This window comes from Streptomyces sp. NPDC088354, assembly GCF_044753585.1.
Taxonomy (GTDB): domain Bacteria; phylum Actinomycetota; class Actinomycetes; order Streptomycetales; family Streptomycetaceae; genus Actinacidiphila.
This window is the reverse complement of record NZ_JBIVNJ010000002.1, coordinates 134,054-589,147: the sequence shown is the minus strand read 5'-3', so window position 1 is coordinate 589,147 and position 455,094 is coordinate 134,054. Positions and strand designations below refer to the sequence as shown.

400 protein-coding genes, 4 pseudogenes and 2 riboswitches (2 of these 406 only partly in view) are annotated in these 455,094 nt (G+C 72.7%); of the genes and pseudogenes, 197 read left to right on the top strand and 207 right to left on the bottom strand.

The features are described from left to right. Window positions 1–407, bottom strand: a pseudogene (locus ACIP98_RS05965) (MFS transporter); its annotated part reaches 723 nt to the left of the window's first position; the annotation flags it as partial. A gap of 490 nt (window positions 408–897) precedes the next feature. Here ACIP98_RS05965 and ACIP98_RS05960 point away from each other — a divergent pair. The 4 genes from ACIP98_RS05960 (at window position 898) to ACIP98_RS05945 (ending at window position 3,569) form a co-directional block, all read left to right on the top strand. Further along, window positions 898–1,026 carry a hypothetical protein gene (locus ACIP98_RS05960; RefSeq protein ID WP_319660598.1) on the top strand — a complete coding sequence of 43 codons (129 nt, stop codon included), beginning with the start codon at window positions 898–900 and terminating at the stop codon, window positions 1,024–1,026. 429 nt (window positions 1,027–1,455) lie between these two features. Further along, window positions 1,456–1,647: a hypothetical protein gene (locus ACIP98_RS05955; protein WP_319660597.1), complete on the top strand. Its 192-nt coding sequence runs from the start codon at window positions 1,456–1,458 to the stop codon at window positions 1,645–1,647. A gap of 459 nt (window positions 1,648–2,106) precedes the next feature. Next, entirely contained in the window at window positions 2,107–2,298 is a 192-nt protein-coding gene (locus tag ACIP98_RS05950; protein WP_319660596.1) for a DJ-1/PfpI family protein, read from the top strand. 77 nt (window positions 2,299–2,375) lie between these two features. After that, window positions 2,376–3,569, top strand: a complete 1,194-nt coding sequence (locus ACIP98_RS05945; RefSeq protein ID WP_319660595.1) for an alcohol dehydrogenase catalytic domain-containing protein — start codon at window positions 2,376–2,378, stop codon at window positions 3,567–3,569. A gap of 397 nt (window positions 3,570–3,966) precedes the next feature. Here the strand turns inward: ACIP98_RS05945 and aceE are convergent, their stop codons facing one another. From aceE to ACIP98_RS05930, 3 genes are all read right to left on the bottom strand, one after another. Next, window positions 3,967–6,672 (bottom strand): pyruvate dehydrogenase (acetyl-transferring), homodimeric type, encoded by a 2,706-nt coding sequence (gene aceE, locus ACIP98_RS05940; protein WP_319660594.1) that lies wholly within the window; start codon window positions 6,670–6,672, stop codon window positions 3,967–3,969. A 126-nt stretch (window positions 6,673–6,798) separates the two neighbouring features. After that, complete coding sequence (locus tag ACIP98_RS05935; protein WP_319660593.1) at window positions 6,799–7,422, bottom strand: GntR family transcriptional regulator; 624 nt, start codon at window positions 7,420–7,422, stop codon at window positions 6,799–6,801. 90 nt (window positions 7,423–7,512) lie between these two features. After that, window positions 7,513–8,313, bottom strand: coding sequence for an exodeoxyribonuclease III (locus ACIP98_RS05930; protein WP_319660592.1), 801 nt, complete (start codon window positions 8,311–8,313; stop codon window positions 7,513–7,515). Between the two features lie 69 nt (window positions 8,314–8,382). Here ACIP98_RS05930 and ACIP98_RS05925 point away from each other — a divergent pair, with 69 nt between their 5' ends. From ACIP98_RS05925 to ACIP98_RS05915, 3 genes are read left to right on the top strand one after another with little or no spacing between them, the layout of a single operon-like run. Next, window positions 8,383–8,895, top strand: a complete 513-nt coding sequence (locus ACIP98_RS05925; RefSeq protein ID WP_401973945.1) for a GNAT family N-acetyltransferase — start codon at window positions 8,383–8,385, stop codon at window positions 8,893–8,895. Window positions 8,896–8,904: 9 nt separating this feature from the next. Continuing rightward, complete coding sequence (locus ACIP98_RS05920; protein ID WP_319660590.1) at window positions 8,905–9,291, top strand: PPOX class F420-dependent oxidoreductase; 387 nt, start codon at window positions 8,905–8,907, stop codon at window positions 9,289–9,291. Beyond that, window positions 9,288–9,683 (top strand): (2Fe-2S) ferredoxin domain-containing protein, encoded by a 396-nt coding sequence (locus ACIP98_RS05915; protein ID WP_319660589.1) that lies wholly within the window; start codon window positions 9,288–9,290, stop codon window positions 9,681–9,683. The genes ACIP98_RS05920 and ACIP98_RS05915 overlap by 4 nt, the downstream gene beginning before the upstream one ends. A 76-nt stretch (window positions 9,684–9,759) precedes the next feature. Here ACIP98_RS05915 and ACIP98_RS05910 read toward each other — a convergent pair whose 3' ends face one another. Continuing rightward, window positions 9,760–9,930, bottom strand: coding sequence for a hypothetical protein (locus ACIP98_RS05910; protein ID WP_319660588.1), 171 nt, complete (start codon window positions 9,928–9,930; stop codon window positions 9,760–9,762). Window positions 9,931–10,200: 270 nt separating this feature from the next. Further along, on the bottom strand, window positions 10,201–10,635 hold the full coding sequence (locus ACIP98_RS05905; RefSeq protein WP_401973943.1) for an ATP-binding protein: 435 nt from the start codon (window positions 10,633–10,635) through the stop codon (window positions 10,201–10,203). Between the two features lie 124 nt (window positions 10,636–10,759). Here ACIP98_RS05905 and ACIP98_RS05900 point away from each other — a divergent pair, with 124 nt between their 5' ends. The 3 genes from ACIP98_RS05900 (at window position 10,760) to ACIP98_RS05890 (ending at window position 12,201) form a co-directional block, all read left to right on the top strand. Then, window positions 10,760–11,623, top strand: coding sequence for a helix-turn-helix transcriptional regulator (locus ACIP98_RS05900; protein WP_319660586.1), 864 nt, complete (start codon window positions 10,760–10,762; stop codon window positions 11,621–11,623). Window positions 11,624–11,628: 5 nt separating this feature from the next. Beyond that, window positions 11,629–11,868 (top strand): DUF397 domain-containing protein, encoded by a 240-nt coding sequence (locus ACIP98_RS05895; protein ID WP_319660584.1) that lies wholly within the window; start codon window positions 11,629–11,631, stop codon window positions 11,866–11,868. A gap of 114 nt (window positions 11,869–11,982) precedes the next feature. Next, complete coding sequence (locus ACIP98_RS05890; protein ID WP_319660583.1) at window positions 11,983–12,201, top strand: hypothetical protein; 219 nt, start codon at window positions 11,983–11,985, stop codon at window positions 12,199–12,201. Window positions 12,202–12,231: 30 nt separating this feature from the next. Here ACIP98_RS05890 and ACIP98_RS05885 read toward each other — a convergent pair whose 3' ends face one another. Then, window positions 12,232–13,395, bottom strand: a complete 1,164-nt coding sequence (locus ACIP98_RS05885; protein WP_319660582.1) for a serine hydrolase domain-containing protein — start codon at window positions 13,393–13,395, stop codon at window positions 12,232–12,234. A 236-nt stretch (window positions 13,396–13,631) separates the two neighbouring features. Continuing rightward, a complete protein-coding gene (locus ACIP98_RS05880) occupies window positions 13,632–14,690 on the bottom strand; it encodes an LLM class flavin-dependent oxidoreductase (protein ID WP_319660581.1) in 1,059 nt (352 codons plus the stop codon). A 121-nt stretch (window positions 14,691–14,811) separates the two neighbouring features. On the opposite strand from ACIP98_RS05880, the gene ACIP98_RS05875 reads away from it, so the two are divergent. Further along, window positions 14,812–16,359 (top strand): MFS transporter, encoded by a 1,548-nt coding sequence (locus ACIP98_RS05875; RefSeq protein WP_319660580.1) that lies wholly within the window; start codon window positions 14,812–14,814, stop codon window positions 16,357–16,359. Window positions 16,360–16,507: 148 nt separating this feature from the next. On the opposite strand, the gene ACIP98_RS05870 is transcribed toward ACIP98_RS05875, so the two are convergent. Beyond that, entirely contained in the window at window positions 16,508–16,969 is a 462-nt protein-coding gene (locus ACIP98_RS05870; RefSeq protein WP_319660579.1) for a DUF5709 domain-containing protein, read from the bottom strand. A 266-nt stretch (window positions 16,970–17,235) separates the two neighbouring features. On the opposite strand from ACIP98_RS05870, the gene ACIP98_RS05865 reads away from it, so the two are divergent. After that, entirely contained in the window at window positions 17,236–19,263 is a 2,028-nt protein-coding gene (locus ACIP98_RS05865; RefSeq protein WP_319660578.1) for a phosphocholine-specific phospholipase C, read from the top strand. Between the two features lie 16 nt (window positions 19,264–19,279). Here the strand turns inward: ACIP98_RS05865 and ACIP98_RS05860 are convergent, their stop codons facing one another. From ACIP98_RS05860 to ACIP98_RS05790, 15 genes are all read right to left on the bottom strand, one after another. Further along, the gene (locus tag ACIP98_RS05860; RefSeq protein WP_319660577.1) at window positions 19,280–19,651 is read right to left on the bottom strand and encodes a low affinity iron permease family protein; all 372 of its coding nucleotides are present in this window, start codon (window positions 19,649–19,651) and stop codon (window positions 19,280–19,282) included. A gap of 131 nt (window positions 19,652–19,782) precedes the next feature. Beyond that, window positions 19,783–20,772, bottom strand: coding sequence for a hydrogenase expression/formation protein HypE (gene hypE, locus ACIP98_RS05855; RefSeq protein WP_401973988.1), 990 nt, complete (start codon window positions 20,770–20,772; stop codon window positions 19,783–19,785). A gap of 79 nt (window positions 20,773–20,851) precedes the next feature. Further along, on the bottom strand, window positions 20,852–21,976 hold the full coding sequence (gene hypD, locus ACIP98_RS05850) for a hydrogenase formation protein HypD (RefSeq protein ID WP_401973940.1): 1,125 nt from the start codon (window positions 21,974–21,976) through the stop codon (window positions 20,852–20,854). Next, complete coding sequence (locus ACIP98_RS05845; protein ID WP_401973938.1) at window positions 21,973–22,293, bottom strand: HypC/HybG/HupF family hydrogenase formation chaperone; 321 nt, start codon at window positions 22,291–22,293, stop codon at window positions 21,973–21,975. The genes hypD and ACIP98_RS05845 overlap by 4 nt, the downstream gene beginning before the upstream one ends. Next, entirely contained in the window at window positions 22,293–24,680 is a 2,388-nt protein-coding gene (gene hypF, locus ACIP98_RS05840) for a carbamoyltransferase HypF (RefSeq protein WP_401973936.1), read from the bottom strand. The genes ACIP98_RS05845 and hypF overlap by 1 nt, the downstream gene beginning before the upstream one ends. Further along, complete coding sequence (gene hypB / locus ACIP98_RS05835; RefSeq protein ID WP_319660567.1) at window positions 24,680–25,387, bottom strand: hydrogenase nickel incorporation protein HypB; 708 nt, start codon at window positions 25,385–25,387, stop codon at window positions 24,680–24,682. The genes hypF and hypB overlap by 1 nt, the downstream gene beginning before the upstream one ends. A 5-nt stretch (window positions 25,388–25,392) precedes the next feature. Further along, on the bottom strand, window positions 25,393–25,809 hold the full coding sequence (locus ACIP98_RS05830; RefSeq protein WP_319660565.1) for a hydrogenase maturation nickel metallochaperone HypA: 417 nt from the start codon (window positions 25,807–25,809) through the stop codon (window positions 25,393–25,395). 146 nt (window positions 25,810–25,955) lie between these two features. Beyond that, the gene (locus tag ACIP98_RS05825; protein ID WP_384276552.1) at window positions 25,956–26,060 is read right to left on the bottom strand and encodes a DUF6893 family small protein; all 105 of its coding nucleotides are present in this window, start codon (window positions 26,058–26,060) and stop codon (window positions 25,956–25,958) included. 63 nt (window positions 26,061–26,123) lie between these two features. Beyond that, on the bottom strand, window positions 26,124–26,681 hold the full coding sequence (locus tag ACIP98_RS05820; RefSeq protein WP_401973934.1) for a hydrogenase maturation protease: 558 nt from the start codon (window positions 26,679–26,681) through the stop codon (window positions 26,124–26,126). Next, a complete protein-coding gene (locus tag ACIP98_RS05815) occupies window positions 26,678–28,075 on the bottom strand; it encodes a hypothetical protein (RefSeq protein ID WP_401973932.1) in 1,398 nt (465 codons plus the stop codon). Before ACIP98_RS05815 ends, ACIP98_RS05820 begins: the two co-directional genes overlap by 4 nt. Continuing rightward, window positions 28,072–28,701 carry a DUF6084 family protein gene (locus ACIP98_RS05810; protein ID WP_319660559.1) on the bottom strand — a complete coding sequence of 210 codons (630 nt, stop codon included), beginning with the start codon at window positions 28,699–28,701 and terminating at the stop codon, window positions 28,072–28,074. Before ACIP98_RS05810 ends, ACIP98_RS05815 begins: the two co-directional genes overlap by 4 nt. Further along, on the bottom strand, window positions 28,698–29,339 hold the full coding sequence (locus ACIP98_RS05805; protein WP_401973930.1) for a DUF5947 family protein: 642 nt from the start codon (window positions 29,337–29,339) through the stop codon (window positions 28,698–28,700). Before ACIP98_RS05805 ends, ACIP98_RS05810 begins: the two co-directional genes overlap by 4 nt. Beyond that, window positions 29,336–29,857: a hypothetical protein gene (locus tag ACIP98_RS05800; RefSeq protein ID WP_401973928.1), complete on the bottom strand. Its 522-nt coding sequence runs from the start codon at window positions 29,855–29,857 to the stop codon at window positions 29,336–29,338. Before ACIP98_RS05800 ends, ACIP98_RS05805 begins: the two co-directional genes overlap by 4 nt. Further along, complete coding sequence (locus tag ACIP98_RS05795; RefSeq protein WP_319660555.1) at window positions 29,854–31,638, bottom strand: nickel-dependent hydrogenase large subunit; 1,785 nt, start codon at window positions 31,636–31,638, stop codon at window positions 29,854–29,856. Before ACIP98_RS05795 ends, ACIP98_RS05800 begins: the two co-directional genes overlap by 4 nt. Before the next feature lie 89 nt (window positions 31,639–31,727). Continuing rightward, complete coding sequence (locus ACIP98_RS05790) at window positions 31,728–32,807, bottom strand: hydrogenase expression protein HypE (RefSeq protein WP_319660553.1); 1,080 nt, start codon at window positions 32,805–32,807, stop codon at window positions 31,728–31,730. A 302-nt stretch (window positions 32,808–33,109) separates the two neighbouring features. Between ACIP98_RS05790 and ACIP98_RS05785 the strand changes: the two genes are divergently transcribed. Then, the gene (locus tag ACIP98_RS05785; protein WP_319660551.1) at window positions 33,110–33,847 is read left to right on the top strand and encodes an ATP-binding cassette domain-containing protein; all 738 of its coding nucleotides are present in this window, start codon (window positions 33,110–33,112) and stop codon (window positions 33,845–33,847) included. Between the two features lie 140 nt (window positions 33,848–33,987). Here ACIP98_RS05785 and ACIP98_RS05780 read toward each other — a convergent pair whose 3' ends face one another. Next, window positions 33,988–34,209, bottom strand: a complete 222-nt coding sequence (locus tag ACIP98_RS05780; protein WP_401973926.1) for a hypothetical protein — start codon at window positions 34,207–34,209, stop codon at window positions 33,988–33,990. Beyond that, complete coding sequence (locus tag ACIP98_RS05775; RefSeq protein ID WP_401973924.1) at window positions 34,206–35,879, bottom strand: enoyl-CoA hydratase-related protein; 1,674 nt, start codon at window positions 35,877–35,879, stop codon at window positions 34,206–34,208. Before ACIP98_RS05775 ends, ACIP98_RS05780 begins: the two co-directional genes overlap by 4 nt. 215 nt (window positions 35,880–36,094) lie before the next feature. On the opposite strand from ACIP98_RS05775, the gene ACIP98_RS05770 reads away from it, so the two are divergent. From ACIP98_RS05770 to ACIP98_RS05745, 6 genes are all read left to right on the top strand, one after another. After that, window positions 36,095–37,666 (top strand): cellulose binding domain-containing protein, encoded by a 1,572-nt coding sequence (locus ACIP98_RS05770; RefSeq protein ID WP_401973922.1) that lies wholly within the window; start codon window positions 36,095–36,097, stop codon window positions 37,664–37,666. Between the two features lie 322 nt (window positions 37,667–37,988). After that, the gene (locus tag ACIP98_RS05765) at window positions 37,989–38,426 is read left to right on the top strand and encodes a subtilase-type protease inhibitor (protein WP_319660544.1); all 438 of its coding nucleotides are present in this window, start codon (window positions 37,989–37,991) and stop codon (window positions 38,424–38,426) included. Between the two features lie 282 nt (window positions 38,427–38,708). Beyond that, entirely contained in the window at window positions 38,709–39,905 is a 1,197-nt protein-coding gene (locus ACIP98_RS05760) for an alginate lyase family protein (RefSeq protein WP_319660542.1), read from the top strand. Between the two features lie 36 nt (window positions 39,906–39,941). After that, window positions 39,942–40,733 carry a crotonase/enoyl-CoA hydratase family protein gene (locus tag ACIP98_RS05755; protein ID WP_401973920.1) on the top strand — a complete coding sequence of 264 codons (792 nt, stop codon included), beginning with the start codon at window positions 39,942–39,944 and terminating at the stop codon, window positions 40,731–40,733. A gap of 390 nt (window positions 40,734–41,123) precedes the next feature. Next, window positions 41,124–42,734 carry a M4 family metallopeptidase gene (locus tag ACIP98_RS05750; protein WP_401973918.1) on the top strand — a complete coding sequence of 537 codons (1,611 nt, stop codon included), beginning with the start codon at window positions 41,124–41,126 and terminating at the stop codon, window positions 42,732–42,734. Between the two features lie 86 nt (window positions 42,735–42,820). After that, window positions 42,821–43,180, top strand: a complete 360-nt coding sequence (locus tag ACIP98_RS05745; RefSeq protein ID WP_319660538.1) for a nuclear transport factor 2 family protein — start codon at window positions 42,821–42,823, stop codon at window positions 43,178–43,180. A gap of 68 nt (window positions 43,181–43,248) precedes the next feature. Here the strand turns inward: ACIP98_RS05745 and ACIP98_RS05740 are convergent, their stop codons facing one another. The 11 genes from ACIP98_RS05740 to ACIP98_RS05690 all read right to left on the bottom strand — a co-directional run bounded on the left by ACIP98_RS05740 (window position 43,249) and on the right by ACIP98_RS05690 (window position 60,699). Beyond that, window positions 43,249–43,980: a PhzF family phenazine biosynthesis protein gene (locus ACIP98_RS05740; protein ID WP_319660537.1), complete on the bottom strand. Its 732-nt coding sequence runs from the start codon at window positions 43,978–43,980 to the stop codon at window positions 43,249–43,251. A gap of 3 nt (window positions 43,981–43,983) precedes the next feature. After that, the gene (locus tag ACIP98_RS05735) at window positions 43,984–44,598 is read right to left on the bottom strand and encodes a DUF4328 domain-containing protein (protein ID WP_401973917.1); all 615 of its coding nucleotides are present in this window, start codon (window positions 44,596–44,598) and stop codon (window positions 43,984–43,986) included. Between the two features lie 140 nt (window positions 44,599–44,738). Next, window positions 44,739–46,691: a glycoside hydrolase family 5 protein gene (locus ACIP98_RS05730; RefSeq protein WP_401973915.1), complete on the bottom strand. Its 1,953-nt coding sequence runs from the start codon at window positions 46,689–46,691 to the stop codon at window positions 44,739–44,741. Window positions 46,692–46,693: 2 nt separating this feature from the next. Beyond that, window positions 46,694–48,100 (bottom strand): PI-PLC domain-containing protein, encoded by a 1,407-nt coding sequence (locus ACIP98_RS05725; RefSeq protein ID WP_401973913.1) that lies wholly within the window; start codon window positions 48,098–48,100, stop codon window positions 46,694–46,696. Between the two features lie 554 nt (window positions 48,101–48,654). Beyond that, window positions 48,655–49,752, bottom strand: a complete 1,098-nt coding sequence (sbnA, locus tag ACIP98_RS05720; RefSeq protein WP_319660530.1) for a 2,3-diaminopropionate biosynthesis protein SbnA — start codon at window positions 49,750–49,752, stop codon at window positions 48,655–48,657. 74 nt (window positions 49,753–49,826) lie between these two features. Then, a complete protein-coding gene (gene sbnB / locus ACIP98_RS05715; RefSeq protein ID WP_401973911.1) occupies window positions 49,827–50,906 on the bottom strand; it encodes a 2,3-diaminopropionate biosynthesis protein SbnB in 1,080 nt (359 codons plus the stop codon). Beyond that, window positions 50,906–51,937 (bottom strand): TauD/TfdA family dioxygenase, encoded by a 1,032-nt coding sequence (locus ACIP98_RS05710; protein ID WP_401973910.1) that lies wholly within the window; start codon window positions 51,935–51,937, stop codon window positions 50,906–50,908. Before ACIP98_RS05710 ends, sbnB begins: the two co-directional genes overlap by 1 nt. Then, window positions 51,934–55,206, bottom strand: coding sequence for an amino acid adenylation domain-containing protein (locus ACIP98_RS05705; RefSeq protein ID WP_401973908.1), 3,273 nt, complete (start codon window positions 55,204–55,206; stop codon window positions 51,934–51,936). The genes ACIP98_RS05710 and ACIP98_RS05705 overlap by 4 nt, the downstream gene beginning before the upstream one ends. Window positions 55,207–55,239: 33 nt before the next feature. Then, complete coding sequence (locus ACIP98_RS05700; protein WP_401973986.1) at window positions 55,240–57,846, bottom strand: Pls/PosA family non-ribosomal peptide synthetase; 2,607 nt, start codon at window positions 57,844–57,846, stop codon at window positions 55,240–55,242. A 400-nt stretch (window positions 57,847–58,246) separates the two neighbouring features. Continuing rightward, on the bottom strand, window positions 58,247–59,053 hold the full coding sequence (locus ACIP98_RS05695; RefSeq protein WP_319660522.1) for a hypothetical protein: 807 nt from the start codon (window positions 59,051–59,053) through the stop codon (window positions 58,247–58,249). Continuing rightward, window positions 59,050–60,699 carry a protein kinase gene (locus tag ACIP98_RS05690; protein WP_401973906.1) on the bottom strand — a complete coding sequence of 550 codons (1,650 nt, stop codon included), beginning with the start codon at window positions 60,697–60,699 and terminating at the stop codon, window positions 59,050–59,052. Before ACIP98_RS05690 ends, ACIP98_RS05695 begins: the two co-directional genes overlap by 4 nt. Before the next feature lie 179 nt (window positions 60,700–60,878). Between ACIP98_RS05690 and ACIP98_RS05685 the strand changes: the two genes are divergently transcribed. The 7 genes from ACIP98_RS05685 to ACIP98_RS05655 all read left to right on the top strand — a co-directional run bounded on the left by ACIP98_RS05685 (window position 60,879) and on the right by ACIP98_RS05655 (window position 70,763). Continuing rightward, complete coding sequence (locus ACIP98_RS05685) at window positions 60,879–61,844, top strand: lytic polysaccharide monooxygenase (RefSeq protein ID WP_401973905.1); 966 nt, start codon at window positions 60,879–60,881, stop codon at window positions 61,842–61,844. A 1,025-nt stretch (window positions 61,845–62,869) separates the two neighbouring features. Further along, window positions 62,870–62,959 (top strand): K(+)-transporting ATPase subunit F, encoded by a 90-nt coding sequence (gene kdpF, locus ACIP98_RS05680; protein WP_319660518.1) that lies wholly within the window; start codon window positions 62,870–62,872, stop codon window positions 62,957–62,959. Beyond that, complete coding sequence (gene kdpA / locus ACIP98_RS05675; protein WP_319660517.1) at window positions 62,959–64,623, top strand: potassium-transporting ATPase subunit KdpA; 1,665 nt, start codon at window positions 62,959–62,961, stop codon at window positions 64,621–64,623. Before kdpF ends, kdpA (ACIP98_RS05675) begins: the two co-directional genes overlap by 1 nt. Window positions 64,624–64,706: 83 nt before the next feature. Then, window positions 64,707–66,740 (top strand): potassium-transporting ATPase subunit KdpB, encoded by a 2,034-nt coding sequence (kdpB, locus tag ACIP98_RS05670; RefSeq protein WP_319660744.1) that lies wholly within the window; start codon window positions 64,707–64,709, stop codon window positions 66,738–66,740. A gap of 18 nt (window positions 66,741–66,758) precedes the next feature. After that, on the top strand, window positions 66,759–67,382 hold the full coding sequence (kdpC, locus tag ACIP98_RS05665; RefSeq protein WP_319660516.1) for a potassium-transporting ATPase subunit KdpC: 624 nt from the start codon (window positions 66,759–66,761) through the stop codon (window positions 67,380–67,382). A 97-nt stretch (window positions 67,383–67,479) separates the two neighbouring features. Further along, window positions 67,480–70,083, top strand: a complete 2,604-nt coding sequence (locus tag ACIP98_RS05660) for an ATP-binding protein (protein ID WP_401973904.1) — start codon at window positions 67,480–67,482, stop codon at window positions 70,081–70,083. Then, entirely contained in the window at window positions 70,080–70,763 is a 684-nt protein-coding gene (locus ACIP98_RS05655) for a response regulator (protein ID WP_401973903.1), read from the top strand. Before ACIP98_RS05660 ends, ACIP98_RS05655 begins: the two co-directional genes overlap by 4 nt. 190 nt (window positions 70,764–70,953) lie before the next feature. Here ACIP98_RS05655 and ACIP98_RS05650 read toward each other — a convergent pair whose 3' ends face one another. Then, complete coding sequence (locus ACIP98_RS05650) at window positions 70,954–71,763, bottom strand: SDR family NAD(P)-dependent oxidoreductase (protein ID WP_319660513.1); 810 nt, start codon at window positions 71,761–71,763, stop codon at window positions 70,954–70,956. Window positions 71,764–72,178: 415 nt separating this feature from the next. On the opposite strand from ACIP98_RS05650, the gene kdpB (ACIP98_RS05645) reads away from it, so the two are divergent. Continuing rightward, entirely contained in the window at window positions 72,179–74,329 is a 2,151-nt protein-coding gene (kdpB, locus tag ACIP98_RS05645) for a potassium-transporting ATPase subunit KdpB (protein WP_401973902.1), read from the top strand. A gap of 11 nt (window positions 74,330–74,340) precedes the next feature. Here kdpB (ACIP98_RS05645) and ACIP98_RS05640 read toward each other — a convergent pair whose 3' ends face one another. Further along, the gene (locus tag ACIP98_RS05640) at window positions 74,341–74,850 is read right to left on the bottom strand and encodes a hypothetical protein (RefSeq protein WP_401973900.1); all 510 of its coding nucleotides are present in this window, start codon (window positions 74,848–74,850) and stop codon (window positions 74,341–74,343) included. Between the two features lie 121 nt (window positions 74,851–74,971). Continuing rightward, window positions 74,972–76,909 (bottom strand): amino acid transporter, encoded by a 1,938-nt coding sequence (locus tag ACIP98_RS05635; protein ID WP_401973898.1) that lies wholly within the window; start codon window positions 76,907–76,909, stop codon window positions 74,972–74,974. A 486-nt stretch (window positions 76,910–77,395) separates the two neighbouring features. Here ACIP98_RS05635 and ACIP98_RS05630 point away from each other — a divergent pair, with 486 nt between their 5' ends. Beyond that, window positions 77,396–78,967, top strand: a complete 1,572-nt coding sequence (locus ACIP98_RS05630; protein ID WP_319660509.1) for a Na+/H+ antiporter — start codon at window positions 77,396–77,398, stop codon at window positions 78,965–78,967. On the opposite strand, the gene ACIP98_RS05625 is transcribed toward ACIP98_RS05630, so the two are convergent. Continuing rightward, entirely contained in the window at window positions 78,957–79,499 is a 543-nt protein-coding gene (locus ACIP98_RS05625) for a universal stress protein (RefSeq protein WP_319660508.1), read from the bottom strand. The two genes, ACIP98_RS05630 and ACIP98_RS05625, sit on opposite strands and share 11 nt — an antisense overlap. Before the next feature lie 240 nt (window positions 79,500–79,739). On the opposite strand from ACIP98_RS05625, the gene ACIP98_RS05620 reads away from it, so the two are divergent. From ACIP98_RS05620 to ACIP98_RS05600, 5 genes are all read left to right on the top strand, one after another. After that, a complete protein-coding gene (locus tag ACIP98_RS05620; RefSeq protein ID WP_319660507.1) occupies window positions 79,740–80,147 on the top strand; it encodes an SAV_915 family protein in 408 nt (135 codons plus the stop codon). 131 nt (window positions 80,148–80,278) lie between these two features. Further along, window positions 80,279–82,438: a potassium-transporting ATPase subunit KdpB gene (kdpB, locus tag ACIP98_RS05615; protein WP_319660506.1), complete on the top strand. Its 2,160-nt coding sequence runs from the start codon at window positions 80,279–80,281 to the stop codon at window positions 82,436–82,438. Between the two features lie 2 nt (window positions 82,439–82,440). After that, window positions 82,441–83,280, top strand: a complete 840-nt coding sequence (locus ACIP98_RS05610) for a potassium-transporting ATPase subunit C (protein ID WP_319660505.1) — start codon at window positions 82,441–82,443, stop codon at window positions 83,278–83,280. Window positions 83,281–83,282: 2 nt separating this feature from the next. Next, the gene (gene kdpA, locus ACIP98_RS05605) at window positions 83,283–84,905 is read left to right on the top strand and encodes a potassium-transporting ATPase subunit KdpA (protein ID WP_401973895.1); all 1,623 of its coding nucleotides are present in this window, start codon (window positions 83,283–83,285) and stop codon (window positions 84,903–84,905) included. A gap of 622 nt (window positions 84,906–85,527) precedes the next feature. Then, window positions 85,528–86,073 carry a phosphohydrolase gene (locus ACIP98_RS05600; RefSeq protein ID WP_401973893.1) on the top strand — a complete coding sequence of 182 codons (546 nt, stop codon included), beginning with the start codon at window positions 85,528–85,530 and terminating at the stop codon, window positions 86,071–86,073. On the opposite strand, the gene ACIP98_RS05595 is transcribed toward ACIP98_RS05600, so the two are convergent. The 3 genes from ACIP98_RS05595 to ACIP98_RS05585 all read right to left on the bottom strand — a co-directional run bounded on the left by ACIP98_RS05595 (window position 86,036) and on the right by ACIP98_RS05585 (window position 90,238). After that, window positions 86,036–88,222 (bottom strand): FUSC family protein, encoded by a 2,187-nt coding sequence (locus tag ACIP98_RS05595; RefSeq protein ID WP_319660503.1) that lies wholly within the window; start codon window positions 88,220–88,222, stop codon window positions 86,036–86,038. The genes ACIP98_RS05600 and ACIP98_RS05595 overlap by 38 nt on opposite strands. A 295-nt stretch (window positions 88,223–88,517) precedes the next feature. After that, window positions 88,518–89,099 carry a peptidoglycan-binding protein gene (locus tag ACIP98_RS05590; RefSeq protein WP_401973891.1) on the bottom strand — a complete coding sequence of 194 codons (582 nt, stop codon included), beginning with the start codon at window positions 89,097–89,099 and terminating at the stop codon, window positions 88,518–88,520. Between the two features lie 167 nt (window positions 89,100–89,266). After that, window positions 89,267–90,238, bottom strand: a complete 972-nt coding sequence (locus ACIP98_RS05585) for an AbfB domain-containing protein (protein WP_401973890.1) — start codon at window positions 90,236–90,238, stop codon at window positions 89,267–89,269. 343 nt (window positions 90,239–90,581) lie between these two features. Here ACIP98_RS05585 and ACIP98_RS05580 point away from each other — a divergent pair, with 343 nt between their 5' ends. Beyond that, entirely contained in the window at window positions 90,582–92,072 is a 1,491-nt protein-coding gene (locus ACIP98_RS05580; protein ID WP_319660500.1) for an MFS transporter, read from the top strand. A 19-nt stretch (window positions 92,073–92,091) separates the two neighbouring features. On the opposite strand, the gene ACIP98_RS05575 is transcribed toward ACIP98_RS05580, so the two are convergent. After that, on the bottom strand, window positions 92,092–92,607 hold the full coding sequence (locus ACIP98_RS05575; RefSeq protein ID WP_401973888.1) for a DUF664 domain-containing protein: 516 nt from the start codon (window positions 92,605–92,607) through the stop codon (window positions 92,092–92,094). Between the two features lie 44 nt (window positions 92,608–92,651). Then, window positions 92,652–93,605 carry a LysR family transcriptional regulator gene (locus ACIP98_RS05570; RefSeq protein ID WP_401973886.1) on the bottom strand — a complete coding sequence of 318 codons (954 nt, stop codon included), beginning with the start codon at window positions 93,603–93,605 and terminating at the stop codon, window positions 92,652–92,654. A gap of 48 nt (window positions 93,606–93,653) precedes the next feature. Between ACIP98_RS05570 and ACIP98_RS05565 the strand changes: the two genes are divergently transcribed. Continuing rightward, window positions 93,654–94,571, top strand: a complete 918-nt coding sequence (locus ACIP98_RS05565; RefSeq protein ID WP_401973884.1) for a DMT family transporter — start codon at window positions 93,654–93,656, stop codon at window positions 94,569–94,571. Here the strand turns inward: ACIP98_RS05565 and ACIP98_RS05560 are convergent. Beyond that, window positions 94,538–95,281, bottom strand: a complete 744-nt coding sequence (locus ACIP98_RS05560) for a class I SAM-dependent methyltransferase (protein ID WP_401973882.1) — start codon at window positions 95,279–95,281, stop codon at window positions 94,538–94,540. The genes ACIP98_RS05565 and ACIP98_RS05560 overlap by 34 nt on opposite strands. A 55-nt stretch (window positions 95,282–95,336) precedes the next feature. Beyond that, the gene (locus ACIP98_RS05555; RefSeq protein WP_401973880.1) at window positions 95,337–96,863 is read right to left on the bottom strand and encodes a S1 family peptidase; all 1,527 of its coding nucleotides are present in this window, start codon (window positions 96,861–96,863) and stop codon (window positions 95,337–95,339) included. A gap of 256 nt (window positions 96,864–97,119) precedes the next feature. Between ACIP98_RS05555 and ACIP98_RS05550 the strand changes: the two genes are divergently transcribed. Further along, complete coding sequence (locus ACIP98_RS05550) at window positions 97,120–97,566, top strand: SRPBCC family protein (protein WP_319660494.1); 447 nt, start codon at window positions 97,120–97,122, stop codon at window positions 97,564–97,566. Window positions 97,567–97,638: 72 nt separating this feature from the next. Here the strand turns inward: ACIP98_RS05550 and ACIP98_RS05545 are convergent, their stop codons facing one another. The 5 genes and pseudogenes from ACIP98_RS05545 to ACIP98_RS05525 form a co-directional block, all read right to left on the bottom strand. Next, window positions 97,639–98,757, bottom strand: coding sequence for a chemotaxis protein (locus tag ACIP98_RS05545; protein WP_401973878.1), 1,119 nt, complete (start codon window positions 98,755–98,757; stop codon window positions 97,639–97,641). 113 nt (window positions 98,758–98,870) lie between these two features. After that, window positions 98,871–99,101 carry a hypothetical protein gene (locus tag ACIP98_RS05540; protein WP_401973983.1) on the bottom strand — a complete coding sequence of 77 codons (231 nt, stop codon included), beginning with the start codon at window positions 99,099–99,101 and terminating at the stop codon, window positions 98,871–98,873. Next, entirely contained in the window at window positions 99,088–99,354 is a 267-nt protein-coding gene (locus ACIP98_RS05535; protein ID WP_319660491.1) for a DUF6400 family protein, read from the bottom strand. The genes ACIP98_RS05540 and ACIP98_RS05535 overlap by 14 nt, the downstream gene beginning before the upstream one ends. Before the next feature lie 109 nt (window positions 99,355–99,463). Beyond that, window positions 99,464–100,111, bottom strand: a complete 648-nt coding sequence (locus tag ACIP98_RS05530) for a VanZ family protein (protein ID WP_401973877.1) — start codon at window positions 100,109–100,111, stop codon at window positions 99,464–99,466. Between the two features lie 350 nt (window positions 100,112–100,461). Further along, a pseudogene (locus ACIP98_RS05525) lies at window positions 100,462–100,698 on the bottom strand (MarR family winged helix-turn-helix transcriptional regulator); the annotation flags it as partial. Here ACIP98_RS05525 and ACIP98_RS05520 point away from each other — a divergent pair. Further along, window positions 100,627–101,073, top strand: a complete 447-nt coding sequence (locus ACIP98_RS05520) for a nuclear transport factor 2 family protein (RefSeq protein WP_319660488.1) — start codon at window positions 100,627–100,629, stop codon at window positions 101,071–101,073. The pseudogene ACIP98_RS05525 and the gene ACIP98_RS05520 sit on opposite strands and share 72 nt — an antisense overlap. 70 nt (window positions 101,074–101,143) lie before the next feature. Here the strand turns inward: ACIP98_RS05520 and ACIP98_RS05515 are convergent, their stop codons facing one another. Next, entirely contained in the window at window positions 101,144–102,211 is a 1,068-nt protein-coding gene (locus tag ACIP98_RS05515) for a ricin-type beta-trefoil lectin domain protein (protein ID WP_401973875.1), read from the bottom strand. A 232-nt stretch (window positions 102,212–102,443) separates the two neighbouring features. Here ACIP98_RS05515 and ACIP98_RS05510 point away from each other — a divergent pair, with 232 nt between their 5' ends. The 6 genes from ACIP98_RS05510 (at window position 102,444) to ACIP98_RS05485 (ending at window position 110,283) form a co-directional block, all read left to right on the top strand. Next, the gene (locus tag ACIP98_RS05510; RefSeq protein ID WP_401973873.1) at window positions 102,444–102,992 is read left to right on the top strand and encodes a sigma-70 family RNA polymerase sigma factor; all 549 of its coding nucleotides are present in this window, start codon (window positions 102,444–102,446) and stop codon (window positions 102,990–102,992) included. A gap of 181 nt (window positions 102,993–103,173) precedes the next feature. Further along, window positions 103,174–107,028: a S8 family peptidase gene (locus ACIP98_RS05505; RefSeq protein ID WP_401973871.1), complete on the top strand. Its 3,855-nt coding sequence runs from the start codon at window positions 103,174–103,176 to the stop codon at window positions 107,026–107,028. Window positions 107,029–107,177: 149 nt separating this feature from the next. Beyond that, entirely contained in the window at window positions 107,178–108,179 is a 1,002-nt protein-coding gene (locus ACIP98_RS05500; RefSeq protein WP_319660484.1) for a helix-turn-helix domain-containing protein, read from the top strand. 205 nt (window positions 108,180–108,384) lie between these two features. Further along, window positions 108,385–109,047, top strand: a complete 663-nt coding sequence (locus ACIP98_RS05495; protein ID WP_319660483.1) for a hypothetical protein — start codon at window positions 108,385–108,387, stop codon at window positions 109,045–109,047. Between the two features lie 273 nt (window positions 109,048–109,320). Continuing rightward, window positions 109,321–109,575 carry a phosphopantetheine-binding protein gene (locus ACIP98_RS05490; RefSeq protein ID WP_319660482.1) on the top strand — a complete coding sequence of 85 codons (255 nt, stop codon included), beginning with the start codon at window positions 109,321–109,323 and terminating at the stop codon, window positions 109,573–109,575. A gap of 405 nt (window positions 109,576–109,980) precedes the next feature. Further along, window positions 109,981–110,283, top strand: coding sequence for a hypothetical protein (locus ACIP98_RS05485; RefSeq protein WP_319660481.1), 303 nt, complete (start codon window positions 109,981–109,983; stop codon window positions 110,281–110,283). Between the two features lie 109 nt (window positions 110,284–110,392). Here the strand turns inward: ACIP98_RS05485 and ACIP98_RS05480 are convergent, their stop codons facing one another. From ACIP98_RS05480 to ACIP98_RS05470, 3 genes are all read right to left on the bottom strand, one after another. Then, window positions 110,393–111,751 (bottom strand): FAD-binding oxidoreductase, encoded by a 1,359-nt coding sequence (locus tag ACIP98_RS05480; RefSeq protein ID WP_401973868.1) that lies wholly within the window; start codon window positions 111,749–111,751, stop codon window positions 110,393–110,395. Window positions 111,752–111,908: 157 nt separating this feature from the next. Then, window positions 111,909–113,312, bottom strand: a complete 1,404-nt coding sequence (gene sthA, locus ACIP98_RS05475; protein WP_401973866.1) for a Si-specific NAD(P)(+) transhydrogenase — start codon at window positions 113,310–113,312, stop codon at window positions 111,909–111,911. A 55-nt stretch (window positions 113,313–113,367) separates the two neighbouring features. After that, entirely contained in the window at window positions 113,368–114,615 is a 1,248-nt protein-coding gene (locus tag ACIP98_RS05470) for a glycosyl hydrolase (RefSeq protein WP_401973865.1), read from the bottom strand. Between the two features lie 341 nt (window positions 114,616–114,956). Between ACIP98_RS05470 and ACIP98_RS05465 the strand changes: the two genes are divergently transcribed. Beyond that, window positions 114,957–116,051, top strand: a complete 1,095-nt coding sequence (locus ACIP98_RS05465) for a LacI family DNA-binding transcriptional regulator (protein ID WP_319660477.1) — start codon at window positions 114,957–114,959, stop codon at window positions 116,049–116,051. A gap of 702 nt (window positions 116,052–116,753) precedes the next feature. Here the strand turns inward: ACIP98_RS05465 and ACIP98_RS05460 are convergent. Next, on the bottom strand, window positions 116,754–117,224 hold the full coding sequence (locus tag ACIP98_RS05460) for a helix-turn-helix domain-containing protein (RefSeq protein WP_319660476.1): 471 nt from the start codon (window positions 117,222–117,224) through the stop codon (window positions 116,754–116,756). A 105-nt stretch (window positions 117,225–117,329) separates the two neighbouring features. On the opposite strand from ACIP98_RS05460, the gene ACIP98_RS05455 reads away from it, so the two are divergent. Then, window positions 117,330–118,907: an MFS transporter gene (locus tag ACIP98_RS05455; RefSeq protein ID WP_401973863.1), complete on the top strand. Its 1,578-nt coding sequence runs from the start codon at window positions 117,330–117,332 to the stop codon at window positions 118,905–118,907. A gap of 12 nt (window positions 118,908–118,919) precedes the next feature. Continuing rightward, entirely contained in the window at window positions 118,920–119,357 is a 438-nt protein-coding gene (locus tag ACIP98_RS05450; protein ID WP_319660474.1) for a PaaI family thioesterase, read from the top strand. Here the strand turns inward: ACIP98_RS05450 and ACIP98_RS05445 are convergent. The 7 genes from ACIP98_RS05445 to ACIP98_RS05415 all read right to left on the bottom strand — a co-directional run bounded on the left by ACIP98_RS05445 (window position 119,351) and on the right by ACIP98_RS05415 (window position 125,268). Next, complete coding sequence (locus ACIP98_RS05445; RefSeq protein ID WP_401973861.1) at window positions 119,351–120,022, bottom strand: alpha-ketoglutarate-dependent dioxygenase AlkB family protein; 672 nt, start codon at window positions 120,020–120,022, stop codon at window positions 119,351–119,353. The genes ACIP98_RS05450 and ACIP98_RS05445 overlap by 7 nt on opposite strands. Beyond that, entirely contained in the window at window positions 120,019–120,867 is an 849-nt protein-coding gene (locus ACIP98_RS05440) for an ABC transporter substrate-binding protein (RefSeq protein ID WP_401973860.1), read from the bottom strand. Before ACIP98_RS05440 ends, ACIP98_RS05445 begins: the two co-directional genes overlap by 4 nt. After that, the gene (locus ACIP98_RS05435) at window positions 120,864–121,598 is read right to left on the bottom strand and encodes a 2OG-Fe(II) oxygenase (RefSeq protein WP_401973858.1); all 735 of its coding nucleotides are present in this window, start codon (window positions 121,596–121,598) and stop codon (window positions 120,864–120,866) included. Before ACIP98_RS05435 ends, ACIP98_RS05440 begins: the two co-directional genes overlap by 4 nt. A 14-nt stretch (window positions 121,599–121,612) precedes the next feature. Beyond that, window positions 121,613–122,122: a methylated-DNA--[protein]-cysteine S-methyltransferase gene (locus tag ACIP98_RS05430; protein WP_319660470.1), complete on the bottom strand. Its 510-nt coding sequence runs from the start codon at window positions 122,120–122,122 to the stop codon at window positions 121,613–121,615. Window positions 122,123–122,243: 121 nt separating this feature from the next. Then, window positions 122,244–123,719, bottom strand: coding sequence for an AlkA N-terminal domain-containing protein (locus ACIP98_RS05425; RefSeq protein WP_401973856.1), 1,476 nt, complete (start codon window positions 123,717–123,719; stop codon window positions 122,244–122,246). 80 nt (window positions 123,720–123,799) lie between these two features. Then, window positions 123,800–124,216, bottom strand: coding sequence for a hypothetical protein (locus tag ACIP98_RS05420; RefSeq protein WP_401973854.1), 417 nt, complete (start codon window positions 124,214–124,216; stop codon window positions 123,800–123,802). A gap of 38 nt (window positions 124,217–124,254) precedes the next feature. Beyond that, on the bottom strand, window positions 124,255–125,268 hold the full coding sequence (locus ACIP98_RS05415) for an MASE1 domain-containing protein (protein WP_401973853.1): 1,014 nt from the start codon (window positions 125,266–125,268) through the stop codon (window positions 124,255–124,257). Window positions 125,269–125,462: 194 nt separating this feature from the next. Here ACIP98_RS05415 and ACIP98_RS05410 point away from each other — a divergent pair, with 194 nt between their 5' ends. From ACIP98_RS05410 to ACIP98_RS05355, 12 genes are all read left to right on the top strand, one after another. Then, window positions 125,463–126,293: a hypothetical protein gene (locus tag ACIP98_RS05410; protein WP_319660466.1), complete on the top strand. Its 831-nt coding sequence runs from the start codon at window positions 125,463–125,465 to the stop codon at window positions 126,291–126,293. 534 nt (window positions 126,294–126,827) lie between these two features. Continuing rightward, a complete protein-coding gene (locus tag ACIP98_RS05405) occupies window positions 126,828–128,120 on the top strand; it encodes an ABC transporter substrate-binding protein (protein ID WP_319660465.1) in 1,293 nt (430 codons plus the stop codon). Between the two features lie 2 nt (window positions 128,121–128,122). After that, window positions 128,123–129,019 (top strand): sugar ABC transporter permease, encoded by an 897-nt coding sequence (locus ACIP98_RS05400; RefSeq protein WP_319660742.1) that lies wholly within the window; start codon window positions 128,123–128,125, stop codon window positions 129,017–129,019. Next, entirely contained in the window at window positions 129,019–129,942 is a 924-nt protein-coding gene (locus ACIP98_RS05395; protein ID WP_319660464.1) for a carbohydrate ABC transporter permease, read from the top strand. The genes ACIP98_RS05400 and ACIP98_RS05395 overlap by 1 nt, the downstream gene beginning before the upstream one ends. After that, window positions 129,939–132,050 carry an alpha-galactosidase gene (locus ACIP98_RS05390; RefSeq protein WP_401973851.1) on the top strand — a complete coding sequence of 704 codons (2,112 nt, stop codon included), beginning with the start codon at window positions 129,939–129,941 and terminating at the stop codon, window positions 132,048–132,050. The genes ACIP98_RS05395 and ACIP98_RS05390 overlap by 4 nt, the downstream gene beginning before the upstream one ends. 52 nt (window positions 132,051–132,102) lie before the next feature. Next, a complete protein-coding gene (locus tag ACIP98_RS05385) occupies window positions 132,103–132,861 on the top strand; it encodes an SDR family oxidoreductase (RefSeq protein ID WP_319660462.1) in 759 nt (252 codons plus the stop codon). Window positions 132,862–132,929: 68 nt separating this feature from the next. After that, window positions 132,930–133,685 (top strand): FCD domain-containing protein, encoded by a 756-nt coding sequence (locus tag ACIP98_RS05380; RefSeq protein WP_319660461.1) that lies wholly within the window; start codon window positions 132,930–132,932, stop codon window positions 133,683–133,685. Continuing rightward, the gene (gene dgoD, locus ACIP98_RS05375; protein WP_319660460.1) at window positions 133,682–134,827 is read left to right on the top strand and encodes a galactonate dehydratase; all 1,146 of its coding nucleotides are present in this window, start codon (window positions 133,682–133,684) and stop codon (window positions 134,825–134,827) included. The genes ACIP98_RS05380 and dgoD overlap by 4 nt, the downstream gene beginning before the upstream one ends. Continuing rightward, window positions 134,821–135,621 (top strand): hypothetical protein, encoded by an 801-nt coding sequence (locus tag ACIP98_RS05370; RefSeq protein ID WP_319660459.1) that lies wholly within the window; start codon window positions 134,821–134,823, stop codon window positions 135,619–135,621. Before dgoD ends, ACIP98_RS05370 begins: the two co-directional genes overlap by 7 nt. Window positions 135,622–135,648: 27 nt before the next feature. Beyond that, on the top strand, window positions 135,649–136,284 hold the full coding sequence (locus tag ACIP98_RS05365; protein WP_401973849.1) for a bifunctional 4-hydroxy-2-oxoglutarate aldolase/2-dehydro-3-deoxy-phosphogluconate aldolase: 636 nt from the start codon (window positions 135,649–135,651) through the stop codon (window positions 136,282–136,284). Then, window positions 136,281–137,165 (top strand): SMP-30/gluconolactonase/LRE family protein, encoded by an 885-nt coding sequence (locus ACIP98_RS05360; RefSeq protein WP_401973847.1) that lies wholly within the window; start codon window positions 136,281–136,283, stop codon window positions 137,163–137,165. The genes ACIP98_RS05365 and ACIP98_RS05360 overlap by 4 nt, the downstream gene beginning before the upstream one ends. Beyond that, complete coding sequence (locus ACIP98_RS05355; protein ID WP_401973846.1) at window positions 137,162–138,181, top strand: sugar kinase; 1,020 nt, start codon at window positions 137,162–137,164, stop codon at window positions 138,179–138,181. Before ACIP98_RS05360 ends, ACIP98_RS05355 begins: the two co-directional genes overlap by 4 nt. 450 nt (window positions 138,182–138,631) lie before the next feature. Here ACIP98_RS05355 and ACIP98_RS05350 read toward each other — a convergent pair whose 3' ends face one another. From ACIP98_RS05350 to ACIP98_RS05335, 4 genes are all read right to left on the bottom strand, one after another. Further along, window positions 138,632–138,958, bottom strand: a complete 327-nt coding sequence (locus ACIP98_RS05350) for a plasmid stabilization protein (RefSeq protein ID WP_319660455.1) — start codon at window positions 138,956–138,958, stop codon at window positions 138,632–138,634. Between the two features lie 63 nt (window positions 138,959–139,021). Continuing rightward, entirely contained in the window at window positions 139,022–140,113 is a 1,092-nt protein-coding gene (locus ACIP98_RS05345) for an NAD-dependent epimerase/dehydratase family protein (RefSeq protein ID WP_319660454.1), read from the bottom strand. A gap of 72 nt (window positions 140,114–140,185) precedes the next feature. After that, window positions 140,186–141,394 carry a MalY/PatB family protein gene (locus ACIP98_RS05340; protein ID WP_401973844.1) on the bottom strand — a complete coding sequence of 403 codons (1,209 nt, stop codon included), beginning with the start codon at window positions 141,392–141,394 and terminating at the stop codon, window positions 140,186–140,188. Window positions 141,395–141,441: 47 nt separating this feature from the next. Continuing rightward, window positions 141,442–142,710 (bottom strand): ATP-binding protein, encoded by a 1,269-nt coding sequence (locus ACIP98_RS05335; protein WP_401973842.1) that lies wholly within the window; start codon window positions 142,708–142,710, stop codon window positions 141,442–141,444. A 207-nt stretch (window positions 142,711–142,917) separates the two neighbouring features. On the opposite strand from ACIP98_RS05335, the gene ACIP98_RS05330 reads away from it, so the two are divergent. Further along, the gene (locus tag ACIP98_RS05330) at window positions 142,918–143,559 is read left to right on the top strand and encodes a class I SAM-dependent methyltransferase (protein ID WP_401973840.1); all 642 of its coding nucleotides are present in this window, start codon (window positions 142,918–142,920) and stop codon (window positions 143,557–143,559) included. Window positions 143,560–143,613: 54 nt separating this feature from the next. On the opposite strand, the gene ACIP98_RS05325 is transcribed toward ACIP98_RS05330, so the two are convergent. The 5 genes from ACIP98_RS05325 to ACIP98_RS05305 form a co-directional block, all read right to left on the bottom strand. Further along, window positions 143,614–144,510, bottom strand: coding sequence for an oxidoreductase (locus ACIP98_RS05325; RefSeq protein ID WP_401973839.1), 897 nt, complete (start codon window positions 144,508–144,510; stop codon window positions 143,614–143,616). Between the two features lie 14 nt (window positions 144,511–144,524). Then, window positions 144,525–144,875, bottom strand: a complete 351-nt coding sequence (locus tag ACIP98_RS05320; RefSeq protein ID WP_401973837.1) for a nuclear transport factor 2 family protein — start codon at window positions 144,873–144,875, stop codon at window positions 144,525–144,527. A 103-nt stretch (window positions 144,876–144,978) separates the two neighbouring features. Next, window positions 144,979–146,133 (bottom strand): Gfo/Idh/MocA family protein, encoded by a 1,155-nt coding sequence (locus ACIP98_RS05315; protein WP_401973836.1) that lies wholly within the window; start codon window positions 146,131–146,133, stop codon window positions 144,979–144,981. Window positions 146,134–146,355: 222 nt separating this feature from the next. Beyond that, window positions 146,356–147,108: a DUF2071 domain-containing protein gene (locus ACIP98_RS05310; RefSeq protein WP_319660449.1), complete on the bottom strand. Its 753-nt coding sequence runs from the start codon at window positions 147,106–147,108 to the stop codon at window positions 146,356–146,358. 797 nt (window positions 147,109–147,905) lie between these two features. Continuing rightward, window positions 147,906–148,739, bottom strand: a complete 834-nt coding sequence (locus ACIP98_RS05305; protein ID WP_319660448.1) for a class II fructose-bisphosphate aldolase — start codon at window positions 148,737–148,739, stop codon at window positions 147,906–147,908. A 76-nt stretch (window positions 148,740–148,815) separates the two neighbouring features. On the opposite strand from ACIP98_RS05305, the gene ACIP98_RS05300 reads away from it, so the two are divergent. The 3 genes from ACIP98_RS05300 (at window position 148,816) to ACIP98_RS05290 (ending at window position 152,054) form a co-directional block, all read left to right on the top strand. Next, a complete protein-coding gene (locus ACIP98_RS05300; RefSeq protein ID WP_401973834.1) occupies window positions 148,816–149,604 on the top strand; it encodes a DeoR/GlpR family DNA-binding transcription regulator in 789 nt (262 codons plus the stop codon). A 176-nt stretch (window positions 149,605–149,780) separates the two neighbouring features. After that, the gene (locus tag ACIP98_RS05295; protein WP_319660446.1) at window positions 149,781–150,695 is read left to right on the top strand and encodes a sugar isomerase; all 915 of its coding nucleotides are present in this window, start codon (window positions 149,781–149,783) and stop codon (window positions 150,693–150,695) included. 609 nt (window positions 150,696–151,304) lie between these two features. Next, entirely contained in the window at window positions 151,305–152,054 is a 750-nt protein-coding gene (locus tag ACIP98_RS05290; RefSeq protein ID WP_319660445.1) for a GNAT family N-acetyltransferase, read from the top strand. 21 nt (window positions 152,055–152,075) lie between these two features. Here the strand turns inward: ACIP98_RS05290 and ACIP98_RS05285 are convergent, their stop codons facing one another. After that, complete coding sequence (locus ACIP98_RS05285; RefSeq protein ID WP_319660444.1) at window positions 152,076–153,416, bottom strand: GAF domain-containing protein; 1,341 nt, start codon at window positions 153,414–153,416, stop codon at window positions 152,076–152,078. Between the two features lie 171 nt (window positions 153,417–153,587). Between ACIP98_RS05285 and ACIP98_RS05280 the strand changes: the two genes are divergently transcribed. From ACIP98_RS05280 to ACIP98_RS05270, 3 genes are all read left to right on the top strand, one after another. Further along, window positions 153,588–155,111, top strand: coding sequence for an aldehyde dehydrogenase family protein (locus ACIP98_RS05280; RefSeq protein WP_319660443.1), 1,524 nt, complete (start codon window positions 153,588–153,590; stop codon window positions 155,109–155,111). A gap of 152 nt (window positions 155,112–155,263) precedes the next feature. Further along, window positions 155,264–156,802: a CehA/McbA family metallohydrolase gene (locus ACIP98_RS05275; protein WP_401973831.1), complete on the top strand. Its 1,539-nt coding sequence runs from the start codon at window positions 155,264–155,266 to the stop codon at window positions 156,800–156,802. Between the two features lie 84 nt (window positions 156,803–156,886). After that, entirely contained in the window at window positions 156,887–157,231 is a 345-nt protein-coding gene (locus ACIP98_RS05270) for a hypothetical protein (RefSeq protein WP_319660423.1), read from the top strand. Between the two features lie 12 nt (window positions 157,232–157,243). Here ACIP98_RS05270 and ACIP98_RS05265 read toward each other — a convergent pair whose 3' ends face one another. Further along, a complete protein-coding gene (locus ACIP98_RS05265; protein WP_401973830.1) occupies window positions 157,244–158,227 on the bottom strand; it encodes an AraC family transcriptional regulator in 984 nt (327 codons plus the stop codon). Between the two features lie 166 nt (window positions 158,228–158,393). Between ACIP98_RS05265 and ACIP98_RS05260 the strand changes: the two genes are divergently transcribed. The 11 genes from ACIP98_RS05260 to ACIP98_RS05210 all read left to right on the top strand — a co-directional run bounded on the left by ACIP98_RS05260 (window position 158,394) and on the right by ACIP98_RS05210 (window position 168,685). Further along, window positions 158,394–159,413 (top strand): aldo/keto reductase, encoded by a 1,020-nt coding sequence (locus tag ACIP98_RS05260; RefSeq protein WP_401973828.1) that lies wholly within the window; start codon window positions 158,394–158,396, stop codon window positions 159,411–159,413. 164 nt (window positions 159,414–159,577) lie between these two features. Beyond that, on the top strand, window positions 159,578–159,775 hold the full coding sequence (locus ACIP98_RS05255; protein ID WP_319660420.1) for a hypothetical protein: 198 nt from the start codon (window positions 159,578–159,580) through the stop codon (window positions 159,773–159,775). 539 nt (window positions 159,776–160,314) lie between these two features. Then, a complete protein-coding gene (locus ACIP98_RS05250) occupies window positions 160,315–161,184 on the top strand; it encodes an NAD-dependent epimerase/dehydratase family protein (RefSeq protein ID WP_401973826.1) in 870 nt (289 codons plus the stop codon). A gap of 77 nt (window positions 161,185–161,261) precedes the next feature. Beyond that, entirely contained in the window at window positions 161,262–162,155 is an 894-nt protein-coding gene (locus tag ACIP98_RS05245; protein WP_401973824.1) for a LysR family transcriptional regulator, read from the top strand. 544 nt (window positions 162,156–162,699) lie between these two features. Then, window positions 162,700–163,206, top strand: coding sequence for a SigE family RNA polymerase sigma factor (locus ACIP98_RS05240; RefSeq protein WP_401973823.1), 507 nt, complete (start codon window positions 162,700–162,702; stop codon window positions 163,204–163,206). Window positions 163,207–163,232: 26 nt separating this feature from the next. Further along, a complete protein-coding gene (locus ACIP98_RS05235; protein WP_401973821.1) occupies window positions 163,233–163,769 on the top strand; it encodes a cellulase in 537 nt (178 codons plus the stop codon). A 149-nt stretch (window positions 163,770–163,918) separates the two neighbouring features. Then, window positions 163,919–165,160, top strand: a complete 1,242-nt coding sequence (locus ACIP98_RS05230; RefSeq protein WP_401973820.1) for a glycosyltransferase — start codon at window positions 163,919–163,921, stop codon at window positions 165,158–165,160. Next, entirely contained in the window at window positions 165,157–166,413 is a 1,257-nt protein-coding gene (locus ACIP98_RS05225; RefSeq protein WP_319660414.1) for a hypothetical protein, read from the top strand. The genes ACIP98_RS05230 and ACIP98_RS05225 overlap by 4 nt, the downstream gene beginning before the upstream one ends. A gap of 73 nt (window positions 166,414–166,486) precedes the next feature. After that, window positions 166,487–167,890, top strand: a complete 1,404-nt coding sequence (locus tag ACIP98_RS05220) for an MFS transporter (protein ID WP_401973818.1) — start codon at window positions 166,487–166,489, stop codon at window positions 167,888–167,890. A gap of 131 nt (window positions 167,891–168,021) precedes the next feature. Continuing rightward, a complete protein-coding gene (locus ACIP98_RS05215; RefSeq protein ID WP_401973817.1) occupies window positions 168,022–168,333 on the top strand; it encodes a hypothetical protein in 312 nt (103 codons plus the stop codon). A 55-nt stretch (window positions 168,334–168,388) separates the two neighbouring features. After that, a complete protein-coding gene (locus ACIP98_RS05210; protein WP_319660411.1) occupies window positions 168,389–168,685 on the top strand; it encodes a hypothetical protein in 297 nt (98 codons plus the stop codon). 22 nt (window positions 168,686–168,707) lie between these two features. On the opposite strand, the gene ACIP98_RS05205 is transcribed toward ACIP98_RS05210, so the two are convergent. The 3 genes from ACIP98_RS05205 to ACIP98_RS05195 all read right to left on the bottom strand — a co-directional run bounded on the left by ACIP98_RS05205 (window position 168,708) and on the right by ACIP98_RS05195 (window position 170,437). After that, window positions 168,708–169,103 carry a hypothetical protein gene (locus ACIP98_RS05205; RefSeq protein WP_401973815.1) on the bottom strand — a complete coding sequence of 132 codons (396 nt, stop codon included), beginning with the start codon at window positions 169,101–169,103 and terminating at the stop codon, window positions 168,708–168,710. Further along, the gene (locus ACIP98_RS05200; protein ID WP_401973814.1) at window positions 169,100–169,750 is read right to left on the bottom strand and encodes an RNA polymerase sigma factor; all 651 of its coding nucleotides are present in this window, start codon (window positions 169,748–169,750) and stop codon (window positions 169,100–169,102) included. Before ACIP98_RS05200 ends, ACIP98_RS05205 begins: the two co-directional genes overlap by 4 nt. Before the next feature lie 267 nt (window positions 169,751–170,017). After that, window positions 170,018–170,437, bottom strand: a complete 420-nt coding sequence (locus tag ACIP98_RS05195; protein ID WP_401973812.1) for a hypothetical protein — start codon at window positions 170,435–170,437, stop codon at window positions 170,018–170,020. A 92-nt stretch (window positions 170,438–170,529) separates the two neighbouring features. Here ACIP98_RS05195 and ACIP98_RS05190 point away from each other — a divergent pair, with 92 nt between their 5' ends. Both ACIP98_RS05190 and ACIP98_RS05185 read left to right on the top strand, forming a co-directional pair. Then, window positions 170,530–170,892, top strand: a complete 363-nt coding sequence (locus ACIP98_RS05190; protein ID WP_401973810.1) for an SDR family NAD(P)-dependent oxidoreductase — start codon at window positions 170,530–170,532, stop codon at window positions 170,890–170,892. A gap of 128 nt (window positions 170,893–171,020) precedes the next feature. Next, window positions 171,021–171,809, top strand: a complete 789-nt coding sequence (locus ACIP98_RS05185; RefSeq protein WP_319664016.1) for a VOC family protein — start codon at window positions 171,021–171,023, stop codon at window positions 171,807–171,809. 69 nt (window positions 171,810–171,878) lie between these two features. Here the strand turns inward: ACIP98_RS05185 and ACIP98_RS05180 are convergent, their stop codons facing one another. After that, on the bottom strand, window positions 171,879–173,021 hold the full coding sequence (locus ACIP98_RS05180; RefSeq protein WP_401973808.1) for a glutathione-independent formaldehyde dehydrogenase: 1,143 nt from the start codon (window positions 173,019–173,021) through the stop codon (window positions 171,879–171,881). A 218-nt stretch (window positions 173,022–173,239) separates the two neighbouring features. Here ACIP98_RS05180 and ACIP98_RS05175 point away from each other — a divergent pair, with 218 nt between their 5' ends. Further along, window positions 173,240–173,428 carry a hypothetical protein gene (locus ACIP98_RS05175; RefSeq protein WP_319664014.1) on the top strand — a complete coding sequence of 63 codons (189 nt, stop codon included), beginning with the start codon at window positions 173,240–173,242 and terminating at the stop codon, window positions 173,426–173,428. A 39-nt stretch (window positions 173,429–173,467) separates the two neighbouring features. Here ACIP98_RS05175 and ACIP98_RS05170 read toward each other — a convergent pair whose 3' ends face one another. The 4 genes from ACIP98_RS05170 to ACIP98_RS05155 form a co-directional block, all read right to left on the bottom strand. Beyond that, a complete protein-coding gene (locus tag ACIP98_RS05170) occupies window positions 173,468–174,280 on the bottom strand; it encodes a thioesterase family protein (protein ID WP_401973806.1) in 813 nt (270 codons plus the stop codon). Between the two features lie 116 nt (window positions 174,281–174,396). Then, complete coding sequence (locus ACIP98_RS05165) at window positions 174,397–174,750, bottom strand: hypothetical protein (RefSeq protein ID WP_319664012.1); 354 nt, start codon at window positions 174,748–174,750, stop codon at window positions 174,397–174,399. Then, complete coding sequence (locus tag ACIP98_RS05160) at window positions 174,747–175,934, bottom strand: SpoIIE family protein phosphatase (protein WP_319664011.1); 1,188 nt, start codon at window positions 175,932–175,934, stop codon at window positions 174,747–174,749. The genes ACIP98_RS05165 and ACIP98_RS05160 overlap by 4 nt, the downstream gene beginning before the upstream one ends. Beyond that, entirely contained in the window at window positions 175,934–177,511 is a 1,578-nt protein-coding gene (locus ACIP98_RS05155) for an ATP-binding protein (RefSeq protein ID WP_401973804.1), read from the bottom strand. Before ACIP98_RS05155 ends, ACIP98_RS05160 begins: the two co-directional genes overlap by 1 nt. Before the next feature lie 320 nt (window positions 177,512–177,831). On the opposite strand from ACIP98_RS05155, the gene ACIP98_RS05150 reads away from it, so the two are divergent. Then, window positions 177,832–178,263 carry a response regulator gene (locus tag ACIP98_RS05150; protein ID WP_401973982.1) on the top strand — a complete coding sequence of 144 codons (432 nt, stop codon included), beginning with the start codon at window positions 177,832–177,834 and terminating at the stop codon, window positions 178,261–178,263. Window positions 178,264–178,286: 23 nt separating this feature from the next. On the opposite strand, the gene ACIP98_RS05145 is transcribed toward ACIP98_RS05150, so the two are convergent. From ACIP98_RS05145 to ACIP98_RS05135, 3 genes are all read right to left on the bottom strand, one after another. Then, window positions 178,287–179,387 carry a glutamate--cysteine ligase gene (locus ACIP98_RS05145; RefSeq protein WP_401973802.1) on the bottom strand — a complete coding sequence of 367 codons (1,101 nt, stop codon included), beginning with the start codon at window positions 179,385–179,387 and terminating at the stop codon, window positions 178,287–178,289. Continuing rightward, window positions 179,384–179,602, bottom strand: a complete 219-nt coding sequence (locus ACIP98_RS05140; protein WP_319664008.1) for a DUF5133 domain-containing protein — start codon at window positions 179,600–179,602, stop codon at window positions 179,384–179,386. The genes ACIP98_RS05145 and ACIP98_RS05140 overlap by 4 nt, the downstream gene beginning before the upstream one ends. 321 nt (window positions 179,603–179,923) lie before the next feature. After that, window positions 179,924–180,592 carry a DUF1707 domain-containing protein gene (locus ACIP98_RS05135; protein WP_319658762.1) on the bottom strand — a complete coding sequence of 223 codons (669 nt, stop codon included), beginning with the start codon at window positions 180,590–180,592 and terminating at the stop codon, window positions 179,924–179,926. Window positions 180,593–180,732: 140 nt separating this feature from the next. Between ACIP98_RS05135 and ACIP98_RS05130 the strand changes: the two genes are divergently transcribed. The 9 genes from ACIP98_RS05130 (at window position 180,733) to ACIP98_RS05090 (ending at window position 193,674) form a co-directional block, all read left to right on the top strand. Then, window positions 180,733–182,397, top strand: coding sequence for a fumarate hydratase (locus tag ACIP98_RS05130; RefSeq protein WP_401973800.1), 1,665 nt, complete (start codon window positions 180,733–180,735; stop codon window positions 182,395–182,397). A gap of 219 nt (window positions 182,398–182,616) precedes the next feature. Continuing rightward, window positions 182,617–184,017: a class II fumarate hydratase gene (locus ACIP98_RS05125; protein ID WP_401973798.1), complete on the top strand. Its 1,401-nt coding sequence runs from the start codon at window positions 182,617–182,619 to the stop codon at window positions 184,015–184,017. A 96-nt stretch (window positions 184,018–184,113) separates the two neighbouring features. Next, complete coding sequence (locus ACIP98_RS05120; protein WP_319658759.1) at window positions 184,114–184,797, top strand: DUF402 domain-containing protein; 684 nt, start codon at window positions 184,114–184,116, stop codon at window positions 184,795–184,797. A 126-nt stretch (window positions 184,798–184,923) separates the two neighbouring features. After that, on the top strand, window positions 184,924–185,610 hold the full coding sequence (locus tag ACIP98_RS05115) for a methyltransferase domain-containing protein (protein WP_319658758.1): 687 nt from the start codon (window positions 184,924–184,926) through the stop codon (window positions 185,608–185,610). Between the two features lie 59 nt (window positions 185,611–185,669). Continuing rightward, window positions 185,670–188,279, top strand: a complete 2,610-nt coding sequence (locus ACIP98_RS05110; RefSeq protein WP_401973796.1) for a SpoIIE family protein phosphatase — start codon at window positions 185,670–185,672, stop codon at window positions 188,277–188,279. Window positions 188,280–188,441: 162 nt separating this feature from the next. After that, window positions 188,442–189,890 carry a catalase gene (locus tag ACIP98_RS05105; RefSeq protein WP_401973794.1) on the top strand — a complete coding sequence of 483 codons (1,449 nt, stop codon included), beginning with the start codon at window positions 188,442–188,444 and terminating at the stop codon, window positions 189,888–189,890. Between the two features lie 177 nt (window positions 189,891–190,067). Beyond that, window positions 190,068–190,592, top strand: a complete 525-nt coding sequence (locus ACIP98_RS05100; protein WP_319658756.1) for a PadR family transcriptional regulator — start codon at window positions 190,068–190,070, stop codon at window positions 190,590–190,592. Beyond that, the gene (locus ACIP98_RS05095) at window positions 190,589–191,275 is read left to right on the top strand and encodes an ABC transporter ATP-binding protein (protein ID WP_319658755.1); all 687 of its coding nucleotides are present in this window, start codon (window positions 190,589–190,591) and stop codon (window positions 191,273–191,275) included. The genes ACIP98_RS05100 and ACIP98_RS05095 overlap by 4 nt, the downstream gene beginning before the upstream one ends. Further along, window positions 191,272–193,674: an ABC transporter permease gene (locus ACIP98_RS05090; protein WP_401973793.1), complete on the top strand. Its 2,403-nt coding sequence runs from the start codon at window positions 191,272–191,274 to the stop codon at window positions 193,672–193,674. The genes ACIP98_RS05095 and ACIP98_RS05090 overlap by 4 nt, the downstream gene beginning before the upstream one ends. An 18-nt stretch (window positions 193,675–193,692) precedes the next feature. On the opposite strand, the gene ACIP98_RS05085 is transcribed toward ACIP98_RS05090, so the two are convergent. Continuing rightward, window positions 193,693–194,640 carry a LysR substrate-binding domain-containing protein gene (locus ACIP98_RS05085; protein WP_319658828.1) on the bottom strand — a complete coding sequence of 316 codons (948 nt, stop codon included), beginning with the start codon at window positions 194,638–194,640 and terminating at the stop codon, window positions 193,693–193,695. Between the two features lie 594 nt (window positions 194,641–195,234). On the opposite strand from ACIP98_RS05085, the gene ACIP98_RS05080 reads away from it, so the two are divergent. Continuing rightward, on the top strand, window positions 195,235–195,789 hold the full coding sequence (locus ACIP98_RS05080; protein WP_319658753.1) for a peroxiredoxin: 555 nt from the start codon (window positions 195,235–195,237) through the stop codon (window positions 195,787–195,789). A gap of 2 nt (window positions 195,790–195,791) precedes the next feature. Further along, a complete protein-coding gene (locus ACIP98_RS05075; RefSeq protein WP_319658752.1) occupies window positions 195,792–196,340 on the top strand; it encodes a carboxymuconolactone decarboxylase family protein in 549 nt (182 codons plus the stop codon). A 75-nt stretch (window positions 196,341–196,415) separates the two neighbouring features. Here ACIP98_RS05075 and ACIP98_RS05070 read toward each other — a convergent pair whose 3' ends face one another. The 4 genes from ACIP98_RS05070 to ACIP98_RS05055 form a co-directional block, all read right to left on the bottom strand. After that, a complete protein-coding gene (locus ACIP98_RS05070; RefSeq protein ID WP_401973792.1) occupies window positions 196,416–197,756 on the bottom strand; it encodes an AI-2E family transporter in 1,341 nt (446 codons plus the stop codon). Window positions 197,757–197,892: 136 nt separating this feature from the next. Next, window positions 197,893–198,564, bottom strand: coding sequence for a transglycosylase SLT domain-containing protein (locus ACIP98_RS05065; protein WP_319658750.1), 672 nt, complete (start codon window positions 198,562–198,564; stop codon window positions 197,893–197,895). Window positions 198,565–198,975: 411 nt separating this feature from the next. Then, window positions 198,976–200,295: a PhoH family protein gene (locus ACIP98_RS05060; RefSeq protein ID WP_319658749.1), complete on the bottom strand. Its 1,320-nt coding sequence runs from the start codon at window positions 200,293–200,295 to the stop codon at window positions 198,976–198,978. Between the two features lie 650 nt (window positions 200,296–200,945). Further along, window positions 200,946–201,719, bottom strand: coding sequence for an isoprenyl transferase (locus ACIP98_RS05055; RefSeq protein WP_319658748.1), 774 nt, complete (start codon window positions 201,717–201,719; stop codon window positions 200,946–200,948). Between the two features lie 111 nt (window positions 201,720–201,830). Between ACIP98_RS05055 and mgrA the strand changes: the two genes are divergently transcribed. Beyond that, window positions 201,831–202,871, top strand: a complete 1,041-nt coding sequence (gene mgrA / locus ACIP98_RS05050; protein ID WP_319658746.1) for an L-glyceraldehyde 3-phosphate reductase — start codon at window positions 201,831–201,833, stop codon at window positions 202,869–202,871. Window positions 202,872–202,900: 29 nt separating this feature from the next. On the opposite strand, the gene ACIP98_RS05045 is transcribed toward mgrA, so the two are convergent. Then, window positions 202,901–203,611, bottom strand: coding sequence for a prepilin peptidase (locus ACIP98_RS05045; RefSeq protein ID WP_401973790.1), 711 nt, complete (start codon window positions 203,609–203,611; stop codon window positions 202,901–202,903). A 36-nt stretch (window positions 203,612–203,647) separates the two neighbouring features. Between ACIP98_RS05045 and ACIP98_RS05040 the strand changes: the two genes are divergently transcribed. Next, window positions 203,648–204,034, top strand: a complete 387-nt coding sequence (locus tag ACIP98_RS05040; protein ID WP_401973788.1) for a DUF192 domain-containing protein — start codon at window positions 203,648–203,650, stop codon at window positions 204,032–204,034. Between the two features lie 426 nt (window positions 204,035–204,460). Here ACIP98_RS05040 and ACIP98_RS05035 read toward each other — a convergent pair whose 3' ends face one another. The 11 genes from ACIP98_RS05035 to ACIP98_RS04985 form a co-directional block, all read right to left on the bottom strand. Next, entirely contained in the window at window positions 204,461–205,093 is a 633-nt protein-coding gene (locus ACIP98_RS05035) for an OmpA family protein (RefSeq protein ID WP_319658743.1), read from the bottom strand. Between the two features lie 3 nt (window positions 205,094–205,096). Next, complete coding sequence (locus tag ACIP98_RS05030; protein WP_401973786.1) at window positions 205,097–205,480, bottom strand: hypothetical protein; 384 nt, start codon at window positions 205,478–205,480, stop codon at window positions 205,097–205,099. 224 nt (window positions 205,481–205,704) lie between these two features. Beyond that, complete coding sequence (locus ACIP98_RS05025) at window positions 205,705–206,259, bottom strand: pilus assembly protein TadG-related protein (protein ID WP_401973784.1); 555 nt, start codon at window positions 206,257–206,259, stop codon at window positions 205,705–205,707. Window positions 206,260–206,294: 35 nt separating this feature from the next. After that, a complete protein-coding gene (locus ACIP98_RS05020; protein ID WP_401973782.1) occupies window positions 206,295–206,495 on the bottom strand; it encodes a hypothetical protein in 201 nt (66 codons plus the stop codon). 284 nt (window positions 206,496–206,779) lie between these two features. Next, complete coding sequence (locus ACIP98_RS05015) at window positions 206,780–207,667, bottom strand: DUF5936 domain-containing protein (protein WP_401973780.1); 888 nt, start codon at window positions 207,665–207,667, stop codon at window positions 206,780–206,782. A 16-nt stretch (window positions 207,668–207,683) separates the two neighbouring features. Further along, a complete protein-coding gene (locus tag ACIP98_RS05010; protein ID WP_401973779.1) occupies window positions 207,684–208,622 on the bottom strand; it encodes a type II secretion system F family protein in 939 nt (312 codons plus the stop codon). Next, window positions 208,619–209,956, bottom strand: coding sequence for a CpaF family protein (locus ACIP98_RS05005; protein WP_401973777.1), 1,338 nt, complete (start codon window positions 209,954–209,956; stop codon window positions 208,619–208,621). Before ACIP98_RS05005 ends, ACIP98_RS05010 begins: the two co-directional genes overlap by 4 nt. Continuing rightward, window positions 209,953–210,351, bottom strand: a complete 399-nt coding sequence (locus tag ACIP98_RS05000; RefSeq protein WP_319658739.1) for a TadE/TadG family type IV pilus assembly protein — start codon at window positions 210,349–210,351, stop codon at window positions 209,953–209,955. The genes ACIP98_RS05005 and ACIP98_RS05000 overlap by 4 nt, the downstream gene beginning before the upstream one ends. Next, window positions 210,348–211,913 carry a P-loop NTPase gene (locus ACIP98_RS04995; protein WP_319658738.1) on the bottom strand — a complete coding sequence of 522 codons (1,566 nt, stop codon included), beginning with the start codon at window positions 211,911–211,913 and terminating at the stop codon, window positions 210,348–210,350. Before ACIP98_RS04995 ends, ACIP98_RS05000 begins: the two co-directional genes overlap by 4 nt. Continuing rightward, entirely contained in the window at window positions 211,910–212,623 is a 714-nt protein-coding gene (cpaB, locus tag ACIP98_RS04990) for a Flp pilus assembly protein CpaB (protein ID WP_319658737.1), read from the bottom strand. The genes ACIP98_RS04995 and cpaB overlap by 4 nt, the downstream gene beginning before the upstream one ends. Before the next feature lie 12 nt (window positions 212,624–212,635). Further along, entirely contained in the window at window positions 212,636–213,544 is a 909-nt protein-coding gene (locus ACIP98_RS04985; protein ID WP_401973774.1) for a hypothetical protein, read from the bottom strand. Between the two features lie 284 nt (window positions 213,545–213,828). Here ACIP98_RS04985 and ACIP98_RS04980 point away from each other — a divergent pair, with 284 nt between their 5' ends. Continuing rightward, on the top strand, window positions 213,829–215,325 hold the full coding sequence (locus tag ACIP98_RS04980; RefSeq protein WP_319658735.1) for a glycosyl hydrolase family 18 protein: 1,497 nt from the start codon (window positions 213,829–213,831) through the stop codon (window positions 215,323–215,325). 107 nt (window positions 215,326–215,432) lie between these two features. On the opposite strand, the gene ACIP98_RS04975 is transcribed toward ACIP98_RS04980, so the two are convergent. Genes ACIP98_RS04975 through ACIP98_RS04965 form a run of 3 tightly spaced genes read right to left on the bottom strand, consistent with a single transcriptional unit; the run spans window position 215,433 to window position 217,500 of the window. Beyond that, the gene (locus ACIP98_RS04975; RefSeq protein WP_319658734.1) at window positions 215,433–215,837 is read right to left on the bottom strand and encodes a RidA family protein; all 405 of its coding nucleotides are present in this window, start codon (window positions 215,835–215,837) and stop codon (window positions 215,433–215,435) included. After that, window positions 215,834–216,592, bottom strand: coding sequence for an IclR family transcriptional regulator (locus ACIP98_RS04970; protein WP_401973771.1), 759 nt, complete (start codon window positions 216,590–216,592; stop codon window positions 215,834–215,836). Before ACIP98_RS04970 ends, ACIP98_RS04975 begins: the two co-directional genes overlap by 4 nt. Then, complete coding sequence (locus ACIP98_RS04965) at window positions 216,589–217,500, bottom strand: sugar kinase (RefSeq protein ID WP_401973769.1); 912 nt, start codon at window positions 217,498–217,500, stop codon at window positions 216,589–216,591. Before ACIP98_RS04965 ends, ACIP98_RS04970 begins: the two co-directional genes overlap by 4 nt. Before the next feature lie 110 nt (window positions 217,501–217,610). On the opposite strand from ACIP98_RS04965, the gene ACIP98_RS04960 reads away from it, so the two are divergent. Both ACIP98_RS04960 and ACIP98_RS04955 read left to right on the top strand, forming a co-directional pair. Continuing rightward, window positions 217,611–218,852, top strand: coding sequence for an amino acid deaminase (locus tag ACIP98_RS04960; protein ID WP_401973767.1), 1,242 nt, complete (start codon window positions 217,611–217,613; stop codon window positions 218,850–218,852). A 425-nt stretch (window positions 218,853–219,277) separates the two neighbouring features. Next, window positions 219,278–220,849: a D-aminoacylase gene (locus tag ACIP98_RS04955; protein ID WP_319658730.1), complete on the top strand. Its 1,572-nt coding sequence runs from the start codon at window positions 219,278–219,280 to the stop codon at window positions 220,847–220,849. Here ACIP98_RS04955 and ACIP98_RS04950 read toward each other — a convergent pair. Further along, window positions 220,770–222,566 (bottom strand): P-loop NTPase fold protein, encoded by a 1,797-nt coding sequence (locus tag ACIP98_RS04950; protein ID WP_319658728.1) that lies wholly within the window; start codon window positions 222,564–222,566, stop codon window positions 220,770–220,772. The genes ACIP98_RS04955 and ACIP98_RS04950 overlap by 80 nt on opposite strands. A gap of 89 nt (window positions 222,567–222,655) precedes the next feature. Here ACIP98_RS04950 and ACIP98_RS04945 point away from each other — a divergent pair, with 89 nt between their 5' ends. Together ACIP98_RS04945 and ACIP98_RS04940 are read left to right on the top strand one after the other, a co-directional pair. Beyond that, window positions 222,656–223,867 carry a pyridoxal phosphate-dependent aminotransferase gene (locus ACIP98_RS04945; RefSeq protein WP_319658727.1) on the top strand — a complete coding sequence of 404 codons (1,212 nt, stop codon included), beginning with the start codon at window positions 222,656–222,658 and terminating at the stop codon, window positions 223,865–223,867. A gap of 82 nt (window positions 223,868–223,949) precedes the next feature. Continuing rightward, window positions 223,950–224,342 carry a hypothetical protein gene (locus tag ACIP98_RS04940; protein WP_319658726.1) on the top strand — a complete coding sequence of 131 codons (393 nt, stop codon included), beginning with the start codon at window positions 223,950–223,952 and terminating at the stop codon, window positions 224,340–224,342. A gap of 201 nt (window positions 224,343–224,543) precedes the next feature. Here the strand turns inward: ACIP98_RS04940 and ACIP98_RS04935 are convergent, their stop codons facing one another. After that, window positions 224,544–226,364: a phosphoenolpyruvate carboxykinase (GTP) gene (locus ACIP98_RS04935; protein ID WP_319658725.1), complete on the bottom strand. Its 1,821-nt coding sequence runs from the start codon at window positions 226,362–226,364 to the stop codon at window positions 224,544–224,546. A 255-nt stretch (window positions 226,365–226,619) separates the two neighbouring features. Here ACIP98_RS04935 and ACIP98_RS04930 point away from each other — a divergent pair, with 255 nt between their 5' ends. The 3 genes from ACIP98_RS04930 to ACIP98_RS04920 all read left to right on the top strand — a co-directional run bounded on the left by ACIP98_RS04930 (window position 226,620) and on the right by ACIP98_RS04920 (window position 229,620). Further along, window positions 226,620–227,321 (top strand): hemolysin III family protein, encoded by a 702-nt coding sequence (locus ACIP98_RS04930; protein WP_319658724.1) that lies wholly within the window; start codon window positions 226,620–226,622, stop codon window positions 227,319–227,321. Between the two features lie 132 nt (window positions 227,322–227,453). After that, window positions 227,454–228,992: an MFS transporter gene (locus tag ACIP98_RS04925; RefSeq protein WP_401973765.1), complete on the top strand. Its 1,539-nt coding sequence runs from the start codon at window positions 227,454–227,456 to the stop codon at window positions 228,990–228,992. Further along, window positions 228,979–229,620: a TetR family transcriptional regulator gene (locus ACIP98_RS04920; RefSeq protein WP_401973763.1), complete on the top strand. Its 642-nt coding sequence runs from the start codon at window positions 228,979–228,981 to the stop codon at window positions 229,618–229,620. The genes ACIP98_RS04925 and ACIP98_RS04920 overlap by 14 nt, the downstream gene beginning before the upstream one ends. A 306-nt stretch (window positions 229,621–229,926) precedes the next feature. On the opposite strand, the gene ACIP98_RS04915 is transcribed toward ACIP98_RS04920, so the two are convergent. After that, on the bottom strand, window positions 229,927–231,957 hold the full coding sequence (locus ACIP98_RS04915) for a thioredoxin domain-containing protein (protein ID WP_319658721.1): 2,031 nt from the start codon (window positions 231,955–231,957) through the stop codon (window positions 229,927–229,929). Between the two features lie 408 nt (window positions 231,958–232,365). Between ACIP98_RS04915 and ACIP98_RS04910 the strand changes: the two genes are divergently transcribed. Together ACIP98_RS04910 and ACIP98_RS04905 are read left to right on the top strand one after the other, a co-directional pair. Further along, the gene (locus ACIP98_RS04910; protein ID WP_401973761.1) at window positions 232,366–233,667 is read left to right on the top strand and encodes a hypothetical protein; all 1,302 of its coding nucleotides are present in this window, start codon (window positions 232,366–232,368) and stop codon (window positions 233,665–233,667) included. Between the two features lie 314 nt (window positions 233,668–233,981). Continuing rightward, window positions 233,982–234,980: a helix-turn-helix domain-containing protein gene (locus tag ACIP98_RS04905; RefSeq protein ID WP_319658719.1), complete on the top strand. Its 999-nt coding sequence runs from the start codon at window positions 233,982–233,984 to the stop codon at window positions 234,978–234,980. Between the two features lie 55 nt (window positions 234,981–235,035). On the opposite strand, the gene ACIP98_RS04900 is transcribed toward ACIP98_RS04905, so the two are convergent. Then, on the bottom strand, window positions 235,036–238,416 hold the full coding sequence (locus ACIP98_RS04900; RefSeq protein ID WP_401973759.1) for a S8 family peptidase: 3,381 nt from the start codon (window positions 238,414–238,416) through the stop codon (window positions 235,036–235,038). A gap of 238 nt (window positions 238,417–238,654) precedes the next feature. After that, window positions 238,655–239,026, bottom strand: a pseudogene (locus tag ACIP98_RS04895) (septum formation initiator); the annotation flags it as partial. A gap of 250 nt (window positions 239,027–239,276) precedes the next feature. On the opposite strand from ACIP98_RS04895, the gene ACIP98_RS04890 reads away from it, so the two are divergent. Continuing rightward, a complete protein-coding gene (locus ACIP98_RS04890) occupies window positions 239,277–242,468 on the top strand; it encodes a tetratricopeptide repeat protein (RefSeq protein ID WP_401973980.1) in 3,192 nt (1,063 codons plus the stop codon). Between the two features lie 89 nt (window positions 242,469–242,557). Here the strand turns inward: ACIP98_RS04890 and ACIP98_RS04885 are convergent, their stop codons facing one another. Together ACIP98_RS04885 and mca are read right to left on the bottom strand one after the other, a co-directional pair. After that, window positions 242,558–242,800 carry a hypothetical protein gene (locus ACIP98_RS04885; protein ID WP_319658716.1) on the bottom strand — a complete coding sequence of 81 codons (243 nt, stop codon included), beginning with the start codon at window positions 242,798–242,800 and terminating at the stop codon, window positions 242,558–242,560. Between the two features lie 4 nt (window positions 242,801–242,804). Beyond that, the gene (mca, locus tag ACIP98_RS04880; RefSeq protein ID WP_319658715.1) at window positions 242,805–243,677 is read right to left on the bottom strand and encodes a mycothiol conjugate amidase Mca; all 873 of its coding nucleotides are present in this window, start codon (window positions 243,675–243,677) and stop codon (window positions 242,805–242,807) included. A 105-nt stretch (window positions 243,678–243,782) separates the two neighbouring features. Here mca and ACIP98_RS04875 point away from each other — a divergent pair, with 105 nt between their 5' ends. Further along, entirely contained in the window at window positions 243,783–244,193 is a 411-nt protein-coding gene (locus ACIP98_RS04875) for a DUF4307 domain-containing protein (protein WP_401973757.1), read from the top strand. A gap of 174 nt (window positions 244,194–244,367) precedes the next feature. After that, window positions 244,368–244,865 carry a transcription elongation factor GreA gene (gene greA, locus ACIP98_RS04870; protein ID WP_319658713.1) on the top strand — a complete coding sequence of 166 codons (498 nt, stop codon included), beginning with the start codon at window positions 244,368–244,370 and terminating at the stop codon, window positions 244,863–244,865. A 93-nt stretch (window positions 244,866–244,958) separates the two neighbouring features. Here the strand turns inward: greA and ACIP98_RS04865 are convergent, their stop codons facing one another. The 3 genes from ACIP98_RS04865 to ilvA form a co-directional block, all read right to left on the bottom strand. After that, window positions 244,959–245,816 carry an ABC transporter permease gene (locus ACIP98_RS04865; protein WP_319658712.1) on the bottom strand — a complete coding sequence of 286 codons (858 nt, stop codon included), beginning with the start codon at window positions 245,814–245,816 and terminating at the stop codon, window positions 244,959–244,961. Further along, complete coding sequence (locus ACIP98_RS04860; RefSeq protein WP_319658711.1) at window positions 245,813–246,775, bottom strand: ATP-binding cassette domain-containing protein; 963 nt, start codon at window positions 246,773–246,775, stop codon at window positions 245,813–245,815. Before ACIP98_RS04860 ends, ACIP98_RS04865 begins: the two co-directional genes overlap by 4 nt. Before the next feature lie 246 nt (window positions 246,776–247,021). Then, window positions 247,022–248,182 carry a threonine ammonia-lyase gene (ilvA, locus tag ACIP98_RS04855; protein WP_319658824.1) on the bottom strand — a complete coding sequence of 387 codons (1,161 nt, stop codon included), beginning with the start codon at window positions 248,180–248,182 and terminating at the stop codon, window positions 247,022–247,024. Window positions 248,183–248,414: 232 nt separating this feature from the next. On the opposite strand from ilvA, the gene ACIP98_RS04850 reads away from it, so the two are divergent. The 3 genes from ACIP98_RS04850 to ACIP98_RS04840 are packed head-to-tail and all read left to right on the top strand — an operon-like array spanning window position 248,415 to window position 249,645. Then, window positions 248,415–248,906: a MarR family transcriptional regulator gene (locus ACIP98_RS04850; RefSeq protein WP_319658710.1), complete on the top strand. Its 492-nt coding sequence runs from the start codon at window positions 248,415–248,417 to the stop codon at window positions 248,904–248,906. Between the two features lie 32 nt (window positions 248,907–248,938). After that, complete coding sequence (locus ACIP98_RS04845) at window positions 248,939–249,403, top strand: sigma factor-like helix-turn-helix DNA-binding protein (RefSeq protein WP_319658709.1); 465 nt, start codon at window positions 248,939–248,941, stop codon at window positions 249,401–249,403. Next, complete coding sequence (locus ACIP98_RS04840; RefSeq protein ID WP_319658708.1) at window positions 249,400–249,645, top strand: hypothetical protein; 246 nt, start codon at window positions 249,400–249,402, stop codon at window positions 249,643–249,645. The genes ACIP98_RS04845 and ACIP98_RS04840 overlap by 4 nt, the downstream gene beginning before the upstream one ends. Before the next feature lie 34 nt (window positions 249,646–249,679). Here the strand turns inward: ACIP98_RS04840 and ACIP98_RS04835 are convergent, their stop codons facing one another. Then, a complete protein-coding gene (locus tag ACIP98_RS04835) occupies window positions 249,680–250,831 on the bottom strand; it encodes a cystathionine gamma-synthase (protein WP_401973756.1) in 1,152 nt (383 codons plus the stop codon). Between the two features lie 67 nt (window positions 250,832–250,898). Between ACIP98_RS04835 and ACIP98_RS04830 the strand changes: the two genes are divergently transcribed. Beyond that, window positions 250,899–251,939 (top strand): hypothetical protein, encoded by a 1,041-nt coding sequence (locus tag ACIP98_RS04830; RefSeq protein ID WP_319658706.1) that lies wholly within the window; start codon window positions 250,899–250,901, stop codon window positions 251,937–251,939. Further along, entirely contained in the window at window positions 251,936–252,604 is a 669-nt protein-coding gene (gene msrA, locus ACIP98_RS04825; RefSeq protein ID WP_319658705.1) for a peptide-methionine (S)-S-oxide reductase MsrA, read from the top strand. Before ACIP98_RS04830 ends, msrA begins: the two co-directional genes overlap by 4 nt. A gap of 85 nt (window positions 252,605–252,689) precedes the next feature. On the opposite strand, the pseudogene ACIP98_RS04820 reads toward msrA, so the two are convergent. After that, a pseudogene (locus ACIP98_RS04820) lies at window positions 252,690–252,911 on the bottom strand (hypothetical protein); the annotation flags it as partial. 161 nt (window positions 252,912–253,072) lie between these two features. Between ACIP98_RS04820 and ACIP98_RS04815 the strand changes: the two are divergent. Both ACIP98_RS04815 and ACIP98_RS04810 read left to right on the top strand, forming a co-directional pair. After that, window positions 253,073–253,426 (top strand): DUF6247 family protein, encoded by a 354-nt coding sequence (locus ACIP98_RS04815; protein ID WP_319658823.1) that lies wholly within the window; start codon window positions 253,073–253,075, stop codon window positions 253,424–253,426. 95 nt (window positions 253,427–253,521) lie between these two features. Next, window positions 253,522–253,692, top strand: coding sequence for a hypothetical protein (locus tag ACIP98_RS04810; protein WP_401973754.1), 171 nt, complete (start codon window positions 253,522–253,524; stop codon window positions 253,690–253,692). A gap of 27 nt (window positions 253,693–253,719) precedes the next feature. On the opposite strand, the gene ACIP98_RS04805 is transcribed toward ACIP98_RS04810, so the two are convergent. Continuing rightward, complete coding sequence (locus ACIP98_RS04805; protein ID WP_401973752.1) at window positions 253,720–254,736, bottom strand: LacI family DNA-binding transcriptional regulator; 1,017 nt, start codon at window positions 254,734–254,736, stop codon at window positions 253,720–253,722. 318 nt (window positions 254,737–255,054) lie between these two features. On the opposite strand from ACIP98_RS04805, the gene ACIP98_RS04800 reads away from it, so the two are divergent. Together ACIP98_RS04800 and ACIP98_RS04795 are read left to right on the top strand one after the other, a co-directional pair. After that, window positions 255,055–258,414, top strand: coding sequence for a S8 family peptidase (locus ACIP98_RS04800; RefSeq protein ID WP_401973750.1), 3,360 nt, complete (start codon window positions 255,055–255,057; stop codon window positions 258,412–258,414). A gap of 189 nt (window positions 258,415–258,603) precedes the next feature. Then, window positions 258,604–259,548: a D-alanyl-D-alanine carboxypeptidase family protein gene (locus tag ACIP98_RS04795; RefSeq protein WP_401973748.1), complete on the top strand. Its 945-nt coding sequence runs from the start codon at window positions 258,604–258,606 to the stop codon at window positions 259,546–259,548. 105 nt (window positions 259,549–259,653) lie between these two features. On the opposite strand, the gene ACIP98_RS04790 is transcribed toward ACIP98_RS04795, so the two are convergent. Then, window positions 259,654–260,340 carry an ABC transporter ATP-binding protein gene (locus tag ACIP98_RS04790; protein ID WP_319658699.1) on the bottom strand — a complete coding sequence of 229 codons (687 nt, stop codon included), beginning with the start codon at window positions 260,338–260,340 and terminating at the stop codon, window positions 259,654–259,656. Window positions 260,341–260,439: 99 nt separating this feature from the next. Continuing rightward, on the bottom strand, window positions 260,440–261,909 hold the full coding sequence (locus tag ACIP98_RS04785) for an ABC transporter permease (RefSeq protein WP_319658698.1): 1,470 nt from the start codon (window positions 261,907–261,909) through the stop codon (window positions 260,440–260,442). A 934-nt stretch (window positions 261,910–262,843) separates the two neighbouring features. On the opposite strand from ACIP98_RS04785, the gene ACIP98_RS04780 reads away from it, so the two are divergent. Both ACIP98_RS04780 and ACIP98_RS04775 read left to right on the top strand, forming a co-directional pair. Next, window positions 262,844–264,166 carry a hypothetical protein gene (locus ACIP98_RS04780; protein WP_401973745.1) on the top strand — a complete coding sequence of 441 codons (1,323 nt, stop codon included), beginning with the start codon at window positions 262,844–262,846 and terminating at the stop codon, window positions 264,164–264,166. A 433-nt stretch (window positions 264,167–264,599) separates the two neighbouring features. Then, window positions 264,600–265,610, top strand: coding sequence for an aldo/keto reductase (locus ACIP98_RS04775; protein ID WP_401973743.1), 1,011 nt, complete (start codon window positions 264,600–264,602; stop codon window positions 265,608–265,610). A 6-nt stretch (window positions 265,611–265,616) separates the two neighbouring features. On the opposite strand, the gene ACIP98_RS04770 is transcribed toward ACIP98_RS04775, so the two are convergent. Then, window positions 265,617–266,111: a GNAT family N-acetyltransferase gene (locus ACIP98_RS04770; RefSeq protein WP_401973741.1), complete on the bottom strand. Its 495-nt coding sequence runs from the start codon at window positions 266,109–266,111 to the stop codon at window positions 265,617–265,619. A gap of 71 nt (window positions 266,112–266,182) precedes the next feature. Next, window positions 266,183–267,352, bottom strand: a complete 1,170-nt coding sequence (xylA, locus tag ACIP98_RS04765) for a xylose isomerase (protein WP_319658694.1) — start codon at window positions 267,350–267,352, stop codon at window positions 266,183–266,185. Window positions 267,353–267,425: 73 nt separating this feature from the next. On the opposite strand from xylA, the gene xylB reads away from it, so the two are divergent. The 4 genes from xylB (at window position 267,426) to ACIP98_RS04745 (ending at window position 271,812) form a co-directional block, all read left to right on the top strand. Then, window positions 267,426–268,850 (top strand): xylulokinase, encoded by a 1,425-nt coding sequence (xylB, locus tag ACIP98_RS04760; RefSeq protein WP_401973739.1) that lies wholly within the window; start codon window positions 267,426–267,428, stop codon window positions 268,848–268,850. 136 nt (window positions 268,851–268,986) lie between these two features. Then, window positions 268,987–269,577 carry a helix-turn-helix domain-containing protein gene (locus ACIP98_RS04755; RefSeq protein WP_401973738.1) on the top strand — a complete coding sequence of 197 codons (591 nt, stop codon included), beginning with the start codon at window positions 268,987–268,989 and terminating at the stop codon, window positions 269,575–269,577. Window positions 269,578–269,615: 38 nt separating this feature from the next. Then, on the top strand, window positions 269,616–270,851 hold the full coding sequence (locus ACIP98_RS04750) for an ROK family protein (RefSeq protein ID WP_319658691.1): 1,236 nt from the start codon (window positions 269,616–269,618) through the stop codon (window positions 270,849–270,851). Between the two features lie 82 nt (window positions 270,852–270,933). Continuing rightward, on the top strand, window positions 270,934–271,812 hold the full coding sequence (locus ACIP98_RS04745) for a prohibitin family protein (protein ID WP_319658690.1): 879 nt from the start codon (window positions 270,934–270,936) through the stop codon (window positions 271,810–271,812). A gap of 73 nt (window positions 271,813–271,885) precedes the next feature. Here ACIP98_RS04745 and ACIP98_RS04740 read toward each other — a convergent pair whose 3' ends face one another. Both ACIP98_RS04740 and ACIP98_RS04735 read right to left on the bottom strand, forming a co-directional pair. Next, window positions 271,886–273,172 carry an Ig-like domain-containing protein gene (locus ACIP98_RS04740; protein WP_319658689.1) on the bottom strand — a complete coding sequence of 429 codons (1,287 nt, stop codon included), beginning with the start codon at window positions 273,170–273,172 and terminating at the stop codon, window positions 271,886–271,888. Window positions 273,173–273,404: 232 nt separating this feature from the next. After that, window positions 273,405–273,803, bottom strand: a complete 399-nt coding sequence (locus tag ACIP98_RS04735; RefSeq protein WP_319658688.1) for a hypothetical protein — start codon at window positions 273,801–273,803, stop codon at window positions 273,405–273,407. Between the two features lie 185 nt (window positions 273,804–273,988). On the opposite strand from ACIP98_RS04735, the gene ACIP98_RS04730 reads away from it, so the two are divergent. Further along, window positions 273,989–274,273, top strand: a complete 285-nt coding sequence (locus tag ACIP98_RS04730; protein WP_319658687.1) for a hypothetical protein — start codon at window positions 273,989–273,991, stop codon at window positions 274,271–274,273. A 10-nt stretch (window positions 274,274–274,283) separates the two neighbouring features. Here the strand turns inward: ACIP98_RS04730 and hutH are convergent, their stop codons facing one another. From hutH to ACIP98_RS04705, 5 genes are all read right to left on the bottom strand, one after another. Then, window positions 274,284–275,849, bottom strand: a complete 1,566-nt coding sequence (gene hutH / locus ACIP98_RS04725) for a histidine ammonia-lyase (protein ID WP_319658822.1) — start codon at window positions 275,847–275,849, stop codon at window positions 274,284–274,286. 520 nt (window positions 275,850–276,369) lie between these two features. Further along, window positions 276,370–277,524: a GGDEF domain-containing protein gene (locus tag ACIP98_RS04720; RefSeq protein ID WP_319658686.1), complete on the bottom strand. Its 1,155-nt coding sequence runs from the start codon at window positions 277,522–277,524 to the stop codon at window positions 276,370–276,372. Between the two features lie 98 nt (window positions 277,525–277,622). Then, entirely contained in the window at window positions 277,623–278,426 is an 804-nt protein-coding gene (locus ACIP98_RS04715; RefSeq protein ID WP_319658685.1) for an enoyl-CoA hydratase-related protein, read from the bottom strand. Window positions 278,427–278,552: 126 nt separating this feature from the next. Further along, window positions 278,553–279,710 carry an adenylate/guanylate cyclase domain-containing protein gene (locus tag ACIP98_RS04710; RefSeq protein ID WP_319658684.1) on the bottom strand — a complete coding sequence of 386 codons (1,158 nt, stop codon included), beginning with the start codon at window positions 279,708–279,710 and terminating at the stop codon, window positions 278,553–278,555. Window positions 279,711–279,804: 94 nt separating this feature from the next. Beyond that, window positions 279,805–280,647, bottom strand: coding sequence for a biotin--[acetyl-CoA-carboxylase] ligase (locus ACIP98_RS04705; protein WP_319658683.1), 843 nt, complete (start codon window positions 280,645–280,647; stop codon window positions 279,805–279,807). Window positions 280,648–280,789: 142 nt separating this feature from the next. Between ACIP98_RS04705 and ACIP98_RS04700 the strand changes: the two genes are divergently transcribed. The 4 genes from ACIP98_RS04700 (at window position 280,790) to ACIP98_RS04685 (ending at window position 283,447) form a co-directional block, all read left to right on the top strand. After that, complete coding sequence (locus ACIP98_RS04700; protein ID WP_401973734.1) at window positions 280,790–282,379, top strand: acyl-CoA carboxylase subunit beta; 1,590 nt, start codon at window positions 280,790–280,792, stop codon at window positions 282,377–282,379. Between the two features lie 17 nt (window positions 282,380–282,396). Next, window positions 282,397–282,600 (top strand): acyl-CoA carboxylase epsilon subunit, encoded by a 204-nt coding sequence (locus tag ACIP98_RS04695; RefSeq protein ID WP_319658821.1) that lies wholly within the window; start codon window positions 282,397–282,399, stop codon window positions 282,598–282,600. Between the two features lie 84 nt (window positions 282,601–282,684). Next, a complete protein-coding gene (gene mmpB, locus ACIP98_RS04690; protein WP_319658681.1) occupies window positions 282,685–282,816 on the top strand; it encodes a morphogenic membrane protein MmpB in 132 nt (43 codons plus the stop codon). 13 nt (window positions 282,817–282,829) lie between these two features. Next, entirely contained in the window at window positions 282,830–283,447 is a 618-nt protein-coding gene (locus ACIP98_RS04685) for a nucleoside triphosphate pyrophosphatase (RefSeq protein WP_319658680.1), read from the top strand. A gap of 29 nt (window positions 283,448–283,476) precedes the next feature. Here the strand turns inward: ACIP98_RS04685 and ACIP98_RS04680 are convergent, their stop codons facing one another. Continuing rightward, window positions 283,477–283,944, bottom strand: a complete 468-nt coding sequence (locus ACIP98_RS04680) for a hypothetical protein (RefSeq protein ID WP_319658679.1) — start codon at window positions 283,942–283,944, stop codon at window positions 283,477–283,479. Window positions 283,945–284,319: 375 nt separating this feature from the next. On the opposite strand from ACIP98_RS04680, the gene ACIP98_RS04675 reads away from it, so the two are divergent. Next, the gene (locus tag ACIP98_RS04675; protein ID WP_319658677.1) at window positions 284,320–286,092 is read left to right on the top strand and encodes a biotin carboxylase N-terminal domain-containing protein; all 1,773 of its coding nucleotides are present in this window, start codon (window positions 284,320–284,322) and stop codon (window positions 286,090–286,092) included. 81 nt (window positions 286,093–286,173) lie between these two features. Here the strand turns inward: ACIP98_RS04675 and ACIP98_RS04670 are convergent, their stop codons facing one another. Both ACIP98_RS04670 and ACIP98_RS04665 read right to left on the bottom strand, forming a co-directional pair. Next, a complete protein-coding gene (locus ACIP98_RS04670; RefSeq protein ID WP_384294279.1) occupies window positions 286,174–287,172 on the bottom strand; it encodes a DeoR/GlpR family DNA-binding transcription regulator in 999 nt (332 codons plus the stop codon). Window positions 287,173–287,327: 155 nt separating this feature from the next. Next, entirely contained in the window at window positions 287,328–288,776 is a 1,449-nt protein-coding gene (locus ACIP98_RS04665; protein ID WP_319658675.1) for an NAD(P)H-quinone dehydrogenase, read from the bottom strand. A gap of 93 nt (window positions 288,777–288,869) precedes the next feature. On the opposite strand from ACIP98_RS04665, the gene ACIP98_RS04660 reads away from it, so the two are divergent. The 3 genes from ACIP98_RS04660 (at window position 288,870) to ACIP98_RS04650 (ending at window position 292,307) form a co-directional block, all read left to right on the top strand. After that, complete coding sequence (locus ACIP98_RS04660) at window positions 288,870–289,307, top strand: gamma-glutamylcyclotransferase (RefSeq protein WP_319658674.1); 438 nt, start codon at window positions 288,870–288,872, stop codon at window positions 289,305–289,307. 183 nt (window positions 289,308–289,490) lie between these two features. Continuing rightward, window positions 289,491–290,324, top strand: coding sequence for a purine-nucleoside phosphorylase (locus tag ACIP98_RS04655; protein ID WP_319658673.1), 834 nt, complete (start codon window positions 289,491–289,493; stop codon window positions 290,322–290,324). 276 nt (window positions 290,325–290,600) lie between these two features. Next, window positions 290,601–292,307 (top strand): phospho-sugar mutase, encoded by a 1,707-nt coding sequence (locus ACIP98_RS04650; protein ID WP_401973731.1) that lies wholly within the window; start codon window positions 290,601–290,603, stop codon window positions 292,305–292,307. A 92-nt stretch (window positions 292,308–292,399) separates the two neighbouring features. On the opposite strand, the gene ACIP98_RS04645 is transcribed toward ACIP98_RS04650, so the two are convergent. Beyond that, window positions 292,400–294,325 (bottom strand): metallophosphoesterase family protein, encoded by a 1,926-nt coding sequence (locus ACIP98_RS04645; protein WP_319657568.1) that lies wholly within the window; start codon window positions 294,323–294,325, stop codon window positions 292,400–292,402. 129 nt (window positions 294,326–294,454) lie between these two features. Continuing rightward, the gene (locus ACIP98_RS04640) at window positions 294,455–295,663 is read right to left on the bottom strand and encodes a HupE/UreJ family protein (RefSeq protein ID WP_401973729.1); all 1,209 of its coding nucleotides are present in this window, start codon (window positions 295,661–295,663) and stop codon (window positions 294,455–294,457) included. A gap of 173 nt (window positions 295,664–295,836) precedes the next feature. Here ACIP98_RS04640 and ACIP98_RS04635 point away from each other — a divergent pair, with 173 nt between their 5' ends. Next, complete coding sequence (locus ACIP98_RS04635; RefSeq protein ID WP_401973728.1) at window positions 295,837–296,508, top strand: hypothetical protein; 672 nt, start codon at window positions 295,837–295,839, stop codon at window positions 296,506–296,508. Between the two features lie 51 nt (window positions 296,509–296,559). Here ACIP98_RS04635 and ACIP98_RS04630 read toward each other — a convergent pair whose 3' ends face one another. Both ACIP98_RS04630 and ACIP98_RS04625 read right to left on the bottom strand, forming a co-directional pair. Further along, window positions 296,560–297,114 (bottom strand): GNAT family N-acetyltransferase, encoded by a 555-nt coding sequence (locus ACIP98_RS04630; protein ID WP_319657565.1) that lies wholly within the window; start codon window positions 297,112–297,114, stop codon window positions 296,560–296,562. A gap of 68 nt (window positions 297,115–297,182) precedes the next feature. Beyond that, the gene (locus tag ACIP98_RS04625; RefSeq protein WP_319657564.1) at window positions 297,183–297,470 is read right to left on the bottom strand and encodes a hypothetical protein; all 288 of its coding nucleotides are present in this window, start codon (window positions 297,468–297,470) and stop codon (window positions 297,183–297,185) included. A gap of 504 nt (window positions 297,471–297,974) precedes the next feature. On the opposite strand from ACIP98_RS04625, the gene ACIP98_RS04620 reads away from it, so the two are divergent. The 3 genes from ACIP98_RS04620 (at window position 297,975) to fabV (ending at window position 300,647) form a co-directional block, all read left to right on the top strand. Next, window positions 297,975–298,244, top strand: coding sequence for a hypothetical protein (locus ACIP98_RS04620; protein WP_401973725.1), 270 nt, complete (start codon window positions 297,975–297,977; stop codon window positions 298,242–298,244). 82 nt (window positions 298,245–298,326) lie between these two features. After that, entirely contained in the window at window positions 298,327–299,205 is an 879-nt protein-coding gene (locus ACIP98_RS04615) for an alpha/beta fold hydrolase (RefSeq protein WP_401973723.1), read from the top strand. 182 nt (window positions 299,206–299,387) lie between these two features. Then, on the top strand, window positions 299,388–300,647 hold the full coding sequence (gene fabV, locus ACIP98_RS04610) for an enoyl-[acyl-carrier-protein] reductase FabV (protein WP_401973721.1): 1,260 nt from the start codon (window positions 299,388–299,390) through the stop codon (window positions 300,645–300,647). 151 nt (window positions 300,648–300,798) lie between these two features. Here the strand turns inward: fabV and ACIP98_RS04605 are convergent, their stop codons facing one another. Beyond that, the gene (locus ACIP98_RS04605) at window positions 300,799–302,115 is read right to left on the bottom strand and encodes an acyltransferase (protein ID WP_401973720.1); all 1,317 of its coding nucleotides are present in this window, start codon (window positions 302,113–302,115) and stop codon (window positions 300,799–300,801) included. Between the two features lie 273 nt (window positions 302,116–302,388). Between ACIP98_RS04605 and ACIP98_RS04600 the strand changes: the two genes are divergently transcribed. The 15 genes from ACIP98_RS04600 (at window position 302,389) to ACIP98_RS04530 (ending at window position 322,253) form a co-directional block, all read left to right on the top strand. After that, the gene (locus tag ACIP98_RS04600) at window positions 302,389–303,570 is read left to right on the top strand and encodes an ROK family transcriptional regulator (protein WP_319657559.1); all 1,182 of its coding nucleotides are present in this window, start codon (window positions 302,389–302,391) and stop codon (window positions 303,568–303,570) included. A gap of 142 nt (window positions 303,571–303,712) precedes the next feature. Next, complete coding sequence (locus tag ACIP98_RS04595; protein WP_319657558.1) at window positions 303,713–305,254, top strand: sugar ABC transporter ATP-binding protein; 1,542 nt, start codon at window positions 303,713–303,715, stop codon at window positions 305,252–305,254. Further along, a complete protein-coding gene (locus tag ACIP98_RS04590; RefSeq protein WP_401973718.1) occupies window positions 305,254–306,288 on the top strand; it encodes an ABC transporter permease in 1,035 nt (344 codons plus the stop codon). Before ACIP98_RS04595 ends, ACIP98_RS04590 begins: the two co-directional genes overlap by 1 nt. Before the next feature lie 186 nt (window positions 306,289–306,474). Further along, window positions 306,475–307,521, top strand: a complete 1,047-nt coding sequence (locus tag ACIP98_RS04585) for a substrate-binding domain-containing protein (RefSeq protein ID WP_319657556.1) — start codon at window positions 306,475–306,477, stop codon at window positions 307,519–307,521. A 48-nt stretch (window positions 307,522–307,569) separates the two neighbouring features. Beyond that, on the top strand, window positions 307,570–308,787 hold the full coding sequence (locus ACIP98_RS04580) for a Gfo/Idh/MocA family oxidoreductase (RefSeq protein ID WP_319657555.1): 1,218 nt from the start codon (window positions 307,570–307,572) through the stop codon (window positions 308,785–308,787). 30 nt (window positions 308,788–308,817) lie between these two features. Further along, window positions 308,818–309,822, top strand: a complete 1,005-nt coding sequence (locus tag ACIP98_RS04575; protein WP_319657554.1) for a sugar phosphate isomerase/epimerase family protein — start codon at window positions 308,818–308,820, stop codon at window positions 309,820–309,822. A 302-nt stretch (window positions 309,823–310,124) separates the two neighbouring features. Then, the gene (locus ACIP98_RS04570; RefSeq protein WP_319657553.1) at window positions 310,125–313,847 is read left to right on the top strand and encodes a ThuA domain-containing protein; all 3,723 of its coding nucleotides are present in this window, start codon (window positions 310,125–310,127) and stop codon (window positions 313,845–313,847) included. 75 nt (window positions 313,848–313,922) lie between these two features. Beyond that, the gene (locus tag ACIP98_RS04565; protein WP_401973977.1) at window positions 313,923–315,092 is read left to right on the top strand and encodes an inositol-3-phosphate synthase; all 1,170 of its coding nucleotides are present in this window, start codon (window positions 313,923–313,925) and stop codon (window positions 315,090–315,092) included. Then, the gene (locus ACIP98_RS04560; protein WP_401973715.1) at window positions 315,089–316,222 is read left to right on the top strand and encodes an SCO3242 family prenyltransferase; all 1,134 of its coding nucleotides are present in this window, start codon (window positions 315,089–315,091) and stop codon (window positions 316,220–316,222) included. The genes ACIP98_RS04565 and ACIP98_RS04560 overlap by 4 nt, the downstream gene beginning before the upstream one ends. Then, a complete protein-coding gene (locus tag ACIP98_RS04555) occupies window positions 316,219–317,076 on the top strand; it encodes a sugar phosphate isomerase/epimerase family protein (RefSeq protein ID WP_401973713.1) in 858 nt (285 codons plus the stop codon). The genes ACIP98_RS04560 and ACIP98_RS04555 overlap by 4 nt, the downstream gene beginning before the upstream one ends. Beyond that, window positions 317,073–317,705 (top strand): EboA domain-containing protein, encoded by a 633-nt coding sequence (locus ACIP98_RS04550; protein ID WP_319657550.1) that lies wholly within the window; start codon window positions 317,073–317,075, stop codon window positions 317,703–317,705. The genes ACIP98_RS04555 and ACIP98_RS04550 overlap by 4 nt, the downstream gene beginning before the upstream one ends. Then, window positions 317,705–318,553: a TatD family hydrolase gene (locus ACIP98_RS04545; protein WP_319657549.1), complete on the top strand. Its 849-nt coding sequence runs from the start codon at window positions 317,705–317,707 to the stop codon at window positions 318,551–318,553. The genes ACIP98_RS04550 and ACIP98_RS04545 overlap by 1 nt, the downstream gene beginning before the upstream one ends. A gap of 13 nt (window positions 318,554–318,566) precedes the next feature. Continuing rightward, complete coding sequence (eboE, locus tag ACIP98_RS04540; protein WP_319657548.1) at window positions 318,567–319,736, top strand: metabolite traffic protein EboE; 1,170 nt, start codon at window positions 318,567–318,569, stop codon at window positions 319,734–319,736. Next, window positions 319,733–321,121, top strand: coding sequence for a nucleotide pyrophosphatase/phosphodiesterase family protein (locus ACIP98_RS04535; RefSeq protein ID WP_401973711.1), 1,389 nt, complete (start codon window positions 319,733–319,735; stop codon window positions 321,119–321,121). The genes eboE and ACIP98_RS04535 overlap by 4 nt, the downstream gene beginning before the upstream one ends. Window positions 321,122–321,173: 52 nt before the next feature. After that, window positions 321,174–322,253 carry a sugar phosphate isomerase/epimerase family protein gene (locus ACIP98_RS04530; protein WP_401973709.1) on the top strand — a complete coding sequence of 360 codons (1,080 nt, stop codon included), beginning with the start codon at window positions 321,174–321,176 and terminating at the stop codon, window positions 322,251–322,253. A gap of 182 nt (window positions 322,254–322,435) precedes the next feature. On the opposite strand, the gene ACIP98_RS04525 is transcribed toward ACIP98_RS04530, so the two are convergent. Further along, a complete protein-coding gene (locus ACIP98_RS04525) occupies window positions 322,436–322,918 on the bottom strand; it encodes a universal stress protein (protein WP_319657545.1) in 483 nt (160 codons plus the stop codon). A 349-nt stretch (window positions 322,919–323,267) separates the two neighbouring features. On the opposite strand from ACIP98_RS04525, the gene ACIP98_RS04520 reads away from it, so the two are divergent. The 3 genes from ACIP98_RS04520 (at window position 323,268) to ACIP98_RS04510 (ending at window position 324,958) form a co-directional block, all read left to right on the top strand. Further along, window positions 323,268–323,870 (top strand): MEKHLA domain-containing protein, encoded by a 603-nt coding sequence (locus ACIP98_RS04520; RefSeq protein ID WP_401973708.1) that lies wholly within the window; start codon window positions 323,268–323,270, stop codon window positions 323,868–323,870. A 34-nt stretch (window positions 323,871–323,904) separates the two neighbouring features. Next, complete coding sequence (locus ACIP98_RS04515) at window positions 323,905–324,255, top strand: helix-turn-helix domain-containing protein (protein WP_319657543.1); 351 nt, start codon at window positions 323,905–323,907, stop codon at window positions 324,253–324,255. Window positions 324,256–324,376: 121 nt separating this feature from the next. Continuing rightward, window positions 324,377–324,958: a TetR/AcrR family transcriptional regulator gene (locus ACIP98_RS04510; RefSeq protein WP_401973707.1), complete on the top strand. Its 582-nt coding sequence runs from the start codon at window positions 324,377–324,379 to the stop codon at window positions 324,956–324,958. An 18-nt stretch (window positions 324,959–324,976) separates the two neighbouring features. On the opposite strand, the gene ACIP98_RS04505 is transcribed toward ACIP98_RS04510, so the two are convergent. Continuing rightward, a complete protein-coding gene (locus ACIP98_RS04505) occupies window positions 324,977–325,696 on the bottom strand; it encodes a hypothetical protein (protein WP_319657541.1) in 720 nt (239 codons plus the stop codon). Window positions 325,697–325,924: 228 nt separating this feature from the next. Between ACIP98_RS04505 and ACIP98_RS04500 the strand changes: the two genes are divergently transcribed. Further along, window positions 325,925–326,821 carry an LLM class flavin-dependent oxidoreductase gene (locus ACIP98_RS04500; protein ID WP_319657540.1) on the top strand — a complete coding sequence of 299 codons (897 nt, stop codon included), beginning with the start codon at window positions 325,925–325,927 and terminating at the stop codon, window positions 326,819–326,821. Next, window positions 326,818–328,125 carry an FAD-binding oxidoreductase gene (locus ACIP98_RS04495; protein ID WP_319657539.1) on the top strand — a complete coding sequence of 436 codons (1,308 nt, stop codon included), beginning with the start codon at window positions 326,818–326,820 and terminating at the stop codon, window positions 328,123–328,125. The genes ACIP98_RS04500 and ACIP98_RS04495 overlap by 4 nt, the downstream gene beginning before the upstream one ends. A 44-nt stretch (window positions 328,126–328,169) precedes the next feature. Here ACIP98_RS04495 and ACIP98_RS04490 read toward each other — a convergent pair whose 3' ends face one another. Together ACIP98_RS04490 and ACIP98_RS04485 are read right to left on the bottom strand one after the other, a co-directional pair. Further along, window positions 328,170–328,433 (bottom strand): hypothetical protein, encoded by a 264-nt coding sequence (locus ACIP98_RS04490; RefSeq protein ID WP_319657538.1) that lies wholly within the window; start codon window positions 328,431–328,433, stop codon window positions 328,170–328,172. A gap of 78 nt (window positions 328,434–328,511) precedes the next feature. Next, complete coding sequence (locus ACIP98_RS04485) at window positions 328,512–329,165, bottom strand: NAD(P)H-dependent oxidoreductase (protein WP_319657537.1); 654 nt, start codon at window positions 329,163–329,165, stop codon at window positions 328,512–328,514. Window positions 329,166–329,276: 111 nt separating this feature from the next. Here ACIP98_RS04485 and ACIP98_RS04480 point away from each other — a divergent pair, with 111 nt between their 5' ends. Then, window positions 329,277–329,684: a winged helix-turn-helix transcriptional regulator gene (locus ACIP98_RS04480; protein WP_401973706.1), complete on the top strand. Its 408-nt coding sequence runs from the start codon at window positions 329,277–329,279 to the stop codon at window positions 329,682–329,684. Window positions 329,685–329,842: 158 nt separating this feature from the next. Here ACIP98_RS04480 and ACIP98_RS04475 read toward each other — a convergent pair whose 3' ends face one another. The 4 genes from ACIP98_RS04475 to ACIP98_RS04460 all read right to left on the bottom strand — a co-directional run bounded on the left by ACIP98_RS04475 (window position 329,843) and on the right by ACIP98_RS04460 (window position 334,423). After that, window positions 329,843–330,202, bottom strand: coding sequence for a nitrile hydratase accessory protein (locus ACIP98_RS04475; protein WP_401973704.1), 360 nt, complete (start codon window positions 330,200–330,202; stop codon window positions 329,843–329,845). Next, window positions 330,199–330,795 (bottom strand): nitrile hydratase subunit alpha, encoded by a 597-nt coding sequence (gene nthA, locus ACIP98_RS04470; RefSeq protein ID WP_401973702.1) that lies wholly within the window; start codon window positions 330,793–330,795, stop codon window positions 330,199–330,201. Before nthA ends, ACIP98_RS04475 begins: the two co-directional genes overlap by 4 nt. Continuing rightward, the gene (nthB, locus tag ACIP98_RS04465; protein WP_319657533.1) at window positions 330,792–331,463 is read right to left on the bottom strand and encodes a nitrile hydratase subunit beta; all 672 of its coding nucleotides are present in this window, start codon (window positions 331,461–331,463) and stop codon (window positions 330,792–330,794) included. Before nthB ends, nthA begins: the two co-directional genes overlap by 4 nt. Before the next feature lie 71 nt (window positions 331,464–331,534). Continuing rightward, window positions 331,535–334,423 (bottom strand): SpoIIE family protein phosphatase, encoded by a 2,889-nt coding sequence (locus tag ACIP98_RS04460; RefSeq protein ID WP_401973700.1) that lies wholly within the window; start codon window positions 334,421–334,423, stop codon window positions 331,535–331,537. 358 nt (window positions 334,424–334,781) lie between these two features. Between ACIP98_RS04460 and ACIP98_RS04455 the strand changes: the two genes are divergently transcribed. The 6 genes from ACIP98_RS04455 (at window position 334,782) to ACIP98_RS04430 (ending at window position 340,488) form a co-directional block, all read left to right on the top strand. Beyond that, window positions 334,782–336,194, top strand: coding sequence for an APC family permease (locus tag ACIP98_RS04455; protein WP_401973698.1), 1,413 nt, complete (start codon window positions 334,782–334,784; stop codon window positions 336,192–336,194). Continuing rightward, entirely contained in the window at window positions 336,191–337,210 is a 1,020-nt protein-coding gene (locus tag ACIP98_RS04450) for an acetamidase/formamidase family protein (protein WP_401973696.1), read from the top strand. Before ACIP98_RS04455 ends, ACIP98_RS04450 begins: the two co-directional genes overlap by 4 nt. Before the next feature lie 129 nt (window positions 337,211–337,339). After that, window positions 337,340–338,434, top strand: coding sequence for a PP2C family protein-serine/threonine phosphatase (locus tag ACIP98_RS04445; RefSeq protein ID WP_401973694.1), 1,095 nt, complete (start codon window positions 337,340–337,342; stop codon window positions 338,432–338,434). A gap of 170 nt (window positions 338,435–338,604) precedes the next feature. After that, window positions 338,605–339,429, top strand: coding sequence for an LLM class F420-dependent oxidoreductase (locus ACIP98_RS04440; protein ID WP_401973693.1), 825 nt, complete (start codon window positions 338,605–338,607; stop codon window positions 339,427–339,429). A gap of 31 nt (window positions 339,430–339,460) precedes the next feature. After that, window positions 339,461–339,889 (top strand): TIGR03668 family PPOX class F420-dependent oxidoreductase, encoded by a 429-nt coding sequence (locus tag ACIP98_RS04435; protein ID WP_401973692.1) that lies wholly within the window; start codon window positions 339,461–339,463, stop codon window positions 339,887–339,889. 143 nt (window positions 339,890–340,032) lie between these two features. Continuing rightward, window positions 340,033–340,488: a GNAT family N-acetyltransferase gene (locus ACIP98_RS04430; protein WP_401973690.1), complete on the top strand. Its 456-nt coding sequence runs from the start codon at window positions 340,033–340,035 to the stop codon at window positions 340,486–340,488. A 71-nt stretch (window positions 340,489–340,559) separates the two neighbouring features. Here the strand turns inward: ACIP98_RS04430 and ACIP98_RS04425 are convergent, their stop codons facing one another. Next, complete coding sequence (locus ACIP98_RS04425; RefSeq protein WP_319657526.1) at window positions 340,560–341,069, bottom strand: helix-turn-helix domain-containing protein; 510 nt, start codon at window positions 341,067–341,069, stop codon at window positions 340,560–340,562. A 128-nt stretch (window positions 341,070–341,197) separates the two neighbouring features. Between ACIP98_RS04425 and ACIP98_RS04420 the strand changes: the two genes are divergently transcribed. Then, window positions 341,198–342,040: an SDR family NAD(P)-dependent oxidoreductase gene (locus ACIP98_RS04420; protein ID WP_401973688.1), complete on the top strand. Its 843-nt coding sequence runs from the start codon at window positions 341,198–341,200 to the stop codon at window positions 342,038–342,040. A 40-nt stretch (window positions 342,041–342,080) separates the two neighbouring features. On the opposite strand, the gene ACIP98_RS04415 is transcribed toward ACIP98_RS04420, so the two are convergent. From ACIP98_RS04415 to ACIP98_RS04380, 8 genes are all read right to left on the bottom strand, one after another. Further along, window positions 342,081–343,097, bottom strand: a complete 1,017-nt coding sequence (locus ACIP98_RS04415; RefSeq protein ID WP_319657524.1) for a LacI family DNA-binding transcriptional regulator — start codon at window positions 343,095–343,097, stop codon at window positions 342,081–342,083. 63 nt (window positions 343,098–343,160) lie between these two features. Further along, window positions 343,161–344,189, bottom strand: a complete 1,029-nt coding sequence (locus ACIP98_RS04410; RefSeq protein ID WP_401973686.1) for an ABC transporter permease — start codon at window positions 344,187–344,189, stop codon at window positions 343,161–343,163. Then, the gene (locus tag ACIP98_RS04405) at window positions 344,186–345,154 is read right to left on the bottom strand and encodes an ABC transporter permease (RefSeq protein ID WP_401973684.1); all 969 of its coding nucleotides are present in this window, start codon (window positions 345,152–345,154) and stop codon (window positions 344,186–344,188) included. Before ACIP98_RS04405 ends, ACIP98_RS04410 begins: the two co-directional genes overlap by 4 nt. After that, complete coding sequence (locus ACIP98_RS04400; protein WP_401973682.1) at window positions 345,147–346,763, bottom strand: sugar ABC transporter ATP-binding protein; 1,617 nt, start codon at window positions 346,761–346,763, stop codon at window positions 345,147–345,149. The genes ACIP98_RS04405 and ACIP98_RS04400 overlap by 8 nt, the downstream gene beginning before the upstream one ends. A gap of 86 nt (window positions 346,764–346,849) precedes the next feature. Continuing rightward, the gene (locus ACIP98_RS04395; protein ID WP_319657520.1) at window positions 346,850–347,938 is read right to left on the bottom strand and encodes an ABC transporter substrate-binding protein; all 1,089 of its coding nucleotides are present in this window, start codon (window positions 347,936–347,938) and stop codon (window positions 346,850–346,852) included. A gap of 116 nt (window positions 347,939–348,054) precedes the next feature. After that, window positions 348,055–351,276: a LamG-like jellyroll fold domain-containing protein gene (locus ACIP98_RS04390; RefSeq protein WP_401973680.1), complete on the bottom strand. Its 3,222-nt coding sequence runs from the start codon at window positions 351,274–351,276 to the stop codon at window positions 348,055–348,057. A 484-nt stretch (window positions 351,277–351,760) separates the two neighbouring features. After that, window positions 351,761–354,220 (bottom strand): GH32 C-terminal domain-containing protein, encoded by a 2,460-nt coding sequence (locus ACIP98_RS04385; protein WP_401973678.1) that lies wholly within the window; start codon window positions 354,218–354,220, stop codon window positions 351,761–351,763. Window positions 354,221–354,321: 101 nt separating this feature from the next. Next, the gene (locus ACIP98_RS04380) at window positions 354,322–355,368 is read right to left on the bottom strand and encodes a carbohydrate kinase (RefSeq protein ID WP_401973676.1); all 1,047 of its coding nucleotides are present in this window, start codon (window positions 355,366–355,368) and stop codon (window positions 354,322–354,324) included. Between the two features lie 261 nt (window positions 355,369–355,629). Between ACIP98_RS04380 and ACIP98_RS04375 the strand changes: the two genes are divergently transcribed. The 4 genes from ACIP98_RS04375 to ACIP98_RS04360 are packed head-to-tail and all read left to right on the top strand — an operon-like array spanning window position 355,630 to window position 359,614. Beyond that, window positions 355,630–356,631, top strand: a complete 1,002-nt coding sequence (locus ACIP98_RS04375; RefSeq protein WP_319657516.1) for a sugar ABC transporter substrate-binding protein — start codon at window positions 355,630–355,632, stop codon at window positions 356,629–356,631. Between the two features lie 5 nt (window positions 356,632–356,636). Continuing rightward, on the top strand, window positions 356,637–357,632 hold the full coding sequence (locus ACIP98_RS04370) for an ABC transporter permease (RefSeq protein WP_319657515.1): 996 nt from the start codon (window positions 356,637–356,639) through the stop codon (window positions 357,630–357,632). After that, the gene (locus tag ACIP98_RS04365) at window positions 357,629–358,537 is read left to right on the top strand and encodes an ATP-binding cassette domain-containing protein (RefSeq protein ID WP_401973674.1); all 909 of its coding nucleotides are present in this window, start codon (window positions 357,629–357,631) and stop codon (window positions 358,535–358,537) included. The genes ACIP98_RS04370 and ACIP98_RS04365 overlap by 4 nt, the downstream gene beginning before the upstream one ends. 48 nt (window positions 358,538–358,585) lie before the next feature. Continuing rightward, the gene (locus tag ACIP98_RS04360) at window positions 358,586–359,614 is read left to right on the top strand and encodes a LacI family DNA-binding transcriptional regulator (RefSeq protein WP_319657513.1); all 1,029 of its coding nucleotides are present in this window, start codon (window positions 358,586–358,588) and stop codon (window positions 359,612–359,614) included. Window positions 359,615–359,719: 105 nt separating this feature from the next. On the opposite strand, the gene ACIP98_RS04355 is transcribed toward ACIP98_RS04360, so the two are convergent. After that, the gene (locus ACIP98_RS04355; protein WP_319657512.1) at window positions 359,720–360,193 is read right to left on the bottom strand and encodes a carboxymuconolactone decarboxylase family protein; all 474 of its coding nucleotides are present in this window, start codon (window positions 360,191–360,193) and stop codon (window positions 359,720–359,722) included. A gap of 234 nt (window positions 360,194–360,427) precedes the next feature. Here ACIP98_RS04355 and ACIP98_RS04350 point away from each other — a divergent pair, with 234 nt between their 5' ends. After that, the gene (locus tag ACIP98_RS04350) at window positions 360,428–361,483 is read left to right on the top strand and encodes an alpha/beta fold hydrolase (RefSeq protein WP_401973672.1); all 1,056 of its coding nucleotides are present in this window, start codon (window positions 360,428–360,430) and stop codon (window positions 361,481–361,483) included. A 33-nt stretch (window positions 361,484–361,516) separates the two neighbouring features. Here ACIP98_RS04350 and ACIP98_RS04345 read toward each other — a convergent pair whose 3' ends face one another. Together ACIP98_RS04345 and ACIP98_RS04340 are read right to left on the bottom strand one after the other, a co-directional pair. Then, window positions 361,517–362,491, bottom strand: coding sequence for an alpha/beta hydrolase (locus ACIP98_RS04345; protein WP_401973671.1), 975 nt, complete (start codon window positions 362,489–362,491; stop codon window positions 361,517–361,519). Between the two features lie 54 nt (window positions 362,492–362,545). Further along, window positions 362,546–362,863, bottom strand: coding sequence for a putative quinol monooxygenase (locus tag ACIP98_RS04340; RefSeq protein ID WP_401973670.1), 318 nt, complete (start codon window positions 362,861–362,863; stop codon window positions 362,546–362,548). A gap of 198 nt (window positions 362,864–363,061) precedes the next feature. Here ACIP98_RS04340 and ACIP98_RS04335 point away from each other — a divergent pair, with 198 nt between their 5' ends. Next, a complete protein-coding gene (locus ACIP98_RS04335) occupies window positions 363,062–363,967 on the top strand; it encodes an AraC family transcriptional regulator N-terminal domain-containing protein (protein ID WP_401973668.1) in 906 nt (301 codons plus the stop codon). An 82-nt stretch (window positions 363,968–364,049) separates the two neighbouring features. Here the strand turns inward: ACIP98_RS04335 and ACIP98_RS04330 are convergent, their stop codons facing one another. After that, window positions 364,050–367,454, bottom strand: coding sequence for a S8 family serine peptidase (locus tag ACIP98_RS04330; protein ID WP_401973666.1), 3,405 nt, complete (start codon window positions 367,452–367,454; stop codon window positions 364,050–364,052). 509 nt (window positions 367,455–367,963) lie between these two features. After that, entirely contained in the window at window positions 367,964–369,286 is a 1,323-nt protein-coding gene (locus ACIP98_RS04325; RefSeq protein WP_319657506.1) for an alpha/beta fold hydrolase, read from the bottom strand. 158 nt (window positions 369,287–369,444) lie between these two features. Between ACIP98_RS04325 and ACIP98_RS04320 the strand changes: the two genes are divergently transcribed. From ACIP98_RS04320 to ACIP98_RS04310, 3 genes are all read left to right on the top strand, one after another. Beyond that, on the top strand, window positions 369,445–370,707 hold the full coding sequence (locus ACIP98_RS04320) for an FAD-dependent monooxygenase (protein WP_401973664.1): 1,263 nt from the start codon (window positions 369,445–369,447) through the stop codon (window positions 370,705–370,707). A gap of 167 nt (window positions 370,708–370,874) precedes the next feature. Beyond that, window positions 370,875–371,726 carry a formate/nitrite transporter family protein gene (locus tag ACIP98_RS04315; RefSeq protein ID WP_401973662.1) on the top strand — a complete coding sequence of 284 codons (852 nt, stop codon included), beginning with the start codon at window positions 370,875–370,877 and terminating at the stop codon, window positions 371,724–371,726. Between the two features lie 189 nt (window positions 371,727–371,915). Next, window positions 371,916–375,353: a phosphocholine-specific phospholipase C gene (locus ACIP98_RS04310; RefSeq protein WP_401973660.1), complete on the top strand. Its 3,438-nt coding sequence runs from the start codon at window positions 371,916–371,918 to the stop codon at window positions 375,351–375,353. 52 nt (window positions 375,354–375,405) lie between these two features. Here the strand turns inward: ACIP98_RS04310 and ACIP98_RS04305 are convergent, their stop codons facing one another. The 7 genes from ACIP98_RS04305 to ACIP98_RS04275 form a co-directional block, all read right to left on the bottom strand. After that, complete coding sequence (locus ACIP98_RS04305) at window positions 375,406–375,774, bottom strand: VOC family protein (protein ID WP_319657503.1); 369 nt, start codon at window positions 375,772–375,774, stop codon at window positions 375,406–375,408. Between the two features lie 78 nt (window positions 375,775–375,852). Further along, window positions 375,853–376,332, bottom strand: coding sequence for a hypothetical protein (locus ACIP98_RS04300; RefSeq protein WP_401973975.1), 480 nt, complete (start codon window positions 376,330–376,332; stop codon window positions 375,853–375,855). A 2-nt stretch (window positions 376,333–376,334) separates the two neighbouring features. Continuing rightward, window positions 376,335–377,705 carry a molybdopterin-dependent oxidoreductase gene (locus tag ACIP98_RS04295; protein WP_319657502.1) on the bottom strand — a complete coding sequence of 457 codons (1,371 nt, stop codon included), beginning with the start codon at window positions 377,703–377,705 and terminating at the stop codon, window positions 376,335–376,337. A gap of 700 nt (window positions 377,706–378,405) precedes the next feature. After that, a complete protein-coding gene (gap, locus tag ACIP98_RS04290; RefSeq protein ID WP_319657501.1) occupies window positions 378,406–379,404 on the bottom strand; it encodes a type I glyceraldehyde-3-phosphate dehydrogenase in 999 nt (332 codons plus the stop codon). A gap of 147 nt (window positions 379,405–379,551) precedes the next feature. Further along, window positions 379,552–380,499, bottom strand: a complete 948-nt coding sequence (locus ACIP98_RS04285) for a GlxA family transcriptional regulator (RefSeq protein WP_401973658.1) — start codon at window positions 380,497–380,499, stop codon at window positions 379,552–379,554. 81 nt (window positions 380,500–380,580) lie between these two features. Next, the gene (locus tag ACIP98_RS04280) at window positions 380,581–381,552 is read right to left on the bottom strand and encodes an MBL fold metallo-hydrolase (protein WP_319657499.1); all 972 of its coding nucleotides are present in this window, start codon (window positions 381,550–381,552) and stop codon (window positions 380,581–380,583) included. Window positions 381,553–381,636: 84 nt separating this feature from the next. Further along, the gene (locus ACIP98_RS04275; RefSeq protein ID WP_401973656.1) at window positions 381,637–382,533 is read right to left on the bottom strand and encodes a serine hydrolase; all 897 of its coding nucleotides are present in this window, start codon (window positions 382,531–382,533) and stop codon (window positions 381,637–381,639) included. A 30-nt stretch (window positions 382,534–382,563) separates the two neighbouring features. Here ACIP98_RS04275 and ACIP98_RS04270 point away from each other — a divergent pair, with 30 nt between their 5' ends. Next, window positions 382,564–383,559: a LysR substrate-binding domain-containing protein gene (locus tag ACIP98_RS04270; protein ID WP_319657497.1), complete on the top strand. Its 996-nt coding sequence runs from the start codon at window positions 382,564–382,566 to the stop codon at window positions 383,557–383,559. A 65-nt stretch (window positions 383,560–383,624) separates the two neighbouring features. Here the strand turns inward: ACIP98_RS04270 and ACIP98_RS04265 are convergent, their stop codons facing one another. The 6 genes from ACIP98_RS04265 to ACIP98_RS04240 all read right to left on the bottom strand — a co-directional run bounded on the left by ACIP98_RS04265 (window position 383,625) and on the right by ACIP98_RS04240 (window position 389,197). After that, window positions 383,625–384,989: a lamin tail domain-containing protein gene (locus ACIP98_RS04265; RefSeq protein ID WP_401973973.1), complete on the bottom strand. Its 1,365-nt coding sequence runs from the start codon at window positions 384,987–384,989 to the stop codon at window positions 383,625–383,627. 547 nt (window positions 384,990–385,536) lie between these two features. After that, entirely contained in the window at window positions 385,537–386,355 is an 819-nt protein-coding gene (locus ACIP98_RS04260) for a siderophore-interacting protein (RefSeq protein WP_401973654.1), read from the bottom strand. A 317-nt stretch (window positions 386,356–386,672) separates the two neighbouring features. Continuing rightward, window positions 386,673–387,245 (bottom strand): dihydrofolate reductase family protein, encoded by a 573-nt coding sequence (locus ACIP98_RS04255; protein WP_319657495.1) that lies wholly within the window; start codon window positions 387,243–387,245, stop codon window positions 386,673–386,675. Between the two features lie 255 nt (window positions 387,246–387,500). Then, the gene (locus ACIP98_RS04250) at window positions 387,501–387,890 is read right to left on the bottom strand and encodes a hypothetical protein (RefSeq protein WP_401973653.1); all 390 of its coding nucleotides are present in this window, start codon (window positions 387,888–387,890) and stop codon (window positions 387,501–387,503) included. Window positions 387,891–388,098: 208 nt separating this feature from the next. After that, window positions 388,099–388,326 carry a hypothetical protein gene (locus ACIP98_RS04245; RefSeq protein ID WP_401973651.1) on the bottom strand — a complete coding sequence of 76 codons (228 nt, stop codon included), beginning with the start codon at window positions 388,324–388,326 and terminating at the stop codon, window positions 388,099–388,101. Window positions 388,327–388,501: 175 nt separating this feature from the next. Further along, complete coding sequence (locus tag ACIP98_RS04240) at window positions 388,502–389,197, bottom strand: ABC transporter ATP-binding protein (RefSeq protein WP_401973971.1); 696 nt, start codon at window positions 389,195–389,197, stop codon at window positions 388,502–388,504. Window positions 389,198–389,537: 340 nt separating this feature from the next. Here ACIP98_RS04240 and ACIP98_RS04235 point away from each other — a divergent pair, with 340 nt between their 5' ends. The 5 genes from ACIP98_RS04235 (at window position 389,538) to ACIP98_RS04215 (ending at window position 399,107) form a co-directional block, all read left to right on the top strand. After that, window positions 389,538–392,876: an FtsX-like permease family protein gene (locus ACIP98_RS04235; protein ID WP_401973650.1), complete on the top strand. Its 3,339-nt coding sequence runs from the start codon at window positions 389,538–389,540 to the stop codon at window positions 392,874–392,876. Between the two features lies 1 nt (window position 392,877). Next, complete coding sequence (locus tag ACIP98_RS04230) at window positions 392,878–395,658, top strand: FtsX-like permease family protein (RefSeq protein ID WP_401973648.1); 2,781 nt, start codon at window positions 392,878–392,880, stop codon at window positions 395,656–395,658. Further along, window positions 395,655–396,656, top strand: a complete 1,002-nt coding sequence (locus tag ACIP98_RS04225) for an ABC transporter ATP-binding protein (RefSeq protein WP_319657488.1) — start codon at window positions 395,655–395,657, stop codon at window positions 396,654–396,656. Before ACIP98_RS04230 ends, ACIP98_RS04225 begins: the two co-directional genes overlap by 4 nt. Window positions 396,657–396,728: 72 nt before the next feature. Next, entirely contained in the window at window positions 396,729–398,087 is a 1,359-nt protein-coding gene (locus tag ACIP98_RS04220) for an NAD(P)/FAD-dependent oxidoreductase (RefSeq protein WP_401973646.1), read from the top strand. A gap of 114 nt (window positions 398,088–398,201) precedes the next feature. Beyond that, window positions 398,202–399,107, top strand: coding sequence for a sigma-70 family RNA polymerase sigma factor (locus tag ACIP98_RS04215; protein ID WP_401973644.1), 906 nt, complete (start codon window positions 398,202–398,204; stop codon window positions 399,105–399,107). Window positions 399,108–399,154: 47 nt separating this feature from the next. On the opposite strand, the gene ACIP98_RS04210 is transcribed toward ACIP98_RS04215, so the two are convergent. Further along, complete coding sequence (locus tag ACIP98_RS04210) at window positions 399,155–399,931, bottom strand: sigma factor (RefSeq protein WP_319657485.1); 777 nt, start codon at window positions 399,929–399,931, stop codon at window positions 399,155–399,157. A 249-nt stretch (window positions 399,932–400,180) separates the two neighbouring features. Here ACIP98_RS04210 and ACIP98_RS04205 point away from each other — a divergent pair, with 249 nt between their 5' ends. Next, window positions 400,181–401,764 (top strand): cytochrome b N-terminal domain-containing protein, encoded by a 1,584-nt coding sequence (locus ACIP98_RS04205; RefSeq protein WP_319657484.1) that lies wholly within the window; start codon window positions 400,181–400,183, stop codon window positions 401,762–401,764. Here the strand turns inward: ACIP98_RS04205 and thiE are convergent. The 8 genes from thiE to ACIP98_RS04165 all read right to left on the bottom strand — a co-directional run bounded on the left by thiE (window position 401,761) and on the right by ACIP98_RS04165 (window position 410,135). After that, entirely contained in the window at window positions 401,761–402,423 is a 663-nt protein-coding gene (gene thiE, locus ACIP98_RS04200; RefSeq protein WP_319657483.1) for a thiamine phosphate synthase, read from the bottom strand. The genes ACIP98_RS04205 and thiE overlap by 4 nt on opposite strands. Beyond that, window positions 402,420–403,229, bottom strand: coding sequence for a hydroxyethylthiazole kinase (gene thiM, locus ACIP98_RS04195; RefSeq protein WP_401973641.1), 810 nt, complete (start codon window positions 403,227–403,229; stop codon window positions 402,420–402,422). The genes thiE and thiM overlap by 4 nt, the downstream gene beginning before the upstream one ends. 58 nt (window positions 403,230–403,287) lie before the next feature. Continuing rightward, complete coding sequence (locus ACIP98_RS04190) at window positions 403,288–404,688, bottom strand: cytosine permease (RefSeq protein ID WP_319657481.1); 1,401 nt, start codon at window positions 404,686–404,688, stop codon at window positions 403,288–403,290. After that, window positions 404,680–404,774: riboswitch (TPP riboswitch) on the bottom strand. It overlaps the preceding gene by 9 nt. Window positions 404,775–404,902: 128 nt before the next feature. Next, entirely contained in the window at window positions 404,903–405,448 is a 546-nt protein-coding gene (locus ACIP98_RS04185) for a YceI family protein (protein ID WP_401973969.1), read from the bottom strand. A 196-nt stretch (window positions 405,449–405,644) separates the two neighbouring features. Beyond that, window positions 405,645–406,391, bottom strand: a complete 747-nt coding sequence (locus tag ACIP98_RS04180) for an SDR family oxidoreductase (protein WP_401973639.1) — start codon at window positions 406,389–406,391, stop codon at window positions 405,645–405,647. Window positions 406,392–406,497: 106 nt separating this feature from the next. Then, window positions 406,498–408,198: an L-aspartate oxidase gene (locus ACIP98_RS04175; protein WP_401973967.1), complete on the bottom strand. Its 1,701-nt coding sequence runs from the start codon at window positions 408,196–408,198 to the stop codon at window positions 406,498–406,500. Between the two features lie 112 nt (window positions 408,199–408,310). Further along, the gene (locus tag ACIP98_RS04170; RefSeq protein WP_401973637.1) at window positions 408,311–409,555 is read right to left on the bottom strand and encodes an NAD(P)/FAD-dependent oxidoreductase; all 1,245 of its coding nucleotides are present in this window, start codon (window positions 409,553–409,555) and stop codon (window positions 408,311–408,313) included. 97 nt (window positions 409,556–409,652) lie between these two features. Further along, complete coding sequence (locus tag ACIP98_RS04165) at window positions 409,653–410,135, bottom strand: cupin domain-containing protein (RefSeq protein WP_319657477.1); 483 nt, start codon at window positions 410,133–410,135, stop codon at window positions 409,653–409,655. Between the two features lie 289 nt (window positions 410,136–410,424). Here ACIP98_RS04165 and ACIP98_RS04160 point away from each other — a divergent pair, with 289 nt between their 5' ends. From ACIP98_RS04160 to ACIP98_RS04145, 4 genes are all read left to right on the top strand, one after another. Next, window positions 410,425–410,799, top strand: coding sequence for a cupin domain-containing protein (locus ACIP98_RS04160; protein ID WP_319657837.1), 375 nt, complete (start codon window positions 410,425–410,427; stop codon window positions 410,797–410,799). A 155-nt stretch (window positions 410,800–410,954) separates the two neighbouring features. Next, window positions 410,955–411,692: an NAD(P)H-binding protein gene (locus tag ACIP98_RS04155; protein ID WP_319657476.1), complete on the top strand. Its 738-nt coding sequence runs from the start codon at window positions 410,955–410,957 to the stop codon at window positions 411,690–411,692. 98 nt (window positions 411,693–411,790) lie between these two features. After that, window positions 411,791–412,687, top strand: a complete 897-nt coding sequence (locus tag ACIP98_RS04150; RefSeq protein ID WP_401973634.1) for an RNA polymerase sigma-70 factor — start codon at window positions 411,791–411,793, stop codon at window positions 412,685–412,687. A gap of 131 nt (window positions 412,688–412,818) precedes the next feature. Further along, window positions 412,819–413,595 carry an SDR family NAD(P)-dependent oxidoreductase gene (locus ACIP98_RS04145; protein WP_401973632.1) on the top strand — a complete coding sequence of 259 codons (777 nt, stop codon included), beginning with the start codon at window positions 412,819–412,821 and terminating at the stop codon, window positions 413,593–413,595. A gap of 133 nt (window positions 413,596–413,728) precedes the next feature. On the opposite strand, the gene ACIP98_RS04140 is transcribed toward ACIP98_RS04145, so the two are convergent. The 6 genes from ACIP98_RS04140 to ACIP98_RS04115 all read right to left on the bottom strand — a co-directional run bounded on the left by ACIP98_RS04140 (window position 413,729) and on the right by ACIP98_RS04115 (window position 422,646). Next, window positions 413,729–417,847: a carboxypeptidase regulatory-like domain-containing protein gene (locus ACIP98_RS04140; protein ID WP_401973630.1), complete on the bottom strand. Its 4,119-nt coding sequence runs from the start codon at window positions 417,845–417,847 to the stop codon at window positions 413,729–413,731. A 583-nt stretch (window positions 417,848–418,430) separates the two neighbouring features. Then, window positions 418,431–419,594, bottom strand: a complete 1,164-nt coding sequence (locus ACIP98_RS04135) for an NUDIX domain-containing protein (protein ID WP_401973628.1) — start codon at window positions 419,592–419,594, stop codon at window positions 418,431–418,433. A gap of 51 nt (window positions 419,595–419,645) precedes the next feature. Then, a complete protein-coding gene (locus ACIP98_RS04130; protein ID WP_401973626.1) occupies window positions 419,646–419,885 on the bottom strand; it encodes a hypothetical protein in 240 nt (79 codons plus the stop codon). Window positions 419,886–419,932: 47 nt separating this feature from the next. After that, window positions 419,933–421,039, bottom strand: a complete 1,107-nt coding sequence (locus ACIP98_RS04125; RefSeq protein ID WP_401973624.1) for a PP2C family protein-serine/threonine phosphatase — start codon at window positions 421,037–421,039, stop codon at window positions 419,933–419,935. A gap of 114 nt (window positions 421,040–421,153) precedes the next feature. After that, a complete protein-coding gene (locus ACIP98_RS04120) occupies window positions 421,154–421,759 on the bottom strand; it encodes a TetR/AcrR family transcriptional regulator (protein ID WP_401973622.1) in 606 nt (201 codons plus the stop codon). Continuing rightward, window positions 421,759–422,646 carry a class I SAM-dependent methyltransferase gene (locus tag ACIP98_RS04115; protein WP_401973620.1) on the bottom strand — a complete coding sequence of 296 codons (888 nt, stop codon included), beginning with the start codon at window positions 422,644–422,646 and terminating at the stop codon, window positions 421,759–421,761. The genes ACIP98_RS04120 and ACIP98_RS04115 overlap by 1 nt, the downstream gene beginning before the upstream one ends. A gap of 213 nt (window positions 422,647–422,859) precedes the next feature. Between ACIP98_RS04115 and ACIP98_RS04110 the strand changes: the two genes are divergently transcribed. Further along, entirely contained in the window at window positions 422,860–424,977 is a 2,118-nt protein-coding gene (locus ACIP98_RS04110; protein WP_401973618.1) for a SpoIIE family protein phosphatase, read from the top strand. A 50-nt stretch (window positions 424,978–425,027) separates the two neighbouring features. On the opposite strand, the gene ACIP98_RS04105 is transcribed toward ACIP98_RS04110, so the two are convergent. After that, the gene (locus ACIP98_RS04105; RefSeq protein WP_319657467.1) at window positions 425,028–425,402 is read right to left on the bottom strand and encodes a fic family toxin-antitoxin system, toxin component; all 375 of its coding nucleotides are present in this window, start codon (window positions 425,400–425,402) and stop codon (window positions 425,028–425,030) included. After that, the gene (locus tag ACIP98_RS04100) at window positions 425,402–425,638 is read right to left on the bottom strand and encodes a hypothetical protein (RefSeq protein ID WP_319657466.1); all 237 of its coding nucleotides are present in this window, start codon (window positions 425,636–425,638) and stop codon (window positions 425,402–425,404) included. The genes ACIP98_RS04105 and ACIP98_RS04100 overlap by 1 nt, the downstream gene beginning before the upstream one ends. A gap of 110 nt (window positions 425,639–425,748) precedes the next feature. Here ACIP98_RS04100 and ACIP98_RS04095 point away from each other — a divergent pair, with 110 nt between their 5' ends. After that, on the top strand, window positions 425,749–426,264 hold the full coding sequence (locus ACIP98_RS04095; RefSeq protein ID WP_319657465.1) for a hypothetical protein: 516 nt from the start codon (window positions 425,749–425,751) through the stop codon (window positions 426,262–426,264). Window positions 426,265–426,334: 70 nt separating this feature from the next. Here ACIP98_RS04095 and ACIP98_RS04090 read toward each other — a convergent pair whose 3' ends face one another. The 3 genes from ACIP98_RS04090 to ACIP98_RS04080 all read right to left on the bottom strand — a co-directional run bounded on the left by ACIP98_RS04090 (window position 426,335) and on the right by ACIP98_RS04080 (window position 428,335). Then, window positions 426,335–426,817 carry a hypothetical protein gene (locus tag ACIP98_RS04090; protein ID WP_319657464.1) on the bottom strand — a complete coding sequence of 161 codons (483 nt, stop codon included), beginning with the start codon at window positions 426,815–426,817 and terminating at the stop codon, window positions 426,335–426,337. Window positions 426,818–426,867: 50 nt separating this feature from the next. Further along, a complete protein-coding gene (locus tag ACIP98_RS04085; RefSeq protein WP_319657463.1) occupies window positions 426,868–427,425 on the bottom strand; it encodes a hypothetical protein in 558 nt (185 codons plus the stop codon). Between the two features lie 91 nt (window positions 427,426–427,516). After that, on the bottom strand, window positions 427,517–428,335 hold the full coding sequence (locus ACIP98_RS04080; protein ID WP_401973615.1) for a siderophore-interacting protein: 819 nt from the start codon (window positions 428,333–428,335) through the stop codon (window positions 427,517–427,519). Between the two features lie 76 nt (window positions 428,336–428,411). Here ACIP98_RS04080 and ACIP98_RS04075 point away from each other — a divergent pair, with 76 nt between their 5' ends. The 3 genes from ACIP98_RS04075 to ACIP98_RS04065 are packed head-to-tail and all read left to right on the top strand — an operon-like array spanning window position 428,412 to window position 432,323. Next, the gene (locus tag ACIP98_RS04075; RefSeq protein ID WP_401973613.1) at window positions 428,412–429,284 is read left to right on the top strand and encodes an ABC transporter ATP-binding protein; all 873 of its coding nucleotides are present in this window, start codon (window positions 428,412–428,414) and stop codon (window positions 429,282–429,284) included. Beyond that, window positions 429,281–430,252: an iron-siderophore ABC transporter substrate-binding protein gene (locus tag ACIP98_RS04070; RefSeq protein ID WP_319657460.1), complete on the top strand. Its 972-nt coding sequence runs from the start codon at window positions 429,281–429,283 to the stop codon at window positions 430,250–430,252. Before ACIP98_RS04075 ends, ACIP98_RS04070 begins: the two co-directional genes overlap by 4 nt. Before the next feature lie 4 nt (window positions 430,253–430,256). Beyond that, window positions 430,257–432,323 (top strand): iron ABC transporter permease, encoded by a 2,067-nt coding sequence (locus ACIP98_RS04065; RefSeq protein WP_401973611.1) that lies wholly within the window; start codon window positions 430,257–430,259, stop codon window positions 432,321–432,323. Between the two features lie 52 nt (window positions 432,324–432,375). Here the strand turns inward: ACIP98_RS04065 and ssuE are convergent, their stop codons facing one another. From ssuE to ACIP98_RS04010, 11 genes are all read right to left on the bottom strand, one after another. Beyond that, window positions 432,376–432,933: an NADPH-dependent FMN reductase gene (ssuE, locus tag ACIP98_RS04060; protein WP_319657458.1), complete on the bottom strand. Its 558-nt coding sequence runs from the start codon at window positions 432,931–432,933 to the stop codon at window positions 432,376–432,378. Window positions 432,934–433,048: 115 nt separating this feature from the next. Further along, entirely contained in the window at window positions 433,049–433,816 is a 768-nt protein-coding gene (locus ACIP98_RS04055) for an alpha/beta hydrolase (RefSeq protein ID WP_401973609.1), read from the bottom strand. Between the two features lies 1 nt (window position 433,817). Then, window positions 433,818–434,858: an LLM class flavin-dependent oxidoreductase gene (locus ACIP98_RS04050; protein WP_401973607.1), complete on the bottom strand. Its 1,041-nt coding sequence runs from the start codon at window positions 434,856–434,858 to the stop codon at window positions 433,818–433,820. 10 nt (window positions 434,859–434,868) lie between these two features. After that, entirely contained in the window at window positions 434,869–436,233 is a 1,365-nt protein-coding gene (locus ACIP98_RS04045; RefSeq protein ID WP_401973605.1) for an NtaA/DmoA family FMN-dependent monooxygenase, read from the bottom strand. Between the two features lie 27 nt (window positions 436,234–436,260). Next, window positions 436,261–437,106, bottom strand: a complete 846-nt coding sequence (locus ACIP98_RS04040; RefSeq protein ID WP_319657454.1) for an ABC transporter ATP-binding protein — start codon at window positions 437,104–437,106, stop codon at window positions 436,261–436,263. Continuing rightward, window positions 437,103–438,002, bottom strand: a complete 900-nt coding sequence (locus ACIP98_RS04035) for an ABC transporter ATP-binding protein (protein ID WP_401973603.1) — start codon at window positions 438,000–438,002, stop codon at window positions 437,103–437,105. Before ACIP98_RS04035 ends, ACIP98_RS04040 begins: the two co-directional genes overlap by 4 nt. Beyond that, entirely contained in the window at window positions 437,999–438,874 is an 876-nt protein-coding gene (locus ACIP98_RS04030; RefSeq protein WP_319657452.1) for an ABC transporter permease, read from the bottom strand. Before ACIP98_RS04030 ends, ACIP98_RS04035 begins: the two co-directional genes overlap by 4 nt. Before the next feature lie 2 nt (window positions 438,875–438,876). Next, window positions 438,877–439,905, bottom strand: coding sequence for an ABC transporter permease (locus tag ACIP98_RS04025; RefSeq protein ID WP_401973601.1), 1,029 nt, complete (start codon window positions 439,903–439,905; stop codon window positions 438,877–438,879). A 31-nt stretch (window positions 439,906–439,936) separates the two neighbouring features. Further along, complete coding sequence (locus ACIP98_RS04020; RefSeq protein WP_401973599.1) at window positions 439,937–441,514, bottom strand: ABC transporter substrate-binding protein; 1,578 nt, start codon at window positions 441,512–441,514, stop codon at window positions 439,937–439,939. A gap of 491 nt (window positions 441,515–442,005) precedes the next feature. Then, window positions 442,006–442,923 carry a DsbA family protein gene (locus ACIP98_RS04015; protein WP_401973597.1) on the bottom strand — a complete coding sequence of 306 codons (918 nt, stop codon included), beginning with the start codon at window positions 442,921–442,923 and terminating at the stop codon, window positions 442,006–442,008. Continuing rightward, a complete protein-coding gene (locus tag ACIP98_RS04010) occupies window positions 442,920–443,354 on the bottom strand; it encodes an Rrf2 family transcriptional regulator (protein WP_319657448.1) in 435 nt (144 codons plus the stop codon). Before ACIP98_RS04010 ends, ACIP98_RS04015 begins: the two co-directional genes overlap by 4 nt. Before the next feature lie 136 nt (window positions 443,355–443,490). Here ACIP98_RS04010 and ACIP98_RS04005 point away from each other — a divergent pair, with 136 nt between their 5' ends. Further along, window positions 443,491–443,997 carry a cupin domain-containing protein gene (locus tag ACIP98_RS04005; RefSeq protein WP_319657447.1) on the top strand — a complete coding sequence of 169 codons (507 nt, stop codon included), beginning with the start codon at window positions 443,491–443,493 and terminating at the stop codon, window positions 443,995–443,997. 18 nt (window positions 443,998–444,015) lie between these two features. Here ACIP98_RS04005 and ACIP98_RS04000 read toward each other — a convergent pair whose 3' ends face one another. Further along, entirely contained in the window at window positions 444,016–444,825 is an 810-nt protein-coding gene (locus tag ACIP98_RS04000; protein WP_401973595.1) for a glutathione S-transferase C-terminal domain-containing protein, read from the bottom strand. Between the two features lie 242 nt (window positions 444,826–445,067). Further along, window positions 445,068–445,210, bottom strand: a riboswitch (SAM riboswitch). Between the two features lie 578 nt (window positions 445,211–445,788). On the opposite strand from ACIP98_RS04000, the gene ACIP98_RS03995 reads away from it, so the two are divergent. The 9 genes from ACIP98_RS03995 (at window position 445,789) to ACIP98_RS03955 (ending at window position 454,610) form a co-directional block, all read left to right on the top strand. After that, complete coding sequence (locus tag ACIP98_RS03995; RefSeq protein WP_401973593.1) at window positions 445,789–446,790, top strand: amino acid ABC transporter permease; 1,002 nt, start codon at window positions 445,789–445,791, stop codon at window positions 446,788–446,790. Beyond that, window positions 446,787–447,563 (top strand): amino acid ABC transporter ATP-binding protein, encoded by a 777-nt coding sequence (locus tag ACIP98_RS03990; protein WP_401973591.1) that lies wholly within the window; start codon window positions 446,787–446,789, stop codon window positions 447,561–447,563. The genes ACIP98_RS03995 and ACIP98_RS03990 overlap by 4 nt, the downstream gene beginning before the upstream one ends. Window positions 447,564–447,641: 78 nt before the next feature. Then, a complete protein-coding gene (locus ACIP98_RS03985; protein WP_401973589.1) occupies window positions 447,642–448,673 on the top strand; it encodes a transporter substrate-binding domain-containing protein in 1,032 nt (343 codons plus the stop codon). A 40-nt stretch (window positions 448,674–448,713) separates the two neighbouring features. Beyond that, window positions 448,714–449,451, top strand: coding sequence for a GNAT family N-acetyltransferase (locus ACIP98_RS03980; RefSeq protein WP_319657442.1), 738 nt, complete (start codon window positions 448,714–448,716; stop codon window positions 449,449–449,451). Between the two features lie 68 nt (window positions 449,452–449,519). Then, a complete protein-coding gene (locus tag ACIP98_RS03975) occupies window positions 449,520–449,654 on the top strand; it encodes a putative leader peptide (RefSeq protein ID WP_401973586.1) in 135 nt (44 codons plus the stop codon). 44 nt (window positions 449,655–449,698) lie between these two features. Beyond that, window positions 449,699–450,985, top strand: a complete 1,287-nt coding sequence (locus ACIP98_RS03970; protein ID WP_401973584.1) for an LLM class flavin-dependent oxidoreductase — start codon at window positions 449,699–449,701, stop codon at window positions 450,983–450,985. A gap of 18 nt (window positions 450,986–451,003) precedes the next feature. Beyond that, a complete protein-coding gene (locus ACIP98_RS03965; protein WP_401973583.1) occupies window positions 451,004–452,377 on the top strand; it encodes an NtaA/DmoA family FMN-dependent monooxygenase in 1,374 nt (457 codons plus the stop codon). Beyond that, the gene (locus tag ACIP98_RS03960) at window positions 452,374–453,468 is read left to right on the top strand and encodes an LLM class flavin-dependent oxidoreductase (protein WP_401973581.1); all 1,095 of its coding nucleotides are present in this window, start codon (window positions 452,374–452,376) and stop codon (window positions 453,466–453,468) included. The genes ACIP98_RS03965 and ACIP98_RS03960 overlap by 4 nt, the downstream gene beginning before the upstream one ends. A gap of 14 nt (window positions 453,469–453,482) precedes the next feature. Continuing rightward, window positions 453,483–454,610 carry an LLM class flavin-dependent oxidoreductase gene (locus ACIP98_RS03955; RefSeq protein WP_401973580.1) on the top strand — a complete coding sequence of 376 codons (1,128 nt, stop codon included), beginning with the start codon at window positions 453,483–453,485 and terminating at the stop codon, window positions 454,608–454,610. 15 nt (window positions 454,611–454,625) lie between these two features. On the opposite strand, the gene ACIP98_RS03950 is transcribed toward ACIP98_RS03955, so the two are convergent. Further along, window positions 454,626–455,094: the final stretch of a hypothetical protein gene (locus ACIP98_RS03950; RefSeq protein ID WP_319657436.1), read on the bottom strand. The gene runs 485 nt beyond the window's last position; only the last 469 of its 954 coding nucleotides appear in the window; its start codon lies off the right edge, out of view; the stop codon is at window positions 454,626–454,628.

The window sequence follows — 455,094 nt, the reverse complement described above, 5'->3', positions numbered from 1 at the left end:
ATCGCGCCGACGAAGCCGCCGCTCGCCGACGCGACGATCACCCCCAGGGAGGTGGCGATGAACAGCGCGTTGCCGACGTCCCAGCCGGCCCGGAAGCCGACGATGCCGCCGATGCTCCCCGACGCGCCGGCCAGCGCGGCGAACACCACGATCAGGGCGAGGCCGGCGATCAGCGTCCGCTCGGCCCCCACCCGGCTGGAGACCCAGCCGGTGATCAGCATGGCGACCGCGGTGACCACCAGGTAACCGATGAACAGCAGCGTCACCTGGCTGGGGGAGGCGTCCAGTTGGCTTGATATCGCGGGCAGGATCGGGTCGACCAGGCCGATCCCCATGAACGAGACCACACAGGCGAAGGCGACCGCGAAGACGGCCTTCGGCTGCGAAGCATCCTGAGCAGGCCGTATCCCTGCGCTGCCGTCACACGGGATACCTCAACCCCGGCCGTCTGTGCCGGGCATGTCTGCACGCTGTCCGGCTCGACGCCGACGCCGCGTGGGCCACCGACCCTGAAGGCGCCGGCCCACGAAGCCGCCAGCTGATGCTCCTCTCCTGCGGCCTCGCTCCCACTCACGCCCAACGCCTGAAGACGTACGGCGGGCGCACCGGCCGTACCGGCGCCGATCAGCGCGAGCGGCTGCAATGGGTGGAACACATGCGCGCGGCCGCGGCCCCAACGCGGGACGACCCCACGGTTCTCCCACCCACTGTCCCGGGGCAGCTTCCGCTAAGCCTGCGTCGCCCGGACGTGGCCCCACCTATGCCATGCCGCCCTGTCTCTGAGGGCTTGACCACCCCTGGGCAGGAGGGGCTGTTCGAGTCCCGGCGAGACTGGCGCCCGGTGGTCGAGTTGACGCGGAAGGATCTGCCGACGCTCACGGTCTCGGCCAAGCGGCTATGCGCACCCACCTGCGTGCGGTCTTCGAGGACGTCGAGCGCATCCGGGCCCATCCACCCGAGCTGTTCGCCTCCAATGCGGGCACGGCGCCGGTCAGGCGCAAGCGCAACGTCGTCGTCCGGGAGTGATCCCGCTGGCCCTCTCGCTCCGTGCGGGCCCTGCCGGTCGTCGGCGTGCGCACAGGGCTTTGGACGGGATGCAGTCGACGTTGAGGCAGACGCTGCCCGGTACTTGGCCTCTACGGCGGCGGTGTGCAGGCCCGGCCGGGAGGCACGCACGGCGGCCGCGTACCCGCCGGGCCCGCGCCAGTACGGCGACGTCGAAATGCGTACCCGTGGGCATCGTGCCTTCCGATGCGCGACGACGGGCCGACGGCCAAGTGACCGGTAGTGGTTTGGCGTGGGCCGGGCATGCCTCAGCGCCTACCGGTTTTCCGGCGCCTCACCGGCCATGCATGGTGATTCGACCCTTTTGACATGTCTTGTGGGGGTGGGACAGTGGGAGTGGTGAGGCCTTTCCGTGCGGCACTCCGTCCACGGTGATGTGCGCACCAGACCGTGGGGACGTGCCAGGCCGATGTCAAGGCGCACAACCGTCAGCTGTGCGGGCTGATCGAGCAGGGCAAGGCCAAGCCGTCGTGGAGCGTCTCCCAGGAGCTGTCGCTGGAGCAGGCGCCGCGGGCCTACCAGCACTTCGGCCACCGCGAGGACGGCTGGACCAAGGTCCTCCTCCACCTCGACGGCAGCTGAGCGGCGGCAGCGCGGACCCGAACCGGTCCCCCGCCGACCACCGGAAGGAACCACGCACCATGACCAACGAACTGCACGGCAGGAAGGTCGCAATCCTGGCCACGGACGGCGTTGAGCGCGTCGAGCTCGAAGAGCCTCTCGGCGCACTGCTGGGCGCTGGAGCGCAGGCCGAACTCCTCCCCTCCGGACCGGCGAGATCAACGCGCGCCAGATGGACATCGAGCCGGCCGGAACCTTTACCGTGGACAAGAAGGTCGCTGACGCCCGACCGTGGACAAGAAGGTCGCTGACGCCCGCGTGGGCGACTACGAGGCGCTCCTGCCGCCCGGCGGCACCATGAACCCCGACCAGATGCGCACCGATCCCGACGCCGTCACCTTCGTGACGTGAGGGAGTTCGTGGACCGGGAAGGCCGTTGCCACCATCTGCCACGGACCTCGGACACTGGCGGAGGCTGGCGTGCTGCGCGGTCGCCGCCTCACCTCTTGGCCCAGCATTCGTACTGACCTGCGCAACGCCGGCGCCGAGGTCGTCGACGAGGAGGTCGTGACCGACCGCCAGGTGATCTCCAGCCGTGGCCCGCAGGACCTCCCCGCCTTCTGCAAGGCGATCAGCGAACGCTTCGCCGCCGCACTGCAACCCGCCCGATAGGGAGAAGTCGCAAGCCACCGAAATGAGATCCGGCACTCCCACGGCCAAGACCCTGTGGATCAGCAGAGGAGATCGTCATGGCAAGCATCAACCGCGCCGTCACCTTCCAGAACCCGAAAGACATGCGCGTTGAGTCCCTGGACTTCCCGAAGCTTCAGATGCCGAACGGGAAGAAGGCCCCGCACGGAGTCATCCTCAGAATCGTCGCCACCAACATCTGCGGGAGCGACCTGCACATCTACCGCGGGTCCTTCCCGGTGCCCCAGGGCATGGTGATGGGGCACGAGATGACCGGGGAGGTCATCGAGGTCGGCCCCGACGTCGAGTTCCTCAGCGAGGGCGACCTCGTCTCCGTCCCGTTCAACGTCGCATGCGGACGATGCCGCAACTGCAGGGCGCGTCGGACCGACGTCTGCGAGACCACGAACCCCAAGGTGTCCTGCGGAGCGTACGGCTTCAACCTGGGCGACTGGACCGGCGGTCAGGCCGAGTACCTGTTCGTCCCGTACGCCGACTTCCAGCTCCTGCGCTTCCCGGACAGGGACCAGGCCATGGCGAAGATCCGTGACCTGGCGCTGCTCTCGGACATCCTGCCCACCGCGTTCCACGGTCTCATGGAGGCCGGGGCCAAGCCGGGCTCGACCGTGTACATCGCCGGCGCCGGCCCGGTCGGCCGCTGCGGTGCAGCAGCCGCGCGCCTCCTCGGGGCGTCCTGCATCATCGTCGGCGACTACAGCATGGACCGTTTGGAGCTGGTGGAGAAGAACGGCTGCGAGACGATCGACCTGAGGCAGGACGCAGCACTCACCGACCAGATCGAGGCCATCCTGGGCGAACCCATGGTCGACTGCGCAGTCGACTACGTCGGCACCGAGGCACACGGCATCGGCCGCGAGGGCGGGGACATGGACCCGGCCTACGCCATCAACCAGGTGGTCGACGCCACTCGGGCGGGCGGAGCCACCGGAGTCATCGGCGTCTACGGCCCCGACCCGCTCGCCAAGTCGAAGGCCGAGCAAGAGGGAACGTACCCGATCGACTTCGGCAAGGCATGGATCAAGTCGCCGCGGATCTCCGCCGGGCAGGCACCGATCATGCACTACAACCGCGAGCTGATGATGGCGATCCTGTGGGACCGCATGCCCTACTTGAGCGCCATGCTCAACACGAAGGTGATCAGCCTCGACGACGCCCCCGAAGCCTACGCGACCTTCGACACGGGAGTGCCCGAAAAGTTCATCATCAACCCCCACGGCCTCATTCCCGCCTGAGGCCCGCCCTCATCCGTCCCTGCGAACTCACCGACGGCGTAGTGGGCAGGCCGTCGCCCGAGACGAAGCGACGGACTGCCCACTCTCAAGCCTGCTCGGTGCGGCAACGTGAGAGGCGGCGAGTTACTGAGATTCCACGCGTGATGTCGCAGACGGTGTCCGCTTGAACGGCAACGATCACCGGCGACGACGCGACATCACACAAAGATCATCGGGCACGCGAGGAATCAGTGCCTGACGCCCCGTAATTACGACATCGGCTCGAACCCGGCGGGTGCTGGCCGGACGCAGTGCACGATCGTCGACAATGGGCGATCGACTCCGAAGCCGGATCTACCTACCGGTCCATGCGGAAGCCCCCGTGCGCGCCGGGCGCACGGGGGCTTCCGCAGGGGTGTTACAGCCCGTACCGCTCGCGGGCCTCCTCGACCGCCTCCCGCTTGACCTCGCCGCGCGCCGCCAGCGCCGCGAGCGCCGCCACGACGACCGACTGCGGGTCGACGCCGAAGTGGCGCCGGGCCGCCTCACGGGTGTCGGAGAGGCCGAAACCGTCGGTGCCGAGGGAGTACCAGTCCTGCGGAACCCACTGGCTGATCTGGTCCGGGACCGCGCGCATCCAGTCGCTCACCGCGAGCACCGGACCGGGGGCGCCCTCCAGGACCCGGGCGACGTGCGGCAGCGGCGGTTCCTCACCGCGCAGCCGGGCCGCGTCGTACGCCAGACCGCCGCGGCGCAGTTCGGTCCAGGAGGTGGCCGACCAGACGTCCGCCGCCACGCCCCACTCGGCGGCCAGCAGCCGCTGGGCCTCCAGCACCCAGTGGACCGCGGTGCCCGACGCGAGCAGTTGCAGGCGCGGCGCGTCGGCGGCCAGCCCCGCGGTGCCTGCCTCGCGGAAGCGGTACAGGCCGGCGACGATGCCCTCCTCGACACCGGCGGCGTCGGGCATCGGCGGCTGCGTCTTGGTCTCGTTGTAGACCGTGAGGTAGTAGAAGACGTCCTCGGCGTCCGGCCCGAACATGCGCCGCAGGCCGTCGCGGACGATCACGCCCACCTCGTACGCGAACGCCGGGTCGTAGGCGACCGCCGCCGGGTTGGTGGAGGCGATCAGGTGGGAGTGGCCGTCCGCGTGCTGCAGGCCCTCGCCGGTCATGGTGGTGCGCCCGGCGGTCGCGCCGACCAGGAAGCCGCGGCCGAGCTGGTCGCCCAGGGCCCACATCTGGTCGGCGGTGCGCTGCCAGCCGAACATCGAGTAGAAGATGTACAGCGGGATCATCGGCTCGCCGTGCGTGGCGTACGCGGTGGCCGCGGCCGTGAACTCGGCCATCGAACCGGCCTCGGTGATCCCCTCGTTGAGGACCTGGCCGTCCTTGGCCTCCTTGTAGTACATCAGCATGTCGCGGTCGACCGGGTCGTAGGTCTGGCCGAGCGGTGAGTAGATGCCCGCGCTCGGGAAGAGCGACTCCATGCCGAACGTGCGCGCCTCGTCGGGGACGATCGGCACCCAGCGGCGGCCGGTCTCCTTGTCCCGCATCAAATCCTTCACCAGCCGGACCAGGGCCATGGTGGTGGCGATCTCCTGGCCGCCGGAGCCCTTGTTCAGGGCCTCGAAGGCCTTGGCCGGCTGCTCGGGCAGTGCCACGGGGTGCACGGTACGGGCCGGGGCCGGGCCACCGAGGGCGGCGCGGCGCTCCTGGAGGTAGCGCACCTCGGGCGAGTTCGCGCCCGGGTGCACGTAGGGCACCAGGTCGGTGTCCAGGGCGCTGTCCGGGATCGGCAGCTCCAGCAGGTCCCGCATCGCGCGGAACTGCTCACCGGACAGCTTCTTCATCTGGTGGTTGGCGTTGCGCGACTCGAAGCCCGGACCGAGCGTCCAGCCCTTCACCGTCTGCGCCAGGATCACGGTGGGAGCGCCCTTGTGCTCGACCGCGGCACGGTAGGCCGCGTACACCTTGCGCGGTTCGTGGCCGCCGCGCGAGGTGTGGAAGCACTCGGCGATCTTGGCGTCGGTCAGCAGGCGGGCCATCTCGACCAGCGCCGGATCGGCGCCGAAGAAGTGCTCGCGGATGTACCCGGCGTCGCGGGTGGCGTACGTCTGGAACTGGCCGTCCGGGACCTGCCGCAGCCGCCGCACCAGGGCGCCGGTGGTGTCGAGCGCGAACAGCTCGTCCCAGGCCGAGCCCCACAGCGACTTGACGACGTTCCAGCCGGCCGCGCGGAACTGGGCCTCCAGCTCCTGCACGATCTTGAAGTTGGCGCGCACCGGGCCGTCGAGCCGCTGGAGGTTGCAGTTGATGACGAAGGTGAGGTTGTCCAGCCCCTCGCGGCCGGCCAGCGCCAGGGCCGCGGTCGACTCGGGCTCGTCCATCTCGCCGTCACCGAGGAAGGCCCACACGTGGGAGGCCGAGGTGTCCTTGATGCCGCGGTGGTGCAGGTAGCGGTTGAAGCGCGCCTGATGGATGGCGCTCAGCGGGCCGAGCCCCATGGAGACGGTGGGGAACTCCCACAGCCACGGCAGCCGGCGCGGGTGCGGGTACGAGGGCAGGCCGTTGCCGCCCGCCTCCTGACGGAAGCGGTCCAGGTCGGCCTCGGTGAGCCGGCCGTCGAGGAAGGCGCGCGCGTAGATCCCGGGCGAGGCGTGGCCCTGGATGTAGAGCTGGTCGCCGGAGGCCGGCCGCGAGTCGCCGGACAGCGCGGAGCCCGGTGCCTGCTTGCCGTGGAAGAAGTGGTTGAAGCCCGTCTCGTAGAGCCAGGCCGCCGAGGCGAAGGTCGCGATGTGGCCGCCGAGGCCGAGGCGGCTGCCGCGGGTCACCATCGCCGCCGCGTTCCACCGGTTCCAGCCGGCGATGCGTCGCTCCATCTCCTCGTCGCCCGGGAGCACCGGCTCGTCGGCGGTCGCGATGGTGTTGACGTACGCCGTCTCCAGGGGACTGGGCACGTCGAGCCCCTGGGCCCGGGCGTGGTCCAGTGTCCGCCGCATCAGGTAGGCGGCGCGGTGGGGACCGGCGGCATGGCTGACCGCGTCCAGGGAGGCGGCCCACTCGCCGGTCTCCTCGGGGTCAAGGTCGGGCAGGTGAGCGGGTGTGCTCGGCGTGGCGTCGGTCATCGGTGACCGCCTTCCAGGTGGTTCGGGGCGGGGCCGCTTTCAGCATAGTTCTGATCGATGATCGATCAAATACATGTGACGCGTGTCACGGAAGTATGTACCCGGAGAAACGCGCCCAGCGGTGACTCAGGTGCGTGGCGCGCACCCGAGCACGTGTTCCTTCACCAGCTCGCCCACCCGCGGATCGCCGCGCCGGAAGACCTCGACGACCGCCTGGTGCTCCTCGGCGTACGACTGCTGCCGGGTCCCCAGCCAGCGGATCGACAACGCCGTCCAGATCTCGATGCCCAGCGACTCCCAGGTGTGCAGCAGCACGCTGTTGCCGGACGCGCGCACCAGCTCCCGGTGGAAGGCGACGGTGTGCCGCACCTGGGCCTGCCCGTCCCCGTCCCGGTCCGCGGCGTGCAGCAGGGCGACCTCTGCCTCCAGGGCCGACAGGTCCGCCCTCAGCCGGGGGGCCGCCAGTTCGGCGGCGATCTGCTCCAGGCCGGCCCGCACCGGGTAGATCTCCTCCAGGTCGGCCGCCGTCAGATTGCGCACCCGGACACCCTTGTTCGGCGCCGACTCGATGAGCCGCATGACCTCCAGCTCGCGCAGCGCCTCGCGCACGGGCGTCTGGCTGACCTCCAGCTCGACCGCGATCCCGCGCTCGACGATCCGCTCGCCCGGCTTCCAGCGCCCGCTGACGATGCCCTCCACGATGTACTCGCGGATCTGCTCGCGCAGCGAGTGGACGACGGGGGGCGCCATGCGGACTCCTCGGGAACGACGGCGGATGGGGCAGCTGTCTAGACGATACGGCCGCCGCCCGGCCCGCCGCCGGTTCCGGGGCGCGGGCCGCTACGCGGGGGAGTAGGCGACCGTCACCGGCGCGTGGTCCGACCAGCGCTCGGGATGGGTGGCGGCGCGCTCGACGCGGGCCGCCGCGGCACGGGCGGCGAGGCCGCGGGTGGCCACGTGCAGGTCGATGCGCCAGCCGGTGTCGTTGTCGAAGGCCCGGCCGCGGTACGACCACCAGCTGTAGGGTCCCTCGCCCTCGGGGTGGAGCCGGCGGACGACGTCGGTCCAGCCGCCCTCGTCGTACAGCCGGGACAGCCAGGCGCGCTCCTCCGGCAGGAAACCGGCCTTCTTCTGGTTGGCGCGCCAGTTGCGCAGGTCGCGCTCGGTGTGCGCGATGTTCCAGTCGCCGCAGACCAGGGCCTCGCGGCCACCGGCGGCGCTCTTCTCGCGGAGCGTGGTCAGGTGGGCCAGGAACTCCTCCATGAACCGTTCCTTCTCCGTCTGCCGCTCCGTGCCGACCTCGCCGGAGGGCAGGTAGAGGCTGGCCACCGTGATCCCGGGCAGGTCGATCTCAGCGTAGCGGCCGGAGTCCTCGAACTCCTGCGAGCCGAAGCCGATCCGCACCGCCTCGGGCTCCAGCCGCGAGTACACCGAGACCCCGGCGCGCCCCTTGGCCGCGGCGGGGGCGTGCACCACGTGCCAGCCCCGCGGCGCGCGCACCTCCTCCGGCAGCTGGCCGGGCTCCGCGCGCACCTCCTGGAGGCACACCACGTCGGCGGAGGTGGCCGCCAGCCAGGGCAGGAACCCCTTCGTGGCCGCGGCGCGCAGCCCGTTCACATTCACGGTCGTCACGGTGAGCATGACGGGGACGATACCCGGCGGCGGAGCCTCTCCCGACGGGTGCGTTCCGTACGCACGTACGATATGCGGGTGCAGATCCGGAAGACGCGCTACGACCACCCCGACGCCGTCCTGCTGACCGCGCAGGTCCAGCAGGAGTACGTGGAGCGCTACGGCGACCCCGACGCGACGCCGGTGGACGTGGGGCATTTCGACGCCCCGTACGGCCGTTTCCTGCTCGGCTACCTCGACGGCGCCGCCGTGGCGACCGGCGGCTGGCGGGCCCAGGACGCCTCCCCGGACGGCTTCGAGGACGGCGACGCCGAACTCAAGCGCATGTACGTCGTCCCGCAGGCCCGCGGCAAGGGGCTGGCCCGCCGGATGCTCGCGGAACTGGAGCGCGACGCGGCCGCCGCCGGCCGCACCCGCATGGTGCTGGAGACCGGCCTGATGCAGCCCGAGGCGATCGCCCTGTACACCTCCAGCGGCTACACCCCGGTCGCCAAGTTCGGTCACTACAGGGACAGTCCGCTCAGTGTGTGCCTGGGCAAGTCCCTGCTCGCCGTCGGCCCGGCCTCGGCCACGCGGGCGCGGCCCGCGTAGCCTGGGGACATGACCGAGGACAGCGCGACCGCCCGTCTCGCGGCGGGGAAGTACCTCCTCGTCACCACCTACCGCAGGGACGGCCGCTCGGTGCCGACCCCGGTGTGGGTGGTGCGCGACGGCGACGCCCTGGGGGCGTGGACGGCCGCCGACTCCGGCAAGGTCAAGCGGATCCGCAACCGGGCCGACGTCCTGGTCGGTCCCTGCGACGTGCGCGGCCGGCCGACGGGGGATCAGATGCCCGCCCGCGCCGAGATCCTGGAGGCGCGGGACAGTGAGCGCTACCGCTCCCTGGTGGCGCGCAAGTACGGGTTGATGGGCCGGCTCACCCTCTTCGGCAGCCGGCTGCGCCGGGGCCGCGAGGGCACGGTGGGTCTGCGGATCACACTCGCGTGAGCACCGGCTCCGCCGGGTCCGGCCGGCCCGCCCGGTCCGGCGTCTGCACGGTGAGCGTCTGCCGCGACTGCTGCTGCGGCACCGAGAAGGTCCCCGGTGTCGATCACGCGGCGCAGTTGGCCGGTTTGGAAGAAGCGCTCGGCGGGGTGTGCCGGGTGCGGGTCACCGACTGCCTCGACGTGTGCGAGCAGGCCAATGTCGTGGTCGTCCAGCCGTCGCCCCGGGGACGCGCGGCGGGCGGCCGTCCCGTCTGGCTCGGTCTCGTCAACGACCCCGGCGCCGTGCGGGACATCACGGCCTGGGTGCGCGCCGGGGGCCCGGGTCTCGCGGAGCCGCCGGAGGTGCTGGAGCTGTACGCCATCCGTCCGCCGAACGGCCCGGGCGGCGGCTGACGCCGGCCTGGCGGCGCACGGAAGGGCCGCACGGGCGTCGTTGCCCGTACGGCCCGGAACCAGCCCTGGCGACGGGTCAGTCGATGCTGCGCAGGATGTGCAGCTCGTTCAGATCGTCCTCGTACCCGGCGAGCAGGATCGGCGCGGACCTGGCCCAGACGTCCAGATTGCGCACCTCCCGCTGCGGGTTGGGCTGATCGTCAGGCTCCTTGGGGAGCTGGTTCCGCTTTGACTTCTCGGGTGTCACCGCGCACTCCTTCGTGTCGGGTGAGCCGGACGCCGGGCCCGGCCGCTGCCGGACGCCTTCGCCCGGTCGGGCTGATGGGCTGAGCGGACGCGGTGGCGCCGGTTGCGGAACCGGGCGGGGGCCGCGGTGGGCGGCTCCTCCCGGGGCGGAGGCCGTGGGTGGTCGGTGCTCGCCCAGGGGCCGTTCCGTCGACCTCCAGCGTAAGCCCGCCCGGAGGGCGCCACCATCCAATTGGCCACGACGCGACCGCAGTGGGGTCGTTGCCGGGTGTCAGCCCGTGCGCCGGGAGGCTCCGCCGCGCGCGCAGACAAGGGTCGCCCACACGGCGCGGCCCGTACCGCGAGTGGGCGGTTTGACACCCCAGCCTTCGGCCAAATGGGCGACGAGGGCGAGTCCGCGGCCGTTCTCGTCGGCATCCGCCGCCCGGCGGCTCAGCGGACCGGCGTCGCCGCGCCCCTCGTCGACGATCTCCACGTGCAGCAGTCCCCCCGCGGTCCACAGCAGGCAGGCGACGTGCTCGCTCCCGCTGTGCAGTACCGCGTTGGTGAACAGCTCCGTGACGACGAGCCCGGCGTCGTCGCCCAGGGCCTCCAGGCCCCAGTGGCCCAGCGTCGACCGCACCTGGCGGCGGGCGATCCCGACCGACGAGGCGTGCGCCGGGAGGCGAAGCCGGAAGGTGTCCCGGGCGCTGGGGGCATGAAGCACACAGGTAACTATGGCCAGAGCCTGCACAGAAGGCAAGGGTCATTCTGCAAATTGCACAATCGCCAATACAGGGTGTCGGTTCCATTCCTGACATGGCACACTGCTTCCATGGGAGAGAGGGATCGTGGCTGAGGCCAGGGCCGGTGGAGCGCCGACCGTCCTGCGCGTCATCCTCGGCAAACGCCTCCACCACCTGCGTGAGAAGGCCGGGCTCTCGTACGAGCAGGCCGCGCGGGCCCTCGACGTCACCCACGCGACCGTCCGCCGCATGGAGAAGGCCGAGGTCGGCCTCCGCATCCCGTACGTGGAGAAGCTGCTCGGCCTCTACGGGGTGCCGCAGGCCGAGGCCGACGCCTTCGTCGACCTCGCTCGGGAGGGCAACCAGCCGGGCTGGTGGCACCGTTATCGGGACGTCCTGCCCTCCTGGTTCAGTGCGTTCGTCAGCCTGGAGGCCGAGGCGGGCACGATCCGCGCCTACGAGCCGCACTACGTGCCCGGACTGCTGCAGACCGAGGAGTACGCCCGTGCCGTGCTCCGGGCCGGCAGCCCGCACGCCTCGGCCGCCGAGACCGAGCGGGCCGTCGCCCTGCGGCTGGAGCGCCAGGCACTGCTGTGCCGGCCCGACGCGCCGCTGCTGTGGGTGGTCATGGACGAGACCGTGCTCCGGCGCCCCATCGGCGGCGCCGACGTCATGTGCGCGCAGCTCGAACGGCTCGTGGCGGCGTGCGAACTGCCTTACGTACGGCTGCAGATCATGCCCTTCAGTGCGGGCCCGCACCCCGCGATGTACGGGCCTTTCCACATCTTCCGGTTCCAGGTCCAGGAGCTGCCGGACGTCGTCTTCACCGAGAGCCTGGTCGGCGCCGCCTACCTGGACGACCGGGACGACGTGTCCGTCTTCCTCGAGGCCCTGGACCGGATGTGCGCGCAAGCCTCGCCCGCACACAGCACCGCAGCCATCCTCGATGGCATCCGCAAGGAGATCTGACACACATGGACGACCGCATATACAACGGCATGCGTGCCCTGGACCTCGGAACCGAGGGCTGGCACAAGCCGTGGAGCGGCGGCAACGGGGGAAGTTGCGTGGAAGCCATGAAACTGGCGGACGGCAGAGTCGCGCTGCGGCAGTCCACCGACCCCGAAGGGCCGGCGCTCATCTACACGGACCTGGAGATCAAGATGTTCATCCAGGGCGCGAAGGACGGAAAGGCGGACTTCCTGCTGTCCTGAGCCTCCCGGTTGACGACTTCGAGTGAAAACGGCCCGCGCGGGCAACCGCGGTGACCAACGGGCCGTCTCCGGCGGTGATCCGCCGCCGACGGACGGGACAAGGGGAGCATCACTATGGCCGAGGACCTCGGACCGCTGTACGAGCCGGGCGTCGCCCACGTGCGCATCGCCGCGGCCGACGCGGCGACCGCCCACCGGGTCGCCGATCTCATCGCCTCCCGCTACCCCGGGACCCGCCCGGCGAGCGTGACCACCAACGCCGACGGGCTGGTGGAGTTCGCCCTGTTCACCCACACACTGGAGTCGAGCCCCACCCACCCGTACGACCACTGATCCGCGGACGACGCCGGAGCCGCGGCGGCCTCACCGCCCCGCGGCGTACCGCCAGAAGTCGCGCATCAGCGCGGGCGGGGTGGGGCCGGCCAGCTCCCGCTGGGTCAGGAGCACGGTGACCGTGCCGGTCGACGGCACGATGTGGGCCGCCGTGCCGGTGCCGCCGACCCAGCCGTAGCGGCCCGGCACGTTCCACGGCTCGACGGACGCGACGTCCACCGATCCGCCGAAGCCCCAGCTCTGGCCCTCCAGGAACAGCGGGCTGGCCTCCCGCTGGCCGGGCGTCAGGCGATCGGTCGTCATCAGCCGTACCGACTCCGGCGACAGCACCCGCCGGGCGGCCTTGCCGCCGTCGATGCCGCCGCCGAGCAGCATGCGGCCGAAGGCGTGCAGGTCGTCGGCGGTCGACACCAGTCCTCCGGCGCCCGAGGGGAAGGCGGGCACGGTGCTCCACTGCCCGTCCGGCGCGTCGACGAGCTGCAGACCGCCCGGATGGTCGGCCCGGTAGTAGCCGGTGAACCGGCCGAGGTCGCCCGGCGGCACCGCGAAGCCGGTGTCCTTCATGCCGAGCGGCTCGAAGATCCGCTCCGCCAGGAACTCCGGCAGCGACCGCCCGGCCACCCGGGCGATCAGCACGCCCTGGATGTCCGACGTGGTGTTGTACAGCCAGGCCTCGCCGGGCTGCTCCAGCAGCGGGATGCGCGAGAGCGCCGCCATCCACGCGTCCGGCTCCGCGACGTGCCGGGGCATCGGCGGCCCCTGCTTCAGCTCGGAGAACAGCGGCACGACCGCCGGGAGCGAGAAGTCGGAGGGAAACCCGTAGCCGGCCCGGGCGTCCAGCAGATCGGCCACGGTGATCGGACGTTCGGCCGGGACGACGTCGTCCACCGGGCTGTGCGGGGTGCGGACGACCACCGGCGACGCCAGTTCCGGCAGCCACTTCGCCACCGGGTCGTCCAGCGTGAGCCGCCCGTCGTCCACCAGCGTCATGACAGCGGCGGCGGTGATCGGCTTGGAGACCGAGGCGATGCGGAAGATCGAGTCCGGGGCCATCGGGGCCGGGGCCGTGCCGGCGATGCCGGCCGAGCCGACGGCCGCCACCTCGGTCCGCTCGCCGCGGGCCACCAGGCCCACCGCCCCCGGCACCGTTCCGTCGTCGACGTACGCCTTGAGGATGTCGTGCAGATCGGTCATCGGTCCACCTTCGGGAAAGTACGGTCGGGAAGGCAGACCGCCCGGGGACGCCGAACTCATCGGCCGCGGGTCCGGCGGCGGTCCCGGGCGCCGCCGGCCACCGCTGTCCCCCCGGGCCCACCGACACCGCTGGGAGGTGCCCGGTGCACGCGTGCGCCGCGGGGCGGTGGAGTCCTCCCCGGATGGGTGGCCGGGGAGCGCCGCGGAGCAGGCGGGAAGGTGGCGGCAGGGCCCGGCTACGCGGACACCACGCCCGTGCCCGCGGGTCGCCGGTCCGTTCCGAGGCCGGCCGCCCGGGCCAGCCGGCGGTGGGAGTCCAGCAGTGCCGCGCGGTCGTACCCGGCCGTGCTGACCAGGACCTCGTCCGCCCCGGTGCGTGCGACCAGCCCCGCGAGCGCCGCCCCGGCCTCCGCCTCCGTGCCGTGGATGCCACCGGCCAGCGACTCCTCGAAACGACCGCGTTCGCGGGCGGTCATGGGGCCCGCCAGGATCTCCGCCGGCGGCCCCAGCGGCGGGAACTCCCCGTGGTCGCGGGAGTACGCGGCCGACCAGGCCTCGGAGACCAGCAGCCGGCGTGCCGCCTCGGTGGTGGCGGCGACGGCGACCGGCGTGGAGACCACCACGTACGGCCGTGCCGCCCACGCCGAGGGCCGGAACTCGGCGCGGTACCGGTCGATCGCCGCCCGCATCCGCCCCTCGTCACGGCCCGCGATCACCAGCGGCAGCCCGAAGGCCGCGGCCTGCGCCGCGCCCGAGCCCGTGGCCAGGACGAAGGTCGGCAGGCGCAGTCCCTCCGGCGGCCGGGCGTGCACGGCGGTGCCCCCGCCCGGGCTGCCGGTGAAGTAGCCCAGCAGTTCGGTCAGCAGCCCCGCGAAGTCGTCCGCCGCGCCCATGTCCTTGCCCAGTGCCCGCCGCACGCCGTCGGTGAAGCCCACCGAGCGGCCCAGCCCCATGTCGATCCGCCCCGGGAACAGCGACTCCAGCACCCCGAACTGCTCGGCCACCACCAGCGGCCGGTGGTTCGGCAGCATCACCCCGCCGGTGCCCACCCTGATCCGGGACGTCGCCCCCGCGATCGCCGCGGCCAGCACGGTGGGCGCCGACCCCGCCAGTCCCGGCACCCCGTGGTGCTCGGACACCCAGAAGCGGTGGTAGCCGAGCTCCTCGGCCCGCTGCGCCAGCCACACGGTGTCCCGCAACGCCTGCGCGGGGTCCTGCCCCTTGCGCACCGGGGACCGGTCGAGGAGCGAGAGCCGGAAGGACGGCGGAAAAACGGGAAGCGGCGGCGAGGTCACCCCTTCTTCAACGTCCCGCGCGGCCCCGGATTCCCGCGCTTCGAGATCTTCGTACGCCACGCGAGGGCCGTGCTCGCGGGGTAGCCTCGGGGAAGACCAGCGGGGACGGCCGGAGGCTGCGATGACGGAAGCCGCGCGCGCGACGGGGCGGACCGGTGGGCTGACGCTCGGTGAAGCGGCGGGACGGTGGGTGCTGGTCGCCGTCGTGCTCGGGTCGGGCATGACCTTCCTCGACAGCACGGTCGTCAACGTGGCGCTCCCCACCATCGGCCGTGATCTCGGCGCCTCCCTTGAGGGGCTCCAGTGGACGGTCAACGCCTACACCCTCACCCTGGCCGCGCTCATCCTGCTCGGCGGCTCCCTCGGCGACCGCTTCGGGCGGCGCAAGATCTTCATGATCGGCACGGTGTGGTTCGCGCTGGCCTCGCTGATGTGCGGCCTGGCGCCCGACATCCACGTGCTGATCATCGCCCGCGCCCTCCAGGGGATCGGCGGCGCCCTGCTGACACCGGGGTCGCTCGCGCTGATCCAGTCGTCCTTCGCCTCCGAGGACCGGGCCCGCGCGATCGGCGTCTGGTCCGGCCTCGGCGGCATCGCCGGGGCGCTGGGGCCGCTGCTGGGCGGCTGGCTGGTGGACGCCGTCAGCTGGCGCTGGGTCTTCTTCATCAACCTGCCGCTGGCGGTACTCGTGCTCGCCGTGTCGTCCCGGCACGTCCCGGAGAGCCGGGACGAGTCCGCCACCGGCGACTTCGACGTGGCCGGGGCCGTGCTCGGCGCCGTGGGCCTCGCGGGCATCACGTACGCGCTGATCGGTGCGGGCGGGCGGCAGGCCGACCTGGCCGCCGTCGGGGTCTCCGGCTTCCTGGGCCTGGCGGCCCTGGCCGGCTTCGTGTGGACCGAACGGCGCAGCAGCCATCCCATGCTGCCGCCCGGCCTCTTCGCCAACCGTCAGTTCACCGCCGCGAACCTGGTGACCTTCGCCGTGTACGCCGCGCTCGGCGGCGTCTTCTTCTTCCTGGTGCTGGAGCTGCAGACCGAGGCCCGGTTCTCCCCGCTGGCCGCCGGCTCCGCGCTGCTGCCGATCACGATCATCATGCTGGCGCTGTCCGAACGCTCCGGGCGGCTGGCCGAGCGGATCGGCCCGCGCATCCCCATGACGGTCGGCCCGGCGCTGTCCGCGGTGGGACTGCTGCTGATGCTGCGCATCGGCGCCGACGCCTCGTACGTGGCCGACGTCCTGCCGGCGGTGTGCGTCTTCGGGCTCGGCCTCGCCTGCACGGTGGCCCCGCTGACCGCGACCGTGCTGGGGGCGGCCGACGTACGGCACGCGGGCACCGCCTCCGGTGTGAACAACGCCGTCGCCCGGGCGGCGGGCCTGCTGTCGGTGGCGGCCCTGCCGCTGATGGTGGGACTGTCCGGTGACGACTACGAGAACCCGGCGGCCTTCGGGCACGGCTTCCGCCTCGCCGTCCTGATCTGCGCCGGGCTGCTCGTGGTGGGATCCGTGCTGGCGTGGACCTTCATCAGCTCCGACGTGCTGAAGGAGACCCCGGAGGAGCCGGAGAAGGAGCTGCCGCCGCTCCACCACCACTGTGCGATCGTGGCCCCGCCGCTCCAGTGCAACGCGGCGGGGGCGCCGTCGCCCCCGTCCTCCCGGCCGGAATCCTGATCGGGCCGGCGCGCGCACCGGCCCCTGGTCCTGCCGTCACGCTCGCTCCCCGCCCCGCGAAGCACCGCACGTGACGGCACGTCCCCCGGCGGTGGCCGGGGGAACCAGTGCGACGACAGGGGCCAGGGAGATCAGGGCCCGGGGGCGATCAGTACTCGTCGGCGCCCCGTACGAGGTGCATCGCGGCCTCCTCGGCGGAGGCGGCGGCCCCGTCGACACCGATGTCGTACGCGACCAGGCCCTCGGTCTCGTAGTGCGCGCCCTCGTCCGGGGCGACCAGCCGGCCCGCGCGCGGCCCGCCGACCTCGTCGTCGATCAGCTCACCGTCGGTGTCCCAGGCGTCACCGATACCGTCACCGGTCGGGACGGCCAGGTCCGGAAGCTCCTCGGCCAGACGTTCGTCCAGCGTCTCCCCCCGCAGGCGGCCTTCCGCGGTGGTGGCCGCCTTGTTCACCGCCCAGGGCCGCTCCGGCGGCGAGTAGCCCTCGTCGAGCACCTGGTCCACGCCGTGGTAGTCCAGCGTGTCCTCGGGCTCCAGCAACCCGGCGTCGTCCTGCACCTCGGACCCGTCCGGCTGGTAGACCTCATCACCCATGTCGTTGTCGCTCATGTCCGTCTCCTCGCTCACGCGCCGCCACCACCGACGTCGGCGCGCCGCCTCGCGGGCCGCGTGCCCCCTCTGCCTCCAAGACTCTTCCGTTCGGACGCCGAACGCCACCCGAAAGCGGGAAAAAGCCCGGTCGAGGCGGTGTTCCCCGGACATTCACCCGGCGGACCGGTGCCCGCCGCCGCGAACCCCTGGTCCCTTCCGCCGCCCGGCGGCACCCTTGCCTGCGATCACACGCACCTGACGTCGAGTCGACAAGGATCGGTGGGATGACGGGTATCAGTCGCCGGAAGTTCGTGGCCCTGTCCGCGGGGGCGGCCGCGGGGGCCGCCGTCACGCAGACGGGCGCCGCGGCGCCGCAGCAGCAGGCGGCAGCCGCCGCCGGCACCATCGCCGATGTACGGCACGTGGTCGTGCTGATGCAGGAGAACCGCAGCTTCGACCACTACTTCGGGACGCTGGGGGGTGTGCGCGGCTTCGGCGACCGGGCCGCCATCACCCTGTCCGGCGGCCAGTCGGTCTTCAACCAGCCGAACGGCACCGGACGGCAGTACCCCTGGCGGCTCAGCGCCACGCCCGCCGCCGGCGGCGCCGACCCCGAGACGCTCGCCCAGTGCAACGGCGACCTGCCGCACAGCTGGTCCTCCCAGCACGCCGCCTGGAACAAGGGCGCCCTGGACTCCTGGGTCTCCGGCGTCGGCAACGTGCGCTCCCTCGGCCACCTCACCCGGGCCGACATCCCCTTCCACTACGCCCTCGCGGACGCCTACACCATCTGCGACGCCTACTACTCCTCCACCCTGAGCGCGACCGGACCCAACCGGACGTACCTGTGGAGCGGGAAGGTCGACTCCTCCAGCCACGACGGCGGCGACGAGTCGGGCCTGGCCTGGCAGACGTACGCCGAGGCCCTGCAGAACGCCGGGGTGAGCTGGCGGGTCTACCAGAACGCCGACGACAACTACGGCGACAACGGCCTGGCGTACTTCAAGCAGTTCACCCAGGCCGCCGCGGGCACCCCGCTGCACGACCGCGGCATGGCCTCAGTCCCGCGCACGACCGGCTCGACGCCGGACGACATCGTGGCCGCCGTCAAGGCCGACGTGCTGGCCGGCACCCTGCCCCAGGTCTCGTGGATCGTCCCCAACCAGGCCTTCTCCGAGCACCCCTACGCCCCGCCCGGCGACGGCGCGCACTTCGTGCACCAGGTGCTCCAGGCCCTGAGCGCGAACCCGGCGGTCTTCGACTCGACCGTGCTCTTCCTCAACTACGACGAGAACGACGGCTACTTCGACCACGTCCCGCCGCCGTCCCCGCCCGCCGGCACGGCCGGCGAGTTCCTGAACGGCACGCCCTACGGGCTGGGCTTCCGCGTCCCGATGATCGTCGTCTCGCCCTGGACGCGCGGCGGCTGGGTGTCCTCCGAGGTCTACGACCACACCTCCGTCATCCGCTTCATGGAACGCTGGACCGCGGCCCTGGGCACGCCCGCCACCAGCCCCAACATCAGCGCCTGGCGCCGCAAGGTGACCGGCGACCTGACCCGCTGCTTCGACTTCACCGCGCCGGTCACCGGACTGCCCGCGCTGCCCGCGACATCCGTCATCGGCATCGACACCTGTGCCCCCCTGCCCAACCCCAGGCCCACCACCAACGCGCTGCCCGTGCAGGAGGCGGGCACCCGGCCCGCCCGCGCCCTGCCCTACCAGCCGAACGGCCACCTGGACCGGCTGGAGTTCGGCAGCGGCGGCTCGATCCTGGCCTGGATCGCCATGAGCAACCAGGGTGCCCAGGCCACCGGCGCCGCGCACTTCTCCGTCCACCCCAACGCCTACCGCAGCCGCGTGCCCTGGCAGTACACGATCGACGCGGGCGGGACCGGCAGCGACTACTTCAACATCGGCTCCGGCTACGGCGACGGCAAGTACGACCTGACCCTCGTCGGCCCCAACCGCTTCCTGCGCCGCTTCACCGGGGACGCCAAGGCGGCCGGCAAGGCCTGCGAGGTCGTCCCGACCTACGCGGCCGCGCCCGACACGGGCAAGCAGGCGGTCTGGTTCCGCATGACCAACACCTCCGCCGCCGCCGTCACCTTCACCATCAGGGCGAACCAGTACCGCACCGACGGCCCCTGGACCTACACCGTTCCCGCCGGCGGCAGCACCGACGACTTCTTCAACGCCGTCGCGTACTCCTCGGGCTGGTACGACTTCACGGTCACGATCGGCTCCGACGCGTCCTGGTCGCGCCGCTTCACCGGCCACCTGGAGACCGGCGCCGCGAGCGTCACCGGCTGATCCGTCCCGGGGCCCGTCAGGCCTCCTCGTGGATGCCGATCACCTTGCGCAACGCGTCGCGCGCCTCGTGCGAGCTGCCGCCCTGCTCCAGCAGGGCGGCGGCGATCGCGTCCAGCTTGGTCTGCAGGGCGTGCTCGGCGCGGCGCTCGGAGTTCTTCAGCAGCGCCAGCAGGAGCAGGGTGACCGCCGTCATCAGGTCCGCCGCGAACAACTGCCAGTTCAGCGGCAGCCCGAGGACGTGGACGACGACGAAGGCGGACACCATGACGACGCACACCCCGTAGAAGGCGGGGGAGGCCGTGAAGTTCGAGGCCCCCTCCGCCAGTTGCTCGAAGCGGCCGCCGCGGCCGCGTTCGTCGGTGCGTTCCACCGGGTGCTGGAAGGTCATCGCGTCCTCCTCGGGCGTCGGGTGCGGCGGGGCCGCGTCCTGCATCCCTGCTGCCCCGGACGGCCGGGCGCACCCCTGCCGGTGGGCACGGCCGGGTGCAGGCCCCCGCACCCGGCCGCGCCGGTGAGGAGTCAGCAGATCCGGGGGAGTTGTTCGCCCAGTGGAAGATCGACCACCCGGGTGCCGCCGAGTCCGGTGCGCGCGACCACCATGCCCGCGTGGTCCTCGACGCACTCGCCGATCACGGCCGCCCGGGTCCCCAGCGGGTGCGCGCGCAGAGCCGCCAGCACCGCGTCGGCATGGGCCCGGGGGACGAAGGCCACGAGTTTGCCCTCGTTCGCCGCGTACCACGGGTCCAGGCCGAGCACCGCACACGCGTTGGCGACCGGGGAGGGCACGGGCACCGCGCGCTCCTCGACGACGACGCCGACCCCGGAGGCGGCGGCGATCTCGTTGAGCGCGGCGGCGAGCCCGCCCCGGGTGGGGTCGCGCAGCACATGCAGATCGGTCGTCACCGCGAGCATCGCCTCGACGAGACCGTTCAGCGGAGCGCAGTCGCTCTCGATCTCGACGTCGAACTCCAGCCCCTCGCGGACGCTCATGACGGCGACGCCGTGCGCGCCGATCTCCCCGCTGACGATGACGACGTCGCCCGGCTCCGCGCGCTGCGGCCGGATGTCGACCCCCTCGGGGACCAGGCCGATGCCCGCGGTGTTGATGTAGATCCCGTCGCCGTGGCCGGACTCGACGACCTTGGTGTCCCCGGTGACGATCTCGACCCCGGCGGTCCGCGCGGCCGCGCCGATCGCCTCGGCGACCCGGGCGACCAGCGGCATCTCCACACCCTCCTCCAAAATGAACCCGCAGGACAGGAAGGCCGGACGGGCGCCGCTCATCGCGAGGTCGTTGACCGTGCCGTTGACGGCCAGGTCCCCGATGCTGCCGCCGGGGAAGAACAGCGGCCGCACCACGTACGAGTCGGTGGAGAACGCCAGCCGTGCCCCGCCGAGCGGCACCACCGCGGAGTCGGCGAGCTGGGCCAGCACGGGCCCGCCGAAGGCCGGGGCGAAGACGTGCCGGACGAGTTCGGCCGACAGCGTCCCACCGCCGCCGTGCCCCATCACCACACGGGGCTGGTCGCGCAGCGGCGCGGGGCAGGTCCAGCCGGAGAAGTCCGGTGCCGCAAGGGTGTCAGCGGTCTCAGCCAACGGGGCTCGCCTCCAGAGGTGCGCTGGTGCCGCCGAGCCGGCGGTAGAGGTAGTAGGCGGCACAGGCCCCCTCGCTGGAGACCATCGTGGCGCCCAGCGGATTGCGGGGGGTGCAGGCGGTGCCGAACGCCTCGCACTCGTGCGGCTTGATCAGGCCCTGCAGCACCTCGCCGCTGCGGCAGGCGGCCGGCTCCCGGGTGGTGATGCCGGTGACCTCGAAGCGGTGCTCCGCGTCGAACTCCCGGTAGCGCGGGGAGAGCCGCCAGCCGCTGTCCGGGATGACCCCGATGCCGCGCCACGCCCGGTCGGTGACCTCGAAGACGTCCGCGAGCATCGCCTTGGCCGCCGCGTTGCCCTCGGGGCGGACGGCGCGCGGGTAGGCGTTCTCGACGGTGTGCTCGCCGCGCTCCAGCTGGCGCACGGTGCGGCGCACCCCCTCCAGGATGTCCAGCGGCTCGAAGCCGGTGACGACGATGGGCACGCCGAAGCCGTCCGCCAGCTCCGGGTACTCCTCAGTCCCCATCACGCTGCACACGTGCCCGGCGGCCAGGAACGCCTGCACCCGCACGTCCGGCGACCGCATGATCGCCTCGATCGCGGGGGGCACCCGGACGTGCGAGACCAGCAGGCTGAAGTTGCGGATGCCGAGCCTGCGCGCCTGGTACACCGTCATGGCGTTGGGCGGGGCGGTGGTCTCGAAGCCGATGCCGAAGAACACCACCTGTCGGTCGGGGTTCTCCCGGGCGATCCGCAGCGCGTCGAGCGGGGAGTAGACCACCCGCACGTCGCCGCCCTCGCTGCGCACCCGGAACAGGTCGCGGCCGGTGCCGGGCACGCGCAGCATGTCGCCGAAGGAGCAGAAGATCACTTCGGGCCGGGAGGCGATCTCCAGGGCCTTGTCGATGACCTCCAGCGGCGTCACGCAGACCGGGCAGCCGGGCCCGTGGATGAGCTCGACCTCCTCGGGCAGCAACTGGTCGATGCCGTGCCGGATGATGGTGTGGGTCTGGCCGCCGCAGACCTCCATCAGCGCCCAGCGCCGGGTCACGGTGGCGCGGATGTCGTCCAGCAGCCGCTTGGCCAGTGCGGGGTCCTGGAACTCCTCGATGTACTTCACCGGTCCGCCTCCACCCCCGCTGTGGCCGTCCCGGACGGGGTGGTGCCCGCCTCGGCCGCCGCCTGCTGCCACGGGTCGCCGAACTCCTCCTCCAGCAGGCCCAGGTTGCCGAAGAGGGCGAGCGTCTGCCGCGCCGACTCCTCGTCCAGGCGCTGCAGCGCGAAGCCGACGTGGACGATGGCGTACTCGCCGACCTGGAGGTCGGGCAGGTACTCCAGGCACACGTCCTTGATCACGCCGCCGAAGTCGACGGTCGCCATCCTTGTCCCGTCACGTTCCTCGATCTCCAGCACCTTGCCGGGTACCGCCAGGCACATCAGCTGTCTCCTCGCTCTGGGTGGGGGGTCCGCGGGCCGTCGCCGCGGGCCGCGGCGACGAGTTGGCCGAGCGCCAGGCCGCCGTCGTTCGGCGGCACCAGGCGGTGGAGCAGGACCTCGAAGCCGTCCGCGCGCAGCGCGCCCGCGCAGGCGGCGGACAGCAGCGCGTTGGCGAAGACGCCGCCGCTCAGGGCGACCGTCGCGACGCCGTCGCGGTCGCGTACGGCGGCGCACACCCGGAGCACGAGGTCGGCCACGGCACGGTGGAAGCGGCCCGCCACGACGCCCGCCGGCACGCCGCGGCCCAGGTCCGCGACGACGCCCGCGAGCACCGGGCCCGCGTCGCAGGCGGTGGCGCCGTCCGCACCGCCGCCGGGACGCAGCGCGAACGCGTAACCCCGCAAGGGCAGTTCGCCGGCGGCGACCGCGGCGGCCTCCAGCTCGACGGCCGCCTGCGCCTCGTACCCGGCCTCCTGGCAGACCCCGGCCAGCGCGGAGACCGCGTCGAAGAGCCGGCCCATGCTGGAGGTGGGGACGCAGGCCAGGCCGCGTTCCAACTGCGTCGCCAAGAGGCGGAGTTCGTCCTGCGGGCAGGCTGCCACGCACGGCAGGCCGGCCGTCCAGGGCAGACCGGCCGCCCACAGGTGCGCCAGCGCCATGCGGTAGGGCCTGCGGACCGCGGCGTCCCCGCCCGGCAGCGGCACGTAGGCGAGATGGGCCGCGCGCCGGAAGCCGTCGTAGTCGGCGACCAGGAACTCCCCGCCCCAGACGGCGCCGTCGTCGCCGTGGCCGGTGCCGTCGAAGGCGATACCGAGCACCGGCGCGGTACCGTCGAGCCCCGCCTCGGCCATCGCCGCGGCGACGTGCGCGTGGTGGTGCTGCACCTGGCGCAGCGGACGCCCGCCCGCCGCGCGGCGAGCCCAGCCCAGCGACCGGTAGCCCGGGTGCCGGTCGGCGGCCAGCAGGACCGGCCGCACGCCGGTGATGTCCTCCAGCTGCCGTTCCGCGGCGCCGAAGGCGGTCAGCGTCTCCAGGTCGTCCATGTCACCGACGTGCGCCGACATCCAGGCGTGCCGCCCCTCGCCCACACAGAAGGTGTTCTTCAGGTCGCCGCCGACGGCGAGCGCCGGGAGCACGGACACCGGCAGCGGCACCGGGAAGGGCGCGTAACCGCGCGAGCGCCGTACCGGGAGTTCACCGCCGTCGCAGATCCGCACCACCGAGTCGTCGCAGGGCACATGGATCGGCCGGTCGTGCGTGAGCCACGCGTCGGCGAGCCCCGCGAGCCGGCGCAGGGCGTCCTCGTCGTCCGTGACGATGGGTTCGCCGCCCAGGTTGCCGCTGGTCATCACCAGCAGCCGGGGACCCGGCGGGTCGCCGGGCAGTCCCAGCAGCAGATGGTGCACCGGGGTGTACGGCAGCATGACGCCGAGGTCGGCGACCCGCGGCGCGACGGCCGGCGCCACACCGCCGGTACCGGGCCGCCGCCGCAGCAGCACGACGGGGCGCCGGGCCCCGGCCAGCAACGTCCGCTCCGCGGCGTCCACATGGGCCAGTCGCGTCACGTCCGCGAGGTCCCGGGCCATCAGGGCGAACGGCTTGTCGCCCCGGTTCTTGCGCGTCCGCAGCAGCCGTACGCTCGTGTCGTTCGCCGCGTCGCAGGCCAGGTGGTAGCCGCCGAGCCCCTTCACGGCGAGGATCGCGCCGTCCGCGAGCAGCCGTCGCGCGCCGCCGAGCGGATCGTGCGCCGCCGCCTCCACCGTGCCGCGCCCGCGCCGCACCAGCAGCCGCAGCCGCGGACCGCAGTCGTGGCAGGACACCGGCTGCGCGTGGAAGCGCCGGTCGCCCGGGTCCTCGTACTCCGCCCGGCAGGCCCCGCACATCGGGAACCGGGCCATCGTGGTGTTCGCCCGGTCGTAGGGCAGTGCGGTCACGATCGTGAAGCGCGGCCCGCAGTGCGTGCAGGTGATGAACGGGTGGCGGAAGCGGCGGTCGCCCCGGTCGCGGAGCTCCGCCAGGCAGGCCCCGCAGGTCGCGGTGTCGGGGGAGACCAGTGTCCGCGCGGCGCCCCCGCCCGCCCGTGAGGGCGCGATGGCGAAGTCCGAGCCACCGGCGAGCGGTACCGCGGCGTGCGAGACGGACTCGACCACCGCCAGCGGCGGGGCGTCGGTGCCGATGCGGACGCAGAAGGCGGCGACGGCCGCCGGGGCGCCCTCGACCTCGGCGACCACGCCCTCACCGGTGTTGCCGACGTGCCCCGAAAGACCGAGTTCCCGGGCCAGTCCGAAGACGAACGGGCGGAAGCCGACCCCTTGCACCACGCCCCTCACCAGCACCCTGCGGCGCTGCGCGGCGGCGTCGGCCGCCGGGGCCGGCCGGCCGGCCATCAGTGCCCGTGCCCCACGGCGGTGCGCGCCATCACGGGCCGGTGGACGGCGGCCCCGGCGTGCACCGCGAGCGCCCGCTCCAGCAGCACACCCACGCCCTCACCGTCGCGCACCGAGGTGCGGACCACCTCGACCCCCGGGTTCACCTGGGCGACGTTGGCGAGGAACGCCCCCTCGTCGAAGTCCACGGCCGCCGCGATGTCGTACTTGGTGATCAGGACCAGCTGCGCCAGTCCGAAGGCGCTGGGGTACTTCAGCGGCTTGTCCTCGCCCTCGGTGACCGAGGCGAGGACCACGCGCAGCGACTCGCCGAGATCGTAGGAGGCCGGGCACACCAGGTTGCCGACGTTCTCCACGAACAGCAGGTGGGTGTCCCCGGGCAGCCAGTCGTCGACGTGCGAGCGCACCATCCGGGACTCCAGATGGCACAGCCCGTCGGTCAGCACCTGCCGCACCGGCGCGCCCGAACGGCCCAGGCGCAGCGCGTCGTTCTCGGTGGCGAGGTCGGCGGTGAGCGCGGCGACCGGCACGCCGCGCCCGCGGGCCAGGCTCAGTTCCGCCTCCAGGAGGGCGGTCTTGCCGCTCCCGGGGCTGGACAGCAGGTTCACCATGACGGTCCCGCGCGCGGCGAGGTCCTCACGCAGGTGCGCGGCGCCGTGGTCGTTCCTGGCGAGCACGGACTGCTGCAGGTCGGTGACTTTGCACATGGCGTTCAGCGCTCCTCGGCGAGTGGTGCGGACAGCGGGACGGGCGGGCCGGGTGGGACCGGCTCGGCCCACCGCACTTCGGTGATGCGCAGTTCGCGACCGGACAGCAGCTCCGACGCGCCCGCGCCGCAGCGGGGGCAGCCCAGCTGCGGGGGCATCCCGGTCGGCCACTCGTGGTCGCAGGGGGCGCACCGGGCCCGGCCCGGCACGGTCCCGGCCGTCAGGGACGAGCCCTCCAGGACGGTGCCGGAGCAGGCGAGGTCGAAGCAGAAGGACAGGGAGTCGGGCAGCACGCCGGCGAGTTCGCCCACCTCCAGCCGGACCTCCCGCACGGCGGGCGGGACGGCGCCGTCGGCCGCCAGGCGGGCGGCGGCCTGCTCGACCTGCTCCACCACCGCCATCGCGATGGACATCTCGTGCATCGGTCTCATCTCCGGTGTGGGGCGCCGGCCGGGCCACCGGCTGCCGCCCGGCGGTACCCCCGGCTCGCGCGGCTCCATTAGAGGCCGGTCGTGGCGGGCCCCCCGCCCGCCACGCCGCCGGCCCGGCGGCGGGTACCCGTTCGGCCTCACATGGACCGAATGTGCATGTAGCGCTTCACGTCGGGCAGGACGCGGGACATGGCGAGGACGGCCGCGGCCGCCCCCACCGCGCCGAGGGCGATCTTCCACATGGCGGGTGCTCCTTTCTGTTGGTTCCGCTGTTTGCGTGGTGGGGTCTGCTCGGCCGGATCCGCTCACCGCGGACGAGCCGCGGGACCGCTCGCCGTACGCGGACTTCCGGCCCGCGCGCACTCCTCCCCGACGACCCGGAGCACGAGGCCCACGGCCTCGTCCACGGCGGCGGCGACGGGTGCGCTGAGGCCGATGCCCTCGTCCAGGCAGGCCGGTTCGCAGCCCACGACCAGCACGCGCGTGGGACGGCTGCCCGCGCCCGTGCCGGCGCTGAGGGTGTCCAGCAGGGCCAGGACGGCGTCCGGCGTCATGCGGTGGCCGTCGACGACCGGCGGCTGCGCGGGGTCGGCCGCCGGCTGCGGCGGCACCTCGATCAGCCGCAGGGTGCCGGGCGGCTCGCCCCCCGGCACGGCGTCGACCAGGACCACGCAGCGGTAGCCGTCCAGCAGCCGGTACGCCAGGTGCACCCCGCGGACGCCGGTGTCGGTGAGCTCGGCGCCCTCCGGCAGCGGGTGCCCGGCCAGCCGCCGTACGACCTCGACGCCGAAGCCGTCGTCGCCCAGGAAGATGTTGCCGATGCCGGCGACCAGCACGCCGCCGCTCACGCCCCCGCCGCTCACGCCTCCTCCGCCGGGGCCAGTTCGTCGGGCTGGAAGTACAGGAACCGCCCCTGCTGGCGCCGGAGTTCCGCGCCCGGGTCGCCGATCACGGTGACCGCGAGGTGCACCCCGCCGTCCACGTCGTGCAGCACCGCCTCCACCAGCGCCCCGCGCCCGTGCAGGAACAGGTCCTGGGCGTCGGTGCGCCGCTTGCCGGGGCGCAGCACGACCCGGCTGCCCGCGCCGACGGACGCGCCCTCGATCACCACGCGGTCGCGCGCCGGGTCCACCGAGGCGTCGGCGCCCGGGTCCCACCAGGGCGTGTCCGGCGCGGTCACGGACGGCACCGGGTCCGGCCCGGTGACCTCGCGCAGCGCCCGTACGGCCCCGTGCAGACGCTCCATCACCTCCGGCGGCATGGTCTCCGCCAGGTCGATGACGGCGGCGGCGCGGTCGTCGGTGCCCCTGGCGTGCCGCTTCTCCTCGTCGGTGAGGGCGGCGGTGCGCAGGGCCAGGATCTCGTCGATCTCGGTGGCGTCGTACATCGCGCCGGCGCTCTCCGGGGCGATGCGCGGATGGTCCTCCAGGATGATGGGGGAGGACAGCACCACGTCGGCGGCACCGTCGTCGCCCGCCAGCACCGGCCACGTCTGCTCGTTGCGGCACTCCGCGACGGCTCCGCGCGCCCACTGCGGCGGATCGGTCATGGAGACGAACGAGCCCGCGGTCAGCCCGAGCATCAGGTGTGCCGACACCAGCGAGTGCGCGAGGGCGTCCTCGCGCCGGTTCGCGGTGCCCGGGCCGGTGTTCTCCACGACGGCGGTCAGCCGCAGGACCCGGTAGGGGCCCGGCAGTTCCTCCGCGGAGATCCGGACCACGCCTTCCAGCGCCTCGCGGCGCCGGACGACCGCGCCGACAGGCGCGCCGCCCTCGCCCTCGACCGGCTCGGTGGTCTCGGCCGCGGGCAGGGTGAACGGGAGTGTAATGCCGCCCGCGGTCAACTCGGCCACGCCGGCCTTCAGTTCGACGCGCTCTTCGAACCCCTCGTCCCAGGGCACCAGGACCCGGTCGGGCAGTTCCAGCGCCTCCACCGGCTGGTACGACCCGTCGGGCAGCAGGCGCCGGACGGTGCGCCGCTGGGCGTGCAGGAAGCGCAGCTCGGCGTGGAGCACGGCGTCCGCGCGCGGCTCCATGAGGAGTTCCGTGCGCTGCGCGGCGGGTTCGCCCGACGCGGCCGCCCACGCCGGGGGCACGAGCACGCCGAACTGCCAGCGCATGCGGTTCTTCGCCGACGACGCCCGGTACGGGTAGAGGACGTAGCCCTCGAAGAGCACGGCGTCGGCCACCTTGCGGGCGGTGCCGAAGCGTTCGGCCGTCCCCGCGGTCCCCGCCGCCTCCGCGGCGCCGGCCGTCACCGTGCCGCTCCGGCGAGCAGGGCCTCCACGGTGGCCTCCCAGGACGGCAGCGCGTGCCGGCTGCGGAAGGACCGCAACGCGTCCATGGAGCCGCGCGGCAGCCGGATCCAGCCGCAGCCGGGGAAGTGCGCGTCGATCGTCTCCCGCCACACCGCCACCGGAAGGCGGCACGTGGCCTCCTTGTGCCAGGGCACGGGCAGCACCTGGAATCCGCCGGGTCCGAGGAAGGCGGTGCCGGAGAACAGCATCAGCAGCGGTGCCTCGCCCTCCTCCAGTGCGTCGAAGTACTTGGCGGAGGCGATGTCCATGTCGTAGGTGCACGGCACCGGCAGATCGACCTCGACCTCGCCGGTGAAGCCGGGCACCATCACCGGCACCTGGGCGAACTGGAGCGGTTGCAGCGTGGTGCCCCAGCGTTCGGGCCCGCCGAACAGGTCGTCCAGGCCCTCGGCCTCGGCCGGTGTGTACCCGCGCTGTGCCGGCTCGATGCGCAACTGGCAGCGCAGTGCGATCGCGTGCACCCGCTCCCCGCCGGAGGCGGTGATCCGCAGCCGGAAGACGAGCGTCGGTCCGGCGGCGTACGGATCGGCCCGTACGCCCGTGCACGTGAAGCCCAGGTCGGTCACGACCGGTTCCCTTCCCGCGGCACGGCGGCCGCCCGCTGTCGTAGGTCGTCGAAGAAGGCGGCGAGCTCGGCGCGCGCCCCGGGCCCGCCGTCGAAGCCCTGCCAGGTCAGCCGCAGCCGGCCGACCAGTTCGTACGCGCGGTCGACCGGCGTCAGGTAGCACTCGCCGCCGTCGCCCTCGCGGCGCACCAGCAGCGTCTCCACATCCGGTCGCAGCGCGCGCGCCAGTGGCGAGTCGCCGAACACGGCCTCCCAGGTGCCCGGGTCCACGTCGCTCTCGGTGGCGCCCGCCGGGCTGGGGTAGAGCACGACGGGCCGGTCGAGGGAGGCGTTGTGGAAGAAGAAGGCCACCGACACCGGGATGCGCAGCCGCTGCCAGGCCACGGCGTCCGGCACCGAGCCGGGGTCGGAGAGATAGCGGTCGGGCACGGAGGCGAAACGGCCGCCGCCGGCGCCCGGCCGGTCGAAGAGCAGCGAGCAGGGCGTGCAGGCGCACGCCAGCGCGCGCCGGCCGACGTCCACCAGGTGCCGGTGGGGACCGGTCAGCGTCTCCCCGCACAGCTCGCACCGTTCGGGTGCGGCCGGGCGCGGGGCGACGAAGCGGCGCAGCCCCGCCGCGGGTGGGGACTGCGGGTTCACGGCGCCCCCGGCGGGCGGGTGCCGATCTGGAGCAGGGCGGGTTCCCGCGCGGCGGGACCGGCATGCGGCAGCTCGACCGCGGTCACCTCGGGCGCCCAGCAGGACAGCGCGGCCTCGATGCGCTGCCGGGTGGCGTCCATGGTGCTCGGGCAGCCGCAGCCGCCGCCCTCGCGGGCGGCCAGCCGCAGCGTGCCGCTGTCGGGGTCGAAGTGCTCGATGTCCACCGAGGTGCCGGCCCGGGCGGCGTGGACCGCGCGCCCGGCCCGCGTGAGGGTGTCCTCGGGGTGCAGGTCGTGCAGGACGAGCAGGCCCGCCACCACCTCGTCCGCCAGCAGCGCGGCCATGGGGTCGGTGCCGCGCTTCTCCAGGAGTTCCACGGCGCGGGCCAGGCCCGCCCCGTAGAACTCCATGAGCGTGCGCACCAGTTCCTCGGCGGCGGCCGCGGCCTCGCCGTCGCCCGAGGCGGCGAGGCCGTCCAGGATCTCCTCGATCCGCCGCGCGGTCCGCTCCGCGCTCATCCGGCCATGCCGCTCAGGCCGGTGGGGACGTGCAGCTTCTCCACGGTGCGGCCGCCGCCGACGTACATGTGGACACCGCACGGCAGACAGGGGTCGAAGCTGCGCACGGCGCGCATGATGTCGATGCCCTTGAAGTTCTCCGGGGAGTTCTCCTCGAAGATCGGGGTGTTCTGCACCGCGTCCTCGTAGGGGCCGGGCGTGCCGTAGGTGTCGCGCACGCTCGCGTTCCAGGGCGTGGGCGGGTACGGGTGGTAGTTGGCGATCTTGCCGCCGCGGATCACCATGTGGTGCGAGAGCACGCCGCGCACCGCCTCGGTGAAGCCCACGCCGATGCTCTCCTCGGGGACCTCGAACTTCTCCCAGGTCTGGGTGCGGCCCGCGCGGACCTCCTCCAGCGCCTTCTCCGTGAAGTGCAGGGCGCAGGCGGCGGCGTAGGCCTGGAAGTAGGTCCGTGCCCGGTTGCGCTCCAGGGCGTTGCTCCACTGCGGGATCTTCCACTCGAAGGTGGTCTCCGGCTTGGTCAGCGTCTTGGGCAGGTTGATGACCACACTGTGCCCGGTGGCCTTCACATAGCCGATGTCGACCAGCCCGTTGAGCGCCGTCGACCACAGGCGGGCCAGCGGGCCGCCGCCGGTGTCGAGGGCCAGGTGCTCCTGGCCGTCGAACCAGCGCGGCGACATGACCCAGCTGTACTTGTCGTCGAAGTCCCGCTTCTGCGGCGCCGGGATGGTGTGCTGGTTCCACGGGTGGCGCGGGTCGACCGGGTTGCCGAGCGGGTCGTGCGTGACGAACTGCTCCTGGCCCTCCCAGTCCTGGTAGTACGAGCTGCCCAGGAGGATCCGGATGCCGAGGTTGATGTTCGTCAGGTCGTTGGTGACCAGCTTGCCGTCCACGACGATGCCGGGGGAGACGAACATCCGCCGGCCCCAGTCGGTCATGTTGGCGTAGGTGAAGTCGCAGTACTCCGGGTCGTTGAAGGCGCCCCAGCAGCCGAGCATGATGCGGCGGCGGCCGACCTCCTCGTAGCCGGGCAGGGCCTCGTAGAAGAAGTCGAAGAGGTCGTCGTGGAGCGGCACGACCCGCTTCATGAATTCGACGTACCGCATCAGCCGGGTGAGGTAGTCGGTGAACAGCTGGACCGACGCGATGGTGCCGACGCCGCCTGCGTACAGCGTGGAGGGGTGGACGTGCCGGCCCTCCATCAGGCAGAACATCTCCCGCGTGTAGCGGCTCACTTGGAGCGCCTCGCGGTAGAACTCGCCCTCCAGCGGGTTGAGCGAGCGCATGATGTCCGCGATGGTGCGGTAGCCGTGCTCCGCGGCGTGCGGCGCCTCGGTGCGCTCGGCCAGCTCCAGGACGCCCGGGTTGGTCTCGCGGACCATCTTCTCGCAGTAGTCGACCCCGACCAGGTTCTCCTGGAAGATGTTGTGGTCGAACATGAACTCCGCGGCCTCGCCGAGGTTGATGATCCACTCGCCGAGGTGCGGCGGCTTGACGCCGTACGCCATGTTCTGCGCGTACACCGAGCAGGTCGCGTGGTTGTCACCGCAGATGCCGCAGATGCGGCTGGTGATGAAGTGCGCGTCGCGCGGGTCCTTGCCCCGCATGAAGACGCTGTAGCCGCGGAAGACCGACGAGGTGCTGTAGCACTCGGCGACCCGCTTCTGCTTGAAGTCGATCTTCGTGTGGATGCCGAGGCTGCCCACGATCCGGGTGATCGGATCCCAGGACATCTCCATCAGGCCACTGCCGTCTCCGGCCGTCTTCGTCTTCGGAGCCATGGTTCTGCGTGCCCTTCGTCAAGCGGGGGAGGCCGGGGTCGGCGGCCGGGGTCAGTGCCGGGGTCGGTGGCCGGTGCGGTGCCCTGGGGTCACCAGGGCGCCTTGTAACCGGTGGTGAGCTTGCGGCCGGTGTGGCGCCACTTGGGCTCGTGGTCGACGGTCTTGGCCGTCATGGAGCGGAGCCTGCGGATCGCCGCGCCGTACACGCCGCTGGCGGTGCTGGACAGCCGTGCGCCGGGCGGTTCGTCCATGAACGGCATGAACATGTCCGGGAAGCCCGGCATGGTGCACGCGATGCAGATGCCGCCGACGTTGGGGCAGCCGCCGACGCCGTCCATCCAGCCGCGCTTGGGGACGTTGCACTTGACCACCGGGCCCCAGCAGCCGATCTTCACCAGGCACTGCGGGGAGTCGTAGCGGTCGGCGAACTGGCCCTGCTCGTAGTAGCCGGCCCGGTCGCAGCCCTCGTGGACGGTCGCGCCGAACAGCCAGGCCGGGCGCAGCTTGTCGTCCAGCGGGATCATCGGCGCGGAGCCGGCCGCCTGGTAGAGCAGGTACGTCAGCGTCTCCGCGAAGTTGTCCGGCTGGATCGGGCACCCGGGCACGCAGACGATCGGGATGCCCGCCTTGGACTTCCACTCCCAGCCCAGGTAGTCGGGCACGCCCATGGCGCCGGTCGGGTTGCCCTCCATGGCGTGGATGCCGCCGTACGTGGCGCAGGTGCCGATGGCGACCACGGCCAGGGCCTTGGGCGCCAGGCGGTCGATCCACTCGCTGGTGGTGATCGGCTGGCCCGTCTCCGGGTTGTCGCCGAAACCGCACCAGTAGCCCTCGGCCTTGATCGACTCATTGGGGATGGACCCCTCGACGACCAGCACGAAGGGGTCGATCTCGCCGCGCTCGGCCTTGAAGAACCACTCGATGAAGTTGTCGGCGCCCTGGACCGGACCGCACTCGAAGTCGATCAGCGGCCAGTGCACGGCGATCTTCGGCAGGCCGGGGAGCCCGCCGAGGGCGATCTCCTCGATGCTGGGCAGCGTCGCGGCGGTGAGCGACACGGAGTCGCCGTCGCAGCTGAGCCCGGCGTTGATCCAGAGAATGTGGATCGGCGCCTCGTCGTCGGCCGGGGTGGGGGCGGCGGCGTTCGTGGTCGCAGCAGTCGCATCCATGGGGATGCCTCCTCAGAGAGCGGCAAATGCCACATAACGGCATCTCCTCCCCTTGATAGCGACTGGCTCGCCGGAGCGGGATGTTGAAGGGGGCCAATCCGGTGATCTGTTTTTCGGTCCGGTTCGCTGGGCGGCCTCTGTGAACGCTTGCGTGGCCCGGCATGGAGGCACTCCGGTGCGTGGGGGAGTTCTCCCGGGTGACCCCGGGGGCGATCGTTCACCGCCGCGGTCGCCGCCGTGGCTGCCCTGCTCCTCGGCGCCGGACTCGACCACTGCACGACGACTCGGCAAGGACAGCGCCCATGAGCCTCACGTTCACCGACTGCACCTACCGCTACAAGCGCCGCAACCGGCCGGTGCTGGCGGACTTCTCGTACGAGCTTCAGGAAGGCCTCACCGTCCTCCTCGGGCCGAACGGCGCCGGAAAGTCCACGCTCCTGCGACTCGGGGCCTCCGTGATCCGGCCGCAGTCCGGCCGCATCTCCTGGGACGCGATCGCTTCGACGGCGCGCGAATACCGTCGGCGCGTCTCGTGGATGCCACAGCAGGTCACCCCCATGGCGGGGCTGACCGCCAGGGAGCAGGTCGCCTACACGGGCTGGTTGAAGGGCATGAACCGCGGGGACGCCTGGGACCGTGCGCTGGACGCGCTCTCCAGGGTGGGCCTCCAGGACCAAGCGGGGGACCGGGTGAAGAACCTCTCCGGAGGTCAACTGCGCCGCGTCGGAGTCGCCGCCGCCCTGGTGCACGACTCCCGGGTCCTGCTCCTGGACGAGCCGACGGCGGGCATGGACCCCACCCAGCGGCGCGTCTTCCGCGACATGCTGGGTGCCGCCTTGGGCGCCGGCGGTCTCAGCGTCCTGATGTCGACCCACGACGTGGCGGACCTGGCCGGAGAGGCCGACCGCGTCACCGTGCTCTCCGAGGGGCGCATCCGCTTCGACGGCACCCCGCACCACTTCCTCGCCCAGGCCCCCGCGGACACCCCGGACCCCCGCCATGCGGAAGCCGCCTACACCGCGTTGACGCTGCGGGGGTGAGAGGCGCCGGCAGGACGGCGGGGTCCACTGACATACACGCCGCGCGCCCAGGGCCTTCACCGCTCCGACCGACCACGCGTCCGGCGGTCGACATGAGCGGAGAGGGGAACGCCGGGGTCCGAGGCCGGCAGCTCGGGCGGTCAGCGGGAGGTGAGGGGTGTCTCGGACTCGATGCAGGTGAGCTCCTCGGGGTTGCGGACGTAGTAGAGCCCGGTGACCCGGCCGTTCTCGACGCGTACGGCCATGAAGCCGTCGATCACGCCGTCGAGGCGCAGGACGAGTCCAGGGTTGCCGTTGACCGTCGTGAGCGTGCTGGTGAAGGTACCGCCGACCTTCTCGAGGCTGAAGCGATAGCTCCTCACGCCGTGCCGCATCCGGGGGAGGGACGGCTGCGGACGAAGGCGGCGCGCAGGGCGTGGTAGGGGGCCTCGGGGTCGGAGAAGGTGGCGCGCATGCGGGCGAGCTCGGCGTCGCGGTAGGCGGACAGGGGCTGGACCGCCTCGCGGCGTTCGAGGTCGGCCTTCTTGGCGGCGATGCGGGCCTGGGCGGCGGCGGTGCCGGCCAGGCGGGCGGCCAGCCGGCGCACATCGGCGGCGAAGTCCCGTGGTCCGCACATCAGCAGCCGGTCCACCAGGCCGAGCCGCATCGCCTCCGTGGCGCCGACCGGCATGGCCCGTTCGGTGAGCCGTCGCGCCGTGCCGGTTCCGACACGGCGGGGCAGGGAGTAGGTCCAGTACTCCGATCCGTACAGGCCCATCAGGCGGTAGTGCGGGTTGAGCACCACGCCCTGGCGGCACCAGACCTCGTCCGCGGCGAGGGCGAGCATCACGCCGCCGGCGCCCGCGTTGCCGCCCAGCGCGGCGACGACGAGGCGGTCGGTGGTGGTGAGGACCGCCTCGACGAGGTCGTTCATGGCCGTGATGTTGGCCCAGGACTCCGCGGCGGGGTCCGCGGCGGCCTCGATCGTCTTGAGGTCGATGCCGTTGGAGAACACGTCCCGGCCACCGCCCAGCACCAGCACCGAGGTGGGCCGGGCGCAGGCGCGCCGGTATGCCGTCAGCAGGCGGCGGCAGACGTCGGTGGACATGGCGCCGCCCGGGATCGAGAACGAGAGCACACCCGCGGCCCCCTGCTCGCGGTAGCGGATGTCGGCCCAGTCGTCCTCGTCCGCGTCCCGGGCGGGGACCTCGGGGAGGTCCGGCAGCAGTGCGCCGAGCGCGGTGACCGCGGGCAGGGCGAAGGTGCCCGGGCCGCCGGGGGTGCGGCGGGCCCGCAGCCGCGGGATCCACACCGCGCCGTCCGACGTCGCCCGGCACACCGCGCCCGCCCGGGTGGCCAGCAGCCGCCCGGGCTCGCCGCGCAGCCGCTGCTCGGGGTGGCCGCCGTGCAGGAACCAGCGGGCGCCGAGCAGTTCGTCCAGCACGCCGGGCCGGGAGTCGGCGGCGCGGAGCTTGCGCAGGACGGTCCCGGTGGTGTCGTGGGCCCAGTCGACGCGCCGCTCGTCCTGGGTGACGGCCGGCCGGGCGCGGATGTGCGGGCGGACCGCCGCGTCGGTCTGCGGCCTCGGGAGGTAGGCGCCGGAGGCGACGCGGTCGACCGCCAGCAGAACGGCCTCCATGGCGGCGTCGGAGATCTCGCCGCGGTACAGGTCGCTCTTGCCGACGGGCGGAACGGCGCAGCCCACGGAGGCCCAGACCGCCCCGGCGTCCATCTCGGCCTCCGCCTGGAGGACCGTCACGCCCCACTCGGCGGCGCCCTCCTGGATCGCCCGGTCCAGCGAGGCGGGGCCCCGGTCGCCGGGCGGTCCGGGGTGGACGACCAGGCAGGTGCGGGCGGCGCAGACGTCCGGCGGGATCGCCGCCTTGAGCATCGGCGCGAGGACGAGTTCCGGCTCGTACCGGGCCACCGCCGCGCGCACCGCTGCGCCGTCCGGGGTCACCTCGACGGCGACGCTGTGACCCAGTTCGGTGAGTTCCACCAGGGCGCGCTGGGTCAGGCTGTTGAACGCCGAAGCCACCAACAGGATGTGCATCTGTACCTCCCGGCCACCCGGCACGGTCGGGGAGCGCCAGGACTCTTCGCAGCCGATGATGCCCGCCGGGCGGCCGCCGCCCGGTGCGGCCCGGCCGGGGCGTCACCCGATCGGCCAGAACCGGCTATTGACGCGGACGCATCAAGTCGATAGGTCTATACCAGATGCTTTGGTACAGACCAAATCTGCGCCTGTTCCCGCCTGTGGAGGCATGGATGCGAAGAACTCTGGCCCTGGTCACCGCGCTCGTCGGAGCGCTCGTCCTGCTCCTCGCCCCGCCCGCCGCCGCGGCCACCCCGACCGCGGCCTTCGTGAAGACGTCGACCTGGGACACCGGTTACCAGGGGCAGTACACGATCACCAACGGCGGCACCACCACGCTCAGCGGATGGACCGTCGAATTCGACCTGCCCTCCGGTACCTCCGTCGGCTCCTACTGGGACACGCTGCTCACCCAGAGCGGCAGCCACTACACCTTCAAGAACCGCGACTACAACGGCACTCTGGCCCCCGGCGCGACCGCCGCCTTCGGCTGGGTCTCCACCGGCACCGGCGCGCCCACCGGCTGCAAGCTCAACGGCGGCTCCTGTACCGGCGGCGGTGGGGGCAACGACACCACCGCGCCCAGCGTCCCGTCCGGTGTGACCGTCGGCTCGGCGACGAGTTCGTCCCTCACCGTGCGCTGGACCGCCTCCACGGACGACTCCGGCAGCGTTGCCGGCTACGAGGTCTCGCGCGACGGCGGCACGCCCGTCGCGGTGACCGGTACCTCGTACACCGCCACCGGGCTCTCGGCGAGCACCGCCTACGCCTTCCGGGTGCGGGCCAAGGACGCGGCCGGCAACACCTCCGCGTACAGCACCGCCGTCAGCGGGACGACCACCTCCGGCGGGGGCACCAACCCGCCGCCCGGCGGCGTCAGGACCGCCCCCTACGTCGACATGGGTGCCTGGCCGACGCCCAGCCTGACCGCCATGTCCTCGGCGAGCGGACTGAAGAGCTTCACCATGGCCTTCATCACCGCCTCCTCCTGCAAGGCGATGTGGTTCAACGCGTACGACCCGCGCGCGGCGTGGGGCAAGGACCAGATCGACGCCATCCGCGCGGCCGGCGGTGACGTCAAGATCTCCTTCGGCGGCGCCTCCGGCATCGAACTGGCCCAGGCGTGCGGGACGGTCGACGCGCTGTACACCGAGTACAACGCCGTGGTGAACGCCTACGGCCTGACCTACGCCGACTTCGACATCGAGGGCGCGGCCACCGCCGACCCGGCCTCCGTCGCCCGCCGCTCCCAGGCGCTGGCCCGGCTGCAGCAGGCCCACCCCGGGCTGCGGATCTCGCTGACCCTGCCCGCGCTGCCCGAGGGGCTGACGGACGACGGACTGGCCGTCGTGCGCTCCGCCCGGGACGCGGGCGTCACCCTGGACGTCGTCAACATCATGGCGATGGACTACTACCGCTCCACCGACTACGGCGACGCCGCGGTCCAGGCCGCCAACAACACCTTCGCGCAGCTCAAGACCCTGTATCCGGGCAAGACCGACGCTCAGGTGTGGGCCATGACCGGGGTCACGCCGATGCTCGGCCAGAACGACGACGGCCACATCTACGACCAGGCCGACGCGCGGCAGCTGGTCGGCTTCGCCCAGGGCAAGCACCTCGGGATGCTGGCCTTCTGGGAGATGACGCGGGACCGCAACGCCTGCAACGGCGCGCTCTACATGTGCACCAACATCGCGCAGTCGCCGTACGAGTTCTCGAAGATCTTCGCGGGCTACAGCGGCTGACGCCGCGCCCGCGGCCACCGCGGGCCGCGCCGTTCATTGCTCCATCGGGCCGTCATCGCGTACGAAACGCGGTGGCGGCCCGCTGCTTTCCGGCCGATGTAGAGATGATGTGTCGGGCCGTGAAGGCACTTTCACCCAGTCCGCGGCTCCGCTGAGTCCTTTCACCGGACGCCCAGCCCCGCCCCAAGTGCGACACAACGGATAGTGCACAGTGTGAACAATCGGTGACTGAAAGTCGCGGAGCGATGTGACGCGGACGTGTCCGATGCACAAGACTCCGGGACGTCCGATTACCGGAGCGAGAGCCGAAGGAGTGTTCGCTATGCGGTTCAGTGCGGTGAGTGCCTGTCTGGCCCTGGTGGCGGCGGTGGGTTCGGCCGGAGTGGCGGCCGGCACCGCCGAGGCGCGGCCGGCGGGTGCGGCGAGTCTGTACGCACCTTCCGCCGTGGTGCTGTCCGTGGGCAAGGGCGAGGATCCGGCCACGGCGACGATGCAGCGCACGGTGGTGCTGCGGTGCAGCCCGACCCCGTACGGCGACCACCCGGACCCGGCGTCCGCCTGTGCGGAACTCAGGGCGGTGCAGGGTGACTTCACGGCGCTGACCGCCGACTCCCCGGGTGCGAACTGCACCCGCATCTGGGACCCGGTCGTCGTCACCGCGGACGGGGTCTGGGAAGGCCGTCGTGTCACCTTCAGCCGCGCGTTCGGCAACGCGTGCATGCTGCGCGGCAGTGACACGCACGGTGTCTTCGCCTTCTGACGGGCCGTCGAGAAGGCGGTGACGGCGAAGGTGTGACCCGAAAGCCACGGGGTTCACCGTGGGGGAGAACCCTGTGAGGGGCGGCCGACTCGTGGGACGGAGTCGGCCGCCCCTGATTCTTTTGTCCGCCCGCCCAGGCATGGCATGGCAATCCCCTCTGGTTCAAGGGGGGTTGACGCGGCATTGGTCTAGTCCTACCGTCATCCGTCAATCGCATCGTTCACGGGTGAGTCCCTTGTTCACCCTTGTGAACGTGCCGTCTCCTGGGAAGGCGTCCCCCACATGTCCCACAGAACACGCGGCATCCTGTCCAAGTCCGTCCTCGCCCTCAGCGCGGCCCTCGTCGCCGCCCTGCTGTCGGCGGTACCCGGCACCGGTCGCGCCTCGGCGGCTCCGGCCGCCTTCACGCACCCCGGTGTCCTGGTCAGCCAGTCCCAACTCGACTTCGTGCGCGGCAAGGTCCAGGCCGGAGCGCAGCCGTGGAAGGCCGCGTACGACCAGATGATGGCGTCGTCCTACGCCTCGCAGTCGCGGAACCCCAAGCCGCGCGCGGTGGTCGAGTGCGGCTCGTACTCCAACCCCAACTACGGTTGCACCGACGAGCGCGAGGACGCGATCGCGGCCTACACCAACGCGCTGGCGTGGTACATCACCCGCGACAGCAGGTACGCGCAGAAGGCGATCCAGCTCATGGACGCCTGGTCGGCCACCATCACCGACCACACCAACAGCAACGCCCCGCTGCAGACCGGCTGGGCCGGCTCGGTGTGGCCGAGGGCCGCGGAGATCATCCGCTACTCGTACGGCAACTGGCCGAACGTGAACCGGTTCGCCACCATGCTGCGCACCGTCTACCTCCCCGAGGTCATCAACGGCTCCAAGAGCAACGGCAACTGGGAGCTGAGCATGATGGAGGCCGCCGTCGGCATCTCCGTCTTCCTCGACGACAAGGCCTCCTACGACAAGGCCGTCACCCGCTACCTCAACCGTGTCGCGGCCTACGTCTACCTGGACACCGACGGCGCGCTGCCGAAGACCGTGCCCGGCAGCGGGCTCGACACCCGGGACGAGATCGTCGGCTACTGGCAGGGCCAGTCCACCTTCGTGACCGGCCTGACCCAGGAGACCTGCCGGGACTTCACCCACACCGGATACGGCATCTCCGCGATCTCGCACGTCGCCGAGACCAGCCGCATCCAGGGCCAGGACCTGTACCCGCAGGTCGGCGAACGGCTGCGGCAGGCGCTCGGCTTCCAGTCGAAGTACCAGCGCGGTGAGGCCGTGCCCTCGTGGCTGTGCGGCGGGCACCTCAACCTCGGGCTCGGGCCGGTGACCGAGGTCGGCTACAACGCGATCCACAACCGCCTCGGCTACGCCATGACCAACACCCAGGCGCTGACCGAGTCGCAGCGGCCGGCCGGCAGCAACAACCTGTTCGTGGCCTGGGAGACGCTGACCCACGGGGATAACCTCGCGTGAACCGGCAGAGGTGACCGGCGGCGGAGGGAAGTGGCCATGGCCGTACGTGTGGAGCGCAGCGGACCCGTCACCACGATGGTGCTCTCCCGCCCCGGGGCACGCAACGCCGTGGACGGTCCGACCGCACGGGAACTGGCCTCCGCCTTCCGTGAGTTCGACGCCGATCCCGGAGCCTCGGTCGCCGTGCTGTGGGGGGAGGGTGGCACCTTCTGCGCGGGTGCCGACCTCAAGGCCATCGGCACCCCGCGGGGCAACGAGGTGACCGAGGTGAGGGACGGGGGCGACGGCCCGATGGGCCCGACCCGGATGCGGCTGGGCAAGCCGGTCATCGCGGCGATCTCCGGTCACGCGGTGGCCGGCGGCCTGGAACTCGCCCTCTGGTGCGACCTGCGGGTCGCGGAGGAGGACGCGGTGCTCGGGGTGTTCTGCCGGCGCTGGGGGGTGCCGCTGATCGACGGCGGCACGGTGCGGCTGCCGCGGCTCATCGGGACCTCCCGGGCGATGGACCTCATCCTGACGGGGCGTCCGGTCGACGCGGCCGAGGCCTACACCATGGGCCTGGTCAACCGGGTCGTCCCGGCGGGCGGCGCGCGCGAGGCGGCCGAGCGGCTGGCGTCGGAGATCGCGGCGTTCCCGCAGACCTGCGTACGGCACGACCGGCAGGCCGTGCTGGACGCCGAGGGTCTCCAGGAGGGCGCGGCCCTCGCCGCGGAACTGCGGCACGGCCGGATCTCGCTCGCCGAGGCGGCCGAGGGCGCGGCCCGCTTCGCCGCGGGTGCGGGCCGGCACGGGTCGTTCGGGGAGGACGGGCCGGCCGCGGCACGCTGAGCCGGGGTGCCTTCGCCGGGGGCCGGCACGGGCGAGGCGAGCAGCCGGTCTCCCCGGGGGCCGCGCGGGCCCGTCGGCCCGGTCGCCGGTACGGGGGGCGAGTGCCGCCGCCGGTGACGGGGCTGCCCGGCCCGGCCCGGTGATCGGGACGTCCCCGGTTGCCTCCACCGGCCAGCGGCGCACATCGGACGTCGGCCGCTCCGCCGGACGGGCCGCGGCGGAGCCCGCGTGACCGGGGCGTGCGGGGTGGCTGGTTCCCGTGTGTGGGCTGTGTGTGCCCTCTGGACAGCGGAATGTCATGGGCACTTAAATCTGGCTCCGTTTCACCTCCCACCGCGCATGCGCCTCCGCGCACGTCCCCGCGACCCGAGGAGCAGGATGCAGCACTCAATGAGACGCGCAGCCACCGCGACCGCCGCCGCGCTCGGCACAGCCGCGCTGACCGCGGCCCTTCTGGTGCCGTCGGCCGCGTCGGCGGACCACGGGAACCTCCCCTCGCGCGCCACCGCCGTGGCCCGCGCCGACGCGGCGGTGAGCCTGCCGGCCGGGCAGGGGCGCACCGTCCGCGACGTCGTCGTCGACACCGACGGCGCGCAGCACGTCCGCTACGACCGCACCTACCGCGGACTCCCGGTCCTCGGCGGCGACATGATTGTCCACCTGGCCCCCGACGGGTCCGTCGAGGGCACGCAGCGGGCCACCCGTGCCGATCTCGCCGTGCCCAGCGTCACGCCCGCCGTCCGGGCGGGCGCCGCCGCGGACAAGGGCCTCGCGGCCCTGCGCTCCGCCCACCACGGCACGGCCTTCCGGCAGGCCAAGGCCAAGCCGCAGCTGGTCGTCTACGCGCGGCACGGGACGCCGCGGCTGGCCTGGCGGACCACCGCCGTCGGCCTGGACAGCCTCGGCAACCCTGCCGCGCGCGTGCTCGTCACCGACGCCCGCACCGGCGCGCGCATCGACGCCTGGGACGCCCTTGAGACCGCCGCCGGCGACGGCACGTCCCTCTACGGGGGCACCGTCTCCCTGGAGACGACCCCCAGCGGCGGCAGCTACCAGTTGAAGGACCCGACCCGCGGCAACACCTACACCGGTGACGCGCAGAACAAGACGGACCTGTGCATCTTCGGGATCTGCTTCTCCCGCGCCCCCGCCGTGCTCTTCACCGACGCCGACAACCACTGGGGCACCGGCACCACGTCCGACCGCGCGACGGCCGCCGTCGACGCGCAGTACGGCACCGACGAGACCTGGGACTACTACAAGGCCGTCCACGGCCGCAGCGGCATAGCCGGGGACGGCAAGGGCTCGTACAACCGCGTCCACTACGGCAGCAACTACAACAACGCCTTCTGGGACGACAGCTGCTTCTGCATGACCTACGGCGACGGCGACGGCACCACCTTCGGGCCGCTGGTCGCCCTCGACGTCGCCGGGCACGAGATGTCGCACGGCGTCACCTCGCGTACCGCGGCCCTCACCTACTCCGGCGAGTCCGGCGGCCTCAACGAGGCCACCTCGGACATCTTCGGCACGCTGGTGGAGTGGTACGCGGGCAACGCCTCCGACACCGGCGACTACCTCATCGGCGAACGCATCGTGAAGCCCGGCTTCGGCAAGGCGGCGCTGCGCTTCATGGACAAGCCCTCCAAGGACGGCAGCTCCGCCGACTGCTGGAGCTCCGGCGTCGGCAATCTCGACGTCCACTACTCCTCCGGCGTCGCCAACCACTTCGCCTACCTGCTCGCCGAGGGCAGCGGCGCCAAGACCGTCAACGGCGTCAGCTACAACAGCCCCACCTGCAACGGCTCCACGGTGAGCGGCATCGGCCACGACAAGCTCGGCAAGATCTGGTACCGGGCCCTGACGGTCTACATGACCTCCGGAACCAACTACGCGGCGGCCCGCACCGCCACCCTCAAGGCCGCCGCCGACCTGTACGGCGCATCCGGCACCGACTACGCGGCCGTGGCCGCGGCCTGGTCCGCCGTCAACGTCAACTGACCGCGGCGGCGTCGCCGGACCCCGCCGGACCCCGCCGGACCCGCCTGATCCAGGCCCGCCCGGCGGGGTCCTGGCACACTGACCGCGTGACGACGACCGACGCGGCGGCTGCCGTACGCGAGCACCTGCGGGCCTTCAACGCCCGTGACCTGGAAGCACTCCTGGCCGGCTTCACCGACGACGTCGTGTGGATCACCGGTGGCACGACCGTACGCGGTCGCGCCGCGCTGACCGGGTTCTTCGACGAGGCGATGCGCGGGCTCCTGCCCACCCTGGAGCTGCGGGACGTGATCGCCGAAGGCGCCCGCGCAGCCTGCCAGATGACCGAGACCCTGACCTACGGCGGAGAGGTGCGGTCGTACCCGATCGCCGCTTTCTACGAGCTCCGCGACGGGCGCATCGCCTCGGCGAAGGTCTACCGCGAGGGCAGCGCGGACGTCGCCTGAGGACGTCGCTGAACGGAGGTCACCTGACGGACGGCGCCCCCGCCCGCTCGCGCGGGCGGGGGCCCGAATCACAGGTCGAGCAGGTGGATGCGGCGCCGGGAGGACGGCGAGGTGCCGAGGGTGATGGCCGGACGGGGGCGGGTGCCGGGGACCGCGCGGTCGAGGCGGACACGGCCGCCGAGCTCCACCAACCCGTGCGGTGCCGGCGCGGTGAGGATCTGGGAGCCCCGGCCCTGGGTGATGTTGAGGGCCCGGTTCAGGCGCTCGGTGAGCAGGAGGGCCGCCGAGCCGGAGGCCTCGACCTCGGCGGGACCGGCGGGACGGCCGGGGAAGCCGCGCGCCCGTACGCGGCCGGCGGCCTCGTCCTCCCACGCCCAGGCGTAGAGCCATTCGCCGGGGGCCGGCACAGGGAGCGTGTCGACCTCGCGGGGCGAGGCGTACTGGCGCAGGGTGCGCTTCCTGGCCCATTCGGGGCTGGCCTCGACCCAGTTGAACTCGCCGTCGAGCCGCACTCCCAGCACTCCGGCGGGGGTGATCAGCTCGGGGGCGTCCAGCAGCCAGGCGGCGGCGAGCGACGCCGAGCCGGCGAAGGGCAGCTGCCGGCCGGGGATGCGGACGTCGACGACGCCGCGCTCGGCGTCGTTCACGAAGACCGTCTCGGGCAGGCCCGACTGCCGTGCGAAGGTGGCCCGTTCGGGCTCGTTGGCGGTGGCGTCCTCGTCGCGGACGACGGCGACGCGGTTGCCGAGGCCGCCGTCGGGTGCGCAGAAGACGCGGACTATGTCATATCCGGAGTTCATGGGTCAGACCTCGACGGGCGACGGGACGGGAGCCGGGCGGTCGAGCGCGGCGGACTGGAGTGCCGTGATGCGCTCGATCACGAGGATCAGCAGCACGGCCGCGGCGGCCATGAGGACCTCGGTGACCACGAGGCCGGCCATGGACTCCGGGACGACCTTCAAGGTCGTGGTGAGTACGATCCCGTGCCCCAGCCAGGCCGCCCACCAGAGGCTCACCAGCGTCGTGTCGCGCTTGCGGTCCCACGCCGGGGAACTCGCACGCGCGATGGCGAGGACGTGCCGCAACGGGACGAAGAGGTTGACCACGGGGACGAACCACGCGCCGATCAGCCAGCCGCCACCGGGCAGCTTCGCCTCGGGCGACAGTTCCAGCGCGTTGCGCCGGCTCCTGGCGAGCCACACCAGGAAGAGCAGGGCCGACAATGTCATCAGCCAGATGAAGATCTGAGTGCCGAGGACCGAGTCCCGCGGCGCCTCGTTCTGCTGGGACACCGTGTGGGGCACGGTGTGTTCCCGGAATTCCAGGGTGCGGAAGACGTCCGCGACGGCGGCCGCGGCTGTCGCGGTCTGTGCGGCCCGGGCGAGCAGCCGGGGGGTCTTGGGGGGTGGTGACGTCATGGTCGGGGGGCCTGCTTCTGAAGTGCGTGCGCGGGGGCAGCGGACACTGGGGCGGAGTGATCATAGGGTCTGATCGCCACGTCCGCCGACGAGTTGGGGGTCCCGGACCGCACGTGGTCCGGGACCCTTCCTGGTCAGGGCTATGTCAAGGACCGGCAATAGACCGCATCGGGTGTGCGCGAGGAGCCGACGCGGCCGGTGAAGGCGACGCCGGCCGCGTACTCGCCGTCGGCGCACTGGCCCTTGTAGCTGCCGTAGGCGAAGTCACCGCCCTTGGCGGAGGAGGGACGGTTGTCGCCGCGGTCGAACCACACCGTGCGGCCGCCCGAGCCGAGGGGGGTGCCCGCGACGGCGCACAGGACGCTGGAGACGGCGGCGCCGCGGACGGCGTAGCCGATCATGAAGTCGCCCTGCGGACACTGGTACTTGGTGTATCCGGAGGCCCAGTCGCCGCCGGACGCGACGTACCGTTCGTCGGTCACGACCTCGTACGCCCCGGAGGACGCCCACAGATCGCCCGCGCCGGTGTCGGTGCACAGGGCGCGGTTGCCGGTGTGGGCCAGCCCCACCAGCCGCTGGCCGTCGGGGCAGGCGGCCTTGCGGGCACCGGAGTCCCAGTCGGGGCGGGCGCGCAGGCGCAGGCTCTGCACGAAGTCGCCGTGGTCGGGGCTGAGCATGGACCAGCGCGGGACGGGGTCGACGCGACCCGTCCGGGAGGGGGCGTCGACCAGCCGGGTCCAGGCGTCGGCGCGCCAGTCGTCGCCGTCGTACAGGCCCATGCGGTGCCCGGCCGCGTCCCAGTGGAGCAGCGCCCAGCCGTTGCCCCGGCGGTTCTCATGCCAGCCGACGAGCGGCCAGTAGGCGAAGTCGGCGTCGGCCCGGATCAGGAAATCGGTGAAGTCCGCGAACCAGGCCCGGGTCCTCGCATCGGTCTCGCCGCGGCCCCCGACACCGAACTCGCTGATCCACAGGGGTGCGGTGAAGTGCTGGTCGGGGGTGGAGGGGACGTAGAACGCCTGGCGGCGCAGCTCCGCGTAGAGGCCGTCGCGGCCGAGGTCGCTGTAGCGCGGGTCGTGGGTCTCGCCGATCCCGGTCGCGCCGCTGTGGCGGGGGCCGGTGTAGCCGTAGAAGTGCGCGGAGTACACCAGCTTCCCGGACCGCACGAGCGTGTGGGACAGCCGCTGGACGGGCTCCAGCGTGGGGCGGTCGTGGGGGAAGCCGTCGATGGGCAGTCCGGTCCAGTTGATGCCCTCGACGATGATCAGCAGGTCGGGGTCGGCCTCCTGGAGGATGCGGTCGCCCAGGTGCTGGGAGGCGGCGAACCAGTCGTGGTCGTCGCCGGAGCCCCAGTTGGGGTCGTCCAGGACGGAGCGGCGGACCTCGTTGTACAGGTCGGCGCCGACGACGCGGGGGTTGTCCCGGTAACGGCGCACCATGAACAGCCAGTCGGCCTCCCAGGCCGCGGTGGACTGCGACGCGTTCCAGCGTTCGTTGCCGTCCACGCCGCAGCACCAACGGGTGGTATTGGTGTGGTTGTTGAGGACGACCGCGAATCCCTCGTCGGTGAGCGCCCGGACGACGGTGTCGTACACCTGGAGCGGCGTCCTGCCGCGCAGCTGCGGATTGGCCGCGACGGAGGCGTCGGTGACGGGGACGGTGTCGTGGATCATCTCGTTGGAGAACGGCAGCCGGACGCTGTTGATCCCCAGTTCGCCGAACCCGGCGAGGATCTCGGCGATCGGGGCGCGGTCCAGGCCCAGCGGCATCCGGCCGGAGTCCTCGCCCGCGTGGTGGTCCGCGGGGTCGGCGGCGTCGCCGGAACCGTTCCAGGTTCCGCTGGCGCCGTGCCAGTTGCCGGACTTCAGCTTGAAGCGGTTGCCGTCGGCGTCGACGATCCAGCGGCCCCGGGTGCTGAGCGGCGGGGTCCACGAGGCGGCGAGCGGGGTGGACGCGGCGGCGGGGGCCGCCGTCGGTGACTGCGCCGCGGGGGTCGCCGCGGGGCTCGCCGCGGCGACCGGGGCCAGCAGGCCGAGGAGCGTGCCGAGGGCGGCGGCCACCGCCGCGAAGGGACTGCGTACGAGTGTCCTCCCCATGGCTACGGCACCACGGTGTAGCCGTTGAGCCGGTCGACCGCGGACTGCGGGGAGCCCAGGTCGTAGCGGTCCACCGCGACGTAGGTGGGCTTCTTGCGGGCGGCGGGCTCGCAGAAGTTCCGGACGCGGTTGAGGAGCTTGCCGTTGTCCGTGGCGGCGGTGCCGGAGAGGGTCGTGTCCCGGAAGTGGTTCATGACGAAGAGCGGGTGGAAGCCGGGCTCCTCGCGGGTGAGGGGGACGTTGACCCCGGAGCCGTACCAGCGGCTGTAGCAGGCCCAGTCGGAGCTTCCCGCGCCCGAGCCCATCGACCAGTAGTTCTCGACGGTCCACTCCTGCTGGTACATGACGCCGAAGCTGTCGCGGGTCGGGCCCCCGGAGTCCGCGGCGCGGGTCCGGTCGGTGAAGAGCATCAACTGCTTGCCGCGGGCCGCCAGGTCGGCCATCCTCGGCCAGCCGTGCTCGCGGACGCCGTCCTGGTCGGGGCGGTACAGGACGTCCTGGAGGCCGTCGACGCGGGCGAGTTCGGCGCGCAGCACGTCGGCGGAGACGTAGTCCTCCAGGAAGACGGTGGCGAACTCTCCGGGGTGCTGCTTGAGGAAGTCCACCATGCGCTGGACGTCCACCCACAGTGCGACGGGGCGGCTGACCAGGGTGCAGCTGTCGTGGCAGAGGATGGCGCCGTCCGGGGTCTGGTGGATGTCCATCATGAAGCCGCGTACGCCGTCGTCGAGTTGCTGCGAGATGCCGCGCGACTGGTTGGGGAAGAAGTTCACGAAGGGCGGGGCGAACCCGCCGTCGACGCCGTTGGCGTACGCGTTGTGCGCGGTCAGGAAGGTGACCTGGTCGAGGGTGCGCTGGTCCGCGGGCGGCATCGTGGCCTGGGGGAGCGGCGCGGGGGTCAGGTACCAGCGGGCGAGGGGGCCGTCGGCGCCGATCTGCGGACGCTCGGGATACACCCCGCCTGCGGGCGCGGCGCCGAGGGCGAGGCGGTCGGCGGTGCCGGGGACGCCCAGGGCGTACGCGCCCGGGTCCGCCGCGGCCACCTGCCACACGGCGTTCGCCCCGCCGCACGCGACGACCGCGGCCTCCGCGCCGGACCGGCCGAGGCAGTGGGCCGCGTCGTCGGTGCTGCGCAGTTCATGACCACCCGGCACGGCCACGGCCGTCCACTGCTGGTGGTCCTCGTCGCCCTTGGGGCGGTGCAGGGCCAGGGAGCCGCTGCTGTCGGACGCGTTGAGGCCGTTGACGGCGCTCTGCACGTACAAGGCGCCGCCCGGGACGACGGTGGTGGCGCCGGACGCCTGGGGCAGGGCGGGGAGCGAGATCGCCGCGACGGCGGCGGCGACGGCGCAGGCGCGGGCGCGGGCGAAGTGGGGGGAGCGGAGAGGGTCTCTCCGAGGGGTAGTCATGGGCATGACATACCACTAGGCACACCCGTCGGGAAAGCACGCCGGGCAGCGGCCGTCGGCCCGCCCCGCCCCGCCGCGCGGCGGGGCGGATTCGTCCGGGAGCCGGGGGAGATCGACCGGCGCCGTGATGCGGTGATGCGGCGTGACGCTGCTGGACCTGGAGCGTTGACCGCGGGCCGGGTGGCCAGGGCGGCTTGCTCCGGCGGGCGTGCGGTCGGTGGACTGTGTGCCGGGCACTGCCCGCGCTTCCGCGTGGCGGTGGGGCGGCTTTCCGATCCGGCCGGGACCGGTGGTGACCGTTGCGGGTCAGGTCGCCGGGGCGGGCCTGGCCCGAAACGGCGGTCCGTCAGGCGGTCCGTCAGGCGGTCCGTCAGGGGAGGGTGCGTGCCGGGGCGCCGGCCGCATTTCCGCGCGGCGGTGGGGCGGTGCTCCGGTCCCGGCGACCCGGTGGTGGGCCCCGGTGGGACGGCCGCGCGCCGTCGGCGGAGCCTGCGGGCCGATGCCCCCAGCCGACGGCTGGGGGCGGGGAGGAGGGAAGGACTGAGTGGCCGGGCCTACGCTTCGGCCTCGCGGATCTCGGGCTGACGTTCCTGGTCGGTGCTCCGCCGGCCGGCCCGGTTGTAGCGGCGGCGGTCCGGGGCGGGGGACACCGGCGGTGGCTGGGGGGCCATCCAGGCGCCGGCGGCCGACTCGTCGGAGTCGAGCACGTCCTCGCCGTAGAGGGCCTGGAGCCAGTTGGTGTGGTAAACGGTGTCGAGGTAGCGCTCCCCGAGGTCGGGTGCGATGGCGGCGGCCGTCAGCTCGTCGGGCGCGTCCTGCCGGGCGAACCACTCCATCGCGCCGCTGACCACGGTCCCGGTCGAGCCGCCGAACAGGAAACCGCTCCTGGCCATGCGGTGGCAGGTGCGGATCGTGTCGGCCTCCTCGACGAGCACGACCTCGTCGACGAAGGACTCGTCGAGCAGCGGCGGCCGCACCCCCATCCCCAGACCGGGGATCATCCGGCGACCGGGGGGACCGCCGAAGGTGACCGAACCGACGCTGTCCACCGCGACGATGCGCACCGGGCGCTGCCACTCCCGGAACCAGCGCGCGCAGCCCATCAGGGTGCCGGTGGTGCCGGCCCCGACGAAGAGCACGTCCAGATCGGGGAACTGCCGGGCGATCTGCGGCGCCGTCGTGCGGTAGTGGGCCCTCCAGTTGCCGGGATTGGTGTACTGGCTGAGCCAGACGTACCGGTCGTCGGAAGCGCACAGCGCGCGCACGTAGTCCAGCCGCGCCCCGAGGAAGCCGCCGTTGGCGTCCAGCCCGGCGATGACGTGCACCTGGCTGCCCAGGGCCTCCATCAGCAACCTGGTGGAGAGGTTGCAGCGGGAATCGGTGACGCACAGGAACCGGTAGCCCTTGCTGGCCGCGATCATGCTCAGCGCCACGCCAAGATTTCCGGACGACGACTCGACCAGGACCGACTCCGGAGTGAGGAGCCCCTCCTGCTCCGCTGTCTCCACCATCTCGATGGCCGCTTTGAGCTTGATCGAGCCGGCGAAGTTGAATCCCTCGCACTTCAGGTACAGCGAGCGCCCGAAGATCGACCGCAGGTCGACATAGAGATCCGCCTCGTTGAAGGCGTGGGGGGCGGAAATGATTGGCACGACGGCCTCCTCATGTGCACGACGATCTGTTCTGCCGGGCGTGACGCATAGACCTCCTCACTGGACGAGTCGCCTCATCCGTACCGCCTGAGTTCATGGAAGAAGTCGTCGACGACGGTCAGTTCCCCGGAGCGGACCACCTCGTCGTAGACGAACTTGCCGACCGCGAGGTCGAGCACGCCGAGACCGAAGGGCGAGAAGACGATGGTTTGGTCCGCGGGCACCGAGGCCCGTCCGGTCATGACGTCGCCGAGGGTGCCGTGCAGGAACTCCCGGGTGCCGGTGAGCTGTTCCGCCAGGTGCGGCGAGGTGTCGGCCTTCAGGCAGTGCTCGACGTCGTCGACGATGTTGAAGGAGTCGAGCACGATCTCCGGCGCGAGGTCGCGCAGCGACACGTGCAGCACCAGGGGGTGGTGCGCGAACCAGGACCGCTCGGACACGTGCGGCCGGCCGGCGACGGTGGCGAACACCACCAGGTCGCTGGAGCGGATCAGCTGCTCCGCGCTGTCGTACCGGGTGACGCGTCCGGCCGAGCCCGACTGCTCCAGGTAGCCCTGGAAGCCCGCCGCGCTGTCGGCGGACAGGTCGTGCACCCCGACCTCGTCGAACGTCCAGCCGGTCCCGGTCAGATAGGTGTGGATGTACCGGGCGATCAGCCCGGTGCCGATGAAGCCCACGCGCGCCGGGCGGGCCCGGCCCTTACTGAGCCGGTCGGCGGCGAGGGCCGCCAGCGCGGCCGTCCGGGTGGCGCTGATGATCGAACTCTCCAGGCAGGCGAACGGGTAGCCGGTGCCGTGGTCGTTGAGGATCAGCACGGCCGAGGCCCGGGGGATGTCCGCCGCCACGTTCTCCGGGAAGCTGGAGATCCACTTCAGGCCGTCCACCCGCAGGTCGCCGCCGATCGAGGCGGGCAGCGCGATGATCCGGGAGCTCGGCCGGTCGGGGAAGCGCAGGAAGTACGAGGGCGGGTTCACCGAGTCGCCGGCGCAGTGCAGCCGGTAGGCGGCGCCGACCAGTTCGGTGATCTCGTTCTCGCGGCCCCGCAGGGCCCGCTGGACCTGGCCGCCGGGGATCACCGCGAACGACGGCACCGCGGCCGGTCCGCGGGGCGCGGCCGTTCCGGGCGTCGGGGCGACGGAGTCGAGGGCGGTCATCAGGAACCCACCTCCACCGTCGGCGCGCAGTCGGCCAGGCGCACCGCGTCGGCCATGCCGACCACCACCTCGCGCGGCCCGGCGAAGGGCTCCCTGCTGTGCGCGGTACGGATGTTGTCGACGAGCAGCAGATCGCCGGACTGCCACGGCTCGCGGACGGTGTGCGCCTCGTACACGCCGTTCAGCAGCCGCACGACGTCCTCACCGACCGGGTCGCCGCCGCCGAAGCGGGTGTTGAACGGCAGGCCGTCGGGACCGTAGACGTCCACCAGGTACTCGCGCACCTCGGGGTCGAGCGTCCACTCGTTGAGGAAGGCGATCTGGTTGAACCAGCAACGCCGCCCGCTGAGCGGGTGCCCGACCACCGCGCTGCGGCGCTGGCGGGTGCGGAGCGTGCCGTCGGGCTGCCACTCGAACGCGATCGCGTGGGCGCGGCAGTAGGCCTCCACCGCGGCGCGGTCGTCGGTGCCGAAGGCCTCGGCGACCGTCGCGCCGATCTCGTCGTTGTAGCTGCGGGTGAGCAGCCAGCCCTCGCGTTCGAACCGCTGGACCAGCTCGGACGGCAGCGCGTCCAGCACGGCCGTGGCGTCGGCCACCGCGGTGGCGCCGCCCTCGTCCGGCGCCTGGAGGCAGGCGAACATCATCAGGCCGGGGAACTCCAGCGCATAGCTGAGTTCGTGGTGCATGCACATCGGCTGGTTCTGCGGCCACTTCGTCGAGGAGTACACGCCGCCCGGGTGGGACTGCCGGGGTGCGAAGGACTCCCGCTCGGTCATCAGGCCGCCGGAGAGCCGGGCGAACACCGCGCCGGTTCCGGCCGCGTCGTGGAGCCCGAGGCCCCGGACGAGGACCGAGCCGTGCTCGGCGAGGACGCCGCGCAGCGCGTCGCGGTGCGCGGCCGCCCAGGCGGCGGCGTCATCGGCGGGACGGACCTGGAGCAGGGGCGGCGCCGACGGGCGCAGCTCCAGGTCGAGCAAGGAGGGCGGGGACGGTGAGGTCGACAAGTCGGTCTCCTCTCGGACGCCGGTCATGACGTGGCCGGCAGGGGGACGGCGCGCAGAACGGCGGCCGCGGCCGCCTCGGGACAGGTGCGCAGGAAGTAGTGGCCCCCGCCCGCGATCTCGTGGAGGTCCACGTGCTCGGCCAGCAGGCGCCATTCGGGGTAGCGGCGCCGGTGGTCCGCCATGCGCGGGTCGTCGTCGGCGACGACCACGGTGACCGGCACCGTGAGCCGTGCGGCCCACGGCTTCTCCAGGGCGTGGGCGAGGTAGCGGTGCGCCGACACGCAGTCGTGGCGGTAGGCGGCGGCGACGTGCCCGGCGCGTGCGGCGTCCAGCTCGCCGAGTTCGGGGTGGCCGCCGTACGCGTTGAGTCCGAGGGTGAGCTCGGCGTCGCCGAGCGCGGTCAGCTCGGCGACCTCGGCACGGCGGCCGGCGGCGTCGCCCAGCAACTGCGCGGCGAGGAAGACCCGTCGGACCGCCACGCCGCGCTCCAGCAACCGCCGCGTGGTCTCCAGCGCGTAGGCGGCGCCGGAGGAGTGTCCCCACAGCATGACCGGACCCGCGCCGCGCGCGGCGACCTCCGCGGCCACCTGCTCGACGACCTGCGTCATCGGGGCGAACGGCTCACCGTCGGCGGCCGGATCGTGACCGGGCAGTTCGACGGCGAGGACGGCGGGACCACCGTTGCCCAGGGCCTTGGCCATCGGCTGGAAGTTGACCGCGTTGCCGCCGGCGTACGGGAAGCAGACCAGCACACCGGCGCGTGCCGGGTCGCCCGGATTCAGTTGCTGGAGCAGGCCGGAGCGCCGGGCCGAGCCGCCGGTGGCCCCGGCGCCCAGGAGCCCGGCCAGGTCGGCGAGCACCGGGTGGCGGGTGACGTCCTTCAACGAGACGGCGCGGTCCAGCAGGATCGCCATGCGCACCGCGGCCAGTGAGGTGCCGCCGCGCTCGAAGAAGTCGTCGCGCCGGTCGACGCGGTCCTCGGGGATGCCGAGCACCTGCGCCCAGGCCGCCGCCAGCCTCCGCTCGGCCGGGGTGCGCGGCGCCTGGCGCTCGTCCTCGGGGACGTCCAGCTCCCCGGCGAGCGCGGTCAGCGCCTTCCGGTCGATCTTGCTGTTGGCCGTCAGCGGCAGGATCTCCCGCCAGTGGAAGGCCGAGGGGATCATGTACGCGGGCAGGGAACGGCCCATCCGCTCCCGCAGGGCGACCGTCTCGACCGGCTGGGGGCCGGAGTGGAAGGCGACCAGCCGCGCGCCGCCGTCCGCGCCGTCCACGACCACCACCGCGCCGTCGCGGACGCCGGGCACCCGCACCAGGGCGTTCTCGATCTCGCCGATCTCGATGCGGAAGCCGCGCACCTTCACCTGGCTGTCCTGGCGGCCCAGGAACTCCAGGGTGCCGCCGGGGTGCCAGCGGCCGTAGTCGCCCGCCCGGTACAGCCGGCGGCCCGGGTGGTGCGGGTCCTCCCCGAACGCCTGCCGGGTGCGCTCGGGGTCGTTGACGTAGCCGCGGCCGACACAGACACCGGAGAAGACGATCAGGCCGGGGGCGCCGAGCGGCACGGGGGACAGGTGCTCGTCGACGACGTACACGCTCACGTTCCGCACGGGCGGGCCGAGCGGGACCCAGCCGGTGTCGGGAGGCCGGTGCATGACCGCGTGGTTGGTGTCGTCCGAGGTCTCGGTCAGGCCGTACGCGTTGACCAGCGTGACCCCGGGCCGGGCCGTGAACCAGCGCTGCGTCAGCTCCTTCTTCAGGGCCTCGCCGGTGACCGACACGCACCGCAGGTCGGGCAGGTCGCGCGGCCGGCGTTCGAGGGCGGTCAGCACGACCTCCAGATACGACGGGACGACCTGGAGCACCGCGACCCGGCCCTCGGCGATCCGGTCCAGGAACCGGTCCACGTCCAGGATCACGTCCTGCTCGACGATGAGGGTGCGGCCGCCGGTCAGCAGCGCGGAGACGAGTTGCCACAGCGAGATGTCGAAGCACTGCGGCGCGGTCTGGGCGACCACCTGCCCCTCGGCGATCCCCAGGTCCTCGATCTTGGCGAGCAGGTGGTTCAGGAAGCCGGCGTGCTCGCACATCGCGCCCTTGGGCTCCCCCGTGGAGCCGGAGGTGAAGTAGATGTACGCGAGCTGGTCCGGCGCGACCGGGATGCCCAGGTCGGAGCCCGCGTGGTCCTCCTCGTACGCGGTGCCGACCAGCATCTTGCGGACCCCGGGCAGGTCCGGCAGCGCCTGGTCCAGCGTGGCGGTGCTGCCGGGCTCGGTCACCACGAGCGCGCAGCCGGCGCGGGACAGCACGGTGGCGATGCGGCCGGCCGGGAAGTGCGGTTCGACGGGGAGGTAGACACCGCCGGTCTTGAGGACCGCGAGGACCGTGGCCATCCAGTCCAGGTTGCGTTCCGTCACCACCGCCACGACGCCCTCGCGCCGCAGGCCGCGTGCCAGCAGGGCCCGGCCCAGCCGGTTGGCCCGGGCGTTGAGCTCCCGGTAGGTCCACCGCCGGTCGCCGTGGACGGCGGCGACGGCGTCCGGGTGCGCGCGCACCCGCTCCTCGAACAGCTCGTGGAAGGGACGGCGGGGCAGTTCCCGACGCGGTCCGCCCATCTCTTCCAGCTGGAGGTGGAGTTCGGCGGGGGAGAGCAGGCTCTGCCGGCCGTGCTCGTCGTCGGGCCCGTCGGCCATCAGCCGCAGCGCGGCCAGGTGGTAACCGACGATGCGGGCGGCGCTGTCCGCGTCCAGCACATCCGTGCGGTAGCGCAGTCGCAGCCCGCGCGGCGAGTCCTGCCCGGTGACACCGAGCCACAGCACGGTGGTCCCGGTGGGGTCGACGGCGGAGCCGCCGCCGGTGGGGTCCAGGACGGTCTCGAACGCCGGCCCGGTGCGGCCGAGTTCGCGGAGCAGGGCGTCGAGGGGGACGTCCTGGTGCGCCGACACGGCCGAAGCGGCGCGGTGCGCTTCCCGCGCCAGCGCCCGCCATGTCGCGGGCCGGGTGGTCAGCCGGCAGGGCAGCGGCGGGGTGTCCGCGGCGGCGACCCAGCCGGTCGTCACGTCGGGCTCGCCCGCGAGCGCGGCCAGCACCTTGGCGTGCGCGGCCAGCAGCACCGAGCCGAACGGCACGCCGAGTTCGCCGGTCAGCCGGTCCAGTGCGGCGACGAGGTCGGCGGGGACGGCCGCCGCGTGCTCGCCGAGGCCCGGCGACGGGTCCGCGGTCCACCGGGGGATCGCGGTGAAGCCGCCTGCTGTGAGCACACCGCGCCAGAACTCCCGGCCGGTGTCCGCTGCTGTGTTCATCGGAGCGTTCCTCCACTCACCGCTGACGCGGCGCTACTCTCGGCCGATCCGGGTGCTGCCGCAGGCGTGGACGCCGCCCGGGGCGGCGCTCCGCGCGGCGGCCGGAGCGTCCTCCGGCATCTCCCGCGCGGGGTTTCCACCCCACCGGGCGTGCGGGGGCATTTCCTCGCCCTTCATGAGGAAGGAGTCGGGGGCGAGTTCGGCACCGTCGTGCATCGTCACGCCGTAGTGGACGAGGGCGCCGATGCCGAGCGTGCAGCCGGCCCCCAGCGTGATGCGGTCGGACTTGAAGGTGCCGTCCTCCTGGGAGTGGCACTGGACGACGGTGCCCTCGTTGAGCGTGCAGTCGTCGCCGATGGTGGTCAGGGAGCGCTCCGGCAGGAAGCAGCCGTCGTCGAAGACCCGTTTGCCGATGCGCACGCCCATCAGCCGCCAGATCACGCTCTTCAGCGGCGTGCCGTTGAAGAACATGACGAACAGCGACGCCGCGGTCACCTTCCAGTAGCGCTCGTGCCGCCAGAAGGCCCGGTCGTAGATCGAGCAGTAGAGCGGCTCGAGCCCGCGGAAGCCGGTGGCCGCGCGCTCGGCGAGGACGAGGTAGGCGGCGGTGAACGCCAGCGTCACCACGTTGGCCAGGGCGACCACCGCGACGCCGTACGCCGGGTACAGGTCGTACAGGTCGGCGGCGAAGGACGCGATCAGGGCGACGCCGAAGAAGAACAGCCACCGCATCAGCAGGTGCAGGCCCATGGTGACGGCGTTGTGCCGGTTCTTCTCCCTCAGGCGGGCGTGGAACTTCTCACCGCTCTTGAGGTCGTCGAAGCGGCTGTCGCGCAGCACCGTGCGCGGGATCTCGAAGCTCGGCGACCCGAGCAGCCCGACGTTCTCCCGGACCTCGCCGTCGAGCGGCACCATGACCTTCGTGCCGAGCAGGCAGTTCTCGCCGGTCCTGCCCTGCGCGGGATAGGCGATGTGGTTGCCCAGGAAGTTGTGGGCGCCGATGGACACCCGGGTCACGCGGAAGGACGTGCCGGAGTACTCGGCGTTCATGATCGACAGTCCGTCGGCGACCATCGTGCCGCTGCCCACGGAACTCAGGTACGGGTTCTCGTGCTTGACCTCGGTTCCGAAGTTGGAACCGGTCTGCTCGACCTTCGACAGGTCGTACCCGAGGTGGCGCAGGTAGGGGACGATGGCCGAGCTGTCACCGAACAGCGTGCGGTAGAACCGCCGGTTGGTCAGCAGGCCGATGGCCCGGTGGACGCCGTAGCGGAAGCCGTAGAGCGAGTACACGGTGTCCGGTTTGACCAGCAGGTTCAGCAGCCGCGGCAGGGTGACGACGAGGAGCAGGCCGAGCAGCGCGGCCCCGAAGAAGAAGAGGAGGGACGCCGCCAGGGCGTCGGCGTAGAACGTCCACGAGCTCAGCGCCACGGGCCCCGGGTCGAGCAGCGTGGCGAACTGCGGGACCACGGCCAGCAGCAGGGACACACCGCCGACCGCGGCGGGCAGGTACAGCGCCACCGCCATCAGCAGCTGGGAGAGGCTGTACACGGTCTTGCGCGCCCCGCCGCAGTCCGCGGCGGGCACCGTCATGAAGTCCGCACCCGCCCCGGGCTGCGCCGGTGAGCCGTGCCAGCGCTCGCCGGCCGGCACGCACTGGCCCCGGTGCAGGGAGGAGGCGTGGGCGAGCTGGGCGCCGTCACCCATGGAGACGCCGATGTCGAGCACCGTGACCTCGCCGACGAAGACGTCCTTCCCGAGGGTGACCGGGCCGGTCTGGATCACCCCGGACTGCGCCCGATAGCAGCTCAGATAGGAGTCCTTGCGGATCACCGTGCCGTCGCCGATGGTCAGCAGGTCGGTACAGACCGGCAGGTGCCGCGACAGGACGGTGACGCCGCGGCCGATCCGCGCCCCCAGGGCCCGCAGGTAGAAGGAGTAGAGCGGCGAACCCACGAAGAGCATCAGCGGATTGATCCGCATGAGCGTCTTGGCGCACCAGAAACGGAAGTACGCCAGGCTCCAGATGCGGATCTGCTGCGGCTTCCAGCGACCCACCAGCAGCCACTTGCCGAGCACGGGCAGGACGCACAGGGACAGGAAGGCGCCACCGCCGAAGGCCACCGAGCGCAGGTAGGTCTCGAGCAGGCCGTGCCCGGCGGCCGTCCACTCCGCGCCGGTGGTCGCTATCAGCGCCACCACGTAGGCGTAGCCGAGGAAGAACAGCACCTGCAGGGTTCCGCAGAGAACGTGGTGCGGGGTGCCGACGGGCTCCGGCAGGGCCGGGGGAGCCGCTGGGGCCGGAGCCCGGGCGGGGGCGGCCGGGGACGGGCCGTCCGTCTCCGCGAGGGCCGCAGCGAGGCCGCGGACCGTGGGGTACCGGTAGATCTCGCGCATGGAGACGGCGGGCAGATCGGCGTGCTTCCTGACCCGCGCACAGAAATGCGCCATCACCAGGGAGTCGGCGCCCAGTTCCTCGAAGAAGTGGCCGTCGGCCGGCACCCGCTCGACCCCCAGCAGGCCGGCCAGCATGTCGGCGAGGATCTCCTCGGTACCGGCCGCCGTGCCGGTGGTTTCACGCCGGGTGGTTGAAGGTTCACCCGAATCGTGCGCCAGGAGTTCGACGGATTCGTCCACGATCTGAGCTCCTTGAGGAGGTTTCGCCCCGCCGGCTGTCGGAGCCGCCGACTGCCGGTGTCCTCACGCCCCGGTTAATGCCGGGGCAAAAAATCCCAAATGCTTCGGTTAATGAGCTCTTCTTAAGCCATACAACCATATGTCGCTCCTCGTAGTCTCCGCTGATCTTCTCCGGGCTGCCACTCGGGCATGGCCGACGCGGTTCCGGCCGGATCCGGTCGCGGAGGTCCGCAGTGAAACCGGGGGCGGCCACCGATACCGTTGCCGTGGACGCCGAAGGCCACGGATTCACGATCTGTGGGCAGGCGGAAGGGCGCTCCGTATTGCGTTACTCAGCGTGTTCCTGCCGGGTCCGGTTGTGAGCCGGGGAACACCGCGAGCCGAGGTGCCGTCACTGTTCGTGTCAGGCGCAGGTGTAGGTGAACGCGGTCACCGCCGACCGGCTGCCGGGCGCGCTCACCCGCAATTCGGCCCGCGCGTCGTAGCTGCCGTGTCCGTGGAAGGTCCACAGCAGGTGCAGACGGGTCGTGTCGCGACCGCCCGGCACCTTTTCGTACAACGGCCCCGATGACGTTCCGTCATTGCGCAGCCAACGGTAAGTGAGCGTTCCGGCGCGGCCGTTGGTGCGGACGGTGGCGATCACGTCCACCCGGGTGTCGCAGGACGGTGCCGAGGGCACCGCGGCCACCGTGACCTCCCGCACCGCGAGCACCGGCCCGAACCGCTGCCACGCCAGGTAGGCCAGCACGGCGAGCAGGACGGCGCCCGCCAGGACGTACCGGCGCGGCCCGCGGCGCCGGGACGCCGCCTGGGTGCCGGGCACGGCGGGCGGGCGCAGCGTGCCGTGCCACACCTCCGCCGCGACGCTCGCGGCACGGGCGGCGGCTGCCGGGGTCACGCCGGGGCCGAACCGCATGACCTCGCCGTCCACCCGGTCCGGGAGGGTGAGCGACGGCTCGCTGCGGGTCGCGGGGCGTGCCGGCGCTGCGGGCACGGGCTCGCGCAGCGTGGGCGCCGCGGCGGCGGGGGCCCAGTGCTCCGCGAGGACGGTCGCGCTGTAGTCCGCGCCCGGCTCCGGGCGCTCGTCGGCCGGTGGCGCGTACGCCGGAGGGACGGCGTCCTCGACGGGCGGCACGGCGTCCCGCGGCTCCTGGCCGAGCCGCCAGGTGCGCTTCGTGTCCTCCGGGGTCAGGTCACGCGGCTCGCTCACGAGATCACCTCGCACTGCCCCGCGGTGGAGCGGATCTGCTGCGTGGACTGCCCGTTGCCCGCCGCCGGGGAGGTCGACGCGACGGCCCCGAACCAGCAGCCCGACGTGCGCGGGAACGTGTGCGGTGCCGGGATCGTGTACGAGGTCTGCCCGTTCAGGTCGAAGACCGACGTACCGTCCGGTGCGCCGAGGTCGCCCTTGGCGGTGCCCTGGTACCAGGCGACGGTCAGCGTCACCGGTCGCGGGTCGCTCGTGGTGACCCGGAGGCTCGCCGACACGTCGAACGTCCCCGTCTGGGACAGCGAGGCGACGGACACCGATTCGACCGTCACGGGCGGCGTGGGCGAGGCCGACGTGGGCGGCGGGGTGGTCGTCGGCGGTGCGGGCGGTGTCGTGGTGGCCGTTCCGCCGGTGGGAGCGGTGGTCGTGGCGCCGCCGGTCGGCGGGGCCGCGGTGGTGGCACCCGCCGCGGCGGTCGTGGTCGTGGACGCCGACGCGGAAGCCGACGCCGGGGAACTCACGGAGGGACTGCCGGACGGCGCGACCGTTCCGCCGGGTGCGCCCGAGCCGTCGTCCGCGGTGGCGGTGGCGGTGGTGGTGGACCCGGACCAGTTGGCGGTGGTCTGCCGGGGGGCCTCGCCGGAGGCGACCGCGGCGAAGGTCAGCAGACCCGCCAGGGCGAGGCCCCCGACGGCCGCCAGGAGTCCCTGCCGGCCGAGCCGCCGGGCACCCGGCCCGACCACGGTGGTGGCGAGCGCGGTCTGCGACCCCTGCGTCCTCGCCGAGGGGAACAGCAGCGGCAGCAGCGCCGCCAGGGCGGCCAGCCTGCGCTGACCGCGTTCCTCCCAGTCCGGCCCGTACGCGCCGCCCGCGACGGCCTCCAGCTCCGCGACGAAGGCCGCGGCGTCCGCGGGCCGGTCCGCCGGCTCCTTGGCCATCCCCCGGCGCAGCAGGGGACGCAACTCCTCCGGCGTGCCCTCCTCGGGCACCGGGCCCTCGATGTGCTGCACGGCGAGTTCGGCGATGTTCTGGCCCGCGAAGGGCTTGGTCCCGGTCAGGCACTCGTAGAAGGTGGCCGTCGCCGCGTAGACGTCGGTGGCGGGTGAGGCGGACAGACCGGTCCACTGCTCCGGTGCCATGTAGGCGGGCGTGCCCGCCACGTCCGGGGTCTCGCCGCTGCGGGCCGCGATGCCGAAGTCGACCAGCTTGGACGAGCCGTCCGCCGCGACGAGCACGTTCTCGGGCTTGTAGTCACGGTGCACGACACCCGTGCGGTGCGCTGCGGCCAGACCCAGCAGTGAGCCCTTCAGGACCACCAGGGCCGCCTCCGGCCCCGTCGCGCCCTCCTGCCGGAGCAGCGCGCGCAGCGCGATGCCGTCCACGAGCTCCATGACGATGGCCGCGCCGCGCGGGCCCTCGACGTACTCGTACAGGCGCACCACGTACGGTGTGTCCAGGCCGCCGAGCAGCTGCGCCTCGGCGCGGAACTCCCGCAGGAACCCGGCGTCGACCCGGAGCTCGTCGCTGAGGTACTTGATCGCCACGGGAGTTGACGTGGCGTCATGACGGGCCAGGACGACCCGCCCGCTGCCGCCCGAACCCAGTTCCGCGGACTCCGTGTAGCCCGGAGCGTGCCAGCCGCTCATCCCCTCGCCCCCCTCAGCGACGCACGGTACCCCCGCCCGTACGCGCTGTCCCCCTCACAGACACATTTCCCCCACCGCCGGTTCCCGGGGCCCGGCCGCTGAACGCAGGGCGCACCGCGTCCGTAGTACGGGGCGATCCGCGTACCCGACTCAGAACCGGCAAAGGGGAGGCGCCCGGCATGGCCCCATCGCGCCACGTGCTCAGAACCGTCGTCGCGGGGACCGCCGCGCTGCTCCCGCTGATGGCGTCGGCGGGACCCGCCGCCGCGCACGGGGCGCCCGTCGACCCCGTGAGCCGGGCCGCGGCGTGCGCGGCCGGCAGCGGGCGGTTCACCGGCACGGCGGCCTGCCGCGCGGCAGCGGCCGCCAACGGGGGCGGCGCCGCCTTCGCCGACTGGGACAACCTGCGGGTCGCCGGTGTCGCGGGACGTGACCGACAGGTCATCCCGGACGGGAAGTTGTGCAGCGGCGGCCTGCCCGCCTACCGGGGCCTGGACCTCGCGCGCGCCGACTGGCCCGCCACGCGGCTCACACCCGGCGCCGCCTTCACGATGCGGTACGGCACGACCATCCCCCACCAGGGCACGTTCCGGCTCTACCTGACGAAGCAGGGCTACGACCCGACCCGCCCGCTCACCTGGTCCGAGCTGGCGACGAGCCCCTTCCTGACCGCCTCTGACCCGGCGGTCGTGGGGGGTTCCTACCGGATCAGCGGGCGGCTGCCCGCCGACCGTACGGGCAGGCATGTGCTGTTCACGATCTGGCAGAACTCCTCGACCCCGGACACCTATTACTCCTGCTCGGACGTGGTCTTCCCGGCCGCGGCGAAACCGGCGGTCAGGACGCCCGCGAAGCCCGCCGCGCCGGTGAAGCCGACGCCGCGGCCCAGCCGCCCGAGCGCCACCGCCGAGCGGTCCGTGTCCGCGACGCCCACCGCGGCGTCCGCCGCGCCGTCCGCCGTGCCGCCGTCCGCGGCCCTCCCGGCGGTCGAGTCCCCCGACGCGCAGCCCGTCGCCGCCCAGGGCGGCGGTTCCGGCTCCGGCCCCACCGCCCTCGCGGTCGGCAGCGCCGCGGGCCTCGCCGTCACCGGCGTTCTCGCCCTCGCCCTGCGCCGCAGGCGCTCCCCGGGCACGCGCCCGGGCTGATCCACCGTCCCCCGCAGCCCGGGGTCACGCCGCCGTCGGATGGTGTGGTGCATCAGTGCGGTCTCCTGTGGTGAGGACCCGCGCCCCGCGACCGTCCGCAGCACGGCCTGGCGTACCCGCAGGGTGCGGATCTGCATCTCCAGCGCCTCCGCGTGGGCCGCGGCGACCTCGGCGACGGTGGTCTCGCGGCGCAGGATGCGAGGGATCGCGGCGAGATCGATGCCGAGGTCGCGCCAGCGTGCGGACGAGGCCGAGGCGGTCCAGTGCGGCACGGTCGTGGAGCCGGTATCCGGCGGGCGTGCGGTCGGTCGGCGAGGGTGGCGTCGTCGTCCATGTCCGCCATCGTGGGGTCTCCCGCCGGGGGAGACCCAACCCCCCTTGCCCGGCCCGGCCCGGCCCGCGCCGCGGAGCCCGGGCCTGCGAAACGTCGGCCCTGAGTGACGGTGGGCACGCAGGCGGCGCGCGGTGCCCGATGTCGTGCCGGCGGTGGGCCTGCGGGTGCTGCTCAGGGTGGGCTGTTTCCCCGGCGGTGGGGTCGCCGATGTCGTGAGCGGGGTGGCCTTGACGGTCCGGTCGGGGTGTCGCTGCCGGTGGGGTCGGGTGCGGCGGGTGGCGTCAAGACGGCCGGGGACCGTCCCGGCGGGTGCTGGGCCCGGGGCCCGAGGGGCCGCCCGTGCGGCCACGGCGCCCGCTCGTCCCCTCGGGGGCGGACAGGCCCCGCCGCAGGCGGGCGGCTCCGGGCGGACGGGATCACCCCGGGCGGTGCGGGGCGTCAAAAAGCGTCAAAGCTGCGTTAAGCCGCCGCAGGGACCCGTATGGAAGCCGCCAACAAACCTGGTCAGGGGTATGGCAGGGCGCTTTTCTACGGAAGGCCGGTTCTCGCCGGCACCGCTTGCCCCGAGGGCGGGCGGTCACCGTGTCATTCGTCCCCCGGGGTGCTCTCGCATGCCAGACCTCTGGTTCCTCATCCTCACCGTCGTCGTTTTCGCCGTCATCGGCCTCGTGGCCAAGGGGGCGGAGCGGCTGTGAGCGTTGACAACATCGTCGGCCTCGTCGTCGCCGTGGCCCTGGTCGGATACCTGGTCGTGGCGCTGATTCACCCGGAGAAGTTCTAGTGAACGACACCCTCGCGGGCTGGCTCCAGATACTCGCGCTGGTCGGCGCGCTGGCCCTCTCCTACCGACCGCTGGGCGACTACATGGCCCACACCCTGACCTCCGTCAAGCACCTGCGCGTCGAGCGCTTCGCTTACCGGCTGGGCGGGGTGGACGGGGACGCGGACCAGAAGTGGTCCGTCTACCTGCGCAGCGTGCTGGCCTTCTCGGCCGTCTCCGTGCTCTTCCTCTACGGCTTCATGCGACTGCAGAACCACCTGCTGCTGTCCATAGGCATGCCCGCCGTGACCCCCGGGCTGGCCTTCAACACGGCCGCCTCCTTCGTGACCAACACCAACTGGCAGGCGTACTCGGGTGAGTCCGCCATGGGCCACCTGGTGCAGATGTCCGGTCTCGCGGTGCAGAACTTCGTGTCCGCGGCCGTCGGCATCGCCGTCGTCGCGGCCCTGATCCGGGGCTTCACGCGCAAGAAGACCGACCGCATCGGCAACTTCTGGGTGGACCTCACCCGGATCGTCATCCGCGTGCTGCTCCCGCTCGCCTTCGTCTTCGCGATCGTGCTCGTCGCGGCCGGCGTCATCCAGAACTTCCACGGCGCCGAGTCGATCTCGACCCTCGTCGGTGACCACCAGAGCCTGACCGGCGGACCGGTCGCCTCGCAGGAGGCCATCAAGGAGCTGGGCACCAACGGCGGCGGTTTCTACAACGCCAACTCCGCCCACCCCTTCGAGAACCCCAACGCCTTCACCAACTGGCTGGAGATCTACCTCCTGCTGGTGATCGCCACCTCCCTGCCGCGGACCTTCGGCCGCATGGTCGGGGACAACCGCCAGGGCTACGCGATCATCGCCGTGATGGGCGTGATCTGGGCCGCCTCGGTCGCCATCGTCACCGTGAACGAGCTGCACAGCGTGAGCAGCCAGGCCGGTCACTTGGCGGGCGGCATGATGGAGGGCAAGGAGCAGCGGTTCGGGGTGTGGGGCTCGGCGCTCTTCGCGGTGTCGACGACGCTCACCTCCACGGGCGCGGTCAACTCCTTCCACGACTCGTTCTCGCCCATCGGCGGCGGGATGACGATCTTCAACATGATGCTCGGCGAGATCGCCCCCGGTGGTACCGGATCCGGCCTCTACGGCATCCTCGTCCTCGCGATCATCACGGTCTTCATCGCCGGCCTGATGGTCGGCCGCACGCCGGAGTACCTGGGCAAGAAGCTCGGCGGCCGCGAGATGAAGTTCGCCTCGCTCTACATCCTCACCACCCCGGCGATCGTCCTGGTCGGCGCCGGCCTCGCCATGGCGCTGCCGGGTGAGCGGGCGGGCATGCTGAACAGCGGTGCGCACGGCTTCTCCGAGGTGCTGTACGCCTTCACCTCGGCCGCCAACAACAACGGCTCGGCGTTCGCCGGCATCACGGTCAACACCGACTGGTACAACACCGCGCTCGGTCTGGCCATGCTCCTCGGCCGCTTCCTGCCGATGGTGTTCGTCCTCGCGCTGGCCGGCTCCCTGGCCCAGCAGCAGCCGGTCCCGGCCACGGCGGGCACGCTGCCCACCCACCGGCCGCAGTTCGTCGGCCTGCTGACGGCCGTGATCCTGATCGTCGTCGGCCTCACCTACTTCCCCGCCCTCGCGCTGGGTCCGCTCGCGGAAGGTCTGTCCTGATGTCCCTGACCACCCTCGAACCCCCGACCGCGCCGGGGGCCGCATCGCCCGGGCCGCAGCAGCCCCACCGGGTCTCCGGCGGCATGCTGGACCCGAAGCAGATGCTCACCTCGCTTCCCGACGCGCTGAAGAAGCTCGACCCCCGGGTGATGTTCAAGAACCCGGTCATGTTCGTGGTCGAGGTCGGCGCCGTCCTGACCACCCTGTCGGCGATCAAGGACCCGAGCGTCTTCGCCTGGGTCATCACGGTCTGGCTGTGGCTGACCGCCGTCTTCGCCAACCTGTCCGAGGCCGTCGCCGAGGGGCGCGGCAAGGCACAGGCCGAGACCCTGCGGCGCACGAAGACCGACACCGTCGCGCGCCGTGTCACCGACTGGCGGCCCGGGGCCACCGGGCTCGCCGAGGAGCAGGTGCCCGCCTCCGGGCTGCGGCTCGGCGACCACGTCGTCGTCGAGGCCGGGCAGATCATCCCCGGCGACGGTGACGTCGTCGAGGGCGTTGCGTCGGTGGACGAGTCGGCGATCACCGGTGAGTCGGCCCCGGTCATCCGGGAGTCCGGCGGCGACCGCTCGGCCGTCACGGGCGGCACCAAGGTGCTGTCGGACCGCATCGTCGTGCGCATCACGTCCAAGCCGGGCGAGACCTTCATCGACCGGATGATCGCGCTGGTCGAGGGCGCCTCCCGGCAGAAGACGCCCAACGAGATCGCGCTCAACATCCTGCTGGCCTCGCTGACCATCGTCTTCCTGCTGGCGGTCGTGACCTTGCAGCCGTTCGCGATCTACGCGGGCGCCGAGCAGAGCATCGTCATCCTGGTGGCCCTGGTCGTCGCGCTCATCCCGACGACCATCGGCGGACTGCTGTCGGCGATCGGCATCGCGGGCATGGACCGCCTGGTGCAGCGCAATGTGCTGGCCATGTCCGGCCGTGCCGTCGAGGCCGCCGGTGACGTCAACACCCTGCTGCTGGACAAGACCGGCACCATCACCCTCGGCAACCGCCAGGCGGCCGAGTTCCTGCCGGTCGGCGCCGTCACCGCCGAGGAACTGGCGGATGCCGCGCAGCTGTCGTCGCTCGCCGACGAGACGCCCGAGGGCCGCTCCGTGGTCGTCCTGGCGAAGGAGAAGTACGGCCTGCGGGCCCGGCACGAGGGCGAGCTCGGCCACGCCGAGTTCGTGCCCTTCACCGCCCAGACCCGCATGTCCGGCGTCGACATCGACGGCCGCCAGATCCGCAAGGGCGCCGCGTCCGCGGTCACCGCGTGGGTCGCGCAGAACGGCGGGCAGGCCGGCGAGGACGTGCAGGCGCAGGTCGACCGCATCTCGCAGTCCGGCGGCACCCCGCTGGTCGTCGCGGTGAAGGACGGCGGCGCGGCCCGGGTCCTGGGTGTCATTCACCTGAAGGACGTCGTCAAGGAGGGCATGCGGGAGCGGTTCGACGAGCTGCGGCGGATGGGTATCCGCACGGTGATGATCACGGGTGACAACCCGCTGACCGCGAAGGCGATCGCCGAGGAAGCGGGTGTGGACGACTTCCTCGCGGAGGCGACGCCCGAGGACAAGATGGCGCTGATCAAGCGGGAGCAGGCGGGCGGCAAGCTCGTCGCGATGACCGGTGACGGCACCAACGACGCCCCGGCGCTGGCGCAGGCCGATGTCGGCGTGGCGATGAACACCGGTACCTCGGCCGCCAAGGAGGCCGGGAACATGGTGGACCTGGACTCCAACCCGACCAAGCTGATCGAGATCGTGGAGATCGGCAAGCAGTTGCTGATCACCCGCGGCGCGCTGACGACCTTCTCCATCGCCAACGACGTGGCGAAGTACTTCGCGATCATCCCCGCGATGTTCGCGATCGCCTACCCGGGCCTGGACAAGCTCAACATCATGCAGCTGCACAGCCCGCAGTCGGCGATCGTCTCGGCGATCATCTTCAACGCCCTGATCATCGTGGTGCTGATCCCGCTGGCCCTGCGCGGCGTCCGCTACCGGCCGTCCTCGGCGTCCGCTCTGCTGACCCGCAACATCTGGGTCTACGGTCTGGGTGGCCTGGTGCTGCCGTTCGCCGGCATCAAGGTGATCGACCTGATCATCCAGTTCATCCCCGGACTCAGCTGAAGAAGAAGGCAATCCGACATGTTCAGCTCCCTTCCCGCCGTGGTCCGGAACCATCTGGCCGCCCTGCGCATGCTGCTGGTGCTCACGGTCGTCGCGGGCATCGTGTACCCGCTCGCCGTCACCGGTGTGGCGCAGGCCGTCTTCTCCGACCAGGCCAACGGCTCCAAGGTCACCCAGGACGGCAAGACCGTCGGCTCCAGCCTCATCGGCCAGAGCTTCAACCTCCCGAAGAAGAACCCCGACGACGCCGACGAGGTCGCCCAGCCGGACCCGAAGTGGTTCCAGCCGCGGCCCGGCGGCTACGACCCGCTCGCCACCGGTGCGTCCAACCTCGGTCCCAACAACGAGGACCTGATCAAGACGATCAAGGAGCGCCGCGCGGCCGTGGCCGAGTTCGACGGCGTGGCCCCCGGCGACGTCCCGGTCGACGCCATCACGGCCTCCGGCTCCGGCCTCGACCCGCACATCTCGCCGGCTTACGCCGACGAGCAGGTCGACCGGGTGGCCAAGGCCCGCGGCCTGGACACGGCCGAGGTGCGCAAGCTGGTCGCCGACCACGTGCAGAGCCGCGTCATCGGCTTCCTGGGCGAGGAACGCGTCAACGTACTCGAGCTCAACCTCGCACTCGCCCAGCTCGGGTGACGTCGCGTTCCAGCCGTATCGCACGGACCACGCCGCCCGGCGTCGCAGGCATCCTGCGACGCCGGGCGGCGTGACATCCCGCAAGGAAGGAACTCCGGTGACGCAGCCAGTCGTCACAGCCGGGACCGGCGCCCGCCAGGGGCGGCCCGGCAAACTGAAGGTCTTCCTCGGAGCCGCACCCGGAGTGGGCAAGACCTACCGGATGCTGGACGAGGGCCGCCGGCGCGCCGCCCGCGGGACGGACGTCGTCGTGGGCTACGTCGAGTGCCACAAACGGCCGCAGACCGAGGCCAAACTCGACGGCCTGGAGATCGTCCCGCGCGCCGCACGGAGCTACCGCGGCGCCGACTTCACCGAGATGGACCTCGACGCGGTGCTCGCCAGGGCCCCCCAGGTGGCGCTGGTCGACGAGATGGCCCACACCAACATCCCCGGCGGGGCGCACGCCAAGCGGTGGCAGGACATCGAGGTGCTGCTCGACGCCGGGATCGACGTCCTCACGGCCGTCAACATCCAGCACCTGGAATCGCTCAACGACGTCGTCGAGAAGATCACGGGCGTGCCCCAGCGCGAGACGCTCCCCGACGAGGTCGTCCGCCGCGCCGACGAGATCGAGCTCGTGGACATGCCCGCCGAGGCCCTGCGCCGGCGCATGGCCCACGGCAACGTCTACGCCCCGGAGAAGGTCGACGCCGCCCTGTCGAACTACTTCCGGGTCGGCAACCTCACCGCGCTGCGCGAACTGGCCCTGCTCTGGGTCGCCGGGCGGGTCGACGAGGCCTTGCAGAAGTACCGCACCGAACACGGCATCGGCCGGGTCTGGGAGACCCGCGAACGCGTCGTGGTGGCGCTGACCGGCGGGCCGGAGGGCGAGACGCTGATCCGCCGGGCGGCGCGCATCGCCGAGCGCTCCTCGGGCGGGGGCGCGTCCGGCGCGGGCGGCACGCGCGACCTGCTCGCCGTCCACATCGCCCGCAGCGACGGTCTGGCGGACGCCTCGCCCGCCGCGCTGTCCCGGCAGCGCGCCCTGGTGGAGAGCCTGGGCGGCAGCTTCCACTCCGTGGTCGGGGACCATGTCCCCACCGCGCTGCTGGACTTCGCCCGCGCCGAGAACGCCACCCAGCTGGTGGTCGGGGTGAGCCGGCGCGGCCGGCTGGCGCGCTTCGTCACCGGACGCGGGGTCGGCGAGACCATCGTGGAACGTTCCGGCGACATCGACGTCCACATGGTCAGCCACGAACGGGCCGGCCGCGGGCGGCTCCTGTCCACCCCCAGCAACGACCTGCCCTTCGTGCGCAAGGTCGCCGGACCCGTGGCGGGATTCGTGCTGCCCGCGCTGCTGACCGTCGTGCTCGCGAACACCCGCGGGCACCTCAACCTCACCAGCGAGGCCCTGCTCTTCCTGCTCACCGTGGTCGGCGTCGCCTGCATCGGCGGGGTGGTCTCCGCGCTGCTGGCGTCGGTCACGGCCTCGCTGCTGCTCAACTACTTCTTCATCCCGCCCATCGGCCGGTTCACCATCGGCGAGACCAACAACGTGCTCGCCCTGGCCGTCTTCGCGGTCGTCGCCGTCACCGTCGCCACGATCGTGGACCGCTCCCTGCGGCTGTCCCGGCGCGCGGCCGGGGCGACGGCCGAGGCCGAGACGCTCTCCTCGCTGGCCGGGAACATCCTCCGCGGCGACCAGGCCGTGGAGGTGCTGCTGCAGCGTACCCGGGAGGCCTTCGGGCTGGAGTCCGCGGACCTCGTCCACAAGCCCTCCGGGCACGGCCGCCTCGCGGTCACCGCGGGGGACGGCGAGACGGGCGACACCGTCGCCGTCGCCGTCGGGCCGCAGGACACCCTCGTCCTGCGCGGGCGCCGGCTGGCCGCATCCGAGCGGCGGGTCCTGGTCGCCTTCGCGGGGCACGTGGCCTCCGCGCTGGAACGGGCCCGGCTCGCCGAGGTCGCCGCCGAGGTCGAACCCGTCAAGGCGGCGGACCGCATGCGGACCGCACTGCTGGCCGCGGTCGGCCACGACCTGCGCACGCCGCTGGCCGGCGCCTGGGCGGCCGTCAGCTCCCTGCGCAGCCGGGAGGTGGACTTCTCGGCCGAGGACCGCGAGGAACTGCTGACGACGGCGGAGGAGTCGCTGGCCCGGCTCAGCCGCCTCGTGGACAACCTGCTGGACATGAGCAGACTCCAGGCGGGCGCCCTCCAACTGACCCTGCGGCCGACGGCGTTCGCCGAGGTGGTACCCCTCGCCCTGGACAGCGTCGGCGACGCCACCGCTCCGGTGGTCACCCAGGGGCTGGACGAGGCACCGCTCGCGCTGGCCGACCCGCCCCTGGTGGAGCGGGTCGTCGCCAACCTGGTGACGAACGCGCAGCGGCACGCCCCGGAGGGCACCAAGGTCCTGATCGGCGCGAGCGCGCTCGGTGGGCGCGTCGAACTGCGCGTCGCCGACCGGGGGCCCGGGCTGCCGCCCGCCGACCGGGAACGGGTCTTCGCGCCGTTCCAGCGGCTCGGCGACACCGACAACACCACCGGGCTCGGTCTGGGGCTCGCGCTCTCCCGCGGTCTGACCGAGGCCATGGGCGGCACCCTCACACCCGAGGACACGCCCGGCGGCGGACTGACCATGGTGCTGTCGCTGCCCGTGGCGGACGCCCCCGGGGGCGTCGCCACCCCCACCCCCGGAGACGAGGAGGCCCTGGCATGAGGCGCGTTCTGGTCGTCGACGACGAGCCGGGCTTCCGCAAGGCCCTCGACATCGACCTCACCGCCCGTCACTACACCGTGTCCACGGCACCTGACGGGGTCACCGCCCTGACGCTGGTGTCCCTCAACCCGCCCGACGCGATCGTCCTCGACCTGGGACTGCCGGACATGGCGGGCATCGACGTCATCCTCGGTGTCCGGGCGTGGACCCCGCTGCCGATCATCGTGGTGTCCGGGCGGTCGGACCCGGCCGACAAGGTCCCGGCGCTGGACGCGGGCGCCGACGACTACCTCACCAAGCCGTTCTCCATGGACGAACTCGCGGCCCGGCTGCGTGCCGTGTTCCGCCGCCCCGCGGCCGTGGAGGAGCCGCAGACGGTCGACGTCGGCGGATACCGGCTGGACCTGGCCGCGTTCACCGTCGGCACCCGCCGCGGCCGGGGCAAGGCACCGCACCTGACCCCCACCGAGTGGCGGCTGCTCATGCCGCTGCTGCGCAATCCGGGCCGGCTGGTCACCGGGCGCCAACTGCTGCGCGAGGTCTGGGGACCGGGCAACGAGAAGCGCACCAACTACCTGCGCGTCTACCTGGCCACCCTCCGGCACAAGCTGGAGCAGGACCCCGCCCACCCCCGTCACCTGATCACCGTTCCCGGACTCGGCTACCGCTTCGAGCCCTGAGCGGTCCGGGGACCCGGTCGCCACACGGCGGTGCGGACCACCCGATCATCCGGGTGGTCCGCACCGTGGGGTCCAGGGATCTCAGCCCTGGTTGGCCTTTCCGCCGTGGTTGGCCCCCTTCTTGCGACGAGCCCTCTTCTTGCGGGCGCGCTTGGACATCGTGTTCCTCCTCCGGGCAGTGACGGGGCCGTCAGACGGCGACGAGCAGATCGGCGGCCTTGCACAGGCGGCGCGCGGTGCGTTCCCCGTGACCGTCGGTGGAAGGGCCGTCGGCGTCGTAGTGGGCGCCGGGCACCAGCCGGGTCCGCGGGTCGCAGAGCCGCACGACGCGGGCGGCGCCGTCGACCGGCGGCTCGCCCTCGTGGGCGTACGGCGACAGCAGGGCGGTCGTGGAGACGCCGGGGTCGACGCTGACCACCGTGCAGCCGTCGGGCGCCGCCGCGCCGGCGAACACGGTCAGGGCCAGCTGCGACTGCGCGTAGGCGGCGAACCGGGAGTAGCGGCGCGCCCGGTTGAGGTCGGTCCAGGCCAGGGACGCCGTCCGGTGGGTGGTGGACGAGACGTTGACGACCCGGCTGCCGGGCCGCGCCGACAGCGGGCCCGTCAGCTCGCGGGTGAGCAGGTACGCCGCCAGGAAGTTGACCTGGAAGGAGAGCTCGTTGCCGTCCTCGGTCAGCGTGTGCTGTTCGGGGGCCGCGACCGCCGCGTTGTTGACCAGGACGTCGAGGACGGGATGGGCGGCCGTCAGCCGCGAGGCCATCGCCTTGACCTGCGCCAGCCGGCGGAAGTCCGCGACGGCCAGGCGCAGCCGGGCCCGGTCGGCGCCGGCGGCCACCAGCCGTTCCACGGCGTGGTGGGCGGACTCGGTGTCGGGGCCGTGGACGATGACCATGTGCCCCCGTTCGGCGAGCAGGCGGGCGGTCTCCCACCCGATGCCGGAGGTCGCCCCCGTGACCATGGCGGTCCTCGGGGCAGCGGCGGGCTGGGCGGATGTGGACATGGGTCATCCCTCCGGGGGAACGACACGCCGGCGCGCGCCCCGGCCACGGGTCGTGGGGGCGCGCGCCGTACGTGAGGGGACGCGGCCTCAGGCCGGGCCGCGGGACACCGGCTCGTCAGGGAGCCGGCAGGAGAACAGCGCGCGGAACCGGCGGCACCCGATGGGGTGGCCGGTCGTCATGGCGCCGACCGCTGTTCACACCCCCATCCCACCGCCCGGCGCCGCGGGCGGCAAGATCCGCCGTCCGTTCCTGACACCGCCCTGACGCCGCGGACGACGCGGCGTCAAGACGCCGTCAGAAAGGCGGACCCCGCGCGCAAAGGTCCTGTCAGGGAAGCCCGTCGGGCACCCGCCGCCGCGATGTGCTGGCCTTCGCACCCCCCCGTACTCCCGTACCGCTCAGAAGGTCCCCTCCATGCAGCCTCTGGCCCCCGCCCCCGAGACGGACCGCACCGCCCCGCCCCCGCCGGCCCCCGGGCGCGGGCCCGGCAGGCGCCGCAAGGTGTCCGCGGGACTGCTCGACCCCCAGCAGCTGTGGACCGCCTTCCCGGAGGCACTGCGCAAGCTCGACCCGCGCGGCATGGCGCGAAAGCCGGTTCTGTTCGTCGTCGAGGCCGGCGCGCTGCTCACGACGCTGTCGGCGCTGCTGCACCCCGGGGTCTTCGCCTGGGTGATCACCGTCTGGCTGTGGCTGACGGTCGTCTTCGCCAACCTCGCCGAGGCCGTCGCGGAAGGGCGCGGCAAGGCGCAGGCGGAGAGCCTGCGCCGGGCCCGGACCGGCACGGTGGCCCGGCGGCTGCGCGGATGGCGCCCGTACGGCCGGGAGTTCACGGAGGAGACCGTCCCGGCCGGCGAACTGCGGCGGTTCGACGTGGTGGTCGTCGAGACGGGCGGGACCATCCCCGGCGACGGGGAGGTCGTCGAGGGCATCGCGGCCGTCGACGAGTCGGCGATCACGGGGGAGTCGGCACCGGTCATCCGCGAGGCGGGCGGCGACCGCTCCGGAGTCACCGGCGGTACGAAGGTGCTCTCGGACCGGATCGTCGTGCGCATCACGTCACGCTCCGGCAGGACCTTCCTGGACCGGATGATCGCCCTGGTCGAGGGCGCCTCACGGCAGAAGACGCCCAACGAGGTCGCGCTGAACATCCTGCTGGCGTCGCTGACCGTCGTCTTCATCCTCGTCGTCGTCACGCTGGCACCGATGGCCTCCTACGCCGGCGCCGCCCAGGGCACGGTCGTCCTGGTGGCCCTGCTGGTCACGCTGATTCCCACCACCATCGGGGCGCTGCTGTCGGCGATCGGCATCGCGGGCATGGACCGGCTGGTGCAGCGCAATGTGCTGGCGATGTCCGGGCGCGCGGTCGAGGCGGCGGGCGACGTCTCGGTCCTGCTGCTGGACAAGACCGGCACCATCACCTTCGGCAACCGCCGCGCCGCCGCGTTCGTCCCGCTGTCCGGCGTGGACGAGATGCAACTCGCCCAGGCCGCCCAGGTGTCCAGCCTCGCCGACGAGACCCCCGAGGGCCGGTCGGTCGTCGTCCCGGCCAAGGAGCGCCACGGGCTGCGCGCCCCGGCCGCCGGTGAGCTGGGACAGACCCGCTTCGTGCCGTTCTCCGCCCGCAGCCGCATGAGCGGGGTGGACCTGCGCTGGGAGGACGGCGCCGGGGTCTCCGTGCGCAAGGGCGCCGCGGCGACCGTGGCCGCGTGGGTCACGGGGCGCGGCGGGCAGGTGCCCGAGGAGGTCGCGTCGATCGTGGACCGCATCGGCGCCTCCGGCGGTACCCCGCTCCTGGTCGCGCTCGACGACGGGCACGAGGCGCGGGTCCTCGGCGTGATCCACCTCAAGGACGTGGTGAAGAACGGCATCCGCGAACGCTTCGCCGAGCTGCGGCGGATGGGTATCCGCACGGTGATGGTCACCGGTGACAACCCGCTGACGGCCCGGGCGATCGCGCAGGAGGCGGGTGTGGACGACTTCCTCGCGGAGGCGACGCCCGAGGACAAACTCGCCCTGATCAGGCGCGAGCAGGAAGGCGGCAACCTGGTCGCGATGACCGGTGACGGCACCAACGACGCCCCGGCGCTGGCGCAGGCCGATGTCGGCGTGGCGATGAACACCGGTACCTCGGCCGCCAAGGAGGCCGGGAACATGGTGGACCTGGACTCCAACCCGACCAAGCTGATCGAGATCGTGGAGGTCGGCAAGCAGTTGCTGATCACCCGTGGCGCGCTGACGACCTTCTCCATCGTCAACGACGTGGCGAAGTACTTCGCGATCATCCCGGCGATGTTCGCCGGTGCCTACCCGGGCCTGGACAAGCTCAACATCATGCGGCTGCACAGCCCGCAGTCGGCGATCGTCTCGGCGATCGTCTTCAACGCCCTGATCATCGTGGTGCTGATCCCGCTGGCCCTGCGCGGCGTCCGCTACACGCCCGCTTCCGCGGGCGAGCTGCTGCGGCGCAACCTGCTGGTGTACGGAGTGGGCGGGCTCGTGCTGCCGTTCCTCGGCATCAAGCTGATCGACATGGCCGTCGTCCAGTTCGTGCCGGGCCTCGGCTGACCCGCCGCGTCCTACCGCATCCCCGACACGCGGAACACCGCCCGGGCCCGCGGGCCGTCGACGCGGTCGCCCAGGTGGGCCAGCACCTCGCAGCCGTGGCGCAGGACGCCGAGCTCGCGGGAGCGGTGGGCGCCGGTCTCCAACAGGTGCCACAGCAGCGGGTCGGCGATCAGCGTGCGCGGATCGACCTCCACGTGCCGGCCGAAGGCGTCGTACAGCAGCAGCTGCGCCCCGGGGCCCTGGTGCCGGCCCACCGCGACCAGGGCGTCCGTGCGTACCGTGCGGGTCCGCAGCAGGCCGCGTACCGAGAGCGTGCCCTCGTCCGCCGTCACACGCGGCAGCAGCACCGCCAGGACCAGGGCCGCCAGGCCCGCCCAGAGTCCGGCGCGCGCGGCGTCGAGCGTGCCCGCCGCCGTGTCGAGGGCCAGGGCGAGGGTCAGGAAGCCCAGCGCCCAGCCCACCGCGGACCGTGCGTGCGCGGTCCAGCGGCGGTCGGCGTACCCGGTGGTGGTCCGCTTCATGCGGCCGACCGTAGGAGCGTGCGCCTGCCGCCTGGAGCGGGGTTGACGGGCTCCTGACGGGTGGCCGCGGGATCCTGGCGCGGTCCTGACGGCCCGGCGGCCGGGCGGCCTGGCGGCCGGGTCAGCCGACGTGCACGCGGGGGCGGCGGTTGCGGTCCGGCTCCGCCTCGCGGAGCACCTCGCGGGTGACAGGAGCCACCTCACCCTGCCCGAACAGGAAGAAGCGCAGGAAGTTCGCGAAGGGGGTGCCCTCGGTCCACTCGAAGTAGATGTGCGGCCGCTGCCCGCTGGCGTCGCGCACGTGCAGGAGCAGAGCGGCCAGCGCGTTGGGGATCGAGGACGACTCCAGCGTCAGGACCCGGTAGCGCTCGTGGAGCACCGCGCCGCGCACGGTGAGGCCGGACTCGAACTCCGAGGGGTCCAGGACCGTGACCTCGACGAAGACGAAGTCGTCCTCCGCGGGGATGTCGTTGTCGGCGCGGATCTGCTGGATCTTGTCGCGGTACTCCGCCACGTCCCGGCGGTCCGGCTCGTTGGCGATGAAGCGGATCCTGCGGTGGGACATGTCGCGGACGAAGCGCTCGGCCATGTCGTCCAGCGTCACGCTGGTGACCCGGAGTTCGAAGGCGCGGGCCAGCCGGGACAGCAGGGAGATGAGGATGATGCCGGCGATGAAGCAGGCACCGATCTTCACACCGTCCGGGCGCTCGATGACGTTGACGACGGTCGTGTAGAGGAAGACCGCCGAGATCACGGCGAACGCCACGGTCCAGGCGCGCTGGCGGGCCTTGCGGGCGGCGATCGTCACGGCGATGGCCGCGGAGCTGATCAGCACCAGTACACCGGTGGCGTAGGCGCCGCCCTGTGCGTCGACGTCGGCGTCGAAGATCCAGGTGACCAGGAAGGCCACCAGCGTGAAGACCAGCACCATGGGGCGTACCGCGCGCGCCCAGTGCGGGGCCATTCCGTAGCGGGGCAGGTAGCGCGGCATCAGGTTGAGCAGACCCGCCATGGCCGAGGCGCCGGCGAACCACAGGATGCAGATGGTGGACACGTCGTAGACGGTGCCGAAGGCGTTGCCCAGGTACTCGTGCGCCAGGTAGGCCAGGGCGCGGCCGTTGGCCTGGCCGCCGGACTCGAACTCCTGGGCGGGGATGAGGAGCGTGGTGATGAAGCTGGTGGCGATGAGGAAGCAGCTCATGATGACCGCGGCCGTGGTGAGCAGCTTCTTCGTCCCGCGGATCCGACCGGTGGGGTTCTCCTCCGTGTCACTGGCGTCGCCCTGCACATGGGGCATGACCGCGACGCCGGTCTCGAAGCCGGACAGGCCGAGGGCCAGTTTGGGGAAGACCAGCAGGGCCACGCCCACCATCGCCAGCACGTTGCCGTGCTGGGCGGTCAGCGCGGTGGACCAGTCGGTGACGACGTGCGAGGCGGTCGCCACGTGCCACAGACCGACGACGACCACCACCACGTTCAGCGCCAGGTAGAGCCCGACCAGGGCCACCGCGACGCCGATCGCCTCCAGGAAGCCCTTGAGGAACACCGCCCCGAGCAGCGCCACCAGGAACAAGGTGATGATCATCTCGTGGCCGTGCAGCACGCTCGTCAGGTGCGGGTTCTCCACCAGGTGGGTGGAGGCGTCCGCCGCCGACAGCGTGATGGTGATCAGGAAGTCCGTGGCCGCGAAGCCCAGCAGCGTCAGCACGAAGAGCTTGCCCTGCCAGAACGACAGCAGCCGCTCCAGCATCGCGATCGAACCCTCGCCGTGCGGGCTCTCCTCCGCCACCCGCCGGTACACCGGCAGCGCGCCCGCCAGGGTCACGACCACCAGGACGATCGTGGCGACCGGCGACAGCAGGCCGGCGGCGAGCGCCGCGATGCCCGGCTGGTAGCCCAGGGTGGAGAAGTAGTCGACACCCGTCAGGCACATGACCCGCCACCACCGCTGTCCGCGGTGGGCGCTCTCGGGCGCCGGCTGCCCGCCCTGCTGGTGCCGGGCCATGTCGGACAGGCCCTCCAGCATCCACGCGCGCAGCCGACTCGGATGAGCGGACATGGCCACGTTGCACTCCCGTCGACAACAGTCAAGATTCCGCCGTCGGCGGACGGCCAGGTCAGCGTACGCAGCCCGGCAGGGGCCGTCCGCGCACGGCACGGCGGCGCGACGGCACCGCGCCGCCCCGGCCACTGCCGCGGCCCGCGGGCCCGCGGTGGCCCGGGGCGGCGCGGCGCCGGAGGCCGCCGTCGCCCCGCACGTGATCAACTCCGCAGGTGGGAGCGGGATTCGGGGGCGCGCGGGGGAGCGGCCGCGCCGTGCCGGGGGACGAGCCGCCGGGCGGAGGGTCCCGCGGACCGCCGGGGCCCGGCGTTGACGCGCTCCATACGGCTGACGCGCAATCCTGACGCTTTCTTAACGCCCCGCCTCCCCCCGCGGTCCGGACGGGCGCCCGGGCCGGGTAGATTCGACCGCGGTGTGCCGGGAAGTCTGGTCGGCGGTAAGTGCGCAGCAGCCGCAGCAACTCCTTCCCGTGGGGACCCTCACATGACCGTCCTGACCGCCGTTCTCCTGCTGGTGGCCCTGGCGACCGCCGTCGCCACCGGCGCCCGGCACTGGCGGGTTCCCGCGCCCTCGCTCCTGGTCGTGGCGGGGCTGCTGGTGGGACTGCTGCCGTGGGTGCCCGCGGTGCACGTCGCGCCCGAGGTGATCAGTGTCGTCGTGCTGCCCCCGCTGCTGTACGCCTCCGCCGAGGAGATCTCCTGGCGGGAACTGCGCCGCGTGTGGCGCCCGGTCACGGTCCTCGCCTTTGGGCTCGTGGTGACCTCGGCCGCGGCCGTCGCGGCCGTGGCGGCCTCCGTGACGCCGCTCGGCGGGCCGATGGCCCTGGTGCTGGGCGCGGTCCTCGCCAGCACCGACCCGGTCGCCGTGACCGCCCTCGGGCGCCGGCTGTCGCTGCCGCCCCGGGTGAAGGTACTGGTGCAGTCGGAGAGCCTCTTCAACGACGCCACCAGCCTGGTGCTGTTCAAGGTCGCCGTCGGCGCGGCGGTCGCCTCGGGCTCGCTGCTCACGCCCGCCGCGGCGGGCCGCTTCCTCGAACTGGGCGGCGGCGGCGCGCTGGTCGGCGCCGCCGTCGCCGGACTCGTCACGCTGATCCGCCGGCGCACCGAGGACCCGGTGCTGGAGACGGTGGTCGCGCTGGTCACGCCGTACGGCGTCTACGTGCTCGCCGAGGACCTGCACACCTCAGGGGTCACGGCGGTCGTGCTGGCCGGCGTGGTGCTGGGCAGCACCGGGCACCGGATCACGAACGCGCCGATACGGCTGCAGATCCACGCCGTCTACGCCACCGTCGTCTTCCTCCTGGAGAACGTCGTGTTCGCGCTCATCGGCCTCCAGCTGCCCACGCTCGTGCGCGAACTCGACCCGTCGGAGCGGGGCCTGCCGCTGCTGACCGGCGTCCTCGCGGTGGCCGCCACGGTCGTCGTGGTACGCCTCGTGTGGGTCTTCCCGCTCTCGGCCGTCATGCAGCACCGCCGCAAGGACGGCCCGGTGTCCTGGTGGGTGCCGCTGGTCACCTCGTGGGCCGGTACGCGCGGGGTCATGCCGCTGGCCGCCGCGCTGTCGGTGCCCGAACTGACCTCCGCCGGGGCACCGCTGCCGCACCGCTCGCTCGTGCTCACCCTGACGACCGGCGTGGTGGTGCTGACCGTCGTCGTCCAGGGCTTCACCCTGGCCCCGGTGGTACGGCGCTCGGGCATCGCCCTGGAACCGGAGCACACCGCCCGCGAGGAGGCCCGGGCACGGGACGCGCTGTCGCGTGCGGGGCTGCGCTACCTCGACCAGCTCGACGACCTCGAGGCCGCTCCGGCGTCGGTCGTCGTCCAGCTGCGCCGCCATCTGGAGGCCGGACTGGACGAAGCGGACGAGAGCCCCGGGGCGGACCGCGCCGCCGTCTCCGCCGAGGCCGTCACCGCCCACCGGGACCTGCGCCGGACCCTGATCGGCGTGCAGAACGGCGAACTGCGGCGGCTGTACGAGTCCGGCCAGGTGAGCGACGCCACCCGGCGAGCCGTCCAGCGGGCCCTGGACCTGGAGGAGGCCGGGCTCACAGGGTGATCGAGCCGTGCGGACGGCGTCCGAGGCCGAGTCGCGCCCGTGACCCGCGGCGCCGCGCCTCGACGAGCTCCGACATCAGGGGCGGCGGCGGCACGGCGAGGACGGGGCACCGGGCGTGGTCCAGGCAGTGCCGGGCCACCGACGGCGACAGCAGGCGGCGCAGCGGCCCGTGCGAACCGGTGCCCACCACGAGCAGGTCGGACTCCTGGTCGGCCACCCGCACCAGCGTGGGGCCGGGCAGACCGAGGGCGATGACGGGGCGCAGCGGCGGGTCCAGCGGGATGCTGCCGCCGAAGGCCGTGTCCAGGGCGGCGAACAACTGCCGTCGGGCCAGGGAATGCCAGCGGTCGAGCAGGGGAGGCGACGGCGGCCTGCTGGAGCCGAAGTCGACGCCCACGGTCTCCCAGGCGATCACCACCGTCAGGGCCGCCGACCGGCGGCGGGCCTCCTCGACGGCCCGGTGGAGTGCCGCCAGGCTGCCCAGGGATCCGCTGACACCGACCACGACACGGTCTTCGCGGGACTCACGCATGGCTCCATGCAAACGCCGTGCCGCCGGCCCGCGACGGCCGTTGTCGCGATCCTGACGCCGCGGTCCCGGGGCCTGACGCACCCCTGATCCGCCCGCGGCCCGGGCGTCAACATTTCCCCGGGTGCCGTCAACGTCCCGTCAGGGAGGGCCGTCACCCCCCGTGCCCCGGGAATAGCGTCCTGGTGCGCCCCGGTCCGACGTGCCCGGACCGGGGTCCTGCCGCCCCTCCTGGAGGAATCCATGACCGAGCCCGCGTCCGAGGACGATCCCGAGCCTTGCGAACCCGTCCCGGCCGGAGCCGGTGGAACGCTCTGCGTCCCCGTCCGGCCGGGACCGGTCGGCCCCGTCGCGCGCATGTTCCGCACGCCGCTGGGCGACCGCACCGCGGTCGCCTTCACCACACCGGAACGCCTCACCGCGACCCTCGGCGCGGAACAGGAATGGATCGACCTGTCGGAGTCCGCGCTGCGCTCGATGGCCCGGCCGCTCGGTGTCACCGCGCTCACGGTGGACCCCCGGTTCGCCGCCCCCGCCGTCAAGGACGACCCCGACGCGTCGCCCGACCGATTCGGCTCCCAGATCATGGGCGTCCTGCGGGTGACCGGCGCGTTCGCCCTCGTCGACGCCCTGTGTCTGTGGATCCGCTGACACGTCCGCAGTAGCCCGGCCCCCTGGGGCCCCTCATTCGCCCTCCGGGCAGGTGCCGTCCCCGCGTTGCCCTGCCCGGAGGTGCCATGCCGTTTCGGCACCATGGTTCGATTTTCCTCGGAGCAGCTCAGATGACCACCGCCCCAGCCCCCGTCAGACCGGCCGCGCAGAGCGCGGCGGAACCGCCCGGTCCCGACCACGGCCGCCGTGTCGGCGGCGGGCTGCTCGATCCCCGGCAGCTGTGGCTCGCCCTGCCGGAGGCGCTGCGCAAGCTCAACCCGGTCACGCTGTTCCGCAACCCGGTCATGTTCGTCACCGAGATCGGCGCGGCCCTCACCACCGGGCTCGCGGTCGCCCACTCCTCGCTCTTCGCGTGGCTGATCACCGCGTGGCTCTGGCTCACCGTCGTCTTCGGCAACCTCGCCGAGGCCGTGGCCGAGAGCCGCGGCAAGGCGCAGGCCGACTCCCTGCGCCGCACCCGCAGGCAGACCACCGCCCGCCGCCTGACGGCGACGGGGGAGAAGACCGTCCCCGCGATCGCCCTGCGCCGCGGCGACAGGGTGGTCGTGGCGGCCGGCGAACTGGTCCCCGGGGACGGCGACGTCGTCGAGGGCGTCGCCAGCGTCGACGAGTCCGCGATCACCGGGGAGTCCGCACCCGTCATCCGCGAGTCCGGCGGCGACCGCTCCGCCGTGACCGGCGGTACCAAGGTGCTGTCCGACCGCATCGTCGTACGCATCACCCAGGAACCCGGAGAGAGCTTCCTGGACCGGATGATCGCCCTGGTCGAGGGCGCCAACCGGCAGAAGACCCCCAACGAGCTGGCCCTCAACCTGCTCCTGGTCATGCTGACCTTCGTCTTCCTGATCGCCGTCGTGACGCTCCAGCCCATGGCGATCTTCTCCAAGGGCATCACCGGCGCCGCTCCCGACAGCACCGCGCTGACCGCCGACGGCGTCACCGGGATCGTCCTGGTCTCCCTGCTGGTCTGCCTCATCCCGACCACCATCGGGGCCCTGCTGTCGGCGATCGGCATCGCGGGCATGGACCGTCTGGTGCAGCGCAACGTGCTCGCCTCGTCGGGACGCGCCGTGGAGGCGGCGGGCGACGTGAACACCCTGCTGCTCGACAAGACCGGCACCATCACCTACGGCAACCGGCAGGCGAGCGGGTTCCTGCCGATCGGAGGCGTCGAGCCGGAGCAGCTCGCCCAGGCCGCCCTGCTGTCCAGCCTCGCCGACGAGACCCCGGAGGGCCGGTCGATCGTCACCCACGCCCGTGAGCACTTCACGCTGAACCACCACAGGGCCGACGAACTCGATCTGCCCGACGCCGAGTGGGTGCCGTTCAGTGCCGTCACCCGCATGTCCGGGGTCGACCTGCCCCGGGGCGGGCGCCAGTTGCGCAAGGGCGCCGCGTCGGCGGTCGCCGGATGGGTGCGCGACAGCGGCGGCACGGTGCCGGCCGGCCTGGACGTGTACGTCGAGCAGGTGTCGGCCTCCGGCGGCACCCCGCTGGCGGTGGCCGAACGCCGGGCCGACGGCCCCGCCCGGGTGCTCGGTGTCATCCACCTCAAGGACGTCGTCAAGCCCGGCCTGCGCGAACGCTTCGACGAGATGCGCCGCATGGGCATCCGCACCGTCATGATCACCGGCGACAACCCGGTGACGGCCCGCGCCATCGCCGAGGAGGCGGGGGTGGACGACTTCCTCGCCGAGGCCACCCCCGAGGACAAACTCGCCCTGATCAAGCGCGAGCAGGAAGGCGGCAACCTGGTCGCGATGACCGGTGACGGCACCAACGACGCCCCGGCGCTGGCGCAGGCGGACGTCGGCGTGGCGATGAACACCGGCACCTCGGCCGCCAAGGAGGCCGGCAACATGGTCGACCTCGACTCCGACCCCACGAAGATCGTGGAGATCGTCGAGATCGGCAAGCAACTCCTCATCACGCGCGGGGCGCTGACGGCCTTCTCGATCGCCAACGACATCGCCAAGTACTTCGCGATCCTCCCGGCCATGTTCGGCGGGGTCTACCCCGCCCTCGACGCCGTCAACATCATGCGGCTGCACTCGCCGGCCTCCGCGATCCTGTCCGCCGTCGTCTTCAACGCCGTCGTCATCGTCGCGCTCATCCCGCTCGCCCTGCGCGGCGTGCGCTACCGGCCGTCCTCGGCGTCCGCCCTGCTCACCCGCAACCTGTGGGTGTACGGCCTCGGCGGCGTCGTCGTCCCCTTCCTCGCCATCAAGCTGATCGACCTCGCCCTCGTCCAGTTCGTCCCCGGGATCTGACCATGCCTGCCCTCACCCGCCTCCCGCACTGGGCGGCCCACCACCTGGCCGCCGTGCGGGTCGTCGTGGCGCTCACCCTGCTCGTCGGCCTGGCCTACCCGCTCGGCATGACCGCGCTCGGACAGCTGCCAGGGCTACGCCACACCGCCCACGGCACCGCCCTCGGCAGGTCGTACACCGACACCAAGGGCCGCCCGCTGCCCGGCTACTTCCAGTCCCGGCCCTCCAACGCCGGCGCCGGCTACGACCCGGCCGCCTCGGCGGCCGGCAACCTCGGCCCCGAGAGCGTCGTGGACACCCCGGACAAGCCGAGCCTGCTCACCCAGGTCTGCACGCGCAGCAAGGCGGTCGGCGAGCTGGAGCACGTCGACGGCTCGCGCCCCTACTGCACCGCCGACGGCGTCGGCGCCGTGCTCGGCGTCTTCCGCGCGGGCGGCACCACCGGTGCCGTGGAACGCGTGGTCAGCCTCAACCAGCCGTGCCCCGCACGGCCGTTCGCCGCCTCGTACGAGGGTGTGGCCGTCGTGTGCGCCGCCCCGGACGCGGACTGGTCCCAGGCCGTCGTCGTCCCCGTACGCGGCGACGCCCCGGCCCGCCCCGTGGTGCCCGCGGACGCCGTCACCGCCAGTGGCAGCGGCCTCGACCCGGACATCAGCCCCGCCTACGCGCGCCTCCAGGCCCCCCGTGTCGCCCGCGAGCGCGGCCTGCCCGAGAGCAGCGTCCGCGCCCTCGTCGCCCGGTTCACCACGGGCCGCGCCCTCGGCGTGCTCGGTGAGCCGGCCGTCGACGTCGTCGCACTCAACAACGCGCTCGACCGCGCCCGTCCGCTCCAGGGAGCCTGAGCATGACCGTCTACGGCTGGCTTCAGGCCACCCTCGTCATCGCCGTCGTCGTGGGCCTGCACGTACCGCTCGGCGACTACCTCGCCCGCGCCCTCGACGGCGGGCGCCACCTCGCCCCCGAACGGCTGCTGTACCGCGTGTGCGGCATCGATCCCGACCGCGAACAGAACTGGCGGCACTACCTGTTCGCGCTCCTGGCCTTCTCCGCCGCGAGCATCGCCGCCCTCTTCGCGCTCTTCACCTTCCAGGACCGGCTGCCGTGGTCGCTCGGCCGGGACGGCATGCCCTGGCCGCTCGCCCTGCACACCGCGGTCAGCTTCACCACCAACACCAGCTGGCAGAACTACGCCGGCGAGTCCACCACCGGTCACCTCGCCGTGATGGCGGGCCTGGGCACCCAGGCCTTCGCCTCCGGCGCCGTCGGCATCTGCGCGGCCCTCGCGCTGGTCCGCGGCCTGGTCCGGCACGGCGCCGACGAACTGGGCAACTTCTGGGTGGACCTGATCCGCTCGGTCCTCCGGGTGTTCCTGCCGCTGGCCGTCGTCTCCGGGCTGCTGCTCATGGCGTTCGGCGTGCCGCAGCACCTGTCGGGCGCCGACCAGTTGGCGGGCCCGGTCGGCTCCTGGGAGCCGATCAAACTCTTGTCGGGCGACGGCGGCGGCTTCTTCAACGCCAACAGCGCCCACCCCCTGGAGAACCCCTCCGCCTGGACCAACACCGTCGAGATCGTGCTCATGCTGCTGATCCCGACCGCGCTCATCCGCACCTACGGCCGGATGGCCGGCAGCCTGCGCCAGAGCTGGACCCTGCTCACGGTCGTGGGCGTCCTGTTCGGCCTGCTGCTGGTGGCGGGCAACCTGGCGCAGAGCATGCACACCGGGACCGTGACGGCGGCCGTCGGCGGCCAGACCGAGGGCACCGAGACCCGCTTCGGCGTCCCGGCGAGCACCCTGTTCGGCGTCTCGGCCACCGCGTCGGCCGACGGCGCGGCCAACGCCTCGTACGACAGCTTCTCCAGCCTCGGCGGAGGCGTGCTCCTCGCGGGCATGATGCTCGGCGAGATCGCGCCCGGCGGCACCGGCAGCGGGCTGTACGGCCTGCTCATGGCGGTCCTGGTCGCGGTCTTCATCGGCGGGCTCATGGTCGGCCGCACACCCGAGTACCTGCGCAAGCGGATCGGCTTCGGCGAGATGCGGCACGTCGTGCTCTACGCCCTGGTCGCGCCCACCGCGATCCTCGTCTGCTCCGCGATCGCGGTCGCCCTGCCCGAGAGCCGCGCGTCGATGGGCAACGCGGGACCGCACGGGCTCAGCGAACTGATCTACGCGTACACGAGCAACACGGCGAGCAACGGCAGCGCGATGGCCGGGTTCAACGGGGCCACCGACTTCCACAACCTGCTCATGGTGGCCGCCATGCTGATCGGCCGCTACCTGCCGATCGTGTTCGTGCTCGCCCTCGCCGGGCGCCTCGCCCGGCAGCGCCCCGGCGTGGTCACGGTCGGCACCCTGCGGCCCTACGGCGTCAACTTCGTCGTCCTCGCCACCGGCGCCGCACTCGTCCTGGCGCTGCTCAACTTCCTGCCGGTCCTCTCCCTCGGGCCGGTCGCGGAGGGACTGCTCTAGCGGCGGGGCGTGGCGGGTCCCCGGTGGGGCCGGGCGGGCGGTCCGCGCTTTCGGGCCACCCGCCCGGCTCGCGCGCGTCGGGGCCGGTTGTCTCATGGGGTCGAGCGCGGCACGGGGTTCCGGCGTCCGCGCGGGCCGTTGCCGCGGCGGGCCGGGCCGGGCCGCGCCGGTTGCGGGCGGGCCAGGCCCGCCCCGTGAGGCGACTGGGCGAGCCGGGCTCTCGGCGGGGTGCGGGCGCATGTCCCGGTCCGGCGCCCGCGTCGGCCGCCGGGTGCTCCGGCGACGTTCCGCCGCGAATGCTGATCGCGTCGTCGGTGGCTCCTGGGGGCCGCGGGGCGCGGCCTTGGAGGCCGGTCGGGGGAGGGCCCTGTCCGTGCGTTCTGGCACGCGTATCCGCGGGAGGGGCGGACGAGCGTTCGCCCCCCCCGGGGGGTGATCGCGCGGTCCGTGGAGCCTGGGGACGGCCGCTCACCGCTGCCGCGCCCGGCGGCGCCGGTGCGGTCCCGGGCGCCAAGGCGCCGGCCGGCGCCGGTTCACCCCGGTCGCGCACGGCCGCGCCGCCCGACGGGCGTTCGCCGCAGGCGCTGGACGGGCCGCGCGGCGCCCCGGAGGATGGGGTGCCGTGAGGGTGAACAGCGTCGAGGACGCCGACGCGCTGGCGAGCAGCGCGCACGAGGGCCAGACCGATCGCATCGGCGTGGCGTACGTCGAGCACGTCCGTGCCGTCGCCGCGGGGCTCGCGCCCTTCGGGCCCGAGCTGCAGATGGCCGGTCTGCTGCACGACGTCATCGAGGACACGTCATGGACCGCCGGGCGGCTGCGTGCCGTGGGGGTTCCCGACCGCGTCGTCGCCGTCGTCGAGCAGGTCACCAACCAGCCGGGCGTCGCCTACGAGGACAAGCTGCGGACGATCACCGGCAGCCGGGACGCGACGCTGGTCAAGATCGCCGACAACGCCCACAACAGCCGGGCGGACCGCGCGGTCCGCCTCGACCCCGCCGCGCGCGAACGCCTCGCCGCCAAGTACCGGGCCGCCCGCGCGGTGCTGTGGCCGGCCGCCTCCCGCGAGGACGTCGCGGCGATCCTCGCCGTCGTCAACCCGGACCTGCTCGCCGAACTGCCGAGCGCGCTCAGTCGGGAGCGGCGGGCGCCGGGCGGGCCGCGGTGATCGCGGCCTGGAGACTGGCCAGCCAGATGGCGGCGTCGACGGCGTAGTACAGCAGCGGGTCAGGGGCCCGGCCCGCCGAGGCCGTGCAGACGTCGTGGATGACCGTGCGGTCGGTCGGCACCTCGCCGGGCTCCGGGTCCCCGGGGGAGCGGCGCTCGCGGCCCAGGCGCAGGTCGTAGCTGAACGGCAGCGCCATGCCCCGCAGGTGATGGGCGGCGTCGCGCAGGTGCGCGGCGCTCAGCGGCCAGGCGGACAGCGCGCCCGGTGGGCAGTTGTCCAGCAGGATCTGCCCCATCGTGATGACGCGGTTCCCGGCCAGCATGATCACCTGGAAGTCGGTGTCCCCGGACGACGCCTGCCGGGGACCGTGCCGTTCGGTGGCGTACTGGGCGTAGGTCGCCTCGAAGATCAGCTGGGCGAGCCGGACCCGCGGCAGCGAGTCGGTGGCCCGCGCGCCCTCGGTGATGGTCTCGGTGATGTCGGCGACCGCGCGGGAGCCTTGATCGAGGACGCGCGCGCAGGCGCGCCGCAGTTCGCCGGTTCCGCCGTGCGGCCAGGCGAGCAGGCCGACGACGGCACCCGTGACGGCCCCGGTGAGTACGTCCAGCACGCGGGCGGCTGCCAGTTCGGGCCCGCTGCGGGCGATCTGGGTGAACGCGGCCGCCACGGTCAGTGTGAAGAACGCCTGGCCCCAGCCGGGCCCGAGCACCGAGCCCGCCGCGAAGGCCAGCAGCATGCACGGCGGCAGCAGCGCGGCGTACACCAGCGGCGTCCCGGCCGCGACGTACAGGATCCCGGCGGCGATCACGGCGCCTGCGAGCGTTCCGCGTAGCGCGGGCCACAGCGCGGTACGGGTGTCCACGGCGCTGGTGCGCATCACGGTGAGCGTGGTGAGCAGCGCCCAGAAGCCGTGCTCCAGGCCGAGCGCGCCGACGACCAGCCGGACCGCCGCGAGGGCCAGGGCGATGCGCACCGCGTTCTGGAAGTACACCGACCGCGGCGTGAGATGGGCACGCAGCCGGTGGTAGTACAGCTCCGCCGTGGGGCGCCCGGCGTACCAGAAGGCCCCGGGCCGGGCCCCGGGCGGCGTGCTGTCCGGCGGGATGCGGGCGCCGAGCGCGATCCGGACCGCCGTGACGACGGAGTCCGCCGTGTGCGTGATGTCCAGGGCGAGCGCGCCGTTGCGCACCATCGTGGCGGAGTCCGTGCCCGTCCCGCGCGGTCGTACGCGGTGCGACTCGAAGGCGCTCGCCGCGGCACCGCAGACGGCCTGCATGGGCGGCGGGGCCCGGCCGGTCAGCGCGCGGTCCACGTCCTCGCAGGCCGCCGCCGAGGTCAGCAGCAGTCCCATGGCGGCCGGTTCGGGCGGGGGCGCCCCCTCGTCGGCCGACTCCGTCAGTTGCCGCGTCTGCGCGAGCAGGTGCCGCATCTGCGAGGCGGCCTCGGACAGCGCACGGTCGCGTGCGGACGCCGACGCGGGGCGCTCGTCGGTCGGCACGTGGCTCATCCGCAGCTGCTGCGATGCCTTCAGCAGGGCGTCCGGGTCCCGGCGGCGGGGCGGGTCCGCCGCCAGCCCGTACAGTGCGTCGGCGGCCGTCCGCGCCGCCCGCGCGAGCCGGTGCTCGTACCGGCCCGGGCACGGCGCGGGCCACAGGAATACCTCCGCGACGCAGGTCAGCACGATCCCGGCCACCAGGCCTGCCAGCCGGTGTCCGAGCGTCGAGGGCGCGTACGGCGGGAAGCACGGAAGGATGTAGAACAGCTGCAGCCCGTTGGCGAGGCCCACCAGCTTCGGGCCGCCGACCCCGCTGAACGAGACGAGGAAGCCGACGACCAGCATCCCCAGGGCCGCGGTCCAGGCGTGCGCGGCCAGCACCGTGCCCAGGGCCACCAGCGCCATGCCGACCGGCAGCGCCGCCAGCAGGGTGCGCGCCCGCTCGCGCGGCGTCCCGGGAACCGAGGACAGGCCGCCCGCCGCGACGGCGCCGAACAGGGCGTAGATGGCCACCGTCCGGTCGCCCAGCCCGTACCGCGCCGCATAGAAGCCCGTGCAGGCCACCACGGTCACCCGTGCCGAGCGCCGCACCGCCGCCAGCCCCGGATCGCGGGCCCGCAGCCACTCCAGTCCGCTCCGACGCGCCCATCCCATCGTCAAACGGTAGGCCGCCCGATCACACCGGGCCACCGCGACGCGCGTGCCGCGCGCGGGGCGGGACCCGTCGTCGCGGACTGCTCCCGGCTGCCGGGCCGTCGTGCCCTTTCGGGGGATGCCCGACGGGTTTCGTCCGGTGGTGGGGTCGGTCGGGCGGCAGGGGCGCTCGGGAGTCTGTCCGGCATGCGCGGTGCGGTGACGGTGCGGGATGCTCGCACGCCGCTGATCGTGAGCCGGAGCGAACCACGGGTTGTCGGGGCGGGCGGCCGGGCCGGTCCGGTGCTTCGTGGGCTCAGGGGGTGCGGGACTCGAGGTCGTGGCGGGTGGCGTCGCCGTATTCGCCGCTCTCGTCGCCGCGGATGCCGTACCAGACCTGGAAGCGGGCGACGGCTGCCGCGAGGCGGCGGTCGAAGCGGCCGTCGACCGCGCCGCCCGTGTAGACGTCGGGGATGCGCAGCAGGCGGGACTGGAGGTCGCTGACGGCGGGGCCGCTGTCGCCTTCCCGGAGTACGCCGGAGACGGTCCGCGCGGCGGGCGGCGCTGTGGTGACCGGCACGGCGGGGGCGGCGGCGGGGGAGAAGAGCGCGAGGGCGAGGCCGAAGCCGGCCGCGCCGGCGCCCGCGACGAGGGCGCCGAGGCCGGTCAGGCGGGCGGTGCGCGACGAGCGGGGCCGCCGGACGGGAGGAGCCGGGGGCGGTGCCGGCGCGGGGCGCCGGACGGGAGGCGGCAGGGGCTGGGTGTCAGAGCCTGGGCCGCTCCCGCGCGGGGGCGGGGCGGCGCCGTCGGCAGGGCGGAAGAGGTCGAGGGACTCCTCCCAGGAACTGCCCGCGGCCGCGGACTCGCGTGCGGGGATGACCCGCGTCGGCTCGATCATGCGGCGCCGTGACGGCCCTCCGGTGGACGGGTTCGGCACTGCGGTACCCCTTGTCTCCCCCCTCGGCCCTGCTGGTTCGCCCACGTTAGGACCGAACTGACGCACTCCCGGCGGGAATCGGCGAACCCGTCCCGCCCGCGGCCGCACTGCGCTATGCCGACGGCCCGTCAGCCGGCCCAGGGCGGCGCGATCCGGAACGAACTGTCGGCGCGGTACGAGGAGTCGTGCCGGTACGGGTCGAGGCGCAGCCGGAAGTCGCGGTGCCGCAGCAGGCGCTCCGGATGGTCGTACGACGCGAAGGAGACCGTGCCCCGCCCGATGCCCGGCCGGGCGCAGAAGGTCGCGTCCTCGCGGAAGAGCGCGGAGCCGTCCGGCCGGTCGAGGCGGATGCGGAAGCCCTCGTGCCGCAGGTAGCGGCCGTCCGTCGTGGCGAAGGAGGCGCAGCGCGCGTCGGCCAGTCCGGTGACGAGGACGAAGGTGGCGGCCCGGCGTGCCGCGCGGGTGGAGGACGCGCCGACGGCGTCGAGGCGGCCGGTGTCCCCGGCCGCGCTCCAGAAGCGCTCGGGGAAGTTCACGGACCGCAGCGACAGGCGGTGCCCCCGGGGTGCGTGAGGGCCGTCGCCGCCGGACCGGGGCGCGGCGGGAGTGCGGTGGGACGGACCGGAGGGGCTGTTCGCGGGGGACGTGGTCACCGCCGGGATCCGGGTGGAGGCCGGCTGGATCCGCGGGGCGGAGGGCAGGGGCGAGGACGATGCCCTCACCGCTCCCGTCGTGGGCGTCCCCGGCGCGGCCGCCGGGCCGTCCGGCGGCTGGGCGAGCGCGGCCTGCTCGGCCGCGGCCTCGCCGGGCGCGGGTGCCGTGTCGTGGAACACCACCGGTGCGAGCAGGGCGCACACCGCCACCACCGCGGTGCCCACGACCAGTCGCAGCGCCCGCGTCTGGCGCCGCGGAGCCGGTTCCGCCCGGCCCGGTGCGGTGAGGGCGACGCGTAACGGAGCACGCGACGCCGACCGCGTCCACGCGTCGTCGTCGAAGCCCGGGAACGGGTGCCGCGCGGCGGGGGCGGCGCGTCGCGGCTGGAAGACGTCCAGTTCATCGTCGTCGAGGCCGTCGGGGCCGTCGGGCTCTTGCGCTGTCACGTGGGGTGCTCCGTGGCTGTCGGGCCGGGGACGGACGGCGCGGGTTCCGGCTGCCCGGCAGCTCGGCTGGTCCGCGGCCTTCCGTGATCGGCGAGATTAGCGAGACCGGGTGGTTTCCGTGGGGCTTCGGTGAAAACTCCTGCCCAGTGGTGTCGCTGTTGTACGACCCCCCAACTTCCCCTCCCGCCCCTCGGGTTGACGCGCGAACCGGCCCGGAGCCGCCCGCCCCGGCCGCGCCGCCGCCCGCCCCGGCCGGCCCATCCCCCTGGCATGAACGGACCGGTCGGCGGGAAGGCGCGCCTGCGGAACCCGCCCCGTACGCAGAACGCCAGGAGGTGGCCCCATGGCAGGGTCGACCGCGCACGCCGATCCCCCGGGATCGATCCGTACGGACGTGCCCGCACGGCTGGACCGGCTGCCCTGGACCCGCTGGCACTGGCGCATCGTGATCGGGCTCGGCACGGTCTGGATCCTCGACGGCCTCGAGGTGACCATCGTCGGCAACATCGCCGGCCGCCTCGCGGAGTCCGGCAGCGGCATCGACATCAGCACTGCCCAGGTCACCACCCTCGCGGCGGCGGTGTACGTGGCCGGGGCGTGCCTGGGAGCGCTGTACTTCGGCCGACTGACCGACCGGCTCGGCCGCAAGAAGCTGTTCATGGTCACCCTCGCCGTCTACCTCGTGGCGACCGCGGTCACGGCGTTCTCGTGGACCGCGTGGTTCTTCATCCTGTGCCGCTTCTTCACCGGCTTCGGCATCGGCGGCGAGTACGCGGCCATCAATTCCGCGATCGACGAGCTGATCCCGGCCCGGGTCCGCGGCCGGGTGGACCTGATCATCAACGGCAGCTTCTGGGTCGGCGCGGCGGTGGGCGCCTTCGCCTCCATCGCCCTGCTGAACACCGCCCTGTTCGCCACCGACGTCGGCTGGCGGCTCGCCTTCGCCATCGGTGTCGTCCTGGGCCTGGTCATCCTCCTCGTCCGCCGCCATGTGCCGGAGAGCCCGCGCTGGCTGTTCGTCCACGGCAGGGCCGAGGAGGCCGAAGGCATCGTCGCGGACGTCGAGCGCGAGGTCCACGAGCAGACCGGGCAACGGCTTCCGGAGCCGGAGGGCAGCATCCTCATCACCCCGCGCGGCGACATCGGCTTCCTCACCATCGCCCGCACGGTGACCCGCACCTACCCCCGGCGCACGATCCTCGGCCTCTCCCTCTTCGCGGGCCAGGCCTTCCTCTACAACGCCGTCACCTTCGGCTACGCCGTCATCCTGACCACGTTCTTCGACGTCCCGAACGGCGACACCGGGTACTACTTCGCCGTGATCGCGGTCGGCAACTTCATGGGACCGCTGCTGCTCGGCCACCTCTTCGACTCGGTGGGCCGCAAACCGATGATCTCCGGCACCTACATCGGCTCCGGTGTGCTTCTCCTGGGCACCGCCTGGCTGTTCCAGCAGGGCGTGCTCAGCGCGTTCACGATGACCGCCTGCTGGACCGCCGTGCTCTTCCTGGCCTCGGCGGGTGCCAGTGCCGCGTACCTCACGGTCAGCGAGATCTTCCCGCTGGAGACCCGGGCGCTGTGCATCGCGTTCTTCTACGCGGTCGGCACGGCCCTCGGCGGCATCACCGGCCCGCTGCTCTTCAACGGCCTGGTCAGCAGCGGCAAGCCGTCCGACACCACGCTCGCCTTCTGCATCGGCGCCGTGCTGATGATCCTCGCCGGGGGCGTGGAAGCGGCCATCGGGGTGCGCGCGGAGCGCCGCAGCCTGGAGTCGCTGGCCTCGCCGCTCAGCGCCGTCGACGAGTCCGGGCGGACCGCCGCCGCGAAGGGCTGAGACCCCGCGGCCGTCCGGCTCAGCGCGTGCGACGGGCCACCAGGCCGCGCAGGAAGGCGGCCTGGCCGGCGTGCTGCAGGTCGTCGGAGACGACGCTGACCAGCCGGACGGCGAGGGTCACGGGCGGGTCCCAGCTCTCGTCGACGACACGCTCGAAGTCGGCCTCGTGCAGGGTGCGGAGATAGCCCACGGTGTGGTCGTGGACGGCGTCGTGGTAGCCGGTCAGCAGCTCGCCCGTCGGCACCCGCACCGCGTCGACCTCTTTGCGGACGTGCCCGTACCCGGTGTCGTACACCGGCAGGGCCAGGTCGAAGCGGTCGGCCCAGCCGTCGGCGGTCCACAGCTGCTCGCTGCCGGCGGCGTCGGCCACGTGGTCGTCCTGGATCCGTGTGAGGTGCCAGACCAGCCAGGCGATGGAGTTGGAGCGGTGCTCCAGGCGGGCGTGCAGTTCGTCGGGCGACAGGCCGTCGACGGCCTCGTGGACGACCTCCTGGATCCGGCCGAAGGCGTCTACCAGCAGTCGGGCGCTCTTCACGGGTACTCCCTGCGATCGGTGCGGGCCGGGGGCTGCGCCCCACGCTAGGCCGCCTCCCCGGCGGCGGCCACGAGACACTCCAGGACCCGGCGCAGCGCCGGCTGCTCCGCGGTGCCCGTGGCGAGCAGGGCGGAGACGGTACGGGTCACCGGGCGGGCCGGCGGGTGCAGGCTGACGCCGTCCAGGGCGGCGGGGAGGGCCATGCGCGGTACGAGGGCGACACCCGCCCCGGCCCCGACGAGCGCGGTGAGCACGGCGAAGTCGGAGGCCAGCGCCACCGGCCGGGGGACGAACCCGGAGGCTCCGCAGGCCCGCCGGGTCAGCTCGTGGCACGAGGTCTCGGGCCCGGGCATCAGCCAGTTCTCCCCGGCGAGGCCGGCGAGGTCGGCAGGCTCCCCGGCGGCCAGCCGCAGCCGGTCCGCGAGGTCCGCGGGGAGGGCCAGCAGCACGGGCTCGTCGAGCAGATGGTGCCGCTCGCACCCCGCGGGGACGTCGCGGGGCAGCAGGCTGTACGCGTGGACCACGGCGATGTCCGTCTCGCGGCGGCGCAGCGCGCCGGCGGCGGCGTCCGGCTCGTGCTCGGCGATGCGCAGTTCCGCCGGGCCGGTGCCGTCCGCGGCGGCCCCGGCGGCGAGCCGTGCCCAGGTCCTCGGCAGCAGGACGCGGGCGGCGGAGGGGAACGCGGCGACGCGCACCGGCGCCCGGCCTCCGCCGCGCAGGCCCTCCAGGGCGGCTTCGGCGGACGCCAGATCGCCCAGGATGACCTCGGCGTGCTCCACGAGCAGCCGGCCCGCGGGGGTCAGCCGCAGCGTGCGCCCGTGCTTCTCCAGGACGGCGACGCCCGCCTCGCGCTCCAGCGCGGCCAGTTGCTGCGAGACCGCGGGGCCGGTCAGGTGCAGGGCCTCGGCGGTGGCGGCGATGGTGCGGTGCACGGAGAACTCGCGCAGCAGGGTCAGCCGGCGGACGTCGAGCACGAAGCTCACCTTCTCGTTCCGCATAGAAAGAGTAACTGGATCTTCTGAATCCTAGCGGGGACAGTGGAGGGCGTGCAGAGTTCCCCCCGCTCCCTGGCCCTCGCCGGCACCGTGGTGCTGTGGGCGTCCGCCTTCCCCGCGATCCGCGTCGGGCTCGACGGTCTCGGCGTCGCGGGACTGTCGTTCCTGCGCCTGGCGGTCGCCTCGGTGGCGCTGGCGGCCGTGGCGCCGCTGGCGGGGGTGCGGCGGCCGCGAGGGCGCGACCTGCCGCTGATCCTGCTGTGCGGGCTGACCGGGATGAGCGCCTACCAGGTGCTGCTGAACTGGGGCGAGGTGCACGTCCCCGCCGGGACCGCGAGTCTGCTCGTCGCGTTCGCGCCCGTGTTCAGCGTGCTGCTGGCCACCGCCTTCCTCGGCGAGGCGCTGACCGCGCGCATCGTCCTCGGCAGCCTGGTGGCCGTCGCGGGCGCCGTTGTCATCGCCTTCGCCCACGGCGGCGCGCGGGTCTCCGCGGGGGCCCTGGTCGTTCTCGCGGCGGCTGTCGTCCAGGGGACGTACCACGTGGCCACGAAGCCGCTGCTGGCCCGCCGCACGGGCCTGGAGGTCGCCTGCTACGCCATGTGGTCCGGGACGGCGCTGCTGCTGCCGCTCGCGCCGGGGACGGTGGCGGCGCTGGCGCACGCGCCCGCCGCCGCCATCGGGTCCGCCGTCTACCTCGGCCTGCTGCCCTCCGCGCTGGGCTTCGTGATCTGGGGCTGGGCGGTCGCCCGTACGACGCTGGCCGTCTCGACGGCGGCGCTCTACCTCGTCCCGCCGGTCGCCGTCGCCGTCGCCTTCGTGTGGCTCGGCGAGACCCCGCACTGGATCGAACTGGGCGGCGGGGCGCTCGGGATCGCCGGCGTCGTGCTCATCAACCGGCGGCGGCCCCCGGCGGGCGCCGTCCCGGGAGCGGGGGCTCAGCGGAGCGCGACCGCCAAGGTGACGACGTAGGGCTCATCGACCGTGCCGTCCGGGAAGAGCGAGGTCAGCCGCTCCCGTTCGGCCGCGAGGAAGTCCCGGGCCCGCTCCTCGCCGAGCACGAGGAAGGCGGAGTGGCTGCCGAGGCTCCCCAGGTGGACCTCCAGCGGTACCCGCCGCGTCCAGGCCACCCGGCGCACGGTGAACTCCGGCCCCTCCGGCACCCGGTCCTTGGAACCGCCGCCCAGGGCCCCGCCGCCGTGCCCGAAGTACGCCCGCAGCCGGGCCTCCTGGTCCGCCAGCCAGGGCGCCGAGCGGTCGAAGTCGTTGCGCCACACCGCGAAGGCGCCGCCCGGGCGCAGTACCCGCAGCGCCTCCGGCACCGACGCCGCCGGGTCCGTCCAGTGCCAGGCCTGCGCGTACGTCACGAAGTCCATGACGCCGGTCGCCAGCGGCAGCCGGTCGCCCTCACCGCGCACGACGGGCACGTCCGGCAGCGAGCGGCGGAACTGGGCGGACATGCCGTCCCCCGGCTCCACGGCCACGACGCGGGCGCCGCGGGCGTGCAGCAGCGCCGTCGCGATCCCGGTCCCCGCCCCGACGTCCGCCACGCGGGCGCCGGTCAGCGACCGGTCCGCGACCTCCTCCAGGGCGTCCAGCAGCGACACCGGGTAGGAGGGGCGGTTCGCCGCGTACTGGGCGGCCGCCTTGTCGAACGAACGGGCACGGGAAATGGTCGTCATGCCCCCATCCTGCGTCGCCGCGCGCCCACCGGGCGAAAGCTTTGCCCTTCCGTGGTCAATTCCACTGGCGGCGGTAGGCGTGCCCCCCTCCGCCGCTCGCGGGCCTGATCCACAGCGTGGCCAGCAGCCCCAGGAAACTGATGGCGATGACGAGCACCCCGGGGCCGATGCCGCGGCCGCTGCTGATGGCGGCGAAGGCCGAGGTGTCGGCGGCCGTGCCCGGATAACCGGCGGCCCCGGGGACCGCCGGGGCGTTCTGCCCGCCCTGCGCCCCGGGAGCGGCCGGCGCGGCCGGGGCCGCGGGCGCCGTCTGCCCGTTGGGGCCGTCCGGCTCGTTCCGGCCGCCCGGTGTGGAGCCGCCGGCGCCCGTGCCGGTCCCCGGGGTACCGGCGGGCGCGGAGGAGGCCGGGGCCGCGCCGGAGTCCTGGCCGCCCGGCGTCGCGCCGTCGCTGTCCGTGGCCCGGGGGATGCCGACGCCCAGCGCGGCCAGCGCGGTCGTCACCGGCTGGAAGAAGGTGATGCCGCCGGAGGTGCAGTCACCACTGCCGCCCGAGGTGACGCCGAGGGCGAGGCTCTGGGCGAACAGCGGGCCGCCGCTGTCCCCGGGCTCGGCGCACACCGTGGTCTGGATCAGGCCGCCGACCTGGCCCTCGGGATAGTTGACCGTCGCGTTCAGCCCGGTGACCCGGCCCGCGTGCAGGCCCGAGGTGCTGCCGCTGCGGAAGACCTGCTGTCCCACCAGTGCCTCGGCCGCCCCGTTGATCCGCACCGCCCGTCCGTCGCCGAGGTTCACCACGCTCGCGCGGTCGTCGTCGGCCCCGACCGGGTCGCCGTAGCGGATCAGGGAGAAGTCCGCACCGGGAAAGGAGCTCGCGACCGTCGTGCCGACCCCGGTGGCACCCCGGTTGTCGCCGAACCAGGTGGTGCCGACCGGGCCGCAGTGACCCGCGGTCAGCAGGAACGTCTCCTGGCCGTTGGTGACGTTGAAGCCGGCCGAACAGCGGCTGCCCCGGGTGAAGATGGGCGCGGCCCCGGCGGTACGGGTGGTGAACGTGTCCGTGGTCCGCTCCATGCGGACCGCGTCCCCGATGCCGTCGGCGACGTCCTTCAGCCGCGACCAGTCCTCGGCCGAGACGGTGCGGTCCGCGAGGACCACCACCGTGTTCGTCCTCGGGTCGACCGACCACGCCGTGCCCGCCACCCGTGGTGCCTCGCGGAGCGTGTCACCGGCCGAACTCAGCTCGCGCATGCTGTGGCGCACGATCTTCGCCCGCGCGCCCGCCCGGGTCACCTCGGCCGCGGACGCGTCGTCGGTGACGGCGACCACCGCGCGGCCCTGGGCGTCCACCCAGCTGCCGGCGGTGCGGGAGTCGCCGAGCCGGCTCTCCAGCTGTCTGGCGAGGGCCGCCGCGCTCCCCACGCTCTGCGCGCCGTCGGCCGGGGCGTCCAGGACGCGGTGGCTGCCGCCGCCGTCCTGTGACGCGTTCGCCCCGGCCTGGGACACCATCACCCCGCCGCAGACGACTCCCGCGACGGCCACGAGCCGTATCGCGCGCTGCACGTGACGCCGTGTGCGCCTCACCCAGACCCCTACTTCCGCATCCGTACGCGGACCCGCGGACCCGGGCCCACCCTCCATACGTGCGGTACGCGCCGCGTGCTCACCGCCCCGGCGACCGGTGTCCGCGAGGCCGGCTCGGGCGGGGGTGAGGCGGGCCGGGGCGGTCGTCCCGGGTGCCCGGGCCGGGGCGAGGACCTATGGTGACGGAGAGGCGCCATGCGGGCGCCGTCCGCGACGGCGCGTCCGTGCCGCCGGGGTGAGCCGTCAAGGAGCCGTGATGGGCGGACAGTTCGAGGCAGTGGTCGAGATCGGCCGGTCCGTGGGCGAGGTCTTCGCCTACCTCGCCGAAGGCACGCACGACCCCGAGTTCAGCCCCCGGGTGCAGGAGATCAGGAAGAGCCCGGCGGGTCCGACCACCGTGGGCACGATCTTCACCAGCGTGGTCAAGGACGCCGGGATGAAGACCCGGCGGGAGTTCCGGATCACGGCGCTCGACGCGCCCAACCGGATCCGCTGGGCGGAGCAGTCCAAGAACCTGGTCACCGCGACGCAGGGCGGTTACGACCTGGAGCCGGTCGCCGAGCGGGTGACGCGGCTGCGCATCTTCAACGAGCTGGAGGGGCACGGCGTCGGCAAGCTGCTCGTCGGGCTGGCCCTGAGCGCGGCCCGCAAGGACGCGCCGGCCTTCGGGCAGCGCATCAAGGCGGCCGTCGAGGCCTCCTGACGCGCGGCGCACCACGCCGCGGCCGGGTCCGGCCGCGCCCCCGCGTCACCCGGGAGTGCGGCCGGGCCGGGGTCAGTAGCGCAGTACCGCGGCGATGCGCTCGTGCTCGGCGAGGGTGTCCGGGGGCAGGAAGACGACCTCCGCGCCCTTGTCGAGCGCGGTCTCCACGACCTCGTCCACGATGTCCTCGCGCACACCGCCCTCGAAGCCGCCGGCCTGTTCGCCGTCGCCGTCGACCGGGACCAGGTGGCCCTCCGACACCTTCACGATGCGCTGGTAGTCCTCCTCGACCGCGACCAGCTCGGCCCGGCCCTCGCACACCGACTCCCAGACCTCGTCCAGTCCGGCGGCGAAGGTGCGGCGGCTGCGGGCCTCCTCGAGCCGCGCCCCGACCCGCTGGGTCTCCTGGCGGGCGAACTCCTCCTTCGCGGGGGCGAGTTCCTGCAGCAGGGTCGGCTCGGGGGCGTCGACCAGACCGCCCTTGAGCACGGTGGCCACGGCGGCGTCGGAGGCCGTGCCGACCTCCTTGAGCAGCCCGACGGCGTCGGGGAGCCCGACCAGGTACAGCGGTCGGGCGTCCGTGCCCAGCAGCGCGGCCAGCGCGGTGTCGACGGAGCGCAGGAAGCGCCGGGTCTCCTCGTTGCTGAAGGTGCTCGGGTGGTCGCCGATCTGCTCCAGCCGTTCGGGGTCCCACTCCAGGTGTTCCGGCTCCGCGGGGAAGCCGTCGCCCTCATGGGCGTGGAGCGACCGCCCCGTGCCACTCCACAGCCTCGCGCGGTCGGCGGCGACGCCGAGCACCCAGTACGGGCGGGCACGGGCCTTGGCGGCGACCAGGTTCCGGGTGAGGAAGCTGTCGCTGATGACCACGCGCTCGGGCACCGGGCGCGGCAGGACCCACAACTGGTGGTCCTCCTCTGTGGCGTACATGACCAGCCCGTCGAGGGAATGCCGCAGGTCCACCTCGGACGCGACCCGCTGGAGCTGGCCCTTGATGTTCATCCGGGTCCGGCGGGACGCGTCCGGGTCGTTCTCGACCCGGCGTTCGGCCTCGGCGATCAGATTGCGCAGCCGCACCGCGTCCTGGGCGTTGTCCGGACGCCGGTGCGTAGGCATGGTCAGCGACACCGCTGGGTACGGCCTGGTCGCGCGGAGCTCCCGCAGCGTTCCGGCCGTGAGGGCGTCGGTTTCCATGGTTGCCTCCCTGAGGTCCACGGTTGCTCCCCGCGGACGGGGGCAGCCCACCTCCCGAGCGTTTCACACCCCGCGCCGGGCCGCCTGCCGGGGAACGGGTCCCACCGGGCGGGTCAGCCGGAGGCGCGGTGCCGGGCGCCGAAGCCGCTGTCCCAGGACCACATGTGGGTGCAGGAAGGGCACTGCAGGTGCACCACGGGACCCTGGTTGGAGAGCAAGTAGCGCCAGTGGTCGGGGCAGTTGTGGCCCGCGGCGCACGTGGCGCACTCGACGTGGTCCGCGCAGCGGGGGCACGGGATCCAGGCCCGGCGGGCGGGGTCCGCCGAAGGGTCAATCGGAAGCAGCACCGTCGTCCTTCCCGGTCTCCTCGCGGGCGGGCAGGACGCCGGCGGCGACGAGCATGCGGTGCACTGCCTCCTGCTCCTCGTCCAGTCCCGAGTAGAGCAGGCGGTGGGCCTCGTCCTCGCCGCGCAGGACCTCGACCGGGTCCCAGTCGTCGCCGAGGGCGGCGACGACCTCGGCGCGACGGGCCGTCTCGTGCTCGGTGAAGTCGAGCTCGAAGGTGTGGAGCTGGTCCGGGGATTCGTTGTGGTTCATGGTTGCTCGCCCGCTCCCGCGGCACTCGGGGTTCAATCAAACGTGTGTATCAAAATGCCGGACTTGCTGGGAAGTGCTCGAACCCCGAATGTGACGCACCCCATGCCGGTCAGGGGCGTTTGGCGAACCCGCGGCGGACGGTCGCCAAGGGCCGGAAGGGCTTGCGCGCGGTGCTCGTGCCGGGCGTGCCCTTGGGGCGGCCGGCCTTGGCGGGAGCGGCCTTGCGCGGCGTGCTCCTGGCCGCGGGGGCGGTCTCGGGCGCGGGGGTCGCGGCGGGCTCGGGCAGGGCGTGCACGACCCGGCCGAGCCGGCGGCCGAGGAGCAGGTAGCCGAGCAGGGCGCCCGTGGTGTTCATGATCACGTCGTCGACGTCGAAGGCCCGGCCCTGCACGACCGCGCCCTGTGCGAGCTCGACGAGGACCATCACCAGCCCGGTGGTGACCACGACCCGCAGCGCGCCGCGCGCCTTGGGCGCCAGTACCGGCAGCAGCACACCGAAGGGCATGCCCAGCAGGACGTTCCCGCCGACCTGGCGGACGGCTCCGGCCACCGTGTAGCGCTCGTAGTACTGGCGGAGCGAGGCTCCCGGGTGGAGATTGGCGTGCGCCAGTCCCTCGGAGGCGTACGAGGGGGAGAGCGTCGCGCGGGCGAGCACCGCCCCGAAGGCCACCATGGCGACGAACGCCAAAGCCATCGCCGCCCACCGGCCCACCGTCGCCAGCACCGACCGGCGCCTTCGCTCCGGTACCTCCGGCACCTCCGGCGATCTCCTGCGCCACACCGACCGACCCACTGAGCCCCTCCTCCGGTCCTGGCCCCCGCCTCCGACCGGATACCCCGGAAGCGGCGGAGGATGCCCTGCTCCGGGGCCGGGCTTCGCGGGCGGGACGGAACGGCCGGTACGCCGCCCGCGCGGTCACCCCGTCGGCGCGCTGGGCGCACATCGCGGCGGCGCACCCGCGCGGCCCCGCCCAGTTCCCCCAGCAGGTCGGCGAGCACCGCCCGGCCGGCTGCGAGGGATTCCGCTCCGCAGCGCCTGGTCAGCCGCTCCTCCAGCGCGGCCCGGGCCCGGCGTGCGGCGGCGACGGCCTCGCGGCCGCGTGGAGTGAGGCGCACGAGCCGCACACGGGCGTCGCCGGGGTCGGGGACGCGCTCGGTGTACCCGAGGCGTTCGAGCTCGGCGACGGCCTTGGACGCGCCCTGCTGCGTCATGCCGAGCCTCGCGGCGAGGTCGCCGACGGTGGGTTGTCCCTGCACGAGGTGCTGGAAGACGTGGCCGTGCGACAGGCGCAGGTCGCCGAAGCCCCGGGCGGCCAGTTCCGCCCGGACGGCGTCGCCGACCACGAGGCCGTCTCGCGCGGGGCGTTCGGTGAGGAACTGGCCCGCTTCCTCACCGAGGACGTGGTTCACCGGGAGTTGCCCGACGCCCTCTTGCCCGAGGGCGCGGTGCGCGACCTGTCCGCACCGCTGGAGGCGGCCCGACGCGGGCGGCAGGGACTGCGCGAGCAGACCTTCGGGGGCGTCAACGCCGTCGCCGCGCGGGACACGGTCGCACGGGAGGTGGCCTGGGAGGGCACCCTGGCCGTCCCGTTGGGCGACCCGCCGGCAGGACACGTGCTGCGGGCGCACATCGGCACGTTCCTGGAGTTCCGGGACGGCCGGATCGCCGGGCAGCGGAACTACGACTGCTACGAGCCGCTGCGCGCCGCGGCTGCCTGAGCCGGCGACGCCCCCGCCGCCTCCTCGGCGGCGGGGGCGGCCGGCGGGTACCGGTCGATATGACGGTTCGTCAGTTGCGGTACCACTTCTGGTTGGAGGTGCCGTAGCAGGTCCACAGCTGCAGCGTCGTGCCGTTGCCGGTGGCCTTGTCCACGACGTCGACGCACTTGTCGGCGTGCGGGTTCACCAGGTCGCCCGCGCTGTTGAGGACGAACTGCTGCGCCCAGCCGCCGTTGCACTTGGCCAGCTGGACCGCCGTGCCGTTGGCGGTGGACGCCCAGGCCAGGTCCATGCACAGACCGAGGGAGTGGACCGAACCGTCGGAACGGAAGTCCCACTTCTGCGAGGCAGCACCGCCGCAGTCCCAGATCCGCAGGCGGCTGCCGTCGCGGCCGATGCCGTCCGACGCGTTGGTGATGTCGATGCACCGTCCGGAGGCCGAGCTGCGGATGCGCACGCCGGGAACCGTGACGGTCTGCTGCGTCTTGGTGGGCTTCGGGGTGGGCTTGGTGGCCGAACCGCTCGTCCCGGAGCCGGAGCCGGAGCCGGAGCCGGTGGTGCCGGAGCCGTTGGTGCCGGAGCCGGAGGAGCCCGTGCCGCCCGTGCCGGTCGTGCCGGTCGTCGTGCTGCCGCCGCCGCCGGTGGTGCTGCCGCCGCCCGCGGCCGCGATGCCTCCGCTGCCGCCGCTGTGGACCGTGCCGTTGCCGCCGCCGGTGAGGACCGTCCCGGCGCCGCCGCCCGTCACGCCGCCGGTGCCGCCGCCCGTGCCGCTCACCAGGCCGCGCGGGCCGGAGTTCTGGGAGTCGGTGTGGGTGCCGACGGTGGGTGAGCCGGTGGACGCCGAGGGGTCCGATCCCGCCTCCCCGGGTGTGCCGGCGGACACGGAGGCGGCCGGAGCGGCGGCCACCGGGCCGCCGTCGGCGCCGTGTTCGGGGAACACGTCGATCTGTGCGAGCAGGGGAACCACCAGCACCGCGCAGCCGACGACGGCGGCCGCCGTGGCTGTCGCGGCCCACACCCGCTTGCCCGGCAGCAGCCCCCGGCGGGGCAGTGCGGGGCGCCGTGCGAAGTGCTCGCTGAAGCGCTCGGGTGCTCCTTCGAGCACCTCGGGGTGCCGTGGCTCGGATGGGGACGGCACATCGTCTCCTGTCGTATCGGTGGGGCTGCCGCGAAGCATGAAGGTGCCGGTCCGCGCGAGTTCAGCCGGAACGTGCACATTGGACGAACGTCGTCTTAAGAGCCTCGCCAAATGATCGACTGTTCGCCAACCTCGTAAGTACAGCACGCCCTGGCGGGCAATATCGTTCACCCCCATGGGCACGAACGAGTCCGGTCACCAGGGCCGATGACATCCTCCGGGAGCCGGCGCCGTGACCCCCACAGAAGACGACGCGCAAGGGGGGCGCCCGGATCTCGCGGCCCGCCTCCTTGCCGAGACCGAAGTCCTGCGACGTTATGTCGGCGGCCTGATGGGCGGCGACGTGCACGCCGCCGAGGACGTCCTGCAGGAGACCCTGCTGCGGGCCTGGCAGAGCGCCGGACGGCTCGACCTCGACGAGCGGCCGATCCGCATGTGGCTCTTCCGCGTCGCCCGCAACCTCGCCGTCGACCACCGCCGCCGCGACCGCTCCGTACCCGTCGGGGTCACCGCCGCGGACTTCGCGGGCACCGCGCTCGCGCCCGTCCGCGACCACGCCGGCGCCGTCGAGGACCGCTCCCTCCTGGTCGGCGCCCTGCGCGCGCTCGCGCCCGCGCACCGCGAGGCGCTGGTCCGCGTCCACGTGATGGGCCAGGCCGGCGAGGACGTCGCCGTCCAGCTGGGCGTCCCGCGCGGGACGGTCAAGTCCCGTACCCACCACGGGGTGCGCGCCCTGCGCGCGGAACTCGCGCGCCGGGGTATCCGCGGCGCGGCCGCCTGAGCACCCGGCCGGTCCTGGCGCGCAGTGCCGTGCCGCCCTCCTGGCGGCGTCACGGCGGCTTCCCGTGGCGCCGTTGTGACATGTCGCAGCTGTGACACCTGAGGCCGGTGACATGCCCGTCGCCACAGCAGATTCTGTCGGACAGCGCGTGACGTCCAGCTGTACGAAAGGTGCTTGGCTGATGGCATGGATCCGCCTGACGGCGGCAATATCGACAGGACTGTTGCTGACCGCCGGAGGCGTATCGTCCGCCTCCGCCCGAACACCCCAGGAGACCGCGGCGCGACCCGCCGGCGGCCAGGGCGCGTCGTCCGTGACCGTACGCCTGGTGACCGGCGACCGTGTGACGGTGACGCCCGGCACCGACGGCCGCACCATCGCGTCGGTCGAGCCCGGGCCGGGCCGCGAGGGGATCGTCTTCCGTACGTACCAGGAGGACGGCGGGAACTTGACGGTGCTGCCGTCGGACGCCGCGGACCTGGTCTCCGCCGGGACGCTGGACCGGCGTCTGTTCGACGTCTCCACCCTGATCGCCCAGGGCTACGACGAGGCCCGCACCTCCGCGCTGCCGCTCATCGTCTCCGGCGGCCCGCAGGGCGGCGTGGCCCGGACGACGGCGAAGAGCGAGAAGGCCGCGGCCGCCGTCGCGGACCGGGTCGCCGCGTTCAACGAGGCATCGGCCCCGGCACGGACCCTCGCCAGCATCGACGCGCGGTCGCTGCGCGTCGCGGACGAGGACCTCGGCGCCTTCTGGAAGGCGCTGAACCCGGGCGCCGCCCAGGGTGCCGCGCGCGCCGCCGCGACCCCGCGGGTGTGGCTGGACGGCCGCGTCGCGCCCGTGCTGGACCGCAGCACGGCGCAGATCAACGCGCCGGCGGCGTGGAAGGCCGGGTACGAGGGCCAGGGCGTGAAGGTGGCCGTGCTGGACACCGGCGTGGACGCCACCCACCCCGATCTGGCGGGCCGGATCGCGGAGTCGAAGGACTTCTCGGGCAGCGGGAACACCGTGGACCACTTCGGGCACGGCACGCATGTGGCGTCGATCGTCGGCGGCACGGGCGCGGCGTCCTCCGGCTCCCGCAAGGGCGTGGCTCCGAAGGCGGAGCTGCTGGTCGGGAAGGTGCTCGGTGACGACGGCTACGGCTCGGAGTCGCAGGTCATCGACGGCATGGAGTGGGCGGCCGCCGAGCACGCCAAGGTCGTCAACATGAGCCTCGGCTCCGACGACCCGACCGACGGCACCGACCCCATGAGCCAGGCCCTCAACACGCTGTCCGCCTCGGGCGACACCCTGTTCGTCGTCGCGGCGGGCAACGCGGGCGAGAACGGCGAGTCCACGATCGGCTCGCCCGGTGCGGCCGACGCCGCGCTGACGGTGGGCGCCGTGGACCGCGACGACTCCCTCGCCCCCTTCTCCAGCCGCGGCCCGCGGCTGGGCGACAAGGCGGTCAAGCCGGATGTGACGGCGCCGGGCGTGGGCATCGTGGCCGCGCGTGCCGCGGGCACCACGATGGGCGACCCTGTCGACGCCAACTACACGGCGGCGTCGGGTACGTCGATGGCGACCCCGCACGTCGCGGGTGCCGTCGCGCTGATCGCCCAGCAGCACCCCGGCTGGACCGGTCAGCAGTTGAAGGACGCGCTCATCAGCACCGCGCACACCGTGTCCGGCACCAAGGTGACCGAGCAGGGCGGCGGCCGGATCGACGTCGCCGCGGCGATGCGCGCGGTCACGGCGACCGGCAGCGTGTCCCTGCCCGCCGTCCAGGTGGGCGGCGAGCGCCGGCAGTCGGGAACCCTGCACTACACCAACACCGGTGACAAGGCCGTCGACCTGAAGCTCACGGTGGCCCTGGCCACCGCCGACGGCGTGGCCCTGACGACCGGTGTCGTCACACCCGGCACGAGCACCGTGCACCTCGCCCCCGGCGCGTCCGCCGACGTGCCGCTGAGCACGGACGCCAAGAACGCCAAGCGCGGCGCCTACTACGGCTACGCCACCGCGACCGGCGCGGACGGCGCCGTGGTCGCCCACACCACCCTCTCCCTGGTCGTGCACGCGCCGCTGCACCGGCTCACCGTGATCTCCCGCGACCGCGCGGGCAAGGTGCTGCCGGGCTGGCTGCCGACGATCTGGGGCCAGGACGGCTTCGTCTCGTACACCAGCGCCGACCCCGCGGTCGCCGTCGTGGAGGAGGGCACCTACCAGGCCGACTTCAGCAGCCTGGACAACGCCGCGGACGGCCAGGAACTGGTCGAGGTGATCAACCCGCAGGTGAAGGTCACCAAGGACACCACGGTGACGCTGGACGCCTCCAAGGTCACCCCGGTGCAGATCCGCACGCCCAAGCCCGCCGAGCAGCACGGTGTCATCAGCTACCAGACATACCGGAAGATCGAGGGACACGGCCTGATCCAGGGCGTGATGTTCTTCGACGTCGCCAAGCGCATCTACGTCAGCCCGACCGCCCAGGTCACCGACGGCACCTTCGAGTTCGCCTCACGGTGGCAGATGACGGCGCCGCAGCTGCGGGCGAAGGTGTCCGGCACCTCGGCGCCCTTCGCCCCGTACTACCTGCCGGCCTCCCCGGTCCTCGACTCCAAGGGCGTCAGGCTGACCGCGGTGGACGCCGGCGCGGGCACCGCCGCCGATCTCAAGGCCGCCCACGTGCGCGGGAAACTCGCCGTCATCCGCTACGACTTCGGCAACGACGCCGAGCTGGCGAAGGCCGCCGCGGCCGCCGGGGCCAAGGCGCTCATGCTCGTCATGCCGCAGGGCTTCTACCCCTGGACGCGCTGGCAGCCGGAGGGCGACCGCCTCGCGCTGCCGGTGATGCGCGCCGGTGCGAAGGAGGGCACCGACCTGCTCGGGCGTGCCGGGAAGCGCACGACCACCGTGGACTTCTCCGGCACGGTGAAGAGCCCCTACCTGTACGACGTGCTGCAGGTGTCCCAGCAGCGCATCCCCGAGAAGGTGGTGTACACCGTCAGCGACCGCAACAGCGCGGTCGTGAAGGCCTCCTACGCCCGTACCGGAGCCTCGGCCTGGGGCAGCGAGCAGCGCTTCGGATGGCGGCCCTACCAGAGCACCGCCTGGAGCGAGACCGCGCGCGACGTGCCGATGGGCCAGGAGCGCGTGGAGTACGTGACGGCCGGGGACACGCTGTGGAGCCACATCGTGCACCACGACACGGTCATGGACCGCGACATCGCGCTGGGCGTCGGCATGCGGGACGCCGCCCACACCTACAGGCCCGGACAGCGCGCCACGGAGAAGTGGTTCGCGGGCCCGGTGCGTCCGTCGATCCCGCACGGTGTGACGGGCTGGCCCGGTTCGGTGCGCAACGGCGACACCCTGTCGCTGTACATCCCGGAGTTCACCGACTCCCAGGCCGGCCACTGGTCGTTCGCGGAGGTCAGCGCGCTGGGTGGCGGTATCGGCACCGGTGCCGCCGTGTCCGCGGTGGGTGACCCGAGCGACGTCGCCCACGCGGAGGTGTACCGCAACGGCCGGCTCGTGGCGCAGTCCGACTCCGGTGCGTGGGGCGGCTTCGAGGTGCCCGCGGGCAAGGCCGGCTACCGGCTGGACCTGACCACCGCCCGCACCTCCGCCGACTGGCGGTTCGGCACCGGCACGAAGACGTCCTGGACGTTCACCTCGGACACCGCGGCGACGGCCACGCTGCTGCCGCTGCTCCAGGTCGACTACAGCGCGCCGGTGGACCTCCACAACGCGGTGGATTCGCGGCGGTCGCACACGCTGGGTCTGAACGTGCGGATGCCGGACGGCCTGGCCGCCCCGCGCGGGGTCACGCTCAAGGTCGAGGCGTCGTACGACGACGGCCGGACCTGGACCACGGCCCGCACCAAGCGGCTCGGCGGCGGTACGGGCTTCACCGCCGGTGTGGAACGGCCGTCCCGGCTGCACGGGGACGCGTACGTGACGCTGCGGGTCACCGCGACCGACAGCGCGGGCCACAGCGTGCGGCAGACGGTCGACCGCGCCTACCTGCACCGCGGCCCCTCGGGGCGGTGACGCAGGTCGGGCGGCACGACTGACCGACGGCGGGTGCCGGGGCGCGGGCCCCGGCACCCGCCGTTTGCTTGCCCGGCGGGGGCATGCCGTGCAAACTTCAACGGGCCGTTCCGCTTATGGGGCCGGCCGCGGCGAGGGAGGGGCACGGCATGCTGGAGGCTGCAGGCCTCACGGGGATCGAGGAGACGGTGTACCGGCTCCTGGTCGGGACCGCGACCGCGTCGGCCCAGGAGGTCGCCGACCAGACCGGACTCCCGCGCGAGTCCGTCGAGGCCGTCCTGGCGGCCCTGCGCGGCAAGGGACTCGCCAGCCCCACCGACCGCGACCCGCTGCACTACGCCGCGGTACCGCCCGACGTGGCGCTGCTGCCGCGGCTGCAACGCCACGCCGACGCGCTCGACAAGGCCCGCACCGCCGTCACCGACCTGCTCGACAGCTACCGCAGCACCCGCCGCAGGCATGACCCCGGCCAGCTCATCGAGGTGATCACCGGCGCCGAGGCGCTGCGCCAGCACCTGCGCCAGATGCAGGACAACGCGCGCCACGAGATGCTCTGGTTCTGCAAGGCCCAGTACGTCGCGATGCCCTCGGGCAGCAACCGCGCGGAGTACGACGCCCTCGCCCGCGGGGTGCGCTACCGCGTGCTGTACGAGCAGGCCTTCTTCGACGACGAGGGCGCCATCGACAACGTCGTCGAGGGAGTGCGCGCCGGCGAGATCGCCCGCTCCGTCCCGCACCTACCGCTGCGTCTGGCCGTGTCCGACCGGGCCATCGCCATCTGCCCGCTGGTCCCCGGCGGGCCCCAGGGCAGTCCGAACGAGGCGACGGCCGCCCTCGTGCGCGGCAGCAGCCTGCTGGAGGCGCTCATCTCGCTCTTCGAGCGCTACTGGGAGACCGCGGTCCCGCTCAACGTCAGCGCCTCCGGCGGGGTCGAGGGAAGCGACGGTGTCATCGACTCCGACCCGCTCTCCGAGACCGACCGCCGGCTGCTCTCGCTGCTCGTGGCGGGTGTCGCCGACAAGGCCATCGCCAGTCAGATGGGGCTGAGCCGGCGTACCGTACAGCGGCACATCCAGCACATGATGACGCTCGCCGGCGCCGACACGCGGATGCAGCTCGCCTGGCAGGCCGCCCGCCGCGGCTGGCTCTGAGTCGCGCCACGACCAGGTGATATGACGATGCGTCAGAACTGGGCGGCCTGCGGCCGAGGCGGGTCGGGGCCGCGCGGGCGGCGGCCCGGGGGACCGGTGCGGGCCGGCCCCGCCGGGTCGCGGGCGGCGGCTTCCCGGACGCTGCCGTTGGCCAAAGCTTCTCGCCCTCGTCGCGGACCCGGCCGGTTGGTGGGAGGCTTGAACCATGAGTACCCGCCTACCAGCGGGTTCCGTGGAGCAGGCTGCCCTGCCGTCCTGGTCGCCCATGCTGGCGGTGGCCGGTCCGCTGCCCGGGCCGGAGGACGAGGCGCAGTACGGGTTCGAGCCGCTCTTCAACGGTGCCCGAGTTCTCGTCCATCTACCGGGGGACGGCCGGGTTCGGCTGATCTCCGGGATCGGCCAGGACGTCACGAGCGTGTATCCCGAACTACGACAACTGCCCGACGTGCTGCCACCCGGGTTGGTCGCCGTCCTCGACGGCGAGATCATCACCCTGGGAAAGCACGGCGGTCCGTCCATGGAGCGGCTGCAGCGGCGGATGAGTCTGCGGCACCCGGCGGCCGTGGAGCAGGCGGCCGTGGACATGCCGGCCCGGCTGATGGTCTACGACATCCTCCACCTGGGGGAGCCGGTGCTGCACTCCCCGTACACCGCGCGCCGCGCCCTCCTGGACGACCTGGGCATGTCCGGCCCCTTCGTCGCCGTCCCGCCGTACTGGCCGGCGATGGCGGAGGAAGCGCTGCAGCACATCCGTCAGGAGGGGTATGACGGCATCGTGGCGAAACGGCTGACCAGCCCCTATCTACCGGGGCGGCGCAGCCGCGACTGGATCAAGATCAAGAACATGCATCCTGGCGAGTCCCACTGATTCCTGCCGGCCGCCGCCGCGGCGGCCGGCCCTCGTGGGGCCGTGTGCCGGTGCCGTCCGTCCGGCCGTCCCGCCGGAGCGTTTCTCCCTTCTCTCTCCTCCCTTGTGTGTCCCGTGCTCCCGCGTGTCCGGCGGGAGCACGGGACGCGCCCGTCCGCCTCCGTTTCGTGACCGCCGCGGGGGCGTTCCCCGCTGTTCCCGGGGTAGTGGCCGAGCGACCGCCGGGGTACGCGTATCCCGCAGCAGCCGATGGGGAGAAGAGGGCGCAAGGACATGACGCATGACGTCGCGCAGATCGTCCGCAGGGCCGTCGCCGAGTACGCGGGCGTGCCGGAGGACGAGGTGGTGCCCGAGGCGACCTTCGCCGGGCTCGGGCTCGGGGACCGGGGCAAGCAGCAGGCGGCCGACGCCGTGGAGCGCAAAGTGGGCGTGATGCTGCTGGCCGACGAGGTCGAGCGGATGGGGACGGTGGGCGACCTCGTCGACACCGTGTCGGGGAAGCTCTCCGAGCAACTCTCGTCAGGCTGATCGCGCACTCTCGGTAGTCGCACACACTGCGTGGCCGGTGGGAACCCTGCGCACCCGGTGGTGGTGACGCTGCACCCAAATCCCCTGTGAGGCAGGGGATTTGGGCTGCGGACGAGGTGTCAGGAGGTGCCGTTCCCGACCTCCGGAAGCCATGTTTATTTGTCCGAGTTCACGTAATTTGTCGGAAACCTTTGACTCTGGGCCACTAACGTGCCTACGGTGCAAATGGGACGCCTTCAACTAGGCACATCGGATACGGCGTTCCACACCAGTGATGGTGTGCCCCGTCCCAAGGACCCGGGCACATCCCGGTCGCACCGGGGTCACGCGCACGAAGCCGGTGCGACGGCGACCAAGTCCTTTTGGTCGCGCATCCCAAACACGTTCACACCCCAAGGGAACGACATGCGCGCGAACAAGAACACCACTCGCAGGATTGTCGCAGCGGCCTTTGTTGCTCCGCTGCTGGCCTTCGCCGGTGCGTCAGCAGCCAGTGCGGCCACGCCGCACGAGACCGCTCCGCAGGCAGTCGCCTCCGCGCACAGCTGGGGCGGCGGCTGGGGCGGTGGCTGGGGCCACGGCGGCTGGGGCGGCGGCTGGGGCCACGGCTGGGGCGGCTACGGCTGGGGCCACGGTGGCTGGGGCGGCGGCTGGGGCGGCTACGGCTGGGGCCCGGGCTACGGAGGCTACTACGGCTTCTTCCGCTGAGGTCTGACGATCTGAGCAGAACAGTGACAGTACGACAGGGCCGCCACCTCGCCCGAGGTGGCGGCCCTGCCGCGTGCGCTGGTGGGGGCGGTCGCGGCGGACGGCGTACTCACCGCGGGAACGAGTGGAAGAGCCCGTCGGGGTCGTACCTCTCGCGCAGCGCGCCGAGCCGCGCCCAGTCCGCCGCCGTGTACGACCTGCGGGCGTGCGAGTCGTCCGCGGTCAGGTCCGCTTCGGCGATGTAGTGCCCGGTCCCGAGCGGGGCGACGGCCGCCATCGCCCCGCGCAGCCACCGGACGTTGGCCTCGTCCCGCGACGGGTCGTCCCAGACCGCGTACGCGGAGACCTTGGCGTCGCCGAGGACGGAGAAGGCCGTGTCGCCCAGCAGCCGAGGGTTCCGTGAGGCCGGCGCGAGCGCGGCAAGGACGAGGGACTTCGCCGAGGGCGCCCGGCCGAGGGCGTCGCCGAGCCGGGTCAGCAGCGTCCCCGGGTCGGCGTGGGACCAGACGGTGTCGGCCGCGTAGCGGTGCCCCTCCGGCCAGAGTGCGGCGGTGCGCGCGTACAGGGCCTGCATCGAGGTGGGCTCCGCGACGGCCCGGAGCAGCGGAGCGACGGTGAACGGCGGCTCGGCGAGCGGTGCCAGCGCGCGGGCCGCCTCGTCGTGCGAGCCGGCGAACGCGGTGCCGGACAACGAGAGGACCACCTCCCCGGAGGCGGGATCGGTCGACAGGGTGAGGACGACCTCCACGTCGGCGGGCAGGGCCCCGGCGGCGTCGGCGACCCAGTCGGCGAGCGACTCGACCTCGCCGAGGTGGCACACGTACGACGTGGTGGCGATCGCCGCCGGACCAGGCCACAGGGCCAGCCGGAAGGCGGTCACGACCGCGAAGAAGCCCGGTCCCGCGCCCCGCGCCGCCCAGAACAGATCGGCGTTCTCCCGTTCGTCGCAGCGCACCACCTCGCCGTCCGCCGTGACGGCCTCGATCGCGCGCACGCTCGCGCACGCCGGGCCCCACGCACCGGAGTTCCAGCCGAGGCCCCCGCCGAGCAGGTAGCCGCCGAGCGCGACCGCGGCGCCGTGACCGGTGGGGAAGGCCAGGCCGGCCCCGGCGAGGACGCGCGTGAACTCCCCGGACGGGAGCCCGGGCTCGACGGTCGCCGTGGCACGCGCGGGATCGACGACGCAACGGCGCAGGGCCGACAGGTCGAGCAGCATCCCGCCGTCGCGCAGGGGCGCGCCGCACCAGCTGTGGCCGCCCGAGCGGACCGCGACCCGCAGGCCCTCGGCGCGGGCCGTCGCGATCGCCGCCGGGACGTCGCGCACGGAGGCGGCGCGGACGATCACATCGGGGCGGCGGTCCGGCCGGTACCCGTTCCACAGCAGGCCGGCCCGGACGTCCTCGTAGCCGGCGTCGCCCTTGCGGACGATCGGCCCCTCGACGCCCGGAACCCGTGCGGGATCGCTCATGACGACCTCCTGGCCGCCGTCAGGCGGAGTGCCGCGTGCGTCGTCCCAGGCTAACCGCACGTCGCACGGGCCGCCCGTGGTCACGGCGGCCGCGGGGGCCGGGGTCTCCCCTGCCACCGCCGGGAGGTATCGCCGGGTCCGCGGCCGCCGTGCGGGCTCAGCCGGTGAGCCGGTCGATCTGGCGGATCTTGTTGGTCGCGTCGAGCGCGGCCACCTTGTAGGACTCGGCGAGCGTCGGGTAGTTGAACACGGCGTCCACCAGGTAGTCGACCGTACCGCCGCAGCCCATCACGGCCTGGCCGATGTGCAGCAGCTCGGTCGCCCCGGAGCCGAAGCAGTGCACGCCGAGCAGCGTGCGGTCCTCGGGCGACACCAGCAGCTTCAGCATGCCGTGGGAGTCGCCGATGATCTGGCCGCGGGCCAGCTCGCGGTAGCGCGAGATGCCGACCTCGAACGGCACGTTGTCATCGGTCAGCTGGTCCTCGGTGCGGCCGACGAAGCTGATCTCGGGGATGGTGTAGATGCCGATCGGCTGCAGGCCCCGCATCGCGTTCACCGGCTCCTCGCACGCGTGGTACGCGGCGGCCCGGCCCTGCTCCATCGAGGTCGCGGCCAGCGCGGGGAAGCCGATCACGTCGCCGACGGCATAGATGTGCGGCACCGCGGTCCGGTAGTGCTCGTCGACGGTTATCCGCCCGCGCTTGTCCGCGGCCAGTCCCGCCTTGCCGAGGTCGAGCTCCTCGGTGAGCCCCTGCCGGCCCGCCGAGTACATGACGGTGTCCGCGGGGATCTTCTTGCCGCTCGCCAGCAGGGTCAGCGCCCCGGTGGCGTGCCGCTCGACGGCCGCCACGGTCTCGCCGAAGCGGAAGGTCACGGCCAGGTCCCGCAGGTGGTACTTGAGGGCCTCGACGATCTCGACGTCGCAGAAGTCCAGCATGCCGTCGCGCTGCTCGACCACCGTCACCTTGGTGCCGAGCGCGGCGAACATCGAGGCGTACTCGATGCCGATGACTCCGGCGCCGACGATCACCATCGAGCGCGGGACCCGCTCGAGGTTCAGCACGCTGTCGGAGTCCATGATCGTGCGGTCGTCGAACTCGACACTCGCCGGACGGGCCGGCCGGGTGCCCGTCGCGATCACGATGTGCCCCGCCGTCACCAGCGTGTCCTGGCCCGAGGCGTCCCGCACGGCGACGGTGTGCTCGTCCACGAAGCGGCCGGTGCCCGGCAGCATCGCGACCCGGTTGCGCGCCAGTTGGCTGCGGATCACGTCCACCTCCCGGCTCACCACGTGCTGGGTGCGCGCGGTGAGGTCGGCGACGGTGATGTCCTCCTTGAGGCGGTAGCTCTGCCCGTACATGTCGCGCTGGGTCAGGCCGGTGAGGTACAGCACCGCCTCGCGCAGGGTCTTCGACGGAATGGTGCCGGTGTGGATGGAGACGCCGCCCAGCATGTCGGGGCGGTCGACGATGGCGACCCGGCGGCCGAGCTTGGCCGCGGCGATGGCGGCCTTCTGGCCGCCCGGGCCGGATCCGATGACGAGCAGGTCGAATTCGGTCACGGGCCGAGTCTGACAGGGGGCGACACTCCGGGGAAAGGGAGGTCCCGGGTCGGGGTCAGCGGGCCTCGGCGACGGTGAGGACCTCGGTGATGCCGCGCGCGGCCAGATGCGCCGGGTCCTCGGCGAGCCCGGCCAGGACGAGGGCCGGCCGGACCCCGCGAGCGGTGAGGGCCGCCCAGGCCTCGAACACCTCGCCCCCCGGGGCGCAGGTGGCGCGGCGCGGCGCCGTGTCGGGGTCGCCGACGTCCACGACGAGAGCGGTGGTACGGGGGAGCGGAGCCGGTGCGGGCCCTGAACGCAGTTCCCCGGCGGCCCGGGCGACGGCGGCGCCCGCCGGTTTCACACGGCGGTCGTTGCCGAGCAGACCGAGCGTGTACTCCAGCTCCGGGAAGTCGGCCAGGCTCCGCGCGACGTCGTGGGAGCACCACCAGGTGATGCCCCACAGGTCCGTGCAGTCCAGCGCGTTGGCGATGGTGGCCGACGCGAAGGCCGCCGCGTGGTCCGGCGGGATCAGTGGCGCGGGGGCGCCGACCTCCTGGAGCCAGACGGGACGGTGCGGGTCGGTGGCCCACGCCTTGGAGAGCTCGACGAGGTACGCGGCGTGGTGCTCGGTGGCGACCCCCGCGTGGCCGTGGCGCTGGGCGGTGCCGTTGAAGACCCAGGAGTGGACGGCGGTGGCGAAGCCGAGGCGGGCGGCCTGACCGGGTGTGAAGGCGTGGTCGTCCTGGTACCAGGCCGCGTCGTACTCCGCGTGCAGGTGCAGCTTGCCGGGGGCGCCGCGCTCGCACGCGTCCAGCATCAGGCGCAGCCACGCCTCGGCCTGTGCGGGGCCGATGCGGTCCGGGTCCGGGTGCGGCGGTCCGGAGAACTGGTTGATCTCGTTGCCGACCGTCATGCCGAGGAAGTTGGGCCGGTCGGCGAGGGCCGCGGCCAGGGTGCGCAGGTACTCGGCCTCCGCCGCGACGACGTCGGGGTCGGTGAAGATGTTCCGCCGGTGCCAGGTGCCGGTCCAGGCGGGCAGGAAGTCGAAACTGGACAGATGGCCCTGCAGGCCGTCGACGTTGACGTCCAGGCCGCGTTCCGCGGCGGCGTCGACGAGGGCCACCAACTGCTCGACCGCCCGCGGCCGGATCAGCGCGCGGTTGGGCTGGAACAGCGGCCACAGCGGGAAGACCCGGATGTGGTCCAGGCCCAGGCCGGCGATGGAGTCGAGGTCGGCGCGGACCGCGTCGAGGTCGAAGTCCAGCCAGTGGTGGAACCAGCCCTGGCTCGGGGTGTAGTTGACGCCTAGGCGCGGGGTCATGGCAGGTCCAGGTGGCGAGGGGCGGGCGCGGGCGGCACGCCGGGGCTGTCGGGCGGGCCGGGGGAGTGGCCGTGCCGCGACCGGCTTCGGCCGGGGGAGCCGGCCGCCGGCGCCCACGCCAAACTGGCATCGCGCCCCCGGTAAAGTCAACTCGCTCCGGGCAAAGCCTTTTTGCGTCTGAGAATCCGCAGGTCACCGCCCTGGTGAAGAATACGGGGAGGAGCTGCTAATGCGCTTTAGGGGAACGCCGCTCAAGCGCTATAGCAGCGCGTGGTGTTCCGCGGGTGGATACTGGCACACCACAGCGGGGACACGGGGCGGCGAGCGGAGGGAGGGGTCCGATGACGGCGTACGAGCGGCCGCAGGACCCGGCGCCCGGGGGCCGCGCCGACCGGCGCGGCCCGGCACGCCGCCCGACCATGAAGGACATCGCCCGCCGTGCGGGGGTGTCCGAGAGCGCGGTCTCCTTCGCCCTCAACGACCGGCCCGGCGTGTCCGACGCCACGCGCCGCCGGGTCCGTGCGGTCGCCGAGCAACTGGGCTGGCAGGCCAGTACCGCCGCCCGCGCGCTGTCCGGCGAGGGCGCGGCCACGGTCGGCCTGGTCCTGGCCCGGCCGGCCAACACCCTCGGCCTCGAGTCGTTCTTCCTGCAACTCGTCTCGGGCCTCCAGGAGGTGCTGTCGGCGCGCCAACTGGGCCTGCTCTTCAGGGTGGTGGAGGACAGCGGGGCGGAGTGCGACGTCTACCGCAGATGGTGGGCGGAACAGCGGGTCGACGGGGTGATCGTGGTCGACCCCCACGCCGGCGACCCGCGCCCGGAACTCCTGGACTCCCTGGGCCTGCCCGCGGTCGTCATCGGCACCACACCGGACGGTGCCGCCGCGCGCCCCGGGATCTCCACCGTGTGGGCCGACGACACCGCCGCGATGGCCGCGATCGCCCGCCACCTCCACGCCCTCGGCCACCGCCGCGTCGTGCACGTCGCGGGGCCGCCGCACCTGTCGCACACCGCGCGCCGCCTCGCCTCGCTCCGCGCCGAGGCCGCGCGCCTCGGGGTGGCCGCGGCCCGCTCGGTCACCACGGACTACTCCGGCGAGCAGGGTGCCGAGGTCACGAGCCGCGTGCTGGCCGGCGCCGATCCGCCCACGGCGATCGTCTACGACAACGACGTGATGGCGGTGGCGGGCGCGGCCGTCGCCGCCCGGCGCGGGCTGTCCGTACCGGGCGACCTGTCCCTCGTCGCCTTCGACGACTCGCCGCTGTGCCGGACCACCCACCCTCCGCTGACCGCGCTCGTGCGGGACACCCTCGCGGTGGGGCGCTGTGCCGCGACGGAGCTGCTCGCGCTTCTCGCGGGCGGTTCGGCGCGCCGCGTCCAGGTGCCGACGCCGCGGCTCTGTGTGCGTGCCAGCACGGCCCCGCCTTCGGCGGCCTGACCGGTTTTCCCCCGCCCGCCCTCCCGGGTGCCCTGTGAAGTCAGTGACCCCGGCGCGCGTGTTGGGTGGGCCGGGTGCGGGGCCTCCGGGGCTGCACGTCCTGGACTGTGATATTTACGCGCGTTTCCAGCACTTGCTCATCCCGTCCCTGCCCGGATGGTGCGCACAAATATCCCGCAGCGTCCAGAACATCCACCCCTACGACCCCGCCCCCTCCGTCTCCATATGCGCCTGATCCCCGGTGGGGGGTGTGGGGGCGGTCCGGGGTGACCGCGGTTGCCTGACTCCACCCCTTCGGCCTGCCGCGCGAGCGCTGGCCCCGCGGACCGCGCCGGTGGGGGGTGTGGGGGCGGTGCGGGTGACCCCGGTTGCCTCACTCCACCCCGGCGGCCTGCCGCGAGACAGCGGGCCCCCTCGGACCGCGCTGCGCCAACGGTGGCCCGAGCACGGTGCCGCTTCTACCCCCCTCCGGGGATCAGGCGCATGACGAAACGGAGGGGGCGGGGTCGTAGGGGTGGGTGTTCTGGACTGTGGAGCATATTTGGGTGCATGACCCGGGGTGATCAGTTGAGGGTGCGTGAGGCACCGAAATGTGCTGTCCAGAATGGCCGGCCCCGGAGGCCCCGCACCCGGCCCCCACGAAACGCGCGCCGGGGTCACTGACTTCACGGGGCACCCGGGAGGGCGGGCGGGGGAAAGACCTCACGGGGTCCGGGGCCGCGCCCCGGGGCCGGGGTGGCGATCCACCTCGTCGCCTCCGGCGACGAGGTGCCCGTGCTCGCACATCAGCGCCACCTGCACGGACGCCCCGCACCCGTGGTGCGTCGCCAGCAGCGAGGGCCCCTCGGGATCGGCGAGATACTTGTCACCCCACGTGCGCAGCGCGCTGATCAGCGGGTAGAGGTCCTGCCCCATCGTGGTGAGGACGTACTCCGAGCGCCGGCGCGCGCCGGGTTCCTGGTAGTCGCGCAGCTCCAGCAGGCCCCGTTCGACCATGCCGTTCAGCCGGTCGCTGAGGACCGAGCGGGAGACGCCCAGGTGGTTCTGGATGTCGCTGAACCGCCGGACCCCGCGGGTGACCTCGCGGAGGATCAGCAGCACCCATGGCTGGCCGACGAGTTCGACGGCGCGCCCCACCGAGCAGTTCGAGACGTCCTGGTCGAGGTATTCCATGAGGCCGATCCTATCTGAGTTCTCCATGAGAACTCAGGGATGGTAGCGTGCGCCCCAACGGCTGAGTTCGAGAGTCGCACCCAGCCGAGGAGGGACACCCCACTCATGACACCCACGACCGCCGCCGGCGCGCCCGCCGCACCGGCGTCCACACAGAGCGAGCAGCCCGTTGCCGCCCGGCAGAGCCGGAGGCAGTGGATCGGATTCGTCGTCGCCAGCCTCGGCCAGATGGCGATGTTCGTGAACATCACCCAGACCGCGGCGGTCCTCGCGCCCCTCCAGCAGGACCTGCACGTATCCGGTGCCGCATTCGTCTGGATCGCCGGCATCTACTCGATGATGGTCGCGAGCTTCGTGCTCTCCGCCGGCACCGTCGGCGACATCCTGGGACGCCGCCGGGTCTTCGCCCTCGGCATGGCGCTCCTGGGCGCCGGAAGCCTCGTGGTCTTCCTGGCGTCCGGGGCCGGGACGGTGATCGTGGGCCAGGCGCTCATGGGCATCGGTGGCGCGGCGATCCTGCCCAACAGCCTGTCACTGGTGACCCACATGTTCCCCGACCCGCAGGAGCGGACCCGGGCGGTGGGCATCTGGGTCGCGGTGTCCGGGATCGGGCTCGCCTTCGGGCCCGTCGCGGCCGGGCTGATCCTGGAGCGCTTCTCCTGGAACGCGGTCTTCCTGGTCAACGTGGTCCTCGCGGTGGTCGTGCTGCTGCTCACGCCGCGCTTCGTCACCGAGAGCCGCCACCCGGGCCGCCACCTCGACCCGCCCGGCCTGGTGCTGGCCGTGATCGCGATCGGCGCGCTCAACTACGGTCTGGTCCAGGGCGGTCACAGCGGATACGGCACCTGGCAGGCGTCCGGCGCGTTCGTCCTCGCCGCCGTCGCGCTGGCGGCGTTCGTCGCGCACGAGTCCCGCACCCGCACGCCGATGCTCAATCTGCGGCTGTTCCGCAACCGGACCTTCGCCACGGCCAACGTCGTCGCCATGATCGGCCAGTACTCCTTCGTGGCCGTCGCCTTCGCCCAGGTGCTGTACTTCGAGCGGGTCCGGCACGAGTCGATCCTCGACGCGGGACTGCTGCTGCTGCCGGTGATGATCGCGTACGTACTGGTCAGCTACGTGGCCGCCGCCGTGGCCCGGCGCGTCGGCTTCAAGACGACCCTCGGCGCCGGGACGGTGCTCGCCGCGGTGGGCGCCCTGGCGATGACCGCGCAGACCCCCACCACGCCCGTCGTCGTCATCGCGGTGCTGATGGGCCTGTTCGGGGCCGGCGCGGGGCTCATCCTGCCCCCGGGGACGGCCGTGGCGGTCATCAGCGTGCCGCACACCGACGGCGGCATGGCCAGCGGCACGGTCAACCTCTTCCGCCAGGTCGGCGGAACCCTCGGCGCGACCGTCACCGGCACCGTCCTGACCAGCGGCCTCGCCTCACGGCTGCCGAACGCGCTCGCCGAGCGCGGCACCCCGTCCGCGGTCATCGGCCAGGTGGTCAAGGCGGTCGGCAGCGGCTCGTCCGGCGCGGGCCTGCCCGCGGGGCTGCGTGCCACCGTCGACTCCGCGGTCGGCGACGCGTTCTCGGGGGCACTGCACATCGCGGTGCTCATCCCGGGTGTGGCCATCGCCGCGGCGGCCGTCGCGGCCGTCGCACTGATCCGCAACCGTCCCACTCCGCAACAGCACTGAGGGAGCCCCGCCGTGCCCGAAGCAGCCCAGCCCGACTCCACCCCCGACGCCCACCTGGCCCCGGAGCGCGCGGGAGCCTTCCTCCGCGCCGTCGGGCTGCACCTCGACTCCGTCACCCCGACCGAGGTCCGCGGCCACCTCGAGGTGACCGCGGAGCACCACACACCGTGGGGCATCACCCACGGCGGGGTCCACACCACCGTCATCGAGAGCGTGGCCAGTGTCGGCGCGTCGGTCGCGGTGGAGTCCCGGGGGCAGTTCGCGGTCGGGGTCGGCAACCAGACGGACTTCCTGCGGTCGCACGTCACCGGGCGCCTCGACGTGGTCGGCAGGCCCATCCAGCAGGGGCGCAGCCTGCAACTGTGGCTCGTGGAGATCAACGACGAGTCCGGCAGGCCCGTCGCCCGCGGCCAGGTGCGGCTGTTCAACCGCGACCTGCCCGGTCACTGACCGGGGACGTCCGTCAGACCGGTGACCCGCAGGGTGAGGTTCAGCCGCCCGGCCGTGAGGCCGGTGGCCGGGTCACCGGTCCCGGGCAGGATCCTCGGGACCCCGTGGTACGCGAAGCGCGACGGCCCGCCGAAGACGAACAGGTCGCCGGAGGCCAGTTCCAGATCGGTGTAGGGGCGGTTGCGGTTCTCGGTGTTGCCGAAGCGGAAGACGCAGCTGTCGCCGATGGTCAGCGACACCACCGGGGCGCCGGACCGCTCGTCCTTGTCCTGGTGCATGCCCATCCGGGCGTCGGCGTCATAGAAGTTGATCAGAGCGGTGTCCGGTGCGTAGCCGTCGCCCGCCGAGGGGTCCTGGTACGCGTCCACCAGTGCCCGGCGGCCCAACTCGGCCAGCCAGTCGGGGAATTCCGCGACCCGGGCACCGTTCACGTCACCCGCCGTCCGGGTGTAGCGGTACGGCTGCCAGTGCCAGCCCACGCAGACCGTCTGCACCGACATCACACCGCCGCGCGGCAGCCTGGTGTGCCGCATGGGAACCGGCCCGGCGGCCCAGCCGCGGCACGCGGTCACGAGCCCGCGCTGCTCGTCCGGGCCGAGCCAGCCGGGCACGTGCACCGCGCCGGGTGCGACCTCCAGCCGGGGGCGGGGGATCAGGGCGTTCATCGGACGCCCCCCGCGGCGGTACGGACCACCCAGCCGCGGTCGAAGTGCCAGACGCCGCAGTCGGGCGCCGCCCCGCGCATTCCCTGGAGCGCGGCCGTGCCGGTCGCGGCCGCGATGCGGGGGTCGCCGAGCGCGGCGAAGCCGGCCGTGCGAGCGGCGTCCCAGCCGGTGCCGCGCCGCAGCCGGCGGACGAGCTGGGCCCATCCTCGGGGCGCCGCCGCGACCGCCCAGGCGTCGGGGGCGTCCGCGGTCAGCCGCTGGGCCGGCCGCAGCCAGGAGGCCGCCTCCTCGGGCCAGTCCACGACGGCGGCGATCTCGCGGCCCGCCGCGCGCCAGGCGGCCGCGAAGGCCACCGCGGCGTCTCGGGAGGCCGCGTCGCGGCTGTGACCGACCGCGACGACCCGCGCGCCGCCCAGCAGGCCGAGGACGGCGGCCAACTCCGCCGCCGTGTGCGCGGCGGGCGCGGGCGGTTCCTCCAGGACGGCGAGATCACCGGCCGTGAGGAGGGGCGAGGGCGGGGGCGCCTCGTTGTCGGGGATGCGGGGCAGTTCCATGGTCTCCGGGTCCCTGTTCGCTCGGCTCGCTTTCCATTGTGCGTACTGGCGGGGCAGGCACCGCGCGCACGGGTGGTGGCCCGCGGCCACCGCGGCGGCCTCGTCGGCGAAGAACACCCGCTCGCGGACGTAGCCGCCGCGGGCCAGCGCCCGCAGCGCGCTGGGGCAGTCCAGCCTGCCGTAGAGCCGGCCGCGCCGGTGCCCGCCGAGGGTGCCGGGCACGGCGCTCGGGTACGGCGCTCCGTCCGGTCCGGTCAGGGTGTAGGTGCGGAGGGGGCCGGAGCCGGTCACGTGGCGTCGTGGAGGACCAGCCCCAGCGTGTGCCGGCGGCCGGAGCGGACGGTGCTCACGCCGTGCCGCATGGGGGCGGCGGACCAGCCGCGCGCGGAGCGGACGGGGCGGTCGCGGGTGGTGAACACCAGCGCGTGGCCCTGGGGGAGCGCGGTGGACGAGCCCCGTGACTGGGCTCGCGCCCGCTGCTCGGTCATCAGGAACTCGCCGCCGGTGTAGTCGCCGCCCGGCCCGTCCAGGCCGATCACGACCTGGAGCGGGAAGACCAGTTCCCCGTACAGATCCTGGTGCAGCGCGTTCCAGTCGCCCGCGCCGTAGCGAAGCAGGATCGGGGTCGGCCGCCGCTGTCCCGCGGCGTGGCACATCCCCAGCCACTCCTCCAGGGTGTCCGGCCACGGCGCGGGGCGGCCGAGGCGGGCCGCCCAGTCCCGCGCGACGGGCAGCAGGCGGGGGTAGAACGCCTCGCGCAGTTCCCGTACGAGGTCCGGCAGCGGGTGGGCGAAGTAGCGGTACTGGCCCGAGCCGAAGCGGTGCCGGGCCATGTCGACGGTGGAGCGGAAGCGTGCCGGTTCGTCGTACAGTCCGGCCACCGCGCGGCACTCGGCGGGGATGAGGACGCGATGGGCGGTCAGGGCACTGCCGTACGCGTCGAGCTCGCCCGCGAGCGCGGGCCAGTCGGCGGCGGCGACCCGCTCGCGGGCCGCCGCCGGGGTGTGGGGGGTCGTGGTCATGAGGGTGCTCCCGGTCAGGCGGTGCGGCGGCCGGACTCCAGCGCCAGCAGGTGTTCCTTGCGGGACATGCCCCCGGCGTAGCCGGTCAGGGCGCCACTGGAGGCGACCACGCGGTGGCAGGGCCGGACGACCAGCAGCGGGTTGCGGCCGATCGCGGCGCCCACCGCGCGCGACGAGCTGCGCGGAATGCCGCACCGTTCGGCGACGTCGGCGTACGAGAGGGTCGTGCCGTAGCCGATGGTCTCCACGGTCTTCCACACCTGCTGCTGGAACGGGGTGCCGGCCGTGGTGAACTCGATGTCGAAGCAGGTCCGTTCGCCCGCGAAGTACGCCGTGAGCTGGCCGAGGATCTCGGCGAAGGCCGCCCGGTCCTCGCGCCAGCCGGCCTCGGGGGCCGCGACGCCGAACCTCTGCCCGGGAACGGACAGCGAAGTGAGCGCCGTGCCGCCCTTGGCCGTCGCCGACTCCTCTCCGACGAGCAGGAGTTCGCCGAGCGGGCTGTGTGTCGTGGTGTAGACCGTCATCGGTCCGGTCCTTCCGTCGTTCGTGCGGTACGGCTACGAGTCTGGCCCCCGGGCGGGGGACGGTGCTGGCGGGATTCGGACGTCGCATTCCCGCTGCCTGCATGCCAGGCCGGTCTGCCCCTCAGGTCACGGTCTGCCCGGCGTTCCAGAGGTGGTGCGCTGCGTAGGTGCGCCAGGGGCGCCAGGCCTCGGCCTCCTGCAGCGAGACGCCCGCCCGGGCGGCGCCCGCGCGCACCGCCACGTCGTCCTCCAGCAGGACGTCGGGGTCGCCCAGGGCGCGCATCCGCAGGTAGCCCGCCGTCCAGGGACCGATGCCGCGCAGCGCGAGCAGTGCCTTCTCCGCGGCGTCCCGGTCGACCCCCGGGTCGAGGGCGACGGTGCCGTCGGCCAGCGCGGCGGCGAGCCCGCGCAGCGTGTCCCGGCGGGCACCGGGCATGCCGAGTTCCGAGAGCGACGCCCCCGCGAGGGTGTCCACCGTGGGGAACAGATGGCTGAGGCCGCCGCTCGGCACGGGCAGAGGCGTCCCGTACGCGGCCACGAGCGCGGCGCCCAGGCGCCGCCCCGCGGCGAGGGTGACCTGCTGGCCCAGCACGGCGCGGACCGCCGTCTCGTGCGGATCGACGGTGCCGGGCGCGCGCAGTCCGGGGCGGAGCGCGGCCAGCGCCCCCATCGCCGGGGCGGCAGCGAGCCGTTCGGCCACCGCGTACGGATCGGCGTCCAGGTCGAACAGGCGCCGGACGCGCTGGGTGGCGGTCGTCAGGTCCCGCAGCTCGCTCAGGTGCAGGCGGCACTCCAGCCAGCGGCCGCCCTTGCCGGCGGTCTCGGCCACCTCGGCGACCGCGTGGCCGCCGGGCAGCCGCAGGGTACGCCAGTAGGTACGGCCGCCGGGGGGCCCGGTGACCTCCTCGATGCCCTGGAGGGCGCGGCGCTCCAGGTGGTCGAAGACCTGGCCGGTGTCGTAGGCGCCCCGATAGGCGAGCCGCAGCGGGATACCGGCGGCGGGGGACCCGCTCTCGCCGACGGCGGACGCGGAACGCGCACTGCCGGGCCTGGCCGCCCGCAGCTCCGTGGGCGTCATGCCGTAGATCTCGCGGACCGTGTCGTTGAACTGCCGCACGCTCGCGAAACCGGCGGCGAACGCGATCCCGGCGGCCTGCATACCGGTCGTCTGCAGCAGGATGCGCGCGGTGTGCGCCCGCTGGGCCCGCGCCAGGGCGATCGGGCCCGCGCCGAGCTCCGCGTTGAGCTGGCGCTGCACCTGCCGGGCGCTGTAACCCAGCCGCGTGGCGAGACCCGCCACGCCCTCGCGGTCCACGATGCCGTCGCCGATCAGCCGCATCGCCCGGCCGACGACGTCCGCCCGCACGTTCCACGCTGCGGAACCGGGCACGGCGTCCGGGCGGCACCGCCGGCAGGCCCGGAAACCGGCGCCCTGCGCGGCGGCCGCGGTCGGGAAGAAGCGCACATTGCGCTGCCGTGGCGTCACGGCGGGGCAGCTGGGACGGCAGTAGATGCCCGTCGTCGTCACCGCGAAGAAGAACTCCCCGTCGAAGCGGGCGTCCCGGCTGCGCACCGCCTCGTACCTGCGGTCGTTCATGGTCACCCCTCCACTGTGCGGCATCGCGCCCGCGAACACCGGCGGAAATCGGACACGGCCTTCCCGCGGGTCCGGCCGGCTCAGGCGCCCGCTGCCCTGCCCGCACGCTTGATCCGCCACGCGAACACCGCCGCGCCGAGGGGGAGGCCGACGAACCCGCCCAGGGCGGACCCGATGTCATGGGTGTCCGGCGAGACCCACGCCTCGACGGCGTCTCCCGGCAGCACCAGTGCCGGGGTGGCCAGAGCGGCGGCCGCGGCGGACCGCCGGCCCGGCGGCCGGGCCCGGTACTGTTCGGCCACCGGCACGCCCCCGGCGAGGACGCAGATTCCGAGGCTCAGGAAGGCCGCACCCGGCAGCAGGCCGAGCGCCCAGGCGATGAGTTCGAGGAGTCCCACGGGGACGAGGCAGATGAGCATGTGCGCGACCACGGCGGCGGCGAGGTCCCGGGCCCCGTACGGCACCGGGCCGGCTCCGGCGCTCCCCTCCTCGGCCATGCCGGGAGCGTACCGGGCACGGTGGGCACCCCCGTGACCTACGAGCGGTCCTGGCCGCGCGGCGGCGCGGGTGCCCACGGGGCGATGTCGCCGGCGGCGAGCCGGTCGAGCGCGGCGCTGAGCCGGCGGCACACCTGCTCGGTCTCCTGACGCGAACGGTCCCGTTCGGTGATGGTCGCGGCCAGCAGGAGGGCGGTCAGCGCCACCGACCCGTTGAACGCCTGGAGGGCGACCATCGTGGCGAGGAGGGTGTGACCGGCGAACGGACCCGCCCCGTCGGCGGCCGCGACGACGGCGAAGAGGGAGACGACCGCCGCGCAGGGCGCCGCGCCCGCGAGCCGGAAGCGGAAGGCGGCCCAGATCAGGACCGGGAAGACCAGGAAGAGCAGCCCGAGACCGCTCCGGGTGGCCACTCCCGCGACGATCACGGTGCACACCAGCAGTGCCGCCGCCTCGGCCCAACGCAGCGGCACGACCCCGCGCGGCCACCGGTACGCGCGGGCGGCCAGCAGCAGGGGCGCGATGACCAGCACGCCCATCGCGTCCCCGGTCCACCACACCGACCAGGTCCGCCAGAAGTCACCGGCGGGCACGGCTCCGGCGGCCACCAGCACCGCGCTGCCGAGGGTCGCGCTGACGAGCATCCCGCCCAGGGCGCCGAGGAAGACCAGTGCCAGCGCGTCCCGCAGCCGGTCCAGTTCGGGGCGGAAGCCGACGTGCCGCAGCAGCAGGCATGCGCACACCGGGGCGATCGTGTTGCCTGCGGCGATGGCGGCGACCGGGAGGATCGAGGGTCCGATGGCGAGGTTCACCAGGAACGCGCCGACGGCGACCCCGGGCCACATCCGCACCCCCCACAGCAGCAGGCCGACCACGGCGATCCCGGTCGGCGGCCACAGCGGGGTGACCTGGCCGCGGACGAGCTGCTGCATCAGTCCCAGGCGCGCGGAGCCGTAGTAGACCGCGCCGACGACGGCGATCCGCAGGACGAGCACCGCCCAGCGCCGTGGCCCGCGAGCCCCGCCGGGCGGTTCGGTACGGAGTCGGGACATGGCATCAGCGCCCTGCGGTCGTCTGCTGTGCGACTGATGTGCGGGGAATTCCCACGCTACCGCCGCCTCCGTCCCCCGGCAGGCCACCCGGGGGCGGTGGTGCGGGCGGGAAATGGTTACGGGCTTGTCGTACGTGCGCACTACAGTCCGCACAGCGAACGCACAACATCAACAGGCAACAGGGGTGGGACCGGATGAGCACGTCGAGGCGTATGCGCCTTGCCGCCGCGGTGGGGGCCGCGGCCGTCGCACTGATCGCGACGGCCGGCTGCGGGGCGGCGCACGACACGGCGAAGGCCGTGGGCAAGACGGACACGATCGCGAAGATCCTCGCGCGGGTCACGGACCGCACGGAGAAGGTCGGGTCGGCGCAGGTCAGGTTCGTCACCGACCCGGGGCAGGGCAGCCCGGTCACCATGACGGGCACCTACTCGTGGGGCAAGGGACTCGCCTACGACGTCATGATGGACACCAAGGCCGCTCAGATGCAGTCGGTTCAGGACGCCCCGACGCTGCGGGCCCTGCTGGTGGACGGTGCCTACTACTACAACGTGGACCCGCAGCCCGCCGGCCCGCTGAAGGGCAAGCACTGGATGCGCGTCGACGTGTCGGCGCTGCTGGGCGAGAAGGGCGCCGCGGCGGTCGAGAAGAACGGTGACCCGACGGCGGGGCTGCGCTACATCGGCATGTCCAAGGACGCCGAGGACCTGGGCGAGGAGCCGGTGCGCGGCATCAAGGCGCATCACTACCACGTGACCCTCGACAAGGACGACCTGGGCGCCGGGATGTCCGCGGAGGACAAGAAGAACCTCATCGGTTCCATGGTCGGTTCCGGCGGCGGCATCGACATGGACGTCTGGGTCGACGGCAAGGACCTGCCGGTCCGGCTCATCCAGGTGATGGGGAAGGTGAAGGTGACCGCGGACTTCCTGAAGTTCGGTCACGCCAAGACGGTGACGGCGCCCCCTGCGTCGGACACCGCTGACGTCAGCGCCCAGGTGAAGGCCGCCCAGCCGGGCTCCTGACCGCCTGCCTCCGCTTCACGAACGCCCCCGTCCGCGTGCCGCGGACGGGGGCGTCCGCGTGTCCTGACGTGGGCACGGCCGCGGTCCAACCACCCCGTTTTTAAGTTAATTAGCAATTAATATTGACAGGCTTCGGGTGTCCCGCCACAGTTTCCGCCGTGGGCACCGGCGCCCGGCACGACCGAGGCGGGGTGCCCTGTGCACCCAACTCTCGGGAGAACTCAGTGGCTTCGCATCGTGCAAGGACGGCGCGCGGGCGGCGTTCCGCGGCGGCGCGCGGCCGCGTCCGCCGGACCGCTCTCTGAGCGTCGCGCTCCGCGTCCCTCCCGTACCGCTCGACCTGTTCCGCCGGCTTGTTCGCTTCATCAGGTGTGCCCTCGGGGCCCGTTGGGACCGGGGCACGTCCTGCCAGAAATAAATTAGTAATTAATCTTGACGGGGCGCAGACGCCTGCGACAGGCTTCTCCTGCCGCACCCAGAGCGGGCCGTCAGGGGGCCTCAGCTCCGTTCCGTGGGCACATTAGGAGTACACAGATGACCGCCATCAACGCCAGCCGCCGCCGGTTCCTCGTGGGAGCCGGCGCAGTCGGCGCCGGCGCGCTGCTCAGCAGCTGCGTCACCCAGAGCCCGGCCGCATCCGGAGGAAAGTCCGGCGGCCCGGTGACCCTGCAGTCCAACCTCTCCTCCCCGCAGGCCAAGACCGCGATGCAGGAGATCGTCGCCGCGTTCGACAAGCGCGGGAAGACCAAGGCGCAGCTCAACACGGTCGCGTCCGAGACCTTCCGCACCCAGCTGCCGACCTACCTCACCTCGGCCAACCCGCCGGACGCCTACACCTGGTACCCCGGTTCCGTCGCCGAGTCGTACGCCAAGAAGGACCTGCTCCTCGACATCAGCGACGTCTGGGAGAAGCCCGAGCTCGCCGGGTACTCCGACGCCCTGAAGAAGCTGTGCACCTCGGCCTCCAGCGGCAAGAAGGTCTTCGTGCCCACCAGTTACTACTGGTGGGGCATGTTCTACCGGAAGTCCAACTTCGAGAAGTGGGGCGTGCAGGAGCCCAAGACCTGGGACGAGTTCCTGGACCTGTGCGACAAGCTCAAGAGCAAGGGTGTCGCCCCCATCGGCCTCGGCGCGGGCGGTGACACCCCGTGGGTCGCCTCCGCATGGTTCGACTACCTGAACATCCGGGTCAACGGTGCCACCTACCACCGCGAACTCCTCGCCGGGAAGCACCGCTTCGACGACCCCGAGGTCCGCAAGGTCTTCGACACGTGGGACCAGGCGCGCCCGTTCTTCGACCCCAACGGCACGGCGATCCCCTTCCAGGACGCCACCACCGCGCTCCTCCAGGGCCGCACCGGCATGATGCTGATCGGCACCTTCTTCGCCGACGCCGCGCCCAAGGACGCCCTCGGGGACCTGGACTTCTTCCAGTTCCCGATCATCGACCCGAAGGTGCCGGTCGCCGAGGAGGCGCCCACCGACGGCTACTTCGCCAGCGCCCGAACCCAGCGCGCCGACGGCGTCAAGGAGCTGCTGCGCTACCTCGCCACCGCCGAGGCGCAGGAGCTCTACCTCAAGAGCTCGTCCGGCACCACGCTGCCCACCCACCCGGACGCCAAGGACAGCGGCACCCCGCTGGTCCTCAAGGGCCGCAAGCTCATCGAGAGCGCCGCCGACCTCACCCAGTTCTTCAACCGGGACTCCAGCGACGCCCTCCAGCCCACCGCCGACACCGCGCTCGTGCACTACCTGGCGAAGCCCAAGGAGATCGGCTCCATCCTCACCACGTGGCAGCGCAGCGCGCAGAAGATCTGGAGCCAGTGAGCATGGCTCTGATCGGCTCCGCACGACGGTCCAGGGCCACTCGGGTGCCCCCGGTGGTCCTGGCCTTCGTCCTCGTCCCGCTGCTCGCCGAGGCGTTCTGGGTCTTCTGGCCGGCCCTCCAGGGGTTCTACCTCTCCCTGACCTCCTGGGACGGCCTGTCCACGCCGACGTTCGTCGGCCTCGGCAACTTCAGCGAGATGGTGCACGACGAGGTCTTCCGCACCGCCGCGATCAACACGGTGCTGTGGCTGCTCCTCTTCGGCGGGCTGTCGGCCGGTCTCGGACTCGGTGCCGCGCTGCTGCTCCAGCAGGAGCGGCGCGGCATCGGGTTCTACCGGGCGGCGCTCTTCCTGCCGGTGGTCTTCTCACTGGTCGCCACCGCCCTGGTGTGGCAGGCGATGTACCAGCCGGACGGCCTGATCAACAACGTCCTCGGGGCCGTCGGCCTCGGCGGCTGGAAGCACGCCTGGCTCGCCGACCAGGACACCGCCTTCTACGCGGTGATCGTGCCCGCGCTGTGGCGCCAGGTCGGCTACGTGATGGTGCTGTACCTGGCCGGCCTCAAGGGCGTCGACCCGGCGCTGTACGAAGCCGCGAAGGTCGACGGCGCCGGCCGCTGGCAGCAGTTCCGGCACATCACCCTGCCGCAGCTGCGCAGTGTCAACGCGGTCGTCCTTTCGGTGATCGTCATCGACTCGCTGCGCTCCTTCGACGTCGTGTGGGCGCTCACCCGCGGCGGCCCGTACCACTCCTCCGAACTGCTGAGCACCTACATGTACTCCACCGCGTTCCAGTCCCTGCGGCTGGGATACGGCTCCGCGCTCGCCGTCGTCATCTTCGTGCTGGCCTTCGGCGTCATCGCGAGCTACCTCGTGCGCGCCTTCAGGGAGGCCGACTGATGACCGCCACCCACGCCGCCGCGCGCGTCAAGGACCCGGACGGCCCGGCGGACCGGACCGGAGAGGACCCGGCCGGGCAGCTCCGCCGTTCTCCGGGGCGCGGCCGCGCCCTGCGCACCGCCGGTTTCCACCTCTCCGCGGGCCTGCTGTCCGCGCTGTGGCTGCTGCCGATCGCCCTCGTCCTGGTCACCAGCACGCGGACGTTCGACGACATCGCCGCGCACGGCGTCGGCAGCTGGCCGCACTCGTTCACCTTCGACAGCTTCCGCCAGGCGTGGGTGGACGGCGGCCAGCAGCGGGCCCTCATCAACAGCATGCTGGTCACCCTTCCCACCGTGGCGCTCTCGCTCGGCCTCGCCTCCATGGCCGCCTTCGCGCTCAGCCGCTACGACCTGCCCTTCCGGCGCGTCCTGCTGCTGCTGATGCTCGGCGGCAACCTGCTGCCCCCGCAGATCCTGCTGATCCCGGTCTCCAAGCTGAGCGAAGTGCTCGGCATCTACGACCAGCTGTACGCCCTGATCGGTGTGCAGGTCGGCTTCGGCGTCGGGTTCTACGTCTTCGTGCTGCACGGCTTCATGCGGTCGATCCCCGGCGAGATCCAGCAGGCCGCCGTCATCGACGGCGCGAACCCCTGGCAGATCTACTGGCGGGTCATCCTGCCGCTGGCCCGCCCGGCGCTGGCCGCGCTCTGCGCGCTGTCGTTCACCTGGATCTTCAACGATCTGCTGTGGGCCATCACGGTGCTGCGCACCGACACGCAGATGCCCATCACGGCGTCCCTCATCGGACTCCAGGGACAGTACGTGTCGATGTGGAACGTCATCGCCGCCGGCTCGGTGATCGCCGCGGCCCCGACGGTGGCCGTCTTCCTCCGCTTCCAGCGCCACTTCGTGGCCGGACTCAACCTCGGAGCCGTCAAGTGACCGCGCACGACCGGTGGCTGCTGCGCACCGACACCACCACCTACGCCGTCACCCTCGGCGGCGAGGGCCGCTGGGCCGAACTCGCCGCCTGGGGGCCGCACGGCGCGGAGGACGGCCCGTCGCCCATGGACTGGTCGCGCCGCACCCACTTCATCACCCCCGCGGACGCGGCACCGGCCGAGTACATCCCGTACGGGCTGCGGCCGTTCACCGGCGCCGACCTGATCGCCTCCCGCCCCGGCGGCGACCGCGGCAGCTGGTGGCGGTTCGAGGGGGCCACCCCGGACGGCGACCGGGCGCTGCGCCTGGACTTCGCCGACGACCTCCTGGGTCTGCGCACCACGCTGTGCTACGAGACCGTGCCCGGCACCGACGTCGTCCTGCGCTGGACGGAGCTGACCTGCACCGGTGAGCACGAGGTCCGCCTGGAGCGCTTCGACTCCGCGGCCGTCAACGTCCCCGTCCAGGGCGGCGCGCGGCTGACCTACCTGGCCGGCCAGTGGTCGCAGGAGTTCCAGCTCAAGGACGTCACGCTGGAGCGCGGCCGTTTCGAGATGGAGAGCACCCAGGGCTCGGCGGGCCACGCCTACCACCCCTGGCTCGCCGTCCAGGACGCTGCCGCCCCCGCCGAGGGAGCCACGCCCACCTACGGCATCGCCCTGGAGTGGTCCGGCAACTGGCGGATCACCGCCGACGCCGAGCCCGGCGGCGCGGTGCGGGTGCGCGCCGGCCGGGTGCCCCACGAGGGCGCCGTCCGCCTCGCCCCCGGTGCCACCCTCGTCACGCCCCGGCTGGCCTGCGCGTTCAGCCCCGACGGGCTCGACGGACTGGCCCGCGTCTGGCACCGCTACGAGCGGCACCTGACCGGCGAGCGGATCGACCGGCCCCGCAAGGTGCTCTACAACTCCTGGGAGGCGACCGGCTTCGACGTCGACGCCGGGAACCAGCTGGAGCTGGCCAAGGTCGCCGCCGAGCTCGGCGCCGAACTCTTCGTCGTCGACGACGGCTGGTTCACCGGGCGCCCCGACGACACCGGCGGCCTCGGCGACTGGGACCCGGACCCGGCCGAGTTCCCCGGCGGCTTCGACCGCTTCGTCGAGGACGTGCGCGCTCTCGGCATGGACTTCGGCCTGTGGGTCGAGCCCGAGGGCATCAGCCCCCGCTCGAAGCTCTACGCCGAGCACCCCGAGTGGGTCTACCGCATCGACGGCCGCCCGGCCACCCTCGTGCGCAACCAGTTGCTGCTGGACCTCGGCCGCGAGGACGTCCAGGCCTTCGTCATCGGCACCCTCGACCGGCTGCTCGGCTCCCACGCCATCAGCTACCTCAAGTGGGACATGAACCGGCCGCCCACCGAGCGCGGCCGCCCCGGTCACGCCGCGGGCGCCGACCCCGAGCTCCAGGACCTCGACGCCGCCCACATCGCCGGGTACCTGAGGGTCCTGGACCACCTGCGCACCGCCCACCCGCACGTCACCGTCGAGGGCTGCGCGGGCGGCGGCGGCCGGGTCGAGCACGCCACCATCGCGCGCACCGACGTGGTGTGGCCCAGCGACAACACCGCGCCCATCGACCGGCTGCGCATCCAGTACGGCTACCTCCACGCGCACGCCCCGCACACCATGAGCTCCTGGGTCACCGACGCCCCCGGCGTCTTCGACCCGCGGCCCCGCTCGCTCGCCTTCCGGTTCGTCAACTCCGCGGCCGGGGTGCTCGGCATCGGTGCCGACATCCGCCACTGGACGCCCGAGCAGCGCGCCGAGGCGGCGCGGTGGATCGCCCGCTACAAGGAGATCCGCGACGTCGTCCACCACGGCGAGGTCCACCTGCTGGGCAGCCCCGCCGACCCGACCTGCGGCGTCCAGTACGAGGAACCGGGCGGCGCGCGTGTGGTGGTGACGGCGTGGAACACCGGGCCGCTCGACGGCGCGCCCCTGGTGCCCGGCCGGCCCGCCCGCCTGCGCCTGCGCGGCCTGCCGCCGGACGCCGCCTACACGGACACCGCCACCGGCACCCGCTACAGCGCCGCCCATCTGGCGCACTCCGGCCTGCCGTTCGCATGGACGGCGCAGCACGACGCGGAGCTCGTCGTCCTGGCCCGGCAGTGACGATCCGGCGAGAATCTGCACACCAGCGATGAAACAGGAGACGACCAGCCCCATGAACCCAGCGGCCCGCTTCACCCACCGCGTCGCCGTCGTCACCGGAGCCGCCTCGGGCATCGGCGCCGCATCGGCGGCGCGCCTGGCCGCTGAGGGGGCGGCCGTCGTCCTCGTCGACATCGCCGCCGAGCGCGGCGAGGAGACCGCCGCGCGGCTGCGCAAGGACGGCGCGCGCGCCGCCTTCGTCGCCGCCGACGTCGCGAGCGAGGACGACTGGCAGCGGGTCACCGACGCCGCGCACGGCTTCGGCCCCGTCGACGTCCTGGTCAGCAACGCGTACACGGTCCAGGTCGCCCCCGCGCACGAGACCAGCCTCGCCTCCTGGGAACGGCAGTTGTCGGTCAACCTCACCGGCGCCTTCCTCGGCTTCAAGGCCGTGCTGCCCGACCTGCGCGAGCGGCGTGGCGCGGTGGTGCTCACCTCCTCCGTCCACGCCCACCGGGGCATTCCCGGCCACCCGGCCTATGCGGCCAGCAAGGGCGCGCTGCTGTCGCTGTGCGGCCAGCTCGCCGTCGAGTACGGACCGGAGGTCCGCGTCAACGCCGTGGTCCCCGGGCCGATCCTGACCGCCGCGTGGGACCGGGTACCGCAGGCCGAACGCGAACAGAGCGTCGCCGAGACCGCGGCCGGCCGCTTCGGCACTCCCGAGGAGGTCGCCGCCGCCGTCGCCTTCCTCGCCGCCGAAGAAGCCTCGTACATCACCGGAACGAGCCTGCTCGTCGACGGCGGCTGGAGCGTCGTCAAAGCCTCCGCCTGACGGGTACGCCCCGACGGAGCCGGCCGAGACGACGGTCCTGCCCCCCGACCAGCAAGAAAGGCATACACATGACGCCATACGCGCGCCGCGGAGTGCACGGCCAGACCGTGGAGACCCTCGCCCGCCGAGTGCTCAGCGGCGAGATCCCCGAGGGAGCGACGCTCGACATGGCGGCCCTGCAGAGCGAACTGGACGTCAGCCTGACGGCCCTGCGCGAGTCGCTGAAGGTGCTCGCGGCCAAGGGCATGGTCGACGCCCGGCAGAAACGCGGCACCTTCGTGCGGCCGCGCGCCGACTGGAACCTGCTCGACGCCGACGTCCTGCGCTGGCAGTTCTCGGAGAACAACGGCAACGGAGCCGACCTGGCGCTGCTGCGCAACCTCGGCGAGGTCCGCGGCATCATCGAACCCGCCGCCGTGCGCCTGGCCGCGGCCAGGCGCACCGACGAGGACCTCGAAGCGCTGGACGCGGCCCTGGCAGCCATGAGCGAGGAGGGCAGCGCGAGCCACGCCGTCGAGGCCGACCTCGCCTTCCACCGCGCGCTGCTGGCGGCCACGCACAACGAGTTGCTGGAACGCATGGAGATGGTCATCGAGTCCGGTCTCGCCCAGCGCGACCAGATCGTGCACAGCGCCCCCCACAGCGAGGACCCCGTGCCGAGCCACCGTGCCGTCCTGGACGCCGTGCGCGACCGGGACGCGGACGCGGCGGAGCACGCCATGCGCGCTCTGCTCGACCAGGCCGTGCGCGACCTGGACAAGGTCAGCGGCCCGCGCGGCTCGGAACAGCCCCCCACCGAAGAGAAGGACGACCCCGCAAAGTGAAGATCGCGCGCATCGAGACGTTCCTCGTGCCGCCCCGTTGGCTGTTCTGCCGCATCGAGACCGACGACGGCGTCGTCGGCTGGGGCGAACCCGTCGTGGAGGGCCGCGCCGAGGTGGTGCGGGCCGCCGTGGAGGTGCTGGCGGAACAGCTCATCGGCAAGGACCCGTTGCGCATCCAGGACCACTGGCAGGTGCTGACCAAGGGCGGCTTCTACCGCGGCGGCCCCGTGCTCTCCAGCGCCGTCGCCGGCATCGACCAGGCGCTGTGGGACATCGCGGGCCGCACCCTCGGCGTTCCCGTGCACACCCTGCTCGGCGGGCCGGTGCGCGACACCGTCCGCGTCTACGCCTGGGTCGGCGGCGACGAACCGGCGCGGCTGAAGGACGAGATCACCGCCCAGATCGAGGCCGGCTTCACCGCCGTCAAGATGAACGCCGCGGGCGCCACCCCGCCGCTCACCAGCCCCGCCCAGACGGCCGCCGTCGTCGAGCGGGTGACCGTCGCCCGTGAGGTGCTGGGCGCGCACCGCGACGTCGCCGTCGACTTCCACGGCCGGTTCAGCGCGGCCAACGCGCGGCGGGTGCTGCACGAGATAGCCCCGCTGCACCCGCTCTTCGTCGAGGAGCCCGTGCTGCCGGACCAGGCGCATCTGCTCCCCGGGCTGGTCGCCGCCTCCTCCGTCCCGCTCGCCACCGGCGAACGGCTCTACGGGCGCTCGGAGTTCCTCTCCGTGCTCAACGCGGGCGTCGCCGTGGCGCAGCCCGACCTCTCGCACGCGGGCGGCATCTCCGAGGTGACCCGGATCGCCGCGCTCGCCGAGACCTTCGGAGCCCACCTCGCACCGCACTGCCCGCTCGGGCCCATCGCGCTCGCGGCGAGCCTCCAGGTCGCCTTCGCCACGCCCAACTTCCTGATCCAGGAACAGAGCCGGGGCATCCACTACAACAAGGACGCCGACCTGCTGTCGTACCTGGTCGACACCGAGCCGTTCCGCTTCGTCGACGGCCAGGCCCGGCGCAATGAGGCGCCCGGTCTCGGCATCGACATCGACGAGCAGGCCGTGCGCGCCGCCGACCGCGCCGGGCACGCCTGGCGCAACCCCGTGTGGCGGCACGCCGACGGCTCCTTCGCCGAATGGTGACCACGTCCCGGCCGGTGCCGCTCACCGTCGCCACCGACCCGGCGCACGGCGGCCGGTGGACCTCGCTGTCCGGCGGCGGCCGTGAATGGCTCTGGCACCGCGAGGAGCCGCGCCGCGCGGGCGCCGCGCCCGGCGACGCCTTCGCCGACGCCGGGGGTCTCGAGGAGTGCGTGCCCACCGTGCGAGGCGTCCCGGACCACGGGGACGCCTGGTCGCGGCCGTGGCGGGCGGAGGGCGACGGGTACGCCGTGCAGTGCCCCGGCTTCCGGCTGACCCGGCGCGTCACCACCGAGGCGGGGTCCGTCGTCGCCGCGTACACACTGCGCGCCGAGCCCGGCCACCGCTTCGTCTGGGCCGCCCACGCCCTGCTGGACCTGTCGCCCGCCGCCCGGCTGGGCGTCGACGGGGCCGCCGCCACCTGGCTCTACCCGGACGAGGGCGCGACCCGGGTCCCCGGCACCTGGCCCCGGGTGGGCGGTGTCCCGCTCGACATGCTCGGGCCCGACGACGGGACCGCCGTCGGCGCCGTCGTCGACACCGCCCGGGTGACGGTGACCGACGGTCCCGACACGCTGCACCTGGCCGTCGAGGCGGAGGGGCAACCGGTCGCCGTCGCGCTCTGGCGCAACCTCGGCGGCTTCCCGGCCGGCGCGCCGTACCGCTCCATCGGCGTCGAGCCGATGCTGGGACGGGTCTTCGACCGCGAGGGCGCCGATGAGGGCGACACGGCCGTCGTGCCCGCCTCCGGCGAGGTCTCCTGGCGGCTGACCGTCACCGCGACCCGCCGCACCTGAACCACCCACCAGCAGAAGGGATGTCGGATGGACCTGCTCGCCGCGCTGCGCGCCCACCGGCTGCTCGCCATCGTCCGGGGCAACGACCCGGACGCCGCACTCAAGACCGTGCTGACCCTCGCCGAGGAGGGCGTCACCCTCATCGAGGTCTCCCTCACCGGACACGGCGCGCTCGACGTGATCGCGCAGGCCCGCGCCGCGCTCGGGCCCGGGGCGACCCTCGGTGCGGGCACCGTGCTCAGCGCCGACGACGCGCACGCCGCCCACCGGGCCGGTGCCGCCTTCCTCGTCACCCCCGCCCTCGGCGAGGGCGTCGCCACCGGCCGTGACCTCGGACTGCCCGTCCTGGCCGGTGTGATGACCCCGACCGACATCCTGCAGGCGCAGCGGATGGGCGCGCAGGCGCTCAAGCTCTTCCCCGCCGGCAGCGCGGGCGGTCCGAACTACCTGCGGGACCTGCGCGCGCCCTTCCCCGACCTGCCCTTCGTGCCGGTCGGCGGGGTGGACGCGCCCGCCGCCGCCGCGTACCTGGCCGCCGGAGCCGTCGCGGTCGGCGTCGGCTCGCCGCTCGTCGCGGACGCGGCCGCCGGGGGCAGCCTCGCCGCGCTGCGGGAGCGGGCCCGGGAGTTCCTCGACGTCGTCCGCGAGGAGCCCGCGCCGTGACGGCCGCCGGCACCGCCTACGAGGTCCTCGGCGACGAACGGCTCGAACTGGGCGAGGGCATCCGCTGGACGGACGGCCGCGCCGTGCTGACCGACATCCTCACGGGCCGCCTGCTCGCCGCCCCCACCTTCGAGGCCGTCGCCGAACTGGCCGTCCCGCTCGGCGCGGTGGCCCCCGTCGAGGGACACCCCGGCCACTGGATCGCGGCGGCCGGCACGGGCATCTGCCGCATCGACCCCGCCGGGCGCACCCGCTGGCTCGCCCGGCCCGAGGACGGCGCGCCCGAGCCCATGCGCATGAACGACGGCGTCGCCGACCCGTACGGCCGCTTCTGGGCGGGCAGCATGGCCTACGCGACGACGGAGGACGCCGGCTCCCTGTACCGCGTGGACCGCGACGGACACGTCACGCGCGCGCTGCACGGCATCACCGTGCCCAACGGGCCCGCCTTCACCGCCGACGGCCGCACGATGTACCTCGCCGACAGCGCCCGCGGCGTCGTCCGGCGCTACCCGGTGGACGTGGCCACCGGTGAACTCGGCTCGCCCGAGACCTTCGTGACCCTGGACTCCGGCAGCCCGGACGGCATGACCGTCGACGCCGAGGGCGCCCTGTGGACCGCTGTCTGGGGCACCGGTCAGGTGCGTCGCCACCTGCCGGACGGGACGCTCGACCGGGTCCTGGAGTTCCCCGCCGTCCAGCCCGCCGGCCTGTGCCTCGGCGGCCCCGACGGCCGCACCCTCCACGTCACCAGCGCCACCATAGGCCTCGCCGCCCCGGGCCCGTTCGACGGTGCCGTCTTCACCGTCCGTGTGGACGTGCCGGGTACCCCCGTCGCGCCGTACCGCCCGGCCGGACCCGAGCCGGAGGACGGCCCGTGACCACCGACTCGGTGAACCTCGGCCCGGGCCCCGTGGTCTGCGTCGGGGAGACCATGGCCGCGCTCGTGCCCGATCCGCTCGGTCCGCTGGAGAGCGCGGACCGCCTCGGGGTGGCGGTCGCGGGCGCCGAGTCGAACGTCGCCCTCTACCTCGCCGATCACGGTGTGCCCGCGCGCTGGGTCTCGGCCGTCGGTGACGACCCGTTCGGCCGCCGCGTCCGCGAGCGGATCGCCGCGGGCGGGGTGGACGTCAGCGGCGTACGCGTCGACCCGGACCGCCCCACGGGGCTGCTGTTCAAGGACCCTGGGGAGCACGGCACACGCGTGCACTACCGGCGCCGCGACTCCGCGGCCTCGGCGCTCGGCGAGGACCTGCTCGACGGCCCGGCCCTGCACGGCGCCGCGCTGCTGCACCTCAGCGGGATCACGCCCGCGCTGTCGAGCAGTTGCCGTGCCCTCGTCGAGCGCGCGCTGCGCCCCGGACGGCCGTGCCCCGTCAGCTTCGACGTGAACCACCGCCCCGCCCTGTGGAGCGACCGTGCCACCGCGGCCGACGTGCTGGGCACCCTCGCCGACCGCGCGGACATCGTGTTCGTCGGCCTGGACGAGGCGCAGGCGCTGTGGGGGGACGCCGTCACCGACGCGCCTTCGGTCCGCGCGCTGCTGGCCGGGCCGCGGGTCCTCGTGGTGAAGGACGGCGCGCGGGCCGCGACCGCCTTCGTCGGCGCCGACGCGCACACGGTTTCCGCACTGACCGTCCGTGTGGCCGAACCCGTGGGCGCCGGCGACGCGTTCGCCGCCGGCTTCCTGGCCGGCCTCCACCGGGGCCTCCCCGTCGAGCCCGCACTCCGCCTCGGCCACCTCACGGCCGCCTCGGCCCTCCGCGTCCCCGCCGACCACGGCCCGCTGCCGCCGGCCGACGTCCTCGCGGCCCTGCTCGACGCGGACGAGACGACCTGGAGGGAGGCTTCCTTCGGCTGCGAGGCGCCTGCCGATCAGGGGGAACGGGTGGCCTGACGCGGTCGTCGCCGGGCTGAGGGCGGCGGGAGACGGCCCGATGCCCGGCCCGGCCGCCCCGTGCGACGCCGCGTCCCGTCGGTGTCGCCCCCACGTCGCAGATCGGGAAGGCATTCCGCGACCGGCAGTCGCCTGCCGTGAACGGTCGGCCGGCCTTGCGGTGGGACACGAAGACCTCCGTGCGGTGGAGTCCCGGACAGCTCCACCACACCGGAGGCCTGCGCCTTGACCAAGCCCGGGACCGGTGTCGACAACGTCCGTGATCAGTGCACCCGGGCGCCGGGCACGGAGTCCACCCTCGGGCGCCCGAGCCGGTTCGCCGCCCGTGCCCGGCCTCGGAGTCCGAGCAGACGCACGGGCCCGTCAGCACGGCCGCGGGGACCGCGCGCCCTGCGACCGCGCGGCGGGTCCGACGCGCTCCCGTCGTCGCCGAAGCCCTGACCCGAGGGGTCAGTTCCGACCGAGGGCCCGTTCCAATTCGGCCTTGTTCATGTGCGAGCGGCCGTCGATGTTGCGCCGCCGCGCCTCCGCGTACAGCTGGTCGTACGTGGGGCCCTGCGTGCCGTGGCCCGAGCGCAGGCCGCCGCGGCGACCGGAGGAGATGTCGTCCACGGAACTGCGGCTCGCGGTCCGGGACTCGCCCGCGCGGGCGCGCTCCTTGTTGACGGTCCGGGCGGCGATCTCCTCCGCGCGCCTCTCGCTCTCGCCGCGCTCCTTGGCGCTCTCCTTGATGTGTTCGTACTGCCGCTCGCGCTTGGGGCTGGAACCTGCCGGCATGACCGTCACCTCACCTTTCCTATGCGTGTTCCCGTGTGCTCCGCGTCGTTCCCGCGCTCTCGCTCAGGGCCGTGAACCGACGCCCGTCGCGACCTCGTGGAGCCGTCCCACCGCCCCGCTCGGCGCCAGGACCGCGGTCGATGCGCCACTGCCCTCCCGCAGGCCCTCCAGGAACTGCTCGACCGCGTCGGTCGCGCTGTGCAGGGGCCGCCAGTCGAGTTCCCGCCGGGCCCGGCCGGTGTCGAGCAGCGGCAGCCGCAGCACCGCGTCGAAGAGTCCCGGGGAGGACGGCACGAGGTGCAGCCGCCAGGCGCCCGCCAGGGCCGCGCGCACCGCGGCGCGCGGCATCCGCACGACCTGGGCACCGAAGATCGAGGCGAGTTCCCCCGCGTCGAGCGGCGGCTCCGCGGCCAGGTTGAAGGCACCGCGCACCGGCCGCAGGACCGCCTTGCGGTAGGCCTCGGCGGCGTCGTCGGTGTGCAGGGCCTGGAAGCGCAGGCCACGCATGTCGGGCACGACCGGGACGAGCCGCGGCCGGACCAGCCGTCCGGGCAGGAACGGTCCGGCGAACAGGCGGCGTTGCTGTGCGGCGGACTCCTTCTTGAAGATGAAGGCGGGCCGCATGCGCACCACCCGCACCCGCGGATGGTCCGCCTCGTACCCGTCGAGGTAGCGCTCGATGTAGGCCTTCTCGCGGCAGTACGCGGCCCCCGGCCAGCCGTGCGTGGGCCAGGACTCGTCGACGCGGCGGTCCTTCGGGCCGGGAGAGTACGCGGCCACCGACGAGGCGTGCACGAGGGCGGGGACGCCTGCCGCCGCCACGGCGTCGAAGACCCGGATGCCGCCGAGGACGTTGGTGCGCCAGGTGATCGCCGGGTCGTGGCTGGGCTGCAGCAGCCAGGCGAGGTGGACGACGGCGTCGGCGCCGCGGAAGAGGTCCGCCAGCCGGGTGCCGTCGTCCGCGATGTCGGCCCTGACCCACGTGGTCCTCGCCGGGTGCCAGTCCGAGGGCACCCGGCGGGCGATGCCGGTGATCCGGGCGACCGCCGGGTCCTCGCCGAGTACCCGCAGCAGGCTGGTGCCGACGTTGCCCGTCGCGCCCACGACGACGACGTGCAGCCCGTCGCGGGGTCCGTGTGCCGGAGTGCTGGTCACGGTGCTCGCCTCCTCGGTGCTCCGACGCTCCGCGGTTCGCGTTCTTGGGGCGGCTACCCGTGTGCGCCGGATTCAGACGGCCCGGCCGGCCGCGGCGGCCGCCATGCGGCGCACCGCCTCCGTGATCACCTCTGGGCCGGTCGCCAGGTTGAGCCGCACGTGGCCGGCGCCGCCCGTGCCGAAGTCGGGGCCGGGGCTGAACGCCACGCGCCCGCGTTCCAGGAACACCTGCGACGGGTTCTCGCCGAGGCCCAGCGCCCGGCAGTCCAGCCAGGCCAGATACGTCCCCGGGGCGGGCCGGTAGCCCACCGCGGGCAGTTGCTCGGCCAGCAGGCAGGCCAGCAGCCGGCGGTTGTGGTCCAGGTCGGCCAGGACCGCGTCCAGCCAGTCGCCGCCCTCCCGCAGGGCCGCGGTGTGCGCGATGACGCCCAAGTGGCTCGGCCCGTGGGAGACCTCTTCCGGCATCCGTGCCAGGTCCCCGGCCGCGGCGGGTCCGGCGAGGGCGAGCGCCGCCTTCAGCCCTGCCAGGTTCCACGCCTTCGACGCCGACATGAGCGACAGCCCGCTCTCCGCGCCCGGCACGCTCAGGTACGGCACGAAAACGGCGTCCGGGGCCACCACCGGGGCGTGGATCTCGTCGGCCACGACCCGCACGCCGTACCGGCCGGCCAGCGCCGCCACGGCGGCCAGCTCCCCGGCGGTGTGCACCGTGCCGGTGGGGTTGTGCGGGCTGCACAGCAGGTACGCGGCCCGCCCCCCGCCCGGGCCGCGGCCGGCGAAGGCCTCCTCCAGGGCGGCGAGGTCCAGCCGCAGGTCCGGGCCGAGCGGCGCCTCCACCACGCGCCGGTCCATGTGCGTCACGAACTGGTAGAACGGCGGGTACACCGGACAGTTGACGATCACCGCGTCACCGGGCGCGGTCACGAGTCTCAGCATCTCGACGACGCCGAGCATCACGTCCGGGACGATCGCGGCGCGCTCGCTCGTCACGCCGTCCCAGCCCCAGCGTTCCCGGGCGAAGCCCGCGAGCGCGTCGGCGTACCCGGTGCCCGCCGGGTAACCGGTGTCGCCGAGCGCGATCGCCTCGGTGAGGGCCCGCGCCACCGGCTCGGCCAGGGGGACGTCCATCTCGGCCACCCACAGCGGCAGCACGTCGGCCGGGTAGGACCGCCACTTCATGCTCGTGCGGCGCCGGAGCTGGTCGAGCGTGAGCCGGTGCAGCGGGCCGGGCGAGGGCGCGGTCGGGGGCACGGCTGCGGATGCGGGAGGAATCGTGTCCATGACATCAACATAGGGTGGAACCGCGTCCGTGCGGCCCCTCTCGACGCTCATGTGCGGCCGTAGCGGACGCTGTGCTCCGCGAACTCCAGCGCCATGTCGCTGGTGACCGTGGGGCGGGTGGTGCGGATGGTGCGCAGGTAGTCGTCCGTGGTCGCCTGCGTCCTGTTCCCGGTGTCCAAGGTGCGTTCGAACGCGGTCTGCGCCACGGCGCGCGCGGCCTGCTTGATGTCCGCCGGTGTGAAGCCCTCGCTGGCGTCGGCCAGGGCGGTGGTGTCGGCGTCGGCCCCCGCCTTGGCGAGGTAGCTCCCCCACAGCGCGCGGCGCGCCTCGTGGTCGGGCGGCCCCACCGGCAGGACGTAGTCGAAGCGGCCGTGCCGCAGGAACGCCGGGTCGAGGGCGGCGACGGTGTTGGTGGCGCAGATCAGCAGCCGGCCGTCGCGGTCGCGGAACCGCACGATGGACTTGAGGAGTTCGTTGACCACGCCCACCGAGGCCGGGTCGGCGAGATTGCGGCGGCCCGCGACCTCCTCCACCTCGTCGATGAACACCAGCACATGGTCGAGCTGCGAGATCTCGTCGAAGCGCCGCCCGAGTCCTGTCGCGATGCCGCCCTCCAGGGCCAGCCGCGACGGGAACAACTCCACGAACGGCCAGCCCAGCCGGCCGGCCACCGCCTGGGCGAAGGTGCTCTTGCCCGTGCCCGGCGGCCCGAACAGGACGACGGCCTGCGGCGGTTCCACCCCGTGCTCGTCGGCGAGCTCGGCATTGGCCAGCGGAAGCACGATGCGGCGCTCGATCAGGGCCTTCTCCCGCCCCATCCCCGCGAGTTTCTCCCACAGCCCGGTGGGCGGCACGAGTGCGCCGAGGGAGGCCAGCACCGCCGGGTCCTGGGCGGTCACCGCCTGGGTCTTCTCGAAGTACGTCAGGCCCTGGCGCCGGGTGAACCCGGAGTTGCACAGCGCCGCGGTGCCCGTCTCGTCCTCGGGCAGCACGGCGGCCAGCGTCCGCGCCCCGGCCGCCTGCAGCCGGTGCTCCAGCGCGGACAGCAGCGCGGTGCCCAGGCCCAGGTTCCGCCAGGACGGGTGGAGGCTGATCCGCAGCACCCACGCCCGGTCCCCGTCGACGCGGCCGATGGCGGCGCCGATGAGATGGCCGTCGGCGATCGCCACCACGCTGGGGTGCTGCGCCTGCAGGGCGGCGACGGCCTCGGAGAGGCGGAAGACGGCGGGCTGGTCGGTGGTGCCGCTCTCGGCGTCCAGGCGCACCACGGCCTCGAGATCGTCCGGGGTGAAATCGCGTACGTGCCACACGGCCATGGCGAGCCTCCACGTGGGACGTCCTGCCGTCCCCCCCATCATCGGCCGGGCGGCACGCGGGCGCCCCCCGGGCCCCGCCCGGCGCGCGCGGTGTTGCCGAACCGGCAAGGAACCTTGCCCACCCGCGTGCGCCGGGCGCATCGTCGGCACCGAGGCGGCGCCCGCGGGGGCGCCGCGCCGCGCACTTCGAAGGGACCCGATCCACCGATGACCGACGACATCGCCTCGCAGGAGGACTACTGGGACGGCCGCTACGCCTCGACCGAGCGCGTGTGGAGCGGCAACCCCAACGGCGTCCTGGTCCGCGAGACCTCCGAGCTGACCCCGGGCACCGCCCTCGACCTGGGCTGCGGCGAGGGCGGTGACGCGATCTGGCTGGCCGGCCGGGGCTGGCGCGTCACCGCCGTCGACATCTCCGGCGTCGCGCTGCGGCGCGCGGCGGATCACGCGGCCGACGCCGGTGTCGGCGGGCTGATCAGCTGGGAACGCCACGACCTCGGCGAGTCCTTCCCCGAGGGCGCCTACGACCTGGTCTCGGCCCACTTCCTGCACACCGTCGGCTACATGCCCCGCGAGCGCATCCTGCGCTCCGCCGCGGCCGCCGTCGCGCCCGGCGGCATCCTGCTCGTCACCGGGCACGGCGGCTTCCCGGCCTGGGAGCACGACCACCACCCGGAGGTGCACTTCCCCACCCCGGACGAGGTCGTGCGCGACCTCGAACTCGCCGAGGGGGAGTGGGAGGTGCTGCTCAGCGAGGAGCACGAGCGCGTGCAGAACGACCCGGAGGGCCGGCCCACGACGCGCCAGGACAACGTCGTCAAGGTGCGGCGGCTGCGCGGCGCGGGCTGACGGCCGGAGGGCCGCCGGTCACGCGGCCGGCCACGCGATCGGTCACGCGATCGGTCACCCGGTCGCGGACCGGCCGCCGTCGAGCAGGGACAGGTCGTCGGCGTCGAGGACGATCGCGGCGGCGGCCATGTTCTGCTCCAGGTGGGTCAGGGAGGCCGTGCCGGGGATCTGCACGATCGAGGGGGACCGGGCCAGGCCCCAGGCCACGGCGATCTGGAACGGTGTCGCGCCGTGCCGTTCCGCCACCTTGGCCAGGGCGTCGCCGTCGAGCGGGGCGTGTCCGCCGCCGAGGGCGAAGAACGGCATGTAGGCGATGTCCACGGTCGCGCAGAAGTCGACCAGAGCGCTGTCGACCTGGTCCAGGACGCCGAACCGGTTCTGCACCGCCGCGACCGGGGCGATGGCACGCGCCTCGTCCAGCTGATCACGCGTCACATTGCTGACACCCAGGTGCCTGACGAGGCCTTCGTCCCGCAACTGGGCGAGCGCGGCGAAGCGTTCGCCGAGGGAGTCGCGCGCATCGGTGCCGAGGCGGCCGACCCGCAGGTAGACCAGGTCCAGGACGTCGACGCCGAGTTCCCGCAGGTTCTCCTCCACCAGGCCGCGCAACTGCCCCGGCTCCGCCTGCCCGTACATCCTGCCCTCCGCGTCGCGCAGCGGGCCCACCTTGGTGGCGAGGGTGACGTCGGCGGGGTACGGGTGGAGGGCCTCGCGCAGGATCGCGTTGGCCCGGTTGCCGCCGGAGAAGTAGAAGGCGGCGGTGTCGATGTGGCGCGCGCCGAGCTCGACGGCCCGGCGCGCGACCGCCACCGACGCCGCCGGGTCGGTGGCGGGCCCGTTCCACCGGCCGGGCAACTGCATCGCGCCGAAGCCCAGGCGCGGGACGGTGGTCGTTCCGTCGAGGGCGTAGGTGGCGGCGGGGGACGGGGGTTCGTTCGGTGCGGTCGTCATACGGGAAGCATGACTCACGGCGCGATGTCGAGCCGCCGGATCAGGCCGTCGCGCAGGGCGAAGCGGTAGCGCAGGTCGACCACGCCGCCCGGGAAGTCGCCCTCCAGGCGGTTGGTGACGGTGCAGTGCTCCGCGTCGGTGCGTTCGGCGGCGGTCAGTTCGGTCGTGTAGGTGTACTCGCTCGCCGCCCGGTCCAGCCACCGCTCGATGGCGGCGCGGCCCTCGTACGTCCGGCCGTCGTCGGTCACGGTGGCGTCGGGGGTGAAGGCGCCGATCGCCGTGGCGGTGTCGCGGGCGGCGTGGGCGCGGAGGTAGCGCGTGACGATACCGGGCAGGTCGGCGGGGTTGACGGGCTGTGCGGTCATGGCGTCGTTCCTCGGGGGAGCAGGGGTGTGCGACGGGGTGCGTGAGTGGCTGCTAAATCGGAAGCAAGTAGCTTCGATATTAGCAGCAACTCCACGGTGACCGTCAACCGCTCGGGCCCGGGCGCGGTGGCGGGGCCGGCGGACCGGGGCCCGCCGACCTGGCGCGGTTCAGCGCGGGGTCTGCGCCACGCCCGTGGCGGAGGCGCGCTCGATGGCGTCGATGAGCCGGTACCGGTCCAGGGCGTGGCGGAAGTCGGGGACCGTGTGGCCGCCCTCGGCGAGGTCGCGGGCGGACTGCGCGTACAGGCGGGCCGCATTGCCGGTCATGGAGCGGGAAGGTCGGCGGGCAGGCCGTCGCCGAAGTGCGACGCGGGGACCTCCAGGGGCGGCGGCGGTGGTGTCCGTGCCGCGGCCGCCGGCCAGGGAGAGATCGGCGACCTGCATGTTGCCCCAGTCCGCGGAGAGGACCAGGTCGCCTTCGGTGCCGGATCTCCCAGCGGAAGTTGTCACCCTGGGAGGTCCCGCCCCGGTAGAACACCGAGGCGGCCGCGCCGCCGGTGAGCGTGCCGATCACGGCGACCTGGTCCGGCGCGGTGATCGGCACGGTGCCGCCGTCCGCGGTGATCCGGGCCTCCGTGCGGCCGACCACGAGGTTGGCGCTCAGCTTCTCGAAGTCCCCCAGCACGTGGTTCAGCGGGTCGACGGCGTGCGAGAAGGGCGAGGTCAGCGGGGTCGCGCCATGGGCGTTGTCGTAGTAGTACTCCGCCTGGCGGGTGGCGGCCTCCGGGCCCCGGACCATGCCGGAACCGACCATGGTGGTGCCGATCACCCGGCCCACGTATCCGTCGTTGATCAGGTCCTGCGCGTACCGCACCTGCGGGGCGTAGCGGCCCTGTGTGCCGATGACGCTGCGCACCCCGGCCTTCTCCGCGAGTTCCGTCAGGTGCTGGGCCTCGGCCAGGCCGTTCCCCAGCGGCCACTCGCTGTAGACGTGCTTGCCCGCCTCCATGGCGGCCGACAGGAGTTCCAGGTGCTCGCTGACCTTCACCGCCACCACGACCAGGTCGATGCCCGGGTGTGCCAGGAGTTCCCGGTGGTTGACGTAGCCGGCCACCCCGTACCGCGCCGCCGCGGCCTCCGCCGAGCCGCGCCGGGAGGTGCTGACGGCGCGCAGCTCGTACGCCGGGGACGCCGTGACGACGGGGATGTGCGAGATCGAGGCCCAGCCGCCGATGATGCCTGCGCCGATCGTTCTCATGGGTTTCCCATCACAGGAGAGGAGGTGAATTCTGGAACGGATGAAAGTAATCTGGGATGCGCGGGGTCGCCGCGTTTCGGCCGGAATCCGACGGCCCGTGCGCCGGGGGCAAGGGCTGTGGGCGAGCGGGGTGTGGCCGTCTCATCGCACGCTGACACGTTATGGAACGAACGTACGGTAAAGAAAATGTCCGGTTCGCCACGCCTCTGGTGACGTGGTCCCTCAGGGAGTCGGAATGCCGGCCGGGCGGGAGGGGCGCCCGAAGCGGACGGGGACGCCGGCGGAGTACAGGACGCTCACCGGGGGACCCGCGGGCGCCGGCAGTCCGGCGGCGGTGACGAGGTTCTCCTCGCACGCGACGAGCTCGGCGCGGTGCAGGGGCCAGCGCGGATGGGTGTTGGGCAGGTACAGGGACCGCTCGAAGAACGTGTTGTGCAGACCCCAGCGCGCCGTGAGGAAGTGCTCCAGCTCGCTCGGCTCGGCGACGGGCTCGCCCACCCGCACGGTGATCCGCGCGTGCGCACCGCCCGCCCCCGGCCCGCGCCGCCGACTGGTGTACGTCAGGGTGTCGCCGTCGCGGCGGATGTCCATGCGCGCCCACTGGTACGGCAGCCGGAACGCGGCCCGCGCCACCGCGACCGGGATCAGCCGGGACGCGTCGAGCGAGCGGAAGACCACGCCGCGCCGCCCGTGCGCGTCCACCGAGTACAGGCGGACGTTGGTCTCGGGGAAGGTGCCGAGGTACGGGATGCCGGGGAGCCGGAACCAGCCGACACGGTGCATCCGGAAGGCGACGAGCCCCACGTAGGTGACCCCGTCGAGGGTGTCGGGCACCGTACCGGCGGGCAGCAGCGGCGCCACGTCCGCGGGATCGGCGGCCCAGTGCAGGAACGCCAGGTCGAGCCACGACTGCGTCAGCAGCGGATTCGCCGTGGCACCCGGTGGGTCGGCCGTTATCGGTTCCGGGGCGGGCACACAGCAAGCATCGCAGAGTCGTCCGGCCTCCCGGGGAGTGAACGCCGGGGACCTGCCTCCCGGGCGGGTCCGGGGGCGTGCTCGATGGGGGGCCGCGGCAGGCGGGCGCGGGCGGCGCGGCCATGCGGGCGCGGCCGTTGTGCGTGCCCGGCGGCAGGTGTCAGCACCGCGTTGCGCGGTCGGCGCGGCATGATCACCCCGCGATCCGGAGGACCGCATGTTCGGCGGACTCGGGCCTGTCGAACTGATCCTCGTCCTCGTGGTGCGCGTCGTGGCGGCCGTCATCGTCGGAGTCCTCGCCCTCGAACGACGCCGGTGACCCCCGCGGACCCCGGGATCGAGCGGGGCCACCGCGGGGCGGGCTGCACCGCCGGACGGCCCGGGCGGGTCGGTCCCTTCGCGCCCTTGCCGCGCCGGGAGGGGACACGGGGGCGCTGCTCGCGGACCCGGACCCCGCCGTACGGCCTGCGCCGCGTCGGGCACCGGCGATCCGGAGGCGGTGTCCGTCCCGTCGGCCGCCGCCTACACCTGGTTCGAGGGCCGCTGCCGGTCGCCCGCGCCACGGTGCCGCTGTGCGCCGCTCCCACGGCGGAACACAACGGGCGGCCGCTGTTGGCGTGCGCCCTCCCCGATGGGCGGCGGCCGGGGCAGCCGCTGACGCGAACTCAACGCGCCTTCCTGGCCGCGCTGATGGAGCGGAACCCCTGCCGGGGCGACATCGCCCACCGCGACCACTGGCTGTATGCGGCGGGCCTCCCGGCGGAGGGCGCCCGCGGGGTGACCCGCGCGGGGCCCGATCAGCCCAGGACGCGCAGGGCCCGCTCCACCGCCGTCGCCATGTCCGTGCGCGCGGGCGCGAGATAGCGGCGCGGATCGACGGTGGTGCCGTCCGCCGCGAGGAAGCCGCGGACCGCGCCGGTGAAGGCGATGTTGAGGGCGGTGCCGATGTTGATCTTCGCCATGCCGCCGGCGACGGCGCGCCGCAGCTCGTCCTCGGGGACACCGGTCGAGCCGTGCAGGACGAGCGGTACGGCGACGGCGGTGCGCAGACGGGCGATCAGGCCGTGGTCGAGCCGGGCGGTCCGGGTGGTCATCGCGTGCGAACTGCCCACGGCGACGGCGAGGGCGTCGACCCCGGTCGCGGCCACGTAGGCGCGGGCCCCGTCGGGGTCGGTGCGGGCGCCGGGGGCGTGCACGCCGTCTTTGCCGCCGACCTCGCCGAGTTCGGCCTCCAGCCACAGGCCCGCGTCGTGCGCCCACTCGGCCGCGGCGCGCGTGGCGGCCACGTTCCGCTCGTGCGGCAGCGCGGAGGCGTCGTACATGACCGAGCCGAAACCGCAGTCGGCGGCCTGCCGCAGCAACGCGTCGTCGGTGACGTGGTCGAGGTGCAGGGCGACGGGGACCCGCGCGGACTCGGCCACGGCCGCGGTCGCCCGAGCTATGGGCGCGAGGGCGCCGCCGTGGAAGCGCACGGCGTTCTCACTGATCTGGCAGATCACCGGGCGGCCCGCGGCCTCGGCCCCGGCGACGATCGCCTCGGCGTGCTCCAGGGTGATGACGTTGAAGGCTCCCGCGCCGCGGCCGTCTGCGCGGGCGGAGCGGACGAGGGCGGCGGTCCCGATCAGCGGCATGAGGTCGTTGTTCCTCTCGACGGGCCGATGGCCTGTGGTTTCATGGCCGCCAGGTCCGGCGACAAGGGGCGAGACGATGGCGGCACCGCAGGCCCGATGGAGCGCGCTGCTGGAGATGCTGACCCGCGACGGACGGATCGAGGTCGAGGCCGCGGCCGCCGAACTCGTCGTCTCGGCCGCCACGATCCGCCGTGACCTGGACGAGCTGGCCCGCCAGAACATGGTCACCCGCACCCATGGCGGCGCCACGATCAACGCCATCGCCTACGACCTGCCGCTGCGCTACAAGTCCGCCCGCCGCGCCGCCGAGAAGGAGCGCATCGCACGCGCCGCGGCGGCCCTGGTGAAGCCCGGCGCCGTCGTGGGCCTGAACGGCGGGACCACGACGACAGCGGTCGCCCGTGCGCTGGCCGAGCGGGGCGACCTGGCCGAGGAGGCCGGCGAGCCGACGCTGACCGTGGTCACCAACGCGCTCAACATCGCGGGTGAGTTGGCCGTGCGCCGGCATGTGAAGCTCGTCGTCACCGGCGGGGTGGCCCGCCCGGCCTCGTACGAGCTGATCGGTCCCCTGGCGGCCGATCTGCTCGCGCAGATCACGCTCGACCAGGTCTTCCTCGGCGTCGACGCCCTCGATGTCGCACACGGCGCCACGGCCCGCCACGAGGGTGAGGCGGGCGTCAACCGCGAACTCGCCCGGCGCGCCGAGCGGGTCGTGGTCGTCGCCGACGCCTCGAAGCTCGGCAAGCGGGCCTTCGCGCGGATCTGCCCCGTCGAGGACGTGCACGTCCTGGTGACGGACGGGGACGCGCCCGCCGGGCTCACCGAGCCCTTCGTCGCAGCCGGGGTGGAGGTCGTCCGCGCCTGACCACGCGTCGCGCCGGTCTTCACCCACGGGGACCTCCGCCTCCTTCCGGCGTGCGCGTTTTTGCGCGAACCTTGCACGAGTCGAGCAACTTCGCTCATCATGCTGGATCGAGCGTGCGGCCTGTCAAGACCGGCGGCACCGGCAGAGGCCGGATCGAATCGAGCGGACGGAGTCCCGTGAGCCAGACCGAGATCGAGATCGCGACCCAGCCCGACTGCTGGCGCCGGGCCGTCGCCCTGGCCGCCGACCCGAACGCCCCCTGGCGGGCGGCGATGCCCCGTCCCGGTGAGCGCGTGGCGGTCGTCGGCTGCGGCACCTCCTGGTTCATGGCCCACGCGTATGCCGTGCTGCGCGAGTCCGCCGGCCTGGGCGAGACGGACGCCTTCGCGGCCTCCGAGATGCCGGCCGGCCGCGCCTACGACCGCGTGCTCGCCCTAACCCGGTCCGGCACCACGAGCGAAGTGCTCGCTCTGCTGGGGCGCCTGCGCGGAGTGACGCCCACCGTCGCGGTCACCGCCGACCCGGCCACCCCCGTCATGGAACGCGCGGACGCCGCCGTGGTCCTGGACTTCGCCGACGAGACATCGGTCGTGCAGACGCGCTTCGCCACCACCGAACTCGTGCTGCTGCGGGCGCTGCTCGGCGAGGACCTGACCGGACTGGCCGCGCAGGGCGAGTCGGCGCTGACCGACCCGCTGCCCGGCGAGCTGCTGGAGACCGAGCAGTTCACGTTCCTCGGCAAGGGCTGGGCGTACGGCGTGGCCCAGGAGGCCGCGCTGAAGATGCGTGAGGCGGCGGGCGCCTGGACCGAGGCCTACCCCGTCATGGAGTACCGCCACGGCCCGATCAGCGTCACCGGGCCCGGCCGTGTCGCCTGGTGGTTCGGCGACCCGGCCGACCTGCCGCCGGGCCTGGCGGAGGAGATCGCCGGGACCGGCGGCCGTCTGGTGGCGGCCGGCCGAGACCCGCTGGCCGACCTCGTCCTCGTCCAGCGTCTCGCGGCGGCCCTCGGAGCCGCCCGCGGCCTGGACCCGGACTCCCCGCGGCACCTCACCCGCTCCGTGATCCTGCCCCCGGCGGAGAGCAGCTGACACTGCGTCAGGTGTGAGCACGGGCGGGCCGCCCCGGCTTCGAGGAGGCGGCCGCGGTCCTGCGGCGTCGGCACGTACGCGCTGCAATCGGCCGAGGCCCTCGGTGTCGGCCACGTCACCGGTGCGTGCGGCACGGCCAAGACCGCTTTCGTCGGCTCCCCCGGCGCCGACGGGGTCGCCGGCCGCACCCGCGAGGACCCGCCGCTACGACATCGCGGGCAACCACCTGCTCTTCCTGCTGCGCCGGGTCCGCAGCCCGCGCGAGGTGGGAAGGGGCGCTGTTGGACCGGGGGCATCGGTCGGCTGTTGCGCGGCTTGTTGCTGTCGGGTCTCGTCCGGCCCCGGATCGTCGGAACGCGGTTCGCCGCCGCGGAGCGGGTGCACGCGGCGCTCGCCGACGCCCTCGAAGCGGTCCGCCGGCCACGCGGCGGCGATGCGCGGGGCAAGCCCGTCCTCCGCGTCCGACGCTCTCCCCTGGGGGTGTGCCGGTGGGGCACGGAGCCGGGTCGTAGGGTGGGGAGCTGCTTCTCAGGGCAGGAAGGGATACGGCTCCGTGGCCGTTGCACCCAGTGGCCCGCGCAACCCCACGGATCGGAGAACCGCCCCGCCATGTCGACCAGCGTCCACCCCGCCCACCCGTCCGACTCCGGTGCGGAGCCGCTCGCCGCCGCCGCGCCGCATCCGCTGGACAACCCCGTGTGGTTCGCGTTGACCGGAGCGCACGCGCGGTTCGCCGAGCGGCACGGCCGGGCCGTGCGCTACCCCGGCGACATGTCGCCGTTCGCGTCACTGGAGGACCAGGCCGACCCGGCGGCCTGGGCGGACCTGGCCGAACTGCTGGGCCCCGGCGGGACCGCGCTGGTCACGGGCTCGCCCGAGGTTCCTGGGGACTGGCAGGTACTGGAGGGCGGCGAGGGCGTGCAGCTCGTCGGGACGAACCTGCGTGTCGCGCACGATCCGCAGGCGGTACTGCTGGGCGCCGACGACGTCCCCGAGGTCATGGACCTGATCGCCCGCACGAAGCCCGGCCCCTTCGCGCCGCGCACCATCGAACTCGGCACCTATCTCGGCGTGCGGGAGAACGGGCGCCTCATCGCCATGGCGGGCGAGCGCATGCGCCCGCCCGGCGGCACGGAGATCAGTGCCGTGTGCACCGACCCGGACCACCGCGGCCGCGGCCTGGCGAGCCGGCTGATCCGCGCGGTCGCCGCGGGCATCGCGGACCGGGGGGACACGCCCTTCCTGCACGCCGATCCCAGGAACACCAACGCGATCCGGCTCTACGAGTCCATGGGCTTCGCACTCCGCCGCCGCCCGCTCTTCCTCCTGGTCAGGGCGCCGGGCGACGCGACGGTGTGACGCCGGCCGGAGGAGCGCCGCTCAGGCCCGGTCCAGCAGCGTCCGCAGCATCAGCCGGCGCGGCGACTCCCGGGGAAGCGCGCTGATCGCCGCCTGCAGCATCTCGGCGTCGACGTGGTTCTCCGGGCGCTCCAGCCAGGCGAGCAGCAGCCGGGCGTCGCCGCGGTGCCGCAGCGCCCGGCGCATCTCGCAGTCGAGTTCGTCCCGCGCCTCGGCGACGGCGGGAGCGGTGGACCCGGGCAGCAGCGCCCCCGGGTAGGCGGCGAGCGCCTGGCGGTACGCGCCGCGGGCGAGCAACGCGCGCACCTCCTCGGCGTCGCTTGAGGCGGGCAGCAGAAGCCGGTACGGGCGCGAGCCGACGACATGCGGGCCCAGCAGGCGCCGCAGCCGGGACATCTCCGCGCGAACCGTGACACGGGCCGCCTCGTGCTCGTGCAGCCGTACGGCGAGCGCGTCGGCGCCGAGCCCGCGCGGGTGCAGGGCGAGGACGAATACGATCTCGGAGTGGCGGGGGCTCAGTTCGACACGCCCGTAGGGCGAGCCGAACCTCGCCCGGTCGCGCGCGAGCACCTCCAGCCGGCAGGTCGCAGCGGCGGTCCCGGCCGCCGCCGGAACCGGTACCCGACCAGGCACCGGAGCGGGGACCGAGGCCGGTTCCGGTGCGGCCGCCGGGATCTCACCGCGCAGCCGCAGCACCCGCAGTTCCGCCTCCGCCGCCGCGACCGTGGCCCGCACCAGCGCCAGCGCGTGGGGCGCCGCGATGTGGTCGCCCCCGGTCAGGTCCAGCACACCGATGACCCGCCCGGTGTCCGGGTCCCGCAGCGGCGCGGCCGAACAGCTCCAGGGATGCACCCGGCGTACGAAGTGCTCGCCTGCGTAGATCTGCAGCGGCCGGCCGAGGGCGAGCGCCGTGCCCGGCGCGTTCGTACCGGCGGCCTCCTCGGCCCACACCGCACCCTCGACGAAGCCGATCCGCTCCGCGCGCGCCGCCAGCCCCGGCGCGCCCTCGACCCACAGCAGACGGCCGTGCTCGTCGCCGACGGCCACCAGTTCGTTGCTCTCCTGCGCCGATTCGACCAGCAGGCGGCGGACCACGGGCAGCACCGCCGCCAGCGGGTGGCTCTCGCGGTAGGCGCGCAGCTCCGGTCCCGCGAGGGCGGGCACGCTGGGCCCCGCGACCTCCGGGTCGACCCCGCGGCTGCGGGAGCGCTGCCACGAGTCCCGCACCACGTCGCGCACCGGCCGCGGCGCCCGCCCGGTGATGAGGAACTCCTCGTGGGCACGTGCCACGTCCCGGCGCAGCAGCTTCGGATCGGTCCCGGGTGGCCAGGCCGCGTAAGAGGCCGCGTACGAGACAGTCATGGTCGCCCCTGGGTCGGGGGTGGGCCGGCGCCCGGCGGCACCGGCCGGCTGCAGCCGAGTGTAGTTCCGCGGGTACGCCGCGTCGCAACCCTCCTGCAACCTTCTCCGTTCTACGGTCGCACCACCGCCGTCCGCAACGGAGCGGGCGGCCCATCCATGGGAGGCCGCCCCATGACCCGCTACGCCAACCCCGGTTCCGAGGGCTCGATCGTCCGGTACCAGGCCCGCTACGACCACTGGATCGGCGGCGAGTACGTCCCTCCCGCGCGCGGCGAGTACTTCGAGAACCCGACCCCCGTCACCGGTCAGCCGTTCACCGAGATCGCCCGCGGCACCGCCGACGACGTCGAGCGTGCCCTGGACGCCGCGCACGCGGCGGCCCCCGCGTGGGCCAGGACCTCGGCCGGCGAGCGCGCGAACATCCTCAACCGGATCGCCGACCGCATGGAGCAGCACCTGGAGGAACTGGCCGTCGCCGAGAGCTGGGAGAACGGCAAGCCGGTCCGCGAGACGCTGGCCGCCGACATCCCGCTGGCCATCGACCACTTCCGCTACTTCGCGGGCGCCGTCCGGGCCCAGGAGGGCAGCCTGGCCGAGATCGACGACGACACCGTCGCGTACCACTTCCACGAGCCGCTGGGCGTCGTCGCCCAGATCATCCCGTGGAACTTCCCGATCCTGATGGCGACCTGGAAGCTCGCCCCGGCCCTGGCCGCGGGCAACGCCGTCGTCATCAAGCCCGCCGAGCAGACCCCGGCGTCCATCCACTTCTGGATGAGCCTGATCGCCGACCTCCTGCCGCCCGGTGTCGTCAACATCGTCAACGGCTTCGGCGTCGAGGCCGGCAAGCCGCTCGCGTCGAGCCCGCGCGTCGCCAAGGTCGCCTTCACCGGCGAGACCACCACGGGCCGGCTCATCATGCAGTACGCCTCGCAGAACCTGAAGCCCGTCACGCTCGAACTCGGCGGCAAGAGCCCCAACATCTTCTTCGAGGACGTCTCGGTCGCCGACGACGACTTCTACGACAAGGCGCTCGAGGGCTTCACGATGTTCGCCCTCAACCAGGGCGAGGTCTGCACCTGCCCGTCCCGCGCGCTGATCCAGCGCGGCCACTACAGCGCCTTCCTGGAGGCGGGCGTCACCCGCACCGAGAAGATCGTCCAGGGTCACCCGCTGGACACGTCCACCATGATCGGCGCGCAGGCCTCCAACGACCAGCTGGAGAAGATCCTCTCCTACTTCGACATCGGCCAGCAGGAGGGCGCCAAGGTCCTCACCGGCGGCGAGCGCGCGCAGCTCGGCGGCGAACTGGCGGGCGGATACTACGTCCAGCCCACCATCCTGGAGGGTGACAACCGCATGCGGGTCTTCCAGGAGGAGATCTTCGGCCCGGTCGTCGCCGTCACGTCGTTCAACGACTTCGAGGACGCCATCTCCATCGCCAACGACACCCTCTACGGCCTCGGCGCCGGCGTCTGGACCCGCGACGGCAGCACCGCCTACCGCGCGGGCCGCGCGATCCAGGCGGGCCGGGTGTGGACCAACTGCTACCACGCCTACCCGGCGCACGCCGCCTTCGGCGGCTACAAGCAGTCCGGCATCGGGCGCGAGAACCACAAGATGATGCTCGACCACTACCAGCAGACCAAGAACCTTCTGGTCAGCTACTCGCCGAAGAAGCTCGGCTTCTTCTAGGAGCGGGGCGGCAGGCGTCCGCACCGGCCCGCCGGCCGGTGCGGACGCATCGCCGCGGCCACCGCGGAGCCCACGTCCGTCAGCCGGCGCACAACGGTCGCCACGCTCCCGTCACCCGGACGCCTGAGGCTGAAGGGAAGGAACGACGCGATGTGTTGAGGCTTTCCGCGCTCGCGGGTGCCACCGGCGTGCTGACACTGGCCCCGGTGAGCTCCGCGGCCGCATCCGACTCCGCCCCGGCCGGCGGTCACCCCGGCGGCTCAGGCGGCATCCCGCCGGAGGGGAGCATGCAGACCCGGGTCGTCACGGGGCATCTGCCGACCGGTGCCGCCGACTTCGTCCACCTGCCCGTGGAAGTGCCGCGTGGGGTCAGGCAGATCGCGGTGTCGTACGGCTACGACAGGCCGGCCGTGCCGCCCGGGACGCAGGGCAACGCCTGCGACATCGGCATCTTCGACCAGCACGGCACCGACGTCGGCGGGCGCGGCTTCCGCGGCTGGTCGGGCGGCGCGCGGACGGAGTTCGCGATCAGCGCCGACACGGCGACCCCCGGCTACCTGGCGGGACCGGTCGGGGCGGGCACCTGGCACGTCGTCCTCGGACCGTACACGGTCGCGCCGCAGGGACTGGACTACTCCGTCACCGTCACGCTCACCTTCGGCGCCCCCGCCGCCGCGCAGGTCCCGAACTACCCGCCGGACCACGCGACCGGCCGCGGCCGGGCCTGGTACCGGGGCGACTGCCACCTGCACAGCGTGCACTCCGACGGCAAGCGCACCCTGGAGCAGTTGGCCGCGCTGGCCCGGGCCGCCGGGCTGGACTTCATCAACTCCAGCGACCACAACACCACTTCGGCGCACGCCCACCTGGGCGCCGTATCCGGCGACGACCTGCTGATCCTCACGGGCGAGGAGGTCACCACCCGCAACGGCCACTACCTGGCGATCGGCCTGGACGCCGGAGAGTGGATCGACTGGCGCTACCGTGCCCGCGACGACGCCTTCGGCCGCTTCGCCCGGCAGATCCGGCGGGCCGGCGGCATCGTGGTGCCGGCGCACCCGTACGCCCCCAGCCTGGCCGGCCAGTGGAAGTTCGGCTACGACGACGTCGACGCCATCGAGGTGTGGAACGGCCCCTGGACCCTCGACGACGAGCTGACCCTTCTCACCTGGGACAACCTGCTGACCGGTGCCGCGCGCCGCGGCGACGGCCACTGGATCCCGGCGATGGGCAACTCCGACGCCCACCGCGACCCCGACGTGGTCGGCCTGCCGCAGACCGTGGTGCTCGCGGACGGCCTCAACCGGCGCGCCCTGCAGGCGGGTCTGCGGGCCGGGACCTCCTGGATCGCCGAGAGCGCCGCCGTGCGGCTCTCGTTCACCGCGAGCGGCCCGCGCGGCGAGCACGCCGGCATCGGCGAGCGGCTGCCGGTGGCCCGCGACGCGGCGGTGACCGTCCGCCTGGAGGCGGGCGGGGTGCCGGCGGGCACGGTGGTGCGCCTGATGACCGACGAGGGGCAGATGGTGGGCGCGCCACTGCCCGCATCCGGTGTCCTGGAGTGGTCCACCACCGCGTCGCTGGCCTCCTACGTACGGGCCGAGGTGCGCCGTCCGGCCCCGGACGGGGGCGCGTCGGGTCTCCCGGGTCCGGCGCTGGCCCTCACCAACCCGATCTGGCTGGGCCGGAAGTAGCCAGTACGCCGGCCCCGGCACCACGCCACGGTTCCGGGGCCGAGGCCGCCCCGGAACCCGGCCGCGTCCGGCAGGATGGCGTGCATGACTGCCATCCCCGAGGGGTCCTCGCTCTCCCTGTGGTCGAAGGGCTCCGTCCTGTCCATCGGTTCCGTGGACTCCGTCCTCTCGATCGGCTCCGTCGGTTCCGTGCTCTCCGTCGGTTCCGTCGGCAGCGCCCTGTCCGCCGCTTCCCTCGGTTCCAGCCTCTCGCTGCTCTCCGCCGGTTCCTGGCTCAGCGTCGGTTCCCTCCTGTCCGCCCAGTCCCGCTGGTCCGTGCTGTCCTGGCGCTCCTCCCGCACGATCCTCACCGCGGCCACGGCCGCCGCCGTGACCGGCGCCGCGCTGGTCCTCCTCGACGGCGCGCGCACCCACCGGACGGCGCGCTGACACCGGCGCGCCTCACCCCGACGCCTGCGCCGCCTCCCGTTCCCCCTGACGCAGGGCCAGGGTCCGGTGGCGGGCCGGGGGCTGGCCGGTGACGCGCTTGAAGGCGTTGCTGAAGGCACTCTCGGAGGCGTAGCCCCACTCGGCGGCGACGGAGGCGACGGTGCGGTCACCGCCGCGGAGCGCGGCGGCCGCGCGCTGGATGCGCCAGCGCATCAGGTAGTCCAGGGGCGGGCGGCCGACGAGCGACCTGAAGCGGAGCGCGAAGGCGGAGCGCGACATGCCGACCGCGGAGGCGAGTTCGCCCACCGTCCAGGGGTACGCGGGCCGCTGGTGCATGTGCCCGAGGGCGGCGCCGATCTGGGGGTCGCTGAGGCCGCCGAGCCAGCCGGTGCCGGACTCGCCCGCCTCGGCGGCGAGTTCCAGGTAGGCGCGCAGGGCCTGGAGGAAGAGGATCTGCGTGAGGCTGGCCGCCATGACGGAGGCCCCCGGGCGGTCCTCGGCGGTCTCGTCGGCGAGCAGTTGCAGCGTGGGCCGCAGCACCTGCGCCTGCGGGTTGCCGGCGGGGATGCGCGCGGTCGGCGGCAGGCTGCTGAGCAGCAGGCCGGCCGTGACGTCGTCGAACTCGATGCTGCCGCCGACGACGACGGTACGGTCCGGCGCCCCGGGATCGCCGTGGCGGACGACCATCGAACTGCTCCCGGTGCGCGCCCGGGCCGCCTGGTAGACGGCGTGCCCGTCGACCGGCTCGACCGGCGGATCGCTGATGCTGCCCACCTGGTACGGCCGGTCGCCCGTGAGCAGGTAGCAGTCGCCCGCCCCGAGCAGCAGCGGCGCGGTGCCGTCCGGGGCGAGCCGGCAGGAGCCGGTGAGGACGGCGCCGACCTTGACGTACGGGTAGGCGCGGAAGCGCATCGCCCAGGGGCCGCCGACCTCGATCCGGGAGGGCGAGGCTCCGCGCAGGTGCAGCAGGTTCAGGACGTCGGACAGCGGATCCATGGTCACTCCGGACGATCGCGCAACTTCGAAGGACTTTCTCTTATGGATTGTCCATCGTCACCGTCTTAGCGTGCACATACGGAGGCACCGCGGGCCTCCGGGCAGACCGGCAGATGACGTTGCACACGCACCCGCACCCGCACCACAAGAGGCAGTGAGACAGCACATGCAGTACGAGCAACTGGGCAGCACCGGAGTCTTCGTGTCCCGCGTCGCCCTCGGCGCGATGACCTTCGGCGGAAGGACCACCCCGCCCTACGACTCGGTCGGCGGCCTGGACCTCCCGCAGACCGACGCGATCGTGGGCCTCGCCCTGGACAGCGGCATCAACCTGATCGACACCGCGAACGTCTACTCCGCCGGCGAGTCCGAGGAACTGCTCGGCCAGGTGCTCGGCAAGCGCCGCCGCGACGTGGTCCTCGCCACCAAGATGACCGCCCGCGTCGGCCCCGGCCCCAACGAGGTCGGCCAGTCGCGGCTGCACATCATGCAGGCCCTGGAGGACAGCCTGCGTCGCCTGCGCACCGACCACATCGACCTCTACCAGATCCACAACATCGACCCGGTCACGCCGGTCGAGGAGACACTCGGCGCCCTCGACGACGCCGTGCGCCAGGGCAAGATCCGCTACATCGGCGCCTCCAACCTCGCCGCCTGGCACATGATGAAGGCCCTCGGCGTCTCCGACCGGCGCGGACTGGCCCGCTTCTGCTCGCTCCAGTCGTACTACTCCCTGGCCGGACGGGACATCGAGCGGGAGATCCTGCCCCTGGTCCGCGACCAGAAGCTGGGCATGCTCGTGTGGAGCCCGCTGGCAGGCGGCATGCTCACCGGCAAGTTCGACCGCGACGGCGCGAGCGACGCCGCCGCCCGCCGTGCCAAGGTCGACTTCCCGCCCGTCGACCGCGAGCGCGTCTACGACGTCGTCGACGCCCTGCGTGTGGTGGCGGCCCGTCACGACGCCTCGGTCGCGAGCGTCGCCCTGGCGTGGGTGCTGGGCCGGCCCGGCGTCACGAGTGCCATCGTCGGAGCCCGCCGCCCCGAGCAGCTCACCGACAACCTGTCCGCCCTGGACCTGGCGCTCTCCGCGCAGGATCTGGAGGAGCTGGACGCCGCGAGCCGCCTCCCGGTGGAGTACCCGGGCTGGATCCACGGCTTCTCGGAGCGGCTCCCCAACAGGGCGTGACGCTCCGCGAACTCACCGGAACCGCTGGCAGGCCGGCGCGCTGTACGGTACGACTGCAAGAGTGAACTGTACGAACTGTGGCGCGTCCGTGCTCCAGGGCCCCGGAGGGCGCTGGTCCTGCAACAACTGCGGCGCATCCGGCTGAGGAGTAAGGACAGGTCGGCATGGACTGTGAGCGCTGCCTCGAACCCGTCATCGAAGGCCCCGAGGGCGGTTACGTCTGCGGCCTGTGCCTGTTCACCGTCGAGCCCCCCGGGTACAACAAGCGCCGCGAGGAGGGCCTGAAGGCGGCCGCCGCCGAGCGCCGCCGGCGCACCCTGGAACGCCGTGCCCGCAAGGAGCACAGCGCCGGACGCACCTGAGCCGTGCCCCGTGAACGCAACCGCCGGTGTCCACCGGCGGTTGCGTGTTCCCGTGGTCGTCGGCCGCGCGGCCCCCGGGCGCGTCGGCGTCCGGGTCCGCCGGGCAGGCGGGTCGCGATGCCGTCGATGAGGAAGTCCGGGCCCAGGGCGAACCGCATCGTCCACGCCAGGGCCTCCGGAACGGCCTCGCCCGTGCGGCCGGCCCCCCGACGGTGCCACGGCCGTGCGGCCGCCCGACCCCGGTGGCCGCTCGGCTCCGGCACGTCTTCGAGGTGTGCCGCGACGGCAGGGCGCCGCTGCACGTCTGTGGTCCGCCGGCGACGTCGTCCACCGGCGCGGACGAGCCCGCCGCGCCCGCGCGGGCAGGGCGCCGTCCGCGTACCGGTCCCGGTCGCGCAGGTCTTCCCGACCGTCGCAGGCCAGGCGTGATACCCGACGGGCATCACAGGGGCCGCAACAGGTCTTGGACCGCCGCGGCGCCTCGCGACAAGACTCGGCTGCATCACATCCGTCTGGAGTCGTCGAGAGAGGCGAGCAGCATGAAGGTCTTCGTGACCGGAGGGTCCGGGTACATCGGGCAGGCGACGATCAAGGCGCTGGTGCGCCGGGACATCCAGGTCAGCGCCCTGGTCCGCAGCGATCAGGCGGCGGCGGTCGTGAACGGGCTCGGGGCGGCCGCGGTCCGCGGCGCGCTCACCGACACCGCTGTGCTCACCGAGGCGGCCCGCGCCGCGGACGGGGTCGTCCATCTGGGCCAGCACGCCGGCCCCGACAGCGGCGACATCGACCGGGCGGCCGCCGAGGCGCTCCAGGACGGGGCCGGCCCCCGCCCGTACGTGCACACCGGCGGGATCTGGGTCTACGGCGACACCGACGGCGTCGTCGACGAGGACGCGCCGTTCATCCCGCCGCGGCTCACCGCCTGGCGGCTGGAGAACGAGAAGCGGGTCCTGGCCCGCGCCGCGACCGGCGAGCGGCCCGTGGTGGTCATGCCCGGCGTGGTGTTCGGCCACGCGGCCGGCCTGGTCGAGGCGTTCTACGCGCAGCCTGGGCGCGCCGACGGCGCTGTGCCGTGCATCGGGGACGGCGCCAACCACTGGTCCGTCGTGCACGTCGACGACGTCGCGGAGCTCTACGCGCTCGCCCTGGGCGCCCCGGCGGGCTCGGTCTTCGCGGGCACCATCGACGTGTTCCCCACGGCCGCCGAGATCAGTCAGGCGGTCAGCCGGGCGATCGGGCGCCCGGGCGCCGTCCGCCACCTGTCGCCCGCCGAGGCCGAGGAGCGGATGGGCCCGATCGCCCAGGCGTTCGCGCTCGACCAGCGGATCACCGGCGCCCGGGCCCGCCGCGAGCTGGGCTGGGCCCCGACCCGTCTGGACCCCCTCGCCGCCCTCGCCGACGGCTCCTGATCCGCGATCGACGTCGTGCCTCCTCCCGAACGCGCATAGGCTCGTCCGGGAGGAGTCCGGCCGCGAGGGAGGTGCCCGTGGACCTCGATCTGCGCAAGCTGCGGTACTTCGTCGCGGTGGCCGAGGAACTGCACTTCGGGCGGGCCGCCGAGCGGCTGCACATCGCGCAGCCGGTGCTGTCCCGGCAGATCCGGGCGCTGGAGCACGAACTCAGGGCACAGTTGTTCTCCCGCGACCGCCGCACCACCGGCCTGACGGCGGCGGGGGAGCAGCTCCTCGCCGACGCCGGGCCTCTGCTGGCCGCGGCGGAGGCGGCGCAGCGCCGGGTGGCCCGTGCCGCACTCGGGGGTCCGGGGACGTTCACCGTCGGCTTCATGCCGGGCCTGATCGTCACCGGCGCGGTCCGGGAGTTCTCCGGGCGCCATCAGGGGCTGTCCGTGGAGGTCGTCAGGACCGGCTGGGACGACCAGACCGAGGCCATCCGTGACGGCCGGGTCGACGTCGGGTACGTCAGGATGCCGCTCGACGCCCGGGGCCTGGACATGTGCGAGCTGATGACCGAGGCGCGGGTCGCGGTCCTGCCCGCCGACCACCGCTACGCGGGCAAGCCCTCCCTCGGCATCGCCGACCTCGCCGGCGAGCACCTGCTGCAGGACCCGGACGCGGTCCCGGAGTGGCGCGACGTCGCGCAGGAGCTGCGCACCGACGCCCCGGCCCCGGTCCCGGCGTTCCGCACGGTCGAGGAGAAGCTGGAGAACGTGGCGGCCGGGCGCGGTGTGGTCGTCCTGCCGCTGTCCACCGCTTCGTACTACACCCGCCCCGACGTCACCCACGTCGAACTGTCGGACATCGGCCCGAACCGGGTGTGCCTGGCCTGGGACGGCAGCCGCCACGACCCTCTCGTGGAGGAGTTCGTCTCCGTCGCCCTCGCGCACCGCCCCCCCGTCCCTCACGGGCTGCCCCTCGATTGATTGTGGGGTGCGCCCGCCTGGGAGTTTGGCTGGTGGGTGATTCAGCAGGCCATCGTGCGGACGTGCACGAGTTCGGTGCCGGGCTTGCGGCGGGTGGTCCTGCGGGCGGCGCGGTCGGCTCATCGCTCATGACGACCCCCTCATCGAGGCAGGGGAGGAGTCCCCCTGCCTTCCGCCACGATCCTTGCCCGTCCTCGGCGTTGACCGGCAGAAGATCCGGGAAGATACGGGGCTGTTCCGGGCAGCCGGTCGGCCCGCTGTGTGGCCCACCTCGGCACCGGCCTGTCCGGCGCCACGGATGCCGACCCGCCCGTTCAGCTGCTGAAATCGCACCCACCAGCCGCACCTCCAGGCCGACACACCCCACAATCCATCGTGGGGCAGCCCGTTGGCACTCCGCGCGTCCCCGGCCTGCCCGGTGCCCCCGTCCGGCCGGACGGGGGCACCGTCGTGTGACGGGGATCACGGCCCCCGGCCGCATAGTGGAGCGGGGGCCGGCGTCTTTCCAGAGGTGCAAGAGGCGGTGAAGGGCGGGGCGGTGTTGATGGGTTCGACGCGAACGGATGAGTTCGACGAGTTCGTGACAGCCCGTTGGTCCGCTTTGTTCCATCTTGCGCGGTTGCTGACCGGTGGTGACCGCCATCGGGCCGAGGACCTGCTCCAGGAAGCCCTGGTCAAGCTGTGGTTCGCGTGGCCGAGGGTCGGCTCCCAGGCGCCCGAGCCGTATGTGCGCAAGGTGCTGGCCCGGGCGGCGGCGCGATCCGCGCGCCGCCGCTGGTGGGGGGAGCGGCCGGTGGGGGAGGTGCCGGAACGGGCCGCGGCCGGGGACGTGTCGGCGGCCGTCGCCGAACGCACGCGCCTGGAGGCGGCCCTGGCGCTGCTGCCGGCGCCGCAGCGAGCGGCGGTGGTGCTGCGCTACTACCAGGACCTGCCGGAGGCGCAGGTCGCGGAGGCGCTGGGCTGCCCGCTGGGCACCGCCCGGTCGCACGCGTCACGCGGCATCGCGCGACTGCGGCAGCTCCTGGCCGATGCCATCGAGCCGGTGGGATGAGGGACGAGGGAAACGGGGGAGAGGGGATGGACTCCATGGACGACTTCGAGCGGCGACTGGCGCGGATGATGCACGCCTCCGAGCAGCACACCCCCTTCGAGCCCCGGCACCGGGAGCGGCTGCGTGACGGGGTCGTCGTCCGGCGCCGGGTGCGTACCGCGTGGCAGGCCGGCAGTTCCGCGGTCGCGGTGACCGCCGTCGCCTGCGCCCTGGTCCTGCTGCCCGGTTCCTCGTCCGGTCAGGTGGTGCCGGCCGGCCCCGGCGGTCCGGCGACGTCCGGTGCGGCGTACCCGAGCACCTCCGCACCGGCGGGGCCGAGCGCCGGCGGCAGCGCCAGCTCCAGCCCCACCTTCTCGCCGTCGGGCGCGGACACGGGCGGGACGCCGACCGCGCCCACCGGCTCCGCGGATCCGTCGACCGCCACCGCCTCCGTCGCCGACACCGCCACGAGCAGTTCCACCGCCACCGCCACCAGCACCGACACCGGCACGGCGTCGGGCGGGCCCGGCTCCACGACCTCTCCGCCGGTGAGCCCGTACGGGAACTCCACCGGCACGGGATAGCACCCGCTCGCCCCGTCACCCCACCGCGCCACCACCCCACCGAACGCCCGTAGTGCCGTCGGCGCGCCCGCGATGCGGCCCCGGCACGGCCCGGCATGCCCCGGCGCGCTCCGGCACGCCCCGACGCAGAGAGCAGATACGGACAGACCATGAGAAACGAACCACCCGGTGCTCTGAGGGAACGCGTCCCGCTGCCGGCCCGGCACCAGGAGCCCGTCCTGGACGTGGTCGTCCCCGTCCACAACGAGGAGGCGGACCTGGAGCGGTCCGTGCGGCGGCTCCACGCCCATCTGCGCGAGACCTTCCCCTACCCGTTCCGGATCACCGTCGCCGACAACGCCAGCACCGACCGGACCCCGCTGATCGCGGCCCGCCTCGCCGAGGAACTGCCCGAGGCGCGGTGGCTGCACCTGGCCGAGAAGGGGCGCGGCCGGGCGCTGCGCACGGCGTGGTCCCACTCGACGGCGCCGGTACTGGCCTACCTGGACGTGGACCTGTCGACCGATCTGGCCGCCCTGCTCCCGCTCGTCGCCCCGCTCATATCCGGGCACTCCGACATCGCCATCGGCACCCGGCTCGCGCGCGGCTCCCGCGTCGTACGGGGACCCAGGCGGGAGGTCGTCTCCCGCTGCTACAACGCGATCCTGCGCTCCACCCTCGCCGTCCGCTTCACCGACGCGCAGTGCGGATTCAAGGCGGTGCGCCGTGACGTCGCCGAGCGGCTGCTGCCGATGGTGGAGGACGCTGGGTGGTTCTTCGACACCGAGCTGCTGGTGATCGCCGAGCGGGCCGGCCTGCGCATCCACGAAGTGCCCGTGGACTGGGTCGACGACCCCGACAGCCGGGTGCACATCGTGTCCACCGCCCTCGGCGACCTGCGCGGCATCGCGCGCATCGGCCGTGCCCTGGCCGGCGGCCGGCTCCCGCTCGCCGAACTGCGCCGCAGCGCCGTGGCCACCGAGCCCCCGGGGGGCCTGCTCTCCCAACTGCTGCGTTTCGCCGCCGTCGGCGTCGCCAGCACCGTCGGGTACGTGGCGCTGTACGCGGCCCTGCGACCCGCCACCGGCGCGCAGGCCGGCAACGCGCTCGCCCTGCTGGTGTGCGCGGTCGCCAACACCGCGGCGAACCGCCGGCTCACCTTCGGCGTGCGTGGCCGCACGGGCGCCGCCCGGCACCACGCCCGCGGGCTCGCGGCGTTCCTGATGGGGCTGGCGCTCACCAGCGGGGCCCTGGCCGTGCTGCACCACGCGGCACCGGGCGCCGGACAGCGGGTCGAGACCGGCGCGCTGGTGGCCGCCAATCTCGCCGCGACGCTGCTGCGGTTCCTGCTGCTGCGGTCCTGGGTCTTCCCCGGCCGGCACACCCCGCGGACGGGAACCGGCTCCCGATGACCCTCGTGCCCGGCACCCTCGACGCGCCCGTCGGCACCCGCCCCCCGGCCGACGGCGATCCGCCGGCAGAACCCTCCCGCGCCGCCCGCTGGGGCCGTGTGCTGGCGACGTACGGCACGCTGAAGCTCGCCGGCTTCGCGGTCTTCCTCCTGCTGCTGCGGTACGCGGGCGACTACCGCACGAAGAACCCGCGCTTCGGGGGCGGCGCGCGACCCTGGGACGTCCTCGCCAGCTGGGACGGCTGGTGGTACCAGCAGGTCGCCGCGCACGGTTACCACCCGGCCCTGGTGCCGGTGCCCGGGGCCACCGGCCTGATCACCCTCGAAGGCAACTCCGCGGCCTTCTTCCCGCTCTACCCCGCGGTGATGCGGCTGGTCGCGGAGTGCACCGGCCTCGGCCTGTACGGCGCCGGGATGCTCGTCTCCGTCGTCTGCTCGTTCGCCGCCGCGCTCGGCGTGTACGTCGTCACCGCGCGCTTCGGCGGGCACCGCGCGGGACTTGCCGCGGCCGGGCTGTGGGCCGTGTGGCCGGGCTCCGGCATGGAGTGGTCGGGGTACTCCGAGTCGCTCTACGTCGCCCTCGCGGTCTGGTCCTGCCACGCCGTCATGACCCGCCGCTGGATCACGGCGGGACTGCTGACCTTCGCCGCCGGACTCGCGCGGCCCACCGCCACCTCGCTGATCGCCGCCCTCACCGTCGCCGCGCTGCTCGCCCTGGTGCGAGACCGGCGGCGCTCCGGCGTGCTGCGTCCCCTGGCCGCGATCGCCGTGGCGCCGCTCGGCCTGTTCGGCTACCTCGGCTGGGTGGGGTACCGCATGGGCGACTACGGCGGCTACTTCGCGCTGCAGGAGGGCGCCTGGGCGCACACCTTCGACTGGGGGCGGTACACGGCGGACGTGTTCACCTCCGTCCCGGTGGGCCGTTTCGACTACCTGTCCGCGTTCCCGTTCGCCGATCTGATCGGCGTGGCCGTGGTCCTGCTGGACATCGCGCTGATCTGGCTGCTGATCCGCCTGCGGCCGCCCGCGGAGCTGGTCGTCCACGCGGTGCTCACCGTCGTCACGGTGCTCGGCACGCAGCAGATCTTCAGCAACGTCTCGCGCTATCTGCTGCCGGCCTTCCCGCTGTTCATCCCGCTCGCCCTCGTCCTCGGCCGGCTCAAGGCCCCGCACCGGGCCGTACTGCTCGGGATCGCCGCCCTGGCCTCCGGCTCGTACGCGGGCTACGCGCTCTTCGAGCTCGGTGTGCCGTAACCGCACCGCCGTGCGGGGCGTTGGACCTCGGCGCCGGACCCGTCCCCCACCGGGCCTTCCCACTGGAGCCGCCATGTCCTCCCACGCCGCCATGCCGCCGCATCCCGCCGAGGCGCAGCCGCCGCCCGGGGACGGGCGCGCCGGGCGCCGCCTCGCCCTGGTCGGCGGATCGCTGGGCAATCTCGTCGAGTGGTACGACTGGTTCGTCTACGCGAGCTTCGCCGTCTACTTCGCCGAGTCCTTCTTCCCCGGTGGCAACCCGACCACCCGGCTGATGAACACCGCCGGGATCTTCGCGGTGGGCTTCCTGATGCGCCCGGTGGGCGGCTGGGTGCTCGGCAGGGCCGCCGACCGGCACGGCCGCAAGAGCGCGCTGACGCTCACCGTCGCCATGATGTCGGTCGCGGCGCTGCTGATCGCGGTCGCGCCCAGCCATGCGCGGGCCGGCTGGCTCGGCGCGCTCGTCCTGCTCGTCGCCCGGCTGCTGCAGGGGCTCAGCATCGGCGGCGAGTACGCGGCCAGCGCCACCTATCTGACCGAGGCCTCGGCGCGCGACCGGCGGGGGCTCGGTTCCTCCTTCCAGTACGTGTCCATGACCGGCGGCCAGCTGCTCGGCCTCGCGGTCCTGATCGCCCTCCAGCACCTGCTGACGGAACGGCAGTTGACGGACTGGGGCTGGCGCGTCCCCTTTGTGCTGGGTGCGGTCCTCGCGGTGGTGGTGCTGTGGATCCGGCGCAGCCTGGAGGAGACCGAGGCCTTCGCGGAGGAGGCCGCCGAGCCCGCCGCCGCGCGGGGATCGCTGGCCCTGCTGTGGCAGTACCGGCGGCAGGCACTGCTCGTCATGGCACTGACCCTCGGCGGGACGGTCGCCTACTACACGTACACCACCTACCTGACGAAGTACCTGATCGGCAGTGCGGGGATGGCCAAGACCACGGCCACGCTGGTGAGTTTCACGGCCCTGGCGGTCTTCGCGCTGCTCCAGCCGCTCGCGGGCGCGCTCTCCGACCGCGTCGGCCGCCGTCCGCTGCTGATCACCTTCGCCGTCGGCTGCTCGGTCTGCACCTACCCGGTGATGACCGCGCTCGGCTCGGTGACGACCTACTGGCCCGCCCTCGGGCTGTCCCTGATCGCCCTCACCGTCGTCACCGGCTACACGTCCATCAATGCCGCGGTGAAGGCCGAGTTGTTCCCCACCAGGGTGCGGGCCCTGGGCGTCGCGTTGCCGTACGCGCTGGCCAACGCGCTGTTCGGCGGGACGGCCGAGTACGTGGCCCTGTGGTTCAAGGACGCGGGGCACGAGAGCGCGTTCTTCTGGTACGTGTCCGGGTGCGCGCTGGTCTCGCTCGTCGTCTACGTCCTCATGCCGGACACCCGTGCCGTCGCCCTGAGCCGGGCCGAGGCGCGCGACGACGGCGTACGGGCCGAGCCGGACACGACCGCTGAGGCATCGTCGGAGCGCACCGGAAGGCAGTGAACCGGCGGGCGGTGATCCGGTGAATGTCATGGCCACGTAAAATTAACCTCGTCGCTCTACCCGCATAGATCCCAGGAGGCCATCCTGATGCGCGGACCCGGTGATCTCAGCGATCGACGAGAGGACCACAGATGAGGACGTTGACGAAGGCGCTGGCCGCGACGGCCGCCGCCGCGGCCTTCACGGTCATGGCCCAGCCGGCGCACGCGGTGGTGCCGCCCGAGCACGCGATCATCGTGTGCCAGAGCGCCAGCTTCTACGCCAACTACGACAGTTCCTCCGGACCCAGCGGCCTGATCCGCGTCCTGGGCTACGGCAACAAGGTCGGCCACACCCGCGGCGCCCACCCCGTCTACAACGGCTGGGCCGCCACCTTCGACTTCGGCAAGGGCGACTGGGGTTACGTCCGCAACGAGTGCCTCGGCGGCTACGGCTCCTGGTGAACCGCCCCCGCCGTACCCGATCCGCCACCGCCCCCCGACGCAGGAAGGAACCACCATGCCCCTACCCCGCACCCTCCGGATCTCCCGCGCCGTCGTCGTCGCCGCAGCCCTGGCCGCGGGCCTGCTGACGACCGCGGGCCCCGCCCGTGCGGCCGACGGCACCATCGGCCGGCGTGAGACCGTCTGCGCCCAGGACCTGTACGTGCGCACCGCCCCCGGCGGCGCGTGGACCGGGACCCTGTACACGGGCCAGACCTTCACCGTGGAGAGCAAGCAGAGCGGCTGGGCCTACGGGTTCGCCTACGGCAACATCAACCGCCACGGCTGGGTCCAGGACGGCTGGTTCTGCTGATCCCCGCCCGGGCCCTCCCGGCTCACCGTGCCACGGCGGCCGGTCCCGCCTGCTCGCTCGCCCCGCCGGGCGACACGGCGCGCGGGACCGCCGCCGTGCCGGACTGCGCCGGCGCGGGAGCCGGTCCGCCGCGCCGCTGCTCCGGCGCCGTGGGGGAGTGGGTGGGACTGGCCGGCGGCACGGGATCGCCCTCCCGCCGCGCGGCGGTCAGGACGAGCAGCACGCAGGCGAGCGCCGCCGCGAGCCCCAGCACGGCCACGGCGGCGGGACGGACCCGCATCGGCGGGCGGGTCAGCAGGGACGGCGGGGCCGCCCGGCGCAGGCTGTCCGGGCCCACGGTGCGGGCCTTCGCGTCCAGCGCGGCACGCAGGAGCTCCTCGGTCCCGGCCCGGTCCGGCCGCTGGACGGCGGCGGTCATGACGGCACCTCCAAGTGACGGGCCAGGGCGTCCAGCGCCCGGCTCGCGGTGGACTTCACCGCGCCGCGCGACAGCCGCAGCGTGTCCGCGATCTGGGCCTCGGTGAGGTTCGACCAGTAGCGCAGCACGAGCACCTCCCGCTGCCTGCGCGTCAGCCGGCCGAGCGCGGCCAACACCTCCCGGTGCTCCTCACGCAGCAGCACGTACTCCTCCGGGGGCGGCGCGTGCCCCTCGCGCTCCGGAACGTGGGCCCGCATCGTCCTGCGCCGGCGCAGCACGGACCGGGCACCGTTGACCACGCTGGTGCGCACGTACGCCTCGGGGTCGTCCACGCCCGCCAGCCGTTCGCCGTGCCGGCGGTAGAGCGCGGCGAAGGCGTCCTGCACGACGTCCTCCGCGGTGGGCAGGTCGTCGACCAGGAACAGTGCCAGACGCACGAGGTCCAGACGGCGGTGGTGGTACAGCTCGTCGATCTCCGGCCGCGCGGTGTGCCCGGGCCGTCCGGCGCGCACCTGGGACGACGGGTGCACCGCCCGCGCCGCGGGCCGGCGGGCGTCCCCGGACACGGCGCTCCGCAGCCGTGCCCAGACGTGCCGGAGCGGGGCCGTCGGGAGGGCGGGGCGCGACCCCACAGCCGCTGTGCTCATGGATCTCCTGGGTAGCGGTTCGGGAGGCGGGGGGGGGGGGGGGGGGGGGGGGGCCGCGCGGGGGGGGGGCCCCCCGGGGGGGGGGGGGGGGCCCCCCCCCCCCCCCCGGCCCCGCGGGGGGGGGGGCCCCCCCCCCCGGGGCGGGCGGGGGGCGGGGGGGGGGCGGGGGGGGGGGGGGGGCGCCCCCCCCCCCCGGGGGGCCTCTGGGGGGGGCGGGTTGGGGGGGGGGGGGGGGGCCGCGGGGGGGGGCCGGGCGCCCGCCGTGGATCAGCGCGCCGGTGCGGGTGCCGGCACGGCACCGGTCCTGGCCTGGGCCGGAGCGGGCGCCGGGACGCCCTTCGCGGGCGCGGCGTGGGCCTGGGCCGGAGCGGGCGCGGCGTGGGCCTGGGCCGGCGCCGGAGCGGGCGCGGCGTGGGCCGGAGCCGGAGCGGGCGCGGGGGCGGCGTGGGCCGGAGCCGGAGCCGGGGCGGCGTGGCCCGTTCCCTTCGCGGGGGCCGCGGCGGGCGCAGGTGCCGGGACGTCCGCGTCGGCCTGCGCGGCGGGCGCGGGCGCCGGCTTCGGCGTGGCGGCGTGCGCGGTCATGGCGGCGCCGCCCAGGGCCAGGGCCGCCGCGACCGTGGACGTACCGACCACGAGACGTGCCCGATGCCGGCGGGCCAGGCCCGCGATGGCGTGACGTGCGGTCATACCGTTCCTCGAATCATCCGGTGGAGAGCTGGGTCGAAGGCGCCTTCACTCCCACAGACGTGCGCGGCCGCCGGAGGTTGCAGGTGGGTCCCGTGAGATTTTCCGCCCGGCGCTCCGCACCCCTCCGCCGCCCCCGGCCCCTCCACCCCGCGCGACCCCTCCGCAGCCTGTCCCCGCCACTGCCGGGCATCACCACCCCGTTCGGCCTGGCCTCCACCGCCGAGGAGGGGCTTCATGACGCGGACCTCGCCGGCCGGCGTGCCGTCGTCACGGGCACCGCGTCGGGCATCGGCGCCGAGACCGCCCGTGCGCCGGCCGCCACCGGCGCCGAGGTGACCCTCGCCGTGCGCGACACGGACGCGGGGAGCCGGGTGGCGGCGGACATCACCGCGCCCACCGGTGACACCGCCGTCCGCGTGCGCACCTCGGCGTCGCCGACCGCCGCCTCGACGTGAGCGCCCGCATCGCCGGGCCGCGGCCGGGAGCGGACGAATCCGGCGGGGCGCACGCCCGAAGCGTGCCGGGGGGCGCAGAATGTCGGGAACGGCGGGACCGTTGACCCCCGACGCGCTGGAGGCCCCTCATGCCGTACGCCACGTCCCCGTATCCGCCCGGCACGCCGTGCTGGATCGACCTCATGGTCCCCGATCAGCAGGCGGCGCTCGACTTCTACCGCGACCTCTTCGGCTGGCAGGGCGAAGTCGGACCGCCCGAGACCGGCGGCTACGCGGTCTGCACGCTCAAGGACAGGCCCGTCGCCGGCATCATGGCGACCATGGCCCCCGACGGTGCTCCCACCCCGCCCACGGCGTGGACCACCTACCTCGCCACGGCCGACGCCGACTCCGCGACGGAGGCGATCACCAAGCACGGCGGCACGGTGCTCTCCCCCGGCATGGACGTCATGAGCCTCGGCCGCATGGCGATCGCCGCCGACCCGACCGGCGCCGTCTTCGGGCTGTGGCAGGCCGGCGAGTTCCTGGGCGCCCAGGTCGTCAACGAGCCCGGATCACTGGTGTGGAGCGAGCTCGCCTCCGGCGACCTCAAGAGCGCCTCGGCCTTCTACTCCGCGGCCCTGGGACTGGAGACGGAGCCGATGGAAGGCGCCTCCGACTACTTCTCCCTCACGGTGAACGGCCGGGTCGTCGGAGGTGCGCAGGGGCTGGACAACCTGCCGCCCGAGACCCCGCCGCACTGGCTGGTGTACTTCAGCGTGGACAACACGGACAGCACCGTGGACGCCCTCGTCCGCGCGGGCGGCAATGTGCTCGCCGCGCCCTTCGACATGTCGGCGGGCCGCCTCGCGGTCGTGCAGGACCCGCAGGGTGCCGTGTTCGGGCTCATCGACGCCACCGGTCCCGAACTTCCCTGATGCCCGAGCCGGCCGGGGCCGCCGCCCTTCACGGGGCGGCGGCCCCGGCCGTGCCGGTCGTTACCGCGGCTACTTCTGGTCGGGGTGCAGGACCACCTTGGTGTAGCCCTCGATGCGCTTGTCGAACTTCTCGTACGCCGAGGGCGCGTCGGACAGCGGCAGTTCGTGGGAGACCACGAAGCTCGGCTTGGCACGGCCCTCGATGATGAGGTCGCGCAGTTGCCGGTTGTACTGCTTGACGTTGCACTGCCCGGTGCCCACGCGCAGCGCCTTCTCGAAGAGCCGGCCGATGGCGACCAGCAGCCGCCCGCTCTTGGCCTGCTCGTCGGGGCCGCCGGGGTCGGAGGGTACGTACAGGCCCGGGACGCCGAGCGCCCCGGTCGCGCGCACGGTGTCGATGAGCGAGTTGAGGACGGCCGCGGGCTCCTCGCGGTCCTGGCTCTTCGCCTGGGCCTGGTAGCCGACGGCGTCGATGCCCTTGTCGGTGCCCGCACCCTTGGTGTGTTCCTTGATCTGCTCCACCGGGTTGCCCTCGGCGAAGTTGATCGGGATCGCGCCCATCTCCTCGGCCTTCTGCAGCCGTTCGGTGACGCGGTCGACCACGAACACCTTGGACGCGCCGCGGATGAGGGCCGAGTACGCGGACATGAGACCGACCGGACCGCCGCCGTACACCGCGACGCTCTCGCCGGGCCGGACATCGGCGAGTTCATTGCCGTGGTAGCCGGTCGGGAAGATGTCGGCGAGCAGGACGAAATCCGTCTCGTGCTCGGTGCCGGCCGGCAGCTTCAGACAATTGAAGTCCGCGTACGGCACCCGCAGGTAATCTGCCTGACCGCCGGGCCACGGGCCCATGGCGACATATCCGTAGGCTCCGCCTGCGAAGCCCGGATTCACGGTGAGACAGAATCCGGTGAAGCCGGCCGAGCAGTTCTTGCAGAATCCGCAGGCGACGTTGAAGGGCATGACCACGCGGTCGCCCTTCTTCAGGGACGTGACGCCCTGGCCGAGCTCCTCGATGATCCCCATGTTCTCGTGCCCGAAGACGATTCCCGCCTCCGCCGCGGTACGTCCCTCGTACATGTGCAGGTCCGACCCGCAGATGGCGGTGGACGTGACCCGGACGATCACATCGTTGGGGTGGTGTATGCGGGGTTTTTCGACTTCCTCCACTGCTACTTCGAACGGTGCTTTGTAGACGACGGCCTTCACCTGACACCTCCGTTGGTGTCGTGCTCTCGTACGTGCCGGAGGCGAACGCCGCCGCGTTCCCGGCGTGTCCCGATGGGAACGGACGGTGAGTGGGCCACGGCCGTTCGCCTCGCGTGACCTATTTCTCATGCTGCCCCCGTGGGAGGAATGGGACAAGCCAGCTAATCTTTACCCGGTATTGAGCTGTTTTGGTTTGTTTTCCAAGGAAGGTGGGAACAGTGGCGCAGCGTTTGGGAACCCTCCTGGTCCCCGTGCCCGGGCTGTCCGGCACGACATACCCGGTGGGCACGTCCGTGGTGATCAACGGGCGCGGGTCGTCGGTCGACGCCTTCGTGGACGGTGACTGGCTCCCGCTCGCGTGGTGGGAGTTCTCCGAGGGGCACGCCGAGGACGCGACCGAGCTCTGACCCGGGGCCGCCCGGCTCGCCCCGTCCGCCCCCGTGCGCTCAGCCGCGCGGGGCCACGAACAGGCTCTGGACCCCCCGGCCGATCGGCCCCCGCTCGTCGTGGAGCGCGGCCTCCGCCATGCCGATCCCGGCGCCGTCGACGACGGTGCGGGCGTCGAGGCAGACCCACTCGCCGACCGGGTGACGGTGCAGGTGCACCGTCAGGTCGGGGTTGACGAACAGGTGGGCCGAGAAGTCCAGCACATTGCTCACCCCGTTCCCGGAGTCCGCCGCCACCAGCACCCGGTCCAGCGGGGCCGTCTTCTCCCCGGCGACCAGGGGCACCCGCATGCGCAGCCAGCAGGTCGCCGGACCCGGCTCCAGGTAGGAGCCGGCGGCGAAGCGCGACTCCATCGCCGTGTGGTAGCCGACGTCCCAGGGCACGGGGAAGAACGGCACCGCCCGCGACTCCCGCGGCCCCGGCACCGAGGAGCCGGGTGCCACCTCGGGCACCGCGCCCGGCTCGGTCCGGATGCGCAGCGCCCTGGCCCGCATGATCTCCTTGCCGTCGTCCGCCGCGAGCGACGCCTCCACCAGTTCGACGCTGCGGCCCTCGCGCAGCACGCGGGTGCCCACGGTGAGTGGCAGCAGCGGCACGGGGCGGTGGATCTCGAAGGTGATCCGGGTCAGCCGCATGTCCTCGCGCGCTCCCGGGCGCTCGCGCACCGCGCGGCCCAGCAGCGCGGCCGGCGGTCCGGCGTGCTGGCTGTGCGCGTCCCAGGGCCCCCGGGTGTACTCGGTGGGGGCGAAGCGCTCCTCGGCCACCCGCTCGAAGAAGGCCTCGGCACTGCTGGGGCTGGACGGGACGGTCACGACGGCTTCTCCTGCCCGGGGGTCGACCTGGAAGCTACTGATCGGTAGGCGCCGGTGGGGGTCAGTAGACCAGGGCCGCGGGCCGCGGGCAAGGCCCCTTCCCCACCCGCGGGTGCTCAGGGGAACGTGTGGACGACCTGGATCTTTCCGACGATGTGCGTGTTGAACTCGTCGAGCTCCTCGGCCGGCACCCACAGCTCCAGGATCGTGCGCCCGCCGGCCTGCTGCACGGGGTAGCGCTCCAGGAACGCCGTGTCGACCTCGAAGCGGGTGACGAAACCGGCCCCGTCGTGCTTCACGTTCCAGTCCCGGGCGATCCGGATCGCGTAGTCCTCGTTGAGCACCGGGTAGAAGATCGGCTGTTCGGGCAGCCGGGGCGGCCAGGCACGCCAGCCGAGCTCCCGGACCAGGTCCAGTTCCACCGGTCCGGTGGGCCGCCACAGCGTCGTCGTCGTTCGTGGTGAGGTCACGGCGCTCCCCAGTCCAGCCGCAGGACGGCCAGGTCGTCGGTGTGGCGGTCGGCGTCGAGATCGCGGATCCGTGCGATCACCCGGTCCAGGTGGGCCCCCGGGTCGGCCGGGGAGACCTGGCCGATCAGGGCCAGCAGCCCGTCCGCGCCCAGGCGTTCGCCGGAGCCGCCGGTGCCGTCGGCGTGACCCTCGACGAGGCCGTCGGTGTAGAGGGTGAGCGCCCCGCGGGCGGGCAGGGCGAACGTGGTGGGCGGCCAGTGCGCCAGGTCCGGCATGATGCCCAGCGCGATGCCGTGCTCGGCCTCGACCGGGCCGGTGCCCGCGTCGGCGGTGAGCAGCGGTTCGTGGTGCCCGGCGAGGTGCAGCGTCGCCGTCCTCGCGGACAGGTCGAGCGTGAGCAGGGTGCAGGTGGCGAAGAGGTCCGACTGCGCCCGCTCGGCGACCAGGATCCGTTCCAGCAGGCGCAGCAGGTCGCGTCCCCGGTGGCCGCCGAGGGTCAGCGCCCGCCAGGCGACCCGCAGGCAGACGCCGAGGGCGGCCGCGTCGGGGCCGTGACCGCTGGCGTCCCCGATCACGGCGTGCACCAGCCCGTCACCGGTCTGTACGACGTCGAGGAAGTCGCCGCCCAGCAGGGCGCGTTCGCGGCCGGGGATGTAGCGGCTGGTGGCCGTGACGGCCTCGGTGGTCAGCAGGGGCCGGGGGAGCAGCCCGCGTTCCAGGCGGGAGTTCTCCTCGGCGCGCAGGGCGCCGGCCTGCAGGGCGGCCGCCGCGCGCTCGGCCTGCTTGCGCTGGACCGCGTAGCGCACGGCGCGCTGCAGCAGTTCGGGCTCGACCTTGCCCTTGACCAGGTAGTCCTGGGCGCCCGCCGCCATGGCCCCGGGGCCGGCCTGGGACTCGGCGAGGCCGGTGAGGACGATGACCGCGGTGTCCGGTGCGGCGGCCTGCACCGCCGCGACGCCCGCGGGCCCGCTGGCGTCGGGCAGGTGCAGATCGAGCAGCACGCAGTCGGCGGCCTGCGCGGCGAGTTCGGACCGCGCCTCGCCCAGCGTCTTGTGCCAGGTCAGCGCGTACCGCAGGCCGGTGTCGGCGAGGAGCTCGGTGACCAGCAGCGCGTCGCCGGGGTCGTCCTCCACGAGCAGGATGCGGTAGTGCGGTTCCGGCGGGGGGCCAGGGGCGGGGGTCATCAGGCTCGGGGCTCTCCGGTGCTGTCCCCACCGGCGTCCGCGTCGGCGGGCACCGGGGCGGGGAGGGTGAACGTGATGCGGGTGCCCGGAGTGTGCGCCGGGTCCACGCCGATCGTCCCGCCGTGGAACTCCACGATCTTCTTGCACATCGCCAGGCCGATGCCGTTGCCCGGATAGGCGTCCTTGGTGTGCAGGCGCTGGAAGATCACGAAGACCCGCTCGGCGAACTCCGGGTCGATGCCGATCCCGTTGTCGGTGACGGCGAAGTGCCACAGGTCGCCCTCGCGGACCGCCTCCAGGTGGATCCTCGGCGGCACGTCGGGGCGGCGGAACTTCATGGCGTTGGAGACCAGGTTCTGCCAGAGCATGCCGAGTTGCGTGGTGTCCCCGACGACGGTGGGCAGCGGGTCCCGGGTGATCTCGGTGCCGGACTCCTCGATCGCCACACTCAGCGAGTCGAGGGTGCGGTCGACGACGGCGTCCAGGTCGACGGTGCTGTGCTCGTTGTGGATCCGCCCGACCCGGGAGAAGGCGAGCAGATCGTTGATGAGGGTCTGCATGCGGTTGGCGCCGTCGACGGCGAAGCCGATGTACTGGTCGGCCCGGTCGTCCAGCTGCCCGCCGTAACGGCGCTGCAGCAGCTGTGTGAAGCTCGACACCTTGCGCAGCGGCTCCTGCAGGTCGTGCGAGGCCACGTACGCGAACTGCTCCAGCTCGGCGTTGGAGCGCTTGAGTTCCGCGGACTGCTCGTCCAGCAACTGCCGGGCCCGCTCGGCGAACGCGAGCTCGTCCGCCAGGCGCCGCCGCATCGCCTCCACGTCACCGGCCAGCTGCCGCAGGTCGGCGGGACCGGTCGGGGTGATGGGATGCTCGAAGTCGCCCCGCGCGACCATCCGGGCGTCGTCGCTCAGCCGGGTCAGCGGATCGGTGATGCCGCGCCGCAGGCCCTCGAAGACGAGTGCGGCCAGCACCACGATGAGGACGGCGGCCGCGGCGAACACCCAGTTGCGCAGCGCGATCGACCGGTTGAGCCGGTCCCCGGCCGCCAGGCGGGCGTCCCGCAGGTGGTCCTGCTGGCGGGTGGTGGCCTTCCGCAGCGCGTCGAAGCTCCGCTTGCCCGCGTCCGCGCGCTGGGTGGCCAGCCGGACGGCCTCGTCGGCGGGGGCGCCGGCGATGGGGCGGGCGATGGTCCGCTGCCAGGCCTCCGCGGCGTTCTCCACCTCGGCCAGGTCCGCGCTCGCCTGCTCGTCGCCGCGGACCAGGGGGCGGAGCCGTTCCAGCGCGGTCTTCTCGTTCGCCAGGCCCTCGGTGTACGGGGTGAGGAAGTCCTTCTGCCCGGCGAGGCCGTAGCCGCGGACGCCGGTCTCCTGGTTGACCAGGGCGGCCTCCAGACGGACCGCGTTGACCAGTGCCGGGGAGCGGGTGTCGACCAGCTGCCGGGTGATCGTCGTGTTCCGGTCCAGCGACCATATGCCCAGCGCCCCGAGGACGGCGAGGACCGCCAGGGCCGCGCTCACCCCCACCCGGAGCCAGCGGCGCGTCGTCCACCGCGCAAGCCGGCCCGTTTCCTCCACCACGTCGCCGCCCCTTCCGATGCCGAATCCGTGTCCTGCTCGTCGCCACGGCCGCTCCGGACTCCGTGCGGCAGGCACTCACTGTAGCCGCCGCCGCGACAACGTCTGTTGTCCTCGCTGATCGCGACCCCCTAGGGTGGGGCCATGCCCGGCACCCACTCCTCCCCGCGCCCCGCCGAGCGGGGGACCACCGCGCCCGCGGCGACGGCGGTCGACGACCTCGCCGTCCGCCGGGGCGCCCGCGGACGCCGGCCCGGCCTCGTGACCACCGCATCCCCCCACCGCCTCCCGCGAGGCACCGACCGGACCCGGAGCCGATGATGATGATGATCGCCTCACCCCGCCCCTACGACGTGCTGCTGGTCGAGGACGACCCCGCCGACGCCATGCTCATCGGGGACGCCCTGTCCGAGCGCGGCGCCCGGAACCTCACCCAGGTCGAGGACGGTGTCGCCGCGCTCGACTACCTGCGCGACAAGAGCAACGCGCGCCCCGACCTGATCGTGCTCGACCTCAACATGCCGCGCATGAACGGCCGCGAGCTGCTGGCCATCCTCAAGGCCGACGACGACCTGCGCGCCATCCCGGTCGTCGTCCTGACCACCTCCTCCGCGCCCGACGACGTCACCGGCGCGTACCAGCGGCACGCCAACGCCTATGTCACCAAGCCGGTCAACCTGGACGACTTCGAACGCGCCGTGCAGAGCATCGACGCCTTCTACCTCGACACGGTCACCAAGCTGCCGCGCGAGTAGCCGCCGCCGGGCGGCGTGCCGGCTCATCCCCGGGTGCGCCGCACGCACGCGGCGACCACGGCCCGCAGGTCGTCGCCCCGTTCCCGCAGGTCCCGCTGGAAGCGGGCCCCGTTGCCGGCCTTCAGCAGGCCGGCGAGGGCCTCCTGGGCGGGCACGAGGTCGCCGTTGTCCTCCAGGGCGTCACGTACGTGCTCGAACAGGGCGCGTACCGCCGCCTCGGCCGGCACCGGCTCCATGCCGAGCGGGTGGAGGAGCCGCCCGCCCAGCCCCTCGCTGGCCGCCCGCCACGTCGCCAGCCGCAGCAGCGCGACACTGTGGCGCGCCGGCGGTTCGCCGTCCTTCCACCGCCGGGTCGCGGTCTCCACCAGGGCCCGTACGAGGGTGGCGAGCAGCGCCGTGTGCCATGCCTCCAGGCACACGTCGGCGACCCTGATCTCCACGGTGGGGTAGGTCTGCGAGAGCCGGGCGTCGAAGTAGACCATGCCCGCGTCGCGCAGCGCGCCCGTGCCCACCATCGCGGTGACCAGTTCGTGGTAGCGGTCGGCGGAGCCGAAGACCTCGACCGGACCGGCCGAGGGCCAGCGTCCCCACACCCGGTTGCGGTAACTGGCGTAGCCGCTGTCCTGGCCCTGCCAGAAGGGGGAGTTGGCGCTCAGCGCGAGCAGCACGGGCAGCCACGGGCGGATCCGGTCCAGGACCGCGACGCCCTCCTCGTCCGACTCCACCGCCACGTGGACGTGGCAGCCGCAGGTGAGCTGTTCCTGTGTGGTCAGCCCGTACTGGTCGCGCAGCCACCGGTAGCGCTCGCCGGTGCTGAGGGCGGGGTCCACCGGCAGCGGCGAGGTGGCGAGCGCGGCGACCGAGGCGCCGAGGTCCTCGGCGTGCCGGGCCGCCTCGGCCCGCCAGCGGGTGATCTCGGCGCCCAGGTCCTCCATCCGGACCTGCGGCCGGGTGGCGAACTCCAGCTGCTGGCGCTGGAGTTCCGACTCGAACACCTCGCCCCCGGCCGCCCCGTCGCGGCGTGCCGAGGCCAGCACCGCCGTCGACAGCGCCCGGGGTTCGCCGGTCTCGGCGTCCAGCAGGAGGAGTTCCTCCTCGACGCCCACGGTGCGAACGGCTGTCATGCGACGGCCGAATCGTCCAGCGGCCTCGCGCCCGGCAGGCGCAGCCGCGCGGCGATGAGGGCGGCGTCCACGTCGCTGGTGCCGGTCGCCACGCACAGGGTGTACGAAACGTCCTCCAGCCGGCGCCGGACCACCGGGTCCGCCGGGTCGAGCACGCGCAGCGTCTCGTAACGGTCGACGAGGTCGTTCAGCACAGCGGGGTGGGCCATGAGCATGGGTCTCTCCTCGATAGTCCGCGGCACCGACCGGGCCGAACGGTGTGTCTGATCGCCGCTTACCCCGGCTCCGGGGTGTCACGCAGGGCGACGGCGCGCCGGATGTGCCCGGTGGGCCCCGGGTGCGCGCATGCGGACGGGGGGGGGCCCCGGGCCGCCCCCCCCCCCCGGGGGGCCGGGGGGGGGGGCGCCCCGCCCCCCCCCCCCCCCCGCCCCCCCGGGGGGGGGGGGCGGGGCGCGCCCCCCCCCCCCGGGGGGGGGGGGGCCCCCCCCCCCCCCCCCCCCCCCCCGCCGGAGGAGGAGCCGCGGACTGATGAACCGTCAGTGGTCGAGCTCGGGACGGCTGTCCTTCTTCTTGACCCGCTTGCCGCGTCGCGGCTTGGCCTCCACGCCGCCCCAGAAGGCCAGGCCCTGCACCTTGATGACCGGGGCTCCCGGGTCGGGGGCCTCGTACGCCTCGACGTCGGAGCCGCCCATGATGCCGACGACGCCACCGCCGCGCAGGGTCACGTTCTCCGGCACCTTGATCTCGACGCCGCCCATGATGGCGGTGCAGTTGATGACGACCTCCGGCGCGGTGAACGTCGCCTCCGTCAGGTCGATCACCACCCCGCCCAGGATCGCGACCGCGTTGATCTTCGAACCCACGCGCCAGCGGCCCTTGCGCTCGGCGCCGCCGAGGATGCCGACGAGGTTGGGGTTCTCCCCGGAGTGGTCCGGGACCCAGTGCCGGGCCCGGTCGGGGGCGGCCGCCGGGGCGGGGACCGGAAGGTCGCGCACGAAGGGCTCCAGCTCGCCGACGGTCTTCGCCGCGTACACGCCGTCCAGCCGCTCCGAGTGCTCCTCGGTGGTCAGACGTCCCTCGGCCAGGGCATCGCGAAGAATGTCGGCCACCCGGTCGCGGTCCGCGTCGGACGCGCGGATGTCGACTTCGGCGACAGGGGGACTCAGGGGCTGCTGCTCACGCTTCTGGAGCGAGGACTCATCCACGGGCCTACGGTACACAAACGCGATAGATCGCGACTAGGCCCCTACCTCCGGCAGTGAGGGTCACCTCACACGCCCGGTGACCCGCGCTCGTTCTACGCTTGTTGGGCTTCTACGACGCAGCGCAGTGAGGATGTCCATAAATGCCCGAGTTCGCCTATACCGACTTGCTCCCCCTCGGTGAGGACACCACTCCGTACCGCCTGGTCACCTCCGAGGGCGTCAGCACCTTCGAGGCCGACGGCCGGACCTTCCTCAAGGTGGAGCCGGAGGCGCTGCGCACGCTCGCCGCCGAGGCCATGCACGACATCTCGCACTACCTGCGCCCCGCGCACCTCGCGCAGCTGCGCCGCATCCTGGACGACCCCGAGGCGTCCTCCAACGACCGCTTCGTCGCCCTGGACCTGCTGAAGAACGCCAACATCGCCGCGGCCGGCGTGCTGCCGATGTGCCAGGACACCGGCACCGCGATCGTCATGGGCAAGCGCGGCCAGAACGTGCTGACCTCCGGCGGTGACGAGGCGGCCCTGTCGCACGGCATCTTCGACGCGTACACCAAGCTCAACCTGCGCTACTCCCAGATGGCCCCGGTGACCATGTGGGAGGAGAAGAACACCGGCTCCAACCTGCCGGCCCAGATCGAGCTGTACGCGACCGACGGCGGCGCGTACAAGTTCCTCTTCATGGCCAAGGGCGGCGGCTCGGCCAACAAGTCCTTCCTCTACCAGGAGACCAAGGCGGTCCTGAACGAGGCCTCCATGATGAAGTTCCTGGAGGAGAAGATCCGTTCGCTCGGCACGGCCGCCTGCCCGCCGTACCACCTGGCGATCGTCGTCGGCGGCACCTCCGCCGAGTTCGCGCTGAAGACCGCCAAGTACGCCTCCGCGCACTACCTGGACGAGCTGCCGACCGAGGGCTCGCCGGCCGGCCACGGCTTCCGGGACAAGGAGCTGGAGGAGAAGGTCTTCGAGCTCACCCAGAAGATCGGCATCGGAGCGCAGTTCGGCGGCAAGTACTTCTGCCACGACGTCCGCGTGGTGCGGCTGCCCCGGCACGGCGCCTCCCTGCCGGTCGCCATCGCCGTCTCCTGCTCCGCCGACCGCCAGGCGGTCGCGAAGATCACCGCCGAGGGCGTCTTCCTGGAGCAGCTGGAGACCGACCCGGCGAAGTACCTGCCGGAGACCACCGACGACCACCTGTCGGACGAGGACGTCGTGCGCGTCGACCTCAACCGCCCGATGGACGAGGTCCTCGCGGAGCTGTCGAAGTACCCGGTCAAGACCCGGCTGTCGCTGACCGGCCCGCTGGTCGTCGCCCGCGACATCGCACACGCGAAGATCAAGGAGCGACTGGACGCGGGCGAGGAGATGCCGCAGTACCTGCGCGACCACCCGGTCTACTACGCGGGCCCGGCCAAGACCCCCGAGGGCTACGCCTCCGGCTCCTTCGGCCCGACCACGGCCGGCCGCATGGACTCCTACGTCGAGCAGTTCCAGGCCGCGGGCGGCTCCAAGGTCATGCTCGCCAAGGGCAACCGCTCCCAGCAGGTGACCGACGCGTGCGCCGCGCACGGCGGCTTCTACCTCGGCTCCATCGGTGGCCCGGCGGCGCGCCTGGCCCAGGACTGCATCAAGAAGGTCGACGTCCTGGAGTACGCCGAGCTCGGTATGGAAGCGGTCTGGAAGATCGAGGTCGAGGACTTCCCGGCCTTCATCGTCGTCGACGACAAGGGCAACGACTTCTTCACCGATCCCGCGCCGCAGCCGACCTTCACGACGATCCCGGTGCGCGGCCCCGGGCTCGCGTAGCGCCGTTCGGGGCGGACCGGCGACACAGTCCGCCCCCTCGGCCCCTCTCCGCCCCCGGTGCCCGCGCGCCGGGGGCGGAGGTGTTCCCGCGCCGGTGCGGGTAGGCCTCCCAGGGGGCGGCGCGTGGAATGAAAACCGCCGCGCCGCTGTCCTACTGACCAGTACTTTCCCGGCACCGGTGGGACGCTGGGAACCGTCCCGAGGGAAGGAACCCCAGCGATGTCCGAGCAGGGCGCGGCCGACTACCGGATCGAGCACGACTCCATGGGCGAGGTGCGCGTTCCCGCGCACGCCAAGTGGCGGGCCCAGACCCAGCGGGCCGTGGAGAACTTCCCGATCAGCGGGCAGCGGCTGGAGCGCGCCCACATCGCGGCGCTCGCCCGGATCAAGGCGGCCGCGGCGAAGGTCAACGCGGAGCTCGGCGTGCTGGACAAGGACGTCGCCGAGGCGGTCCAGGAGGCGGCCGCGGAGGTCGCCGGGGGGCGCTGGGACGACCACTTCCCGATCGACGTGTTCCAGACCGGCTCGGGCACCTCGTCCAACATGAACGCCAACGAGGTGATCGCGACCCTGGCGAGCGAGCGCCTCGGCCGCGACGTGCACCCCAACGACCACGTCAACGCCAGCCAGTCCTCCAACGACGTCTTCCCCTCCTCCATCCACATCGCCGCGACCGCCGCCGTCACCGGCGACCTGATCCCGGCACTGCAGCACCTGGCGGCGGCGCTGGAGCGCAAGTCCGCCGAGTTCGCGGACGTGGTCAAGTCCGGCCGTACGCACCTGATGGACGCGACACCGGTCACCCTCGGCCAGGAGTTCGGCGGCTACGCCGCCCAGGTGCGCTACGGCGTCGAGCGGCTGCGCGCCTCGCTGCCGCGGCTGGCGGAGCTGCCGCTCGGCGGGACGGCCGTCGGCACCGGGATCAACACCCCGGCGGGCTTCTCGGCGGCGGTGATCGCCGAGGTGGCGCGGGCCACCGGCCTGCCGCTCACCGAGGCCCGCGACCACTTCGAGGCGCAGGGCGCGCGCGACGGCATCGTGGAGACCTCAGGCCAGCTGCGCACGATCGCGGTCGGGCTGACCAAGATCTCCAACGACCTGCGCTGGATGGCGTCCGGGCCGCGCACCGGCCTCGCCGAGATCGCCCTGCCCGACCTCCAGCCCGGCTCGTCGATCATGCCGGGCAAGGTCAACCCGGTCATCCCGGAGGCGGTGCTGATGGTGGCCGCCCAGGTCACCGGCAACGACGCGACCATCGCGACGGCCGGCGCGGCGGGGAACTTCGAGCTCAACGTGATGCTCCCGGTGATCGCCAAGAACGTCCTGGAGTCGGTGCGGCTGCTCGCCAACGTCTCCCGGCTGCTGGCCGACCGGACCGTGGACGGCATCACCGCCGACGTCGAGCGCGCCCGCGAGTACGCCGAGTCCTCGCCCTCCGTCGTCACGCCGCTCAACCGGTACATCGGCTACGAGGAGGCCGCCAAGGTCGCCAAGCGCGCGCTGGCCGAGCGCCGCACGATCCGTCAGGTGGTCCTGGACTCCGGGTACGTCGAGCGGGGCCTGCTCACCCTGGAGCAGCTGGACGAGGCACTGGACGTGCTGCGCATGACCCGTCCGTGACGGCGGCCGCCCCGCGGTGGCATGGTGCGAGGGCCCGTGACGAAGGCTCGGCGCAAGGGTGACGCCGCCGTGACCCGTCGTCCGTAAGATCTCTTCATGACGGCGGACATCCTTCTTCATCCGGGTACCGGGCGGAACGGCGGCGAGGACCACTGGTCGCCCGGCGACCAGGTGCTGTGGCGCTACCGCGGCAACGCGACGGACCGGGTGCACATCTGCCGTCCGGTGACGGTGGTGCGCGACGACGCGGAGCTGCTGGCCGTCTGGATGGCGCCGGGCACCGAGTGCGTCCGCCCGGTGCTCGCCGACGGCACGCCGATCCACGAGGAGCCGCTGGAGACGCGCTACCTCAAGCCGCGCACGACGAGTGTCGACCGCTGGTGGGGCACCGGTGTGCTGAAGCTGGCCCGCCCCGGGGAGCCGTGGTCGGTGTGGCTGTTCTGGGAGCGGGGCTGGCTCTTCAAGAACTGGTACGTGAACCTGGAGGAGCCGCGCCGCCGCTGGTCGGGCGGCGTGGACTCCGAGGACCACTTCCTGGACATCCATGTCGGCCCGGACCGCAGCTGGCACTGGCGGGACGAGGACGAGTTCGAGCAGGCGCAGGCCGCGGGGCTGATGTCCGCCGCGACGGCGGAGCGGGTACGCGAGGCCGGACGGCGCGCGGTGGGTGTCATCGGGGAGTGGGGCCACCCCTTCGACGAGGGCTGGCAGCACTGGCGTCCGAATCCGGCGTGGCCGGTACCGGCTCTTCCGGTTGACTGGGACCGTCCGGCAAGGTGACCGCGTGAGTCTTGCCGGGCCCCCCAGCCCCAACCGTAAGATCGTGCCTCATAGTGCTGCACAAATCACAGGCTCACACTAGAGTTTGACGCTACGTCACGCAGGTCATCACGGGAGGCCCAGGCTGTGGGAGTCGGCGGCTACGAGGACATACAGCTGGACCGCACCGGCCAGGCGGAGGCCTTCGACGCCATAGGCGACCGTTACGACGAGGCGTTCCCGCACAAGGAGGGGCAGCTCGCGGCCGGCGAGTGGATCCTGACGCAGCTGCCGGACGCCTCCCGCGTGCTGGATCTGGGATGCGGCACCGGACTGCCGACCTGCCGTCAGCTCTCCGACGCCGGGCACCAGGTGACCGGAATCGACCTCTCCCCGGTCATGCTGTCGCTGGCCCGCCAGTACGTGCCCCAGGCCACCTTCCACCGGGCCGACATCGCCGATCTGCGACCGGGCGGCCCCTACGCCCGGCACGGCAGGCACGACCTCGGGCAGTTCGAGGCCGTCACCGCCTTCTTCTCGCTGCTGATGCTCTCCCGCGCCGAGATTCCGCTGGCCCTGCGGGCCGTGCGCGATCTACTCGTCCCCGGCGGGCTGTTCACTCTTTCGATGGTAGAAGCCGATGTGGATGACTTTCCGATTCCGTTCCTTGGTAACACCATCCGGGTATCGGGTTATCTACGGGACGATTTGCGCCAGGTGGTGGCCGACGCAGGATTCGAGGTCCTGAGGGAGGAGTCGTACGCCTACGCGCCGCACAGCACAGAAGTGCCGCCGGAGGAGCAACTCTTCCTGCACTGCCGCCGACCCGCCTGACGCGGCCGCCCCGCCACGTGCCCCGCACGTGACGCACCCGACCGGATGGAACGACCAGCGTGAGCACGGAGCGCATTTCTGAGCAGGCCGCCGTCCAGGCGACAGCGGCCGGCCCGGCACGTCCGGGCGACCCCGAGCCGGTCCCCGATCCGCGGACCGGATTCCGGCTGACCCCGGAGGCCGCGACGGCGGCCGGCGAGGCCGGCGCGGCGCAGCCCGTACAGAACCAGGCCCCCGCCCCTTCCTCCGCCCCGGCCGGGTCGTCCTCCGGCCGCCCCCGGCGGCCCCGGCGCGGCGGTGGCGCAGGCGCGGCCAAGCGCGCCGCCGGCGCGGCCGGGAGCGATCCCGGCACACCGTCCCTGCAGCCCGTTCCGCCCACCCAGCGGCAGTCGGGCGGCGAGACCGGCGCTCCCGCCAAGGCCGGCCGGGCCGGCCGCCGCGGCACCCGCGGCACCCGGCCCGACCGCAGATCCGCCGAGGTGAGAGACCGTCAGGCCGCCGGCGTGGTGGCCGCCGAGAGCGCCACCGGGGTCCAGCACGCGATCGCGGGCACCACCGCCGACGCCGCCCGGGGCCGGCAGTCCGCACATCTGCGCTCCCCCGGTTCGCCCGGCGCCCCCGGCGACGAGTCCACCGGCCGGCCGTGGGACCACCCCTCCCCGCACGACCTGCGGGCGGCCACGGCCATGGCCGCCCCGGTCGAGCCCGGTCGCCGCGCCTCCGCCACCGGCGGCACCCCGGGCACGCCCGGCGCCCCCGGCCCTGCTCAGCCGGAGGGCGGCGAACCGCGCACCCGTGCCCGGATGCCGGACACCGGGGTTCCCGCCGCGCGCTCGGGCGGCCGGCACGGCGGCCCCGGCGGCCACCCGGTCGACGACGACTCCACCGCGGGCCGCCCGCTGAAGAAGATCGGCTCGCAGAACCGCGGCCGGGCCGGGCAGGCCGAGGCCGAGCGGCTGCGCTACGTCGGCGCGGCCACCCGCCGCATCGCCCGCGGCCTGGACCTGGACGAGATCGTGCTGGGCCTGTGCCGCTCGACGGTGCCGGCCTTCGCCGACGCGATCCTGGTCTATCTGCGCGACCCGCTGCCGGTCGGCGACGAGCGTCCCTCGGGCCCGCTCGTCCTGCGGCTGCGCCGTACCGACCGCGTGCCGGACGACACCGAGCAGCCCGTCGAGGGCCTGCTGATGCCGGTGGTGCCGTCCACCGAGGGCCAGTACGGCGCGGCCGCGGAGGCCGTGGACGTGACGCTGGACGGGGCGCTGGCGGAGGTGCTGCGCGGTGTGCGCCCGGTCTTCTCCGACAACCCGCAGGCCACGGCCGCGCTCCACGAGCTGGTGGGCGGCTGCCCGGAGGCGGAGTCCGGCGACACGTTAGAGCTTCCGACGGGGCGCCGCGCCATCCTGGCCCCGCTGCGCGGCCGCCGCCGGGTGATCGGCGCGACCGTGCTGCTGCGCCGTCCCGACCGGCCCGCCTTCGACCCCGACGACCTGCTGGTGGCCGCGCAGCTGGCCACCCACACCGCGCTGGGCGTCGACAAGGCGGTGCTCTACGACCGCGAGGCGTCGATCGCCGACTCCCTGCAGCGCGAGATGCTGCCGGACTCCCTGCCCGAGCCCACGGGCGTCCGGCTCGCCAGCCGCTACCTGCCGGCCGCCGAGTCCGCCCGGGTGGGCGGTGACTGGTACGACGCGATCCCGCTGCCCGGCAGCCGGGTGGCGCTGGTCGTCGGCGACGTCATGGGCCACTCCATGACCTCGGCAGCGATCATGGGCCAGCTGAGGACCACCGTGCAGACCCTGGCGGGCCTGGACCTGTCGCCGCAGGAGGTCCTCTACCACCTGGACGAGCAGGCCCAGCGGCTCGGCCAGGACCGCATGGCCACCTGTATCTACGCCGTCTACGACCCGATCGCGCACCGGGTGACCATCGCCAACGCCGGTCATCCGCCGCCGGTACTGCTGCACGCCGACGGGCTGGCCGAGGTGCTGCGTGTGCCGCCGGGCGCGCCGATCGGCGTGGGCGGCGTGCCGTTCGAGGCGGTCGAGCTGCCGGCTCCGGCCGGGGCGACGCTGCTGCTGTACACCGACGGCCTGGTGGAGTCCCGCGCACGGGACGTGTGGGGCGGCATCGAGATGCTGCGCGAGCGGCTGCACACGGCCTCGGCGGTGATGTGCCCGCCGCCGCTTGAGCCGCTGTGCGACGAGGTGCTGGAGATCGTCGGCCCCGGCGACCGGGACGACGACATCGCGCTGCTCGCCGCCCGCTTCGACGGCATCGCGCCGCGCGACGTGGCGTACTGGTTCCTCGAGCCGCGCGCCCAGACCGCGGGCCGGGCCCGGCGCCTGGTGCGCCAGGCGCTCAGCCGCTGGGACCTGGACTCGCTGGCGGAGGCGACCGAGCTGCTGGTCAGCGAGGTGGTCACCAATGCGGTGCGGTACGCCGAACGGCCCATCACGCTGCGGCTGCTCCGCACCGACGTGCTGCGCTGCGAAGTGGGCGACGACGCCCCGACGCTGCCGCGGATGCGCCATGCCCAGCCGCAGGACGAGGGCGGCCGTGGGCTGTACCTGGTCAACCGGATGGCCCAGCGGTGGGGAGCGACCCGGCTGAGCGCCGGAAAGGTGGTCTGGTTCGAAATGGGCATTCCGGGCGGTGTGCAGCGCTAGACGCTGCGTGTCCGTATCGGATTTATTTTTGGACTTTGTCCAGAACGGTGGCCGGAAGGCATTGCCCGGCGTGCCGAGCCGGTGATTCAGTGTTTGTGTGGTCGTTAGCGACCAGGAGCCCCCGACGGACTCTTCCGAAGATCGACGGGAGGACACATTCACATGAGCACCCCCTACACCACCAACAACGCCGGGATTCCGGTGGAGAGCGATGCGCATTCGCTCACGGTGGGCTCGGACGGCCCCATCCTCCTCCAGGACCACTACCTGATCGAGAAGATGGCGCAGTTCAACCGCGAGCGGGTTCCCGAGCGCGTGGTGCATGCCAAGGGTTCGGGCGCGTACGGCGTCTTCGAGGTGACGAACGACGTCAGCCAGTTCACCAAGGCCGACCTGTTCCAGCCGGGACGGCGGACGGAGATGCTGGCCCGCTTCTCGACGGTGGCCGGTGAGATGGGCAGCCCCGACACCTGGCGCGACCCGCGCGGCTTCGCGCTGAAGTTCTACACCGAGTACGGCAACTACGACATGGTCGGCAACAACACGCCGGTCTTCTTCGTGCGCGACTCGATGAAGTTCCAGGACTTCATCCGCAGCCAGAAGCGCCGTCGTGACAGCTCACTGCGCGACAACAACATGCAGTGGGACTTCTGGACGCTGTCCCCCGAGTCGGCGCACCAGGTCACGTGGCTGATGGGCGACCGCGGCGTGCCCAAGTCGTACCGCCACATGAACGGCTACAGCTCCCACACCTACATGTGGGTCAACGCCGGCGGAGAGCGGTTCTGGGTCAAGTACCACTTCAAGACCGACCAGGGGATCGACTTCCTCACCCAGGAGGAGGCCGACCACTACGCGGGCGCCGACGGCGATCTGCACCGCCGTGACCTGTACCAGGCCATCGAGCGCGGCGACCACCCCTCGTGGACGCTGTACATGCAGATCATGCCGTTCGACGACGCGGCGGACTACCGGTTCAACCCCTTCGACCTCACCAAGGTGTGGCCGCACGGCGACTACCCGCTGATCGAGGTCGGCCGGATGACCCTCAACAAGAACCCCGAGGACTACTTCATCCACATCGAGCAGGCCGCCTTCGAGCCCAGCAACATGGTGCCCGGCATCGGCCCCTCGCCGGACAAGATGCTCCTCGGCCGGCTGTTCTCGTACGCGGACACCCACCGCTACCGGATCGGCCCGAACTACGCGCAGCTGCCGCCGAACCGCCCGCACACCGAGGTGCGCTCGTACGCCAAGGACGGGCCGATGCGCTACGAGCCGTCGCGCACCGCCGCGCCGTACGCACCGAACTCCTTCGGCGGGCCCGAGGCCGACATCCAGCGGTTCGGCGAGCCGGCCGGCTGGGAGGTGGCGGGCAACATGGTGCACGAGCCCTACAAGCTGCACCGCGAGGACGACGACTTCGGGCAGGCCGGGACGATGGTCCGGCAGGTCCTGGACGACGCCGCCCGCGACCGGCTGGTCTCCAATGTGTCCGGGCACCTGAAGAACGGGGTCAGCGCCCCGGTCCTGGAGCGCGCCGTGCAGTACTGGCGCAACATCGACAAGGAGGTCGGCGACCGCATCGCCGCCAACGTCAACGGCTTGTGACCTCCTCCTGATCGCAGCCCCGGCGCACGTGATGTCCGTCCGTGCCCCGGGGCTGCATCGTGTCCGCAGCCGCCCCGGGACGAGAAAAACCCAGGTCGGAAGGGGTTCTGTCACACCCTCGTCACTGTACTCGCGCTCTATACACTGCGGGTATACGCCTCATGTAGAGTCCTCCGCATGAGCATCGGCCACACCCTGCTCGGGCTCCTGGAGTCCGGCCCCCGCCACGGCTACGACCTGAAACGGGAATTCGACCACAAGTTCGGCCACGACCGCCCGCTGCACTACGGTCAGGTCTACTCGACCATGGCGCGGCTGCTGAAGAACGGGCTCGTCGAGGTCGACGGCATCGAGGCCGGCGGCGGCCCGGAGCGCAAGCGGTACGCGATCACGGACGCCGGGATCACCGACGTCGGCAAGTGGCTCGCGGAACCGGAGAAGCCCGAGCCCTACCTGCAGAGCACCCTCTACACCAAGGTCGTCCTCGCGCTGCTGACCGGTCGCAGCGCCGCCGACCTGCTCGACACCCAGCGCTCGGAGCACCTGCGCCTGATGCGGGAACTGACCGCGCGCAAGCGCGACGGCGACCTCGCGGACCAGTTGGTCTGCGACCACGCCCTGTTCCACCTCGAGGCGGACCTGCGGTGGCTGGAACTCACCACTTCACGACTGGACCGACTCGCGGCGGAGGTAACCGCATGACCACCACGGACCGTTTGCTGGAAGCCGTCGGCCTGCACAAGGCCTACGGACCCACCCCGGCCCTGGACGGCGCCGACTTCGCGATACGCGCCGGTGAGGTCGTCGCCGTGATGGGGCCCTCCGGCTCCGGCAAGTCGACGCTGCTGCACTGCCTGGCCGGCATCGTGCGGCCGGACTCCGGCCAGGTGCTGTACCAGGGACGGGAGCTGACCGCGATGAGCGACGCCGAGCGCAGCGCCCTGCGCCGCGGCGAGTTCGGCTTCGTCTTCCAGTTCGGCCAGCTCGTGCCCGAGCTGACCTGCGTGGAGAACGTGGCGCTGCCGCTGCGGCTCAACGGCGTCAAGCGCAAGGAGGCGGAGACCCGCGCCACGGAGTGGATGGCCCGGCTGGAGGTCGACGACCTCACCGGCAAGCGGCCCGGCGAGGTCTCCGGCGGCCAGGGCCAGCGCGTCGCGGTGGCCCGCGCACTGGTCACCGGCCCGCGGGTGGTCTTCGCCGACGAGCCGACCGGCGCCCTGGACTCGCTCAACGGCGAGCGTGTGATGCGCCTGCTCACCGACGCCGCCCGCGACACCAACGCAGCCGTCGTCCTGGTCACCCACGAGGCGCGCGTCGCCGCCTACTCCGACCGCGAGGTCGTGGTGCGGGACGGCAAGTCGCGGGACATGGAGCGGGTGGCATGAACTCCCAGTCGACCGCGCGGGGCGGCACCCTGTCCGGCTGGGTCCGCGACGTGGGCCTGGGATTCCGCTTCGCCACCACCGGCGGCCGCGAGGGCTGGACCCGTACCGTGCTGACCGCGGTCGGCGTCGGCCTCGGCGTGGCGCTGCTGCTGGTGGCCGCATCGGTCCCGGCCATGCTGGGAGCCCGCAACGACCGCGGCTACGAACGGGACTACTCCTGGTTCAAGGCGTCGCCCAAGGCCAGCGCGAGCACGGTGCTGTTCGCCGTGGCGAACACCACCTTCCGCAACGACGACGTCCGAGGCGTGCTCCTGAAGGCCGACGGTGACCGCCCCGTCCTGCCGCCCGGCGTCAAGGCGATGCCCGCCCCCGGCGAGATGGTGGTCTCCCCCGCCCTGAAGCGGCTGCTCGACAAGCCCGGCAGCAAGCTGCTGCGTGACCGCCTGGACTACCGGATCACCGGTGTCATCGGCGACAACGGCCTGGTGGGGCCGGCCGAACTGACCTATTACGCGGGCAGCGACAAACTCGTCGCCTGGGACGACGGCGAGAACGCCGGCACCGGGAACGCCACCCGCATCCCGTACTTCGGACGCGGCGCGGTCCACTCCGACCCGCTGGGCGGGATCCTCTCGCTGCTGGTGATCATCATCTTCGTGGTACTGCTGCTGCCGGTGGCGGTCTTCATCGGCAGCGCCGTCCGCTTCGGCGGCGAGCGCCGCGACCGCAGACTGGCCGCACTGCGCCTGGTCGGCGCGGACAGCCGGATGACCCGGCGGATCGCGGCCGGCGAGGCACTGTTCGGCTCACTGCTCGGACTGGCCGTCGGCGCAGCGCTGTTCCTGGTCACCCGGCAGTTCGCGTCCGACGTGACGCTGTACGACATCAGCGTCTTCCCCTCCGATGTCACACCCGGCGCCGGGCTCGCCCTGCTCGTGGCCCTGGCGGTGCCGGCCGCCGCGGTGGCGGTGACCCTGCTGGCCATGCGCGGCATCGCGATCGAGCCGCTCGGCGTGGTGCGCAACGCCACCGCGCGCCGCCGCCGGTTGTGGTGGCGGCTGCTGATCCCGCTGGCCGGCGTCGGGCTGCTGGCTCCGCTCTTCGGTTCGATCAGCCAGGAGAGCGAGGTCAACTCCTATCAGGTGGCCGCCGGCACGGTCCTGCTCCTCGTGGGGCTCACCGCCCTGCTGCCCTGGGTCGTCGAGGCGGTCGTCGGCCGCTTCCGCGGCGGCCCCGTGCCCTGGCAGCTGGCCACCCGCCGGATCCAGCTCAACAGCAGTGCCTCGGCGCGCATGGTCAGCGGCGTGACGGCGGCGGTGGCCGGGGCGATCGCCCTGCAGACCCTCTTCACCGGGGTGCAGAGCGACTTCGTCAGCGACAGCGGCAAGGACCCGGACCGGGCCCAGATGGTCGCCACCACCCAGGTCAGCACCGGCGCCGAGGCCCACCGGGCCGAGCAGGCCTTCGCCAGGACCCCGGGGGTGCGCGAGGCGCTCGGCGTGGTCTCCTCGTTCGCCGTTCCTGCGGACACCTCCACCAAGAAGCCCATGACCGACGTGCAGTCCGCGCCGGTCATGGTGGCCGACTGCGCCACGCTGGGCGAACTGGTGAACGTCGGCCGCGACTGCAAGGACGGCGACGTGTTCCTCGCCGACGACCCGAACGGCTACGGCGACATCGACGCCGTCGTGCGGCCGGGCCGCGCGATCGACCTCAACATGCCGCTTGAGGACCACTACACCGGCACGCCGCGGCTGTGGACGGTGCCGGCCGGCGCCCACCGGGTGACCTCGCGCACCTCCCCGGACGGCAACCAGGAGTGGGGCGTTTTCGCCACCCCCCGGGCGCTGGACGTCGCACTGCTGCACCGCCCGGACGTCAAGGTCCTGCTGCGGCTCGACCGGCACGTGCCGGACGCGTTCGACCAGGCCCGCAACACCGCGGTGCGTCTCGATCCGCTCGGCAGCAACATCTACACGCTCGAGAGCACGACCGAGGACGGCAAGTTCGTCACCATCCGGCGCGGCCTGCTCGTCGGCGCCGCCGCCACTCTGGCCCTGATCGGCGCGAGCCTGCTGGTCTCGATGCTGGAGCAGCTGCGCGAGCGCAGGAAGCTGCTGGCGGTCCTGGTCGCCTTCGGCACCCGGCGCTCGGTGCTCGGGCTGTCCGTGCTGTGGCAGACCGCGCTCCCGGTCGCGCTCGGGCTCGTCCTGGCCGTGATCGGCGGTGCCGGGCTCGGCGCGGCCCTGCTGAAGATGGTCAACGCGCCGCTGCACTTCGCCTGGGGCAGCGTCGCCACCATGAGCGGCATCGCCGCGGGCGTCGTCCTGCTGGTCACCCTGCTCAGCCTGCCGCCGCTGTGGCGCATGATGCGCCCGGACGGACTGCGCACGGAGTGACCGCCCGGCCGGTGCGGTTCAGCAGGCGAACCGCACCGGCAACGGTGCCAGGGCACCGCGCAGCGCGGAGGCGAACGCCTCGAACTCCTCCGCGCGCGCGGTGCCCGCGCGCATCGCCAGGGCGATCCGCCGCGACGGCGCCGGGTGCGCGAAGTAGCCCGTCGCGAGGGCCGCGCTGCGTCCCGTCTCCACCGTGACCGCCGTGCGCGGCAGCAGCGTCACTCCGAGCCCGCCGGCCACCAGCTGGACCAGCGTGGACAGCCCGGCCGCGCTGGTCGTCGCGACCGCGCCCCGTGTGCGGCCGGCCTCGCGGCACACGTCGAGCGCCTGGTCGCGCAGGCAGTGGCCCTCGCCCAGAAGCAGCAGATCCAGCTCGCGCAGCGTCTCGCGAGGCAGGTCCACGCGTCCGGCCAGCCAGTGGTCGCCGGGCGTCACCAGGACGAAGTCCTCGTCGAAGAGCGGCAGTTCGACCACGCCCGGCGCGGCCAGCGGCACCGCGAGCAGCAGCAGGTCCAGCCGTCCGGCCGACAGGCCCTCCAGCAGGGACGCGGTCTGCTCCTCGTGCACCTGCAGCTCCAGGTCCGGGTACGTGCCGTGCACCAGCCGCAGCACGCTCGGCAGGAGATAGGGGGCGACCGTCGGGATCACCCCGAGCCGCAGTACGCCCGTGAACGGCGCCCGCGCCGCCTCCGCCTCGTCCTGCAGTTCGCCCACCGCCTCCAGCACCGCCCGCGCCCGCACCGCGACCCGCTCCCCCGCCGGCGTCAGCAGCACCTTGCGGGTGGTGCGCTCGACCAGCACCACGCCGAGCACGTCCTCCAGGGCCGCCAGCGCGCCCGACAGGGCCGGCTGGCTGGTACCGATCGCGGCGGCCGCGTCCCGGAAGTGCAGGTGCTCGGCGACGGCCGCGAAGGCCCGCAGCTGGGACAGACTGGGCTGGCGCCGGGTCGCGCGCTGACTACTGATAACCGCCTCCGATCAACGGCCGCACAGTTTAGCCGCGCAACCGGAGGCGGACCGTCCGCCCTGTCCCACCGCCTCGGTCGATCGGGCAGGGAGTGACCGGTACGGGCGTCGGCGCAGCGGTGGCGGCGGGCGCAGCCGAGGACGACCGGACGCGGGCCGCGTCCAGGCCGGCCCCGGCCGCCCGCAGCGTCAGCACCGGGTCGGTCCCGTCGGCGCCCGGACACCGGGTCGCGTGCAAGGAGATCGCCTCGATCACTGCCACCGCCGGTACGGCAGGCCGCCGCGCGCGGCCCTGTCACCACCGCCGGCAAAGCCGTCAGCGGCGGCTCGTCCCGTCCCGTCACCCGCGCCGCTCGCGAACACCGGCCACTCCCGGGGCCACGGGAGGACGAACTCCGGGCGTCGGGCGCCCCTCACTCGGCGGTCACTCTGCGCAGCCACGCCCTTGGCCCATCCGTCGATAAGCAGGGCCGATCAATGCGGCCCGCGGGGACGATTTCACTGATCAGTGGGCTCATGACAGGCTGACGGCGACCCACCATGGGACCGGTTCGGCCACCCCGCCGCCGGTCTCAACCCTCACAAGGAGTGCGCGTGCTCACCGTCGGTGACAAGTTCCCCGCGTTCGAACTGACCGCCTGTGTCGACCTCGACCCCGAGAAGGCCTTCGCCCAGATCGACCACAAGTCGTACGAGGGCAAGTGGAAGGTCTACTTCGCGTGGCCGAAGGACTTCACCTTCGTCTGCCCGACGGAGATCGCGGCGTTCGGCAAGCTGAACGACGAGTTCGCCGACCGCGACGCGCAGATCCTCGGCTTCTCCGTGGACTCCGAGTTCGTGCACCACGCCTGGCGCAAGGACCACGACGACCTGCGCGACCTGCCGTTCCCGATGATGTCGGACATCAAGCGCGAGCTCTGCGCCGACCTCGGCATCCTGGGCGAGGACGGTGTCGCCCAGCGCGCGACCTTCGTCGTCGACCCGGACAACGAGATCCAGTTCGTCATGGTGACCGCCGGCTCCGTCGGCCGGAACCCCAAGGAGGTCCTGCGGGTCCTCGACGCGCTGCAGACGGACGAGCTGTGCCCCTGCAACTGGAAGAAGGGCGACGAGACCCTCGACGTCGTCAAGCTCCTGGCCGGTGAGTGAGCATGGCGCTCGCTGAGCTGAAGTCCGCGCTGCCGGACTACGCCAAGGACCTCAAGCTCAACCTCGGCTCCGTGATCGGCAACGCCGAGGACACGGGGCTGCTGACGCGGCAGCAGGTGTGGGGCACGGTGCTGGCCACCGCCATCGCCTCCCGCTCGGCGATCGTGCTGCGCGCGCTGGAGCCGGAGGCCCGCGAGAACCTCGCGCCCGAGGCGTACCAGGCCGCGAAGGCCGCCGCCGCCGTCATGGCGATGAACAACGTCTACTACCGGACCCGGCACCTGCTGTCGGACCCGGAGTACGGCAACCTGCGGGCCGGTCTGCGGATGAACGTCATCGGCAACCCCGGCGTCGAGAAGACCGACTTCGAGCTGTGGTCGCTGGCGGTCTCGGCGATCAACGGCTGCGGGATGTGCCTGGACTCCCACGAGCAGGTCCTCCGCTCGGCGGGCGTCGAGCGCGAGACGGTCCAGGAGGCGTTCAAGATCGCCGCCGTCGTGCAGGCGGTCGCCACGACGCTGGACGCGGAAGCGGTTCTCGCCGACGCGTGATCCGTGCCGCGCACCGCGACGGGCCCGGTCTCCCCGTGGGGGAGGCCGGGCCCGTCCGCTGTCCGCCGCGGCGGCTCAGGCGCTCTGTTCCGGGGCGGGTTCGGGGAGTCCGGATGCGGCCACCGGGGCGGTCCCGGCGGCGCCCTGCGGGTCGGCCTCGGTCTCGGCGGACCGCAGCGCCGCCTCCCGGGAGTTGGCCCGCAGATAGACCACGACGGTGTTGGTGACCGCGACCAGGGGCACGGCCACGACCGCGCCGCCGATCCCCGCGATGAGCGATCCGGCGGCGACGGAGAGGATCACGCCCAGCGGGTGCACCCGCACGGCCCGGCCGAGGATGAACGGCTGCAGGATGTGGCCCTCGATCTGCTGCACCGCCAGTACGACGACCAGCACCATCAGCGCGGTGAACGGCCCCTGCGTCACCAGCGCGACGACCATCGCGATGGCGCCCGAGGCCACCGCGCCCACCAGCGGCACGAACGCGGCCAGGAAGATGATGACGGCGAGCGGCACCGCCATCGGCACCCCGAGGAAGAAGATGCCGATGCCGATGAATATGGCGTCGATCAGCGCCACGATCACCGTGCCGCGCACGTAGAGGGTGAGGGTGCGCCAGGCGCGCGGGCCGGCCCCGCCCAGTCCGTCGCGGGCGGCGACGGGGAAGAGCTTGAGGCACCAGTTCCAGATGTTGCGGCCGTCGTAGAGCAGGAAGAGCGTGCTGAACATCGCCAGCAGGATGCCGGTGAGCAGTTCCACGACGACGGTGACGCCCTGCAGTCCGGCGTCGGTGAGCGCCTTGGAGTTGGTGCCGATCGCGTCCTGGAGGTTCGCGGCGATCTGGTTGATCTGGTCCTCGGTCACATGGAACGGGCTGTTGAGCAGCCAGCGCTTCAGCTCGTTGATGCCGTCCTGCAGGCTGCTGGAGAGGTTGTCGACGTTCTCCATGACCTGCCAGACCACGAACCAGCCGACCAGGCCCATCACCACGAAGCCGCCGATGAAGACGATCGCGGTGGCCACTCCGCGCGGCACCCCCAGCCGCTTCAGCCGGCCCACGAAGGGCTGCAGCAGCGCGGTGATCAGCAGTGCGGCCACAAAGGCCAGCACCACCAGCTGGATGGTGCCGATCACCCGCATCAGCACCCACACGGTGCCGGCCAGCACCAGCAGCCGCCAGCCGACCTCGGCCGCGACCCGCATGCTCCACGGCACTTGGGACACCGGGTCCCCGGGACCCGCGCCGCGGGGCGCGTACCGGCGCGCGGCGGCGGCCTGTTCCTCCTGACGGCGGGTCTCGGCGCGCGCCTCCGCGCGCGCCTTCTCGGCCGCGGCCCGGCGCTGTTCCTCAAGGCGACCGGCCAGCCTGGCCAGTTCGGCGGCCAGACCGGCGCCCCACTGGCGCTTCTCCGACATCGATGTACCCCTGTCCCCCGCCCCCGCGGCCTATCCGACCCGCACTACCGTACGCGCAGAAAGCCCCTGACCCCGCACAGGGGTCAGGGGCTCGGTGTCGCTTTGCGACGGTACGAAGTGGTACCAGGCGGATTGTCTAGTACCAGTGGTTCGTCTGCCAGAAGGACCATGCGCCGCACGGGCTGCCGTAGCGGCTGTTCATGTAGTTGAGGCCCCACTTGATCTGGGTGCCCGGGTTGGTCTGCCAGTCGGCGCCCGCGGAGGCCATCTTGGAGCCGGGCAGGGCCTGGACGAGCCCGTACGCGCCGGAAGAGGAGTTCGTCGCGGTGTAGTTCCAGCCGCTCTCGCGCGTGACGATGTTGGAGAAGCACTGGTACTGGGTGGAGTCGCCTATGATCCCCTGCGCCATCGCCTGGACTTCGGCGGTGGTGTACGAGGCCTTCACCACGAGGGCGGCGCGCTCCGCGGCACGGGACGCGGCTTCCTGCTTCTTCCGCTCCTCGGCCTTCTTCTCGGCCTCCTTGCGGGCGGCGGCGTCCTTGGCCGCCTGCTTGCGGGCGGTCTCCTCGGCGGCCTTCCTCGCGCTCGCGTCGGCGGCGTCCGTCTGCGCCTGCACCTGCTCCGTCAGCGAGGCCTGCTGAACCTGCTGTCCCGCGGGTATGTCCGCGAGAACGGTGGTCGCGTCGGTGGCGGCGACGGGCTGCAGGCCCGGCTGCTCGCTACCAGAGGCGACACCGACGACAGCGCCCACGGTGGTGACCGCAGTGGCCGAAGCCACCGCGAATCCCCGGACCGAGATCCGGCTCACACGGTTTCCTTCCAGCGTCGCCCGCTTGGTGACCTCACGGACGCGATCGTGCCCTTCGCACTGGCTTCTTCATGCACCGGTCACAGAAGCTACTGGCCCGGTGGGTCTCCCACATGGAGGCGGGAGTCCGCTGATTCAGCTCGGGCGGCCCACGGCGAACGCTGTTCAATTCTGGGGTTCCGCACGCTAGTAGGTACGGGTGTGCCATGGGCAGGGCCTGACAGAACCGACAGCCTGCCCTAGCCGCACCGTCAACGCAATTCCCTGTCGGGTGTCAAACCTCACACGGCACGTGGGCCACGGAATTTTCTCGTACCACCCGGTAGCGGCCACAGACGCCGCTAGGCTGCTGCGCCCTTGCGGCGCAGCAGCCTAGCGGCGGTGCTCAACTGCCCTGACGGCAGGGTCGGGTCAGGTGCGTCCGTCCTCCAGCATCTCCGTGACGAGCGCGGCGATGGGCGAGCGCTCGGAACGGGTCAGGGTGATGTGCGCGAAGAGCGGATGCCCCTTGAGCTTCTCCACGACGGCCACCACGCCGTCGTACCGACCCACCCTCAAGTTGTCGCGCTGGGCGACGTCATGGGTGAGGACAACCCGGGAATTCTGCCCGATACGCGACAGAACGGTCAGAAGGACGTTGCGTTCGAGGGACTGCGCCTCGTCCACGATCACGAAGGCGTCGTGCAGCGACCGTCCGCGGATGTGGGTGAGGGGCAGGACCTCCAGCATGCCGCGGGCCACGACCTCCTCGATGACGTCCTTGGACGTCACCGCGCCCAGGGTGTCGAAGACCGCCTGGGCCCAGGGGCTCATCTTCTCGGCCTCGCTGCCCGGCAGGTAGCCGAGCTCCTGCCCGCCCACGGCGTACAGCGGCCGGAAGACCATGACCTTCTGGTGCTGCTGGCGCTCCAGAACCGCCTCGAGCCCCGCGCACAGCGCGAGCGCCGACTTGCCGGTGCCGGCCCGGCCGCCCATCGACACGATGCCGACGTCCGGGTCGAGCAGCAGGTCGAGCGCGATCCGCTGCTCGGCGCTGCGGCCGTGGATGCCGAACGCCTCCCGGTCGCCGCGCACCAGCCGTACGCGTCCGTCCGCCGTGACCCGCCCGAGCGCCTTGCCGCGCTCGGACTGCAGGACCAGGCCCGTGTGCACCGGCAGCCCGTCCGCCTCGGGCAGGTCGACGACCTCGCTCTGGAAGAGCTCGTCCACCTGCTCGGCAGGGACCACCACCTCCTCCATACCGGTCCAGCCCGAGGTGATCGCCAGCTCGGCCCGGTACTCCTCGGCCAGCAGGCCGACGGAGGACGCCTTGACCCGCAGCGGCAGGTCCTTGGACACGACGGTCACGTCGTAGCCCTCGGCCTGCAGGTTGCGGGCCACCGCCAGGATGCGCGAGTCGTTGTCGCCGAGCCGGAATCCGGCCGGCAGCACCCCCGGGTCCGAATGGTTCAGCTCGACGCGCAGGGTGCCGCCCAGCTCGCCGATCGGGATGGGCGCGTCCAGCCGCCCGTACCGGACCCGGTACTCGTCGAGCAGCCGCAACGCCTGGCGGGCGAAGTAACCGAGCTCCGGGTGGTGGCGCTTGGCCTCCAGCTCGGTCACCACCACGACCGGGAGTACCACCTCGTGCTCGTCGAAGCGGAGGAGGGCATGCGGGTCGGCAAGCAGCACGCTGGTGTCGAGTACATATGTGCGCCGGTCGTGCTCACGGCGATTCTTGCTGGTCACCACGTGTGGACGAACCCCCTCGGAAGAGGTCGGGGTGCGACGGCGTCGCGCGGGACAGGGCCGGGAGCGACCACCAGGGCCGAACCACGGCCCTTCGAGTCGACGCGGTCAGTGCCGTCTGAGTCAAGTGTTGACAGCGGCACGTCCGTGAGCAAAGGGCCTCCCGGGCGGACAGCCAGGTGCCGTCCGCTGCTGTCCGACATCCATGGGCCGGATGTCGGTCTGACGGATCTATTCCCTCGAAAGTGGAGGCCTATGCGACTGCATATGACAGCCGTTGGCCCAAGCCCGCACGTCTCCGCTGCTTCTCCGGCCGTTCTCCCACCCGCCCCCGCAGCGCGATCCGGCCACGTCCGTCACGGCGTGCGGCCGTGCCGGGGTGTGGCGCATCTCTCACCCCGGGCGCCTCTCCGGGCCTCCGGCCTGCGGTCCCGGCGCCGCGGGGAGGCTTCCGGCGGTCGCGCGAGGGGCACCACGCAGCGGTGACGGGCCCTCCCGCCGGGCGGCGCGGGTGGAACGGTCCGGCCTGCGGAACACGGACCGGCGGCACCCGCGGAGGCCCTGCGGGGCGGATACGGCAATACTCCGAACGGGTGCTCCACCGCGGCGTGTCGTTTCACCGCTGGGAACCGGCCCCGCGGGGCCGGCCGCCGTCAGGTGCCGTAGCGGCGGTGACGTGCCGTGTAGTCGCGCAGCGCCCGCAGGAAGTCGACCTTGCGGAACGCGGGCCAGAAGACCTCGCAGAAGTAGTACTCCGAGTGGGCGCTCTGCCACAGCATGAAGCCCGACAGCCGCTGCTCGCCGGAGGTCCGGATGACGAGGTCGGGGTCGGGCTGGCCGCGGGTGTAGAGGTGCTCCGCGATGTGGTCGATGTCGAGGATCTCCGCGAGGTCCTCGATGGAGGTGCCGCGTCCGGCGTGCTCGTGGAGCAGGGAGCGGACGGCGTCGGCGATCTCCTGGCGGCCGCCGTAGCCCACGGCGACGTTCACGAGTATGCCCTCGACACCCTCGGTGGCCTCTTCGGCCTCCTTGAGGACGGACTGGGTGCGCGCGGGCAGGAGGTCCTTCGCCCCGACGTGGTGGACGCGCCAGCGGCCGGTCGCCGCGAGCCCGCGGACCGCGTCCTCGATGATGCCGAGCAGCGGGACGAGTTCCTCCGCCGGGCGGTCGAGGTTGTCGGTGGACAGCATCCAGAGCGTCACGACCTGGACGCCGGTCTCCTCGGACCAGCCGAGCACCTCGGTGATCTTGTCCGCGCCGGCCCGGTGGCCCTGCTCGGTCGTGCGCGCGGCCGCCTTGGCCCAGCGCCGGTTGCCGTCCAGGATGACGCCGATGTGCTTGGGGCTCTGAGCCGGGTCCAGACGCCGCTCCACCCGGTGGGCGTACAGGTCGGTCAACCTGAGGCGTACCAGGTCGCGCAGATTCATTGCCGGGCCCCTCCTGCGGTCGTCCCCCCGCGGCCACCCTAACGCCCCGTCCCGCGGGGCGCCGAACCGGGTGCGGGGGCTGCAGGGGGCCCTCGTGATAGGACGACTCCCGTGGACATTCGCACTCTCTACCGCGCCGCCGACGAGCGCTACGACGCCATGGAGTACCGCCGGTCCGGCCGCAGCGGCCTGAAGCTCCCGGCGATCTCGCTCGGCCTCTGGCACAACTTCGGCGACGACCGCACCCTCGACTCGCAGCGCGCCATCCTGCGCCGCGCGTTCGACCTCGGCGTCACGCACTTCGACCTGGCCAACAACTACGGCCCGCCCTACGGCTCCGCCGAGTCCAACTTCGGCACGGTCTTCGCCCAGGACTTCCGTCCCTACCGCGACGAGCTGGTGATCTCGACCAAGGCCGGGTACGACATGTGGCCCGGCCCGTACGGCGAGTGGGGCAGCCGCAAGTACCTGCTGGCCTCCCTCGACCAGTCGCTCGGCCGCATGGGCCTGGACTACGTCGACATCTTCTACTCGCACCGCTACGACCCCGAGACCCCGCTGGAGGAGACGATGGGCGCCCTCGCGTCCGCCGTCCGGCAGGGCAAGGCGCTGTACGTGGGCATCTCCTCGTACGGCCCGCAGCGCACCCGCGAGGCGGCCCGGCTGCTGCGCGAGATGGGCGTGCCGGCACTGATCCACCAGCCCTCCTACTCCATGATCAACCGCTGGGTCGAGGACGAGGGCCTGCTGGACGTCCTGGACGACGAGGGCATGGGCTGCATCCCCTTCGTCCCGCTGGCCCAGGGCCTGCTGACGGACAAGTACCTGAACGGCATCCCGGAGGGCTCGCGCGCCGCCCAGGGCAAGTCGCTGGACCCGACGCTGATCACCGACGAGGTCGTGCGCCGGCTGCGCGGTCTGAACGAGATCGCCGCCGGCCGCGGCCAGTCGCTGGCGCAGCTGGCGCTCAGCTGGGTGCTGCGCGACCCGCGGATCACCTCGGCGCTGATCGGCGCGAGCAGCGTCGCCCAGCTGGAGGCCAACGTGGGTGCGGTGGGCGCCCCGGCCCTCACCGACCAGGAGCTCGCGCAGATCGACACCTTCGCCCTGGAGTCGGGCGTCAACCTCTGGTCGCGCAGCAGCGAGGCGTAACCCGCGACCGTCCCCGCCCGGCGTCCTGGTCAGGGGAGCAGCAGCACCCCGGCCAGGGCGCCGGCCAGCATGAACGGCCCGAAGGGCAGCGGCGTCCCGCGGTCCGCGCGACGGGCCGCCAGCAGCGCCAGCCCGGTCACGGCGCCCAGCAGGAAGGCCGTGAAGGTCCCGGCCAGCAGCGTGTCCCAGCCGTACCAGCCCAGCACCAGCCCCGCGGTGGGGGCGAGTTTGACGTCCCCGAAGCCCATGCCGCCCGGATTGACCAGGTGCAGGACGAGATAGAACAGCCCCAGCGCCAGCCCTCCGAGCAGGGCGCGCGGCCACGACCCGGCGTGGCCGGGAGCCGTCGCGGCGACCCCGAGCAGCGCTGCCGTCCCCGCCGCGGCGGGCAGTGTCAGCACGTCCGGCAGCCGCAGCACCGCCAGGTCGATCCGGGCGAGCAATACCGCGAGCGGTACCAGCAGCAGCCAGACGGCGAGCTCGGGCCGCGCCCCCAGCCGGCCCGCCAGCGCCGCGCACAACACCGCCGTGAGCAGGGCGTACCAGCGCCCGGCCGACCACTGCGTCCCGCGCACCGGCCCCAGCCAGCCCGGCACTCCCGCCGGGTACACCTGCCCCTCGGGGCCCTCGATCCGCCAGGGCTGCTCGGCGCCGACCGCCAGGCGGTGGGCCGCACGCGGCAGGACGAGGCCCGCGCCCGTTCCCCAGACGGCCGCCACGGCGATCGGATAGACATGCACCGGGCGACCGTACACGGGCCCGTGTCCCGGAGGGAGATGACCGCATTGCGCATCCGGCTGCGCGACGGCGCCGCGCAACTGAGCCTGCCCGGGGGCGTGGTGCCGCTGGAGGTCGCCGCGTCCTACCGGGCCCGCACCCGCGGTCTGCTGGGACGCGACGGCGTCGCCGGCGCCCTGCTGCTGACGCCCGCCGCGAGCGTCCACACCCTCGGCATGCGGTTCGCCATCGACGTCGCCTACCTCGACCGGCGGCTGCGCGTGCTGGCCGTGCGCACCATGGCCCCGGGCCGGATCGGCCGGCCGCGGCTGCGGGCCCGGCACGTGCTGGAGGCGGAGGCGGGCGCCATGGCCGGCTGGGGACTGGTGCGCGGGATGACGGTGTCCGTGGAACCCGGAGAGGCCGTGGAACCCGGGGAGCGCTGAGCGTGAAACGGGGCACCCGGGGCGGCGAGCCCGCCCGTTCCGCTGAGGCACCTGGTGATCACGGTGCGTGTTCGGGAACCCCTGCCCGATCGGGAAAAGGAGACGGGCCGGTCCGCAGGGGGGGAGAGCGGACCGGCCCGAGGGGGGGGGTTTCCAAGGTACCGCGTATCCGCCGCTGTGCAGGACCAAGGTCATGAGGGAGATGTGAAGGTTCCCTTCAGAAAGGACCGCAGCCGGAATCCGATTCACCCCTTTGGCCCTATAAGCGGTGTCCTTCTCCCCAAAACATACCGATGGCGTGCCCATTTCGTCACTCCGCGTCACAGGGCGGGCGGCCGAGGAATTTAACAGCTCATGGGTCCCGGGTACCCCACGCGGGTGAGTCGCGCCGTTGACCGGGCGCCGCGCCCACGCCTCATGTCCTGGCTAGGAGGGGCGGAACGTGATCTCCACACGGCGGTTCTGCTTGCGGCCCGCCTCGGTGGAGTTGTCGGCGATCGGGTAGTCCTCGCTGTAGCCGCGGACCTGAAAGGCATGGCTGTCGTTGCCGAGCGAGGCCAACTGACCGGAGAGGATCTTGTAGACCGCGTCGGCGCGCTTCTTGGAGAGCACCTGACCGTGTGCGTAGGAGCCGAGGTTGTCCGTGAAGCCGAAGACGCGGATCGGCTGCGTCACGTTCTTGGCGTCGATGTCGGATGCGATCGCCCTGATCCGCGCCGCCGCGGCCGGGTTGAGTTTCGCGCTGTCCCTAGGGAACAGCACATCGGCCTGGAGGGCGTACGTCACCGAGGAGTTGGACTCCTCGTGCCGTTCCTCCCCGTCGTCGGCGGAGGCGTCCTCGGACGAGGACCCGTCCGTCACCGACACGATGTCCAGCACCTTCGGCGGCGCCAGCTTCGCGCCCTCCGGGAGTTCCAGGTCGGGGTCGTTCGCGTCGATCGCGGTCGGCGCGGACGGGGTCGGCTGCGCCGTCGGGGCGTCGTCCGCGTGCGCCGCCGGCGTCACGAGCGTCAGCGCGAGACCCAACGCGGCCGCGGCCACGGATCGGGGACGGGGCATGGCTCACCCCTCCGAGAGCGTGATCTTGGCCGGGGGCATCGTCGGCAACTGGAACTCCACCTCGGTGGTGGCGGCCGGCGGGGCCGGGAACTGGGCGAAGAACGGTCGCGTCTCCTCGGGCCGGATACCGATCAGCTCGGTTGTACAGAGGCAGACCCCGTCAGTGTCGCGGAGTACGTAATAGCGCTTCTTGCCAACCTCGTCGATCAGCATCGCTCCGGCTACCGATGCGCCTGACTTCGCGAGCCCCACCTCCGGGCCGATCCAGCTTGTGGCATTGAACGAGTCCGGGCCGTGGTTCGCAACGCTGCCCTTCACTGTCACGAAGCCTCCCGAATCACGCGTGGCCGAGCTGATCGTGACCGTGATGCCCTTCTCGCCCTTCATTTGAGCCAGAATCTGAGTGGGCTCCGTGGACGGCGACGCAGCACCGGCGCCCGAACCACTCCGAGCAGAACGCGTTTCAGAGGGGGCACCACCGCCCGGCCCCCCGTCACCGCTACCGCCTCCGCAACCCGTCAAGGCAAGAGCCAGGCCCGCCGTGACAGCCAGCACGGCCATGCCCCTGCGGCCCATCACCCGCTGCCGGTATCGCATCGGTCCCCCGTTCCTCACTCGCTGAGATGGACGGAATAGAACTCCGCCAGATTCAGATCGAAGTCGTTGGCCGTCGGATCCACGCTCACGGCCCCCTTGTCACAGGTGAACTTCACCGCGTCGCCGTCTTTGTCGTCCACCGTGCATCGCGCTTCGACCACGCCGGTGGCGGTGGCACGCGCGTGCATATTCTCGGTGCCGTGCACGACCGACTTGCCCACGGTCCCCTCCGTGTGAAGGGAGACCTTTGCACCGCTTGGCCCGCTGACGAGGTCGCAGGTGTCGATGACCGCGCGGTTCTCGACGGCGAAAGTCCGCGCCGCGCCGCACGCACCCCCGCCGTCCATTCCGTTCCCGGCAAGCAGGTCGGCCAGCTTGCCGAGGTCGCCAGACTTGAGTGCGTTCAGGAAGTCGTCACGAATGCCGTCACGTGTCTCGCGTGCTGCGGCCAGCGCCGCCGCATCAGCCGCCGTCTGCGCGCTGTTACGCACGGAAGAGGCCTGCCCGACGGCGAAGAAGGCGAAAGCGAGAAAGAACAGCGCGGCCACAGCAACGATGTAGAGGCCCAACGTCTGCCCCTTGTCGTCTCGAATGCGGCCTCTGCTCATCCTCCGGCGTCGATGATGTCCTGAATCTTTCCGAGGATGCCGTTCAGAACTGTGGTGCCAATGTTCGTCGTTCCCGCGAGCACCCCGATGATCACCGCGATCACGACCGCGATCCCCAGGTACTCGAAGGACGTCTGCCCCGCGTCGCCACCTGCGCGCATGCGCATGCGCACGCGCAGCGCTGTCAGTCGTGTCACAACCCACCTGCTCATGTTCCGTGCCCCAAACCGTAGTCACGTGACGTACGCCGGCCGCGCCCCTTGCGTCGGCCGGGCTCTGGCTGTCGCGGCGGGACAGGACGGCGGCGAGGTTCACGGTGCGCCGCCTCCCCTCGGGCCAACCCGCTGCGATCCGTGCTCGATTGCAGGTGCAAATATGGTTGCGACTGCAAAGGTACACCGCAACCGTGGACTTCCGCACCCGACAAGGCGGGCTTCGGTCCATACCCACCACGGCCCCCGGCCATTCGCCCATGTCCCCCTCACCCCAGCAGATCGCCGAAGTTGATCCGGGAGCCGAGGATCGTCCCGGTCATGAGGAGGATCATCGTCGCGGGGACGAGCAGCGTCGTGATGACGCCCGTCGCGCGCGGCACTGTGCGGGCCGCTCGGCGGCGGGCGTTCTGGGCCTCGGTGCGCCGCATGTCCGTGGCGATCTGGAGCAGCGTGCGGGCGATGGGCGCGCCCAGTTCCTCGCCCTGCTGCAGGGCGGAGACGAACTGCCCGACCTGCTCGCTGCTGTTGCGCCTGCGCAACTGGTCGAAGGCGTCGCGGCGGCTGACGCCGACGTCCATCTGGCGCAGGGCGATGCGGATCTCGTCGCTCCAGGGCCCCTTGTAGACGGAGGCGACGCGTTCGAGCGCCTGGCGGAAGCCGAGTCCGGCGCTGACCACGACCGCGAGGACGTCGAGGAAGTCCGGGAGGGTGCGCTCGATCTCGTCGCGGCGTCTGCGCACGGCGAGCCAGATGCCGAGGTCGGTCCAGCCGAGGCCGTACGCGACCATCAGCAGTGCGGCGAACCAGTGGCCCGCCCGCAGGAGGACGAGAGCGGCCAGCGCCCCCAGAGCGCCGTAGACCGCACGGCGGGCGGCGTAGCGGTCGACGGTCAGGCCGTAGGGGTGGCCCGCGTGGTCGATGCGGGCGCGGACGCGGCTGACGCGGGCGGGCCCCATCAGGCGCAGCACGAGCGGTGCCCAGCGGATGCCGAGGCGGTCGACGGCGTTGCCGACCCGGGTGGTGCGGGTCCGACCGACCTCCAGGGCGAGTTGGAGGTCGCTGGGCAGCTTGACCTCGGAGCGGTAGAGGCCGATGCCGTAGCACAGGCCGAGGACGGCCAGCGCGGCAACCGCGGCCAGGGCGAGGGAGATCACCGGTGTCCCACCCTCCTCAGACGTCGATCCGCGACATGCGGCGGATGAGGGCGAATCCGACGACGTACAGGCCGAGGGCGACGACGACGGCGATCCGCCCGGCCCCCGAGCCGGTCATCGCGCCGAGCGAGCCCGGCATGATCCGGTCCAGGAGCAGCAGGGACCCGATGCCGATGAACGGCACCGCGTACGCGGTGACCGTGACCTGCGACATCTGGGTGCGGATCTCGCGCCGGGTCTCCTTGCGCTCCTCCAGGGTCACCGTGAGGTTCCGCAGCGACTCCACGACCGAGCCGCCGGCCCGCGAGGACAGGACGAGGGTCGACACCAAAACCACCAGTTCCCGGCTCGGCAGGCGTTCGCGCAGTTCCTCCAGGGCGTCCTCGATGGAGTGGCCGAGCGCCATGGCGTCGGCGACCTTGCGCAGTTCCTCGCCGGCCGGCGCGTCCAGTTCGTCGGCGGCCATGGAGACGGCCGTGCGCAGGGCCAGCCCGGCCTGGGTGGCGTTGGCCAGTACGCGGGCCAGGTCGGGCAGCTGGGCGATGAAGCGCTCGGTGCGCACCCGCCGCCGCCAGCCGAGGAAGGAGCTGACCGCCCAGGCCGCGAGCAGCGCGGCGATCGGGCCGAAGAAGGGGGCCAGCACCACGTCGGCCACCAGCCACGCCCCGCCGACCACGCCGACCGCGGCGGCGGTGAACTGGCCGGGGGTCAGGTTGGTGCCCGTCGCGGCGAGCCGGGCCGCGAGCCGCCGGCCCCACCCGGTGGTGCGCACCCGGCGGTCCAGGCCGGAGAAGGCGACCGCGCTGCGCCGGCCGGCCGGGATCTCGGCCAGCCGGTCGACCAGGGCGGCCCGGTCGGCGCGGCCGCCGGCCCAGGCGTGCAGTCCCCACACGCCGATCACGAGGGCGAGCCCGGTCACCCCCAGCACCGACAGTGCCATCGTCGCGGAACTCACTTGGCCTCCCTGGTCGACAGCTCCAGCTCGGTCTCCCCGACCCCGAACGCCGCGGGGACCGACTCCCCCGCCAGGTAGAGGCGTTCCGCCATCTCCCGGGGCACCGGCTGGTGCTGGAACCAGCCCCGTACGATCCGGTCGGCGCCCATCGGCTCGGCGCGGAAGCGGGTGGCGCTGGTGAGCCGGAAGACGTCCCGGCCGCGGGAGGAGAGCATCGCGATCTCGGCGATCCGGCGGGTGCCGTCGACGTCGCGGCGGAGCTGGACGATCACGTCCACCGCGCTGTTGATCTGGTCCCGCAGGGCCTCGAAGGGGATCTTCACCTCGGACATCGACGCCAGCGTCTGCAGCCGCAGCACCGCGTCCTCGGCCGAGTTGGCGTGCACGGTGGCCAGCGAGCCGTCGTGGCCGGTCGACATCGCCTGGAGCATGTCCAGGGTCTCGCCGCCGCGCACCTCACCGACGATGACCCGGTCGGGCCGCATGCGCAGCGAGTTGCGGACCAGGTCGCGGATGGTGATCCGGCCGTGGCCCTCGACGTTGGGCGGCCGGCTCTCCAGGCGGACGACGTGCTCCTGCTGGAGCTGGAGTTCCGCCGCGTCCTCGACGGTGATGATGCGCTCGCCGTCGGGGATCAGCCCCGACAGGGAGTTGAGCAGTGTGGTCTTGCCGGAGCCGGTGCCGCCGCTGACGATGATGTTGAACTTCGCCCGCACCAGCGCGGACAGCAGCATCAGCATGTGCTCGTCGAGCGTGCCGAGGCCGATCAGCTCGTGCAGGGTGTAGGCGCGCGGGAAGCGGCGGATGGTCAGGATCGGGCCGGTCAGGGACAGCGGCGGGATGATGACGTTGACGCGCTCGCCGGACGGCAGGCGCGCGTCGACCATCGGGTTCGACTCGTCCACACGGCGGTTGACGGTGGAGACGATCCGCTCGATGGTCTGCAGCAGCTGCTCGGCGCTGCTGAACCGGGCGGCGACGGGCTCGACCCGGCCGCCGCGCTCGATGTAGATCCGGTCCGGGCCGTTGACCATGATCTCGGTGATCGACGCGTCCTCCAGCAGCGGTTCGAGGATGCCGAGGCCGAGGGCCTCGTCGACGACCCGGCGGATGATGCCCGTGCGCTCCTTCGTGGACAGCACGGGGCCCTCGCGGCTGATGATGTGGCCCAGTACGCGCTCCAGGCGTACGCGGCGCTCGGCGGCGGCGAGCGCCGACATCTCTGCGAGGTCGATCTCCTGGAGCAGCTTGGCGCGGTAGACGGCCACGAGGTGGCCCTCCTGCGTCTGCGGGGCGGTGTCGTCGTTGGCCGCGATGCGGTCGCGCAGGCTCATCCGTCCGCTCCTTCCCCGAGTTCCCCGTCGTCGTCCTCCCTGGGCATGGTGGCGCTGCGGGTGACGGAGCCGGGGCTCAGGCCCGGGATCACCGAGGGGATCTCGATCGTGGCCGTGGCGTGCGTGGCGTCGCCGCCGTCGTCGGTGGTCACGTCCGTGCCGTCCCGCAGCCAGGAGCTGACGGCCTGGGTGCCGGCCGCCGAGCCGCTCAGGGGGTGGTCGTGGCGGGCCTCCATGCGGGCGGCGGCGCGGGCGGCGGTGCCGGCCTGGGCGGCGGTGTAGGCCGCCAGGCCCAACTGGACGCCGGCCAGGGCGATGAGCAGCAGGATCGGCAGCATCCCCAGGAACTCCAGCGAGGCGCTGCCCCGGTCCCGCCGCCGGGTGCGGCCGGTCACGGGGCGTCCACCTCCTCGTCGACCGCCGAGGCGTGGCCGTGCACCCACAGCGGGAAGTCGACGGCGCCGGGGAAGAGCACGGGCACCTTCAGCCCGACGGTCACGTCCACCATGCCGTCGGTCCTGCCGGAGTCCACCGTGACCTGGTCCCAGGCGCCCGGCAGGTCGTCGACCGCCGCCGCGCGCGCGTCCTCGCCGACCGCGGCGGCGCGGGCGGCCTGGTCGGCGGCGTGCCCGGCGAGCGTGAAGGTGTAGCCGGCGAGCACGGCCTGCCAGACCAGGATCAGCACCAGCAGGATCAGCGGTGTCATGCCGAGCGTCTCCAGCACGACCTGGCCCTGGTCGCCGCGCGTGCGCCGGCCCCGCCGGGGGACGAGGGCGGTCCCGGCGCCGGACAGGCCCACCTCGGCGGCGAGGGCCCACACGCCCTGCTTGACGGTGGAGCGGTTGTCGAGGTCCTGCAGCCGTCCGGCGTCGACGACGGCCTGCAGCTCCCTGAACGCCGCGGGGACGACGGCGGTGGAGACCCTGGTCCCGGTGATGCGGGCGACCAGCGAGGGCTGGATCTCGCTGCCGCGGGTGTGCCGGTTGACGGTGACGAGGACGTCCTGCGGTTTGCGGATCTGCAGCCGGTCCCACATGCGCACCATCCGCTTGGCGGCGCGCACGGCGACGACGTCCGGGGTGGTGACGAGCAGAGCGGTGTCGGCCGTCTCGACGGCCACCGCGTTGGCACCGGTCATCTGGGTGCCGCAGTCCACGACGACGACCTCGTAGCGCTGCCGCAGGGCGTGCAGGACGTGCCGCGCCGAGCGGTCGGTGACCTCCTCGCCGCGCTCTCCGTCGCCGGGGGCGAGCAGCAGCGCGGGCCCGGACTCGTGGACGTACATGGCGTCCTGGAGCACCCGGCTGGTCACGTCGGGGATGTCCGCCAGGTCGGCGACCGAGCGGCGGAACTGGACGTCGAGGTACGAGGCGATGTCGCCGCCCTGGAGGTCGAGGTCGACCAGCGCGGTGGACTTTCCGGCGGCCTGCGCGGCCAGGGCGAGTTGCACGGCGATCACGGTGGTGCCGACCCCGCCCTTCGCCCCGGCGACCGCGACCATGGTGCCGCCGGGTACGGCGGGCAGCGCGGCCTGCTGCGGGCTGAGATGGCGCCGGACGCCGGCGGCCCAGCCGGCGGCCGCCTCGATGCGGGCACCCAGCTCGTCGTACGACAGGGGCAGGGCGACGACGCCGCGCGCGCCGGCGTCCATGGCGCCGGACAGGACGGCGGGGCTGGGGTCGGCGGTGAGCAGGACGACACCGACGGCCGGGAAGCGCAGCGCGATCTCCCGGATGACCTCCAGGGCGGGCATCGGGCTGATCCGGTCGTGGACGACGACGGCCTCGGGCAGTTCGTCGATCCCGGTGTCGGCGGCCCGCGCGAGGACGTCGAGGAGGGTGGTCGAGTCGGGCAGCGCGGGCCCGGGGTCGGCGCCGGGCAGCTGGTGGAGCAGCCCGGTGAGGGCGCGGGCGGTGTCGGGGTCCGGGGTGCCGGACAGGATGCGCACGCCGTTCACGAGGCGGCCCCGTCGCGGGCGAGGGTGTAGGTCCGGTCCCGCGCCGAGGGCGCGGTGTCGTCACCGGGGGCGACCAGGGCGAGGCGGACGTGCCGGGCGAAGGACTCCGCGAAGGCGACCCGCTGGGCGTCCTCGGCGCCGAGGGCGAAGGTGATGGGGACGCCCTTGCCGCCGGCCCGCTGGCTGTCGGCGCCGGTGTCGAACGCCCTGATCTCGCCGACGTCGATGACCCGGGCGTTCGCCACGATGATCTTCGAGACCTCGGGGTCGGTGTCCTTGCGGGGGGCGAAGGTCGCGAAGATGTTGACCCTGGCCCCCGGTGTGATCTTGCCGGCGACGCCGGTCTCCGCGTCGATCATGATCGCGATCTCCATCTGCCCGGCCTGCAGGGCGGGCCGTTCGGCGACCATGTCGGTCTGCAGCAGCGATCCGCGCTCCAGCGGCACGGCGGCGATCTTGCCGCTGAGCTGCCCGACGTCGCGGACGGCCGTGGCCGGCAGCCAGCGCTTGGGTATGCGGACCGCCTCCAACTGGCCGCGGCCGATGGACTCGTACGCGGGGACGTCCTTGGCCAGCCGGTACGCGGTCACCTTGGGTCCGACCTGGGAGCGCGCGTCGCCGATGACGGTGACGACTCCCGCGAACGCGGCGAGCGCGCAGAGCGCGGAGACCACGAGAAGGACGACGCCGCGACGCTGACGTGAGTTCATAGAGGTGGGGCCCTATCGCTCAAGTGCCGAGTGCTGGTGGGGAGAGCCTTCGGGAGGAGGGGACGGGAGGGAGGGGGCGGTGCGGGACGCCAGGCTGTGCGGGCGCCGCTGCGCGTGCACGACCTGACGCGGCCGCTCGGGCGGCCGGATGCGCTGGAGTCCGTCCACCGCGGCCGAGCAGAACAGGCAGCGGTCGCCGATGACCGCGAGGCCGCACCAGCCGCAGCTGTCCCGGCGCACGGAGGTGACCAGTTGGTAGAGCACGCCGACGTCGGCGATGTAGGCGGTGAACTCGACCAGCTTGCCGGTTCCCCACCAGCGCGCGGAGTCCGCGGGCAGCGGCACCTCGCGCACGTGCTGGGCGCGCCAGGCGCGGGCCAGCGGGCCGGTGACCCAGCCGGGGTCGACGCCGTGGCCCTTGGCGAGCGCGAGCTGGGTGAGGAACGCGGGGCCGGCGGGCACCGCCGCGGGGTCGGCCTCGACGAGGTGCGGCTCGGGGTGGGCGAGGACGGCGAAGTGGCGGCCCGGCACCAGTGATTTCAGGTGCGCGCCGACCGGGACCTCGACCCGGTCGAGCTTGGCGACGGAGCCCAGCAGCGCGCCGGAGTAGAGGTAGTGCGACAGCAGGCGGGCGGCGCCCGCGAGCACGCCGGGGCCGAGGTCGGTGGCGGCCAGCTGCCGCAACTGCTCGGCGAGCAGGACGGCGGCCAGCGGCGGCAGGTCGACGGGCACGATCGCCACCCGGTCCGCCTCCAGGGCGGCCCGCACGGTGTGCACCCGGCGGCGCACCGGATCGGCGGGGTCGGGCGGCACGAGGAGGACGAGGTGGCCGTGGACCTCCAGAGCGGCGACGGTGCGGCTCACGTGCTCCTCCAGGGGGAGCGCGAGGTCGTCCGTCGTGACCGCTATGACACTCGACACCCGTTGCCTCCCGGAACTCCCGCCCAGTCCCATCGCGGTGAGCCTATCGGTGCGTAGTGGGAGCAGCGCGCTAAGTCGCCGAACACTTGGTGAAGTCGGTACCCAAGTGACGGGGCGAATACGCGTACGGGCGCAGATGCTCGGCGCATATGCGCGGCCGCGGGAGCGGGACGGCCAAGGGGCCAGGGGTATTGACCGGGGGATTGGTCTGGACCAAACTTCGACCTCACAAGAGTGGCCACTCGCGTACCCGTTGCCCAACTCCTCGCCCCCAGGAGGCAGTAGTGGAACTCGCACGCCCGCGGAGCACCGCCCTCAGAGCCGCGGCGGCCGTCGGCGCCGCCGCTCTCGCGGTGGCGGGACTCGTCGCCAACTCCGGCAGCGCGAACGCCGCCGACACCAACCTCGTGGCCAACGGCGGATTCGAGAGCGGCCTGTCCGGCTGGTCGTGCACCGCCTCCAGCGGCGCGGTCGTCGGCTCCCCCGTGCACGGCGGCACCAAGGCCCTCCAGGGCACGCCGTCGTCCTCCGACAACTCCCGCTGCTCGCAGACCATCAGCGTCCGGCCCAACTCCACGTACACGCTGAGCGCCTATGTCCAGGGCAGTTACGTCTACCTCGGCGCCACCGGCACCGGCATGGCGGAGGCCTCGGTCTGGACCCCGTCCGCGACCTCGTACCAGCCGCTGTCCACGAGCTTCACCACGGGCGCGAGCACCACCTCGGTCACCGTCTACCTGCACGGCTGGTACGCGCAGCCCGCCTACCTGGCCGACGACGTGAGCCTGCTGGGGGCACCCGGTTCGGGCACGCCCACCCCGACACCCACCCCCACGGACCCGACGCCGACCCCCACCCCGACGGACCCGACGCCGACCCCGACGCCCACCGGTGGCGGCTCGCTGCCCAAGCACGTGCTCACCGGCTACTGGCAGAACTTCAACAACGGCGCCACCGTGCAGACCATCGCGCAGGTCCCGAGCCAGTACGACATCATCGCGGTGTCGTTCGCCGACGCCACCACCACGCCCGGCGCGGTCTCCTTCACCCTCGACCCGGCGCTGAACTACTCGGTCGGCCAGTTCAAGGCCGACATCGCGGCGAAGAAGGCGGCCGGCAAGAAGGTCGTCGTCTCCGTCGGCGGCCAGAACGGCACGATCAGCGTCACCGACTCCGCCTCGGCGAACAACTTCGCGAACAGCGTCTTCTCGCTGATGCAGACGTACGGGTTCGACGGCGTCGACATCGACCTGGAGAACGGGATCAACGCGACCTGGATGACGCAGGCGCTGCGTTCCCTGTCGGCCAAGGCGGGCACCGGGCTGATCATCACGATGGCCCCGCAGACCATCGACATGCAGTCGACGTCCTTCGGCTACTTCCAGACCGCGCTCAACATCAGGGACATCCTGACCGTCGTCAACACCCAGTACTACAACAGCGGTTCAATGAACGGCTGCGACGGCAAGGTGTACTCCCAGGGCACGGTCGACTTCATCACCGCCCTGGCCTGCATCCAGCTGCAGAGCGGTCTGGCACCCTCACAGGTGGGTCTCGGCCTGCCGGCGTCATCCCGGGCGGCGGGCAGCGGCTACGTCTCGCCGACCGTCGTGAACAACGCCCTGGACTGCCTGACCAAGGGCACCAACTGCGGCTCGTTCAAGCCCTCCACCACCTGGCCGGGGCTGCGCGGCGCGATGACCTGGTCCACCAACTGGGACGCGGCGAACGGCAACGGCTTCTCGGGCACGGTCGGCCCGCACGTGCACGGGCTGCCGTAACCGGCGGGACCGTCACCCAGACCCACCGCGCCCCCGGGAGAGGTCCCGCGCCCCGGGGGCGCGGTGTCACGTTCACACCGCCGGCCCCACCGCGGTGGGGGCGGGCGTCAGTCCAGGACGGCCAGGGCGTCGATCTCGACGAGCAGCCCGGCGGGCAGGCCGACGTAGACCGTCGTACGGGCGGCGGGGGCGCCCTCCAGGCCGGCGAAGTACTCGTCGAAGAGGGCGTTGAACTCGGCGAAGTGGGCGGTGTCGGTGAGGTAGACGCGGATCATGACGGCGTCCTCCCAGGAGGCGCCGCCCGCCTCCAGTACCGCCTGGACGTTGGCGAGGGTCTGCAGGGTCTGCTCCCGCAGCCCCGGCCCGACCGGGGCGGGGGCCCGGCCCGGCACCGCGGGGCCGAAGCCGACCTGGCCGGCGACCTGGAGGATGTTGCCCTTGCGGACCCCGTGGGAGAACGTGGCCGGCGGGGTGGTGTGGGTCGCCGGGGTGATCGCGGTCTTGTCGCTCATCGGGCTCCTTGGCTGGGTTGTCCGGAGTACTCGCGGCTGATCGCCTCCGCGGTGCGCTGGACCTGCGGGCGGAGCCGGAGCAGGTCCTCCGCGCTGACGACCACATTGGGGGCGGACAGGGAACAGGCGGCCGCGACGCGCCCGTCCGCGCCGCGGATCGGCGCGGCGACGCAGTTGATCGACTCCTCGTGGCCGCCGAGGTCGCTCGCCCAGCCCTGCTCGCGCACGCGGGCGAGTTCGGCCAGGTGGGCGGCGGCGTCCGGGGTCGAACGGGAGGTGTAGCGCGGGTACTCCAGCCCCCGGGCGACCGCGCGCCGCTCGGCCTCGGGCAGGTCGGCCAGCAGCAGCTTGGCGACGGCCGCCACGGTGATGGCGACAGGCTTGCCGATCCGCGAGTACATGCGGACTGGGTAGCGGCTGTCCACCTTGTCGATGTAGACGACCTCGCCCTCCTCGTACACGGCGAGGTGCACGGTGTGGCCGGTCAGCTCGCCCAGGGCGACGAGGTGGGGGTGCGCGATGCCGCGGACGTCCAGGTTCTCCATCGCCTCCTGGGCGAGGGCGAACAGCCTGGTGCCCAGCCGGTAGCGCTGGTCGTCCTGGCGGTAGACCATGCCGTGCTCGTGCAGCGTGCGCAGCAGCCGCAGCGCGGTGGACTTGTGCACGTCCAGGCGGGTGGCGACCTGTTCGAGGTTGGCGGGCCCCTCCGCGAGGAGGGGCAGGATGCGCAGGGCGCGGTCCACGGTCTGGCTCATGCGCGCAGTCTCCCCCATGCCTCGTCCCCGAGTACGGCAAGGGAATCGCCGCGTACCCCGATCGCCGCGGCGGCCAGCGCGTGCCCGCGGGCGAGCCGGTCGGGCAGCGGCAGCGCGCGCAGTGTCGCGGACAGGAATCCGGCGGCGAAGGCGTCGCCCGCGCCGACCAGGTCGACCACCGGCGCGCCGGCCGCGGGGACGAAGACGCCCGCACCGGTGCCCTCGTAGGCGGTGGCCCCCAGCGCGCCCTGCTTCACGACGAGCACGGCGGGCCCGGGCAGCGCCTCGCGCACGGCGTCGGCGTCCGGCAGGCCCCAGGCGGCCTCCGCCTCGTCCTCGCCGACCAGGACCAGGTCGCAGCGGCGCGCGAGCTCGGCGAGTTGCGCCGGGTCACCGGAACGCCACAGGGCGGGGCGGTAGTTGACGTCGAAGGAGACCAGCGGGCGCCCGGGCCCCGGCGCGGTCAGCTCGCGCACGAGGTCGGCGCAGCCCGCCGAGAGCGCGGCCGTGATGCCGGACAGGTGCAGGACCCTGCCCGCCCATGCCTCCTCGCGCCCGACGGCCGCCGGGGACAGGGCGGTCGCCGCGGAGCCCGCCCGGTAGTACGCGACCTCGCCGTCCCCGGTGCGGAAGTAGACGCCGGTGGGACGGTCTGGGTCGCGGCGCACGGCGGAGACGTCGACTCCGGCCGCGGCGATCTGCGCGAGCAGAAGGTCCCCGAACGGGTCCGCGCCCACCCGGCTGATCCAGCGGGCGGTGTGGCCGAGCCGCACCAGCGCGCAGGCGACGTTGGACTCGGCGCCGCCGGTGCCGCGCGCGAACGAGGCGGCCTCGGCGAGGCGCTGCCCTGGCGCGGAGGGCACGAAGGTCACCATGGATTCGCCCACGCACACGACGTCCACGCTCACTTCGGCTCCCTCCTGGGCACCGTTGACCCGGCGCCGGCAGGGATGTTAGACACGTCGGAACACCATACGCAATGACCATTGCACATATTGCAACGCTCCTGGGAGGCCCCATGCGGATCGACGAGCTGCGCGAGGAACGCGTGGACCACCGCTTCAAGGGGCTTCCCCCCGACGCGGACGGACGCACCGTCGGCGAACTCGCCGCCGAGCGCCGCTCCCTGTTCGACGGCGGCTTCACCACCCCGCTGCTCACGCTCTCCGGGCCCGCCCTGGAGCACAACCTCGCCCAGCTCGCCGCCTACACGGACAAGCACGGGCTCGCCTTCGCACCGCACGGCAAGACCTCGATGGCCCCGCAACTGTTCGCCCGCCAGATCGCGTACGGCGCCTGGGGCATCACCGCCGCCACCCCGCACCAGGTGCGGGTCTACCGGGCGTTCGGCGTGCCGCGGGTCTTCCTCGCCAACGAACTCGTCGACGCGGCGGCACTGCGCTGGCTCGCCCGCGAGCTCGCGGAGGACCCCGGCTTCCGCTTCGTCTGCTACGTCGACTCCGTCCAGGGCGTCGAGCTCATGGACGCGGCCCTCACCGGCGTCGTCGACGTCGTGGTGGAACTCGGCGCGGCGGGCGGCCGCACGGGGGTGCGCGGTCCCGTCGAGGCGGCACGCGTCGCGGACGCGGTGACCGCGGCGCGGCACCTGCGGCTGGTCGGCGTCGCGGGCTACGAGGCGCCCACGCCGGACCCGCGCGCCTGGCTGGACGAACTCGTCGCACTGGCGGGGGACTTCGACGCGGCGGGGCGTTTCGTCGCGGCCGAGGAGATCGTGGTCAGCGCGGGCGGCAGCGAATGGTTCGACGGGGTGGCCGAGGCCTTCGGCTCCCTGGGGCCGTTGTCCCGTCCCGTACTCAAACTCCTGCGGTCCGGGGCCTACGTCACCCACGACGACGTCCACTACCGGGACGTCACGCCCTTCCGCGGCCGGATCGCCGCGGAGGGCTCACTGGAGCCTGCGTTCCGGCTGTGGGCCCAGGTGCTCTCCCGGCCCGAACCGGGGCTCGCCCTCCTCAACGCGGGCAAGCGCGACGCGCCCTACGACCTCGATCTCCCGGTGCCGCAGGTCGTGCGCCCCGCCGCCGGCGGCTCCACCGTCCCGGCGGCGGGACTGACCGTCACCAGGCTCGCCGACCAGCACGCGTTCGTGTCCGTGGCCCCGGGCGGGGTCGACCTGGCGGTCGGGGACTGGGTGGGGCTGGGGGTGTCGCATCCGTGCACGGCGTTCGACAAATGGCAGCTCATTCCTGTCGTGGGCGAGACCGGGGTCGTCACGGACTTCGTCCGTACCTTCTTCTGACCGCCCGGGTAGGTTTTTTCCCCGCCCGCCCTCCCCCAGCTGCCGCTGGGGGAGGACCCCGCCACGCCCCCACCCGGGCCGGTGGGGGTGCTGTAGGCGGTGACGGCTGCGCCCTTGGACTGCGCTGCGCCAACGGTGGCCCGAGCATCGTGCCGTCTCTACCCCCCACCGGGGATCAGGCGCATGACGAAACTGAGGGGGCGGGGTCGTAGGGGTGGGTGTTCTGGACTGTGGAGCATATTTGGGTGCATGACCCGGGGTGATCAACAGATCGTGCCCGAGGCACCGAAATGTGCTGTCCAGAATGCCCAGCCCCGGAGGCCCCGCACCCGGCGCACCCCGCACGCGCGCCGGGATCACTGACTTCACAGGGCACACGGGCGGGCGGGCGGGGAAAAACCTGCGGAAAAGGAGGAGCGCCGCGCATGGATCTGGGCATCCGCAACGCGACCATCGTGGACGGCACCGGAAAACCCCCGTACGTCGCGGACGTCGGCCTGCGCAACGGCCGCGTCGCGGAGATCGGAACCGTGCGCGGCGCACGCCGGACCCTGGACGCCACCGGGCTCGCACTCGCCCCCGGGTTCATCGACATGCACGCGCACAGCGACCTCGCCCTGCTGACCGACCCCGCGCACGAGGCCAAGACGGCACAGGGGGTCACCCTGGAGGTGCTGGGGCAGGACGGGCTGTCGTACGCGCCCGTGGACGACGCCACCCTCGCCGGGCTGCGCAGCCAACTCGCGGGATGGAACGGCGATCCGGACGGGCTGGACTACGACTGGCGCAGCGTCGGCGAGTACCTGGACCGCCTGGACCGGGGCATCGCCGTGAACGCCGCGTACCTCGTCCCGCAGGGCACCGTGCGGATCCTCGCCGTGGGGTGGGAGGACCGCCCGGCGACGCATGCCGAGCTGGACCGGATGAAGGAGCTGGTCGCGGAGGGCATGGCGCAGGGGGCGGTGGGGATGTCGTCGGGGCTGACGTACACCCCGGGGATGTACGCCTCGGACGCGGAACTGACCGAGCTGTGCCGGGTCGTGGCCGCCCACGGGGGCTACTACTGCCCGCACCACCGCAGTTACGGCGCGGGCGCGCTGGAGGCCTACGCGGAGATGATCGCGCTGACCCGCGAGGCCGGCTGCGCCCTGCACCTGGCCCACGCGACGATGAACTTCGGCGTGAACGCCGGCCGTGCGCCGGATCTGCTGGCGCTGCTGGACGCGGCGTTGGCGACGGGCGCGGACATCAGCCTGGACACCTATCCGTATCTGCCGGGTTCCACCACGCTCGCCGCGACGCTGCCGAGCTGGGCGACGGAGGGCGGCCCGGAGGCGACCCTCGCCCGGCTCCGGGACGACGCGCAGGCGGAGCGCATCCGGCGGGCCATGGAGGTGGACGGTTCGGACGGCTGCCACGGGGTGCCCGTGGACTGGTCGACGATCGAGGTGTCCGGGGTGCGCGAGCCGGCGCTCAGGGCCCACGTGGGCCACCGGGTACCGGACTTCGCCACGGCGCGCCGGCTGCTGCTGGAGGACCGGCTGGGCACAACGATCCTGCAGCACGTGGGCCACGAGGAGAACGTCCGGGCGATCATGCGGCACCGGGCGCACACCGGCGGCAGCGACGGGCTGCTCGTCGGGGACAAGCCGCATCCGCGCGCGTACGGCACCTTCCCGCACTATCTGGGCCGCTACGTACGGGAGCTGGGGGTGCTCTCGCTGGAGGGCTGCGTCGCGCGTCTGACCGGCCGCCCGGCCGCCCGGCTGGGGCTGACCGACCGCGGGCTGGTCCGCGAGGGCCACCGCGCCGACCTGGTGCTGTTCGACCCCGCGACGGTGGCGGCGGGCGCGACGTTCGAGCGGCCGCGAGGGCTGCCCACCGGCATTCCCCACGTGCTGATCGACGGACGGTTCGTCATCGAGGACGGCCGGCGGACGGACGTGCTGGCGGGACGCTCGGTACGGCGCCGGGCTGCCGGAGCATCCGGTCGATGAGCCCGTACAGCGCGGCGGGTTCGGCGGCGACGCCGAGCGCGCCGGCCTGCCGGGCGCGTTCCTCGCGTTCCGGGGCGACCCAGCCGGTGTAGAAGAGCGCGGGACCGGTGTAGCGGCCCGTGCCGCGCAGGTGCTCGAGGTCGGTGAAGCCCGCCTGGGGGTCGCCGTGCCGTCCGATGTCGGAGAGCAGCAGGTCGGGGGCGGCGGCCCGCAGCCACTCCTCGGCACCGGCGCGGTCCTCGACCACCTCGACCCGGGCGCCCCTGCTCCGCAGCGCGTGGACCTCGGAGGAGACGGTGTGCGGGTTGTCGTCGATCCACAGCACGCTCAGACCGGTGTACGGGCCGGGCTCCGGGGGTTCGGGGGCTGCCTGCGGGGCCCGCTCCTCGTCCAGTTCGACCGTGGTCACCGCCGCGGCCCGCGGCGACCGCCGCAGGCGGCGGATCAGACCGGCGGCCTCGGGCATCCGGACGAGGTCGTCCACGAGCGAGGTGAACCCCCGGTCCCCGACCAGCGCCACGAAGGCGGGGGGCAGCCGGCGTTCCAGTTCGGCCAGTGCCCGCGTGCGATCCTGCGGCGCCGGGTCGGCGGCGAGCGGCACCTCGTGCTCGGTGAGCAGGCGGCGCACCAGTTCACTGCCCTGACCGGTCAGGGGCGCGGGCGCGCGCAGCAACCGGCGCACCGCACGGTAGTCCAGGAACTCCTGGATCGCGTCGCCGCCGCGGCCGCTCACCAGCACGCGGTGGAAGTCCCCGTACAGGTGCTGCAGCAGGAGCGTGCGGAGCATGACCTCGGGCCCGAAGTCCCGCCAGAGGGGATTGAGTCCGGCTTCCAGGACGAAGCCGTTGAGCAGCCGTTTGACGCGGCGCGGGTTGCGCCCGGTGCGCTCGGCCAGCAGCGCGATGTGCGGGCCGTCGAGGAGGTCGCCGATGCCGGCCCGGGCGGCGCAGCCGCGCACGTACGCCTCGATGTCGTCCGGCGGCGGGACGCGGTAGTTGGTCTGGAAGATCTTCTCCATGAAGGCGGAGCCCGCCGGGGACAGGTCGCCCAGCAGGCCGCCGGGGGACAGCGCGGAGCGGTCGCAGCCGATGACGAAGGCCAGACCGGGGACGTCGAGGTAGACCTTGACGGCCTCGCAGACGGCCAGCACGGTCTCCTCGGAGCAGCGGTCGAGGTCGTCGATGAAGACGACGAGCAGCCGGCGCGGCGCGTGCTCGGCGGTCTGCGCCCATTGCGCGGCCAGGTCCCGCAGGGCGTCCCGCATGTCGTTGCGGGCCTGGGCGTCGGCGGACAGGCTGCGCCAGAGCTCGTCCACCAGTCCCGCCGCGCCGAGCGGCCCGGCGAGCAGCGCCGTTCCGGCGCGGAGGGTCCGCAGCAGCACGCGGTGCTCGGTCGCACGGTGCAGCGCGCGCCGCAGCAGGCGACGGTCGAACTGCGCCAGGACGGATTTGATGAGGCCTTCGAGGGCGTCGGCGCCGCGCGAGGTCCAGGCGTTGTACCAGACGGTGTGCACGTCGGCGGTGCCCGAGAGTTCGGCGTCGACCAGGCGCATGAGGCTGCTCTTGCCCATCCCCCAGCCCGCGTCGACGGCGAGGGTGAGGGGGGTGGAGCCGCGGGAGTCGATCAGCAGCCGGGCCAGTTGCCGTGCGGCACCGCCCGTGCCGAGGAGGTCGTCGCCGGCGGTGGCGACGGGTTCGTCGTTGAGCAACGAGAACATGCCGCGAGGGTAGCGGTCCGTCACCGTTCGGCGCACACGTGGTCAAGAACACGGGGCGATCGGCGTTACGTGGCCGTAAGCTCACGGACATGCAGGTGATCCAGTCCACGAAGCTCTCCAACGTCTGCTACGACATCCGCGGCCCGGTGCTGGAGGAGGCCATGCGGCTGGAAGCGGCAGGTCACCGCATCCTGAAGCTGAACACCGGCAATCCGGCGGCCTTCGGTTTCGAGTGCCCCCCGGAGATCCTCGAGGACATGCTGCGCAGCCTCGGCGGCGCGCACGGCTACGGCGACTCCAAGGGCATCCTCCCGGCCCGCCGCGCGGTGATGCAGCACTACCAGACCAAGGGCATCGACCTGGACGTCGAGGACATCTACCTCGGCAACGGGGTGTCCGAGCTGATCCAGATGGCGATGCAGGCGCTGCTGGACGACGGCGACGAGGTGCTGATCCCGGCACCGGACTACCCGCTGTGGACGGCGGCGGTCTCGCTGTCCGGCGGTACGCCGGTGCACTACCGCTGCGACGAGCAGGCGGACTGGTTCCCGGACCTCGCCGACATCGAGCGGAAGATCACCGACCGCACCAAGGCACTGGTGATCATCAACCCGAACAACCCGACGGGCGCGGTGTACGACGACGAGTTGCTGCGGCAGCTGACCGACCTCGCCCGCCGGCACAACCTGATCGTCTGCTCGGACGAGATCTACGACAAGATCCTCTACGACGGCGTCACGCACACCCCCACCGCGGCCATCGCCCCCGACCTGCTGACGCTCACCTTCAACGGGCTGTCGAAGGCCTACCGGGTGGCGGGCTACCGCAGCGGCTGGCTCGCGGTCTGCGGCCCCAAGGAGCACGCGACCAGCTACCTGGAGGGCCTGACGATCCTGGCCAACATGCGGCTGTGCGCCAATGTGCCGGCGCAGCACGCGGTGGCCACCGCGCTGGGCGGCCGCCAGTCGATCAAGGACCTGGTGCTGCCGGGCGGCCGGCTGGCGGAGCAGCGGGACGCGGCGTACGAGCTGCTGACGCAGATCCCCGGGGTCAGCTGCGTGCGGCCGAAGGGCGCGCTGTACGCGTTCCCGCGGCTGGATCCCAAGGTCTACAAGGTCAAGGACGACCAGCAGATGGTGCTGGACCTGCTGCGCGCGGAACGCATCCTGGTGGTCCAGGGCACCGGCTTCAACTGGCCCGAGCCGGACCACTTCCGGCTGGTCACCCTGCCCTCGAAGGAGGACCTGACGGACGCGGTCGGCCGTATCGGGCGGTTCCTGGACGGCTACGGCCAGCCGTAGTCCGGACCAATGTCTTGAATCACTCGCATCTTGGACTGAGTCCAAGCTAGGATGTACTCCTGAACGCAGGAGGAGTGCACCCATGTACGAGCCGATCCGCACCAAATCGGTCCATACGGCGACGGCGCCCCGCCTTCCGCGACGCAGCCGTGACGAGGAGCTGGACCTCCAGCTCGCCGGCCACCTCGCCGCCCTGCTGACCGTCACCGACGAGCTGCGGGGGTCGGCACCGTGCCCCGAGCTCGACCGCGCGGCGGAGCAGCTCGCGGAGGTGGTGGCACGACTGCACCAGGGCCGGCCGCCGCTCCGGCTCCCCGCCGGCCGCGGGGCCGGGGATCCCGCCCGCACGGCCGCCCTCCACCGGCGGGCGCACGCGCTCGCCGGCCGGGCACTGGTCGTCGCCGAGTCACGGCAGGACACGGAGGCGGTGGCGCTCGCCGAGCGCCGTCTCGCGGCCCACGCCGCGACCGTCTGAGGCACCACCGCCCGGGGCCCGGACACGACGTCGCACGCGTCATGTCCGGGCCCCGGGCTCTGTGAGGGTCGGCCGGACCCGTCCGGCGGGGGTTGGTCAGGGTCAGGGACCCCCCGCCACCGGGGCCGCGCCTACCGCCGGGACCGCCCGCCCGCGCCGCACACGCGAGGAGGGCCGGGGGACCCGGATTCCGGCGGGCGGTCAGCCCAGGCGCTTCACCAGGGCGCGGTACTCGTCCCACAGCTCCGTGGGCGTGTGGTCGCCGAAGGTCTCCAGGTGGGACGGGATGAGCGAGGCCTCCTCGCGCCAGGTCTCGATGTCCACCGAGAGCAGCAGATCGAGGTCCTTCTGCTCGATGTCCAGCCCGGCGACGTCCAGGGAGCCCTCGGCCGGGAGGATGCCGATCGGGGTCTCGACGCCCTCGGCCCGGCCGTTGAGGCGCTCGACGATCCACTTCAGCACGCGGCTGTTCTCACCGAAGCCGGGCCACACGAACCGGCCGTCCGCGTCCTTGCGGAACCAGTTCACGTAGTAGATCTTCGGCAGCTTGTCGGCGTCGTGCGTCTTGCCCAGCCCGACCCAGTGGCCGAAGTAGTCGCCCATGTTGTAGCCGCAGAACGGCAGCATCGCGAACGGGTCGCGGCGCAGCTCACCGACCTTGCCCTCGGCGGCGGCGGTCTTCTCGGAGGCGACGTTGGCGCCGAGGAAGACACCGTGCTGCCAGTCGAAGGACTCGGTGACCAGCGGGACCGCCGAGGCGCGGCGGCCGCCGAAGAGGATGGCCGAGATCGGCACGCCCTTGGGGTCCTCCCACTCGGGCGCGATCGTCGGGCACTGGGCGGCGGGCACGGTGAAGCGGGCGTTGGGGTGGGCGGCGGGGGTCCCCGACTCCGGCGTCCAGGAGTTGCCCTTCCAGTCCGTGAGGTGCGCCGGGAGCTCCTCCGTCATGCCCTCCCACCAGACGTCGTTGTCGTCGGTGAGGGCGACGTTGGTGAAGACCGAGTTGCCCCACAGGGTCTTCATCGCGTTGGCGTTGGTGTGCTCGCCGGTGCCCGGCGCGACCCCGAAGAAGCCGGCCTCGGGGTTGATCGCGTAGAGACGGCCGTCCTCGCCGAAGCGCATCCAGGCGATGTCGTCGCCGATCGTCTCCACGGTCCAGCCGGGGATCGTCGGCTCCAGCATCGCGAGGTTGGTCTTGCCGCAGGCGCTCGGGAAGGCGGCGGCCACGTATTTGACGGCCTCGGCCCCGCCGCGCGGCGGGGTGAGCTTCAGGACGAGCATGTGCTCGGCCAGCCAGCCCTCGTCCCGCGCCATGACCGAGGCTATGCGCAGCGCGTAGCACTTCTTGCCGAGCAGCGCGTTGCCGCCGTAGCCGGAGCCGAAGGACCAGATCTCGCGCGTCTCGGGGAAGTGCGAGATGTACTTGGTGGAGTTGCACGGCCACGGAACGTCGTCCTGGCCGGGCTCCAGCGGGGCGCCCACGGTGTGCACGGCCCGCACGAAGAAGCCGTCCTCGCCGAGCGCGTCCAGCACGTCCTGGCCCATGCGCGTCATGGTGCGCATGGCGGTGGCGACGTACGCGGAGTCGGTGATCTCCACGCCGATCGCGGACAGCTCGGAGCCGAGCGGGCCCATGCAGAACGGGACGACGTACATGGTCCGGCCGCGCATGGCGCCGCGGAAGAGTCCCTGCGGTCCGGTGAAGATCTCCCGCATCTCGGCGGGGGCCTTCCAGTGGTTGGTCGGGCCGGCGTCCTGCTCCTTCTCCGAGCAGATGAAGGTGCGGTCCTCGACACGAGCGACGTCGGTCGGGTCGGAGGCGGCGTAGTACGAGTTGGGGCGCTTGATCGGGTCGAGCTTCGTGAAGGTGCCCTGCTTCACGAGCCCGTCGGCCAGGCGCTGGTACTCCTCCTCCGAGCCGTCGCACCACACGATCTCGTCGGGCTGGGTCAGTTCGGCGATCTCGCCGACCCAGGCGATCAGGTCCTGATGATGGGTGGGAGCCGCATTGACGCGCGCCACGATCGCTCCGTTCCGCCCGGTGTGCACTCACCTGGCGTCAGTTTTCGAGGGTGTTTTGTTGGGACCCCTTGGGGGCTGCGACCCGGATGCTGCTTCGTGGGTTGCTCATCCGGTGCCGACCGCACTCATATGAGTATCAGGACAGGAAACGGGATCTGTCCAGGGCGCGTGAGGTGAGCAGCGCCACTCCCCCCGTCCGGCGACATCGCAAGTTACCTACAGGTAACTTACGCGAGCGTAGGTAGCATTGACCTCATGAGCTCCGTGGACGAGACTCCCGTTGTGCCTCCCGCCCTTGATGAACTCGCCGCCGTCGCCGCCCCACTGAAGCCCAAACTCCGGGGGTGGTTGCACGCGGGGATGTTCCCCGCCGTCCTGGTCGCGGGCGTCACCTTGACCGCCTTCGCGGAGAGCACCCGCGGGCGGATCGCCTGCGCCGTCTTCACCGTGACCGCCTGCGCGCTGTTCGGAGTGAGCGCGCTCTACCACCGCGGGAACTGGGGTCCGCGCGGCGAGGCCGTGCTGCGCCGCCTCGACCACGCGAACATCTTCCTGATCATCGCGGGCACCTACACGCCGCTCACCCTGCTCCTGCTGCCCACCGGCAAGCAGGAGATACTGCTCTGGCTGGTGTGGGCGGGAGCCCTGGCCGGCATCGCCTTCCGGGTCTTCTGGGTCGGCGCCCCGCGCTGGCTCTACACGCCCTGCTACATCGCGCTCGGCTGGGCGGCGGTCTTCTTCCTGCCCGACTTCATGCGGCGCGGCGGTGTCGCCGTGCTGGTACTGATCGTCGTCGGCGGCCTGCTCTACAGCGTCGGCGCGATCGTCTACGGCACCAAGCGCCCCAACCCCTCGCCGCGCTTCTTCGGCTTCCACGAGGTCTTCCACTCGTTCACCCTCGCCGCCTTCATCGCCCACTACGTCGGCATCTCGCTGGTGGCCTACAACCACGCGTAGCCCACCGCAGCGGCCCCGAGAGCCCCGCGCACCGCTCCGGCGGTCCGCGGGGCTTTCGCATACCCGCATTGACAGCTACCTTTTTTTGAGAGTCACTGTCATTTGATACCGGCTATCGGAAAGAGTCGCGCCATGACGACGAACGACCCCCGCCGCTGGTGGGCCCTCGGCGCGCTGGTGGCGAGCATGCTCGTCCTTGGTTTCGACATGACGATCCTGAACGTGGCGCTGCCGACCATGGCCGCCGAACTCGGCGCCGACACCGGCGACCAGCAGTGGATCGTGGACGCCTACACCGTGGTGTTCGCCGCCGCGATGCTCCCGGCGGGCCTGCTGGGCGACCGCTGGGGGCGGCGCCGGATGCTCGTCGCGGGCCTGGCGGTCTTCCTCGCCGGCTCGGTGCTCGGCGTCCTCGCCGGCAGCCCCGGGCCGGTGGTCGCCGCCCGCACGGTGATGGGCCTGGGGGCCGCGCTGGTCATGCCGCTCGCGCTGTCGGTCCTGCCCTCGCTGTTCGGGCCCGAGGAGCGCTCCAAGGCGGTCGGCGCCGTCACCGCCGCCATGGCGCTGGGCCTGCCGCTCGGGCCGATCATCGGCGGCGTCCTGCTCGACCACTTCTGGTGGGGCTCGATCTTCTGGGTCAACGTCCCGCTGGTCGCCGTCGGCATCACCGCCTGCCTCCTCCTGCTGCCCGAGACCCGCGACCCCGCCACACCCCGGATCGACCTGCCCGGCACCGCGCTGGTGATGACCGGGCTCGGCGCGCTGGTCCTCGGCATCATCGAGGCCCCGCGGCGGGGCTGGGCCGATCCGCTGGTGCTCCTCGCGCTCTTCGGCGCCGTCGCCCTGCTCGCCGGGCTGGTGCTGCGCGAACGCCGCCAGGAACGGCCGATGCTCGACGTCGGCCTGCTGCGGCAGCGCGGCTTCCTGTGGAACGCGGTCGCCGCGACGCTGGTGACCTTCATCCTCACCGGGCTGCTCTTCGTGCTGCCGCAGTACCTGCAGGCCGTGCTCGGCAACGACGCCCTGGGCACCGGCCTGCGGCTGCTGCCCATGATGGGCGGCCTGATGGTGGCGGCCCGGGGCAGCGCGCCGCTGGTCGCGCGGTTCGGGGCGCGGCCGGTGGTGACCGCCGGGCTGGTGGCGCTCGCCGGGGCCGCCGTGCTCGGCAGCCGTACCCAGGTGCACGACGGCTACGGGTTCACCGCTTTGTGGCTGTCGGTCACCGGGTTCGCCTTCGGCTTCGCGATGATCCCGGCCATGGACGCCGCGCTCGGCGCCCTGCCGAAGGAGCGCGCCGGCGCCGGTTCCGGGCTGCTGATGACCCTGCGGCAGACCGGCGGCGCGATCGGCGTGGCCATCCTGGGCAGCCTGCTCGCGGGCGCGTACACCGGCCGGCTCGACACCACCGGCCTGCCCGCCGCGGCCGCCGGCACCGCCGCGGGCTCCGTCGGCGCGGCGCACGCGGTGGCCGCCGCCCTGGGCGACCGGGCGCTGGCCGCCTCCGCGGACGCGGCCTATGTGCACGGCATGGACCTCGCCCTGCTCGTCTGCGGCGGCGCCTCGGTGGCGGCCGCCGTCCTGACCGCCCTCTTCCTGCCGGGCACGGGCGGGAAGACGCGGGCTACGGTGTCCGCCGCCGTGGCCGCGCCGGCGACCGATGCCCGACAATGACCACGTGACCGCACCGACGAGACCGACGAGCTCGACCAGACCCGGCCTCCGCGAGCGCAAGAAGATCCAGACCCGCCGGGCCATCCGCCGCGCGGCCTACCGGCTCTTCGAGGCGCAGGGGTACGACGGCACCACCGTCGAGCAGATCGCGGACGCGGCCGAGGTCTCCGCCAGCACGGTCTTCCGGTACTTCCCGACCAAGGAGGACATCGTCCTCACCGACGAGTACGACCCCGTCATGGTGGCCGCGCTGCGCGACCGCCCGGTGACGGAGCCCATCGTCGAGTCGGTGCGGCACGCCCTGCTGGGGCCGCTGCGGGAGATGTTCACCGACCCGGCCGAACTGGACGAGATGCGGCAGCGGCTGCGGCTGGTGCGCACCGTCCCGGCCATCCGCGCCCGCATGGGCGAGAACATCCAGGAGTCCAGCCGGCTGCTGGCCTCCGTCACCGCCGAGCGTCTGGGGCGCCCCGAGGACGACTTCGAGATCCGGATCGTCGTCGGGGCGCTGATCGGCGCCTGGAGCGAGGCCGTCTTCCACTGGATCGACACGGGCGGCGGCGACGACCTCGCCGCGATCCTCGACCGCGCGCTGACCCTGCTCGCGGCGAACCTGCACGGCCGCTGACGACCGCCGAGAGCGGCGCGGGTCCGGTTCGCCGGGCCCTGTCGTCCCATCGGCTCCGCCGGCCACCGCTGGAAGAGCCCCCTGCGCGGTGCGTCGCAAGGCGGCGGGTCGTCAGGAATCGCCGGAGCGGGGCCACTCGGACGCCTCGGCCGCTTCCCCGGGCCGAAGTCCGGGGAAGCTCCGCGCCTGGGGGCACCTCCGAGCGGGGCGGCCGGGGATGCGGCAACCGGGCCCGGACCCCGCACCGGTGGTCGGCTGGGTGATCGTGACGGGTCGACGGGGGCCCGGCTCTGCCGTACGCCGGGGTCAGCGCGCGCCGAGCTGCTCCCCCAGTGCTTCGGGGTCGGCCGTCGGGGCCGCGCACACGAAGTGGCGGCAGACGTAAGCGGCCGGACGATCGCCGATCAGCGGGCGGTCGGCCAGCAGGGCGTACTCGCCGGTGCCCGGCGCGCCGACGGCGACCACCGCGCCCGGGGCGGTGCCCAGCAGCGCGACGCGGTGCAGCGCCGCCGTCCCGGCGTCGTCCACCGGGCCGACCACCGCGACCTCGCGGGGACCGTCGAGCGCGGCCTCGGCGACGGCCAGCCCCCAGCCGATGAACCGCGGCACCCGGCCGGCGAGCGCGCCCACGACCCCGAGCGCCTGCTCGGCGGCCTCGCGGTGCCGGTCCGAGCCGGTGTACGCGGCGTACGACAGCAAGGCCCCGGCAGCGGCCGTCCAGCCCGAGGGCGCGGCGTTGTCGGTCGGGTCCTGGGGCCTGCGGATCAGCGCCTCCGCATCGTCCGCGGTGTCGTAGAGCGCCCCCGCCTCCCCGGTGAAGTGCCGCAGCACGGAGTCGAGCAGCAGCCCCGCGAAGTCCAGCCACACACCCTCGCCGGTCACCGCGGTGAGCGCGAGGAAGCCCTCCGCGACGTCCGCGTAGTCCTCCAGCACACCGGCGTTGACGCCCACGACGCCGTCCCGCGAGGTCCGGGCCAGCCGGCCGTGCTCGTCCATGTGGACCCGCACCAGCAGGTCCGCGGCCTCCACGGCCGCCGCGACGAGGTCCGGCCGCTGGAAGTACGCGCCGGTCTCGGCCAGGGCGGCGATCGCCAGCCCGTTCCACGCGGCGACCACCTTGTCGTCCCGGCCGGGGCGCGGGCGGGTCTCGCGCGCAGCGAAGAGCCGTTCCCGCACGGAGGCGATGCGCTCCGCGTCGGCCGGGCCCGCGTCGGCCGGGAGTTGGAGCACCGAGGCGCCCTCCTCGAAGGTGCCCTCCTCCGTCACGCCGAAGTGCGCCGCTGCCAGGGCCGCGTCCGCCGGACCCAGGACGTCCTCCAGTTCCGCCGGCGTCCAGACGTAGAACGCCCCCTCACCGTGACCGCCGCCCGGTTTGTCGCTGTCGGCGTCGAGCGCGGAGGCGAAGCCGCCCTCCTGGGTGCGCAGTTCGCGGACGAGGAAGTCGGCGGTCTCCAGGGCGACCCTGCGGGCCGGGTCGGAGCCGGTGGCGCGCCACAGGTGGGCGTAGACCCGGCACAGCAGGGCGTTGTCGTACAGCATCTTCTCGAAGTGCGGCACCACCCACTCCCGGTCCACGGAGTAGCGCGCGAAGCCGCCCCCGAGCTGGTCGTAGATGCCGCCGCGGGCCATCGCCTCGCAGGTGTCCGCGGCCATCTGCAGCGCGCCCTCGGAACCGGTGCGCGCGTGGTGCCGCAGCAGGAACTCCAGGGCCATCGACGGCGGGAACTTCGGCGCGCCACCGAAGCCGCCGTGCGCGGCGTCGTAGTCCCGGGTCAGCCCGAGCAGCGCCGCCGCGAGTTCCTCCTGTCCCGGCGGGGTCGTCCCGCCGAGGGCCATGGAGCGCGCGCCCAGGTCCTTCACGATGCTCGCCGCGACCTCCCCGACCTCGTCGCGGCGCTCGCGCCAGGCGGCCTCGACGCCCTGCAGCACCTGGCGGAACGAGGGCATGCCGTGCCGCGGGGCCGGCGGGAAGTAGGTGCCGAAGTAGAACGGTGCGCGCTGCGGGGTCAGGAACACCGTCATCGGCCAGCCGCCCTGGCCGGTGGCCGCCTGCACGGCCTCCATGTAGACGGCGTCGACGTCGGGCCGCTCCTCGCGGTCGACCTTCACCGACACGAAGTGCTCGTTGAGGTACGCGGCGGTCTCCCCGTCCTCGAAGGACTCCCCCGCCATGACATGGCACCAGTGGCAGGCCGCGTACCCGACGCTCAGCAGGACGGGCACCTGCCGGCGCTCGGCCTCGGCGAAGGCCTCCTCCCCCCAGGGCCACCAGTCGACCGGGTTGTCGGCGTGCTGGAGGAGATACGGCGACGTCGCGTCGGCGAGGCGGTTCGGCATGACCCCATCCTTGCCCATCGCGGCGGCGCTGACCCACTGCATCCTCGCCGCGCCCCGCTCTTTCCGGCAGCAGGGCGATCGGGACGCCCGTCGCCCCGGGGGCCGCACCGCTGGGCCCGCCGCGAGCGCATTCGTCCCCCGCGGTTCCCCTCCTGGTACAGCGGACGGGCTCCGGCAGGAATCCGGCGCCTGGACGGCAAGCGGCGCGGATCGCCCTGCGCCGGGTGCGGCGGACACGGCGCCAGGGGTCGCGTCGCGCCGCAGGTGAGGCACGCCGGCGGCTCCGGACGATCCGCCGTCCGCTGCGCCGGCTCCTACAACCCTTCGACGACGGCGGAAGTCTCCTGTGGAGCACGTGTTCACCCTTGGTTCAGCCGTCGGCAGCCGCCACTTCACTCAGAGGATTCCATGACTCCCACTTCTCACGGCCACCGTGCCCTCCGCTGGACCGCCGGTACCGTCGGTGCCCTGGCGCTGATGGCGCTGGGTGCCGCCCCCGCCGGTGCCGCGGACCCGGCACCCGGGGTGGTGCTGGGCAAGATCGCCCCGATCGACGGGGTGAAGCCCGGCAGTGCGCTCAGCGTGCCGATCTCCTTCACGAACACCGGCCCCGCGGCGCTCGACAAGGTCTGGATGGAGTTCGACGTCACCCGCGGCCTCAGCCACACCGAGGTGCCCTCCAACTGCGGACGCTGGGATGGCCAGGCTCACGATGATCTGCCGGCCTTTTCGAACCTGCTCTGCGAGTTCGACCAGCCGGTGAGACCCGGCGTCGTCTACGCGCTGGAAAAGCCAGTGGCCCTGAAGGTCCTCGACCACTCCTTGTACGACCTGTTGAGGGTGGCGATCTGGGGCACCGAACCCGTTTCGGAAGGCGGGTTCGAGCCGATACCCGGCACCGCGCCCGCGGTGAAGCTGGTCGAGCGGCCCGACGACACCCCGGCCGCCCCGGGCTCCGCCCGGCCGGACGGCGGGGACTTCGCAACCGTCGACGTGACCGCCGAGAACACGGCCGACTTCCAGGTGACGGGTGCCCGGCTGGAGGGCGGGGTCGGCGACACGGTCCCGCTGGAGGTGAAGTTCACCAACGCCGGGCCGGGCTGGGTGCTCCGGGACGGCGTCTCCCCGGCCGTCGTCCGCATCAAGATGCCGGCCGGTACGTCGGTCGCCAAGTCCGCCGGATTCTGCAGGAACCTGGGGTCGGCGACGTACGAATGCGGCATGGGCGACTCCTGGGTCGACGAGCACGGCGGGCAGACCTATGACTTCAAGCTGAGGATCGACAAGGCGGTGCCGGGGGCCAAGGGCTCGGTGGCGCTCGCGGGGAAGCTCCCCCGCCCCTTCGACACCGTCAGGTCGAACGACACCGCGGACATCCTGCTCGACGTCGCCGGTGCCGGGGCCACGGGCGGCAGCGGCTCGACAGGCACGACCGGAGGCTCCGGGACGGCCTCCGGCGGTTCCGGAACGGCCTCCACCGGAGGCTCCGGCTCGACGTCCGGCTCGACGTCCGGCTCCGGGACCGGCGCCACGGGCGGCAGCTCCACCACGCGCAGCACGGGCACCACCGGCCTCTCCTCCACCGGCGGTGCCCTGGCGTCCACCGGCTCCGGTTCGGTCCTGCCCCTCACCGCCGCCGCTGCCGGGACCCTGGCCCTCGGCGCGGGCGCCCTCCTGGTGGCCCGCCGTCGCGCCGACCGGCAGCGGTAACCGCGCCGGGTCGGACGGGGCGGGCATGAGCCCGCCCCGTCGCGGCGCAGGTCAGGACTCCTGCGTCACACCGGCGGCAGTTGCGGTCCCCGCCGAGCAGCACCGGCACCCCGCGCTCCCGGGCCGCGCGAACGCCTCCCGCCCCACGGTCACCGGTGCACGGTGCACGGTGCACGGGTCTCGTGCCGCCACGCGGTTGCCCTCGGCAACCGACGTTGTCCCCGGACGGATGGGCTGATGGAATCCAACGCCGGACGAAACACGTTCTCCGACGCGGACCCCGGATCGCGCCGGGCGGTGACGGGAGGGACGACATGCTGGAGACGGTGGGCCTCACGGCCGCCGAGGGCGATGTGTACCGCCTGCTGCTCGGCCACGAGTCGGCGTCCGCCGAGGAGGTCTCCGGCCGCTGCGGCCTCGACACCGCGGCGGTCCGGCGGCTGCTGCTCGCGCTGGAGGCCAAGGGGCTGGCGTACCCGGTGGAGGACAGCCCCGGCTGGTTCGCCGCCATCCCGCCGGAAGTCGCCCTCGTACCGCGGCTCCAGCGCCACTCCGAGGACCTGGACCGGACCCGCGTGGCGGTGTTCGAGATGGTGCAGGCGTACCAGCGCGGCGCGCGGGCCCGGGTCGGGGGCGAGGCGATCGAGATCATCAGCGGCGCGGCCGCCCTGCGGCAGCGGCTGCGGCAGCTCCAGGACAACAGCCGTCACGAGATGACGTGGTTCTGCAAGGCCAGTTACGTGGCCATGTCCCCGGAGAGCAACCAGGAGCAGTTCGCCGCGCACGCCCGGGGCGTGCTCTACCGGGTCCTGTACGAGCAGGCGTACTTCGACGACCCCGGCGCGGTCGACAACGTCGTCAGAGGGGTGCACGCCGGCGAGGTCGCCCGCGCCGTGCCACGGCTGCCGCTGCGGATGGCGGTCTCCGACCGGTCGGTGGCCGTCCTGCCACTGGCCTCCTCGGGCGCCCCCGGCAACCCCAAGGAGCTCAAGGCGGCGCTGGTGCGGGAGAGCAGTCTGCTGGAGGCGCTGATCGACCTGTTCGAGCGCTACTGGGAGGTCGGCGCCCCGCTCCGGGTGACCGAGGAGGGCCGGATCGGCGGCGCGGGCCCCGAGGACGCCGCGTCGCTGGCCCCGGAGGACCGGCACCTGCTGTCCCTGATGGTGGCCGGCCTGACCGACGAGGCGATCGCCGGGCAGCTCCGCGTGAGCAAGCGCACCGTCCAGCGTCGCATCCAGGGACTGATGGGCCTCGCGGGCGTCGCCACCCGCATGCAACTGGGATGGCACGCGGCGCGCCGCAACTGGCTCTGAGCGCCGCGCAGCCGCAAGCGCGGTCCCGCGCTTGCGGCTGTGCTCGCGGTCGCGGCTACTTGAGCAGGTAGGCCCTGATCACGGTCTCCTTGAAGGAGTTGCCCGCCGCGTCCTTGACGTAGGTGCGCAGGCTGACCGATCCGCCCGAGGAACGGTGCGGGCTGTCGGCGGTCACGGTGCGCTGCGTGCCGGTTCCCTTGACCGCGGCCGACTGCCACGTCCGGCCCTCGTCGTAGGAGACCTCGACGGTGAGGGTGCGGATCGGCGACTCGGCGGCGCCGGGCGTCCGCTGGACCAGGACCGGGATGCGGAGCTCACGACCGGCCCTGGCACGGTTCCACTCGTCCAGTTCGGGCGACATGCGCACCGCGTACAGCGGCAGCGCCTGACGGGTCGCGGTGGTCTGCGACCGGAAGCGCCATTCGGCCGACACATGGGTGGAGACCGAGCTGGGGGCGAGGTCGCGGTCCTGCTCGACCGTCAGGCGGTAGTCGGCGGGGGTCGGGTCGGCGGGGACGTCGCTCATGCTCCAGTCCTCGGAGACGAGTTCGCCGTTGCGCCGCAGCTCCACCGCGGGCAGGCCCGCCGTCGTGTCGGCCACCAGATCGAGGTTGCCGTTCGCGGCCGACTGGAAGGGGCGGTAGACGGTGTCGCCCTCGCGGAAGGCGGCCATCTGCGACGAGAGGCCCAGGGCCTGGACGCCGCCGTTCCAGCGCTCCTCGACCCTGGCGCCGGCCTTGTAGCCGTGCAGATCGCCGAGGTAGCTCTGTCCGCGGGTGTCCGGGTCGAAGATGTTGTTCTGGTCGAAGGCCGCCTGCCAGCGCAGGCCCTCGGCCGCGGAGAACCAGTCGACCCGCCGGGTCGGGACCGGCAGCCCCGTCATCGAGGGTGCGCTGAAGCGGACGTTGTCGACGTACATCCAGACGAGGCGGGCCGCGGTGGTTCCCGGGGTGGTGGCGGCGAAGGTGGTGTCCACCCTGGCCAGTTCCGACGCGCGGGGACGGTACCCCGGGTCGGCCGGGATGGCGCCGTGCACCGGCCGGGAGAGGTAGTAGACCGACGAGGGATTGCCGTCCGGGCCGGTGGGGTCACCCCAGACGGTGCTGACGAGGTAGGTGAACTTCCCGTCCTTGTCCCGGGCCGTCGGGGTCGCGTACACGCCCTCGATGTGGTCCTCGCCGACCGCGTTGTTCATGGTGACGGAGAGCAGTTCGTCGCCCAGGCTGATGGTGCCGATCTCCGCCGAGAGGATGCGCGCCGCGCGGCTCGGCGCCGAGACGGTCACGGGCTTCGCCTTCCGTGCGTCGACGGCGACCTGCCGGTCGGCGGTCATCACGACCTTCGGCACGCCCACGATGACGCCCTCGGTGAACGACGCGTCGAAGAAGAAGCCGCTCACCGAGTAGGTGTCCTTCGGCAGCCGCACCACGGTGCTGTTCTTGCCGAGCGCCTCCACCTCGAAGGACTTGCGGTCGGCCGACTGGACGAGCAGGTACGCGGTGTCGGGGGCCGCGCCCGTGCGGCTCTTCATGTCGATGCGCAGGTCGTAGGACGGCTGCTCGAGGTCCAGGCCGAACGGGACGCGCACCGACACCTGGCGGTCCGCGGTGCTCGCGGTCACCACGCCGCTGTAGGCGGCGTAGGCCGTGGTGGCCTCCGGGGTCCCGGTGAGGGTGACGTCCGCCGTTCCGTGCGCGGGGACGGTGACGGTGTCGGCGCTCAGCCGGAACAAGCCTGCGGGGGCGGGCTTGTCCAGCAGGCCGCTGCTCGCGTTCTGGGCCAGCCGGAGGGTGACCGGGGCTGCGCCCGGGTTCCGGTAGGTGATCTTCCGGCTCACCGGCGGCCGCTGGGCGTCGGTCCAGCGGACCAGCCCGAAGTCCACTGCGGCGACGTCGGCGGTGACCTCCTGGTCGACCGCCCGGGCGACGTCGACGCGCCCGGCGCCCTGGTAGTAGGCGCCGTGCTCCAGGGCACCGGTCGCCGACTGCATCAGCTGACGCTTGACCTGCTCGGCGGTCCAGTCCGGGTGCTGCTGGAACAGGATGGCGGCGGCGCCGACCACGTGCGGCGTGGCCATGGACGTGCCGTCCATCGCGATGTAGCCGTCGTCGGCGGTGGTGCCGCCCGCCCTGGCGGCGACGACACCGACGCCGGGGGCGATGATGTCCGGCTTGAGGCCGGAGTCGCCGGTCCGCGGGCCGACCGAACTGAAGACGGCGCGGTCGTCGTCGGCCTCGGCGGCGCCGACGGCCAGCGCGCGGTCCGCGGAGGCGGGCGAGGAGACCCTGCTGCCGGAGCCGTTGTTGCCGGCCGCGGCCACCACCAGGACGCCGTAGTCACGGCTGACGGTGTCGACCATGGCCTCGACGGCGTCGGTCTCCGGCGTGTCCGTGTCGCCCAGGCTGAGGTTGATCACCTTGGCGCCGTGCTGGGCGGCCCAGGCCAGACCCTCGATGATGGCGGAGTTGTCGCAGTTGCCGTCCCCGGTGCACACCTTGCCGGACAGGATCTGCACACCGGGTGCCACGCCCTTGTACCGGCCGTCGGAGAGCGTGCCGGATCCGGCGATGGTCGAGGTGACGTGGGTGCCGTGCCCCATCAGGTCGTCGGTGTTCGGCTCGCCGGTGAAGTTCGCCGACTCGGTGACGAGGCCCTTGAGGTCCGGGTGGTCGGGGTCGTAACCGGTGTCCAGCACCGCGACCTTGACGCCGGTGCCGGTCCAGCCCTTCTCCCAGGCGTGCGGGGCGCCGATGCGGGTCGCCGTGCTCTCGGCCTGGACCGTGGAACGCCCGTCGAGCCAGACCCGGCGCACCCCCGCGCCGAAGGACGTGGCGCCCGCCTGGCCGGGGGCGATGCCCTTCCAGAACGCCGCGGCGTCCTCGCGGTGTTCGGCCAGGGTCGCGAAGGGGGTTCCGGCGACGGTCCGGGCACCGTCGGCCCCGGCCGCGGTGAGCCGGCGCTCGGCGGTGCCCGCGTCACCCGCGTACTGGACGATCAGCGGCAGGCTCGACCGCTCGGCGTACTTGCCCGCGACCAGGGCCGAGACATTGAACAGCGCCGCGTCGAGGCGGTCGGTGGCCAGCAGGGGGAGGGCGTCGGCGGGTATGACGATCCAGTCCCGGCCGTCCTGACGCTTGACGAACGTGATGTGCTCGCGCCCCTTGGCGGGCTCGACCGTGACGCTCTGCCTGCCCGAGGGGTCCGTGTCCAGCGTGACCCGGTCACCGGTGATCAACGTGACCTGCTGCCGGGTGATCCCGGCCGCGCTGCCCTGCGCGCCGGAGCCGGACTGCCCGCCGCTCCGCCCGGTGTCCCGGCCGGTGTCCTGGGCCGCGCCAGGAGTCGCGGTCAGACCTGCCAGCAGCGCCGCGAGAGCGGCGGCCGCCACGTACTGCGGCCGCGGGCTCCGCACCCTCGGCCGCCACCTGCTGTTCATGTGTCTCATGGCGGGAAAGCATGTCCCCGCTGATGGCGGGGGTCAGTACCCCTTGGCTGTCCAGCAGGTGCCAAGTCACCTTTGCGCCACGGCGCGGGGGGTACGAAGCGGCCCAGACAGGGACGAAGTCACGGGCACGGCCCGGTGGCCGCCACGTGCCCCGGACGCCTTCCGGCGCCGCGCCGGTGCGCCGTGAACCCCCCACCGCCGGATTCGGGCCGCGGGCTCGGCCTGCGCGAGCCGCCACAGCCCGCGGCTCCGCGGGCACGACCAGCAGGCCCACGTCCGTCTGCGCCAGCGCCTCGGTCACGGCCTCGTCCATGCGCCGCGGCAGATCCACCACGACCACTCCGCCACGCCGCCGGGCGGCGCCCATGACCGACCGCATCGCCCGCGGCGGAACGACCACCGTGTCCCCGCGGTCCCAGCTCAGCACGCTCAGGGCGTGCGCCCGCGGCAGTGCCTCCTCCAGAGCGCCGCTGTTGACCCGGCCCCGGGACTCGGCGAGGTCCGGCCAGCGCAGACCGGCCACCCTCTCCGCACCGAGCAGCACGTCCAGACCGCCGCCGAGCGGGTCGGCGTCGACGAGCACCGCGCGCCGCCCGGGCCGGTTCGGGGCGCTCGACGCCGGTCCCCGGACCGGGCGTCGCACTGCGTGCGCGCGAACCGCACAAGCCCCGCCACACACGGCGCGCGACGGCTGCGCCTCGGTGCACGCCCGCGTCGCGGGGGCCGTGCCGGGCGCCGCGCTTCCACAGCCCCGGCCGTACCGATGGTGTCGCATGTGGCCGGTTCGGCAGGACACTTGGGTCCTGGCTCGGCGACCGAGGGGGATCGTGTTGACGAAGCGGACTGCGGAACTGCACCCGTCCGACCGGACCGAGGTGTCACGGCTGCTGGAGCGCGCCGTGGCCGGAGAGCGACGGCGCAGACGCCCCGAGGACGCCGAGGAACTGCTGCGCAGGGGACGCGCGGCACTCGACGGGATCGCCGGGGAGGCCGCGGACGAGTACGCCGCCTACGCGGCCGCACGGCACGCCGAACGCGCCGGGCGGCGCACCGCGATCGGCACCCCCGCCCTGGTGACCGCCGTGGCGGCGGTCGCGGCGTGCGTGGCCGACCTCGGCTGGGGCACCGGCGCCGGTACGGCACTGGGCACCGCCGCCGTCGTCGCCGTGGCGGGGGCGGCCACGACGGCGGCCCGTTCCGCGCGCGGGTCCCGCGCGGGCGGCGGGCGCACCGGTGAACTGCGCCGCGCCTGGCTGGAGGCGGTCGACCGGCGCGGCGTCCGCCCGTTCCTGGAACGGCAGCTCACCGCGCCCGCCCCGGCGCCCGCGCCGGGTCCGGCCCTGCCGCCGCAGCGGCGCACCGACCGCAGCGCCGCAGCGCGCGGCCGCAGCGCGCTGGAGCAGTCCTTCGCGCAACTGCCCGTCGCCGACGGGCCGTTCACTGGCCGCCGGGACCATCTGCGGCAGATCGCGCAGTGGGTCCACCAGGCCCGGGTCTCCCCCGCCAGCGGGCCCGTGGTGGTCGTGCTGCACGGCCCGGCCGGCTCCGGGCGCACCACGCTGGCCGTCCGCGCCGCCCAGCAGCTCAAGGACCAGTTCCGCGGTGCCTGCGTGGTCGACCTGCGGGGAGCGGCCCCCGGCGAGCGGCCGCTGCCCACCCGGGACGCGCTGCTGCACCTGCTCAACCGGCTGGGAGCGCCCCGCGAGCAGTTGCTCTTCCGCGAGCGCACCTCCCAGGAGCAGCATCTGCGGCGCCTGGCCGACGAGTACCAGAAGCGGCTGACGGGTGTGCCGGTCGTCGTCGTCCTGGACGACGCGGCCGACGCCGGACAGGTCCGGGACCTGGTCCCCGAGCGGTCCGACAGCCTCGTGCTGGTCACCGCGGCCGGCCCGCTGGCGCTGGACGTCCCGGCGGCGCGCGTGCACGACCTTCCCCTGGAGCCCCTGACGGCGGGCGCCTCGCGGAAGTTGCTGGCCGCGCTCGGCGGGGACGGCGGGGGCGGCGGGGACGGCGCCGGTGACGGCGCGCCGGACGGGACCGCCGCCGGCGCCGAGGAGATCCGGCGGCTGTGCGGCGGCCTCCCGCTGGCGCTGCGCATCGCCGGCAGTTCGCTGCCCGAGCGCGGGGTCGCGGTCCTCGCCGCGGAGCTCGCCGCCTACGGCCCGCTCGACCCGGTCGAGCGGGCGCTGGCGCTGCGCTACCACGACCAGCCCGAGCCGGCCCGCAGGCTGCTGCGGCGGCTGGCGCTGGCCGGGCGCACCAGTCTCGGCGCGGCGGCGGCCGCGGCACTGCTGGCGGCCGACGAGCAGGAGGCGGGACGGCGGCTGGGCGAACTGGCCGCGGCCGGGCTCATCGAGCACGTGCGCGGCAGCCGCTACCGGCTGCACGACCTCGTACGCCGCTTCGCGCACGCGCGCCTGCTCGACGAGGAGGACCCGGACGAGCGCGCCGCCGCCCAGGAGCGGCTGATCCGCAGCTACGCCGAACTCGCGGACTCCGTGATCCGCCTGGTGGACGGCCGCACCTCCACCCGCGCCGACCGCTTCGGGCCGCAGGGCTTCGCCTCGCTGGACCTCGCGCTGCGCTGGCTGGACGAGGAGTCCAGCTTCATCACCGCCGCCCTGCGGCATGCCGAAGGCGTCGACCAGCGGGTCGTGCAGCACCTGCTCGGCGCGCTGTGCGACTACTGCCTGCTGCGCGGCGACCTGTACCGGCTGGGCGAGATCAGCGAGCTGGCGCAGCGGCACCAGCGGGAGGCCGACCAGAACGTGCTGGTGCGCTCCGTGCAGTGGCGCACCGGGATCGCCGCCCGGCAGCTCGGCGAGCTCGACAAGGCCCGTTCCACGCTCTCGTCCGTGGTCGACCTGTACTTCGAGGCGCAGCACCCGGCGGGCGCCGCCCGCGCGCTGTGCAGTCTCGGCATCACGCTCCAGCAGCAGGGCAGCCTGCACGAGGCGGAGGAGAAGCTCCGTGAGGCCCTGGAGCTGCAGGCGGCCGAGGAGCTGCGCGCCGACCGGGCGTGGACGCAGCACGCGCTGGCGGCGGTGCTGCGCGACGCGGGCCGGCTGGCGGAGGCCCACGACCTGCTGACCGAGTCGCTGGCCCTGCACCGCGAGAGCGAGAGCGTGCACGGCCAGGCCTGGGCCCATCTCCAGCTGGGGCAGTGGCAGTTGGCGGTCGGTGACGCGGACCGCGGCGAGGCCGAACTACGGGCCGCGGGCGAGTGCTACGCCGCCACCCGCGATCCGCGCGGCACCGCCTGGACGGCCACCCAGCTCGCCCGTGCCCGGCTGCTGCGCGGCGACGCCCCGGCCGCCCAGCGGGTCCTGGGCGACGCCCTGACCCGGCACCGGGCCAACGAGGACGCCCGCGGCGAGGCCTGGTCGCTGTACTACCTCGGCCAGGCGCTGGAGGAGGCCGGCGAACTCGACCCCGCGCTGCGGGCCCTGGAGCGTTCCCGGACGATGTTCAGCCGCATGCGGGACGTCTACGGACTGGCCTGCGCCCGGCACCACTCGGCGCGGGTCACCCGCGACCAGCGCGCCGCCCTCACCGGCAATCTGCGCAACAGCGGTTTCGCCCGCCAGTTGCTCCAGGACGCCCGCGCCGACTTCCGCCGCATCGGCGTACCGCACGGCGAGGCCTGGTCCTGCGTCGAACTGGCCGTGATCGACGCGGGCAACGGCCGCGTGCCGGAGGCGCTGGAGCTGCTGCGGGACGCCGAACGGCTCTTCGCCGCCCTGCCCGACCGCCGCGGCGCGGACTGGTCGCGCTTCCTGCGGTGCACGCTGCTGCCGCTGCTGACCGAGGACGGCGCCGCCGAGGCGCGCGAGGGGCTGTCCGCGCTGCTGCGGGACACCTACCAGGGGCGCGACCTGGACCTGGAGGAGTACGCCGAGGCGTACGCCCTGCTGCTGGAGCGCGGCGTCGAGCCGGGCACGCCGTGGGAGGCCTGGCGGTTGGGCATGGTGCCGTCACGCGGAGCGCGGATGGCGATGACTCCGCCGCCGGCGGACCGCGCCTCCGACCGGCGCCCGGGCTGAGTACGGGGCTGCCGGGGCGCCGCGTCAGGGCATGCCACGGCCCCGGGCGGTCGTCGCCCGGGGTCCCGCGGCGTGCTGCGGCTGCCGGATCAGCCGGCGCGGCCGGCGCTCTTGCCGGGAACCGGCGCCGCGTCGGCGGCGGAGTCCGGCTCCTCGACGAAGTCGATCTTGTGCATCTGCTTGTTCATGTTCTTCATCAGCCACCACAGGGAGAGGCCGATGAGGGCGAAGATGACGAAGCCCAGGAGTCCGGGCGTCACCTTGTTCTCGTCGAGGTCCTTGACGGCGAGAGGAACGAGCTGGGCTGCGGCCGTGCCGAATGTCGCGTTCACGCGCTCAATTCTCCCGGATGCCCGCGAAGAGGTCGTCCTCGGGGAGGGTGGTGTCCACGCGGGACTGCGCGAGCTCGTAGTCCTCGTTCGGCCAGACCTCCTTCTGGATGTCCATCGGCACGTGGAACCAGGCGCCGTCGGGGTCGATCTGGGTGGCGTGCGCGAGCAGCGCCTTGTCCCGGATCTCGAAGAAGTCGGCGCACGGCACATGGGTGGTCAGGGAGCGCTCGGGCCTGTCGAAGGTCTTCCACCGCTCCAGCCACTCCCCGTACGGGGACTCCAGGCCGCGGGCGAGCAGCGCCTCGTGCAGGGCGACGGTGCGCTGCCGGTTGAAGCCCTGGTTGTAGTAGAGCTTCAGCGGCGTCCAGGGCTCGCCGGCCTCGGGGTAGCGCTCCGGGTCGCCGGCGGCGTCGAAGGCGATCGCCGAGATCTTGTGGGTCATGATGTGGTCGGGGTGCGGGTACCCGCCGTTCTCGTCGTACGTGGTGATCACGTGCGGGCGGAACTCGCGGATGAGCCGCACCAGCGTCCCGGCGGCCTCGTCCACGTCCTGCAGGGCGAAGCAGCCCTCGGGCAGCGGCGGCAGCGGGTCGCCCTCGGGAAGGCCGGAGTCGACGTATCCGAGCCAGGACTGTTTGACGCCCAGGATCTCGCGGGCCTCGTCCATCTCCTTGGCGCGGACCTCGTGGATGTGCTCCTCGATGTACGCGTCGCCCTGGAGCTTGGGATTGAGTACGGAACCGCGCTCGCCTCCCGTGCAGGTGGCGACCAGGACGTCGACGCCTTCGGAGACGTACTTGGCCATGGTGGCCGCGCCCTTGCTCGACTCGTCGTCGGGGTGGGCGTGCACGGCCATCAGTCGCAGCTGATCGGTCAAGGTTGGATCCTCAGTCGGGGGTACGAGTAGCGACTTCTATAGTGACCGAAGCAAGGGGCTGATTAATTCCAGGGCGGGATTCCCCGCCCCCGGGAGGACTGATCGATGAGCGCGGTGACCCGGCAGGCACCCGAGGGCCGGTACGGCCGGAGCGCGGACGCGGACGCCCGCGCCGACCGCAAGCTCAAGGTCATCGGTGCCGTACTGGGCGCGTTGACGCTGGTCCTGCTGGTGTGGATCGGCTGGGACAAGATCGCCGGCACGGAGGTCAGCGGCCAGGTCATCGCCTTCCAGGTGGTCTCCGACCACGAGGTCCAGGTCCATCTGGAAGTGCGCAAGAACACGGACGTCACCGCGGTGTGCACCCTGCGCTCGGTGGCCGAGGACCACTCCGAGGTGGGCCGCCGGGATGTCCGCCTCAATCAGCACAGCGGTCGCGTCGACACCGTGGCCACCATTCGCACCACCAGTCGCGGGACTTCCGCGGAGCTGATCGGCTGCCAGCCGACACACTGATCACGCCGACCCGGCAGGTACCCCCCTGACCTGCACTGATGCTCTCTTGATGTTTTTCCTCTCGCCGATTGTCGGGGGAAATTGTTAGGCTCGTGGTTTCGCCCTCCCGCGAAGACGCATCTTTCTGGGTAGGGCGTTCATTTGTAAGCAAGCGAGTACCGACGAGGAGCACCTGTGACCCAGACCAGTGAGAACGTCACCTGGCTGACCCAGGAGGCGTACGACCAGCTCAAGGCCGAGCTGGAGCATCTGTCTGGTCCGGCGCGCGCCGAGATCGTCGCCAAGATCGAGGAAGCCCGCCAGGAAGGCGATCTCAAGGAGAACGCCGGCTATCACGCGGCGCGTGAGGACCAGGGCAAGCTCGAGCTCCGGATCCGCCAGCTGACGCAGCTGCTGCAGCACGCCAAGGTGGGCGAGGCCCCCGCGGACAACGGCGTTGTCGCGCCCGGCATGGTCGTCACCATCGCCTTCGACGGCGACCCGGACGACACGCTGACCTTCCTCCTCGGCTCGCGCGAGTACGTGTCGTCGGACCTGGAGACCTACTCGCCGCAGTCCCCGCTCGGCTCGGGCGTGAACGGCAAGAAGGTCGGCGAGAACGCGAGCTACGAGCTCCCCAACGGCAAGAAGGCCTCGGTGAAGATCATCGAGGCGAAGCCGTACAGCGGCTGACCACGGCGGGCGCCGGCACACCGGCCCCCCTGCCCACGGACACAACGGAGCCCCCGGCCACGACGGCCGGGGGCTCCTCGTGCGTCCGCGTCCTTACGCGGTCGCGGAGCGGTACTTGCGCACGGCCAGGGTCCGGAAGACCACGATGATCACGACCGACCAGATCACCGAGGCCAGCGCGGGGTGCTGCATCGGCCAGACGTCCGCCGCCTGGTAGCCCTCCGGGAGGTTGCCGAACAGCTCACGGCAGGCCAGCACGGTGGAGCTGAAGGGGTTCCACTCGGCGATGTGCCGCAGCCACGGGGTCATCTGGTTGGAGTCCACGAAGGCGTTGGAGATGAACGTCAGCGGGAACAGCCAGATCAGGCCGCCGGAGGTGGCCGCCTCGGGGGTGCGGACCGACAGGCCGATCAGGGCACCGATCCAGGAGAACGCGTAGCCGAGCAGGAGCAGCAGCGCGAAGGCGCCGATCGCCTTGGGCAGGCCCTCGTGGATGCGCCAGCCGACGAGCAGCGCGACGATCGCGAGCACGACGACGGTCAGCGCCGTCTGCACCAGGTCCGCCAGGGTGCGGCCGGTGAGCACCGCGCCGCGGGCCATGGGCAGCGACCGGAAGCGGTCGATGAGGCCCTTGTGCATGTCGTCGGCGATGCCCGCGCCCGCACCGGCGGTCGCGAAGGTGACGGTCTGGGCGAAGATGCCCGCCATCAGGAACTCGCGGTAGACGGACGGGCTCGTGGAGCCGCCGACGTTCATCGAGCCGCCGAAGACGTAGCTGAACAGCACCACAAACATGATCGGCTGGACGAGGCCGAAGATGACGACCTCGGGGATCCGCATCATGCGGATCAGGTTGCGCTGGGCGACCACCAGCGAGTCGCGCACGGACTGCACGAACGGGTTGGTGGGGCGCGGCTTGGCGGTGGGCACCGCGTCGGTCGCCGTGGTCACTGGGACTCCTCTTCCTTCTCCTCGGCGGCGTGGCCGGTGAGCGACATGAAGACATCGTCGAGCGTGGGGCGGCGCAGACCGATGTCGTCGATCTCGATGCCGCGGGTGTCCAGTTCGCGGATGACCTCCGCGAGCAGCTTCGCGCCGCCGGTGACCGGCACGGTGATCCGGCGGGTGTGGTTGTCGAGGGTCGTGTCGCCCTTGCCGAACCCCCGGAGCACCTCGGTGGCCGTGGCCAGGTGCTCGCGGTCGTGCACGACGACCTCGACGCGCTCGCCGCCGGTGCGCGCCTTGAGCTCGTCGGAGGTGCCGCGCGCGATGACCTTGCCGTGGTCGATCACGCAGATGTCGTGCGCGAGGTGGTCGGCCTCCTCCAGGTACTGCGTGGTGAGCAGCAGGGTGGTGCCGCCGGCCACGAGGTCCTGGATGACCTCCCACAGGGCCAGGCGGTTGCGCGGGTCGAGTCCGGTGGTCGGCTCGTCCATGAACATCACCGGCGGCCGGACGACCAGCGCGGCCGCCAGGTCGAGGCGGCGACGCATGCCGCCGGAGTAGGTCTTGGCCGTACGGTCGGCGGCCTCGGCGAGGTTGAAGCGCTCCAGCAGCTCGGTGGCCCGCGCCTTCGCGTCGCGCGCGGACATCTGGTAGAGCCGCCCCACCATCTGCAGGTTCTCGCGGCCGGTCAGGTACTCGTCGACGGCGGCGAACTGCCCGGACAGGCCGATCTGCCGGCGCACCTCGTTGGGGTGCTTGAGCACGTCGATCCCGGCGACGACGGCCTTGCCGCTGTCCGGCTGCAGCAGGGTGGTCAGGACGCGGACGGCGGTGGTCTTCCCGGCTCCGTTCGGGCCCAGCAGACCCAGGACGGTGCCTTCGGGGACGTCGAGGTCCACTCCGTCCAGTGCCCGTACGTCGCCGAAGGTCTTCACCAGACCTTCGGCGTGGATGGCGCCTGGCATGCGTTGTCTCCCCTTCAGGGCGTGAGTGAGATGTGGGGGATGAACGGGCGTGCGGCCGGAGCGGCGGCACACGTCGATACATCGCGAGCATCCCAGACGCGATATATCGCGTCAACCGGTTTTTTGCGCGGCTCCCTCTCCCGCGTTCCACCGCGTCCGCAACACCTGCGTCCAGCCTGCCGCACGCCACTGACAATCGGGCCCGGCTTTTCCGGCCCCGCGCAGGCGAGGGCACGGACGCGCAGGTCAGAGCAGCACGTACCCCGCGGACCGCAGTGCCGAGCCCACCGCCTCGCGGTGTTCGGGCCCGCGCGTCTCCAGCCGCAGCTCGACCTCGGCCTCGGTCAGCCCGAGCCGGGGGTCGGTACGGACGTGCGCGATGTCCAGCACATTGGCGTCGTTGGCCGACAGGATCCCCAGCAGTGCCGCCAGGGCGCCCGGCCGGTCCGTGAGCCGCAACCGGAACGACAGGTACCGGCCGGCCGCGGACATACCGTGCCGAAGGATGCGCTCCATGAGCAGCGGGTCGACGTTGCCGCCCGACAGCACGGCCACCACCGGCCCCTCGAACGCCTCCGGCCGGGCCAGCAGTGCCGCCACCGGGCTCGCCCCCGCCGGCTCGACGACCTGCTTGGCCCGCTCCAGGCAGAGCAGCAGCGCCCTGGACAGCTCGTCCTCGCTGACCGTGTGCACGTCGTCCAGCAGGTCCCGGATGATGCCGAACGGCACGTCCCCGGGACTGCCCACCTTGATGCCGTCCGCCATGGTCGCCACCGAGTCCAGCACCACCGGCCGCCCGGCCCGCAGCGACGGCGGGTACGCGGCCGCCCCCTCCGCCTGCACGCCGATGACGCGGACGTCGGGGCGCACCGACTTCACCGCCAGGGCCACGCCCGCGGCGAGACCCCCGCCGCCGACACCGACCACGATCGTGCGGACCTCGGGGCACTGGTCCAGGATCTCCAGCCCCACCGTGCCCTGGCCCGCGATGATGTCGGGGTGGTCGAAGGGATGGATGAAGACGGCACCGGTCGCCTCCGCGTACCGGCGGGCGGCGTGCAGCGTCTCGTCCACCACCTGCCCCTCCATCCGCACCTGGGCCCCGTACTCGCGGGTCGCCGCGATCTTCGGCAGCGGGGCACCGACCGGCATGAAGACGGTGGAGCGCACCCCCAGCAGCGACGCCGCCAGCGCCACGCCCTGCGCGTGGTTGCCGGCGCTCGCGGCGACGACCCCGGCCGCCCGCTCCTCCGGCCGCAGCCCGGCGATCCGCACATAGGCGCCGCGCACCTTGAAGGAACCGGTGCGCTGCAGGTTCTCGCACTTGAGGTGGACGGGCGCGGACACCAGGCCGGAGAGGTAGCGGCTGCCTTCCATGGGTGTCGTCCGGGCGACCCCGGAGAGCATCTTGTGCGCACCGCGGACGTCGTCGATCGTGACCGGGTGCGAGGGGGGCGGGCCCGCCGGACGGCGCACGGGACGTACAGGACTTGCCGGGCTTTCCATGGTCCCCAGTCTTGCAGCCGGGCGTCCGGGGAGCCGGGACGGAGCAGTTTTCGCCGGTGGGGTCCCGGGGTGACGCTCTCCGCGTACTCTTCTCCCAACCTTCGCAGGACCGACAGAACGCGAGCTTCCGGCCATGCCCATTCCCTCGGAGACAACGACCGACCTCCTGGAGCGCCTGCAGCACCAGGTGGCACTCTTCGCCCGGCGCGCGGAGCAGACCCGTCTGGGTGGCGTCGGCAAGGCCCGCAACTCCATGGACCGGGCCGCATATCTGCTGCTCAACCGCCTGGACAACGAGGGGCCGATGGGCGTCAAGGCGCTCGCCGAGGGCATGGGCATCGACTCCTCGACCGTCACCCGGCAGGTCGCGCCGCTCGTCGACAGCGGTCTGGTCAAGCGCACCTCGCACCCCGAGGACGGGCGCGCGGTGGTCCTCGCGCTCTCCCCCCGGGGGCGCACGCGCCTCGAAGAGGTGCGCATCTCGCGCCGCGAGCTCATGTCGGTCGTGACGGAGGACTGGACCGGGCAGGAACGGGAGATCTTCACCGATCTCCTCGGCCGCTTCAACGCTGCGTTGGCGGATTATCACGCGGCGATGACCTCCGGGGACGAGCAGAGCTCTTGACCTGAGGTCACCGTCTGCCGTCCCATGGCGCTGTGGGAGAGCGCCGGGCGGCAGCGGAACGCCTGCGCGACGCCGAGTTCGCGGCGTTCGCGGCGGGTGCGGCAGGGCGTCTTCTGCACGCCGCCACGCTGCTCACCGGCGACGGCGACGAGGGCGCCGAGCTGCTGTTCGCCGCGCTGTCCCGGACGTACGCGGACTGGTTCCGGCTGCGCGGCGAGGACCCGTACGTCCACACCCGCGGTGAGATCGTCCGCCGCTTCACGCTCCGGCCCCGGTGGCGACGCCCGCGCGGCGGACCGCTCGGGACGCTGACCGTCCAGGAGCGGCTGGTGGTCGTCCTGCGGCTCTACGAGGGCATCGCGGAGGAGCAGACGGCCGCGCAGCTCGGCATGCCGGTCGACCGGGTGCGGGCGGTGTGCCTGCGGGCCGTGACCGTCCTGCGCGACGCGCGGCCCGCGGCCGAGCCCGCGCCCAGGGTGCCGGAGGCGGCCTCATGACCCCGTGGGACCGCAAGGAGGACGAGGTCCGCCGCATGCTGGACGGGCCGCACCCCGTCGTCCCGCTGGGCCTGGCCCCCCGGGCCGCCGAACAGGGCAGGCGCCTCCTGGCACGCCGCCGGGTCCTGCACGTGGTCCTGTGGGTGCTGCTGCTGGCGGGCCTGGCCGCCGCCTTGGTGGCGGCCGCGCTGTGGTGGCCGGACCCGCAGCCTTTGCAGCAGACGCCGCTGGTGTACTGGTAGCGGACGCCGCGGGAAACGCGGCGCCCGCGCCGCGTCACGCGAGGGCGTGCCGCAGGTCCTCCAGCAGGTCGTCGACGGACTCGATGCCCACCGACAGGCGCACCAGATCGGCCGGCACCTCCAGCGCCGAACCGGCGGCCGAGGCGTGCGTCATCCGGCCGGGGTGCTCGATCAGCGACTCCACGCCGCCGAGCGACTCCCCGAGGGTGAACAGCCGGGCCCGGTTGCAGACCTCGACCGCCGCCTCCTCGCCGCCCGCGACCCGGAACGAGACCATGCCGCCGAAGCGCTTCATCTGCTTGGCGGCGACGTCGTGCCCCGCGTGCTCGGCCAGGCCCGGGTAGAAGACCTGGGTGACCTTCGGGTGGGTGGACAGCAGGTCCGCGACCTTCTCCGCGTTGTCGCTGTGCCGGTCCATGCGCACCGCGAGGGTCTTGATGCCGCGCATGACCAGCCAGGCGTCGAAGGGGCCGGCCACCGCGCCCATCGCGTTCTGGTGGTACGCCAGTTCCTCGCCGAGACCCGCCTCGGCCGCGATCAGCGCGCCGCCGACCACGTCGGAGTGGCCGCCCATGTACTTGGTGGTGGAGTGCACGACCACGTCCGCGCCCAGCGCCAGCGGCTGCTGGAGGTAGGGGCTGGCGAAGGTGTTGTCGACCACGAGCCGGGCGTCCGCGCCGCGCGCGATGTCCGCCAGCACGGCGATGTCGGTGATGCCGAGCAGCGGGTTGCTGGGCGTCTCGACCCAGATGAGCCGGGTGGTGGGGCGGATCTCGGCCCGCACCGCCGCCGGGTCCGATGTGTCGGCGACCGACCACTGCACGCCCCAGCGCTCCACGACCTTGGCGAAGAGCCGGAAGGTGCCGCCGTAGGCGTCGTTCGGGATGACGACGTGGTCGCCGGGCTTCAGGACCGTGCGCAGCAGGCAGTCCTCGGCCGCCAGCCCCGACGCGAAGGCCAGGCCCCGCCGACCGCCCTCCAGCGCCGCGAGGTTCTCCTCCAGCGCGGTGCGGGTGGGATTGGCGCTGCGGCTGTACTCGTAGCCGCCGCGCAGCCCGCCGACGCCGTCCTGCTTGTACGTGGAGACCTGGTAGATCGGCGTCACGACGGCCCCGGTCTGGGCGTCGGCCGCCTGACCCGCGTGGATCGCGAGGGTCTCGAAGTTCTGGTGCTGCTGGTCGCTCATAGCGCCGAGCGTAGTGCGACCGACGGCTCGGGGGCGTGCCGGCCGGGCGCGCGTACGCTTGCTCATCATGGAATTCCTCTGGGTGCTGTACGGAGTGCTCCTGATCGCCGCCGTCGTGATGTGGCCCCGCCTGCGTCGCGGCCGCGCCGAGTGGGCCAGGGCGGCGGCGGACCCCGCCCTGTACGGGTTCGTGTCCCAGGACATGATCGACATCCGGCTGCCGGGGCCCGACCCCGAACTGACCCAGGCCCTCACCGCGACCCAGCGGACGCAGGACTGGCACGCGGTGTCCGCCCTGCTCAAGGGCACCCCGGTGGAGGGCGAGGCCCGCTGGCAGCGGGTCCAGACGCTGGCCGGGGCCGCCGCCGTGGAGCTGACGCGGGCGCCCGGCAAGGGCGGGGCGTGGCTGCGCACCTGGCGGGTGGAGGAACCCGAGGACCCGGGCGGCGCGGCCGTCCAGGCCGCTTTCCTGGTGCAGCAGGCGAGGCGCGCCCCGGCGAGCTCGCCCGACGTGCCGATGATCCTGGAGGAGGCCCGCACGGTCGCCGCGGAGGCCGTGCTGCTGGCCCCGGGCGACCCGGTCCCGTACATCGTGGACCTCGCCGCGGACGGCGACTTCACGGCCTCGTGGGAGAAGATCACCGCCCGCGCCCCGCACCACATGGGCGCGCACCTCGTCGCCCTGTCCCGGCTGCCCGAGGACGCCGCGCGCGACTTCGCCGAGCGCGCCGCCGCTTCCGGACCCGAGGGCAGCCTGCTGCCGGCGCTGCCGCTCTTCCAGGTCTTCGCGCACCTGCCCGAGCTCATCCTGACCAGCAGCTTCTACCAGAGCGAGGTCATCTCCCGGGCCGTCGGCGGCGCCCTCTACGCCACCGAGCACGCCTCCTCCAACGACCCGGTACTGCCCCTCGTGCGGCACCTGCTGATCTCGTTCCTGGTCCGGGCCGAGCGCTACCCCGAGGCGGTGGAACAGCTCCGCCACGTCGACGGCTTCGCGGGCGCGGCCCCCTGGTCGTACGCCGACGACCCGGCGGCCGCGTACGCCCTCTACCGCGCCCAGGCCATCGCCGGGCTTCAGCGCAACTCCGCCCCGGGCCCGGCCCGTTGACGGCGACGCCGTTCCCCCACCACGGGCTGCGCCTGCCCTCCGCCGGGGAGGCGCTGCCCGGCCGCGCCGCCCCGCTGCACACCGTGCCCGCGCGGCACCTCCTGCTGGGCACCCCGCTCGCCGGCCCCTACCCGGCGGGACTGGAGGTCGCCGACCTCGCCCTGGGCTGCTTCTGGGGCGCCGAGCGCACCTTCTGGCGCCTGCCCGGAGTGTGGACCACCCTCGTCGGCTACCAGGGCGGCCACACCGAGCACCCCGCCTACGAGGAGGTCTGCAGCGGTCTCACCGGGCACGCGGAGACCGTGCGCGTGGTCTTCGACCCCGCCCTCCTCCCCTACGACGGGATCCTGCGCGCCTTCTGGGAGGCCCACGACCCCACCCAGGGCTACCGCCAGGGCCACGACCACGGCACCCAGTACCGCTCCGCCCTGCGCACCCACTCCCCGCGCCAGCACGCCACCGCCCTCGCCTCCCGCGAGCGCTACGCCGCCGCCCTCCACGCCGCCGGCCACGGCCCCGTCACCACCGAGATCGCCCCCGCCGGCCCCTTCTACCCCGCCGAGGCCCGCCACCAGCAGTACCTCGCCCAGAACCCCGCGGGCTACTGCGGCATCGGCGGCACGGGCGTGGCCTGCCCGGCGGACCCGGCCGGGGCGGCACGGTGACCCCACGTCCTCTCGGGTGTCCGGGCTCCTCGGCGACGCCGCCGACTCCCGCACTGCTCCGTGTGCGACGAGCCGACCTGACCGGCGCGCCGTCGGTGTGCCCGGCCGGTCCGGCGCCGCCGACGACCCAGGCACCGGTGTCGGCTAGTTCCTCATCCGTGAAGGCGCCGCTCTCCTCCTGGTGCCGTCGTCACCGACAAGCCGGTGCCCGATCTGGCGGGGCACCGCCTCGGCCACGTAGCCGGAGACGCTGTCGGTGAACTTCCTCAGCTCGGCGACCCGCTCGGCGGGGCAGGGTGACGGTGATGCGTGTCGTGGCGGACGTCTGTCGGACGTACCGCGGTGTGCGTCACGGCGATTTTCTTCGGTGGGTGCCAGGAGGCCGAGGCTCACCCGATCGCGGGCCGGAGTCGGGCTTCCGCTGAGTAGGCTGGCGCGAGGGATCAGAATCAGCCCATGGGAGAACCGATGACCGCCTCCACCGCCGGGCAGCCCCTCATCCCTCGGCCCCCTGCCACCGTGACGGCGTTGCGTCAGGCGCTCGCGCAGATCGCGCCGGCGGCTCTGCCCGCCTTCACACGCGAACTCGACCAGGCGGCGGACCAGTCCCGCCAGGGATCGGACCTCGCTCCGCTGCGGCGGTTCATCGTCCAGTGGTCGGTGTACGTGCACATTCAGCGACACCCCCAGCTCGCGGCGGACCTGCGGCACTGGGAGGAGGTGGCGGAATCGGGTGACGCCGTCCAGGCCGGCAAGGCGGCGTCGGAGATCGGCCGTATCCTCGACACCGCCCATGCCGCCGTCGCGGTCCACCAGCGGTGAGCGAATGGCGTCGGGAGTACGACCCGGACCGCGCGCACGTCACCGGCGGCGTTCCCGGCTTCGTCGTCGCCGAAGTGGAGCGGTTGGCCGGGTAGTTGATCGAACTGGCCGATACGGGCGTCGATGTCCGCGACTTCGACAGCGGTCCGCGGCCCAGCGGTCTGCGCCACATGGACGCCGCAGGCGGCTGGTTCTACTTCCTGGTGGCCCCGCGGGCCCGGCTCCTGGTCGTGGTGAGGATCATGCCGCCGTTCGACGCCGCCTGAGGACGCACCCGGGACGATGACCCGGAACTACACCGCCACGGGCCCGCTGCTGTCGCGGACCGTCAGGCGGGGCTCGATGAGGTGGACACCCGGAGAGGGCGCGGCGGGGCCGCCGCCGAGTTTGGTCATGACGAGGTCGACGGCGCGGCGGCCCATCTCCTGCGCCGGAATGGCGACGGAGGTCAGGCGGGGTGCCGACTGGGTGGCGACCTGGTCGGGGCAGACGGCGACGACGGAGACGTCCTCGGGGACGGCGCGGCCCCGTTGGCGCAGGAAGGACAGGAGGGGGCCGATGGCGGCCTCGTTCTGGACGACGAGCGCGGTGGTGCCGGGCCGTTCGTCGAAGATGCGGGAGACCGTGCCGGCGGTGGACTCCCAACTGCCTTCGCAAGGGCGGTGTATGAGCCGTACGCCGCGTTCGGCGGAGCGGGTGCGCAGGCCCTGGAGGGTGCGCTCGGCGAAGCCGGTGTGCCGCTGGTAGACCGCGGCGGCCTCGCCGACGACGGCGACGTCGCGGTGGCCGAGATCGGCGAGGTGGTCGACGCAGAGCGCACCGGTGGCCTCGAAGTCGAGGTCGACGCAGGTCAGTCCGGCGGGGTCGGCGGGCAGGCCGACAAGGACGGCGGGCCGGTCGCCGTCGCGGAGCAACGGGATGCGCTCGTCGTGCATTTCGACGTCCATGAGGATCATCGCGTCGGCCAGCCCGCTCGCGGCGACCCGGCGCACCGCGGTCGGCCCCTCCTCGCCGGTGAGCAGCAGCACGTCGTGGCCGTGCTGCCGCGCGGTGGTGGCGACGGCGATGGCGATCTCCATCATGACGGGGACGTACATGTCTGTACGCAACGGCACCATCAGGGCGATGATGTTGGACCGGCTGCTGGCCAGCGCGCGGGCACCGGCGTGGGGGTGGTAGCCGAGTTGCTGGATGCTGCGTTCGACCCGGCGCCGTGTGGCCTCGGAGATGGACCGCTTGCCGCTCAGGACGTACGACACGGTGCTGGCGGAGACCCCGGCGTGCCGGGCGACCTCGGCGAGCGTGACCATCCGGCGACTCCCTCGGGTGTGCGGGCGGCGAATACAGTGAAGCACGCGCGGTGAAGCGCTTCGACAGAAGACCGTACCCAGCGCCAGGATTCCTGTCCAGAGAACCGTCGAAGCGCTTCAACGAACCCCCGCCGCCCATCGCACGAACGTATGGAGGACACTAGGCCGAATCTGACACGGTGTTTACCTGTGGGGCTCTGGAGACTCGGAGGACACCGGCGGATACTGAGCAGTAAGTAGGCGGGGGGGGCTTCGCCGGGGGGATCGCCGCGGGGGGAACATCGCGTGCGCGCGCCGGGGAAGCGGCTCCCGCGTGTCATGACACAGACACCAGGGGAGAAGTTGCACGCACAGTGGAGCAAGGCGCGCGCGTCAGCGCTCGCAGCGGGGGTCGCCGCGGTACTGACCGCGAGCGTCGTCCTGCCGGCCACCGCGGCGGGAACGCCGGGAGCACAGCCGTCGGCCGGCGCCGCCGGCGCCCGCGCGGCCGGCGGGCAGACGTGGATCACCCTGATCACCGGTGACCAGGTCGCCGTGAACGCCAAGGGCACGCCCGTCGCCGTGAAGCGCGCGAAGGGCCGCGAGGGCATACCGGTCCAGACCCGCCGGCAGAACGGCCACGTCTACGTCGTCCCGCAGGACGCGACGCAGCTCATCGCGCAGGGCCGCGTGGACCGCCGGCTCTTCGACGTGACCACCCTCAGCCGCGCGGAGTACCGCAAGGCGGCCGAGCGGCACGGCCTCGGGCTGATCGTCACGTACCGGGGCGGGGCGCCGGACGCCAGGTCCGAGCTGCACGCCGCCGAGGGCACGAAGGTGACGCACACCTTCTCGCGGCTGAACGGTGAGTCCGTCACCGCCCCGGAGAAGGACGCGGCCGACGTCTGGTCGGCGCTGACCAACGACAGAAACGGTTCGCCGTACGCCTCGGCCGAGTCCGGCCTGGGCACGGTCTGGCTGAACGCGATCCAGAAGGCCGCGCTCGACAAGAGCGTGCCGCAGATCGGCGCGCCGACCGCGTGGGCCGCCGGCTACGACGGCACGGGCATCAAGATCGCTGTCCTGGACACCGGAGTCGACACCCGCCACCCGGACCTGCCCGCGGGCACCAAGGTGGTGCAGGCCGTGAACTTCTCGGACTCCGACAACGCCACCGACCACTTCGGCCACGGCACTCACGTCGCCTCCATCGCGGCCGGTACCGGCGTGAAGTCGGGCGGCACGTACAAGGGCGTCGCCCCCGGCGCGCAGATCATCAGCGGCAAGGTGCTGGACGACGACGGCCTCGGTGACGACGCCGGCATCATCAAGGGCCTGGAGTGGGCCGCCGCGCAGGGCGCCAGGATCGTCAACCTGAGCCTCGGCGGCAGCGACACCCCGGGGGTCGACCCGATCGAGGCGACCGTCGACCGGCTGTCCGCCGGCCCCGGCGCCCCCCTGTTCGTCATCGCGGCGGGCAACGAGGGCGACGCGCCCTCCACCGTCGGTTCGCCCGGCAGCGCCGACGCCGCGCTGACCGTCGGAGCCGTCGACAAGAGCGACGCGCTCGCCGACTTCTCCTCGCGCGGTCCGCGCGTGGGCGACGGCGCGATCAAGCCCGATGTCACCGCCCCCGGCGTGGACATCACCGCGGCCGCGGCCAAGGGCAGTGTCATCGACACCGACCCGGAGGTCCCGCACCCCGCGGACGGCTACCTGACCATCTCCGGCACGTCCATGGCGACCCCGCACGTCACCGGCGCCGCGGCGATCCTCGCCCAGGAGCACCCGGACTGGACGGGCCAGCAGATCAAGGCGGTGTTGATCGGGTCCGCCGAGGACGGCGGCTACACCCCCTTCCAGCAGGGTTCCGGCCGGATCGACGTGGCCCGCGCGATCGGGCAGAGCGTCGTCGCCGAGCCGGCGTCGCTGAACTTCGGCACGGCGCTGTGGCCGCACAACGACGACCCCCGGCTGACCAGGACCGTCACCTACCGGAACTCCGGTCAGCAGGACGTCACCCTCGACCTGTCGCTCACCGGCCAGGGGCCGCGCGGCGGCGCCGCACCCGCGGGCTTCTTCACCCTGGACAAGCAGCAGGTGACCGTCCCCGCGGGCGGCGCCGCCGAGGCGACCGTGACCGTCGACTCCACCCTCGGCGGCACCGTCGACGGCGCCTACAGCGCCTATGTGGTGGCCACTGGAGGCGGCCAGAGCGTGCGCACCGCGGCGGCCGTGGTCCGTGAGGCCGAGTCGTACAACCTCACGATCAAGAACCTGGACCGCACCGGACACCCGGCCGCGACCTTCGACACGATGGTCACGAGCCTGGACGACTTCGACGTGGCCCCGGAACTCACCGCCGGCACCACCACGGTGCGGGTGCCCAAGGGCACCTACAGCGTGGACAGCATGATCATGAAGCTGAAGTCCGACGGCAAGACGCCGCAGAGCGCGGACTGGCTGACCCGCCCGGTGGTGAAGATCACCGGCGACACCACGCTGACCTTCGACGCCCGCGTCGCGAAGCCCTTCGTCTTCAAGCTGCCCGACTCGGCCGCCAAGCAGACCGATCTCTCCGTCGGCTACAGCCTGGACTACGGCGACAGCGGCAGCGGGCTGACCTTCAGCGCCGGCACGATGACCGACTTCCGCACCGCGCACATCGGTCCCTCCTTCACCTCGTCCCAGTTCCAGGCCGCGGTGACGGGCGTCTTCGAGCACGGCTCGAAGGTCTTCGACGTGGCCTACGGGCGGACCGCGTCCTTCTACACGGGCTTCACCAAGACGGTCGCGAGCGGCGACCTGGCCAGGATCAACACCACGGCCGGTGCCCCGGCACCGAAGAAGCTCGGCCTGCTGATCTCCGAACCGACGGTCAACGAGGCCTTCCTCGTGGTGGGCGGCCACGCCGTCAAGCTGCCGTACACCAGGACCGTGTACGTCAACGGCTCCGGTGTCACCTGGTCGCAGAGCTTCCTGCAGATCGACGCCACCGGGACTCCCGAGGCGGCCTGGTTCGTCGACGATCACCCCTACGCCAAGGGCAAGAGCTACAACCGCACCTGGAACGTCGGCGTCTTCGGCCCGAAGCTGGACTCCCAGTCGGGGCTGTTCCGCTCGGGGGACAGGATCTTCGGCTACGTGGGCGCCTTCGACGACGGAGCCGGCCACGACGGCGGCTCCCTCTACGACAAGGCCAGCACGACCCTCTACCGGAACGGCGCGAAGATCGGGACCGTGAACGGCATTCTCGACGAGGGCGTCTCGTTCACCGTCCCGGGCGGCAAGGCGGCCTACCGGCTCAGCAGCACGGTGATCCGCAGCAAGCCCGCCACCGTCAGTACCAGGATCACCACGACCTGGACGTTCACCTCCCAGCGCGCCGAGGCGAGGCTGCCCGCCTCCGTGGTCCGCTTCACCCCGGCGCTGAGCACGTCGAGCACCTCCTGGCCGGGCCTCATTAGGACCATCCCGGTCACCGTCCAGGGCTCGGCCGCAGGCTCCAACCTCAAGTCGCTGAAGGTGTACTGGTCCACCGACGGCGGCGCGCACTGGAAGGCGCTCACCGTCAAGAGCGGCAAGGTGACGCTGAAGAACCCCAAGGCCGGTACGGGCGTCTCGCTCAGGGCCCTGGTGACCGACAAGAAGGGCAACACGCTCGACGAGGCGATCTTCAACGCCTACCGCACGAAGTAGTCCGCGCGGGCCGACCGCCCGGGCAGGCGCGCCTTCGGGGTGGCCCGCCGGGAACGGATGTCTCCGTTCCCGGCGGGCCACCCGCGTCGTGTCCGCGTCGGGTCACAACTCCGGCCCTCCGTACGGGTGTTCGCCGGTCGGATGTCAGGATGTGCTGCCCGATCCCATCCATCGACCCATGGAGTTTCTTTGAGACTCGGCATCACGAGGACGCACCGGCTCGGCGCCGCACTCCTGGCCTCCAGTGCCCTCGTCGTGGCCGCCCCGGCGGTGGCCCCGGCCCAGGCGGCCACGGTCAAGGCCCCCTCGGTGACCGCCACCGGCGCCTTCCTGCTCGACAGCACGGCCAACAAGGCGCTGTGGAGCAAGGCCGCCGACACCAAGCGGCAGATGGCCAGCACCACCAAGGTGATGACGGCCGCCGTCGTCCTCGGCACCCCGCACCTGGACCTGAACAAGAAGATCACCATCAAGCAGGCCTACCGGGACTACGTCGTCCGCAACGGCGCCAGCACCGCCGACCTGAAAAAGGGCGACACGGTCACCGTCAAGCAGCTGCTCTACGCACTCATGCTGCCCTCGGGCTGCGACGCCGCCATGGCGCTCGCCGACACGTACGGCACCGGCAGCACCGTCTCGGCCCGCACCAGCTCGTTCATCAAGAAGATGAACAGCACGGCCGCGGCGCTGAAGATGAAGAACACCAAGTACGACTCGTTCGACGGCATATCCTCGGCCGGCAGCAACTACACCACCCCGCGCGACGCGGCCGTCCTGGCCCGCAAGGCCATGTCGTACGCCAACTTCCGCGATGTCGTGAAGACCGCCAAGTCGGTGCAGAAGGCCACCAACGGCCGTACGTACACCTGGTACAACACCAACAAGCTGCTCGGTGCCTACAGCGGCGCGGTCGGCGTCAAGACCGGCACGGGCACCTCGGCCGGCCCCTGCCTGATCTTCGCCGCCACCCGCAACGGCCGCACCATCGTCGGCGTGCTGCTCCACAGCTCCACCGGCGACAACCGCTTCGCCGACGCCACCAAGATGCTCAACTACGCCTTCGGCACGAGCAGCAAGTCCGCTGCCGGCACGCTGAGGCTGCGTTCGCTCCCGGCCGGCGCTCAGCGCGACTGACCCGGAAGCATCCCCCGAAACCGAGGAATCCCCGGGGCCCGCCGATGCGGGCCCCGGGGATTCCTCATTGCCCCGCGGGACGGACGGGACGGGTGGGGCGGGTTGTCAGGCCGCGGGCGTGCGGTCGGAGACGGTGACCTGGCCCCGCTTGATGGTGGCGACTCGGGTCGCCCGACGGGCGATGGCGGAGTCGTGGGTGACCATGACGAAGGTCAGTCCGTACTCCTTCCACAGGCCCTCCAGGAGGGCGAGGATCTCGTCGCGGGTGCCCTCGTCCAGAGCGCCGGTCGGCTCGTCGGCGAGCAGCACCTTGGGCTTCTTCACCAGCGCGCGGGCGATGGCCACGCGCTGCTGCTGGCCGCCGGACAGCTCGCCCGGGAGGTGGTGCAGGCGGTCGCCGAGGCCCACGGAGTCCAGCGCCTCGGCGGCGCGGGCACGGCGCGCGGCGGCCTTGACGCCGAGCGGGACGAGCGCGGTCTCGACGTTCTCCTGCGCGGTGAGCGTGGGGATCAGGTTGAAGCTCTGGAAGATGATGCCGATGCTCTCGGAGCGGACCTTGGTCAGCCGGCTCTCGCTGAGCCGGGCGAGGTCGACGCCGTCGAGCTCCACCGAGCCCGAGGTCGGTTTGTCGAGGCCGCCGAGCATCTGCAGCAGGGTGGACTTGCCGCCGCCGGTGGGGCCCTTGATGACCAGTTGGTCGCCGTCCTCGATGACGAGGTCCACGCCGCGCAGCGCGTCCACGACGTCCTTGCCGCGCGAGTAGCGCTTGGTCACGCCGCTCAGCTTGTACATGAGATGACTCCTGAAGCCTGGGAGGAGAAGGGGTGGGAGCCGCGCCCCGCCAGGGGGAAGGTCCGGGGCGCGGCACCCGTCTCGGGGAGGGAGGCGCGGTTACTCGACGCGGCGCAGGGCGTCGGCGGGACGCAGCCGGGAGGCGCGCCAGCCGCCGAAGGTGCCCGCGATCAGACCGCCGGCGACCGCCAGCACCACCGCGACGACGATGGTGTTGACGCTGACCGGGGCCTCGAGTGCGATCTTGAGAACGTTGGACGCGGCCTGCCGGGCCGGACCGCCCTGCCCGCCGCCGAAACCGCCGCCGCCGAAGCCGCCACCACCGGAACCGCCACCGCCGGTGCGGCCGACGGACGCCTCCAGGGTCGGGCTGATCTCGGTGATGAGGTAGGCGCAGCCGAGGCCGAGCGCGATGCCGAGGACACCGCCGATGAGGCCGTTGACCAGGGCCTCGCCCATCACCTGGCGGGTCACCCGGCCGCTCTTCCAGCCCAGCGCCTTGAGGGTGCCGAACTCCCGCACCCTGCGGTTGACCGCGGAGGACGTCAGCAGCCCGGCCACCAGGAACGCGGCGATCAGGACCGCGATCGACAGCCACCTGCCCACGTTCGTCGCCAGGTCGGAGGCCGTGGACAGCGAACCCGACACCGTGGACGCCAGGTCCGAGGAGGTCGTCACCGTCGTGCCGGAGATGTTCTTCTGGATGGCCGACTTGACCGAGTCGATCTTCTGCGAGTCGGTGGCCGACACGTAGACCGTGGTGACCTTGTCCTTGGAGTCCGACAGCGTCTGGGCCTGCTGGAGCGGGATGTAGACGTTCGCGCCGGAGGATCCGCTGTCCGCGGTCGCGATGCCGATCACCGAGAACGTGGTGCCCGAGATGGTGAGCGTCTTGCCCACCGACAGCTTCTTCTGCTTCGCGTACGCGCTGTCCAGGACGGCGACCTTGGCGTCGGTCTGCGAGCTGGTGAAGGTCTTCCCGGAGGTGATCTTCGAGGAGGTCAGCGGGCCGAGGTCCATGTGCGCCACGTCGGTGCCGAAGAGCGTGAAGTTGTCGATGCCGAAGTTGGCGCCGCCGCCGCGCACGGTGCCGCGCGGCTGCTGGCTGCCGCCCCCGCGGCCGAAGCCGCCCCCGCCGCTGTTCGGGTCCTGCTGGAAGGTGCCGCGCTGGAACTGGCCGTTGATCTTGATGACCACCAGGCTGAGGCCGCCGACGGCCTGCTTGACGCCGCTCTGCCCCGCGACGTCGCTCACCACCGAGGACTTCAGCGTGGTGAAGCCCTGGACCACGACGCGGTCGCTGCTCTGTTCCTTGTCGTCGCCGCGCGCGTTGAACTGGAAGCGCGGACGCTCCGCGCCCGCCGAGGACGGATCGGCGGCCTTGGTGACGGTCATGTCCGTGCCGAGGCCGTAGAGCGACTGGAGCACCTTGCCCTGGGCCTGGGTCATGCCCGCGGACACCGAGTTGACGGTGATGACCAGCGCGATACCGAGTGCGAGGCCCATCGCGATGACAAGCGCCGCTTTTCTGCGGCGACGGAGTTCGCGCCGGAGATACGTGAAGAACATGCGATTCCTCGCCGAGTTCGGAAGCCGGGGAGCGGGAGGGAGGACCGGCCTCCCTTCCGCTGACGCGACGGTAGGAATCAGCTGTGATGACAGCGTGAGGTGGGGATGAGAGGGCGATGAGAAACCCGGTCGCCCCCCGCCACGCTCTCCGCACCCCGCCGGCCGTTCCGTTCCGGGCCCGCGCGGCCGCCTCGCGCCGGGCACGGCCGCCCCACGGCGGGCGAACGACGGCCGGACGCGGCGGGGTTGCCGGTGGCGGTCGTCCGGCCCGCCTCGACCGTCGCCTGCCGCGGGGCCCACCGGCAGATGTGGGAGTGGTGGGTGCGCAGGAGACGAAGGTCGGCCCGTGCTCCTTCCACACCCCTTCGAGCAGGGCGCGGATCTCGTCGCGCGCCCTCGTCCAGGGCGCCGGGTCGGCTCGTCGGCGAGCGCCACCTGCGGTCTCTCCCCAGCGCGCGGGTGATGGCCACCCGCTGCCGCCGGCCGCCGGAACCCGTGCAGGACTGCGCCGTTGCCCGGGTGGACCACTGAGGGCGCCGACGGCACCGGCCGTGCCCGGTTGCGAGGCGACCCGCGCGGCTCCCGGAGGAGGGCGCGCTCCGCGCCTCGGTGACGGTCACGTCGGTGCCCGGGCCGTGGAGCGGCTGGAGTACCTTGCCGTGTGCCCGCGTCATGCCCGCCGACACCGAGTCGACGGTGGTGACCGGCGCGACAGCGAGGGCCGGTCCCAGGGCGGCTTTCCGCCGGCGGAGGAGTTCGCCCCGGAGTCGGATGAGAACTCCGAGCGCCCTGGCGGGAAGCCGCGGCCGGGGATTTACCGAAGCCCGAGGCAGGCGTGGGGGCCGGATGAGAGGGTCGGCGCCTGGATGAGAAGCGTTCTGACGGTGGCGCGCATCAGGGAACGCGCGGCCATGCACGATGGGGAGACTCGCAGATGACGGACGGAACGCCGTGGGGCGGGGACGGACACGGCACCCGCCAGGGGGCCGGCGACGGTTCCGGGCCGGAACACGGCGGCGGCTTCGGGCCGCCCGCCCCGCCGGTGTACGGCTCCGCCCGGCCCCCGTACCCGGCGACGCCCGCCTGCGCACCGCCGCCGGCGTCCCGGCCCCGGCGCGCCACGCTGCTGCTCGCCCTCGCCGGTGTCGCCACCGCCGTCCTGGTGGCCGGGCTGCTCATAGCGAGCCCCTGGAGCGACGGTTCCGCGGGGACGGCCCCCGGCGGCTCGCCGGTGGCGGCCGCCGACGCCGCGCGGATGCTGCGCGAGGCCGCGGACAACCTGGAGAAGGCCCAGGTGCTGTCGTACCGGGGTGAGTTCGCCCGCGACGCGGGCTCGACCACGCCCTTCGACCTGCAGACCACACCGGGCGGATGGGGCCGCGGCTCCCTCGGCGACGAAGGCCTGACCGTACGGATGCTCACCGCCGGCGACAACCGGCTGGCCAAGGCGGACCAGGCGTACTGGAAGAGCCGCGGCTACTCCGGCGACCTGCTGGACCGCATCTCCGGCCAGTGGCTCGACGCGGCCTCCGACCTCCCCGAGATCGACGACCTGACGGCCCCGCTGGCCCCCGCCAACGTCGCCGCCCTGCTCCGGGACGCGGCCGGCAGCGCGTCCTCCGCCACCGCCTCCCCGGCCCGGGAGGCCGGACGGGCCGCCACGCTGCTGTCCACGCCGGGCGGCCGCTTCTCCATCAGCGACTCCGCGCCCCACACCCTGCTCCGCCTGGCCTCCGGCTCCTCCCCCGCCGCGACCGGACCGCTCCCACTGGCCGCCGGCACCGACACCTCCGTCTCCGTGCTCACCGGCACCGACCGCGACGCGTTCACCACCGGCTTCGAGCAGGACCTGACGGCGCTGCGGACCGCCGTCGACCCCACGGTCACCTTCACCACGGTCGGCAAGGCGCGCTTCTCCCCCTGCGGCAGCACCAGTTGCACGGCCCGCTTCACACTCCAGAACTCCGCGTACGGATCGGCGGGCGCCGAAGCGAGCGCCGACGCCCCGGTCCACGCGGAGATCACCATCGACATGACGCTCGACGGCAGGAAGATCAAGCGCTGCGCCTACCAGCGGACGATGCAACCCTCCGGCTCGGTCGCACTGACCTGCACGGCCACCTACACCGCCGCCACCAGCAGCGACCACACCGTCCGGGGCGTGCCCGACGCCTGGGCGCGCGCCGTCCCGGACGACGAACTCACCCGGCTGCGCGAGGGCTTCGCCAAAGGCACGGCCGGCGGCCAGGCGGCCTGACCCGTCCGGGCAGCCGATTCCTGCCGCCCCGGCGGGCAGGCGCCCCGCGGCGCCCCGCCCGGCGCGCGTCCCGGCCGCCGCTCTCCCGTGAGATCCGTACGCGGCTGACCCATGTACACGGCTGCGCCGAGGTGCCGACCGACGGCGCCGTCGTCGGCGCGGACGAACTCCCCGTCCGGGACGCGGTCGCCGTCCGGGCCGGCCGGTGCGCCCCGCCACGACGTCGAGTTCCGCCGCGAACGCCCCCCTCGTCCCGGCCTGCGCGCCGCCAGCGGCACCGGCGCCGACAGCACCCGTGCTCCAGGTGCGCGACGGCGGTCCCGCGCTGCCCCCCGCCGCCCCCGCCGGACCTGCCGCCCGGCGGAGGCGCCGTACCCGGTGATCCCCAACTCTCCTTGCCGTGAGTCCACTCGAAGGCGTTGGCTGGTCTTCCATGGAGTACACGCAGCTGGGCCGCACGGGTCTGAAGGTCAGCCGGATCGTGCTGGGCACGATGAACTTCGGCGGGCAGACGGACGAGCCGGACAGTCACCGGATCATGGACGCCGCACTGGACGCGGGCGTCAACTTCTTCGACACGGCGGACATCTACGGCACGGCCGAGGAAAAGGGACTGACGGAGAAGGTCATCGGCGCGTGGTTCGCACGCGGCGGTGGCCGGCGCGACAGGGTCGTGCTGGCCACGAAGGTCTACGGGAACATGTCGGCCGACGGAAAGGCGTGGCACGAGCAGTCCTGGCCCAACCACGACCGGCTCACCGCGCTGCACATCCGGCGGGCGGCGGAGGCGAGCCTGCGGCGGCTCGGCACGGACCGCATCGACGTCTACCAGTTCCACCACATCGACCGCGCCACGCCCTTCGAGGAGATCTGGCAGGCGGTCGACGTGCTGATCCGCCAGGGGAAGATCCTCTACGCCGCGTCGTCGAACTTCCCCGGTTACAAGATCGCGCAGGCCAACGAGCTCGCCGCGAACCGCGGCATGGTGGGCCTGGTCAGCGAGCAGTGCCTGTACAACCTGGCGGAGCGGCGGGCGGAGGCCGACGTGATCCCCGCTGCGCGGGAGTACGGCCTCGGGGTGATCCCGTGGTCGCCGCTGCACCAGGGACTGCTGGGCGGCGCGCTGCGCAAGGAGCGCGAGAACACCGGGTCCCGCACCAAGGTCGGCCGGTCGGCCGCGGGCCTGGCCGATCCGGCGGTCCGGGCCAAGGTGCAGGCGTACGAGGACCTGCTGGACAAGCACGGTCTGGAGCCGGGCGAGGTGGCCCTGGCGTGGCTGCTGACCCGGCCCGGGGTCACGGGGCCGATCGTGGGGCCGCGCACGACGGAGCAGTTCACGTCGGCACTGCGCGCGGTGGAACTGAAGCTGGACCCGGAGGTGCTGGCCGGGCTGGACGAGATCTTCCCGGGGCCGGGGCCGGCCCCCGAGGCGTTCGCCTGGTGAGTCGCCTCACACCGGGGCCGCCGGGAGCCGCTTCGCCATGAATCGCTCCGGGCGGCCGTCGGGCATGAGCCCGCGTTCGCCGGAGTCCTCGAAGCCGTTGCGGCGGTAGAGCGCGGCGGCCGGCTCGTTGCCGTCCGCGACGGCGAGGGTGAGCACCGCGGCGCCGGTCCCCGCGGCCCAGGTCTCGACGGCCCGGATCAGCAGGTCGGCCACGCCGTGGCCGCGCGCGTCGCGGGCCACCCACATCGAGATCAGTTCTGTGGTGCCGGGCTGCTCGCCCCGGACACCGCTCGCCATGCCGCAGGGCACTCCGTCGCGCACGGCCGCCAGGTGGGTGCCGGGCAGGGCGAGCCGGTCGCGCCAGCGCTCCTCGCGGTCCCCGGTGCCCTGCCAGTCGGCGAGTCGGGAACCGAAGGCGTGGGGGGCGTCGGCGAGGGCGGCCAGGCGCAGGCCGCGCCACAGCCGCCAGTCGTGCGGGGTGAGCGTACGCAGTTCCGTCATGCGGGCAGGTTGCCGCCGGGCGGGACCCGGCGGCAACCCGTTTACGGCCCGGGGGCCGCGCTTGGACCGGCTCAGCGGGTGCCGAGCAGGTGGTCCATGGCGAGCTGGTCCAGCTGCTCGAAGGCGGACCCGCGGGTGGCGACGGCGTCGGCGTCGAACTCCTCGTAGGCGCCGCGGTCGGCGAGCAGGTCGGCCAGGCTCTCGCCCTCGCCGAGGGTCGGCTGCGCCAGCTGGTCCAGGCGGGAGGCCTTCAGCGCCTCCTGCACGGCCGGGTCGGCGCGGAACGCGGCGGCGCGCTCCTTGAGGATGAGGTAGTTGCGCATGCCGCCGGCGGCGGAGGCCCACACGCCGTCCATGTCCTCGGTCCGCGGGGGCTTGAAGTCGAAGTGGCGCGGGCCCTCGTAACCGGCCGTCTCCAGCAGGTCGACCAGCCAGAACGCGGAGCGCAGGTCGCCGGCGCCGAAGCGCAGGTCCTGGTCGTACTTGATGCCGGTCTGGCCGTTGAGGTCGATGTGGAAGAGCTTGCCGTGCCACAGCGCCTGCGCGATGCCGTGCGGGAAGTTCAGCCCGGCCATCTGCTCGTGGCCGACCTCGGGGTTGAGGCCGACGAGCTCGGGGTGGGCCAGCTCGTTGATGAACGCCAGCGCGTGGCCGATGGTCGGCAGCAGGATGTCGCCGCGCGGCTCGTTCGGCTTGGGCTCGATGGCGAAGCGGATGTCGTAGCCCTGCTCGATGACGTACTCGCCGAGGAGGTCGAACGCCTCCTTGAAGCGGTCGAGGGCGACCCGCACGTCCTTGGCGGCACCGGACTCGGCGCCCTCGCGGCCGCCCCAGGCGACATAGACCTTGGCGCCGAGCTCGGCGGCGAGGTCGATGTTGCGGATGGTCTTGCGGAGTGCGAAGCGCCGCACCTCGCGGTCGTTCGCGGTGAAGCCGCCGTCCTTGAAGACCGGGTGCGTGAAGAGGTTGGTGGTGGCCATCGGCACCTTCAGGCCGGTGGCGTCCAGGGCCTGGCGGAAGCGCTTGATGTGGCCCTCACGCGCGCTGTCGTCCGAGCCGAAGGGGATCAGGTCGTCGTCGTGGAAGGTGACGCCGTAGGCACCGAGCTCGGCGAGCCGGTTGACGCTCTCGACGGGGTCGAGGGCGGGGCGGGTCGCGTCGCCGAAGGGGTCGCGACCCTGCCAGCCGACGGTCCAGAGACCGAAGGTGAACTTGTCGTCGGGGGTGGGGGTGAAACTCATCGCGGCGGCTCCTATTCGTAAGACCGCTGAACAAATTAATATGCGAACGCCGCTTTGTGAAGGGAGCCGCAGCATGAGCCGCGACATGGGGCACGGAACGATCGCACTGGGTGTGGACAGCTCCACGCAGTCCACCAAGGTGCTGGCAGTCGAGGTGGAGACCGGAAAGGTGCTGGCCAGGGGCCAGGCACGGCATGTGGTGAGCGAGGGGGAGGGCCGCGAGACCGACCCCGAGGTGTGGTGGACGGCACTCGGCGAGGCCCTCGCCCAGCTCGGCCCGTACGCCGCGGAGGCGGGGGCGATCTCCGTCGGCGGGCAGCAGCACGGCCTGGTCGTACTGGACGCGGACGGCAAGCCGCTGCGCCCCGCGCTGCTCTGGAACGACGTGCGCTCCGCGCCTCAGGCGGCCGCCCTGGTCGAGAAGCACGGCGCCGCCTGGTGGGCGGAGCGCTTCGGCAGCGTGCCCGGCACGAGCTTCACCGTCACCAAGTGGGCCTGGCTGGCCGAGCACGAGCCGGAGGCCGCCAAGGCCGCCGCGGCCGTGCGGCTGCCCCACGACTTCCTCACCGAGCGGCTCAGCGGGGCCGCCGTCACCGACCGCGGCGACGCCTCCGGCACCGGCTGGTGGGCCACCGACACCGAGGCCTACGACGAGGCGATGCTGGCCTCGATCGGCCTGGACCCGGCCCTGCTGCCCCGCGTCCTCGGCCCCGGCGAGCAGGCCGGCGCCGTGCTGCCGGGCCTGCCGCTGCGCGAGGGCGCCCTCGTCGCCGCGGGCACCGGCGACAACGCCGCCGCCGCCCTCGGCCTCGGCCTCGCCCCGGGCCAGCCGGCGCTCAGCCTCGGCACCTCCGGCACCGTCTACACCCCGTCGGCGGCCCGTCCCGCCGACCCGACGGGCATCGTGGCCGGCTTCGCCGGCGGCCACGGCGGCTGGCTCCCGCTGGCCTGCACGCTCAACTGCACGCTCGCCGTCGACAAGGTCGCGGCCCTGCTCTCGCTCGACCGGGAAGCGGTGGCCCCGGGCGGCTCCACCGTGCTGCTGCCGTTCCTCGACGGCGAGCGCACGCCCAACCTCCCGTACGCCTCCGGCCTGCTGACCGGGCTGCGGCACGACACCACGCCGGGGCAGATCCTCCAGGCCGCCTACGACGGCGCCGCGTACGCCCTGCTCAGCGCGCTCGACCAGGTCCTCGCGGTCGACGGCGCCCCCTCCGACGCACCGCTGCTGCTGATCGGCGGCGGCGCCCGGGGCACCGCCTGGCGGGAGACCGTCCGGCGGCTCTCCGGCCGCGCGGTGCGCGTCCCGGTGGCCGACGAGCTCGTCGCCCTCGGCGCTGCGGCCCAGGCGGCGGCCCTGCTGACGGGCGAGACCCCGCAGGAGATCGCCCGCCGCTGGAACACCGCGGAGGGCCCGTCCTACGACCCGGTCCCGCGTGACGAGGAGTCCCTCGGCCGCATCGGGGCGGAGCTGTCGCGGGCCTTCGGGGTGGAGTGAGCGGTCCCCGGCGGCGACGCGGCCTTCCGGTGGGGCCCGCGCGGAGCGTCCTCCGCGCGGGCCGCACCGGCGCGGGAGACGTTCGCCACCCGGTACGGCCTTGACAAGATCGCTTGCCGGAACGGCAAATGGAGGCATGGCAGACGACGACATCCCCGGCGTGCTGTCCGCCGTCGGACCCCGGCTGCGGGCCCTGCGGCGGGAGCGCGGTGCCACGCTCGCGCAGGTCGGCGAGTCCACCGGGATCTCGTCGAGCACCCTGTCCCGGCTGGAGTCCGGGCAGCGCAAACCCACGCTGGAACTGCTGCTGCCGCTGGCGAAGGCGTACGGCGTGCCGCTGGACGAACTGGTGGGGGCGCCACCGACCGGGGACCCGCGCGTCCATCCGCGCCCGGTCACCCGGCACGGGCAGACCTTCGTGCCGCTCACCCGCTACCTGGGCGGGCTGCACGCGTACAAGATGATCATCCAGGCGCCGCAGGACCCGGCCGCACGGCCCGAGCAGGGGCGCCACGAGGGGTACGAGTGGGTCTACGTGCTCTCCGGCCGCCTGCGGCTGGTCCTCGGCGACCACGATCTGATGCTGACCGCGGGTGAGGCCGCCGAGTTCGACACCCGCACCCCGCACGGCTTCGCCAACGCGGGACCGCAGCCCGTGGAGTTCCTGAGCCTCTTCGGGGCCCAGGGCGAGCGGATGCACGTACGGGCCCGTCCGGCGGGCGGTTGACCGGGCCGCTGGGCGTGCGAGGGTGGGGACATGAACGCATGAAAGGTACATCGGACATCGAACACCGGACGAGAGGGGATCTGCGCGTGGCGGACGGCCCGGGATCGCAGGCGGGCGTGCGGAGGCGGAATCTGGCCCTGGTGGCCCATGCCGTGGCCGCGTACGGCGAGATGTCCCGCGCCGCGGTGGCCGCCGAGGTCGGGCTGACCCGCGCGACGGTCTCGACGCTGGTGGACGAGTTGCTGGCGGCCGGGCTGCTGGTGGAGCTCGGCACGCAGCGCCCCGGCACGGTCGGCCGGCCCGGCACCGCGCTCGCCCTCAGCGACACCGGCCCGGTCGGCCTGGGCGCCGAGGTCGGGGTCGACCACCTGGCGGTCTGCGCGATCGACCTGCGCGGCACGGTCCGCGTCCGGGCCCGCGTCGAGACCGCCAACCGCGGCCGGCCCGCACCCGAGGTACTGCGCGAACTCGCCGCGCTCGTACGGCAGGTGACGGAGGAGGCCCGGGAGGACGGGCTCTTCCCCGCCGGGCTGACGGTCGCCGTACCTGGCCTGGTCGGGCGCGACCGGCGGCAGGTGACGCGGGCCCCCAACCTCGACTGGGAGGACGTGCCGGCCGCGGAGTTCTTCGACGGCCTCACCCCCGCCGCGACGCTGGTCGACAACGAGGCCAACCTCGGCGCGCTGGCGGAGCTGTGGCTCGGCGGCCACGAGGGCGTCACGGACTTCGTGCACGTCTCGGCGGAGATCGGCATCGGCGCCGCGCTCGTCGTCGACGGCCGGCTGTTCCGCGGCGCCCGCGGCTTCGCCGGGGAGCTCGGCCACGTACCGGTGTTCCCCAACGGACCCCGCTGCTCGTGCGGCTCCCGCGGCTGCCTGGAGCAGTACGCGGGCGAGGAGGCGGTGCTGCGGTCCGCCGGGATCCGCCTCGACCGGTCGGACGCCCTCAAGGCCCTGCACACCGCGGCCGCCGGGGACGACCCCGCGGCGCTGAAGTCGCTGGCCGCGGCCGGGCAGGCGTTCGGCATCGCGCTCAGCGGCGCGGTGAACCTGCTGGACCCGCAGGCCGTCGTGCTGGGCGGCACCCTCGCCGCGCTCGCCCCCTGGCTGCGCGGGGCGCTGGTGCGGGAGCTGGACCGCCGGGTGACCGACCGCCAATGGCCCGCGGACGCCGTCCTGGTGTCCCGGCTGGGCCGGGAGGGCGTCCTGCTGGGCGCGGCCTACAGCGTCGTGCGCGACGTCCTCGACGACCCCCAGCAACTGCGAACCTCCTAGACTCCGGGGGCCGTTACGATGCGCTGCGCGCCGCACGGGGAGGCGGCGCGGACCGCTTCGCCCCAGGGGGATTCCCGTGTTCGTGCTGTGCATACTGCTGCTGATCGCGGCCGTCGTGCTGTTCCTGGTCGGCCGCGGCCGCACCGGGGGCTGGAAGCTCGGCGCGGCGCTCGGCGCCCTCGCCGGCGTGCTGGCCGGAGTCTTCGCCTGCGTCCACGTCGTGAACGCCTACGAGGTCGGCGTACCCGTGACCTTCGGCAGAGTCGGCTCGCCGATGACCTCCGGCGTCCACCTCACGTCGCCGTTCACCGACATCACGTCCTTCTCCACCCGCCCGGCGGACCTCGACCTCTACGACAAGGACGTCGTCGAGGTCCGCTCCTCGCAGGGCGGAGTGCTGTACGCGGACGTCACCGTGAAGTGGGCCGTGGTGCCCGCCAAGGCCGTCGCCCTCTACCGGCTGGCCGGCAACGAGGAGGCCATCCAGGAGCGCCTGGTGGTGCCGGACAGCCGCGAGATCATCCGCAACGTCTTCGCCAGGCACACCAGCGAGGAGGGCTACGCCTCCGCCCGCGAGGAGATCGGCCGGGAGATCGACGCCCTGATCAAGGAGCGCCTCGCGCCGCGCGGCATCGACATCACGGCCGTCAACCTGCGCAATGTGCGGCCCTCGGACCAGCTGCAGACGCAGATCGACAAGAAGATCCAGCAGGAGCAGGACACCGAGCGTGCGGTCGAGGCGGCACGCACGGCCAAGGCCGAGGCCGAGCGCAAGCGCATCGAGGCGGAGGGCATCGCCCGCGCCAACCAGATCATCGCCCGCTCGCTGAACGACAAGGTGCTCTACAACCAGTGCCTGGAGGCCTTCAAGGACGCCGCCAAGGCCCACCCGGTGTACGCGGTCCCCTGCGGCACGAACGGCAGCGGCGCCCCGGTCATCGTCGACGGCTCCAAGGACTAGCCCGCACGCGCGCGAGGGGCCCGGAACCGTGCGGTTCCGGGCCCCTCGCGCGTCGGGAGGAAGCCGAGAGGGATCAGACGGCGCTGCCGGCCTTCCAGTCGGCCCAGCTCATGTTCCAGCCGTTGAGCCCGTTCGCGGGGTCGACCGTCTTGTCCTTGGAGTTCTTCACGATCACCACGTCGCCGATGATCGAGTTCTGGTAGAACCAGTACGCGTCGGTGCTGGTGTCCTTGGCGCCCTTGGTGTCGTTCAGGCCCACGCAGCCGTGGCTGGTGTTGACGTGGCCGAAGACGTAGTCCGAGCCCCAGTAGTTGCCGTGGATGAAGGTGCCGGACGTGGTCAGGCGGATGGCGTGCGGCACGTCCTTGATGTCGTACTCGCCCTTGCCGTCGTCGTCGGTGAAGCCGACGGTGGCACCGTTCATCCGGGTCTCGGTGAACTTCTCCGACATCACCATCTGACCGTTGTAGGTGGTGTGCTCGTCGGAGCCGGCCGAGATCGGGATGTTCTTGATGACCTTGCCGTCACGGACGACCTTCATCTGGTGGGTCGAGGCGTCGACCGTGGAGACCTGGCTGCGCCCGATCTTGAAGGAGACGGTCTTCTCCTGGACGCCGTAGACGCCGTCGGCGCCCTCGACACCGTCCAGGTTCAGCTTGACCGTGACGGTGGAACCGGCGGTCCAGTAGTTCTGGGGGCGGAAGTCCAGGCGGGTGCCGTTGAACCAGTGGCCGACGACCGGCTGGCCGCTGCTGGAGCTGACCGTGATGCCGGACTGGACGGCCTTCTTGTCCGTGATGGCCTTGTTGAAGTTGATCGACACCGGCATGCCCACGCCGACGGTCTGGCCGGCCTCGGGCGTGTAGTAACCGATGAAGCTGTGCGCGGCCGAGACGGTGGTGAACGTCGAGTTCTCCGTCGCCTTGCGGCCCTTCGCGTCCTCCGCCTTGGCGACGATCGTGTACTGGGTGGCGCGCTCCAGCGGCGCGTTCGGCGCCCAGCTCGTGCCGTCGGCGGAGATCGTTCCCTCGATCTCCTTGCCGCCCGAGACCGCGGTCATCGTCACGGCGCTCAGCTTGCCGTCGGTGACGGCGACCTTGGAACCGGAGTTGATGCTGACGTTGTCGGCGCCGGTCTTGGGGGTGATGGCTATTCGGGCGTCGGAGGCGTCCTGGGCCGCGGCCTCGTCCACCGACGCCTGGGACTTGACGGTGTTGTCGGTGCCGGCGTCCGCCTTGTCCCCACCGCAGGCGGTCAGCGTGATCGCGCCGACGGCCAGCAGTGCTATCGCTGCCAGCCCGGTTCCGCGCTTGCGGGTGGGGCGCGGGTCGTTGGCTGTGCCGGTCTCGGCGCGCTTCACACGAATCTCCAATGTCTTCGGTACGCGATCCCCCAGCCCGCGGCTACGCGGGCCGCGGACCTCAATTCGAGCCTCGGTCGTACTCTCGGGAACTGCCAGGGTCTTAGGTCCGTTCCTCCACGCCGCAGAGTGTGGGAAACAACACCATCGCGTTGCCCACAGCAGCTCATGCGGAACCCCGGGCCCAATGATGGGCCCGGGGCCTGTGAGGCACGCACCTATCAAGACGCGTTCAGCGGCGGCCCGGTTCCTTCCCTTCCGCATCGGCGTCGTCGGATGCGTCGTCGTCGGCGTCGTCGGCGGCCTCGTCGTCGTAGAGGTCCCACTCGTCGGAGTCGGGGTCGTACTCGGTGTGAGCGCAGGACCATGACGCCTGGACCATCTCGATCCCCGGCACGCCTGTGACCAGGTCGAACGGATCGACCAGGTACGCCAGGGCCTCCGACTCGTCCTGGCGGACCGAGGACTCCGCGTGCTGCCGCTCGTCGTCGGGCATGTACTCGTCGCCGCCGAGCTGGTCGAGCGCGGCATCCGTCAGCTCGTCGGACCCCGTGATCTCCAGGACCAGCTCGACCTGGAGCCGCACGTATCGCGGCCCGCTCTCCCCGATGGGGATGTCAGTAGTGCTCATGTGACGGAGCGTATGCTCGCGCGGCCCGCCGCGGGGGGAGGCACCCGGATCCGGGCGGGAGGATACCCGCGGGGGCGGCGCGGAGGTTGCGGAAGGGGGCGTTCCGGGTTCGAACTTTCCTCCGCCCCCTTGTCTCACTACCATCGGGCTCCACGGTCAAGTCACCGCATCCGCTGGGGGATCCATTGACCTCGTACCGCCCTCCCGCCTACGTCGCCGTCACCGCCGCGGCCGTCCTGGGCGCGCTCTACTTCGTGCCGAACGCGTCCGCCAGCCCGGAGCACACGACGACGACGGCTGCCGAGGTGTCCACGACCACCTCCACCACCGCGTCCGGCGGTGCCGGGGAACAGCGGCTCGCGGACACCGGCAGCGTCGACACCACGCCGTACCTGATCGGCGGCACCGCGTTCCTCGGCATGGGTGCGGCGCTCGTCCTCAATGCGAGCCGCCGCGCCCGCGCCTACTGACCCACCGGACTCAGGCGAGCGGCCCGGTCGCCGACTCGGCCGCCGCCACCAGCGCGCCGCTGCGCACGAACTCGTACGCGGCCGCCAGGTCCGGCGACAGGAAGCGATCCGGGCCCGGCCCGGTCACATCCGCCTCACGCGCCGCCTTCAGCACCGCCTGCGACGCCGGCGCGGGCACCAGCACCTCGCTGCCCTGCACCCGCAGCTCGATCGCCCGGGACGCGGCGACCAGTTCGATCGCCACGATGCGGGCCAGGTTGTCCACGGCCTGCCGCAGTTTGCGCGCGGCCGACCAGCCCATCGAGACGTGGTCCTCCTGCATCGCCGAGGAGGGGATGGAGTCCACCGAGGCCGGGACCGCGAGCCGCTTGTTCTCGCTGACGAGCGCGGCCTGCGTGTACTGAGCGATCATCAGGCCCGAGTCCACGCCCGGGTCGTCGGCCAGGAACGCGGGCAGGCCGTGCGAACGGCTCTTGTCCAGGAGCCGGTCGGTGCGCCGTTCCGCTATCGAGCCGAGGTCGGCGGCCGCGATGGCCAGGAAGTCCAGCACGTACGCCACCGGGGCGCCGTGGAAGTTGCCGTTGGACTCCAGCCGCCCCTCGGAACCGTCCTCCCCGAACACCACCACGGGGTTGTCGACGGCCGCGGCCAGTTCGCGTTCCGCGACGGTCAGCGCGTGCGCCACGGTGTCCCGGCCCGCGCCGGCCACCTGCGGAGCGCAGCGGATCGAGTACGCGTCCTGCACACGGGGCGCGTCGTCCTGGTGGTGCCCGGTGAGTCCGGACCCGGCGAGCACCCGGCGCATGTTGCCGGCACTGGCGGCCTGGCCCGGGTGCGGGCGGATGGCGTGCAGTTCGGGGGCGAGCACCTTGTCGGTGCCGAGCAGCGCCTCCAGGGACAGCGCGGCCGTGACGTCCGCGGAGGTGAACAGCAGGCGCAGGTCGTCGAGGGCCATGACGAGCATGCCGAGCATGCCGTCGGTGCCGTTGATGAGGGCCAGGCCCTCCTTCTCGCGCAGCTCGACGGGCGTGATGCCGTGCTCGGCCAGCAGCTCCGGCACGGGCCGCACGACGCCGTCGGGGCCTTCCGCCTCGCCCTCGCCCATCAGCACCAGCGCGCAGTGCGCGAGCGGGGCCAGGTCGCCGGAGCAGCCCAGCGAGCCGTACTCGTGGACCACAGGGGTGATGCCGGCGTTGAGCAGGGCGGCCATCGTCTCCGCGACGACGGGGCGCACACCGGTCCGGCCGGAGGCGAGCGTCTTGAGCCGCAGGAACATCAGCGCGCGGACGACCTCGCGCTCCACCCGCGGGCCCATGCCGGCCGCGTGCGAGCGCACGAGGCTGCGCTGCAGCTGGGCGCGCAGCTCGGGGCTGATGTGCCGCACCGCCAGCGCGCCGAAGCCGGTGGAGACGCCGTAGACGGGCTCCGGCTTGGCCGCCAGCGCGTCCACGACGTCGCGCGCCGCGGCGATCCCGGCCAGCGCCTCCGCCGACAGCTCCACGTGCGCGCCACCCCGGGCGACCGCCAGCACATCCTCCACCGTGGCCCCGTGGGCCCCGATCACCACGTTATGCATACCCATATTCACGCACCCTACGGACTGAATCGCTAGCTGTCACGTGTCCGGTTTCTCACCTCCGCGGCACGACGCCGCGGGCGGCGCGAGCGCCCTTGACGGCGGGCGCCCGCACGAGCGGAGGCCGCGACTCCCGCCCCGCGAGGGGGACGGCAGGGCGTCGACCCCGCAGCGCGGAATCCACGACACGCGTCGCACGCCCCGGCACCCCGGCGACTCCCGCCACGGCCGGGGGCCCGACACAGCGGCCCGCCCACGCCCGGGAACCACCTCCGGCGCACGACGGGCGACCGGAACACGCCCCGCGGCGCGAAGCCACCGCCGTCGGCGCCGCCGAGCCGGCCATCGGACGCCGGACGCCCCGGCCCCCCGGCACCACACACCGGCACCACCCGCAGCCCGGACGCGACTCCCACGCCCCCGGAACCACCTCCGGCGCACGACGGCCGACCGGAACACGCCCCGCGCCGCCGCAGGGAGGACACCTCGCGCCGGCCGGGACGGCACGGGCGTCGCCCGCCTAGTCCCGGCCGCGGAAGCGGCGGCGTTCGACGTCGTGGCCGGCGGGCTGGTCGGCGAGGCGGACGACCGGGTCCTCCGGCGCGCCGCGGCCCGCCACGACCGGCTCGATGGAGTGCAGCGCCTTCGCCCGGTACTGGGCGGCGTCCGCCAGCCGGAACAGTCGTCGCGCCGAGGTGACCGGCCCGATCTCCGCGTCCGTCGAGGCCACCCCGACCGCCACCCCGTCGCCGAGTCCCAGCCACTTGGTCCGAACGCACAGTTCCTCGGCCACCCGGACCACGTCCTCGGCGCCGTGCCCCACCGACAGCAGGCAGAACTCGTCGCCGCCCAGCCGGGCCACCAGGCTGTCCGCCAGTGCCGCGCCGCACAGCGAGAGCACCGAGCCGAAGCCGACCAGCAGGCGGTCGCCGACCGCGTGCCCGAGCTGGTCGTTGACCCGTTTGAGGCCGTTGAGGTCGCAGACCACCAGGCTGACCGGGGTGCCGTCGCCGCGGTGCCGTTCCAGGGCCTCCTCCAGGCGCTGGTCGACCGCCCGCCGGTTGGCCAGCCCCGTCAGGGGGTCGGTGAAGGCCAGCCGCCGGACCTCCGCCAGCCGCTCGGTCTGCGCGATACCGGCGGCCGTGAGCGCCGCCAGGACGGTGGCGAACTCCGTGTCGTCCCGGTCGAAGACCGGCCGTCCGGCCGCCCGGGCGACGTACAGCTCGCCCCAGGCCAGCCCGTGCAGCAGGATCGGCGCGATCACGCAGGAGGAGCGGCCGCGCCGGCGGAGCATGGCGACCCGCTGGTGGCAGTAGGCGCCGGCGCGGTCGCCGGCCGGGCCGTCCGCCGTCTCGACCCAGGCGTGCGGTTCGCCGCCCTCGGTCCACCGGCCGTGCAGGAACTCCACGATCTCGGGGAAGTCGGCGACCGAGTAGACCTCCTCGGCCGGCTGCGCCTCCTCGTCGGGCGCGAGATCGCCGTCGTTGACCAGGACCCGCAGCCGCCCGCGGTCGCGCTCCCAGCGGGAGACCGCCGCCATGGTGCCGCCGAGGGCGACCCGCGCGGCGGTCGCGGCGGCGACGACCGCCTCCATCGGCGACTTCGCCGCCGCGACCGCCCGCGCCAGCTCGGCGACGGCGCGCAGTCGGGCGTCCCCGCCGCCGGTGCCGTTCATGCGCCCGTCTCCTGTCGCCGCCGCTTTTTACCAGTTTGCGACGTTTACCGGATCGTGCGCGCTCCGAGCCCGCCCGGCACGGCCGTTTCCCGCGCCAATCACTCCCCCGGCCACACCGGGTCGCGCTTCTCGTTGAACGCCGCGACGCCCTCGGCCCGGTCCCCGGAGAAGGCGACCGAGCGCCAGGCCGCGTCCTCCACGTCCAGGCCGGTGCGCAGGTCCGTGCCCTGTCCGAGGCGCAGCGCCCGCTTGGCGGCCCACAGCCCGACCGGGGAGTTCCGGGCCATCCGGCCGGCCAGCGCCAGCGCCTCCGCGCCGTCCTGGCCCTCCTCGGCGAGGACGTCCACCAGGCCCAGCGCGAGCGCCTCGGCGGCCGGCACCCGCCGCCCCGTGAAGATCAGCTGCGCCGCCCGGGCGGCGCCCACCCGGCGCGGGAGCAGCTGCGTGCCGCCGCCGCCGGGGATCACCCCGACGCTGACCTCCGGCAGGCCGACGACGGCCGTCGGGTCCGCCACGATCACGTCGCAGGCCAGCGCCAGTTCGTAGCCGCCGCCCAGCGCGTAGCCGTGCACGGCGGCCACCGCGGGCATCGGCAGCTCCAGCACGGCGGTGTAGGCGGCGCGGGTGTGCGGGCGCTGCTTCATCAGGTCGGCGTCGGAGAAGGAGTTCCGCTCCTTGAGGTCCGCGCCCACGCAGAAGGCCCGTTCGTGGGTCGAGCTCACCACGGCCACGCTCACCGAGCGGTCGGCCGCCAGCGCCTCGCACGCCTCGGTGATCGCGCGCGCCATCCCGGTGGAGACGGCGTTCATCGCCTTCGGCCGGTCGAGCACCAGCTCGGCGACCCGCCCCGCGTCACCGTGCCGGCGGACCGCCACCCACTCACCAAACCGCAGCTCGGACATTGCCCACGCACCCTTCGGGTCGGCCGTTAACGATCGTGAACCAACCCGAGCAGGGTAGGGCGCGGCCCCCGCCGGCGAAAGCGGCACCGCGGACCCGTACGGCCCGTGCGCGCCCCGCGCCGGCGATCAGCCCCCGCGGCGGCTCAGCAGCCAGGGCTCCACGACGCCGAGACCGCGCACCGGCCGCCGCCACATCGGCTGCAGCGCGAACCGGTACTTCTCGTCCGACCCGGGCTCGACCTCCGCCTCGGACTCGGGCGCCTCGCCGCCGGCGACCAGCGCCTGCGCGAGCTCCCCGTCCACGAGCACCGCGTCCCGGGGCGCTATCGAGGTCAGCCGGCTCGCCAGGTTCACCGTCGTGCCGAAGACGTCGCCCATGCGCGTGGTGACCGTGCCGAAGGCGATGCCGACCCGCAGCGCCGGCATCGTCTCGTCGCCGTTCATCGTCTCGATCAGCCGCATGCCGATCTCCGCGGCGGTGCCCGGGTCGTCGGCGATGAACAGCACTTCGTCACCGAGGGTCTTGACCAGCCGGCCGCCGTGGGCGGCGACCTGGTCGGCGGCCGTGGTCTCGAAGGCCTCGACCAGTTCGCCGAGTTCCTCCTCCTCCAGCCGCCGGGTCAGCCGGGTGAAGCCGACGAGGTCGGCGAAGCCGACCGCGAGCCGCCGGTCGACGGCCTCCTCGTCGTCGGAGCGCACGACCCGGCTGGTGGCGGCGGCCAACTGCCGCCGCCAGACGTAGGTCAGGAACTCCTCCAGCTCCGGCAGCAGCAGCTCGACCAGCGGGTAGGCCACCTCGGCCCGGGTCAGGCCGGGCTCGGGCGGCTCGGTCAGCTCCTCCAGGAAGGAGTCGGTCTGCCACTCGGCGAGCCGCGCGGTGGTCTGCCCCGTGGAACGGGCCACTTGGATGGCCGTGTTCTCGCTGATCAGACCGGCTTCCACCAGACCCGCCAGGCGCCGCAGCGCGAGCACGTCGGCCTCGGTCAGGGCCCGTGCCTGGCCGATGTCGGCGAAGCCCATGGCCCGCCAGAAGCGGGCCGCGAGGTCCATGGAGACGCCGGCGCTGCGGGCCGCCTGGAACGGCGTGTAGAGCCGCTCGGCGCCCATGATCAACTGCTCCAGGCGGAGCGCGATGGGGTCCTCTTCCGGCCCGGACGGCCCGGCCTCCGGTTCGTCCCCCGGCCCGTCCGGCTCGTCGTCGGGCGCGGTGCCCTCCGGCCCGCTCTCCGGCTCCCGGTCCGGTCCGTCGTGCGACGGGAGGTCGCTCGCGTCGTCCACGGTCACCGCCCGCCCCCTCCAGGGTCCCTGCGTAGTGGCCCTTCCGCACACCTGTTGTATGGCGGTTGCCGCACCCACCATACGACAGGTGTGGCCTGGCTCACTCTCCCGCCGGCCGCACATGGACGACGTCGCCCGCGGCGACCGCCCGCTCGCCCGCGGCGGTGGCCACGACCAGGCGCCCGTCGTCGTCCACGGCGACCGCCCGGCCGGTCGCCTCGGTGCCGCCAGGGAGCACCGCGCGCACCGTGCGGCCCAGGGTCGTGCAGCCGGCGGCGTACGCCTGCTGCAGCCGCGAGGCCGCCGGATCGCCCTCCGCGCCCAGCCACTCGCCGTACCAGTCGGCCAGCGAGCGCAGCACGGCGCGCAGCAGCGGATCGCGGTCGGTGACCTTCGCCCCGGCGAGCGCCAGCGACCCGGCAGCGGGCACCGGCAGCTCGTCCTCGCGCAGCGTGACATTGAGCCCGATACCCAGGACGACGGCGTCGTCGCCCACCCGCTCGGCGAGGATGCCGCCGGTCTTGCGCTCCTCGCCGCCGACGGTCACCAGCACGTCGTTGGGCCACTTCAGGCCGGTGTCCACGCCCGCCGTGCGCGCGACGGCGGTGGCCGTGGCGACCCCGGCGAGCAGCGGCAGCCAGCCCCAGCGGTGGGCGGGAGCGGCGGACGGCCGCAGCAGCACGGAGAAGAACAGCCCGGAGCGGGCCGGCGCCTGCCACTGGCGGTCCAGCCGGCCGCGCCCGGCGGTCTGCTCCTCGGCGACCAGCACCGCGCCCTCGGGCGCGCCCTCGCGGGCGCGGGCGCCCAGGTCGCTGTTGGTGGAGCCGGTGGCCTCGACGAGGTCGAAGGAGGTCCACCGGCTGTCCGGCGTGACGATCGCCTTGCGCAGGGCCGTCACGTTCAGCGGCGGGCGGTCGAGGTCGGACCAGCGGTTCGATGTCATGTGTCCCAGCCTAGGAGCAGGGGTGTGGTCAACGCCGCACTGACCGGGCAGCATCCGCGCGGTTACGCTACGGAAACAGAATTACTCGCCAGTCACGTCACACCCTCAGATCCACCCGACGGGAACAGGAGAGCCGCTTCCCATGGCTGAGCCGGAGTACGACATCCACACGACCGCGGGGAAACTCGCGGACCTGCGCCGCCGCACCGAGGAGGCGACCCACGCAGGCTCGGCGCGCGCGGTGGAGAAGCAGCACGCGAAGGGCAAGCTGACGGCCCGTGAGCGCATCGAACTGCTGCTGGACGAGAACTCGTTCGTGGAGCTCGACGAGCTCGCGCGGCACCGCTCGACCAACTTCGGCCTGGAGAAGAACCGCCCCTACGGCGACGGCGTCGTCACCGGCTACGGCACCGTCGACGGACGTCCGGTCGCGGTGTTCTCGCAGGACTTCACGGTGTTCGGCGGGGCGCTCGGCGAGGTCTTCGGCGAGAAGATCGTGAAGGTCATGGACTGGGCGCTGAAGACAGGCTGCCCGGTCATCGGCATCAACGACTCGGGTGGCGCCCGCATCCAGGAGGGCGTGACCTCGCTCGGCCTGTACGGCGAGATCTTCCGCCGCAACACCCACGCCTCCGGCGTGATCCCGCAGATCTCCCTCATCATGGGCCCCTGCGCGGGCGGCGCGGTGTACTCCCCCGCCATCACCGACTTCGTGGTGATGGTCGACCAGACCTCGCACATGTTCATCACGGGACCGGACGTCATCAAGACCGTCACCGGCGAGGACGTCGGCTTCGAGGAGCTCGGCGGCGCCCGCTCGCACAACTCCGTCTCCGGCAACGCGCACCACATGGCGGGCGACGAGAAGGACGCCATCGAGTACGTCAAGGCACTGCTGTCGTACCTGCCGTCCAACAACCTCCAGGAGGCGCCGGCCTACCCCCAGGAGGCGGACCTGGAGGTGGGCGCCGAGGACCTGGAACTCGACGCGCTGATCCCGGACTCGGCGAACCAGCCGTACGACATGCACAAGATCATCGAGCATGTGCTGGACGACGGCGAGTTCCTGGAGACGCAGGCGCTGTTCGCCCCGAACATCGTCACCGGCTTCGGCCGGATCGAGGGCAGCCCGGTCGGCATCGTCGCCAACCAGCCGATGCAGTTCGCCGGCTGCCTGGACATCAACGCCGGCGAGAAGGCCGCGCGCTTCGTCCGCACCTGCGACAGCTTCAACGTCCCGGTCATCACCTTCGTGGACGTCCCCGGCTTCCTGCCGGGCACCGACCAGGAGTGGAACGGCATCATCCGGCGCGGTGCCAAGCTGATCTACGCGTACGCCGAGGCCACCGTGCCGCTGATCACCGTCATCACCCGCAAGGCGTTCGGCGGCGCCTACGACGTCATGGGCTCCAAGCACCTGGGCGCCGACCTCAACCTGGCCTGGCCGACCGCGCAGATCGCCGTCATGGGCGCCCAGGGCGCGGTCAACATCCTGCACCGCCGCACGCTCGCCGAGGCCGGTTCGCCGGAGGAGGCCGAGTCGCTGCGCGCGGAGCTGATGCGGGAGTACGAGGACACGCTGCTGAACCCGTACGTCGCCGCCGAACGCGGCTATGTCGACGCCGTGATCATGCCCTCGGAGACCCGTGTGCACCTGGTGAAGGGGCTGCGGACGCTGCGCAACAAGCGCGAGAGCCTGCCGCCGAAGAAGCACGGCAACATCCCGCTGTAAGGAGTGTGCCCACGATGATGATCAAGGTTGAACGGGGCAACCCGACCCCGGAGGAACTGGCGGCCGTCGTCGCCCTCGTCCAGGCGCGGGCCGCGGCCGCACCCGGCCCCGCCGACGGCCCGCGGCAGGCCGACGAGTGGGCCGCCCCCGCGCGCAACGTGCCGTCCCGGCCGCTCCGCCCGTCGCCGGCGGCCTGGCGCGCCACGTACTGGCCGCACTGACCCGGGCCCGCACCCGCGGCGTGCCGCCCGCGCCTGAGTATCCGTACTCAGGCGCGGGCACCGCACACGGCGCACCCTGGACGGATGCTGTGGTCCGACCCGTCCGACGAACCCCCCGAGGAGATGCGGCAGGCCCAGGCGATGCTGCGCCGGGCGATGCTCGTGATCGCCGTCGCCGTCCCCGTCATCACCGCGCTGGTGGCCTGGCGCTGCTGACTACGATGACGGCATGACCGACAGCCGCAGCGCCCGCACCCGCCCGCTCGTCCTCGCGTCCGCCTCCCCCGCGCGGCTCGGGCTGCTCAAGAACGCCGGACTCGACCCGCGGGTCGTCGTCAGCGGCGTCGACGAGGAGGCGGTCAGCGCCGGCAGCCCCGCCGAACTCGCTCTGGTCCTGGCCGAGGCCAAGGCCGCCGCGGTCGCCGCCGGGCTCTCCGGCGACGAGGTGGTCATCGGCTGCGACTCCGTGCTCGACCTGGACGGCCAGGCCCTCGGCAAGCCGTCGGACGCGGAGGACGCCACGGCCCGCTGGAAGTCCATGCGCGGCCGGTCCGGCGTGCTCCGCACCGGACACTGCGTCATCGACCTGGGCGCGGGCGGCCGCAGGGTGTCGGCCACCGCCTCGACCACGGTCCGCTTCGGCACCCCGGACGACGACGAGATCGCCGCCTACGTCGCCTCCGGCGAGCCGCTGGCGGTGGCCGGCGCGTTCACGCTCGACGGCCGCTCGGCCCCGTTCGTCGACGGCATCGAGGGCGACTCCGGCAATGTCATCGGGCTGTCGCTGCCGCTGCTGCGCCGGCTGTTCGCGGACCTCGGCCTGCGCATCACGGACTTCTGGGTCTGAGGCGTCCGGGTCGGTCCGGGACTTCCCGGTCAGACCGCGGCGGGCGCCACGGGAGGCGGCGGGGGCGTGCTCCCGCCCGGCTGGTCGGCGGCAGGGGCCGCCGGGGCCTCACCTCCGGCGTACAGGAGCAGGCTGAGCACCACCAGGCCCATGATCACCACCATCCCGACGAACGCCGCCCAGCCCACCGGCGCGGCCAGGCCGGCGGCGAGCACGCCGTGGGTCACGGCGCAGACGATCAGCAGGATGCGGCCGAGGCGCCCGGGGGCGCGGTCCCGGACCGCGGCGCGGGCGAGCACGATCGCGCACCCGATGAGGAAGAGCGCCATCACCACGCCGGCCGCCCACGCACCCGCCGCCATCGCGCTGGGCTTCAGCCCGCCCAGGGACATCTGCTGGTGCTCGACGGCGATGCCCATCACCCAGTTGACGACGGCGAAGCCGAACGCCTCCAGGACGAGCACCACGGCCGCTGTCGCGGCGACACTCCTGCGCACTGCGCGCCCCCTGTCCCCGACCGGCTTACCGCCGGTATCACGTAAGGCGCACGCTACTAACGGGTAGGAGTTGCGGCAAGGGTTTCGCCGCCGCCACCCGTATGGGGCGCTGGTCCGGCAAAGATTTCCCCGGGCCTTCGTGGAGTTCCCACAAAACCAACGCCCCGTCGGCCACGGTGGAGGCTGGTGACCCGGCCCACACCCCAGGGCCCCAAGCACCGGGATGAATAGGGATTTACCGTGGGAAGCCACGGCATCCGAGCCCCCGGCGGGGACTCGTGTCACCCTCCGTGTGGGCAAGCTCACCCCCAGGGGTGCCTCGGCACGAAGTGTCGCCAGTACCTAAACTCTGCTTGTTTCAAGGAGGGAGCCATCGTGCGCAAGGTCCTCATCGCCAACCGCGGTGAAATCGCAGTCCGCGTCGCCCGTGCCTGCCGGGATGCCGGGATCGCCAGTGTGGCCGTCTACGCGGAGCCGGACCGGGACGCGCTGCATGTGCGCGTGGCCGATGAGGCGTACGCGCTGGGCGGTGACACTCCGGCCACCAGTTACCTGGACATCTCCAAGGTGCTGGCGGCCGCTGCCGAAGCCGGGGCGGACGCCGTCCACCCGGGGTACGGCTTCCTGTCGGAGAACGCCGACTTCGCCCAGGCGGTCCTCGACGCGGGCCTGACCTGGATCGGCCCGCCGCCGCAGGCCATCCGCGACCTGGGTGACAAGGTCGCCGCCCGGCACATCGCGCAGCGCGCCGGCGCGCCGCTGGTGGCCGGCACCCCCGACCCGGTCTCCGGGTCCGAGGAGGTCGTCGCCTTCGCGCGTGAGAACGGCCTGCCGATCGCCATCAAGGCCGCCTTCGGCGGCGGCGGACGCGGCCTGAAGGTCGCCCGCACGCTGGAGGAGGTCCCGGAGCTCTACGACTCCGCGGTGCGCGAGGCGGTCGCCGCCTTCGGCCGCGGCGAGTGCTTCGTCGAGCGCTACCTGGACAAGCCCCGGCACGTGGAGACCCAGTGCCTGGCCGACCAGCACGGCAACGTGGTCGTCGTCTCCACCCGTGACTGCTCGCTGCAGCGGCGCCACCAGAAGCTCGTGGAGGAGGCGCCCGCGCCCTTCCTGACCCCCGAGCAGAACGCGCAGCTCTACCGCGCCTCCAAGGCCATCCTCAAGGAGGCCGGCTACGTCGGCGCGGGCACCTGCGAGTTCCTGGTCGGTACCGACGGCACGATCTCCTTCCTGGAGGTCAACACCCGTCTCCAGGTCGAGCACCCGGTCACCGAGGAGGTCACCGGCATCGACCTGGTCCGCGAGATGTTCCGGATCGCCGACGGCGAGGAGCTCGGTTACGACGACCCGCCGATGCGCGGTCACTCCTTCGAGTTCCGCATCAACGGCGAGGACCCCGGCCGCAACTTCCTGCCGGCCCCCGGCACCGTCACCCGGTTCGACGCGCCGTCCGGTCCGGGCGTGCGCCTGGACGCGGGCGTGGAGGCCGGCAGTGTCATCGGCCCCGCCTGGGACTCGCTGCTGGCCAAGCTGATCGTCACCGGCGCCACCCGGCAGCAGGCGCTGCAGCGCGCCGCCCGCGCCCTGGCCGAGTTCCAGGTCGAGGGCATGGCCACCGCCATCCCGTTCCACCGCGCGGTGGTCGCCGACCCGGCGTTCGCGCCCGAGGTGCACGGCGGCGAGGGCCCGTTCACGGTCCACACCCGGTGGATCGAGACGGAGTTCGTCAATGAGATCCCGCCCTTCACCGCCGCGGTCGACGGCGAGGAGTCCGAGGAGCCGGGCCGCGAGACCGTCGTGGTCGAGGTCGGCGGCAAGCGCCTGGAGGTCTCCCTCCCGGCCTCGCTGGGCATGACCCTGGCCCGTACGGCGGCCGCCGGCGGCGCCCGTCCCAAGCGGCGCACGGCGAAGAAGGCCGGCTCCGCCGCCTCCGGCGACAGCCTGGCCTCGCCGATGCAGGGCACCATCGTGAAGGTGGCCGTCGAGGAGGGCCAGGAGGTCAAGGAGGGCGACCTGGTCGTCGTCCTGGAGGCGATGAAGATGGAGCAGCCGCTCAACGCGCACCGCTCCGGCACCATCAAGGGCCTGGCCGCAGAGGTCGGCTCCTCCGTCTCCTCCGGCGCGCTGATCTGCGAGATCAAGGACTGATCCGCGCTCGGGACGACGCAGTACCGCACGCACGGCACCGCACGCGGGCCCCGGCCGACGATCGGCCGGGGCCCGCGGTGGTCAGCGGCGGCGGGGTGCCAGGTCCGCGATCCGCGCGGCCTGCTGCTCCCCGGCCAGTTGGGCGGTGCGCAGCGGGGACATGCTCCCCGCGACGCCTCCGGCCGACTGGCCGGCGGCCCGGGCGCGCGGCTCACCGGGTGGGGCCGCGCTGCCACCGGAGTAGCCCGGTTGCGGGTGCTGGTGCCGGCGGGGGCCCGGCACGGGCGGCATCTCCCGCCGCTGCCGCCCGTGGGGCATCCCGCCGTCCACTCCGTCGGTCGACGCCACCGCGACCTGCACACCGCGGTCGGCCAGCGCCTGGAGCTCGGTCGCGGCACGGTCGTCGCCCGCGGGCGGCGCGTCGGTGACCAGATGCGTGATCAGGTCCGTCGGCACCGTCTGGAACATGGTGTCCGTGCCCAGCTTGGTGTGGTCGGCCAGCACCACGACTTCCGCGGCCGCCTGGACCAGTGCCCGGTCGACGCTCGCGGAGAGCATGTTCGAGGTGGACAGGCCGCGCTCTGCGGTGAGACCGGCCCCGGACAGGAACGCCCGGGAGACCCGCAGCCCTTGCAGGGACTGCTCGGCGCCGCTGCCGACCAGCGCGTAGTTGGACCCGCGGAGCGTGCCGCCGGTCATGACGACCTCGACCCGGTTGGCGTGCGCCAACGCCTGCGCCACGAGCAGGGAGTTGGTCACGACGGTCAGCCCCGGCACCCGGGCGAGCCGGCGTGCCAGCTCCTGGGTGGTGGTACCGGCACCGACGACGATGGCCTCGCCCTCCTCGACGAGACCGGCCGCGAGATCGGCGATCGCCGTCTTCTCCGCGGTCGATAGATGGGATTTCTGCGGAAAGCCGGACTCCCTGGTGAAGCCCCCCGGCAGCACCGCACCGCCGTGCCGGCGGTCGAGCAGTCCTTCTGCCTCCAGCGCCCGCACGTCACGCCGTACGGTCACTTCCGAGGTCTGGACGACGCGGGCGAGCTCACGGAGCGAAACCGCTCCATTGGCGCGCACCATTTCGAGGATCAGTTGGCGACGTTCTGCTGCGAACACGAAACTGACAGTAACGCCAATGACCGTCTGCTATCAGCAGTTTGCACCGATTAACAGAAGTTGTTCGTGAAGTCGGACGTCGCGTGCTATACGGAAAGCTGCGGTCCCGCGCCCGGCGGTTACAGCTCCCCGGCGGCCTTCCTGGTGGCCAACTGCCGTGCCGCCTCGCCGATCGAGCCCGACAGCGACGGGTACACCGTGAAGGTGTTCGCCATCTGCTCCACGGTCAGATTGTTGTCGACCGCGATCGAGATGGGGTGGATCAGCTCGCTCGCGCGCAGCGAGACGACCACGCCGCCGACCACGATCCCGGTGCCCGGGCGGCAGAAGAGCTTCACGAAGCCGTCCCGGATGCCCTGCATCTTCGCGCGCGGGTTGCGCAGCAGCGGCAGCTTCAGGACGCGGGCGTCGATGATGCCGGCGTCGACGTCGGACTGCGTGTAGCCGACGGTCGCGATCTCGGGGTCGGTGAAGACGTTGGAGGAGACCGCCTTGAGGTTGAGCGGGCCGACCGTCTCGCCGAGGAAGTGGTACATCGCGATCCGGCCCTGCATGGCGGCGACCGACGCGAGCGCGAAGATGCCCGTGACGTCGCCGGCCGCGTACACGCCCGGAGCGGAGGTGCGGGAGACCTTGTCGGTCCAGATGTGGCCGGACTCCTTGACCTTGACCCCGGCGCCCTCCAGGCCCATGTCGGAGCTGTTGGGTATGGCGCCGACCGCCATGAGGCAGTGGCTGCCGGTGATGACCCGGCCGTCGGAGAGGGTGACCTCGACGCGGTCGCCCACCCGCTTGGCGGACTCGGCGCGGGAGCGGGCCATGACGTTCATGCCGCGGCGCCGGAAGACGTCCTCCAGGACGGCGGCGGCGTCCGGGTCCTCGCCGGGCAGGACGCGGTCGCGGGAGGAGACCAGCGTCACCTTGGAGCCGAGCGCCTGGTACGCGCCGGCGAACTCGGCGCCGGTCACGCCGGAGCCGACCACGATGAGCTCCTCGGGGAGCTCCTCCAGGTCGTACACCTGCGTCCAGTTGAGGATCCGCTCGCCGTCCGGCAGCGCGTCGGGGAGCTCGCGGGGACGCCCGCCGGTGGCGATGAGCACGGCGTCGGCAGTGAGGGTCTCGCTCGTGCCGTCGGCGGCCGTGACGACGACCTTGCGGGAGCCGTCGATGGCCTGCATGCCCTCGAGCCGGCCGCGGCCGCGCAGGACACGGGCACCGGAACGGGTGACGGAGGCGGCGATGTCGTGCGACTGGGCGAGGGCCAGACGCTTCACCCGGCGGTTGACCTTGCCGAGGTCCACGCCGACGACCCGGGCCGCCTGCTCGACGTGCGGCGTGTCGTCCGCCACGATGATGCCCAGTTCCTCGTACGACGAGTCGAAGGTGGTCATCACCTCGGCCGTCGCGATCAGGGTCTTCGACGGTACGCAGTCGGTGAGCACCGACGCCCCGCCCAGACCGTCGCAGTCGACGACGGTCACCTCCGCGCCCAGCTGGCTGGCCACGAGGGCCGCTTCGTATCCGCCGGGTCCGCCACCAATGATCACGATCCGAGTCACGTACCCCATTGTCCCGCACGCGCCAAGTGATCACTTACTGGGCCCCGCGGCCCGGCCGTCGTGGTCGGGTGGGCAGGGCCCCTCTGTCGTACTCTCGTCACCATGTCGCTCTACGCCGCGTACGCCGGCAACCTCGACGCGCGGCTGATGACCCGCCGCGCCCCGCACTCGCCGCTGCGCGGAACCGGCTGGCTCGACGGCTGGCGCCTGACGTTCGGCGGCGAGCAGATGGGCTGGGAGGGGGCGATCGCCACCCTGGTGGAGGACCCGCTGCACCAGGTCTTCGTCGGGCTATACGACATCGCGCCGGTCGACGACGAGTCACTCGACCGCTGGGAGGGCGTGCCGCTGGGCATCTACCGCCGCCACCAGGTCCGCGCGCACACCCTGGACGGCGACGTGACGGCGTGGATCTACGTGCTCAACGACTACGAGGGCGGCCTCCCCTCCGCCCGCTACCTCGGCGAGCTGGCCGACGCGGCGGAGTCCGCGGGCGCGCCGCACGACTACGTCATGGAACTGCGCAAGCGCCCCTGCTGACCGCCGGGGCGCGCGACCCGGGCACGGCGGAGACGAACACCGGGTGATCCGCACGGAAAGCGCTCGCCACCGGACGCCCCGAAGGTCACCATGGGAGCGTCAATCGTCGGATCCTCCGAAGTTTCGCAGACCGTGACCTGAGACGTCTACGCGCGTAGGAGATAACCGGCTACCCTCATCGGCGTGAACTCTTCCGCACATCCCAACGCAGCCCGCACTCCGCTGGGCGACCCGTACGCCGCCGCCACGGAGGCCGCCGCTCGCCTGCGCGAGCTCACCGGCGACGAGACCCACGACGTCGCCCTGGTGATGGGCTCCGGATGGGTGCCGGCCGCCGACATGCTCGGTGAGGCCGAGTACGAGTTCGCGATCACGGAACTGCCGGGCTTCCCGCCGCCGGCCGTCGCGGGCCACTCCGGCAAGGTGCGCTCGGTGCGGATGGGCGATCGGCGCGCCCTGGTGTTCCTCGGCCGCAACCACTTCTACGAGGGCCACGGCGTGGCCACCGTGGTGCACGGCGTGCGCACCGCCGTCGCCGCGGGCTGCAAGACCGTCGTGCTCACCAACGGCTGCGGCGGCCTGCGCCCCACCTACCGGCCCGGCCAGGCCGTGCTGATCAGCGACCACATCAACATGACGGCCACCTCGCCGATCGTGGGTGCCAACTTCGTGGACCTCACCGACCTGTACTCGCCGCGGCTGCGCGCGCTGTGCAAGGAGGTCGACCCCTCCCTGGAGGAGGGCGTCTACGTCCAGCTGCCCGGCCCGCACTACGAGACGCCGGCCGAGATCAACATGGTCCGCACCATCGGCGGCGACCTGGTCGGCATGTCCACGGCGCTGGAGGCCATCGCGGCCCGCGAGGCGGGCGCCGAGGTGCTGGGCATCTCCCTGGTCACCAACCTCGCCGCCGGCATGACCGGCGAACCCCTCAACCACGAGGAGGTCCTGGAGGCCGGCCGCGACTCCGCCGCCCGCATGGGCGCCCTCCTCGCCCAGGTGCTGGAGCGGATCTGACCGCCCGCCGGGATGCCGGCCGCCGGGCGGGACCGGGGCGCGAACGCCCCGCCCGCCCGTAGCCGGCTCCGGCGCCCGGTTCACCTGGTTAGGGAACCCGCGGGCGCGGGGAGGTAACCCCCTGTCCCCCGGCCCGCGCCGCCCCCACCCCGGCCGCCGCCCGCCGGACGGGCCCCGGCACGCCCGCGCGACCCGCGCGGCGGGCACGCCGGTCCCGAGACCGGCCACCGCGCGGCGGAGGCGGCACCGACGACCGAGACATCGCAGGAGCATCACGTGGCAAGCGCAAGCGCAGGCGCCGGCAGCACCGCAGAACTGATCCGGCAGGCCCGGACCTGGCTGGTTGAGGACCCCGACCCGGACACCCGCGGCGAGCTGGAGACCCTGCTCACCGCCGCCGAGGCCGGCGACCGGGACGCGGTGGACGAGCTGGCGGACCGGTTCGCGGGCACCTTGCAGTTCGGCACCGCCGGACTGCGCGGCGAGATCGGCGCGGGCCCCATGCGGATGAACCGCTCGGTCGTCATCCGGGCGGCCGGAGGCCTGGCCGCGTACCTCACGGCGCAGGGCCAGGGCGACGGGCTGGTCGTCATCGGCTACGACGCGCGCCACAAGTCGTACGACTTCGCGCGCGACACCGCCGCCGTCATGGTGGGCGCGGGGCTGCGCGCCGCACTGCTGTCCCGGCCGCTGCCGACGCCCGTGCTCGCCTTCGCCGTCCGCCACCTCGGCGCGGCCGCGGGCGTGATGGTGACCGCGAGCCACAACCCGCCCCAGGACAACGGCTACAAGGTCTACCTCGGCGACGGCTCGCAGATCGTGCCGCCCGCCGACTCCGGCATCGCCGCCGAGATCGCCGCGATCGGCCCGCTCGCGGACGTGCCGCTTTCCGACGAGGGCTGGCAGGTGTTCGGCGACGAGGTCGTCGAGGCCTACCTGGACCGCGTCGCCTCGGTGGTGGACCGGCACTCCCCGCGGGACCTGTCCGTGGTCTACACCCCCCTGCACGGCGTCGGTCGCGACACGCTGACCGCCGCCTTCACGCGGGCCGGTTTCGCCGCCCCGCACGTGGTGGCCGAACAGGCCGAGCCCGACGCGGACTTCCCGACCGTCGCGTTCCCCAACCCCGAGGAGCCGGGGGCGATGGACCTGTCCTTCGCTGCCGCCCGCGAGCTGGGTCCCGACATCGTCATCGCCAACGACCCCGACGCGGACCGCTGCGCCGTCGCCGTCCCGGACCGCGCCGCCGAGGCCGGCTGGCGGATGCTGCGCGGCGACGAGGTGGGCGCGCTGCTCGCGACCCATCTGGTCCACCAGCGCGCCACGGGCACCTTCGCGGCGAGCATCGTCTCCTCCTCGCTGCTGTCCCGCATCGCCGCCCGGGCGGGCCTGGACTACGCCGACACGCTGACCGGCTTCAAGTGGATCTCCCGCGTGGAGGGCCTGCGCTACGGCTACGAGGAAGCGCTCGGCTACTGCGTGGACCCCGGCGGCGTCCGCGACAAGGACGGCATCAGCGCGGCCCTGGCCGTCGCCGAACTCGCGGCCGAGCTCAAGGCCAAGGGCCGCACGCTCTCCGACCTCCTGGACGACATCGCTCTGGAGTACGGCCTGCACGCCACCGACCAGCTCTCGGTGCGGGTCGCCGACCTCAGCCTCATCGGCGACGCCATGACCCGGCTGCGGGAGCGGCCGCCGGCCTCGCTGGCGGGGCTGACCGTGACGATCGCCGAGGACCTCACCCAGGGCAGCGGGGCCCTGCCCCCGACCGACGGCCTGCGCTACCACCTCGCCGGCGCCGGCCCGGTCGAGGCGGCCCGTGTCATCGTCCGGCCCAGCGGCACCGAGCCCAAGCTCAAGTGCTACCTGGAGGTCGTCCTCCCGGTCCCCGGCGGTGCCGACACCCTCGCGGCCACCCGCACGAGGGCGGCCGAGGTCCTGTACGCCCTCAAGACCGACCTCGCGTCCGCCGCGGGCATCTGAACCTCCCCCCGCGGGGGGGGGGGGGGGGGGGGGGGGGGGGGGGGGGCGGCCCCCCCCCCCCCCCCCCCCCCCGCCAGGTGGAACGGGTCCGATCAGCTGCTGAGTGCGGTGATCGTCAGGGTGGCGCGGTAGTCACCCTTCTGGACGCTGTCCGGGATCTTCAGATCCAGGTCGGCGCCCACCTTGGCCGAACCGCGGGCGTGGCCCTGCTCGGCCGAGGCGAGGCCGCGCGAGATCGCGAGGCCCTGGCCCTGGTCGTCGTAGCCCGAGGCCACCGACGCGTTGGCCGTGGCACCCGCGCCGGCGACCAGGACGCGCGGCGTCCAGCCGAGGAAGGAGCTGGCGAACGTCTTGTCGGCGTCCTTGAACGCGCTCACGCTGGCCGAGATCGACCACGGGGCGAGCGAGCGGCGGCTGTCCGAGACGACGATCGGGTTGAGCCGGCCGTCCGCCTCGAAGTGGTCGCCGTTCTTCTCCTCGGCGGTGCCGAGGTCCACCAGGCCGTTGTAGCCGTCGATCGTCCAGCCGAACTCGCCCGGAGCCGGGTTCGGGACGTTGACCTGGAGGTCCTGGCTGTCACCGTGGTACGGGTGCACCGTGACGTCGTCCACGTGCGAACCGACCGGCTGGTCGGCGCCGTTGGCGGCGCTGCGGATGTTCTCGACCACGAGCTTGTCGTTGCGCACCTGGACCTTGACGTAGGTCCGGACGTGCTCCTGGTTCTGAACCGAGTTGTACCAGTAGTTGTTCGGGTTGAGCGGGTCCGCGCCGTTGCCGGCGCCGCTCGTGCCACTGCTGTCGGGCTTGGTGATGTCGTAGTACTTCGAGCCCGAGGCGGAGTTGGCCGTCACGTAGAGGACGCCGCCGGGACCCGGGTACACGTCGGCGGCACCCGGCTTCTCGGCCGGGTTCTCCTTCTCGCCGTTCTTGATCAGGTAGCTGCGCGAGTAGCTGTGGTCGTGGCCCTGGAGGACCAGGTCGACGCCGAGCTTGGAGAACGTCGTCGGGAAGTCCACACGACGCGCCTTGTTGTCGCTGTCCTTGGCGTGGTCAGCGGGCGAGTAGATGGAGTGGTGGTAGACGAGGACCTTCCACTTGGCCTCGTTGCCGTGCTTGTTGATGACGTCGGTGACGTAGCTGACGTGCGCCGCGTCGCCGCCGCCGTTGGCGGAGTTGTAGCTGTTGCTGTTCAGGTCGATGAACAGCACGTCCTTGTAGATGTACCAGTAGTCACCGCCCGACTTGGTGCCCGCCGGGTTCCCATTGTCGTAGTACGGGGCCGAGCGGTCGGTGTTCGGGGTGGTGAAGTGCTGCTCGTAGGCCTTGCCGCCGACGTCGTGGTTGCCGATGGTGGCGGCCCACGGGTACTGGCGCAGCTGGTCCGGCGCGAGGAAGGAGTTCCAATGGGACTCGTTGTTGGCCGACTCGACCTGGTCACCGCCCGACACCAGGAGCTCGGCGTTGGGGTTGGCCCTCAGCGAGACGTCGACCGTGTCCTGCCAGCCGGCCTGGTCGCTCGCCAGGTTGCCGGACGAACCGATCTGCGGGTCGCCGTAGAACAGGAAGTCGTAGTCGCCCTCGAAGTCCTGCGTCTTGAAGGAGTACGCCGTGGACCAGCTGCCCTCGGTGCCGACACGGTAGGAGTACGCCGTGTTCTCCTTCAGGCCGGTGATCGTCGCGTGGCGGTTGAAGCCGCCGCTGGTCGCGATGTTCGCCGCGCCGATGGCGTCGAAGGTGGCCGCGTCGGCCGGGAACTCGCCGTTCACGAGCTGCGCGGTCGGGACGACCTGGACCTTCTGGGCCGTGTCCGCGGAGGAGTACCACGTGACGGTGCGCTGCGACTCGTTCGAGCCCACGCCGAGGACGATGCCGGTGATCGTGGAGGTGTCGGCGGCGTTGGCGGGGGTCGCCAGGCCACTGCCGAGGGCCACGGACAGGCCGAGAAATGCCGCGGTGGCGCCAGTGGCCACACGACGCCGCACAGGCCCGGAGGCCTGCGAGGAGTTGCTCGATCTCATGAGTTTTCGTTCCTCTTGTGCACGATGTGTGTGCATGGAATGGAGATCAACAAACTCTCTGCCGCAGGTAAAGGGAAGATAAATGCGATCTTTGAGTTGTCTGAACAACATGCGAGACTTGTGCTGGTCTCAGAGTCCGAACGCCCGCTGCACGAACCACACCATTCCCATCGCGGCCACACCCGCGGAGATCGCGCCCGTCGCCCACAGTCCGGCCGCCGGAGAGCGGCGGCGGAGCACGATGAGCAAGGGGAAGACGAGGGCGATGATGGCCAGTTGTACAGCCTCGATACCCACGTTGAACACCAGCAGCGACCACAGCAGGGTCCACGACCATGCAGCGTCGATCCCCAAAGCGCCCGCGAAGCCCAGACCGTGGACCAGGCCGAAGCAGAACACCACGCCCAGGCGCGTCCACCCGGCGCGGTCGAGGCTGAAGTGGCTGTCCCCCGACGTTTCGATGTCGGTCGCGTGACCGCGGCGCCGCCAGATCCGCCACAGGTACCAGCCCGCCACCACGGCGATCGACAGCGCGATGACGGGCTCCACGACCCGTGACGGCACGTCGACCACGCCGAGCGCGGCGAGCATGAACGTCACCGAGTGGGCGAGGGTGAAGCTCGTGGCCGCGAGCACGATCTCGCGCGGCCGCCGGGACCCGGCGATCAGTGCGAGCAGGAACAGGATGTGGTCGATGCCGGTCAGCAGGTGTTCGGCGCCCAGGCGGAAGAACTCCCAGAACCGCTCGTACCAGGTCTGGCTGATCGAGAAGGACGGGTGCTCCGCGTCGAGCGCCGCGCTGCCCGAGCGGCCGTCGACGTCGTAGGTGACGATGGTCTTGGTGCCCTTGACGTATCCCTCCGCGTCGGGGAAGAGCCCGCCGCGCACCGTGTGGTCGTCGTCCCCCTCGGCGCACGTCCAGTCGAGCGTCAGACCGGCGTACGGCACACCCTCCCGCTGCGTCATCGCGAAGGCGCCGACCTGCGCCGGGCTGCAGGCCTTGCCTCCGGAGGCGACGGAGAAGCGCTTGGTGACATAGCTCACGGCCGACGCCTTGTGGGCGTCGAGCGCCGCCTCCTGCGCGTCCTTGTCGCCGGCGTCGAACGCGGCGGTTCCCGCCTTGAAGAGGGAGTCGTCCTTCTCGTAGTCGGCGGTGGAGACGACGAAGAGGTCGTACTCGAGTTGCAGCGTCGTGCGTATCCGACCCTCGTCGCCCGAGGTGACGTTGACGTACACGGTCGACGAGAACCCGTGGGCCAGCGCCGGTTGCGCGAGGCCCAGGACAGCGATCACCGCCGCGGTGATCCCGACGATGGCGCGGCGGACACGTTGTGACATGTGGCTCCTTCAGGTTGCCAGTGCACGGTGCATGCCGCAGGTGAACGGGATGCGCCCTGTCGGCGAACCGTCGAACAACAACATCGAGAACGACGTCCGCGAAGGACCACGGCCGGGAACGGGATAGCAGGATGGGGGGCGCACCACCCTTCACCACTCGGAGGACGATCACCTTGCGCGCCCCGTTTCGCGCCCTCGCCACGCTCGCCGTGGCCGTCGCGCTGGTCACCGGATGCGGCTCCGGCGACGACTGGTCTCGGCCGCACCCCGAGCCGACCGCCGTCGGCACGCCCGGTCCCGGGTTCGTCGACCCCGCACACCCGCCGGCTCCGGAGGCCACCGCGACCCCGCGGCCCGGCTCGTGGGACGGGGTCCACCCGTCGCGGGGCTACCGCGTCGTCCTGCTCACCGCCGGCGACGACGCTCCGACCAAGTCGCTGGTGAAGGCGGTCCAGGAGTGGGCCGAGGCGGAGCACGTGGACCTGAGGACGGTGACCGCCGACGGCCCGTCGGACTATGTCCCGGCGGCCGTCAGAGCCCTGAAGGCGGGCGCCGACCTCATCGTCAGCGCGGGCAACGATCTGATCGACCCCCTGGCGATGGTCACCCCGAACCACTTGTCGCAGCAGTTCCTCGTCGTGGGTGCGGAACTGGCCGAGCCCACACACAACGTGACCGCGGTCGACTGGTCCGGTGCCTCGTTCCGCGGTGAGGGGCTCGGCATGTCCTCCACCTACGACCCCGCATCGTTCACCACCGCGCGCTGTGAGGCCGCCATCAGGGCGGGTGCCGCGGCGGTGCTGCGTGGCACGACCGGCATCGTGCTCTGGCTGGACAAGGTCTGACCGACCCGCTTCCCGAGCGGCCGCGAACCGTCGTGCGGGCGCAGGGCCGCGTCAGGGGCGCGACGCTCCGGCGACGTCATGGGCTCGGAGGCGGTACACCACGCTGCGGCGCAGGGGGCCGTCCGGCACCTCGGGGTCGTCGAAGTCGTCGGCCGGGTCACGGGTCATGCCGATGCGGCGCATCACGGCCTGCGAAGGGAGATTGGTCGCGGTCGTGACCGCGAGGATCTCGTCGAGGCCCACGTGCTCGAAGCCGAAGGCCACTACGGCCAGAGCCGCTTCGGTGGCGTAACCATGTCCCCACGCCGGGCGGGCCAGGCGCCAGCCGGCCTCCACCCCGGTGAACGGCATTCCCTCGTCCACCGGATCGAGCCCCGTGAATCCGATGAAGTCGCCGGTGGCCCTGACCTCGACCGCCCACCATCCCCAGCCGCGCCGTTCGAGGTCGGCCTGGAAGCGGGCCGCGGACGCGTCGCTCTGCTCCCGCGTGAGCACCCCGGGAAAGTACTCGCGCACCCGCGGATCGGCATTCAACGCGGCCCAGGGGGCGCGGTCGGAGTCCCGCCATTCGCGGAGCAGGAGACGATCGGTGTGCAACTCGGCCATCGCGCCAACCTAGCCGTGCCGGGCGCGGGGGTCGATCGAATATGTGCCGCCCGGAGCGGGACCGCTGCCTACACCCACCGGCAGGTGAGCCACTTCTCGTGGTCGTAGTGGTCCTGCGACGGGTACTTCGCTATGAGGGGGATCACCTCGGTCGTCTCCTCGGGCCGCACGCGCTCGGGGAGCGCCCCGAACCTGGCACGGCGGGCTGCCGCGTCGGCATCGGCAGCCGTGACAGCCGTGGTGACGACGGTGACCGGCGGGATCGCGGCGACCGCGGGGGTGGCGGCGGCAGTGTCAATGGCAGTGGCAGTCGTGGCTTCGCGCGCCTTGGTGAGTTTCCGGGCGGTCTTCGACATGAGCCGCATCCCTTTCTTCCGGGCCGATTCGGCGATCTGCGACCTGCGGCAACGCAGCCACAAGCGAGGGCGACCCTGCCCCGGCCACCAGGGGCGCGGTGGACCGGTCGTGCTCGGTGTCGACGCTCGCACAGACTGCATCACCAGTCAAGGCAGTGACGATAGCTGTGGGCCTGCCCACGTTCCCGCGCCGAAGGGCTGTCACGCCGGGTGGCCGTTGAATGGGTATGCGTGATGAATCGCTGCACTGTCGCCGTTCGCTCCAGGATGATGCTGAACATCCTGAGCGTCAAGGGCACCGTGCGCGGCTGCCGGCGGCCCTCCGGCGATCCGCCCCGGCGGGCGGCCGCACCTGATAACGTCACCGCGTTCGCCACGGACCGAGGAGGTGAGACCCATCAACGCTGTTGCAGGCTGGGTGCTCTCCTCCCGCGTGGCTGTGCGGTTCGCCTGATGTAGGCGGCCCTGGGAGTGCCCGTAGGCATCCCGAAAGGCCATCCCTTCATGCGTTTCACCGCAGGCACCACCTCCCACGGCGTCACGGAACGGCTCTTCGGCCGCGACGGCGGCCGGCAGCGGAAAGCGCCCGGCACGGTGCACCGGTCCCGCCGCCTCGTGACCGCCCGCGGTTCCTCCGTGGCCGTGCTCGACGCGCCCGGACGTGGGGACCGCCCCCGGAGCGGAAGGCACGAACTGCTCGTGCCGGAGAACTCGCAGCGGTTCTTCCCGCGGCGACCCGCCCCCGGTTCCGGCGCCCCGCATGCGCGCGGCTGATGTGCCCGGCTGATCCGCATCTGCCCAAGCCGCCCCGCGGGGGCGGCACTTGTTCTGAGCATCCACCGAAAGGATCTCTGCCATGGCTGTGCCCTCAGTGCCCTCAGTGCCCTCGGAGTTCTCCGAGTTCTCCTTCTCCGCGTACGACGGGACCCGGCTCGCCTACCACGTCGCCGGCGACGGCGATCCCGTGATCTGCCTGCCCGGAGGGCCGACGGACTCCGCGTACCTCGGCGACCTCGGCGGTCTGTCCGCTCACCGCCGCCTGATCAGGCTCGACCTGCGGGGCACCGGCCGGTCGCAGGTTCCGGAGGACCTCGCCTCCTGCCGGTGCGACCGGCTCGTCGAGGACGTGGAAGCCCTGCGCGAGCACCTCGGGCTCGAACGCCCGGACCTGCTCGCCCACTGCGCCGGGGCGAACCTGGCCGTCCAGTACGCCGTCCGCCGGCCCGAACGCGTCCGCAGGCTGGTGCTGGTCACCCCCAGCGTCAGGGCCGTCGGCATCCCGATCGCCGGGGACCTGCGGCTCGCCACCGCGCGGCTCCGGCGTGACGAGCCCTGGTTCCCCGCCGCGTTCGCGGCGTTGGAGGCCATCGCGGCGGGCCGCGGCGGCGAGGACCAGTGGCGGGCCGTCGCACCGTTCTCCTACGGCCGCTGGGACGAACCCGCTCGCGCCCATCACGCCGCCGCGGAGGAGCGGGTGGACCAGGAGGTCATGGCCGCCTTCGGCACCGACGGCGCCTTCGACCCGGACGCCACGCGTGCCGCGCTCGGCCGCTTCGCGCCACCGGTGCTCCTGCTGGCCGGCGAGGTCGACCCGGGGGCTCCGCCCCGAACCGTGGCCGAGTTCGCCGGGCTGTTCCCCGCGGCCGGGCTCGTGGTCCAGCCCCGGGCCGGGCACCACCCGTGGCTCGACGACGGCGAGCGGTTCGTGACGGCCGTCGCCGGGTTCCTGGCGTAGTACGGCGAGGTCGTTCCTGCGGGTCCCGCCCCGTCCGACACCGTGGGAACGCTCCAAGATCGTCCGGCGATTGTTGTACGCAGTGAGAGCCGGATCCGGGGCCTCGGAACCGGAGACTGACAGCACGTGCCGCCGGCCCGCCCTCGCCGTTCCCGGAAGCCACCCTTCGAAAGGGACCTCACGTGACCCAGCGCACCATCACCCCTCGCAGCCGCGGCTTCCTCTTCCTCGACGCGCACCCCGCCGGATGCGAACGAGCCGTCGAGGACATGTGGTCGTCCGTCGCCGGTGCCCCGGAGGCCGCATCGGCCGGGGACCGGCCGGTGGCGCTCGTGATCGGCTCGTCCGCCGGATACGGGCTCGCCGCCACCGTCGCCGGGCTCAAGCGGGCCGGTATCCGGGGCATCGGAGTCTGCTTCGAGAAGGGCCCGACCGAGCGGCGCACCGCGACAGCCGGCTGGTACCGCACCGCCGCCACCGCACGCCTCGCCCGCGAAGCCGGCAGCGACATGGTGTTCCTCAACGGCGACGCCTTCGGTGACGCGATGAAGGACCAGGTCGCCCACCTGCTCACGGAGCGGTTCGGCGGGCGTCTCGACCACCTGATCTACTCGGTGGCCGCACCTCGGCGCACCGACCCCGACAGCGGAACCACCTTCGCGTCGGTGCTCAAGCCGATCGGCGCGCCCCACCGCACCAAGACCCTGGTCTTCGGCGCCGACGGCACACCCGAGATCCGCGAGGTCGAGACCGGGCCCGCCGAGGGCGACGACATCGAGCAGACCGTCGCCGTCATGGGCGGTGCGGACTGGGAACGATGGATCGAACGGCTCGCGGGCCGCGGCCTCCTGGCCGGCGGCTTCACCACCGTCGCGCTGTCGTACATCGGGTCCCCGCTCACCGCCGCGATCTACCGGCAGGGCACCATCGGCGCGGCCAAGGCCCACTTGGAGGCCACCGCCCGACGCCTCGACGAGCGCCTGGGCGCGTCCGTCGGCGGCCGCGCCCTCACGTCCGTCAACGGCGCCGCCGTCACGCAGTCCTCGACCGCCATCCCCGGTATCGCCTTGTACGTGGGTCTGCTGCGGGGCGTCCTCGGCGACCGCGTGGTCCCTCCGGCCGCGCAGCTCACCGAGTTGTGGGACGGTCTCACCGGGGCCGCCGGACTGCGCCTCGACGACGAGGGCCGCGTACGCCTGGACACCTGGGAACTCGGTGACGACGTCCAGGCCGCCGTCGCCGACCGCTGGGACAGGGCCACCACCGCCGGCATCGCCGCTCTCGCCGACCTCGACTGGTTCGGCGCCGAAGTGCGCCGCCTGTACGGCTTCGATGTGGACGGTGTCGACTACGACCGTCCCGTCGAGACCGCCGTCGACTGGCCGGCCCCCGCCGGCCCCGGGGGCGGTGTCCACGCCCCGGCCGCGACGGTCACCACGTAGGCGGGGCTCCGCTGCCGACGGCTCCGCCCGGTCGGCGCGCGAGGACGACCGGGCGGACTCCCCTCCCCGGCCTGCCGTGATCCGCCGGGGCGGGCAGGCCGGGCGAGGGCGGAGCGGGGCCGGACGGACCCGGCGTCAGGGTGAGGGCTCGTCAGGCCGCTTGTTCGAGGGCGTCCTTGGGTTCCGGTGTGCCGCGACGGGTCACGACCCGCGGGAGCACGACGAGGGCGGTGCCCAGGGCCAGGCCCACCGCCGGCAGGACGGGGAGGCGGCCGTCGGGCGCGAAGCCCTCCACCGCGAAGCGGGCGAGCGCGGGGACGGCGGCGGCCGGCCCGAGCCACAGCAGCCACCCATGGCGCGGGACGGCGTCGGGACGGGTCCGCTCGAACAGGGACGCCAGCCCGCGGTCCACCGGCCGCAGCAGCCGGACCACGCCGGTCAGCACGAGGCCGAGCACCAGCAGCCACGGCACGCGCAGCGCCCACCACGGCGCCGAGCCGAAGGCGGGCTCCGGGGCCAGCCCCGTGAGGTAGAACGCGGCGGCGACGACCAGCACGGGCACCATGTGCCAGAGGTAGAGGGTCATGCTGGCACCGCCGAGGGGACGCACCAGCCGCCAGACCCGGTCGCGCTCCAGCCACCGCCGCACCACGGGGGCGACGAGCACGCACAGACCCACCTGGGCCACGGCCCAGGCCAGCATGGCCACCGACGGGGGGTCGGTGTTGCTGGGGGTCTGCCCGGTCACCAGGATCAGGCTGACCGGGAACGGCCCGGGCCCGACCAGTGCGGCGAAGGCCACCGTGCCGCCCGCGGCCAGCGCGAAGGGAGTCGCGCCGTGCCGGGTCAGCAGCCCGTCCCGCCAGCAGAAGCCGAGTTGATAGGCGACGCCCCACACCAGGACGTAGTCGAGCAGGCCCAGATACGGCGCGTGGGCGGCCACCACCAGGACGTCGGCCACGGTGGCGGCCGCCGCCATGGCCAGCGGGGCGCGCAGTCCCCAGCGCCGATGGGCCGCGTACAGCGCGGGTGTCAGGGCGCCGAGGACCAGGTACACGGGGAGGAACCAGAACTGCATGCCCATCGCCCAGCCCACCAGGGCGAGCGTGCCGGAGTCCACGCCGGCCGCCGCGCAGATCCCCACGGCGACGAGCACCAGACCGCTGTAGACGGCCGTCGGGAGCAGCAGCCGCAGGGCGCGCCGTCCCGTCCACCCGGCGGCCGTACCTCCCGCGGCGCGGGCGCGCGACCACGAGTCGCCCGCCGACCGGCCCCCGGCGAGGAAGAACAGGGGCATGATCTGGAAGCCGAGCGTCAGCCACTGGGTCCAGGGAACGACCGCCAGCAGTTCCGGTGCGGTGATGGCTCCGTCGGGTTCCCGGACCAGTCCGGTGATCAGCCAGTGGCCGAGCACCACGAGGACGATCGCCCACGCACGCAGGAAGTCGACGTAACGGTCTCTGCTCATGCTCCGTCATGCTGCCCCCGCCGCTGGTGGATCGAGTACGGGGAACCCATGCCGCAACCAATCCGTGCCCGGCGCGACATCACCGCCGCCGGTACCGCGACCGGACTTTGTCCCGGGATCGGAAAAAGAGAGAGCGGATTCCTGCGCAACTTCTTCCCCCTTCGGGCAGCCACTGCTACGTTCCCCTCGAAAGCCACACGGACAGGGCCGGCCGGTCGCCGGCCGCACATCCCCGCGCCACGGGGCAGGGGAGGGGAGGGGCGCGTGAGACGTATGACGGCTCGACCCGCCAATGCGCACCAGGTGCGGCTTCTGCGGTTGCTCCGTGACGGCGGGCCCAGCTCCCGCGCCCAGATGGGGGACCTGATCGGGTTGTCGCGCTCCAAGCTGGCGGTCGAGGTCGACCGGCTGCTGGAGACGGGCCTGGTGGTCTCCGACGGTCTCGCCGCCTCGCGCGGCGGCCGGCGCTCGCACAACGTACGGCTCGCCCCGAGCCTGCGCTTCCTTGGCGTCGACATCGGCGCCACCTCCGTCGACGTCGCGGTGACCAACGCCGAGCTGGAGGTACTCGGCCACCTCAACCATCCCATGGACGTCCGCGAGGGCCCGGTCGCCGTCTTCGAGCGGATCCTCGCGATGGCCGCCAAACTCCAGGCCGCCGGTCTCGCCGAGGGATTCGACGGCGCGGGCATCGGAGTGCCGGGCCCGGTCCGCTATCCCGAGGGCGTCCCGGTCGCGCCGCCCATCATGCCCGGATGGGACGGCTTCCCGGTCCGCGAGGCGCTCAGCCAGGAACTGGGCTGCCCCGTCATGGTCGACAACGACGTGAACCTGATGGCCATGGGGGAGCAGCACGCGGGAGTCGCCCGTTCCGCCGCGGACTTCCTCTGCGTCAAGATCGGTACGGGCATCGGCTGCGGCATCGTCGTGGGCGGCGAGGTCTACCGCGGGGCGACGGGCAGCGCCGGAGACATCGGCCACATCCAGGTCGTGGACGGCGGCCGACCCTGCGCCTGCGGGAACACCGGCTGCCTGGAGGCCCACTTCAGCGGGGCCGCACTCGTCCTGGACGCCAAGGAGGCCGCCACCTCGGGGCGTTCACCGGCGCTCGCGGCCCGGTTGGAGGCGGCCGGTCGGCTGTCCGCGGCCGACGTCGCCGTCGCGGCCTCGACCGGTGACGCGACCGCGCTGGAACTCATCCGCGAGGGCGGCAACCGCGTCGGGCAGGTCATCGCGGGACTCGTCAGCTTCTTCAACCCCGGACTCGTCGTGATCGGCGGCGGCGTCACCGGGCTCGGCCACACCCTGCTGGCCAGCATCCGCAGCCAGGTCTACCGCCAGTCGCTGCCCCTGGCGACCGGCAACCTGCCCATCGTCCTGGGCGAACTGGGCCCCACCGCCGGTGTGATCGGCGCGGCCCGGCTCATCAGCGACCACGTCTTCTCGCCGGCCTGACCGACCCCCACCGGCCGCCCGGCACGACGACCCGCACCACAGGTTCCACCGGCACCACTGAACATCGGCACCACGGCACCACTGGCTCCACTTGCACGCTCCGCACGCGCACGTGTACCCGCACCCGCCGAGGGGATCCGTCATGGCACCAGTACCACCGGCCCCGCCACCGCCGTCCGCGGCCTCGTTGCTCACGATGTCCGGCATCACCAAGTCCTTCCCCGGCGTCCGCGCCCTCGACGGCGTCGACCTGGACGTCCAGGCCGGCGAGGTGCACTGCCTCCTGGGCCAGAACGGCGCCGGGAAGTCCACGCTCATCAAGGTGCTCGCCGGCGCCCACCAGCCCGACGACGGGGAGATCATCTGGCGTGGCGAACCCGTCTCGCTGAGGTCGCCCATCGCCGCCATGCGCCTCGGCATCGCCACCATCTACCAGGAACTCGACCTGGTGGAGGGCCTGTCCGTCGCCGAGAACGTCTTCCTCGGCCACGAACCCACCACCGCCGGGTTCGTGGTGCGCGGCCGTCAGGCCCGTCGCGAGGCCGAGGTCCTGCTCCGCCGCCTGGGCCACCCCGAGATCGACCCCGCCCGGCAGGTCGGCGACCTGTCGGCCGCCCAGCAGCAGATCGTCTCGATGGCCCGGGCGCTCTCCCACGACGTGCGGCTCATCGTGATGGACGAGCCGTCCGCCGCACTGGACCCGGAGGAGACCGACAACCTGCTCCGCATCGTCGCCCAACTCACCGCCGAGGGCGTCGCCGTCGTCTACATCTCCCACCGGCTGGAGGAGATCCGCCGCATCGGCGACCGCGTCACCGTCCTCAAGGACGGCCGGGCGGTCGCCGGCGGACTGCCCGCCAAGTCGATGCCGACCAGGGACATCGTGGCCCTCATGACGGGCCGCGACGTGGAGTACGTCTTCCCCGAACGCCCGGCGGGCCCGCGCGAGGGCGCACCGGTGCTGCGCGTCGAAGGGCTCGCCCGCGACGGGGAGTTCGCCCCCGTCGACCTCGACATCCGGCCCGGCGAGATCGTCGGTCTCGCCGGCCTCGTCGGCTCCGGGCGCTCGGAGATCCTGGAGACCGTCTACGGCGCGCGCAGGCCCACCGCGGGCCGCGTCACCGTCGACGGCCGCCCGCTCAAGCCCGGCAGCGTCCGCTCGGCGGTCCGGGCGGGACTGGGCATGGCCCCCGAGGAGCGCAAGGCCCAGGCCCTGCTCATGCTGGAGTCGGTCACCCGCAATGTGTCGGTGTCCTCGCTCTCCCGCTTCTCGCGCGGCGGCTGGCTGGACCGTCGCGAGGAGCGCCTGGCCGCGCAGAAGGCCACCCGGTCGCTGTCGCTGCGCCCTGACAACCCGGACGCCCGGATCCGCACCCTGTCCGGCGGCAACCAGCAGAAGGCCGTGCTCGCGCGCTGGCTGCTGCGCGGCTGCCGCGTCCTGCTGCTCGACGAGCCGACCCGCGGCGTGGACGTGGGCGCCCGCGCGGAGCTCTACGCGGTCATCCGCCGGCTCGCCGACGAAGGGCTCGCCGTTCTCCTCGTCTCCAGCGAGGTGCCCGAGGTGCTGGGCCTCGCCGACCGCGTACTGGTGCTCCGCGAGGGGCGCGTCGTGCACACGGCGCCCGCGCAGGAGCTGGACGAACACCGTGTACTCGACCTCGTCATGGAAGGGAGCCCGAGCTGATGACGCAGCCCGCTTCCCAGGCCCCGCAGGCACCGCTGCCGTCCGCGGAGGCGCCCTCCGCCGTCAAGGGCGGCCGGCGTCCGGCGCTCGGACTCCGTGCCGACGTGCGCAACCTCTCCCTGCTCGGCGTCCTCGCCGTGCTCGTCGCCGTCGGCGGCATCACGCAGCCCGACGCGTTCCTCGACGTCTCCAACCTCCAACTGGTGCTGACCCAGGCGTCCGTCATCGGTGTGGTCACCGTCGGCATGACCTTCGTCATCACCAGCGGCGGCATCGACCTGTCCGTCGGCGCCATCGTCGCCCTGGCCTCGGTGTGGGCGACGACGGTCGCCACCCAGGAGTACGGCTTCGCGGGCATCCTCTTCACCGCGGTGCTCGTGGGCCTCGGCTGCGGGCTGGTCAACGGCGTCCTCATCGCGTACGGCGGGATGGTCCCGTTCATCGCGACCCTGGCGATGCTGGCGTCGGCCCGCGGACTGGCCCTCCAGCTCACGGACGGCAAGACGCAGATCGTCACCGAGAAGTCGGTGCTCGACCTGGGCGTTCCCGACTCCTACATCCTCGGTGTCCCGCCGCTGGTCCTGGTCTTCGCGGCGGTCACCGTCATCGGCTGGCTGGTGCTGAACCGCACCACCTTCGGGCGCCGCACCGTCGCCGTCGGCGGCAACGCCGAGGCCGCCCGGCTCGCCGGCATCGACGTCCGCCGGCAGCGGCTGTACCTCTACCTGCTGTCCGGGCTGTGCTGCGGGATCGCCGCCTTCCTGCTGATCATCCTGGCCGGGTCGGGTCAGAACACCAACGGCAACCTCTACGAACTCGACGCCATCGCCGCCGCGATCATCGGCGGCACGCTGCTCAGCGGCGGCCGCGGCACCATCGTCGGATCCGTCCTGGGCGTCCTGGTCTTCACCACCATCACCAACATCTTCGCCCTGAACAACCTGGAGAGCGCCGTCCAGGAGATCGCCAAGGGAGCGATCATCGTGGCCGCCGTCCTGGTCCAGCGCGGCACCGCGCGCGGCGGCGACAGCTGACGCGGGCGAACCCGCCACCTCCCCACGTACCCGCCACCCCCACCGGTACCGATCGTCGCGCCGGCTCCCGCAGCCGTCCCGTCTCCCGTCCCGGCCCACTGCACCTCACCCCACTCACCTCACGTCACCTCACCTCACCGCAACGCACCCGCCCCGTGCGCACCAACCCAGGAGGGTTTCACCGCCATGCCAGAAAACCCGCTCACCAGCCGCAGAGGCCTGCTCTTCGGTGCCGCCGCCGTCTCCGTCGGCGCCGCCCTCACCGCCTGCACCAGCAACGAGCCGAAGAAGCAGGAGACGGCCGCGACCAACGTGCCCTCCTCCGGCGACCAGCCCGGCACGCCCGTCACCATCGGCTTCGCCGGCCCCCAGGCCGACCACGGCTGGCTCAACGCCATCAACCAGAACGCCAAGGACCGCGCGGCGACGTACTCGGACGTGACGCTGGAGATCACCGAGGGCTCCAACGACACCGCCGCCCAGATCGGCCAGGTGCAGACGCTGATCAACAAGAAGGTCGACGTGCTGGTGATCCTGCCGGCCGACGGCAAGGCCCTGACCCAGGTGGGGCTGCAGGCCATGAAGGCCGGTATCCCGGTGATCAACCTGGACCGGATCTTCGCCTCCCCGCAGGCGTACCGCTGCTGGATCGGCGGCGACAACTACGGCATGGGCCTCAACGCCGGCAACTACATCGGCGAGCAGCTCAAGGACAAGTCCGACGCCAAGGTGATCGAGCTCGCCGGACTGGACAACCTGGAGCTGACCCGGCAGCGCACCCAGGGCTTCGACGACGCCCTGAAGAACTACCCCAACATCAGGAAGGTCGCCCGGCAGGCGGCCGAGTTCACGGTGGAGTCCGGCCAGGCCAAGATGGCCCAGCTGCTCCAGGCGCAGAAGCAGTTCGACGCGGTGTGGAACCACGACGACGACCAGGGCGTCGGCGCCCTGCGCGCCATCGCGCAGGCCGGTCGCGACGACTTCCTCATGGTCGGCGGTGCGGGCGCCAAGTCGGCCATGGACGCCATCAAGGCCGACAACGGCGTGCTGAAGGCCACCGTGCTCTACCCGCCGACGATGGCCGCCTCCGCCATCGACCTGGCCCGCACCCTCGGCCAGAAGAAGGGCATCGGCGGGCTCGCCGAACTGGAGATTCCCGCCTCGATCACCCTCTACTCGGCCGTGGTCACCAAGGCGAACGTCGACCAGTACCTGCCGACGGGCTTCAACTGACAGGCAGCGCCCGCCCGTCCGAACCGAGCAACCGACGAGGAGCAAGGCATGGCTGGTACGGCCGATAACGAGACCCGTGGAGCGGAGGGCGCTGCGCCGGCCCTCGGCATCGGGATGGTCGGCTACGCGTTCATGGGCGCTGCCCATTCCCAGGCGTGGCGCACCGTGGGCCGCGTCTTCGACCTGCCGGTGCGGCCGGTCCTGGCCGCCATCGGCGGCCGGGACGCGGCGGCGGTACGGGCCGCGGCGGCCCGGCACGGCTGGGCCGCCGCGGAGACGGACTGGCGTGACCTGATCACCCGGGACGACGTCCAGCTCGTGGACGTGTGCACCCCGGGGGACAGCCACGCCGAGATCGCCATCGCGGCGCTGGAGGCGGGCAAGCACGTGCTGTGCGAGAAGCCGCTCGCCAATTCGGTGGCGGAGGCCGAGGCGATGGTCGCGGCGGCCGACCGGGCGGCCGGGCGCGGCCAGGTGGCCATGGTCGGCTTCAACTACCGGCGCCTGCCGGCGGCGGCGTACGCCCGCCGGCTGGTCGCCGAGGGCCGGCTCGGCACGATCCGCCATGTGCGGGTCACCTACCTGCAGGACTGGCTCGTCGACCCGGACTTCCCGCTGACGTGGCGGCTCAAGCGGGAGTACGCCGGCTCCGGCGCCCTCGGCGACCTCGGCGCGCACGCCGTGGACCTCGCGCAGTACCTCGTGGGCGAGCCGCTGGTCGGTGTCTCGGCGCTCACCGAGACCTTCGTGCGGGATCGGCCGCTGCTCGCCGGGACGTCTTCGGGCCTGTCGGGCTCCGGCGGCGGCTCCGAGCGGGGGCCGGTCACCGTCGACGACGCCGCACTGTTCACCGGGCGCCTCGCCTCCGGGGCGCTCGCCAACTTCGAGGCCACGCGGATGGCCTCGGGCCGCAAGAACGCCCTGCGGCTGGAGATCAACGGCGAACGGGGTTCGCTCGCCTTCGACCTGGAGCGCCTGAACGAGCTGTTCTTCCACGACCACACCGAGCCCGCCTCCACGTCCGGCTTCCGCCGGATCCTGGTGACCGAGCCGGACCATCCGTACCTGGAGGCGTGGTGGCCGCCGGGCCACGCCCTGGGCTACGAGCACACCTTCACGCACCAGGCGCGCGACCTGGTGCTGGCCGTGGCGGAGGGCACGACGCCCCAGCCGACGTTCGCCGACGGGCTGCAGGTGCAGCGGGTGCTGGCGGCCGTGGAGGAGAGCGCCGAGAAGAACTCCGTGTACACCCCTGTCCCCGCCTGACCGCACCACCGTTTCGAGGAGGTCCTCGCCGTGCCACGTCCCTTCACCCTCTTCACCGGCCAATGGGCCGACCTGCCCCTGGAGGAGGTCTGCCGGCTCGCTCGCGACTTCGGTTACGACGGGCTCGAACTCGCCTGCTGGGGCGACCATTTCGAAGTCGACAAGGCCCTCGCCGACCCCGGGTACCTGGACGGGCGGCGGGCGCTGCTCGACAAGTACGGACTCAAGTGCTGGGCGGTCTCCAACCATCTGGTCGGCCAGGCCGTCTGCGACAACCCGATCGACGAGCGCCACCAGGCGATCCTGCCCGCCAGGATCTGGGGCGACGGTGAGCCCGAGGGCGTCCGGCAGCGGGCGGCCCGCGAGCTGGCCGACACCGCGCGCGCCGCGGCGGCCTTCGGCGTGCGGACCGTCATCGGTTTCACCGGCTCGTCGATCTGGCACCTGGTCGCCATGTTCCCGCCGGTTCCCGAGCGGATGATCGAGCGCGGCTACGAGGACTTCGCCGAGCGGTGGAATCCGATCCTGGACGTCTTCGACGCCGAAGGGGTCCGCTTCGCCCACGAGGTCCACCCCGCCGAGATCGCCTACGACTACTGGACCACGCACCGCGCGATGGAGGCGGTCGGCCACCGGCCGGCGTTCGGGCTGAACTTCGACCCGAGCCACTTCGTGTGGCAGGACCTCGACCCGGTCGGGTTCCTGTGGGACTTCAAGGACCGCATCTACCACGTCGACTGCAAGGAGGCCCGCAAGCGGCTCGACGGCCGCAACGGACGGCTCGGCTCCCATCTGCCGTGGGGCGACCCGCGGCGCGGCTGGGACTTCGTGTCGGCCGGGCACGGCGACGTGCCGTGGGAGGACGTGTTCCGGATGCTCCGCTCGATCGGATACGACGGCCCGGTCTCGGTGGAGTGGGAGGACGCCGGGATGGACCGCCTCGCCGGCGCCCCGGAGGCGCTCTCCCTGCTGAAGCGGTACGACTTCGACCCGCCGTCGGCGTCCTTCGACGCGGCCTTCGGAGGCAGCGACTAGACGCTTTCCCCAGGTCAGGAAGTCAGCAGCCCGCAGCCCGGCGGCAGTGCCGCCGGGCCTGTCGGGCTGCCCGGGCACGGCTTTGTCCTGACGCGGGAGAAAGTTCAACTTATCTGCCACTCAAGGGCTTTCGGTCCCGGACGAACCCGGCTACCGTCCCTGAGGTGTACAGGACATGGGCCTGAAACATGAGGCCGGTCCTGCTCGAGTGACCCGACCAGCGTGACGGCGCACGCCGGTCCCCGGGAAATACCGCACGGCAGCACCATCCGCCCGTACGACCGTTCCTCCGGAGGACACACGTGCACAGACAACGGCCCGGAGCACACCGTTCCCGTATCCGACAGGGATTAGCGCTCCTCACCGGCAGCCTCCTCGCGGCGACCTCCCTCGTCGTCGCGGCCCCGATGGGGGCATCGGCCAGCCCGCTCGACACGGAGCCCGCCGCCGCGGCGGCGGCCGAGCAGTTCCAGCAGGTCACCCTCGCCAAGGGGGAGACCGAGACCGGCGAGCCCATGTCGCTCGCGGTCCTGCCCGACCGCAGCGTGCTGCACACCTCGCGCGACGGCGAGCTGCGCAGGACCGACGCCGCCGGCACCACCACGGTGATCGGCACCGTCCCCGTCTACACCCACGACGAGGAGGGCCTTCAGGGCGTCGGCATCGACCCGGCCTTCAGCCAGAACCGGGCGATCTACCTCTACTACGCGCCCCCGCTCGACACCCCCGCCGGCGACGCGCCCGACCAGGGCACGGCGGCCGACTTCGCGAAGTTCGACGGCGTCAACCGGCTCTCGCGCTTCACCCTCAAGGCGGACTGGACCCTCGACAACGCCAGCGAGAAGAAGGTCCTCGACGTCGCGACGACCCGCGGCATCTGCTGCCACGTCGGCGGCGACATCGACTTCGACGCCCAGGGCAACCTGTACCTGTCGACCGGCGACGACTCCAACCCGTTCGCCTCCGACGGATTCGCACCCATCGACGACCGGCCGGGCCGCAACCCCGCCTACGACGCCCGGCGGACCTCGGGCAACACCAACGACCTGCGCGGCAAGCTGCTGCGCATCAAGGTCGCGGCCGACGGGTCGTACACGATCCCCGAGGGCAACCTCTTCGCCCCGGGAACCGACAAGACCCGGCCCGAGATCTACGCCATGGGCTTCCGCAACCCGTTCCGCTTCAGCGTGGACAAGAAGACCGGCATCGCCTACGTCGGCGACTACGGGCCGGACGCCGGCGCGGCCGACCCCAGTCGCGGTCCCGGCGGCCAGGTCGAATTCGCCCGGGTGACGAAGGCCGGCAACTTCGGCTGGCCCTTCTGCACCGGGAAGAACGACCCCTACGTCGACTACGACTTCGCGACCGGGCAGTCCGGAGCGACCTTCGACTGCGCCGCGCCGAAGAACGACTCGCCGTACAACACCGGCCTGACCGACCTGCCGCCCGCGCAGGCGGCGTGGATCCCCTACGACGGCGGTTCCGTGCCGGAGTTCGGCAGCGGCTCGGAGTCCCCGATGGGCGGCCCGGTCTACCGGTACGACCCCGAACTGGACTCCCCGGTGAAGTTCCCCGAGGCGTACGACGGCGACTTCTTCGCCGGTGAGTTCGGGCGCCGCTGGATCAAGCGCATCGACCAGGACGACAACGGCACCGTCCAGTCCATCAACGACGTTCCCTGGACCGGGACGCAGATCATGGACATGGCCTTCGGCCCGGACGGCGCGCTCTACGTCCTCGACTACGGCACCGCCTGGTTCGGCGGCGACGAGCACTCCGCCCTGTACCGGATCGAGAACGCCACCGACGGCCGCTCCCCGAGTGCCGAGGCCTCCGCGAACAAGACCTCCGGCACCGCCCCGCTGAAGGTGACCTTCTCCTCGGCCGGCACCACCGACCCCGACGGCGACGCCCTCACCTACGCCTGGGACTTCGGTGACGGCGGCACCTCCACCGCGGCCGACCCCGCGCACACCTACCGCACGAACGGCACGTACACCGCCAACCTCACCGTCAAGGACCCGACCGGCCGCACCGCGTCCGCGAGCGTCCAGGTGGTGGTCGGCAACACCGCGCCCAAGGTGACCCTGAACCTGCCCGCCGAAGGCGCCCTGTTCAGCTTCGGCGACGAGATCCCCTTCGATGTGACCGTCACCGACCCCGAGGACGGGACCGTCGACTGCTCCAAGGTCAAGGTCACCTACATCCTCGGCCACGACAGCCACGGCCACCCGGTGACCTCCGTCAACGGCTGCTCCGGCACCATCAAGACCTCCGCCGACGGCGGCCACGACCCCAACGCCAACATCTTCGGCGTCATCGACGCCGAGTACACCGACGGCGGGGGCGGCGGCCAGGAGGCGCTCGCCGGCCACGACCAGGCGCAGCTCCAGCCGCGCCACCGGCAGGCCGAGCACTTCACCTCCTCGTCCGGCGTCGACCTCTTCGACAAGGCCGAGGCCCACGGCGGCCGCACCGTCGGCAACATCGACGACAGCGACTGGATCTCCTTCAAGCCGTACAACCTCGCCGGCTCCGTCCGGCTGACCGCCCGGGTCTCCTCCGGCGGCTCCGGCGGCTTCCTCGAGGTGCGCACCGGCTCGGCCACCGGCCCGATCCTGGGCTCCGCGCCCGTCCCGGTCACCGGCAGTTGGGAGACCTTCCAGGAGATCGACGTGCCGTTGCGGGCCGTGCCGAAGAAGACCACCGAGCTCTTCCTGGTCTTCAAGGGCGGCTCCGGGGCGCTGTACGACCTGGACGACTTCGAGCTCTCCGACGTTCCGGCCGACCGCGCCGCCAAGCGCGTCCTGGTCTTCTCCAGGACCGCCGGCTTCCGCCACGACGCCATCCCGACCGGCATCGCCGCGCTGAAGGAGCTCGGAGCCTCCGCCAACATCACCGTCGACTCGACCGAGGAGCCGAAGCAGTTCACCACGAACAACCTGGCCCGCTACGACGCCGTGGTGTTCCTGTCGACCACCGGTGACGTGCTCAACGCCGAGCAGCAGCAGGCGTTCGAGAACTACGTCAAGGGCGGGGGCGGCTACATGGGCGTCCACGCCGCCGCCGACACCGAGTACGACTGGCCCTTCTACGGCGGCCTCGTCGGTGCCTACTTCCAAGGGCACCCGCAGATCCAGAAGGCCACCGTCCGCACCGAGGACCACGTCCACCCGGCCACCGCGCACCTCGACGAGGCCGGCTGGGAGCACACCGACGAGCTGTACAACTACCGCACCAACCCGCGCGGCCAGGTTCACGTCCTCGCCACCCTGGACGAGACCACCTACCAGGGCGGCACGATGAAGGGCGACCACCCGATCGCGTGGTGCCAGACCTATGAGTCCGGCCGCTCCTTCTACACCGGTCTCGGGCACACCAAGGAGTCCTACGCCGAGCCGGCCTTCCGCCAGCACCTCCTGGGCGGTCTGCGCTACGCCGTCGGGCAGGCCAAGGCCGACTGCAAGCCGCAGACGGGCTACCGGGACCTGTTCAACGGGCACACCCTGGAGGGCTGGAAGCAGGCGGGCCCCGGTACGTTCAACGTCGTCGACGGTGAACTGCGCACCGAGGGCGGTATGGGCCTGCTGTGGTACCAGGCCAAGCAGTTCGGCTCGTACTCGCTGAAGCTCGACTGGAAGATGGACGGCGACGACAACTCCGGTGTCTTCGTGGGCTTCCCGGCCTCCGACGATCCCTGGTCCGCGGTGGACAAGGGCTACGAGGTCCAGATCGACGCCACCGACGCCCCGGACCGCACCACCGGCGCCGTCTACACCTTCAAGTCGGCCAACCTCAAGGCCCGCGACCAGGTGCTGCGGCCTCCGGGCCAGTGGAACAGCTACGAGATCAAGGTCCAAGGTGAGCGGCTCCAGGTCTTCCTCAACGGAGTCAAGATCAACGACTTCACCAACACCGACCCCGCCCGCAGCCTGAAGGACGGCTACATCGGCCTGCAGAACCACGGGGCCGACGACCAGGTGTCCTTCCGCAACGTCCAGATCAAGGAGCTGCCCTCCTCGTAGGGCAGTCCCTGCCGGCACCCACGAGCCGGCGGCGGGCGGGGAGACGCCGTGCCCCCGCCCGCCGCCCCCACCCCCATGGAGCAGGGAGAGGCAGCCGTGACGCATCCGCACGCCCAGGAACCAGACCGCCCGTCGCCCGACCGCACCGGAGTGTGGCTCATCGGAGCCCGCGGCTCTGTCGCCACCACGGCCGTCGCCGGATGCGCGGCGGTCACCGCCGGGCTCCGCCCGGCGACAGGCATGGTGACCGAGACCCCGCCCTTCGCCGAGGCCGGTCTTCCGGCGCTGTCGTCCCTGGTCTTCGGCGGACACGACACGGCTGCCTGCCCCCTGGGCAAGCGGGCCGAACTCCTCGCGGAGGGCGGCGTCCTGCCGCACGGCCTGCCGTCCGCGCTGCACACCGAACTCGCCGCCGCCGACCAGGAGATCCGCACCGGCGGCCCCCTTCCGGGCGACACCCGCGGCGACGAGGAACTGATCGCGGCGTTCGCCGCGGACATCACCTCCTTCACCCGGCGCCACGCCCTGGGCCGGACGGTGGTCGTCAACGTCGCCTCCACCGAACCCGTGCCGGAACCCGGCAGCACCCGCCTGCCGGCGAGCTCCCTCTACGCCGCCGCGGCGGTCGAGGCCGGCTGCTCCTACGTGAACTTCACCCCGTCCACCGGGATACGGACCGCAGCCCTCGCCGACGCGGCCACCGCACGAGGGCTGCCGTACGCCGGCCGGGACGGGAAGACCGGGCAGACCCTGCTCCGCTCCGTCCTCGCCCCGATGTTCGTGCAGCGCGCGCTGGCGGTGCGGGCGTGGTCCGGCAGCAACCTGCTCGGCGGCGGCGACGGGGCGGCGCTCGCCGACCCCGCGGCGGCCGCGGCCAAGAACGCCGGGAAGGAGCGCGTCCTCGCCGACATCCTCGGCGGCGCACCCGAGGGCGAGGTGCACATCGACGACGTCCCGGCTCTCGGCGACTGGAAGACCGCCTGGGACCACATCGCCTTCGACGGCTTCCTCGGCACCCGCATGGTCCTGCAGACCACATGGCAGGGGTGCGACTCCGCCTTGGCGGCGCCCCTCGTCCTCGACCTCGCCCGGCTGGTCGCACGCGCCCACGAGGCCGGACTGACCGGCCCGCTGCCCGAGCTCGCCTTCTACTTCAAGGACCCCGACCCGGGTGCCCCCGCCTCGCTGGCCGACCAGTACGCCGCGTTGCTCACCCTCGCCGCCAGGCTGGGGGAGTCACGGTGACGCCCCCACCGGTCCCGCAGACCTCCGCCGTCGCCGCGGAGGGCCGGGTCCCGACGGCGGGGGAGCCGTGCCCGTGTGCCCCGGGTCGGCACGGGAGAGCCTGCGACGGCGCTGCCCGGCAGGCGGACGGCGCTCCGGCGCCCGACGCGCCGGTACCGGCCGCGCGGTTCTGGGCGTGGGCCGAACTGCTGCGCATCTCCGCCCTGTTCACCGTGCCCGGTGACGCCCTCGCGGGCGCGGCGGCCGCCGGGAGGCGCCCGCACCGCGGCACGTTCCTCGCCGTCGGGACGTCACTGTGCCTCTACCACGCGGGCATGGCCCTCAATGACTACGCCGACCGTGACGAGGACGCCGTCGACCGCCCGCACCGCCCCATCCCGTCGGGCCGGATCACCCCCGCGGCGGCCCTGACGGCAGCCGGGGCGCTCACCGTGGCGGGGCTGGCGCTCGCCCGCCGCGCGGGGCGCGCCCCGCTGGTCGCCGCCACGGCCCTGGGGGCGACGGTCTGGTCCTACGACCTGGCGCTGAAACACACCTCGGCCGGGCCGGCGGCCATGGCCTCGGCCCGCGCGCTCGACCTCCTCCTCGGCGCGACGGCCACCCGCCCAGGCGCATTCGCCGCAGCCCTGCCCCATGCGGGAGTGCTCGGCGCGCACACCTACGCCGTGACATCGGTGTCCCGGCACGAGACGCAGGGCGGTTCCACGGCGGCTCCGCTGGCGGCGGTGGCCGTGACCGCGGGCATCGCCACCCTCACCGCCGGCGGTGCCGACGCACTCCGCTCGCTCCGCGCCTCCCGGCGGTCCCCGGGTGACGCGGCTCTCCCGGCGTCCGCCGGCCGCCGCGCCGGGGTCCGCGCACGCGCGGCCCGGCGACCGGTGAACCCGCCCCGGGTCGTCGCCGCCCTGGCGGCGGCCTCCTACGCCCGTACCGCCCTCACCCCTTTCCTGCACGCCGCTCTCAATCCCTCACCGCCGCTGACCCAACGGGGAGTCGGCGCCGGAATCCGCGCCATGATCCCGCTGCAGGCGGCCCTGGCGGCCCGCTCCGGCGCCGGCACCACCGCGCTGGCGGTCCTCGCGCTCGGCCCCCTGGCCCGGCGGCTGGCCCGGAAGGTGAGCCCCACATGACCCTGCGCCTCGGCTACGGAACCAACGGCCTCACCGACCTCCGTCTCGACGACGCGCTCGCCCTCCTCGCCGACCTCGGCTACGACGGCGTCGGACTCACCCTCGACCACATGCATCTGGACCCCCTCGCGCCCGATCTCGCCGGCCGCACCCGGCGCCTCGCGGGGCGCCTGGACCGGCTCGGCCTCCAGGTCACCGTCGAGACCGGTGCCCGCTACGTCCTCGACCCGCGGCGCAAGCACGGCCCCTCCCTCCTCGACCCGGACCCCGACGCCCGCGCCGCCCGCGCCGGGCTGCTGGTGCGGGCCGTGCAGGTCGCCGCGGACCTCGGCGCACACGCCGTGCACTGCTTCAGCGGCATCACCCCCGACGGCACCTCGCCCGCCGTCGCCTGGGACCGCCTTCAGTCCGCCCTCACCCCCGTCCTGGACGCCGCCGCCACCGCCGGCGTCCCGCTCGCCGTCGAACCCGAACCGGGCCATCTCCTCGCGCGCCTGGAGGACTTCCACCACCTGCGCGCACTCCTCGGCGACCCCGGCCCGCTCGGCCTCACGCTCGACATCGGCCACTGCCAATGCCTGGAACCCGACGCCCCGGCCGAGTGCGTCACGCGGGCCGCACCCTGGCTCCGGCACGTCCAGATCGAGGACATGCGCCGCGGCGTCCACGAACACCTCCCCTTCGGTGACGGCGAGATCGACTTCCCGCCCGTGCTCCAGGCCCTCGCTGACACCGGCTACCAGGGCCTGACCGTCGTCGAACTGCCCCGCCACTCCCACGCGGGACCCGAACTCGCGCGCACCTCCCTCGACTTCCTGCGCTCCCACGCCCCCACGATCGGAGCAACGGCATGACCCCACCCACCCGTGAGGACCTCCGCAACCGGCTCGGCGACGACGCCCGCACCTGGCTCGACACAGCCCTCGCCGACGCCGCCCGCAGCGCCACCGCGGCCCGGGACGACGCCCCGGGCCGCAGACGCACCGTAGCCCCCTGGGAGCTGAGCTTCGCCTCCGCCGGCCGCCACTGCGGGCAGGACCAGGCCGACGCCGTGCGCGTCCTCCTGCTCCGCGAGGCACGCCCCGACGCCCGCACCCTGACGCGGCTGTACCGGCAGGGCACCGCCGCGGAACGCCGCGCGGTCCTCCTCGTCCTTCCGCACCTGACACCCGAGCCCGCGGACGGTCTGCCCCTCGTCGAGGACGCGCTGCGCACCAACGACACCCGGCTGGTGGCCGCCGCCGTCGGCCCCTACGCCGCCGAGCACCTCGACCCGCACGCCTGGCGGCAGGCCCTTCTGAAGTGCCTGTTCACGGGCGTCCCCGTGGACGCGGCAGACCGGCTCGAGGACCGCGCCCGAGGCGACGCCGAACTGGCCCGCATGCTCGGCGACTACGCCGCCGAGCGCACCGCCGCGGGCCGGCCCGTCCCCGTCGACCTCCACCGCCTCCTCGCCCTGACCTCCCCCACGGAGCAGCCCTGATGCGCATCTTCGACCCCCACATCCACATGACCTCCCGCACCACCGACGACTACCAGGCCATGCACGACGCCGGTGTGCGCGCCCTGGTCGAACCCTCCTTCTGGCTCGGACAGCCCCGTACCTCGCCCGAGTCGTTCTTCGACTACTTCGACTCCCTCCTCGGCTGGGAACCCTTCCGCGCGGCGCAGTACGGCATCGCCCACCACTGCACCATCGCCCTGAACCCCAAGGAGGCCAACGACCCGCGCTGCACTCCCGTCCTGGACGCCCTGCCCCGCTACCTGGTCAAGGACAACGTCGTCGCCGTCGGGGAGATCGGCTACGACTCCATGACGCCGGCCGAGGACACCGCGCTGGCCGCCCAGCTCCAGCTCGCCGCGGACCACGGACTGCCCGCCCTCGTGCACACCCCGCACCGGGACAAGCTCGCCGGGATGCGCCGCACCATCGACGTCGTCCGCGAGTCGTCGCTCGACCCCGAACACGTCCTCCTGGACCACCTCAACGAGACCACCGTCAAGGAGGCCGCCGACAGCGGCTGCTGGCTCGGGTTCTCCGTCTACCCCGACACGAAGATGGACGAGGACCGCATGGTCGCCGTACTGAAGGCCCACGGCACGGAGAAGATCCTCGTCAACTCCGCCGCCGACTGGGGCAAGAGCGACCCCCTCAAGACCCGGCGCACCGCCGACGCGATGCTGGCCGCCGGCTTCGGCGACGACGACGTCGACCAGGTCCTGTGGCGCAATCCCGTGGCCTTCTACGGCCGCAGCGGCAGGCTCCATCTGGAGGCCCCCGCCACCGGGGCCCTGCACGAGGGCAACTCCGTGCTCCGCGGCGGGGAATGAGGGGACGGCAACCATGCGCTTCCGCCATCCCGACGGTTCCGTCGTCCACCTGTCGTACTGCACCAACGTGCACCCCGCGGAGACGCTCGACGGGGTCCTGGCCCAGCTCCGCGACCACTGCGAACCCGTCCGCAGGCGCCTGGGCCGCGACCGCCTCGGCATCGGCCTGTGGCTCGCCAAGGACGCCGCGCGCGCCCTGCACACCGATCCGGCGTCCCTGCGCGGACTGCGCTCCGCCCTCGACCGGCGCGGTCTGGAGGTCGTCACCCTCAACGGCTTCCCGTACGAGGGGTTCGGCGCGAACGAGGTCAAGTACCGCGTCTACCGGCCCGACTGGACCGAACCCGAACGCCTCGCCTACACCAGCGTCCTCGCCGACCTGCTCGCCGCCCTGCTCCCGGACGACGTCACGGAGGGGTCCGTCTCCACCCTCCCGCTCGCCTGGCGCACCCGGTTCGACGAGCGCGCCGCCGCGACCGCCCGCACCGCCCTCACCACCCTGGCCGAACATCTCGACGCCCTCGCCGAGCTCACCGGGAAGTCCATCAGGATCGCCCTGGAACCCGAGCCGGGCTGCACCATCGAGACCACCGCCGACGCGATCGGACCCCTGACGGCCGTCGCGCACCCCCGCATCGGCATCTGCGTCGACACCTGCCATCTCGCCACCTCCTTCGAAGAACCCGTCGCGGCGCTGAACGCGCTCACCGCCGCCGGCATCGCCATCCCCAAGGTCCAGCTCTCCGCCGCCCTGCACGCCGAACACCCCGATCTCCCCGGCGTACGCGACGCACTGGCCGCCTTCGCCGAACCCCGCTTCCTGCACCAGACCCGCACCCGCACCGACGACGGCCTCCACAGCACCGACGACCTCCACGAGGCACTCACCCCGGACGCCCTTCCCACGGACGCCCCCTGGCGCTCGCACTTCCACGTGCCCCTGCACGCGCCACCGGCACCACCCCTCACCTCCACCCTCGGCGTCCTGAAGGACGCCCTCGGCCGCCTCGTCGGCGGTCCCGTACCGCTCACCCACCACCTGGAGGTCGAGACCTACACCTGGCAGGCGCTCCCCGCCGAGCTGCGCCCGCGCACCCGCGCCCAGCTCGCCGACGGGATCGCGGCCGAACTCGGCCTCGCCCGCGACCTCCTTCACGACCTCGGCCTCAAGGAACTGCCATGAACGCCACCCCCGGGCCGACCCCGCTCCTGGTCCTGGACGTCGTCGGCCTCACGCCGCGGCTGCTGGAGCACATGCCGCACCTGAGGCGATTCGCCGACGGGGGCTCCCGGGCCCCGCTCGGCACCGTCCTCCCGGCCGTCACCTGCGCCGCGCAGTCCACCTTCCTCACCGGCTCCCTTCCCTCCGAACACGGCATCGTCGGCAACGGCTGGTACTTCCGCGAGCTCGGCGACGTCCTGCTGTGGCGCCAGCACAACGGGCTGGTCGCCGGCGACAAGCTCTGGGACGCCGCCCGACGCGCCCACCCCGGCTACACCGTCGCCAACATCTGCTGGTGGTACGCGATGGGCGCCGACACCGACATCACGGTCACCCCGCGCCCCGTCTACTACGCCGACGGCCGCAAGGAACCCGACTGCTACACCCGCCCGCCGGAGCTCCACGACGAACTCACCGAGGCGTACGGCACCTTCCCCCTCTTCCACTTCTGGGGTCCGGGCGCCGACATCGTCTCCAGCCGCTGGATCGTCGACGCCACCCGGCACATCCTGCGCACCCGCACCCCCGACCTCGCCCTCTGCTACCTCCCGCACCTCGACTACGACCTGCAGCGCCACGGACCGGACGACCCCCGCTCCCGCCGGGCCGCCGCGGACCTGGACACGGCGATGGCCCCGCTCCTCGACGACGCGCGGCGCGAAGGGCGCACCGTGATCGTCCTGTCCGAGTACGCCATCACCCCGGTGAGCCGTCCCATCGACATCAACCGGGCGCTGCGCCGCGCCGGCCTGCTCGAGGTCCACACGCAGGACGGCATGGAGTACCTCGACCCGATGGCCTCCCGTGCCTTCGCGGTCGCCGACCACCAGATCTCCCATGTGTACGTGCGCCGCCCCGAGGACCTCGAGGCCACCCGTGCGACCCTCGCCGTGTTGCCGGGGATCGCCGAACTCCTCGACGACGAGGGCAAGAAGCGGCACGGTCTCGACCACCACCGCTCCGGCGAACTCGTGGCCGTCGCCGACCCCGACGCGTGGTTCACGTACTACTACTGGCTCGACGACGACCGCGCGCCGGACTTCGCGCAGCTCGTCGAGATCCACCGCAAACCCGGCTACGACCCCGTCGAGCTGTTCATGGACCCCGCCGACCCCTACGTCCGTGTCAAGGCGGCGACGGCCCTCGCCCGCAAGAAGCTCGGCATGCGCTACCGCATGGCGGTCGTACCGCTCGATCCCTCGCCTATTCGCGGCAGCCATGGCCGCCTGCCGGCGAGCGACGACGAAGGTCCCCTCATTCTCTGCTCCGTCCCCCGTGCCCTCAGCGGCCGCGTCGCGGCCACCGATGTGAAGTCCCTGCTCCTGCGGTTGGCAGGACTGCACTGACCTCACTGATCCAACTGAACCAGACCCCACCGACAACTCGGAGTTATCCACAATGAGCGGCAACAGTCGTACAAACAGCACCCCTGACCCGGAGCTCAGCCGCAAGCTCAGCAGACGCGGCATGCTCGGTGTCGCCGCCGGCGCCTCCGCGGCCGCCCTCCTCGGCGCCACCGCCCCCTCCGCCGCCGCCCACGGCAGGGGCCATGACCAGGACCACCACAAGAACCACGGCGAGGGCGGCCACGGACGTCCCGTGCTGCCTCCCGGCCGCCTCGGCATCCAGCTCTACTCGCTGCGCGACAAGGTCGCCGCCCTCGGCTTCGCCCCCGTCTTCGCAGAGCTCGAGAAGTACGGCTACGACGAGGTGGAGTACGCCGGCTACACCCAGGGTTCGGCCGGCGCGATCACCCTCGCCCAGCTGCGCGGGCTCGCCCGCGACCACGGACTGAAGGCCATCGGCAGCCACGTCGGCTACTACGACGACGGCGACCCCGGCGCGTACACCTTCGCCCAGAACCTCACCAAGGTCCTCGACGACGCCGAGGCCCTGGGCCTGAAGCACATCGGCACCGCATCCGGCCCCTGGCGCTACGGCAGCACCGTCGACGGCTGGAAGCGCTGCGCCGAGGAGTTCAACGTGTTCGGCGCCGCCGCCAGGGCCCGCGGCATGAAGTTCTACCAGCACAACCACGCCGACGAGTTCTCCTTCGCCACCGACCGCCCGAACGTCCGGCTGTACGACGTGCTCCTCGCCGAGACCGATCCGCGCCTGGTGTACCTGGAGATGGACATCTACTGGGCGTTTGTCGGGCAGCACCGCTTCTCCCGTCGCGCCGACGGCACCCCCGCCCCCTTCGACCCGCTGCGCTACGTCCTCAAGCAGCCCGACCGCTACCCGCTCTTCCATGTCAAGGACGGCGAGCGCGACGACACCTCCGGCGACGGCTACCGCATGGTCGACGTCGGCGACGGGGACATCGACTACCAGCGGTTCATCTCGGCCGTGACGCGCACCCACGGCGGCCGCCCGTCCCACCACTGGCAGACCGAGCACGACGCCCCGGCCGACTCCCTGTCCTTCGCCCGCCGGTCGAGCGCGTACCTGCACTCGCTGCGCGAGAAGGACTGCTGACAGTCCTTCCGCGGGCACGCGCCGAAACGCCGGTGCCGCCGCACCCCGTCGACCGGGGCGCGGCGGCACCGGCGTTTCTGCCAGGCGCCGGCGGAAGAGCCGCGGACCCGGGGGAGTACGCCTGCGCATGCCCACGGCCTGCCGCCCTCACGACCGGTTCGCCGACCGGCCTGCGCGCACGATCAGCCGGCGTCGCCCGCGGCAGCCCCGGCGCTCCCGCCGTTCTCGGTGCTCTCGGCCGCCTCGGGGTCCTCGGGGGCGAGGAGCACGGCTATGCCCACGCGGTGCGCGATCGCGTCGCTGATACGGGGGTTGAACAGCGCCGCGAGGGAACCGCGGTGGTGGGGGCTGAGGACGAGCAGGTCGGCCCCGAACTTCTCGGCCTCCTCGGTGATGGTCTCGGGGACCTGCTGGACCAGGCCGGTCGCGAGCGCGCCGTCGGCCTCGACCCCGTCCTTGCGGACCTCGGCGAGCGCCTCGGCCAGGATCGCCTTGGCCTCGGCGTCGTCCTCCAGAGGCATGACCGCGTTGTACGCCACAGCGGAGGTGGCGACGTGCAGGACGTGGACCCGGGCGCCGGAGAGCCGGGCGAGGCCGTGGGCCGTGCGCAGGGCGGTGTGGCGGGCGGCGGTGGGGTCGATGGCGACCATGATGCGCTGGAACATTGCGTCTTCATCTCCGTACAGAGCTTCTGGAAAAAGCAGCCGTTCATGCGAATACCGGCCCAGTACATCTATCACCACCGCTCGTCGCGGGAATCCCCGGTTGACGGGATGGGGGGTCCGTGCCGCGTCTTGGCGTTCCACCACCCGCCACCGGTCGCCTTGCCGCGGCGCGGATGACGCCCCGGGTACGACGGCGTGAACGTGGAGCGGCCGGCACCGGGCAGGGGTACGGGGACGGCCTGCCACCCCCGCGTGCCTGCTCACCCCGGGTTCACGCGACCTAGAATCACCGAGGGCCCTGTCACGACGGCGTGCCCGTGCCGTGCCGCCAACCCAGTGGAGGATGTCCGTGACCGAGCCGAACAGCGGGGCGGGGACCGACGTGTCCGAGCTTTCCCCGGTACCCGCACCCGCGGCCGGACCGGCGTCCACCGACCCGGTGCGGAGCTCCCGGTTCGCGTCCCTGCTCCTGGACAGCCACCGCCGCCTGGTGGGTGTCGGGCTCTGCCCGCCGGTCTGGTCCTCTGAAGCCGAGGCCGCCGCATGGCTCTACGAGGACGCGCCGTTCGGGCTGCTCGTGCACGACACCTCGGCCGACCCGCGGTTCGTCTACGCCAATCGCACGGCGCAGCGCTGCTTCGGCTACTCCTGGGAGGAATTCGTCGGCCTGCCGTCGCGCCTGTCGGCCGGCCCCGGCGACCAGGAGGACCGGGACGCCTTCCTGGCGGCGGTCGACGACCGCGGCTACGCCGACGGTTACCGGGGACTGCGCCTCCACAAGGACGGCCGGAACTTCTGGATCGAGGACGTCTGCATGTGGAACCTGGTGGACGCCGACGGCGAGCGGCACGGTCAGGCCGCGGTCTTCGGCTCGTGGTCGCCGGCCTCCCCGGCCGCGACCGACCCGGACATCGGGGACGCGGCGGACGCCGCTTCCGGGGCGCGGACGTGAGGCAGACGGCCGCCGCGGCATTCCCGGTGCCGCGATGAGCGGTGTGCCGGAGCCGGACGGCCCCGACGAGCCGTGCCGCGAGGTGGACGCCACCCTGGCGCGCGTCTTCGGGCTGTTCGGCAAGCGGTGGACCGGTCTCGTCCTGGCCGTACTCACCGAGTCGCCGACGTACTACGCCCAGCTGCGCCGAGCCGTCCCCGGGATCAGCGAACGCATGCTCTCGGAGCGTCTCGCCGAGCTGGTGGACGCCGGACTCGTGGTCCGGGACGTCGACCCCGGGCCCCCGCTGCGCGTCCGCTACGAGGTGACCGAAGCGGGCGCCGCCCTGCGTCCCGCCCTGACCGCGCTGGCCCGCTGGGCCGACGAGCACTACCCCGGGACGTAGCGCATCCGGCCGGGCGGCGGGCCTTATCCGGAACGAAGGGTCAATTTCTCCTCGCCCGCGTGAACCAGTATCGCGCGGGAAATCTGTATCGATCGTTCCTGTCAGGTGTATGCTCCGCGGCATGGCACGTGTGAGGGAGTTCGACACCGAGACGGCTGTGGATGCCGCGATGAACGCCTTCCGCCGCAAGGGCTACGAAGGCACCTCGGTGCAGGACCTGGTCGACGCCACGGGCGTGGGCCGGGGCTCGTTGTACGCGGCCTTCGGCAGCAAGGAGGGCCTCTACCTGGCGGCCATGGACCGCTACCGCGAGCGGTACGCCCTGCCGCTGGTCGAGCTGCTGCACGGTGGCGCACCTGCGCGGGAGCTGTTGCGCGAGGTCATGCTGGCGACCGTGGACGGGATCGTGCGCGACGGCGGCCGGCAGGCCTGTCTGATCGTCGGCGCCACCACCGAGCGGGTATCCCACGACGCCGACGTGGCCGCGCACGTGCGCTCGACGACCACCTCGCTGGAGGACGCGCTGCGCGACGTCATCGCCGAGGCACAGGAGGACGGGCTGCTGTCCTCGGCCCGTGATCCCCGCGACCTGGCCAGGTTCCTCCTGGTGACGATGCAGGGCCTGAAGGTGATGGGTGGCGTCAACCCGGACCGGGCCTCGCTGATGGCGGCCGCGGAGGCCGCCCTGTCCGTACTCGGCTGAGGCGGCGAGGGCCCCGGGTCAGCTGTACCTCAGGTCGCTGATGTCGATCGCGACCATCAACGCGTCGGGCAGGGCACTGCCGTCGTCCCCGCAGCGGTAGGCACGGCGCCTGGACGGCATGCGCAGACCCTGGGCCTCGATGTAGTCGTGGAGGTACTGGGCCGCCGGGAACCCGCCCGCCACGTCGACGCGGTAGTCGTGCCGGCGCAGCAGGAGGTCGTCCCCGAAGTAGAACTCCTGCTCCCGGCTGTGGCCGGCGATGCCGTCGGGGAAGGTGGCCCGCAGGCCACGCCACCGTTCGCCGTTCTCGTGCACGTCGGCGACGGCGGTGACCGTGACTCCCGGCATGGCGAGCAGGAAGGGAGTGGTCAGATAGGTCCACAGCGCGTACCCGTTGAAGTAGGCCCTGTGCAGGGCGTCCCAGGGCGTGGTGAACTCGTGTCCCTCGAAGGACGCCCGCGGGTCCAGGCGTTCCGTGACCACGGTCCCGTCGCTCCGCTCGATCGCCACCCGGCCGGGGGAGAACGCGGTCCGCTGGTCGGGTGCGCCGTAGGGCCGGACCGACGCCCATTCCTCGTGGAGCCGCACGGTCATCTCCCGCGGGTCCGGATCCTGCGGCACGCCCTTGATCGCCCACAGACCGCCCCCGGTGACGATCGTCGCGCGGAGCTCGGAGAACTGCGCGTAGCGATCGCTGCCGCCGTGCGCCTGGAGGATCTGTGCCAGTAACTGGTCCACAGCACGGTGTCCGTTCGCCGGTCCCTGCCGACCCCGGCGGGGTCGTTCCGGGTGGGGGTGGTGCCGATCCGGACGTCCGCCCGGTACGGGCCTTGCCGTCGATTTTCCCAGGCCCGCGTGAGGCCCACAAAGCGAAAACGTCGCGCATCCGCGGCCGTCGCCACTTACTCGGGATTAGTAGCTCACCTTCCACTTTGTCCGGGCGGGCACGGTCCGCAACGTGGAGTCATGAATGACTACGGACACCCCCTCTCGTTCGGGCTGAGCCTGGACCCCGATGCCGCGACGCCGACCCGGACGAGGGCACTCGCCCAGCAGGCCGAGGCGCGGGGCCTTGACTACCTCGCCGTCCAGGACCACCCCTACCAGCCCGGCCACCTCGATGCGTGGACCCTGATCGGCCACCTGTCCGGGATGACACAACGGATCTCCTTCCTCACCGATGTCGCCGATCTCCAACTGCGACCGCCGACCATGCTGGCCAAGGCCGCCGCCTCGCTGAGCGTGCTCACCGGCGGGCGCGTGCAGCTCGGGGTCGGCGGCGGAGCCTTCCCGGAGGCGATCGCCTCGATGGGCGGTGTGCCCCGCAGCGGCGCGGCGATGGTCGACTTCACCGAGGGGGCCGTGAGCCTGCTGCGCGGCGCACTCGCCGGCGGGCCGGTGCGGCTCCGCAGCGCGCATCACACCGTCGAGGGCTACCGGGCGGGACCGGTACCCCCCGCGCCGGCCGGCGTGTGGCTCGGCGCGCAGAAGCCCAGGATGCTCGCGCTGACCGGCCGGGCCGCCGACGGCTGGATCTCCCCGCTGAACATCTACGTGCCCCCCGAGCGGGTGCCCGGCACCCAGCGCCTCATCGACGAGGCGGCCGAGGCCGCGGGGCGCGCACCGGCGTCGATCCGCCGCGTCTACAACGTCATCGGGGTGATCGGCCGGCAGCCTGGCCCGGGGCTCGTCGGGGACGCCCGGCGCTGGGTGGACACCCTCAGCGAGTGGGCGGTCGGACTGGGCTTCGACACCTTCGTCTTCTGGCCCGCCGCCGAGCCGGAGAGCCAGCTCGCGGTGTTCGCCGAAGAGGTGGTCCCGGCGGTGCGCGAGCGCGTCGCACGTCTGCGGAGCGCCCGATGACCGCCGTCCCGCGCCCGGTTCCCCCGGGGCTCGCGGGCAAGCTCGTCACACCCGGGGACCGCCGCTACGGCGCGCTCCGCTCCACCTACACCCGCGCGGGCAGCCCCGCCCTGGTCGCGTTGCCGGAATCCCCGAGCGACGTGGCGAGCGCCCTGGCCCTCGCCGCGGACCAGCGGTTGCGCGTCTCGGTCCGCAGCGGTGGTCACGGCCTGTCGGGCGCCGCCACCAACGACGGGGGGCTGGTCATCGACCTGAGCGCGATGCGCGGTGTGCGGGTCCTGGACCGCGGGGCGCGCCTCGTGCGGGTGGAGGCCGGTGCCCGCTGGGCGGAGGTCGCGCGGGCGCTTGCTCCGCACGGGCTCGCCATCAGCTCCGGCGACCACGGCAATGTCGGCGTGGGCGGGCTGGCCACCGGCGGAGGCATCGGCTGGCTGGTGCGCTCCTACGGGCTGACCATCGACCACGTGCGCGCCGTCGAGGTGGTGCTGGCCGACGGCTCGCTGGTCCGCGCCGACGCCGAGCACGAGCCCGACCTGCTGTGGGCCATGCGCGGAGCCGGATCGGGCACCGCGATCGCGACCGCCTTCGAGATCGAGGCGGTCGAACTCGGCATGATCGGGTACGCCGAGGCCACCGTCGTGGTGGACTCCGCGGGCACGGCCCTGCGCCGCTGGGCCGCCCTGATGGCCGCGGCGCCCAGGGAGCTGTCGACCGCCGTGAACCTCTCCGGCCAGGGATCCTTCGCGGTCGCCTCCGTCACCGCGATCGTCGCCTCCGACAGCGAGTCCGTCATCCGGGGCGCCCTGGAACCGCTCGCGGGCCTGGGGGACACCGTCCTCCACCAGGCGTACGTCCTGCCGTACCCGCAGTTGCTCTCCACGGCGCAACTGCACGGGCACAACGGACAGATGCCGGTCGTGACCACCAACGGGCTGCTCACGCGGATGACCCCGGAGGCGGCCAGGTCACTCGTCGCGGCGGTCACCGCCCCCGAGCCCGTCCTGGTCCAGATGCGGTCGCTGGGCGGCGCGGTCAACGACATGGACCCTGCCGCGACCGCCTACCCGCACCGCCACCAGCGGACGCTCGTCACCGCCACGGCCTTTCCTCCCGGGGACGGCGAGACGCTGTCGGCCGCGTGGAAGCCGCTGCTTCCGCGCACCGACGGCGCCTACGTGAATTTCGAGAGCCGTCCCGACGAGGAGACCTTCGCCCGCGCCTACCCGGGAGGGACCGGCGCGCGAGTCACCGAACTGCGGCGGCGCTACGACCCCGACGGCGTCCTGCGCCCACGGGCCCTCTGACCGGGACGGCCGACGACGACGGCGCTTGCGGTCGCGTCCTCTCCCTACGGCCGTCGCGGGTCCGCCTCCGGGGCGGTCGCGCTCCTCCGCGGCCGGGCCGGCCGGGCGTCGCGGAGGCGGTGCGCACGCACGAGGAACACGAGGAAGACGCCGGCCAGGACGTCGTCCGACATCCCGGCCAGGACCTTGTCCGGTGCGGTGTCCGTGGAACGTGCGATGGCCTCCACGAGGCGTGCCAGGTCCTCGGTGGCGGCGTCCTGGGCGCTCACGGGGCCGGCGCTGTCGCGGATCGTGCGGTGGACGGTCATGGTGCTCCTTCGTTCGGGCCCCGTGTGTGCAGCAGGCCGCGCCCGGCACCGTGGGGTGCCGGGCGCGGCCGCGTCGGGTCAGCGTGCGGCGACGCGCCGTGCGGTGTCCTTGCCCTTGGCCGCGGCGTCCTCCAGGGCCCTGGTCCAGGAGGCCTCGGCCAGGGGCACGAGTTCGCTCATGGCCGGGTTGGACGCCGCCGCGGTCAGTTCGGGGACGATGAAGTCGACGTCCAGGCCCATGTACTCGCCGAGGATGGCCCGCAGGTAGTTCTGCACGTACTCGGACGAGGCCCGGGGGGTGCCCGGTGCGTAGGAGCCGCCGCGGCTGGCGACGACGGTGACCGGCAGGTCCTTCACGCTGGAGGCGTCCCCCGTCGTGCGGCCGACCACGAGCACATGGTCGATCCAGCTCTTGAGCGTCGAGGGGATCGTGAAGTTGTACATCGGGGCGCCGATGAGGACGGCGTCGGCTTGCTCCAGTTCCTCGATCAGGTCCAGGCGCCTGGCGAAAGCCGCCGCCTGGTCGGGGGTGCGGGATGTGGCGTCCACCAGGGCCGCGGTGAACGCGTGGACGTCGAGGTGGGGGAGCGGGGCCGCGGCGAGGTCGCGGTGGACCACGGTGCCGTCGGGATGCTGCTCCCGCCAGGCGTCGCGGAAGGTGCGGGCCACGGTGCGGGAAGCGGAGTCCGCGCCGGGGTGGAGGGAGGAGTCGAGGTGGAGCAGGGTTGCCATGGTGTCTTCCGGGGGGTGGAGGGGCGGTTCTTGCACGACCGGTCGTGGGTCCACGGTCCGCCAGGGGTTCACCCCGGAACAAAGGAAGGATTAGGTGCTAATCTTGGGTAAGTGGAAGCGAGTACCCCGTCACCCCGGCCGCGCGACGTCCGCGGCATCGACGACAGCAGCTGCCCGAACCTCCAGGGCGCCCTGGAACTCGTCGGGCGCCGCTGGACGGGCGGGATCCTGGAGGCGGCGTCGCACGGGGCCCGGCGCTTCGGCGAGTACCGGGCCATGGTCAGCGGCATCTCCGACCGCCTGCTCGCGCAGCGTCTGAAGGAGCTGGAGGCCGAGGGGCTGATCGAGCGCACGGTGGTGCCGACCACGCCCGTGCAGATCCGCTACACCCTCGCCCCGGAGGGCCGGACGCTCGTGGAGGCCCTGCAACCCCTGGCCATGTGGAGCGCCCGGCGCCTCGGCCGGGTGGACGAGGCGCCGGTCCGGCGCCGCGGCGTGCCGCCGGGCGGCGCCGGGTGACGGCCGGCCGATGGACGCGGCCCCGACGCGGACCCTGGCGGGGGCTCCTGCGACCAGGTTCCCCGATGGCACGGCGGCGCGCGCCCGCGCCGCGTGCGAACCCTGGTACGGCGCTGTCCGGCGGTCTCGCACGCCGCGCTCACCGGACCGGGTGAGGGTCAGCGCGGGTGCTCGTGCCCGTCGCGGTGGTCGTGGCCCGGCGGGCGCCGGTCCAGGGCTTGGGCCCGGGCGGTGACCTCGTCGGCGGACACGGTGCCTTCCCCGGCGAGCACGTCCTCCAAGGCGCCCAGCCAGTGCTGGTAGTAGTTCCACGGTTCGTCGTCGTGGTCGTGCCCGGCGTCCCAGACCGCGATCCGGGTGATCAGCGCCGCCTGGAAACGCGGCCAGGTGAAGGCGCCCGCCTCGTAGAGGGCGACGGCCATGCCGAAGGCGCGGCTCTCCCATGGCTCGGCGAACGTCAGCTCCCCGTTGGAGCGCGGCGGGGCCGCCGGGCCCTCGGCGTCGAGCGGGGCGGTCACGGCGTCCTCACCTTGGCCACGCCGACCATGGCGTCCCGGGTCACCAGTGGCACGAGCTGCTCCTCCGTCAGGTGCTCCGTGCCGGCCGGGCGTTCCGGCAGCACCAGCCAGCGGACCTCGCTGGTGGAGTCGCGCACGGTGATCCGCACGTCGTCATCGAGGTCGAGGCCCATCTCGGACAGCACCACGCGCGGCTCCTTGACCACGCGCGCACGATAGGCCGGGTCCTTGTACCAGCTCGGCGGGAGGCCCAGCACCGGCCACGGGTAGCACGAACACAGCGTGCACACGATGACGTTGTGGGTGGTCGGGGTGTTCTCGACCACGACGATGTGCTCACCCTGCCGGCCCGAGAAGCCCAGCTCCCTGATGGCGGCGGTGCCGTCGTCGAGCAGCCGGCGCCGGTACTCCGGGTCGGTCCACGCCCTGGCGACGACCTTGGCGCCGTTCAGCGGGCCGATGTTGGTCTCGTAGTCGGTGATGAGGCCGTCCATCACCTTGGGGTCGATCAGGCCCCGCTCGGTGAGGAGTTGCTCGAGGGCCTCGGCGCGCAGCGCCGCGGGTGGGCGCCCGCCTTGTCCGCCGTCGGTCATGAAGGTGTCTCCAGGTAGCTCTCGTACAACTCCGCGGTGACCGCGAAGGGCTCGGACCCGGCACCCCACAACTCCCGGGAGTCGAAACGGACCGAGTAGACGTGCTGCGGATGCTCACCCTTGAAGTGGGCATTGGTGTCGGGCAGCAGCGCGGCGGGCTGGACGACCTCGACGATGCCGGTGTGTCCGCGCACATAGCCCGGCAGCCTCGTGTGCCCGGGCGGCGACATGTCCTTGGCGCGGACCTGCTCGCCGACGGCGAAGGCCGGTGCGGCCTCCACGGTGCGCAGCGAACCCTCGGCGGTCGGCGCGTAGTCGGGCCTGGCGGGTTCCGGGATCGGCGGCTCCGCCACGTGCTCGCCGCGCAGATTGCGGGCACGGGCGTCGATCGCGCCCGGTGCGAGGAAGGCGCTGTCGGTGAGCATCAGCTCCGCGCCGTTGAGCCAGCGCCCGTAGTAGCCCTCGTCCAGGTAGGCCGCCCGGTCCAGGCGCTCGAGCGCGTGCCGGAAGGCGTCCGTGTTGGTGTCGCCCCATGCGACCCGACCGGAGAGGATCGTCAGCGCGAACGCACGCGCCTGCCAGGGCTCCGCGAAGACCGGTTCGTCGCCGCGTGGTGGACGCACACGGCCCCAGCCGTCAGTGCCGCCCATGTCGGCGATCCCTTCCATGGCACCACCTCTCGCGCCTCTGCAGCAACAGACATATGCGTACAAAATCTATTCTGTGGCGTCCCGGGCGCTCAGGCGAGGGGCGGCACGGCGTCCATGTCGAACTCCTCCAGGGGCGACCGGGGTGACGACGCGGGGCTGCCGGCGCCCGGCATCTGCTGTGCCGTCCAGATGCACTTGCCGTTCGCGGTGTAACGGGTGCCCCATCGCTGCGAGAGCGACGCGACGAGCTGCAGCCCCCGGCCGCCCTCGTCCGTCTCGGACGGATGCCGGATCCGGGGCATGGTCAGGCTGCCGTCGGCGACCTCGCAGATCAGCTCGGTGTCCCGCAGCAGCCGCAGCCGCATCGGCCCCTTCGCGTGCCGGACGACGTTGCCGACCAGCTCGCTGGCGAGCAGTTCCGTCGTGGCCGTCAGTTCGTCGAGGTCCCACTCCGACAGCTGCTCCCGCACCAGGCCGCGGGCCAGCGCGGCCGCCTGCGGGTCCTGGGGGAGCGGCCAGGAGGCCATCCGGTCCGGCGGGAGGGCGTGCATGCGCGCGATCAGGAGGGCGATGTCGTCGGTGGTGGTCCGCCCGGCGGGGAGCAGGTTGGTGATGACCGTGTCGCACAGCCGGTCCAGGTCCTCGCCGTCCGAGCTGCGCAGCAGGTGGGCGAGGTCGGACAGGCCCTGGTCGATCTCCCGCTCGGACGACTCGACCAGACCGTCGGTGAACAGCACCAGGAGACTCTCCCGCGGGATCTCCAGCTCGACGGTCTCGAACGGCGGCTCCGCCGCTCCCAGCGGAGGGTTCGGGGCCGCCTTGGGGAAGTAGACCGTGCCGTCGGGATGGACGACGGCCGGTGGTGGATGTCCGGCGCGGGTGACGCTGCAGGTCCCGGTGGTGGAGTCGTAGAGGACGTACAGGCAGGTGGCGTACGAGTCCTCGCCGAGCCCGCTGACGATGTCGTTGAGGTGGTTCATGATCTCGTCGGGAGGCAGTTCGAGTCCGGCGAGCGTGTGGACGGCCGTGCGCAGCCGGCCCATGGTCACGGCCTCGGACAGACCGTGGCCCATCACGTCGCCGATCACGAGCGCGACCCGGCCGGCGGAGAGCGGGATGACGTCGTACCAGTCGCCCCCGACGTCCACGCCCTGTTCCGTCGGCAGGTAGCGGGCGGCGAGCGAGCACGACGGCAGAGCGGGCAGCTGCTGGGGGAGCAGGGCGCTCTGCAGCTCCCGGGACCGGGTGTGCTCGGCATCGTAGAGCCGCGCGCGTTCCAGGGCGTGGGCCACGAGGGCGCTGATGGTGCTCAGCAGGGTGCGCTCCTCGTCCGTGAGGCGGCGCGGTCCGTCGAAGGCGACCACGCAGATCCCGAAGGTCTGCCCGGAGGCGATCAGCGGCAGGAAGGCCCACGACTGCTTCCCGATCACGCGCGGCCGGTCGGCCATGTCGGGGTACCGCTCCGCGTACTCCTCGACCGAGGAGACGAACAGCGGCTCGTTGGTGGAGAGCGACTGCCACCCCGGGTCCTGCGCGGCCCGCGGGCGGGCCTCGATGCTGTCGAGGAAGGCCTGCGGATAGCCGACGGAGCCCACGGTGTAGACGCGGTCGCCCTCGATCGCCTGGACCAGCAGACCGGTGGCGCCGAACGGCGGCAGCACCCGCTGGGCCACCGCTTCCACCACGTCGCGCGACGTGGTCGCCGCGGCGAGCGCCGCGGTCAGTTCCCCGATCCGGGCCGAGCGCTCGGCGGAGGCCTGTTCGGAGGCGACCCGCTCGGCTTCGCGCCGCCTGTTGTCGGTGACGTCGGTGAAGTACAGGGTGACGCCGTCGGGCACCGGCACGAGCCGCAGGTGGAGGCACGACCCCGTGGCCGGTATGCCCATGTCGAAGCTCGTGGGCACCGCCTTGGCGGCCGCCTCCCGGCAGCAGGCCTCCAGGCCGGGTATCTGGCGCAACGACGGCAGTGTCCACAGCACGCGGTCGAAGAGCTCTTCCTCCGGGGAGCCCAGCATCTCCTCCGCCTTGAGGTTGACGAACGTGATGCGCCAGTCGCCGTCCACCGAGAGGAAACCGTCGCTCATGTGCCGCAGGGCGCGGCTGAGGGCGGCTCGGGCCGAGCGGGAGTCGCTGCTCTCCCACGCCGTGCCGATCATCCGGTAGGGCTCGCCGGCGTCGTCGAGGACCACCTTGGCGCGGGTCTCGGTCCACGCGTAGCCCCCGTCGGGACGCCGTACGCGATACTCCGCCTCGAACACCGCCCGGTTGCGGATGGCCGTCTCGGCGGCGGCGAGCGTCCACGGCAGGTCGTCGGGGTGGACGACCTTCATCCAGCTCTCGACCCGGGGCACGAAGTCGGCGGGGTCGGTGCCGTAGACGGCCATGGCCGCGTCGTCCCAGCCCAGTTCGCCGGTGCGGATGTTCCAGTCCCAGGTGCCCACCTCGACCGCCTTGAGCGCCTGGCGCAGCCCGGTGCCGTTGGGGTCCTCGAGGGTGGGGCGGGCAGGGGGCGGGGCCTGGCCCATGCGCTCCTGCGCCCACGCTGCCACCGCCGCCAGGAAATCCCACTGCGCCCGGGTGGGCTCCCCCTCGGCACCGGTGACGACGGTGAGCGATCCGACCGGGATCTCCCCGTCCGACAGGGGCACGGCCGCCAGCCCCGTGCCGGGCCACGGCTTCGTTCCCGGCGGCTGCGCGCTCCCGGCGGTCCCGTGCGGGACCCACAGACCGCCCTCCCGGTCCAGGACGCGGGCCGGCACGGCCGCGCTGTCCTGATCGATGATCTCCCAGTTCCGCACGAGGGCCGGGGACAGCCCGACGGTGGAGACCAGGCGCAGCGCGGACATGGGTCCGCACAGGTGGACCGTTCCGCCCAGCCCGTCCAGCCCGGCCACCGCCTGCTGGATCGCGAGCCGGAGCACCTCGCCTTCCGTAATGCCCTTTTCCACGGCGGAGAGCAGTGCCAATCGGTCTTCCACCATGTAAATGTACATTTGTGGCGGAAGCCTGGCAGGTGAGGGCGGGGTCACCGCCTGCCGGACCAGGTGCGCGGGGCCTTGTGCCGTATCCGGGCCGTGAGCGCCCGCGGGACCTGCGCCGGCCCCCGTGGCCGACCGCGGCTGGTCCCGGGACGACACGGAGGAATGGCTCGCGGCGCAGTTGCCGTACGCCGTGCCCGCCGACCGGGCCGGCCGATCCGGCGGCGGCACGCCGCACTCCGCTTGCGGGGCCGCACCACGGCACCGGGAATCCTGTGTCACAGGCGTTCCCCTGTCCCCGTCGCGCCCCCTAAGATCACCCCGCCAGTCACGGGACCGCGGCCGCCGGGGAGGCGACGTGAGCGACAGCGCACCGCGTGGGGAAAGACTCGAGACGTACGGCTACACCCAGCAGTTGGCGAGATCGCTGGGCTTTCGGGACCTGGTGGTCTACGGCCTGGTCTTCATGGTTCCGATCGCGCCGTTCGGCATCTTCGGCGGGGTCTTCCAGGGCGCGGGCGGCATGGTCGCCCTCGCCTATGCCGTCGGTATGCTGGCGATGATGTTCACCGCGCACTCCTACGCGCAGATGTCGCGTGCCTTCCCGATGGCCGGGTCGGTGTACTCCTACGCGGGGCGGGGCATCGGCGCGCCGTTCGGCTTCCTGTCCGGCTGGATGATCCTGCTCGACTACATCCTGGTGCCGGCGCTGCTCTACCTGGTCGCCGCCGTGGCGATGAACTCGCTGGTCGCCTCGGTGCCGGTGTGGCTCTGGCTGATCGGCTTCGTGGTCCTGAACACCGTCGTGAACTGGCTCGGCATCGAGATGACGGCCAGGATCAACAAGATCATGCTCGCGGCCGAACTGGTCGTCCTCGCGATCTTCCTGGTCGTGGGCGCCGTCGCGGTCGCCCAGGGCAAGGGCAACGGCTTCAGCTTCCACGCCTTCTACGACGCCCACACCTTCTCGTGGTCCCTGGTCTTCGGGGCGGTGTCGATCGCCGTACTCAGCTTCCTGGGCTTCGACGGGATCTCCACCCTGGCCGAGGAGAACCGCGACTCCGCCAGGGCGATCGGCCGCTCGATGGTCGCCGCGCTGCTGCTCGCCGGCGTGCTGTTCATCGTGCAGACGTGGCTCGCGGCGATGCTCGTGCCGCATCCGCAGACGCTGATCAGCGACGGCGACCCGGACGGCACCGCCTTCTACGACGCCGCGCGCGTCGCCGGAGGCGCGTGGCTGGGGACGCTGAGCGCGCTGGCCACCGCCATCGCCTGGGGCTTCGCCAACTCCCTGGTGGCCCAGGCGGCCACCTCACGGCTGCTGTTCGCGATGGCCCGCGACCGGCAACTGCCCCATTTCCTGGCCAGGATCGACCCCCGCAGCAAGGTCCCGGCCAACGCCACCTTCCTCGTCGCGGTGGTATCGCTGGGGCTGGGCCTGTACATGAACTCCCGCACGGACGGCATCACTCTGCTCGGCTCTCTGGTCAACTTCGGGGCGATGACGGCCTTCCTCGTCCTCCACGTCTCCGTCGTCGTCCACTACGTCGTCCGCGGCGGCAGCCGCGACTGGTGGCGCCATCTGATCGCACCGCTGATCGGCTTCGCGATCCTCACCTACGTCGTGATCAACGCCAAGGTCGCCGCGCAGCGGCTCGGCTTCCTCTGGCTGGCGATCGGCGTGGTCCTGCTCATCGGCCTGCTGGTCGCGGGCCGCCGCCCCGAACTGCCCAACGAGAACTCCACGGCCGAGGAGGCCGGACACGCATGAGTGACATCGACGTCGTGACACTCCACCCGTCCCCCGAGCAGTACGCCTACACCTTCGGAGGCCGCGAGCCGCTGCTGCGGGTCCGCCCGGGGACCATCGTGGAGCTGTTCACCGAGGACTGCTTCGGCGGCCGGGTCCGCGGGACGGAGGACCTCCCGAGCGAGGTGTGCGAATTCCCGTACCTCAACCCCGTCACCGGGCCCATCCACGTCGAGGGCGCCGAGCCCGGCGACACGCTGGCCGTGCACTTCGTCGACATCGCGCCCGCCCGTGACTGGGCGGTGTCCACCACCTTCCCGCACTTCGGCGCGCTGACCACGACCCACTCCACGGCCATGCTGCACGACCCGCTCGACGAGGTGGTCTGGCGGTACGGCATCGACCCCGACCGCAACAGCTGCCGGTTCCAGGCCCGTTTCGCCGAGCACACCGTCGACCTGCCGCTGGACCCGATGCACGGCACCGTCGGGGTCGCACCGGCGGCCGGCGAGGTCATCATGAGCATCACCCCGGGCGCGCACGGCGGGAACATGGACACCCCGGAGATGCGCGCCGGCACCACGCTCTACCTGGGCGTCAACGTGCCCGGGGCGCAGCTGGCGATCGGCGACGGCCACGCCCGGCAGGGCGAGGGCGAGGTCTGCGGCACCGCCGTGGAGGCCGCCATGCACACCGTGGTCGTGATCGACCTGATCAAGGGCGGGGCGCCCGCCTGGCCGCGGCTGGAGGACGATCGTTTCCTGATGTCGACCGGCTCGGTGCGCCCGCTGGAGGACGCCTACCGGATCAGCCAGCACGACCTGATCGGCTGGACGGCCTCGCTCACCGGCCTGCACCGGCTCGACGCGTACCAGTTGGTCAGCCAGGCCGGACTGGCGCCGATCGGCAACGTGGTGGACACCAACTACACCGTGGTGGCCAAGCTCCCCAAGACCGTCCTGGGCGGCGCGCCCGCCTATGACGGCCTGCACCGCGCCCTGCGCGAGAAGGGCCTGGAATACCTCCGCCGGCGCTGAGCCCCCGGAAGGGCCCTCGGTCTCCCCCGAGGAGTGCGCGGTTCACCCCGGGGGCGGCCCGGGGTGGCTGACCGGGCGGCCGCCGGGGAATCTGGGGTGACAGCGGCGGGACGGACCCTGGGAGGGCGCGTGGGGCGGCCGGACCTGTGGGGCCCCGACAGCCGCGCGGACGTGCCCCGGTACATCCGCGCGCTCCCCGTGCTGCTCCTGGTCCTCGGCGGCGTCACGGACTACCTCACCCCCGCCCAGTACACGGGTACGGCGTTCTACTCCGTCGCCCCGATGCTCGCCGCACTGGTGCTGTCGCTGAACGGGACGATGCTGGTGGGACTGGGCGCGATCGCCGCGGACCTGGCGATCGTCGCCCGCTACCGCTACCTGGCCACGCTCGCCGCGATGAGCGAGTTGCTGTCCGTCGCGGTGGTCACCGTGGTCGCGGTGTGGATCAACCGCGTGCTGTACGCGCGGGAGGCACGGCTGCGCTCCGCCCGTTCCATCGCCGCGACCGTGCAGCGGGCGGTCCTGCCGGCACCGCCCGCCCGCGCGGGCGCCCTGCGGATCGCCGCGCGCTACGAGGCCGCGGAGCAGGAGGCCGGGATCGGGGGAGACCTCTACGCGGTGCAGGACGGCCCGCGCGGACTGCGCTGCGTCGTCGGTGACGTCCGCGGCAAGGGCCTGGACGCGGTCGAGGCCGCGACGATGGTGCTGGGAATGTTCCGGATGGCCGCCGGCGAGGAGGCGACGCTGGAGGCGGTGGCCGCGCGGATGCACCGCGCGCTGTGCCGGGAGGTCGGCCGGCGGGGGCAGGCGGACGTGCTGGAGTGGTTCGCCACCGCCGTGCTGGCCGAGTTCCCCCGGGACGCGGGGGAGGTGCTGCTGGTCAACCTGGGCCATCCCGCTCCCCTCGTCCTGAGGGCCGGCGCGGTGCGGACCACCGATCCCTCGCGGTACGCGATGCCTTTGGGCGTGGGACTGGAGAGGGGTCCCGTGGTGGTCGACCGGGTGCCGTTCCCGGCCGGCTCGACCCTCCTGCTGTGCACGGACGGCGTCACGGAGGCCCGCGACACCCACGGCGGCCTGTACGACCCGGTGACCCGCCTGGCCGGGGTCGGCTTCAGCGGGCCGGCCGAACTGCTGGGCGTGCTGGTCTCCGATGTGCACCGGCACACCGGCGGACCGCGGGACGACGACATGGCCATGCTCGCCGTCACCTCCGACGGGTGACGACTGCCGGCCGGCGCCGGATCGGCCGGGCCGGGCAGGGCGGCAGCCGTCCGGGTGGGCGAACGACGATGGTCCTGTCGGGTGGCGGCGCGCACGGTGTCCTCGTGGGCGGGTAGTCAGCAGTTCGGTGGTGACCGCCACCCGTGCTGCCCCGATCGGACGGAGCCGTCGTGAAATTCGGAGTGTCCACCTTCATCACCGATCGGGGTGTCCGGCCGGCCCCACTGGGAACCGCCCTGGAGGACCGCGCGTTCGACTCGCTGTTCATCGCCGAGCACAGCCACATCCCGGCGAAGCGCGAGTCCCCCTACCCGGACGGCGGCGAACTGCCGGAGATGTACTACCGCACGCTCGACCCCTTCGTCGCCCTCGCCGTGATCGCGACCGTCACCGAGCGGCTGCTGCTGGGTACCGGCATCGCGCTGATCCCGCAGCGCGACCCCATCCACACGGCGAAGGAGGTCGCCTCGCTGGACCTGGTCTCCGACGGCAGGGTGGTCTTCGGCGTCGGCGTCGGATGGAACCGCGAGGAGATGCGGGACCACGGCACCGATCCCGCGACGCGAGGCCGGCTCACCGACGAACGACTGCGCGCCATGCGTGAGTTGTGGACGCAGGAGAAGGCCGAGTTCCACGGCGAGTTCGTGGACTTCGACCCTTCCTACGCCTGGCCCAAGCCCGTCCAGCGCCCTTTTCCGCCGATCTACGTGGGCGGTGGCCCGGGCGGCTTCCACCGTGTCGCCGAACTCGGTGACGCGTGGCTCGCCGACGGCATGCCACCGGACGAACTCGGTCCGCTCATCGAGCGCATGCGCTCCGTCGCGGGGCGGGAGGTACCGGTGACGGTGTACGCCGCTCCCGACGACCCCGCGCAGGTCGAGGGCTACCTCGGCCTGGGTGTGGAACGGGTGCTGTTCTACCTGCCCACCATGCCCGAACAGGAGACGCTCGCGTACTTGGACCGGCTCGCGGAGCTGGCGGGCCGCTACCGCTGAGCACCGGGGGAACCGGCGGAAGGGGGACGGGGTGCCCGACCTGACGGGTACGCAGGCGCAAGAGCGGTTCGCCGCGGCGCGCGTGGCCCGCCTGGCGACGGCCGACGCGACGGGCCGTCCGCACCTGGTGCCGGTGGTGTTCGCCGTCGACGGTGACTCGGTGACCCTGGCGGTGGACCACAAGGCCAAGCGGACGACGCGGCTGAAGCGCCTTGCCAACATCGCGGTCAACCCGGCGGTCTGCCTGCTCGTCGACCACTACGACGAGGACTGGGACCTGCTGTGGTGGGTGCGCGCCGACGGCGAGGCCCGGGTCCTCCCACCGCCCGACGCCTCGCCGGAGGCGGCCCACCGGGTCGCCCTGCTGACGGCCAGGTACGGCCAGTACGCAGGCCGCACACCCGGCGGGCCGGTCGTCGTGGTCTCGGTGCGGCGCTGGACGGGCTGGCGCGCCGTGTGACATGCGGTCACGCGCACGGCCGTCCGATGCGCCGAGCGGTCCGGCCGACCGTGTGGGGGCGGGCCCGCGCCTGCGCCGTATGCTGGCGTGATTCGACTTCCGAGCTTTGGCGGCTGCGCATGCACGACGGTTCCGTACCAGCGGTGACCCACCGGTCGGCGTCCGTTCGTACCCGCTGCGGCCGGCCGTCGGATCTGCCGCGCATCTTCCTGTGGGAACGGCTCTACATGCGTTCCGTCGAGCCCGCGAACGAGGCGCAGTGGACGGAGGGCATCGACCGTCACTTGGAACTGTGGCTGTCCTGCCTGGAACGGACCCTGATTTTGGAAGTGGACGGCGAGGCCTGCGGCTCCATGATGTGGATGCCCTCGGGTACGGACGCACTCCTGGTGGGCATACACGTCGCGCCCGGGCACCGGCGTCGCGGGTTCGGCGGCCTTCTGCTCGACGCCTTCGCCGAGCAGGCGCGGGCGGCGGATCACGACGTACTGACCCTAGGGGTCTTCGACGGCAATCCCGCCGTCCACCTGTACGAGAGCCGTGGCTACCGGGCCACGGGCCGGGACGGCGAGTACCTCCTGCTCGGGCGTCCTGCGTAGCGCGATTCGCCCCACCCCGCTCGCCCGCCCGCCCGCCTGCCGGTCCGCGGCTCGGACCTGCCTGGCCGCGCTCAGAAGTCCGCCCGGCGCTGCCGCTCCAGTTCGGTGTACCGCGCGCGCATCAGCTCGCCGGCGGCCGGGCCGGCGGCGAACACGAAGGCCTCGCTGTCGTCGAGCCTGCGGCCGGTCCTGGCGTCCACCACCACCGGCTCGGCCTCCTCGCCCGTCTCCGCGTCGACCAGGATCATGCTGCGCTCCTCCGGCGCGAGGTGCTGGTTGCCCCAGGCGGCCAGCGCCACGACCACGGGCCGCAGGGTCCGGCCGCGCTCGGTCAGCACGTACTCGTGGCGCACGGGATTGGTCTGGTAGGGGCGCCGCTCCAGCAGACCGTCGGTCACCAGCGTCTTCAGGCGGGTGGTGAGCATGCTGGTGGAGATGTTCAGGCTCTTCTGGAACTGGTCGAAGCGCGTGTAGCCGTCGAAGGCGTCGTGGAGGATCAGCAGCGTCCACCACTCCCCGACGTGCTGCACCGTCGTCGACAGCGGACACTCGCGGTCCTCCAGCCGGATCCGGCTTGCCATGGCGACACACCCTCCCAAGTCACTGCTAAAGTGAAAGTTACGTGCTTCCATTTTAGCAGTGACTTGGGGCGCGGTGGGCTGCGCCCTGCGCGGGACGAGCCCCGCCGCCCCGCGTGAGAGGAACAACCGTGAAGACCTGGTTCATCACCGGCGGTACCCCCGGCGGCTTCGGCATGACCTACGCGGACGTCGCACTGGAGGACGGCGGCAACGTCGTGCTCACAGCCCGCCGCCCGGAGCTGCTGGAGGAGTGGGCCCGCAAGCACGGCGACAAGGTGCTCGTCCTGCCGCTGGACGTCACCGACGCCGGGCAGATCCGCTCCGCCGTCGCGGCCGCCGAGGAACGCTTCGGGGGAATCGACGTCCTGGTCAACAACGCGGGCCGGGGCTGGTACGGATCGGTGGAGGGCATGGCGGACGCGGAGGTCAGGAAGACCTTCGAGCTCAACTTCTTCGCCGTCGCCGAGGTCCTGCGTGCCGTGCTGCCCGGCATGCGCGCCCGCCGCAGCGGGGCGGTCGTCAACATGTCCTCGGTGGCGGGCCTGCGGGGCGTGACAGGATTCGGTTACTACAGCGCCGTCAAGTTCGCCGTCGAGGGACTCACCGAGGTACTGCGCGAGGAGGTGGCCCCGTTCGGCATCAAGGTGCTCGCCGTCGAACCCGGTGCCTTCCGCACCCGCGCCTACGCGGGGTTCGCCGACGAGTCCGTCGAGGAGACGGTGGACGCCTACCTCCCCGTGATCGAGTCGGTGCGCACGTTCATGGTCGGCCAGGACGGCCGGCAGGCCGGTGACCCCTACCGGGGGGTGCGCGCCGTCGTCGCCGCGCTCGAGGCCGACAACCCCCCGCACCGCCTGGTCCTGGGAGCCGACGGCTACGAGGCCGTGGTCTCCCGGCTGGAGGGCATGCTCGACGAGTTGCGCGCCCATGAAGCCGTCTCCCGCGGCGCGGACTTCCCGCCCGGGCAGTGAGCCGGCCGGTGCGTGCGGCCACGACCGGTCGCCGCCGGCGTCAGCGGCGGTGGCCGAGGGTGGACTCGCGGACGACGAGGTCGAAGCCGGCCCGCACACGGCGCGGTGGGGTGTCCGGAGCCCCGGTGAGGCGCTGGACGAGGCATTCCACGGCCTGGCGCGCGATGGCCTTCTTGTCGGGGGAGATCGTGGTCAGGGTGACGCCGCTGTAGCGGCCCTCCTCGATGTCGTCGAAGCCGACGAGGGCGATGTCCTCCGGCACCCGCAACCCCCGCGTGGTCAGCACCCGCAGGGCGCCGATGGCCTGCAGGTCGTTGTACGCGAAGACCGCGTCAGGGCGCGAACCGCGGTCCAGCAGGTCGGCCATGGCCTGCGCGCCGTCGGCCCGGCCGTAGCCGGAGGCGGTGGCCACCAGGTCGTCGCCGTGCGGGAGCCCGGAGTCGGCCAGTTCCTCGCGCCAGCCGCGCAGCCGCAGGTGGGCGGGTTGCCTGGCGCTCTCGCGGCGGGCGCCGAGGAAGGCGATCCGCTGCCGGCCCATGCCGGTCAGGTGGCGCACCGCGCTGCGGGCCGCGGCCACGTTGTCGATGACGATGTGGTCGTGCGGGGCGTCGTACTCCCGTTCCCCGAGGAGCACCAGGGGGGCGCTGTCGGTGCGGGCGAGCAGGTCCGCGGCCTCCAGCTCGATCGGCGAGAGGATCAGGCCGTCGATGACATGGGCCCGGAACCCCTGGCTGACCAGGATCTCCTTCCTGCGCTCGCCGGAGGTGTGGTCCAGCAGCACGGTGTAGTCGTGGCGCGCTGCGGCGTCGATGACGGCGCCGGCCAGCTCGGCGAAGTACGGGTTGCCGAGTTCCGGAAGGGCCAGGGCGATGATGCCCGTACGTCCCTTGCGGAGATGTCGCGCGGTGAGGTTGGGCCGGTATCCCAGTTCGTCGATCGCCTGCTGCACCCGCGCCCGCATCGCGGGGGTGACGTGGGCATAGCCGTTCACGACGTTGGACACGGTCTTGATGGACACTCCCGCACGCAGCGCGACGTCCTTGAGGCTGACGCCCACGGCGTTCCCTCCGGTTGGGGCCGGTGCCGCCGGGCCGCGTCCGGCCCCGCGGCACCGGCGCGATCATGTGGTGCGCGGTCCCCGCGCGAGGTACCGCTGGGCCACGACGACCACGATCAGGAACCCGCCGCTGACCACCGATTGGTAGGACGAGTTGAGGGAGCCGATCTGGTTGATGAGGTTCTGGATCACGGCCAGCATGAGCACACCCCACAGGGTGCCACTGACCGACCCCGAGCCGCCGATCAGCAGCGTGCCGCCGATGACCACCGCCGCGATGGCGTCCAGCTCCATGCCGACGCCGATGATGGTCACCCCCGACGACAGGCGGGCGGCGTTCAGCGCTCCGGCGAAGCCCGCCATCAGCCCGCTGACGGCGTAGACCAGCACCCGGGTCCTGGCCACCGGCAGGCCCATCAGCGTGGCCGCGTCGGGGCTGCCGCCCACGGCGAACAGCGACTGGCCGAACGAGGTGCGCTGGAGGACCAGTCCGCCGACGGCGAAGAGCACCAGCGCGATCAGCACCGGGTAGCCGAAGCCCCCGACGGTGCCCTGTCCCAGCGTGGCGAAGACCGAGTCGCGCGGCACCAGATAGGTGGTGGCGCCCTCGTCGGTCAGGGCGAGCAGCAGCCCGCGCGCGGCCAGTAGTCCGGCCAGCGTGACGATGAACGGCGCCATGCCGGCCCGGGCGATCAGCAGGCCGTGCACCGTGCCGAGCAGGCCGCACACCGCGAGCGGCACCAGCAGTGCCGGCAGCAGCCCGTACTGCGAAGCCCAGGCGGCCAGGACGCCGCCGAGCGCGAACACCGAGCCCACCGACAGGTCGATGCCGCCGGTGATGATGACCAGTGTCATGCCGAGCGCCACCACCGCGAGGAACGACGCCTGCACGGTGATGTTCTGCGCGTTGGCTCGCGTGCCGAACGACGGGAAGACGAAGGAGGAGACGATGACGACGGCCAGCAGCACGGCGAGGACACCCTGCCGCTGCACGAGCACGGCGAGCCGCCGCCGGTCGAAGGAACGGGCCGCCGCGGGCGCGGGCGGTTCGGGGAACGCCTGCGCGGAGCGGGGCGTGGTGAGTGACTTCATCGGGATCGACGCTCCCGGGCGATGTAGACGGCGACGAGGATGATGACCGCCTGGGCCATCTGCGCGGTGGAGTCGGGCAGATCGTGCTTGACGAGCGTCGCGCGCAGCAGCTGCATCAGCAGCGCGCCGAAGACGGTGCCCAGGACGCGTACCGAGCCGCCGGTCAGCGGCGTGCCGCCGACCACCACCGCGGTGATCGCGGACAGCTCCATCAAGGTGCCCAGCGTGGACGGGTCACTGGCCGTCAGCCGTGCGGTGGCGAGCACCCCGGCCAGCGCCGCCAGCGTCCCGCACAGGACGTATACACCGATGAGTACCCGCTTGACCGGCAGCCCGGCCAGCCCGGCGGCGGCCCGGTTGCCGCCGACGGCGACCAGCTGGCGGCCGAAGGTGGTGCGGTGCACCAGGCCGGCGACGACAACCGCCAGCAGACCGGCGATCAGCACCACCACGGGGACGCCGAGCACGTCGTCGGTGCCGAGGCCCAGCAGGGCCGGGTTGGCGATCTGTTTCAGCCGGCCGTCGGCGAGGACCAGGGCGAGCCCGCGGCCGCCCACGAAGAGCGCCAGGGTGGCGACGATGGGCTGCAGCCCCACCACCGCCACCAGCGTGCCGTTGACCGCGCCCACCGCGGCTCCGGCGGCCAGCGCCACCAGCAGCGCCGGCAGCAGTCCGTACCCCAGGTACAACGGCAGCAGGGCCGTGGCCAGGGCCATCACCGAGCCCACTGACAGGTCCACGCCCTCGGTCCCGATCACCAGCGCCATGCCCAGCGCCACGATCACCACCGGGGCCACCTGAACCAGTTGGGTCCGCAGATTGCCGGCGGTCAGGAAGTGGTCGGTGAAGACGGCGTTGAACAGCACGAGCACCGCCACCGCCGCGTACACGCCGTACGTCTGGAACCAGGCCGGGGTGGGGAGCCGGAGCGCGCCCCGCCGCACGGCCGGGGAGAGCTCAGTCATCGCGCTCCTCCTCGTCACCGGTGCCGGAGGCGTCCTTCGCGGCCGGGCCGTGCGCCGCCAGCACCTCCAGCAGTTCTCCCTCGCCCACCTGCTCGCCCGTCAGTTCCCCGGCCACCGCGCCGCTGCGCAGCACCACCAGACGGTCGGCGCCCTCCACCAGCTCCTCGATGTCGGAGGAGATCAGCAGTACCGCGAGTCCTTCCTGCGCCAGTTCGTCGACCAGCGCCTGCACCTCGGCCTTGGCGCCGACGTCGATGCCCCGGGTGGGCTCGTCCAGCAGCAGCACCTTCGGCTCCAGGCACAGCCACCGGGCCAGCAGCACCTTCTGCTGATTGCCGCCGGAGAGCTCGCCCACCTTCTGCTCGGGGCTCGACGCCTTGATCCGCAGCCGTTTCATGAAGACGTCGACGACGCGGTCCTGCCGGGCCCGGGACACCACCCCCGCCCGGGACAGCCGCGGCATGGCGGCGAGCACGATGTTCTCCCGCACCGACAGGCCGGGGATCACTCCCTCCGCCTTGCGGTCCTCCGGCAGCAGGCTGACGCCCGCGCGGATCGCGGCGGCGGGCGAGGGACGCCCCAGCCGCCGGCCGGCCACGGTGACGGAGCCGGAGTCCAGCGGCAGTGCCCCGGCCAGTGCCTTGGCGGTCTCGCTGCGCCCGGAGCCGAGCAGTCCGCCCAGGCCCAGCACCTCGCCGGGGTGCAACTCCAGGGACACGTCGTCCAGCACGTGACGGCTGGTCAGTCCCTCGGCGGTGAGCACCGGTTCGCGGTCCGGGCGGTGGGCCTCGCCGAAGCCGGTCCGGCCGTGCCGGCGCACCTCGGCGACCTCACGGCCGAGCATCATGGCGACCAACTGCATCCGGTCCAGGCCCGCCAGATCGCCGGTGTGCACCAGACGTCCGTCGCGCAGGACGGTGACCCGGTCGCAGATCCGGTACAGCTCCTCGATCCGGTGGCTGACGTAGAGGATGGCGATGTCGCGGCTGTGCAGGTCCTCGACGACCCGGAAGAGCGTCTCCACCTCGCGGGGTTCGAGCGCGGAGGTGGGTTCGTCCATCACCACGACCTTGGCCCGCACCGACACCGCGCGGGCCAGAGCCACCATCTGCTGGGTGCCGACGCCGAGGCTGTCGAGCGGCCGGCGGACGTCGGCGGTGACACCGAAGCCCGCCATGAGCGCGGCGGCCTCCCGGTGCATGCGCGGGAAGTCGATCAGGCCGAAGCGGTTCTTCGGCTCACGGCCCAGGAAGATGTTGCGCGCCACGCTCATCAGCGGGACGAGGTTGACCTCCTGGTAGATCGTGGTGACGCCGGCCTGCTGGGCGTCGACGGGCCGGGCGAACGCGACGGGCTGCCCGTCCAGGCGCAGTTCGCCGCTGTCCGGGCGGTGCACTCCGGTGAGGACCTTGATCAGGGTGGACTTGCCGGCGCCGTTCTCGCCGACCAGCGCGTGGATCTCGCCGCGGCGCAGGGTGAGGGACACGTCGTCGAGCGCCACCACGCCGGGGAAGCGCTTGCCGACACCGAGCGCCTCCAGCACCGCGGGGGCGGTGGGACTGCCCGGCTCCGGGGGCGGTGCGGCGGCTGCCGCTTCGGGGGGTGCCATAGGGGGCCTTCCAGGATTCGCGATGCGGTGGGTCGGGGAAGAGCGGCCGCCCTGCCGTGTCCGGCCGGGCGGCCCCGGTCGCGGGCTCAGTACGCCCCGGCCAGCGAGTCCTTCGCGTTGGAGGCGTCGTAGGACCGGTCGGAGATGATCACGTCCTCCGGAATGGCCTCCCCGCCGAAGAACTTCTGCGCGGTGGCGAAGGCCAGCGGCCCGAAGCGCGGGTTGGACTCGATGACGCCGTTGTACTGCCCGTTGGCCAGGGCCTGCACCGCGTTGCGGGTGCCGTCGATGGAAACGATCTTGACGTCCTTGCCGGGCTTCTTCCCGGCCGCCTTGAGCGCGGTGACGGCGCCGAGGCCCATCTCGTCGTTCTCCGCGTACACCGCGGTGATGCCGGGGTTGGACTGGATCAGCTGCTCCATCACCTGCTGGCCCTTGTCACGGGCGAACTCGCCGGTCTGCTGCGCCACGATCTTCAGTCCGGGAGCCTTGGCCGCCAGTTGGTCGACGAAGCCCTTGGTGCGGTCCGTGGTGACGTTGTTGCCGGAGGCGCCGAGCAGGATGGCGACCTTGCCCTTGCCGCCGGTGACGTCGATCATCTGGTCCGCGGCGCGCTTGCCCTGCTCCACGAAGTCCGAGCCGAGGAAGGCCACGTAGTCCTTGCACGCGGTCGCGTTGATCTTGCGGTCGATGGTGATCACGGGGACGTGCTTGGCGGCCGCCGCCTGCAGCGCGGGCTCCAGGCCGTCGGAGTTCAGCGGGGCGACGATCAGCAACTGCGCGCCCTGGGCGAGCATGTCCTGGATGTCGCTGATCTGCTTGGGCAGCTGCGACTGGGCGTTGGTGGTGAGGAGCTTCTTCACCCCGAGCTTGGCCGCCTCGTCCTTGATGGACTGCGTCTCGGCGATGCGGAACGGGTTCGCCTCCTTCTCGGACTGCGAGAAGCCGACGACCGTGTTCTTCAGGTCGAGCTTGGTGGCGCCGTAGGACTGCAGCGTGCAGCCGTCGCCGGCGGCGGCACTCGCGGTCGGCGACTGCACCACCTGGGCGCCTTCGGAGGAGCTGGGGGAGGCGGCGCCGGAGTCCTCCTGCTTGGCACACGAGGTGGCGGTCAGGGCGGCGGCGGCGGTGAGGCACGCGACGGCGAGCATGCGGGTGGTACGGGAGGTGCTCATGTACGTTCAACTCCTCGTAGAGCGGTGTGCGACCTGATCAGGGGAGTGCGGGGCTCCGCAGGAGCCCGGGAGGCGGCCCGCCCCGCCCCCGTTGAAACGGGGCGGGCCGCCGGTGGTCAGCGGTTCGTCGGCGCCGCGGGTTCGCCGGCCGCCAGCGACGCGACCTCGGCCGCGCTCAGCGCGCGGTCGTAGGCGTGCACGTCGGCGATCGCGCCGCCCCAGTAGTCGACGAGGTTGCCGCCGAACTTGCCGCGGCCGATCACCAGGTGGCCCGAGGGTCCCTCGGCGTTGCAGGCCCGGGCCGAACCGGCCTGACTGCCGTCGACGTAGACCCGCAACTGGCCGTCACCGTGGCTGTAGCTGCCGACCAGGTGGTACCAGCGGCCGGCCACCGGCTCCCCGATGGTGTTCGCCAGCGCCCGGCTGCCCGCGAAGCTGAACGCGAACCGCCGGTCGGCCTGCGAGTACTGCAGGTAGAAGGCACTGTTGGAGGTCCCGTCGAGGGAGACCGCGGTGCTGAAGTGCCCCTTGTCGTCCAGCCGGACCCAGGCGGCGACCGAGTAGTCGGCCCCGTCGGTGTCCAGCACCGGCGCGCCGGTGTCCACGAAGCCGGTACGGCCGTCCAGTTGCAGGGCGCCCCCGTTGGGGCCGGTGGTCCAGCTCGTCCCGCCGTTCAGCGTCCCGTCGTGGGATCCGGCGGCGTCCTTCGCCACTGTGCCGGACCCCTCGTGCAGCGGCCACCAGGAGACGCCCTGCTGCCCGGGTGTGCCCGGCGGGACGTCGACCCCGCCGGCGGCGGCCCCGGCCGCGATGACCTGGCGGTTGATGTCCCGCACCTGTTTCGGGTCCACCTTCACCACCGCCCGGTCGTAGGTGATCAGGCCGTTGAGCTCGCCCTCCACGTCGGTGATCTCGGTGTAGACCGATCCGGACAGGCCGCAGGCGGCCGGTCGGAGCAGTTTGCGGGTGTTCTCCACGTAGGTCGCGGTCAGCTCCTCCTTGCTGTGCGCGGCGTCGCCGTAGTCCTGGCCGCCCGCGACGCCCAGGATGTGCCCGGGCACCAGGTACGAGTAGCCGCCGTGCTCGCCGTCGACCGCGGCGCGGCCGGCGTCCGGGGCCGGGGTGGCCGGGCCGTGGTAGTCGTGGAAGTCGATCAGATCACCGCGACCCGAATCGCCCTTGGAGGCACAGCAGTTGACCCCGGAATGGGCGTCGACCAGGCGTGAGGGGTCCTGCCGCTTCACCGAGTCGGCGAGGTCGCCGGTGGCCTCCTTGCTCCACTCGCCCCAGCCCTCGTTCATCAGCGTCCACATCACGACGGACGGAGTGCTGATGTGCTGGTCGACGATCTGGTGCACCTGGTCGACGAAGGCCGCGGTCTCCGGGGTGCCGGCCGCGGCCGTGCCCCGGCTGGGCATGTCCTGCCAGACCATCAGGCCCAGCTGGTCCGCCCAGTAGTACCAGCGGGCGGGCTCGACCTTGATGTGCTTGCGGACCGCGTTGAAGCCGAGCTTCTTGTGCTCCTTGAGGTCGTACTTGAGCGCCTCGTCGGTCGGGGCAGTGTAGAGGCCGTCCGGCCAGAACCCCTGGTCGAGGGTGGCGAGCACGAAGACCGGCTTGCCGTTGAGCTTGATCCGGTTGGTGCCGCCCGCCGGGGCCACCTCGATCGACCGCATCCCGAAGTAGGAGCCGACGCGGTCCTTGCTCCGGCCGTCGGTGAGCGTGACGTCGAGGTCGTACAGGTACGGGTCGTCCGGGCTCCACAGCCGGGCGTGCTCGACCGGCAGCCGCAGCGCGGTGCCCGCCGGGCCGGTGACCGTACCGGCCTTGCGCCCGCTCCTGGTGTAGGCGGTGGCGGTGACCTTGGCGTCCGGTGAGGTGCCGGCACCCGGCCGTACGGTGACCGAGAGCGAGGAGTCCGCGAGGTCCGGGGTCAGCACCAGCGAGTCCACGGCCGCCTCGGGGACGGGCTCCATCCAGACCGTCTGCCATATGCCCGAACTCGGCGTGTACCAGATGCCGCTGGGGTCGCGGGACTGCTTGCCGAGGGCGTAGCGGTCGTCGGTGGTGTCGCGGACCTTGACCGTGAGCTCCTGCGTCCCGCGCCCGGTCAGGGCGTCGGTGACGTCGGCGGTGAACGCCTGGTAGCCGCCGGTGTGGTGGGCCACTTCGTGGCCGTTGACGTACACCCAGGCCTCGTAGTCCACCGCGCCGAAATTGAGGTTCAGCCGGTTGCCCGAGCCGACCCGCCAGTCGTCCGGCACGGTGAAGGTGCGCTGGTACAGCGACCAGTCGTGGTGCCGGGCGACGCCGGACAGGCCCGACTCCATGGGGTAGGGGACCACGATGCTGTCGCTCAGCGGGCCCTGGGGGAGTGCCGCGTCCTGCTCGGTCGGCTGGAACTGCCAGGTCCCGTTGAGGTTCTTCCACTCCTTGCGGGTCAACTGCGGCCGCGGGTAGTCCGGCAGGGGGTGGGACCGGGAGACGTCCTTGGCCCACTTCGTGGCGAAGTACCAGGTGGAGTCGTTGCTCGCGGCGACCGAGAAGGGGCCGGGGGCGCCGGCCGCGGTGGTGATACCGCCCCTGCCGTCGTAGCTGACCCGTACGTCGGCCTTCAGGGCGACCGGGGAGTCGGACGTGCCCGGACGCAGCAGCAGCCGCGAGGCGTGCTTGGGGTCCCTCGACACCGTGGCCGACCACCGGGTGCCGCCGGACAGCAGCGCCAGGTGCGAGGCGGCGTCGGCGGGGAGACCGGTCACACGGGAGCCCAGGTCGATGGAGGCGATGCGGCCGGTCTTGTCGACGGACGCCTCCGCGTCGGCCGGAGCGAAGTCCGCGGGCAGGTGCAGGGCGGTGTCGGGCACGGGCCGGCGGTCGAAGCCCGGCCCGGACCACTCGGTGTGCAGGTAGGCGCCGCCGTTGCCCTGGTTGTAGTCCACCGCGACCTCGTGCAGGCCGGCGGTGAGGGTGATCGGCTCCGAGGTGGTCTGCACGTCCCAGTCGGTCGTCCAGTGGTCGATCACGCTCGCGCCGTCGAGGGAGAGGCGGAAGCCGTTGTCGCCCTTGATGTAGAAGGTGTAGCTGCCGTCGGCCGGCACTTCCAGCCGGCCCGTCCAGCGCACCGCGACGTTGGTGGTGGTCCCCGCGTAGGCCCGCAGGGCGGGCAGCAGGTCGTCGACGTGGAGCGAGCTGTCGATCCGCGTGCCCGTGTACTGGGCGAAGTCCAGCGCCGTGCCGTTGGACATGCGGTAGTAGTCGCCGCGCAGGCCGTTGTCGGCGGAGGCGGCGGGCGCGGCGACCGAATCGGCCGGCCGGGCCGTCGCGGGGGACGGCGCCATCAGCGCCGCCCCGAGGAGGAGCGAAAGCAGGGCGGCAAAGCGCCCGAGCCGAGTGGTACGTCGTCTGCCAGGAATCACGCGTGCACCTTCCGTGGGGGGCGTCGTCCACGCCTGGAGGGAAGTGCTGGTCAAAGGGGGTGTGGCGCCTGGTGCGAAGAAGGGATGCGGGTCGGTTGCGCGCTTGTACAACGTTGGAAATTCTGGACGCGGTGAGAATGAAAGCAGCGCCGTGCCGCCGTGTCCAGACCTCGCGTCGAGGTGGTGTCAGAGAATCTCCTGGGGCGCGTGGTGCGGCCAACACCCGCCCCATGGGGGTGAATTCGCAGATCGGAGTGCGTGGGTCGGCGCCGGCACCGGGGCGGGCCCGGTTGTGCGCGGAGCGTTTTCCAACGTGGGAAATCCGCGCACGCGCGGGGCCGGGCATGGAGGAACCTGGGGCCGGCCCGCGGGCCGGCCCCGGATTCCTCGCACGGGTGATGCTCCGTCAGCTCACGGTGAGGTTCTGCGCGAGGGTGTTCGCTGCGAAGGAGTTCACCCCGAACAGGCCGCTCGCGTAGGCGTCGTCGGTGGCGTCGATGACGGGATCGGCGCCGTTCCCGAACCAGACGCGGATGCGGTTGCCGTCGGTCCGCACCTTCAGGTGGTAGGTACGGCCCTCGGTGATCGCCGTGGCGTAGGTCGCGATGTCCCGGCCCGGGCGCCACAGTTTGACCACACCGGCACTGGTGTCGATGTTCGCCGTGTAGCCGGCGCCGTCACTTCCGGCCCGGAAGGTCAGGCCGGTCGCCTGCCCGTTGGTGACGGACAGGTCGCCCTCGTAGGTGAAGTCGCCGCCCGTGCGGTCGCTGAGGTAGAAGCCGTTCTGTGGCGCGCTGCCGCGCAGCCCGGCCGGGGTGACCGTCCAGGTGCCGCCGCGCGGTGTCCACCGCCCGGTGGGGAAGGCGGAGAAACCGCCCTGTCCGGTGGTGAGGTTCTGCACCGTCGCGGTTCCGTCGAAGGTGTTCACCCCGAACAGGCCGGAGGCGTAGGTGGTGTCGGTGGCGTCGATGACGGGGTCCGCGGCGTTGTCCACCCAGACGCGGATGCGGGCGCCGTCCGTCTGCACCTTCAGGTGGTAGGTGCGACCCCCGCTGACCGGCAGCGCGCGGACGGCGATGTCCTTGCCAGGGCGCCACAGCTTCACCACACCGCTGGTGTCGAGCGTCGCCGTGTACCCGGCGCCCGAGGCGTTCGCGCGGAAGGTCAGGCCGCCGGCGCGTGCGGTGTCCAGGGTGATGTCGCCCTGGTAGACCGCGTCGGCGCCGCTGCTCGCGCTCATGTAGAAGCCGTCACCGCTGGTGGAGACCCGCTTGCCGCCGCTGACGTCGGTCCAGGCGCCGCCCGCGGCGTGCCAGGGGCCCTTCAGATTGCTCAGGAGGGTGGACTGGGCCGTCCCCCAGCTGGTGTTCAGGCGGGTGAAGGTCGCGTTGTCCAGTTTCGCCTCGCCGCCGACGGCGAAGAGCCGGATGCCCTGGCTGTCGGCCGCGGAGTCGAAGTCGACGTTGTCGGACAGCGAGTACAGGCCGCCGTCGGCGAAGATCTCCAGCTGGCCCCGGTCCACCAGGAGCCGCATGGTGACCTTGCCGTCCCTCGGCTTCAGCGGCTTGCCCTGCAGGGTCTGCTTCTCGGTGTCGTAGACCACGCTGCGGTCGGCGGTCCCGTCACTGCGGCTGTGCAGGTCGAAGCCGAACCGGGTCGCGGTGGAGTTCTTCACGTCGAACTGGGCGGTGATCTCGTAGGTGTCGGCCTTGATGTCCTCGAAGGGGTTGTCGGCGGCCTTGGGCTCCTTGCCCGGCTTGGGCTCCTTGGGTGCCTTGACCGTGTCGTTCTTCCAGGTCTCGGTCTGCGAGGCGAGCGAGGACAGCTCGGTGACCGGTGTACGGGTGATCCGCGGCCCGTCCGGGGTGCTGACCAGGCCCAGGGTCACCGGGAAGGTCGCGTTGCCGGTCCACGTGCTGCCGCGGTTGCCGCCCTGCCAGGCCATCTGCACCGTGCGCCCGTCGGGGGTGTTGGTGAACGTCTCGGCGGCGTAGAAGGAGCCGCCCGCGTACGTGGTGCCCAGGTCCATCTGCGCCGGCTGGCTCCAGTCGGTGCGGAAGGTCGTGCCGTCGAAGCTGCCGACGACGTACTGGCTGGACGCGGAGGTCATCACCCACCGCTGCTGGTCGCTCTTGCCGTCCAGCGGCAGCGGGTAGAAGTCGGGGCACTCGAAGAGCCAGGGCGCCTGGTAGCGGCTGGCCAGGGTCCACTTCAGGAGGTTCGGCGAGGTGTAGATGTTCACGCCGTTGCCGCCCTGGTTGGACCAGACGACCATGGTCCAGCGGTGGCGCGCCGCGTCCCAGATCACCTTCGGGTCGCGGCTCTCGTCGGGGATCTCGATCTGCTTGCGGCCCTTGTCGTAGGCCTGGAAGGTCTGGCCGTTGTCGTTGCTGTAGAAGATGCTCACGCCATCGGTGTTGGAGAACACCACGATCGGGTCGAGCGCGCCGGTCTTCAGCCCCGAGGTGTTGTCCTTGTCGACGACGCCGCCCCCGGAGAAGAGCGTTCCGGGGTGCACACCGGGCTCCAGGGCGATCGGCTTCTGCGTCCAGTGGACCAGGTCGGGGCTGGTGGCGTGGCCCCAGTGCATGGTGTCCCAGGCCAGACCGTGCGGATTGTGCTGGTAGAAGAAGTGGTAGAGGCCATTCGCGTACACCAGGCCGTTGGGGTCGTTCATCCAGCCCGACTGCGAGCTGAAGTGGAACTGGCCGCGGAAGGGCTCGCTGTACGTGGTCGGCGGATAGGGGAACTCGGGGTAGTCCGAGACGGTCCCGGCGACCGCGGGTGTGTTCGGCAGGAGTGCGACCAGGCCCGCGATCAGGGCGACCAGCGGGGCGACCAGCAGGGCCCCGACTCTTCGACGCATGTGAACCAGCTCTCTCGACGTCGCTTGTGAGTGTCATCGTTGACACATGTCATCGCTGACATCCGATCGATGACAGATGATGGGCCCCGGGTGAGGGCTCGTCAACGCCCCGGACGAGAAAGGTTGCGGTCCCCGGCACGTGCGGCGGCCGTGTCCTTCTCGCCCTGGAGCAGCGTGATCTGATGGGCCCACGGCGGGTTGGGACCCGCTACGGCGCAGGTCAGCGCCGCTACGCGGACCGCGAACGCGCAGGCCGCCGCGACATCGGCCAGCCGCAGGCCCTCCAGCCGGCCGCCCAGGAGGTCCTGCTCGCCGAGGTGGTGGAGCAGTCCCGCGGTGAACGAGTCTCCCGCCCCGACGGTGTCGACGACCTGCGTGGGCACGCCGGGCACGGAGACGGTCCGGCCGTCGAGCGACGCGAAGGCGCCGTGCGCACCACGCGTGATCACCACCAGCCGCACCCCCGCCGCGTGGAGACCGTCGCACGCCGCCTCCACCCCGGTGCCCGGGACCAGGACGCGCAGGTCGTCCTCGCTCAGCCGCAGGATGTCCGCCACCGCGCACCAGCTCGGCAACCGGCGCCGGTAGACCGCCGGATCGACCAGCGCGGGACGGACGTTGGGATCGATGCTCACCGTGGCCCGCGGCCGAGCCCTGCTGAGGAACTCCTCCAGCAGCGAGCCCCCGGGTTCGCGGACCAGTGCGAGCGAGCCGGTGTGCACGCAGGCCGGGTCGCCCTGGCCGGCCCGGTCCAGTTCGTTCCGCGTCCACTGCCAGTCCGCGGTGCCCTCGGCGTGGAAGGTGTACGCGGCCTGACCGCCGGCGTCGATGTCGGCGACCGCGAGCGTGCTGGGCTCCGCGGCGGCCGGGGCGTGCGTCAGATCGACGCCGGAGTCCAGGAGATGGGAACGGAACAAGCGCCCGAAGACGTCGCCGGACAGCCGCGCCAGCAGCCGGGTGGGCGTGCCGAGCCTGGCCAGCCCCACCGCGGTGTTGGCCGGCCCGCCGCCGGGCAGGGCGTGCAGGTGCAGGCCCTGGGTGGGGACGTCCGCGGGATCGCGCCCATCGGTGGGCGGCGGCCCGGGCCGGGCGTCCGCGAAGACATCGGCGACGCACTCTCCCAGCACGGTGACCTGACGCGGCTGCATACGGAATTCCTCCAGGTGGGGTGCGGAACCGGCGACCGGAGCCACCCCTGAGTGCCGGGCGGTCTCCGGTCGCTGCGGTCCGACTGTTGCCAACTCGTGTCCTGCAGAGGGCATTGACGTTGCCGGACCGGGAGTCCATCATCCTCCGCAGGCAGTGTCAACGATGACATATGTCAACGATGGCACTGCCCCGGCGTCGCTTTTCGCCGACGTCCGGCACACATGGACGTCCCCCGCTCACGCTTCCCGTAGGAGTCACACATGTCCCGTAGAGCCCGTCCGGTTCTCGTCATCGGCGCCGCCGGCCTCGCCCTGTCCCTCGCGGCGTGCGGGTCCGGTTCCGGCGGCAGCGCCCCGTCCGGGGGCAAGGTGAAGGTCGGACTGATCACGAAGACCGACACGAATCCGTACTTCGTGAAGATGAAGCAGGGCGCCGAGCAGGCCGCCAAGAGCGAGAACGTCGAACTGACCACCGCGGCCGGCAAGTTCGACGGCGACAACGCGAGCCAGGTCACCGCGCTGGAGAACATGGTCGCCGCCGGGGTCAAGGGCGTGCTCATCACCCCCAACGACTCCAAGGCCATCGTCCCCGCCATCGCCAAGGCGCGCGCCAAGGGCGTCCTGGTCATCGCGCTGGACACCCCGCCGGAGCCGCAGGACGCCGCCGACGCGCTGTTCGCCACCGACAACGTGAAGGCCGGCGAACTGATCGGCGCGTACGCCAAGGCCGCGATGTCCGGCAAGCCGGTGAAGATCGCCACTTTGGACCTCGCCCCCGGCGTGTCGGTCGGCGTGCAGCGCCACGAGGGGTTCGTGAAGGGCTTCGGCATCGACGCCTCCGACCCCTCGATCGTCTGCTCCCAGGACACCGGCGGTGACCAGGCCAAGGGCCAGACCGCCATGGAGAACTGCCTGCAGAAGGCGCCGGACATCAACCTCGTCTACGCGATCAACGAGCCCGCCGCGCTCGGCGCGTACACGGCCATCAAGGCCAAGGGCCGTGAGAAGGACGTCATGATCGTCGCGATCGACGGCGGCTGCACCGGCGTCCAGGCGGTCAAGGACGGCAAGATCGCCGCCACCTCGCAGCAGTACCCGCTGAAGATGGCCGCCGACGGCGTCAAGGCGATCTCGGCCTTCGCCAAGGACGGGAAGAAGACCAGCGGTTACACCGACACCGGTGTCACCCTGATCACCGACAAGCCGCAGGCCGGCGCGGACGCCAAGGACACCGCCTTCGGCCTCGAGAACTGCTGGGGCTGAGCACGTTGACCACCTCCACCACACTGCCCGTGGGCGCCGGCGAGTCGACCGCACTGCGGCGGCTGCTCACGGCGCCCGCGGCGGGCCCGTTCGCGGCCCTCGTCATCGCGTCGGTGTTCTTCTCGATCTCGACCGACCAGTTCCTGTCCGGCGGCAACTTCTCGCTGATCCTCCAGCAGGTCATGGTGGTGGGCACGCTCGCCATCGGGCAGACGCTCATCATCCTCACCGCCGGCATCGACCTGTCCTGCGGCGCCGTGATGGCCTTCGGGGGCATCCTGATCGCCAAGCTGGCCGTCCAGGGACCGCTGCCGCCGGTGCTCGCCATCGGGATCGGCATCCTGGCCTGCGGCGTCTTCGGACTCGTCAACGGACTCCTGGTCCGGGCCGTGCCGCTGCCGCCGTTCATCGTGACGCTCGGCATGCTGAACGTCGCCTTCGCCCTGACCCACATCTACTCCGCCGAGCAGACGGTCACGGGCCTGCCCGGCCCGCTGACCGTGCTCGGCAAGACCTTCCCGCTCGGCCGGACCGACGTCACCTACGGGTCGCTGGTCACCGTCGCCCTGTTCCTCGGCTTCGCCTACGCGCTGAGCAGCACGGCCTGGGGCCGCCACGTCTACGCCCTCGGCAACAGCGCGGAGAGCGCCCGCCTGAGCGGCATCCGGGTCTCCCGGCTCACCGTCGGCGTCTACGCGGTGGCCGGCCTGGTCTACGGCATCGCGGCCCTGCTGCTGGTGTCGCGGACCGGTGTCGGCGACCCCCAGGCCGGCCAGACCGACAACCTCGACAGCATCACCGCGGTCGTGCTCGGCGGGACCAGCCTGTTCGGCGGCCGCGGCACGGTGCTCGGCACCTTCGTGGGCGTCCTGATCGTCGGTGTCTTCCGCAACGGCCTCCAGCTGATGGGCGTCTCGTCCGTCTACCAGACGCTGGTGACCGGCGTCCTCGTCATCCTCGCGGTGACCGTCGACCAGCTCTCGCGAAAGGGCACCCGATGACCGGCCCGGCCCCCTCCCACGAACCGGCGCAGGCGGCACCGGCCTCCGCCGGGTCCCCGCCGGCCGACCCCGCGCCCGGCGGCGGTCCGGAGCCGGTCCTCAGCGCACGCGGACTGGTCAAGCGCTACGGGCACGTCACGGCGATCGACGGCGCAGACTTCGACCTCATGCCCGGCGAGGTCCTGGCCGTCATCGGCGACAACGGCGCAGGAAAGACCAGCCTGATCAAGGCACTCACCGGTGCCCTGGTGCCGGACGCCGGCGAGATCCGGCTGCACGGCGAGCCGATCAGGTTCGGCGGCCCCCAGGACGCGCGGACCCACGGCATCGAGACCGTGTACCAGGACCTCGCCGTCGCCGCGTCCATGGACATCGCCTCCAACATGTTCCTGGGCCGCGAGATCCGCCGCGCCGGCGTGCTCGGCTCGGTGTTCCGCATGCTCGACAAGAAGGCCATGCGCCGCGAGGCCGCGGCGCACATGGCCGCCCTCAAGGTGGGCGTCGGCTCGCTCTCGCAGCCGGTGGAGACCCTCTCCGGCGGTCAGCGGCAAGCCGTGGCGGTGGCGCGCGCGGCGGCCTGGGCCCGCAGCGTGGTGGTGATGGACGAGCCGACCGCCGCCCTGGGCGTGAAGGAGTCGGGGCAGGTCCTCGACCTCATCCGCAGGGTCCGGGACAAGGGCATCCCGGTGATCCTCATCAGCCACAACATGCCGCACGTCTTCGAGATCGCCGATCGCGTCCACGTCCACCGGCTCGGCAGGCGAGAGGCGGTGATCAAGCCGGCCGACTACTCCATGGCCGAAGTGGTGGCCATCATGACCGGGGCGCTGAGCGTGCGGGCCGACGGGGGTACGGTCGTGACGGACAGCGACGCGGCCTCGGCAGCCGGGGTGCGGGGGAGCTGACCGCGGTTCCGGTATCCACCGGAGCGACGTCCACAAAGAAGGTGGTTTATGGCAGCGACCCGCAGACCGACCCTCGCCGATGTGGCCCGCGAGGTGGGCGTGAGCGCCAAGACGGTCTCCCGGGTCCTCAACGAGGACGGCCCCAGTTCCGCGGAGACCAGGAAGCGGGTACTGGAGGCCGTCGCCAAACTCGGTTTCCAGCCCAACCTGATGGCCAGGAGCATCCGGGTCGGCGGTCCGGACACCACGGTGGGCCTGGTGGTGCCGGACGTCGGCAACCCGTTCTTCGGAGCGGTGGCGGGCGGCATCGAGGACGCCGTGCACAGCCGTGGGCTGACCCTGCTCATGGGCTCCTCCGACGACGACCCGGAACGTGAACTCGCCCTGGTCCAGACGTTCCTGGCCCGCCGGGTGAGCGTACTAATGGTGGCTCCCGCCGTCGGTGCCGACCACGCCTACCTCAAGGCGCAGCGGTCCGGCGGCATGCCCATCGTCTTCCTCGACCGGCCCGGAAACGGCCTCACCGCCGACACGGTCGTCAGCTCCAACCGCTCGGGCACACAGGGAGGAGTGGCCCATCTGATCGCCCGTGGCCACCGCAGGATCGGTTTCATCGGCGACCTGCCTGCCCGGCTCTACACCCGCCGCGAACGGCTCGCCGGTTACCGCGCGGCGCTCATGGAAGCGGGTCTGCCGTACGACCGTGCCCTGGTCGTCGACGCCCACGACCCGTCGGGCGCGGCCGAGGCGACGGCCCGGCTGCTCGCGCTGCCCGATCCGCCCACGGCGCTGCTGTCCGGCAACAACGTCATGACCATCGGGGTCATGGTCGAGCTCTCGCGCAGCCGCCGCAAGGACGTCGCCGTCGTCGCCTTCGACGACGTCCCCATGGCCGCGATCCTCGAACCCGCGCTCACCGTCGTCGCGCAGAACCCCGTGGCGATGGGGGAGGTGGCGGGTGCCACCGCCGTCGAGCGGCTGGAGGGCGACCGCTCCCGCGCCCGTACGATCATGGTCGAGACCCGCCTCGTGCCCCGCGGCTCCGGCGAGCTTCCCGCGCCGCGCCGCCCGGAGTGAACACGGGCGCGCGCATGGAGGGTTCGTTGTCCGTCCGTCTCCGGGCCACAGTCGGGGGTATGGCCCGGAGACGGACGTTCCGCCCCGCGGGGCGGAGCCGGGTGATCAGCCGAACATGCCGGGCTTGTAGTCCCCGGCGGGCTGCTGGTTGATGACGTTGATGCGGTTGTAGGCGTTGATGACCGCGATCAGGCCGATCAGGGCGACGAGCTGGTCCTCGTCGTAGAACTTGGTGGCGTTGGCCCACGCCTCGTCGCTGACGCCGCCGGCCGCGTCGGCGATGCGGGTGGCCTGCTCGGTCACCTCCAGCGCGGCGCGCTCGGCGTCGGTGAAGACGGTGGCCTCGCGCCAGGCGGCGACCAGGTTGAGACGCACGGAGGTCTCGCCCGCGGCCGCGGCCTCCTTGGTGTGCATGTCGGTGCAGAAGCCGCAGCCGTTGATCTGGCTGGCGCGGATCTTCACCAGCTCCTGCGTCGCGTGCGGCAGCGCGGAGTCCGCCGCCACCATGCCGGCGGAGTTGATGTGCTTGAGGAACTTGCCCGCGGTCGGGTTGCCGAAGAAATTGAGGCGCGCTTGCATGCTGCTCTCCTGTGCCGTGGGAACCGATACGCAGCTCTGACCGCACAGCGGAGCGGAATGTGACAGCGGGCCGAAGGTGACGTGGGTCTCATGGATCGTCCGCGGCGCGTGTCACCACTGGCGGCGGCGTTGGGCCGACGGGCTGACATTCCCGGGTGCGGCGCCACGGACCGTGCTCCACCGGGCATGAACCCCCGCGTGGTTCCACCGCCGGCACCCCGGGGAAGGCCGAGGATGATCGACAGGCGCAGCTTCGGAAGAATCGTCGGTTCGGGAACGGCAGGCCTCGTCCTGGCCGGTCTGTCGACCGCGTGCTCGACGTCCCCGTCCGCCGCGAGCAAGGCCGCACCGGCCGCCCCGGCGGGCGGCAAGGAATCCCCGGGCGGCGGGGCCTCGTTCGGCCCGCTGAAGCAGATCGACGCCGGCGTCCTGAACGTCGGCTACGCCGAGGCCGGCCCGGCCGACGGTCCCGCCGTCGTCCTCCTGCACGGCTGGCCGTACGACATCCACAGCTACGTGGGCGTCGCCCCCCTGCTGGCGGCGAAGGGCTACCGGGTCGTCGTGCCGTACCTGCGTGGGCACGGGACGACACGGTTCCTCGACCCTTCCACCCCGCGTGCCCCGCAGCAGTCGGCGTTCGCCCTGGACATCGTCGCGCTGATGGACGCCCTGGGGATCAAGAGGGCGATCCTCGGCGGCTACGACTGGGGGTCGAGGACCGCCGACATCATCGCAGCGCTGTGGCCGGAACGGGTCAAGGGGCTGGTCTCCGTGACCGGGTATCTGATCACCAACCGGAAGGCCAACCAGCAGCCGCTGCCGCCGAAGAGCGAGTGGGCGTGGTGGTACCAGTACTACTTCTCCACGGAGCGCGGCCGGCTCGGACTGGAACGCAACCGGCGTGACCTCGCCCGGCTGGTGTGGACGTTCAACTCCCCGACCTGGGCCTTCGACAACGCCACCTTCGAGCGCACCGCGGCGGCCTTCGACAATCCGGACTACGTCGCCATGGTGATCGGCAACTACCGCTGGCGGCTCGGCCTGGTCGAGGGCGATCCGCGGTACGACGCACTCGAGGCGCGCCTGGCACGCGCACCCGTGATCACGGTCCCCACGGTCACCCTCGACGGCGCCGTGGATCCCTTCACACCGCCGGGCGACGGCTCCTCCTACCGTGCCAAGTTCACCGGCCCGTACGCACACCGGACTCTGGACGGCATCGGTCACAACGTCCCGCAGGAAGCCCCCGCGGCCTTCGCGCAGGCGGTGCGGGACGTCGACCGCATGTGACGCCCGCCCGCCGGGACAGGCGGCTCGCGCCGCCTACGGCGCCGGGTCGGGCGCGGGTGCCAGGACGCGGCCCAGCCAGTCCGTGCGGGTGCGGCGTGCGAGGGCGGAGAGCCGCGCGTCGGGGAACAGTGCGTCGAATCCGTGGCAGCCCCCGGCCCAGATGTGCAGTTCGGCCTGGCCCCCGGCCGCCCAGATGCGGGAGGCGTGGCCGACGGCCTCGTCCCGGAAGACCTCGGCCGAGCCGGCGTCGATGTAGCCGGCCGGCAGGGCGGACAGGTCGTCGGCCAGGGCGGGTGAGACGTAGGCGGGAACGTCGCCCCCTGCGAGGTCGCCGAGCACGGACTGCCAGGCGAAGGCATTGGTCTCGCGGGTCCACACACCCGGTTCGCCGGCGTACTGGTGGCTCGAGACGGTGGTGTTGCGGTGGTCGAGCATGGGGCAGATCAGGATCTGCGCGGCGACGGCGGGGGTACCGCGGTCGCGTGCCAGGAGGGCGAGCGCGGCGGTGAGCCCGCCGCCGGCGCTGGCGCCCGCGATGACGATGCGGTCGGGGTCGATGCCCAGTTCGCCGGCGTGTTCGGCCACCCACAGCAGCCCGTGGTAGCAGTCGTCGACCGCGGTGGTGCCGGTGGCCTCCGGTGCCAGCCGGTAGTCGACGGAGACCACGACGGCACCGAACCGGTCCAGCCACTCCAGCGGGATGTCGATCTGCGCGAACCGGTCGCCCATGATCATTCCTCCGCCGTGCATCCAGTACACGCACGGTGCCGGTGTGGTGCGGTCGGCCGCCGCGGGGGTGAGCACGGACAGCGGGATCCGTGCGCCGTCAGGGCCGGGGGCGGCGACGTCGCGCCGGGTGAGCGCATGGCCCGCGAGCAGGGATTCGACCGGCGGCGACGGCATCTCGCGCAGTTGCGCGAGGAGTTCCGCAGTCAGCTCCGTGACGAGCGGCATCGGGGCGAGAAGGCTGCGCAGCTCGGGGTCGAGGCCGGGGCGTGCGGGAGACACGGGCGGGTCCTTTCGGTCAGCGGGGAGGAGGGACGGTCTGCGGGACTCGCGAGCTCAGAAGGCGGCCTTGCCGCCGACCGGGACGTAGTCGGTGTAGGGCGATCCCTCCGCCACCAGTTCCCGGACCTGCGCCACGATGGCCTGTGCGGCCGCGCCGGCGAAGACCCGGTGGTGGTCGTCCTCGGTGGTCCAGCCTTCGGTGACGTGGACGACGTCGCGGTCGGCGGCCGAACGGCAGACGAGGTAGACCAGGCAGTGTTCGTTCGCGGCGGGGTTGCCCTCCTCCAGCGCGGTCAGCAGGAGGTCGACCAGCCGGTCGCCCATCGCGGGCCGGGCGGTCAGCGTGGCGTTGAATCCGTAGCCGACGGTCATGGCGGTACTCCTCTTTCGACGGGGTGCACGGATGTCTGTTCCTCTCCTGACGGGAGATTCCGCTCTCTGCCGTCGGGGAGTCACTGATCTCATTTCACCGCGATGACATGCGACAACGGTAGAACGAAGCTCGTCCGCACTTGCATGATCCTCCTGTCCACGGGAATGCGGGACGGATGGCTGTGCTGCAATGGGGCCATGGGATTCGACGAGCTCCGTGCCCTGCTGGCCCGGCACGTGCGCGATGACGCCACCACCGACATCGCCGGTCTGCACATCGCGAGGGCCGACCGTGCGGGACCGCCGACGGCGTCGATGTCCGGCACGGTGCTCGCCGTCCTGGCACAGGGCGCCAAACGCCTGGCGCTGGGGGACCGGCTGTACGAGTACCGCCCCGGCACGTACTTCGTCGCCTCGGTCGACCTCCCCGTCACCGGCCACTTCACCGAGATCGGCCCCGACCACCCGGCTCTGGGACTCGCCCTCGTCCTCGAACCGACCGCGATCGCCGAACTCCTCCTGCGCGCCGGCCCGGGGGACCTGCCGCGCCCCGCCCCGGCCGCTCCGCCGGGGATCGCCGTCGGGGAGATGTCGCCGGAGCTGCTCGACGCCCTGATCCGGCTGGTGCGGCTGCTCGAGCGGCCGCGGGACCGGGGCGTGCTGGCCCCGATGGTCATCCGCGAGATCCTGTGGCGGCTGATCACCGCTGATCAGGGCGGTGTCGTGCGCCAACTCGGGCTGGCCGACAGCAGCCTCAGCCACATCGCACGCGCCGTGCGGTGGATCCGCGAGCACTACGCGGAGCCGTTCCGCGTCGAGGACCTGGCCCGGCGGACCGGCATGAGCCCCTCGGCCTTCTACCGCAACTTCCAGGCGGTGGCGGCGATGAGCCCCATTCAGTTCCAGAAGCAGATCAGGCTCCAGGAGGCCCGTCTGCTGCTGGCCGCCCACCCCCACGACATCACCGGGGTGGGTCACCGGGTCGGCTACGACAGCCCGTCGCAGTTCAGCCGCGAGTACCGCCGCCGGTTCGGCGTACCCCCCAGCCAGGACGCCGCCCACCTGCACGGACGTGCCGGCACCGCGGCAACGGCGCTGCCCTGAACGCCCGGCGGCCCCCGCCGACGGCTGGGAAGCCGTCGGCGGGGGCCGTTGCAGCGCCGCGCGGTGGCGCCGTGATGTCCGGCTACTTCTTGCGGGTCACCGGGAAGGAGCGGATGACGGTCTGGTCGACCGCGTTGCCCGCCGCGTCCTTGGCGGTGAGGCGGATGGACGCGTAGCCACCGGCCTTGGGGGTGGACAGGACGACATAGCCGAGATCGCCCGCGCGCCGGACCGGCAGGGTCTTCCAGGTCTTGCCGTCGTCGAAGGAGATCCGCAGGCCCAGCGACGTGGTGGCCGCCTTGCCGCCGCGTTCGGCGGTGACGAGGAAGACGTACGTACGGCCGCCGGCGACGCTGCCCGAGGTGTTCACCGGGCCGTTGAGCCGAACGTTGATGAGCGGCTGCTGGGTCATCGCCGTGGTGCCCGGCCGCTGCGAGGTGAACGTCCAGGTGGCCGAGGCCTTGCTGCCCAGGGTCGACCAGCCCACCGAGCGGGTGCCGGAGGACTTCAGGGTGTAGGTGGCCTTCTCGTACGGAACAGCGGTCTGCAACTGGCCCAGGGAGTCCAGCGACGCGACCTTCACCCCGTTGCGGTACAGGGTCGAGGAGCCTGTGGTGCCCCGGGCCTCACCGGAATACGTCGCCGTGTTCGCGGCGGCCGAGGAGAACAGGCCGGGGGTGAGGTAGAGCTGGTCCTCGAGGCGCAGGGCGTCGAGCGACCGGGCGCGCAGCGGGGTCTGGTTCCACAGCCGGGTGTAGGTCGCGGCCGGCCGGAATCGTGTGGTGTCCGCGAACTGGATCTCGTCGAAGCCGGCGGTGCCCTGGGCGCGCATGCCGAGCGTGCGGTCCCAGACGATCGCGGCGTCGTCGGTGTAGTAGCGGGTCTGCTTGCCCGGGACCGGGATCTCGTTGCCGTCGACGAAGGCGACCGCGCCGTAGGTCGGGACCGGGGTGTCGATCCGCACGCCGAGCGGCTTGCCGCCCTGGCCGGCGTAGGTCTCCTCGACCCGGCCGAGCGAGCGGTCGGAGAGCCTGCGGGTGAGGGTGGAGGGGATGCCGCCCTTGGCGTTGACGGCGAGGTTGTACGCGTAGCTCGACGCCGGGCCGGTACGGGTCGCGGGGATCGTGCCGGTCCACCGCTGGCTGGTCAGGAACCAGAACGCGTGGCTGGTCACCTGGGCGGTCGGCGTGGCGTAGATGCGGTCGCCGGGGAAGCCCATCACGAACTTCTGCGTGCCGTAGCGGCCGTCCGCGCTGACGGACGTGACGCTGGCGAAGATGCCCTCGTTCTCGGCCTGGCTCTTGTCGACGGTGAGGTTGACCTGCTCGGCGGTGCGGCCGTCGAGGTCGAGCGAGGTGTCGGCGGTGAGGTGCACACCCGGCTCGGAGAACAGCACCGAGGTGTGCGCCACGGGGTCGAACTTGTTCGCCGAGACGTCGTACTCGCTCTCCGGCAGCTGCATCGATGCCGTGCCGTCGGCATCGGTGACGACGCTGTACTGCAGGCCGGTCCGGACGTCGAAGGCGTTGACGTACGTGCCCTCGCCGACCGGCTTGCCGTCGAGGCCGAGGACGGTGAACGACATCGCGTGGGTGAGGGGTTCGGCGTAGACGCCGAAGGCGTCGCGGACCGTGGTGGCGCCGTCGTCCGTGGTGGCGACGACCGAACCGCCGTAGGCGCCGACCATCGTGGCGTCGACGGTGGCGGTGAGCGTGGCGGACGCGGTGCCGTGCGCGGGGACGGTCACGGTGCCGGCGGACAGGGCGGAGGCACCGGCGGGCGCCTTCTGGCCCCGGGGCCCGTTCGCGTCGACGGACAGGTGCAGCGTGACGTCGGTGGCGCCGTCGTTGGCGTAGGTGACGGTGCCGGTCCGGGTGACGCTCTGGTGCGGGTAGTCGGCCTTGCCGAAGCTGATGTTGCCGGAGGTGGCCCGCACGCTCTGGACCGCGGCGCGGGCCACGTCCAGTCGTCCCGTGCCCTGGTCGTAGGCGGTCAGTCCGGGCAGGCCCTTGGCGGCGCTGGTCAGGGCCGACTTGAAGTCGGCCGCCTTCCAGTCCGGGTGCTCCTGGGCGAGCAGCGCCACCGCACCGGTGACGTGCGGGGTCGCCATCGAGGTGCCGGACGCGGTGACGTACGAGGTGCCGACCGGGTCGCCCATCGTGGTGCCCGCGGCGCGGGCCGCGGTGATGTCCGAGCCGGGTGCGACGATGTCGGGCTTCACGGCGAAGTCGCCGATGCGCGGTCCCCGGCTGGAGAAGTCGCTGAGGGCGTCCTGCTTGGTGGTACTGCCCACGGTGAGCGCGGAGTCGGCGATGCCGGGGCTGCCTACCGTGCCGCCGAAGTAGTCGGCCGCGGGGGCGCCCTCGTTGCCCGCCGCGATCACGAACAGGGTGCCGTGCTCGGCGGTCAGCTTCTCGACCGCCTCGGTGAGCGGGTCGGTCTGCGCGTACGGCGGCGAGCCCAGGCTGAGGTTGACGGCCTTCGCGCCGGCCTCCGACGCCCAGGTCATGCCGTTGATGACGGCGTCGTCGGGACAGAAGCCGTCGTTGTCGCAGACCTTGCCCACCAGGAGCGTGGCGTCGGGGGCGACACCCTTGTACTTGCCCGCCGAAGCCGCGCCGGTGCCCGCGATGATGGACGCGGTGTGGGTGCCGTGGCCGTGTCCGTCGACCACCGTGCCGGAGCCCGTGAAGTCCATGGTCCGGCCGGCGGCGGCCTTGTCCTTGAGGTCCGGGTGGGTGGGGTCGTAGCCGGTGTCGAGATCCGCGACGGTGACGCCCTTGCCGGTGATGTGCACGCCGTTGGCATCGACGCTGTCCCAGACCTCGGGGGCGCCGATGATGCCGGTGCTCTCGGCGAGGGCGACCCGGCTGCGGCCGTTGAGCCACAGTTCGCGCAGCGGGCCGCGCAGCCCCTGCGTCCCGGTGACGAACTTCCAGAAGGAGGCGGCGTCGCGCTTGGCCGGGGCGAAGCTGCCGCCGCCCAGAGCGTCCAGGGTGCGGGTGATGCGGGCAGCGTGCTGCTGGACCGCGGCGCGAGCCGTGGCGGACTTGCCGCTGCGGCTCGAGTAGATCAGCGGGAAGGTGCTCGTCGAGGCGTCGTCGTAGCCGGCGTTCACCTGCTCGGTGACGTCGAACAGGCGGGCGTCGAGCCGCCCGTCGGCCAGCAGGGCCTGCGCGTCCGAGGGAACGACCGAGATGTGGTGCTCGGTTCCGTGCCACTCGTGCGAGAGCTGGAAGCCGATGCCGGTGCGGCCGGGACCACGCTGCACGCTCACCGCGGGGACGCCGCTGGCGCCTTGGACGACCGTCACCTTGTCACCGGTGATCAGCGTGAGGGTCCGGACGGTCTTGACCCCGGCCGCCGCGGTGCCGACGGCGGGTGCGGCCGTGGCGGGGCTCTGGGATGCCTGGGCGGCGCCGGGGACGGCGCCCGCCAGGAGGCCGGCCAGCGCGGGGATCAGGGCCCAACGGGCTTGTATTCGCATGTACGACTACCCTTGGCCGCCCGGGAGACCTATAACACGGGCGGCGGACAGTGGAGCACCCGGCGGTTTCCGGGCGCCCGGGAACGGGGCCGGGGCAGCCCTGTGACGGGGACGTCGGACGTCCCGCTCAGTTCGAACTCCGGACCTGGTTCTTGGTCACGAGGGATGAGGGAACCACACTTGATCAAGGTTGCATAGTGATCTGGCTTTGCTTGGGAAAAATCGACTTCTCCCGGTCCTGCGGCACCGTACCGGAACCGTTCCACCGCTTCGGCCAAGAAAGCGCGTGAGTAAGGGAGTTCACGGATCGGCCGCCCGGCGTCCCGGGGGGACGACCGGGCGGCCGTGGTCTTGAGCACCAGTGGCGGGACCGCGCTGAGCGGGACGGCTTTCCCGCCCCGTCCTGCCGTGGCGGCCGATGCGGCGCGCCACCTCACCGCCGCCCGTGGAATGGCCGACGGGAAGCGCGTCCCGCGGATACCCGTGGGGGAGCGGGGCGCGGTGCGGCCTCACTTGCCGGCGGCTCCCGGATGACGCAGCGACTCGAACGCGGCGCGCAGTTCCCTGCTGAAGATGTCCGGCACTTCCCACGCGGCGAAGTGACCGCCCTTGCGGGCCTTGTTGAAATAAATGAGATCGTGATACGCCTGCTTGGCCCAGCTCAGCGGCGCCTGGTAGATCTCGCCCGGGAACACCGTGATGGCCGCCGGCAGCGAGACCGACACCGCGTTGAAGTTGTTGGCGTTGTTCTCCCAGTAGAGGCGGGCGGAGGAGACCGCGGTGTTGGTGACCCAGTAGAGCGTGATGTCGTCGAGCATCTCGTCCCGGGTCAGTACACGCTCGGGGTGGCCGCCGCTGTCCGTCCACGCCGCGAACTTGTCGTACATCCAGGCGGCGAGTCCGGCCGGCGAGTCCGTCAGTCCGTATCCCTCGGTCTGCGGGCGGGTGACCATCATGGCGGAGTAGCCCGAGCCCGTCTTGTAGAAGGCGGCGAGTTCGTCGAACGCGGTCCTCTCGTCCACGGACAGGCCCGCCGGGGCGGGGTCGCCGCAGGCGAGTCTCTTCGCGATGTCCGGCGGAACCGTGGCCGGGAAGTTGACGTGAATGCCGAGCAGTCCCGCAGGTCGCTGCACCGCCATCCGGTCCGAGATCACCGCGCCCCAGTCGCCGCCCTGGGACACGTAGTGCCGGTATCCCAGGCGCTCCATCAGTACGGCCCAGGCGCGGGCGATGCGGTCCGGGCCCCAGCCGGTGGTCGTCGGCCGCTCCGAGAAGCCGTAACCCGGCATGGACGGGATGACGAGATGAAAGGCGTCCTCCGCGCGTCCTCCGTGGGCCGTCGGGTCGGTGAGCGGGGCGATCACCTTGAGGAATTCCAGGACGGATCCCGGCCAGCCGTGGGTCAGGATCATCGGCAGCGCGTCCGCGTGGCGCGAGCGGATGTGGAGGAAGTGGATGTCGAGCCCGTCGATCTCGGTGATGAACTGCGGCAGCGAATTGAGCCTCGCCTCGATCTTCCGCCAGTTGTAGGAACTTTCCCAATAGCGGGTGAGTTCCTGCATCGTCGCGAGCTGGACACCCTGTGACTGGTCGTGGACCGTTTCGCGGTCGGGCCACCGGGTGGCGACGATGCGCCGGCGGAGTTCGTCGAGATCCCGTTCCGGAATGTCGATGCGGAAGGGGCGAACGCTCGTGCCCGGGCTCGCGCCGGTCTTCTTGGCGACCGGCTTCCCGGAGAGCAGGCCGAAGGCTCCTGTGGTTGCCGCGGTCATCGCGGCGGCAGAGGCGAAGAGCACCTTCCGCCGAGAATGCCAGTGGGGAATTTCAGGCACGACAGATCTCCTTGGGCCGTTCCGAGCATTTCCTGCGGCGACCAAGAGGGCCGGTGTTCTCGAGGCGAATCAAAGTGACCGCGTGTCACGCTAAGTGTGCCTCTGTACGGCCGCAACCCGGTGCCCGCAAACGGCTGATGACGTGAATCCCGGCGGACGTGAGCGAGTTGCGGGCGTCCGGAGGGTGTGTTTACGCTCCTTCGTCCCGGAGTGCATTTCGGCCGGAACGGAGCCTGTGGAGGTGCGCCATCCCGGAGACGAACGACTTCGCGGCACTGGTCATCGGCGGATCGCTGGGCGGTCTGGCGGCCGCGCACGAACTGCGGGCCATCGGGGCAGACGTCTCCGTCTACGAGCGATCGGTGGGCCCGACGCCGGCACGCGGCGCCGGCATCGTCGTGCAGCCGGAGATCGAGGCGCTGCTGAACCGGTTGGGCGTTCCCGCGGAAGCGGTCGGCGTCGAACTGCACGAGCGCCAGCAACTCGATGTGCGGGGCAAGGCCGCGCGCCATGAGGCGCCGCGGTTGATGACGGCGTGGGACGCCCTCCACCGCGTGCTGCGCGAGCCCCTCGCCGACGTGTGCCACCGCCTCGACGGCGCACTGAGGCGTGTACAGGTGGAGGGCCACGAGGTCACCGCGGAGTTCTCCGGCGGCCGCGCCGCGCGCGGCAACTTCCTGGTGGGAGCGGACGGAATCGGGTCGGCGACGCGCAGGCTGCTCGACCCCTCTTCCCGTCCGGCCTACGCCGGTTACGTCGCCTGGCGGGGTCTGGAACCCGAGTCCCGGCTTTCCGGTGAACTCCTGGAGCTCTTCTCGGGCCGTCTCACGCTTTTCACGTCCAGTGGCATGCAGATGCTCTGCTCCCTGGTTCCGGGACCCGACGGAGAGCTGGAGAAGGGCTCGCGGCGCGTCAACTGGGTCTGGTATGTCAACGTCGCCGAGCAGGATCTGCCCGGACTCCTGACGGGCCGCTCAGGAAGGCGTTTCGCGCACTTCCTGCCGCCGGGCGAAGCGCTGCCGGAGACCGTCGAGCGGGTCCGTGGGCAGGCCGAGGCCTCGCTCCCGCCGGCCCTCGCGGAACTGGTGGGGCTGTCGGATCTCTTCATGCAGCCGGTCCATGACGTCCCCCCGTGGCGCATGGTGGCCGACCACGCGGCGCTCATCGGCGATGCGGCGGGCACGGTCTGGCCCCACATCGCCGCGGGCGCGTCCAGGGCGTTCGGTGACGCCGCGGGTCTGGCGACCGCTCTGCTCGGATGGACCCCCGCGCAGCCGCTGCCCGCCGTCGCACTGGAGTACTGGGAGGTGCGACGCCTCGACCACCTGGTCACGCTGTCCGTGACGGGGCGGGAGCAGGCCGCGAAAGCCTCGCTGGGCGCGGGGGCGGGGGACACGTTCTTCGCGTCCCCTGTGCCGTGATTTTGCCGATTCAGGAATTCACCATGACCTCACCTTTTCGTGCCTTTTATCGGCCGACAAGTCCAGGTCTGTGATGTGCGACACCTTTCTTCAGGACGTGTTTCGTGCGGCATAGCATCGAGAAAAGTGAGGCGTTATTCCCGTTATAGCCAGTTTGAGGTGACAGCATGCCCATTCCCGTGTCCCAGGCCCTCGAAGAACAGGGGCAGGCGGCTGCCGAGAAGGCCGCCGGGCTCCGCAGGCCGGGCCGGTTCCTGGTCGGCTCCATGCTGGCCGGGGCGTTCATCGGGGTTGCGGCGGTCCTGCTGCTCGCGGTCGCCGGGCCGCTGCTGGCCGCTGCGTCCCCGTACACGAAACTCGTCGAGGGCCTGGTCTTCGGGGTCGGGCTGACCCTGGCGGTCTTCGCCGGCGCCGAACTGGCCACCGGCACCATGATGACCGCGGTTCAGGGGGCGATCGTCCGGCGCATCACCGCGGCCGACGCGGCGGCGCTGATTCTCGGATCGTTCGTCGGCAACCTCGTCGGGTCGGTGCTGTTCGCCTGGCTCGTCCACGGCAGTGGCGTGATCACCTCCGGTGGCGCCCCCGGGCACACCGCCCCGGCACTCGCCCTGCTGGCGAGCCTGATCAAGGCGAAGGCCGCCGAGTCGGGAGCGGCGCTGTTCTTCCGCGGAGTGCTCTGCAACTTCCTGGTCTGCCTCGCCGTGTGGATGGCGGCGCGGACCCGGTCGGAGGGCGCCAAGCTGACCGTGATCTTCTGGTGCCTGCTGGCGTTCGTCGGTTCGGGCTTCGAACACGTCGTGGCGAACATGACGTACTACGCGCTCGGCCTCTTCGAGCACGTGCCCGGTGCGAACGCGGCCGCCTTCGCCCGGAACCTGCTCCTGGTGGGCCTGGGCAACCTCGTCGGCGGCGGTCTGCTCGTCGGGGCGGCCTACGCCTTCCTCGGCCGCGGCCCGGGGGCGAAGAGTGCCGGTGAATCCTCCGAGAGCGAGACACCCGCGACCGTCCCCGCCTGAGCGGGCGAACGCTGCGGCGTGGTCCCGTCGGCGGGCGGGGCGCACGCCGGCTCATGTCAGGTTCGCCGCACGCCGACTGATCACCTTTCATGCGGGCAGTTGAACACCCGGCGCTCCCTCGTGAACGGTGAACGAAGCTCTGTCGCGGAGGCTTACCGGCCGCGCCGCCTGCAATTTAGCCTCCCCACCATGTCCGACATCTCCCGCCGCAAGCTCCTCGGCGCTCTCGCCGGTGGTACCGCGCTCTCCTTCCTTCCCCCGTCGCTCCTCGAGGCCATGGCCGCGCCGATGGCGCCGGGCGGCATGGACGCGATCGAGCACGTCATCGTGCTGATGCAGGAGAACCGCTCCTTCGACAACTACTACGGCGCCCTCAAGGGCGTTCGCGGCTTCGGCGACCGCACCCCGCTGCGTCTGCCCGGCGGTGCCAGTGTCTTCGAGCAGCCCCGGGCCGCCGGCGGTGCCGTCCTGCCGTTCTCCGCCCGGCAGGCCGCGCGCGACGCCGGCCGTCCCGAGAGCGACATCCAGTACCTCGGCTCGCTCCCGCACGGCTTCTCCGACGCCAACCAGGCGCGGGCGAACGGCTGGTGGAACGACTGGGTCGCCGCCAAGGGGCAGAGCACCATGGCGCACTACGACCGGCGGGACATTCCCCTCCAGTACGAGCTGGCCGACCGCTTCACCATCTGCGACTCCTACTTCTGCTCCGTGTACGGCTCGACCAACCCCAACCGCAACTACCTGTGGACCGGTACGACGGGCTACGAGCCGGACGGCGTCAACAGGGCCGTCACCAACGCCGCCTACGACTACGACCACGGCGGCTACGACTGGACGACCTACCCCGAGCGCCTGGAGGCGGCCGGGATCTCGTGGCAGATCTACCAGGAGTGGGACAACTTCACCGACAACGCCGTCGAGTACTTCCGGCCGTGGAAGGAGATCGGCCGCAAGATCCTCACCAGGGTCAGCGGAGGGTTCGCCACCACCGAGCAGTTCTACGACAGCCTCTGGGACCGGACCCCCGCGGACCGCCAGGCGGCCCTCGCCCAGTTCCAGCAGGGCGTCGACGCCCTGAACGAGGCCGAGCGGCGGCTCTTCCTGCGCGGCGCCTACCGCTCCGAGCCGGACACCCTGATCACCCGGATGGCGGAGGACATCCGCAACGGCACCCTGCCCAAGGTCAGTTGGATCGTGCCCACGGCGGCGCTCTCCGAGCACCCCGGCTCCTCCACCCCGGTCGGCAGCGCCAACCTCATCTACGACCTGCTCGACGCCATCGCGAGCGACCGCGAGACCTGGTCGAAGACGGCGGTGTTCATCAACTTCGACGAGAACGACGGCTACTTCGACCACGTGCCCGCCCCCGTCGCGCCCAAGCCGGAGTCCGGCAACAGCGACGACTGGTTCGGCGGCCGCCCGGTCGGCCCCGGCCCGCGTGTGCCGATGACCGTCGTCTCACCGTGGACGCTGGGCGGCTTCGTCTGCTCCGAGGCGTTCGACCACACCTCCGTGATCCGCTTCCTGGAGCGCTGGACCGGAGTGCGGGAGCCCAACATCAGCGCCTGGCGCCGCAGCGTCTTCGGCGACCTCACCTCCGCCTTCGACTTCAGCCACGGACGCAACCAGCCCGACGTGGAGCAGCCGGGCGCGGTGCCGGCGCCGATCGGCCGCTGGAACCCCGTCCCGCCGAAGGAGCAGGCGCTCCCCGAGCAGGAGGAGGGCACCCGGCCCACCCGTCCCTCTCCGTACCGCCTGTCGCTGCGCGCCGAGGTGGCCGGGGACCAGGTGCGGCTGAGCCTCGGGAACACCGGCGGCAGGGCCGCCGCCCTCACCGCGTACCCCGGCGACGGTGCGGCCCCGCAGACCTGGACGGTGGCCGGCGGCGCGACCGCCGACGGCACGGTCGCCTACGGCGCCGACGGCTACGACCTGCAGGTGCGCGGTCCCGGCTGGGCCCTGTGGGAGTTGCGCGGCGCCGGCGTGGGCGCCGAGGCGTGCGTGGTGGACGAGACCGGCACCGGACCGGTCCTGGTCCAGTGCAGCAACCCCTCCTCGACGACCCGCACGCTGCTTGTGGGGGAGTCGGTCTACCCGCGCAACGCCAATGACGAGATCCGGAGCGTCACCCTCGAGCCGGGCCAGACGCGGACCGTGTCGGTCCACCCCTCCCACCACGGCTGGTACGACATCGTGGTCGTGGACCTGGACGACCCGCGCTTCCTGCGCCGCATCACCGGCCACCAGGCCGACGGCAAGGACGGTGTCACCGACCCGGCCACCGGAACGGTCCCGGCGCTGAGCGCGGCGATCACCCTCCCTGAGCCGCTGCCCTCCCTGGACACCCCGCTCGCGCAGGGCAGTCCGGCCGACGTCGTCGTCACCGTGACCAACCAGGGCACGGCCACGCTGACCGGCCTCGCGGTCGCGCTGCTCACGCCCGCCGGCTGGACGCTCCAGCAGCCGGACGCCGCGCCCGCGTCGCTCGCCTCCGGAGCCTCCGCCGAGGTCCGCTTCACCGTCACCCCGGCCGCGGACGCCACGGCGGGCAGCCTGGTCGTCGCCGCGCACGCGGACGGCAGCGGACTGCTGAAGGTCGCCGACGCGCGCGTCAGGACCAAGGTCGCGCCCGCGATGAGCGTCGCCCTGTCCGGACCGGCCACCTCGCCGAAGACCGACGGCACCGTGCTCTCCCCGGACAGGCCGCTCACCGTCACCGCGACCGTCACGAACGCCGGGAGCACCCCGCTCACCGGCCTGGCGTCCTCGCTCGCCCTGCCGAGCGGCTGGCGGGCCACCCCGGCGGACGGCGCGCCGGCCTCGGTGCCGGCGCGTTCGTCGGTGGCACTCACCTGGGACGTCGTCGCCCCGGCCGCGGCGGCGCGCGCCTCCGCCACGCTCCAGGCCACCGTGACGGCCGTCCTGGCCGGACGGACCAAGGAGCAGACCGCGTCGCTGGCCACGAAGGTCGGCCCCGTCATGACCGGTCTGCTGCTCGCGGAGGACTTCGAGTCCGTCGCCCCCGCCCTGGCCCCGGCCGCCGACCTCAGCCGGCCCGGCCTGGTGGGCTGGACCCGGACCACGCCCGAGGGCTGGACGATCACCAATGCCCCGGGCATGCCGCAGGGGACCCGGGAGCTCCAGGGCTGGTCGTTCCTCTCCAAGCAGTTCTGGTTCCCGGCCGCGCAGGACCGCACGAACTTCACCCGCGGGCTGGGCATCGTCGCCGTGGCCGACCCGGACGACTGGGACGACACCGGCAGCCCGTCCGGCCGCGGACGGTTCGACTCGACGCTGACGACCCCCGCGGTCGCCATCCCGGCGGGCACCTCGACGCTGCACCTCGGCTTCGACTCCCACTACCGCCAGGAGAGCCCGCAGGAGGCCGAGGTCACCGTCGAGTTCGACACCGGCCAGAAGTCCCGGGTGCTGTACTACTCCAGCGCCACCTCCGGGAACACCAACCGCGGCCAGGACCAGCAGAACCGACTGGTCGACCTGCCCGTCGCCGTCCCGTCCGGGGCGACCTCGGTCACGGTGAACTTCCGCATCTTCAACGCCGGCAACAACTGGTTCTGGGCCATCGACAACGTGCGCCTGGGCACCGGCCCGATCGCCGACGCCTGATCCCACCCGCCTGCGCGGGGACACCTCCGTCCCCGCGCAGGCGCGCGGTACGTCAGCGCCTGGCCAGGCAGAAGGGATGCCCGGCGGGATCGAGGAGCACCCGCCATCGGTCGCCGCCCGGCTGGTGTTCCGGTGCCGTCGCGCCCAACCCCAGGAGTTCGGCCTCGGCTTCCGCGAGGTCGTCGACCGCGAAGTCGAAGTGCCCCTGCTGGGGGACCAACGGGCCGGGCCAGCTCGGCGCCCGGTAGCCGTCGACCCGCTGGAAGCCGATGAAGAACCCGTCCTCGCGGGTGAGGCCGGCGAAGTCACCGTCGGAGTCGGGATGGAGTGCGAACCCGGTGGCCCGCTGGTAGAACGCGGCGAGCGCCTCGGGATCGGCGCAGTCGAGTGTGACCGCCGTCAGTCTCATCGGCAGTGTCATGGCACCTCCGCAAGAGCCGTCGTCCGCGGGTGCGAACCCGTGCGGCTCACACCGTAGTGGCCTCGGCCCGCCGGTGGATCACCCCCCGTCCTCCCCGGCGCGGGCGGCTTTGCGGAGGCGGCGCAGCTTGAGGGCGAAGGCCACTGCCGAGACGCCGAACAGGACCGCGGTGATGATCAGCCAGCGGGGGAGGTAGACGTCCAGGGTGAGCGCTGTCGCGTCCGGGTAGGGGCGGGAGATGCCGAGGACGAGGGGGAACCACACCAGCAGGAGCAGGCCGGACAGGAACGCCGGTACCCGCAGGTGGTTGATCCACGGCGCCCTCGGCACGGTGTCCTGGCGGTGCCGCAGTACGGACAGGGCCGACAGGTCGGCGAGGGAGTACAGGGGCAGCAGGATCAGGTCGTGCAGGAACGCCGCTCCCACCAGCCAGATCGCCACTTCGACCGGCCGTACCGCGAACAGCCGCACGCAGGCGTACGCGGTGAGCGCGAAGGAGCAGAGCAGCACCAGCAGGTGCAGGGGGTTGGCGCCGTACCAGCGCAGGGCCCGTGCCATGGTCACGTCCTGAAGGTGAGCCGGTGCACCCACTTGGTGTTGTTCACACCGGGGTTGGCCGGGACGATGATGCGCGCCGGGTAGCCGTGGTCGAGCGAGAGGTCCGCCCCGTTGACCCGCAGGGCGAGCAGGGCACGCGGGTCGTGGATCTGGTTGCCGCGCAGCATCACCGAGCTGTAGGGGCCCGGCGGTTGCACCGACTCCACCAGCACACTCCCGGCAGCGGGGAGGCCCGCCATGGCGGCGAGGTCGGTGAGCCGCAGGCCGCTCCAGTGCTGGTCCTCGGTGGACCAGCCCTCGACGCAGGCGATCGGCAGCGCGGCCGCGTGCCGGCGCATCGCGAGGAGCTGTTCGCGGGTGAAGACCAGGGCCTCACCCCGGCCGTGGACCTCCAGCCGCCAGGCGGGGCCGGTGAGAGTCCGGGTGACGCCGACGGAGGCGGCCGTCTTGTTGATCTGGAACCCGTTCGGACCGCTGCCCGGATTCCGGTTGTGCGGGGCGAGCAGAGCGGTGCCGCGCAGCACGCCGCCGATGCTCTGTCCGGCGGTGACCACCAACAGGGCCAGCGACCCGGCTCCCACCATCCCCACCGCCCCGCGCCGCGAGATCGTGGGGGCCGCCGGCGCGACCGGCACCAGACCGTCCGGGTCGGGCGGCTCGGGGCGGGTGCGGGAGCGACCGGTGCGCAGTTCGGCCCTCAGCCCGCGGGAGCGCAGCGCGTGTCTCATGCGCCCGAACTTCAGGCACACATGGACGACGAAGGCGGCGATGAACACCCACGCGCCGTAGAAGTGCAGGGTGTAGAAGGAGCCGGGAAAAACGTAGAGGAGCTGGATGTTGAGGAGCCCGGTGACGAACTCGAAGACGGCTCCGCCCACCAGGAAGAGCAGGGACAGCCGCTCGAGTCCGTGCGCGAGCGACCGCAGCGGCGGCCACGAGAAGAGTTTCGGGATGACCGACCACAGTTTGGCCAGCAGGACGGGCAGCAGGACCACGCCGAGGGTCACGTGGACGCCCTGGGTCAGCCGGTAGAGCCAGTACGGGTGGGTGGGCCAGTCGAACAGGTAGAAGCCGAGCAGGCCCTTGCCGGGGGTCTGGTCGTTGAGCGGGCCCAGGTCCGGGTTGTACGCGGCGTAGGACAGGGCCCCGGTCACGAACAGCACCGGGATGCCGAGGAGCAGCACCAGCGCGAACACCGACGTCAGCCACGGCCCGCGGATCGGGCTGCGCCAGAACCCGGGACGGAAGGGTCCCGGGGGCGCAGATGCCTCACGGGCCCGCCGCAGGTTCCGCCACGGGTGCGTCCTGCCGCGCCTCGACCGCCCCGGTCCGCCGGCCGGACCGGGGGCCGGGCGCTGTCCGTCACCGCTCATCAACCGTCTCCTCCGCCTCCGGGCCGTGCCCTGGGCGGGGGAGCGAGCGGCCTCGATCACGCTTCGCTACACATAGACCAACGCGACCGGCGGGAGGCCGCACCACCACCACGGATCCCGGCACGTACCGCGAACACCGCACACGACCCCACCCGGGTGGCCCATTCCCGGATCCGCCGCAGGAGTCCCCGGGGGAGAGGGGAGTGCGGGTGCGGTGGTGCCGCTCGCGTCGGCGATGCTCGTCGGCCGACGTGCGGCGGCGTGTCCAGGGCGACGGCGGGCGAGCCCCGTCCTCGGTGAGGGCCTTCCTGCGGCTTGGCCGGGTCGCGGACCGGAACGGCCGTACGTGGTGGTCTCCACGCCGTCGCCGTCGCCGTCGCCGTCGCCGCCGCCGCCACCGCCGAGGCGGTAGGTGGGCTGCTGGTCTCCGAGGCCCGGTCAGCCGTGGACTCCCGCGGCCACGGGGAGTTCCCGCCGCTGGGGCCGGGGCGGCGCTCGCGGGGCTGGTCGCACGCACCAGGGCAGACGAGGTCCTGGTCAGCACGGACGGGTACGACCGCGCGGCACGGCACGACCGCCGGTGCGACCCGTCGCCGTGCCCCCGGTCGCGCACGAGGCGGTCGTCCGCGAGGCGGTCAGGGGCCGGTCGCATCCCGGCCCCTGACGGGTCATCAGGCGCGGTCGGGGGTGCGGTTCGCGGTCAGCCCCGGGCGAGCAGTTCGAGCGTGTCGACGACGCGGTTGGAGAAGCCCCACTCGTTGTCGTACCAGGCCACCACCTTCACGTGCCTGCCGTCGACGCGGGTGAGGGCGGAGTCGAAGACGGCCGACGCCGGCTGGCCGGTGATGTCGCTGGAGACCAGCGGCTTGTCGGTGTAGTCGAGGATGCCCTTGAGCCTGCCGTCGGCGGCCGCGCGGTAGGCCGCGAGCACGTCGTCGCGGGTGACCTCGCGCGAGACCGTGGTGTTCAGCTCCACGATCGAGCCCACCGGGACCGGGACGCGGATGGAGTCCCCCGACAGCTTGCCCGCGAGGTTCGGCAGCACCAGGCCGATGGCCTTGGCGGCCCCCGTGGTGGTGGGCACGATGTTCACGCCGGCCGCGCGGGCGCGGCGCAGGTCGCGGTGGGGGCCGTCCTGGAGGTTCTGCTCCTGGGTGTAGGCGTGCACCGTGGTCATGAAGCCGTGCTCGATGCCGGCCAGGTCGTCCAGCACGGATGCCAGGGGGGCCAGGGCGTTCGTCGTGCACGAGGCGTTCGAGACGATCACGTGCGCGGCGGGGTCGTAGACCTCGGTGTTCACGCCGTAGGCGAGCGTGACGTCGGCGCCGTCGGAGGGGGCGCTGACCAGCACGCGCCGGGCACCGGCGTCGATGTGGGCACGGGCGGCGTCCGCCTTGGTGAAGCGGCCCGTGGACTCGAGCACGATGTCGACGCCGAGTTCGGCCCACGGCAGCTTGGCGGGCTCACGTTCGGCGAGCACCTTGATGCGGCGCCCGTCGACCAGCAGGTCGGTTCCGTCGACCTCGACCGAACGGCCGAAGCGGCCGAGGGCGCTGTCGAACGCGAGCAGGTGCGCGAGCGTGTCGGGGGCGGTGAGGTCGTTGATGGCGACGACTTCGAGGTCGGTCTCGCGCTCCAGCAGGGCGCGGAGGGTGTTGCGTCCGATGCGGCCGAATCCGTTGACGGCGATGCGGGTCATGAAGGTGCCTTTCGTGTCGTCCTGTCGCCTCCATCGTCGGTATCCGTGCGAAGGGCCGACAGTGGCCCGAATGACACCGTGCGCAAGGATCTCGCCACGCGTGCCGGACGGGCGCGCGGCCTCGCCTCGGGGCGGGCCGGGGGCGGGTCAGGCCGAGAAGGTGTGCCGGTACTCGGTCGGGGAGGTGCCGAGGATGCGCTGGAAGTGCAGCCGCAGGTTCGCCCCGGTGCCGAGCCCGACGCGGCCGGCGATCTGCTCCACGCCCAGATCGGTGCGTTCCAGCAGTTCGCGTGCCAGGTCCACCCGCGCCCTGAGCACCCACTGCATGGGCGTGTAGCCGGTGTCCTCCACGAACCGGCGCGAGAAGGTCCGTGCCGACACCCGCGCGTTGCGGGCCAGGGTCTCGATGGTCAGCGGTTCGGCGAGATGCCCGAGCGCCCACTCACGGGTGCTCGCGAAGAGGTCGCCGAGCGGCTCCGGCACGCTCCGGGGGACGTACTGCGCCTGCCCTCCGCTGCGGTACGGCGCGGCCACCAGCCGTCTGGCCACGTGGTTGGAGAGGGCGACGCCGTGGTCGCGCCGCACCAGGTGCAGGCACAGGTCGATGCCCGATGCCGCGCCCGCCGACGTGAGCACGTCGCCCTCGTCCACGAAGAGCACGTTCTCGTCCACCCGCACCCGCGGATGCCGCTCGGCGAGGGCCCTGGTGTAGTGCCAGTGGGTCGTCGCCCGCTTGCCGTCGAGCAGGCCCGTGGCCGCCAGCGCGAACGCTCCGGTGGAGATGGCGGCGAGCCGGGTCCCCCGCTCGCGGGCGGCCATGAGCGCGTCGACGACCGCGGCCGGCGGGCGGGTGGTCGCCGGCTCCCGGTAGCCGGGGATGAAGACGGTGTCGGCGTGCGCCAACGCCTCGAGGCCCTCGGCCACGTGGTACGACAGGCCGTCGCCGCCGGTCACCGGCCCCGGAGTCGCGCCGCACACCCGCACCTCGTACGGCATGCTCGGCCGGTTGGAGAACACCTGGGCGGGGATGCCGACGTCGAGCGGCTTCGCCCCGTCGAGCACGAGCACGGCGACACGGTGGTTCTCGCGGCTCATCGGGCCTCCTTTCCCATGACGCGGACGACCTCTGTCGCAAGCATCCTGCCATCGGGGAGCGGGCGCCCGGGGCCGCGAGGGTCACCGCCCGGCGGTCCAGGCGGATCGGTAGTCGGGGACGACGACCCGTGTCGCCGGGCACGCGTGGCGCACCTGGGCGACGAAGGCGTCGACGTCCGCCGCCGGGTCGCGGAGCGGGGGCCCGCTCAGCGGCCGCTCGAAGTTGTCCCAGTGCACGGGTACGACCACGCCGGGGGCGCCGAGTGCCCCCAGCAGCCGGGGGACGTAGCGGTACGTCGAGGCGCTGGTCGGCACCGCGATCATCGCCAGGTCCGGGCGGAGCCCGTCGGCCGCGCGCTCGCTGAAGTCACTGGCACCCATGAGGAACGCGGACGGCCCGCCGCCGGCCGTCACCTGGAAGGCGAGGGTGTCCCCTTCCGGCAGGTCGGCGATGGTGCTCGGGGGCGCCGCGGGCAGGGCGGAGAGGGTGCCGGGCGCGAAGTACGCGTGCTGCCGGTTGCGGCTGTGCAGGCTCGGGACGACCTCCACCGTGATGCCGTCGAAATCCAGCACCTCGCCGCCCCTGACCACGGAGATCTGCGACGCGTCGACGCCGAGCGCGACCAGCAGGTGGTACGTCGTCTCCGTGCCGACGACGCGGGCCCCGGTGGACTTGGCGATGTGGGGCACGTCCGCGAGGTGGTCCCAGTGCGAGTGGCTGACCAGGACGAGTTCGGGGCGGCCGATGTGTGTCCGCACCTCGTCCTCGTCGGTCCGCAGCCGGGTCTGCGGGTCGAAGGCGCCGGTGAAGAGACCGGTCGGGAACCGCGTGAGGTACGGGTCGAACAGCACGGTCCGGCCGGCCACGTCGATGCGCCAGCCGGCGGTGCCCAGCCAGCGGAACGATGCCGTGCCGGCATGCGGCGGCGCCTGGCTCCGGGAGGAGGGGACCGTACCCGGTGCCAGTGGTGCGGCCGCGGAGACCGCGGCCCCGCGCAGCATCGTGCGCCGCCTGAACCCCTGCTGCCGTCGTGCGTCACTGTCGTCACTCATGGGGCCCAGAAGATCAGGGCCGAACCGGCCGCGTCCAAGACCAAAATCCCGCACCTGTCATCAGTGATCGGATATGAGGGCAGGTCAGACGCCCTCGGTCCGGAGGAAGTCGACGGCGATCCGTGCCGCGGCGCCGATCGCCGCGTCCACGGCGGGGCGCGAGGCCGTCAGTTCCCGGGTGCGCGTGAAGACGGCCACCGCGTAGCGGGCTCCGTCGGGGTGGCGGACCACTCCCGCCTCGGCGTGAAGGCCCGGCAGGGTGCCGGTCTTGGCCGCCACCGTCACCTCGTCCGGGAAACCGGACACCAGGCGGTGCCGGAAGACCTGCCGGCCCATCAGTTCCCGTACCTGGTGGCAGGCTTGGGCCGGTCCCGCCTCGTCGCGCCAGATGAGGCGCAGCAATCGGGTGATGTCCCGGGGAGTGCCGGCGTTGGTCCGCTCCGGGTCCAGTACGGACAGTCGCCGCTTGTGCTCGTCCGGCAGCGTGGGCCAACGGGCCGCGAAATCCTCCTCGGTGCGCGCCCCGACATCGGTGAGCATCGACTCCAGCACGTCCCGGGGACCGCCCACGACCCGGATCCCAGGGAGCCCGAGCTCCTCGGCCAGCAACCGCACGGTGTCCAGGCCGATCCGCGCCAGCAGCAGATCCGCGGCGGTGTTGTCGCTGACCGCCATGGCGAAGTACGCGAGATCGCGCAGCGAGAGTTCGATGTCGTCCGCGCATCCGGCGGTTCCCCAGCCGCCGAGGCGGTCCGCCGCGGTCACCCGGACGCGTTCACGGGGGTCGAGCTGGCCGGCCGCGGCCTGCCGGGCGAACTCCAGCACCACGAGGATCTTCAGGACGGAGGCGAGGACCACGGACTCGTCCGCGCCCACCGCGACCTCCGGCGCGTCTCCCGGCCCCGCGCCGACGGGGACGGCATGCAGCATGCCTTCGGCGCCCGCCGCCGCGAAGACCTCCCGGATCTTCCGCTCGACCATCAACAGCTCCCTCCCGTAGGGTCCTTGCCCGTGGATCTCTTGCGACACCTGCGCATTTTCGTCGCCGTCGCGGAAGAACTGCACTTCGGCCGGGCCGCGGAACGGCTGGGCACGGCCCAGCCGCCGGTCAGCCGGGCGGTGCGCGGGCTGGAGAAGGAGCTCGGCACCGAGCTGTTCGACCGCTCGCGCCGCCGGACGGCGCTCACCGCGGCGGGCACGGTGCTGCTGGAGGAGGCGCGGGAACTCCTGGCCCGGGAGGACCGCCTGCGGGCGGTCGCGCGACGTGCGGCCGACGGCGGTCCGGGCACCCTGCGGGCGGGCGTGCCGCCCGGCACCACCGCGGCGGTGATCTCCGCGCTGCTCGCCGCCTGCGCGGCCGACTCCCCGCGGCTGCGGGTCGATCTGCGCGAGGCCACCACCGGGGAACAGATGCGATCGCTCGGCTCCGGCGGCCTCGACGTCGGTCTCGTGCACCGGCCGGTGGCCGGGACGGGACTGCGGTTCGGACCGGAGACCGTTTTCGACCTGGGCGTGGTGCTGCCCCGCACCTCGCCGCGGGCCCGGCAGGCCCAGGTGGCACTCGCCGAGCTGTCCGGGCAGGACCTGCTGCTGTTCCCCCGGGACGACGCGCCCGGATGGTACGACCGGCTTCTCGAGAGCTGCCGCGCCGCGGGCTTCGTTCCGGGCGAGGTGCGGCACGCCTCGAGCCCCGAGTTCCTGCTGGCCCTGGTCGCGGCCGGCCACGGCGTCGCCTTCGACCAGGGGCACACGGCGCGCAAGGAGCCCCGCGTGGTCTGGCGCCCCCTGTCCGGCCGTCCCCTCGTCCGCCGGATCGGCGGTGCCTGGCCGGCGGGCCCCTCGGCGCACCCGGCGGCCGCCCGCTTCGCCGAACTCGCCGCCGGTGTACTGGCGGCGGACCGTACGGGCGCCGTGCGCCAGGACGACGGCACTGACCCGCCGGACCCGCCGGACCCGCCGGACAGCCCGGACGGGCCGCCCCGCCCGTGGTCGGTGGTGTTCGGCTGAGGGAGCGCAGCGGGCCCTGTCCCGGGTGGACAGGGCCCGCGGGCGTGCACGGGGACGGGCGGGTGTCAGCAGGTGATGGTGCCCCTGCGGAGCGCGTGGCCGCTGGTGTTGCTGTCGTCGGCCCAGTAGACGGGCTTGGAACCGGAGACACACTCAGCGGCCGGGGCCACCGAGAAGCCCTCGTTGTTGATGTCGGCCATGCCGCTGGGCCGGTTGTAGACCGCCGTGGTGGCGAAGACGCCGGACGCGTCGACCCGCATGGTCCGGTGCCGGCCGCCACAGGTGTCGTCGCACACGACCCACAGGCGCGAGGCCTGCGGCTCCCACTGCAGCTCCATGACGCCGGCCATGCCACTGCTGACGGACGCCACACGGGTGAAGGTGCCCGCGTCCTGGAGGACGTAACCGTAGATCATTCCGGTACCCTCGACGCCGACGAAGAACACTCCGCCCGAGTGCGTGCCGTAGCGGTTCGGGTCGTAGGCCGCGCCGGTCGACTCGTCCTTGAAGCCCGCCGCCGTCAAGGTGGTGTCCGGGACCCAGGTGACCGCCTCGAAGCCGAGGTTGGAGCCGACGGAGGGCAGACCGGAGGTCAGGTTCCACTCCTTCGTGGCGGTCAGCGTGGTGGACGTCCCGCTCACGTCGTACCGCAGGACGGAGAGGCGGCTCGTGCCGGACGAGTCGCCGTTGCGCTCGCTCGCCACGAACACACCGCCGGCGGCACCGGCGCCGGTGACCGTCACCCCCTCGCTGTCAGGGGTGCCGGAGCCGCCCGGGAAGCGCAGCTTCTTGCCGGTGGTCCAGCCGTTCGCGGTGTCGGGCTTCCAGCCGCCGGAGCCGTTCGGGAGCAGTCGCCACAGCGTCCCGGAGTTCTGGGCTCCCCACAGGACGCCGCCCTCCTGGTACAGACCGCTGAGGTCGGAACCGAAGACGTTCGAGGCGTCGGCCGTCGCCACCGAGCCGCTGCCCGGCCACGCGACCGGCGAGGTGCCGCCTTCGCCGCCCCCGCCGCTCGTGCCGCAGTCGTTCGCCGCACCCAGGGTCAGCTCGGCCTCGCCGAACGCGCCGGTGCCGTCGGGGCAGCGCGACCACGACGGGTCGGAGTGGTCGTCCCAGCTGAAGCTGTCGACCAGAGTGCTGCCGTCGGCGAGGTAGAGCCGCGCCTGGTCGTCGGAGCCCAGGCCGAACGCGTCGTGCACGTCGAAGGCCCGGAACCCGCCGGGGGCCAGCGAAGTCCCGGACGCGATCTTGTACTTCGAGCTCTTGTTGTCGTCCTTGAGGATCCAGCCCGAGATGTCGACGGTGCCGGTGCCCTTGTTGTAGAGCTCGATCGAGTCGTTGACGTCTCCGGTGGTCACGACCTCGTTGATCCGGATGTCGTCGGCCGGGGCCGCATGGGCCGGCGTGGCGACCAGAGTGCCGGCCACCATCGCCGGGCCGGCGAGGCCGACGAGAAGGCGACGCAGGGTGCGGCGTCGCCGGGGCGTACGCGATGCGATCACGAAGTCCGTCCTGGGGTCGTTCTGACAGGCCGGAGTGAGGCTTCCGACGTGGTCCGAACGGGTGCCGTCCGTGAGAAGTGTGCCGTGTGAACGGTGGGACAACTGGTGTGAGCGGTGGCGACCTTGGGGTTCGCGCGGCTGCCTGACCGGTGCGGGGCAGACAGCGGCGCACCGGAGGGCCGCGCCTGCCCGGCGCCCACTCTCCGTCAGACCCGGGTGGCAGGCGCCGCGTCCGGCGCGCCGGTTGACTCAGCCGAGTGGCCCGTGACCGCCCCGCTCCCACGACTGATCGCAGCAGGTCGGGAACTGCCGGGCCCGCATCAGTTGCCCAGCGCCGTCGAGACCAGGTCGGACATCGGCCGGCCCTCTCGGCCGGGCTTCCTGCACAACGGATAGTGCCGAGCGCGCCGGAGAGGGGGGCGGCCTGTCCGGTCGCGCCCGCGGCGGCGGTCAGGGGGGCCACGGGACAGGCCCCTTAGGCGGGGTGGTGGGGTTCGTGCTTCCAGAATCCGGTGAACGTGATGCGGTCCTTGGGGAGGCCGGCGCGGTGGAGGTGTCTGCGGCCCTTGGTGGAGAGGCCGGACTCGCCGACGACGAAGGCGTAGGCGGAGGTGTCGACGGTGGTGAGCCGGCGGAGTTCGTCCAGTGCGGCATGGCCGGGGACGGAGTGGGGGTTGCCGCGGACGACCCAGGTGATGTCCATCGCGGCGGGGGCGTCGAGGTCGCGGCGGTCGCCCTCGGTGGGGATCTCCTGGATGAGCCGGCCGACGGTGTCGCGGGGGAGTGAGCGCAGGATGCCCGTGATCGCGGGCAGCCCGCTCTCGTCGGCCACGACGATGACCTCGGAGGCGTCGGGCGGGCAGTCGAAGGTGATGCCCTGGTCCAGCAAGGCCAGTTCGCCGCCGGGGCGGGCGGCGCAGGCCCAGACCGCGGCGCGGCCCTCGACCTCGCCGGTGGGGCCGCGGTGGACGACGAAGTCGATGTCCATCTCGGCGGCTTCGGGACGGAAACCGGCCACGGTGTAGTTCGCGCAGTGCGGCCGTTCGATCTCGGGGATGGCGAGGTAGGGATACCACCACCGGGCGCCGGTGAACTCCGGCATCCGCAGCACGGATTGGTGGGGCAGCGTCATGAAGAGGCGGAACCAGTGGTCGTAGCCCCTCCACGGGAACTCGGCGAGATCCGCGCCCGTCACGGTCACGCGCTGGATGGAGGGGGAGACCCGTTCGGCGCGGACCACCTCGGCGCGGAACAACCGGGGGTTCTTCGGTGGGAGCCGCGGGATCTTCGCCATGAGGGAAGGCTAGCCTAAGTTATCCGCGGGGCCCATCGCCCCCGCGTCCTGAACGGAATCCGCCCCGTGTCGAGGTGACCTGACACCGCGACACGGGGCAGGGATCGCGTGGCGGTCAGCGGGTGATGGCCCTGGTCTCCAGGAACTCCACGAGTCCGGCCCGGCCCGTCTCCCGTCCGTTGCCCGACTGCGCCGATCTCCGCCGTGATCTCCTCGGTACGCGGCTGCGCGCCTGCCGTCATGCGATGGAGCAGCGCCGCGCGTTCTCCGGGCGCCGGGACCGGACCCACGTGGGCGCAGGGGCTCCCCGGGCGTCGTCAGCGGACGACGTCGAAGACCTGCTTCTGCACACCGTTGGCGTAGACCTCGTGCTCGACCGGCCGCAGCTTCTGGGTGTCCTTGTCGGTGGTGCTGAACAGGCGCTTGCCGGCGCCGAGCAGCAGTGGGAAGACGAGCAGGTGGTAGCGGTCGATCAGGCCCGCGTCCGAGAGGCCGTGGTTCAGCGAGGCGCTGCCGTGGACGATGATCGGGCCGCCGTCGGTGTGCTTGAGGGCCGCGACCTCGTCGAGGGAGCGCAGGATGGTGGTCTCGCCCCAGTTGGAGACCAGGTGGTCCTCGGTGAGGGTCGTGGAGACCACGTACTTGGGCAGCGTCTTGTAGTGCGCGAACTCCGCCATGTCCGGCCACACCGGGCTGAACGCCTCGTAGCTGACCCGGCCCATCAGGATCGCGGTGGACTCCTGCTGTTCCCGTCCCTTGATCTCGTACGCCTCGGGAACGAACTCGACCTCCTTGAAGGTCCATCCGGAGTTCCGGTAGCCCGGTTCGCCGCCCGGCGCCTCCATGACTCCGTCGAGCGAGATGAAGGCCGTGCTGATGACCGTGCGCATGAGAGGTCCTCCTCCGTGTCCGGTGGCAGGTGTGGTGCGACGGCTCGGGACGCGGCGCTCGTGCCCCGAGGTGCCGGTGTCCGGCACCGTTCCAGGATGTGACCGACAAAAATATTTGTCAAGGAGGGGGAAGTTGTCGGTTGTCGGTTTTTGACGGCCGGGGCTCTGCTGCCCGTGACGTGCGGCAGCCCCCGGCGCTCGGCGGCGCAGGGGCCGCTGGGTGCCGGGGGCTGTGCGGGTTCGGTGGGCGGGGGGTCAGATGTACCGCATCAGGGAGAGGTGCCCCAGCGGGTCCCGGTGGATCCGGTGCACCTCCACGCGGCCTCCTTTGACGAAGACCCCCGCCCGGGCGGCACGCTCCGGTGCGCTGTTCGCCCGGGTGAGTGCAAGGTGCACGGCGTGGCCGGCGTCGCATGCCCGGTCCACGATGTAGAACAGCCAGATGTCGCGGGGGCCTTCGGCCCGGGTCTGCAGTCCCACGAGCCACTTGCCGTGGCCGGCCGCGGGTGCGCGGGTCTCGGCGCCGCGTGTGCGAGGGAAGCGGTCCTCGCCGGGAGCCGGACGCGGCGTGCGGGACCCTGCCTCGGCGGCGGGGTCTTGTGTGAAGATCTCCCGGGGGTCGCATCCGGTCATCTCGAGCAGCATGGCCTCTTCTCTCCCTTCTCGGTTCCGGCGACCGCGCCGGGTGGTGAACCCCCCGCCCGGTGTCGAGATTGTCCGAAATGTTCCTGTACTCTCCAGACCGGGTGGCACGGCCGTTCGTGACATCGGACAGGGCCGGCCGGCAGAGGCGTTCACACCTTTCCCAAGGTGTGTCACGGCCTGGCGCACGCCCGCCCGGGGAAGCGTCCGCTCACGCTTCAGATGCCCGGCGGGCCCCCGGTCCCGGAGCCCGGGTCGGCGTTCGAGCGCGCGGAGCCCAGGAGTCCGCGAAGGACTCCCCGAGCGCGTCGAGTTGCGTGTCGACCTCGGCGATCTCCTCGCGCAGGTGGCGGATGCGCACCTCGAGGAACTGCGCTTCCGCCGTCAAGGACATGACGGCCACCCGCACGCGAGAGGTGTCGTCGCTCTTTCGGAACATGGTTGCCCTTCCTGACGGTTCGGCGCGGACGTGACCCGGGGCAGGGGAAGCGGGGGACACATGCCGTTGACAGGGCAGGCGAGAAGATTGTGACACCGGTGGCCGATGGGGCGCGGCGGCTCGGTGCCGTCGCCCGCGGGCGGCGCGGCGGCCCCGCCCCGGGCGCGTCACATGGTCAGGACGATGCGCCCTCACCGGCGGGTGCGCCGTTCAGGAGGGAGCCGTCGCGCAGTTCGATGACGCGGTCGGCGAGGGCGAGGAGCTGGGGGTCGTGGGTGGCCACGAGGGCGGCGACGCCCTCGCTGCGCACGACGGCGCGCAGGAGCTCCATGACGGCACGGCCGGTGTCGGCGTCGAGTTGGCCCGTCGGTTCGTCGGCGATGATCAGGGCCGGGCGGTTGGCCAGGGCGCGGGCGATGGCCACGCGCTGCTGCTGGCCGCCGGAGAGCTCTCCGGGGCGCTGGGCGGCGTGTCCGTCCAGGCCGACGAGGGTGAGCAGGAGGGCGACGCGCTCCTCGCGCTCGGCGCGGTCGGCCTTGCGCAGCCGCAGCGGGACGCCGACGTTCTCGGCGGCGGTGAGGATCGGCAGCAGGCCGAAGGACTGGAAGACGAAGCCGATGCGGTCCCGGCGCAGGGCGAGCAGTTCGCGTTCGCCGAGCCCGGCGAGTTCGGTGCCGTCGATGCGGACGGTGCCGGAGTCGGGCCGGTCCAGCCCGCCGATGAGATTGAGCAGCGTCGTCTTGCCGGACCCCGACCGGCCCTTCAGGGCGACCAGTTCGCCACGCCCCACGGTGAAGGACACACCCCGCACCGCGTGCACGGCCGTGTCCCCGCTGCCGTAGGTGCGCACCAGGTCCTCGACGACGACCATCGCGTCGGAAACCGTGCCACCCCCGGCCGGGTCTCCCTGTCGGTCCAGCACTCCGCTACTCATGGCGGCCACCCTATTGAGAGCACACCAGGACAGCTACGGCGTGACTGCATATCGCAACGTGATGATGGGCACAGTGGGATTTCGCGACAATCATTGGCAAGAGTGCGTCCGAATGAGATGATCACTCCGCGTTCGAACGGACTGCGGCGATGTCGCGCGTCACCCGCGCTACGACTCGTGGCTGTACCGTCCGGACCTCCGCAGCAACCACACTGCCGACGCAGTGAACGGAGCCGAAGTCGCTTCCGCGGTTGCGGAAGACAGGGGTTGGGGACAGTTGCCGAGGTTTGTACTGCTGCGGCTGCGTGCCCACCGGCTGCTCCTGGGTGCCGCCTTGCTGTCGATCGTGCTGACAACGTGCACGGTCGCGGCGCTCGCGGCCTTCGGTGCGTCGGTCGGTGACGCGGGACTGCGGCGCGCACTGCAGGATCCGTCGTCCGGCCGGACGCTCGTCGAGGTGACCGAGGACGCCAAGGGCGACGACGGTCCGGATGTGGACGACGCGATACGCAAGGCCGTCATCGGCGCGTTCGACGGGCTGCCGGCCACCGTGGCCAGGAGCACCCGTTCCGGCGCGTACGGTCTACCGCCGAGCCTGCGGCCACCGGGCGCGGCGGACTCGGACAACCCGGATCTGACCGTGCTCGCCACGCTCGACCCGTCGCGGGTGACGGTCGTCTCCGGTGATCTTCCCGGGCCGCCGGCGGGGGAGGGGCCCTTGCCGGTCGCCCTGCCCGAGTCGGCGGCCGCCGCGCTGAAGGTGCGGCCGGGCGACGAGGTCACGCTGGCCGACCGGCTCGGCGGCGGGACGTTGAAGGTGCGGCTCACCGGTACCTACCGGCCGACTGACCCGGATTCCGCCTACTGGCGGCTGGACCCGCTGGGCGGCCGCGGGACGCAGACGCTGTCGTTCACCACGTACGGGCCGATGCTCGTCGATCCGGCCGCCTTCGCTCCGGGCCGTGTTCCGGCGGCCGAGGTCGTCTGGCAAGGACACGCGGACTTCGCCACCATCACCACGGCCCGCATGGACGGTCTCGGTGCGAGCGTCCGGCAGGCGGTGACGCGCATGGGCCACCTGGGGCCGGAGGGCAAGGTCGCGGCGACCAGCGAGTTGCCGGATCTGCTGGACGAACTGAACCGGACCCTGTTCGTGAGCCGTTCCACGCTGCTCGTCGTCGCGCTGCAACTGGGACTGCTGGCCGGGCTCGCGCTGTTCCTGGTCTCCGGGCTGCTGGCGGCCGAACGCTCAGGGGAGACCGCGTGGCTGCGTGCCCGTGGTGGCTCCCGCGGCCGCATCGCCGGGCTCGCCGCGACCGAGGCGCTTCTCCTCGCGTTGCCCGCCGCCGTTGCGGCTCCGCTTCTGGCCGGACCGATGGTGCACCAGTTGGCCGCCCACGGGGCCTTGGCCCGCGCCGGGGTGACGCTGAAAACGCCCCCTTCCGACGTCTGGTGGGTGGCCGCTCTCGCCGCGGCCGTCTGCGCCTTCATCGTGCTGGCCCCGTCGCTGAAACGCCCCGGGTCGTACGCGGGTGAGCAGGCGGCGGGCGACGGCAGGCGGGCGCTGCCCGGCCCGGTACGCGCCGGGGCCGACATCGGCCTGCTGGTCGTGGCAGTCCTGGCGTTCTGGCAGCTCTCCCGCCGAGCCGGCGGATCGGGCGTGCTCACGGTCGACAACGCCGGGGCCCTGGGCGTGGATCCGGTCCTGGTGGTCGCGCCGGCGCTGTGTCTGCTCGCGGGCGCTGTGCTCACCCTGCGCCTGCTGCCGCTGGCCGCGCGGGTCGGCGAGCGGGGGTCGGCACGGGTCCGCGGCCTGGCGGCGGCGCTTGCCGGCTGGCAGCTCTCCCGGCGGGCCGGACGCGGGACCACGCCCGCGCTGCTGCTGGTCTTCGCCATGTCGATCAGTGTCTTCGCCATCGGGGAGAGCGCGAGCTGGACGGGTTCACAGAACGACCAGGCGGATTTCGCCGTGGGTGCGGACGTCCGCGTGACCGGGTCGTCCACCCCGCCCCTCGGGCAGGGCGGTGTGTACGACGGCGTACGCGGTGTCACCGCTGTGACGCCCGCGGGCCGTTCGTCGGTGCCGCTTCCCGGGGACCGCGAGGCGACCGCCCTCGCCGTGGACGCCGGGACCGCGGCCGGCGTGATGCGGATGCGCGAGGACCTGGCGGACAAGTCGCTGCCGAAACTACTGTCGGGCCTGCGACCCGAGCGGGACGTCCCCGCCGGGGCGGAGGGGTTCGTGCTGCCGGAGGACGTGGCCCGACTGCGGGTGACCATGAGCCTTGAGGCCGCGGACACCGACGACCGAGCGGTCGCGAGCACCGTCAAGGACCACATACGGGCAAGCTTCGTCGACCGTTACGGAACGCCCTACACCTTCGTGCTGGGCGACCTTCCCGCGGACGGCCGGCGGCACGTGCTGGAAGCGGACCTCGCCGCCGAAATGGGCCGGGCGTCCGGCGCCGGACCGGCCGGCCCGCTGCGGCTCAACGGGCTCAAGGTCGATTTCCTGGTCCCTGGCCAGGACGAGCACCACCGGCTCTCCCTGACGGCACTGACCGCTGTGACCACGGACGGAACCACGAAGGCGGTGCCCGTGCCCGACGGCGGCACTTGGAGTGCCCGCACACGGACCGAGGCATCCGTGGCCGATCAGAAGCAGGCAGGCCTTGCGGTGGCGTCGGCGCAGACGCCGCATTCGGATCACGGCACTCCCTTGACCGTGCGCTACAACACCGGGGAAATACCTTTTGCGGACAACCAGCCGAATGGCTCCAACGGTGCCGCGGTGGATCTGCGCGCCGGCAACGCGTTCACGGGCCCTGTGCCCGCGGTGGTCACCGACACGTTCCTGCGGGCGGTTGACGCGCGCGTGGGTGATGAGGTGAGCGTCGATGTGCGGGGAGTGAAACTGACCGTCCGTATCGCCGGAACGGTACGGGCGCTGCCCACCACCGGCGCGGCGTCGGCCGAGACCGACGGCGGTGCGCTCCTGCTGGACCTGCGGACGGTGAACCGCGCGCTGGCCGCGCTGGACCAGTACGGGTGGCAGCCGGGTGAGTGGTGGATCGCAACCGATCCGGGCGCCGGTACGCGTGTGGCGTCCGAGCTGAGGGCGCGTGGCGACATCACCTCGGTCCTGGCCCGCGACGAGGAGCGGGCCGACCTGCGGAGCGACCCGCTCGGCGCCGGTCCCCTGTCGGCGTTGCCCGCCGCGGTGCTGACGGCGACGGTGCTGGCGGCCGTCGGCTTCGCTGTGGCGGCCATCGGTGCGATGCGGGAGCGGGCGCAGGAAACCGCCATCCTGGCCGCACTGGGTGCGCCGCGGCGTTCGCTGGCCCGTGTGGTGGCCGTCGAGCAGGGTCTGCTGGTGGTGGTCGCGATCGCGGTGGGAACGGTGCTGGGCGCTGTGCTGACCCGGTTGGTGGTGCCGCTGATCGTCCTGACCTCAGGGGCGGACAGTCCGGTGCCGGCGGTGCGGGTGGAGTTGCCGTCCGGGTCGGTCCTTCAACTGCTGGCCATCGTGGCCGTGGTGCCGCTGCTGGTGGTGGCGCTGATGGCGCTGCGGTCGACGGACCCGGTCCAGGCGCTGCGTCGTCAAGGAGGGGAGTGACATGACCGAACCGCTGAGTCCTGTCGGTCACGGCGACGTGTCCTGGGTCCGCGCCCGTCTGCGGGCCGCCCCCGGCGGGGCCGTGGCCATGGCCGCGTTGGTGCTGGTGACGGCGTTCCTGGCAGCGGTGATGCCGCGGGCCGTGGACGGGTACGAGAACGACGCGCTGCGTGACACGCTCCGGCAGGCGCCGCTGGCCGACCGCAGCGTGACGATGTCGCTGGGTGTGTCGCAGCTGTCCGTCCCGGAGGGCGGCGAGGCGCTGCTCACCCCGCAGGCGGTCGCCAGGACCGAGGGAACGTTCCAGCGGGTCGTCCGGAAGCCGCTCGCGCTGGACAAGACGCAGACCGTCTACGGTGTGCGCAGCGCCGATGAGACTCCGGCCGTGGACCCCGGCCTGCCCCGTCCCACCAAGCTCCTGCCCCCGCAGGCCACGCTGTTCGCCCAGGCGGGCCTCGCGGGCCGTACCCGGATCGTCTCGGGACGGCTGCCCCGGGCCGGCGAGGACACCGCTGTCGTCGAGGCGGCGGTCACCGACCGCACCGCCAAGGTCATGCGGCTGCACGCGGGTTCGGCAATCCACCTCCAGGACTCCTACGGCTCCGCGCTGACCCTCCGGGTCACCGGAGTCGTGTCGCCCCGGTCCCCGCAGGCCCCCTACTGGAACGCCGAGCCCGACCTCCGCGCGCCGACGTTGATCACCGTGCCCGCGAAGCCGCCCAACACTCCGACGTTCTACTGGCACTTCACCGCGCTGATCTCCCCGGACGCCACGGCCGCCCTGCTCCGTCTCCACGACGGCGCGGAGGTGTACTGGCACCATCCGGCCGACATCGCGGCGCTCACCGCGCGTGACGTCCCCGCGGCCCGCGACCGGATCTTCGCGCTCAACGCGGGCCCTGACGCCGCCCGGCTGCAGGGGCTGACCCAGCAGCGGGGTCTGACCGTCGAGGAGCACGGCCTGGCGGACCTGCTGACGCCTTTTCTGCGTGAGCGTGCCGCGTCCCAGCCGCTGATCCTGGTGGCCGCGGTCGGTGTCGGCACGGTCGCCGCCGTCGTGCTCCTGATGGCCGCCGGCTTCCAGGCGACGCGCCGCCGGCCGGAGTTGACGCTTCTGCGCGCCCGGGGCATCGCCCTGCCGGGCCTGGCTGCCCGGCTGATCGGCGAGAGCGCCCTGATCGCGGTCCCGTCGGCGGCCCTCGGGCTGGGACTCGCGCTGCTGCTCTTCCCGGCCGAGCGCTCCGCACTGTCCCTGGTCTCGGCTGCCGTCGTTGTGCTCGTGGCCACCTTCGCCCTGCCGCTGCGAGCTCTGGCCGCCGCCCGCAGGCCGCGGCTGGAACAGCGCGAGGACCTGATCGCGGTCCGGCCGTCGCGGCGCAGGACCGTGGCCGAGCTGACGGTCGCCGTCATCGTGACGGGCGCGGTGGCCGCACTGCGCCACCGGGGCACCGCCGACGGTGGCGCCGATGTGCTCACGGCCGCGGCACCGGTCCTGATGGCGCTGATCGCCGCGCTGGTGCTGCTGCGCGTGTACCCGCTGCCCGTACGGCTCCTGGGCCGTCCCGCCGCCCGCCTGAACGGTGCGGTGCTGCAGATCGGTGTGGCCCGTGCGGGCCGCGCCCCCTCGACCGCGGCACTGCCGCTGCTGGCCGTGCTGATCGCCCTGACGGTGACGTCCTTCGGGGGCTCGGTCCTCGCCGGCGTCGAGAGGGGACGCGACCACGCGGCGGTCGTCAAGGTGGGAGCGGACGCTCGGGTGCAGTCCACCATGGGCCTGGCACTCCCGGAGGGGCTGGACGCCCGGGTCCGCCGGGTCCCCGGGGTGCGCGACACCTTGGGCGTCCGCGTCGAGACAGGACAGCTGCTCCAGGCGACGAATACCAGGTACGACGTCCTGATCGTCGATCCCGGACGCTACGCACGCCTCACCCGGTACACCGGCGTGGGGACCTCGTTCCCGGCGGCGGCACTGGCCGACCCGGGCCACGGCCCGGCCCCGGTCATCGCCTCACCACGACTGGCCCGGCAGATCGGGCACGGCACGACGACCGTCTACACCGCGGCGAGCGCATTCGACGTGCGTGTGGCGGCCACCGTGCCGGAGACACCGGCCGTCGCGGGCCGTGAGTTCGTCATCGTCTCCGAGGCGTCCGTGCATCGCGCGCACCCGGGGGCGGTGTCCTCGGCCACGCGTCCACTGACACTCCTGATCAGCGGCGAACACATCGACGGAAAGGCCTTGCGCGCGGCTGTCCGCGATGCCGGGGCACGCGACGTCCAGGTCCTGCTCCGCTCGGAGGAGCGGTCCGCGTGGAGCACGACCGCGCTGCAGTCCGGTGCGCGCGGTGTGTATCTGGCGGCGGTGGCCGCCGGTGCGGGCTACAGCGTGCTGGCGTTGCTGCTCTCCTTGATGCACAACGCGCCGCAGCGGCGGGCCCTGCTCGCCCGGCTGCGCACCATGGGCATGACCGGCCGGCAGCGGCAGACCCTGGCGGTGCTGGAGATGCTGCCGCAGGTCCTGCTCGGCGCGGTCGGCGGCATCCTGGTCAGCGTCGCCACCGTGCCGCTGCTGCGGCCGGGCGTCGACCTGACGGCACTGGCCTTCAGCACCAGCACACCCGCCACCGACGTCTCGGCAGCGGTGCTGCGCACCGACCCCGCCTCCCTGCTCCTGCCGTCGGCCGCGCTCGTCGCGCTGGCCTGCGCGGTCCTGGCAGTACAGGCATGGGCCACCGGACGACGCGGCGAAGGAACGGAACTGCGGATCGGGGACCGAGCATGACCGACAACACGACCCAGACCGGCACGAGCGCGGTCGCGGACACGGCCGGGGGCGGCGTGTCCCTGGCGGAACTCGAACGGCGCGCCACCGCGCACCGCGATCGTCCCGCCTACGGACAGGACGCCCTCATCGCCTGCGACCGCCTGGTGCGCATCTTCACCGCCCAGGGCGTCGAGGTCCAGGCCCTGCAAGGACTGGACCTGCTGGTCGCACGCGGCGAACTCATGGCCCTGGTCGGCGCGTCCGGCTCCGGCAAGTCCACCCTGCTGAACATCCTGGCCGGCCTGGACACGCCCACCGCCGGAGCCGCCACCGTGGCCGGCTTCGACCTGCTCGACCTGGACGGCCGCAGCCGCCTGCGCTACCAGCGCGAGGTCGTCGGCTTTGTCTGGCAGCAGACCTCCCGCAACCTGCTGCCCTATCTCACCGCCCTGCAGAACGTCGTCCTGCCCATGCAGCTCGCCGGAGGCGTCAAGGGCCGCAAGGAACGCGCCACCCGTGCCGCCGAACTCCTGGAACTCGTCGGCGTCGCCCACTGCGCCGACCGCCGGCCCCAGCAGATGTCCGGCGGCGAACAGCAGCGCACCGCCATCGCCGTCGCGCTGGCCAACCACCCCGCGCTCGTCCTGGCCGACGAGCCCACCGGGCAACTCGACTCCGCCACCGCCGACCAGGTCTTCGGCGCCTTCCGCGCCATCAACCAGGAACTGGGTACCACCGTCGTGATCGTCACCCACGATCAGGCGGTCGCCCAGGCCGTCGACCGCACCGTCGCCATCCGCGACGGCCGCACCGCTTCCGAGGTGCTGCGCCACACCACCGTCGACGACCAGGGCAACACCACCACCCACGCCCGCGAGTACGCCACCGTCGACCGTGCCGGCCGTCTCCAGCTGCCCCGGGACTTCGCCACCGCGCTCGACATCCAGCACCGGGTCCTTCTCGACCTCGAACCCGACCACATCGAGGTGCGCCCCGACCGCCACGACGACAACTGAGGCGGCGTCCGGCTGTCACACCGTTCCGCTCTGTCCGGTCTTTCTCGTGTCGGACCAAAAACAGAGGGAACCATGCGAGAGATCCTGATCGTCGGTGGTGGCTATGCGGGCTTTTACACCGCCTGGGGACTTGAGAAGTCGTTGCGGGCCGGGGAAGCGAGGATTACGGTTGTCGACCCGCGCCCGTACATGACCTACCAGCCGTTCCTGCCGGAGGTGACGGCGGGTTCGGTCGAGGCCCGCCACGCCGCCGTGTCGCTGCGCCGGCACCTGCGCAAGAGCCGGCTGATCGCCGGAAGCGTGACCGAGATCCGCAGTGCGGACCGGGCCGTGACCGTCCGGCCGGTGAACGGCGCCGACCGCGAACTGCGCTACGACGTCCTGGTGGTCACCGCCGGTGCCGTGACCCGCACCTTCCCCATACCGGGCCTGACGGAGCACGCGATCGGCCTGAAGCACGTGGAGGAGGCGGTGGCCATCCGCGACCGGCTGCTGACCGCGTTCGACCAGGCCGCGTCCCTGCCACCCGGTCCCGAGCGGAGGAAACTGCTGACCGTCACGTTCGTCGGCGGCGGGTTCTCCGGTGTCGAGGGCTTCGGCGAACTGCTCTCCCTGGCCACCGCGATGCTCACGTCCTACCCGGAGCTGAGCTTCGACGAGCTGTCCTTCCACCTGGTCGAGGCCCGGGACCGCATCCTGCCCGAGGTGACCGCCAAGCCGGGTGCCTGGGTCGTGCGCTCCCTGGAGCGCCGTGGCGCCCATGTGCACCTGAACACGCAGCTCACCTCCGCCACGGACGGGCACGTCGTGCTGTCCAGCGGGGAGGAGTTCGACTCCGGGCTGATCGTCTGGACCGCGGGCAACGCCTCCAACCCCGTCGTGCACAACCACACGGACCTGCCGGTCGACGAGCGCGGCCTGCTCGTCGTCGGCGCCGACCTGCGGGTGGTGGGCACCGACGGCGCCCCGGTGCCCGGCGTCTGGGCGGCGGGGGACGACGCTTCCGTACCCGACCTGGCGTCGCCCGTGCCGGGTGCCCGGACGGTGCCCAACGCACAGCACGCGGTTCGGCAGGGCAGGCGCCTGGCCAAGAACATCCGGGCGGAACTGCGCGGGGGGACGGTCCGCGACTATCGGCACAGCAGCCTCGGAGTGGTGGCCACCCTCGGTCTGGGCCGGGGCATCTTCCAGTACAAGGGGATCGTCATCAAGGGACTCCTCGCCTGGCTGATGCACCGGGGTTACCACGTACTGGCCGTGCCCACCTGGGAGCGGAAGGTCCGGGTGCTCACCGTCTGGCTCACCGCGGCCGCCTTCGGCCGGGATCTCGTCTCCCTGGCCTCCGTGCAGCACCCGCGGGACGCGTTCGTCGCGGGCGGCAGGACCCGGCGCCCCGAGGAGCGCCCGGCGGGCGAGCGAACCGGCGTCTGAGCGCGACCGGTCCGGACCCGGCCCGGGTTGATCCCGGGTCGATCCCGGGCCGGTACGGCGGACGGGACGGGCCCGGTGAGGACATCGGGTCAGAGGATCGGAGACCCCCCACTCATGCATTTCGAGCCGTGCCCTGCGGCAAACGACCTCGACCAGGCGGCTTCCGTCTTCGTGGAGCTGCGGCCCCGTCTTTTCGGCATCGCGTACCGCGTGCTCGGCAGCGCGGCCGAGGCCGAGGACGTGGTCCAGGAGGTGTGGCTGCGCTGGCAGCGCACCGACCGCTCCGCGGTGGTCAGCCCCGCGGGCTTCCTCGCGACCACGACGACCCGTCTGGCCATCAACGTCGCACAGTCCGCCCGGGTGCGCCGGGAGACGTACATCGGTCCGTGGCTGCCCGAGCCCATCGACACCGGCGTGGACCCCGAGGTGGGCGCGCAGCGCGCCGAGGCCGTGGAGCTGGCGCTGCTGCTGGTGCTGGAGAAGCTGGGTCCCACCGAGCGCGCGGCCTACGTGCTGCGCGAGGCGTTCGACTACAGCTATCCGGAGATCGCCGGGATCCTCCGACTCAGCGTCGTCAACGTACGGAAGATCGTGAGCCGCGCTCGCGCGCATCTCCTGGCCGAGCGGCGGGACACCGTGGACAGGACGGAGCACCGACGCCTCGTCGAGGCCTTCGTCTCGGCGGCCCGTACAGGTGACGTCGCCTCTCTGGAGGCCCTCCTCACCCCGGATGCCGTCAGTCTGTCCGACGGCAACGGTGTCCGGGGTGCCGCGCGGATTCCCGTTCTCGGCCGGACGCGGGTGGCGAACCTGGCGATGGGGCGCCCGGGTTTCTGGCGGGCCGCGGACCCGCGGCGCGTCGAGGCCAACGGACGCACCGCCGTCATGATGCACCGGGACGGCGCGCCGACCACGCTGCTGACGATCGCCGCTTCACCCGCCGGCATCCACACACTGATGTGGGTGTGGAACCCCGGAAAGATCGCCACGTTCCTCGACTCGCGCTTCCGCCGGGCCTGACCCGGTGGGTGCGCTCCCTCAGGCTCCGGCCGCACAGACAGAGGTCGTCACGGTGCGGAGGCGGGCGGCCGGTTCCAGAGCCGGAGCTTGTCGGGATTGAGGACCACCCAGAGGTGTCCGACCCGGTCGCCCGTGACACCGAGACTGATGATCGCGGCGACCTGGCGGTCGTAGCGCACCACGAGGCCGGTCCGGCCGTTCACGGACTGGGCCCGCAGCGTGGTGTGCGGCCGTCTGGCCAGGAGTACGAGCAGGCTGCGCGCGACCTGCTCACTTCCGCGCACCGGGCGCATCATCGCCCGGACCTTGCCGCCACCGTCGAAGACCGCCGTGGCATCGGGGGACAGCAAGGACCTCAGCCGTCCGAGATCCTCCGCCGCGCAGGCCGCGTGGACGGCGCGGGCCAGCGCGTCGTGCCGCACGAGTATCCCCGGGCGTGAACGCCGCGCGCGAAGCCACCGACGCGCGCGGGCGGCGAGTGCGGCGTACTCCGGCTCCGCAGGCCGCACGGCGCGCGGGACCGCGGCAGGCGCCGTCCCGACGACCTCGCCGTGCGTGACCGGCGCCGAGGCCCGCTCGCGGTCCCGGTCGGGGAAAGCCGGCCGGGCCAGGCAGATGCCTCTGGCGGTCGTCACGAGCCAGGAACGAGGGGCCGCGATGTCCGCGCGTGCCGTGTCGGACAGCGCGTACCACCGGCGGTAGGTCTCGGCGACGACGCCCTCCGCCTCGTCGCCGTCGCCCACCATCCGGTACGCGACGTCGAGCAGCTGCCGGCGCTCGTCGAGCAGCTCCGCGATCGACACCGCGTCACCGGTGTAGTCCATACCGCATCCTCCCTCGAGCAACGGCACCACACAGTGCGGCCGCAGGCTCGACCTCGTCGAAGTGCAGGAGGTCTGCTCACAGGTGCATCGCGCACCTGCTCGCACTCTTCGGCTCCGAACATGAGACCGGGCAGGCGCCCCGCTTGTGACACGTCGCTCCCGCGCCCGCTCCCACCTGCTGATGTCACATCTGAGCCGTTTTTCCGGTCCTAGTGGTGAAGGCAGCGTCTCGGAAGATGGTGGTACGAAATGGACAGCGGCAGCCGGACGGACGAATCGGGACGAGATCCCAGGGGGAACACCTTCGCCGCATGGGCCCGCGGGCGGCTGGGGGTCAGCGGCCCGCGCCGGGACGGCAGGCGCAAGGTGTTCCCGGACCACTGGTCCTTCATGCTGGGGGAGATATCCCTCTACAGCTTCATCGTGCTCGTCCTCACGGGCGTGTATCTGACGTTCTACTTCCACCCGTCGATGGAGCAGGTCCAGTACCACGGCAGCTACGCGCCGTTGCGGGGGCAGACGGTGTCTGAGGCGTTCGACTCGACCCTGCACATATCCTTCGACGTTCGCGGCGGACTGCTGATCCGGCAGGCCCACCACTGGGCGGCGCTGATCTTCGTCGCCAGCCTTCTCGCCCACATGATGCGGATGTTCTTCACCGGTGCCTTCCGCAAACCGCGGGAGCTCAGCTGGGTGCTCGGCTTCCTGCTGCTGGTGCTCGGCATGTTCGAGGGGCTGACGGGATACGACCTCCCGGACGACCTGCTCTCCGGGACCGGGCTCATGGTCGTGAACGGCACCATCCTGTCGGTACCGATCGTCGGCACGTACCTGTCGATGTTCCTCTTCGGCGGCGAGTTCCCGGGGAACGACCTGGTCTCGCGCTTCAACACGATCCACGTCGTGGTGCTCCCCGCGCTGATGACGGCGCTGTTCGCCGGTCTGGTGTTCCTGACGTTCCGTCACAATCGCGCGCAGTACCCGGGACCCGGGCGCACGGAGAGGAATGTCGTCGGCATCCCCCTGCGGTCCTACGCCGTGCGGGCGGCCGGATACTTCTCCCTGGTCACCGGGGTCATCCTCATCATCGCCTCGATCGCGCAGATCAACCCCGTCTGGCTGTACGGCCCCTACCGCCCCGACCAGGTCACGGCGGGATCGCAACCCGACTGGTACATGGGCGTGGCCGACGGGCTCCTGCGGGTCATGCCCGGCTGGGAGGTCGTCCTGTGGGGACACACCCTCGCCCTCGACAACCTGATACCGCTGGGGGTGGGGACCGGTCTCTTCCTGCTCATGGGCGCCTACCCCTTCATCGAGGCCTGGGTCACCGACGACGACCGGGACCACCATCTCCTGGACCGGCCGCGGAACCGGCCGGTGCGCACGGCACTGGGCGCGGCGTGGATCAGCGTCTACGCCGTGGCACTGCTCGGCGCGGCCAACGATGTGATCGCCACCCGCTTCCACATCTCGGTCAACGCGGTGACCTGGGCCGTTCGCGTCGGGCTCTTCGTCATGCCCCTCGTCGTCTTCGCGGTCACGAAGCGCTGGGCGCTCGGCCTCCAGCTCAGTGACCGCGACAAGGTGGTGCACGGCCGCGAGACCGGCGTCATCAAGCGCATGCCGAACGGCGAGTACGTCGAGGTCCACCAGGCCCTCAGCCCGGAACGGCTTCGTGCCCTGACTGAGCACGAGCAGTACCTGCCGATCAGCGTCGACACGACGGACCGCACGCAGCGGCTGCGGGCCAGGCTCAGCCGGGGTCTGTACGGCGAGGGCACGCAGATCCCCAAGCCCGTCGTCCGCGAGCACGAGGAGATCGCGGACTAGTGGGGCGGGCCCCACGCGAGGGCGTACTCGCGCGCCGAGGCACACGGGTCCGCGGCGGCGCAGATGCCGGACACGACGGCCGCTCCGGCTGCCCCGGCCTCCCGCAGCAGCGGCAGGTCGGCCGGGGTGACGCCGCCGATGGCCACGGCGGGCAGCGTGCTGAGCCGGACGAGACGGGCGAAGCCGTCGTGGCCGAGCGAGGGCGGGGCGTCGTGCTTGGTCCGGGTCGCGTGCAGCGCGCCGATGCCGACGTGGTGGACGTCCGCCGGGTCCTCGGCGGCGGCGCGCAGTTCGCCGGGGGTGGCGGCGCTCAGCCCCAGTACCGCGTCCCGCCCGATCAGTTCGCGGACGGTGGCCGGAGGCAGGTCCGACTGGCCGATGTGGACGCCCGTCACGCGCACGCCGGCGGAGCGTGCGGCCAGGAACACGTCCACCCGGTCGTTGACGATCAGCGCCACGCGTTCCGGGAGGACGGCGGCCACCGCCGTGACCGTGCGCAGGAAATCCCCGCCGTCGGCGTGCTTCTCACGGATCTGCACCGCGGTGACGCCCCCCGCCACCGCCGCGGCGACGGTCTCGGCCACGCCGCGGCCCCGGGCCCGGCACTGGGCCGCGTCCGTGACCAGGTAGACCGACAGATCGACCGGTGCCCGCGTCACGACACGGAGGCCCGCTCGGCGATGTCGGACTCCCGCAGTGCGGCGAGCGCGTCCAGGAACGCCACGGCGAAACTGCCGGGCCCGGACGACGACTTCGCGGCCAGCTCGGCGGCGACCGTGTACACCGTGACGGCGGCCACCGTCGAGGAGAACCGGTCCCCGTCCACCGCCGCGAAGGCGGCCATCACGGCCCCCAGCGCGCAGCCCCCGCCCGTGACCCGGGTCAGCAGGACGTCCCCGTTGGCGACGCGGGCGGTGCGCTCCCCGTCGGTGAGGAAGTCCACGGGGCCGGAGACGGCGACCACCCCGCCGGTCTCCCGCGCCAGCCGGTGCGCCGTCTCCTCCGCGGCCTCGACGCCGTGGGAGGTGTCCACTCCGCGGCCGCCGCCGCCCGCTCCCGCGAGCGCGATGATCTCCGAGGCGTTGCCCCGTACGATCGTCGGCCGCAGTTCCAGGAGTTCGCGTGCCAGCGCGGTGCGCACCGGCAGCGCGCCGACGGCCACCGGGTCGAGCACCCAGGGGGTGCCGGCGGAGACAGCCGCCCGCGCGGCCTCGACCATGGCGGTGCGCTGCTCGGCGTGCGGGGTGCCGAGATTGACCAGGACGCCCGAGGCGATCCCGGCGAACGGGCCGGCCTCGTCCGGGATGTCGACCATGGCCGGTGCGGCGCCCAGCGCCAGCAGCACGTTGGCGGTGAACCCCGTGACCACCGCGTTGGTCAGGCACTGGACCAGCGGGGAGTCCGCCCGTACGCGTGCGAGCGCCTGCGCGGCGAAGGCGGTGTGGTCGGCGGATGTCGGGGGCATGGGTGTCGCTCCTTCGGGGTGGAGGTGTCCGGGCGTGCCTGCGGCCGGTGCGCCGCGCTCAGGGGCGCCGGCGCAGCCGCAGCGGGGCATACACCGCGAGGGCCACGAGGAACGCCACGTAGTACGAGAGGTCCGCGCCGTGCAGGGCGGAGGCCACCGGGCCCACGTACAGGCTGGTGTCCATGAACGGTACGGCCGCGGCGAAGGCGGTGACGAACGCGAGGACGGCGGGCAGGCCGGGCTGGAGCCGGTCGGTCTCCGCGGCGAGGTCGATCTCGGCACCTGCCCGGGCCCGCGCCCGGGCCAGCCAGTCGACGACGACGATCGCCACGAACCCGGGAATCCAGTAGCCGACGAACAGCAGCACGTTCTGGAAGCGGGCGGTGGTGTCGGCGGCGTGCATCCACAGCACCAGGGGGAAGCCGAGGGCGGCGGCGAAAGCGGCCGCCACCGGGCGCGGGACGCGCACACCTGAGGTCTGCAGGGCGAGGGATCCGCTGTAGTCGTTCATGGCGTTGCTGCACAGGGCGGCCAGGGCCACGGCGAGCAGTCCGAACGCGCCCAGCGGCCCACCGCCCAGCAGGTCCGCCACACCCGCGGCGGTCTGGTCGGTCAGGACGGACGCGCCCCACAGCCCGAGGGCCTGGACGGCCGCGAAGGACACCACCAAGCCGGCCAGGGTGAACCAGAACATGCGCGAGCGCGAGGCGGTCCGAGGCAGGTAGCGGCTGAAGTCGCTGGCGTACGGAGCCCAGGACAGCGACAGGCTCAGCGCGATGGTGCTGGTCAGGACGAACGCGCCGCCCCGGTCGGCGCCGTGGGCCGCGCCGGTGGCCGCGGGGTGCACACCGTCGAGCAGCTTCCAGGCGATCAGCGCGAACGCGGCGGCGAGCACGAAGGTCATGATGATCTGGAGCCGGTGGATGGCCTCGTAACCGAGGACGCCGAGAGCGCCCTGGGCGAGCATCATGATCAGGACGCCGAGCCAGAAGGGCAGGCCGCACAGCCGGGCCAGCGCGTCGCCGCCGAAGAGGCCGATCAGCGCGTCCCAGGCGACCGACGACAGCCATTGCAGGATGCCCGGCAGCGCGACCGCCCGGCCGAAGGCGAGCCGGGCCAGCGGCAGCTGCCCTGCGCCGGTCCGGCTACCCCAGGTGCCGAGGTAGGCGGTGGGTATCGCGCCGACCACGGTGCCGAGCACGACGGCCACGAGCGCGGTGGCGAAGTCCAGGCCGAGCGCGATGCCGATGGTGCCGGTGAACACGCCGGTCATGGTGAGGTTGGGGGCGAACCACACGGTGAACAGCCGCCCCGGGCCGCCGTAGCGGTTGCTCTCGGGGACCGGCCGGATGCCGTGCGCTTCGATGCGGAGATCGCCTGCGGCGGCAGGCATGCGCCCGTCGAAGACGGTCTGCCGGCCGTCGGCGGGCAGACCGCCGGAAACATGCGTCCAAGGCATGAAAGACATCCCTCCGCCAGTACGAACTGGTTCAGGTTCGACGGGTGTGATCTCAGCCCCTCGCAGGGGCACCCCGTGTCCGGTACGACGGACAGACTAACCCGAGCGCTTCGCTCAGCGGGTCGATGGGAGGGCATGACCACCACCTGGTCGGCGGGCGACGGGGTCAAATGCCGTCAAAGGTCCACCGCGTGGCGAGCGGCGGTGCTCCCCGTCAGGGGACGTCCGGCCGCCCGGGCCGCACCGCCGAGATGTCGAACGCCAGCTTCACGGTGGCGCTGACCAGAACGTCCCGAACGCCGGGTGCCGTGTTCCGGCCGAGTCCCCAGTCGGAACGCCGCAGGGTGGCCGTGCCCTTGAAGCCCACGCGGTACGTGCCATGGGCGTCCCGGCGGACCCCGCCCGTCGCGAGGTCGATCCGCAGGGGCAGGTCGACGTCCTTGATCCGCAGGCTGCCGGACATGCGGAACCGGTCCTCACCGATGGCGACGATGCCGGTGGAACGGAAGGCCATGAGGGGGAACGCCGCCGCGTCGAGGAAGCCGGGACCGGTCAGGCGCGCGTCCCGCCCGGGCAGACCCGTGCGCAGGCTGCCGGTCTGGACGCTCAGATGGGCACTCGACCGGGTGGGACGGCGTCCGTCGAGGTGCAGGAGCCCCTCGAAGTCGGTGAACCTTCCGCGCACGTGCGCGAGCATCGCGTGCCGGACAGAGAAGCCGATCGTGCTCTTCAAGGGGTCGAGGAGGTAGACGCCGGTCAGTGCGGCACGGGGCCGTCGCCCGCGAAGCCGGTCGCCACGACATTCCCGGGCGCAGGCGGCCGGTTCCTTCGTGCCGTGGCCGCCGGGTCGGCGTGCCGCCCGCAGCGGCCCGTGGCGGCGTACGGGTGCGGGACGCACCGACGTCCCCCATGCCGATGGCCCCTGCCCCCCGGCGGGCAGGGGCCACCCGCGGACCTCACTGCTGCCGCGCGAACCAGTCGGCGAACCGGGTCCCGGCGAGCTGCGCGCCGGCACCGGGCACGAGCGAGTTCTCCTCCAACTCGGACCCGAAGTACGGGGCGCGCGGGTCCGCGACGACCGTGCGCGGGTCGTTCTGGGCGGTGAGCACGTCGCGGACCATCTCGTCGAACCGGAACGTGTCGGGGCCGGCGATCTCCACCGTGCCGTCGAGGGGGGTACCGGCCGCGGTGCGGGAGACGACGGCGGCCACGTCGTCGGAGTGGATGGGCTGGAACTTGACGGGAGCGATGCGCACCGTGTCCCCGTCGGTCGCCGAGTCCGCGATCCCGTTCATGAACTCGAAGAACTGCGTGGCGTGGACGACGGAGTAGGGCAGGCCCGACTCCTTGATCAGCTCCTCCTGGGCCAGCTTGGCACGGAAGTAGCCGTTCTCCGGGAGCCGGTCGGTACCGACGATGGAGAGCGCGACGTAATGCCTGACTCCGGCATCCGCAGCCGCCTTCAGGAGGTTGGTGGTGCAGGTGCGGAAGAAGTGCATCACGGCCTCGTCCTCGAACGAGGGTGAGTTGGAGACGTCGACCACGACCTGCGCGCCCTGGAGCACCTCGGCGACGCCCTCTCCGGTCAGTGTGTTGACGCCCGTGTTGGGCGAGGCAGCGACGGCCTCGTGCCCGTGGTCGCTGAGATTGCGGACGACCTTCGAGCCGATCAGCCCGGTTCCGCCGACGACTACGACCTTCATGGGGGGATCCTCTCTGGGGATTCTGCAGTACGGGGATAGACCGGATGGCGATCCGGTGTGTGACAGGACCCGGCGGCCCGCGCGGCATCGCGCCCGGGCCTGGGCGTCACTCGGCGAGCTTTCCCTCGGTCGAGACGTCCTCCATCAGGGAGGCGATCGCCTCGGGTATGGCCGGAATGCTCTCGTGGGTGATTCCCGTCGTCGGGGACCAGACGAGATTGACCTGCAGCGCGGGGTCCAGGTCCGGGTAGTCGCTGCGGTTGTGGCAGCCACGGGTCTCGCGACGTTCCAGCGCCGATTCGAGCGTGGCCCGCGCAGCCAGGGCCGCGCCCTTGAGGTCGAAGGCGTGGGCGAGGTCCTGGAAGCCGGCGATGTCGGGGTGGACACCGACGTTCTCCATCCGCTTCTCGACGGCGGAGAGTTCCTCCAGCCCGGTGCGCAGCCCCTGTTCGTCGCGGACGACACCCGCGTGCTCGGTCATGGTGTTGCGGATGGCGCGCTGGAGGGCGCGGACGTTCTCGGGGCCGTTCGCCGCGAGGAGGTCGTCGATCTCGGCGCGGGCCCGCGCCACGGCGGAGGCCGACCGCGGCTGCGAGGTCAGCGCCCGGGAGTATGCGGCGGCCGCCTGCCCCGTGAGGCGGCCGAAGACCAGCAACTCGATGAGGCTGTTGCCGCCGAGCCGATTGGCCCCGTGCAGCCCGCTGGAGGCCTCGCCGATGGCGTACAGGCCGCGGACGTCCGTGCTGTGGTCCTCGGGCCGCACCCAGACACCGCCCATCGAGTAGTGCGCGGTGGGCGCGATCTCGATCGGTTCGCGGGTGATGTCCAGCATCTGCAGGTCCATGAGGGTCTGGTAGACCCGGGGGAGCCGCGTCATGATCGTCTGCCGCGGCAGATGCGAGACGTCGAGCCACACGCCTCCCTTGGGGGTGCCGCGGCCTTCCTTGATCTCCGTGTAGGAGGCGAGCGCCACGCGGTCGCGCGTGGACAGCTCCATGCGCTCGGGGTCGTAGCGGGTCATGAAGCGCTCGCCGAGCGCGTTGCGGAGGACGCCGCCCTCGCCGCGCGCGGCCTCGCTGACGAGCGTGCCGGCGGCGTTCTCCGGCTCGATGATGCCGGACGGGTGGAACTGCACCAGTTCGGCGTCCCGCAGGCGCGCGCCGGCGTCCACGGCCAGGCGGAACGCGTCACCGGTGTTCTCGTCGCGCCGCGAGGACGTGCGGCGCCAGATACGCGTGTGACCGCCGGCCGCGAGGATGACGGCGTCGGCATAAATGAGGTACCGCGTCCCGTTCGCGACGTCGAAGCCGTACGCACCGAAGACGGCGCCGTCGTGCACCAGGAGCCGGGTGATGTAGACACCGTCGAGCACCGGGACGTCGAGCTGCTCCGCCCGCCTGATCAGGGTGCGCTGGATCTCCAGACCGGTGTAGTCGCCGGCGAAGGCGGTGCGCCGGAACTTGTGCGCGCCGAAGAAGCGTTGGGAGATCCGGCCGTCCGCCTCCCTGGCGAACGCCATGCCGTACCGCTCGAGGTCGTCGATGCCCAGGGCGGCACCCTGGGTGACGGTCCGCACGGTGCGGGGATCGGCGAGCAGATAGCTCTCCTTGAGGGTGTCGGCGGCGTGCTGCTGCCAGCTGTCCTCGGGGTCCATCGTGGCCAGGGCCGCGTTGATGCCTCCCGCGGCGAGTGCCGTGTGGGCGTCCCCCTTGGGCCGCTTGCCGACGGCGAGGACGTCGACACCGGCCTCGGCCAGTTCGATTGCCGCGCGCAGCCCGGCTCCTCCTGTACCGATCACCAGCACCATGGTGGAAAGACGTCGTTCGGTGATAGCCACGGTCTGCTCCGATTGTCTGGGTCGTTGTCAGCTAGGACCGGGCGATCGGGTCATCTGTGACACCCCCGGTGACGACGAGCCGTCAGGAAACGACCTGGTCCAGGGGCACGCCGGGGTCGGCCAGCAACGCAGGGTCCACCTTCGACCGGGAGGTGATCAGGGACCGGATGGGATCCATGACGTCCCACACGTTGACGCTCATGCCGGCCAGCACGCGGTTCCCGGCCGTCCAGAAGGCGATGAACCGCCGCTCGGTGACGTCCCCCCGGAAGACGACGCGGTCGTAGCCGCCGGGCTCGGCGTACCCGGTGTACTCCATGCCGAGGTCGTACTGATCGGTGTAGAAGTACGGCAGCCGGTCGTGGACGGCGTCGGCACCGAGCATGGCCCGCGCGGCCGTGTAGGGCTGGTGCAGTGCGTTGGCCCAGTGCTCGACGCGGATGTGGCGGTCGAGGAACGGGTGGTAGGCGTTGGCGACATCACCCGCGGCATACACGTCGGGTACCGAGGTCCGCAGGTGCGCGTCGGTGACGATGCCGTCGCGCACCTCCAGGCCGGCGTCCTGTGCGAGGTGCGCATTGGGCGTGATGCCGATGCCCACGACCACCGCGTCCGCGGCGACGTGACCGCCGTCGGCGAGCCGGACCCCGTCCGCCCGGCCCTGCGTCCCGGTGATGCGCTCCACCTGCACGTTCGGGCGCAGATCGACGCCGTGGTCGATGTGGAGACCGGCGAACACCTCGGCCGCCTCACGTCCGAGCACCTTCAGCAGCGGCAGCTCCGAGTGCTCCAGCACCGTGACCTGCGCCCCGGCCGTCCGGGCGGCCGCCGCGGTCTCCAGGCCGATCCACCCGGCGCCGATCACGACGATCCTGGCGCCCGGGGTGAAGGCGGCCTTGAGCCGGTCGCTGTCACCCACCCGGCGCAGGTACAGGACGTTGTCCAGGTCCGCACCGGGCACGGACAGCCGGCGCGGTGACGAGCCGGTGGCCAGGAGCAGCTTGGCGTAGGACAGCCGGTGCCCACCGTCGACCTCGACCGCGCGGGCCCTCCAGTCGAGCGCCGTGACGCTGGTGTCCAGCAGGAGGTCGACGTCGTGCTCGGCGTACCAGTCCTCGGGATGCACCTCGAGCGACTCGCGGGCCTCCGTGCCGAGCAGGTAGCCCTTGGAGAGCGGCGGACGGGTGTAGGGCCGCTGCGGTTCGTCGCCGATGACGACGAGCCGGCCGGTGTGGCCGTGCTCGCGCAGCGCCTCCGCCGCCCTGCCCGCGGCCAGGCCGCCTCCGACGATCACGAAGGTGTTCTCAGGGGACAAGATGTTCCTCATTTCTGGAGTGGACACACGGCGATCCGGGCCCCGGCGAGGAGCCGCCGGGCGCTGTCGTGCGGGGACCGCGCCCGGCGGCTCCGGCGGGATCCGCCGGCTATTCCACGAAGTACGAGTCGTGCTCGTCGAGGAACCGGGCGCGCTCCTCGTCCGTGGCATCGGCCAGGTGGGACAGCCCCTCGAAGTACTTCTCGCGCGGTGCGCCCGGTGCGAACAGCAGCAGCATCTGGGCCGGCGCGTCGGAGTCGTTGCGGTAGGCGTGGAGTCCGCCCTGCGGCACGTGCAGGAAGTCGCCCTTGCGTGCGTCGACCCACTCCTCGCCGTTGAACAGGCGGACGGTGCCGTCGAGGATGAAGAAGGACTCCGAGATCGACCGGTGGAAATGCGTCTTGGGGCCGCCCGCCCTTGGGCTCATCTCGACCCGGTAGAGGCCGAATTCGCCCCGTGTGGTGGCGGTGGTCGCCAGATAGTGGAAGGCGTCCTTGCCGGCCTCGCCGAGGTCCGGTCCCGCGCTCTCCGGCCGGAACCGCGCGCTGACCTCGCCGCCCTGCCCGAAGTACACCTGCTGCGGATACGACATGTACACCATTCCCTACGTGTGCTCGGCGCAACGATGCGTGGAGGGGACGTGTGCGAGACCGCCCCCGCATGCCAGACCGAGTACGACCCCCGTGTGTGACACGGAGCCGTGCCGGCGCCCGTACCCGGCACCTGTCACACGAGCGGTGCGTCCCCGGTCGTACCTGTGGAGCACTCATGCAAGCGTGAGGCGGACCGATCTACGGAGGTGCAGCGCAATGTCGGACAAGGACACGGCGGGCAACGCCGGTGGGCAGGCGCAGTCCGGGACGTGGCAGACGGCGATCACGATGCTTCAGGACGTCACCCCGCCCCACATCCCGGAGGGGGCCTCGGGGATGACCATCCTCGTCGAGTGGCCGCCCGGGGACCCGGGGACGCCTCCGCACCGCCACACGGGCCCGGCCTTCGGGTACGTGATCGAGGGCGCGGTGCGTTTCGAGCTGGAAGGCGAGCCCGAACGCGTGGTCAGGGCCGGTGAGACCTTCTGGGAGCCGGGCGGCGACGTCATCCACTACCAGGACGGCAATGCCCTCACGGACGCGCGGACGCGCTTCGTCGTGACCATGCTGTGCGCGCCGGGCCGGCCGATGCTCACGCTGGTCGACCAGGAGGAGCTGGCGCAGCGGACCCACCTGCGTGCCCCGCGCCCCGCCGGGGCGTGACCGTACCGCGCGACGCAATCTTGACACCGAATATCCAGGATATGTAACGTCCTTGATAGTTCGACGGATGCTGCCCAGGCGCGCCGACTTCCCCGGGGGTAACTTCGGTGCCATAAGGGCATTCCGGACACAGTTATCGAAAGACGGGTCGTGCCATGAAGCTCGCGGTTGTCGGTGGTACCGGACTGATCGGGTCGCAGGTCGTCGAGAAGCTCGACGCGGCCGGTCACGAAGCCATCCCGCACTCGCTGTCCACGGGTGTGGACCTGCTGAGCGGCAAGGGCGTCGACGAGGCCGTGACCGGCGCGGACGTCGTGATCAACCTGACGAATTCGCCGACCTTCGACGAGGCCTCGGAGGCTTTCTTCCGGCAGTCGATGGACAACCTCGTCGCCGCGAGCGAGCGCGCCGGCGTCGGGCACTTCGTCGTCCTGTCCATCGTCGGCGTGGACAAGGTGCCCGCCCTGGACTACTACCGGGCCAAGGTGCTCCAGGAGGACATCCTCAAGGCCGGCTCGGTCCCGTACTCCATCGTCCGCGCCACGCAGTTCATGGAGTTCATGGAGGCGACCATGGCGTGGACGACGGAAGGCGGCACCGTCCGGCTGCCCAGCACGCCGATCCAGCCGATCACCGCCGCGGAGGTCGCGGGCGCCGTCGCCGACGTCGCCGTCGGCAGCCCGCTCGGCGGAGTCCTCAACGTGGCGGGGCCGGACGTCTACCCGCTCGACGAGATCGGCCGGCTGACGGTCACCGCCAAGGGTGACGGGCGCTCGGTCGTGACCGATGACACCGCCGGCATGTTCGCGCTCGTCGAGGGTGACGCCATCATCGCCCCCGCCGGTGCCCGCATCGCCCCCACCCACTACACCGACTGGCTGTCCCGGGCCTGAGCCGGCCGCCAGGTCCGGTGGCGGTCCGTACGGATCGGCGAGATGCCGCCGCCTTGGGCGGCGGACTCGCCGAGCAGCGAGGATAGGCAAGGCAAGGAATGCCGTCGAAGAGCAATCCAGCGGACGACTCCCGAGGTCTTCAGGAGGCGGAGGACGCGTTCCGTGAAGCCCGCGGCTGTATGTTCGGCATCGCGTACCGGATCCTCGGCAGTGCCGGCGACGCGGAGGACGTGGTCCAGGAGGCCTGGATCCGCTGGCAGACCTACGACCGGTCGAAGGTGGAGAACCCGCAGGCGTTCCTCGCGACGACCGTGACCAGGCTCGCGATCAACGTCCTGCAGTCGGCCCGGGTCCGCCGTGAGACGTACGTCGGTCCGTGGCTGCCGGAACCGGTCGACACCAGCAGCGATCCGGAGCTGGGCGCCGTGAACGGGGAAGCGCTGGAAATCGCGGCGCTGATGCTGCTGGAGAAGCTCACGCCCACGGAACGCGCGGCGTATGTGCTGCGCGAGGCGTTCGACTACCCGTACGCGCAGATCGCGGAGATCATCGACCAGACGCAGGCCAATGTGCGGCAGTTGGTGAGCCGGGCGCGCAAGCACCTCGCCGCGGAGAAACGCGCCAGCGTCGCGACGGCCGAGCACCGGCGCTTCCTGGCGGCGTTCGTCGCGGCCGCGCAGTCGGGGAACGTGGCCGTGCTGGAGGAGTTGTTCGCGGCCGACGTCATCTCGTACGCCGACGGCGGAGGAGTCGTCCGGGCGTCGAAGTACCCCGTCGTGGGCCGCCACCGCGTGGCGAAGTACTGCCACGCCTTCGCCGACCGCTTCTGGGCGGGCGTCACGGTGGACCCCGTCGAGATCAACGGCCGGGCCGGGGTGCGTCTGACCCGCGACGGCGTCGTGTTCGCCGCCCTCTCCCTGCATGTCGCCCCCGACGGCATCGACCGGCTGATGTGGATGATGAACCCGTCGAAACTGGCTGCCTTGGCGGCCTGAGCGGCGCTTTCGCGGTGACGGTCCGCCATTCGTGCGGTCACGTGTGCAGGGCCACAGCAAGGGTCCGGCGTGAGCCCGGCGTCCTCCTGTTATGTTCGACGTACGGCGAACATCGAATGAAGGGCCTTGCCATGACCAACTCTGCGACCAGCTCCACCGATCTGCGTTTCTCCGGTCGCGTCGCGATCGTCACGGGGGCGGGATCGGGCATCGGCCGTGCCACGGCCGTCGCCCTGGCGGCGTCGGGCGCGCGGGTGCTCGGCGTCGGGCGTCGCAAGGAGGCGCTGCAGGAGACCGCTCGCGCGCACTCGCGTATCGCGATCCTGCCGCTCGACATCCGTGGGGACGACGCCGCGCAGACGGTCGTCGCCGCGGCCGTGGAGCGGTGGGGGCGGCTCGACGTCCTCGTGAACAACGCGGGCGCCACGGCCGTCATGCCCCTGGCGGAGACGGACCGTTCGGTGATCACCGAGCTGTTCGGGCTCAACGTGACGGCGCCGAGCATGCTCGCCCACGCGGCACTCCCGTACCTGCGGGAGTCCTCGGGCTCCGTCGTCAACGTCTCGAGCACCTACGGCCACCGCCCCCTGGCGGGCGGAGCCCACTACGCCGCGACCAAGAGCGCCGTGGAACAGCTGACACGGAGCTGGGCCCTCGAAGTCGCCGCCGACGGCGTGCGGGTGAACGCCGTCGCCCCCGGGCCCACCGCGACGGACGTCCTGGTCGCCGCGGGACTCGCCCCTGAGGCCGTCAACTCGATGCTCGCGTACGAGCGCGACCGCATCCCGGCGGGCCGCCTCGCCGACCCCGGGGACATCGCGGAGTGGATCCTCCGCGTCGCCGATCCGGCGGTGACGCACCTCACCGGTCAGGTCATCACGGTTGACGGAGGCCTGGAGCTCGTCTGACCGGCACGGGCCGGGGGACCCGCACCGCACCGCCCCTCGCGGCGGGTCCACCGCACGTGGCCGGGGACGGGCAAGGCGGGCCGGCCCCGAGGGGCCGCCCCGCCTTGCCCGCGCCGCTTCCGCCGATCGGCGGCTACTGCTTCTTGAGCGTGAAGTCGCCGGTGACGGTGGCCCCCTTCTTGATCCTCATGGTGGTGGCCACCGGCCGGTAGCCGTCCTTGGCGACGATGACACTGAGCGGGTTGTTGCGGGAGTCGAGCCACAGCGAGTACGTGCCGTCCGCGGCCGTCCGCAGCGAGTAGCCCGCCGCCCAGCTGTCGATCTCGACGGTGGCGCCGGCCAGCGCCTTGGTCGTGCCGTCGCTCTGGAGGCCCCGGACGGTTCCGGTGATCTTGCCCCAGGTCTTCGGCGGGTCGACGTGCAGGGACACCGCGACCTTCCGCATCCCGTACGGGCTGTCGTTGTCCAGCGCCAACTGCGCGGTGAAGTCCCCCGGTTGTGTGATCTCGGGCACCGAGGCGTCCAGCGTGACGGCGACGGTGGTGCTCGCCCCGGGCTGTAGGGTGAAGTGCTGGGTGCTCGTCCTCAGCCAGGTGACATCGGTCGATCCGCCCTGGTCGTACCCGGGCAGGAACTCCACGGCGGTGGTGGGGGTGTAGGGCTCGCTGCCGCCGCCGACCTTGTACATTCCGAGGCCCGCGCCTCCACGGTAGGTCGCGACGTCGGCGTTGGGCAGCGCGGACCAGCCGCCGGCCTCGGGGTCGTAGGCGAAGCCCCGGTTGGTGATGGCCTCGCCGGTGATACCGCTCGAGATCACGAGCTTGTCGTCGGCCGCGGTGTAGGACGAGCCCCACAGCGGGACCGGCAGGTCGGGAAGCGAGGTCCAGGCATTGGTGACCGGGTCGTAGACGTAGGCGTGCTTGCTCTCCCCGAGGGAGTCGGCGTCGCCTCCGGCGCAGTACAGCTTGCCGTTGACACCGGCGCACGACTCCCAGGAGGTCTTCTCCGGGTAGTCGGCGATGCGCGACCAGCTGTCGGCGTCGGGGTCGTAGGCGTACGCCTCGGCGGTGCCGCAACGGTCGTCGCAGCCGCCGACCGTGTAGAACTTCCCGTCGAGGGCGGCGTTGCCCTGGCCCGCGTAGGGCACGGGGGCCGGCGCGCCGGTGGTCCAGACGTCGGTGACGGGGTCGTAGATCTCCAGCTTGGGGTCCGTCTTGTTGTCGGGGGTCCATCCGCCGACGACATAGAACTTCCCGTCGACGAACTGGGCCGAGGGGGCCTCGCGGCGGTCGGCCGCGTCGGCGGCCCGGGTCCAGCTGCCGACGACCGGGTCCAGGACGTACATCGCGTTGGTGACGTCGAGGCCGGTGAAGCCGAAGCCGGAGTAGACCTTGCCCTGATACGTGCCCACCGCGTTGCCGAGTGCCGCCTCCGGGAGGCTGGGGGCGGTCTGCCAGGCGGCGCCCGACGGCGAGGCCGCGGCGGGCCTCGGCGCGACCGCGGGCCGGCCGGTCTTGCTCGCGTGCGGGGAGAAGTGCCCCTTGACGGTCTGCAGCGGTGCGCCGCTGCCGAGGGCCTGGATCCGGAAGCCGCCCGCCCGCTCGCCCAGGGCGACGGTGGTGGGCGCGCCGCCGGTGTTCTTGACCGTCAGGTTCCGGGTGGCCGAGCCGCCCCAGCCGACGGTGGCGGCCACGGGGTCCGGAGTCACGGTCAGCCGGCCGGCCTTGAGCTGGTACGAGGCCGATACGGCACTGTCGGCACCGACGTCGACCGTCTTGGTCAGCTCCGTGTAGCGGGGCCTGGCCGCGGTCAGGTCGTGCTGGCCGAGGTGGGGCGAGAACAGCAGGTAGAGGCCGTCACCGAGGGCGGGGTCCTCGGGGGTGGCCACGGTGGTCGCGGCCACCTTCGGGTCGTCGTCGGCGGTGACGGCGGCGCCGACCAGGCCCTGGCCGGTGTTGGCGTCGGTCACCGTGCCGGTGACCAGGCCGCCGGGGACGGCCGTGTAGTCGCGGTTGCCGACGAACACGTCGTCGACGCCCCACCACCAGGCGAACTCGGTGACGAAGTGGAAGCGCACCCGGACGTCCTGCTCGCCGGCGAACCCGGTGAGCGGGATCTCGACCTTCGCGTGGTCCGCGAAGCCCGCCGTCGCCGTCCACAGCGACTTCCAGGTGGCGCCGTCGTCGGAACTGGCGTCGACCTGGACCGCCTGGTCGCCGAACGCGAAGTACATGGCGTCGAAGGCGAGTTCGGGGTCGGAGGCGCCGGTGAGGTCGAAGGCGGGGCTGATCAGCTGGGAGTCGAGGGGCTCCCCGATCGTGGGGTTGTCCGCGATGGCGAAGGCGCCGTCACCGCCGGTCTGGTTGCCGCGCCCGGCCGGGTCGTCGAAGGCCCAGCCGCCCTGGGTGCCGTCGGCGCTGACGACGCGCCAGCCCTCGGGAGCCGAGTCGGTGGCGGCGAAGTGCTCGGTGGGGCCGGTCGGGTGCACGGCGTAGCCGGGTGCGGTCGCCTTCCACGGGTCGGCCGGCAGCGGCACCTTCAGCGTCTGCGGGGCGTCGGCGACGGTGACGGACCTGGTGGCGCGCGTGTAGCCGGGCAGTGCGGCCTCGACGTGCAGCGTGTAGTCGCGGCCCTGGGGGAGGGAGAGGGTGAAGGCGCCGGTGGCGGGGTCGGTCCACACCGGTCCGCCGGGGACCCCGTCGGCGGTGATCCTGGCGTACAGCGGCCAGCCGTGGCCGGAGCCGTCGGTGACCTTGCCCGAGACGGTCTGGCTGGGGACGCTGTCCAGCGCGAAGTCCCGGGTGAGAGCGCCGTCCTCGGTGACGTCCACGTCCTTGGCGCTGCCGGTGGCGTACCCGTAGGCGTCGACCGTGACGTCGTAGGTGTCCACCGGGAGGCCCAGGGAGTAGCGGCCGTCCGCCCCGCTGTGCGTGACGTTGTCGGTCCCCGCGCTGACGGTGGCGCCGGCGAGGGGCTTGCCGGTGGCCCGGTCGGTGACGGTGCCGGACAGCGTCCCGTGCGGGCCGGTGCGGAAGGCCCGCAGGCCGTTGGGGGTGCCCAGACCGGTCGGACCGTCGTAGCCGGCGGTGCCGGTGCACAGGTAGGCCGGTGCGCAGGCGCCGTTGCTGCCGCCGGTGACGTCGTACAGGCCCCCGCCCGCGGCGTAGGGGTACGAGTTGGGGTAGGTGCCCGCGACGGGGACGCCGGCGCTGGCGTAGACCGCGGCGATGATGGGGGAGCCGGCGCTGGTGCCGCCGAACTGCGCCCAGCCGCCGCCGCCGTAGGTCTGGTACACGGCGACCGGGGTGGCGGGGTCGGCCACGGCCGAGACGTCGGCGACCGAGCGGTTCGCGCAGCCGGTGTCCGTCTGGAACGCGGGCTTGGGCTCGTAGAGCGAGCAGCCCGACCCGGCGCCGTCCCAGGCGGTCTCGGACCAGCCGCGGGCGGCGGTGCCGTCGGCGGTCAGGGAGGTGCCGCCCACCGCGGTCACGTACGGTGAGGCGGCGGGGTAGGACACGCCGTACCCGAAGTCACCCGACGAGGCGACCATCGCGACGCCGGGGTGGTTGTAGTGGACGTCCAGTCCCACGGTTCCGGAGGGGTCCTCGCCGCTGCCGAAACGGTAGTCGGTGCCGTAGGAGTTGGAGACGAACTTGGCACCCATCGCGACCGCCTGGTCGACGGAGGCGCCGAGGTCGTCGAAGTTCGGGGTGTCGGCCTCGACGAGCAGGATGCGGGCGTTGGGCGCGATCGCGGAGACCATGTCGAGGTCGAGGGAGATCTCCCCGGCCCAACCCGGGTCCGGCTGCGGGTAGTCGGTGCCGCCGCGCTGGTCCACCTTCGTGAAGCAGCCGTTGTCCGTGGTGCAGGCCGGCAGGCCGTACTGCTCGCGGTAGACCGCCAGGTCCTCCTCGGCGGTGGGGTCGTCGAAGGCGTCGACGATGGCGATGGTCTGCCCGGCGCCGCCGCCGGCCGGGAGGTTGTAGGCCGCACGCAGGTCGTCCGGCCCGAACCCGCCGGGAGCCGCGGCGGTCCGCAGGCCCTTGCCCGCGGTGACATCGGTGCGGCGCAGGGCGTAGCAGGTCGCCTCGCCCTTCTTCGCGGCGTCGCAGGCGGCCTCGTAGGGCACGTGGCCGCCCGCGGCGGCGGGCGTCGTCCTGGCGGCGGCGGTGGGCGCCGCGGCCTGGGACGGCGTCTGCACACCCAGGACGGCCATCGCGGCCGCGCTGAGAACCGCCAGCACGGTGGACACCGGTCTCCGGAGTGGCGGACCGGATATGTGTGGTGCGCGCAACGTTCGACTCCCCAGTCATCACATGAAACGTCGACTCATGAAGGTGCAACGGGCGATCATCCGCGGTCGCCGGGAGTCCATTAGCGGAGAGATCTTGTGTTCATGTCAACGCCGTAAACGCCCAAAGCGGCCACCGATTTGCGCTCTGCGGTGAGCCGGGCGTGGATGTGTCCGGAATCCGGAGAGCCGACGTGGAGGTAACGGCGCCAGGCGTGACAGGCCGCACCATGCGGGGTGTTGAGGTGCGGATCACCCGATGTCCGGCTCGGCGCAATGGTGTTGAGGGCGAGCCTGCGGCCGCCTCCAGGAAGGGCGCGAGCATTCGACGGCATTGCCGTCCCGGACTTCTTTTCCTGCTCACCGGGACGCGGGAAATCGCCCTGTGGGGGAGTTCGGGATTGACCCTCCGTGCAACCGGACCGGTATTCCCTTTGTCTTTTCGGTGGATTCCGGTCGGTGACGATGACAGGTCACCCATGTGCGGCCGGTGGTGACCACGGCTGCGAAGGGGACCTTCTGTCGCGGCCGGCGGCCGAGGCCGTCAGTGCCGTCCGCTGGGCGCGAACGGCGCGTAGTGGGCGGGCGGGTGCTCGATCGGCAGACCGGGACGCCATGCGGTCAGTACGTGGGCGCTGGGGACGAAGAGGCCGTCGGGAAGCCGGTCGAGCGGGAACCATCGCCAGTCGCTCACTGGCTCGCCCGGTTGGTCCGCGGGCTCGCCCGACCAAGCGCTGACGACCGCGCCGATCGTCATCCTGGGCACGTTGCCGACGCGGTCCACGAGGGTTCCCATGAGGACCACGTCCTCCTCGCGGGCGATGCAGCCGGTCTCCTCGGCGAGTTCCCGCACGACGGCCTGCTGCAGCGACTCGCCCGGCTCGAGTCTGCCGCCCGGCAGTTCTCGTGTGCCCCTGTCATGGAGGCCGAGGAGCACGCCCCGCGGGCCGTGGAGGACCGCGCCCACGCCGATGGCCGCGTGCGGCTCCGGAGGCTGACCGGTGCGCGGCCGGCTGGTCGCGCGGGCGCGGTGACGGACCCGGAAGAGCGAGCAGGTGAGCGGGTTGTCCTGCTCCGGGGCCCTGAGGGTGTGCACCTGCTCGACCACAAGTCCGTTCTGGGCGAACAGGGCCGTCCAGGCTGCGGAGTCGAGCACCCACATCCGGACGGTGAGGCGGTCGCCGCCGGCCAGCGGCAGGATCTCGGGTCGCGGGGTGACGGTCGTGGAGGGCCCATGGCCCTGGGAGTTGGTGTGCAGGACGGAGAACGCCAGGCGGCCGCCGGGCGCGAGCGCCGCGGCGAGGGCAGGTACGAGACGGAGGGGATCGATGAAGGCGAACCCGTGAATCGAGTAGATGACGTCGTACGGCTCGGCGCGCCGCAGGTGTTCGACGGCGTCGGCGAGGATCAGGTTCAGGCCCGGCTGGAGGCTGTACCGTTCGGTGGCCCGCCGGTGCTGTGAGGGCGATGCGTCAACGGCGTCGACCAGGGCGCCTCGTTCGCGGGCGAGGTACGCCGCGTACCTGCCCATGCCCGAGCCGAGGTCCAGGACCCGGCGGCCACTGAGATCGCCCAGGATCTCGTCGCCGGGCCCGGTCGGCCAGAACCCCCACGTCAGGCGATCGACATCGGGTACATCGGTGTCCCTGCGGAGGTGGTGGTCGCCGTACGCCGTCCATGCGGCGTTGTTGGTCTGCTCGGAATCCAAGCGCTGCCTCCGATCGGTCGACGGGCGGCTGCCCGTGAGGAGCAGAGACCCTCAGGTCGTATGGCCGCGGGTCCGCCGGTGCCTGACGGCTCGTCGCACTTCTTGGAGGCCGGCGGATCCCAGGGCGACGCAGCCGGCGAGGACGAGGGCCTTGTCGGACCACGTCATGTGCTGCTCGGACGACATGCGGAAGATTCCGGTGATGACGAAGGCGGCGGCGATGAGCCGTCCGGGCCAGTCGGACGGCGGTGCGTGCCGCTTTGGCGGGGGTGGAGTGATGTCGTCGGCCACGGCGCTGATTCTGGCCCATGACGGTCCCGCCGACCAGCTCGGAGGTCTCACCAGGGTTCCTGCCGCGGGGTGTTGCGGATGGCGACGCAGGCGATGTCGTCGGTGAGGCGGCCGTTGCTGTGACGGAGGAGGGCCTGGTGGAGGAGTTCGAGGACCGCGGGGGGCGAGGTGGTGTCGGTCGCGCGGGTCCAGGCGGTGAGGGGGAAGAAGACGCCTTGGTCGTCGCGGGTCTCGGTGACACCGTCGGTGTAGAGGAGCAGCAGGTCGCCGGGGGCGAAGGGGATCCGTTGGACGTGGTATTCGGAGCCGACGAGCTCGGCGAGGTTGATCGGCGGGGACGGGGCGGCGGCCTCGATGCTCCGGGTGGTGTTCCGGTGGACCAGCACGGCCGGAGGGTGCCCGCAGCTGAGCACGGAGACCTGGGTGCCGGTGGGCGGGATCTCGACGATGACGGCCGTGGCGAAGCGCTCGGAGCCGTCGGGGGCGGGCACGTCGACGTTGTAGCGCGCGAGGGAGGTGTCCAGTCGACGCGCGAGCCGGCCCAGGTCGGGGGCGTCGTAGGCGGCTTCGTGGAAGGAGCCGAGGACGGCGGCCGAGACGCCGACCGCGGGCAGCCCCTTTCCCCGGACGTCGCCGAGGATGAGGCGCAGCCCGTGCGCGGTGTCCGCGGCGGCGTAGAAGTCCCCGCCGACGCGGGCCTGGGGTGCCGCCGCGAGGTAGAGCGTCGCGATCTCCAGATTCCGGATGCGGCGGGGCACGGGCCGCAGCAGGACCTCCTGGGTGGCGTCGGCGACGGCCCGGACCTGGGCGAGGGTGTGTTCGCGCTGGAGGCGCAGGTGGCTGGCGTAGGCGGCCGCGAGCGTGACGGCACCGATCGCGCCCGCGGTGTACAGGGCGGACATGTCGGAGAAGGCGAGGGCGAAGCCGATGACCGGGAGCAGGCAGACGACCCCGAGGGTGAGGGTCGCCCTCACCGACCAGACCGACGCGGCGAGCGCGGGCGCGGCCGGCAGCAGCCGGGTGAAGGGGACGTCCTGCGGGGTGAACACCGCCAGGAGGCCGATCACCAACGTCAGGAGCACGGGAGACAGGAGCACCGGGTCGCGCCGCCCGTAGAGGCCGCAATGCATCCTCAACCGTCTCAGAACATGCATGGGCGGATCGTACGGGATCGGTGACCGGCTTCCCGGGCGCGCACTGCGGTATCGCCGGGAGCGTACCCGGAAGCGCACCCGGGACCGCGTGGTGGCGTCCGGCGCGGTGGCGGATCAGCTCAGCGCGTCCAGGAGTGCCCGGACCGCTTCCACGCAGGCCGCGTTGTCGATCTCAGGATCCCAGGCGGTTTGCAGCGCCAAACCCTGGTAGATGGCGATGAAGACCCGGGCGAGCCCGTCGGCCGGCACGGCCGGTGGCAGGTCTCCGCGTTCCTGCGCGGCGTGGACGAGGTCGGTGATGGCCGCGCGGGGCAGGTCGACGCCCCTGCGAGCCACCGCGTGGACCTCGGGGGCGCGCAGCGCCTCCGCCCAGATCTGGACCCCGAGTTGCACGCGCTGCCGTTCGGCCGGGCCGGCGAGCGAACGCAGCAGGTCCAGGTACCCGGAGGCGACCCGGCCGAAGGCGTCGGGCGTGCGGTCGCCGGAGTCGTCCAAGTGCAGTTGCCGGGTCTGGCGTTCGTGCCACTGCTCCGAGATGGCGACGACCATGTCGTCCTTGTCGGCGAAGTAGCGGTAGATCAGGCCCGCGCTGAGACCGGATTCCCTCGCGATGTCCTGGATGGTGGTGCGGTGGAAACCCGCACGGGCGAAACAGCGGGCGGCGGCGTCGAGGATGCCGGCGCGCCGCGCGCGGAGGTGTTCCTCGCTGACCTTGGGCATCACCTCACCTCCGCCTGGGCGATCCGGTAGAAGGGGGCGGCGGGCTCGCGGCGCCCCAGGGGCTCGAGGTAGCGGGCGGCGGCGTCGCGCGCCGAGAGGTCCAGGGTGAGGCCGAGTCCCCGCGCCGCGAGGTAGTCCGGGAGCTCGTCCGGGAGGAATCCGAAGGTGAAGGGTTCGCCCGCCGCGCGCACGCGGGCCGCCCACTCCTCCACTCCTGCGAAGTCGCCCGTGCCCTCCAGGGCGCGCCGGTCCATGTAGGTGAAGACGATCCTGCTCCGGGGAGCGGTCGTGGTGGCGAGTGCGGTGAGCGTGGTGTGCACCGAGGAGGCGTCGAGGTAGTTCGTCACGCCCTCCCACACCACCACCGTGGGCTCGTTCCGCAGACCGGCCCGGCGCAGGGCCTCGCCGAGGTCCTGGTGCATCAGGTCGGCCGGCACGAAGCGGACGTCGTCGTGGAGGCGGCCGGTCCCGGTGCGGTTCCACGAGGCGGCCAGCACGCGTTTGGCCGCCTGGGTCGCCGGATGGTCGACCTCGAACACGGTGGCGGTCCGCGCCGCCTCCAGCCGGAACGCCCGGCTGTCGTATCCCGCACCCAGCAGCACCAGCTGCCGGGCGTCGCCGGTGAGGGCGTCCCGCACCAGGTCGTCGATGAGTCGCGTGCGGACCACGGCCGACGCGCGGGGACCCGCGGGCCAGGAACGGTCTATCCGGCGCTCGAGGGCGTTCGTGAGCCCCGAGTGCCGGGCGAGCGCGACGGCGAGGCGGTAGCCGGGGCCGAGGGACGACGCCGCGTAGGGATCGGTGAACAGGCGCGGTCCCCGGCGCACGGATTCCAGGGCCCGGAAGAGTGCGACGTGCTGCGCGGTACGGCTGGGCGCGTTCTGCATGGCGGTCATCATAAATGAATGGCCGTCCATTTTTTATCGCCGCCCGGCGTCCCTCCGGCCGATCGCCGCCCCGGCCCTGGCCCCACCGGCGCTCCCGGTGTGGGTGCCGTTGTCTCCCGTCGGACGTATGGTCCGTTTATGGGTGACATGCGGCGCGATCAGGCGTGGCAGGCCCGGGCAGCCGCTCCGGCGCGGTGCGGTGGGTGATCCCTGGTGCACCGCGACGACGTGCGGATCGCCACGGGCATGGGGCCCCTCGTCGGGCTCTTCGGCCGCCTGGGGCGGGACACCGACGTGTCGGTGGCCATGCTGTACGTACTGCCGCCGGGGGAGCGGGTCCTGCAGTTGCTGGCCATGTCGGGGACGTCCCGGCGGATCGCCGCCCCCTGGGTGCGGGTCGGCGTGGGCGATCAGGTACCGGTGGCCGAGGCGGTGCGCGAGCGCCACCTGGTGTGGGTGAACAGCCCGACCGAGCTGGCCCGCCGCTTCCCCCGGATCGGGCTCATGGCCCCGTACGACATCCTCCTGGCCGCCGCGCCCCTCATGACCGAGGACGCGACGTGGGGCGCGGTCTGCATGGTGTGGCCGGTCTGGCACCCGCCCCAGCTGGATCCCGGCGAACGCGAGACGATCAGCACCTTCTGCCGGCGGGCCGGCCGGCTGCTGGACGAGGCGGCCCGCCGCGGTCAGCCGCTGCTGCCCGGCCCCGAGGCCCTGGTGCTGCCGGCCGTCCGCACCCGCACCCCCGACCCGGCCGAGGCTCTGGCCGCGTACGACTTCGCGGAGCGCCTTCCGACCGGATGCGCCTCGCTGGACCTGGACGGCAGGATCACCTTTCTCAACAGCGCGGCCGCCGACCTCCTGGGAGCCGGGACCGCCGACCTGCTCGGAACCCGGCCCTGGGACCGGCTGCCGTGGCTCGACGACCCCACCTTCGAGGACCGCTACCGGGCCGCCGTGATCAGCCGCCAGCCGACCGCGTTCATCGCCTCCCGGCCACCGGACCGGCGGCTGTCCTTCCAGCTGCAGCCCGCCGCCAGCGGAATCAGTGTCCGTATCGCACCGGTCACCGAGGCGAGAGGCGGGGAACGCAGGGTGGAACCGGCGCGCGGCCAGGGCCCGATGGGTGCCTCGACCCTCTACCAACTGATGCACCTCGCGGCGACGTTGAGCGAGGCCGTCGGTGTCAAGGACGTCGTCGACCAGGTCGCGGACCAGCTCCTCCCCGCATTCGAGGCGCAGGGGCTGGCCCTGCTGACGGCCGAGGAGGGCCGCCTGCGCGTCGCCGCGCACCGCGGCTACACGGCCGAGTTCATGGCCCGGTTCAACGGTGTCCCGCTCAGTGCCCCCACTCCGCCCACCCAGGCCCTGGCCACGGCGACCCCCAAGTTCTACAGCAGTTTCAGCGACTTCCAGCGCGCCTATCCCGAGGCCCCCCGCTACGGCGACCGGGACGCCTGGGCCTTCCTCCCGCTGATCGCCTCGGGCCGGCCCGTCGGGCTCCTCGCCCTGTCCTACGACCGCCCGCGCCCCTTCCCTCTCGCGGAACGCGCCATCCTCACCTCACTGGCCGGGCTGATCGGACAAGCGCTGGACCGCGCCCACCTCTACGACGCCACGCGCCACCTCGCCCGCACCCTGCAGACCGGCCTGCTCCCCAAGGAACTTCCCCAGGTCCCCGGCCTCGAGGTCGCCGCACGTTACCTCCCCGCCGGTCACGGCCAGGACGCCGGCGGGGACTTCTACGACCTCATCCACTGCGGCCCCACCTGCGCCGCCGTGGCCATCGGCGACGTGCAGGGGCACAATGTCCAGGCCGCCGCCCTCATGGGGCAGGTCCGCACGGCCGTCCATGCCCACGCCACCGCCCACGCGTCCCCCAGCAAGGCCCTCACCCGCACCAACCGGCTCCTGATGGATCTCAATCCGGGACTGTTCACCAGCTGCCTGTACGCGCACCTCGACCTCGGCCGCCGGCGCGCGCGCCTGGCCACCGCGGGACACCCCCCGCCGCTGGTCCGCCATCCCGACGGGCGCACCGAGGTGCTGCACATGGTCCCCGGTCTCCTGCTCGGGGTCGCCCCGGGCGGTGACTACCCCATGATCCAGATCCCGCTCTCGGCGGGAACGGTGCTGGTGCTGTACACCGACGGCCTGGTCGAGGCCCCACGGCTCGACATCGGGCACAGCATCGCCGACCTCGCGTACCACCTCGTGCCGGCCGGCGACCAGAGCCTGGACGAACTCGCCGACGGCCTCGTGGACCACGCCCTGCGGACCACCCCCGGCACCGACGACATGGCGCTGCTCGTTGCCCGCGTCACCGGGTAGCGGGGGGAACCACCCGCGCCCGGTGGCTCACACGCTCCGCCCGGCGGAGCTCACGTGGCGGGCCAGGTGCGCAGGACCGCGGCGATGCCGCCCGCGGTGCACGTGGGGTCGAGGAGGAGGTCGCGCAGGGCGACGGCGTCCTGGTGCGAGGGTTTGACGGAGATCCCCGAGGCCTCCAGGTACATCACGCCGGTGGCCGCGGCGACGGCGAGGTTGGAGCGCTCCAGCCAGCGGCACCGGCCCAGGGTGTGCACCAGCGCCCCGGCCCGCGCGTACGGGCCGTCGTAGACGGGCTGCTCCATCAGCTCGGCCTGGTGCCGCGCGCAGGCCGCCACGGGGACGCCGTAGTCGTCGGGAGCCGGATCGCCGGCCCCGGCGAGTTCGGCCACTTGCAGGATCCAGGGGACATCGATGTGCAGATCCATTACGCGGCGTGCGCCCCTGTCCCGCCCTGGCCCTGCTCGGCCTCGTCGAAGGCCGCCTGGTGCTCGGCGAGGAACCGCTCCGCGGCGCCCATGGCGCGGGCCCGCAGCCCGCTGGCGTCCTCCAGGACGAGCTGGGCGAGGTAGTCGCCGATCGACAGACCGCGGTCGGCGGCCCGCTTCCGGGCGATCTCCGCGACCTCGTCGTCGACGCGTGCTCCGAGCTGTGTCTTGGCCATGCCTGGATGGTAACAGCTGTTACCAAAACTCGCGAGCCGCTACCCGTAACGGATGGCGGCGACCGGGGGCATCGTGGACACCGACGGGCGAGGGCCGGGGGAGGCAGGACGTGGTCACGTTTGCCAGGTGCGAACAGGAGGCGGGCGCGATTCTCGGGGAGTGCCTGCGGGACGCGGCGTATCGCCGGCGGTTGATGGACAGCGGCTCCGCATGGGGCTGGGACTTCCCGGCCTTCCTGCGAAGCGTGCGAGCCCTTGTCGCCATCGCCCTGTTCAGTGCCTACCGCGCGGGCGAGGACCAGACGCCCGCCGAGGCCGCCGCGAGAGGGCTGCGGCTGCTGAGGGAGGGCGATGCCGTCGGGCTGTTCGGCGTTCTCCCCGCCGAAGTGGGGGAGAACACGGGCCTGGTGCGATGGCTGCGGTTGATCTCGATCGGCCTCACGAACCGCTCGGCCCTCATGTGGTTCCGGCTGGCCGTGACCGCCCAGGGCGTGCTGAATCCCGACACGCGGACGCGCTGGGCCTGGCTGCTGATCACCGGTGCGCAGAACCGGGCCCGACCCGAACACGACGAGGGCGGGCGGCCCGCGACGGTCACCGTCACCGTGGAAGACCCTCCGCCGTGACTCGTGACTCGGGTCGCCCGGCACCGGGCAGGCAGGGGTCCCGCGCACGCCGTGCGCGGGACCCCTGGGCTCAGGTGGTCAGCAGCCGGTTGAAGAACGACCGGTACTGGCGCAGAGCCGTACGCAGGTCCTCGGTGTCCACCTGCTCCCCGCGGTCCCACTGCCCCTCCAGCTCCTGCTTGTGGTGGGCGAACGTCGCCGCGAGCTTCTGCATCACGTCGGCGACCAGGGCGTCGGCGGTGTGCACGGCGTCGCGGGGATCGTCGACGAACTCGCTCTGGATCTCCTGCCAGCGGGCGCGGAAGCTCTCCTCGTCCTGCGAGGTCAGCAACTGCGGAGACTGGTCCGCGGAGGTGTTCTGCGCGGGTGCTCCGGGCATCTCCGCCGGGGGTTCGGACGGTTTGCGGACCGATTCGGTGCCCTCGCCGGGATAGGCGGGGGCCCGGGGCGTGTCCGACCGGCCGGGGGGAGCGTCGAACTGCTCGCGTGGCTGGGCGAGTTCCTCGGTGGTCATAGCGGTCTCGCGGGAGGGTCGTGCGCGGTCGCGTTCCATTTTTCCTCCGCCTCTTGTCGTGGTGGCGGCGTCGTGGACCGGAACCCTGGTCAGGCCCGGACGTGGCGGGACTCGCCGCCGTCGGTGAGGAGGTCGTCGAACAGGGCGCGGTAGTGCACCATGGCGCCGCGCAGTTGCTCGGTCGTGGCCTGGTGCCGGGAGCTGAGGGCGTTGACCTCGTGAGCCTCCCGGTAGTGCTCCAGCGTGTGGCCGTGCTCCACCGAGAGGTCCTTGATCTGCTGGTCGAAGTCCTCGGTCGGGTAACCGCGCTCGTGCATGAGCGAGGTCACCAGGCTGTCCGCATCGTGCACGGCATCTTCCGGGCGGTCCACGAACTCCTCCTGGACACTGGTCCAGTCCCGCGCGTAGCGGTCGCGGACGCCGCTTTGCAGCGGCTTGATGTCCAGGGAGTCGTGCCGTTTCGTACGGGCGTTGAGGTCCCGTTCGGCTTCCCTGCGGCTGCCGGTGCCCTCGACGGTCCGTTCGTACTCGGGACCGAACTGCCGGCGCAAGCGGCGGCGGCGCACGATCAGCGCGGCCACCACCGCGATGATGGCCAGTACCACCACGATGGGAATGATGATCGCCAGAAGTGTGTCTGTCGACATGGGGCCGGACTCCCTTGCGACTCCGGGAACCCCCCTCGTCCGACCCCTGCCCTCAGCCTTCCGCTTGAAACACCACCTCAACGGGTGCGCGTCAGGCGGGCTGGTGCGCCTCGTGCCTCCAGAAGCCCGAGAAGGTGATGCGGTGCTTGGGCAGGCCGGCGCGGTGGAGGTGTCTGCGGCCCTTGGTGGAGAGGCCGGACTCGCCGACGACGAAGGCGTAGGCGGCGGTGTCGACGGTGGTGAGCCGGCGGAGTTCGTCCAGTGCCGCGTGACCGGGGACGGAGTGGGGGTTGTCGCGGACGACCCAGGTGACGGTCATCGCGGCGGGGGCGTCGAGGTCGCGGCGGTCGCCCTCGGAGGGGATCTCCTGGATCACCCGGCCGACGGTGTCGCGGGGGAGTGAGCGCAGGATGCCCGCGGTGGCGGGCAGCCCGGTCTCCTCGGCCACCACGATGACCTCGGAGGCGTCCGCCGGACGGTCGAACATGACGCCCTGGTCGAGCACCGCGAGTCCGTCGCCGGGGCGGGCGGCGCAGGCCCAGACCGCGGCGCGGCCTTCGAGTTCGCCGGTGGGGCCGCGGTGGACGACGAAGTCGATGTCCATCTCGGCGGCTTCGGGACGGAAACCGGCCACGGTGTAGTTCGCGCAGTGCGGCCGCTCGTCCTCGGGGAGGTCGAGGTAGGCGTGCCACCACCGGTCGCCGGTGAACTCCGGCAGCCGCAGGGCGGACTGGTGGGGCAGCTGCATGAAGAGGCGGAACCAGTGGTCGTAGCCCATCCACGGGAACTCGGCGAGATCCGCGCCCGTCACGGTCACGCGGTGCATGGAGGGGGAGACCCGTTCGGCGCGGACCACCTCGGCGCGGAACATTCGGGGGTTCTGGGGCATGAGCCGTGGGATCTTCGCCATGAAGGAAGGTTAGCCTAAGTTTAGTGAGTCGCGGGGGTGGTGTGAGGTGGTGGTTAGGTTAGGCTAACCTTCGTTCGTGAGTTCTGGTGAAGAGACGACCGCGGCCTCCGGCGTGCGCGGTCACCGACTGGCGGCGCGGGATGTGACCGTGTCGTACGGCGGAGCAGACGTCGTGCACGGCGCGGCGATCACGCTCCGGCCTGGTGAGGTGACCGCCCTCGTAGGTCCCAACGGCAGCGGCAAGTCGACGCTTCTGCGCACGGTGGCCCGCCTCCAGCGGGCCCGCAGTGCCACATTGACGATCGGCACGGCGGACGGGGGCGCCACCGACGGGCTTGCCCTGACGACCCGTGAGTTCTCCCGCCGGGTGGCCCTGCTGACCCAGGGGCGCCCCACGCCGGGCGGTCTGACCGTGCGGGATCTCGTGGAGTTCGGCCGCTACCCCCACCGGGGGCGCTGGGGCCGGCCCGACCCCGAAGGACCGGCGGCGGTCCGGCGTGCGTTGGCCATGACCGGCGTCGAGGACCTGGCGGGCCGTGCCGCCGAGCAGCTCTCCGGCGGGCAGCTCCAGCGGGTCTGGCTGGCGAGCTGCCTCGCCCAGCAGACCGGCGTGCTGCTGCTCGACGAGCCCACGACCTATCTCGATCTGCGCTACCAGGTCGAACTCCTGGACCTGATCCGGGATCTGGCCGACAGCCACGGCATCGCGGTCGGGGTCGTCCTGCACGACCTGGACCAGGCGGCGGCCGTGGCCGACCGGATCGCGCTGCTGTGCGCGGGCCGGATCGTCGCCGAGGGCCGTCCCGAGGACGTGCTGACACCGGAACGCCTCACCCACACCTACGGCATCCGGGTCGATGTCGACATCGACCCCCTGACCGGCCTGCCGCGCACCCGCGCCGTCGGCCGCCACCACGCACGACCCGAAAGGCTCAGCACCACCTCATGAGACGCCACCTGCTCGTCACGGCCGCCGCTGCCGCGGCCCTCGCCCTCGCCGGCTGCGGGACCACCGAGCCCGCCGCCACCGGAGCCGACAAGGCCGCCGAGGGCATCACCCTCACCGACGCGACCGGTGCCGAGGTCACGCTCGACAGGCCCGCCAAGAAGGTCGTCGGCACCGAATGGAACGTCGTGGAAAGCCTCGTGACGCTCGGGGTGGACCCCGTCGGCGTCGCAGACGTCAAGGGCTACACCACCTGGGACACCTCGGCCCCGCTGAGGAACACGCCCAAGGACATCGGCACCCGTGGTGAGCCCAGCATGGACACCATCGCCTCGCTGTCCCCCGATCTGATCGTCGCCACCACCGACCTTCAGGCCTCCGCCGTCGAGCAGTTGAGGAAGATCGCCCCGGTCCTGGAGGTCCGGCCCGCCGACGCCGCCGACCCGGTCGGGCGGATGAAGGAGAACCTCGACCTCATCGCCGAGGCGACCGGCACCGCGGCCCGGGCGGACCAGGCGAAGAAGGCGTTCGACACCAAGGTCGCCGAGGGCGCCAAGGTGCTGGCGGACGCCGGCCTGAAGGGCACGAGGATCGCCTTCGCCGACGGCTGGGTCGCCTCCCACCAGGTCTCCGTGCGCCCCTACACCAGCGGCTCGCTCATCGGCGGCGTCAACGAGGCACTCGGCCTGAAGAACGCCTGGACCATGAAGGGCGACAAGGACTACGGTCTGGCCGCCACCGACGTCGAGGGCCTGACCGGCCTCGGCGACGTCCGGTTCGCGTACATCGGCAGTGACAGCGAGCCCAGCGACGTGTTCGCCGACGACCTCGCCGAGAACGCCGTGTGGAAGTCCCTGCCGTTCGTGAAGAAGGGCAACGTGCACCGACTGCCCGACGGCGTCTGGATGTTCGGCGGCCCGCGGGCGATGGAGTCGTACATCGACGCCGTCGTCGGCGCCCTGACCGAGTAACGCCGTGGCCGTCACCGCAACGTCCCCCGCCATCCGTCCGCACACGGTCACCTCCAGGACGGGCGCAGCCGCGGTGACGGCCGTGCTCGTGCTCCTGGTCGCGATCCTCGCGGTCGTCGACATCACCCAGGGCACGGCATCCGTCGGACCGGCCGAGGTGGCGAAGGCGCTCCTCGGGCGGTCCGACCCCGCCGACGCCTCCGTCGTGATCGCCTCCCGTCTGCCCCGGGCGGCCGCGGGCCTCCTGGTCGGGGCCGCACTGGGCGTGGCCGGGGCCGCCCTTCAGGCCGTGAGCCGCAACGTGCTCGCCGCGCCCGACACACTCGCCGTGAACGCCGGCTCCTGGTTCGCCCTCGGCCTCCTCACGGTCACCGGCGTGTCGCTCCCCCTGCTCGCCTCCTCCGGCGTGGCCTTCCTCGGGGGCCTCGCCGCCGCGGCCGCCGTCCTGGCACTGGGCGGGCCGGGCGCGGGGACCGTGCGGCTGGTCCTGGCCGGCAGCGCGCTGACCCTCGGTCTGTCCTCCCTCACCGAGGGGCTGATCCTGCTCTTCCCCCAGCGGACCAACGGCCTCTACCAGTGGAGCCAGGGCAGTATCAGCCAGAACGGCTTCGACGGCGTCGTGCAGATGGCACCCGTGGCCGTCGCCGGTCTCGCCGGGCTGCTGCTGACGGCCCGCCGGGTGGATGCCCTGGCGCTCGGCGACGACGCGGCCCGCGGCCTCGGTGTTCCCGTCCGGGGCACCCGGATCACGGTGGTCGTGCTCGCCTCGCTGCTTTCGGCCGCGGCGGTGACGCTCGCCGGGCCGATCGGTTTCGTCGGCCTGTGCGCGCCCGCCCTCGTACGGCCCCTCACCCGGATGTCGCGGCCGTTGGCCAGAAGCCGGGTGAGGATGCCGGTCACGGGCCTGGCCGGTGCCGGCCTGGTGCTCGGCGCGGACGTCCTGCTGCGCGCGGTGGTGAAGGCCCAACTCGCCGTCGCCGTGCCCACCGGGGTCGTCACCGGCCTCGTCGGTGCGGTGTTCCTCGTCGTGATGGCACTGCGGGTGAGGGAGACCGCCGGGGTGAGCGAGCCGGAGCGGCCGCGCGTCCCGGGCCGGACGGCGTTCGTGGTGACGGTGGCCGTCCTCGTCGCCGCCCTCGTGGCGGTGACCGTCGCCGGCGTTCTGCTGGGCGACTCCGAACTGCTGCTCGGCGACGTGGCCAACTGGGCGCAGGGCAGGGCCGGCCAGACCGTCTCCTTCGTCCTGGACACACGCCTGCCGCGGGTGCTGGCGGCGCTCCTGGCGGGGGCGGCGCTGGCCCTGTCCGGGACACTGGTGCAGGCCGTCACCCGCAACCCGCTGGCGGATCCGGGCATCCTCGGGGTCTCGGGCGGCGCCGCGCTGGGCGCCGTCCTGTTCGTGACGACGGTGTCCGCGGCGGGGGCGTGGAGCGTGGCGGGCGCCGCCTTCGCGGGCGCCGCGGCGACCGCCCTCGTCGTCTTCGGGCTCGCGGCGCGGGGCGGCTTCCGGCACACCCGCCTGGTGCTCGTCGGCGTCGGCGTCTCCGCGGCGACAACGGCCCTCATCAGCCTGCTCATTGTCCTGACCGACCCCTTCAACGCGACGAAGGCCCTGACCTGGCTGTCCGGTTCGACCTACGGGCGGACCGTGCCCGACACGCTGCCCGTCACGGCCGCCCTCGCCCTGGGCCTCGTGGTGGCCGTGGTGCGGCGCGCCGAGCTGGACCTGCTGTCCGTCGACGAGGACACCCCTCGCCTGCTCGGTCTGCGACCGGCGCGGGCCCGGCTCGTGTTCCTCGTGACGAGCGTGCTGCTGACCGCCACCGCCGTGGCCGCCGCGGGCACGATCGGCTTCGTCGGGCTCGTCGCCCCGCACGCGGCCCGGGCCCTCGTGGGCCGCCGGCACGTGCGGGTCGTGCCGGTCGCGGTCCTCATCGGTGCCGTGCTCGTCTGTACCGCCGACGTCCTCGGACGTACGGTCATCGCACCGGCGCAGCTCGGCGCCGGCCTGATGACGGCCGTCATCGGCACGCCGTACTTCCTGTGGCTGCTGCTGCGCACCCGGCGGTAGGACCAGGCGTCAGGACCGGGCGGCGGGCGGGTCACCGCCCGCCGCCCGCCGGTCATCCCGTGGGCGCCAGGACGGTCGTGCGTCCTCCCAGCGCGGCGGAGAAGCGGTCGGTGACCTGGACCAGGGCCTCGGCGGCCGCCGGTGCCACGGTCAGCGTGCCGTCGTCGGCCACGGCGATGTCCTTGTCCAGCGTGAACCAGCCCGGCACGATGTGCGCCGCGCCCATGGAACTCAGCACCGGACGCAGCGCGTAGTCGATGGCCAGGACATGGGCCGTGGTGCCGCCCGTGGCCAGGGGCAGCACGGTCTTGTCGGTCAGCGCGTACTGCGGGAGCAGGTCGAGCAGCGACTTGAGGAGCCCCGAATAGGCGGCCTTGTAGACGGGCGTGCCGATCACCACGCCGTCGGCCTGCTGGAACAGCGCCGCGGCCCCGGTGATGGCGGGGTGCCCGAAGTCGGCGCCGAGCAGTGCCTCGGCCGGCAGGGTGCGCACCTCCAGGGAGACCACGTCGTGGCCCTGGAGCCGCAGCCGGTCGTCCAGATGGCGGAGCAGTCGTGCGGTGCGGGAGGTGGCGGAGGGGCTTCCGGAGACGGACAGGATGACGGCCATGCGGACCTTCCGGGTTCGGGGTACGGACGTACCGGGGGCTGGGTACTTCGCCGGCGGATGGGGGAAGCCGGGCTCTACGGTGTCCGCGGGGCGGGAGGAGTCGCGCCGGCGGCGTTCACCAGGCGCTCGCCTCCACCGTGACCACGGGGGTCAGGCCGTCGCGGAGCGCCTCCAGGAACGTGACGACCTCGGCCGCGACCGACCGGTGCTGGAGGTCGTTGAGGACGTCGTGGTGGGCGCCGCGCACCACCGCCAGACGGGCCCGCGGCAGGGACTTGGCGGCCCGTCCGAGTGTGCCGCGGTCCGCGAGCGGATCGGCGTCGCCGACGAGGAGCAGCGCCGGGACGGCGGCTTCGTTCTCGTGGGCGGCGGTGAGCAGGGCGTCCGGAATCGGATCGCCGAGTGAGCCCCGGCGCACCCGCGGATCCCGCGTGAGCGTGCCCCGGTGCGTGGGGCAGGAGGTGCGGACGTCCAGCTCGTCCTCCCACGTGCCGGGGGCCGTGGCGGCCCGGCCCGGCAACCCTGCCAGGACGACGGCGTCGGGCTGCCGGACGCCCGCCTGGCCGGCGCGGCCGAGGAACGCGGCGATCGCGAGGGCGCCCGAGTCGGCTCCCACCAGGACGAGCGGACGGATGACGCCGTCCTCGGCGGCGGCGCTCTCGACGGCTTCGGTGAGGAGCCCGCCGAAGGCGGCTCCTGGGCCCGCCGGGTCGTCGGCGCTCACGTCCGGCGCGTCGATCACCCGGACGCGATAGGCGTCGGCGGCCAGACGCCTGCCGAACCGGGTGTAGGTCGCCCGTGTCTCCCCGCGGCCGGGCACCACGATGATCGTGCCGCGTGTGCGCAGGCCCTCCGGGGCGTGATGGTCGGTGTACTCGGTCATGTCAGACTCCCGCGGGCTCTGGCTCGGTCCGGGGTGCGCCGGCGCGCTGCCACCCCAGGGCGGGCGCGACCTGCGTCGCGATGAGTTCGAGGGCGCGCAGCGCCGCGTCGTGGTCCGGGACGGCGGGATTGAACTGGGTGATCAGATCGGTCGCGACCGGCAGCACCCGCTCCTGCCGCAGCGCGGCGACGATCTCCTCGGGAGCGCCGTGGAACGCGTGGAAGCGGCGCAAGGCCTCGTCCACGTCCAGGCCCTTGGGGAAGGCGCCGCTGTCCGCCATGCGCGACGCCGCCCGGTGGACGTCGTCGCCGATCTGCCGGAGCGCGGTGCGCTTGTCCTTCGCCGGGAACACGAACCGGGAGAGGCCGATGCGCGGGCGGCGCGGCCGGTCCCAGGCGGCGAGGAAGGCGTCCGCCCACGGGCGCTGCACGGTGTCGGTCGGGGCGTCGAACCCGTACGCGGCCCGGTTCAGCAGCAGGTTCGAGCCGGCGGCCGCGGCGTACGCGGCTCCCTGCGCGCTGAAGACGCCCTGCCACAGGCGGTCGGTGAAATCGCCGGCGGCCGGCTGCACCCGGAAGCCGGGTGCCCGTACCTCCTCGTCGGCCAGGGCCCGGCGCAGGAGGTCGAGGTGTTCGCTGGTCAGTTCGCGCTTGCGGGCGACGTCCTTGCCGAACGCGGCATACTCCAGGGCGTTGTAGCCGCTGCCAACGCCGATCTCGACGCGGCCGCCGCTGAGCGTGTCGACGGTGGCGATGTCCTCGGCGAGGCGCACCGGGTCCTCCAGGGGGAGGACGGTGATGGCGGTACCGAGCCGGATGCGGCTGGTCCTGGCCGCGGCGTGGGCGAGGAAGGTCCACGGCGAGGACAGTCCGCCCCCGCCGGCGGGGACGTGGTGCTGGGCCACCCAGCCGACGTCGAAGCCGAGTTCGTCGGCGGCGACGAAGAGTTCCTGGGCGTTGCGGTAGGTCCGGGCCGGGTTGTCGTCGCGGCTTTGGACATGGGTGAGGAAGCCGAGCCGGAAGCGCGGTGTCGCGGAGGTCATGGGGCGGCCCTCAGGAGGTGACGAGGTCGTCGAGGAGGCCGCCCGCGAGCCGGCCTTCGGCGGAGTGGCGGTTGGCCGGGATCGGCAGGCCCAGATTGCCGCGCAGCGTGTCGGCCTCGTACTCGGAGCGGAACAGGCCCCGCTTCTGCAGGACCGGCACGACGCCGTCGACGAAGAGGGCGAGTTCGTCGGTGGTGCGGAAGGCCAGGTTGATGCCGTCGAAGGTGTCGGCCCGGAACCACCGCTCGATGGTGTCGGCGACGGTCTCCGGTGCGCCGACGAAGGGCGAGGTGCGGAACTCGTTCGCCGAGTTCGCCACTTGACGCAAGGTGAGGTTCCCGGCCCTGGCCCGCTCGATGATCCGTGCGGCGCCGGTCCTGCCGCCCTTCTCGGCGAGGTGGGCGACGTCGGGGAACGGCGCGTCCAGGTCGTGCCCGCTGAAGTCGTAGGCGCCGAAAGCGCGGCCGAGCAGCGCGAGGTTGCGGTCGAAGTCGTTGTCCTCCTCGAAGATCTCCCGCTCGCGGCGCCGGGCGGCCTCGTCGGTGGCGGCGACGACGGGGCTTCCGTGGATGAAGATCTTGATGTGCTCGGGGTCGCGGCCGTAGGACGCGGTGCGCCGCTTGATGTCGGTGTAGTAGTCGTGGGCCTGCTCCAATGAGCCGCCGGGCGCGTAGATGCCCTCGGCCACCCGCGCGGCGAGGTCGCGGCCCTCCTCGGAGACCCCGGCCTGGAAGATCACGGGCTGGCCCTGCGGCGACCGGGAGAGGTTGAGCGGGCCGGCGACCTTGAAATGCTCGCCGACGTGGTCGAGCGCGTGCAGTTTCGACGGGTCGAGGAAGACGTTGCGGTCCACGTCGGCCGGGAACGCGTCGTCCTCGTAGGAGTCCCACAGCCCGCGGGCCACCTGGACGAACTCCAGGGCGCGACCGTACCGGGTGGCGTAGTCGAGGTGCTCGTCGAACCCGAAGTTCCGGGAGGTGCCGGTGTCGAAGCTGGTCACGACGTTCCAGCCGGCGCGGCCGCCGCTGATGTGGTCGAGGGAGGCGAAGCGGCGGGCGAGGTTGAAGGGGGAGTTGTAGGTCGAGCTCGCGGTGCCGACCAGGCCGATGTGCCGGGTGTGCGTGGCGACCGCCGACAGCAGGGTGAGCGGTTCCAGCCGGTTGAGGTAGTGGGCCGGGTAGGTGGCGTTGATGAACTGGCTGTCGACGATGAACAGCGCGTCGAAGAGCGCATGTTCCGCCGCCTTGGCCTGTGCGATGTAGTAGTTGATGTCGATGCTGGCGTTCTTGGCGACGCGCGCGTCCCTCCACAGGCCGTGCTGGCCGGGGCCGCCGACGCCGTAGGGGTGCAGTGCGAGGTGGATCCTGCGGGACATGGTGGCTTCTTCCTGTCTGTCGTGGTCTCAGGCGTTGAGCAGGGCGCGCAGGGCTTCGCGTTCGGCACGGTCCGCGGGGGAGGAGCGCAGGGTGGGCGCGGAGCCGACGAGCAGGCGCGTGTAGGGGTGCCGCGGGCGGCCGATGACGTCGCGGGCGGCGCCGGCCTCGACCAGTTCGCCCTGGTGGAGCACGGCGATGCGGTCGCAGATGCCGGCCACCGAGCCGAGGTCGTGGGAGATGAAGACCAGGGCCACGCCGGACGCGCGCAGTTCCTTCAGGATCTCCAGGACCTGCACGCGGTTGGCCGAGTCCAGGGCACTGACCGGTTCGTCCAGGATGACCAGGCGTGGGCCGGTGACCAGGGCGCGGGCGATCGCGACCCGCTGGCGCTGGCCCCCGGAGAGTTCGCCGGGCAACCGGTCCAGGAGCTCCTCGTCCAGGCGGACGCGGGGCAGGAAGGCGCGCACCCGCTCGGCCGCGGCTTCGCGGGCGACCCCCTGCAGGAGCAGGGGTTCGGTCAGGGAGTCCTCGATGGTGACGTCCGGGTCGAGGCTGCGCAGCGGGTCCTGGAAGACGTACTGGACGACGCCGCGGCGGCGCAGGTCGCGCCATTGCCGCCGGCCGTAGGTCCTGACGTCCTCGCCGTCGACGACGACGGAGCCCGCCGAGGCGTGCACCAGGCCGAGCACGGCCCGGGCGAGGGTGGTCTTGCCCGATCCGGTCTCGCCGATGACGCCGACGGTCTCGCCGGGCGCCACGCTCAACGAGACGTCGTGCAGGGCCCGTCGGCGCCTGCGGCGGAGGCCGTAGTGGACCTGGAGCCCGGTGACCTCCAGGACGGGGTTCCGGGTGTCGGCGGGTGCGGTGGTCACGCGTCCTCCTCGGGCGTGCGGAACGTGTCCAGGCCGTACTGCTCGTGCTCGGCGATGAGCAGCCGGGTGTAGTCGTGCTGCGGGTCGTGGAGCACCGTGTGCGTCGGGCCGTGTTCCACGACCCGGCCGTCGCGCAGGACCAGTACCTCGTCGCACAGCTGGGCGACGACGGCCAGGTCGTGGGAGACCAGGACGAGGGCCAGTCCTGTCCGTTCGCGCAGTTCGGCGAGGAGGTCGAGGATCTCGGCCTGGACGGTGACGTCGAGGGCGGTCGTCGCCTCGTCGGCGATGAGGATCCGCGGGTCCGCGGCGATCGCCGTCGCGATCAGGACGCGTTGGAGCATGCCTCCGGAGAGCTCGTGGGCGTACTGGCTGTACACGAGTTCCGGGTCGCGCAGTCGCACCGCCCGCAGCAGCTCGACGGCGCGGTGGCGTGCCTCGCGCCGCTTCAGACCCTTCTTGGCCCGGACGACCTCGGCGATCTGGGGACCGACCCGGATCGAGGGATTGAGGTAGGAGGCGGGGTCCTGGAAGACCGCGCTGATCGTGGCGCCCCGAAGGGCCGTCCACTGCGGGGACGCCAGGGTCGCGATGTCGGTGCCGAGGATCTCGATCGATCCGCCGGTCACCTCGAAGTGCGGGGGCAGGATGCCCAGTGCGGCGCGGCAGGTGAGGGTCTTTCCGCTGCCGGACTCGCCGACGATGCCGACCGCCCTGCCGGGGGTGAGCTCGAAGCTCACTCCGCGGACGATCTCGCGGTCGCCGGCCTGGTCCCTGATGCGTACGTCGCGCACGGACAGTACCGGCGATGCCGGGGCGGCCGCTTCCCCGCCTGTGTCACCGGGCGCGGCACTGCCGGCCTGCCCGGGGACGAGGTTCTCTGACACGGTCGTCATCGCGCACCTCCGGTGGCGCCCAGTCGGTTGGCGCGGGCCTTGCGGCTGTTGACCAGCGCGCGGCCCGCCTCGCCCGAGACGTCACGGATCGCGTCGGCGAGCTGGTTGCCGGCCCAGACGGCGACCATGATCAGCAGGGCGGGTGCCAGTGGCGCCCACGGCTGGTGGCTGAGGTAGCCCAAGTCGTAGGCGAGCAGCCCGCCCCAGGTGGGCGCGGGTGGCTGGACGCCGATGCCGAGGAACGTCAGGCTCGACACGATGACGAAGCCGAGGCCGACGGTCTGGGCGAGCGCGACCGCGAGGGGCGGGAGGACCTTGACCCAGACGTGGCGGCGGACGATCCAGCCGACGGAGGCGCCGGAGACGAGCGCCGCCTCCACGTACGGCGAGCGGGCCACGGCGAGGGTGGCGGCGCGGGACACCCGGTAGAACAGCGGCGACACCAGAGCGCCGGTGACCAGCATGGCCTGGGTGATGCCGTTGCCGAGGAGGGCGATCACCGCGACGGCGAACAGCAGGAACGGCAGGGCGACGAGCGTGTCGGCCAGGCGCAGGGTGATCCACTCGAAGACCCGGCCGAGGTAGACCGACAGGATGCCGGGGATCGCGCCGACCACCAGGGCCGTGAGCGCGACCTCCAGTGAGCCGAGCACGCTGACGCGGGAGCCGTCGAGGAGCCGGCTCAGCACGTCGCGGCCGAGGTAGTCGGTGCCCAGCCAGTGGGCGAACGAGGCGCCGGCGAGCGTGTTGTCGCTGGTGGCCAGGGGATTGTCGGGAGCGAGGACGGGGCCGAGGACCGCCAGAGCTGCGATCACGGCGAGGACGGCCACGGCGATCCGGCCGGAGGTGAGAGCGAGGACGCGGCGCACCATGGTCATACCCCCCGCTGGGAGGCCGGCGTCACACGCGCCAGCACCAGGTTGACGATCAGGTTGAAGGCGACGACCAGGACGATCGACACCACGAGGACTCCCTGCACGGCGGGCACGTCGCCCGCCTGGGCGGAGTCGTTGGCGAACCTGCCGAAGCCCTGCAGGCCGAAGATCCACTCCGTGACGACGGAGGCACCGACCAGCGCGGGGAACTTCAGGCCCAGGGTGGCGAGCGCCGGCCCGATGCCGTTGCGCAGGACGTGGCCGAAGAAGATGCGCCTGGGGCCCAGTCCCCTGACCACCGCGCCCGTCACGTAGTTCTCGCGGTAGGCGGCGATGAGGCTGCTGCGCAGTTGGCGGGCGACATCGGCGACGACGTCGAAGCTCAGGGCGACGGCGGGCAGGGTGATGTGCGCGAGCCACGGGCCGACGCCCTGCGCCGCCGGGATGTACCCGGCGGAGGGGAACAGGTGCAGTCCGACGGCGAAGACGGTGACCAGCACGATGCCCACCACGAAGGCGGGCATCACCGAGATGACCGTGACGAAGCCCGTGATGGCGCGGTCGATCCAGGTGGTGCTGCGCAGTGCCGCCACCGTGCCGAGGGTGAACCCCACGGTCACACCGATGATCAGCGCGAAGGTCGCGACCGAGAGGCTGACGCCGAGGCCGAGGCCGATGAGGGTGGAGATGTCGGCGCCGTTGGTCCAACTGGTGCCGAGCCGGCCGTGCAGGATGCCGGTGAACCAGTCCCAGTACTGGGCGAGGAAGGGCCGGTCGAGCCCCCAGTGTGCCTCGACCCTGGCGATCGCCTCGGGAGTCGCCTCCTCGCCCAGCTGGATCCGCGCCGGACTGAGGCCGCTCAGCGACCGCAGTGCGAACGTCACGAACGTCGCGACCAGGAACACGGGCACGAAGATCGCGATCGAGCGGGCGAGGGTGATCAGGATGCGGCTCACGGCCTGCCGCACCCTGATCGCGGCGACCCCGCGACGGCGGGCAGAGGTGACCGGTACCGCGGTGGTCGTCATGAGGGTGCCCCCTTCGGGTGGTGGACGGAGGTCAGTCGCGGCCGGAGATGGTCACGCCGGTCCAGTCCAGGTGGGCCGGGTTCTTCGGCAGGTCCGATATCGACCTGCTCTTGGCGAAGAGGTTCGGGGAGGAGTAGGTGAAGACCAGCGCCTTGGTCCGCAGCCCCGCCCGGGTCGCCGCTTGCAGGATCTGCGCGTAGTCCGGTGCGTTCAGCGGGGTCCGGCGCACCTTGGAGATGGCCGCCTCGAAACCGGACGGCTCGTAGGGCGAGCTGAGGTTCAGCGGGCCGTCGGGGCCGAAGTGGGCGGTGAGGGTCTGCGCCGCGGAGTCGCGTCCCGTGGTGCCGTAGAGCGAGAACGTCAGGTCCTTGGCGAAGAACGGGGTGGCCCAATTCTTGTCGATCTTGATGGTGACGGCGATGCCGACGGCCGCCAGCTGCGACTGGACGATCTCGGCCTGCGGGTCCTCCGCCGGGATGACCAGGTCGAGCTTGATGTCGCCGGGCTTGCGGCCCGCTTCGGCGAGGAGCTGTTTCGACTTCGCCGGGTCGTACGGGTAGGCGTTCTCCGACCGCGGGTCGTAGGCCACGTAGCCCTTGGGGAACGGCTGGTCGGTCGCCTCGCCGTAGCCGAAGGTCAGCTTGTCCACGAACTCCTTGCGGTTGATGGCGTGGCGCACGGCGTCGACGACCTTGTCGTTGTCGAACGGCGGCTTGTTGATGTTGAGGCTGATGTTCGAGGCGTTGAAGCCGGGCTGGACGAACACGTCGAGTCCGGCCTTCTTGGCGGCGTCGGCCTGACTCGGCTTGATGTCGGCGAAGTTGTAGACGCCGGTCTGCAGCCCGGAGACGACCGTCGACGCGTCGGGGGCCGAGACCAGCTCCACGTCGTCGATGTGGATGTTCTTCGCGTCCCAGTAGTCCGGGTTCTTCTTCAGGAGGACCTTGGTGCCGGGGATCAGCTGCTCGACGACGAAGGGCCCGGCGCCGACGGGGTCCTGGTCCAGTTTCTCCGGATGCGCGGCCGCCTTGGGGCTGGCGATCTGCAGGACGCGCTGACCGAGCAGCTGGGGGATCTGGTAGTCGACCTGGGTGAGGTGGACGATCGCGTCCAGACCCCGGGCGTCCACCGACTTGATCGAGGTCAGGTCGCCGAACAGTGCCGAGTTCTGCTGCTTCTTGGCCCGCTCGACAGCCGCCTTGACCGCGGCGGCGTCGACCGGTTGGCCGTCGCTGAAGGTCAGGCCGGGGCGTAGATGGAAGGTGATCTCGTCGCCCTTGTCGTTGTACTCCCAGCTTCTGGCGAGGTCCGGGACGGCCTTGCCGTTCTCGTCGGTGCGCGTCAACGAGGCGTAGACGAGCGCGAGTTCGCGGAACTGGGCACCGCTGCCCGAGACCACCGGGTCCCAGTGGGCGGGGAAGTAGGAGGAGGCCCACTTCAGCGTGGCGCCGCCGGTCGCGGCGCCCGCGCCGTCGCCGCATGCGCTGAGGCCGGGGGCGAGCACGCAGACGAGGGCGGTGCCGAGGGCGGCGGCACGCAGCCGGCCCGCCGTTCGGGGGGATCGCGGGTCGGGTCCTGGGCGGCGGCGGGGCGTGAGTCGTCCGGGCATGTCACGGCTTTCTGCGAGGGGCCCCGGCCCGTCTCTGGGCGGGCGGGGCGCGGCGGCGGGCGCGGTTCGCACCCGCGCCGGACGCCGGCCCGTGCCCTTACGGACGTGCCGACGCAGGCTCTTGAGACACACGTCGGGCACGCCGCGCTCGGGGCAGGGCGGCGGCGGGTACGCGGGGGCTCACCAGGAGGTGGATGGGGAGAGGCGGCGAAGCGCGAAGGCGGCGGCGCGGGCGGCGGGCGCCCGCGACGGCTGAGCGGCGGGACGGCCGGCGCTGACGGGAACGGTCAGGCGCCTGTGGGCCGTGGGCGTCGGCCGGTCAGCGACAGAGAGCGCTGGAGGTGCGCCGCAGGTCCACGTAGCGGCACACCACACCGGGGTGCGTCGTGAGCATGCTGCACATCCTGGCGACCGTCGCGAACGGCTGTCAATAGACACCAATTGGTGTCTCATTGGTCGGGACGGCGTCCTGACTGCGCCTCAGCGGCAGGTCAGGGCGCGCCGCGTGCGCCTCCGCAGGTCGCCGGGTGCACCGCGGCCTCGTCGGGATGCAGCCACAAGGGGCCGTTCCCGGTCTCCACCCGGACCGCCTCCCGCGGCGGCCACGGGCCTTCCGCCAGCAGTTCCCGCTCCGGACCGGTGAGGCTCCGGTAGTGCCGCAGCGCCCGGGCCGGCGAGAGCGGGCGCGGCACGTCCGGCAGGCCGGGGCACAGCTCCGCCACGGCTGCCGCGTACTCCTCGTAAGTCCGCCAGCCCGGCACCACGCGATGTCCCGCCGGGGCGCGGACGAGCAGCGTCGGCAGCGCGTACCGGTACCCGCCGTCGCCGGTCTCCTTGGCGGTGCCCGGGTGCGGCGACCGGTCCGCAACCGACAGGACCTCGCGCACCGGGCGACGCGCCTCGGCCCGGTCGGCGCGCACCTGCTCCAGCACCTCGGCGGACGCCGCGTCGGCCGTGAGCCGCTCCAGGTCGAGACCCGGCACTCCGCGTACGGCGGACAGTGCCAGCGCGGGCGTGTCGGCCGGTTCGCCCAGGACGAAGACGGTCTCCCGAAGCCGGCGCAGCACCCCGTCCGCCACGTCCCGGCCCTGGAGTTCGGCGGCCTTGGCCACCAGCGAGGACGGCCAGGAACTCGCCGCCACGCGGCTCAGCCGGAGCGCCCGCGGCGCCCGGGTGTGGGCACTGATCCCCTCGACGTAGCCCGCGTACCAGGCGGTCTCGGCGGCGGAGTCGGGCGCCGGGTCGTCGTCGAGGTCGAACAGGAGGCAGTAGACCCGGCGCCACCGGACCCGGCCGGCCAGCGCCGCCCGCAGCTTGCGGAAGACGGGCTCCGAACCCCAGGCCCACGGACACAGCGGATCGGTGTACTCGACCACCTCCAGCGCGGGCCAGGGCGCTCCGTCCGTCACGCGGCTCCCTTCCGGGCCGGCTGTTCCCGGGCGCCCGCCGGCAGCAGCGACAGCAGGGTGACTGCACCGAGGATCGCCGCCGCGCTCGCCTCGACCTGGCGCCACACACCGGGCAGTCCCGAGGCGGCGCCGGGGTAGTCGAGCCCGGCCGGCGGTTCGCCCCGCAAGGTGATCAATTCGCCGTCGACGGCGAGCGCGATGTCCAGGAGGGTGATCTCCTCGGCAGGGCGGCCGAGCCAGTAGCCGCCCTCGCAGCCGCGCTGACTGCGCACCAGCCCGGCCTTGCGCAGCTCGCCCACGACGGACTTCAGGAACCGGAACGGGATCTGCTGCGAGGAGGCGATGGCTTCGCACGTCAGTGGGCGGGCGGGTTCACAGGCGAGCTCCAGGAGGGCCCGTGCGGCGTAGTCCGCCTTCGCGGAGATATGCATGGTCACATCATGCCCGACCCGGCCCCCGCGACCAGGGCCCGCGCTGCCCGCTCTCCACATTGCGGGAGTATTGCCGCAGGTGAAGGGCAATGGACACTTCTTGACATCCTTTTCGGGGCCGCTCTACCGTCCCGGCATGAGCGAGCCGTCGACGACCCCGGGTGAGGGCTTTCACCCCCATCTCCACGACACTCCCGGGCACGGGGCCGCGCCCCTGCGCACCCGGCTCCACCACGTCCGCGCGGACTCCCTGGACGACGGGACGGCGCAGACCGGCGGGATGCGCAGGTTCGCCGCCGTCAGCGGGCGGACCGTGGGTTCCGAGAAACTGTGGATGGGTCAGACCCATGTGGCCCCCGCGACATCGTCCTCCGACCACCACCACGGCGAGTCCGAGACCGCCATCTACGTGGTGAGCGGGCACCCCGAGTTCGTCTTCCTCGACGACTCCGGCGAGGGGCCCGGTGAGGTGCGGCTGCGCACCTCACCGGGCGACTACATCTTCGTGCCCCCGTTCGTGCCGCACCGGGAGGAGAACCCCGACCCCGCGGAGGAGGCCGTGGTCGTCATCGCCCGCAGCACTCAGGAGGCGATCGTGGTCAACCTTCCCGGGCTGTACGCCCTTCCGGCCGAAGAAGCCTGAGGCGCCGGCACGCGGCCTTCAGCGCGGGGCGCCGAAGGCCGCGTACTGCCCTGCGAGACGGCGGACGTAGGCGGTGAGGTGCTCGTACCGGGAGAGCACGCCACCCGCGAGGCCGGACAGGGCCACCCACAGATCGACGTCCGCCGCGGTCAGCCTCCCGCCCAGGACGCAGCGCCCGTCGGCCAACCGGCGGTCCAGCATCCCGAGCGTGCTCAGCAGCCCGTCGAGGGCCTTCGCGCGGTCGGCCGGTGCCTGCGCCGCGGCGGCCCGCTCCGCGGCGCGCGTGACGCAGCCCTCCACCAGATCCTGGACGGCCTCGATCTCCTTCAGCAGGGCCGGCGGGCACAGGTCGGGCACGGGACCGCATGCCGCGTCGCCGAGACGGCCCGCGAGGTCGCGGAGGATGTCGGCGGTGTGGTTGCTGACGACCCGTCCGGTCCACCGGTCGCACAGGGCCGGTACGGTGAGCGGTCCGTCGTAGCCGTGCCAGGTGGCCTCGTACGCCCTGCGCAACGGCGCGAGCGCGGCGGCTTCGGCGGCATCGGGGGACGCCGCCGGAACGACCGTGGTGACGACGGAGTCCCGGAGCCCGAGCAGGTCGAGGGTGACGGCGACCCGCCGCGACTGCGGGCACCGCGCCGCCGTGAGGAACACCTCGTAGCGGCGCGGGGCCGGGTAGAAGCCGCCGGCGACGTCGACACCGATCCGGCTGCGGAAACGCTCCGGACGGGACGTGCGCGGCAGCGTGGTACAGGTCGAGCGGAAGCTGAGGTCACTGAGCGGCGCGGGGCCGGCGGGGCCGGAATCGCGCGGGATCGTCTCGGGCATGCACTCTCCAGGGCACGGTGGGCCCCCGGTTGCCCTCGGGCACCGGCGGGCGGAACGGCTGAAGGCCCTGTGCCCGGTCGCACATGGCCCCTGAGTCGGTACGGCGGGGGACTCCTCCGGGTCAGCCGGCCGTGCCGAACGCGCTGCAGACGCGCAGGAAGTCGATGTGCAGCCGACGGGTGAGGAGCGCGGATCGTGCCCTGGACATGTCCGCCTCCCCGGCTCGGGGCCCGCGGGACGCGGGACCGCGCTTGACCCGCCGCGCCGGCGGGACCCGGTCGTCACCCGGGGCACCCCACCGCGATGTGAGGGTTGCCTGTCAGCGGGCCGGGGCCGATGACCCACGGAGCCGGAAACGGCACCGCGGGCGCTGACAATCGTGACCGTTCCCATCAGTGTTGGCCCGGCAAACCCGGCGCGTCAAGAAGGCGATGCGCGTCTCACGGTGGCGTCCGGCATGTGGGACGACGTCGTTGACATTCTCTTCGGCCCGTGCCTAACTTACGCCGCAGAACGGTCCTGAGCGTCAGCTGCGGGCCCGGCCGCCCGGCGTCAACTCCCGTATGACGGTGGCCGACCCGGGTGACCGCCGGACCCCACGACCTCCGCTGGACACGAGGCCCCCCCGCGGGGCGGAACGGTGACGGTGACGGCGATGTACGCAACCCCGGGGACGGCAGCGTGGCGGCGCCACGGCCTGCTCCAGGCGTACACGCGGCGGCCCGTCGGTCTGCTCCGCGTCAACAGCGCGCTGTGTCACGCCTGTTCGGCGCTCTGTCGCGGGCGCTGTCAGGCCTGACGGCAACCCCCTGAACGCCGGCACCTCCCCCTGACGCGGCGGGAGCGCCCGCCTGTTCGGCCCCGTTCCGCTCGCCCCCTGTGCCCCGTGCCGCCGTGCCGTCGTCGCCCGGCCGGTCCCCCGTCGCCCGCGCGACCGGGGCGCACCCATTCGCTGGAGTCCCGATGAGTGAACCCCCCGGCACCGCTGTGTCCTCCCGCACGGCACCCCCGGCCCAGGAGCCGGCCAAGGGGCCCGAACCCGGTCCGCCACCCCGTTCCGCACAGCGGGTCCTGCCCCTGCGCCGTCCCGGCCGGTGGATCGCCACGGCGATCGTGCTGGTGCTGGTCGCCCAGATCGGGCACGGCCTGCTGACCAACCCGTTCTTCCAGTGGGACCGCTTCGGGTACTGGTTCGTGCGCCCGGTGATCCTCGACGGACTGCTCATCACCCTCGAGGTGGCGGCGTACAGCGCGGTGCTCGGTCTCCTCGGCGGCATCGCGCTCGCGTTGGCCAGGCTCTCCGGCAGCCCTGTGCTGCGTGCCGTCAGCTGGACGTACACCTGGCTGTTCCGTTCGACACCGCTCATCGTCGTGCTGCTGTTCCTGTACAACTTCAGCGCGCTGTACCGGACGTTGAGCCTCGGAGTGCCCTTCGGGCCGGCCTTCCTCACCTTCGACGAGTCCAGGCTCGCCACCGACATGGTGGTCGCCGTCATCGGTCTGAGCCTCAACGAGGCGGCCTACGCGTCCGAGGTGGTGCGCGCGGGCATCCTCTCGGTGGACCAGGGCCAGCACGAGGCGGCCGCGGCGCTCGGCCTGCCGAAGCGCTACCAGTTCGCCAGGATCATCCTTCCCCAGGCCCTGCGGTCCGTCGTCCCGAACTACGTCAACCAGCTGATCGGCCTGATCAAGGGCACCTCGCTGGTCTTCTACGTCTCACTGCTCGACCTGTTCGGCTCGGTGCAGAGCATGGGCAGCACCTATCCCGGCGACATCGTGCCGCTGCTGCTGGTCGCCACGGTCTGGTACGTGATCCTCACCAGCGTCGTCTCCGTCGTCCAGTTCTACGTGGAGCGGTACTACTCGCGCGGCGCGCTGCGGACCGTCCCGCCCACCCCCGCACAGAAGCTGCGGGCCGCGCTGCGCGACCTGCGGGCCCGGATCCGGACGGAGGCCACGCCATGACCACCGACGTACAGCCCGCCGCGGTGGAGGTCCACGACGTGCACAAGTGGTACGGCACCCACCGGGTGCTGGACGGGGTGAGCCTGACCGTCCGGCCGGGAGAGGTCACGGTGATCATCGGGCCGTCCGGCTCCGGCAAGTCCACCCTGCTGCGGGTGATCAACCACCTGGAGAAGCCCGAGATCGGTCATGTCAGCCTGAACGGCGAGCCGATCGGCGTCCGCAGGCACGGCGAACGTCTCAAGGAACTGAGCGAGCGCGTCATCCTCACCCAGCGCGGCCGGATCGGCTTCGTGTTCCAGAACTTCAACCTCTTCCCGCATCTGACGGTGCTGGACAACGTGGCCGCGGCGCCGGTGGCGACCGGCCGGCTGCGCAAGCCGGAGGCCCGGGACCTGGCCCGCACCCTGCTCGGCCGGGTGGGACTGGCCGACAAGTCGGGTGCCTACCCCCGGCAGTTGTCGGGCGGACAGCAGCAGCGGGTGGCCATCGCCCGGGCCCTGGCCCTGCGCCCCGGCGTCATCCTCTTCGACGAGCCCACCTCCGCGCTGGACCCCGAACTGGTCGGCGAGGTGCTGTCCGTCATCAAGGACCTGGCCACCGGCGGTACCACCCTCGTCATCGTCACGCACGAGATCGGTTTCGCCCGGGAGGTCGCGGACCGGATCGTCTTCATCGACGACGGCCGGATCGTCGAGCAGGGCCCGCCCGAGCAGGTGCTGAACCACCCCCGGCACGAGCGGACCAGGGAGTTCCTGAGCAAGGTGCTCTGAACGCTCCCCGGCACCCCGGTACACCCGCACCCACGTACACGCACGTACACGCACGTACACCCACGAACAAGGACGGCCATGCCCACCCTTCATTTCCGCGTCAGGATCATCCGCACCCTCACGGCCACCACCGCCCTCGTCCTCCTCGCCGGCGGCCTGGCCGCCTGCGGGGGTGACAGCAGCGCGTCCACCGCCACCGGAGCCGGCCCCTCGTCCTCCGGCACGGTGACCGTGGGCAGCCTGTCCAACGGCGCCGCCCAGGAGACCACCTTGAAGGTGCCGGAGGTGAAGGCCATCAGCGCGGGCCTGCCCAAGGACATCGCCGCGAAGGGGGAGTTGGTCATCGGCCTCGGCGCGCTGCCTGCCGGCTTCCCGCCGCTGGCCTACGTCGGCAGCGACCAGAAGACCCTCACCGGAGCGGAACCGGACCTCGGCCGGCTGGTGGCCGCGGTACTCGGGCTCAAGCCCGTCGTGAAGAACTCGACGTGGGAGAACCTCTTCGTCGGCATCGACAGCGGCAAGGTCGACGTGGCCTTCTCCAACGTGACGGACACCGAGGAACGCAAGCGCACGTACGAGTTCGCCTCCTACCGTCAGGACAACCTGGCCTTCGAGGTGCTGAAGGACAGCACCTGGAACTTCGCGGACGACTACCGGACCCTCGCCGGGAAGACCGTCGCGGTCGGAGCCGGCACCAACCAGGAGAAGATCCTCCTGGAGTGGCGGAAGAAGCTCCAGGGGGAGGGCAAGAAGCTGACCGTCAAGTACTTCCCTGACAACAACAGCACCTATCTGGCGCTCACCGGCAAGAAGATCGACGCCTACTTCGGTCCCAACCCCGGCATCTCGTACCACATCACGCAGGACGCGACGACCCCCAACCCCACCCGGAACGCGGGCAAGTACTCCGGCGCGGGCGCGAGTCTGCAGGGCCTGATCGCCGCGACCGCGAAGAAGGACAGCGGGCTCGCCAAGCCCGTCGCCGCCGCGATCAACCACCTGATCGACAACGGCCAGTACGCCAAGTGGCTGAGCGCCTGGAACCTGTCCAACGAGGCCGTCGCCACCTCGGAGGTCAATCCGCCCGGGCTGCCGCTCGACAACTCCTGACGTCCCGTCCGCCGCACGACCGTACGGAGATCCGGCAGCCATGTCCCTCAGCATCCCCGTGGACCGCACCCACAGTCCGGCCGCACCGCACGTCCTCGACAACCCCGCCTGGGCGGCGCTGACCGGTCCGCACGCCCGGTTCGCCGAGCGCGTCGGCCTGGCCGCCCGCTACCCCGTCGACGTCTCCCCGTTCACCGCGCTGTCCGACCCGGGCGATCCCCGGGCCTGGGACGACCTGGCCGCGCTGGCCGGGCCGGGTGCCGCCGTCGCGGTGACCGGCGCGCGGACGCCCCCGGACGGATGGGAACTCGTCGCGGGCGGCGAGGGGGTCCAGCTCGTCGACACCTCGCTGCGCGCCGAGCACGCACCGGATGCGGTACGCCTCGGCCTCGCCGACGTGCCCGAGATCCTGGACCTGATCGACCTGACCAAGCCGGGCCCCTTCCTCCCCAGGACCGTCGAACTCGGGGCCTACCTCGGCATCCGGGAGGGCGGCCGGCTGGTCGCGCTGGCCGGCGAACGGCTGCGGACGCCCGGATGGACCGAGATCAGCGCGGTGTGCACCCACCCGGACCGCCGCGGCCGAGGCCTGGCGACCCGCCTGGTGCGGGCCGTCGCCGCGGGGATCAGGGACCGCGGGGACACCCCGTTCCTGCACGCCGCGGCCGTCAACTCCGGTGCCATCCGGCTCTACGAGTCCCTCGGGTTCACCCTGCGACGCCGCACGACGTTCCTGCTGGTGCGGACCCCGGGCGTCCCGCGGGAACAGACGGGGTAGGAACGCTGTTGCGTTGGTGGGAGAGTTCTCGGCGGAGCGCAGCCCGCCGGATCGCGCGGAGAGCGGAGGTGAGGGTCGTGCCGACGGTGTCCCTCGTGCCCCGCGCGTCCTTCGCGGTCCTCGCTTCGCCCCGCCAGGTCCACCTGTACTCCCGGCCGCACATCGACCTGCAGCGCGTCGCCGGCTCTCTCTGTAGTTCCTGACCCCCGTTCCCGCCGCCGGCCCTCCGGACGAGGGTCGGTGAGACATGTGGTCGATCAGGAAGGCTCCCTCCGTGTCATCGGACTTCTCCTCGCCGTACCCCGCTTCCTCCCTCTCGCCCGACAACCCCCTGCATCTCGCCGTCGCCCTCGACGGCGCCGGCTGGCACCCGGCCGCCTGGCGTGAGCCCGAAGCCCGCCCCAGGGAACTGCTCACCGCCCGCTACTGGCAGGACGTCGTCACCGAGGCCGAGCGCGGACTGCTCGACTTCGTGACGATCGAGGACTCCCTCGGCCCGCAGTCCTCCCACTTCACCGAGCCCGACGCACGCACCGACCAGGTGCGCGGCCGCCTGGACGCCGTCCTGGTCGCCGCCCGCGTCGCCCCGGTGACCCGGCACATCGGCCTCGTGCCGACCGTGGTCACCACCCACACCGAGCCCTTCCACCTCTCCAAGGCCATCGCCACGCTCGACTACGTGAGCTCCGGCCGCGCCGGTCTGCGCGTCCAGGTCTCGGCGCGACCGAACGAGGCCGCGCACTTCGGCCGGCGGACGATCCCGGCTTTCGGGATCGACGACCTCGGCACCCCGGCCGTCGAAGAACTGATCGCCGACCTGTTCGACGAGGCGGCCGACTACGTCGAGGTGGTGCGCCGCCTCTGGGACAGCTGGGAGGACGACGCGGAGATCCGCGACGTGGCCACCGGCCGCTTCATCGACAGCGACAAACTGCACTACATCGACTTCGAGGGCCGGCACTTCAGCGTCAAGGGCCCTTCCATCACCCCCCGGCCGCCCCAGGGCCAGCCCGTCGTCAGCGCTCTCGCCCACCGCACCGTGCCGTTCCGTCTCGTGGCGCGCTCGGCGGACATCGGATACGTGACCCCTCACGACAGCGACCAGGCCAGGGCCGTCGTCGCCGAGATCCGTGCCGAACAGGACGCGGCCGGCCGGGCGGGGGAGCTCCTGCACGTCTTCGGCGACCTCGTGGTCCTCCTCGACGACGATCCCGCCGCGGCGCGGGCCCGCCGGGAACGCCTGGACGGCCTGGCCGGATCCCCCTACACCAGCGACGCGAAGATCTTCACGGGCACTCCCGCCGAGCTGGCGGACCTCCTGCTGGAGTGGCAACGCGCCGGGCTCACCGGCTACCGGCTGCGCCCCGCCGTGATCGGCCACGACCTTCCGGCGATCACCCGCGGCCTCGTTCCAGAACTGCAGCGCCGCGGGGCGTTCCGCGGCGCGTACGAGGCGGACACCCTGCGCGGCCTGCTCGGCCTTGCCCGTCCCGCCAACCGCTACGCCGCCGCGGCCACGACCGCGCACGCCTGAGCCGGAGGACCGTACGTCATGAGCAAGCCGCTGAAGCAGATCCATCTGGCCGCCCATTTCCCCGGCGTCAACAACACCACCGTGTGGAGCGACCCGGAGGCCGGCAGCCACATCGAGTTCAGCTCCTTCACGCACTTCGCGCAGACCGCCGAACGGGCCAAGTTCGACTTCCTGTTCCTCGCCGAGGGGCTGCGCCTGCGCGAACAGGGCGGGAGGATCTACGACCTCGATGTGGTCGGCCGCCCCGACACCTTCACCGTCCTCACCGCGCTCGCGGCCGTCACCGAACGCCTCGGTCTGACGGGCACGATCAACTCCACCTTCAACGAGCCGTACGAGGTGGCACGGCAGTTCGCCAGCCTCGACCACCTGTCCGGCGGGCGCGCCGCCTGGAACGTCGTCACCTCCTGGGACGCCTTCACCGGCGAGAACTTCCGCCGGGGCGGCTTCCTCCCGCAGGACGAGCGCTACTCGCGCGCCAGGGAGTTCCTCGCCACCACCCGCGAGCTCTTCGACTCTTGGCACGGCGACGAGATCCTCGCCGACCATGCGACCGGCGCGTTCCTGAGCGACGCCAGGGCCGGTGCCTTCGTGCACAAGGGGCAGCACTTCGACATCCACGGGCAGTTCAACGTCCCCCGCAGCCCCCAGGGGCGCCCCGTGATCTTCCAGGCCGGCGACTCGGAGGAGGGCCGCGAGTTCGCCGCCGCCGACGCGGACGCGATCTTCAGCCGGTACAGCACGCTGAAGGAAGGCCAGGCCTTCTACCAGGACGTGAAGCGCCGCCTGGCCAAGTACGGCCGCGAGCCGGAGCAGTTGCTGATCCTGCCCGCCGCGACCTTCGTGCTCGGCGACACCGACGCCGAGGCGAAGGAGATCGCCCACGAGGTGCGACGCCGGCAGGTCAGCGGGGCCACCGCGATCAAGCACCTGGAATTCGTCTGGAACCGCGACCTGTCCGGCTACGACCCCGACGGCCCGCTGCCGGACATCGACCCGGACCTCGGCGAGCACACCGTCGCCCGCGGGCGCGCCCAGGTCCGCATGTACCGCGACCCGCTGGCCACCGTGCGGGAATGGCGGGAACTGGCCGCCGCCAACAAGTGGTCGATCCGCGACCTGGTCATCGAGACCGGCAACCGTCAGTCCTTCGTGGGCTCCCCGGCCACGGTCGCCACGACCATCAACGACTTCGTGCAGGCGGACGCCTCCGACGGCTTCATCCTCGTCCCGCACATCACCCCGGGCGGCCTGGACGCCTTCGCCGACACCGTCGTCCCCCTGTTGCAGGAGCAGGGCGTGTTCCGTACCGACTACGAGGGCACCACGCTCCGCGACCACCTCGGTCTCGCGCACCCCGACGCCCCTCCGGCCGAGCGGGCGGCGTCATGAGGTTCCTGGCCATCACCCTGATCGTGCACGCCCCGGACCCGGTGACGGGGGTGGTCAAGCCGACCGGCGCCCGGTTCCGCGAGGTCCTGGACAACGCGCTGCTCGCCGAGGAGCTGGGCTTCGACGGGTTCGGTGTGGGGGAGCGGCACGAGCGCCCGTTCATCTCCTCCTCCCCGCCGGTCGTCCTCAGCCACATCGCCGCGCTGACCTCGCGGATCCGGCTCTTCACCGCCGTGACCACGCTCAGCCTGCTGGACCCGGTGCGGGCGTTCGAGGACTACGCGACGCTGGACCACCTGTCCGGGGGCCGTCTGGAGCTGATCATCGGCAAGGGGAACGGCACGGCGCAGCGCGACCTGTTCCACGTGACCCCCGAGGACCAGTGGGACCGCAACGCCGAGGGATATGAGGTCTTCCGCCGACTGTGGCGGGAGGAGAGGGTGACCGCCGACACGCGCTTCCGTCCGCCGCTGAAGGACGCGGAGGTCTGGCCGAGGCCGCTGCAGCAGCCGATCCGGGTCTGGCACGGCAGCGCCACCAGCAAGGAGTCGGTGGACCTCGCCGCCCGGTACGGGGACCCCCTGTTCTCCGCGAACGTCACCCACCCGATCGAGCCGTACGCGGAGCTGATCCGCCACTACCGCGAACGCTGGGAGCACCACGGCCACGACCCCGCGGACATCGCGGTGGGTGCCGGGACGGCCGGCCTGTACGTCGCGCGTACCTCCCAGGAGGCGCTCAGCGGCTACCGGCCCGTGTTCGAGGGGCACCTGGCGTTCCAGAAGCGGCTCGGCCTCGAGCCCGTCTTCCCGACGCTGGAGGACTTCGTGGCGCGCAGCTCGGCGCTGGTCGGCAGCCCGCAGCAGGTCATCGACAAGGTGCACCGCTACCACGAGGAGTTCGGCCACACGGTCCTGCACATCCACGCCGACGCGAGCGGCCTGAGCGGCGACCGGCACCGCGACTCGCTGGAACTCTTCCAGTCCGGCGTCGCCCCGGTGCTGCGGCGCGACATTCCCGACCCGCCGTTCCCCTGGGGCCCCGCCCCGTCCTCGTCCGAACCCGCCCGCCCGTCGCCCGCGCACCGTTGAGGAGAAAGCCCACCGTGTCCCGCACACCGCTAGGGGTCCTCGACCTCGTCCACATATCCTCCGGCTCCACCGCCGCGAAGGCCCTGCGCAACAGCATCGACCTCGCCCGGAGAGCCGAGGAATTCGGCTACGCCCGCTACTGGTTCGCGGAGCACCACCTGAACCCCGGTGTCGCGGGCACCTCACCCGCCGTGGTCCTGGCCCTCACGGCGGCCGCGACCTCCACGATCCGGCTCGGCTCGGGAGCCGTGCAACTCGGCCACCGTACGGCCCTGTCCACCGTGGAGGAGTTCGGTCTCATCGACGCCCTGCACCCCGGGCGCCTCGACCTGGGACTGGGCCGCTCCGGCGGCCGGCCGCCGGCGAGCCCGCAGAGCGCGGTGCCCACCACGACACCGGTCGTCGACGGACGCACGCCGAACGGCCTGCGGATCCCGCCGAGGTTCTCGTTCGAGCATCTGCTCGGCTCACCCCGCATCGCGCTCCAGCGGCGGCTGCTCCAGCAGCCCGACGCCCGGTCCCAGGACTACGGGGAGCAGATCGACGACATCCTGGCGCTGCTGCGCGGCACGTACCGTTCCCCGGACGGCATCGAGGCACATGCCGTGCCCGGCGAGGGCGCCGACCTCCAGGTGTGGATCCTCGGCAGCAGCGGCGGCCAGAGCGCCGAGGTCGCCGGCCGCAACGGGCTGCGCTTCGCCGCGAACTACCACGTCAGCCCGGGCACCGTGCTGGAGGCCGCCGACGGTTACCGCGCCGCCTTCCAGCCGTCCGAGGTGCTGGACAAGCCGTACGTGAGCGTCTCCGCCGACGTGGTCGTCGCCGAGGACGACGCGACCGCCCGCGAGCTCGCCACCGGGTACGGCCTCTGGGTCCGCAGCATCCGCACCGCCGAGGGCGCCATCGAATTCCCCACCCCCGAACAGGCCCGCGCGCACACCTGGACGGAGGAGGACCGCGCCCTGGTGGCCGACCGGCTGGAGACCCGGTTCGTCGGCACCCCGGGGCGCGTCGCCGACCAGCTCGAACAACTCCAGGAGGCCACCGGCGCCGACGAGTTGATCGTCACCACCATCACCCACGGCCACGACGACCGGGTGCGTTCCTTCCGGCTCCTGGCCGAGGAGTGGCATCGCCGCTGAACGGGGCACGCCGTGTCAGCGGCCGGTCGAGTTGCCGAGGCGTTCGAGCAGGAGCCCCTCGCGGGTGGACCAGGGGCAGATCGTCACGCTGTGCGCATCGCACGCCTCCATCAGGGCCTCGGCCACCAGCGCCCCGGCCAGGGACTGCTCGGCGCGGTGCGCGGAGATGCCGGGGAGTTTGTCGCGGCTTTCCGGGGGCACGGCGGCCAGCAGGTCGAGGGCGTCCCGCAGCGCGGGCAGGGTCAGCCGCTCGGGCGTGCGCGTGGGCTTGTCGCGGGTCGCGGCGGCGAGCCGGGCGAGCTGGGTGAAGGTCTTGGAGCAGGCCAGGATCCGGCCGTCCGGCTCGGCGCGGGGCAGCCCGGACACCGCGCTCAGGGACCGGCGCAGTTGCTTGCGGACCTCGGCCAGGTGCTTCTTGGAAGAAGCGGTGCCGCCGGGCAGATGCCTTCGGGTGACGGCGCGGGCGCCCAGCGGCAGCGAGTGC

Excerpts from the sequence above, each read along its gene's own strand:
- ACIP98_RS04090 (WP_319657464.1), bottom strand. The coding sequence starts at position 426,817 with ATGGAACGCGACCGCGCACGACCCTCCCGCGAGACCGCTATGACCACC.
- ACIP98_RS03970 (WP_401973584.1), top strand. The coding sequence starts at position 449,699 with ATGTGGTCGATCAGGAAGGCTCCCTCCGTGTCATCGGACTTCTCCTCG.
- ACIP98_RS04815 (WP_319658823.1), top strand. The coding sequence starts at position 253,073 with ATGACCGCCTCCACCGCCGGGCAGCCCCTCATCCCTCGGCCCCCTGCC.
- ACIP98_RS04305 (WP_319657503.1), bottom strand. The coding sequence starts at position 375,774 with ATGACACTGCCGATGAGACTGACGGCGGTCACACTCGACTGCGCCGAT.
- ACIP98_RS05595 (WP_319660503.1), bottom strand. The coding sequence starts at position 88,222 with ATGGGATGGGCGCGTCGGAGCGGACTGGAGTGGCTGCGGGCCCGCGAT.
- ACIP98_RS05280 (WP_319660443.1), top strand. The coding sequence starts at position 153,588 with ATGACCCGCTACGCCAACCCCGGTTCCGAGGGCTCGATCGTCCGGTAC.
- ACIP98_RS05185 (WP_319664016.1), top strand. The coding sequence starts at position 171,021 with ATGCCGTACGCCACGTCCCCGTATCCGCCCGGCACGCCGTGCTGGATC.
- ACIP98_RS05075 (WP_319658752.1), top strand. The coding sequence starts at position 195,792 with ATGGCGCTCGCTGAGCTGAAGTCCGCGCTGCCGGACTACGCCAAGGAC.
- ACIP98_RS05765 (WP_319660544.1), top strand. The coding sequence starts at position 37,989 with ATGCGGTTCAGTGCGGTGAGTGCCTGTCTGGCCCTGGTGGCGGCGGTG.
- ACIP98_RS04360 (WP_319657513.1), top strand. The coding sequence starts at position 358,586 with ATGGCAGCGACCCGCAGACCGACCCTCGCCGATGTGGCCCGCGAGGTG.
- ACIP98_RS04405 (WP_401973684.1), bottom strand. The coding sequence starts at position 345,154 with ATGACTGAGCTCTCCCCGGCCGTGCGGCGGGGCGCGCTCCGGCTCCCC.
- ACIP98_RS04390 (WP_401973680.1), bottom strand. The coding sequence starts at position 351,276 with ATGGCGCCGTCCCCCGCGACGGCCCGGCCGGCCGATTCGGTCGCCGCG.
- ACIP98_RS05655 (WP_401973903.1), top strand. The coding sequence starts at position 70,080 with ATGAGGCGCGTTCTGGTCGTCGACGACGAGCCGGGCTTCCGCAAGGCC.
- ACIP98_RS05005 (WP_401973777.1), bottom strand. The coding sequence starts at position 209,956 with ATGAGCCTGCGCGACCGCATCGCGGCCAACGACGACACCGCCCCGCAG.
- ACIP98_RS05930 (WP_319660592.1), bottom strand. The coding sequence starts at position 8,313 with ATGCTCACCGTGACGACCGTGAATGTGAACGGGCTGCGCGCCGCGGCC.
- ACIP98_RS04000 (WP_401973595.1), bottom strand. The coding sequence starts at position 444,825 with ATGCCCGAGACGATCCCGCGCGATTCCGGCCCCGCCGGCCCCGCGCCG.
- ACIP98_RS05205 (WP_401973815.1), bottom strand. The coding sequence starts at position 169,103 with ATGACCGCCGCCGTCCAGCGGCCGGACCGGGCCGGGACCGAGGAGCTC.
- ACIP98_RS05365 (WP_401973849.1), top strand. The coding sequence starts at position 135,649 with ATGGACCTGCTCGCCGCGCTGCGCGCCCACCGGCTGCTCGCCATCGTC.
- kdpA (WP_401973895.1), top strand. The coding sequence starts at position 83,283 with ATGACCGTCTACGGCTGGCTTCAGGCCACCCTCGTCATCGCCGTCGTC.
- ACIP98_RS05895 (WP_319660584.1), top strand. The coding sequence starts at position 11,629 with ATGGACGACCGCATATACAACGGCATGCGTGCCCTGGACCTCGGAACC.
- ACIP98_RS04905 (WP_319658719.1), top strand. The coding sequence starts at position 233,982 with ATGCTGGAGACGGTGGGCCTCACGGCCGCCGAGGGCGATGTGTACCGC.
- ACIP98_RS04300 (WP_401973975.1), bottom strand. The coding sequence starts at position 376,332 with ATGGCACGGGCCCTGCGCTGGTACGGCGCCAACCCCCTGCACCTGCTG.
- ACIP98_RS04660 (WP_319658674.1), top strand. The coding sequence starts at position 288,870 with ATGTCGCTCTACGCCGCGTACGCCGGCAACCTCGACGCGCGGCTGATG.
- ACIP98_RS04770 (WP_401973741.1), bottom strand. The coding sequence starts at position 266,111 with ATGACGGAACTGCGTACGCTCACCCCGCACGACTGGCGGCTGTGGCGC.
- ACIP98_RS04025 (WP_401973601.1), bottom strand. The coding sequence starts at position 439,905 with ATGACGACCACCGCGGTACCGGTCACCTCTGCCCGCCGTCGCGGGGTC.
- ACIP98_RS04005 (WP_319657447.1), top strand. The coding sequence starts at position 443,491 with ATGAGCGAGCCGTCGACGACCCCGGGTGAGGGCTTTCACCCCCATCTC.
- mmpB (WP_319658681.1), top strand. The coding sequence starts at position 282,685 with ATGCTGTGGTCCGACCCGTCCGACGAACCCCCCGAGGAGATGCGGCAG.
- cpaB (WP_319658737.1), bottom strand. The coding sequence starts at position 212,623 with ATGAACTCACGTCAGCGTCGCGGCGTCGTCCTTCTCGTGGTCTCCGCG.
- ACIP98_RS04670 (WP_384294279.1), bottom strand. The coding sequence starts at position 287,172 with ATGGTGCGCGCCAATGGAGCGGTTTCGCTCCGTGAGCTCGCCCGCGTC.
- ACIP98_RS05070 (WP_401973792.1), bottom strand. The coding sequence starts at position 197,756 with ATGTCGGAGAAGCGCCAGTGGGGCGCCGGTCTGGCCGCCGAACTGGCC.
- ACIP98_RS04055 (WP_401973609.1), bottom strand. The coding sequence starts at position 433,816 with ATGACCGAGTACACCGACCATCACGCCCCGGAGGGCCTGCGCACACGC.
- ACIP98_RS05630 (WP_319660509.1), top strand. The coding sequence starts at position 77,396 with ATGACCGTCCTGACCGCCGTTCTCCTGCTGGTGGCCCTGGCGACCGCC.
- ACIP98_RS05885 (WP_319660582.1), bottom strand. The coding sequence starts at position 13,395 with ATGACCGATCTGCACGACATCCTCAAGGCGTACGTCGACGACGGAACG.
- ACIP98_RS05130 (WP_401973800.1), top strand. The coding sequence starts at position 180,733 with ATGCCCGAGTTCGCCTATACCGACTTGCTCCCCCTCGGTGAGGACACC.
- kdpB (WP_319660744.1), top strand. The coding sequence starts at position 64,707 with ATGCTGGACCCGAAGCAGATGCTCACCTCGCTTCCCGACGCGCTGAAG.
- ACIP98_RS05730 (WP_401973915.1), bottom strand. The coding sequence starts at position 46,691 with ATGGGGAGGACACTCGTACGCAGTCCCTTCGCGGCGGTGGCCGCCGCC.
- ACIP98_RS04365 (WP_401973674.1), top strand. The coding sequence starts at position 357,629 with ATGACCGGCCCGGCCCCCTCCCACGAACCGGCGCAGGCGGCACCGGCC.
- ACIP98_RS05315 (WP_401973836.1), bottom strand. The coding sequence starts at position 146,133 with ATGAGAACGATCGGCGCAGGCATCATCGGCGGCTGGGCCTCGATCTCG.
- ACIP98_RS04030 (WP_319657452.1), bottom strand. The coding sequence starts at position 438,874 with ATGGTGCGCCGCGTCCTCGCTCTCACCTCCGGCCGGATCGCCGTGGCC.
- ACIP98_RS04860 (WP_319658711.1), bottom strand. The coding sequence starts at position 246,775 with ATGCCAGGCGCCATCCACGCCGAAGGTCTGGTGAAGACCTTCGGCGAC.
- ACIP98_RS04550 (WP_319657550.1), top strand. The coding sequence starts at position 317,073 with ATGACCCCACCCACCCGTGAGGACCTCCGCAACCGGCTCGGCGACGAC.
- ACIP98_RS03990 (WP_401973591.1), top strand. The coding sequence starts at position 446,787 with ATGACCACCGACGTACAGCCCGCCGCGGTGGAGGTCCACGACGTGCAC.
- ACIP98_RS05500 (WP_319660484.1), top strand. The coding sequence starts at position 107,178 with ATGCTGGAGGCTGCAGGCCTCACGGGGATCGAGGAGACGGTGTACCGG.
- ACIP98_RS04515 (WP_319657543.1), top strand. The coding sequence starts at position 323,905 with ATGAGCGGTGTGCCGGAGCCGGACGGCCCCGACGAGCCGTGCCGCGAG.
- nthA (WP_401973702.1), bottom strand. The coding sequence starts at position 330,795 with ATGACCGACGGCGGACAAGGCGGGCGCCCACCCGCGGCGCTGCGCGCC.
- ACIP98_RS05200 (WP_401973814.1), bottom strand. The coding sequence starts at position 169,750 with ATGAGCACAGCGGCTGTGGGGTCGCGCCCCGCCCTCCCGACGGCCCCG.
- ilvA (WP_319658824.1), bottom strand. The coding sequence starts at position 248,182 with ATGCTCTCCGGGGTCGCCCGGACGACACCCATGGAAGGCAGCCGCTAC.
- ACIP98_RS04535 (WP_401973711.1), top strand. The coding sequence starts at position 319,733 with ATGAACGCCACCCCCGGGCCGACCCCGCTCCTGGTCCTGGACGTCGTC.
- ACIP98_RS04125 (WP_401973624.1), bottom strand. The coding sequence starts at position 421,039 with ATGCATGTTCTGAGACGGTTGAGGATGCATTGCGGCCTCTACGGGCGG.
- ACIP98_RS04975 (WP_319658734.1), bottom strand. The coding sequence starts at position 215,837 with ATGAGCGACAAGACCGCGATCACCCCGGCGACCCACACCACCCCGCCG.
- ACIP98_RS04180 (WP_401973639.1), bottom strand. The coding sequence starts at position 406,391 with ATGAAGGTCGTAGTCGTCGGCGGAACCGGGCTGATCGGCTCGAAGGTC.
- ACIP98_RS04355 (WP_319657512.1), bottom strand. The coding sequence starts at position 360,193 with ATGCAAGCGCGCCTCAATTTCTTCGGCAACCCGACCGCGGGCAAGTTC.
- ACIP98_RS05305 (WP_319660448.1), bottom strand. The coding sequence starts at position 148,739 with ATGCCGCTGATCGGGACCGCCGCCCTCGTCCGCTCCGCCCGCGCAGAC.
- ACIP98_RS04225 (WP_319657488.1), top strand. The coding sequence starts at position 395,655 with ATGACCGACAACACGACCCAGACCGGCACGAGCGCGGTCGCGGACACG.
- ACIP98_RS04495 (WP_319657539.1), top strand. The coding sequence starts at position 326,818 with ATGACCGCCGTCCCGCGCCCGGTTCCCCCGGGGCTCGCGGGCAAGCTC.
- ACIP98_RS04510 (WP_401973707.1), top strand. The coding sequence starts at position 324,377 with ATGGCACGTGTGAGGGAGTTCGACACCGAGACGGCTGTGGATGCCGCG.
- ACIP98_RS05825 (WP_384276552.1), bottom strand. The coding sequence starts at position 26,060 with ATGTGGAAGATCGCCCTCGGCGCGGTGGGGGCGGCCGCGGCCGTCCTC.
- ACIP98_RS04620 (WP_401973725.1), top strand. The coding sequence starts at position 297,975 with ATGCGTTTCACCGCAGGCACCACCTCCCACGGCGTCACGGAACGGCTC.
- ACIP98_RS05120 (WP_319658759.1), top strand. The coding sequence starts at position 184,114 with ATGACGGCGGACATCCTTCTTCATCCGGGTACCGGGCGGAACGGCGGC.
- ACIP98_RS05145 (WP_401973802.1), bottom strand. The coding sequence starts at position 179,387 with ATGACAGCCGTTCGCACCGTGGGCGTCGAGGAGGAACTCCTCCTGCTG.
- ACIP98_RS05620 (WP_319660507.1), top strand. The coding sequence starts at position 79,740 with ATGACCGAGCCCGCGTCCGAGGACGATCCCGAGCCTTGCGAACCCGTC.
- ACIP98_RS05455 (WP_401973863.1), top strand. The coding sequence starts at position 117,330 with ATGACACCCACGACCGCCGCCGGCGCGCCCGCCGCACCGGCGTCCACA.
- ACIP98_RS04410 (WP_401973686.1), bottom strand. The coding sequence starts at position 344,189 with ATGAAGTCACTCACCACGCCCCGCTCCGCGCAGGCGTTCCCCGAACCG.
- ACIP98_RS05040 (WP_401973788.1), top strand. The coding sequence starts at position 203,648 with ATGACCGCATTGCGCATCCGGCTGCGCGACGGCGCCGCGCAACTGAGC.
- ACIP98_RS04375 (WP_319657516.1), top strand. The coding sequence starts at position 355,630 with ATGTCCCGTAGAGCCCGTCCGGTTCTCGTCATCGGCGCCGCCGGCCTC.
- ACIP98_RS05235 (WP_401973821.1), top strand. The coding sequence starts at position 163,233 with ATGGACTCCATGGACGACTTCGAGCGGCGACTGGCGCGGATGATGCAC.
- ACIP98_RS05685 (WP_401973905.1), top strand. The coding sequence starts at position 60,879 with ATGGCCCCATCGCGCCACGTGCTCAGAACCGTCGTCGCGGGGACCGCC.
- ACIP98_RS05865 (WP_319660578.1), top strand. The coding sequence starts at position 17,236 with ATGACGGGTATCAGTCGCCGGAAGTTCGTGGCCCTGTCCGCGGGGGCG.
- ACIP98_RS05735 (WP_401973917.1), bottom strand. The coding sequence starts at position 44,598 with ATGACGTCACCACCCCCCAAGACCCCCCGGCTGCTCGCCCGGGCCGCA.
- ACIP98_RS05300 (WP_401973834.1), top strand. The coding sequence starts at position 148,816 with ATGGCGGCACCGCAGGCCCGATGGAGCGCGCTGCTGGAGATGCTGACC.
- ACIP98_RS04035 (WP_401973603.1), bottom strand. The coding sequence starts at position 438,002 with ATGACGACCGTGTCAGAGAACCTCGTCCCCGGGCAGGCCGGCAGTGCC.
- ACIP98_RS05330 (WP_401973840.1), top strand. The coding sequence starts at position 142,918 with ATGACCGACGACATCGCCTCGCAGGAGGACTACTGGGACGGCCGCTAC.
- ACIP98_RS04160 (WP_319657837.1), top strand. The coding sequence starts at position 410,425 with ATGCTTCAGGACGTCACCCCGCCCCACATCCCGGAGGGGGCCTCGGGG.
- ACIP98_RS05625 (WP_319660508.1), bottom strand. The coding sequence starts at position 79,499 with ATGCGTGAGTCCCGCGAAGACCGTGTCGTGGTCGGTGTCAGCGGATCC.
- ACIP98_RS04830 (WP_319658706.1), top strand. The coding sequence starts at position 250,899 with ATGGAATTCCTCTGGGTGCTGTACGGAGTGCTCCTGATCGCCGCCGTC.
- ACIP98_RS05690 (WP_401973906.1), bottom strand. The coding sequence starts at position 60,699 with ATGAGCGGCTGGCACGCTCCGGGCTACACGGAGTCCGCGGAACTGGGT.
- ACIP98_RS04205 (WP_319657484.1), top strand. The coding sequence starts at position 400,181 with ATGGACAGCGGCAGCCGGACGGACGAATCGGGACGAGATCCCAGGGGG.
- ACIP98_RS05250 (WP_401973826.1), top strand. The coding sequence starts at position 160,315 with ATGAAGGTCTTCGTGACCGGAGGGTCCGGGTACATCGGGCAGGCGACG.
- gap (WP_319657501.1), bottom strand. The coding sequence starts at position 379,404 with ATGACCCGCATCGCCGTCAACGGATTCGGCCGCATCGGACGCAACACC.
- ACIP98_RS04170 (WP_401973637.1), bottom strand. The coding sequence starts at position 409,555 with ATGAGGAACATCTTGTCCCCTGAGAACACCTTCGTGATCGTCGGAGGC.
- ACIP98_RS04850 (WP_319658710.1), top strand. The coding sequence starts at position 248,415 with ATGCCCATTCCCTCGGAGACAACGACCGACCTCCTGGAGCGCCTGCAG.
- ACIP98_RS05845 (WP_401973938.1), bottom strand. The coding sequence starts at position 22,293 with ATGTGCCTGGCGGTACCCGGCAAGGTGCTGGAGATCGAGGAACGTGAC.
- ACIP98_RS05430 (WP_319660470.1), bottom strand. The coding sequence starts at position 122,122 with ATGACGGTCTACACCACGACACACAGCCCGCTCGGCGAACTCCTGCTC.
- ACIP98_RS04590 (WP_401973718.1), top strand. The coding sequence starts at position 305,254 with ATGACGCAGCCCGCTTCCCAGGCCCCGCAGGCACCGCTGCCGTCCGCG.
- ACIP98_RS05740 (WP_319660537.1), bottom strand. The coding sequence starts at position 43,980 with ATGAACTCCGGATATGACATAGTCCGCGTCTTCTGCGCACCCGACGGC.
- ACIP98_RS04210 (WP_319657485.1), bottom strand. The coding sequence starts at position 399,931 with ATGGACTACACCGGTGACGCGGTGTCGATCGCGGAGCTGCTCGACGAG.
- thiM (WP_401973641.1), bottom strand. The coding sequence starts at position 403,229 with ATGCCCCCGACATCCGCCGACCACACCGCCTTCGCCGCGCAGGCGCTC.
- ACIP98_RS05875 (WP_319660580.1), top strand. The coding sequence starts at position 14,812 with ATGACGGAAGCCGCGCGCGCGACGGGGCGGACCGGTGGGCTGACGCTC.
- ACIP98_RS04805 (WP_401973752.1), bottom strand. The coding sequence starts at position 254,736 with ATGGTCACGCTCGCCGAGGTCGCCCGGCACGCCGGGGTCTCCGCCAGC.
- ACIP98_RS04395 (WP_319657520.1), bottom strand. The coding sequence starts at position 347,938 with ATGAGCACCTCCCGTACCACCCGCATGCTCGCCGTCGCGTGCCTCACC.
- ACIP98_RS04780 (WP_401973745.1), top strand. The coding sequence starts at position 262,844 with ATGACGGACGGAACGCCGTGGGGCGGGGACGGACACGGCACCCGCCAG.
- kdpB (WP_401973902.1), top strand. The coding sequence starts at position 72,179 with ATGCAGCCTCTGGCCCCCGCCCCCGAGACGGACCGCACCGCCCCGCCC.
- ACIP98_RS04100 (WP_319657466.1), bottom strand. The coding sequence starts at position 425,638 with ATGGCCAAGACACAGCTCGGAGCACGCGTCGACGACGAGGTCGCGGAG.
- ACIP98_RS04275 (WP_401973656.1), bottom strand. The coding sequence starts at position 382,533 with ATGGTCGAGCGGAAGATCCGGGAGGTCTTCGCGGCGGCGGGCGCCGAA.
- ACIP98_RS05445 (WP_401973861.1), bottom strand. The coding sequence starts at position 120,022 with ATGAACGCCCTGATCCCCCGCCCCCGGCTGGAGGTCGCACCCGGCGCG.
- ACIP98_RS04790 (WP_319658699.1), bottom strand. The coding sequence starts at position 260,340 with ATGTACAAGCTGAGCGGCGTGACCAAGCGCTACTCGCGCGGCAAGGAC.
- aceE (WP_319660594.1), bottom strand. The coding sequence starts at position 6,672 with ATGACCGACGCCACGCCGAGCACACCCGCTCACCTGCCCGACCTTGAC.
- ACIP98_RS04945 (WP_319658727.1), top strand. The coding sequence starts at position 222,656 with ATGCAGGTGATCCAGTCCACGAAGCTCTCCAACGTCTGCTACGACATC.
- ACIP98_RS04425 (WP_319657526.1), bottom strand. The coding sequence starts at position 341,069 with ATGGCAAGCCGGATCCGGCTGGAGGACCGCGAGTGTCCGCTGTCGACG.
- ACIP98_RS05095 (WP_319658755.1), top strand. The coding sequence starts at position 190,589 with ATGACCACCACGGACCGTTTGCTGGAAGCCGTCGGCCTGCACAAGGCC.
- ACIP98_RS04240 (WP_401973971.1), bottom strand. The coding sequence starts at position 389,197 with ATGGTCGTCGTCGAGGACCTGGTGCGCACCTACGGCAGCGGGGACACG.
- ACIP98_RS04715 (WP_319658685.1), bottom strand. The coding sequence starts at position 278,426 with ATGTCCGAGCTGCGGTTTGGTGAGTGGGTGGCGGTCCGCCGGCACGGT.
- ACIP98_RS04175 (WP_401973967.1), bottom strand. The coding sequence starts at position 408,198 with ATGGTGCTGGTGATCGGTACAGGAGGAGCCGGGCTGCGCGCGGCAATC.
- ACIP98_RS05030 (WP_401973786.1), bottom strand. The coding sequence starts at position 205,480 with ATGAAGGGCGAGAAGGGCATCACGGTCACGATCAGCTCGGCCACGCGT.
- ACIP98_RS04835 (WP_401973756.1), bottom strand. The coding sequence starts at position 250,831 with ATGAGCGACCAGCAGCACCAGAACTTCGAGACCCTCGCGATCCACGCG.
- eboE (WP_319657548.1), top strand. The coding sequence starts at position 318,567 with ATGCGCTTCCGCCATCCCGACGGTTCCGTCGTCCACCTGTCGTACTGC.
- ACIP98_RS04595 (WP_319657558.1), top strand. The coding sequence starts at position 303,713 with ATGGCACCAGTACCACCGGCCCCGCCACCGCCGTCCGCGGCCTCGTTG.
- ACIP98_RS03965 (WP_401973583.1), top strand. The coding sequence starts at position 451,004 with ATGAGCAAGCCGCTGAAGCAGATCCATCTGGCCGCCCATTTCCCCGGC.
- ACIP98_RS05570 (WP_401973886.1), bottom strand. The coding sequence starts at position 93,605 with ATGCGGAACGAGAAGGTGAGCTTCGTGCTCGACGTCCGCCGGCTGACC.
- ACIP98_RS04720 (WP_319658686.1), bottom strand. The coding sequence starts at position 277,524 with ATGAACGGCACCGGCGGCGGGGACGCCCGACTGCGCGCCGTCGCCGAG.
- ACIP98_RS04330 (WP_401973666.1), bottom strand. The coding sequence starts at position 367,454 with ATGCGAATACAAGCCCGTTGGGCCCTGATCCCCGCGCTGGCCGGCCTC.
- ACIP98_RS04920 (WP_401973763.1), top strand. The coding sequence starts at position 228,979 with ATGCCCGACAATGACCACGTGACCGCACCGACGAGACCGACGAGCTCG.
- ACIP98_RS04925 (WP_401973765.1), top strand. The coding sequence starts at position 227,454 with ATGACGACGAACGACCCCCGCCGCTGGTGGGCCCTCGGCGCGCTGGTG.
- ACIP98_RS04190 (WP_319657481.1), bottom strand. The coding sequence starts at position 404,688 with ATGCCTTGGACGCATGTTTCCGGCGGTCTGCCCGCCGACGGCCGGCAG.
- xylA (WP_319658694.1), bottom strand. The coding sequence starts at position 267,352 with ATGAGTTTCACCCCCACCCCCGACGACAAGTTCACCTTCGGTCTCTGG.
- ACIP98_RS05755 (WP_401973920.1), top strand. The coding sequence starts at position 39,942 with ATGGCCGTACGTGTGGAGCGCAGCGGACCCGTCACCACGATGGTGCTC.
- hypE (WP_401973988.1), bottom strand. The coding sequence starts at position 20,772 with ATGGGGCACGGCGGCGGTGGGACGCTGTCGGCCGAACTCGTCCGGCAC.
- ACIP98_RS05505 (WP_401973871.1), top strand. The coding sequence starts at position 103,174 with ATGGCATGGATCCGCCTGACGGCGGCAATATCGACAGGACTGTTGCTG.
- ACIP98_RS05860 (WP_319660577.1), bottom strand. The coding sequence starts at position 19,651 with ATGACCTTCCAGCACCCGGTGGAACGCACCGACGAACGCGGCCGCGGC.
- kdpB (WP_319660506.1), top strand. The coding sequence starts at position 80,279 with ATGACCACCGCCCCAGCCCCCGTCAGACCGGCCGCGCAGAGCGCGGCG.
- ACIP98_RS05105 (WP_401973794.1), top strand. The coding sequence starts at position 188,442 with ATGAGCACCCCCTACACCACCAACAACGCCGGGATTCCGGTGGAGAGC.
- ACIP98_RS04530 (WP_401973709.1), top strand. The coding sequence starts at position 321,174 with ATGAGCGGCAACAGTCGTACAAACAGCACCCCTGACCCGGAGCTCAGC.
- ACIP98_RS04340 (WP_401973670.1), bottom strand. The coding sequence starts at position 362,863 with ATGACCGTCGGCTACGGATTCAACGCCACGCTGACCGCCCGGCCCGCG.
- ACIP98_RS05210 (WP_319660411.1), top strand. The coding sequence starts at position 168,389 with ATGCCCCTACCCCGCACCCTCCGGATCTCCCGCGCCGTCGTCGTCGCC.
- ACIP98_RS04215 (WP_401973644.1), top strand. The coding sequence starts at position 398,202 with ATGCATTTCGAGCCGTGCCCTGCGGCAAACGACCTCGACCAGGCGGCT.
- ACIP98_RS04230 (WP_401973648.1), top strand. The coding sequence starts at position 392,878 with ATGACCGAACCGCTGAGTCCTGTCGGTCACGGCGACGTGTCCTGGGTC.
- ACIP98_RS04450 (WP_401973696.1), top strand. The coding sequence starts at position 336,191 with ATGAGTGACATCGACGTCGTGACACTCCACCCGTCCCCCGAGCAGTAC.
- ACIP98_RS04400 (WP_401973682.1), bottom strand. The coding sequence starts at position 346,763 with ATGGCACCCCCCGAAGCGGCAGCCGCCGCACCGCCCCCGGAGCCGGGC.
- ACIP98_RS05385 (WP_319660462.1), top strand. The coding sequence starts at position 132,103 with ATGAACCCAGCGGCCCGCTTCACCCACCGCGTCGCCGTCGTCACCGGA.
- ACIP98_RS05945 (WP_319660595.1), top strand. The coding sequence starts at position 2,376 with ATGGCAAGCATCAACCGCGCCGTCACCTTCCAGAACCCGAAAGACATG.
- ACIP98_RS04685 (WP_319658680.1), top strand. The coding sequence starts at position 282,830 with ATGACCGACAGCCGCAGCGCCCGCACCCGCCCGCTCGTCCTCGCGTCC.
- ACIP98_RS04265 (WP_401973973.1), bottom strand. The coding sequence starts at position 384,989 with ATGGTGGCCGGCACTCTGGTCGCCACGCCGGCCCATGCGGCCCCGGCC.
- ACIP98_RS04080 (WP_401973615.1), bottom strand. The coding sequence starts at position 428,335 with ATGGCGAAGATCCCACGGCTCATGCCCCAGAACCCCCGAATGTTCCGC.
- ACIP98_RS05425 (WP_401973856.1), bottom strand. The coding sequence starts at position 123,719 with ATGAACGACCGCAGGTACGAGGCGGTGCGCAGCCGGGACGCCCGCTTC.
- ACIP98_RS05325 (WP_401973839.1), bottom strand. The coding sequence starts at position 144,510 with ATGACGACCGCACCGAACGAACCCCCGTCCCCCGCCGCCACCTACGCC.
- ACIP98_RS04640 (WP_401973729.1), bottom strand. The coding sequence starts at position 295,663 with ATGTCACAACGTGTCCGCCGCGCCATCGTCGGGATCACCGCGGCGGTG.
- ACIP98_RS05285 (WP_319660444.1), bottom strand. The coding sequence starts at position 153,416 with ATGACTGTCTCGTACGCGGCCTCTTACGCGGCCTGGCCACCCGGGACC.
- ACIP98_RS05795 (WP_319660555.1), bottom strand. The coding sequence starts at position 31,638 with ATGGCTCCGAAGACGAAGACGGCCGGAGACGGCAGTGGCCTGATGGAG.
- ACIP98_RS04705 (WP_319658683.1), bottom strand. The coding sequence starts at position 280,647 with ATGACATCGAACCGCTGGTCCGACCTCGACCGCCCGCCGCTGAACGTG.
- ACIP98_RS05490 (WP_319660482.1), top strand. The coding sequence starts at position 109,321 with ATGACGCATGACGTCGCGCAGATCGTCCGCAGGGCCGTCGCCGAGTAC.
- ACIP98_RS05725 (WP_401973913.1), bottom strand. The coding sequence starts at position 48,100 with ATGACTACCCCTCGGAGAGACCCTCTCCGCTCCCCCCACTTCGCCCGC.
- ACIP98_RS05260 (WP_401973828.1), top strand. The coding sequence starts at position 158,394 with ATGCAGTACGAGCAACTGGGCAGCACCGGAGTCTTCGTGTCCCGCGTC.
- ACIP98_RS05220 (WP_401973818.1), top strand. The coding sequence starts at position 166,487 with ATGTCCTCCCACGCCGCCATGCCGCCGCATCCCGCCGAGGCGCAGCCG.
- ACIP98_RS05195 (WP_401973812.1), bottom strand. The coding sequence starts at position 170,437 with ATGACCGCACGTCACGCCATCGCGGGCCTGGCCCGCCGGCATCGGGCA.
- ACIP98_RS05640 (WP_401973900.1), bottom strand. The coding sequence starts at position 74,850 with ATGAAGCGGACCACCACCGGGTACGCCGACCGCCGCTGGACCGCGCAC.
- ACIP98_RS05935 (WP_319660593.1), bottom strand. The coding sequence starts at position 7,422 with ATGGCGCCCCCCGTCGTCCACTCGCTGCGCGAGCAGATCCGCGAGTAC.
- ACIP98_RS05160 (WP_319664011.1), bottom strand. The coding sequence starts at position 175,934 with ATGACCCCCGCCCCTGGCCCCCCGCCGGAACCGCACTACCGCATCCTG.
- ACIP98_RS04380 (WP_401973676.1), bottom strand. The coding sequence starts at position 355,368 with ATGCAGCCGCGTCAGGTCACCGTGCTGGGAGAGTGCGTCGCCGATGTC.
- ACIP98_RS04485 (WP_319657537.1), bottom strand. The coding sequence starts at position 329,165 with ATGGCAACCCTGCTCCACCTCGACTCCTCCCTCCACCCCGGCGCGGAC.
- ACIP98_RS04010 (WP_319657448.1), bottom strand. The coding sequence starts at position 443,354 with ATGCATATCTCCGCGAAGGCGGACTACGCCGCACGGGCCCTCCTGGAG.
- ACIP98_RS04625 (WP_319657564.1), bottom strand. The coding sequence starts at position 297,470 with ATGTCGAAGACCGCCCGGAAACTCACCAAGGCGCGCGAAGCCACGACT.
- ACIP98_RS04605 (WP_401973720.1), bottom strand. The coding sequence starts at position 302,115 with ATGAGCAGAGACCGTTACGTCGACTTCCTGCGTGCGTGGGCGATCGTC.
- ssuE (WP_319657458.1), bottom strand. The coding sequence starts at position 432,933 with ATGGCCGTCATCCTGTCCGTCTCCGGAAGCCCCTCCGCCACCTCCCGC.
- ACIP98_RS04050 (WP_401973607.1), bottom strand. The coding sequence starts at position 434,858 with ATGACCTCCGCGACACCGCGCTTCCGGCTCGGCTTCCTCACCCATGTC.
- ACIP98_RS05785 (WP_319660551.1), top strand. The coding sequence starts at position 33,110 with ATGAGCCTCACGTTCACCGACTGCACCTACCGCTACAAGCGCCGCAAC.
- ACIP98_RS04285 (WP_401973658.1), bottom strand. The coding sequence starts at position 380,499 with ATGAGCCGCGAGAACCACCGTGTCGCCGTGCTCGTGCTCGACGGGGCG.
- ACIP98_RS05420 (WP_401973854.1), bottom strand. The coding sequence starts at position 124,216 with ATGGCCGAGGAGGGGAGCGCCGGAGCCGGCCCGGTGCCGTACGGGGCC.
- ACIP98_RS04600 (WP_319657559.1), top strand. The coding sequence starts at position 302,389 with ATGACGGCTCGACCCGCCAATGCGCACCAGGTGCGGCTTCTGCGGTTG.
- ACIP98_RS04260 (WP_401973654.1), bottom strand. The coding sequence starts at position 386,355 with ATGGCGAAGATCCCGCGGCTCCCACCGAAGAACCCCCGGTTGTTCCGC.
- ACIP98_RS04150 (WP_401973634.1), top strand. The coding sequence starts at position 411,791 with ATGCCGTCGAAGAGCAATCCAGCGGACGACTCCCGAGGTCTTCAGGAG.
- ACIP98_RS05415 (WP_401973853.1), bottom strand. The coding sequence starts at position 125,268 with ATGTCCCGACTCCGTACCGAACCGCCCGGCGGGGCTCGCGGGCCACGG.
- ACIP98_RS05340 (WP_401973844.1), bottom strand. The coding sequence starts at position 141,394 with ATGGACACGATTCCTCCCGCATCCGCAGCCGTGCCCCCGACCGCGCCC.
- ACIP98_RS04525 (WP_319657545.1), bottom strand. The coding sequence starts at position 322,918 with ATGTTCCAGCGCATCATGGTCGCCATCGACCCCACCGCCGCCCGCCAC.
- xylB (WP_401973739.1), top strand. The coding sequence starts at position 267,426 with ATGAGCCGCGACATGGGGCACGGAACGATCGCACTGGGTGTGGACAGC.
- ACIP98_RS04350 (WP_401973672.1), top strand. The coding sequence starts at position 360,428 with ATGATCGACAGGCGCAGCTTCGGAAGAATCGTCGGTTCGGGAACGGCA.
- ACIP98_RS05750 (WP_401973918.1), top strand. The coding sequence starts at position 41,124 with ATGAGACGCGCAGCCACCGCGACCGCCGCCGCGCTCGGCACAGCCGCG.
- ACIP98_RS04630 (WP_319657565.1), bottom strand. The coding sequence starts at position 297,114 with ATGGCCGAGTTGCACACCGATCGTCTCCTGCTCCGCGAATGGCGGGAC.
- ACIP98_RS05470 (WP_401973865.1), bottom strand. The coding sequence starts at position 114,615 with ATGACCCCGCGCCTAGGCGTCAACTACACCCCGAGCCAGGGCTGGTTC.
- ACIP98_RS04545 (WP_319657549.1), top strand. The coding sequence starts at position 317,705 with ATGCGCATCTTCGACCCCCACATCCACATGACCTCCCGCACCACCGAC.
- ACIP98_RS04490 (WP_319657538.1), bottom strand. The coding sequence starts at position 328,433 with ATGACCGTCCACCGCACGATCCGCGACAGCGCCGGCCCCGTGAGCGCC.
- ACIP98_RS05405 (WP_319660465.1), top strand. The coding sequence starts at position 126,828 with ATGACCGCCATCAACGCCAGCCGCCGCCGGTTCCTCGTGGGAGCCGGC.
- ACIP98_RS05395 (WP_319660464.1), top strand. The coding sequence starts at position 129,019 with ATGACCGCCACCCACGCCGCCGCGCGCGTCAAGGACCCGGACGGCCCG.
- ACIP98_RS04735 (WP_319658688.1), bottom strand. The coding sequence starts at position 273,803 with ATGAGCACTACTGACATCCCCATCGGGGAGAGCGGGCCGCGATACGTG.
- ACIP98_RS05350 (WP_319660455.1), bottom strand. The coding sequence starts at position 138,958 with ATGCCGGCAGGTTCCAGCCCCAAGCGCGAGCGGCAGTACGAACACATC.
- ACIP98_RS04960 (WP_401973767.1), top strand. The coding sequence starts at position 217,611 with ATGCGGATCGACGAGCTGCGCGAGGAACGCGTGGACCACCGCTTCAAG.
- ACIP98_RS05265 (WP_401973830.1), bottom strand. The coding sequence starts at position 158,227 with ATGGATCCGCTGTCCGACGTCCTGAACCTGCTGCACCTGCGCGGAGCC.
- ACIP98_RS05335 (WP_401973842.1), bottom strand. The coding sequence starts at position 142,710 with ATGGCCGTGTGGCACGTACGCGATTTCACCCCGGACGATCTCGAGGCC.
- ACIP98_RS05400 (WP_319660742.1), top strand. The coding sequence starts at position 128,123 with ATGGCTCTGATCGGCTCCGCACGACGGTCCAGGGCCACTCGGGTGCCC.
- hutH (WP_319658822.1), bottom strand. The coding sequence starts at position 275,849 with ATGCATAACGTGGTGATCGGGGCCCACGGGGCCACGGTGGAGGATGTG.
- ACIP98_RS04120 (WP_401973622.1), bottom strand. The coding sequence starts at position 421,759 with ATGCCCAAGGTCAGCGAGGAACACCTCCGCGCGCGGCGCGCCGGCATC.
- ACIP98_RS04800 (WP_401973750.1), top strand. The coding sequence starts at position 255,055 with ATGACACAGACACCAGGGGAGAAGTTGCACGCACAGTGGAGCAAGGCG.
- ACIP98_RS05535 (WP_319660491.1), bottom strand. The coding sequence starts at position 99,354 with ATGAACCACAACGAATCCCCGGACCAGCTCCACACCTTCGAGCTCGAC.
- ACIP98_RS04785 (WP_319658698.1), bottom strand. The coding sequence starts at position 261,909 with ATGTTCTTCACGTATCTCCGGCGCGAACTCCGTCGCCGCAGAAAAGCG.
- ACIP98_RS05650 (WP_319660513.1), bottom strand. The coding sequence starts at position 71,763 with ATGTCCACATCCGCCCAGCCCGCCGCTGCCCCGAGGACCGCCATGGTC.
- ACIP98_RS05460 (WP_319660476.1), bottom strand. The coding sequence starts at position 117,224 with ATGGAATACCTCGACCAGGACGTCTCGAACTGCTCGGTGGGGCGCGCC.
- ACIP98_RS04900 (WP_401973759.1), bottom strand. The coding sequence starts at position 238,416 with ATGAACAGCAGGTGGCGGCCGAGGGTGCGGAGCCCGCGGCCGCAGTAC.
- ACIP98_RS04220 (WP_401973646.1), top strand. The coding sequence starts at position 396,729 with ATGCGAGAGATCCTGATCGTCGGTGGTGGCTATGCGGGCTTTTACACC.
- ACIP98_RS04335 (WP_401973668.1), top strand. The coding sequence starts at position 363,062 with ATGGGATTCGACGAGCTCCGTGCCCTGCTGGCCCGGCACGTGCGCGAT.
- ACIP98_RS05435 (WP_401973858.1), bottom strand. The coding sequence starts at position 121,598 with ATGACCACGACCCCCCACACCCCGGCGGCGGCCCGCGAGCGGGTCGCC.
- ACIP98_RS05150 (WP_401973982.1), top strand. The coding sequence starts at position 177,832 with ATGATGATCGCCTCACCCCGCCCCTACGACGTGCTGCTGGTCGAGGAC.
- ACIP98_RS03995 (WP_401973593.1), top strand. The coding sequence starts at position 445,789 with ATGAGTGAACCCCCCGGCACCGCTGTGTCCTCCCGCACGGCACCCCCG.
- ACIP98_RS05635 (WP_401973898.1), bottom strand. The coding sequence starts at position 76,909 with ATGTCCGCTCATCCGAGTCGGCTGCGCGCGTGGATGCTGGAGGGCCTG.
- ACIP98_RS04105 (WP_319657467.1), bottom strand. The coding sequence starts at position 425,402 with ATGGATCTGCACATCGATGTCCCCTGGATCCTGCAAGTGGCCGAACTC.
- ACIP98_RS05495 (WP_319660483.1), top strand. The coding sequence starts at position 108,385 with ATGAGTACCCGCCTACCAGCGGGTTCCGTGGAGCAGGCTGCCCTGCCG.
- ACIP98_RS04970 (WP_401973771.1), bottom strand. The coding sequence starts at position 216,592 with ATGAGCCAGACCGTGGACCGCGCCCTGCGCATCCTGCCCCTCCTCGCG.
- ACIP98_RS05035 (WP_319658743.1), bottom strand. The coding sequence starts at position 205,093 with ATGCCCCGTCCCCGATCCGTGGCCGCGGCCGCGTTGGGTCTCGCGCTG.
- ACIP98_RS05890 (WP_319660583.1), top strand. The coding sequence starts at position 11,983 with ATGGCCGAGGACCTCGGACCGCTGTACGAGCCGGGCGTCGCCCACGTG.
- ACIP98_RS04665 (WP_319658675.1), bottom strand. The coding sequence starts at position 288,776 with ATGGGGTACGTGACTCGGATCGTGATCATTGGTGGCGGACCCGGCGGA.
- ACIP98_RS04500 (WP_319657540.1), top strand. The coding sequence starts at position 325,925 with ATGAATGACTACGGACACCCCCTCTCGTTCGGGCTGAGCCTGGACCCC.
- ACIP98_RS05760 (WP_319660542.1), top strand. The coding sequence starts at position 38,709 with ATGTCCCACAGAACACGCGGCATCCTGTCCAAGTCCGTCCTCGCCCTC.
- ACIP98_RS05140 (WP_319664008.1), bottom strand. The coding sequence starts at position 179,602 with ATGCTCATGGCCCACCCCGCTGTGCTGAACGACCTCGTCGACCGTTAC.
- ACIP98_RS04910 (WP_401973761.1), top strand. The coding sequence starts at position 232,366 with ATGACTCCCACTTCTCACGGCCACCGTGCCCTCCGCTGGACCGCCGGT.
- ACIP98_RS05480 (WP_401973868.1), bottom strand. The coding sequence starts at position 111,751 with ATGAGCGATCCCGCACGGGTTCCGGGCGTCGAGGGGCCGATCGTCCGC.
- ACIP98_RS05240 (WP_401973823.1), top strand. The coding sequence starts at position 162,700 with ATGGGTTCGACGCGAACGGATGAGTTCGACGAGTTCGTGACAGCCCGT.
- ACIP98_RS05320 (WP_401973837.1), bottom strand. The coding sequence starts at position 144,875 with ATGACCGCACAGCCCGTCAACCCCGCCGACCTGCCCGGTATCGTCACG.
- ACIP98_RS05710 (WP_401973910.1), bottom strand. The coding sequence starts at position 51,937 with ATGACCGGCGTCCGAGAGGAGACCGACTTGTCGACCTCACCGTCCCCG.
- sbnB (WP_401973911.1), bottom strand. The coding sequence starts at position 50,906 with ATGACCGCCCTCGACTCCGTCGCCCCGACGCCCGGAACGGCCGCGCCC.
- ACIP98_RS03960 (WP_401973581.1), top strand. The coding sequence starts at position 452,374 with ATGAGGTTCCTGGCCATCACCCTGATCGTGCACGCCCCGGACCCGGTG.
- ACIP98_RS05100 (WP_319658756.1), top strand. The coding sequence starts at position 190,068 with ATGAGCATCGGCCACACCCTGCTCGGGCTCCTGGAGTCCGGCCCCCGC.
- ACIP98_RS05290 (WP_319660445.1), top strand. The coding sequence starts at position 151,305 with ATGTCGACCAGCGTCCACCCCGCCCACCCGTCCGACTCCGGTGCGGAG.
- ACIP98_RS05870 (WP_319660579.1), bottom strand. The coding sequence starts at position 16,969 with ATGAGCGACAACGACATGGGTGATGAGGTCTACCAGCCGGACGGGTCC.
- ACIP98_RS04085 (WP_319657463.1), bottom strand. The coding sequence starts at position 427,425 with ATGTCGACAGACACACTTCTGGCGATCATCATTCCCATCGTGGTGGTA.
- ACIP98_RS05545 (WP_401973878.1), bottom strand. The coding sequence starts at position 98,757 with ATGGAAACCGACGCCCTCACGGCCGGAACGCTGCGGGAGCTCCGCGCG.
- ACIP98_RS05380 (WP_319660461.1), top strand. The coding sequence starts at position 132,930 with ATGACGCCATACGCGCGCCGCGGAGTGCACGGCCAGACCGTGGAGACC.
- ACIP98_RS05580 (WP_319660500.1), top strand. The coding sequence starts at position 90,582 with ATGGCAGGGTCGACCGCGCACGCCGATCCCCCGGGATCGATCCGTACG.
- ACIP98_RS04580 (WP_319657555.1), top strand. The coding sequence starts at position 307,570 with ATGGCTGGTACGGCCGATAACGAGACCCGTGGAGCGGAGGGCGCTGCG.
- ACIP98_RS04755 (WP_401973738.1), top strand. The coding sequence starts at position 268,987 with ATGGCAGACGACGACATCCCCGGCGTGCTGTCCGCCGTCGGACCCCGG.
- ACIP98_RS04615 (WP_401973723.1), top strand. The coding sequence starts at position 298,327 with ATGGCTGTGCCCTCAGTGCCCTCAGTGCCCTCGGAGTTCTCCGAGTTC.
- ACIP98_RS05560 (WP_401973882.1), bottom strand. The coding sequence starts at position 95,281 with ATGACGACCATTTCCCGTGCCCGTTCGTTCGACAAGGCGGCCGCCCAG.
- ACIP98_RS04280 (WP_319657499.1), bottom strand. The coding sequence starts at position 381,552 with ATGAGTGACGACAGTGACGCACGACGGCAGCAGGGGTTCAGGCGGCGC.
- ACIP98_RS05960 (WP_319660598.1), top strand. The coding sequence starts at position 898 with ATGCGCACCCACCTGCGTGCGGTCTTCGAGGACGTCGAGCGCATCCGG.
- ACIP98_RS03980 (WP_319657442.1), top strand. The coding sequence starts at position 448,714 with ATGTCCCTCAGCATCCCCGTGGACCGCACCCACAGTCCGGCCGCACCG.
- ACIP98_RS04700 (WP_401973734.1), top strand. The coding sequence starts at position 280,790 with ATGGCTGAGCCGGAGTACGACATCCACACGACCGCGGGGAAACTCGCG.
- ACIP98_RS05775 (WP_401973924.1), bottom strand. The coding sequence starts at position 35,879 with ATGCACATCCTGTTGGTGGCTTCGGCGTTCAACAGCCTGACCCAGCGC.
- ACIP98_RS05055 (WP_319658748.1), bottom strand. The coding sequence starts at position 201,719 with ATGAATCTGCGCGACCTGGTACGCCTCAGGTTGACCGACCTGTACGCC.
- ACIP98_RS04695 (WP_319658821.1), top strand. The coding sequence starts at position 282,397 with ATGATCAAGGTTGAACGGGGCAACCCGACCCCGGAGGAACTGGCGGCC.
- ACIP98_RS05800 (WP_401973928.1), bottom strand. The coding sequence starts at position 29,857 with ATGAGCGCGGAGCGGACCGCGCGGCGGATCGAGGAGATCCTGGACGGC.
- ACIP98_RS04775 (WP_401973743.1), top strand. The coding sequence starts at position 264,600 with ATGGAGTACACGCAGCTGGGCCGCACGGGTCTGAAGGTCAGCCGGATC.
- ACIP98_RS04115 (WP_401973620.1), bottom strand. The coding sequence starts at position 422,646 with ATGCAGAACGCGCCCAGCCGTACCGCGCAGCACGTCGCACTCTTCCGG.
- ACIP98_RS05125 (WP_401973798.1), top strand. The coding sequence starts at position 182,617 with ATGTCCGAGCAGGGCGCGGCCGACTACCGGATCGAGCACGACTCCATG.
- ACIP98_RS05230 (WP_401973820.1), top strand. The coding sequence starts at position 163,919 with ATGAGAAACGAACCACCCGGTGCTCTGAGGGAACGCGTCCCGCTGCCG.
- ACIP98_RS04255 (WP_319657495.1), bottom strand. The coding sequence starts at position 387,245 with ATGCGCACGGTCATCAGCACGGCCTTCATCTCGCTCGACGGAGTCATG.
- ACIP98_RS04295 (WP_319657502.1), bottom strand. The coding sequence starts at position 377,705 with ATGAGCGGTGACGGACAGCGCCCGGCCCCCGGTCCGGCCGGCGGACCG.
- ACIP98_RS04385 (WP_401973678.1), bottom strand. The coding sequence starts at position 354,220 with ATGCGTCGAAGAGTCGGGGCCCTGCTGGTCGCCCCGCTGGTCGCCCTG.
- ACIP98_RS04250 (WP_401973653.1), bottom strand. The coding sequence starts at position 387,890 with ATGCTGCTCGAGATGACCGGATGCGACCCCCGGGAGATCTTCACACAA.
- ACIP98_RS05255 (WP_319660420.1), top strand. The coding sequence starts at position 159,578 with ATGGACTGTGAGCGCTGCCTCGAACCCGTCATCGAAGGCCCCGAGGGC.
- ACIP98_RS04555 (WP_401973713.1), top strand. The coding sequence starts at position 316,219 with ATGACCCTGCGCCTCGGCTACGGAACCAACGGCCTCACCGACCTCCGT.
- hypF (WP_401973936.1), bottom strand. The coding sequence starts at position 24,680 with ATGGCCGGCCGGCCGGCCCCGGCGGCCGACGCCGCCGCGCAGCGCCGC.
- ACIP98_RS04565 (WP_401973977.1), top strand. The coding sequence starts at position 313,923 with ATGGAGCAGGGAGAGGCAGCCGTGACGCATCCGCACGCCCAGGAACCA.
- ACIP98_RS04315 (WP_401973662.1), top strand. The coding sequence starts at position 370,875 with ATGCCCATTCCCGTGTCCCAGGCCCTCGAAGAACAGGGGCAGGCGGCT.
- ACIP98_RS05770 (WP_401973922.1), top strand. The coding sequence starts at position 36,095 with ATGCGAAGAACTCTGGCCCTGGTCACCGCGCTCGTCGGAGCGCTCGTC.
- ACIP98_RS04750 (WP_319658691.1), top strand. The coding sequence starts at position 269,616 with ATGAAAGGTACATCGGACATCGAACACCGGACGAGAGGGGATCTGCGC.
- ACIP98_RS05410 (WP_319660466.1), top strand. The coding sequence starts at position 125,463 with ATGAGCACGTCGAGGCGTATGCGCCTTGCCGCCGCGGTGGGGGCCGCG.
- ACIP98_RS05920 (WP_319660590.1), top strand. The coding sequence starts at position 8,905 with ATGACCGAGGACAGCGCGACCGCCCGTCTCGCGGCGGGGAAGTACCTC.
- ACIP98_RS05830 (WP_319660565.1), bottom strand. The coding sequence starts at position 25,809 with ATGCACGAGATGTCCATCGCGATGGCGGTGGTGGAGCAGGTCGAGCAG.
- ACIP98_RS04145 (WP_401973632.1), top strand. The coding sequence starts at position 412,819 with ATGACCAACTCTGCGACCAGCTCCACCGATCTGCGTTTCTCCGGTCGC.
- ACIP98_RS05270 (WP_319660423.1), top strand. The coding sequence starts at position 156,887 with ATGACTGCCATCCCCGAGGGGTCCTCGCTCTCCCTGTGGTCGAAGGGC.
- ACIP98_RS04950 (WP_319658728.1), bottom strand. The coding sequence starts at position 222,566 with ATGTTCTCGTTGCTCAACGACGAACCCGTCGCCACCGCCGGCGACGAC.
- nthB (WP_319657533.1), bottom strand. The coding sequence starts at position 331,463 with ATGGAAGGGATCGCCGACATGGGCGGCACTGACGGCTGGGGCCGTGTG.
- ACIP98_RS04940 (WP_319658726.1), top strand. The coding sequence starts at position 223,950 with ATGTACGAGCCGATCCGCACCAAATCGGTCCATACGGCGACGGCGCCC.
- ACIP98_RS04955 (WP_319658730.1), top strand. The coding sequence starts at position 219,278 with ATGGATCTGGGCATCCGCAACGCGACCATCGTGGACGGCACCGGAAAA.
- ACIP98_RS04930 (WP_319658724.1), top strand. The coding sequence starts at position 226,620 with ATGAGCTCCGTGGACGAGACTCCCGTTGTGCCTCCCGCCCTTGATGAA.
- ACIP98_RS05790 (WP_319660553.1), bottom strand. The coding sequence starts at position 32,807 with ATGGATGCGACTGCTGCGACCACGAACGCCGCCGCCCCCACCCCGGCC.
- ACIP98_RS04645 (WP_319657568.1), bottom strand. The coding sequence starts at position 294,325 with ATGAGATCGAGCAACTCCTCGCAGGCCTCCGGGCCTGTGCGGCGTCGT.
- hypB (WP_319660567.1), bottom strand. The coding sequence starts at position 25,387 with ATGTGCAAAGTCACCGACCTGCAGCAGTCCGTGCTCGCCAGGAACGAC.
- ACIP98_RS04245 (WP_401973651.1), bottom strand. The coding sequence starts at position 388,326 with ATGTTCCGAAAGAGCGACGACACCTCTCGCGTGCGGGTGGCCGTCATG.
- kdpC (WP_319660516.1), top strand. The coding sequence starts at position 66,759 with ATGTTCAGCTCCCTTCCCGCCGTGGTCCGGAACCATCTGGCCGCCCTG.
- ACIP98_RS03985 (WP_401973589.1), top strand. The coding sequence starts at position 447,642 with ATGCCCACCCTTCATTTCCGCGTCAGGATCATCCGCACCCTCACGGCC.
- ACIP98_RS04070 (WP_319657460.1), top strand. The coding sequence starts at position 429,281 with ATGAGACGCCACCTGCTCGTCACGGCCGCCGCTGCCGCGGCCCTCGCC.
- ACIP98_RS04155 (WP_319657476.1), top strand. The coding sequence starts at position 410,955 with ATGAAGCTCGCGGTTGTCGGTGGTACCGGACTGATCGGGTCGCAGGTC.
- ACIP98_RS05610 (WP_319660505.1), top strand. The coding sequence starts at position 82,441 with ATGCCTGCCCTCACCCGCCTCCCGCACTGGGCGGCCCACCACCTGGCC.
- ACIP98_RS04585 (WP_319657556.1), top strand. The coding sequence starts at position 306,475 with ATGCCAGAAAACCCGCTCACCAGCCGCAGAGGCCTGCTCTTCGGTGCC.
- ACIP98_RS04310 (WP_401973660.1), top strand. The coding sequence starts at position 371,916 with ATGTCCGACATCTCCCGCCGCAAGCTCCTCGGCGCTCTCGCCGGTGGT.
- ACIP98_RS05215 (WP_401973817.1), top strand. The coding sequence starts at position 168,022 with ATGAGGACGTTGACGAAGGCGCTGGCCGCGACGGCCGCCGCCGCGGCC.
- ACIP98_RS05225 (WP_319660414.1), top strand. The coding sequence starts at position 165,157 with ATGACCCTCGTGCCCGGCACCCTCGACGCGCCCGTCGGCACCCGCCCC.
- ACIP98_RS05370 (WP_319660459.1), top strand. The coding sequence starts at position 134,821 with ATGGTGACCACGTCCCGGCCGGTGCCGCTCACCGTCGCCACCGACCCG.
- ACIP98_RS05485 (WP_319660481.1), top strand. The coding sequence starts at position 109,981 with ATGCGCGCGAACAAGAACACCACTCGCAGGATTGTCGCAGCGGCCTTT.
- ACIP98_RS05090 (WP_401973793.1), top strand. The coding sequence starts at position 191,272 with ATGAACTCCCAGTCGACCGCGCGGGGCGGCACCCTGTCCGGCTGGGTC.
- ACIP98_RS04045 (WP_401973605.1), bottom strand. The coding sequence starts at position 436,233 with ATGTCCCGCAGGATCCACCTCGCACTGCACCCCTACGGCGTCGGCGGC.
- ACIP98_RS04875 (WP_401973757.1), top strand. The coding sequence starts at position 243,783 with ATGAGCGCGGTGACCCGGCAGGCACCCGAGGGCCGGTACGGCCGGAGC.
- ACIP98_RS04840 (WP_319658708.1), top strand. The coding sequence starts at position 249,400 with ATGACCCCGTGGGACCGCAAGGAGGACGAGGTCCGCCGCATGCTGGAC.
- ACIP98_RS05550 (WP_319660494.1), top strand. The coding sequence starts at position 97,120 with ATGGGCGGACAGTTCGAGGCAGTGGTCGAGATCGGCCGGTCCGTGGGC.
- ACIP98_RS04165 (WP_319657477.1), bottom strand. The coding sequence starts at position 410,135 with ATGTCGTATCCGCAGCAGGTGTACTTCGGGCAGGGCGGCGAGGTCAGC.
- ACIP98_RS04020 (WP_401973599.1), bottom strand. The coding sequence starts at position 441,514 with ATGCCCGGACGACTCACGCCCCGCCGCCGCCCAGGACCCGACCCGCGA.
- ACIP98_RS05590 (WP_401973891.1), bottom strand. The coding sequence starts at position 89,099 with ATGATCGAGCCGACGCGGGTCATCCCCGCACGCGAGTCCGCGGCCGCG.
- ACIP98_RS05705 (WP_401973908.1), bottom strand. The coding sequence starts at position 55,206 with ATGAACACAGCAGCGGACACCGGCCGGGAGTTCTGGCGCGGTGTGCTC.
- ACIP98_RS04915 (WP_319658721.1), bottom strand. The coding sequence starts at position 231,957 with ATGCCGAACCGCCTCGCCGACGCGACGTCGCCGTATCTCCTCCAGCAC.
- ACIP98_RS05465 (WP_319660477.1), top strand. The coding sequence starts at position 114,957 with ATGACGGCGTACGAGCGGCCGCAGGACCCGGCGCCCGGGGGCCGCGCC.